This window comes from Stenotrophomonas sp. OVS01A, from assembly GCF_019969775.1.
In the GTDB taxonomy this organism is placed as follows: Bacteria; Pseudomonadota; Gammaproteobacteria; order Xanthomonadales; family Xanthomonadaceae; genus Stenotrophomonas; species Stenotrophomonas indicatrix.
Genome location: NZ_JAHXYV010000002.1, coordinates 1 through 461,373, shown reverse-complemented (window position 1 = coordinate 461,373; position 461,373 = coordinate 1). Strand labels below are relative to the sequence as shown.

The following is a 461,373-nucleotide window of genomic DNA, read 5'->3' as shown; positions in this document are numbered from 1 at the left end:
GACGCAGGGATCATGGCGGCCGGTGGTGACCACCTCCACCACATTGCCGGCCGTATCCAGCGATTCACCGGGCAGGCGCAGGCTGGAGGTCGGCTTGAGTACCATCGAAGCGACCACTGGCTGGCCGGTGGAGATACCACCGAGAATGCCGCCGGCGTGGTTGCTGGCAAAACCCTGCGGGGTCAGCAGGTCACGGTGTTCGGTGCCCTTCTGCATGGCACTGGCGAAACCGTCGCCGATCTCCACGCCCTTCACCGCGTTGATGCTCATCAGTGCGGCCGCGAGCTCGCCATCAAGCTTGCCGTAGATCGGCTCGCCCCAGCCCGGCGGTACATTGTCGGCGACCACGTCCACGCAGGCACCGACCGAATCGCCGGACTTGCGCAGCGCATCCATGTACGCCTCCAGCTCGGGCACCTGTGCGGCGTGCGGCCAGAAGAACGGATTCTCCTCGACTACCGACCAGTCGAAACCGGCCGGAGTGATCCCGCCCAGCTGCGACAGGTAGCCGCGCACGGTGATGCCGAAACGCTCGGCCAGCCATTTCTTGGCGACCACGCCAGCAGCCACGCGCATGGTGGTCTCGCGCGCCGAGGAGCGGCCACCGCCGCGCGGGTCGCGGATACCGTACTTGTGCCAGTAGCTGTAGTCGGCATGCCCCGGACGGAACTGCTGGCCGATGTTGCTGTAGTCCTTGCTGCGCTGGTCGGTGTTGCGGATCAGCAGCGCGATCGGAGTGCCGGTGGTCAGGCCCTCGTACACCCCGGACAGGATCTCGACCTCGTCGGCCTCGCGCCGCGCCGACGTATGCCGGCTCTTGCCGGTGGCGCGACGCTGCAGGTCATGGTTGAATTCGGCCGCGTCCAGCGCCAGCCCCGGCGGGCAGCCATCGATCACGCAGCCGATGGCCGGCCCGTGCGATTCGCCGAACGTGGTGACGGTGAACAGCTTGCCGAACGAATTGGAGCTCACGGGCGCTGCGCCGCCAGTTCGGTGATGCGCGCGCTGTGGGCGATCAGCTCGCGGCACTCGACCGCGAAGATGCCCATCTGGCCGACCTTGAACTCGACCCAGGCGAAATCCACTTCCGGCAGCAGCTTGATCAGGTGCTGTTCGGATTCGCCCACTTCACAGATCAGCAGGCCGTCCTCGCTCAGGTGCAGCGGCGCGTCGCGCAGGATCTTCAGCACCAGGTCCAGGCCGTCGTCGCCGGCACGCAGGCCCATCTCCGGCTCGTAGGAGTATTCCTGCGGCAGGGCGTCGGTCTCGTCGTTGGTGACGTACGGCGGGTTGGTGACGATCAGGTCGTAGTGGCGACCGGTCAGGCCGTTGAACAGGTCCGACTTCAGCAGGGTCACGTTGTGCGCCTGCAGGCGTTCCTTGTTCTCTTCGGCCAGTGACAGCGCCTCATCGCTGAGGTCCACGCCGTCCACTTCCCAGTTCGGGTAGTAGTGGCCCATGGCGATGGCGATGCAGCCCGAACCGGTGCACAGGTCCAGCGCGCGGTTGACATCGCGGCCGGCCAGCCACGGCTCGAAGCCGCACTCGATCAGCTCGGCGATCGGCGAACGCGGCACCAGGGCGCGCGTGTCGCTCTTGAAGCTGAGGCCGGCGAACCAGGCTTCACCGGTCAGGTAGGCGGCCGGGATGCGCTCGTCGATGCGGCGCTGGAACAGCTCCAGCACCGCCAGCTTCTCTTCGCGCAGCAGGCGCGCCTGGCCATAGGCCGGGCCGAGGTCGTGCGGCAGGTGCAGGCCGTGCAGCACCAGCTGGGTGGCCTCGTCCAGGGCATTGTCGTAGCTGTGCCCGAAGGTCAGGCCCGCAGCATTGAAACGGCTGGTGCCGTAGCGGATCAGATCGATGATCGTATGGAGTTCGGCGGCCGTTTCAGCGGTCATGGCGGTACTGCGGGCAAAGTGGCCCCCGATTATAGGGGTTGCCGCCTGCGCCGGCATCCGTTGCGGCAGAAACGATCCAGCCGCAGCCGGTATGATGGTGGCCACTTCCTGCGGCGGAATCCCATGTTCAATCGCAACGTCGGCATCATCCTGCTGATCGCCCTGGCGGCGGGCCTTGGCCTGCTCGCCGCCCAGCAGGTGTTCGCGCCGAAGCCGCCGGCCGGGCAGCCGGCCACCGAAGCGATCACCCTGTACCCGCAGCCGCGCGTCCTGCCCGACTACAACCTGGCCCAGTCCGACGGCACGCGCCTGATTCCCGGCGAATTGAAGGGCCACTGGACCCTGGTGTTCCTCGGCTTCACGTTCTGTCCCGACGTCTGCCCGACCACCCTGGCCGAGCTGGCCGGGGCGCAGAACCAGTGGGAAGCCCTGCCCGACGGCCTGCGCCCGCGCGTGCTGTTCGTCTCGGTCGACCCGGAGCGCGACACCGCCACGCGCCTGGGCGAGTACGCCCATGGCTTCCACAAGGACACCCTGGCGGCGACCGCCGACATTCCCTCGCTGGAGCGCTTTGCCACCTCGCTGGGCTTCGTGTTCCAGAAGGTGCCGGGCAAGCACTTCGACGAGAATCCCGAGGATTACACCCTCGAGCACTCCGCCAGCCTGGCCGTGCTCGATCCGCAGGGCCGGCTTGCCGGCCTGGTGCGGCCCCCGTTCAATGCGCCGGCGATCGCCCGCGACCTGCAGAAGCTGACCGAGAAATCCGCCCCATGAGTCTGACCACCGCCCTGACGTACGTCCTGCCCCACCGCCTGCTGTCCTCGATGGCGCGTTCGCTGGCGTACTCGGACAACCCGCGCGTATCGCGCTGGCTGATCGACACGGTCACCCGCAAGTTCAACGTCAACCTGGATGAAGCGGCCAATCCGGACCCGCGCAGCTACCCGACCTTCAACCAGTTCTTCACCCGCGCGCTGAAACCCGGCGCGCGCGTGGCCGATGCCGATCCGCGCAGCCTGGTGATGCCGGCGGACGGCCGCATCAGCCAGCTCGGAAAGATCGACGCCGGGCGCATCTTCCAGGCCAAGGGGCAGTCGTTCACCGCCGCCGAGCTGTTGGGCAGCGCCGAGGACGCCAAGCCGTTCAACGAGGGCCTGTATGCCACGGTGTACCTGTCGCCGCGCGACTACCACCGTGTGCACATGCCGTGGACCGGCACCCTGCGCGAAACCGTGCACGTGCCCGGTCGCCTGTTCAGCGTCGGCCCGGCCGCGGTGAACAACGTGCCTGGCCTGTTCGCACGCAACGAACGCCTGGTCTGCCATTTCGATACCAGCTTCGGCCCGATGGTCAGCGTGATGGTCGGTGCGCTGCTGGTGTCGGGCGTGGAAACGGTGTGGAGCGGCGAAGAGATTCCGCACTACGGCGACCGCATCACCCGCAAGGATTACCGGGGCCGCGGCATCACGCTGCAGCGCTTTGAAGAGATGGCGCGCTTCAATTACGGCTCGACCGTGATCGTGCTGCTGCCGCCGGGTGTGGCCGAATTCGCCCCGCATCTGGATGCCGAGCATCCGGTACAGCTGGGCCAGGCACTGGCCAAGCTGCGCTGATCCTGCGGTAGTGCCGGCCGCTGGCCGGCATATCCATTGATCCAACGCATCGAGCGTTGCCGGCCAGCGGCCGGCACTACCGGATGCGGGCGTTACTGCAGGGTCGGCGCCGGGCCGACGTCCATGCCGTCGTAGTCTTCCACGCCCATCTGCGTGGCCAGCGCGCTCAGTTCCTGGTTGCGCTTGTCCAGCGAGGTTTCGTCGTGCACTTCCACGCGCTCCACATGCAGCACGTGGAATGCAGCCTCACCGTCTTCCGGCTCCTGCTCGAACACTTCCACCAGCACATAACCCTGTGCCTGCAGGTGGGTGGCCAGTGCGTGCAGCGGCTCGGCGGTGGAGTGCACGAAGAAGTACCCCCACAGCAGCGGAGCATCCAGGTCCCAATCGGTGTTCTCACGGAGGTTGGTGAACAGGTTGCGGGTGTCTTCGAGGTCCATGCGATATCCAGAGTGCGGAGAGATTATTTGTCGCAGCCCTGCAGCTTCAGCACCTGGCCGTGGCGCAGGCTGTAGCCGGGGGCCTTGAGGCCATTGGCGCGGGCCAGCACCGGCACATCGCACTGGAACTTCGCGGCGATCCGGCCCAGGGTCTCGCCCTTGCCGACCTTGTAGCTGCGGGCCGGTTTGGCGCGCGGGGCCGGCGCCGGGCGCGGCGCAGCCACCGGCGCGGCGGGCGTGGTCGGCACGCTGCTGGCGGCATTGGGATCGACCACCGGCACCACCCCGCCCACGGCCACGCTGCCGGTGTAGCTGGCAGCACTCGGGCGCACGATCGCGGCATTGAGGTCGGCGGTGATCAGGGTGCGGGCCAGATCGGCACGCGGGCCGCTGACGCAGTTGCGCGCGTACAGGCCAGCAATGCGGTTGGTGGCGTTGATGAGGGTTCCTGCCGGAATCCAGCCATCGGCCTCATAGCGCGGGTTGAGGTTGCGCAATGCGCGCATGTAGCCATCGCGGGTGCCATGGCTGCCCAGGCAGATGGTCAGTTCGTAGATCGTGGTCGAGCGGGCCAGGCGGATGGTGGCCGGCTGCGCGTTGATCTTCGGGAACTCCACGCCGTACTGCTGGGGGTGCAGGAAGATCCAGGACGCGGCGATCACCATCGGCACGTAGTCCTTGGTTTCGCCCGGGAACTGGTTGTAGACGCTGTCCACCCAGAAGCTCTGGCCCGGGTACTGCTTGTAGACGCGCGCTGCGCGGCCCTCACCGCCGTTGTAGCCGGCCAGCGACAGTTCGACGTTGTTGTTGAGCTCACGCATCCGCTCGTTGAGGTACGTCGCGCTGGCTTCAGCGGCGCTGCGCGCATCGAAGCGGGTATCGAAACCGGTACCGTCCGGGCCGAGGCCGAAGCGGCGGCCGGTGGCCGGCATGAACTGCATCAGGCCCGCGGCGCCCGCACGCGAGGACGCATGTACACGGCCGTTGGATTCCTTGGCCATGATGCCGAACAGCAGCGCCTCGGGCAGGCCGCGCTTCTCCCATTCCGGCCACATCACCGCACGCAGGTTCTGGTAGTTCTCGTAGGTGGTCATCAGCGCCGGGCGCATGTCGGTCAGCCAGCGGCGGATGCCGGCCTGCACGGCGGGGTTGTACTCGACCATGTTGTCGAAGGCATGGCGCTTGTCGTTCAGCAGCGCCGCTGCGCGGGCCGCCTCGGGCACGTCGGCAGCCAGCGGGCCGACATGGTCCGGGTCGGCTTCCAGGCGGTCGCCGGCTTCATCGGCCACGTCATCATCGGCGGCGGCATCGGCATCGTGCTTGAGCAGGCGCTTGTAGGTCGCCAGCATGTTGCTCATCTGGCAGCCCTTCTGCTTCACGCATTCGCTGATGACATCTTCCATGTCCTCCAGCGCGGCATCGGCCTCGTTGCGCCCCTTCGGATCGGCGTTGGCCACCAGCAGAACGGCATCGCTGTAGCGCTTCTCGGCTGCAGTCATGCGCTGCTGCAGGGCATCCACCTTCACCTTGTCCCGGGCCGAAACCCGCTGTGCGTGGGCCTCCGGTGCCAGGGAAACCAGGCCAGCCAGGGCCAGCAGCGGCCAGGTGCGGGAAATCAGGACAGGAACGGGCATTGGTGGCACTGTGTATGAAACAGGCAGGCAGAGTAGCGGCGCTGCCAAGGTCGGGGCAAGCCGACCTTCGGCCCGTCACTGTCGGCGGTTAACATTGGCACATTCATCACAAGGGCTGGACCATGGATCCGATTCTGCTCGGCAAAGGCATCACCGACGATGTGGCTGTCACCCTGCTGCCGAAACTCGGCAACCGCCATGGGCTGGTCGCCGGCGCCACCGGCACCGGCAAGACCGTGACCCTGATGACCCTGGCCGAGGGCTTCTCGCGGATCGGGGTACCGGTGTTCCTGGCCGATGTGAAGGGCGATGTCTCCGGCCTGGCCGTGCCGGGCACCGGCGCCGAGAACCTGCTCAAGCGCGCGGCCGAGATCGGCGTGAGCGACTATGCCCCGGCCGCCAGCCCCACCGTGTTCTGGGACCTGTACGGCAAGCTTGGCCACCCGGTTCGCACCACCGTGAGCGAGATGGGCCCGACCCTGCTGGCCCGCATCCTGGAATTGAACGACACCCAGGCCGGCGTGCTCGACATCGTGTTCAAGCTGGCCGACGACCGCGGCCTGCTGCTGCTGGACATGGACGACCTGCGCGCCCTGCTCGGCCTGGTGGCAGAGGAGCGCAAGGACATCTCCACCGAGTACGGCCTGGTCAGTGCGCAGTCGGTGGCCGCCATCCAGCGCGCCCTGCTGCGGCTGGCGCAGGACGGCGGCGAGCATTTCTTCGGCGAACCGGCGCTGGAACTGGCCGACATCATGCGGGTCAACCATGACGGCCGCGGTGTCATCGGCATTCTTGCCGCCGACCAGCTGGTGCTCAAGCCCAAGCTGTACTCCACGTTCCTGCTGTGGCTGTTGTCGGAGCTGTTCGAGCAGCTGCCCGAAGTGGGCGACCTCGACAAGCCGAAGCTGGTCTTCATTTTCGACGAAGCGCACCTGCTGTTCGACGATGCACCGCCCGCTCTGGTACAGCGCATCGAACAGGTGGTGCGGCTGATCCGTTCCAAGGGCGTGGGCGTGTACTTCTGCTCGCAGTTCCCGGACGACGTGCCGGCCAACATCCTTGGCCAGCTCGGCAACCGGGTACAGCACGCGCTGCGCGCATTCACCCCGCGCGACCAGAAGGCGGTGAAGACCGCCGCCGAGACCTTCGTGCCGAACCCGAAGCTGGATGTGGTGAAGGTGCTCAGCCAGCTCGGTACCGGCGAAGCGCTGGTCTCCACGCTACAGGACAAGGGCGTGCCGATGCCGGTGCAGCAGACGATGATCGCGCCACCCCGCTGCCGCATGGGACCGGTCACCGACACCGAACGTACGCAGGTGCGTGCCGGCAGCCCGGTCGGCACGCGCTACGACACTGCCGTCAACCGCGAATCGGCAGCCGAACTGCTGGCGCAGCGCGCGCAGAAGGCCGTCGAGAAAACCGATGCGCCGGCCGCGCGCAGCCGTGAGCAGGACGAGGCGCAGGAAGGCGGTTTCGGGCAGTCGATCAAGGACGCCATTTTCGGTACCAAGCGCCGCCAGGGCATGATCGAGACGATGGCCAAGCAGACCACGCGTACGGTCGGCACCAAGCTGGGCAACCAGATCGTGCGCGGCATCCTCGGTGGCATCTTCGGCGGCAAGCGCTGAGAGCCCCGGCAGTTCCTTTGCGGCGCGCCGGCGACGGCGCGCCGTAGTTGTTTCATTCCGCACGAGAAGCCGCATTACATGTCGCGTTGGCGTCCCCCCGCAGAAAAGAGCACCGCGCTGATCACCGCCGCCGGCCATGCACGTTTGAAGGCCGAGCTGGATGAGTTGTGGCGGGTGCGTCGACCCGAGGTGGTCAAGGCACTGGCGGCGGCCGCGGCCGAAGGCGATCGCTCGGAGAATGCCGAATACACCTACCGCAAGAAGCAGCTGGGCGAGATCGATCGTCGCGTGCGCTACCTGACCAAGCGCCTGGAATCGCTGCGCGTGGTCGACACCACGCCGACTGATCCGCAAGCCGTGTTCTTCGGTGCGTGGGTTGAGCTGGAGAACGTGGACAGCGGGCAGACCAGCCGCTACCGCATCGTCGGGCCGGATGAGACCGATGCGGGGCTGGGCTGGATCAGCATCGATTCACCCTTGGCGCGGGCCTTGTTGAAGAAGCGCCTGGATGATGAGTTTTCAGTGGAACTACCCAGTGGCAACCACACCTTTGCGGTGATCGGTGTGGAGTACGAGACCGCGGCCAACGGCTGAGCCTGTGGCGGGCAGCGGCGCTCAGCCGGGCATGGGCCCGGTTCTACAGAAGCGGCGGCGGATAGCGGCGCCCTTCGCGCAGCGGACGGAAATAATCGTCGTTCGCGTAAAAGGCTGGGGCCTGGTCGGTGTGCCAGCCGGGAATACCCGCCAATGGCAGCGGACGCAGTTCCAAGGGATCGAGCAGCACCCTGCCCTCCTCGATGGCGCGCGCGACCGTGTCGATGCAGCCCGCATCGTCATCGCCCTGCAGCACCACGCATTTGCCGACCAGCAGCCGGCCCGGCAGCAGCGCCTGTTCCATCAAGGCATGACCGAATACCGCGGCGATGGCGATCCGTCCTGACTGCCAATGGATCGGCTCGAACAGCACGCGCCACTGGTGAGCATCCCAGGCTGCAAGCAACGCCGGATCGCACACGCGCACCACCACGCCGGTTTCATCGAACTGGGTCAGCGCGGCCTGCGCGCGGTTGCGGTGTCCTGCGGCCATGCCCTCGATGTGCCGGCATTGCTGCGCGTTGAGTGCGCACTTGATCGGCAGGTAGCGTGCCCAGACCAGGGCGTTGAACAGGTCGTGCCAGTTGCCCGCGCGGGTTGCGATGCGCCCTTCGGCAATGCGCGTTTCGTAATGCAGGCCGTCTGCCAGCAACGCCGCATCCTGTTCAACAAAGCGCTTGCCCGGCAGCGCCAGGCGCGCGTCCAGATCGACCACGCGTGGCCAGTCCGCTGCCGTCAGCAGATCACCGAACCCGGCGATACCGGCAAACAGCGGATGATCGAAGGCAGCCCTGTCCACCGCCGCACGCAGCGGCGGCACGAAGCGGCGGGGGCCGCCATCAGCAGCCTCCGCCCCGGTCACAGCACCTTGAGGTCGAATGCCGGGCGCGTGGTCGGCGGCAGTGCGTCACCGTAGAGATCGTGCTCGTCGCTCTCGGTGATTTCCACGTCGACGAACTCACCCACGCGCAACGCCACCTGGTCTGCGTTCTGGATATGCACCAGGCCGTCGATCTCCGGCGCATCGGCCTTGGAACGGGCCACCGCGATATCGCCTTCGATGGCATCGACCAGGCATTGCTGCACCGTGCCGATCTTGGCTTCCAGACGCGAAGCCGAAATCTGCGCCTGCTTCTCCATGAAGCGCGCCAGTCGTTCCTGCTTCACTTCTTCCGGCACCGGGTCCGGCAGGTTGTTGGCCGTAGCGCCCTCCACCGGCGAGTAGGCGAACGCACCGACGCGATCCAGCTGCGCTTCGTCCAGGAAGGACAGCAGCTCTTCGAACTCGGCCTCGGTCTCGCCCGGGAAACCGACGATGAAGGTCGAACGCACGGTGATGTCCGGCGCGATGCGGCGCCAGTTCTGCACCCGCTCCAGGGTCTTCTCGACCGCGCCGGGGCGCTTCATCAGGCGCAGGATGCGCGGGCTGGCATGCTGGAACGGGATGTCCAGGTACGGCAGGATCCGGTTCTCGGCCATCAGCGGCACCACGTCATCGACGTGCGGATACGGATAGACGTAGTGCATGCGCACCCACGCATCCAGTTCGGACAGGCCTTCGCACAGTGCCTTCAGGCGGGTCTGGTAGGCCTTGTCGCGCCACATCTTCTCGGCGTACTTCACATCCACGCCGTAGGCAGAGGTGTCCTGCGAAACCACCAGCAGTTCGCGCACACCGCCGCGCACCAGGCGCTCGGCTTCGCGCAGCACCTCGTCCACGGGACGAGAGACCAGCTTGCCGCGCATCGACGGAATGATGCAGAAGCTGCAGTGGTGGTTGCAGCCTTCGGAAATCTTCAGGTATGCGTAGTGGCGCGGGGTCAGCTTGATGCCGTAGTCCGGCACCAGATCCACGAACGGATCGTGCTTGGGCGGCAGCGCCGCATGGACCGCTTCCATCACGCTCTGGTAATCCTGCGGCCCGGACACCGCCAGCACGTTCGGGTACGCCTCGCGGATCTGCTCCGGGCGCTTGCCCAGGCAGCCGGTGACGATGACCTTGCCGTTCTGGTTCATCGCCTCGCCGATGGCATCCAGCGATTCGGTCACCGCCGAATCGATGAAGCCACAGGTGTTGACCACCACCACGTCGGCCGAATCGTAGGACGGGACGATGTCGTAGCCTTCCGACCGCAGCTGGGTGAGGATGCGCTCGGAATCGACGAGGGCCTTCGGGCAGCCAAGGCTGACGAAGCCGACTTTGGGGTTCAGCTGGGACATGGAATCGCGGGACTCTGGGGGCCTGGGCCCCTGCCAGCATGGCAGGGGGACCTGGGGGCCGGGGCCTGAAAGGGCGCCAGTATACCGGGGTTGGGCCACGGTCCCTGAACTGCCGCGACAGTCCCTTCTCCGCCCCAGGTCGAGCTTTCAGGGCAAGGCGACGGGCAATTCGTCCACTTCCACCGGCTCGAACCGGTATAGAGCGCCGAACTTCAGGGCATAGGCATCGGCCGGCCCTACCGGAATCACCATCTGCGGCAGAACCGCCTCCCCCTCCGCACGGAAGTGCAGGTTGACCACGCCGGGCTGCTCCACGGCGCGGGTAAGCAGGACTAGTCGGGCATTGAATTTCATGAGAACTCCAGGAAAAAAAGCGGCCGCTTTCACCGGCGGCCGATACGGTTGAAACCCGCGGTGCCTGCCGTCCCTGGCAGGCACCGTGTCACCACACACCCATACGCACGCGCAGGCGTCCGGCCTCGTCGAAGACACGCCAGTTGCCGTCGCTGTACTCGGTACGCCGGCCGCCGCCCGGTGCGCTGACGCTGAACGCATCGGCCACCACGTCGAAGCGCGAGACCTGTCCATTGGAGGCCAGCTGCACGCCCCCCACCCTGCCGTCGGCGCGGACATTGACCGACCACTGCGCGGATGACTCGGTGCCACCGGCCGACCAGGTCGGCGGCGTGGTTGCTGCCGCATCCACCTGGCTGAGCATCGGGCGGAACATCCAGAAATAAGGCGTGTCCTCACCGGTACCGATCACGATGACGCGGAAGCGCGCGGATGCCGTATTAGCGGGCGCCTGCGTTATCAGGAATGGCCGCGACACCCTGTCCAGCGTGATTGGGATTCCCGTGTTGTTGCGGACGCCCGGACTGTGTACAAGCCCAAGGTGGTTACCGGACGCATCGAAGAACGTCAGCTCCAGCTTGACCTCCACTCGATGGGCATTGATCCATGCAGAGGCGCAGTACGTCTTGCCACCCTCGATGGCGATGTCGTACTCGGTACCCCACCAAGCCATCGCACCAGCGGCCAGAACACCACCCGTGACAGATCCCAGGCCGAATATGCCCTTCGGATGCCAATTGTCATCACCGGTGGGATTGCCCAGCTCGGACCAGCGTGCGCCGGGATTGCTTCCCCAGCCCCAACCCGAGCGCTGCCAGAACGGGAAGGTGGTGTTCATCAGCAGGTTGCCGCCCGATCCGAGGTTCTTGACCTGCGCCTGCATGCTGGTCACCACCGCAGCATCCGCCTTGCCGCCCAACGATGCCTGCACGCCATCCAAGCGCCCGGACAGCGCCGTCATCTGCGTTCCCTGCTGGCTCACTTGGCTTTTCAGCTGCGAGAAGCCGCTGGCCGATACATCCCCCACCTGGGTCTTGAGCTGGGTCAGGTCACGTGCGGTGGTGTCCAGCTTGCTGCCCTGCTGCGCAACGGACGTGCTGAGCCCGCTGATCGCCGAGGCATTGGCATCATTGGCCAACTGATCGGTGATGTCGTACACCTGCACGCTGTCCACGCGCACCTGGCCATTGTCCGGATAGGCATACACATTCAGCCGCCACGCGTCGATACCGCTGTTGAACGCATCGAAATCGAACGTGCGGGTCTCGAATGCCTCCACCGCGAACACGGCACGCAGGTCCTGGTTGGACTGCTGGCCGGCGACGCTTCTGCGATACATCCGCACCATCAGGTTGTTCGCCCCACCTGCGCCACAGGCACGTACGACCACGCGCAATCGACGTGCACCGTTGATCGGCACCCACTTTCCGCCATTGGGCTGCAGGGTTGGATTCACACTGGTATATCGATTGAGCAGCACGCCCGGACGGCCGTCGCCATTGACCGTGCTCCACACTGCACCGTTGGCGGCTGCCGATGCGGTCCAGCCTCCCAGGCCCTCTGCGAAATCGGGATTGGGCAGCAGACCGCTGCCGGTGTTGAGTACGCCCTTCAGCCCGCTGGACAGGTCGGTGAGCTGCTGTGCCTGCGCATCGACCTTCGCCCCCTGCTGATCCACCTTCGTGGTCAGCGCAGTCACCGCCGTTGCGTTGGCAGCGGCGCTCTGCTGGGCAGCGTAGGCATCGGTGACATCGATCATGCGGATATCATCAACCTGGACGCGCACCCCCACTTCCCGTGCGCCGTTTCCACCCGGGATGCTGACGAGCATCCGCCACTTCGCGGCAGAGACCGCCGTATTCATGTAGCCGCTGACCTTGGTCCATCCATCCTTGCGCAGGGAGGAAAGGGCGTAGGCCTGCAAAGGCCACGAGCTTTCCGCGTTGGCTTCGTTCGTGGTCTGCCAGCCCACCCTGATGGAGCCTCCGGTCGGCTGGATGCTGTCCGGATGCAGGCGCGCGTAGTACTCCACGTAGATGCGACGATTGCCGGTGATTGGGGTCCACTGGCCAACGTACATGTCCGCATTCGTGTTCGGGCTGGTGTTGGCTGCGACATTCACATCCAGGCCCCGCTCACCGGTCCGGCGCGCATCGGTGCGGGCGGTGTAGATCGTGCCCGCCGCACTACCCAGCAGTTGGCCGTCCTGGAAGGTTTCGAACGCCCCCAGCGGGAACAGGCTGTCGCTTCCGTTGAGAACCGACTGCACATCCGACTGCAGCTTGACCACATTGGCCGCACTGCTGGTGATGCGGTCGCCAAGCTGCACCACGTCGGTGCGCAGGTTGGAGATCGCCGTGGCATTACCTGCGATGTCCTGTGCATCGGTGATGTCATAGAGCTCGACGCGGTCGAACAACACCTTGCCATTCGCATTGGTCAGGTGCACCTGCGGCATCACTTCATTGCGATCCAGCCCAGCCGACCACTCCGCTGTGTAGGTTCTCCAGGCACCGTCGGTCAGGTTCAGTGTCACGTCCGCATGGCTTTCGCCAACACCCGTGGTGCGCACCCTCAGGCGGCATACCAGCGTCGCCGTTGCGCCATCAAAGGCGCGGGCGATCATCACCATCCGGTACCGGCGTGACTTGCCGGCAGCCACCGGCAGCCACCGGGAGTCATTGGCTGTGATTACCGGGTTCTGGCCGGCCTGCGGGCCGTGCGTCATCAACAACGCATCGCCGCCTTGGCCAGAGGCCTTCACCCATTCCACGGTGTTTGCCGGCAGCGTGCGGGTCAACGTCCACCACGCGGCACTGCCGGCGAAGGTGCTGTTGCGCAGCAGGTTGTCATTGCTCACCACGGAGGTATCGATCCGTGCACCCAGGCTGGTGATGCTGTCTGCCGCAGATGCCAGGTCGGTACCGAGCTTGCCCACGTCGGTGCGCAGCCCGGTCAGCGCTTCGGCATTGGCCCGCGACGCACGATCCAGCGCCGACGAGTCCTGCGATCCGGTCGGTACACCATTGAGCAGGGTGATGGTCATTTCCACCCATAGGCCAACGCGGCTGGCATCCAGCGGGGGCGGAGACAGGATCTGCCTGCCGCCACCGGCGCCACTCTTCCTGCGCCCGACCATCACCAGCATCCGTCCGCCGGAAAGCGCCGCAAGGTTCTCCTGCGAAAGACCGGCATCAAGCAGGCGGGTGCGCAGGCCGATGGTGTCGGCGTTGGTGCCGCTGCTGATCGCCCCCACCGCGTCCGACGTATAGGCGATGAAGTACTGGTTGTCCTTCAGGGTTTCGTCGTACCAGGAGTTGAAACGGGCCGATTCAGCTTGCAGATTGCCGTACGTGTCGAATACGGCGGTACTGCTGATGCTGTTGTCCGCATTGATCACCCCTACCCGCAGGCCGCGGTTGGCGCCCATGCCGGCCACGATGCTGCCGTTGGCGCGATACACACCCGATGCCCGCGGACCGCCGGTGGGCCAGGCGTTGATGTGCGCATTGGCAATGATGTTGTAAGCCACCATGTTGCCGATACCGGACGCCAGGCGTGTCACATCCTCGGCAGCGGTCGTCAGCCTGCCATCGATCTGCTCCACCTTGGTCGACAGACCCGTGATCGCCGAGGCATTCGCATCGGCGTCAGTCACTTCCTCCACCCACAGGTCATCCAGCCACAGCGTGCCGGCCGTGCCGTTGCGATTGATCGTGACCTTGATGCCCTGCACCGTGCCGGAGGACGGCAGGTTCACGAAGGTCTCGGTCTTCACCCAATCCACGGACCTGGGGAACGACGCTGTCGCAGCCGCCATCAGGTTGCCGTTCTGGTCGCCAATACGCAGCTTGGTATTGTCGGCCGTGCCGTCGAAGTCCTCGCTGGTTCGCGTCCAGCAGGAAACGCGATAGCGGCGGCCAGCGGTCAGAGCGATGACACGCCCTTCGTTGACCGCCGCGCTGACCACCGTGTTGCTGCCCCCTGCATAGGGCGCGGCTTTCCAGCACAGGGTGTTGCCACGCCCCTCGCGCACCACCGACGCAGCCGTCGTATTGAAGAATGTCCAACCTTCGGAGGCCAGGTTGAAGTCACCATTGAGCGCCAGGTTGCTGCCTGCGCCCATCACCGCTTCCATGCGGCTCTTCAGCTGGACCAGGTCCTGGCTGCTGGTGGTGACCTTGCCATCGAGTTGCCCCACTTCCGTCTTCAGCGCATTGAAGGCACTGGAGCCAACCTTGTCGCCCATCGTAGCGTCCAGGCTGTCCACACGCCTCCCCAGCGCGGTATCGGCGGTGACCATTGCCTGCTGCAGGCTGCTGACGCTGGCATTGGTCGCCAGCGCGCCGGTACCTGCGGGCATGCGTGCCTGCAGTGCCTGGATCGATTGTGCGTTGACCTGGTCGCCGCTGAGCCGCGCGGACTTCTCCGCCGCGATCAGGCCCTGGCTGACGCCCGCCAGATCGCTTCCTTCGTAACTGCCTCGCAGTTGCACGCCGAGCGTCTCTCGACGGCTGGCCTCGCTGGAATCGGCCGCGATGCGTGCACTGGCTTCGTCCTGCAGCATGGCCACCGACGCGCCCGGTGTCGGTCGGCCGATCGCCACCCAGTCCAGCAGGAAGTAGTGGGCATCGGTCTGCGCCTTGGACAGATCCAGGCGGATCTGGTCGACCACGGTACCGTTCCACGGAATGTTGTCCACATCCAGCGTCGCGATGCCATTGCTGTCATAGCCCGGCTCTGCGAACTGCACCATGCGAGCGTTGTCCCACGACTGGCCGGGGCCGTTCCACAGCAGCCGGCCGTCCCAGGCAGGACTACCCACTTTGCGGATACGCAGCTTGACGAAGCGGTGCGCCGCGCCCTGGACGTCCTGGCCGCGCGGGCTGGCCACGAAGGCATCGCTGGCATGGTTGGCCGGACGCAACCAGCCATCCACCAACGTTGGACTGCCGCCGTTCGCGCCCCAACCTTCCACGCTGTTGTCGAAGTACCAGATGCGCTTGCTGTCGAACTGCACACCACTGCCTGCCGACAGCTGGCTCACCATCCGCGTGAGATTCTCGACATCCGACCGGCGCTCGCTGGTTTCGCGGGTCACCGCCGTGGTCAGCTCGGTGCGGGCATTCAGATCACCTGCAGCGCGGTCCAGCACTTCGCGCGCCAGGCCATCGGTGCCTGCCTTGATCGCCAGCGCCTGCTGGTCGAGCCTTTCGGCCTGCCCGGCAAGCCGTTCGGCCCCAGCCGTGATCTGTTCCTGCAGGCGCAGCGATTCGCTGCGCAGTGCTTCGGCCGCCTGGGTGGCATTGGCCAGGTCGTTGTCGATGCGGGCAGTGATTTCCTTGCCCAGATCCTGCTTGACCGCCTCCACCACGCCACCGATCCCCTCCAGCGTCTGCCCGATGTTGCGGCCGAGCGAACGTCGCAGGTAGCGGGCGGCCGTCGACAGTACACCCGAGGTGTTGCGACTGCGGCAGGCAAAGGTCCAACTGCCCGACGCCGGCAGCACCGCTTCGATCGCAGCAGTGAAGAAGCCACCTGCATCGCCGAGCGGGGTCATCTGCTCCCAAAGCGGGTTGTCGATGCTGCCCGCGGTGTAGCGGATCTCCACACCAGCGAAGTCGGCCGACTGCACCGTATCGCTGAAGAAGCCCCATACGTAGCGACGCACGCCGCCACTGAGCTCCTCGATGTCGAACAGGTCGACCAGGACAGGCGGCGCGTCAGCGCCCAACGTCGTGTATTGGGCAGACACCGCCACGCCGGCGCGTCCCTCCGGACTGTACGGACGCACGACGACTGGATAGGTACCCGCGCCGGGGATCGACCAGCTTGCCGAGCGCGTCGTGGTACGTGCGACTTCCTCCAAAGCGGCATTGCCGTCTGGATCGGACAACACCAGCGTGTCACCCACCGGCCCGCTGATGTCGAAGCTGGCCTGCAGTTCGGTATGGACGCTGCCGCCCTGACTGACCTGCCGTTCGATCACTTTCAGGTTGCTGGCGATGGGGCGGGTCTGCAGCGACGATTCGTTCGACGGCGGTACGTACTGGCCGGTGCGCACGTAGTGCCAGAACGCAGGCCCTTCCTGCACCACGTCCACTGACGCACCCTTGAGGTCGCCCTCCGGACGGATGCCGGTCACGCGCACGCGTGTACCCGGCGTCTGTTTGAAATCATAGATCCAGATGGTGTCGTGCGCAGGATTGGTCTCGCTGCTGCCAGGCAGCGACGCGTCGGCCGGCCACGGGTCCGCCAACACCAGGGTGTCGCTCGGCTCGCTGCCAGGTACCACGCGCAGTACGCGGTAGACGCGCTCGCCCGGGACGCGCAGGCCAATGAACGCACTGCCCACCGCGGGCGGCGGCACCGGCTCGTCCAACTGCAGCGTGGTCACACCTTCGGCATCGACCGTGGCGCCGATCAGGCGGCCACCGAAGCCCCACTGGGTCAGGTCGTGCTGCAACGCCAGCACGGACAACCGCGAGTAGGCCAGGTGCTCGATGTCGGTGCTGTAGCTGATCGACTTGTACTGGTAGACGCTCTGCGCCAGATGCCAACGCGCCAGCATCGCGGCGTGGGCTTCGGTGCTGACGCCCTCGCCGGTGATCTTGGCCGGGTTGAGCATCACTTCCACACCCGGTGCCGGCACGCGTAGCGTCGCCGCCTTCCAGGTGCGGCGGTCCAGATAGCTGTACTCGATGCCGTCGGCGGCATTGGCCAGGGTGTAGTCGACCTGGAACTGGCCCTTCTTGATCGTCGCCATGTTGACGACGCCGGAGAGCGGCTGCTCGTCGGCGGCCCATGCCACGCCCAGGCGGCCCTTTGCCCATGTCACCTGGCCGAAGCCGGCCAGGGCGATGGCATCCAGCACCGCCTGGTGGCTGCGTACTTCTGTCAGCCAGTAGTCATAGCCAAGCGCATTGTCTGCGCAATGCAACATGAAGGCCTTCAGGCTTTCAATGTCGATGCGTCGATCCGCCATGCCCAGGCCTGCGATGCGCTTGCCATTTTCGTCGTTGATGCCACGCACGTAGGCCAGAATCTGCGCGCCCGGGTTGCTGGTCTCCTCGGTCACCCAGCCAACCGCATCGCCCTTCCACACCGGGATCGGCCGCGAATGGGCCACGCAGCGGATTTCATCCGGGGTGCCGTTGAGCTGGCCGGAGGCCTTCATCTGCAGGCCGATCGCGGGAATGCCGGCATGGCTGGCATCGTCACGCTGAACGCTGACCAGCGTGGTCCAGGTGAAGTTCGCCTGCGCACCGCTGCCATCGGTGTTCTGTCCAGCCACGCGCACACGCACGTCGTACTGGCCAAGCTCCACATCGCGACCGTAGCTCACCCGACGGGCTTTCTGCGTGCGCCCCACAAGGTTGTAGTTGCCGAACAACTGCCAGTTGGTGGTGCCTACCGGGCGGTACTGGATCTGGAGCTGCTCGCGGTTGTCCTTGTCCTTGCCCTTGGAGGTCGTGTCCCACAGACGGAATTCCACGTTCACCTGCAGGCGCAGCGTCTCGGCCGAACTGGTGCGCTCCACCCACGGGCTGGCCACATGCTTGGCGTCGCTGCCGGTATCCAGCAATAGAGCGCCTTCGATCACATCCGCGTTGCTGTAGAGCGGAATCGCTTCGTCCGGCATCTGCGGGAAGCCTCGGAACCAGGTGCGCACCCCCTCATAGCTGGACAGCGGTGACTCACCGTTCTGCAGGGCCTCGACACGGCCGACATTGATGCCTGGGCTCAGGGTCATGCCGACGAACTGTTCGTCGCCCTCGAACCACGTATAGGGACGGCTGATCAGATCGGGCGCCACGCGCGTGGAGCCGAACAGCAGGCCCAGCGGCTCATAGGCGCGCACGCGGTTGCGAGGCGCAGCCAGCGAATAGGCGGTATCGGCAACACCACCACCACCGGGCCGGGGAGGCTTCGGAGTGAGAACCTTGTTGATCAGCACACTGCCGGCCACGTAGACCGCCGAAGCGGCCAAAGTGCCATAAGTGCTCGCGATCGCGCCCGCACCCCAGGCGGAGCCTGCCGCCAGCGTGCCGATGCCGAAGGTGAAGTAGGTCAGCGCGATCATCGCCACCAACGGGATCACCGCTTTGCCGACCACGCTGCGGACTTCGATCAGCTGCCCATGCCGCAGGCGGACCTGCATCCACTGCTCACGCGGGACATCGATACCATCCACGCAGACCTGCCAGGCCTGCCCATCGAGGCCATCGATATGGCGCATGAGGAAGGCGTACAGGCTTTCGCCCGGGCGCAGGTCGACCGGCACGTTGCGCTGGCCATCCAGCAGCACCGGATGCGGGGTGATGATGAGGCGACCGTCGGTCGCCGGTTGTGGGGTCAGTTCCATGCGTAGTATCCCTCGATCCTCAGCCCATATCCGGGCAGGTCACGAACGCGGTGCAGCACGCTGCAGCCGTTCGTTTCATTGCTGTGCAGAACCCAGCCCTCGTGGGCCAGGAAAAAGAAAACCCCGGCATGGCCGGGGTTGTGTTGTCCGCGTTCGATCATCAGTACCAGGTCGCCGTCCTGCGGTGGGCCCTCGCGGGCTACCGCCTGCGCGCGCGACAGCGCGCCCAGTTCGGCCGAGCCGCGCCGCCCGCGCGGGCGCCGTCCGGGCAGCGCCACTTCACGGGCGAACAGCGCCCGCTGCACCTGCACCACCAGGTCGGCGCAGTCGCACGCGGCTTCGTCATAGGGAATGCCCACCCATCGCTCGACGTCGACCAGGCGCATCAGAAGATCCCCGGCAACGTGAACGGATTGGCGTGCAGCAGCACGGCCTGCTGGCGCATCAGGAAATCGACGCCGCACTGGGCGCTGACCGTGCGCGTGTTGACCGATACCTGGGTCATCGGCAGGTCGTACTCGGCCTCGATGGCATCCGGGTTGGCACGGTCGGTCAGCATCAACCGGGCGGTCACCATCTCGCCCGGGGCCAGTGCTTCCAGGTCTTCGGTGAGTGCGCGGCCGATATTGTCGATCACCAGCTGCGCACGCGGAGCCTGCCCGCTGACGTCGTCGGGAAGCTGAAAGCCGAATGGCGCTGCGATGAACTCGCTGCCATTGCTGGTCCAGTTCACGTTGTCGTTGACGATCCGCAGTACTTCCGGCATCGATGGCGCCGACACTTCCAGCAGCATCAGCGGCCCCTGGGTATCAGCCAGGCGCTGGCGACGTTCATGGAACGAGCTCATCGCATGTACTCCAGCACCAGATCACGCTTGGAGAAACGGAACTGGGTGTTGAGCGGCACCAGGCGACCGATCCCCTGCGGAAAGCGGGCGCTGATCGGCTGCCCGGTCCGTGGGTGCTCCATCGTGAACCAGCCGACACGACCGATATCGCGCAGGTACCACTCCTCGAACGCCTCGGCGTCGGCCGCACTGCGGAACTGCACCGAGGCGTACACATTCTTCATCACCCGGCTGTTGAGCGCGCGCATCTTGCTCGGCCCGCGCTCCATGTCGGTCCGCTCTTCGGACGCGACGATCTCCTCGCCATAGTCGGCGAAACGAATCTCTGCATACTCTGGCCAACTGCTCATCCCACTGCCTCCGTCCATCCATATCGGGCCCGTCCAATGGCGCCCAGCTCGCCACCGTTGAGGCTGTCGCCCACGATGTCGATCACCAGTCGCCTCACTTCGCTGCCATCCGGCATGCGCTGGCGTTCTTCCCGGGTGTTGACCCGGCCTTCGCCGTAGTTGTTGATTTCCACATTCATGCCGCCCTCGCCCGCCGGGGTGATCGGCACCTGCGCATAGCCTCCGCTTTCGCCGCCGCCCAGGCCGTTGCCGGTTCGCAGCGACGTGCGCAGAGCAAAGAATGCCGATGGGCCGCCGAGTGCCGCCATGTCCTCCTGGCTGAGTACACCTTCACCCTTGTGGACGATGCCGGCCGGTTCGTACTTGCCGCCAGGGCCGGTGTAACCGCCGATGGAAAAGCCGGTGATCTTCGGCCCGAACAACTGCCCGACCGACCTGATCAGTCCACTGACCATCTGTTTGGCTGCCAAGCGCGCCAGATCGGCGATGATCGAGTCGGCCAGGTCGGAGAAGGACAGCTTGCCGGTCTGGGCAAACTTGACCAGGCCTTCTTCCAGCCCCCCCAGGGCATTGCTGAACACGCCGTGGCTCAGCTCGGCAGCGTTGGCGGCAGCGTCGGCGTAGTCCTCGAAGGCCCGCATCGCGCCGTTCTTCCAATCGGACTGGTATGCCTTCTTGCTCTCCTGGAACGCGGCCTCGCGTTGCAGGGACTGCTCATGGAACGCATCGAGCTCGGCCAGCAGGGTCCTGTAGCGCTCCGATTCGATGACCTTGCCGTCTTCACTGCGCGACTCGTCGTCCAACGCACGCTTTCGGTTGTCGCGGTCCTCATCCAGCGCGGAACGGCGTTGCATGCGATCCACGCTCGCTGCGCCATGGCCGATGCCGAACAGTTCCTGGTCGTTGCCGCGCTGCTGTGCCTGCGCCGCCTGCTGGAGCTCCCGCTGCAGCTTCAGCAGGTCCTGCTGGGCCTTCTTCGACGCTTCAGCAGCTGCCGCCTCCTTGGCCAGGGCCACCGCTGCAACCAGCGAGGCCTTCACCCGCAGTTGCTTCTGCTCGCCGAGTTTCTTCTCGGCATGCTCCATCTCGTCAAGGAGGGTGACTTGCAGCTTTTCCGTCTCTGTCATCCCCTCTTTCAGCTTCTGGCGCACTCGGTCCTGGGCCATCTGCTTCTCGATGCGATCCATCAGTGCTGCGTACGCATCGGCCTGTTCATTCACGCCTCTGACCGACTGCTGGGCTGCCTGCTGCTGTTCGCGGAACTGGGCCTTGCGTTCGATGTCGGCCTTCTTGCGTGCGGCGTCCCTGTTGAACTCGGCGCGCTGGGCCGGGTCCATCTTGTCCGGCCCGCCGTTGGCATTTATTTCCGCACCGCGTTCAGCCAACCATGCCGCGTACTCGCCACGGGTTAGACGGATCCACTCGACCTCGTCTCGCCACGCTTCTCCGCGCATGCCACCGAGCATGCCCGAGATCGCCGAACCGGCCTGCAGTGCCTCCCAGCGCGTCAAGCCTACCTCTGCCTTGAGCTGGACCAACGTCTGGATGTCGAGATTGTTGATGGCGTCCTGGACCCTCTTGAACAGCTCTGGATCCATTGAGCCACGGATCTGTTCCTGCAGCTCCTGGAACTGGCGCCGCACCGGATCGGTCTTGCCTTCAAACTCCTTCAAGGCGTCCTGCGCGGCCTTCAGCCCTGCGTAGTCGGCCCCCGCGCTCATGCCGGCGCCCTCCCGCCCCGACTGCTGGCCATAGGCCACGCGCCCTTCCCAATGGGTGACGGCCCCCTCCAGCGCGCGCTTGCGCGCTTCGAGCTCGCGCATGGCCTTTGCCTGCTCATGCAGCGAAGCGACGGCGACATCCATCGGCATGCTGCGATCCCGCAGACCCTTGCCGACTTCATCCATCGTGAACGACATCAGCTTCAGCGATTGCATCTGTTCATTGAACTCGGCGCGGGCACGTTCGGATGCCTTGACCATGTCCATGTACGCTTCGCCGAGCTTCTGCACCGACGCGATGGCGATGCCCCATGGGCCGCCTGCAGCAGTCAGCAGGCCGTTGCCAAGCTCCTTCACGCCGCTGCGGAGTACATCTTCCCCGCCTTTTGCGCTTGCCCCTGCCTTTGCCGCCGCGCCTTCAGGTGCGGCATGCACGCGCGCCAGCGCGGCTGCCGTCCGCTCGGCCTCCGCCCGCATTGTCTTGAGATTCTGCGTTGCCAGGCGACTGGCCTCCGCCATTGCGTTACGGAAGCCCGTCGTATTGACCCGCAGTACTACGTCTAGATTCTGGTTAGTGGACGCCATATGCGTTCCTCCAAGAATGATGAGGGGCCCCGCAGGGCCCCAGGTTCGATTGCATGCCACACCTCGGAGAAGCAATGCCCTGCCCCGCCTGGGATCACGGCGCAGCGTTGCGGCGCGATGCGCTGCCGAACATCTCCAGCAGCTGCTGCGAGCGTTCCTTGGCAGCCTTCTCCGGCGAGGCGCGCGGCCGCACCAGCAGGAAGTCCTCGGCCGTGGTCGCGTTGCCATGCACCTGGGCCAGCACACTGGTCAGCTGCGCAAGCATCCCCTGCAGTGGCTGATCCATCGGTTCCAGCCGTGCGAACGCGTACATCTCCGAGAGCTGGCGGGACGTCACTCCCGCCAACAGGTGGTCCGGATGCGGGAGGCCCAGCCTCCACGCGATCCGGAACTGAAGCCGGCGCTCAGGCCGGCGGATCAGTTTTTTTCCAGCTCTCCCACGGCCGCATCGCCGAGCGCATTGAGCGTCTGCGCGACACGGAACACGCGATCCAGCGCCGCCGCCGATTTCGCGCCCAGCTGGGCCACCTCATGGTCGGAGAACAGGCGCCCCCCCATTTCATCGACCAGGCACAGGCCGACGAAGCGCGCACGGAAGTCATCCACCTTGGGCGTATCACCGCCGTAGGTCTCCTGCTCCCAGCGGTCACGGTCGCTGGCCGACATCATCGCCACACGCACATTGCCGCCCCATTCGGGCACGGCGATGTCTTCGTGGCGGCGATCCTGTGCGTCCAGGATCTGCTGCTTGCCCAGCAGCATCACGGGGTGCCGCCGGCAGCAGCGGTGACGATGGCGAACTCACGCGGCAACAGATCGGCGGTGAAGGTCAGCACCTGGTTGGTACCTGGGGCGACGTTGAAGGCTGCGACCTTGGCCACGAAGGTGGCGGCATCGCCGGTGGGCAGCACCATCAGGAAATGCAGGTCGGCATCCGGATCGGCGTCACGCAGGATTTCCTGGCCCGCCGAGCTGCCCACCGGCCAGCGATGGCCGGACACCTGTACGGCCTGGCCGCCGGACAGACCCGCGATGTTCTCCATCTGCTTCGAACGCAGGTTGGTGGCGTCGAGGGTGTTGGCTTGGCCGCGGCCAAACGGGAAGGCGGTCAGGCCGTCGATTTCGGTATAGCCTGCCGGATTGTTCGGCGCGGTCGGGGCGGTGCCGGTCTTCACGTACAGCGCGGAGTCCTGGGCGGAAATGGCTTGATTGATGGACATGGTGTTGAATCTCCTGGAAATGAAAAAGCCGCCTTGCGGCGGCTGGGTTTCGGGGTTGTCAGGCTCGGGTCGGCCTGGATGTCTTCGTCGCGGTTGGCCCGGCACAGCCGCCTGTTTCCACGTCGCCCTCGGGCAACGCGCAGACAACAAAAAAGCCCCCGGCTCGCGCCGGAGGCTTGTATGTCATCGTGGCTGAAAGCTTAGGCTTCGGGTGTGCACCGGTCAATACGGAAACCGGTACCTGCACCGCCTTGGGAAACCACAGCCAGCCCCACCATAGCCGCCCGATGCAGCACAGCCGCTGACATCGCGCTAACCCTCACAACGTCGACAATACCGTTCTGTTCCCTGCAACGAGGTACACCCCGATGTCCGAATGGATCATCCTGGATACGCATTACGGCCCGGTCCGCGCCTGGCAGGCACTGCCCGAGGGCAAACCCCGCGGCGCGCTGGTGGTGGTGCAGGAGATCTTCGGCGCCAACCCGCATATCCGCGGCGTCGCCGAACGGTTCGCGGCCCAGGGCTACGCCGTGTTGGCGCCGTCGTTCTTCGACCTGGTCGACGGCCCCGAGGCCGACCCGGATGCCCTGCCCTACAGCCCCGAGGGCGTGAAGGATGGGCTGGCACGGGTCACCGCGCTGGGCATGGAAAAGGCACTGGAAGTGGTCCGCGCCGCGGCAACCCGGCTGGCCCCGCACGGCAAGGTCGGCACGGTTGGGTACTGCTGGGGTGGCAGCGTCGCCCTGCTGTCCGCGCTGCGCCTGGGCCTGCCCTCGGTGAGCTACTACGGCGCGCGCAACGTGCAGTTCCTGGACGAGACGCCGAAGGCCCCGGTGATGTTCCACTTCGGCGCGCAGGACAAGAGCATCCCGCCGGAGGCGATCCAGGCACACCGTGAGAAGCTGCCGCAGATGGCGACCTACGTCTATCCGGCCGACCATGCCTTCAACCGCGAGGTCGGACATGCGTATGATCCAGACAGCGCCGCCCTGGCGCTGCAACGCACCCTGGACTTCTTCTCGGAGCATCTTGGATGAGCGATTTCGAACTCGATTCACGCCTGGCCACCGATAGCGTACTGGTGGCCGAAGGCCCGTTGTCGCAAGTGCGACTGATGAACGACGAACGATTCCCCTGGCTGGTCCTGGTGCCGCGTCTGGCCGGGGTGACCGAGTGGATCGAGCTGGACGGCGAGCAGCAGGACAAGCTGCGCACCGAGCTCAACCGCGCCTGCAAGGCCCTGCACGGTTCGGACGGGGTGGAGAAGATCAACATCGGCGCGCTGGGCAACATCGTGCGCCAGCTGCATTTCCACGTGATCGGCCGCCACGACGGCGATCCGGCGTGGCCGGGACCGGTCTGGGGCAGTGGCCCGGCGCACCGCTATGAGCCGGCCGCGCTGGACCAGCATGTCGCCTACTGGAAGGAACGGCTAGGATATCCAGCCCATTCCTGAGCCAGTGCCGACCCGATGCGATTCAATATCGTCGCCGCCATCCTGCTGATCCTGATCGGCCTGTTCATGCTGGCCAGCAACCTGGGCTGGACCAACCTGAACCTGTCGCGCCTGCTGTTGACCTGGTGGCCGCTCGGCCTGGTGGCCGTAGGCATCGCGATCCTGTTCGGTCGCGGCAAATAAGGTAGCGCCGGGCCATGCCCGGCGAACGCAGCGCGCGGACCCACAAACGGAAACGCCGGGCATGGCCCGGCGCTACCGATACGCGCTGACGCAAGCTGTCAGGTGCGCGGCAGGGTCACGCCGGTCTGGCCCTGGTACTTGCCGCCGCGGTCCTTGTACGAGGTCTCGCACACTTCATCGGACTGGAAGAACAGCATCTGCGCCACGCCTTCGTTGGCGTAGATGCGCGCCGGCAGCGGCGTGGTGTTGCTGAATTCCAGGGTCACGTGGCCTTCCCACTCCGGCTCCAGCGGGGTCACGTTGACGATGATGCCGCAGCGCGCGTAGGTGCTCTTGCCCAGGCACACCACCAGGGTGTCGCGCGGAATGCGGAAATACTCGACCGTGCGTGCCAGCGCGAAGCTGTTCGGCGGAATGATGCACTCGTCACCGACGATATCGACGAAGCTGCCCGGATCGAAATGCTTGGGGTCCACGATCGTCGAGTTGATGTTGGTGAACACCTTGAACTCGCGCGAGCAGCGCACGTCGTAGCCGTAGCTGGAAGTGCCGTAGCTGACGATGCGCTCGCCGTTGGCCTGCTTGACCTGCCCGGCCTCATACGGCTCGATCATGCCGTGCTGTTCGGACATCCGGCGGATCCAACGGTCACTCTTGATGCTCATGCTCTGTCCTGGGTGCGAGGGGGCACGAGGATTCTAGCAGGGGGCCGGGCGTCGCCGCCGCAGCCCCCAGCGGGCCCTTACAGCAGCGAGGACAGGATCGGGATCGAAGCGCGCGGGCGCTTGCCCACTTCCTCGACCAGACGCTGGGCGGCACGGTGGTAGGCCTGGGCCGCCGCCGATTCCGGCTGCGCGGCGGTGATCGGGGTACCGGCATCGCCCTGCTCGCGGATGCCGATCTGCAGCGGCAGCGACCCCAGCAGCGGCACGCCGTACTGCGCCGCCATGCGCTCGCCACCACCTTCGCCGAACAGGTGCTCCACATGCCCGCAGTTGCTGCAGGTATGCACGGCCATGTTTTCGACCACGCCCAGCACCGGCACCTCGACCTTCTCGAACATCTTCAGCGCCTTCTTCGCATCCAGCGTAGCGATGTCCTGCGGCGTGGTGACGATCACCGCGCCGGCCAGCGGGATCTTCTGCACCAGGGTCAGCTGGATGTCGCCGGTGCCCGGCGGCAGATCGATCAGCAGATAGTCCAGGTCGTCCCACAGCGTGTCTTCGAACAGCTGGGTCAACGCCGCCGTCGCGCGCGGTGCGCGCATGATCAGCGGCGTTTCGTCCTCGACCAGATAACCGATCGACATGGTGTCCACGCCGAAGGCCCGCATCGGCTCGATGCTCTTGTTGTCCGGGCTTTCCGGGCGACCGGACAGGCCGAGCATCGCCGGCACGCTGGGGCCGTAGATATCGGCATCAAGCACGCCTACGCGCGCCCCCAGCTGCTGCAGTGCGACGGCCAGGTTGACCGCCGTGGTCGACTTGCCCACGCCACCCTTTCCCGAGCCCACCGCGATCACGTTGCGGATGCGCGCATGCGGCGCCAGTCCCTTCTGCACCTGGCTGGCATGCGGACGACGGGAAGAACTGTTCACTGCGGGCTCCGGGTGAATCGACAAGAAGAACCCAACATCATACTAGCTGGACGTACGCTGACTGAAATTCAGGATTGCTACAGATTCGTGCACAGATTGTTAAGTTCATGTTACGTTCGCTAAGCACTGGTTTTGGGCTGCGTTGCTGGATCTACGGCACGCACGATGGCGCATGCGCAGTGCCGTACTCGTATTTGCTCTCTGAACGGAACTACATGAAAGACCTTCGCAATTCTGCACGTCGCAACACCCTCGCTGTCGCCTTGATCTCCGCCCTGGTTGCCGCCTCGCCGGCAATGGCCCAGGACAAGGCCACCAATCTGGACAAGATCACCGTCACCGGCTCGCTGATCCCGCAGACCCAGGTCGAGACCCAGACCCCGGTCATGACCATCAGCGCTGAAGCCATCCAGTCGCGCGGCTTCAACAGCGTCGCCGAGGTGCTGCAGCAGTCCTCGCTGACCACCGGCGGCATCCAGGGCGGCCAGACCTCCGCTTCGTTCACCCAGGGCGCTGAAGCCGCTGGCATGTTCGGCCTGAATCCGGGTTACACCAAGTACCTGATCAACGGCCGCCCGATGATGTCCTACCCGGCGCTGTACAACGGCGGCGACGCGTTCAACAACATCAGCGGCATTCCGATCGACATCGTCGAGCGCATCGAAGTCCTGCCGGGTGGCCAGTCCTCCCTGTACGGTTCGGATGCGATCGCCGGCGTGGTCAACATCATCCTGAAGGACCACATGGAAGGCGGCAGCCTGTCCGTGCGTGGCGGCACTTCCACTGAAGGCGGCGGCAGCAGCTTCCGCGTCAGCGGTGCACACGGCTTCTCGGCACTGGACGACCGCTTCAATGCACTGGTCAACGTACAGATCGAAAGCAGCAACCCGATCTGGGGCTACCAGCGTGACCTGACCAAGCAGAACAACGCGAACGGCTACACCGCGCAGCTGCCGTCGAACGACTTCGCCGTCATCGACGCCAAGACCAATGCGCTGTACATGATGGACCCGAGCAACTGCGCCAACGTTGCCGGCCAGTTCGACGGCACCACCGTGCTGGCGAACCGCCCGACGGGCCAGTCCTGCGGCTCGGTCTTCGGCGCCGGCTACAAGACCCTGAAGAACGGCAAGGACAGCGGCCAGTTCTACTCGTCGATGACCTTCGACGTGAACGACAACTTCCAGCTGTTCGCCGACGTGCTGTACAGCAAGGAAAAGACCGAATACACCTCGGGCTCGAACTACCTCTGGTGGGGCACCAAGAGCACCATGGGTGGCTTCTATGACCAGGCCTCCGGCAAGCTGGTCAACCTGCAGCGCGCGTTCGCTCCGGAAGACATCGGCGGCGAAGGCTACAAGGGCATCCTGAACAACGACAAGAGCCGTGCCTACCAGGTCACCCTGGGCGGCAAGGGTGCGGTCGGCAACTGGGACTACAGCCTGAGCTTCACCCGTGGCGAATACCGCCTGGATGAGAGCAAGTTCCAGCGCTTCGGCAATGCCATCAACAGCTACTTCGCCGACAAGGTGCTGGGCCCACAGCTGGGCACCCAGGATGGCTTCGGCATCTACAACACCAACTGGGGCGCGTTCTACTCGCCGATCTCGCCGGAAGATTTCGCTGGCTTCACCGGTTACACCACCAACCACAGCCGCACCTGGCAGAACCTGGCACGCGCGCAGGTCACCAACGGCTCGCTGTTCTCGCTGCCGGGCGGTGATGCCGGCCTGGCCGTGGTCGTCGAAGGCGGCAGCGAAGGTTGGGACTACAGCCCCGACCAGCGCCTGCTGGACGGCGACGTGTGGGGCTCGTCGGCTGTTGCCGGCAACGGCCATCGCAGCAACTACGCGGTGACCAGCGAGCTGCGCATGCCGCTGCTGGAGTCGCTGACGGTGACCGCTTCCGGTCGCTATGACGCCTTCAAGATCGCCGACAACACCGTCGACAAGGCCACCTACAGCGTGGGTGTCGAGTTCCGTCCGATCGAAAGCCTGCTGTTCCGCGGCAAGTACGGCACCGCCTTCCGCGCGCCGACCCTGCCCGACGCGTTCCAGGGCCGCAGCGGCTATTACGCTGCCAACTCCACCGACTACTACCGTTGCGGTGAGCTGGGCTACGTGCCGGGCAACACCGACGCCTGCCGCTACGCAGACAGCGTCTCGGTCTACTCCGAGCGTGCCGGCAACCCGGACCTGGAGCCGATCACCGCCGACGTCTGGAACGCGGGCATCGTCTGGGCGCCGATGGCGAACCTGTCGATCTCGGCCGACTACTACAACTGGAAGATCGAGAACGAAGTCGACACGGCCAGCACCGACCAGCTGCTGCTGGCCGAGTACTACTGCCGCAACGGCCTGCCGAACGGCTCCTCGGCCACCTGCCAGAACGTGGCTGACTGGGTCGTGCGCGATTCGGCCGGCAACCTGAGCTCGCTGTACACCCCGAAGATGAACGTGGCCCGCCAGAACCTGCAGGCCGTGACCGTCGGCTTCAAGTACCTGCAGGACATCGGCCGCTTCGGTTCGCTGCAGTTCTCGGGCAACTACACCAACATGCTGAAGCGTGAAGTGCAGGCGCAGCCGGGCGAGGACTTCCAGGACCTGCTGGGCAACCCGAAGTCGATGTGGAACTACGACAGCTACGCCAAGGTCCGTTCCGACGCGTCGGTGGCCTGGTCGCTGGACAAGTGGACCACCACGCTGTACGCGAACTACATCGGCCACACCCCGAACTACCTGGCGGGCCTGAACGGCTACGAGTACACCCATGGTGCGTCGGGTTACAAGGCAGGCAAGTGGGCTTCGTACACCACTTACAACCTGAGCGTGAACTACCGCGTGCAGGATGACCTGACCCTGTCGCTGATGGTCAACAACGTGTTCAACAAGATGCCCGAGCAGCAGGCTCACAGCTACCAGGGCACCTCCGGCACGCCGTTCAACAACTACCTGTACAACGTCTACGGCCGCACCGTGTACGTGCAGGCCAAGTACGACTTCGGCAAGTAATCCCGTCGATTTCCGGGTTTGATTCCGGACCAGGCCCCGCTTCGGCGGGGCCTTTTTTTTGGCGAGGCATGTGCGGCGATCGCCGCGGGAACATCTCGATTGTTAAATATCCGAGCATTTACTGGATATTCATTAAGCCAAACTCGGCAAATTCGTACCAATATTGCAATCAATTGTTTTTAAAGAAATTTTTATTAACTCCCAACGAGCCATTGCGAGAGCGCGACAAGCCCGCGAAAAACAAGTTAAGCGTGTGTTACGTTCGAAAAACGCCGCCTTTCTGCGTCCACCGGCTGCTGAACCATCCATGAGTTCCCAGGAAAGGGAAAACGCGTTTCTCACGACCACACGGAGTACCGCATGTCTCGCAATGGCTTCCCGCGTCACCCGCTCACCCGCGCCGTCCTCAGCGGCCTGATCCTGGCCAGCAGCAGCGCGATCGCGCTCGCCCAGGACAACACTCCCACCGATCTTGGACGCGTGACCGTCACCGGCTCACTGATCCCGCAGACGCAGATCGAGAACCACACGCCGGTCCTGACCGTCACCGCTGAGGACATCCAGACCCGTGGCTTCACCAGCGTTGCCGAGGTGCTGCAGCAGAACTCGCTGACCACCGGCGGCCTGCAGGGCGGCCAGACCTCCGCTTCGTTCACCCAGGGCGCCGAAGCCTCGGGCATGTTCGGTCTCAGCCCGAGCTACACCAAGTACCTGATCAACGGACGGCCGATGCTGTCCTACCCTGCCCTCTACAACGGCAGCGATACCTTCAACAACCTCAGCGGCATCCCGATCGACATCGTCGAGCGCATCGAGATCCTGCCCGGCGGCCAGTCGTCGCTGTACGGCTCGGATGCAATCGCCGGCGTGGTCAACATCATCCTCAAGGACCGCATGGACGGCGGCGTGCTGAACGTGCGCGGCGGCGCCTACACCGAGGGTGGCGGCAACGATTTCCGCGTCAGCGGCGCGCATGGCTTCAACGCCTTTGATGACCGCTTCCACGCACTGGTCAACGTGCAGTACGAGAAGAGCAGCCCGATCTGGGGTTACCAGCGTGATCTGACCAAGCAGAACAACACCCGGGGCTATACGCCGCAGGTTCCGACCAACGACTTCCTGGTCTACCTGCCGGACCAGCAGAACGCCTACGTGATGATGGACCCGAGCCGCTGCGCCAACGTGGCCGGCCAGTTCGGCGGCACCACCGTGCTGGGCACCCGTGCCACCGGCGAATCCTGCGGTTCACCCTTCAGTGCCGGCTACAAGACGCTGAAGAACGGCAAGGAAAGCAGCCAGATCTATTCGTCGATGTCCTTTGACGTCAACGACAACTTCCAGCTGTTCGCAGACGCGCTCTACAGCCTGGAAGAAGTGCAGTACAACTCGGGTTCGGGCTACGCCTTCTGGGGCAGCGATGTCGGCTTCGGTGCGTTCGTCGACCAGGCCAGTGGCGAATACATGAACCTGCAGCGCGCGTTCGCGCCGGAGGACATCAGCCCGGCCGGCTACCGCGACACCATGAGCACCGATCGCAACAAGGCCTACCAGATCACTCTGGGCGGGCGCGGCAACGTCGGCAACTGGGATTACAGCGCCAGCTTCAGCCGTGGCGAGTACAAGCTGACCGAGCGCAGCTTCGCGCGCTGGGCCAATGAGATCGACAGCTACTTCGAAGACCGCGTGCTGGGTCCGGTGCTGGGCGTCACCGACGACGGCTACAACATCTACAACCCGAACTGGGGCGCGTTCTATTCGCCGCTGCCGGCCGGCGATTTCCAGACCTTCACCGGCTTCACCTACAACAAGAGCCGCACCTGGCAGAACCTGGGACGCGCGCAGATCACCAATGGTTCGCTGTTCAAGCTGCCCGGTGGCGATGCGGGCCTGGCAGTGGTGGCCGAAGCGGGCAGCGAAGGCTGGTCCTATACCCCCGACCAGCGCCTGCTTGATGGCAGCGTCTGGGGCACCACGTCGGTGGCCGGCGCCGGCCATCGCAGCAACTACGCGCTGACCAGCGAACTGCGCATGCCGTTGCTGGAGTCGTTGACCGTGACCGCCTCGGGTCGCTACGACGCATTCAAGATCGCCGACAAGACCGTCGACAAATCGACCTACAGCATCGGTGTGGAATTCCGTCCCATTGAAAGCCTGCTGTTCCGCGGCAAGTACGGCACCGCCTTCCGCGCGCCCAGCCTGTCCGATGCCTTCCAGGGCCGCAGCGGGTACTACGCCAACGGCTCGGTCGACTACTACCGCTGTGGCCAGCTCGGCTTCAACCCGAGCGACACGGTTGGCTGCCCGTATGCCAACGAATCAGTGTTCGGTGAGCAGTCCGGCAACCCCGAGCTGGAAGCGATCACCGCCGACGTCTGGAACGCCGGCATCGTGTGGGCGCCCATCAACAACCTCTCGCTGTCGGTGGACTACTACAACTGGAAGATCAAGAACGAGGTCAACACCCTCAGTTCCGACCAGTTGCTGCTGGCCGAGTACTACTGCCGCAACGGCCAGACCAACAACACCTCGGCCAGCTGCCAGAACGTGAGCGACTGGATCACCCGCGATGGCACCGGCAAGCTGGAGCAGATCTACACGCCGAAGATGAACATCGCCAGCCAGAACCTGCAGGCGGTCACGGCCAGCTTCAAGTACGTGCAGGACATCGGCCGCTTCGGTGCGCTGCAGTTCTCCAGCAACTACACCAACATGATCAAGCGCGAACTGCAGCCGCAGCCGGGCGACGAGTACCTGGACCTGCTGCGCGACCCGTACGCGATGTGGAACTACGACCAGTACGCCAAGGTGCGTGCCGACGGTGCGGTGGGCTGGGCGAAGGACAAGTGGACCACCACCGTATACTTCAACTACATCGGCAAGACGCCCAACCGCATGGCGTACCTGGGCAAGGGCTACGACTACGTGCATCCGTCTGGTTACGAGGCCGGCAAGTGGGGCTCGTACACCACCTACAACCTGAGCGTGAATTACCAGGCGATGGACAACCTGACGCTGTCGATGATGGTCAACAACGTGTTCAACAAGATGCCTGACGGCCAGGCCCACAGCTACGCCGGCAACATCGGCGCACCGTACAACAGCAGCATCTACAACCCTTACGGCCGTGCCGTGTACGTGCAGGCCAAGTACGAGTTCGGCGGGAAGTAAGCGCCGCGCCCGCACTGCCCGGAAAGGCCCCGCTTCGGCGGGGCCTTTTTCATGCCCGTCAATTGAGACGGAAGATCAAAACCAGTCTCATAAATTAAATAATGAGAAAAGCATCCGCGAAGGCAGCAAGCCCTTGATCTACATACGAAACATCGGCTTCGATCAATTCTGTCCCGCAACGCAACATTTTGAAACATTCCCAGACAATCGCGTTTACGCACTGATTTCAAAGGACTTTTCTTCCGATGAGCAGCACATCCGTGTGACGGGACCGTTTTGACAACGTGAACGTCGTGTTACGGTCCGGCTGAATGGATTGCAACTGAACACATCATGAAGATGTCAGGGAGGACATCAGCCAGACGACATCGCTCATTACGGGGATCCATCATGTCTCGCCATCGCTCCACGCCTTCGCGTCACCCCCTGACCCTTGCCCTGATCGGCACCCTGCTCGCCTCCGGCGCAGCCCACGCGCAGGACACCGGCCCGACCCAGCTTGACCGCGTCACCGTCACCGGCTCACTGATCCCGCAGACGCAGATCGAGAACCACACGCCGGTCCTGACCGTCACCGCTGAGGACATCCAGACCCGCGGCTTCACCAGCGTCGCCGACGTCCTGCAGCAGTCCTCGCTGTCGACCGGCGGCCTGCAGGGCGGGCAGACCTCCGCTTCGTTCACCCAGGGTGCCGAGGCCGCCGGCATGTTCGGGCTCAGCCCCGGCTACACCAAGTACCTGATCAACGGCCGCCCGATGCTCTCGTATCCGGCGCTGTACAACGGCAGCGACAGTTTCAACAACATCAGCGGCATTCCGATTGACATCGTCGAGCGCATCGAGATCCTGCCCGGCGGCCAGTCTTCGCTGTACGGTTCGGATGCGATCGCCGGCGTGGTCAACATCATCCTCAAGGAGCGCATGGATGGCGGTGTGCTCAACGTCCGTGGCGGTGCCTACTCCGAAGGCGGCGGCAACAGCGTACGCGTCAGTGCGGCGCGCGGCTTCAATGGTGTCGACGATCGATTCCATGCGCTGGTCAACGTGCAGTACGAAAAGACCAGCCCGATCTGGGGCTATCAGCGTGACCTGACCAAGGTCAACAATCCCGACGGCTACAGCCCCCAGTACGTCTCCAACGACTTCCTGGTGCTGCTGCCGGCCAACAGCAACCGCTACGCCATGATGGACCCGAACCTGTGCGCCAACGTGGCGGGCCAGTTCGACGGCACCACCGTGCTCGGCACCCGGCCGACCGGCCAGGCCTGCGGTTCGGTCTATGGCACCGGCTACAAGACCATCAAGAACGGCAAGGAAAGCGGGCAGATCTACAGCTCGATGACCTTCGATGTGAACGACAACTTCCAGTTGTTCGGCGACGCGCTCTACAGCCTGGAAGAAGTGAAGTACGCCACAGGCTCGAACTACACCTGGTGGGGCACCTCCTCCGGCTGGGGCCGCTTCTACGATCAGGACAGCGGCCAGTACATGAACCTGCAGCGCGTGTTCGCGCCGGAGGACATCGGCGCCGGCGGCTATCGCGACATCATGAACACCGATCGCAACAAGGCTTACCAGGTCACGCTCGGCGGCCGCGGCACGGCCGGCAGCTGGGATTACAGTGCCAGCTTCACCCGCGGCGAATACAAGTTGACCGAGCGCAACTTCGTGCGCTGGAACGATCCGATCAACGACTACTTCGAGCAGCGCGTGCTGGGGCCGGTGCTGGGCACCACCAGCACCGGGTACAACATCTACAGCCCGGACTGGGAAGCGTTCTACTCGCCATTGCCGAGCGGTGATTTCCAGAGCTTCACCGGCTACACCTACAGCCAGAGCCGCACCTGGCAGAACCTGCTGCGTGCGCAGGTCACCAATGGTTCGCTGTTCAAGCTGCCCGGCGGCGACGCCGGCTTCGCTGTGGTGGTTGAAGGCGGCAGCGAAGGCTGGGATTACACGCCCGATACCCGCCTGGTGGATGGCAGCGTGTGGGGTACCACTGCGGTTTCCGGCGCCGGCCATCGCAGCAGCTACGCGGTGACCAGCGAACTGCGCATGCCGTTGCTGGAATCACTGACGGTGACCGGCTCCGGCCGCTACGACGCCTTCAAGATCGGTGGCAACACCATCGACAAGGCGACCTACAGCGTCGGCCTGGAATTCCGGCCGATCGACAGCCTGCTGTTCCGTGGCAAGTACGGCACCGCGTTCCGCGCGCCCACCCTGTCCGATGCCTTCCAGGGTGTCAGCGGCTACTACGCCAACGGCTCCACCGACTACTACCGTTGCGGCCAGCTGGGCTACGACCCGGCCAACACCACCGGCTGCCCGTATGACAGCGTGTCGGTGTTCGGCACCCAATCCGGCAACCCGGACCTGGAGCCGATCACCGCCGATGTCTGGAACGCCGGCATCGTGTGGGCGCCCATCAACAACCTGTCGGTGTCGGTGGACTACTACAACTGGAAGATCAAGAACGAGGTCAACACCCTCAGTTCCGACCAGTTGCTGCTGGCCGAGTATTACTGCCGCAACGGCCAGACCAACAACACCTCGGCCAGCTGCCAGAACGTCAGCGACTGGATCACCCGCGACGCCTCCGGCGTACTCGATGAGATCTATACGCCGAAGATGAACGTGGCCAGCCAGAACCTGCAGGCGCTGACGGCCAGCTTCAAGTACGTACAGGACATCGGCCGCTTCGGTTCGCTGCAGTTCTCCGGCAACTACACCGACATGCTCAAGCGCGAACTGCAACCGCAGCCGGGCGATGAGTACCTGGACCTGCTGCGCGACCCGTATGCGATGTGGGTGTACGACTCGTACGCCAAGGTGCGCGCCGACGGTTCGATCGGCTGGGCCAAGGACAAGTGGACCACCACCCTGTATGCCAACTACATCGGCAAGACGCCGAACTACATGGCCTACCTGGGCAATGGCTACGACTACGTCCACAGCTCCGGCTACAAGGCCGGCAAGTGGGGTTCGTACACCACCTACAACCTGAGCGTGAACTATCGGGCGATGGACAACCTGACCCTGTCGCTGATGGTCAACAACGTGTTCAACAAGATGCCTGACAACCAGCGGTACAGCTTCGCCGGCACCAGCGGCCAGCCGTACAACAACTACCTGTACAACGCTTATGGCCGTGCCATCTACGTGCAGGCCAAGTACGAGTTCGGCAACAACTGATCCGTCGACGTCGTTTCCTGCAGCAAAAGACCCCGCTCCGGCGGGGTCTTCTGCTTTGGGTGGCACCGGTGCGGTAAGGGAGGGGGGAGCGGCGGTGGCACTGCCAAGGAAGGTCATCGATCTGCTACCTTTCGACCTTGTTCACAATCCAGTCAGCTTCAGCCGATCAACGCGCAGCAAAAGGACAAGACATGCACGTGATTTCCGCTCGCACCCTGTGCGGTGCCCTCTCCATGGCCCTGGCCGGCGCCACGGCACACGCCGCTCCCATCCCGATCGAAGACCTGGCACGCATGCCAGCGTTGCAGTCGGTCTCGATGAGTCCGGACGGCAAGCATCTGGTCGCGTTGATCCCCTCTCCGGGCAACCCGGAAGAAACTGCGCTGGCCAGCTGGGATACCGACGCAATGGGAGGCGCCCCGAAGGTGGTTACGCCCTCGGGCGACCGGATGAAGTTCATTGCCGTGGGCGCTCTCAAGTCCGACCAGATCCTGGCGGTCGGCCGCCAGGAGTGGACCGGGCAGCTTGGGGGGTGTGGCGAGGGCAGCGTATCGGGTGCGACCAAGACATTCGTGGTCAAGACCTACCTGACCGACCAGAGCCAGAAGACCTTCAACGAAGCATTCGCCGACAACACGCGCAAGCTGGGCGTGAGCGAACAGACCCAGCGCTGCCTGGAACTGGGTGGCAGCGCATCGCTGGTCAACATGCTGCCGCTGGATCCGGACCGGGTCATCATCCGCCAGCTCAGCGAGATAACGCTGACCGCCAATTACTACCTGTACAACCTCAAGACCAAGGAAACCGAACTGCTGTTCCGCGGCGGCACCCGCGCCCAGCCTGCATTGTTCGACCCGCGCAGCGGCAAGGTGCTCGCCAAGAGCCAGATCGAACCGGTCAGCGGCGATTACGACCAGCAGATTCAGATCCTTGATCCGAGCTCCGGGCAGTTCGTACTGCAGAAGCCGCTGCTGACACGCCTGTCCAACCGGCATACGGTCGAGTTGGCTGGTGTGGACGATGCCACCGGCAAGTACTACGTCCTGACCGACCTCTTCTCGGACAAGGTGCAGGCACATCTGTACGACGCCAAGGCGCAGAAGTTCGATCCCGAACCGGTGCTGGCCAATCCGAACTTCTCCATCGCAAGCCTTGTCTTCAGCACCCAGCCGAGCACCTTCAATCAAGTGGTCGGATTCACCATCGATGGCCCTTCGCAACAGACGGTCTACGTCGACCCGACGCTGAAATCGATCCAGGACACGCTGAAGCAAGCTGCGCCGGGAAGGCAGATCGAGATCAGCCGCTACAACGATGATTTCTCGAGGATCCTGTTCCGCGCTACCGGTCCGGATGCACCGCCCTCCCATTTCCTGCTGCTGGATCGGAAAAAGGTGGTGAGCCTGGGCAGCGAGCGTCCGTGGATCAGCAAGGGCACGGTGGGCGAACAACGCTGGGTGAACTACAAGGCACGCGACGGACGGGTCATTCCTGCCATCCTGGATCTCCCTGCGGGCTGGAAGGAAGGCGATGCCGCAGCGCCGGCCATTGTCCATCCACACGGCGGCCCCTGGGCGCGTGACTACGTGCAATGGGATGCCTCCGGCTGGGTCGCGCTGCTGACGTCTCGCGGATATGCCGTGCTTCGCCCGCAGTACCGTGGCTCCTCTGGCCTGGGCCGGGACCTGTGGATTGCCGGCGACCGCGAATGGGGCCAGAAGATGTCCGACGACAATGATGACGGTGCGGCGTGGCTGGTGTCGCAGGGTTTCGCTGCGAAGGACCGCATCGCGATCTTCGGCTACTCCTACGGCGGCTTCGCTGCTGCCGCAGCCACCGTTCGCCCAGGCAGCCCGTATCAGTGCGCGATTGCCGGCGCTCCGGTCACCGATCTCGCACGCTTGGGCACCAGCTGGAGCGACAACCGCCTGCAGCGCATCCTGCAAGGGCAGACGGTCAAGGGCATGGATCCGATGCGCAACACCGCCAGCGCCAACATTCCGGTGATGCTGTTCGTGGGTGACCGCGATGTGCGTACACCCTCCTTCCACGCCCAGGGCTTCTACGAAGCGGTGAAGGACAAGGTGCCTGCGCAGTACCACCTGATTGCCGACCAGCAGCACAGCATGCCGTGGTACCCACGCCAGCAGCGGGAAACGCTGGGCCTCATCGAAGGCTTCCTGAAGAAGGATTGCGGCCCGGGCGGCCTCTGACCCCTAGATCGTGTCGCTGAGCGCCCCCGCCTGGCATCCGCCAGCGGGGGCGTTTCGCATCCACACGATGAATTTCCCTTAAACATCAAAGCATTACAGGCACGCTTCGTTCATCTTGCATTTACTTTACGGCAAACATACACTCCGTTAACCGAAGCGTAACAAATAGGGAAATTACCGAAATGCGCAACGTCATTCGCCTCTCCAAGCCGAGCCGCGTCCCGCTGACCTTGGCGGTTCTGGCCTGTCTACATGTCGCTCCTGCCTTTGCCCAGGAAACACCACAGCAGGAAGCTGCTTCGTCAAGTACCACCCCCGCATCCAAGCGCGCCACCGAACTTGACACCGTCGTCGTCACCGGTTCGCTGATCAAGCGTCCGGAGTACGAGACCACGTCGCCGGTGCAGGTCATCTCGATCGACAAGGCGATCTCTGCCGGTCAGTTCGATACCGCCGACTTCCTGCAGACGTCTTCGATCGCTGCAGGCTCCACGCAGATGAACAACCAGTTCGGCGGCTTCGTCGTCGAAGGCGGCACCGGTGTGCAGACGGTCTCGCTGCGTGGTCTGGGCGCGAACCGCACGCTGATCCTGCTCGACGGCCAGCGTCCCGGCCCGGCCGGTACCCGTGGCCAGGTCGCCGCGTTCGATCTGAACGTCATTCCGCAGGCCATCCTGCAGCGGCTGGAAATCGTCAAGGACGGCTCCTCCTCCATCTACGGCTCCGATGCGCTTGCCGGCGTGGTCAACCTGATCACCAAGAAGAGCATCGACCGTCCGGAGATGACCTACTCCATGAGCGTGCCGCAGCATGGTGGCGGCGAGCAGTTCTCTGCCTCGATCGCCAACGGCTGGAACTTCGATAAGGGCAGTGTCGTGGCGGCCGCGCAGTGGGACCGTCTGAACGCACTGACCGTGGGTGATCGCGATTACTTCCGCTGCGCCGAAGACATGGTCTGGGGCACTGACGGCAAGCGGATCGACCGTGAGGATCGCTCGATCCTGGCCGGCAGCAACCTGGCAGGCTGCAGCACCGGCAACCTGTACGCCAATACCATCATCAACTACAACAACCCGGCAATCCGCTACGTGCCCTCGCCCGATGGCAGCACGGTGGGCCCGTTCCCGGGCTATCGTCCGCGCCCGCGCCCGACTCCGACCTACGCCAACGGCGGCACCGCGTACTACCAGGATGTCCTGAACTTCCCGTTCTACCACGACCAGGAAGTGATCAATCAGCGTGAGCGTGCCTCGTTGTACGCCGCCACTGACTTCAGCTTCGACAGTTTCAACTGGAAGACGCAGTTCCTGTACAACCGCCGTGAGACCAAGGCGCACAGTTGGCGCCAGTTCTACCCAACGGTCTACAGCGAGGCGGCCGATGACTACTTCCAGGTCATCATGCCGTTCCCGAGTGACCAGAAGATCACGGTCGACTACTTCTACGGCACCACCAAGTTCGATGGCCAGTTCAAGTCGACCGACAGCTGGACCTGGGAAGTCAACGCTGGCTTCAGCCGCTCCACCGGCAAGTACGGCGCGCTGTCGATCGATGTCGACCGCGCCGGCGACCTCGTCTATACCGACGACGACATGCCGGTGAACTACTTCGATCCGGGCTTCCTCAACGGCACCCGCATGAATGAGCTGATTGCCGCCGTGGGCCAGTACCACACCGGCAAGACCACTTACGATCAGACCAGTGCCAACGCGATCTTCAGCGGCAACCTGTTCACCCTGCCCGCCGGCGATGTCGCCTCGGCATTCGGTGTCGAGTTCCGCAGGTACAAGATCGATGACACGCCGTCGGATTTCGCACTCGCGGACCGCTCCTGGAATTCCACCTCTGCCGGCCCGACCCGTGGCACCGACAAGGTCAAGGAAGCGTTCGCCGAAGTCGACGTACCGCTGCTGAAGGGCATCCCGGGCATTGAATCGTTGTCGGTCAACCTGTCCGGCCGCGTGTTCGAATACGACTCGGTGCCGGGCTCGGATCACGTCTGGAAGACCGGCGTGAACTGGCAGATCATCCCGTCACTGCGCGTGCGCGGCACCATGGGTACCTCGTTCCGTGCGCCGGGCCTGTACGAGCTGTACCTGGGCGATCAGACTGGCTTCCTGCCGCAGACCCAGATCGACCCCTGCATCCAGTGGGGCGACAGCAACAACACCTTCATCCGTGCCAACTGCGGAGCGGCCGGCATTCCGGACACCTATACCGGCGGCGGCGGCAGTAGCGCCACCATTTATTCCGGTGGCGGCGGCAAGAACAACCTGCAGCCGGAAACGTCCAAGGCCAAGACCCTCGGCCTGGTCTGGAGCCCGACCTTCGCCAACCTCAACGTGGCGCTGGATTACTTCGACTATGACGTGCGCGGTGAAATCACTCAGCTCGACGAGTACGACATCGTGTTCGGCTGCTACGGCTCGGCGGTGTTCCCCAACGCATTCTGTGACCAGATTGTGCGCAACAGCCCAACCAACGCGTCGGCGCCGAACAACATCACCACGATCTACAACAAATACGTGAATATCAACCGCGAGCGCACCCGCGGCTACGACCTCCAGGTCAACTACGACAACGACTTCTCCTTCGGCAAGATTTCCGCTGAAGCGCAGGTCACCTACACCATCGAAGATACGTACCAGCTGTTCGACTCGGCTTCTGACAGTGGTATCACCACCTCCGACCAGGTCGGCTACATCGGCCGGCCGAAGACCGTCGGCCTGGCCAGCGTCAGCCTGGAACGGGGTGACTGGACGTTCAACTGGCAGGGCACGTACGTCAGCAGCACCCAGAACAAGGACCTGGACCGGAACTTCACCTATTCCGGCTACCAGAACGCGACCCGCGACATCAAGGCCGGCTGGCAGTTCCGCCACAGTGTCTCTGTCGGCTACGACATGGATGACTGGAACATCATGGTCGGCGTGCGCAACCTGTTCGACAAGGAGCCGGACCTGATCTCCAACACCGCCGGCACCCGTTATGGCAACACGCCGTTGTACGCATCCCAGTACGACTGGTACGGCCGCACGTTCTTCGCGCGCGTGTCCTACAAGTTCTGATCGCAGCATTGCAGCACATGAAAAGGGCGGCTCCGGCCGCCCTTTTCTTTTGCCTGCGGCAAGCGGGCGGCGCACCGTGACCGCCGATCACCGCCAGCGCTGACACCACGCCCCGCGGCACACAAATGGCTCCTGAATGCGCTCACCGCCCACCACTCCCCCGTCGCCACGCAGGAGGCAAGCGATGTCCTGGCGAGACACCTTTTTGCGCAAAGTACGACTTAACAGGCCATTCATATATTGCCCGTGCCGCCAGATTCGGCACATCACAAATGAGACTAAGCATCTGTATTTGTTGCAATTTCATGTACGCCGTTGACATTCCGAGTGACAAAGTGTGACGAAACCATGCATTTCCCGTTAAGTGCGTGTTAGGTTCGATCAAGGTCAGGACAAACCATGAACATGACCGTAACAACCGCAGGGATGCGGACGATCTTCATCCACTAGGGGGATTCACCACATGACGCACCACCGCACGCCTGGTCGCCACCCGCTGACCAACGCCCTGCTCGCCGGCCTGATGATGGCTGCCGCAGCCCCGGCCCTGGCCCAGGAAGCCAGCTCCGGCAACAACCCGATCGACCTGGACCGCGTCAGCGTGACCGGCTCGCGCATCGCGCGTACCGGCTTCGTGACCCCCTCGCCGGTCACCGCCATCACGGCCGAAGAAATCCGTGCCACCGGCGCCAACAACATCGGCGACCTGATGGCGCGCATGCCGGCGCTGAGCCCGACCTATACGCTGGGCAATTCCACCCGCTTCATCGGTACCGCCGGCGTGGGCCTGATGGATCTGCGCGGCATGGGCACCTCGCGTACGCTGGTGCTGGTCAATGGTCGCCGCCATGTCGGCGCGACCTCCGGCTCCTCGGCAGTCGACGTCAACACGATTCCGGTCGAGTGGATCGAGCGCGTTGAAGTCATCACCGGTGGCGCCTCGGCTGTGTACGGTGCCGATGCCGTGGCCGGTGTCGTCAACTTCATCATGAAGAAGTCGTTCGATGGCGCCGAAGTGCGCGGCCAGACCGGCATGGCCAGTGAAGGCGGCTTCAACCGCTCCTTCATCAGTGCCTCGGCCGGCACCGATTTCGCCAACGGCCGCGGCAACGCCGCGATCGCACTGGAATACAGCAAGCAGGACCGCTTCGTCCGCAGCGACCGCGCGATCGGCAATGAATTCCTGGTGTCGGTGCCGAACCCCAACTACGACCCGACCAAGCCCTCCAACGAAAGCAATCCGCAGACCGTGCTCAGCGGTCCGGGTGGCAACCACTCGATCTCCTTCGGCGGCACCTTCACGCTGGGTGCGTTCTCGCCCACCAACAAGGCGACCTGGGGTAACCGCTACCAGTTCAATCCGGATGGCACCTACCGCCCGCAGCGCTATGACGGGGTGATGCCGAGCACCACCAGCTGCGTCAACTGCGACTTCGCCGACCTCAATTCGGTCGCCGATCTGCAGCCCGGCTTCGACCGCAAGAGCGTCAATGCGGTCGTCAACTTCGACCTGACCGACAACCACCGCCTGTACTTCGAAGGCAAGTACACCGAGACCGTCTCGGACTTCCTGGCCCAGCCGTCGTTCGACCAGACCCTGCGCATCCAGCGTGACAATGCCTACGTTTCGCCGCAGCTGCGCGCGCTGATGGCCGCCAACGGCGCCAGCCAGTTGACCCTGAGCCGCTTCAACGTCGATGCCGGCCAGCGCGGCGAGCACGTGGAGCGCAACACCCAGCGCTTCGTGCTCGGCGTGGAAGGCAACCTGACCGAGAACTGGACCTACGACGTGTACGGCAACTGGGGCCAGAGCGAAGTCAAGCGCTGGAACCTCAACAACCGCATCAACGAGCGTTGGCAGGCAGGCCTGGACACCGTGGTCGATCCGTCCACCGGCCAGATCGTCTGCCGCACCACGCTGAACCCGAACGCCACCAACCCCAACAACGGCAACCGCGTGTACTCGCAGTTCGCCCGCGAAGGCTGCGTGCCGTTCTCGGTGTTCGGCAATGGCGCGGTGACCCAGGCGGCACGCGACTGGATGAACGTCGATTCGTTCAACTATTCGCGCCTGCAGCAGTCGGTGTTCAGCGCCTCGCTGGCCAACGCCTCGCTGTTCAGCCTGCCGGCAGGTGACGTCGGCGTGGCCGGTGGCGTGGAATACCGCCGCGAGAAGAGCCGCGAAATCACTGATCCGCTGGCAGCGCAGGGCCTGACCTTCCTCAACGCGATCCCCAACCGGATGGGCAAGTACGACGTGCGCGAAGCGTTCGTCGAAGCCACCGTGCCGTTGCTGGCCGACATCCCGGGCATCTACAACCTGACCATGGACGCTGCCGGTCGCTGGTCCGACTACAGCAGCATCGGCAAGACCACCACCTGGAAGGTCGGCCTGGACTGGACCATCATTCCGTCCCTGCGTGCCCGCGGCACCCTGTCGCAGGCGGTGCGTGCGCCGAGCATCGGCGAACTGTACAACCCGCAGAGCGAGAACTTCGCCACCGTCAACGATCCCTGCAACTACCTGGCCACCAATTCCAATCGCCCCAATACGGCAGCGGATCCGGCCCTGCGCCAGGCCAACTGCTCGGCGCTGGGCGTGCCGGTGGGTTGGGTCGATACCTACACCGCAACCCGCCCGGGTGTCAGCGGCGGCAACCCGAACCTGAAGCCGGAGCGCGCGCGCAGCTTCACCTATGGCCTGGTCTGGCAGCCTGATTTCCTGCAGGGCTTCGGCATGTCGGTGGATTACTGGTGGATCAGCCTGAAGGATGCAATCGGCGCAGTGACCGCGCAGACCAATGCCACCCGCTGCGTGGATTCTCCGGGAGGCATCAACAACAGCTTCTGCGGCTTCATCGAGCGCGCACCGGTCGGTGGCAAGACCGATGCGGGCGGCCGCACCTTCCCGGAACACTCGATCAGCCGTTGGGTTGCACTGAACGAAAACCTGGCGCGCTCGCGTCGCGTCGGCGTCGATCTGGAAATGGACTACCGCTTCAAGCTCGCCGAGGGCGACACGGTGATCCGCCTGGTCGGTACCCGCCTGCTGCAGTCGCGTGAATGGGCCTTCCAGGACTTCCCGAACGAGTACGACGAGAACGTCACCTGGGTGACCGACCCGCGCTGGCGCGGTTCGCTGCAGACCAAGTACTCGCTGGGTCAGTGGCGCGCGTCGTGGGACCTGAACTACGTGAGCAGCAACCTGCGCGTGCAGCCCAAGAGCTACCAGGCCAACCCGGGCCAGAGCAGCCCGATCCGCAACGGTTCGTACGTCTACCACAACTTCCAGTTCGGCTACCGCTTCCCGGGCGACAAGATCGACGTCTACCTGGGCGTGGACAACGCCTTCGACAAGGATCCGCCGGTGAACTACTTCGGCTCCGACGTCGGTTCGGCGATGTACGACAACATCGGCCGTTACATGTATATGGGCGCTACCTACAAGTTCTGATCCAGCAAAACAGGCAGTACCCCGACAGACCCGGCTTTTGCCGGGTCTGTCTTTTCCGGTGCCGGCAAGGCCCCCTTGCGCCTGGCCATGACCTTCGACACCCTTGCAGTGTGGGCCGGCGGCGTATCGTTCGGCCCACGGCCGTTCCCCCGGCCCTTCCCTGACTCACTCGGCCTGGAGGCCATTCAAGTGACCCGTACTCCCAAGATCGTGCTGCTGACCCTGGCCGTTTCGGCCGCGCTGGTCGGCTGCGGCAAGAACGAAACCCCGGCAAAGGATGCCACCGCCTCCACGCCGGCCGCGGCCGACGCCGCCACCACCTACAAGCTCGACGAGAGCAAGCTGCCGGCCTACAACGCCTTCCAGGCCAGCGATCTGGACAGCAACCTTGACGCCTGCACCGCCTTCGGCGACTACGTCAACGGCAAGTGGCTGGCCGCCAACGAGATTCCGGGCGACCGCACCAGCTGGGGCGCCTTCACCATCCTCGACGAGCGTTCGGTGGCCGTGCAGCACCAGCTGGCCGAGCAGGTCGCGCAGGTCAAGAACCCGGCCGGCATCGAGAAGATCGTCGGCGACCTGTGGGCCACCGGCATGGACGAAGCCAAGGTCAACGCCCAGGGCATCGAGCCGCTGAAGGCCGACCTGGCCGCGATCGACGGCCTGCAGGACAAGGCCGCCATCGCCAACTACCTGCGCACCAGCGCTGCCAAGGGCGAGAACGTGCTGTTCGGCTTCGGCGCCGAAGCCGACTTCAAGAACTCGGCCGTGAACATGGCCTACGCCAGCCAGGGCGGCCTGGGCCTGCCGGACAAGACCTTCTATACCGATGCGTCCAAGGCCGACAAGCTGAAGGCTTACCAGGCCCACGTGGCCAAGGTGCTGGAGCTGTCCGGCGTGGCCGCTGCCGATGCCGCAAAGCAGGCTGAAGAAGTCGTCAAGTTCGAGACCCGCCTGGCCAAGGCGTCCAAGTCCAGCGTTGAGCTGTCGCGCGATGTCTCGCTGTACTACCACCCGGTCAGCCTGGCCGAGGCCGATGCGCTGACCCCGAACTTCAGCTGGACCGAGTTCTTCAAGTCGCAGAACGTGGCCGCGCCGGAGAAGTTCTCGCTGGCCATCCCGGCCTTCCACCAGGAAGTGAGCAAGGCGCTGGGCGATACCGATCCGTCGGTGTGGCGTGCCTACCTGCGCTTCCACACCGTGGACGGCGCCTCGCCGTACCTGGCCGATGCGTTCGTGCAGGAAAACTACGAGTTCTACGGCAAGACCCTCAATGGCCAGAAGGAACAGAAGCCGCGCTGGAAGCGTGTGCTGGGCACCATCGAGAGCGATGCCGGCGAAGCCTTCGGCCAGCTGTACGTGAAGGTCGCCTTCTCGCCGGAAGCCAAGGCGAAGATGGAAGAGCTGGTGAAGAACCTGGCCGCTTCGCTGAAGGAACGCATCCAAGGCCTGTCCTGGATGAGCGAAGAGACCAAGGCCAAGGCCATCGCCAAGTGGGAAACCTTCACTCCGAAGATCGGTTACCCGGACAAGTGGCGTGACTGGTCGGGCCTGCAGACCAACCGTGACAGCTACCTGGGCAACGTGCGCGCGGCCACCGCGTTCAACTACCAGTACAACCTGGCCAAGATCGGCAAGCCGGTGGACAAGACCGAGTGGGGCATGACCCCGCAGACGGTCAACGCCTACTACAACCCGCTGCAGAACGAGATCGTGTTCCCGGCCGCCATCCTGCAGCCGCCGTTCTTCGATGCCAAGGCGGACGACGCGCTGAACTACGGCGGTATCGGTGCGGTCATCGGCCACGAAATGACCCACGGTTACGACGACCAGGGCAGCCGCTTCGGGCCGACCGGCAACTTCGAGAACTGGTGGACTGAAGCCGATTCGAAGAATTTCGCTGGCCTGACCGGCAAGCTGGTCAAGCAGTTCGACCAGTACAAGGTCGACGGCCAGGCCGTGAACGGCCATCTGACCCTGGGCGAGAACATCGCCGACCTGGGTGGCCTGGCCACCGCCTACGACGCATTGCAGAAGGCGTCGGCCGGCAAGGAAGACGCGAAGATCGATGGCTTCACCCGCGATCAGCGCTTCTTCTTCAACTGGGCCACCGTGTGGCGCACCAAGTACACCCCGGAGAACGCCAAGGTCCGCCTGGCAACCGACCCGCACGCGCCGGCGCAGTTCCGCGCCGTCGGTGCGCCGTCGAACCTGCCGACCTTCACCGCGGCCTTCCAGTGCAAGCCGGGTACCCCGATGTCGCGCACCGGCGACTCGCAGGTGGTGATCTGGTAAGCCACGGCTGAGGCCACGGCTTGCCTGCAGAGGCCCGGGATTTCCCGGGCCTTTGTTTTTCCGCGCGGTGGCCGCAGCCACGCATGGCGTGGCCATCCCACCCACCCGGTAGCGCCGGGCCATGCCCGGCGGAGCCACCATGAGGTGTGCACCCCCTGCCCATGCCACCCGCCCGGTAGCGCCGGGCCATGCCCGGCGGATGCACCGTGATGCGTGCATCCCCTGCCCATGCCACCCACCCGGTAGCGCCGGGCCATGCCCGGCGGAACCACCGTGATGCGTGCATCCCGTGCCCATGCGCGGCTTGCTATAGTTCGCCCGCCCTCAATCCATCACGGATTCGTTCTACATGCCCAACTTCCGTCCGCTTGCCATCGCCCTGGGCATCAGCCTGGCGACCCTGGTTCCGACCCACGATGCGTTCGCCGCCAAGAAGAAGGCCGCACGCGCCCCGGCCGTCAGTGCGCAGTGCAGCGATTTCTACGACGCCACCAACGCAGGCTGGCTGAAGGCCAACCCGGTGCCGCAGACCGGCGCCGCCACCGCACTGGGCCAGCTGGTCGACCGCAGCCGGCAGCAACAGCGTGAACTGCTGGACGCCTCGATGAAGGCGCCGCAGGGCAACGTGCAGAAGCTGCTGGGCGACTTCTGGGCCAGCGGCCTGGACGAAGCGGCCGTGGAAGCCGACGGCTCCAACCCGATCGCACCGCTGCTGACCCGCATCAACGCGATCAAGAAGGCCAAGGATGTCCCGGCCTCGATCGCCGCGCTGCACCAGGTCGGCATCCCGGTGGCCTTCAACTTCGGTCCGGACGTGGACCTGAAGGCGCTGGACCGCCACATCGGTTACTTCATGCAGGGCGGCATGGGCCTGCCTGATCCGGCCTTCTATACCCGCACCGACGCCGACACCGTCGCGTTGATGGGCCGATATCGCAACTACGTCAAGCAGATCCTCGCACTGACCGGCACCCCGGCGGCCAAGCTGGACGCCGAGTCGCAGGCGGTGATCGCGCTGGAAACCGAACTGGCCCGCAATGCGCAGTCGCTGGCGGGCATCAACAACCCGTTCAACAACTACGCGCCGATCTCCACCAAGGACCTCAACAGCCGCTACCGCAACCTGCAGCTGGACGCGTTCCTGAAGGCGCAGGGCGTCAACGATGACCTGGTATCGCTGGCCGACCCGGCGCTGTTCAAGCAGCTCGACGGCATGGTCACCAAGCTCAAGCCGGACCAGTGGAAGGCCTACCTGCGCTGGCGCGTGGGCGACTCGATGGCGCCGTACCTGTCCAAGGCGTACCGCGACGCGGAGTTCGAGTTCCGTGGCCGCGTGCTGCGTGGTGAAACCCTGCCGCCGCAGCGCTGGGAAAGCGTGCTGGACGCGATCAACGTGGCCGCTGGCCCGATGGTCGGCCGCGAATACGCAGCCCGTTACCTGTCCGCCGAAGACCGCCGCCAGGCGGCCTGGATCGTCGACAAGGTGCGTGAAGTGCAGATCGAAGCGGTCAAGAACAACAGCTGGATGAGCGCCGAGGCCAAGACCGAAGCGCAGGCCAAGCTGGCCGCGCTGAAGATCGAGATCGGCACCCCGCTGCGTGACCTGGACTACAGCGTGCAGCCGATGGGCCGTGGTTCGTTCGGCGGCAACATGCTGATCGCGTCCACCTGGCGTCACCGCGAGGAAATGAAGCGCATCGGCAAGGGCAACGCCGACCGCCGCTGGGACGTGCTGCCGCAGCAGCCGTCGCTGGCCTATGACCTGGCGCAGAACCGGCTGATCGTCACTGCGGCGATCCTGCAGGGCCCGGTGTTCAACGCCAAGGCCGACGCTGCGGACAAGTTCGGCAGCTTCGGCGGCCTGGTCGGCCACGAGCTGACCCGTGCGATCGATGCCAAGGGTGCGCTGGTCGATGCCAAGGGCGAACTGCGCAGCTGGTGGACCCCGGCCGACAAGACCGCCTGGACCCTGCTTGGCACCCGTGTCGCCACCCAGTACGGCGCCTACGAGTTCCCCGGCGTGAAGGGGGCCAAGGTCAACGGCACGCTGACCCAGGAAGAGAACCTGGCCGACATCGCCGGTCTGGAGCTGGCCTGGGCCGCGTACACCGCGCAGGAGCCGAAGGCCAAGCCGGCACAGCAGCAGGGCTTCTTCCGCGCCTGGGCCGCGCTGTGGCCGCAGCAGCTGTCGCCGAACGAGGCCGCACGCCGCCTGACCGCCGACATCCGTGCACCGGGCCGCTGGCGCACCAACGGCCCGCTGTCGAACCTGCCGGCGTTCGGCGCCAGCTTCAGCTGCAAGCCGGGCCAGCCGATGCAGCGCACCGACGGCGAGCAGATCAAGGTCTGGCGCTGAGGTTGATGCAACAGCGGTAACGGAAAGGGTGCCTTCGTGGCGCCCTTTTTCGTCGGTGGACATCACGCGGGCTTCAACGTTCCCCGGTAATGCACGATCCGCCCCACCACCGGCGCGCCGATCTCCACGTCGAAGACGAAGCGCCCATCCTCATCACCCTCGAAACTGTTCTCCCCGGGCAACAGCCACTGCGGCAACGGCAGGCCCAGGATCGACCAGCGTCGCGGCACCAGTTGCAGCCGCCCGTTGTCGACCAGAAGTGCCAACGCTACCGATACCGCACCGAACCGTTCGACCAGCAGCGCTTCGTTGCGCCCCTGCCCCTGCGTCTGCAACGAAGAGAAACGACGGCCGGCAAAGGTCCGTGTCCAGCGCTCACCACCCGCCTCTGCGGTGAACTCCACGCTGACCGGCACTGCCTCGCCCGCTGCCGGAAAACCGAACACGTTCCCCAGCAACCGCGACAACAACCCACCACCGCGTTCGACCGATGCCGTGCCGCTCCAGCGCTTGGCGGCAGACGGTGCGTGCAACGCCTGCACGCTGGCCGGCAGCTGCGCGTACGCGCTGCCCAGCAGGCGCTGGTACAGGCTGGCACCGGGCATGTCGCGGCGGAAACCGGTGTGGATCGTGCGTCCGTCGAACAGCCGGTCGTAGTCGGACAGTTCCAGCGCATGCGTGGCCGGGCGTGCACCCGGTGACGGCCGATCACCGGCCAGCTGCTTGCGGATCACCGCTTCGATCGCCATCGACGGAATGTACGGGCCGTCATCGGCCTCGGCCAGCAGGTGCCAGCTCTGTTCCACACGCGCACCATCGCGGGTGCCCACGGCGCGCACGATCATGCCGCCGCGATGCTCGCCGAACTTCATCAGGTTCAACACGGTATAGAACAATCGAGAGCACGGCTCCAGCGATGGCAGTTTCAGGTGCAGGCGCGCCTTGGCCAGCAGATTGAGCACGCGATGCAGGATCTCCGGCACCGGGCCAGCCCCCATCCAGATGTCGGTCATCGTCGGATGTTCGGGTGGCAACACCTGCAGATCCGGCACATCCACCAGCGAGAAATGCAGGTTGCGCAGCGGCAGCCGCCCCGGCACCGCGACGGTGAAGCGGCGACTCTCGGCCAGGCCGATGCCGTGCCCATCGCGACCGTTGCGGCGCAGCTTCACCGGCGAACCGGCATAGCCGACCACCGCACGCATCACGTTCAGGCCGATGCCGGCATAGGGCGATGGCGCGATGCCGCCTTCCACGCTGACGATGTCCATGTGCGTGGCCATCTCGCGCAGCACTGCCGCGGTCAATACCGGGAAACTGCTGACGCCTGACAGTGCGTAGATGCCAGCCGCCCTGGCCTGCGCGTCGTACTGCGAAACCCCGAATACGAAGTCTGCCGCGTCGGCGAAGTCCAGATAATCAATGCCGGCGGCGATGCAGGCTTCGATCGCGCCATAGCGGTGTTCGCCATAGTCCTGGAAAGGACCGGAGGCATCCACCACCAGGTCCGGTCGCTCGGCCTGCAGGGCCGTGGCCAGCCGTTGCCGGTCGACCTGCAGTGGACGCAGCGTCGATTGCCCCACATAGCTTGCGCAGAAGGCCTGTGCCGCCGCCAGGTTGCGGCCACCGATCAGCAGTTCCAGCATCGGCAGGTCGGCCAGCAAGCGGACCAGACGCCCCCCGAACACCCCATATCCACCCAGAATCAGGATCTTCACGCATCATCCCTGTCGTGTCGTCCGGCCATGGTAGCGCGGCGCCGGCAGCTCCCGCAGTGCAGCACGATCCGGCATTAACACCGCCCATGCTATCGCTGCGCCTTCGTCCACTGCGGAGCCCCGCCATGGCTCACAAGAACACGATCTGCGTCTGGTATGACAACGGCGCGCTCGAGGCCGCCACGTTCTATGCGAAGACCTTTCCCGACAGCGAAGTAACCGCTGTGCATCACGCGCCCGGCGACTTCCCCGACGGCAAGCAGGGGGACGTGCTCACCGTCGAATTCACGGTCTGCGGCATTCCCTGCGTCGGTCTCAATGGTGGCCCGACCTTCAAGCACAGCGAAGCGTTCTCGTTCCAGATTTCCACCGAGGACCAGGCCGAGACCGATCGCCTGTGGAATGCCATCGTCGGCAACGGTGGCCAGGAAAGCCAATGCGGCTGGTGCAAGGACCGCTGGGGCGTGTCCTGGCAGATCAGCCCGCGCATGCTGATCGAAGCGGTGACCAGCAAGGACAAGGCCCTGGCCAAGCGCGCCTTCAACGCGATGATGCCGATGAAGAAGATCGACATCGCCACCATCGAAGCGGCGATCCGCAACGCATGACGACGTTGGACACGATCATCGTTGGTGGCGGCCACAACGGGCTGGTGTGCGCGGCGTATCTGGCGCACGCGGGGCAACGGGTGCTGGTGCTGGAGCGTCGCGGCATCCTTGGCGGTGCGGCTGTCACCGAGGAGTTCCACCCGGGCTTCCGCAACTCGGTGGCCTCGTACACGGTGTCGCTGCTGCAGCCGAAGGTGATCGAGGAGCTGCAGTTGCATGCGCACGGGCTGCGCATCGTCGCGCGGCCAGCCAACAACTTCCTGCCATTGCCTGATGGCCGCTACCTGCTGTCCGCACCTGGCCGCACCCAGGCCGAGGTGGCGAAGTTCTCCGAACGCGATGCGCAGGCGCTGCCCGCCTATGAAGCGCGCCTGGAGGTATTTGCCGATGTGCTGCGCGACTGGGCGCTGCGTCCGCCGCCCGACCTCGGGGTGATGGCTGGCTGGCGTGCGTTGCCGGCGTTGTGGCAGATGGGCCGGTTGGGACGGGAGTTGGCCGCACTCGACCCTGCACTGCGCCAGGAACTGCTGGACCTGTTCACGCTGTCGGCCGCCGAGTACCTGGATCGCTGGTTCGAAAGCGAGCCGATCAAAGCCCTGTTTGGTTTCGATGGCATTGTTGGCAACTACGCCAGCCCATACACGCCAGGCAGCGCCTACGTACTGCTGCATCACGTGTTCGGCCAGTGCAACGGGGTCAAAGGTGCCTGGGGCCACGCCATCGGTGGCATGGGCGCGATCAGCCAGGCCATCGCCGCCTCCGCGCGTGCGGCCGGCGCCGAGCTGCGCGTTGATGCCGGCGTGCAGCACCTGCTGGTGGAAGACGGGCGCGTGGTCGGCGTCGCGCTGTCCGGCGGCGAGAGCCTGCGCGCACGTGCCGTGGTGGCCAACGTCAACCCGAAGCTGCTGTACGAACAACTGCTGCAGCCCGCCCAGGTTCCCGTCACCACCCGTGAACGCATGGCGAACTGGCGCTGCGGCTCGGGCACGTTCCGGATGAACGTGGCGCTGTCGCGTCTGCCGGATTTCCGTGCCCTGCCCGGCCCCGGCGATCACCTCAGTGCCGGCATCATCATGGCGCCCAGCCTGGATTACATGGACCGCGCCTGGCTGGACGCACGTCGCGAGGGCTGGTCGCGCGAGCCGATCGTGGAGATGCTGATTCCGAGCACGCTGGATGATTCGCTGGCGCCACCCGGGCAGCATGTGGCCAGCCTGTTCTGCCAGCACGTGGCGCCGGAATTGCCCGATGGCCGGCACTGGGATGATCACCGCGATACCGTCGCCGACCTGATGATCGCCACCGTCGATCACTTCGCCCCCGGCTTCGCCGACAGCGTGCTTGGTCGACAGGCACTGTCACCCTTGGATCTGGAGCGGACGTTCGGGCTGATCGGTGGCGACATCTTCCACGGTGCGCTCAGCGCCAACCAGCTGTTCTCGGCGCGGCCGATGGTCGGCCAGGCAGGCTATCGCGGCGCCCTGCCCGGCCTGTATCTGTGCGGCGCGGGTACGCATCCGGGCGGCGGGGTAACCGGCGCGCCCGGGCACAACGCGGCGCAGGTGGTGCTGGCCGATGCATGAAATGCGTGCCAACCAAGGTTGGCATCTACCGGCGTCAAGGTGTGCCGACCAACGGTCGGCACCCACCTGCGCCTCACTTCACGCTGCGCAGATGGTTCGGGCGCTTTGGCGGGCCGGGCGGACGACGCTTGTTGAACGGCGGTTGGCCGCGCCAGTAGCGGATCAGCAGCCAGCCGAACAGCATGCCGCCCAGGTGCGCGAAATGGGCCACGCCCGGCTGCCAGCCGGTCATGCCCAGCACCAGCTCGCCCACACCGAACAGGATCACGAACGTACGCGCCTTCATCGGAATCGGCGGGAACAGCAGCATCACCCGCTGGTTGGGGAACAGCATGCCATATGCCAGCAGCAGGCCGAACACACCACCGGACGCGCCCAGCACCGTGGCCGGATTGTCGAGCATCGTACCGACCAGCAACTGGCACACGCCGGCACCGACCACGCACACCAGGTAATAGGTCAGGAAGCGCTTCTCACCCCAGGTCTGTTCCAGCGGCGCGCCGAACATGAAGACGGCCAGCATGTTGAAGAACAGATGGAAGAAGCTGCCGTGCAGGAAGCCGTAGGTCAGCAGCTGCCAGGGCTGGAAATTGCCGCCCGGCGAGAACGCATCGAACCCCTGCTGCAGCGGCTGCAGCATGAACGGCTCGAAGGTCTGCATGCCGAGCAGGAACGGCTGCTGCAGCAGGAACAGGATCGCGTTGGCGATCAACAGGGCCTTGGTGACGGTTGGCAGTCGCGGGAACATGGGGACACCGGCATGGAACGGCCTCCATCATAGCCGCAGCACCGGCCTTTTTTGACCAGAGCGGACGGCCGCCCGTCCAGTCGCAGGCAGCGATCAGCCCGGCCCCCATACGGCCGCATCCAGCGCCGCCACCGGGTCCGCCGCGGGCATCCGCACCCGGCCGTTTTCCACGACAACACCCTCGGCCCGCAGCCGCTGCGATTGTTCGCGCCAGCCGGCCGAACCTTCGGCCATGGCGATGCGCCCATCCGAACGCAGTACACGGTGCCAGGGCAGCGACGGATCCTCATTCTGGCCGAGGATGCGTGCGGTCAGCCGTGCGCGTCCGGGCAGGCCCGCGCGCATCGCGACCTGGCCGTAGCCCATCACCTGTCCCGGCGGAATCGCATGGATCACCGCCAGGATGCGCGCACGCGCCTGCTCCGGCGTCAGCGGCGCAGCCGCGTCACCAGCAGTACGCCGAGCAGGACCAGCACGGTGCCGACGATCTGCGCCGGCCCCATCGGTTCGTCGAGCAGCCATAGGCTCATCACGATGGTGGAAACTGGACCCAGCATACCTACCTGCGCAGCCAGCGACGAGCCGACGCGCTGCACCGCCAGCATGATCGCCAGCACCGGCAGCACGGTGCAGACCGTCGCATTGATCAGCGACAGCCACTGCACGGCAGCGGGGGCCTGCCACAGCAACGGCAGCGGATGGGTAATGGTGAAATGCAGCAGCACCAGCACGCTGGCCACGCAGCTGGCGTAGGCGGTCAGACGCACCGCACCGATACGGGCGACCACCTGGCCGCTGCCGAACAGATACAGCGCATAGCTGAGCGCACTGCCCAGCACCAGCAGGCTGCCGAGGATGATCTGCCCCCCCTCGCGCTGCAGGTCATGGCCGAACGCGATCAGCACGCCGAGATAGCTGAGCACCAGCGCGCCGACCTGCCACCGACCCGGCCGCTGCCGCGCCAGCAGCACGTTGATCAGCAGCACCAGGGTCGGGTTCAAGTACAGGATCAACCGTTCCAGGGTCACGCTGATGTACTGCAGGCCCTGGAAATCCAGCAGGCTGGACAGGTAGTAACCGGTGAAGCCAAGCCACAGCACGCGCGCGCGGTCGGCCCAGGACAGTCGCTCGGCACGGCGCGAGGCCCACACCGCCATCAACGCGAACAGCGGCAGCGCCATCAGCATGCGCAGCGCCAGCAGCGTGGTCGCGTCCACGCCATGGCGCAGCCCCAGCTTGACGATGATCGCCTTGCCCGAGGCGGCGATGGCGCCGATCGCAGCCAGGCCGATGCCGCCCAGAGCGATGCGCGGGGACGTGGTGGCGATACGGGGGGAAGAAGTGGACATCAGGAAAAAAACGGGCCGCATGGGCGGCTGGAAGCAGCCGGATTGCTTCCAATTGTCTCATGGCACTTACGGGCGAACGATCCGATGTCCGTTCATGCTCACTGCAACTCCTGATCCACGCATGGCGTGGATCTACGTGTCGACCAAGGTCGACACCCACCCCGCCATCCCACAAGAACCCAGCTTTTTGCTGTTGCCGTTGCCGTTGCCGTTGCCGTTGCCGTTGCCGTTGCTGTCGAGGTTGCCGGCCAGCGGCCGGCACTACCGTGAGTGTCGGCTCAGCGCATCAACACCACTTCTTCAGCAGACGTCGGGTGAATCGCCACCGTGTCGTCGAACTGGGCCTTGGTCGCCCCCATCTTCACCGCCACCGCGAAACCCTGCAGGATCTCGTCGGCCGCTTCGCCGAGCAGGTGCACACCCACCACGCGCTCCTCTGGGCCGGCGCAGACCATCTTGAACAGGCTGCGCTGGGTGCCGTTGGCCAGCGCCTGCAGCATCGGCCGGAACCGGCTGTGGTACACGGTCACCTGCTCGAAGCGCGCACGTGCATCTTCCTCGCTCATGCCTACCGCGCCCAGCGGCGGGTGCGAGAACACCACGCTGGCCACGTTGTCGTAATCCATCTTCGCATCCGGGCGACCACCAAACAGACGATCCATCAGGCGTCGCGCTGCAGCCACGGCGACCGGCGTCAGGCCGACCTTGCCTGCGATGTCACCGACCGCATGCACGCTTGGCACCGCCGTGGTCTGCCACGCGTCCACCTCCACCTGCTGGTGTTCGCCGATGCCGATGCCCAGTGCTTCCAGGCCGAGATCCTTGCTGTTGCCGCGCCGGCCGGTAGCGAAGAACACGGCGTCGAACACACTGTCGATCGGGCCGTCATGGCCGAACGCGCGCACGCGTTCGCCGTCGCGCTTCAACTCACGCAGACGGTAATCGAAGTGGATGCGCACGCCCTGCTGGCGCAGGTTCTCTGCCAACTGCGCGGTCAGCTCGTAGTCGAAGCGCTCCAGCAGGCGGCTGCCACGTACCAGCAGGCTCACCTTGCTGCCCAGCGCCTGCAACAGCCCGGCAAGTTCCACGGCGATGTAGCCGCCGCCGATGATGGCGACCTCGGCCGGTGCCGCACGCAGGTCGAAGAAATCGTCGGATACCAGGCCCAGTTCGGCGCCGGGAATGTCCGGCCGCTGCGGATGGGCGCCGGTGGCGATGAGGATCTGCGCAGCGCTGTAACGCACGCCATCACTGCACGCCACCGTGTGCGCGTCCAGCAGATGGCCGCGGGCCGGGATGCGCACCACGCCGGTTTCATCCAGGCGCTTGTGATAGCTGGTGTGGATGTTGCTGATGTAGGCCTGGCGATGAATCACCAGTTCCTTCCATGACAGCGCCGGACGCGGCGCCACGTCGAAGCCCATCGCGCTGGCCAGGCCGATGCGCTCGGCCAGATCGGCGGCCAGCCACATCGCCTTCTTCGGCACGCACCCGACATTCACGCAGGTCCCCCCCAGTTCACCCGGCTCCAGCAGGGCAACCCGCTTGCCATGCTGCGCAGCGCGGATGGCACCGGCCAGGCCAGCGGAACCGCCGCCAAGGACGATCAGATCGTAATCATAAGAGGGAGTATTCATCGCAATCGCTCGAGTCGACAGGGAAGATGGCGGGCGAGCGCCCGCAACGAAGATCGGCAGGCAGCGGGTTGGCGCCGTCACCCATGCTGCTGCGAGCATGCCACGGCCCGCTGCAGGCCAGACGTGAGGGCATGCAGCCACGCAGGTCGAAACGCGCGCGGCCGGCATCGATCACGCCTGCCCGGCCCCACGGCGCAGTGCTGGCCACTGCCGGTACGTCATCGCACGCCACAGCCATTCCATCGGACCAAAGCGGAAACAGCGCAGCCACAGATGGCTGAAGATCACCTGCGCTGCAAACAGCAGCAGTGCCAACAGCAGCTGCCAGGCACGCGGCAGCACGTCGAACCATCCCAGCCCGTAGTGATAGAACAGCAGCGTGCAGACCACCGATTGGGCAAGGTAGTGGGTCAACGCCATCCGACCGACCGGCGCCAGCCACCCTATGCGCGCGCGCCAGTGCACGATCCAGGCCAGGTAGCCCAGGCACATCGGCACACCGCCCACGGCCACCAGTGCCATTGCCGCAGTGGTCGGCAGGTCATAGACACCCGGCGCCAGATACGGCTTCCACAACACACCTGCCAGGGTGGCCAGCAGGCCCAGCGGCAATGCGATCCAGCGCAGGCCGGCATACAACCGCGGGAAACGCTCCGGCGCGGTCAATGCGCCGCTGCCGGCGAACCAGGCACCCAACAGGAACATGCCCAGCACTTCGGGCCCGGAAATGAACATGCCACCCAGCGACGCGCCGAACTCATGCAGGCGCTGCACGTTGGCCTGCATCCAGTCACCCTGGCCGTACACCAGGCGTTGCTGGTCGATGCCTTGCTGCGCGTCGACCAGCATCTTCTGCAGGTCCTGCGGGGTGGCCATCGACACCATCGCGCCGACCAGCAGCATCAGCGCAACACCCAGCGCATACACCAGCAACCCCATCCAGGGCAGCCAGCTGCGCGGTGCCTCACGGCAGGCCAGCAATGGCAGCGAGGCCAGCGCATACAGCACCAGGATGTCGCCCGACCAGACCAGCAGCGCATGGCACAGGCCGATCAGCAGCAGCCCGGCGCTGCGGCGCAGGTAGAACGGAGTGAACTGGCGACCCGCCGCCTCGGCGCGCTGGGCCATCACCGCAAAGCCCGCCCCGAACAGCAGCGAGAACAGGGTGAAGAATTTTCCCTGCACGAACACGTAGACGAAGGCATCGGCCCAGTAGTCGATGCCCTGCCAATGCGCGTCGATGCCCGTAAAGGCCAGGTCCAGCGGCCCACTGAGGGCCTCGATGTTCATCAGCAGGATGCCCAGCAGGGCGAAGCCACGCAGTATGTCCAGCACGGCGATGCGTTCGCCGGAAGCCACCGGTTGCAGGGAAGGGGAAGCGGTGTTCACGGGGCATCCGGCGTGCAGGTCCGTCATTATGCCGCCGGCCTGCGGGCCATGGATGGCCCCGCCCTGTTCCAGATACGCAACGGCCCGCCGAAGCGGGCCGTTGCTGCCATCACGATCGCGGTGCGATCAGTGCTGGTGACCACCGTCACCGTGGACGTGGCCGTGTTCGAGCTCTTCCTTGCCGGCTTCGCGCACGTCGACGATCTCGACGTCGAAATGCAGGTCCTTGCCGGCCATCGGATGGTTCAGGTCGACGTCGACTACGCTCATGCCGACCTTCTGCACGGTCACGGCACGCGGGCCGAAGTTGGTCTGCAGCACGACCTGCTGGCCCGGGACCAGCTTGGCGGTACCGAAGTGCTTCTTCGGCACGCGCTGGGACAGGCCATCACGGCGCTCGCCGTAGGCATCGGCCGCCTTGACGTCGACGTCGAAGGTCGCGCCGGCTTCCTTGTCCATCATGGCGTTTTCCAGGCCCGGAATGATGTTGCCGTGGCCGATCAGGATCGCCAGCGGCTCGCCGCGGTCCTTGGACGATTCGATCGGCTCCTGGCCGGCCTCGGAGACGGTGTAGTGGAAGCGGACAACGCGGTCTTTTTCGATCTTCATGCGCAACTCTGTCTGGATCTGCCGGAGGCAGGCGGGTTGGGGCGGGTTGTCGCCCGGCGGGGACGCCGCCATCATGACGGCCAATCCAAGGTCGCGCATTATCCGGAGAACATGCACATCACGCCAGTTTCGTCCGGCACGCGCCGGCTCCTCGCGCCCGCCCTGCTGCTGGCCCTGCCCCTGCTGCTGACCGCCTGCGGCGGCGGCAAGGCCGTCCGTTCCGCACCGCCGCCGCCTGCGGCCAGCTGGCCCAGCACCACGCCGGACAACCCCGAGGCCGCCAATTCAGTGCTGATGCGCGCCATCAGCCTGGTCGGCACGCCCTATCGCTACGGCGGCAACACGCCCGAATCCGGCTTCGACTGCAGCGGTCTGGTCGCTTACGTCTACCGTGAAATGCTGGACCTGAAGCTGCCGCGGACCTCACGCGACCTGGCGGCGGTACAGGGGCCGAAGATCGACCCGAAGCGCCTGGCAACCGGCGATCTGGTCTTTTTTGGCAGTCGCGGCAGTGTCAGCCACGTCGGTATCTACGTGGGCGAAGGTCGATTCGTGCACGCCCCGAGCACCGGCGGAACGGTCCGCCTGGATTCCCTCAGTGGCCCCTATTGGAAGGACCACTACACAGGGGCGAAACGCGTCCTTCGCTAAAATGAACAGGCGATATGTTTAAAACTGTGACAATCATCACGGCGCAACTAACGATTTATTAACGGAATTTTTAACTTATTACTGCTTTTACAGGGCATGATGCCCCATCGTTTTTTTCCTTGTGACCGACGCGTGACGACAAACGACCCGACGTGCCAAGGCCAGACCGCCGCTTCTTCGCGTAGTGTCCGCCCGCTTCTGCTGGGCCTGGCATTGTGTCTGACCAGCCTTCCCGCCTGGTCGCAGTCCGCTCCCACCCGTACCGATGCGACCCCGGCTGCCACCGCCGAGACCGCCCCCCGCGCAGCCGCCAAGGCCGACGCCACCGCTCCGCAGCGCAGCCGCGCCGATGCCGCCGCCAGCGCCACCCTGGCCGCCCTGCTGCCGCACCTGGCCGCCAATGACACCATTCCCCTGATGGACCGCTCGGCCATGGTGGCCGGTGACCTCAGCCGCCTCCTCGCCAATTACGACACCAGCAGCGCCGCCAATGGCAGCGTCGTGGTCGGCAACGCTGCCGACAACGGCAAGGTACAGTCGTTGCTGCGCCGGGCCATGACCCTGCTCGGCACCCCGTACCGTTGGGGCGGCAGCAATCCGGACAGCGGCTTCGACTGCAGTGGCCTGGTCGGTTACGTGTTCCGCTCGGCCCTGGGCATCGAGCTGCCGCGCGTCTCGCGCGAAATGGCGCATGACGCCAATGCCGAACTGATCAACGACCGCGCCGCCCTGGCTGCAGGCGATCTGGTGTTCTTCGGCCGCAAGGGCCGGGTCGACCACGTCGGCATCTACGTGGGCGATGGCCGCTTCCTGCACGCCCCGAGCACCGGCAAGGACGTCCGCGTCGACACCCTGCTCACCGGCTACTGGGGCAACAAGTTCATGCAGGCCCGCCGGGTCGACCTCTGATCCGGGGTCATCTGCGCATTGCCTGAAAAGCCGCTGCCCTGCAGCGGCTTTTTCATTGGGCGGCTGGCCGTAACCGGGGCCGCTGGCCGCTGGCCGCCGCTTGCTGCGTTGGTCCTTGATGTCAAGGTTGCAGTGACCGCGACAGGCCGACCGTGTTCGGCCACAGCATCCCGGCGCGGGGCGGCGCGCCGGGTGCCCGGCTGGGCCGCCCGTGTTGCCTGGGGGAAAGGAATGGCGGCAAGCCTGGAGATTCCATCGCGTTGCGCAATCTGGTTCGGCCAACCGCAGGCAGCCGAGCGGGGTGCGCTGGCGGCGGCCGGTTGGCAACTGCGCTGCGTCAGCCCTGCCCCTGCCATGGCCATCGGCCTGCGCAGCCGCGACCACCTGGTGGCCATCGTCGATCTGCGTCACCTTGATGCCGACGCTGTGCAGCTGCTGCTGCCGTGGATCGAGCGGCATCACCACCTGCCCTGGCTCGCCGTTCTGCCCACTGGACTGGGCAGCGCTCCGCCCGCGTGGGGACCGCTGCTGCGCGCGTGCCGCGACCAGTTCGCGCTGCCACTGGAACTGCACGATCTGCTGTCGGCAATGCAGCGGCAATCCGAGGGCGACGACGCGTTGCCGCACATGTTCCGCGAGTCCGGCAACCTGCCGGCGCTGATCGGCGACAGCACCGCCCTGCTGTCGGTGCGCGCCTCCCTGCATAAATTCGCTCCGGTCGACCTGCCGGTGCTGGTCACCGGCGAGACCGGCACCGGCAAGGAACTTGCCGCGCAGGCGCTGCATGCCTTGTCCGGCCGTGCCGGCAAGCCGTTCCTGGCGATCAACTGCGGCGCGATCCCTGCCAATCTGGTGCAGTCCGAACTGTTCGGCCACGAGCGTGGGGCCTTCACCGGTGCCGCCCAACGCCGCATCGGTCTGTTTGAAAGTGCCCACGGCGGCACCGTGTTCCTCGATGAAGTCGGCGACCTGCCCGCCGACGCACAGACCAGCCTGCTGCGGGTGCTGCAGGAGGGGACGCTGGAACGGGTCGGCAGCAACCAGCCGCTGCGTGTAGACGTGCGCGTACTGGCAGCCACCCACGTCGAACTCGAACAGGCGGTGGCCCAGGGCCACTTCCGCCGGGACCTTTACTACCGCCTCAATGTTCTGCGCTTGCCGATGCCCGCGCTACGCGAACGTGGCAGCGATGTCCTGCTGTTGGCCGAGCACTTCCTGCGCGGCTTCCGCCAGCGCCACCCCGGCCGCGCACGCGGGTTTGATCCCGGTGCACGCCAGGCCATGCGCGGGTTCGACTGGCCCGGCAACGTACGTGAGTTGTTGAACCGCGTGCAGCGGGCAGCGATCGTGGCCGAAGGCGAGCTGATCAACGCCGCTGACCTGGACCTGGCAGAGCCGGACGCCCCTGCGCGGCGCGCGCTGCTGCAGGATGCGCGTGGCCAGGTGGAGCGCGATGTACTGCTGCAGGCCCTGCGCCAGCATGGCTACAACGTGTCGGCGTGTGCGCGGCACATGCAGATCTCGCGGGTCACGATATACCGGTTGTGCCGCAAGCATCATCTGGAGCTGCCGGCGCAGCGCTGACAACGCAGGCCCCTGCGCGGCCGGGCCTGACCCGACACCGGCAAAGCGCGGCCGTGCAGCGCCGCGCCATGCCGGGCTGCCGCGCTTACAACATGTACGGCACCTTGAATGCCAGGGTGAAGTCCGGCGCATCCGGGGTCAGGCCGATGCCCAGCAGCGTCACCAGCGTGGTGTGCTGGTTCAACGCGTAGGTCACGCCGAGATTGAGCGAGGCCGCATTGGCATCGCTGCCGATCACCTTCACCCATTCACCGCCCTTGAACCGGGTCGAGGCGCGCGTGCTGATCTTGTCGCTGAAGGAAATGCTCAGGCTGGTACGCTCGTTGAACGCGAATGCCACGCCGGCACCGAAGTACACCGAACCGCCCAGTTTCACATCGCCGGGGTTGACCGTATCCGGGTTGCTGTCGATATCGCTGAAACCGCGCGGGAACGAATGGATGTAGCCGGCGTTGGCGAACAGGATCGCCGGATCGGCGGTCTTCACCATCGAGACGCCCAGGTTGGCCTGCCACACGCCGTTGCCGGTCGGCTGTTCCTGCGGCACCGCGAAGCGGATGTAGTCATCGTCATCGCGCTCGATTACTTTCCAGTCCAGCCCATAGGGTGCGCGGCCCGTTGGTGCGGTAACGCCACCGGTCAGCACTGTCTCCGGGCGCCAGCCGCGTTCGGAGAACAGCCGGTAGTTGGCACTCAGGCTGACATCGCCGATGCCGCTGCCGTTGGTTTCTTCCTGCGCGATCGCCGCCGCCGCACCGCCGGCACCGCCCTTCTGGTAGACCGTGCGCCGTGCCAGGTACGGCACGTCCATGTTCAAGGTGAGGTTGGGGCTGACGCCCCAGCGCGCGGCTAGGTTGTAGGTCAACGAATCGGATTCGACGTTCTCGATCGCGATGTTGCCAAGGAAGATCGCATCCAGGGCGAGGAACCCGTTGAGCGTGAGCTGCTTGCGGTCGTAGCGCGCATAGGTGAGGCCGTTTTCGATGGTGAACCGGCGCGAGAACAATGCCGCCTGCTGCTGCTTGACGTCATCCACGCTGCGCCGGGCCTCCTGCTTGGCCTGCTGTGCCTCGGCCGCGCTGCTGGCATAGCCTTCGCTGCTGGGCGGTACCGCGGATGCCGCAGCCGGCGCCAACGGCGCAGCGGGCGTCGCACCGGGGCCTGCGCGACCACTCAGCCGCGCCTGCATTGCCTGCACCTGCATGTCCAGTTCGCGCAGGCGTCGTACCTCCTGTGCGTAATTGGCCTTGAGCTGTTCCAGTTGCGCGATCAATGCCTGCATGTCGGCGCCATGACTGGGCGCAGGCTGCTGGGCGAAGGCAGTGGCCGCCAGCGCCGCCAGCGCCAGCGGAGTAAGCCGGTAGAGAGTGTGCATGTCGGTGACCTGCGTTGTACGTCGGTTCCCCCCGACCAGGCCGTGTTACTGGCCTGGGCCCATGCCGCGGTTCATCCCGATCGCCTGGGCCACGTTCTGGCTCAAGGGCAGGTTGTTGGCCGCGGTATTGCGTACCAGCTCCAGCTGCAGCCGGTTGCTGGCGGTCTGTCCATCGCCGGCCAGGGCAATGCCCTGCCCCACGCTGCCATTGCGGATCCACTGCTGTACCAGGCTCTGCCCATCAACCTGCAGCAGCAGGCGCGCCTGGTTGCCATCGAGCATGGCGGTGGCAGTAGCCCCGCCCTGCTGTGCCTGTGCCATGCGGCTGCCGTCATCGCCCAGTGCGGTCGGCACCGCGCCGTCACGCACGGTCAGGGTGGTCACGTTGCGTGCGGTGTTGCCATCGCCGGCCACCTGCACGCTCTGCACCAGTCCGCTGGCATTGGCCAGGCCGGTACTGTCGATGCTGCGCCCTGCCGTTGCCGGCAACGGTGCGTCAGCGGCGGTAACCTGCACGCTTGGCTGGAAGCTCAGCTTGGGTGTGCCGCCATTGCGGAAATCCATGCCCAGGGTCAGCGCGCCCTGCACCACTGCACCGTTGGGTCCCTGCCACTGCGAAATCATCGTCACCCCGAACCAGGCCACGTTGTTGCCGCCAACGGTGTAGCGGCCGCGCATCAGGTTCAGTTCGGGATCGGGTATTTCCTTCAGGCCTCGCCCCGGTGCACCGTCTGCCGCCATCAACGGCGACACCGGCAACATCAGCAGCAGAGCGAGTACTACACGTTGGCATTGCATGATCGTGCCTCCTTCAGAACAGGTCGGCGTGGCTGAAGCCGAAGTCGACCAGTTCGGCATCGGTGATCGGTCCCTGCCGCGCATACAATGCGCGGGCACTGGGCCGTTCGCTGGGTTGCAGCAGCACCGTATTGCGATCGAAGTCGCTGCCGATCACGACGAAAACGGCGCGTGACGGCCAGGCGGCACTGAACTCGGCCAGTGACAGGCTGCGGTTGCCCAGGATCGGATCGGCCACTTCCACCACCCCGTCGCGCACCTGCTTGAGCACGACGAAATGCCGGAAGCCGCGTACATCCATCAGCACCAGTCCAGGAACCCGCAACGTGCGCAGGCGCGATTCATCGATGCGATAACCGCGTCCACGCATGCCCAGCGATTCGACATAGCGTTTGATGTCCAGCAGTGAAAAACCGCGTTCCTTGACCAGCTGTGGATCCGATACCCCCATCATTCCCTCGATCACCGTCGCCTCGGTGGTGTCCAGGTGGTAGGCATAACGCAGGATGGTGGCCAGAGCGGCCGCCCCGCAGCTGTAGTCGGTGTGCTGCCGCACCAGGTTGCGATAACGCCGCTCCTGCATGCTTTCCACCTTCTGCTGCAGCAGCGCGCCATTGGGCAGCACCCCGCTGAACACCACCTCGCCTGCCCAGCCACATGCGCTGGTCAGCAGCAGCAGGCAGGGCAGCAGACGCAACCACCAACGATGACCGGCCATGCCGTTCTCCACGAGAAGGAAGGAGCCCCTGCCCCAAGGGGGAGGAGGGACAGGGGCCCCCGGGGGAACCCGGCCATTGGCGGATGGCCGGGCTTGTTGCGCTCAACGCAGGTTCGCTGCGAAAGCGGTCACACCGTGGATCACTCGCCGCCGCCGGTCCCACCGCCGGTGCTCGGCTGCGCCACGGCCAATGCCAGGCTGTTGGCCTGCAGGTTGCCGGTACCCGATGCCACGTTCACGCCGATGTTGCCGGATGCGCCGGAGAACGCGCTGCCGGACAGTGCCGAGGTGTTGGTCGCATTGACGTTCACCCAGCGGGTGGTGCTGACCGTGCCGCTGAGGCTGGCATACAGGTCGGCCACGCCCAGCTCGACGAACTGGCTGGTGCCGCTTTCACGCGTATCGAAGCCCAGGCCACCCACTCCCGGCCGGTTCGGGTTCATCGTTGCATTCTGGATCTCGTTGTCCAGATCGATGTGCCCGGTCGCATTGCCACCCGGATGCGGCAGATCACCACTCCACGAATCGAGGTAGTAGTTGGCCATCTGGTAGGCATTGCCGGTGCCGCGATAGGTACCGGCACCCACGGCCAGGGTACCGCCTGCGACGCGACCGCTCAGGCCGACCTGCACCGTATCGGTGTAGGACTGCACGAAGCCGGCGTTGGACACGGTGTTGCCGGTGGACACCTGGTTGGAGCTGATGCTCGACTGTGCCATCGCACTGGTTGCCACCGAGGCTGCGAGCGCGTTCTTCTGCTCGTTGTTGTTGCCTGAGGCGATGTTCACGCCGATGTTGCCCGAGGCACCGCCGAAGGCATTGCCACCGAGGCCGGCGGCGTTGGTGACGCCGGAGTTCATGGTGGTGTTGCCGAAGCCGGCCTGGTTGACGAACACCTCGGCGTCGGCCATGCCGAAGCTGAAGGAAGCATCCGCAGCGGACAGCGACGCAGCATTGTCCTGCGCGTTGTTGTCGCCGGCCACCACGTTGAAGCCGAGGTTGCCGGAGGCACCCGCACCGACATCATCGGCGATCGATGCACTGTTGGTGACCAGGCTGTTGCCGGTGAGGTTGTTGCTGATCGACTGGCGGTTGTCGATCACGGCGATGGCTGCCGAATCCAGGTCGATGTCACCGGTGATGGTCGGATCGCCGGAGAAGTTGATGTCCGAGCTCAGCCGCAGATCCTTCTCCAGGTTCACGTCGACGCCGTGGTTGTTCTTTTCCTTGCGCTCGTCGGCCTGGATGTTGCTGTTCTTCTGCACCTGCTCGTTGACGTTCACCGTGCGGGTACGGCTCACGTTCGAGGTGTCGGTGTTGTTGCGTACCGTGGTGTTGGTGCGGGTCCAGTTGCGGACTTCGTTGTCGGTATGGTTGTGCGTGTCGTTGCGGGTTTCGGTCACGACATGGTTGTGGTTGATGTTCGCATTGGCATTCTGGTTGTCCCAGCCATTGGCCGCAGCAGCGGTCGAGGCAGTGGCAATTGCCATGGCGAGTACGGTCTTTTTGACAGTCGCTTTCATGGTGCCCTCTCTCTCATCAGGTGATTGGTTCGGGTGGGTGGTACTCACGGGTTGCCCTGCACGACCAGGCCCAGAACATTGGCCGTATCGTTTCGCGCTCCCGCGATCTGATTGAGTTGCAGGACACCGTCGAAGCCCCGCAGTGCCGTCGACGAAACGCCGACACTGCGGATACCCGCCGCAACACCGTCACCGGTATCGCCCTGCCCCCCTGCTGACGCGATGTCCGAGGCGGCCAACGCCGTGTCATCGGACTCGCGTATTCCTTGCCGGGCCAACGTCGCGCTGACGACGTTGAGCGTCGTGTTGGCGATGCCGCTGGCCTGGTTGATCGATGCAATGCCGCTGGCGCCTGCCAATGCCTGTCCGGCGATATGCGCGCTGGCTTCCAGTGGTGCCGAAAGCACGACGTCGTTGCTGTGCTGCTGGCGCGCAGCGATGGCCACGTCGGCGCGGTCGCCGCTGGCCATGCCATGCAGATTGGCCTGGATGTTGAGATCGCCCGCCGCCTGGTTGATGGCGATGGCACCACTGGCACCGGCCAGCGCGCGACCGTCGATGCGGGTCACGTCGAGGTAGGCCAGCATCCCGCTGTAGTCGTCGGCCAGTGCTGTGGCGGGCAATGCCAGCCAGGCCGCCAGCAGCATTGCGCGCTTCACTTGCCACCCGCCTGCGCCGGAGCGCCCAACGGGAACTGCGACAGTGCGCCACGCACGGTATCGCCGATGCCGCGCGTGGTATTGCCGACCGCCCCCAGCGGGCCGCTCATCGCACCGCTGAGGCTGCTGCCGCTCATCATCCCCTCGCCCGAGCGTCCAAGGGTTCCGCCCAAGGCCTGCTGCGTCACCCGCTCGACAGTGGTGACGCCGTGCGCGTGCACGCTGCCGGTCTGGCCAGCGCCGAGGCCGGCGTAGTCGTCATCGCTGAGTTCATCCATGCCGCTGGGAGCGCCGCTGCTGCCGAGTGCGGCGGCGATCTCATGCTGCGGTTTCGGATCGGCGATCAACGCCACGCCGGGCGGCGCCATGCGGTAGGCCGGGCGCGTAGACACGTCGCGCAGCAGGACGATCTCACCCGGCTGCGCCTTCACCCCTTGACGGGCACCCGAGGCCGCAGCCACCAGCGGAACGGCCAGCATCAGCAGCAGCGCAAGCCGCCGGCCAGAAACAGTGAAAAGGGTGGTGCTGCCGTCCATGCCGCTCTCCCGTTGCATATGCGCAGGGAGAGAGCAGCTTTCATGCCAACACCGGAAGTCCGTCGCAGCGGGGGTTTGACGGGTAACACCGCAGCGGCATGACGCCACAGTGTTACAACTTCGTTCGGATTCCGTTCGCCTTAACGCGCAGGAAACACCACTGCGCAAGGCGCCATCGGGGCTGTATCAGTAGTGTTACAGGTACTGATACAGCCCGTTGCAGTGCCGCTTCAGGCGCGCGGCGGACTCGGGTCGGGATCATCGATGCCGACGTTGGTGGACGGGTTGTCGTACACCGTCTGGTCGAGCAGGCCGGTTTCCTTGGCCACCAGCACCGGCACCAGCATCTGTCCGGTCACGTTGGTCATCGTGCGCATCATGTCCAGGATGCGGTCGATCGCATACAGGTAACCGATGGTTTCCAGCGGCAGGTTGGCCGCACTCAGCACCACCGTTGCCATGATCACCGCCGTACCCGGCACGCCGGCGGTACCGAAGCTGCCCAGCACCGAAGCGATCAGCACCACCACGTACTGCTCCGGCGTCAGCGGCACACCGCTGTACTGGGCGATGAACACCGCGCACAACGCTGGATAGATCGCACCGCAGCCGTCCATCTTGATGCTCGCGCCCAGCGGCACCGCGAACGAACCGTAGTCCTTGTTCACGCCCAGGTTGTGGGTGATCGAACGCAGCGCAACCGGCATCGCCGCGAAGCTGGAGGAACTGACGAAGGCCACCTGCATGCCCGGCGCCGCGCCACGGAAGAACTTCAGCGGGTTCAGGCCATGCGCCAGCAGCAGCGCGCTGTACACCACCACGATGTGCAGCGCGCAGGCCACGTACAGCGCCAGCACGAAGTGGCCCAGCGGCAGCAGCTTCTCGAAGCCGTAGCTGCCGACCAGGCCGGCAATCAGGCCGAAGGTGCCGATCGGGGTGACTTCCAGCACGAAGCGGGTCACCTGGATCATGATGTCGCTCATCTGCCCGACCAGCTTGCGCGCCTCGGTCACCTTCTCGCCAAGCTTGACGATGGCAAAGCCGACCAGGCCAGCGAAGAAGATCACCGGCAGGATCGAACCACGGCCCGCCGCCAGCACGGTCTCACCGGCGGCGTTGACCTTGGTGCCGATACCCGACAGCGCGTAGAACACGTTGGACGGCACCACATCCAGCAGCACCTGCACCACGCTGGGTACTTCGCGCGGCACATAGTTGCTGGCCATCGACAGCTGCAGGCCACCGGCGCCGGGCTGCAGCACCGTACCCACGCCCAGGCCCACGCATACCGCCAGCGCGGCAGTGATCACGAACCACAGGAAGGTGCGCCCGCTGAGCGCGGCGACCGATTTCTGGCCGTGCAGTGAAGAGATCGCGTTGATGACCGCGAAGAACACCAGCGGCACCGCGATCATCTTGATCAGCGTGACATACAGCTCGCCGAGCGGGCCGAACCAGGTTTCAGCAGCCGGGCCAAGCGCCCAGCCGGCCAGCGCACCGAGCACGAAGCCACCGACCACGCGCTGCCAGAATGGAATCCGCAGCCAGGCAGAGACCAGCTTCATAGGCAATCCAAGGGGGTAGGAAGGGATGCTGGCACGATAGCCCAAGGCGGCCCGCAGAACGACCGCCCGCGTGGCAAATCAGTGTGTCATCGGCGTGCCTTGCGAGGCCGGGCATAATGAACGTCCCGTTACACTTTGTGAGATCCCAGCGTCCATGCGCCGTTCCGTCTCCCTGTTGGCCGCCTGCGCCACAACCCTGCTGCTCGGCGCCTGCGCCAGCACCGCTCCCGCGTCCGCCCCGACCGGCCTGAAGGTCACCGTTGCCCCCGTCGCCCACCCGGCCGGTGAAACCCCGCAGTGGTGGTACCGCAGCGGCGCTGCGCAGGCAGCGGCGAACGGCGCGATGGCTGGCAAGGCCAAAAACGTCATCCTGTTCCTGGGTGACGGCATGAGCCTGACCACCGTAGCCGCCTCGCGCATCTACGAAGGCCAGCAGAAGGGCAGCTCGGGCGAAGAGAACCTGCTGTCGTGGGAACGCTTCCCCGCCACCGCGTTCAGCAAGACCTATAACACCGACTCGCAGACCCCGGATTCGGCCGGCACCATGACCGCCATCACCACCGGCGTGAAGACCCACATGGGTGCGATCGGCGTCAGTGCCGGCAGCCGCACCGACTGCGCCGACAGCCTGTCCAAGGGCCTGCTGACCTGGCTGCAGCTGGCCGACAGCGCCGGCCTGGCCACTGGCGTTGTCTCCACCGCGCGCCTGACCCACGCCACGCCGGCCGCGACCTATGCGCACTCGCCTGAGCGCAACTGGGAAAACGACACCGACCTGACCGAGGCGGCCAAGGCCGCCGGCTGCAAGGACATCGCCCAGCAGCTGCTGTCGACCTCGCGTTACGGCCGCGGCCCGCTGGTCGCCCTGGGCGGTGGTCGCGGTGAGTTCACCACCGTGGAAGAGCGTGACCCCGAGTACGACGACAAAGTCGGCCAGCGCCTGGACGGCCGCAGCCTGGTGCAGGAATGGCAGCAGGCGCACCCGCAGGGCGCCTACGTCTGGAACAGCAAGCAGCTGCAGGCCGCCGCCAACGCTCCGGCGATCCTCGGCCTGTTCGAGCCCGACCACATGCGCTACGAATACGAACGCCCGCAGGACCCGGCCGGTGAGCCGAGCCTGGCCGAGCTGACCGCTGCGGCGATCAAGAACCTGTCGCGCCATCAGGAAGGCTACGTGCTGATGATCGAAGGCGCGCGCATCGACCACGCCAACCACAGCGGCAACGCCTACCGTGCGCTGACCGAAACCGTGGCCCTGTCCGATGCCGTGCGCGTGGCCAACGAGCTGACCTCGGCCGATGACACCCTGATCATCGTCACTGCCGATCATTCGCACACCCTGAACTTCGTCGGCTACCCGGCCCGCGGCAATCCGATCCTGGGCAAGGTGAAGGACAAGGGTGGCGAAGATGGTGCCGGCAAGCTCGACTACGCGCTGGATGGCAACGGCCAGCCGTACACCACCCTGAGCTACGCCAACGGCCCCGGCCATACCGGCACCAGCAACCAGCAACCGGCCGGTCCGAAGCGTTACCCGCACAACCCCAGCAGCTTCGAGCCGGCCAACGGCCGCCCGAACCTGCACGACGTCGATACCGAGCATCCCGACTACATGCAGGAAGCGCTGGTACCGATGAAGTCCGAATCGCATGGTGGCGAGGACGTCGGCATCTGGGCACGCGGCCCGGGCAGCAAGGCGATCCGCGGCACCCTAGAACAGAACGCGATCTACCACATGATCGTGCAGGCCACCCCGGCCCTGCGCGATCGCCTGTGCCAGGCCGGCACCTGCGACGACAAGGGCGTACCGGTGGAACTGCCGGCACCAGCCACCTTCGAACGCAAGGCCGAGGCCAAGTGATGGCGCGGCCGGCACGCTCTGCGCTGGGCAGCCTCCGCCGTGCGCGCTGGCTGGCCCTGCTGGGCGTGCTGGCCAGCCCCTGGGCGTCGGCGCAGGGCCCGGCCTGCAAGGTCATGACCGAAGAGCACGGGTTGTGGATGCTGCCCGGCTGCGAGGTCGTCGATGACAAGCCGCAGATCAGCGCGGAGACCCTGCAGGATCTCCCCTACGACGGCGATGGCCTGGCGCTGGTACAGACCGCCGATGGCTTCCACTACGTCGACCGTCGCGGCCGCAGCCAGGCGGTGATCGCCTGGGACAACGGCGCAGACCCCCTGCAGGAAGGCCTGTTCCGCGGCCGCATCGGCGATCGCGTGGGTTATTTCAACGCTGCCTTCGAGCAGGTGATTGCGGCCACGTTCGATTTTGCCTGGCCGTTCCAGGATGGCGTGGCCGAGGTCTGCAACGGCTGCCGCCGCGGCACGCCCGATGGCGACGGGCATACGCCGATGGAAGGCGGCGAGTGGTTCCGCATCGATCGTTCCGGTCGTCGAGTGAAGTAAGGGTTTTTCAGCAGGGCTGCGCCCTGCACCTGCCGAAGCAACAGCAACAGCGGCATTCCGTAGGATGGCGGGGCGGTGTCGGATTGCGGGGACGCCGTGAACCCATCCATGGGGGCTTGGCAGCCGCATCCATGCGGCTGACACCCCGCAATCCGACACCGCCCCACCTCTGACAGTTGGCCGGTGGCCAGTAGATCCACGCCATGCGTGGATGCTCTTCGATCAACTGTCGAGATATTCAATTTCGATTGAAATTCATCCACGCATGGCGTGGATCTACGTGTCGACCAAGGTCGACACCCACCAAGGGCAGGCCATGCCATTCCAACAGATCGCGGAGATCTGTCGAAGGCGGGGTGGGTCCGGTTGCGGGGGCGTAAGCGCCATGGATGGCGCGACCGAGCTTACATGGACGTACTTGCAGCGTCCCCCGCAACCGGACCCACCCCGCCATCCCACGGAATGCCGGCTTTTGCTTCGGCTGTTGCTGTTGCTGTTGCTGTTGCTGCTCAGGTTGCCGGCCAGCGGCCGGCACTACCGCTTCGGCAGGTGCAGGGCGCAGCCCTGCCGACTCACCCACCCACCCTATACTTGCCGCCGTGACCGCCTTCCCCGCCCTCGTTCCGCTTGATGCACCGCTGCTGGTCGGCTACAGCGGCGGCCTGGATTCCGCCGTGCTGCTGCACTGGCTGTGGCGATCGGCACAGGCCGCAGGCACGCCGCTGCGTGCGACGCACGTACACCATGGCCTGCAACCGGTTGCCGATGACTGGGTGCGGCACTGCCAGCAGCAATGCGCGGTGCTGGGCATCGAACTGGCCGTGCACCACGTGCAGGTCAGCCGTGATGACGGCCATGGCATCGAAGGGGCCGCCCGGCTGGCACGTCGCGCTGCATTCAGCGCCGAGCTGCAGGCCGGGGAAACCCTGGCGCTGGCCCAGCACCAGGACGACCAGGCCGAGACCTTCCTGCTGCGTGCGTTGCGCGGTTCGGGCATCGATGGGCTGGCGGCGATGACCGCTGACAGCCGCCTCGATGGCCATCGGCTGTGGCGGCCACTGCTCGATGTGCCGCGCAGCGCACTGCAGGCTTACGCGGCGACACACGGCCTGCAGTGGATCGAAGACCCCAGCAACGGCGAAGACCACGCCGACCGCAATTTCCTGCGCCTGCGGGTACTGCCACTGCTGCGCCAGCGCTGGCCGCATGCCACTGCCGCATTGGCCGGCAGCGCCGCGCATTGCGCGCAGACCCGTGCATTGCTCGATGGAGAAGACGCCGAACTGCTCGCCCACCTGGAAGTGGCACCCCGGGTGCTGTCGCTGGAGCTGCTGCGCCAGGTTGCACCGGAGCGTGCTGCGCGCGTGCTGCGTGCGTGGGTGCGCCGCCATGGCGCAGCCCCGTTGCCGGCGCATGTGCTGCGGCAAGTACAGAACGAATTGATGGCCGCAGGCGCCGATCGGCAGTCGCAGGTGCGTTGGCAGCAGCACGCCATCCGCCAGTGGCGCCAGCACGCCTACCTGCTGCCGGCAGCGCTGCCGGTCCTGCCGAAGGACTGGCACGCGGCTTGGGACGGCCGTGCACCGCTGCAGCTGCCCGACGGCGGCCAGCTGCGCCTGCTCGGCACGGACCGCTTCGAACACCCGCTGGACCTGCGTGCCCGCCAGGGCGGCGAGCGCATCGTGCTGCCCGGCCGTACGCATTCATCCGCGTTGAAGGATTGCCTGCAGCGCGAGCATCTGGCGCCCTGGCGACGCGCACAGCTGCCCCTGCTGTTCGACCAGGGGCAGCTGCTGGCGGCCGCCGATGTAGTCACTGCCGCACCGCTGCAGGCCTGGCTGCAGGCACGCAATGCGCAGTTGCAGTGGCATCCGGGCGGCTGGTGAATTGACCCTTGCGCGCGCGCCGTCCACACTTGTCGCATGGCCAAGAAGTCCCCCGAAAACGCCTCCCCGGTCGCCCAGTTCGAGCAGTCGCTCGAATCGCTGGAACAGCTGGTGGAGCAGATGGAAACCGGCGAGCTGAGCCTGGAAGCCTCGCTCAGTGCTTACGAACGTGGTGTTGGTCTGTACCGCCAGTGCCAGCAGGCGCTGGAGCAGGCCGAACTGCGCGTGCGCCTGCTCAGCGATCCGGCCCAGCCCGAAACCGCCGAACCCTTCGATCCGCCCAGCCATGACGGCTGAGGCGTTGTTCGCGCGCTGGCGCGACCGTATCGAAAGCCAGCTCGACGCCGCCCTGCCCTCACCGGCCGAAGCCCCGCAACGCCTGCACCAGGCGATGCGCCATTCCGTGCTCGGTGGCGGCAAGCGCATGCGCCCCTTGCTGGTCTATGCCGCCGGCCAGGTGTTCGGCGCGCCCCTGGACAGGCTTGATGCCGCGGCGATGGCGGTGGAACTGATCCACGCCTACTCGCTGGTGCACGACGACCTGCCGGCGATGGACGACGATGCCCTGCGCCGTGGCAAGCCCACCACCCACATCGCCTTCGACGAAGCCACCGCGATCCTCGCCGGCGACGCCCTGCAGACCCGTGCGTTCGGCCTGCTGGCCGATGCACCGCTGCCGGCGGCATTGCGCGTGGCGTGCCTGCAGACCCTGGCCCATGCCTCCGGCGCGGCCGGCATGTGCGGCGGCCAGGCGCTGGACATCGATGCCACCGGCCAGCAGCAGTCGCTGGCAGCCCTCACCCGCATGCATGCGCTGAAGACCGGTGCGCTGATCCGCGCTGCGGTGCGCATGGGCGCGTTGTGCGGTGATGCACCCGAACCCGTGCTGGCCCAGCTCGATGGTTTCGCCGATGCGCTCGGCCTGGCCTTCCAGGTCCGCGATGACATCCTCGATGTCGAAGCCAGTTCCGAACAGCTGGGCAAGACCGCCGGCAAGGACCAGGCCCAGGACAAGAGCACCTTCCCTGCCCTGCTCGGCATGGACGGTGCCAAGGCGCAGCTGCGCGAACTTTCCGCGCGCATGCAGCAGGCACTGGCGGGCTATCACGAAGAAGCCGATGCGCTGCGCGCGCTGGCCACGCTGGCCGTGGAACGCGATCACTGATTGCAGGCATGGATCTGCCGCGCTGCGCGTTCGCCGGGCATGGCCCGGCGCTACCCTACGCGCCATACACGGAAACGCCCGGCATTGCCGGGCGTTTCTTTTTACGTCGTTGATCGTTGCCGCTTACTTGATCAGGCGCAGTGCGAACGGGTAACGGTAGGCTTCGCCATTGTTCGCCTTCACCGCAGCGATGATGCTGAAGACCAGGCTGAGCAGGCCGACGATCGGCGCCAGGAACACACCGATGACCACGAAGGTCAGGATGATGCAGACGAACATCGCGATGGCGACGGTGATCTGGAAGTTCAGCGCTTCCTTGGCCTGGTCGGTGACGAAGGCCTTGCTGGCGTCATCCTTGTTGATCAGCCAGATGACCAGGGCACCAATGAAACCGGTGAAGATGCCCAGCAGGTGCGCCACCAGGGCCATGGTGCGCTGGTCAGCGGGTACGCTGCTCGCCGCCGGGACGTTCTCGAATTCGCTCACGACAAAACTCCTTTTTTATTGGGTGGTCTTGACCGACCGGCGGCAAGCCGGTCGCGTCAGGCGGGCCTAGCTTACGCCATCAATGGCATCAATCATTGCCGGCGATCGTCATCCGTCCCACCAGGATCGAGCCGGTGCGGATATGCGAGCGCGGATCGACATCGCTGCCGACCGCCTCGATGGCCATGAACATGTCCCGCAGATTGCCGGCGATGGTGATGCCATCCACCGGATACTGGATCTGGCCGTTCTCCACGCGGAAGCCGCCGGCGCCGCGCGAGTAGTCGCCGGTCACCCCGTTCACCCCCTGCCCCATCAGCTCGGTCACCAGCAGGCCGTTGCCCATCTGCGCGGCGATGTCCTGCAGCGAACCGGCATTGGCTGCCAGCTGCAGGTTGTGCACGCCGCCGGCATTGGCGGTGGTCTGCAGGCCCAGCTTGCGCGCCGAATAGCTGCCCAGCACGTAACGCTGCAGCACGCCGTCACGCACCAGGGCCGAGGCACGGGTGGCCACGCCGTCGCCGTCGAAGGCGGCCGAGCGCAGGCCACGGCGCAGGTGCGGCAGCTCCTCGATCTGCATCCAGTCGGGGAACAGCTGCTGGTCGACGCTGTCCAGCAGGAAGCTCGCCTGGCGGTACAGTGCGCCGCCGGAGACCGCCGACAGCAGATGGCCCACCAGGCTGCGCGCTACTTCCGGCGCGTACAGCACCGGCATGCTGCCGGTCGGCAGCGAACGCGGCTGCAGGCGAGCGATCGTGCGCTCTGCGGCGCGGCGACCGACGCTTGCCGGATCTTCCAGATCCTCGCGGGCCAGGGCGCCGGTGTACCAGCCGTCGCGCTGCATGCCATCGCCGGTGCCGGCGATCAGCGCACAGCCGATCGAATGATGGGTTCCGCGCTCGCGGCCGATGAACCCATGCGAATTGGCGTAGACCGACACGCTCTGCATGCTCGATACCGAGGCGCCATCGGAATTGCGGATCTGCGCATCGGCTTGGCGGCCCGCCGCCTCGCAGGCCAGTGCCAGGTCCACCGCCTCGTCGGCCTGCAGCTCCCAGGGGTGCCAGCCATCCAGTTCGGGGAAGTCGCGGGCCATCAGGTCGGCCTCGGCCAGGCCGGCGGCCGGATCGTCCTCGGTATGGCGGGCGATCGCGCAGGCCTGCTCGACGGTGGCCAGCAGGCTGGCCTCATGCAGGTCGGCGGTGCTGGCACTGCCCTTGCGCTGGCCGAAGTAGACGGTCACGGCAATGCCGCGGTCACGGGTGGACTGCACGGTCTCGACCTCGCCGAGACGGACATTGACCTCCAACCCACGGTCTTCGCTGCAGCTGACCTCGGCCTGGCTGGCACCCAGCGCGCGGGCACGCTGCAGCAGCTGCTGGGAGATGTCGGCCAGCCGTTCCAGCCGGGCCGGGCTGTCGTCGCCGACGGCGACTTCAGGGGCGATCACGTTCAATGCTTTATCCTGTGCGGGTTGGGCCCGGCATCACGCCGGGCGACTTTTTTTGAAATCAGGTATGGACGATGCGCGGACGCGACGAAGAAACCGGTGAATTCCACGACAAGAGCCGCAGCCAGAACCGGCGCGATGCGCTCGACGTCCTGGCCCTGGGCGAGAAGCTGGTGTCGCTGACCCCGGCCCAGCTGGCGCGCCTGCCGATCCCGGAGGACCTGCTGCCACACATTGCCGAGTGCAAGCGCATCACCGCCCATATCGCGCACAAGCGGCAGCTGGCGTTCCTGGCCAAGCACATGCGCCGCGAGGACGATGCCGCGCTGGACGCGATCCGCGATGCGCTGGATGCCAACAGCGAAACCGGGCGCCGCGAAGTGGCGATGATGCACCGTGTCGAAGACTGGCGCGAACGCCTCATGAATGAAGGCGACAAGGCGCTGGCCGCGCTGCTGGATGACCATCCGCAGGCCGACCGCCAGCAGCTGCGCACGCTGGTGCGCAACGCCCAGGCCGAAAAGGCCAAGAACAAGCCGCCGCGCGCCTACCGCGAGATCTTCCAGGTGCTGCGCGCGCTGATGCTGCCGGCCGCGCTCGGCCTGAAGGCGTCCGCTGAGGACGTCGAGGCAGACGAACCGGTCGACGACGCCGACGAGGACTGAGTCCCCGTCGGGCATGGCGGTGGCTGTGGCCATCGCCGTGCTCAGGCCTGGGTACCGCCGACGGTGATGCCCTCGATCAGCAGCGACGGCTGGCCGACACCGACCGGCACACTCTGCCCGTCCTTGCCACAGATGCCCACGCCCTCGTCCAGGGCCAGGTCGTTGCCGACCATGCGCACCTTCTGCATGGTTTCCGGGCCATTGCCGATCAGGGTCGCGCCCTTCACTGGAGCGGTGATCCGGCCGTCCTCGATGAGGTAGGCCTCGGTGGCCGAGAACACGTACTTGCCGCTGGTGATGTCGACCTGGCCGCCGCCGAAATTGACCGCGTACAGGCCCTTCTTCACCGAACGGATCATTTCCTGCGGGTCATGCTGGCCGGCGCGCATGTAGGTGTTGGTCATGCGCGGCATGGTCATGTGCGCGAACGATTCGCGACGGCCGTTGCCGGTCGGCGCCACGCCCATCAGCCGCGCGTTGAGGCTGTCCTGCATGTAGCCGACCAGGATGCCGTCCTCGATCAGCGTGGTGCACTGGGTCGGGTGGCCTTCGTCGTCGATGTTGAGTGAACCACGGCGTCCGTCCAGGGTGCCGTCGTCGACGATGGTCACGCCCGGGGCAGCCACGCGCTCGCCGATCCTGCCGGCGTAGACACTGGTGCCCTTGCGGTTGAAGTCACCTTCCAGGCCATGGCCGACCGCCTCGTGCAGCAGTACGCCCGGCCAGCCCGGGCCCAGCACCACCGGCATCACCCCGGCCGGCGCCGGCACCGCTTCCAGGTTCACCAGGGCCTGCCGCAGCGCCTCGCGCGCAAAGGCTTCCGGGCGGCCATCGGCAAACAGCGCTTCATAGCCATAGCGACCGCCGCCGCCGGCATAACCCGACTCACGGCGGCCGTTCTGCTCGACGATCACCTGCACGTTCAACCGCACCAGCGGGCGCACGTCGGCGCCCAGCACACCATCGGTGCGGGCAACCAGCACGGTATCGACGCCACCGGACAGGCTGACCATCACCTGCTTCACGCGCGGGTCGGCCGCGCGCAGGTAGCCGTCCAGGCGCTTGAGCACCTCGACCTTGGCTTCGTTGCCGATGCCGTCGATCGGGTCCAGCGCTGGATACAGCACGCGCGCATCGCCGCGCAGCAGCGAGCGTCCGGTCTGTGCGCCGCCTTCGCGCGAGATCGCACGTGCCGACTGCGCTGCGGTCAGCAATGCACCGGCATGGATGTCATCGGAATAGGCAAAGCCGGTCTTCTCGCCGGCAATCGCGCGCACGCCCACGCCCTGCTCGATGGAATGGGCGCCGTCCTTGACGATGCCATCTTCCACGCTCCAGCTTTCGCGCCGGGCATGCTGGAAGTACAGGTCGCCGAAGTCGACACCGGGGCCGAGCAGTTGGCCGAAGGTGCGCTCCAGGCCAGCGGTATCCAGGCCACCGGGGCGCAACAGGCGATCTTGGGCAAGCGTCAGGGCGTTGTCAGTCATGGTCTCGATCTGGGGGTGTGAAGGCGGTCAGGCAAGGCCGCCCTGGGGAAACGGGGGCCGCGCTCAGCGCGGTGGCGGTGGTTCGGTGACGGTCGGCGGCACGGCCGGCAACGGCGGCAGGCGCGGCGGCGGTGCGGGTACTGGCGCACGTTCGCGGCTGCGCTCGATCACCTCCACCTTGGGCTCCTTCCAGGGGCCGGTCACCTTGTAGGTGCGGGCACCGATCTCGCCCAATGGCTTGGACAATACCGCATTGGTGGCTGCACCCAGCGCTGCGCCCACCGGGCCGCCGGCCACCGCGCCGACCACGGTCAGCAGGTTGCCGGCGCGCGGGTTGACGTCGATGGTCTGGTCGAACTGCTGTTTCCGCAGGTCGGCCTGGCCACGGATGGTGATGTTCGCTGCCGGCCCTTCGATCAACACCTTGTCGGTACGGGCCATGCCCTCGCCGAACTGCACGCTGCCCTCGACCTGGTTGAACGCGAAGCCCTTGGAGAAGAAGTCGCGGAAGTCGAACATCAGCCGCCGCGGCAGCTGGGCGACGCTGAGCAGGCCCAGCACGCGGCCAGCACCCGGCTCCAGCTCCAGCAGCTGGCCATTGCGGGCATTCACATCGAGCTGGCCCTGCAGGTTGCCAAGCTGGAAGTCCGACGGACCGCCGGGCCATGAGGCCTGCAGCTGGGCGTGGCCGGAGCCGCCGCGCAGCTGGCCGCCGTAGTCGAGGTTCTGCAGCAACCCGCCCAGGTCTTCACTGCGCACCTGCGCATCAAGCGCGGTTCGCGAACCGCCACCCTTGCCAAGCCAACGGCCACGGATGTCGATCTCCTGGCTGGGGGCGCGGAACTGCAGTTGTTCCACGCTCAGGCCATTGGCGATCGGCCGCGTACGCAGCACGGCCTGGCCCAGCACGACCTTGCCGAACTTCAGGTCGGCGATGTCCAGTGCGAACGGCGGCAGCTTGGCCGGGTCCATGTCGTCGGCACCGGCCTGCACCCGCGCCGGTGCCGCCGTGGCTCCGGGAAGGGTCGGCAGCGATTGCCAGTACACGCGCTCGAGCTGGCCGCTGATGGTGCTGCCATCGGCGTTGGGCACATTCAACTTGCCGGCCAGCGAGGGGCCATCAAGGCGCACGTCCAGCGCCTGCGGGCCTGGGCGCAGCTGCAGGCGGGTCTGCTCGAACACGCCGCCGATCAGCATCAGCTGGCCGACCTGCACGTCCACGGCGCGCAGCGGCATCGGGTCGCCATCGCCACCGGCGCCACGGGCCAGGCCGATCCATTCCAGCGCATCCAGGGTCGGGCTGCGGCCATTGATGGTCAGCCCGCTGGGCGGTGGTTCGCGGTCAACGTGGTCGCTGCCCAGGGTGACCTGAACGCCGGTCTGGTTGTTGTGGCTGCGCGCGGCCAGCGCCAGACGCTGGCCGAACGCCACGTCGATGCGGCCGGCGCCCATCGGCAGCTGTGCGGCCACGGTGGTCGGCAGCGGTTCGTTGGCCGGCTTCTGCAGCGGTGCCGGCAGGTCCAGGCGGGTGCCCAGCAGATCCGAGCGCAGGCGCAGCTCGCTGGGCGGCGCTGGTGCACCCGGCGCGACCTTCGGCAGGTTCACCGCGATGGTCCACGGCGAGGTACCGTTGATGTAGGGCTTCAGCCAGGCCATTTCCGGTGCGCGGTCGATCAGCACGCCCGCATCGAGCGTGGCGGCCAGTTCCGATTCGAAGGCCAGCTTGGGGTCACGCACGAATCCACCGGCGCGCAGGCTCAGCCGGCCGTCCTGGCCGAGGTGGCGCACTGCCAGTTCCTCGGCGGCGAAGCCGGCGTTGCTGTAGCGGGCCTGCCCGCGCATGTTGTCGAATTCCAGCTGGAAGCGCTTGTCGACCAGCTTCAGCCCGGCCAGGTCCACCGTGCCCTGCAGGTGGCCGCCGCCCTGGTCATGATGCAGGGGCTGCAACAGGTCGAAATGCACGTTGGCCGGCCCGCTTGCCGCGAGGTTGTCCAGGGTGTCGCCGTATTCCTTGTGCAGCGGGCTCTGCCGCAGCATCGCCAGCAACTTGCCGGCGTCGCCCTGGCTGTCGGCGCGCACGTACAGTGGCTGCTGGCCGAAATCCTGGATGCCGGCTTCGAACGTCTGTACTGCCACGCCGGCCAGATCGCCGCTCCCCTGCATGTGGAAGCCAGGGCCGATGAAGGCGACATCGGCATCGACCTGGCCCATCAACGGCCAATCGTGCTGGAAGCGGATGTCACCGTTACTGATGTGGCCGGTGGCCTCGAAGCGGCCATCGTTGTTGTCGAACGGCCAGTCGTCCAGGTCACCACTGACCAGGCCGATGCCGTTGCGCACCTGGCCGCCGGCCAAGGCCATGTCCAGCCAGTCGGTGGCGCCCTTGCTCATCCTGGAATGGATCCAGAAACGCTTGGCCGCGGTCATCGGTACGTCGTCCAGCTTGGCCGCCAGCTGCATCCACGGCCGGGTGCCATCGCCCTGGAACCAGAGACCACCGCGCACGTCGGCAGCGTAGTCGGTGCCTTCCACACGCATCGCCGGGGTGCCGATGCGCCAGCCACCGGCCTCGTCACGCCAACCGACGATCTGCCCGGCCAGGTGCAGGTCGTGACGCACGCCGAAACCGGTCGGCCAATCGAACTGCAGCTGGCGCTGGGGCTGCAGCTGCAGGCTGAAGCCGTTGGCATCGCCCTCGAAGCGGCCGCCCAGGCCGCGCAGGCCCGGCGAGTTGCCAACACTGGCAAAGCCCAGCGACTGCAGTTCGCCCTGCACCCACAACGGGCCATCCTGCTGGCCGCGCAACTGCAGCTGCGCCACGTCCAGCTGCGGCTTGGCCAGGTACAGCCAATGCCGCAGGCCCGCGTCCAAGCGGTCGCTGAGCGCCAGCGCGCGCAACGCGGTACCCGCCTGCGCTGCTGCGGCCTGCACCTGCATCTGCTTGCCCACCCGCAGTTGCAGCCCGTCCAGCTGCTGCTGGCTGCCATCGGCCTGCAGGCGCAGGCGCGGCACCTGCAGCGCCCAGCCTTCTGCCGTCCGCTGCCAACGCAGGCGCGCCTGCAGCCGTTGCAATTGAATTTCCGGGCGCGCCACGCCAGGCATCGGCGCGCCTTCGACACGCAGATCACGCAGGTCCGAATCGGTGGTCAGCGCCACCGGGGCGAAATCACGCAGGGTCAGCCACAGGTTGAGCTCGCCCTTGCCCTCGCGCAGGCGCATGCCGCCGGCCGCCAGCAACGGCGCCCAGGCACGGAAATCGATCGGATCGGCGCCTACCCAGGCCTCGCCGTTGCCGCGCTGGCGATCCAGGTCCAGCACCGCCGTCAGCGGCAAGGCGTCGGTCTGTGCCCAGGCACGCACGCCCACCCGCAGGCGGTCGCCATCCACGCGCAGGCGCAGGTCGATACGTGGCAGGGTGGCGTCGACACCCAGTGCTGGCGCATGCACGCCGAGGCGGCCACCAATCACCTGCAGTTCGCCCAGCCGGCGCAACGCATCCAGCGGATCGCCGCCAGCGCGGGACTGCGGCAGGCCGCGCACCGACCAGCGGCCATCGGCGGCCTGCTGCAGGTCCAGCGCCAGGCCGCGCAGGCGCAGTTCGGTCAGCGAGCGGCCCGGCAGCAGGCCGCTGTACATCGACACCAGCACCTCGGCATCGCCGATGGCCAGGCCCTGGCCCGCGCCGATGCGCAGGCCCTTCAACTGCAGCAGTGGACCACGTCGGGTCCAGGCGGTGTCCAGGCGTTCGAAGCGCACCGGTTGCCCGGCGCGCGTGCTCAGCCAGGCCGCGATCCGGTCCGGATGGCGCTCAGCCAGCGGCAACAGCTGGCTGAGGGTGCCGACCAGCAGGGCAAGCCCGACCAGGCCAACCGCGCATGCGGCGATGAAATGACGGCGGATCCTTCGCAGTCGCAGGCGCGGCGGCGCGCTCATCGGCCACCGAAGGCAGACAGTCGGCCTGGATCAGAGCAGAACAACATCGAACTGCTCCTGCAGGTACTGCTCGTCCGCCTGGAAGCGGATGCTCTTGCCGAGGAACTCTTCCAGCTCGGCCACGGCCGTGGATTCCTCATCGGTGATCCGCGCCACCACCTTGCTGGACGCGATCACCAGCAGGCGCGCGGCATCGAACTGGCGCACCGCGCGGGTGATCTCGCGGAAGATCTCGTAGGTCACCGTTTCGGTGGTCTTGATGGTGCCGCGGCCACTGCACTGCGGGCAGGTTTCCGACAGCTGGCGCTCCAGGCTTTCCACCGTGCGCTTGCGCGTCATCTCCACCAGGCCCAGCGGCGAGAAGTCGTACACCGTGGTCTTGGCATGGTCGCGGGCCAGCGCCTTTTCCAGGGTACGCAGCACCTGGCGGCGATGCTCGGCGTCATCCATGTCGATGAAGTCGATGATGATGATGCCGCCCAGGTTGCGCAGGCGCAGCTGCCTGGCCACCGCCTGCGCGGCCTCCAGGTTGGTGCGGAACACCGTCTCTTCCAGGTTGCGCTGGCCGAGGAACGAGCCGGTGTTGACGTCGATGGTGGTCATCGCCTCGGTCTGGTCGATCACCAGGTAGCCACCGGATTTCAGGGGTACCTGCTTGTCCAGCGCACGGCCGATCTCGTCCTCGACCCCGAACATGTCGAAGATCGGACGATCGCCGCTGTACAGCTCGATCTTCTCCGCCAGCACCGGCATGTACTTGGCCACGAACGCCTGCAGCTGGGCGAAGGTCTCCTTCGAGTCCACCTTGACCTTGTCCACGTCCTTGCGGATCAGGTCGCGCACCGAACGCAGCGGCAGGCTCAGGTCTTCATAGATGTTGCTGCACGACGCCGCTTCGCGGCCGCGGCGCTCGACCACGTTCCACACCCGTGACAGGTAGGCGATGTCTTCGGCGATCGCCTCGGCCGGCTGGCCCTCGGCATTGGTGCGCACGATGTAGCCGTAGCCGCCGTGCTGGGCCGACAGTTCGGTCACCAGCGCTTTCAGCCGCGCGCGCTCGCCTTCGTCCTCGATGCGCGCCGACACGCCCACCACCTTCGACTGCGGCAGCAGCACCATGTAGCGCGAGGGAATGCTGATCTGGGTGGTCAGGCGTGCGCCCTTGGTCCCGATCGGATCCTTCACCACCTGCACAACGATGTCCTGGCCGTCGCGCAGCAGCTCCACGATCGGCACGCTGGACGGCGGCGGCAGGGTCGTGTTCTCGGTATCGGCGCTGGCCACCGGCGCCGGCCGCACCACGTCGTTGGCGTGCAGGAACGCGGCGCGCTCCAGGCCCACTTCGACGAATGCCGCCTGCATGCCCGGCATGACCCGCTGCACCTTGCCCTTGTAGATGTTGCCGACCACACCCCGGCGCCAACCGCGCTCGATGTGCAGTTCCTGCAGCATGCCGTTCTCGATCACCGCGACCCGGGTTTCGCGCGGGGTCACATTGACCAGGATTTCCTCAGACATCGGCAGCCTCCCTGGCGGCATCAGCAGTTGGGGCCAACACGCCGCAGCGGGCCAGCAGACGATCGGTATGCAGCAACGGCAGCCCCATGACACCGGAGTAGCTGCCGGAAAGGTGTTCGATCCAGCGCTCGGCACCGCCCTGGATGGCATAGGCACCCGCCTTGTCCAGCGGCTCGCCGGTGGCGACGTAGGCAGCGATGTCGGCGGACTCGATGGCGGCGAAGGTGACCTCGGAAACAACCAGTTCGCTGTCCAGCCCGCGCGCGTCCACCACCACCACGGCGGTCATCACCTGATGGGTGCGCCCGGCCAGCCGTGCCAGCATCGCCCGCGCGTCGGCGGCGTCGGCCGGCTTGCCGAATACTTCGCCATCGAGCACCACTTCGGTATCCGAGCCCAGCACCCGCGCCTGCGGGTCATCGGCCAGCACCCGTGCCAGGCCGGCGCGCGCCTTGTCGGCGGCGACCCGGCAGACATAGTCCTGGGCACTTTCAGAGGCCGCGCGCTGCTCGACGACCTCCAGGTCCAACGCCTGGAAAGGGTGTCCGAGTCGGGCCAGCAGCTGGTTGCGTCGGGGGGAGCGGGAAGCAAGATAGAGCATCGACACAGCATAACCTGACGCCGGTACCTGAATCGTCGGACAATCCTTCCCCGGCGCCTGCAACCCCGAACGGACTCACAACGCGTTCATCGCTACGACACCACCCTCACCGCCACAACAAGGAGATCCCATGCGTCGCACCGCCACCCCGCTGCTGCTTGCCCTGTCCCTCGCTCTTGGAGCTTCGATGACCGCCCATGCCGACCCGTCGTCGCCGTCGATCGCCGCCGCGGCCGAAGGCACCCTGCTGAACATCTCGGCCAACGCCGAAGCCACCCGTGTGCCGGATGTCGCCACGCTGTCGGCCGGTGTGGTCACCCAGGCCGCCGACGGCAACAGCGCCATGCGCCAGAACGCCCAGCAGATGGACAAGGTCCTGGCTGCGATCAAGGCCGCCGGCATCGCCGAGCGCGACGTGCAGACCAGCGGCGTCAGTCTCAACCCGCAGTACCGCTATGCCGACAACGAAGCCCCGAAGATCACCGGCTACCAGGCCAGCAACACCGTCAGCCTGAAGGTCCGCGACATCGCCAAGCTGGGCAAGGTGCTGGACGCGCTGGCCGCGCAGGGCGCCAACCAGATCAACGGCCCGCAGTTCGAGATCGACCAGCCCGAGCCGGTCTATGACGAAGCGCGCCTGGCGGCACTGAAGAAGGCCCAGGCCCGTGCCCAGACCTATGCCAAGTCGCTTGGCCTGCAGGTGCGCCGCATTGTCAGCATTTCCGAGAACGCCGGTGGCGGTTTCCGCCCGATGCCGATGATGCGTGCGCAGGCCGCCGGCATGGCAATGGACAAGGCCACCCCGGTCGCCCCGGGTGAGTCGACCGTCTCGGTGAACCTGGACGTGGTGTTCGAACTGGGCCGCTGAGGCTCCTTCCGTTCAACCGACGGCGCCCTGCGGGGCGCCGTTTTCGTTTCCACCGCCGCCGTGCCGGCAGCGTTACATGAAGGGCAGCTCAACGCTGCCGCCCCTGCCTCTAGGCAGTGGTGGAGGCGGCGCGCTAATGATTGACTGCCAGCCGCGTGCGGCAACCCCGATGGCGGCCCTGGTGCGTTGAGGACTTCGACACTGGCATGGAGGTGGACCATGGTTCGTACGTATCCCGTAGTACCCCTGCACTTCGATCCCGCCCGCGTTGCCGCCTGGAGTGCGGCCATCGCCCTGCATCTGCTCGCGTTCCTGTTGTTGCTGATCCCGGCGACCTACCAGGCCATTACCGCGCTGCCGCGCGATCAGACCACGGTACGGTTCATTCCCAGGGAAGAGCCCAAGCCGATCGAGCCGCTGCCGGTGCCGACCGAGCCTGAAAAGGTGGAGGTGGTGCACAAGCGGCAGGCCACGCCGGTGCCCGCACCGCTGCCGACCCCCACCGCGACCGTCGAGGAGGCCCAGGGCATCATCCTGCCGGCGGCCGAGCCGACCGCGGTGCAGGCTGCGCCGACCATTGCCCCGTCCACGCCGCTGGCCGGCGCCCAGCTGCAGTACCGCAGCAACCCGCCGCCCAGCTACCCGATCCAGGCCCTGCGCAATCACGAACAGGGCACGGTGCTGCTGCGGGTGGAAGTGGACCCCAGTGGCCAGCCGGTGAACGTCAGCATCGAACGCAGCAGCGGCTCGCGCAGCCTGGACCAGGCCGCCCGCCAGCAGGTGCTGCGCCACTGGCGTTTCGTGCCGGCCGAGCGTGATGGCATGGCCGTTCCCGCCATCGGCATGGTGCCCGTGCAGTTCTCCCTGCCCGACTGAGCCACGGACCGGCCCGGCCGCACGCCGGGCCGGTCACAACGGTGAATGGGCCGGAGCAGGGCCAATCTGCCCGGTTATTTGAACTTCGTTGGAAAACCGTTACGAATTTAGTAAAACTTCACACCTCCGTCACCTGCCGGAAACCTAGATTGACGCGTCCCGGGACACACCGGAGACAGCCCTCAATGCTCGAGTTTTCCAGTCAGGAGAGAAGCTGTGAAACACCCGATCCAACGGCCCGCCAGCCGCCGCCGCAACCACCTGGCAACGTCCATCACCCATATCCTCACCGGCGGCGCCCTGCTGCTCGCCGGGGCCGTGGCTTCCTCTTCTGCATTCGCGCAGGAACAGGCCACCAACCTTGACCGGATCACCGTCACCGGTTCGAACATCCCGCGCACCAACACTGAAACACCGTCGCCGGTGCAGGTGGTGACCCGCCAGGAAATCGATCGCACCGGCAAGACCACGGTGGCCGAGTACCTGCAGACCCTGACCGCTGACGGTTCCGGTTCGATCCCGAAGACCTTCGGCAACGGCTTCGCCGGTGGTGGCGCAGGCATTTCGCTGCGCGGCCTCGGTGCCGGCTCCACGCTGGTGCTGTTGAACGGCCGCCGCATGGCGACCTATGGCCTGGCCGATGACGGCCAGAAGGTGTTCACCGACCTCAGCACCATTCCCCTCGACGCCGTCGAGCGCGTGGAAGTGCTGAAGGATGGCGCCTCGGCGATCTATGGCTCCGATGCCATCGCCGGCGTGGTCAACATCATCCTGCGCAGCGACTTCCAGGGCGGCATCCTGCGTGCCTCCTACGGCACCTCCGGTGATGGCGACGGCAATGCCAAAAAGGCCACCCTGACCGCCGGTACCGGCGATCTGGCCACCGATGGCTGGAATGCGTTCTTCAGCCTGGATGTCGGCAAGACCGACGCGATCAAGATCAGCGACCGAAAGAACCGCAAGTGGATCGGCACCGGCGATATCCGTCCGTGGGGCTACGGCAACAATGCCCAGTTCCTGGGTGGCGCCTTCCTGTCCGGCCGCACCCGCGGTGGCGTGGGCCCCACCGGCGCGGTATATGACGACCGCAATGTAGACGAAGACAATCCCGCCTTCCTGGTCGCGCTGCCGGGCTGCGCCGGCCTGACCACGATCCCCGGCCAGACCGAGGCCACCGCACAGGCCCAAGGTTGCCTGTGGGATCCGAACCAGCTGTACCGTGACCTGACCCCGGAGGAGAAGTACGTCAACGTGTTCGGCCGCGCCAGCTTCGCCTTTGGCGAGGGCGGTGAGGTCTACACCGAAATCGGCTACTCGAAGAAGGAAACCACCTTCAGCAACACGCCGTCGGGCGTGTCCGGCGGCTGGGGCTATCCCGGCGGCCCGGTCAACGCCAACAGCGGCGACGGCGCAACTGTGCTTGGCCCGAACCATCCGGACAATCCGATCCCGGGCCAGGCCTCGCGCCTGCGCTATTCGGCGTGGGATGTCGGTCCGCGCGTGACCAACAACACCAACGAGTTCAACCGGTTCCTGGTTGGCGTGAAGGGCAACTGGGGTGACTGGAGCTACGACACCGCCTACCTGCACTCCGGCACCGATCTGGTCAACAAGCGCACCGGCTTCCTGCGCTACAGCGCCGTGCAGTGCGCACTGGGCAATCCGAACTGTGCCGGCGGTGTGTGGCGCATCGGCGACAATGCCAACCTCAATTCGCAGGCACTGTACGACTACATCTCGCCGCAGATCAGCGCACGCGCCAAGTCCAGCCTGGACATGTTCGACTTCACCGTGTCGCGCAGCCTGATGGATCTGAAAGGTGGCCCGCTGGGCCTGGCGATGGGCACCGAGTGGCGCAAGACCAGCAACAGCCTGACCCCGCAGACCTACACCGACCAGGGTGACATCATCGGCCTGGGCTACTCGGCCTACGACGGCACCCAGAACGTGTATGCCGGCTATGTCGAACTGTCGGCGCCGGTGCTGGAGCAGCTGGAACTGTCGGCCGCCATGCGCTACGACAAGTACGAAAGCGGCGAAGGCAAGGCGACGCCCAAGGTCGGTATCAAGTGGACCCCGGCCGACTGGATCGCGCTCCGTGGCAGCTATGCAGAAGGTTTCCGTGCCCCCAATCCGGCTGAAAACGGCGATGGCGGCCTGGCAGCGTTCTCCAATGCCGCCGACCCTGTGCGCTGCCCGGGCGGCAATCCGGCCCCCGGTGCAACGGACGACGATTGCGGCGCTCTGCCGGTCGCCATCATCACCCGCCCGAACAAGGATCTGAAGCCGGAAGAGTCCAAGAGCTATTCGGTGGGCATCGTGCTGCAGCCGACCTCCTCCACCTCGTTGACCGTCGATGCCTGGCAGATCAAGCGCACCAATGAAATCGCCCAGGGCGATACCGGCGCAGCCATCGCAGCAGGCAACGTGCTGCGCGACAACAACCTGCTCAACGGCGTTCCCGGCACCGGCAGCATCCTGGCGGTGAACACGCAGTACATCAACGCTGCATCGACCCGCGTGCGCGGCATCGATACCGATATCCGCCAGACCTTTGACATTGGCCCGGGTCAGCTGGAAATGGACCTGCAGTGGAGCCACGTGCTGAAGTTCGAGCGCACCGATGCCGATGTCACGAGGGATTACGCCGGCACCCATGGCAACTGCGATGTGACCAACTGCATCGGCACGCCGAAGGACCGCATCAACTTCGGCACTACCTGGAAGCAGGGCAGCTGGAGCGTCAGCGGCGTTGCCAATTACATCTCGAAGATGGAGAACACGGACTTCCGTGGCCCGGACGGCTCTTACCAGTTCGCCTATGCCGACGGTACCGACGTCACCAAGATCTCCTCGTTCACCACCTTCGACCTGTCCGGCCGCTGGAACATCACCGAAGCCTTCGAGCTGAACGCCTCGGTGCAGAACGTGTTCGACCGCATCGCTCCGCTGGATCCGACCACCTACGGTGGCGTGAACTACAACCCGCTGCACTTCAGCGGTGCGATTGGCCGTTACTTCACCGTCGGCGCAAAGTACACCTTCAACTGATCCACGACGTCGTTTCAATGCAAAGGCCCGGGCTCACGCCCGGGCCTTTGCTTTTTTCCACACGCGACAGCGTCCATCATGGGCATCCCGACACCTGCGCCGCGCCTGATGCCCTCATCCAACCAACGCCTCGGCCTGGCCGCACTGACCGCACTGGTGGTCGGCTCGATGGTCGGCGCCGGCATCTTCTCGCTGCCGCAGAACGTGGCGCGCAGCGCCGGCCCAGCCGCCGCGCTGATCGGCTGGGCGGTCAGCGGTGCCGGCATGCTGATGCTTGCCTTCGTGTTCCAGGCCCTGGCCAACCGTCGCCCCGACCTGGACACCGGCATCTATGCGTATGCGCGCGAAGGCTTCGGCAACTACATCGGTTTCTCCGCCGCCTGGGGCTACTGGGTCGCTTCGGTGCTCGGCAACGCCAGTTTCTTCGTACTGATCTTCAGCGGTCTCGGCCACTTCGCACCGGTGTTCGGCGAAGGCAATACACCGGCCGCCATCGCCGCATCGTCGCTGTTGCTGTGGACCGTGCACCTGCTGGTGCTGCGCGGCCTGCGCACCGCGGCAATCATCAATGGCCTGGTCACCGTGGCCAAGCTGGTGCCCATCGCGCTGTTCCTGATCCTGGCAGCCGGCGCATTCCGCATGGACGTGTTCCGCGCCGACTTCTTCGGCGCTCCCGCGCTGGGCGACATGGGCCAGCAGCTGCGCGGCATGATGCTGGTCACCGTGTGGGTATTCATCGGCATTGAAGGTGCCAGCATCTATTCGCGGCGCGCGGCACGACGCGCCGATGTGGGCCGCGCCACCGTGATCGGCTTCATCGGCGTGTGGCTGCTGCTGGTGCTGGTCAGCCTGCTGTCGATGGGCGTGCTGTCGCAGGCCGAACTGGCCGGCCTGCCCAATCCCTCGATGGCCTATGTGCTGCGCGCGATCGTTGGCGAATGGGGCGCGACGGTGATCATCATCGGCTCGATCATCTCGGTACTGGGCGCGCTGCTGGCGTGGGTGCTGCTGTGCGCCGAAGTGCTGTTTGCCGCCGCTGGCGATGGCACGATGCCGGCCTTTCTCGGCCGCGAGAATGCGCGCGGCGTGCCCGCCAATGCGCTGTGGTTGAGCAATGGCCTGATCCAGTTGTTCCTGCTGCTGGTGCTGTTCAATTCGGGCAGCTACACCAGCCTGGTGCTGCTGGCGGCGTCGATGAGCCTGGTGCCGTACTTCCTGTCCAGCGCATTCGGCGTGAAGCTGGCCTGGCAGGGCGAGGCCTACGCCAGCGCGGCCGGTGCCCGCTGGCGGGACTTCATCGTCGCGCTGCTGGCCAGCGCCTATGCGTTGTGGCTGGTGTATGCCGGTGGCCTGGACAACCTGCTGCTGTCGGTACTGCTGTATGTGCCAGGCGTAGTGCTGTACGCATTGACCCGGCGCCAGCGTGGCGAGCGGGTTTTCACCCGCTGGGAAGGGGTGTTGTTCGGCGCGATCCTGGTGGTGGCGATTGCTACGCTGGTGGCGTTCGCCCGTGGCGCGCTGACCCTGTAGTGCCGTGTCTGTTGTCGGAGGATCTCGCGCCATGCATCCACGCATGGCGTGGATCCACCGCCGCACGCGACTGCACGGCGCGACACAACAAAAGAGGCCTGCATCTTGCGATGCAGGCCTCTTGAATATGGCGCCCGAAGTTGGACTCGAACCAACGACCCCCTGATTAACAGTCAAGTGCTCTAACCGGCTGAGCTATTCGGGCAGACCGCCAGTATAACGACTCTTCACGCGCGATGGTAGGGGTGATTGGCCAACATCGCAGCAGCGCGATACAACTGCTCGGCCACCACCAGCCGCACCAGCATGTGCGGCAGCGTCAGCGGGCCGATCGACCACTTTTCATCGGCCAGCGCAGACACTTCAGGCGAATGCCCTTCCGGGCCACCGATCAGGAACGCCAGGTCCCTGCCCTGTCCACGCCAGTGCTCCAGGCGCTGCGCCAGCTGTTCGGAACTGAGCTGGCGGCCCGGTACGTCCAGTGCAACGACATAGGCATTCTTCGGCAACGCAGCGATCACCCGCTTGCCCTCGTCGTCGGTCGCGCGACGTGCGTCGCGCCCTTTGCCACGCAGGCCGGGCTCGATCTCCACCAGCTCGAACGGCAGCCAGTGCGAGAGCCGCTTCTGGTACTCGGCAAATCCCTGCGCCACCCAACTGGGCGCGCGTTCGCCGGTGGCGATCAGGCGGGCTTTCATCAACATTCCTCCAAAACGTCGACGGCGCCATCGGCGCCGTCGAAAACTGCATCAACGAATGGCTCAGGCCACTTCGTCGTCGTCGTAGGACGGCGGCTGGTCGCCAACGGTCCACAGGCGCTCGAGCGCGTAGAACTCGCGCACGCGCGGCAGCATCACGTGCACGATGACGTCGCCCAGGTCGACCAGCACCCATTCGGCTTCACGCTCACCTTCAACACCCAGCGGCATGACGTCGATGTTCTTGGCGAAGCGCACGACTTCGTCGGCGATGGACTTCACATGGCGGGTCGAAGTACCCGATACGACCACCATGTAGTCGGCGACGCTGGACTTGCCGCGTACGTCGATCTCGACCGGGTCCTTGGCCTTCAGGTCTTCGGTGGCTTGACGGACGCTGGCCAGCAGTTCCGGCACGGAGGGCGGCGGGCTGGGCAGATCGACCTTGATGGTCTGGGGCTGGGTCTGGTTGCTCAAAGCGGGTCGACTCGATAAACGTGGGGGCGATTATACGGGCACAGCGCGGCAACCGTATTCACGAGGTGGCGGGGCGGTACAGGCCGTGGCCAGAAACGTAGTCGGCCACCGCCGGTGCCAGCATGGCCCGCCAGGGGCCGCCCGCGGCGATCTGGGCGCGCACGGCACTGGCCGATTCCACCCGCAGCGGGTGGTGCAGGCGCAGGATGCGGCCGGCCGGGCTGGTGAACAGGGCCTGCTCGTTGTCGGCCCAGCGCCCCTCGGTGGCCTGGCCCAGCGCGCCGTCGACACTGGCCCGCAGCGGGCTGCCGGGCCGCTCGGCAACGATGAAATGGGCCAGACCGAACAGCGCCTGCCACTCGTGCCAGCTGGGCAGGCCCAGCAGGCTGTCGGCCCCCACCAGCCACGCCAGCGGGCGGCTGGGGCCCAGTTCGGCCCGCAGTTCGCGCAGGGTATCGACGGTATAGGAAGGTCGGCCAGGGAAGCGCTCGGCCCGATCCAGCTCATGACGGTCCAGCAGCAGGCCCGGCTCATCGCCGATGGCCAGGCCGAGCATGCTGCAGCGTTGCTCGGCGGTCGCGCCCGGTACCGCGCGATGCGGCGGGTCGGCGGCAGGCAGCATGCGCACCGCCACCTGCAGTTCATCGCGCGCGGCGCGCGCGATTGCCAGATGGCCCAGATGCACCGGGTCGAAGGTGCCCCCGTAATAGATCCGCAGGCTCATGGATCAGGCCCGGGCGAGCAGCCGCACCGCACGTGCTTCGGCCACCGCCACCAGCAGGCGCTCAAGTGCAAGCCAGGCATCGCCGTCTGCGCGGCCCTTGGCGATGCGGTCAACCAGCCCTGCTTCGGCCACGAAACGCTCCCAGCGCTTGCCTTCCGGGTGCCGCTGCAGCGCGCGCTTGTAGGGCGCCTGCCGCGATTCCCAGATACCCCGGGATTTCATCTCCGCCGCCAGATTGCCGCCACGTGCCTGTACCCGTGCCAGGCCGGCACCGGCCAACAGCTCGCGGATCACGATCGGCATCAGCGCGGCCACGGCCTCGCCTTCGCCGCGCAACCCGGCCAGCATCCTCAGTACCGCCTGGGGCTGGCCGGAGAAGGCGGCTTCCACCAGTCGGAACACGTCGTAGCGGGCAGCATCGGCCACCAGCGATTCCATCCGTTCCACGTCCAGGGTCTGGCCGTCGGCCAGCAATACGAGCTTGTCGATCTCCTGCGCAGCCGCCAGCAGGTTGCCTTCCACGCGTTCGGCCAAGCGCTGCACGGCCGCCGGTTCGGCGCGCAGGCCCCTGCTGCGCAGGCGCCGTTCGATCCAGTCCGACAGCTCATGCGGCTTGATGGCCCAGGCCACCGACAGCACGCCGACGCGGTTCACCGCCTCAGCCCATTTGCCCTGGTGGGCCTTGCTCCATTCGTTGGCGGTGATCATCAGGATCACGTCCGGCGCCGGGTTGGCGCAGAACCGGCTGATCACCTCACCGCCGTCCTTGCCCGGCTTGCCGCTGGGCAGGCGCACTTCCACCAGGCGGCGGGCACTGAACAGGCTGGGGGCATTGAAGCTGGCGTCGAGCTGGTTCCAGTCGAAATCACGGCCATCGGCATCGAACACTTCGCGCTCGTCGATGCCGGCCGCACGTGCACGGGCACGCACGGCATCAGCTGCCTCCAGCACACGCAGCGTTTCCGGACCGGCGATCAGGTAGACCGGCGCCAGCGCCGTGTCAGCACCCTGCCCGGCCAGCTGTTCCGGTCGCAGTTCCATCAGGCGCCCGGCTCAGTGCTGGACGGCGGGTGCGGGCTCAACCGGATCGTGCTCGACCGGCTTCGGCGCCGACAGGCTGCCGCCCTTTTCCAGTTCGGCGCGGACCACGCTGTCGATGCGGCGGATGATCGAGGCCGACATTTCCCGGCGCAGTTCATCGGCCAGGATCTCGCGTTCGGTGGTGGTACCGGTGGCGTCGGTCGGCGGCGACACGTAGTCGCGCGACAGTTCGATCACCTGCTGCGGCACCAGTTCGCTGCCGTCTTCGCGGCGGAAGATGAAGATCACCGCATAGCGCAGGCTGTATTCCTGCGCGCGGCCCTGCGAGTCGATCGCGATGGGCAGGTCGCCCCAGCGTTCGGACAGCACCTGCAGCTGGGCATTGGGGCCCTCGCTGTCCTCATCGGCCAAGCGCGCACCGGATGCCAGCAGGCTGCGGTTCAACAGCTTGACCAGCTCGCTGTAGGGCGCGGTGGAGACCACCTTCACCGGCGCCGTGTCGGTCGGCAGCATCAGCTTGTTGCGCAGGTGGAAACCGCAGCCGGCGAGGCCGAGGACGAGAACGAGGGCAAGCAGGATTCGGGTCATGGAGACAGTCTGGCGGAGCCGGGCGATCACGGCAACAGACAGGGTGCCCGAGGCCGCGTGAACGCAGGGCCATCGGCCGGGCGTGCCCGGCGTGGCGACAACGCACCGACCGCCACGATGGCGGCCGGTGCCAGGTACATCAGGCAGCGACGATGTTCACGATCTTGCCGGGGACGATGATGATCTTGCGCACCGTCAGGCCTTCCAGGAACTTGGCCGCGTTCGGCTCGGCCAGCGCCAGCGCTTCAACCTGTTCGCGCGCGGCATCGGCGGCGACCTCGATCGTGCCGCGCAACTTGCCATTGACCTGCACGGCCAGGGTCAGCGCGTCGCGAACCAGCGCACTGCTGTCGGCCTGCGGGAACGGCTGGTCTTCCAGCAGCGTTTCGCCATGGCCCAGCACCTGCCACAGGGCGTGGCTGGCGTGCGGGGTGATCGGGTTGAGCAGCAGCACGATGGCCTGCAGCGCTTCCTGGCGCACGGCGCGCCCCTGCTCGCTGCCGTCCTCGAACTTGGCCAGCGCGTTCATCAGCTCCATCACCGCGGCAATGGCGGTGTTGAAGCTGTGGCGGCGGCCGTAGTCGTCACCGACCTTGCCGATGGTCTCGTGGGTCTTGCGGCGCAGGGCCTTCTGGCTGGCATCCAGTGCAGCCGCGTCGAGCGCCGGTGCGGCACCGTCGGCAGCGTGCTTCTGCACCTGTGCCCACAGGCGGCGCAGGAAACGGGCCATGCCGTCCACGCCGGCTTCGTTCCATTCCAGCGACTGTTCCGGCGGTGCCGCGAACATCGAGAACAGGCGCACGGTGTCGGCACCGTACTTGCCGACCATCGCCTGCGGGTCCACGCCGTTGTTCTTCGACTTGGACATCTTCTCGGTACCACCGACCACCACCGGCTGACCATCGGCGATCAGGGTGGCGCCGGTGATGCGGCCGCGCTCGTCGCGCTGCACTTCCACATCGGCCGGGTTGATCCAGTCCTTCGAGCCGTCCGGGTTCGGGCGGTAGTAGGTCTCGGCGATCACCATGCCCTGGCACAGCAGGTTCCGCGCCGGCTCGTTGCTGTCCACCATCCGCGCGTCGCGCAGCAGCTTGTGGTAGAAGCGGAAATACATCAGGTGCAGGATCGCGTGCTCGATGCCACCGATGTACTGGTCCACCGGCAGCCAGTAGTTGCCACGCTTGTCGACCGCATCGCGGGCGCCCGGCGAGGTGTAGCGGGCGTAGTACCAGCTCGACTCCATGAAGGTGTCGAAGGTGTCGGTCTCACGCTCGGCCGCGCCGCCGCAGTCCGGGCAGGTGGTCTTGCGCCATTCCGGATCGGCCTTGATCGGCGAACCGGTGCCGACGAAGTTGACGTCTTCAGGCAGCACCACCGGCAACTGGTCTTCCGGCACCGGCACTGCGCCACACTTGTCGCAGTAGATCACCGGGATCGGGCAACCCCAGTAGCGCTGGCGGCTCACGCCCCAGTCGCGCAGACGGTAGTTCACCCGGCGCTGGCCCTGGGCCTTGCGCTCGAAACGCTCGGCCAGCGCCTCGAAGGCGCCCTGGAAGTCCAGGCCGTCGAACTCGTCGGAGTTGACCAGTTCGGTCTCGCGGGTCTTGTCGCCGTACCAGTCCTGCCAGCGCGTCGCGTCGTAGGCGCCCTCGTCCTTGCGCAGCGACTTCAGCGCGATGACCTGGCGGATCGGCAGGTTGTACTTGTTGGCGAATTCATTGTCGCGCTGGTCGTGGCCCGGTACAGCCATCACCGCGCCGGTGCCATAGCCCATCAGCACGAAGTTGGCGACCCAAACCGGCACCTGGGCACCAGTAACCGGATGCACGGCGCGCAGGCCGGTATCCATGCCGCGCTTTTCCTGGGTCTCCAGCTCGGCCTCGGACACGCCGCCCTGCTTCATTTCCGACAGCAGCGCAGCCAGTTCCGGATTGTTCTTCGCGGCATGCAGCGCCAGCGGGTGTTCGCCGGCGATCGACACGAAGGTCACGCCCATCACAGTATCCGGGCGGGTGGTGAACACGCGCAGCGGATCCAGTGCGGCGCCATCGACGTCGCGCACATCGAACTGGATTTCCAGGCCTTCGGAACGACCGATCCAGTTGCGCTGCATGGTCTTGACCGAGTCCGGCCAGCCGTCCAGTTCATCCAGGCCGTCCAGCAGTTCCTGGGCGTAGTCGGTGATGCGCAGGAACCACTGCGGGATCTCACGCTTTTCCACCAACGCGCCGGAGCGCCAGCCACGGCCGTCGATGACCTGTTCGTTGGCCAGCACGGTCTGGTCGACCGGGTCCCAGTTCACCACCGCGTTGCGGCGGTAGGCCAGGCCCTTGCGCATCAGGCGGGTGAACATGCGCTGTTCGTGGACGTAATAGTCCGGGCGGCAGGTGGCGAACTCGCGCGACCAGTCGATGGCATAGCCCAGCGACTTCAGCTGGCTGCGCATGTGGTCGATGTTCTTGTAGGTCCAGGCGGCCGGCGCGGTCTTGTTCTTGATCGCGGCGTTTTCCGCTGGCAGGCCGAACGCGTCCCAGCCCATCGGCTGCAGGACGTTGTGACCGGTCATGCGCTTGTAGCGGCTGATCACGTCGCCGATCGTGTAGTTGCGCACGTGGCCCATGTGCAGCGCACCGGACGGATACGGAAGCATCGACAGGCAGTAGTACTTCGGCTTGTCCGAGGCTTCATCGACCTCGAAGGCACGGGTAGCATCCCAGTACTGCTGGGCGGCGGATTCAACCTGCTGCGGATCGTAAACGTTGGGTTCGACGCTGGTCATGTAACACGCGGTTGCGGCGGCAAAGCGGTACAGCGTACCGCAGTGCGGCAAATGGCTCCAATCCTGCCTGCCGGACCGGCGCGCGGCGTGGCTGCGGGAAGCGTCTCAGCGCCCGCGCGACAGAGGCAGGGCCAGGGCCAGCCAGAGCGCCCAGCAGGCAAAGGCCAACCGCTGCGCCAGCGCCGCCGGCAGTACCCCCGGCAGGCCGAACGCCAGCAGACCGGCACCGATTCCGCAGGCCAGCGTCAGCAGGCCCAGCCTGCGCCCGCCGGAATGCCGCAGCCGCGCCGCGCCCAGCATCACGCTGCCGGCGACAAAGGCCAGTGCCCAGACCATCCACACGCTGGCGTGCAGCTTGCTGGCAGGGCCCTGCATGCCCATCTGGTCTTCGAAATCCAGCGGCAGCAGGCCCATCGCGATGAAGGCGAGACCGGCCAGCAGCAGCATCTGGCTGCCCACGCGTGCCGTCCAGGCGGCGTCCACCGGCAGCTGCCGGCGCAGGCGCTCGGCCACGACCACCGCCAGTGCACCCGGCAGCACCAGGCCCAGCAGGTTGAAGCCCAGCGCATGGGGGATGCCGTGCGCGCCCAGCCAGGTCACCGGATGCATCGCCTGCGAATAGTCCGGCAGGGCCGCACCGAAGCCGGCCACCGACAGCACGAACAGGGCTGCGGCGAGCATGCCTACCCAACGATCCAGCCGAACCACGGACATTGCAGCCACTCTTCAGGAGAACATCAGGCCATTGTCACGGCAGCTGGCACCTGCGCCAAGCCGTCCGCGATTTCATGGTGGGCGTGACCGCAGGGTTGAGACCGGCAAGGTTCGTCACCATAGAATCGGTCTCCAGATGCCGAACGATGCCCCATGACCGAGACGACCTACGTATTCGATGCCACCACTGCCACCTTCGAGGCGGAAGTGCTGCAGAAGTCGCTGCAGACGCCGGTCCTGGTGGATTTCTGGGCGACCTGGTGCGAGCCGTGCAAGACCCTCGGCCCGATGCTGGAGAAGCTGGCCGGCGAATACAACGGCGCGTTCGAGCTGGCCAAGGTCGACGTGGACAAGGAACAGCAGATCGCGGCGGCCTTCCAGATCCGTTCGGTGCCCACCGTGTTCCTGGTCAAGGGTGGACAGCTGGTGGACGGCTTCCCCGGCGCCCTGCCGGAAGGCCAGCTGCGTGAATTCCTGGCCCAGCACGGCGTTGTGCCGGCTGACGTCGGCGACACCATCGCCGAAGACGAAGCGCCGCTGGACCCGCAGGCGCAGGTGGACGTGCTGCGCGCGCAGATCGCCGCCGAGCCGGACAAGGATGAGCTGAAGCTCGACCTGGCCCTGGCCCTGCTGCAGGTCGGCGGCGTGGACGAGGCCGGCACCCTGATTGATGCCCTGCCCGCCAACCTGGCCACCGACGACCGCGCCGTGCGTGGCCGCGCCCGGCTCTCCTTCGCCGCCGCGCTGAAGGATGCCCCGCCCGCCGAGGAGCTGGATGCGCGCATCGCCGCCGACGGCAAGGATCTGCAGGCACGCCACCTGCGGGGTGTGCAGCTGCTGCTGGCCGGCGAGGACGAAGCTGCGCTGGAACAGTTCCTGCAGATGCTGCGGATCGACCGCAGTTTCCAGGAAGGACTGCCGCGCAAGGCCCTGATCGATGCGTTCAACGTCATCGCCGATGAAGACCTGGTCGGCCGTTCGCGGCGCCGGATGGCCTCCCTGCTGTTCTGAACGGCACCGGCATCGTTCAGAATCCCTGCACTGAACGCGGGCAATAATGCCCGCGATGGTGGCCCCCAGGGTCGCCACGATCCGTTCGGGGGGATGAGGTCGGGGCCATGGGGTCTTGCTGCTGCGCCCCCGCTTTGCCGGGACAGCTATCCGTGACCGTTGGCCGCTCGTCGTCTTTCATCAAGTATTTCCTGCACACACTGCTGTGTGCCCTCTGCCTGTGGCCGGCGCTCGCCGGCGCGCAGGACTGGAACTACCGGGTCCGCCCCGGCGATACCCTGTGGGATCTCGGCGCGGCCTACCTCAAGCCCAGCATCGGCTGGCAGCAGCTGCAGCAGCACAACCGCATCGACAACCCGTACCGGCTGCCGCCGGGTGAACTGCTGCGCTTCCCGATCGGCTGGCTGCGCGTTGAGCCCGCCCCGGCGCGGGTACTGGCCGTGCGTGGGCAGGTTGAACTGAGCGCGGCCGATGGCAGCAGCAGCCGCGCCGTGCGCGCAGGCGAACAGCTGCACATCGGTGACGCGATCCAGACCAAGGCCGATTCCAGCATCACCCTTGAGTTCGCCGATGCGTCGCGCTTGCAGCTGCGCGAATACTCACGCCTGCGCCTGGACCAGCTCAGCCGCTATGGCCGCACCGGCATGGTCGATACCCGCCTGCGCCTGCAGCAGGGGCGCGCCAGCAACCGGGTAACCCCTGCGCGCGGGCCGGCCTCGCGCTACATCATCGATGCCCCCACGGCCACCAGCAGCGTGCGCGGCACCGTGTTCCGGGTCAGTGCCGGCGATGATGCCCATGCCGGTGCCACCGAGGTACTGGAGGGCAAGGTGCAGGTCGGCAACCCGCATGGCCAGCGCCTGGTGCACCCCGGCCAGGCCAGCCGCAGCGCGGGCAGCGGAACGGCGCCCGAAGCGGTTTCCGGTTTGCTGCCGGCACCGCGCCTGCGTGCCGATGCGACCCGCCTGGGAGCCCTGCCAGCCCAGCTCGCGTGGGAGCGGGTGGCCGGCGCCGATCACTACCGGGTTGAAGTGGTGCAGGCCGCCACCCCGGAAATCCTGTTGTTTGCCGCCGACACCGCCGACACCCGGCTGGTGATCGGCGAGCTGCCGCCAGGAACGCTGCGCCTGCTGCTGCGCGCAGTGGATGCACAGGGTGTGGAAGGCCTGGATGCCAGCGAGGATTTCGTCCTCGACGACCAGCCGCCACCGCCGCTGACCATTTCCCCGCTGCAGGGACAGGCGGTCAACAGCGACCGTCCCCGCTTCCACTGGAGCCAGGCGCCCGGTGCCAGCAGCAGCGTGCTGCAGGTGGCCGACGAGCCGCAGTTCCTGCAGCCGCTGCGCGAGCAGAGCACCGGCGGCACCGACCTGCGCCTGGGCCAGCCGCTGCCTCCCGGCCAGTACTACTGGCGGGTCGCTTCGCGTGATGACCAGGGCCACCAGGGTCGCTACGGCCAGGCACTGACGCTGCAACTGACCGATGAACCGGTGGACCCGGCACTGCAGCCGCCCGAAGCCGTCGATGGCGAGCTGACCCTGCGCTGGCAGGCGGGAAGCGAAGGGCAGCGCTACCGCGTGCAGGTCGATCGCCGCGGCGACTTCAGCGCGCCGCTGCTCGATACCACCGTCGACCAACCGCAGGTCAGTTTCAAGCGCCCGTGGCACGGCACGCTGCACATCCGCGTGCAGTACATCGATGACGACGGCCATGCTGGCCCGTTCTCGCCCGCCCAGCAGGTCAAGCTGCCGTGTCGCCTGTGCTACGGCGCCAGCGGTGGTGCCCTGCTGCTGTGGCTGTTGCTGTGAGGCGCTCGCCGCTGCCGTGGTCGCGACGGATCCTGCTGGCCCTGCTGGCGGGTGTAGCGACGGCGGTGGTCAGCCATGGCCAGTGGCTGTGGCGGCAGGACGAAAGCGCGTACGACCTGATGGTCGGCAGCTGGGATTACCGCCCCGACCCCAGCGTGCTGATCGTGGCCATCGACGAAGGCAGCCTGCAGCAGCTGGGCCAGTGGCCGTGGCCGCGCTCGATGCATGCCCGCCTGCTGGACCGCTTGACCGACGCCGGTGCCGAGCGCGTCGCGCTGGACCTCATGCTGTCCGAGCCCGATCGTCGCGATGCGCGCCAGGATGCCGAGCTGGCAGCGGCGATCCGTCGCAACGGCCACGTGGTGCTGCCGGTGCTGGCCGCGCCTGCCGCTGGCGACCGCATGGCCGAGGAAATGCTGCCGATCCCGCTGATTGCCGCCAGCGCCGCCGCCCTCGGCCACAGTGACGTTGAGGTCGACGGCGATGGTGTCGCCCGCGGGGTCTACCTGCATGCGGGCATCGGCCAGGCACACTGGCCGGCACTCGGCCTGGCGTTGACCGGACTGCCACCGCAACGCGCACAGGGCCTGCCCGACCCCGACCCGGCGCTGGACTCGCCCTATCAATGGCGCCGCAATGATTACGTGCGCGTGCGTTATGCCGGGCCACCGGAACGCTTGCCGCAGGTGTCCTACGCCGATGTCCTGGAAGGGCGCGTGGATGCCTCGATGCTGCGTGGCAGGCGCATCGTGGTGGGCATGACGGCCAGCGGCATCGCCACCCGCCTGTTGACCCCCACCACTCGCGAATACTGGATGAGCGGCAGCGAGTACCAGGCCAACATCGCCTCGATGCTGCTGCAGGACAAGCAGATCAACGTGTTGCCCCGCGCCTGGCAGGACGCCCTGGCCGGCCTGCTGGTGGCCATGTGCGTGCTGCTGCTGGGGCTGCGCCTGCCCTGGGTGGTTGCGCTGTGCTCGCTGCCGGCCGCGCCGCTGCTGAGCTGGCTGCTGCTGCGCACCGGCAGCCTCTGGTGGGCGCCGGCCAGCGCTCTGCTCGGCGTCGTGCTCGTGCTGACGGCGTGGGCGACCTGGCGCATCGCCTCCTGGCACCGCCAGGCCAACCGTGATGCGCTGACCGGACTGGGCAACCGCCTGCGCTTCGAACAGTCGCTGCAACAGGAATGCGATGCGGCACGCCGCAGTGGCAAGCCACTGACCCTGGCCCTGATCGACGTCGACCACTTCAAGCACCACAACGATCGCCATGGCCACCAGGTCGGCGATCGCGTGCTGTGCGAAGTGGCCCGCCTGATCCAGGCGCATGCCCGGCGCCCCCGTGACATGGCTGCCCGCTACGGCGGCGACGAGTTCGCACTGGTGTTGCCCGACACCCCGGTTGAAGGCGCGCGGCAGGTGATCGAAGACCTGATCTCCTGCATCCGCGCCCTGCCGCCGCCCGGCGATGGCAGCGACACAGGCGTCACCCTGACCATCGGCGTCTACACCCGTGTGCCTGACGGCGACCTGCAACCGCATCATTTCGTCGAAGGCGCCGACAACGCGCTGTACCGGGCCAAGGACAATGGCCGCGACGGCTACGTGATCGACGGCGGCACGCCCGGACCGTAACGCCCGGCAGGCCTGTCGGGGCGCTGCGGGCTACAACATACGCATGCGAATGGTTAGACTGGGCGCCCCGTCCCCTGCCCGGTTCCCGCATGAAAGCCAGCACGTTCCGCTTCGGCATCAACCTGTGGCCACCATTCCTGTTCACCGGCATCCATGTCGCCCGGATCACCCCGGACTACCGGCAGATCGACGTGGAACTGCGCCTGCGCCCCTGGAACCGCAACTACGTCGGCACCCACTTCGGTGGCAGCCTGTTTGCGATGACCGATCCGTTCTGGATGCTGGGCCTGATGCACACCCTGGGCCGCGACTATTACGTCTGGGATCGCGCCGGTGCGATCGATTTCCTCAAGCCCGGTCGTGGAACGGTGCGCACGTCTTTCCGCATCGACGATGCACTGCTGGATGAACTGCGCACGGCGGCGGCCGGTGGCGAAAAGGTGCTGCGCTGGTTCAGCAACGACGTGGTCGACGAAGCTGGCGAGGTGGTCGCGCAGGTACGCAAGCAGGTCTATGTGCGCCTGAAGCCACACGCACGGTAAAGCGGGCCGGCCGACGCCCGGCTATCCTCTGCAGCCCTGCCATGGAGGCTGCAATGCGCCTTTTCTTCCTTGCTGCGGCACTGACCGCCCTGCCCTTCGCCGCCACTGCACTGGACGTGCCGCCGGTGCGCTATCCCGCCGTGCCCGCGCACGCCGCCACGGCCGAGGGTTTCGTACCTGCCGGCTGGACGCTGGAATACAGGATCGAAGGCGACCTCGACCAGGACGGGCGCGCAGACCTCGCGCTGGTGCTGCGCCAGCAGGACCCGCGCAACATCATCGAGCACGATGGGTTTGGCCCTTCGCCGTATGACAGCAACCCGCGCATCCTCGCCATCGCCTTCGCGCGACCGTCCGGTTACGTGCTGGCCGCGCAGAACCACACGCTCATTCCACGGCCGGACTCGCCCGTGCTCAGCGATGCGCTGGCCGAAGGCACCGGCGTGTCGATCCAGCGCGGCGCACTGCGGGTTGGGTTGTACTCGTTCTCCAGCGCGGGCAGCTGGTCGATGGGCACCACCACGTTCACGTTCCGCTGGCAGGAAGGCGATTTCGCGCTGATCGGCTACGACCGCGACACGATGATGCGCAATTCCGGGCAGACCGAGGGCCTCAGCGTGAACTACTCCACTGGCAAGGTGAAGCTGACCGAAGGCAGCATGCAGGACGACAAGGAACAGGTGCGCTGGCAGACCCTGCGTGACCGCAAGCCCTGGACGCTGGACAGCGTCGGTGATGGCTGGGCGTTCAATCCGCTCGGCGACGGCGGCTGAGCGCGGGTCAATCCGCCCGCAACGGCATCGACAGATGCGGGCCTTCGCCTTCGCGCGCAGGTCCGCGCCGCAGCACCTGCAGGTAGCGGCCATCGGCAGATACCTCGGGCGTGCGGGCGTGCGAACGCCATTGCGCCGGCAACCGCGCCAGCGCCTCGTCGGCGGGCCCGGGCTGCTGCCGCAGCCAGCGCTGCGCGCCGAGCAGGCGGATCATCGCCGCCGTATCCTGGCTGCGCGCCGCGTACGGCGCATAGTGCGGCCCGGCGATGGCGCTCAACGTGCATCCCAGCGGATTGGCCATGCAGCGCACATCCCATCCGAGTGGTGGCGACACAGGGAGCGGGACGTCGGCCGCCAGCTCCGTGGCGGCAGCAGGCCGGCATGCCCAGCCGAAATTGCCGGCGATCCGGGCCAGGGTGTGGTCGCGATCCAGCAGCAGACGGCTGCCTGCTGTCTGCGTGGACGCTTCCACCGCCGCCTTGTTCATCGCAAATTCGCCCTGCATTGCCTGGCACAGGCTCTGTTCGTTCGCGTCCAGTGGCTGCAGCGCCGCCTCGCAGGGGACGGGCAGCGCGTAATCCGGCGATTGCTCGACCAGCATCTCGCCAAGCAGTGCGGCATGGGTCCGCACCACGGCGGCTCCCATCATGCTGTCCACCAGCGTACTGCCGGTCCGCATCATCCGCCGACCAAACCGCACCGCGCTGCAGCTGCCCTCGATGGCACCGGCAACATCGCCCTGCAGATAGGCCAGTGCCTGCGCACTTGCCCCATCCAGCAGCGGCGCGTAGGCCGGCAGAGGCAGCAGCTCGCTTCCGCTGGGCCTGAACGGGGAATCGAAGCGATCATAGTCCGCCATCCGGGCCAGTCGCTCATGCAGGCCGGCATGCCCGGCGTGGGCGTCAGCGAAGCGCTGCGGATCAGCGCGTACCTGTGCCAGGCAGCCGACCGGCCCGACTGCACAACGACCTGAGCGGCCCGGATTCAACGGCGCGTGCCTGGCGGCCAGCACCGACGCTTGCGACGCGTGCGTGGGCGCCGTCTGCCAGCGCTGCAGATCTTCGGCCAATGCCGCCTCACGCTGGGCCAGGTCCAGCCCATCGAAGGGCAGCGTCCACAGCAGGGCGAAGCCGTTCCTGCCCTCGCTGCGATGCGCGGCTTCAAGCACGCGGACATCCTCCCGCTGGGCGGCCGACAACGGCCAGAACCTCGACAGCAGCCATGCCGCGATGGCGATCACCAGCAGACCCAGCATTGCCCAACCCAACCACCGCAGCATCCTCAACACAGCATCCCTTCCCTGCATGGCCAGCGCCGCCAACGGGCAGCGTAAACGAGCGGCCGCGACCGCTACAATGCGCGCATGTCGCTCGATGCCCCCGCCCTGGTTCCCCGTCCCTCCCTGCAGCGCCTGTTCCTGACCGGCCTGCTGACCCTGTTGCCGATCTGGCTGACCTGGGTGGTGGTCAAATTCGTGTTCGTGCTGCTGTCGGGCATCTCCAGCCCGCTGGTGGTGCCGCTGTCCGAACAGATCGCGACCAGCTTCCCGCATTACCTCGGCTGGGTCCGCGCCGAATGGATCCAGAACACCATTGCCCTGCTGGCCACCCTGCTGGTGATCCTGGCGGTGGGCGTGGCCAGCCGCCGCGTGGTCGGCCAGCGCCTGCTGCGCTGGGTCGGCGCGGTCATCAAGCGCATTCCGCTGGCCAGCATCATCTATGACAGCGCCAAGAAGCTGCTGGACATGCTGCAGACCGAACCGGGCAGTACCCAGCGCGTGGTGTTGATCGACTTCCCGCACCGCGACATGAAGTCGGTGGGCCTGGTCACCCGGGTCATCAAGGAACAGGGCACCGACCGCGAACTGGCGGCCGTCTATGTGCCGACCACGCCGAACCCGACCTCCGGCTATCTGGAGATCGTGCCTGTCGAACTGCTCACCCCGACCGACTGGACGGTGGACCAGGCGATGAGCTTCATCATTTCCGGCGGTGCAGTGGCACCAGCCAGCGTTCCGTTCACCCGCGCCGGCGATCGTTCCGAATGAGCGAGGCGTCGCACGCGCGCCCGCTGCAGGACCGCGCGGTCCTGCTGTTCATCGTGCTGGCTGCGTTCTTCTGCGGCAACGCGGTGCTGGCCGAACTGATCGGGGTGAAGATCTTCGCCCTGGAAGACACCCTCGGCATCGACCCGCTGAACTGGAACCTGTTCGGACAGACCGGCTCGTTGAGCTTCACCGCTGGCACGCTGCTGTGGCCGGTGGTGTTCATCATGACCGACACCATCAACGAATTCTTCGGCAAGCGCGGGGTGCGTTTCATCTCGTGGCTGGCGGTGGTGCTGATCGCCTACGGTTTCCTGTTCGCCTTCGCGGCGATCTCGCTGGCACCGGCCAGCTGGTGGGTAACCTCGATGGATGCCCACGGCGTGCCCGATTACCAGGCCGCGTTCGCGGCGGTGTTCGGACAGGGCATGTGGACCATCGCCGGTTCGCTGGTGGCGTTCCTGTTCGGCCAGTTGATCGACGTGGCGGTGTTCCACCGCATCCGCCAGGCAACCGGCGAGCGCCATGTATGGCTGCGTGCCACGGGTTCCACTGCGGTCTCGCAGCTGGTGGACAGCTTCGTGGTGATCTGGATCGCCTTCGTGCTCGGCCCGCAGCACTGGCCGACATCGCTGTTCCTGGCAGTGAGCAGCGTCAACTACGTCTACAAGATGGGCTTTGCGATCGCCCTGATTCCGTTGCTGTACCTGATGCGGCGTGCAATCACCCGCTATCTGGGCGAACACCGCGCCGCCGACCTGCGCGCTGCGGCCGCGGCTGACTGAAGCCCCAGCGACACGCAAGCTGACTGCGCCCCCACGCTGGCCGTACGCGCGCGGATCGTGCAAGCTCCACGGTCTGTGTTCCACGGAAGCTTCTTGATGCCGTATTCCCCCCGCGTCCTGGCCGCCGCCATCGCCGCGTTGTTCCTGTTCAGCGCCGTTCCGCCGGCCGAAGCAGCGAAGAAGAAGGGCAGCCGCCCCGCCGCCGCGCAGACCCGCCAGGCGGCCAAGCCGAAGGCCCGCGCCGGCACACGTGCCACCACGCCCGCCCGCGGCAGTTCGGCGCGCCGCGCCGCGCCGCGCCCGGTCGCCCCTGCCCGTGCGGTGCCCAAGCAGGTGCAGCTGGAGCGGCTGTACGACGAATACTGGGATGCCTCCATGCGGTTGAACCCGCTGCAGGCCACCTTCCAGGGCGAGCCGCGCTACAACGACCAGCTGCCCAACATCCTTTCTGCCGCGTGGCGCCAGCAATCGCACGACTTCACCACCGAATGGCTGGGCAAGGTCGAGAAGATCGGCAGCGACGGCCTGCAGGGGCAGGACCTGCTCAGCTACGAGATCTTCGTGCGTGATGCCCGCGCTTCGCTGGCCGCCGAACGCTATCCGAGCTGGATGATGCCGATCAGCCAGTACTACAACGTCGGCAGCATCATGGCCATCCTCGGCGCCGGTGCTGGCGCACAGCCGTTCAATACGGCCAAGGACTACGACACCTGGTCGCGACGCTCGCTGGGCATCCCCGACCTGTTCGAGCAGGCCATCGACAACATGCGCCAGGGCATGAAGGCCGGCGTGGTGCAGCCGCGCGACCTGATGGAAAAGGTACTGCCGCAGCTGGACGCGGTGATCAAGCCGACCGCCGAAGAGAGCATCTTCTGGTCGCCGATCCGGACCATGCCCGAGTCCATCTCCGCCGAAGACAAGGCGCGCATCAGCGCCGAGTACAAGCGCATGATCGAACTGCGCATCATGCCGGCCTACCGCGCCCTGCGTGGCTTCATCGCCACCGAATACCTGCCTGCCACGCGCAGCAGCAGCGGCCTTGGCGCACTTCCCGACGGCCAGGCCTGGTACGCCAACCTGATCGTGCAGACCACCGCCAGCCAGCAGACCGCCGCGCAGCTGCATGCGCTGGGCGAGCAGCGTGTGCAGGAGCTGCAGGCGCAGATCACCACGGTGATGCGCGACGGCAAGCTGCGCAGTTCGCAGGCCAAGCTGCTGCGCAGCATGCGCAACGACCGCCAGTTCCAGTACAGCGATGCCAACGCGCTGCTCAACCGTTACCGGCAGGTGCAGCAGCAGGTCGATGCACGCCTGCCGCAGGTACTGGACACCCTGCCGAAGGCGCCGCTGCAGATCCGTGCAGTGGAACCGGAGCGTGCCATGACCGCCGCCGCAGCCTCCTACCAGCCGTCGCCGACGGGACAACCTGGCGTGCTGTTCGTCAACACCCGCGACCTGCCCAGCCGCAAGCGCTGGAACGTGCCGGTGCAGTACCTGCACGAAGCCATTCCCGGCCACCATGTGCAGCTGGGCCTGCAGCAGGAACTGACCAAGCTGCCGCGCTTCCGCCGCCTCGGCGGTGACCTCGCCTTCGTCGAAGGCTGGGGCCTGTACGCGGAAACCCTGGGCGATGAGCTCGGCGCGTACACCGATCCGTACGACCGCATCGGCTATCTGTATTCGCGCCTGCTGCGCGCCGCGCGCGTGGTCGCCGATACCGGCGTGCATGCGCAGGGCTGGAGCAAGCAGCAGGCCGTGACCTATCTGCAGAAAACCGTGGACATGAGCGCTGACGATGCCAACGCGGAAGTGGAACGGATCATGGCCCAGCCTGGCCAGGCGCTGTCCAACGTCGCCGGCCTGACCACGATCATCGCCCTGCGCGACAAGGCCAAGGCACGCCAGGGCGCTGCGTTCGACCTGCGCCGCTTCCATGCCGAAGTGCTGAAGGACGGTTCGATGCCGCTGGATGTACTGGACCACAAGATCGAACGCTGGCTGGCGCAGCCGGCCGCTGCAACGCCTGCGCCCGCGCCCTGACCGCCACGGAGCTGCCATGCGTCCTGCCGCCCTGCTGTGTGCCACGGTTCTCGCTCTGCTGCCGTCGATAGCGTTGGCAGCGGCACCGCTGGCACCTCCGGATGCAGGCATCGATGGACTGATGCAGGCCTACGACGGCCAGGTGCCGGGCGCAGCGGTGCTGGTGCTGCACGACGGGCAGCCGGTGTTCCGTCGCGGCTACGGCCTGGCCGTGGTTGAAGATGGCAGCCCAGTCACGCCGGCCAGCAACTTCCGCCTGGCCTCGGTCAGCAAGCAGTTCACCGCTGCGGCGGTGCTGTTGCTGGTCGAGGACGGCCGTCTGGCGCTGGACCAGCCCGCGCGGCGCTGGCTGCCGGAGCTGCCGCCCGCCGCTGCCGGCATCACCCTGCGCCAGTTGCTGTCGCACACCAGCGGTCTACTGGACTACGAAGACCTGATGGACCCTGCCGACACCCGGCAGGTGCACGACACCGATGTGCTGGCGCTGTTGGCCCGCAAAGATCGACTCGCCTTCGCACCCGGCAGCCAGTACCGCTACAGCAACAGCGGCTACGCACTGCTGGCGCTGATCGTCGGCCGCGCCGCCGGCAGCGACTTTGCCAGCTTCCTGCAGCAGCGCATTTTCAGGCCGCTGGGCATGGCGCACACCGTCGCCCACCAGGACGGGGTCGACCAGGTCGCGCAGCGTGCCTATGGCTACAGCGAAGTTGACGGACGTTGGCAGCGTACCGACCAGAGCACCACCAGCGCCGTGCTCGGCGATGGTGGCATCTACTCCTCGCTGGACGACCTCGCCCGCTGGGACGCGGCCTTGTACGACGACCGCCTGCTGTCGGCCGCATCACGCAAGGCCATGTTCAGCCCGGCCACCGCCACCACCGAAGCGGACGTACCGCACTACGGCTTCGGCTGGCGCCTGAACGGCCGCATGCACTGGCACAGCGGCGAGAGCATCGGCTTCCGCAACGTGATCCTGCGCTACCCGGACAAGCACCTGACAATCATCGTGCTGAGCAACCGCAACGCACCCGAACCCTATCCGCTGGCGCTGAAGATCGCCCAGCGCTGGCTGGACACCCTGCAATGACCACCACGACCACCGGCCTGCTGGGCATCCACCATGCCGCACTGATCTGCAGCGACTACGCCCGCTCGAAAGACTTCTACGTGCGCGTGCTGGGCCTGCGCATACTGGCCGAGAACCACCGCGCGGCACGCGACTCGTGGAAACTGGACCTGGCCCTGCCCGATGGCGGCCAGCTGGAGCTGTTCTCCTTCCCCTCGCCCCCCGCACGGCCCAGCCGCCCCGAAGCCCAGGGCCTGCGCCATCTCGCGTTCCGGGTAGCCGCGCTGGAACCCTTCATCGAACGCCTGGCCCGCCACGGCGTGGAATGCGAACCGATCCGCGTGGACGAATACACCGGCCGCCGCTTCACCTTCTTCGCCGACCCCGACGACCTACCGCTGGAGCTGTACGAGATCGGTTGAGCGATTTTCAATCGCGGAAATTCATCCACGCATGGCATGGATCTGCGTGTCGACCAAGGTCGACACCCACCAAGAGCAGGCAATGCCATTCCAACCGATCGCGGAAACCTGTCGAAGGCGGGGTGGGTCCGGTTGCGGGGGTGTCCGCGGCATGGATGCCGCGGCCAAGCCCCCAAGGACGGGTTTACGGCGTCCCCCGCAACCGGACCCACCCCGCCATTCCACGGAATGCACGCTGTTGCCGTTGCCGTTGCGGGTGCCGGGCGCAACCCGGCCAAAGCCCCCCTTCCCCATACCCCGCCGAATGGGTATACAGTCGACCCGTACCGGCATCGTGCCGGAATGAACCCTGGGAGGGGACCATGCGCAAGACCTTCAAGACCCTGCTGCTGGCGCTGCCGCTGTGCCTGGCCGCGCTTTCCGCGCAGGCCGCCGACAGTGCCGCCGGCCGCTGGAAGACCATCGACGACAAGACCGGCAAGGTGAAGTCGATCGTCGAGATCAGCCAGGCCGCCAACGGCACGCTGTCCGGCAAGGTGGTCGAGATCCTGCACTCGGACAAGGGCCCGAACCCGGTCTGCGATGGTTGCGAGGGCGCCAACAAGAACAAGCCGGTGAAGGGCATGACCATTCTCTGGAACCTGAGCCAGGACAAGGGCACCACCAGCAAGTGGTCCGGTGGCACCATCCTCGACCCGGCCAACGGCAAGACCTATCGCTCGAAGATCGAGCTGCAGCCGGGTGGCGGCAAGCTGGACGTGTCCGGCTGCATCGCCTTCATCTGCCGCGCGCAGACCTGGGTCCGCGAGTAAGCGTCACGGCCCCGGCAATGCCCTGGTGACCCGGCTCCGGCCGGGTCACCGCGTTGCGGGCATGCGATAATCCCCGGTTCCCCCTGGCTGCACCCCGTGACCATGACCCGTACCGCGCTCGTCACCACCGCCCTGCCCTACGCCAACGGCCCGCTGCACCTGGGCCACCTGGTCGGCTACATCCAGGCTGACATCTGGGTGCGGGCGCGTCGAATGAGTGGCGGCAAGGCCTGGTTCGTGTGCGCCGACGACACCCACGGCACGCCGATCATGCTGGCTGCGGAAAAGGCCGGGGTCACCCCGGAAACCTTCATCGCCAACATCCAGGCCAGCCACGAGCGCGATTTCGCCGCTTTCGGCGTCGCCTTCGACCATTACGACTCGACCAATTCCGCCGCCAACAAGGCGCTGACCGAAGCGTTCTACCTGAAGCTGGAAGCGGCCGGCCACATCAGCCGCCGTTCGGTGGCGCAGTTCTACGACCCGGCCAAGGGCATGTTCCTGCCCGACCGCTACGTCAAGGGCATCTGCCCGAACTGCGGCAGCGCCGACCAGTACGGCGACAACTGCGAGGTCTGCGGCGCCACCTATGCGCCGACCGACCTGAAGGAGCCGCGCTCGGTGATCTCCGGGGCCACCCCGGAAATGCGCGATTCGGAGCACTTCTTCTTCGAGGTCGGCCACTTCGACGGCTTCCTGCGCGACTGGCTGGCCGGCGATGTCGCCCTGCCGGGCGTGAAGGCCAAGCTGGGTGAATGGCTCAACGCCGAAGGCGGCCTGCGTGCGTGGGACATCTCGCGCGATGCGCCGTACTTCGGTTTCGAGATTCCCGGCCAGCCGGGCAAGTACTTCTACGTCTGGCTGGACGCGCCGATCGGCTACCTGTCCAGCTTCCAGACCCTGTGCAGCAGGATCGGCGAGGACTTCGAAGCGCACCTGCGCGCTGGCACCAGCACCGAGCTGCATCATTTTCTCGGCAAGGACATCGTCAATTTCCATGGCCTGTTCTGGCCGGCGGTGCTGCACGGCACCGGCCACCGCGCGCCGACCCGCCTGCACGTCAACGGCTACCTGACCGTCGATGGCGCGAAGATGAGCAAGTCGCGCGGCACCTTCGTGATGGCGCGTACGTTCCTCGATGCCGGCCTGGAGCCGGAGGCACTGCGTTACTACTTCGCTGCCAAGTCCGGTGGTGGCGTCGACGACCTCGACCTGAACCTGGGCGACTTCATCGCGCGCGTAAACGCCGATCTGGTCGGCAAGTTCGTCAACCTCGCCAGCCGCTGCGCCGGTTTCATCAGCAAGCGCTTCGATGGCCAGTTGGCCGCGCAGCTGCCCGACGCGGCGCAGTACCAGCGCTTCGTCGATGGCCTGGCGCCGATCCGTGAGGCGTACGAGCGCAACGACCCGGCCGCGGCGATCCGCCTGACCATGACCCTGGCCGATGAAGCCAACCGCTACATCGACGACGTCAAGCCATGGGTGATCGCCAAGCAGGAAGGCGCCGACGCGCAGCTGCAGGCGGTCTGCAGCCAGGGCCTGAACCTGTTCCGCGTACTGGTCACCGCCCTGAAGCCGGTGCTGCCGGCCACCGCAGCGCAGGCCGAGGCCTTCCTGGCCGCGCCGGTGAATGACTGGACCGAGCTGGCGCAGCCGCTGCTGGGCCACCGCATCACCGACTACACCCCGCTGTTCACCCGTATCGACCCGAAGAAGATTGACGCCATGATCGACGCCTCCAAGGACACCCTGACCGCCGCCGCCCCCGCTGCCAAGGTTGAAGCAAGCAAGCCCGCCGCGCCGGTGGTGGCCAAGGACGAAGCAAAGAGCGCCGACGCGCCGGCCTACATCGGCATCGACGACTTCGCCAAGCTCGACCTGCGCATCGGCAAGGTGCTGGTGTGCGAGTTCGTGGAAGGCTCGGACAAGCTGCTGCGTTTCGAACTGGATGCCGGCGACCTCGGCAAGCGCCAGATCTTCTCCGGCATCCGCGCCAGCTACGGCGAGCCGGAAGCGCTGGTCGGCCGCAGCGTGGTGTTCATCGCCAACCTGGCACCGCGCAAGATGCGCTTCGGCCTGAGCGAAGGCATGATCCTGTCGGCCGGTTTCGATGGCGGCGCGCTGGCGCTGCTGGACGCCGACAGCGGCGCGCAGCCGGGCATGCCGGTTCGTTGATGCAGTACGGGCGCGGCCCTGGCCGCGCCCGGTCATGAGCACCGCGAAGGGAGGTACCGTGATGGGAGATGCTGCGTTGGAACTGGCGCTGTTCGACTTCGACCACACTGTCACCACCTGCGACACCTATGGCCGCTTCCTGCGCCGGGTCGCCACCGCCGAACAGCTGGCACAGGCCTGGTGGAAAGTCGGCCCGTGGCTGCTGGCCTACAAGCTGAAACTGATCTCCGCCGAGCGCATCCGCGCACGGGTGACCCGGTTGACCTTCAGCGAGCGCCACGCCGATGACATCGAGACGCTGGCTGCGGGCTTCTCCCGCGAGTTCCTGCCCGATGTCGTGCGCCCGGAAATGCTGGAGCAGATCCGTTGGCACAAGGAGCAGCAGCACACCGTGGTGGTGGTGTCCGGTTCACTGGACCTGTACCTGCGGCCGTGGTGCGAACAACTGGGCCTGCAGCTGATCTGCAATCGGCTGGAAAGCGAAAGCGGACGCCTGACCGGCCGCTACGCCGGTGGCGATTGTGGTCCGCGCAAGGTTGAGCACATCCGCCGCCAGTTCGACCTGTCACGTTACACACGCATCCATGCCTACGGTGACAGCGCGGAGGATCGCCCGATGCTGGCCCTGGCGCACGAGCGCTGGTACCGCGGCAAACCCCTGAAGTAACCCAACGCGCAGCCTTCGCCACGCATGAGCCTGATTCCGCCCCTGACCGAACGCCTGGACCGCTTGCTGCCGCAGACCCAATGCGGGCAATGCGGTTACGACGGCTGTCGCCCGTATGCGCAGGCGATGGCACGTGGCGAGGCTGGCGTGGATCGTTGTCCGCCCGGCGGCGATGCCGGTGCGCGGGCGTTGGCGCAGGTGCTGGGTGTGCCGGCGTGGCCGTTCGATCGCAGCCGGGGCGAGCACAAGCCGCCGCAGGTGGCATTGATCGTGGAGGCTGACTGCATCGGTTGCACCAAGTGCATACAGGCGTGCCCGGTGGATGCGATCGTCGGCGGGGCGAAGTACATGCACACGGTGATTGCCGATCTGTGCACGGGGTGCGAGTTGTGTATTCCACCGTGCCCGGTGGATTGCATCGAGCTGGTGTTGGTGTAGGTTTTTTTTTGCGACGCCGCGGCGTCGCGTTGCGCTGAGAGCAACAGCAACGGCAACGGCAACGGCAACGGCAATGGCAACGGCAACGGCAACGGCAACGGCAACAGCTGGGAGCGTCGGCTGCCTGGGTTTCAGGATCTGGGCGGGTGGGCGGGGGTGTTGGTGGGTGCGGACCTTGGTCCGCACTATCTGTCCGATGTCATGAACCGTCGTCGCAATCGACCTTGCCTGCGCACGCTGGCGACTATCGAATCACGATGCATGTCGCAGATTGCTCGGTCTATCGCGACCGTGGCGCCACCTGCGTTCGAGGCGGCTTAACAGCATGCAAAAATGCTGAAAGCGTCTTGATGGTGCGAGCAATGCAACTCGTCTGATTGGCATTGCGCAGCAGCAGGTTTACAGATGATGAGCCACCGAAAAAAGGTGGCCGGGCTTCGAAAACCCGTTTTGTCGAACGTTGTTTACGCTTGCCAGCCGGCGTCACCTTGCGTGGCGCCGGCTGGCAATCCGTCTGCCGGTCATGGCGGGCGGGGCGTGGGGGCCTTCGGGCCAGCCGGAGCGTTCGACACCGGTTTTCGAGCCACGTCTCCGTCCGCCACCTTTGAGTGGCGGCTACCGTCTGTCCTGCACGGAGCCTTGCCATGAACGCATCGGATTTCCCCCATCTGCACGCCTACCTCGGCCCGGCAGACGCCGACGAGGACACGGAACCGTCGCCAGCGCTTGATCCCACCACGCTGGTTGCGACCCTGCGGCGCATCGGTACCGGCGCCGCCGCTGACGGTCAGCCGTGGCCGGAGCGGCATCAATTTCCCAGCCGGTGCATGGCGCTGGCCGATGCCGATTGCGCGCTGGCCGGGCTGCGCGTAGTGCAGGAGGTCCTGCTGGCCGCCGAACGCACCCGGCAGAACGGCGCGCCGGAGGAGTACGTCGGCGACCGGGTCATGGAAGGCCTGATGCTGGCCTGCCTGGCCTTGTGCACGCAGGCAAGCACACGACTGCAGCCGCAGCTGTAACGGATGTTGCAGCGTCAGCTTCCCCGGCGAACGGGGTCAGATCCCTTTGCCGGAGGAAAAGGGATCTGACCCCTGTCCGGTCATTACGGCACTGCCGCCGTAACGATGATCTCGACCTTCCATTCGGCGTGCGCAAGCTTGGCTTCAACCGTGGCGCGGGCCGGGGTCGCGCCCTCCACCACCCACTCGTCCCACGCCTTGTTCATGCCCTCGAAATCGGCCATGTCGGCCAGGAAAATCTCCGCACGCAGCACGTGCTGGCGGTCACTGGCCACCAGCGCCAGCAGCTTGTCGATCTCGGCCAGCACCTGCCGGGTCTGGCCGGTGATGTCCTGGCTGGTGTCTTCCGGAATCTGGCCGGAAAGGTAGGCGACCTTGTTGTACACGGTCATCTCGGACATGCGCGGTCCGACGTCGTAACGCTCCATCATGGGCGTGGCTCCTGCGGGTGGTCTGGACTGCATTCTCACCCAGCCGGCGTTGGAAGTGTGTGCCCGGTGCGGCCACTGGATACCGCCACCACCAGCACAGCGGCAGCGCTGGTCAAACGGCGTGGACAGGCGCACGATGCGCCACGCCTGCGTTGACACCGCCCTCGCCCTTTCTGACGCACCCTTGCGCCGATGACCGCACCCACCGATTCCACTGCCTCCCCTTCCACACCGACCTGGAAGCGGGTCGTCACCATCGTCGTCCCGCTGCTGATCCTCGCGCTGGCCCTGCACGGGCTGGCCGGCGAATTCGACGAGCATGGCTACCGCGCCATCCGCCAGGCCTTCCGCGAGCTCAGCGCTGCGCAGATCGCGCTGACCGTGCTGCTCGGCCTGGCCAGCTACGCCTGCCTGATCGGCTTCGATGCGATCGGCCTGCGCCGCAGTGGCATCCGCGTGCACCCAGCACGGATCGGCATCACCGCCTTCCTCGCCCACACTCTGGGCCAGACCGTGGGCTTTGCCGCCCTCACCGGCGGCGCAGTGCGCCTGCGCGGCTACCGCAGCGCCGGCCTGGACCTGGCGCAGATCGGCCAGGTGGTGCTGATGAGCACGCTCGGCTTCATCTTCGGCGCGTGGCTGCTGATCGGCGTTGCGCTGTGCATGGAGCCGGCCGCTGCCGCGCTTGCGCTGCCGTTGGACCCCGGCGCGGTGCGCGTGGTCGGCATCGTCGCGCTGCTCGCCTATGCGGCCACCTTCGTCCTGGTCGGCCGCAACGGTCGCCAGTTCCGCATCTTCGGCCATGGCCTGTGGCTGCCCGACCGGCGCACCATGCTCGGGGTCACCGTGTTGAGCGTGGTTGAACTGGTCCTGGCCAGTGCCGCGTTCTATGTGCTGCTGCCCGATTCCACGCCGACCGGCCTGCCCGGTTTCGTCGGCCTGTATCTGGTGGCCGTGCTGGCCGGCCTGGTGTCGACGGTGCCGGCCGGCCTTGGCGTGTTCGAGTGGAGCCTGCTGAAGCTGCTGCCGCAGGTGGCGCCGGCTGCAGTACTGGCGGCGGCATTGATCTACCGCGTCAGCTACTACGTGCTGCCGCTGCTGCTGGCCACCGTGCTGGCCCTGGCGCCCGCGCTGCGGCAGCCGCTGCAGGCCAGCGCAGGTGCCACCCGCGCCGGCTGGTACGCGCTGCGTCCGTGGTTGCCGCAGATCATCGCGCTGGCCGCCTTCAGTGTCGGTGCCGCGCTGGTCATCGACGGCACCCTGCCCACACCGCGACGGCACCTGATCAATGCCTCGCTGCCCATCCTGGAAACCTCGCACCTGATCGGCAGCCTGGCCGGCGTCGCCCTGCTGCTGATCGGCCAGGGCCTGGCCCGCCGCAGCCACGCGGCCTGGATGCTGGCGATGGCGATCTGCGTGATCGCGCCGCTGCCGATCTGGCTGCGCGGTGGCCAACCGCTGATCGCCTTGTCGGCGTTGCTGGTGGCGATGGCGCTGTGGGCAGCACGTCGCGAGTTCTATCGCCAGGGCGCGCTGCTGGACGAAGCCTGGTCGTGGCCATGGCTGCGCAACCTCGGCCTGGTGCTGGTGGCGGTGACGTGGCTGCTGTTCTTCACTTACAGCCACGTCGAATACCAGAACGAGCTGTGGTGGCAGTTCGCCGTGTCCGGCAATGCGCCGCGCGCGCTGCGTGCACTGCTGCTGGTGGCGATGGCGCTGGTGATGTTCGGCCTGGCGCGGCTGCTGCACAGCACGCGCAGCCCGCTGCCGCCTGCCGACGACGCAACCCTGCAGGCGCTGGCACCGGTGCTGGCCGGCGCCACCGACACCCAGGCCTGCCTGGTGCTGACTGCCGACAAGGCGGTGCTGCGCGATGAGCAGCACAAGGGCTTTGTGATGATGCAGCGCTACGGCGGCTCGCTGATCGCGATGGGCGATCCGGTCGGGCCACCGGAGGTGGCGCGCGCACTGATCTGGCGCTTCCGCGAAGAAGCCGACCGTCTCGGACTGCGCCCGGTGTTCTACCAGGTGGGTGAGGCGTATTGGCAGACCTATCTCGATCTCGGCCTGGGCCTGGTCAAGCTGGGCGAAGAGGCCATGGTGCCGCTGCACGACTTCGGTCTGGAAGGCCGCGAGCGTGCCGACCTGCGGCAAGCCTGGAACCGCGGCAAGCGCGGAGGGCTGTCCTTCCGCGTAGCACCGGCGGAAGAGATCCCTGCCCTGCTGCCACGCCTGCATGCGATTTCCAACGCCTGGCTGGAGGACAAGTCAGGCGACGAGAAGGGCTTCTCGCTGGGCAGCTACGACCCGGATTATCTCGTGCGTTTCCCGATCGCCCTGGTCGAAGCTGAAGGTCGGATCGTGGCCTTTGCCAACCTGTGGCAGGCACCGGCAGGCGCCGAACTGTCGGTGGATCTGATGCGTCATGTCAGCGATGCACCGAAGGGCACGATGGATTTCCTGTTCATCGAGCTGTTCCTGTGGGGCCGCGCGCAGGGCTACGCACGGTTCTCGCTGGGCATGGCGCCGCTGTCCGGCCTGGCCCAGCACCGTCTGGCCGGTCGCTGGAACCGCCTGGCCGGCCTGCTCGCACGGCATGGCGAGCGCTTCTATGGCTTCAGCGGCCTGCGCAGGTTCAAGTCGAAGTTCGATCCGCAGTGGCGACCGCGCTACCTGGCCGCGCCCGGCGGCATGCACCTGCCGGCTGCACTGCTGGATGCCACGCGGCTGATCTCGCTGGACCCGCGACGCAACTGACGCCCCGATCCGCCGGGCATGGCCCGGCGCTACCTGATGGATCGTCCGCGCGGGTAGCGCCGGGCCATGCCCGGCGGTGGTCCCATGAGGCCGATTACACGCCGCCCTTGAGGATCACCTCGGCCAGGCGATCGTAGTCACCGCCGAAGTGATGGTCACCCGGCAACTTGACCTTGTGCACGCCGTCGTTGACCGGCAGATCGGGGCACAGCGCATCCTCGTCCTTGTCGCCGTACACGCACAGGGTCCTGGCCGCTGGCAGCTTCGCCACTTCCGGCGCGATCGGCAGGCCGCCGCCACCGCCGCCCAGCCAGTTGCTGACATGGAATTCAAAGTCGGCATTCCTGCCCACCGACAGCAGCACGATGCGCTCGAGGCCGGCGCGGGTGCCTGCATCAAGCTGGTTGATGGTGGCCGGCAGCACGTCGGCGCCCTGCGAGAAACCGATCAGCATCACCTTGTCGCGCTGCCATTGCTGGCGGTAGTGGCCGATGATCTTCTGCAGATCGACAGCGAATCCCTGCGGCGTGCGTTCGCTCCAGAAATAACGCAGCGAATCGATGCCAACCACCGCCACGCCATGTTCGGCCAGGGCGCCGGCCACGTCCTTGTCCAGGCCGGCCCAGCCGCCATCGCCGGAAACGAACACCGCCAACGTGTCACCGCTGCCCTGCGCCGGCACTTCCACTACCGGCAGCCCCTTCAGGGCATCCGGAGGCGGTGCCAGCGCGACCCCGGCCTGCGCGCCGATCACCCGCGCGGCGGCCACCAGCCCCGGTGTCGCATCGCCAGCGGCGGTGCGCTTGAATTCACGCGCCATTGCAACCTGCTGCACGAACGGGCCAGCGCTGTTGGTCGAACACCCCGGCGCGCCGGCCGCGTTCAACCACGGGAAATTCAGTTCGCTGGGCTGCAGGCGGTCGTGCTTCACGCCATCACCGCAGACCATGCGCTCGTGCACATGTGCCGGGCAGAATCCCGAGGTCAGCAGGCCGGCAAAGACCTGGGTGTCGGCCTGCGCTGCCAGCGCATAGGCCAGTTCGGCGCCTTCGCCGCTGCCGCCGACCAACGGCAGGTGATACCCCGGCAGATGCAGGAACGCCTGTACCCAACGCGAGAAATTCTCGACATCGCCCGCGCCGAACGCGCAGCTGCTGTTGCCTTCGCGCTTGAGCACGCCACGCAGGTGGGCCACATCCACCGATGCGACCAGTGCACCATCGGCGCGCAGCGCTTCAATCGGCATGCGGCTGTCATCGGCATCGGCATCGGCGCCGTCATGGAACCAGATCACCACCCGTTGCGGTGCCCCGGCCGGAACATGCACCGGCACCTGATCGAAACGTCCATGGCTGACCTGCTGCACTGACGCCACCGCTGGCACCGCCGCCAGCGCCAACACCAGTCCCATCGCCCTGCCCAGCCCTGCACGCATCGTTTCGCATCCCGTTGGAATGCGCACACGATACGCCGCTGCTGCGTGCACGGCACGTACCGGTACAGGCGCCCTGCAATCGGGCAGGTGGTTGATTCAGCGGGTGCCGGCGGCACGCCCGCGGCGATACAGCGCCAGCGCCAACCACAGCAGCCAGCCGACGATCACCGCGATCACCAGTTTCTGCCCCAGCCCACGCGGTGGGCCACCGCGCCACAGCACGTGTACCCACAGCAGCACGAAGGCCAGCCAGGCCCAGCCCCACAACAGCGCCGCACTGCCCCGCCAGCCCGGCTCGCGGCGCAGGTACCAGGCCTGCAGCAGCATGCCGACGCTGGCGCACAGGAAGGCGGTATTGGCGGCCAGGCCGTGGATCAACGGCGCCAGCAACGGCGTTGCCGCAGGCAGCCAGCTGTCACCGATGGCGACGGTCGCCAAGCCTACGGCGGCAACGCAGAACAACAACGGTGCCGCAGCGCTGCGCCGCGGCCCCACGCTGTGCCGATACAACGCGATACCGAGCACGGCGATGGCCAGTGCCAGCAGGCAGTAGGCGCTGCGTAGCGCCAGGCCCCACGGCCCATGCAGGTACAGGCTCAAGGTGGCCTTCAGCCAATCCAGATCGGCCCGCGCGAACTGCGTCCACAACGCGGTCGCCACGAACAACAGCAGTGCCACCAGCGCCAGCGTCGCGGCCGGACGCGCCCACGTCATGGGCCAGCGTCCGGATGCCGTGCCAGCCACTCAGCCAGCGCCTTGCGATAACGCTGCAGCTCCTCGGTGTACAGGTCGAGCACGCACAACGGGCAGCCACTGCCGCAGCACTCGTTGGGACCGGGTTCTTCCGGGGGCAGTGGACGGGGATCGGCAGGAGTATCGGAGACGGTCACGGCTGCAAACAACACCACGCAATGGCAGGTGGGTAGTGTAGCGGCGCGCTCAGGCGCCCAGTTGGCGGCGCAGGTTGGCTCGCGCGGCGGCATCAAGCTGCTGGTCGAAAAAGTCGCTGAGGAAGATCCGCGGCGCGCGCAGCAGCCCCTGCAGGAAGCGGCGGCGTCCGGCGCGGTACAGGAAGCCCGGCACCACGCCTTTGTACTCTTCGGCCACGCCGCGGTCATACGCGGCGAATACCTCCTCGGGTGCCGCCAGGATCGCCATGTCGCAGTCGAGGAACAGCGCCGCTTCGGCATCGACATCGGCCGGGCCCAGCTCGCCATGGCGGGCGGTGAGCAGGATCAACTGCTCGACCCGGCCGGCATCGACCGATGCCAGCTCGGGCCAGTCCGCGATCGCCTGCAGGGCCAGCGCGGCCGACCTGGCCTCGTTGTCCTTGCGGCCGGCCTGGTAAATCGCATCGTGGTACAGCACTGCCAGATAAACCTCGGCCGGCTGCTGCCAGCCCGGACCTGCAGCCACCTCCTGGCAATGCTGCAGCACCGCGCGCACATGGCCGAAGTGGTGGTAGGCGCGCGGTGGCGTCGCATAGGCATCCTGCAGAGCCTGCCAATGCGCGGGAGCGAGAGTCAGCGGGGCGAAGTCCATGCAGGGATGATCCCGCCCTTGGCACCGCCGGGCAAGCTGGCTGTTTTTTCACCAGCCACTCACATCCCGTGCCGGGCAAGGGCGCAGGGCAGTTGTCCACAGGTTTGTCGCGTGCTGGTCCACACCGGCTGTGGACGAAGCGCAGCGCTGACCGCCGGTGGATGCGGACCGCCACATGCAGGTCTACACTGGCCGCAGGCGGGAGCGCCCGCCGCTGCCGGAAACCGTCATGCGCCGTCTTGCCGCCCGATGCTTTCTCCTGTCACTGGCTGCGCTCGGCGCGCCAGCCCTGTCCGCGCAGGATGCTCCAGCCGCTGCGCCCGCCATCCCGACCATCTCCACCGTAAAGGTCACCGCCGCCAGCGTACCGACACCCGAACAGGTGCTCGCGATCCCGCCGGCGATGCGCGAGATGCTGCAGAAGCAGGTGATCAGCCGCAGCTACTCGCGCGACCAGCGCCTGCAGGCGCTGGTGGAGATGATCTTCAGCCAGCACGGCCTGGACCTGCAGTACGACGCCGATGCGACCTACACCGTCAGCGAGATCTGGCAGCACCAGCGCGCCAACTGCCTCGCCTTCACCCTGCTGTTCGTCACCCTCGCCCGTGAGGCCGGCATCCAGGCGCGCGTGCAGGAAGTCGGCCAGGTGGTGTCGTGGTACCAGGACCAGGACCAGGGCGTGGTCTACAACGTCGGGCACGTCAACGCCGGCGTGGATGTCGGTGGCCGCTACGGTACGGTCGACCTGGACCGCAACGTGCTGTACGACCGCCACGGGCCGCAACCGATTGGCCGTGAACGGGCGCTGGCGCACTACTACAACAACCGGGGCGCGGAGCAGCTGGCCGATGGCGACCTGAGCGGAGCACGTGCCTTCTTCGATGCCGCGCTGGCGCAGGACCCGGAGTTCGCCTCGACATGGAACAACATCGGCGTGCTCGACAACCGCCTGGGCGATGACCAGGCGGCCCGCACGGCGCTGGACACGGCATTGCGCCTGGACGGACGCCAGAGTGCAGCGCTGAACAACGCCAGTGCGCTCTATCGCAAGCTGGGCATGACGGCGCAGGCGGAAGCCATGCAGAAGAAGCTGCAGTCGGTGCAGCGCGAGGACCCGTTCGCGCAGTACATGCACGGTGCCCAGGCCGAACGCGCTGGCGACCTGGACAAGGCGATCACGTACTACCGGCGGGCGGTACGCCTGTACGACACCGCGCACCAGTTCCACTTCGGCTTGGCGCGGGTGTATTTCCTGACGGGCCGGCTGCAGCGTGCAGACCGCGAACTGCTGCGGGCGCAGGAACTGGGCGGATCAACGCAGCAGGCACGCTACCAGGCCAAGCTGGACAGCCTGGCCCGCTGGCGTGCGCAGCAGGCCAAGCGCTGAGGCGCGATCAGGCCTTCTTGAGGAAGCAGGTCTTCAGCACCAGGCCCTTGATCTTGTCCGAGTTGCCCTCGATGTGCTCGGCATCGTCTTCGACCAGGCGGATGTTGCGGATCACGGTGCCCTGCTTGAGCGGGATTGAGGAGCCCTTGACCTTCAGGTCCTTGATCACGGTGACGGTGTCGCCGGTCTGCAGGGTATTGCCGTTGCTGTCACGCACGACCAGGGTCGAACCGGTACCTTCTTCGGCCGTCCACTCGAAGCCGCAGTCGGCGCAGATCCACAGCGCGCCATCGGCATAGGTGTTTTCCAGGGTGCACTGCGGGCAGGCGGGAACAGAAGACATTGCAAGTACCTCAAAATGAATCAACAGCAGCCATTGTAACCGCCCGGCCTTTTCATTCATTTTCCGACGTCGGTCCGGACCGGACCTCGCCCCACCCCGCCCGAGGCAGGCACTGGAACTTGCAGCGCGCGGCAAACTCCAGCAGAGTGCGCGGCCCCTGATCGTCCCCCGGACCTCCCCATGCGCCTCGGCATCGACTTCGGTACCAGCAACTCCGCCGCCGCCATCGTGCGTGATGGGAAGCTGCTGCCGATCCGCTTCGGCGAGGCCGAGCAGTTCCGCACCAGCGTGTACTTCCCCGGCGTGGTGCCCGACCCGGACGATTTCCAGCTCGACGCCGGGCAGGAACACGAACTGCAGCAGCTGATCGACAGCGCCGCCCGTGCAGCCCGCGCCGCTGGCCAGGAGCGCACGCCGCAGGCCCTGCGCCGCGAGGCACTGCGCGCCCTGCGCCGGGAATGGATGGAGGCTCGCGCCGGAAAGGAACGCAGCGCCAGCGACCTGCTGCAGAACGCCGTCTATGGCGACGACGCGCTGGAAGCGTATTTCGAGGAGCACGAAGGCAACCTCGTGCAGAGCCCGAAGTCCATGCTCGGCTACAACCTGCACCCACGCGCGCGGCAGACCATCACCGGCATTGCCGCGCACATCCTCGAACACATCCGCTTGACCGCCAGCGCCCAGCTCGGCCAGCCGCTGCGCAGCGCCCTGCTCGGCCGCCCGGTGCAGTTCCGCAGCTCGATCGGCGAGGCCGGCAACGACCAGGCCTTGGACATCCTGCGCGAAGCGGCCGGCCAGGCTGGTTTCGACCACATCGATTTCCTTGAAGAGCCTGCCGCCGCAGCGATGCATTACCACGCTGAAAGCCGCGATCGCCATCAGGCGGTGATCGTCGATATCGGCGGCGGCACCACCGATATCGCGCACGCCGAAGTGGGCGGCAGCCAGGCCCCGCGCATCCACCGTGCCTGGGGTATTGCCCGCGGCGGCACCGATATCGACCTGGCCCTGAGCCTGTCCGGCTACATGCCGCTGTTCGGCCGCGGCATCACCCGCGTGCCCACCCACCACTACGTGGAAGCGGCCACCGTGCAGGACATGACCCGCCAGCGCGAGTTCCGCCAGCACAACTACGACAACGTCGACGCGCCGTGGGGCGCGCGCCTGCAGGCGCTGCAGGACACCGGCAACACCGCCCGCCTGTACCGCGATGTCGAGCGCGCCAAGATCGCCCTCAGCGGTGCCAGCGAACACCGCAGCACGCTGGATTACATCGCCCGCGACCTGCACGTGGACAACAGCGCCGACGGCCTGGCCGCCGCCGCCCATGGCTACCTGAGCCAGATCCGCGAACTGCTGGCCCAGGTCCGCAGCGACATCGGCGGCGACCCTGACGCGGTGTTCCTGACCGGCGGCATGTCCCGCGCCGGCTACTTGCGGCAGGCCGCTGCCGAGGCGTTCCCGGGCGCCCGGATGGTGCACGGCGAGCCCTCGCTGGGGGTCGTCCAGGGCCTCGCGCTGGCGGCAGCCAGCCGGGATTAACAAAACGTTACGCGGTCTGAGCTACCCTTGGCCGGCTAGAAAACCGCTGCACCTTCCGCTGGCCTCGCCGGTGTGTGTACCCATGGTGCAGCCTGACCCGTCCAGCGGGTCTGGCGACCATGCCCTCTGGCTCGATCATGGTCCGCGTATTACCCGAGCCGCCATCGAGACCCGCTTTGGGCACCCGCCAGGCCCCTGTGGCCGTACAACCTGACGCTGAACCAGCACCCATCGACTGCCGCCGTTGTGACGCGGTCTGTTGCCGGTTGCCGGTGCTGCTGCAGCCCGGCGACCACGTGCCTGGCCAGTTCCTGTCGCGCGATGCACACGGCCGTGCCGTGATGGCGCGCAACGAGGAAGGCTGGTGCGCGGCGATCGATCCGTATCACCTGCGCTGCACGATCTATTCGCAGCGCCCGGCGATCTGCCGCCAGTTTTCGATGGGCGGCGACGACTGCCGCCGCGAGCGGCAGGACTACCTGCGCCAGGCTGAATCCTGCGCGCTTTCCTCCCCTTCCACCTGACAGGAGCAACCATGCCCCGCAAGGCAAAGACCCCCGCGAAGGCCAGCAACAGCATCCGCAGCGAACGCAAGGGCGCATCCGCCAGCACCGTGGTCAACAGCGACTCGATCGCCTCCGACCTGGCCGCGTTCCGCAAGAGCGGTGGCAAGATTGAAGTTCTCGGTACCACCTGGGCGCTGAAGAAAGCCAGCTGACCCTCCCCCGACCGCGGCGGCGCTGCCGCCGCGGCCTGCCGGGCCGCGCTCAGCGGTCCAGGCGCACCTGCACACTACCCGAGTGCGACTGCACGCGGATATCGCCGTCGCCGCTGCCCAACCGCGCATCCAGGCTGCTGCCCGGCCCATAGCGCGGCCGCTCCACCTTGCCGGCGTCGCTGTTGATCGACCCGCTGAAGCTGTTCACTGACAGCTGCGCCGACACCGTGCGCGGCAGGCGCAGGCTGACCGAGGCACTGACCGACTCGACGTTGATGCGCCCGCCTGGTGCCAAGGCGGTCGCCGACAGGTCGATGCCTCCGGATACGGTCTCCACCACCAGGCGCTGGATGCGACCGGCATCGACGCCTACCCGGCCAGACACCGTCTGCGCCCCGATCTCACCGGAAACGCCCCCACCGGCCTCGATCCGGCCGCTGACCGTGTTCACGTCCAGCCGCGGGGTCTGCAACCGCGCAGTGACATTGCCGCTGACCGTATTGAGCACGCTGTCGCCACTACGACCGGCGGCGGCAAGGTTGCCACTGACAGTGTCGGCCTGCAGCCGCCGCACGTCCACGCCACTGATGTCCTGGTCGGCACTGACCGTGCTCAGCAGCAGCTCCACCGAGCGCGGCACGTTGAGGGTCAAGGTGGCTCCGCCATTGTTGCCGCGTCGCGGATACTCGATTTCCCAGCGCACCCGGTTGGCACTCTTTTCCTGGCGCAGCTGCAGGCCGTCGCTGAGCGTGCCGGTGAGCTGCACGTCATTGCGGTCCCAGCCGCGTACAGTCACCTTGCCAGCGACGTTGCTCAGTTCGATGCGGCCGCCTGCAGCAACATTGTGGCGTTCATCGACGCGTGTATCGGCCAGCGCCATGGCGGGCACCAGCAGCAGGGCCGCGCAGAGAGGGGAAAGGGTTCGCATCGGGGGGTCTCCTCAGGTTGTCAGACCGGAGGCGGCCTGGGCCGCCTGCCGGGTCAGTTCGAGCCGCAGCGCATAGGTCCGCTTGAGCTGTCCAAGCAGGTGCGGCGCACGCGGGTCCTGCGCCATCGCGGCGCGGATCTGTTCCGCGCTGCGATCCAGTTCATGCAGCGCGGGCTGCCACTCCGGCGCAGTGCCATCAGGCAGCGACGCCACTGCCTGCCGGTACTGTTCGGTCATCGCATCGGCCTGCAGCTGCAGGCCGCTGGGTGCAGGCAGCGACTCGGGCGCGTGCCGCCACGGCGCCACCGCGTAGAGCGCGAGGCTGGCTGCCAACGCCGCGCCAACCGGCAGCCACCAGCGTCGACGGGTGCGCAGTGGCAAGGCCACCACGTTGTCCACCGGCGCCTGCACGGCAACCGGCTCGCGGGGTGGCAACCGCGCCGACAGGCGTTCCCAGCCATCGGCCGGTGCGCTGCGTTCCGCGGGAAGGGCGCGCAGGCGCGCCAGCAGGTCGTGATCGGGGTCGTGCGTACTCATGTCATGTCTCCCAGGCGCGCGCGCAGCAGGCCACGCGCGCGATGCAGCTGTGCTTTGGAACTGCCGACCGCCATCTGCAGCTGGCCGGCGATTTCATGGTGTTTCCAGCCTTCGATATCGTGCAGCACCAAGACCGCACGCGCGCGCGGCGGCAGGGTCGCCAACGCGCGTTCCAGGTCGCGTTCGGTGCCGGCGCAGCCGTCATGCACCGCCATCTCCGGCAGCCCACCGTCCACGTCGTCCAGGCTGTCGTGGTCATGCCCGGCGGCACGACCGCGCAGTTCCATCAGCGCGGCGTTCACTCCCAACCGATGCAGCCAGGTCGACAGGCTGCTCTCGAAACGGAACCCGGGCAGTGCCTTCCATGCCTGCAGGAACGCTTCCTGCAATGCATCCTCGGCACGCGCCTGCTGCCCGCCACACAGCCGCCACAGGGTGGCAAACACCCGCGGCGCATGCTGCCGATACAGCTGTTCATAGGCAGCGGTATCGCCGGCCGCCGCTGCACGTACCAAGGCGGTTTCGTCGACGACGTCGTTGGCGGCAGGCGGCGCGGGCATGGTGGTGTCGAGCATATCCGTTGGATGCGGCCTGCCGGAAAAAGGTTTAGATCTTCCGGAGCGCTTTTCGGTTGCAACCTTTTCGCGCCTGGCTGCATCCATCACAGGTCCCCCGCAGGCCTGCCCGGCCAGGAGCCTCCCATGTCCAGCCCTTCCTGCGCCGCCCTGCTGGCGATCGCGGCCTGCATGCTGCTGCAGGCGTTCGACGTTTCCCTGCACTGGCGTGCCGAAAGCGGCCGCGCCTGCCTGCAGCAGCACAAACAGGACCTTGTCTGCCTTGCCTGGGCACAGGCGGTCGAAACGTCGACACGCGCCGGGTAACATCAAGCCCCGTTTCCGTCACACGTTGTCACCCCATGATGTTGTCGCTGAAGGACCACCTGCCCGCCTGGACCCACCCCTGGCTGCATGACATCGGGATCGCCCTGCAGATCCTGATCACCCTGCTCGCCGCCTGGCTGCTACGGGTGCTGGCGCGGCGCCTGATCCGCCGCTTCGCCGACCATTACACGCTGCCGCCGGAAATGGTGATGGGCGCGCGCCGGATCACCAGCTTCGTGGTCTATTTCAGCGCGGTGCTGTACATCCTCAGCCTGCTCGGTGCATCGCCCTCGGTGCTGTGGACGGCCTTCACCGGTTTCGCTGCGGTGGGCGCGGTGGCGTTCTTCGCGGCCTGGAGCGTGCTGTCCAACATCTTCTGCACGCTGCTGATCTTCACCACGCGACCGTTCCGCCTGCATGACTACATCGAAGTGCTGGAGAACGGCGAAAAGCCCGGGCTGAAGGGCCGGGTAATCGACGTGAACCTGATCTACACCACGCTGCAGGAAACCGGCAACGGCCACGAGGGCACGGTGCTGCAGCTGCCGAACAACCTGTTCTTCCAGCGCACGGTGCGGCGCTGGCGCGACCCGACGCAGGCGCCCGGCGGCATCCAGGGCGACGGCTGAGGGGATTGTTCGGCAGGGCTGCGCCCTGCACCCGCAGAGGCCTTCAAACCAAGGCAACGTCAACGTCAACGTCAAAAGCCGGCATTCCGTGGGATGGCGGGGCACTGTGGGTGTGCGGGGACGCCGTGAATCCATCCCTGGAGTCTTGGTCGCGGCATCCATGCCGCTCACACCCCGCAAACCCACAGCGCCCCGCCTTCGACAATTCCCGGCTGCTGTTGGTAGGTGTCGACCTTGGTCGACACGTAGATCCACGCCATGCGTGGATGCTCTTCGATCCAATATCGAAATATTGATTTCCATCGAAATTCATCCACACGTGGCGTGGATCCATGACAGATCGCGGGAACCTGTCGAAGGCGGGGTGGGTCCGGTTGCGGGAGTGTCCGCGGCATGGATGCCGCGGCCAAGCCCCCATGGATGGGTTTACGGCGTCTCCCGCAACCGGGCCCACCCCGCCATCCCACGGAATGCCGCTCTTGCTCTTGCTGTTGCTCTCAAGGTTGCCGGCCAGCGGCCGGCACTACCGCGGGTGCAGGGCCCAGCCCTGTCGAACACCCTTCACCGCAGTTGGCTGTCCTTGCTGCCCCGGCGGTTGTAGCCACTCTGCGCCTGTTCCTCTTCGTCGTGCGCCTGCTGACAGTTCACGCACAGCCGTACGCCAGGCACTGCCTGACGCCGCGCCAAGGGAATTGGCGCGTCGCATTCCTCACAGTGTTCCAGACCCGGGCCCTGGCGCAGCTGGCGCCGCGCGCGGGCAATCGCATCGTCGACGGTGGCGTCGATCTGGTCCTGGACCGCGCCATCTCCGGCCCAACCGGTAGCCATGGCCATCCTCCGCAGGTGTGTCGCCTGATATGGGGACAATACACCCACGGAAAAGGCATCTGCGTCCGCAGCGCTTCAGCAACCTGAGCAGAAAAGGAGACGGAGGGGATTACGTCGTTTGTGGCAGAAACGACGTAATCCCCTCCCCCCCATTTTCTTACCAGACCAGGTCGTCGGGGACCTGGAACTGTGCGTAGTAGGCGTCGTCCTCGGCGTTGCCTGTGGAGATCTCGGCGCTGGAGCCGGGCGTGCCATGGTCGACGATGATGGCTTCCGGGGCGCGTTCACGCACCTTCTCCGCTGCCGCGCGTGGCAGCACCGCGTAGCCATCGCCATGGGCCACAATGACCAGCACGCCCACCGACAACGCCTTGCGCAGCTTGGTATCGATCAACAGGGTGCGGATCAACGCGCCATCGCTGAAGCGGTACTCGTCCTCGCCTTTGTGCGGCACGGCGTGGGCGCTGATGATCTGCTTGGCCTGCGCCTTGCGCTCAGCCTGCTTGGCCTGCGCGTTGCGCTCGGCAGCCAGCGCACGGTCACGCTCGATCTTCTCGGCGCGCGCGCGTTCAGCTTCACGCTGGACCTCCGCCGACGTCGACTCGGCCTTGCCCTGGCGGGCCTTGGCCTGTTCACGCGCGGCGGCGCTGGCCTGCGACTTCTTGGCCAGGCCGGCCTTGAGCAATTGTTCCTGCAGCGCGTTGGGCTTTGCCATGGTCGATACGTACCGCGTGTAATCTGGATGCCCCATTCTACCGACGCGCCGACGCCCCTGCATGGCTGTCCTGAAGTACCTCACCGGCTACCCCGAACCCCTGGTCGCCCAGGTCAGCGATCTGCTGGCACAGGGCAAGCTCGGCCCCTGGCTGCAGCAGCGCTACCCCGACCCGCATGAGGTGCGCAGCGACCGCCAGCTGTACGACTACACCCAGGACATGAAGGACCGCTACCTGCGCAAGTCGGTGCCGCTCAACAAGGTCTGCTACGACAACACGCTGGAGGTCATCAAGCATGCCTTGGGCACCCACACCGCCATTTCCCGTGTACACGGCGGCCGGCTCAAGGCCAGCCGCGAGATCCGCATCGCCACCGTGTTCCGGCAGGCGCCAGCCGCCTTCCTGCGCATGATCGTGGTGCACGAGCTGGCCCATCTGAGGGAGGCCGACCACAACAAGGCCTTCTACCAGCTGTGCCAGCACATGGAGCCGGATTACCTGCAGCTGGAGTTCGATACCCGCCTGTACCTGACCGAGCTGGCCAACCGCGGCCAGCGCTGAGCCGGCGTAGCGGCTACACTGCGCGCCCCCTGCCCGACCTTTCGCCATGGAACCGACCCGACTCGACAAACGCCTGTCCGCCCTGCTCGGCATCCCGCGTGGTGAAGCGCGGCGCTATATCGAGGGCGGCTGGGTCAGCGTCGATGGCGAAGTGGTGGAACAGCCGCAGCGCCCGGTGGACGAGAGCGCCAGCATCGTGGTGGCCGAGCAGGCCAGCGACAGCAAGGCCGAGCGCGCCAGCATGCTGCTGCACAAACCGGCGGGCGTGCCAGCCGATGCCCTGTGCGCGCTGATCCGCACCGAGACCCGCAGCGAACTGGATGCCAGCGACATCCGTCCGCTGCAACGGCACTTCCACGGCCTGCAGCTGGCATCCTCCCTGCCGGCCGACGACAACGGGCTGGTGGTGGTCAGCCAGGATCCGGCGGTGCTCGCGCACCTGCAGCGCAACCTGGGCCGCACCGAACAGGAGTACCTGGTCGAAGTGGCTGAAGGCGGCCCGGAACGTGGCCCGTGGCTGATGGCCCGGCTGCAGCATGAAGCAGGCGGCCCGAAGGTCAGCTGGCAGAGCGAGCAGCGCCTGCGTTTTGCAGGCAAGGGACTGACCGCGAAGGGCCTGAGGACGGCGGTGACGGCTGCCGGCCTGCAGGTGGTGGCCGTACGCCGCCTGCGCATCGGCCGGGTGGCGCTGGGCCCGCTGGCCGTGGGCCAGTGGCGCTATCTGGGCAGCGACGAGCGGTTCTGAGTCACGGCGCTTCATCCACGCATGGCGTGGATCTACCGGTGGCGCTTCATCCACGCATGGCGTGGATCTACCGGTGACAGTTCATCCACGCGTGGCGTGGATCTACCGGTGGCAGTTCATCCACGCATGGCGTGGATCTACCGGTGACAGTTCATCCACGCGTGGCGTGGATCTACCGGTGACAGTTCATCCACGCGTGGCGTGGATCTACCGGTGGCAGTTCATCCACGCATGGCGTGGATCTACCTCCATGCGTAGCCAGGATCTACCATCGGCGTCATGAGTCTGCGCAAACCCCTATGGCGACGCCTGCTGCGCGTGGCCGCGATCATCATCGCCGCCCTGCTTCTGCTGGTGCTGTCCGGCCTGCTGCTGGCCGACCACCTGGCCCCGCAGGCGCGCGGCGAAGCGTCGCAGGTACTGCCGCTGCAACCTGCGCAGACGCCCATCGATCGGCAGATGATGCCCCTGCAGGCCGCCCATCCCGGGCAGTCTGGCGTAGCCTTCCTCAGCGATGGCATGGATGCGTTCGCTGCCCGCGCGATGGTCACCGAGCACGCCGGCCGCAGCTTGGACCTGCAGTACTACATCTGGCACGACGACCTGATCGGCCACTTGATGGCCAAGGCGCTGTACGACGCTGCCGAACGTGGCGTGCGCGTGCGCATCCTGCTTGATGACATGAATGCCAAGGACAAGGATGCGTTGATGATGGCGCTCGATGCGCATCCCAACATCGAGCTTCGCCTGTACAACCCGTTCCGCAACCGCAGCGGCTTGGCCCGCACGCTGGAGCTGGTGCAACGCGCCTTCAGCGTGAACCACCGCATGCACAACAAGAGCTGGATCGCCGATGGCCGCATCGCGATCGTGGGTGGCCGCAACATCGGCGAGGAATATTTCAGCGCGCGCAGCGACGTGAATTTCCAGGACCTGGACCTGGTGGTAGCCGGCCCGGCCGTGCAGCAGGCCAACCAGATCTTCGACGACTACTGGAACAGCGACGCGGCGATTCCGATCTCGGCGCTGGCAACCTATACCGATGCACAGCTGCGCCAGCTGGTGCGCCAGTCCGATCTGGACGCGCTGCATGCGCAGGCCCAACCGTACCTGCAGCGCGTGGCCGAGTCGCGCCAGCGCCAGCGTGCCAGCCCGGAGCCGCTGCACTGGAGCAGGCAGGTACGGATCGTGTCCGATCCACCGATGAAGCACCACGGCGATGCACACGACGACTGGCTGGTCACCGAGCTGGTCCAACAGCTGCAGTCGACACGCTACAAGGCACTGTTGATCTCGCCGTACTTCGTTCCCGGCAGCGAAGGGCTGGACGGCCTTTCGGCGATGGCCGGCCGCGGCGCCCAGGTCGGCGTGGTGACCAACTCACTGGCGGCCAACGATGTGGCTGCCGTGCACGGTGGCTACATGGGCTACCGGGTGCCGCTGCTGAAGGCCGGCGTACAGCTGTACGAACTGAAGGCGAACGGCCAGGCCGGTGACGGCAGCCTGTTCGGCAGCAGCGGCGCCAGCCTGCACACCAAGGCATTGCTGGTCGACGACCGGCGCGGGTTCGTCGGATCGTTCAACCTCGATCCGCGTTCGGCCTATCTCAACACCGAGATGGGCGTGCTGTTCGACGATCCGGTGCTGGGCGCACAGCTGCGCGCGGAATACCTGCGCCTGGCCAGCCCGGAACACAGCTGGTGGCTTGCGCTCGGCGCTGATGATGAGCTGCGCTGGCTGCAGCGCGAGCCGCCGCCGCACTGGGTCGATGCCGAGCCCGGCAGCAGCCTCGGCAAACGCTGGACGGCACGGGTGATCAGCTGGTTGCCGCTGGAATCCCAGCTGTAACGATCAGGGGGCGTTCCCCTCGCCATCGCCGTGCAGGCTTTCGTCCAGGGTTTCCACATTGCGCCCATGCAGGCGCCGCCAGATCCAGCGCAGCGCGTGTGGCGGCGCTGCCGGCAATTGTTCCAGCAAGGCCAGCATGCGGCCCTGGCTGGCATGCCCGTGCCGACACAGCAGGCTGGCCGCCGCGGCGGCGCTGGCCAGGCGCAGGCTGTCGGCCAGCGGACCGTCTGCATCAGGCGCCAGGGCCTGATGCACCGGTTCGGGCAGTTCCCACGCTGCTGCCACCCGCTGCGCCAACGGCAGTGACCACTGCTGCAGCAACTGCAGGGCCAGGGCGGGCTCCACTTCTTCGCCACGCACCTGTGCTTCCTGCAGCAGTTGACGCATGACCAGCGCCGCGCCCAGGCCCTGCACCAGGCCCAGCCATTGCGCAGCGAAGGCATCGCCGAAGGTGACCGTGCGGGCGTGGTCGGCGGCCGCGCGCGACGCCAGCAGCGCGTGCTCCCATATGATCGAACTGAACTGCGGGAACACCTCGCACTGCACCTGCATCACCGGCTGCACCAGCACGGCGCTGATGATCTGCCGCACACCTTCGGTGCCGACCAGGGTCACCGCCCGCTGCAGGCTTTCCACGGGCCGCTCGTGCACCTTGTAGGCCGGGCTGTTGGCGATCCGCAGCAGGTTGCCGGTCAGCACCGGATCCTGGCCGATGATCGCCGCCATCACCCGCGCCGATGCAACGTCGTCATTGACCGTCTGGATCAGCTGCGGCAGCAGTTGCGGGCGCCGCGGCAGCTGCCGGGTAGCCCAGTCGCGGTCCTGCAGCGCGCGGTCCACCGCTTCGGCCAGACCCGATGCGCTGACCGCCGCCGGTTCGCCTGCCAAGCGCGGATACAGGGCCAGCGCGTGCAGTCCGCGCTGCAGGTGGGCGGCGACCTCGGCCGCCGGCAAGGCGTCGCCCTGCAGGCTGGCCGCCGCGGCCGCCACGGCCTGGCGGGGGGCTGCGGCCAGGCGTGCCGGGGCCTGCCCGGACAGCTGCGACAGCCAACGGAGCACAGATCGCCACCACGCTGCGGTCATCGCCGCCCATCCTGTCGTTGTCCTGCTGCCACTGCCTGCCCCTGCGCCTTCATCACATCCGGCGACCTGCCGTCGTCGCAGCATCGGCCGCACTTTCATCTTCTTTAACCCGGGCGCGTCCGGCGTCGACGGCATATCCCGGGCGAATGGACTAGAATGGCGCCGCGCGACCCGTCCCCCTGTACCGACGACGTCGCTTTTTTTGTTTTCGGACCCTACCGTTCATTGGCAGTTCGCCGCAGTTCACCGCAGATCGCGCCATCGGAGACCCCATGCTATTCGAAACCCTCGCAACCACCGGCCACGAACAGGTGGTGTTCTGCCACAACCAGGATGCCGGCCTGCGGGCAATCATCGCCATCCACAACACCACCCTGGGCCCCGCCCTGGGCGGGGTGCGCATGCGCCCCTACGCCAGCACCGACGATGCGCTGGCCGATGTGCTGCGGCTGAGCCGCACGATGACCTACAAGAATGCGCTGGCCGGTCTCAATGTCGGTGGCGGCAAGGCGGTGATCATCGGCGACCCCAAGGTCGACAAGACCGAAGTGCTGTTCCGCGCGTTCGGCCGCTATGTCGATTCGCTGGGTGGTCGCTACATCACGGCCGAGGACGTCGGCACCGACGTCAACGACATGGAGAACATCTACCTGGAGAGCCAGTTCGTCACCGGCGTGCACCAGGTCCATGGCGGCTCGGGAGATCCGGCGCCGTTCACCGCCTATGGCGCGCTGCAGGCGTTGATGGCCTCGATGCGCTTCAAGTTCGGCCATGAGGAAGTGGGCAAGACCAGCATCGCGGTGCAGGGCCTGGGCCATATCGGCATGGAACTGGTGAAGCTGCTGCGCGACCGTGGCGCCAAGCTGTACGTGACCGATCTGGACAGCGCGCTGGTGGATCGTGCAGTCAACGATTTCGGCGCCGAGGCAGTCAAGCCGGACGAGATCCACGAAGTGAACGCCGATGTGTTCGCGCCGTGCGCGCTGGAAGGCGCGATCAACGCTGACACGCTGCCGCGGATCAAGGCGAAGATCATCTGTGGCACCGCCAACAACCAGCTGTCCAGCCTGGAGATCGGCGACGAGCTGCATGCGCGCGGCATCCTGTATGCCCCCGACTACGCGGTCAACGCTGGTGGCGTGATGAACGTGTCGCTGGAAATCGACGGTTACAACCGCGAGCGCGCGATGCGGCTGATCCGCAGCATCTACCACAACCTGACGCGCATCTTCGAACTGTCGCAGCGCGAGAACATTGCCCCGCAGCGCGCGGCTGACCGGATCGCAGAAGCGCGCATCCTGTCGATCGGCAAGCTGAAGATGCCGCTGGGCCGCAGCACACCGCGCCTGGGCGACCTGCGCGGCGGCTGAGCGCCGCCCCCGGCAACCGGACGCGTGCCGACCGTGGGTCGGCACCGCCGGATGAACGCGCCGGGCAGGACGCCCGGCGCCATGATCAGAAACCGGTGCTGTAGCGCAGCGCCGCCTGACGTGCATCATCGCCACCCACGCGCTGGTCGATGCCCAGGCTCAGGCGGCCATTGCGGCCCCACCACGATTCCAGCGCCAGGCCGAACAAGGCACTGCCACGCGGTGCGTCAACACCGGCCAACGGCGCCCAGGCATCAACGCCGACGAAACTTGCCTGCCAGGCCTGCTCACCGCCATCCAGCCGTTGCTGCCATTCGGCATGGCCGCGCAGGGTCCAACGACCCCACTGCCGCTCACCCCGCAGGCCCGCCAGCATCTGGCTGCGCTGTGCACGCGACGCCTCACCGCGCAGGCCGAAGCCGAAGCCGCCCTGCTCGCTGAAGCCATCGGTGTCCAGACGGGTGCTGCTGGCTCCCAGGTACGGTGTCAACGACGCACCGATGCGCCCGAAACGGTAGCCGCCTTCAACGCTGGCACTGCTGAAACGTCCGCCGTAGCGCGCGGACACACCGTAGGCACCGGCACCCAGCAGCAACTGGCGATCCAGTTCCCGGGTGAACTGGCCGGTGCCGAACTGGGCCAGCGCATAGCCACGCCCCAGGTTCCAGCCGGCATACAACTGCGCCTGCGCCTGGCGGTCACGCCCACGATCACCACTGAAGTTGCTGCCGCCGTTGCTGCGGGTTTCGCCAAAGGCCATGCCCAGCAGGCCGTTGCTGCCCAGTGCCACGTCCTGGCCGGCCATCCAGCCCTGGCTGTCGGCGGCGTTGCCGGCAAAGCTGCCCTGCCCGGCTTCGCCCAGCGCGCTCTGCCAGGCGCCACGCAGCTTCGGCGCAGCCTGCACGCGGTCGAAGCGCTCGGCAACCGCGCGGCGCGACATGTCCACGCTGTCGAAGGTCGACGCTTCAGCGCGCGCATGCGCTTGTCCGGACAGGCTCTCCAGGCTCGCCGACAGGCCATCGGTTCCGCCAGACGTACGCTGCAGCGCGCCTGCGGCCACGCCGAACGCCGAGCCCTGCAGATCCGCATTGCGGTCCAGCGCGGTGAATGCCGACTGCACCCGCAGTGCCGATGCCTGTGCATTGGCGCCCAGGCCCGATGCGGCTGCCGAAACGTTGACCTGGGTCAGGTCCATCCAAGCGTCGTTGCTGCCATAGCCGTACTGCGCCTGCAGCAGGGTCAGGCCGTTGGCGCCGGTGTTGGCCACCGGCGTGGTGAACGTGCCGTTGATACCGCCGTTGGCATGGACCAGACCCTGGCGGCTGCCGACCTGCGGCACGTAACCGGACACGATGCCATCGACCACCACGCCGCCGGCCAGGCGTGCGGTGCCGGTCACCTGCAGCGCGTTCACCCCCAGCGCGACGATCAGCTGCGCATCCGGCCGCTGGCTGTAATTGCCTTCGATGGTCGCGGTGGTGTTGGCGTTGACCAGCACCACGCTGGCGCCGTTGTCGACGTTGCCGATCACCCGCGGCGTGCCGGGCATGAACTGCAGGCCGGCCATCGAGGCACCGCCGGCACCGGAAACGCTGATATTGGAACGGATCACGGCGCCACCGCGCAGGGCCAGGGTGCCGCGCTCGATGCGGGTCGCACCGCTGTAGCTGTTGTTGCCGCTCAGCTCCAGCCGGCCATCGCCGCGCTTGATCAGGCCGCCAGCGCCGGTGATGTCGTTGCTCCAGATCGAGCCCGAAGAGGCCGCGTCGACATTGACCGTGACATCGCCCCAGTCGAAGCGGCCGGGACCGTTCACCGCCTTGCCGACGTTGAGCATGCCGTAGCCGTAGATGGGATCGACGCCCGGCGCACCGATGTCGGTGGCGGTGCCGAGCAGGGTCTGCCGTACCAGGTCGTTGTCGAAGTAGGGATAGCGCTGCCAGACCAGCGCCGCAGCACCGGAGATCAGCGGCGCGGCAAAGGACGTACCGTAGTTCCACAGGTACTTGCCGGTACCCGGCTCCGGAAACACCGCGCTGCCGGGAGCGGTCAGGCAATAGCGCGCGGCGTCGCCACAGGCATTGGCCCACGGCGCACGTTCACCGGGCTTGTTCGGATCAATCGCAGTAGCTACCAGCCAGCCTTTTTCCAGATCCGCTGCCGGCAGCGATCCGCCGAAGCCACGCTGGCTGGGCAGCGCGGCCACGCTGCTGGGCTGGTCGCGCCCTTCGTTGCCTGCGGCGAACACCACGAGGCCACCGTGATTGATGATGAAGGGGCGATATTCGCCCGCGACCTGCGCTGTGGTGCCGAGGTCAGTCCAGTACAGGCCGCCCCAGGAATTGTTCATCACCTTCACGCCGTAGTTGATCAGGTCCTGGTGGACGCCGGCCACGCCCAGCGTGCCGCTGAAGGAATTGCCCCGGCCACTGCCGTCATCCTTGGGCGTGGTGTCGGAAATGATGCGTGCCGAGACGATCTCCGCCCCCTGTGCGATGCCGCCGGGCCAGACCCCCACCGGTACACCGGCCGCCAGGCTGGCGACGGCCGTGCCATGGCCAAGCACGTCATCGACGTTGAGATTGTTGCGGCTCGGGTCGATGTAGTTGAGGTTGGCCACCACCCGTCCGTTCAGCGCCTCGGCACTGCGCAGCACGCCCGAATCGACGATGCCGATGCGCACGCCGCGACCGGTCGCGCCGGTGGCCTGTGCGGGACGCGCGTTGGTCTGTGCCAGATGCGCATCCACGGCCGGCTCCAGCGGTCTGGCAGCGGGAGGCGGGGTGACCGGGGGCGTGACCGGAGGCGTGGTCGGGGGCGGGTCGATGCGCACGTTGCTGCCGCCGCCTCCACCGCCACACGCCGTCAGCGCCACCGCCAGCGCCGATGCCAGGACCGACCTTCCCATCGTCTTACGTTCCATCGTTTCCTTCCCATGAACGTTGGCCTGCCGCCATCCGGGCAGGCATCCAGTACTGCCCAGCGGCAGTCTTCGCCGACCCTCTATACTGGGCCGACCCCCACGCAGTCTGCCGGGAAACGGCGCCGTATCCAACGCCCGTCGTCTCCTTTCCGAACATTGCTCACGCATCAACGAGATTGCCATGTCCAACATCGTCATCGCCGCCGCCAAGCGCACCGCCATCGGCTCCTTCCTCGGCCAGTTCAACGGCGTTCCGACCCCGACCCTCGGCGCGGCCGCCATCGCCGCCGCGCTGGAACAGTCGGGCGTGCCTGCCAGCGACGTCTCCGAAGTCCTGATGGGCTGCGTGCTGCCGGCCAATCTCGGCCAGGCCCCTGCCCGCCAGGCAGCGATCGCCGCCGGTATTCCGCTGTCGGTCGGCGCCACCACCCTCAACAAGGTCTGCGGTTCGGGCATGAAGGCCATCATGCTCGGGCATGACCTGATCAAGGCCGGTTCGGCCAAGGTCGTGGTCGCCGGCGGCATGGAGTCGATGTCCAACGCGCCGCACCTGCTGCCCAATTCGCGCACCGGCAACCGTTTCGGCAACTTCCAGGCGGTGGACCACATGGCCCACGACGGCCTGGTCAATGCCTATGACGGCAAGGCCATGGGCGAGTTCGCCGAATGCGCCGTGGACAAGTACCAGTTCACCCGCGAAGAGCAGGACGCCTACTCCATCGAATCGGTCAAGCGCGCACAGGCAGCCCAGGCCAACGGCGCCTTCGCCGACGAGATCGTTGCGGTGAAGGTCGCCACCCGCAAGGGTGAAGTCGAGGTCGCCAGCGACGAACAGCCCGGCCGTTCGGACATTGCCAAGATCCCGACCCTGCGCCCGGCCTTCAAGAAGGACGGCAGCGTGACCGCCGCCAGTTCCTCCAGCATCTCCGACGGCGCTGCCGCCGTGGTCCTGCTGACCGAAGAAGATGCTGCCGCACGCGGCCTGCAGCCGCTGGCGCGCATCGTCGGCCATGCCACCCATTCGCAGGAGCCGGAGTGGTTCACCACCGCCCCGATCGGTGCCATCCACACCCTGCTGGCGAAGACCGGCTGGTCGCTGGACCAGGTCGATCTGTTCGAAGTCAACGAGGCCTTCGCCGTGGTGGCGATGGCACCGATGCGCGAACTGGGCATCCCGCACGACAAGCTCAACGTGAATGGCGGTGCCTGCGCGCTGGGCCATCCGATCGGCGCCTCCGGCGCACGCCTGGTGGTCACCCTGGTCAACGCATTGCGCACGCGCGGCGGCAAGCGCGGCATTGCCACCCTGTGCATCGGCGGCGGCGAAGCGACGGCTATCGCCATCGAGTTGATCTGAAAGGGTTTAACGTCTATTTCGCAAAAATGAATGCGGGATCGCTTGACACCCAATCTTGGCTTGTCATCATGTTGTCGGCGCGCAGCATGCGCGTTGCCTAATTCTAACGACGAGGATTTACACAATGAGCATCAACAAGCTGCTGGTCGCGATGTCCCTGGCTCTGGCCCTGGCCGCCTGCTCGAAGCAGGAAGCTGCCCAGGACGCCGCTGCTTCGGCCAACCAGGCCGCCACCGAAGCCCAGGCTGCTGCCGACCAGGCCGCCGCTGCTGGCGCCCAGACCGCCGACGCTGCCCAGCAGGCCGCTGACACCGCCGCCACCGCTGCTGACGCTTCGGTCGACGCCGCTGCCCAGGCTGCTGGCGCTGCCACCGACGCCGCTGCTGGCGAAGCCAAGGACGCCGCCAAGGCTGCCGAAGCTACCGCTGAGCAGGCCAAGGACGCTGCTGAAGAAGCCAAGAAGTAATAACTTCTTTCTTCAAGCTGTTCTGAAAAAGCCGCTGGTTCGCCAGCGGCTTTTTCTTTGCGCGCAGTTCCGTGCGCAGGTCACCACCAGGTCTTCACAACGGTATGAATAGGCTGGCGTCCCCATCCATTGCAGTACCGGAGACCGCCATGAAGATCCGTCCGCTGACCACTACCCTGCTGGCCGCCTCCCTGCTGCTCGCACTGGCTGCCTGCAAGGGCCCGGAAGCCGAACAGGCCAAGCAGGATGCCGCGCAGGCCGCCGACAGCGCCGGTGTCGCCGCACGCGATGCCGTCGACAAGGCCGCTGCCGCCACCCGCGACGCTGCCGACAAGACCGCTGCCGCCTCTGAACAGGCTGCCGCCGATACCCAGCAGGCGCTGGACAGCGCCGCAGCCGCGACCGCCACCGCCGCCGACAAGGCCAAGGTCGCAGCCACCGATGCCGCCGCCCACGCCAGCGACGCCACGGCCGATGCCGCGCAGAAGGTTGCCGACAAGGCCCGCGATGTTGCTGACGACGCCAAGGCCACTGCCGCCAAGGAAGAAGCCAAGCACTAAGGCCTTCGCGTTCGTCGGGCATCGCCCGGCGCAACCGGAAAAGCCGCGGCATCGCCGCGGCTTTTCTGCTTTTCGCTTCTTCTGTTGATTCCGTGCTGGGCGCGCACGGAAACCGTCCAGGGCCGCGCGGGTGGGCTGCGCAGGGGCGTAAGCGCCCTGGGCCCGAGGCATGCCTCGGGCGGGTTGGGCAGGACGCCCAACCCCGGTCTTGCCGTGTGCGCAGGACAGCGCACAGGAGCAAGGCGCGCCCGAGCCTACATGGACGTATTTACGGCGCCCCCTGCGCAGCCCACCCGCGCGGCCCTGCTCACACTCCAGCAGCGCCCACCACGAGGGGCCTCGCCGTTGGCCGTCACCTACGGCAGCGCACGCGCCAGCATCGCCGCCACATCCAACCCCGCCGGCAGCGTGCCGAATGCCAACCCATGCTCGCCGTGCAACCGGCTGCGGATGAACGCTTCGGCCATTGGACTGCGTGCACGCAGCAACAGCGCGGCCTGCAGCAGCAAGGCAGTGCGTTCGCAGAAGACCCGTGCCTGTGCCTCCTCCGGCGCCGCCGCATCGCGCCACTGCTGCAGTGCCGACGCATAACGCGCATCACGATCGGCCACCGCCTCCAGTTCACCGTGCAGCGCCGCCAGCACCTCCGGCTCGCGCGCCAGCGCGCGCAGCACATCCAGGCACTGGATGTTGCCGCTGCCTTCCCAGATCGAATTCAACGGTGCCTGCCGGTACAGCCGCGGCAACATCGATTCCTCCACGTAGCCGGCACCGCCCAGGCATTCCTGCGCTTCGTTGACGAACGCAGGTGCGCGCTTGCATATCCAGTACTTGCCCAAGGCCGTACCCAGCCGCGCGAGCGCGGCCTCGGCCGGATCGCTGCCAGCGCGATCGACCGCGCGTGCGATGCGCATCGCCAGCACCGTGGCCGCTTCCGATTCCAGCGCCAGATCGGCCAGCACGTTGCCCATCAGCGGATGGTCCAGCAGTGGCTTGCCGAAGGTGCGCCGATGCCGCGCGTGATGCAGCGCCTGCGCCAGCGCCATGCGCATTTCCGCCGCAGCGCCCAGCATGCAGTCCAGCCGGGTCATCATCACCATGCCGATGATGGTGGCCACCCCGCGTCCCTCCTCGCCCACACGCCAGGCCTGTGCGCCACAGAACTCCACTTCGCTGGATGCGTTGGCCCAGTCGCCCAGCTTGTCCTTCAAGCGCATCAGGCGGAATGCATTGCGATCGCCGTCGGCCAGGCGCCGTGGCATCAGCAGGCAGGTCAATCCGGCCGGCGCCTGCGCCAGTACCAGGAAGCCATCGCACATGGGTGCGGAGAAAAACCATTTGTGGCCGATCAGCCGATAGCGCTCGCCGTCGATGGGTTCGGCGCGGGTGGTGTTGGCGCGCACATCCGAACCGCCCTGCTTCTCGGTCATGCCCATGCCCAGGGTGATGCCGGCCTTGTCGGCCACTGGCACATCGCGCGGGTCGTATACCGGTGCGGCGGCCTTGCGCGACCACTCGGCCAGATGCGGCTGCCCGCGCAGCACGGCTACCGCGGCGTGGGTCATGGTCAACGGGCAGCTGGTGCCGGCCTCGGCCTGGTGGTGCAGGTAGCTCAGCGCAGCGCGCGCGACATGCGCGCCGGGCTGCGGCTCGTGCCAGGACAACCCTGCCACGCCATGTTCCTTGGCCGTCTGCATCAACTGGTGATACGCCGGATGGAATTCCACGGTATCGATGCGATGGCCCTGTGCATCATGGGTACGCAGGCGTGGGCGATCGCGGTTGGCGTCGAAGCCGATGCGGTACAGCGCGTCGCCGGCCAGTCCTCCGTACGCCGCCAACCGCGGTGCGAACGCCGCCGCGCCCTCGCGCTGCACGGCCTCCATCAATGCGATGTCGTCGGTCCACAGCTGCCGGCCGGCAAACGGCGGCGGCTGGTTGAGCACCACATGGGTTTCGTAGGGGGCGCTGCTGTTGAAGCTCGGTCCACTCATCGGTTCCTTCCCCGCCGGCAAGAGGTGTGCGGTCCGATTGTGCCGTATCGCCCGGCAACCCCGCGTTCAGGCCGATTCTCGCCACGTGCACGACCGGACCGCCACAGTGACGGCATGGCAGGCAAAGACGATCTGGTAGTACTGCGGCCGGAAGGGCTGTACTGCGCGGCAGGCGATTTCCATATCGATCCCTGGCGGCCGGTACCGCGCGCGGTCATCACCCATGGCCATGGCGACCATGCGCGTCCGGGCATGGGCGAGTACCACTGCAGCACCGGCAGCGTGCCGATTCTGCGCTGGCGCCTGGGCGATGTGCCGCTGCACGCGCATGCCGAGGGCGTGCCGTTCGCGCTGGGCCGGGTGCAGGTATCGCTGCATCCCGCCGGCCACGTGCTCGGCTCGTCGCAGGTGCGCATCGACGATGGTGAGCAGGTCTGGGTGGCGTCGGGCGACTACAAGCGCCAGCCCGACCCGACCTGCACTGCATTCGAAGTGGTGCCCTGCGATACCTTCATCACCGAGGCGACCTTTGCGCTGCCGATCTACCGCTGGCCCGATACCCGTGCCGTGGCGGCCGAGATCGCCGCCTGGCGCCGCGAGTGCGCGCAGCGGGGCGAAGCGGCAGTGCTGCTCTGCTATGCGCTGGGCAAGGCGCAACGCGTGCTTGCCGAGCTGCGTGCGGTGGATGACCAGCCTGCCTGGCTGCATGGCGCCATCGCCAACGGCGTGGCCGTCTATCGCCAGGCCGGTGTGCCCATGCTCGACACGCTCACCGTTGCCGAACAGGGGCGTCAGCCCGATGCGGCCGGCCAGCTGATCCTGGCCCCGCCCTCGGCCGCCGGTACGCCGTGGCTGCGCCGGTTCGGCCGTCACCAGCTCGGTTTCGCCTCGGGCTGGATGCAGTTGCGCGGCAACCGCCGCCGGCGCAACGTCGACCGTGGCTTTGTGATCTCCGACCATGCCGATTGGCCAGCGCTGCTGCAGACCATCACCCAGACCGGCGCGCAGCGGGTCATTGCCACCCACGGCAACACCGATGCGTTGATTCCGTACCTGCGCGAACGCGGCGTCGCCGCCGAAGCGTTCCGCACCGATTTCGGAGGCGAGGAATGAAGGCCTTCGCCGCGCTGTACCAGCGGCTGGATCGCAGCACGGCGACGCTGGACAAGCGCGCGGCGTTGATCGATTACTTCCAGCACGCACGCCCGCATGACGCAGCGTGGGCGCTGTACCTGCTCAGCGGCGGCAAAGTGGGCGGCGCGCGGCGGAAAATTGCCGGCAGCGGCGAATTGCGGGCGTGGATCGCCGACGAATCCGGCCTGCCCCCCTGGCTGGTCGAAGACAGCTACGCGCAGGTCGGCGACCTTGCTGAAACGCTTACCCTGCTGCTGGATGATCCGGCCACCGAAGCCGAGGATCGGCCTCTGGCCGACTGGATCGAACAACACCTGCTTGCCGTTGCCAACCAGCCGGAGCCGGTGCGTCGTGCCGCCGTAGTCGACGGATGGCGACAGCTGGCATCGGCCGAACGCCTGGTCTTCAACAAGCTGCTGACCGGCGCCCTGCGCGTTGGTGTGTCGCAGCGCGTGGTGCAGCAGGCATTGGCCGAGTGGTCCGGGCTGGATATCGCCCGCATCGCCCAGCGCATGCTCGGCGACTGGGTGCCCTCCCCCGGCCTGCTTACCACCTTGCTGTCTGCCGAAGAACTGCCGACCGATCGTCAGCAGCCCTACCCGTTCTTCCTCGCTTCGCCGCTGGAAGGGGAGCCCACCGAGCGGCTGGGCGACATCAGCCACTGGCTGCTGGAATGGAAGTGGGATGGCATCCGCCTGCAGTTGCTGCGGCGCCAGGGCGAGGTGGCGTTGTGGTCGCGCGGCGAAGAACGGCTGGACGGTCGCTTCCCGGAGATCGAGCAGGCGGCAGCGTCTCTGCCCGATGGCTGCGTGCTCGATGGCGAGCTGCTGGCATGGGACGACGCCGACAATCTGCCGCGTGCATTCACCGCCCTGCAGACCCGCATCCAGCGCCGCAAACCCGGCGCCGCCACCCTGCGCAACACGCCGGTACGCGTGCTCGCCTACGATCTGCTTGAGCGCGACGGCGAGGACCTGCGTGCACTGCCGCTGCAGCAGCGACGCGTGCAGTTGGCCGAGGTGGTCGGCGCGCTCGGCGATCCGCGCATCCAGCTCTCGCCCGAGGTAGACGCCGACGATTGGCAGCATGCCGCGCAGCTGCGCGAAGCATCGCGCGAGCGTGGTGTGGAAGGGCTGATGCTCAAGCGTCGTGATTCGGTCTACCAGTCCGGGCGTCGCCGTGGCGACTGGTGGAAGTGGAAGGTCGAACCGCTCACGATCGATGCAGTGTTGCTGTACGCGCAGGCAGGTCATGGTCGGCGCAGCACGCTGTATACCGACTACACCTTCGGCGTCTGGGACGGCGAGACACTGGTTCCAGTGGCCAAGGCCTATTCCGGTCTGGACGACAAGGAAATCCTCGCCCTCGATCGCTGGATCCGCGCACACACCCGTGAGCGCTTCGGCCCGGTGCGCAGCGTCGCCGCCGAGCAGGTGTTCGAACTCGGCTTCGAAGCGGTCAACCGCAGCGCGCGCCACAAGTCCGGCATTGCCGTGCGCTTTCCACGCATCCTGCGCTGGCGCCACGACAAGCCGGCTGCCGAAGCCGACCACCTGGCCCAGTTGCAGGCGCTGGCGCGATGAAGCGCAGCGATGCGCTGCAGCGCCTGCACGAGTGGTTCGGCAGCCGCGGCTGGCGCCCCCTGCCCTTCCAGCGCGCGATGTGGCGTCACTATCTGGCGGGCGAATCGGGCCTGCTGCACACCCCAACCGGCAGCGGCAAAACTCTTGCCATGTTCGGCGGCCCCTTGCTGCAGGCGATGCTCGACCCGCCCCCCGCACCGCGTCGCGCCAGCGCGGTGCGCCCGCTGCAGGTGCTGTGGGTGACACCGCTGCGGGCGCTGGCCAGCGATACCGCACGCGCGCTGCAGGCGCCGATCGACGGCCTGGGCCTGGGCTGGCGCGTGGGGCTGCGCAGCGGCGATGCCAGCAACCGCGACCGGCGCCTGGCCCGCGAAGGTCGCATCGACGTGCTGGTCACCACGCCGGAGTCGCTGGCGCTGCTGCTCAGCTATCCCGACACCCTTGAGCGCATGCGCCAACTGCGCTGCGTGGTGGTGGACGAATGGCACGAACTGCTGGGCAACAAGCGCGGCGTGCTGCTGCAGTTGAATCTGGCGCTGCTGCGTGAGGCAGCCCCGGCGATGCAGCTGTGGGGGCTGTCGGCCACATTGGGCAACCTGCCACAGGCACGCGACGTACTGCTGCCACACCGTCCACAGGCAACGATCGTGGAAGGTGCACGGCAGCGGCCGGTGACGATCCGCAGCCTGCTGCCCGAACCCGGCGAACGCTTTCCATGGGCCGGGCATCTTGGCCTTTCCCATCTTCCGCGCGTGCTCGACGCGCTGTTCCGTGCACGCAGCAGCCTGCTCTTCACCAATACCCGTGCGCAGGCGGAGCTGTGGCACCAGGCCCTCGCAGCCGTGTGGCCGGAAGATGCCGGCACGCTCGCCCTGCACCATGGATCATTGGATCCCACGCTGCGACAGCAGGTCGAGGACGGACTGCGTGCGGGCACGCTGCGCTGCGTGGTGGCCACCTCCAGCCTGGATCTGGGCGTGGACTTTCCGGAAGTGGACCAGGTGCTGCAGCTGGGCAGCCCGAAGGGCGTGGCGCGCCTGCGCCAGCGCGCTGGGCGTGCACGCCATCGGCCCGGTGCCAGCGGCCAGATACTGTGCATTCCCAGCCATGCGCTGGAACTGGCCGAGTACGCGGCGGCCCGGCACGCGTTGCATGACGGGGTGATCGAAGCGCGACGTCCTCCCACGTTGTCGCTGGACGTATTGGCCCAGCACGCCGTCAGCCGCGCGCTGGCGGGCGGCTTCAACGCCGATGCACTGCTGGAACAGGTCCGTGGCACGCATGCCTTCGCCGCGCTGGAGGACGCACAATGGAATGCGGTGATCGATTTCATCGTGCAGGGCGGACGTGCATTGTCCCGGTACCCGGAGTTCCACAAGGTGGTACGCGATGCCGACGGCGTGTACCGCATGCCCGATCGCCGCCAGGCGCTGCGCCATCGGCTGTCGATCGGCACCATCAGCAGCGACGGCAGCGTGCGCGTACAGTTCCTGCGTGGCGGCAGCCTGGGCGCGGTGGAAGAGCAGTTCGCCAGCCGCCTGCGCCGCGGCGACCGTTTCCAGTTTGCGGGGCGGCTGCTGGAGCTGGTGCAGCTTCGCGACATGACCGCGTTCGTGCGCGTGGCGCGCGGTGGTGGTGATGGCGTGGTACCGCGCTGGCAGGGCGGTCAACTGCCACTGTCGATGCCCTTGGGCCGCGAACTGGAAAAGGTGCTGTCAGGCGCCGACCAGAGCGCGGAGTCGCGGTGGCTTGCACCGCTGCTGGCATTGCAGTCGCAGCTGTCTGCGGCGCCATCGCCCGACCACCTGCTGGTGGAAGACGTGCGCCGACGCGAAGGCCAGTTCCTGTTCGTCTATCCCTTTGCGGGCCGCCATGTGCACGAAGCGCTGGCCGCGCTGCTGGCCCTTCGCTGCACCCGTCGGCAACGCAACAGCATCGGCTATGCAGTGAATGACCATGGCCTGGTGCTCGCTCCGGCCACGCCGGTGGATCTGCAGGAACAGGACTGGCGGGCAATGCTGGATGCTGGCGATCTGCTGCAGGACCTGCGCGAAGCGGTGAACCTGGGCGAGCTGGCGCGCCGCCAGTTCCGCGGCATCGCGCGCGTAGCGGGCCTGCTGCTACCCAGCCTGCCGGGTGGCATGCCACGCTCGCTGCGCCAGCTGCAGGCCTCCGCCGGACTGCTGCATGACGTGCTGCGCGAGCACGACCCGGAGCATCTGCTGCTGGCATTGGCCGAGCAGGAAGTACTGCACGACAGCCTCGACCTGCCCGGGTTGCAGCAGGTGCTGGCACGCATCGCCACACGTTCGTTGTCCCTGCAGCGGCCCTCATCACTGACCCCGCTGGCATTTCCCTTGTGGGCCGAACGCCTGCGTGGGCAGTTCAGCAATGAAGACTGGCGCACGCGCGTGCAGCGTGCCGCGCAGCAGCTGGAGCGCCGCCATGGCCGCTGATCTTCCGCTGCAGCTGGGAGGTGAGTCGATGCTTCTGCTCGGCGGCCGGGCGCTGCTGTGGCCGGCGCAGCGCGCGCTGTTGATCGCCGACCTGCACCTGGGCAAGGCGGACGTGTTCCGGCGTGCGGGAATCGCCCTGCCGTCGGGCGGCACCGGCAATGACCTGCAGCGCCTGCAGGACCTGGTGACCATGCACCAGTGCCAGCAACTATGGATCCTCGGCGACGTCCTGCACGGCCCGGCGCATCGCGCGGCCTGGTATCAGCAATGGCTCGGTTGGCGAGAGCAGCACGCGGCGCTGGACATTCACGTGGTTCGCGGCAATCACGACCGTGATCTGCCGAAGGCGGCGCTGCAGGTGCAGATGCATGACGACGCGCGATGGGGACCGTTCCTGCTGCGGCACGAGCCTCTGGCCGATGCCTCCGCGCACGTGCTGGCGGGCCATGTGCATCCGCAGGTTGCGTTGCCGGCACTGCGTCGGCGCTTCCCCGCGTTCTGGCTGCGCCACGGCGTGACCATCCTGCCGGCATTCTCGGCATTCACCGCCGGTGTGGTGCCTGTGCTCGCGCCGGGCGAACAGCTGCTCGCCTGTGTGGAAGACAGCGTAGTGCCGCTACCGGTTCGCTGAGGCGTCGAGACCTGCGCGGGATTACGACGGGCGGGCGGCGATTCCGTGCATCAGGCTGAAATCCTGCGTCGCCTCGTCGGCATGACGCGGCAGTGCCTGTATCGCCATCAGCATTTCCTGTGCGCAGGCGCGGATATGGCCGTGGCTTTCCGGTGATGCGTGGCTGATCAGACTGCCGACATGAAACTCGAACACATCTTCCAGTACGTCGGGCTGGTCCTCGTGCAGCATCCGCAGCAGACCGCGCAGCTTGCAGATTTCCGATTCCAGCTTCTCGACCGCGAACAACATGGCATCCTCCTCGTTCGTGCGGCGCATCCGGGCCGCAGCAGGCAACGACGGCGGCGCCACCCGGGCCACGCGATGATCGATCACGAAAAGGAAAGCGGGCGACGCGGCTGCCGCGTGCTCATCTCTTGTCGCACATACGGGGTGAGGCAATCGTTAAATGCCGTAACGAAGGGCTTCACGCGGTGGCCGGCATTTCCACGCCCTGTAGCGGCAGGGGCGCAGCGGCAAGCGCCTGGATGAATGCCGGATCGAGCGGCAACGCGCCCAGCCATCCGTGCTGGGTGCCGCTGAGCACGCGCAGCATGTGCCCACGCCCGCCAGGCAGTCGTCCCATCGGCCCCAGCAGCACATCGCGCGCCTTTGCCCACGCATCGCGATCGGACTGGAACAGCGGCGTCAGCCAGCGGCTCCAGCGCTGATAGACCGCCACATGCGCACGTCGTTGCGCCTGGTAGGCCTGCAATGCCGGTTCGCCACCACCGTGGGTGCGTAACGCGTCGCGCAGTGCCAGTGCATCCAGCAGCGCCATGTTCACGCCCTGCCCCAGCTGCGGGCTCATCGCATGTGCTGCATCGCCTGCCAGCACCAGCCGCCCCTGATGCCAACGCTTCATCACGGCATCGCGGTACACCGCACGCGCCAGCTGACCGGCGTCGCGCAGATGGGCGAAGCGCGCGCCCGCCTGTGGCCACAGCGCATGCAGTTCTTCCAGCCACGGCGCCATGCCGTCGCCCTGCCAGCGGTCGAAATCCGCACGCGGCAGGCTCCAGAAGAAGCTCAGGCGAGGCGTGTCGTCACCGGGTCGGGTGCCCACCGGCAGCAGGCCGATCATCTTGCGCGCGGCGACGTAGCGCTGCCGCAGCTGCTGCATGTGTGGCCAGTCTTCGGCCGGCAACAGGCACCACAGCGCGCCCCACGGGTACACCCGGTCCAGCGCCGCGCCACCGTCGACGGCGTTGCGCAGCGTGGAGGCGGCGCCGTCGGCGGCAACCACCAGATCGAACGGTCCGTGCGTGCGACCGTCGCTGTCGCGCAGCCGCCCCTGCTGGTGATCGACCTCGACGATGGTCGTGCCCACGTGCAGCTCGCCGGCGCCTTCACGCGCCTGGTCCAGCACCGAGAACAACGCCCCGCGCTGCATGCCCATGCCGTGCAGTCGCGCATCCAGGCCGTCATAGCCCATGTCCATCACCGCGCGCTCGCACGGCGTATCGCCATACAGCCGTCGCACCGGCATGGCGTAGCCACGCACGGCCTCAAGCAGGCCCATCTGCCACAGCACCTGCAGTCCGCTGGGCTGCAGCAGGAATCCCGCACCCACCGGCCCGGGGGTCGGCACGCGTTCGAAGATCTCCACCTCGTGGCCATCACGGGTGAGCAGGATGGCCAATGCCTGGCCAGCGGTGCCGTATCCAATCACGGCGATGCGCAGTCGTTCCGTCATGCCTGCATTGTGCCATCGGCGCAGGGGCGGTACATCAGCTGCCCCCTCTTCCGAGCAGATGTGCATCGGGCTCCGCCACCACTGCCGGCTCTCCTGCGAATGTCCCCCGGCAGCCTCTGCGCGGCTGCCTCCTCCTTTACTTCGCAGGAGAGCCGGCAATGGTGGCAGCGCTCAGCTTTCATGGCCTCTGTTGGCGCGCGCGATTCCGCAACGGGAGCGCCTGTCCTTGCGTGCGAAGTAAAGGAGGAGGCGATGGCCGCAGGCCGGCGCCGGGGGACATTCGCACGCAAGGACAGGCGCTCCCGCCGCAAGAGCATCTTCACGGCGAGCAAAAAAAAACCCCGCCGAAGCGGGGTTTTCAACGCACTATCGAGTGGATCACTCGGCCGGAACGATGTTCGAGGCCTGGGCGCCCTTCGGGCCCTGGGTCACGTCGTAGGTGACCTTCTGGCCTTCCTGCAGACTGCGGAAGCCCTTGGAGTTGATCGCGGAGAAGTGCGCGAAGACGTCGGCGCTGCCGTCCTCCGGCGAGATGAAGCCAAATCCCTTGGCGTCGTTGAACCACTTGACGGTACCGTTCGGCATGGTGATGCGTGACCTTATGCAATGAATGGGTGGTGTACGCTGAACCCGCGCACAAGCTGAGTATGCAAAGCTTGTTACGCGAAGACAATCACCCCCGCGCCAATTCGCCGACCAGTTCCGGAAGTCCGTTGCTGGCGGCCTGCACATTGGCGAGCACTTCGGCCATGGTGATCTCCTCACCATCACCGCACCCGGCGGCCCAGTTGGCAACGATCGCCAGGCAGGCGTAATCCAGCCCCAGCTCACGCGCCAGCGCCGCTTCGGGCATGCCGGTCATGCCGACCAGATCGCAGCCATCGCGGCGCATGCGCGCGATCTCGGCGATGGTTTCCAGCCGCGGGCCCTGGGTCGCGCCATAGCAGCCGCCATCGTGGACCTTCACACCGGTCACCTTCGCCGCCGCCAGGATCTTGCTGCGCAGCATCGGCGTATACGGATGGCCGAAGTCGACGTGCACCACGTCGGTGCCCTCTTCTTCGCAGATCGTGCTGATGCGGCCCCAGGTGTAATCGATTACCTGATCCGGGCAGGCCAGCACGCGCGGCCCGAAATCGTCACCGATGCCACCGACCGTGTTCAGCGCCAGCACCCGCTGCGCGCCGATCTGCTGCAGCGCGGCCAGGTTGGCCCGGTAGTTGATCTTGTGCGGCGGCAACGAATGGCCTTCACCATGGCGTGCAAGGAAGGCCACGCGATGACCGAGCAATGTCCCGACCCGCACCGGGCCGGACGGCTTGCCGAAGCGGGTGTCGACTTCGTGGGTCTGCACGTCGTCAAGCTTGGCCAGGTTGTAGACACCGGTACCGCCAATCACGGCCAGGGCGATCTGTTGCATGGAAAGCACTCCAGAGAAAAAAGAACGCCGGCACCCGAGGATGCCGGCGGCAGGAAACGCAGGCCGCAGGCGGCCGCGTTGTTATTCCTTCATCGCGTAGATGGCCGGCACGCAGCGCAGGGTTTCGTTGACGTCCATGCCGAAACCGAACACGTAGCGATCCGGCAGCTCGATGCCGGCATAGTCGGCGGTGACGTCCGGCAGCGCGCGATCGTGCTTCTTCACGGTCATCGCGGCAATGCGCACGTCGGTCGCGCCCTGCTCCAGGCACCAGGTACGCACGCCCTGCAGGGTGTAACCCTCGTCGAGGATGTCATCGACCAGCAGCACGCGGCGGCCGAACAGCGCCGTGGCCGGCTTGTGCTTCCACACCAGGTCGCCGCCGGTGGTCTCACCGCGGTAACGGGTGGCGTGCAGGTAATCGAACTGCACGTCCTGGCCACGCGCGCCCAGCTCCAGTGCCAGCTGGCCGGCGAACGGCAGCGCACCGTGCATGATCGACAGGAACAGCGGCACCTCGCCCTGGTAGTCGCGCGCAATGGCGTCGGCGATGCCGGCAATGGCCTTGTCGATGGTGGGGCGGTCGACCAGCAGGTCGGCTTGGGCCAGGGCCTGGGAAATGGTGAGGTTCGGCATCAGACGGTTCTTCCAAGGGTTTGCAGCAGACGGGATTGGGTGTCGCCATGGCGGGCATCGGCCAGCAGGCCATCCCAGCCAAGCGCGCCGCGGCCGAGCAGGCCCAGCAGCGCAGCGGTATTGAGGGAGCGTCCCTGCACCGCGTGCAGGGCTTCATCGACCAGCTCCGGGTGGCAGACCAGCACCACATCGCAGCCGGCATCCAGGTGTGCGTGCACGCGTGCCGGCACGCCACCGGCGCTGTGCGAGGCGGCCATGCCGATGTCATCGGAGAACACCACGCCGCGGAAGCCGAGCTCGCCACGCAGGATCTGCTGGATCCAGCGCGGCGAGTAACCAGCGGGTTCCGGTGCGACCTGCGGGTAGATCACGTGCGCCATCATCACCGCATCGGCGCCGGCGGCGATACCGGCCGTGAACGGGACCAGATCCTGTGCGCGCAGTTCATCCAGCGCACGCGGATCGATCGCGGTATCCACGTGGGTGTCTTCCAGCACGGTGCCATGGCCGGGGAAATGCTTGAGGGTGGCGGCCATGCCGACCGCATGCATGCCGCGCACATAGGCAGCGGTGAACGCGGCCACCACCTGCGGGTCTTCACTGAAGGCACGATCGCCGATGGCGCGATTGCCACGGCCGAGGTCGACCACCGGGGCGAAGCTCAGGTCCACGCCGCTGGCACGGACCTCACTGGCCATCAGCCAGGCGTGCTGCTCGGCCAATGCCAGCGCAGCGTCGGGATCCCTGGCGTACTGGACACCGATGTCCTGCAGCGGCGGCAGTTCGCTGAAGCCCTCACGGAAGCGCTGCACGCGACCGCCTTCCTGGTCCACGCAGATCAACTGCGGGCGCGGTGCGGCAGCGCGGATCGCCGCGGACAGTTCGGTCACCTGCTGCCGCGAAGCGAAGTTGCGCTTGAACAGCACCACCCCGGCCACAGCATCGTGCTGCAGCCACTCACGTTCCTGGGCGGTCAGTTCAGTACCGGCAACGCCGATCAGCAGCATGGTCGATCTCCACAACGGGCGCCCGCATGGCGCAGTGCCGCATTGTCGCAGAACCGGCCAACAGGCGCAGTGGTCAAAAAGGGGGACGGAGGGGATCAAGGCGCAATCGACCCACTGGTGCCGGATGCGACTCACCCCCCTCCGTCCCCTTCTGCGGGTCGGTCAGACCTTGCAGCCGTCCGCGCCGCAGGCGTCGTCGCCGCCTTCCGGGGCACCCTCCGCGCCCTGCCCTGCCGCCTGCTCGGCGGCGATCTGGCGCAGCGCGTTGGCGAAGGCTTCCGGGGGCTGGGCTCCGGAAACCGCCCAGCGGCCATCGATGACGAAGGTGGGCACCGAGGAGATACCCAGTGCGTGGGCCTGCGCCAGACTCGCTTCCACTTCGGCCAGGCCACGATCGCCGGCCAGCATCTGCTGGATCTCGTCTGCGGCAAGGCCACCGGCGGCGCCGGCCTCGACCAGCACCGCCGGGTCGGCCAGATTCTGTCCATGCTCGAAATGGGCGCGGAACAGCGCCTCACCGACGGCCTCCTGCACGCCGTGCTGGCCAGCCAGCCACAACAGGCGATGCGCCGGCAGCGTGGTTACCCGCACCTGGCCCTGGCTGAAGTCCATCGGCAGGCCCTCGGCCCGCGCAGCGGTCTGGGTCTGGCCCAGAATCTGCTCGGTGCGCTCGGCACCGCCGAACTTGCGCACATAGGCCTCGCGCAGTGGCACCGGGGTGGCGTCCGCATCGGGGTCAAGCTGGAACGGCTGCCAGTGGATCTCGAGTTCGGGCGCATCGGCGCCCAGCAACTGCACACCCTGCTGGAAGCGATGCTTGCCGATCCAGCACCAGGGGCAGACCACGTCGGAGTAGATGTCGATTCTCATCCCCCCGACATGGGGGCCTACACCCTCGAAAAAAGGGGACGGAGGGTTTCACCACTGTGAATAGGGGCGACTGGCCAGAGCGACGTTGTAGTAGCGGGCGTCGTCGGTCACTTCGGCGCCGATCCAGTCCGGCAGGTCGATGGCCTGGTCGGCGCTGTCCAGCTCGACTTCAGCGACCACCAGGCCGGCGTTGTCACCGAGGAACTCGTCCACTTCCCAGGTCAGGCCGGCGTACTCGACCAGATGCCGGCGCTTGTCGATCAGGCCGCCGACGCACAGCGCCAGCAGGTCGCGCGCATCCTGCACCGGAATCGGGTAGTCGAACTCCTGCCGGGTATGGCCCAGGGTGCGCGACTTCAGGTTCAGCGCGGCCTTGTCGCCTTCAATGCGGACCCGCACCGAGGCGTTCTGGGTGCCGCGGTCCAGCGCGCCCAGATCGTTGATGTAGCCCTGCGCCATCGGGATGACCCGGTGCGCGGCAGTGCGCCACCCATCATGGGTGACGAGGAATTTGCGTTCGATTTCGATGCCCATGGGCACAGTATGCGGCTCACGCCAGACGCTGCCTATCGGCGCGGCGACGGGCAGGACTACACTGCGCGGCCCCCCAACCATGGAATGGTCGCTCATGACGCTTTCCCATCGCCTTCGTCGCTGTCTTTCCCTGTCGGCGCTGCTGCCGTGCGCCGTTGCCAGCGCCGGATCGGCGACCGTACCTTCGCTGCAGCAGGCACAGGCTGCGATGGACCGGATGTTCGACCAGGCCGTTGCCGATCGCCCCGCCAGCGACAGCAGTCGCCTGGTTGCCGAGACCTTCCGGCCCCGTCTGCAGACCCTGGACAGCTGTGCCCCCGCCGAGGCCGGCGACGCCGTCGATTGCATCGCCACCGCCAGCGCAGGCATCGAATCGCGACCGCAGCTGCTGCGGCTGGCCCTGGTGGACGGCGTGTGGACACTGCCTGACCAGCGCAATGTGCCCGTACCGGCGCCGCCCCGGGAAAGGGTGCAGGCGCTGTTGCGCGAACGGATCGCCGGGCAGGCGCAGCAGCAGGCCGACCCTGCCCTGCGCGCACGTTTCGAACAGGCTGCCAGCACCCTGCAGGTGCAGGAAGTGAGGAACTGCGAGGTCGCCAGCGACAGGGCCGCCATCGAATGCACCGTGCGCGCAGGCGACGGCAGCGAGCACGGCGAGCAGTCCATGGCCTTCGTGCGCGTGGACGGCCAGTGGCAGAACGCCCCGGCCGACTGACCGCATTGCCTGCCTGCAAGCGGCAAGGCAGGCGCCGGGCAGCCCCCGGCGCTGCAGGCATCAGCGCTTTTCGAACACCGCGATGCTTTCCACGTGCGCGGTATGCGGGAACATGTCCATCGCACCGGCGCTGACCAGGGTGAAGCCCTGTTCGTTGACCAGGTAGCCGGCATCGCGGGCCAGCGAGCCCGGATGGCAGCTGACATAGACGATGCGCTTGAACTGCTTCAACGGCAGCTGCTGCAGCACTTCGATGGCGCCCGAACGCGGCGGATCCAGCAGCAGTTTGTCAAAGCCCTGGCGCATCCATGCCGTGCTGCGCTGGTCCTGGGTGAGGTCGGCGCTGTAGAACTGCGCGTTGGCCAGCCCGTTGCGCTCGGCGTTCTCACGCGCACGCGCCACCAGCCCGGCATCACCTTCCACGCCCACCACTTCGCGCACCTTGCGCGCCAGCGGCAGGGTGAAGTTGCCCAGGCCACAGAACAGGTCCAGCACGCGCTCGTCGGCACCCGGTTCAAGCAGGTCCAGCGCGTGGGCGATCATCTTCTCGTTGAGCTTGGCATTGACCTGGATGAAATCCAGCGGACGGAACGCCAGTTCGACATCCCACGGCGCCAGCCGGAACGAAAGCGCCACGCCCTGCCCGTCCAGCGGCTGCACGGTATCCACGCCGCCCGACTGCAGGTAGATGACAAAACCGTGCTGTTGGCCAAAGGCCGCCCAGGCGGCACGATCGGCATCACTCAGCGGCTGCAGGTGGCGCACGGTCAGCACCACGGCCTGGTCACCGGCGATGAACTCGATCTGCGGGATGTCGCGCTTGCCATCCAGGGATTCGATGAAGGTCGACAGCACCTCCACCTTGGTGCCGATCTCGGGGATCACGGTCAGGCACTGCTGCAGGTCCGCGACGAAGCGCGGGTCCTGCTCGCGGAAGCCGACCAGGGTCTTGTCCTTCTTCTCGACCCGGCGCACCGAGAACCGGCCCTTGCGGCGGTAGCCCCAGCTGTCACCTACCAGCGGCGGCAGCACGGTGCCCGGCTTCACATGGCCGATGCGCTCCAGGTTGTCCATCAGCACGCGCTGCTTGGCGACGATCTGCTGGTCTTCGTCCAGGTGCTGCAGCACGCAGCCGGCGCAGGTGCCGAAATGCGGGCACTTGGGGGTCACCCGCTGCGGCGAGGCCTGCAGCACTTCCACCGTGCGCGCTTCATCGAAGTGGCGGCTGCGGGCGGTCTGTTCGGCCATCACCACTTCGCCCGGCAGGGCGCCGCTGATGAAGGTGACCTTGCCGCCCTCGCCTTCACGGCGGGCAACACCGCGACCATCATGGCTGAGGTCGAGGATCTCGGTCTGGAAGGGAGTACGGTCGATACGGGAGCGGGATCGGGCCACGTGGCAACAGGCTGCGGGCAAAAGTGGGGGCGTATTGTCGCAGATCCTGACCAGCAGGGCCGCTGGCCGCTTGCGCCCGCCGCCGCCGTGCTTGATGATTGACCCCAGCTGACATGGAGGCAGCCCTGATGCAGATGACCCCGCGGGCCAGTCGACCCCGCTTCCTGCTTGTCGAGGACGACATCATCAGCCGTGGTTTTTTCAAAGCGGCGTTGGAAACGTTACCAGCGGATGTGGACACCGCCGACTCACTGGCAAGCGCCCTCGCGCGCGCCGAGCCCGGTGCCCACGATCTGTGGCTGATCGACGTCAACCTGCCGGATGGCAATGGTGCCCAGCTGTTGCACCAGCTGCGCCGCTCGCACCCGGACACCCCGGCGCTGGCGCATACCGCCGACGGCGATGCTGCCATTCACGCCCGCCTGCGCGAGGCGGGTTTCAGCGACACCCTGGTCAAACCGCTGGGCCGCGACCAACTGCTGAAGGCGGTCCGTCGTGCGCTGGTCAACAGCCCCGCCGGTTCCACGGTGCCGCCGGCGGCGGTCGAGCTGGCCCTGGAGGACTGGGACGAAACCGCCGCCCTGGCCGCGCTCAATGGCCAACGCAACCACCTGATCGCCCTGCGCGAGCTGTTCCTGGCCGAACTGCCGGGCGTGCGCGATGCGGTCGAACAGGCCGTGGACCAGCATGACGAGCGCCAGCTGCGCAGCCAGCTGCACCGGTTGCAGGCCAGCTGCGGGTTCGTGGGTGCAGCGCGACTGGCACGTGCGGTACGGCAGCTGCATCACACGCCCGAATCGGGGCAGGCACAGGCGGGGTTCCGCGCGGCGGTGGCTGCCCTGCTGCACTGAGGGTTGCTCGTCAGGGCTGCGCCCTGCACCCGCAGAGGCTTTCAAGCCAGAGCAACACCAAAGGCCACACCCAGAGCGGCTCTGGCCTTCTGCTTGCTGGGCGGGGCGGTGTGGGTTGGCAGGACACGCCGTAAACCCATCCCTGGGGGCTCGATGGCGCCATCCATGGCGCCAACGGTCCTGCCAACCCACACCGCCCCACCTCCCGACAGATTCCGTATGACGGCTGGTAGATCCACGCCATGCGTGGATGAATCTCCATCGAAATCGAATATTTCGATATTGGATCGAAGAGCATCCACGCATGGCGTGGATCTACGTGTCGACCAAGGTCGACACCTACCAGAGGCGGAAGCCGTTCCGACAGCTCGCGGACAATTGTCGAAGGCGGGGTGGGTCCGGTTGCGGGGGTGTCCGCGGCATGGATGCCGCGGCCAAGCCCCCATGGACGGGTTTACGGCGTCCCCCGCAATCGGACCCACCCCGCCTACCCACGGAATGCACGCTGTTGTTGTTGCTGTTGCTCTGGCTCGTGCCTTGGCCTCGGCAGGTGCAGGGCTGCAAGCCCTGCCGAACACCCCTCAACGCCGGGGTGTCAGCTGCTCCAGCATCTCCCACGACTTCAACCCGCGCGCGCCCAGGTGATGGGCCAGCACCCGCCGCATCGGCAGGCGCAGGCTGGCCAGATCGGCGGCTTCCGGTTCGTCGTCGGCTGCCAGGGCCAGCAGTGCCGAGCCGGTAGCCGCTGCGCGACGCTCGCCGCCACGCTCGCTGAGCAGGCGCTGCGGTCCTTCCTGCGGGTCCAGTTCATAGCGCGCCGCCGGGTCAATCGGCTGGCCATCGCTGGCGGTCTCCAGATCGAAACCCACGCCCAGCGCCGCCAGCAGCTCGCGTTCGAAACGGCGCAGGGTCCAGGCCAGTCCGGCCCCCACGGCCAGGCGCGCACGCGCCTCACCAAAGGCCAGGTACAACTCCGGCAGCGGGTCCTGGCGCGGTGCCAGGCGCAGGGTCAACTCGCTGAGATAGAACCCGGCCAGCATGGCCTGGCCGAGCAGGCGCGGCGCCACATCCAGCGCTTCAGCACCGCGCAGCTGGGCCAGTTCGCCACGCTGCAGCGCGCTGAAGCGGATCCACTGCAGTGGCTGAAGGGCCGCTCGCAGCACCTGGCCCTTGGCCGTGGAAACACCACGCGCGAGCAGGCCGATCCGGCCGTGCTCGGCGCTCAATACCTCGACCAGCAGGCTGGTCTCGCGATAGGCCCGCGCATGCAGCACGAAGCCGGTGTCGTCCTCGATCAGCATCGAAGCGACCGTCGCGGCTTATTCGTAGCCGAAGGCCTTCAGCGCGGCCTCGTCATCGGACCAGCCCTCACGCACGCGCACCCAGGTTTCCAGGAACACCTTGGCACCGAACAGACGCTCCATCTGCAGGCGGGACTTGGCCCCGATCTCCTTCAGGCGGGTGCCGCCCTTGCCGATCACGATCGCCTTCTGGCCTTCGCGCTCGACCCAGATCACCGCACCGATGCGCAGCAGGTTGCCGTCCTCGGTGAAGCGCTCGATCTCCACCGTGGTGGCGTACGGCAGCTCTTCGCCCAACTGGCGCATCAGCTGTTCACGCACCAGTTCGCCGGCCAGGAAGCGCTGGCTGCGGTCGGTGATCTCGTCTTCGCCGAACATCGGCGGGGCTTCCGGCAACAGCGCCAGCACGTCACGGACAAGGGCTTCCAGGCCGTTGCGCTTCTGCGCCGAAATCGGATGCACCGACGAGAAATCACGGCCGGCGGTCACTTCCTGCAGGAACGGCAGCAGTGCGCCCTTGTCCTTCATGCGGTCGATCTTGTTGACCACCAGCACCACCGGGATACCGGCGTCGCGCAGCACGTTGAAGGCCAGGCTGTCCTCTTCGTCCCAGCGACCGGCTTCGATCACCAGCAGGCCGGCGTCGACGCCTTCCAGCGAGCCGCGGGCAGCGCGGTTCATGACCCGGTTCATCGCCCGCTTCTGCACCTTGTGCAGGCCGGGCGTGTCGACCAGCACCAGCTGCCCTTCCGGGTAGGTGGCGATGCCCAGCAGGCGGTGACGGGTGGTCTGCGGCCGGTTGGACACGATGCTGACCTTGGCCCCGACCAAGGCATTGGTCAGGGTCGATTTGCCCACGTTGGGGCGGCCGATGACGGCGACGCTGCCGCAATGATGGGGAGTTTGTTCGCTCACTTGGAATCCAGTTGTTCAAGGACGGCCGCAGCCGCTTGTTGTTCGGCAATCCGCCGCGAGGAGCCTTCGCCCTCGGTGCTGGCGGCGGGGTCGGCTACGTTGCAGCGTACCCGGAAGTGTTTGGCGTGGTCGTCACCGGATTCTGACACCAGTTCGTACTGTGGCAACGCCTTCTGTCGGCCCTGCAGCCATTCCTGCAGGCGGGTCTTGGGGTCCTTCTCCGGTCGCCCGGTGGCCGGCAGCGCCTCCATCGAGGCGGCAAACCAGGGCAGGACCATCGCCCGGCAGGCTTCAAAACCCACGTCCAGGTAGATCGCAGCAACCACGGCCTCGAACGCATCGGCCAGGGTCGAGTCGCGGCGATGGCCGCCGGACTTCATTTCGCCGGGGCCCATCGTCAGCCGGTCACCCAGCTGCAGGGTCCGCGCGATCACCGCCAGCGCACCCTCGCGGACCAGCTCGGCGCGGGCGCGGGTCATCGCGCCTTCGTCCGCCTTGGGCCAGCGCAGGTACAACGCCTCGGCGACCATCATGTTGACGATGCTGTCGCCAAGGAACTCCAGCCGCTCGTTATGCGGCGCGCCGGCACTGCGATGGGTCAGCGCCTGCTTGAGCAGGTCTGGGTCGCGGAAGGCGTGACCGATCAGGTCTTCACGTTGGAAAGATTTATTCGGCACCGCTACGGGTCAGGTCCTGGGAAGAATCGAATTTGCCAACCACATCCAGGTTGCCGACCAGTTGGCGGCGCACTTCGTAGTTGACCTTGAGGGTCCAGCCATTGTCGCGACGGTCGAACTTGACGTTGGCCGGCTTCACGTTGTCCGAGTAGTTGATGTACAGCCGCTTGAAGAACAGTTCCTGGATGTTGGCCGGCGCCATGCTGCCGATGCCCGGTTCCTTGGCCAGGCTCTTCATCGCCGAGCGCACCGCGTAATACTCCTGGTACATCGGGAACAGCTTCATGCCGATGTAGAGGAAGAAGCCAACCACGATCAGGACCGTCAGGAACGAGGTCAGGGTCATGCCGCGCTGCGTGTTCATCGTCTTCATTGCGTTCTCCCCAGATACGCGAGTGGATGTGAAGTCAGTTGATGCTCGAGCCGATCCGCGACGGTTCGAAGCCGTCCTTGCAGAACCAGCCCTGGCAGTTCAGCCAGATCAGGAATGCCTTGCCGCGCAGGTTCTCTTCCGGCAGCAGGCCCCAGAAACGGCCGTCGTCGCTGTTGTCGCGATTGTCGCCCATCACCAGGTACTTGCCAGCCGGCACGGTCCACTGGCCCTGGCCACGCGGATAATCGGTCTCCAGCACGGTGTGGGTACGGCCCGGCAGGTGCTCGACCAGCAGGTTGGCGCCCTCGCCCTGACCCTTGTGGCCAGCGTAGATGCCCTTGTTGTCGTACTTCAGCGGTTCGCCGTTGAGGATAACCCCGTCGCCTTCGAACACGATGGTGTCGCCCGGCACGCCGATCACGCGCTTGATGAAGTTCTCGCCCTTGGCCGGGTCGTTGTCGCCATGGCCGGGGAAGTGGAACACCACCACGTCACCACGGGCCGGATCGCCGACCGGCACGAAGCGGGTGTTGGTGATCGGCAGGCGCAGGCCATAGGAGAACTTGTTGACCAGGATGAAATCGCCGATCAGCAGGTTCGGCATCATCGAGCTGGACGGGATCTTGTACGGCTCGGCGATGAAGCTGCGCACGATCAGCACGATCGCCAGCACCGGGAAGAACGCACGCGAGTAGTCCACCAGCACCGGCTCGGTGTCGAGCAGGCCGGCGCGCTGGGCGCGACGCTTGGCCAGGTACAGCTTGTCGGCCAGCAGGATCAGGCCGGAGGCCAGGGTCAGCACGACCAGGAGGATCTCAAACAGTTTCATTCAGGGTCCTTTGCAACGTCACCGGACGATCGGCCCTAAGGCCGGTTTCGGGGCTTATTTGTTGTCCATCTGCAGCACGGCCAGGAAGGCTTCCTGCGGAATTTCCACGCGGCCGACCTGCTTCATGCGCTTCTTGCCTTCCTTCTGCTTTTCCAGAAGCTTCTTCTTGCGCGAAACGTCGCCACCATAGCACTTGGCCAGAACGTTCTTGCGCATGGCCTTGACCGTGGTGCGCGAGATGATCTGCGAGCCGACGGCGGCCTGGATGGCCACGTCGAACTGCTGGCGCGGGATCAGGTCCTTCATCTTTTCGCACAGCTCGCGACCACGACGATCGGCATGGCTGCGATGCACGATCAGCGACAGCGCATCGACCTTGTCGCCGTTGATCAGAACGTCCACGCGCACGAACGGACCGGCATCGAAGCGCACGAAGTGGTAGTCCAGCGAGGCATAGCCACGGCTGACCGACTTCAGCTTGTCGAAGAAGTCCAGCACCACTTCGGCCATCGGCAGCTCGTAGCTGATCTGCACCTGGCTGCCCAGGTAGTTGATGCCGATCTGGCTGCCGCGCTTTTCTTCGCACAGCTTGATGATGTTGCCGATGTACTCCTCGGGAGTGAGCACGTTGGCGCGGATGATCGGCTCGCGGATCTCCTGCACATGGTTCACCGGCGGCAGCTTGGCCGGGTTGTCCATGTTGATGATCGTGCCATCGGTCTTCAGGACTTCATACACCACCGTCGGCGCGGTGCTGATCAGGTCCAGGTTGTATTCGCGCTCCAGGCGCTCCTGCACGATTTCCATGTGCAGCATGCCGAGGAAGCCGCAACGGAAACCGAAGCCCATCGCTTCGGAGCTTTCCGGCTCGAAGCGCAGCGCGGCATCGTTCAGGCGCAGCTTGTCCAGCGCTTCGCGCAGGTCCGGGTAGTCCTCGGCATCGACCGGGAACAGGCCGGCGAACACGCGCGGCTGCATTTCCTGGAAGCCGGGCAGCGGCTTCGGCGCCGGGTCGGCAGCGAGGGTCAGGGTGTCGCCGACGGGAGCGCCGTGCACGTCCTTGATGCTGGCGGTGACCCAGCCCACTTCGCCCGCGCGCAGTGCCGGCAGCACCTTGCGCTTCGGGGTGAACACACCAACGTTGTCGACCTGGTGGTTGCGGCCGGTGGACATCACCTGCAGCTTGTCACCGGCCTTGATCTCGCCCTGCATCACGCGCACCAGCGAGACCACGCCCAGGTAGTTGTCGAACCACGAGTCGATGATCAGCGCCTGCAGCTTGTCGGTATCGCGCGGCACCGGCGGCGGAATGCGATGCACGATCGCTTCCAGCACGTCGACCACGTTCAGGCCGGTCTTGGCGCTGACCGGCACGGCGTCGCTGGCATCGATGCCGATCACGGCCTCGATCTCGGCCTTGGCGCGCTCGATATCGGCGGTGGGCAGGTCGATCTTGTTGATCACCGGCACCACTTCCAGCCCCTGCTCCACGGCGGTGTAGCAGTTGGCCACCGACTGCGCTTCCACGCCCTGGGCCGCATCGACCACCAGCAGCGCGCCCTCGCAGGCGGCCAGCGAGCGGCTGACTTCATAGGAGAAGTCGACGTGGCCGGGGGTGTCGATGAAGTTCAGGTGGTAGGTCTGGCCGTCCTTCGCCACGTACGGCAGCGACACCGACTGCGCCTTGATGGTGATGCCACGTTCGCGCTCGATCGGGTTGGAGTCGAGCACCTGCGCTTCCATCTCGCGGGCCTGGAGGCCGCCACAGAGCTGGATGATGCGGTCGGCCAGCGTGGACTTGCCGTGGTCGACGTGGGCGATGATGGAGAAGTTGCGGATGTTCCGCATCGAATCAGAGGACATAGAGAGGTGGCGGCGGCGCGCGGCGTCGTCAGGGTAACGGTCGATTATCGCATGCCCGGAGGGCCACCGCGTGGTTGGCCTGCCGGCACGGCCCCGGAATGGCCGAAGCCCCGCCAGGGCGGGGCTTCGGGGACACCACGAGGGCCGCCGTGAAGACGGCCATCGGTTGTTACGGGCCGGCCTTGACCGCAACGAACGCGCTGTTGCCGCTGCCGGTACGGACCAGCAGCATGACCACATCGCCCTTCTTGTAGCCGGACAGCGCGCGGTTCAGAGCTTCAACGCTGCCGACCGGGGTACTGGCCACCTGCAGGATCACCATGCCCCCGGACAGGCCGGCATCACGGGCGCCCTCGCCCTTCACGGCGGTGATGCGGACACCTTCGCCCGCCTCCAGGCCCAGCTGCTTGCGCTGCGGCGCAGTCAAGTCGGCAACGTCCAACCCCAGCAGGGCATTGGCGCCGGCCTGCGGAGCCGCCGTGTCATTGCCTGCGGACGGGCTGCGGGCATTGCCCTGCGCGTCCTCGGCCAGAGCGGTCAGGGTCGCGCTCAGGTCACGCGGCTTGCCATCGCGGATCACGCCCAGGGTGACGCGGCTGCCCGGTGCCATCGCACCGATCAGCGGCGGCAGATCGGACCAGCTGTTGACCGGCGCACCGTTCACCGTGCGGATCACGTCACCGATCTTGACCCCGGCCTTGGCCGCAGCGCTGTCCGGCACGATCTGGTTGACCAGCGCACCGCGGCTGTCGGGCAGGCCCATCGCCTGCGCCTTCAGGCCGTCGATTTCCTGCACCACCGCGCCGAGCTGGCCACGGGTGACCTTGCCGGTCTTCTTGATCTGCTCGACCGCGCTCATCGCCAGATCGATCGGGATCGCGAAGCTGATGCCCATGTAGCCACCAGAGGCCGAGAAGATCTGCGAATTGATGCCGACCACTTCACCACGGGTGTTCAGCAGCGGGCCGCCGGAATTGCCCTGGTTGATCGCCACGTCGGTCTGGATGAACGGCACATAGCGCTGGTCCGGTCCACCGGTGTTGCGGCCGAGGGCACTGACCACGCCAGCGGTAACCGAGTGGTCGAGGCCGAACGGCGAGCCGATCGCGACAACCCACTGACCTGGCTTCAGGCTGTTGGAATCCCCCACGCGCACGGTCGGCAGGTTCTTGCCGTCGATCTTCAGCAGGGCGACGTCGTACTGCTGGTCGCTGCCGATCACCTTGGCGGTGAACTCGCGACGATCGCCGAGCTTGACCTTCACTTCGCTGGCGTCGGCGACCACGTGGTAATTGGTCAGCACGTAGCCGTCAGGCGAAATGATGAAGCCCGAGCCCATGCCGCGGCCCTTGATGCTGGGGCCGCCGTCCTGCCCGCCAGGGCCCTGCCCGGGCATCGGGAAATCCGGGCCGAAGAAGCGGCGGAAGAACTCGGGCATCTCGTCATCACCCGGGCCCATGCCGCCCCGCGCCTGGCGGTTGCTGCGGACGATGGTGGTGTCGACGTTGACCACACCGGGGCCGACCTGCTCAACCAGGTTGGTGAAGTCAGGCAGACCGCTGACCAACGGCTGCGCCGGTGCGCGTGGGGCCGCAGCGGCGGCGGCGGCCTGCGGCTGGGCTGCAGGCGCCGCCGGTTGGGCACAGGCCACCAGCGGCAGGGTCAGGGCGAACAGGCCAATGGCATGCGTGCGGAGTCGGGGAGTCATCGGACGGCAACCTCCGGGTCGGATGGAAAGGGAAAGAAGCGCCCCGCCGACGGCGGGGCGTGGAACGGTACCCGGCTCAGTCGCGCGGGCGTTGCGACGCCGGCAGGTCGTCCTGCAGGCGTGGCTCGAACGGATAGAACGCAGCGCCACCGGCATGGGCCGGGAAACTGGCATTGAGGGCGCCACCGGCGGCGGGCGCCAGGCTGGAGCGCGGCCACGGCCGTGCCTGCAGGTTGCCGACCTCGCCAAAGGGCAGATTGCGCGCGCTACCGGCGGGCATGGTCGGGGTCAGCGGCGCCTGGCTGGCAACCGCGCGCAGCGGTGCGTCATCGCGCTGGGCCACGCGTGCGGCCTGCTGGCTGCGGGTGGCGCTGGCGCGGCGCACATCCTGGCGACGGCTGGCGGCGGCCATGGCCACCGCCGGCACGCTGGCCACGGCCATCGCAGCAGTGTCCACCGACGCCTCGGTGACGGCAGCCGATTGCTCCGATGCCGGCGGCAACTGCGCCTGGCTGGCGATCACCTGCGGTGCGGAGACATCTACTGGCGGCGCCTCCTGCAGTTTTTCGCGCCCGACGAACAGCGCTACGGCAGCAACCGAAGCGGCCAGCGCACCGCCGCCCCATGCACGCCAACCACTACGGCGGGCCTGACGCTTCGGCTCGGCCAGCGGTGCGGGCTCGGCGGCGATGGCGGCAGCCACGGCGGCGCTGAAACCGGCCGGTGCCAGCAGCGACGCCTGGCCGCGCATGACATCACCCAGCAGCTGCCAGCGTTCCTGGCAGCCAGCCAGTTCCGGATCGTGTTCCATGCGGCGCACCAGGAAGCGCGCCTCGTCTGCCCCCAGCTCGCCGTCGACCAGCGCCGACAACTGCTGGCGATGGCGTTCGTCCAGGCGTTGCCCGGCGGGAGACTGGTGGTTGTGCGATTCGTTGTTCGGAATGCGGGTCATATACGGCTCTTCTCGCGGGTGGCACTGCCAATGTCCAGCAGCGGCCGGAGTTCGGTGTCGATCGCCTCGCGCGCCCGGAAGATCCGTGAACGCACGGTGCCGATCGGGCACCCCATCTTCTGCGCGATTTCCTCGTAGCTCAGGCCTTCCACCTCGCGCAGGGTGATCGCCGACCGGAGTTCTTCCGGCAGCGCGTTGACGGCCTTCATCACCGTCTGTTCCAGTTCCTGGCGCATCAACTCGCGCTCGGGCGTGTCGGTGTCGCGCAGGCGTGTGCCGGTGTCGAACTGCTCGGCGTCGCCGATGTCGATGTCATCGGTCGGCGGTCGGCGATTGTGCGAAGCCAGATGGTTTTTGGCGGTGTTCACGGCGATCCGATGCAACCAGGTTGAGAACTGGGCGTCGCCGCGGAAGCTTCCAATCGCACGGTACGCACGGATGAAAGTGTCCTGGGCCACGTCCTGACATTCACTCCAGTCGGCGATGTAGCGACCGACCAGGGCCACGACCCGATGCTGGTACTTGCGCACCAGGACATCGAAGGCGGCACTCTCGCCGTGCTGCACGCGCCGGACCAGTTCCAGATCCAGCTCCTGAGGTGTATCAACATCGGCCATGAGGGGCCGCACTCCTGTCAGCCCAACCGACGTCGGGCAATGAGACTGCCAATCCCGGGAAAAGTTCAGTCGCCGATCACCTGGCGCCGCACCAGCTTTTAACCACCGTTCCGTTAACGTTCCGGTCCAAGGCCTGCGATCCGGGGCGCCACACCCCTGCTATTGGGATTTGACGCGGGGGAAACAACCTCTGGATCATAGCCCCCTTCTCCATACACAACCGGATGGAACGTCCATGCTCTCAAGCTTCGATGGTCTCCGCTTCAGCCACTGGCACCCCGAGATCCGCGACGATGGCGTGGTGGTCCTCTCTCTGGATCGTCAGGACAGCAGTGTCAACGCAATGTCGCAGGATGTGCTGCTGGAGCTGGGCGACCTGCTGGAGCGCATCGCCATGGACCCACCGAAGGGCGTGGTGATCCAGTCCCTCAAGAAGGCAGGCTTCATCGCCGGTGCCGACCTGAAGGAGTTCCAGGAGTTCGATCGCCGCGGCACCGTCAACGACGCCATCCGCCGCGGCCAGTCGACCTACCAGAAGCTGGCAGAGCTGCCCTGCCCGACCGTGGCCGCCATCCATGGCCATTGCCTGGGCGGCGGTACCGAGCTGGCCCTGGCCTGCTGTTATCGCGTTGCATCCAATGACAGTTCCACCCGCATCGGCCTGCCGGAAACCCAGCTGGGCATCTTCCCGGGCTGGGGCGGCAGCGCGCGCCTGCCGCAGCTGGTCGGCGCGCCAGCGGCAATGGACATGATGCTGACCGGACGCACGCTGTCGGCCTCGGCCGCACGCGGCATCGGGCTGGTCGACAAGGTGGTGGCACCGGCCGTCGTGCTCGATACCGCCGTGGCGCTGGCACTGTCCGGCACCACCCGCCCGTTCAAGCAGCGTGCGCTGGCCTGGGCGACCAATACCTGGCCGGCACGCCAGCTGCTGGCCCCGCAGATGGTCAAGCAGGTCGCACGCAAGGCGAAGAAGGACCAGTACCCGGCGCCGTATGCGTTGATCAGCACCTGGCAGCGCAGCGGCGGCAAGCCGGTGCAGGCACGCCTGGATGCCGAACGACGCGCCGTAGTGAAGCTGGCCAGCACGCCGACCGCGCGCAACCTGATCCGCATCTTCTTCCTCACCGAACGCCTGAAGGGCCTGGGCGGTGGCGATTCCGGCATCCGCCACGTGCACGTGGTCGGTGCCGGCGTGATGGGCGGTGACATTGCTGCGTGGGCCGCCTACAAGGGTTTTGAAGTGACCCTGCAGGACCGCGAGCAGCGCTTCATCGACCCGGCCATGGAACGTGCACAGGCACTGTTCGCCAAGAAGGTGCGTGACGAGAGCAAGCGCCCGGCCGTCGCCGCGCGCCTGCGTGCGGACCTGGAAGGCAATGGCGTGGCGCAGGCCGATCTGGTCATTGAAGCGATCATCGAGAACCCGGAAGCCAAGCGTGCGCTGTACCAGACGCTGGAGCCGAAGATGAAGCTCGACGCGTTGCTGACCACCAACACCTCGTCGATTCCGCTGGTGGAGCTGCGCGATCACATCCAGCGCCCGGCGCAGTTCGCCGGCCTGCATTACTTCAACCCGGTGGCACAGATGCCGTTGGTGGAGATCATCCATCACGACGGCATGGCGGCCGAAACCGAGCGTCGCCTGGCAGCCTTCTGCAAGGCGCTGGGCAAGTTCCCGGTGCCGGTGGCCGGCACGCCCGGCTTCCTGGTCAACCGCGTGCTGTTCCCGTACATGCTGGAAGCGGCCACCGCATACGCTGAAGGCATTCCGGGCCCGGTGATCGACAAGGCGGCGGTGAAGTTCGGCATGCCGATGGGCCCGATCGAACTGATCGACACCGTAGGCCTGGACGTGGCCGCTGGCGTGGGCAAGGAACTGGCCCCGTTCCTGGGCCTGCAGATTCCGGCGGCGCTGCAGACGGTGGAACCGGACAAGCGCGGCAAGAAGGATGGCCAGGGCATCTACACCTGGGAGAACGGCCGGGCCAAGAAGCCGGACGTGGCGCGCGACTATCAGGCGCCTGCCGATCTGGAAGATCGCCTGATCCTGCCGTTGTTGAACGAGGCGGTGGCCTGCCTGCACGAAGGCGTGGTGGCCGACGCGGACCTGCTGGACGCGGGCGTGATCTTCGGTACCGGCTTCGCACCGTTCCGCGGCGGTCCGATCCAGCACATCCGTGCGGTGGGTGCCGATGCCATCGTGGAGCGCCTGAAGGCGCTGCAGCAGCGCCACGGTGACCGCTTCGCACCGCGCCCGGGCTGGGACAACCCGGTACTGCGCGAACCGGTGGTTTGATGTGATCAGCCGGGCCTGCGGCCCGGCACCCGCAGAGGCAACAGCAACAACCGAAGCCAGAGCTAGAGCCAGAGCCGGAGCAACAGCCGGCTCTGGCTTTTCTGTTTGTTGGGCGGGGCGGTGTGGGTTGGCAGGACACGCCGTAAACCCATCCATGGGGGCTCGATGGCGCCATCCATGGCGCCAACGGTCCTGCCAACCCACACCGCCCCACCCCTGACAGTTTCCCGGTGACGGTTGGTGAGCTGCGATTTCCGGTAGGTGTCGACCTTGGTCGACACGCTTGGTCCACGCCATGCGTGGATGCGAGCGAAGCGACCGGCGTTTGAGTTTGATTTTGATTTTCTTTTTTCTTCTCCGTGGCTGGACAGCACACGGAAACCGTCAGAGGCCGGGCGGTGTGGGTGGCGCAGGACCGTTGGCGCCATGGATGGCGCCATCGAGCCCCCATGGACGGGTTTACGGCGTGTCCTGCGCCACCCACCCGCCCGGCCAGGCGCGGCTTCTGCTTTTGCCTTCAGCGACCAACCAACAGCCAGAGGGGCTGCGCCGTTGGCTGGAACAACCTGTTACCCGGACGGGGAATGTCACCGCAACCACCACATGCGATGCTGACCGCCTTGATCCCTGCCAGCGAGAACGCCCGCATGACCACCATCATCGCCCCGCGCGTGCACGACATCGGCGGCCTGGAAGTGCGCCGCGCCGTGCCCACCCTGCAGGCCCGCAGCATCGGTTCGTTCGTGTTCGTCGACCAGATGGGCCCGGCACTCATGCACCCCGGTACTGCCATCGACGTGCGCCCGCACCCGCATATCGGCCTGGCCACCGTCACCTACCTCTGGTCCGGTGCCATCGGCCACCGCGATACGCTGGGCTCGGACCAGGTGATCCGTCCCGGTGACGTCAACTGGATGACCGCCGGCCGCGGCATCGCCCATTCCGAGCGCACGCCGCAACCGGACCGCGACCATGACAACCCGATCCACGGCATGCAGACCTGGGTCGCGCTGCCGAAGTCGCATGAGGAAATCGAACCGGCCTTCTACCACCATGCCGCCGCCACCCTGCCCGAGCAGCGCCGCAACGGCGCCTGGCTGCGCGTCATTGCCGGACGCGCCTATGGCGAGGAGTCGCCGGTCAAGGTGTTCGCCGACACGCTCAACGTGGCGATCGACCTGGACCCGGATGCGGAGATCGACATCGATGATGGCCACCGCGAACGTGCGCTGTACATCCTCGAGGGCGAAGCGCAGCTGGATGGTGTGGACATTCCCGCCCAGCACCTGGTGATTCCCGAAGCCGGTGCGCGCGGCCGCCTGCGGGCGAAGACGCCGGTGAAGGCGATGCTGTTCGGCGGCGAACCGCTGGATGGCCCGCGCCATCTGTGGTGGAACTTCGTGTCCAGTTCGAAGGAGCGTATCGAGCAGGCCAAGCACGATTGGGAAGCCGGACGTTTCGGCACCATTCCCGGCGACGACAAGGAATTCATTCCCCTGCCCCAGTACTGAGCATCGCGTGTTGCACACATCCGAAGGTGTATCCCTGCACCCGGCGTTGACGCTACAGTCACCCGCTGATCACTGAAATGTGACATAAATCACACTTTAGACCGTCAAAGGAGTGCAACACATGAGCATGGGTAAACGCTTGTCCGCCGAGTTCCTCGGCACGTTCTGGCTGGTTCTGGGTGGCTGTGGCAGTGCGGTGCTGGCCGCCAAGTTCGGTGGCGACGGCAATCCGCTGGGTATCGGTTTCCTCGGCGTGGCCCTGGCCTTCGGCCTGACCGTGGTGACCGGCGCCTACGCGTTCGGCCATATCTCCGGTGCGCACTTCAATCCAGCGGTCAGCGTGGGCCTGTGGGCCGGTGGCCGCTTCCCGACCCGGGATCTGGTGCCCTACATCATCGCGCAGGTGGCCGGCGGCCTGCTGGCCGGCTTCATCCTGCTGCAGATCGCCTCCGGTGCCAGCGGCTTCGCCATTGATGGCAGCCAGGCCGGCGCGTTCGCCAGCAACGGCTATGGTGCGCTGTCCCCCGGTGGCTACAGCGTGGCGGCCGCGTTCCTGTGCGAAGTGGTGCTCACGGCGGTGTTCCTGATCGTGATCATGGGCGCGACCCATGGCAAGGCGCCGGCGGGCTTCGCGCCGCTGGCCATCGGCCTGGCCCTGACCCTGATCCACCTGATCAGCATTCCGGTGACCAATACGTCGGTGAACCCGGCCCGCTCCACGGCGGTGGCCTTCTTCGCCGGCAGTGGCGCAACCGGCCAGCTGTGGCTGTTCTGGGTCGCCCCGCTGCTGGGCGGTGCGATCGGCGGCATCATCTACAAGTGGATCGGCAACGACCGCTGAGCCATGACCGTGCCATTGCGGCCGACCCTCGGCCGCAATGGTTACGGATGTAACCGCGATTTGTGCGATCGCTCACGTTCCGTTAAGGTCTGGTCATCCGCCCGTGCTTTCGCCGGGCAGGACGGCATCCGGGGATGGGATGCCTCGACCGCCGGTGTCACCGGCGGTGCCAACGACACGCCACCTTGGGGGATGCATGAAGTTCGCGCCTGTTGTTCTGTCGAGCCTGTTGTTCGTTGCGGCGTCTGCCTGCGCGCAGGCCCCGGTCGACTGTCCTTCGTTGCCCGCCAGCAGCGGCCTGCAATGGCAGCAGCAGGCACAGTCCGGCTTTCTGGTGTGCCGCGCGGCCACCAGTGACGGGCGCGAAGTACTGAGCCTGATGCTCAGCCAGCGCGATCCGGGCATTCCGCTGACCCGCTCGCTGCGCCAGGAAAAAGGCAGCTTTGCCGGTGAATCGATGTACTGGTACCAGCCGGATCTTGGCGGCCAGCAGCCGCCGGGCTATGCCGAGCGCCGCATCAGCGTGGTCAAGCTGGACAAGGGCCGCTACGCGCAGATCGCGCTGTATCCCGACAGTTCCCAGGAACTGGGCACGCTGCAGCAGCTTGCGCAGGGCATGAACCTGACGCCCTCTGCCGTGGCCGACGGCCGCTGAGGCGCTGCGGGGATGACTGCCTGGCAGCATTCCCGCACTTCCACCCGAGCCATCGGTAGCGCCGGGCCATGCCCGGCGGCTTTCTGTCGTGTCGGCTCTTCTGGACATCCGCCGGGCATGGCCCGGCGCTACCAATGTGCTGTGGGCATGGCCCGGCGCTACCGATGCGCTGTGGGCATGGCCCGCAGCGCGACCTCAGAACCTGCCTTCCTGGAAATCGACGAAGGCCTGCATCAATTCCTCGCGGGTGTTCATCACGAACGGGCCATGACGCACCACCGGCTCGCGCAACGGACGACCCGCCACCAGGATCAACCGCGCGCCGTCGCTGCCTGCCGACAGATGCAGCTGCTCGCCGCCGCCCAGCACCGCCAGTTCCTGCCGCGCCACGTCGCGCGCCGCATCCTGCTCGCCCACCGTCAACCCGCCTTCGAACACATAGACGAACGCGTTGTGGCCTTCGGGCAGGGAGTAGGTCCAGGCACGATCGGCCTCCAGTGCAATGTCCAGATACAGCGGATCGGTGGCTGGCTGCGCGATCGGCCCCGCCGTGCCCTCGACCGTGCCGGCGATCACCTTGACCTGCACGCCTTCGGCCGGCTGCACCACCGGGATCTTCCCGGGAGCGAATTCCTGGTACTTCGGCGCGGTCATCTTGTCGCGCGCCGGCAGGTTCACCCACAGCTGGAAGCCGCGCATCTGCCCGCTTTCCTGCTCGGGCATCTCCGAATGCACCAGGCCACGGCCGGCCGTCATCCACTGCACGCTGCCGGGGGTCAGCAGGCCCTCGTTGCCGTGATTGTCGCGATGCCGCATGCGGCCATCGAGCATGTAGGTGACGGTCTCGAAACCACGATGCGGATGCTCGGGGAAACCGGCGATGTAGTCCTCGGCGCGATCGGTACCGAATTCGTCGAGCAGCAGGAACGGATCGAGGTCGGGCAGCGAGGGGCCGCCGATGACCCGGGTCAGGCGAACACCGGCACCGTCGGAGGTGGGCATGCCACGGATGGTACGCAGGACGCGGACCGGCTCGGGAAGGCTCATGGTGACTCCTGTTGGATGGATGCCGGTAAAAATGGACGCTGCAGCGCGCAACGCCAATGGATGCCGTCGCAACCGATTGTTCCATCCCTGGTGTTCGCCGCACGTCATGTCCGCACGCCGGCACCGCCTGCGTTGTCGGCTGCGAAGGAACATCGCCACCTGCCACACCCATGTACGACCAAAGTACTACCGCCGAATGGTCCCGTGCACATTGACCCTGCCAGGGGCACGCGGGACTCTTTGCCTGTCTTTCCGGGAGAGAGCACCTCATGAAAGGTTTTTCCAAAATAGGCTGGGCGGCCCTCGCCCTGCTCGGCGCGTTCTGCCTGGGCACGGTGGCGCTGCGGCGCGGTGAGCACATCAACGCGTTGTGGATCGTGGTCGCGGCGGTATCGCTGTACCTGGTTGCCTACCGCTTCTACAGCCTGTTCATCGCCGACAAGGTGATGCAGCTCGATCCGACCCGGGCCACCCCGGCGGTGATCAACAACGATGGCCTGGACTACGTACCGACCAACAAGCACGTGCTGTTCGGCCACCACTTCGCCGCCATTGCCGGTGCCGGCCCACTGGTCGGCCCGGTGCTGGCCGCGCAGATGGGCTACCTGCCCGGCCTGCTGTGGCTGGTGGTCGGCGTGGTGCTGGCCGGTGCGGTGCAGGACTTCATGGTCCTGTTCCTGTCCAGCCGCCGCAACGGCCGTTCACTGGGTGACCTGGTGCGCGAGGAAATGGGCCAGGTGCCCGGCACCATCGCGTTGTTCGGTGCCTTCCTGATCATGATCATCATCCTGGCCGTGCTGGCGATGGTGGTGGTCAAGGCACTGGCGGAAAGCCCGTGGGGCATGTTCACGGTGATCGCGACGATGCCCATCGCGATCCTGATGGGCGTCTACATGCGCTACATCCGGCCGGGCAAGATCGGTGAGATCTCGGTGGTGGGCCTGGTGCTGCTGCTCGCCGCGATCTGGTTCGGTGGCAAGGTGGCGGCAGACCCGACCTGGGGCCCGGCGTTCACCTTCACCGGCACCCAGATCACCTGGATGCTGATCGGCTACGGTTTCGTCGCCTCGGTGCTGCCGGTCTGGCTGCTGCTGGCACCGCGCGACTACCTGTCGACCTTCCTGAAGATCGGCACGATCATCGCGCTGGCCATCGGCATCCTGGTGGTGATGCCGGAACTGAAGATGCCGGCGCTGACCCAGTTCGCGGCCAGCGGCGACGGCCCGGTGTGGAAGGGCGGCATGTTCCCGTTCCTGTTCATCACCATCGCCTGCGGCGCGGTGTCGGGTTTCCATGCACTGATCTCCTCGGGCACTACGCCCAAGCTGCTGGCCAATGAAGCGCACATGCGCTACATCGGCTACGGTGGCATGTTGATGGAATCGTTCGTGGCCGTGATGGCGCTGGTGGCCGCCTCGATCATCGATCCGGGCATCTACTTCGCGATGAACAGCCCGGCGGCAGTAATCGGTGCCGATGCAGCGTCGGCCGCGCACTACATCACCAATACCTGGGGCTTCACCATCACCCCCGAACAGCTGACGGCCACGGCGGCAGCGATCGGTGAACCGACCATCCTGCATCGTGCCGGTGGTGCCCCCACCCTGGCGGTGGGCATCGCGCAGATCCTGCATGAGGCGATCCCCAGCAGCAGCGACGCGATGATGGCGTTCTGGTACCACTTCGCCATCCTGTTCGAAGCACTGTTCATCCTCACCGCGGTGGATGCGGGCACACGTGCCGGTCGTTTCATGCTGCAGGACCTGCTCGGCAATTTCGTGCCGGCGCTGAAGAAGACCGAGTCGTGGACCGCCAACATCATCGGCACTGCCGGCTGCGTGGCGCTGTGGGGCTACCTGCTGTACACCGGCGTGGTCGATCCGTTCGGCGGCATCCAGACGTTGTGGCCGTTGTTCGGCATCTCCAACCAGATGCTGGCGGGCATCGCGCTGATGCTGGGCACGGTGGTGCTGTTCAAGATGAAGCGTGACCGCTACGCGTGGGTCACCGCGGTGCCTGCGGTGTGGCTGCTGATCTGCACCACCTATGCCGGTTTCATCAAGATCTTCGACAGCAATCCGGCGCAGGGCTTCCTGGCACAGGCACACAAGTTCCAGGACGCGTTGGCCAGCGGCACGATCACCGCACCGGCGAAGTCGGTCGCGCAGATGCAGCAGATCGTGGTCAATGCCTACGTCAACACCGGTCTGACCGCGCTGTTCCTGCTGGTGGTGGCGTCGGTGCTGGTGTATTCGATCAAGACGATCGTGGCGGCGCGCCGCAATCCGCAGCGCAGCGACCGCGAGACCCCGTACGTGGCGCTGAAGCCGCATGAAATGGTGGACCTGTAATGAGCACACAACTGGTTCCGGTGGGGCAGTACCAGGCGCATCGCCGGATCTGGCGACGCCTGGTGCAGACGGCACGGCTGTGCTGCGGCATTCCCGACTACGACAACTATGTGCGGCATGTGCGGGAGAAGCATCCGGACCGCGAGCCGATGGACTACAAGACGTTCTTCCGCGAGCGGCAGGAAGCGCGGTATGGCGGGCGCAACGGTGGTCGCTGCTGTTGAGGTTCCCGGTGGGTGCCGGGCTTGCAGCCCGGCGCCCGCAGAGGCAACGGCAACGGCAACATCAACTGCAACCGCAACCGCAACCGCAACTGCTGGAGCGTCGGCTCTGGGGTTCTGTGGGTTGGCGGGGCGGTGTCGGATTGCGGGGACGCCGCAAGTACGTCCCTGTAAGCTTGGCAGCCGCATCCATGCGGCTGACACCCCGCAATCCGACACCGCCCCACCTTTGACAGATTTCCGGTGACGGTGCGAAAACATCAGGGGTCGGATCCGTTTTCCTTTGGAAAACGGATCCGACCCCTTTTTGTTCATGGATGCCAATGGAATTGATCCGCGGATGGCGGTTGCGGGCGCCGCCCGGCGGGACTACTCCGTGAGGGTGATCGGGGTCAGGGTGACCTTGGCGTTGTTGGCCGCTCCCATCCGGTCCTGGTAGGCCTGGCCGCGCTGCAACAGGTAGTAGCTGTCGATATAGTCGATGTCGTTGGCAAACCACGACGTGGGCATGGCCTTGAGGATCGCGCCTGCGATGTCGGCGATGACGGCATACTCAGGAGCGAAGGCGCCCAGTGCGGCTTTGACGCCGTTGCTCAGCGCCACCAGCAGCTCCTGGTAATTGGTATCGCCGTCATCTTCGAACAGCTGCACGTTGGCGGCGTTGAAGCGATAGTTGCCCCAGATGATCAGCGGTTGCTGCGGGGTGTAGTCGGTACCGTCGTAGTCCAGGTACGGCATGTCGACGGTGACCATCTCCGGTGCGGTGGCGCCCACCTGCAGACCGGAAACAACAGCGAACACCTCGGCTGCCCCCAGCGCCCAGGGCTCCTGGTCGTCCGCCAGGCGGATGCGGTCCAGGCGGGTGATATCCAGCGACGCCTGCGTGCCGTCAGCCGACAGCTGGATGCGTTCGGGCGATTGCAGGCCGCGGGCCTTCAGCCCCGCATTGACCAGGGCCATGCCCTCCTGCACGGCACGCCGCGTGTCGACGTCGACGATCAGCACCGGAAAGTCCGGGGCCCGTTTCGCATCCAGTACATGCGCGCGGCCCTGCGCGTCGTAGGCGGTGATCGTGGTCCAGTCGCGATCATTGCCACGCGGCAGACTGGCCACCCACAGCGGATGCGCATTGATGGCCGCCAGCGAGTGCCCCTCGGGCACGTACGCACGCAGCTGCAGCAGCCCCTGCCCCTGTGCCGGGAGCCCCTTGCGCTGGCGCAGCTGGCGATCGCCAGCAGCCAGCGATGCACTGGCCAGCGTATGCGCCTGCGGATCGAAACGGCCCATCAACGATTGCACCGGCACGCCCTGCTCCGGCGCCGCATGCAGCGAGCTGCGCACTGCATCGGCGAACCCTGGCTGGGCGATCAGTGCCGCCACCTCGCGCGCACCGGCATCGGTCAGCACCTGCACATCGGCGCCGCCGGCCCTCACCGGTCCCTGCGCGAAGGCCCCCGTGCTGGCCAGCAACAGCACCAGTGCGGAAACCCGAAACCTCCATTGCTTCGTCATCGACGGCCCCATCGAACGTCGCCGGCAACGCCGGCAGGAGCTTCCCACGCTACGGCGCACGCGCCATACGTTCCGGTATGTGCCGCACAGTTCCGGCAGCGTCCCGCGAAAAACAGCCGAGCGTGGGCTCGGCTCTACCCGTTCCTGATTTCCGTCGCTGGCCGCGAGAGGGCTCAGCCGTTGGCCATCCACTTCAGGATCAGCCCGGTCACATACGCCAGGCCGGTACCGGTGGCATAACCGACCGTACCGAGCAGCACGCCCACCGGCGCCAGCGTCGGATGGAATGCTGCCGCCACCACTGGTGCCGAGGCGGCGGCGCCGATGTTGCCCTGCGAACCGATCGCGAAGAAGAACAGCGGCGCACGCACCAGCTTGGCCACGATCCACAGCACAAGCACGTGGGTGGCCATCCAGATGGCCCCCAGCAGGAACAGCCAGGGACGATCCAGCAGCGACAACAGGTTCATCTGCATGCCGATGCAGGCGATCAGGAAGTACAGGAACACGGTGCCCAGGCGCGAGGCGCCCGCCGCTTCCAGCCGGCGTGCACGGGTGAAGCTGAGTGTCAGGCCCATCGCGGTGGACAGCAGGATCACCCACACAAACTGGCTGTCGAGGCTGAACTGGCTGGCCCAGCTGACATTGGCCTTGAACCAGCCCGACAGCGGTGCGGCGATGGCATGGGCCAGGCCGACGCCGCCCAGTGCCACGCCGACGATCACCATCAGGTCGGTCATGCTGGGGATGCGCGCGTTCTGTGCCTCGTAGGCGCTGATGCGCGCCTTCATCTCATCGATGGCGCGGGTGTCGGCACCGTTGCGGGCATCGATCTGCTGGGCGCGGTTGGCCATGAACAACAGGATCGCCATCCACAGGCTGGCGCAGGCCACGTCGACCACCGCGAACTGGCCGAAGGTGGTGGCATCGGTGCCGAACACTTCGCGCATGGCGACCATGTTGGCGCCACCGCCGATCCAGCTGCCGGCCAACGCGGCCATCCCGGCCCAGGTGTCGCCAGCCACGGTTTCCGGATGGATCAGCTTCATCACCTGGAAGGAGACGATGGCGCCGAGCATGATGCCGGCGGTGCCGGCGCAGAACACCAGCAGCAGCTTCGGCCCCAGCTTGGCGATGCCCTTCAGGTCGATCGACAGGGTCAGCAGGACCAGCGCCGCCGGCAACAGCACATCGCGGGCGACCGGGTTGTACAGCGAGGTGTTGTGGCCATCGATGACACCGGCGGTGTTGTAGATGGCGGGGATGAAATAGCACAGCAGCAGTGCAGGCACCCAGGCGAAGATCTTCTTCAGCAGGGGCGTCGGGCCACTGGCGGCCCAGAAGATCAGGGCAAGGGTGGCGGCGATCAGACCAAGGCCAACGATGTCGTTGCTGATCAGGGCAGTAGCGGGTTCGGTCGGCATGGGATCCTCTGTCGATCGAAAGAGCGGAAAAGAAAAGCGCCGCATAAGCGGCGCGGGTCGAAATTAACATAGTCTTCACGCAGGGTCATGCTGCGCTGCTTGCGGCAGCGCGTGGGCCTGCCGAGAATCGCTGCATTCCCTACTGGAGCCTGCCCCATGCAACTCGGCGCTTTTTCAGTCAGCCTGGCGGTGAAGGACCTGGCCACCTCACGTGCGTTCTACGAAGCGCTGGGGTTCTCGGTGACCGGTGGTGATGCGGCGCAGAACTGGTTGGTACTGCGCAACAACGGCATCGTGGTCGGCCTGTTCCAGGGCATGTTCGAGGGCAACCTGCTCACCTTCAATCCCGGCTGGGACCAGCACAAGCAGGAACTGGCGTCCTTCCAGGACGTGCGTGAGGTACAGGCCGAGCTGGACGCCAAGGGCATCGCGCTCACAGCGCGTGCCGATCCCGATGGCGAAGGTCCGGCCCATCTGCAGCTGACCGATCCCGATGGCAACGTGATCCTGATCGACCAGCACGTGGCGCGGCCAACGGGGCGGTGACGCGGCCAGCGTGCCAAGCAAGGTTGGCACCTACCGGAACGCACGCGGCCATTGCCTGGTAGGCGTCGACCCTGGTCGACGGACAGGTCAGCCTGGCCGCGATGTACCAAAGTCGAGCGAGGCCAGGGTGCCGCGCGGTTGGCAGGGCTGCAGCTGCAGGGTCCAGCCCAGGTGCTCGCACAGCCGCGCGATCAGTTCCAGGCCGATGCCGCCGCGGTCGCCGCGCTCACCGCGGGCCATCCGCGCGTGGATCGCTGCGATCTCCTCCGGGCTCATGCCATGGCCGGGGTCCTGCAGGGTCAACACCGCTGCCGAGGTCAGGCGCAGCTCGATATGACCGCGGCCGCTGTTCTCGATGGCATTGCGCAGCAGGTTGCCGATCGCTGCCTGCACCACCGCCAGCGGCGCGACGATGTCGACCGGCGCGGCCTGGATGCCGATGCTCAGGTCCTTGTCGCCCAGCAGGTGGCGATGGTCGTCGACGATCTCCGGCAGCAGCTGGTCCAGCGCGATGCGCTCGGCACGGGCAGCCAGGCGAGCGGGATCACGCGCCAGCACCAGCAACAGCTCGATCAGCTGCTCAACGCCCTGCGCGGTACGCAGCACGCGCTGCATCTGCTGTCGTGCGCGCTCAGGCAGGCCGGGCTGCTCCAGCGCCAGTTCGGCGGCACCGGTCATCACGGCGATCGGCGTGCGCAGTTCATGGCTTGCGGTACTGATGAACACCCGCTCGCGCTCGACGAACTGCTCGTTGCGATCAAGGTAATCGTTCAGCGCATCGGCGATGGTGTGCAGCTCGGAACTGCCGCGCGGATCGACGTCAATGCGCTGGCCCTGCACGCCGGGCCGCAGTGCACCGATGTGCTGGGCCAGCAGGCTCAAGGGGCGCACCATGCGCTCCATGCCGAAGGAGGCCATCAACACGGTGACGAAGATCATGATGATGCCGGCCAGCATCACCCAGCGCGTTGCGAATTGTTCCAGATCGTGGAAATCGGTGATGTCCAGGGCCAACGCAACCCGCCCCATCGAGCCGGTATCGCGCACCATCACCGCCGTCTCGCGCTCGCCGATCATCACCCCGTCATGCAACCCCGGATGCAGGGTGCGCAGGCTGGCGGGCATGTTGGCTTCATTGAAGCGGAACAGGCTCAGCGTGTCCGAGTCCTGCCAGCGATAGTGCGGCTCGTGCTCGGTGTGCTCGACGATGCTGTCCAATTCGGAATTGAGCAGCGCGCGCCACGCCGCGTGCTCGGCATGTTCGTGCACGTAGTTGCCCACACTGAACACCGCCAGCGAAATCAGCGCCAGGTAGCCCAGCAGCCACCACACCACCCGCCGATACAGCGGCCCGGGTTTACGCGCCATCGTCATCGTTCCGTGCGTCCGCGCCTGCGGTGGACGCCAGCCGGTAGCCCACCCGTGGCAGGGTGTGGATCAGCTTGTCGGCAAAGGGGCCGTCCACGCTGCGGCGCAGTTCGTACACATGCGAGCGCAGCAGGTCACCGTCCGGTGGTTCGTCACCCCACAGGGCGAATTCCAGCTGCTGCCGGGTGACCGCACCCGGGCTGGCGCGCATCAGTACTTCCAGCAGCTTGCGGCAGGCCGGGTACAGGTGCAGCACCTGGCCGGCGCGCTGCGCCTCCAGGCTGGCCAGGTCCAGCACCAGGTCGCCCACCTGCAGGCGCTTGCGCGGATTGCGACCCTGCGCGCGCAGCAGCAGCGCCTCCAGGCGCACTTCCAGTTCCGGCAATGCGAATGGCTTGGTCAGGTAATCATCTGCGCCGGCGCGGAAGCCGGCGATCTTGTCCGGCAGTTCGTCGCGTGCGGTCAGCATGATCACCGGCACTTCCGAGGCGTGCTCGGAGCGCAGCCGCCGCAGCACCTCCGGGCCTTCCATGCGCGGCAGCATCCAGTCCAGGATCACCGCGTCATACGGGTGGCTGCCGGCCAAGTGGAGGCCGGTGATGCCATCCGGGGCCACGTCGAGCACATGCCCGCGCGACTCGAAATAGTCGAACAGGTTGGCCACCAACTGGCGGTTGTCCTCGATCACCAACAAGCGCATGCACGAAACATCCACGGAAGTTCATGCCATGGTAGCGCTGCGGATGTCGGAATGCGGTCGCCATGCCGGCCGCTCCGACGGCTTTCCCACGTGCCCCTCATCAGAATGGCCGTTTTGCTCCCGGAGCCTGCCGTGCCCGTTGCCCTGCCCCGCCGTTGGCACCTGCCGCTGCTGTGGTTGTTGATCGTGATGGCGCTGGCGGCCGGGCTTGGCATGCGCCAGCCGCAGCCACCGGACGAACCACGCTTCGTGCTGGCCGCACGTGCCATGGTGGAGAGCGGCGAGTGGCTGCTGCCACACCGGGGCAGCGAGCTGTACGCCGAGAAGCCGCCGGTGTTCATGTGGCTGCAGGCCGCCGCCCACCAGGTGGTCGGCAGCTGGCAGTGGTCGTTCCTGCTGCCGTCGCTGCTGGCCGCGCTGCTCAGCCTGTGGCTGGTGTCCGACCTGGCACGCCGGCTATGGTCGCCACGGCATTCGTTGTACGCGCTTGGCGCACTGTTCTGCACCCTGCAGTTCGGCCTGATGGCCAAGCGCGCGCAGATCGACATGGTGCTGGTGGGCATGACCACGCTGGCCCTGTGGGGCCTGCTGCGCCACCTCTGCGAGCGCCGCAACCTGCCGGCCCTGTGGCTGGCGGGCTTCGCCGCCGGCGTCGGCACGGTGACCAAGGGGGTGGGCTTCCTGCCCTTGCTGATGGTGCTGCCCTGGTTGGGATGGCGGCTGTACCAGCGCCGTCGCGGCCAACCGGTGGACGGCCCCCACCCCGCCAGCCTGCTGTGGCTGATTCCGGCCTTCCTGCTGGGTACCGCGGTGTGGCTGGCACCGCTGGGCTGGGCGCTGCTGCATGAACCCAGTGCATCGCTGCAGTCGTACGCCCACGAGCTGTTGTTCAAGCAGACCGGCACCCGCTATGCCAACGCCTGGCACCATCGCCAGCCGGTCTGGTACTACCTGCAGGTGATCGCCACGCTGTGGCTGCCGGGTGCGCTGCTGCTGCCGCTGATGGTCAAACCGTGGTGGCGCCGGCTGCGTCGCGGCGACCAGCGCCAGTGGCTGCTGCTGGGCTGGGCCGCGCTGGTCCTGCTGTTCTTCACTGCCAGCCCCGGCAAGCGCGAGGTGTACGTGCTGCCGATGCTGCCGGCGATGGCACTGGCGGTGGCGCCGCTGTTGCCCGGCCTGCTGCGTCGCCTGTGCGTGCGCCGCTACCTGTTCGGCTACAGCCTGCTGCTGATGCTGGCCACCGGCGCGCTTGGCGTGATGATGCTGACCGACAGCCCCTGGGCGCAGGCGCAGCTGGCCCGGCGGGCGATGCCCGACACCCTGCTGCCCGTGTTCGGCGATGGCCTGCTGACCTTCGCCATCGCCGTGGCGACGCTGGCGGTGTGGCTGCGGATACGACGCGCGGCCACGCTGGTACTGCTCACCCACGGCCTGCTGTGGATGCTGTACGGACTGGTGCTGATACCGGCGCTGGACCCCTACGCCTCGGCGTCGGCGGTGATGCGCCGGGTGGGCACACGGATCGGCCCCGATGCGGAGCTGGCGCTGGTGGCCTGGCGCGAACAGAACCTGCTGCAGGCCGACCGGCCGGTGCGCGAGTTCGGCTTCAAGCGGCCGTGGGCAGAGCAGTGGCACGACGCCGGTCCATGGTTGGCCGAGGCGCCGGACAAGCGCTGGTTGCTGGTGCTGGACAAGGCCATGAGCCCCTGTGTCGATCCGGCCCAGGTCATCGAGATCGGTGTTGCCAATCGCAATCGTTGGCAGTTGCTTCCGGGCACCGCCTGGGATGCGGCCTGCCATGCCGAGCGTGCAGGCGCCAACGACGAAGAAGACTGAACGATGATTCGCGCCGGGCACCGATTAACCCGGCGCAAACGCGTGTACGACCCTTCTCCGACATGCCAGTGACGAGCATGGCCGCGGATTCCCGTAACGGCCCCTTCCCTGCATGCCCGCTCGCCCTCTTGTCCCGGCAGTCTCCTTTGCGCCCTCGCTGCTGGCGTCGCGTTTTGCCGTTACCCATCTTTGGCTGCCTTCTGTCATCGGCGTTGCGGTGTTCACCGTGTTGATGGGCCTGGGTGGCGACCAGTGGCTGGCCGACCATCTGTTCCGGCTGGAAGGCGACCGCTGGGCGCTGCAGGATGCATGGCTGACGCGTTCGGTGGTGCACAAGGCCGGCAAGTGGCTGAGCACCGCTGCGGCACTGGTGGCGATGCTGCTGTGCTTCCACCACTGGCGCCGCGGCCGCGATCGCACGCTGCGTTGGGCGCTGCTGTATGTGGTGGTGGCCGTGGCACTCGGCACCGGGCTGATCTCGCTGCTGAAGTCGCTGGTGCCGATGGACTGCCCGTGGGATCTGCTGCGCTATGGCGGACACGACCCGTTCGTCGGTCTTCTCAGCAGCCGCCCGACCGGCATGCCCGCCCGCGCCTGCTTCCCCGCCGGCCACGCAAGCGCGGGATACGCATGGATGTGCCTGTACTTCTTCGCGCTGCTGTGGCGCCCCGCTTGGCGTTGGGTCGGGCTGTGGATCGGCCTCGGCAGCGGCCTGGTGTTCGGCATCGGCCAACAGCTGCGCGGCGCCCACTTCCTTTCGCATGACGTTGCCACCGCCTTGATCTGTTGGCTGCTGTCGCTGGGCCTGTATCTGGTGGTCCGCCGCCAGTTGGATCGCTCGACCCGCCAGGAGGCGGTTGCATGAACGCATCGGTCCAACGTTCCTTGCGGCTGCCCCCACTGGCCAGCATCCGCGCATGGCGGCCACAGCTGTCCACCGAAGCACTGATCGTGCTGACCAGCCTGTTCTTCGCTGTAGCCGGCAATGGCCTGTTCTGGCACAGCGCCATGGCCAGCCATCCGGGCAGCCTGCGCTATGCGCTTTCGCTGTTGTTGCTGCTGCTGGGTGCGCACGGTGTACTGCTGGGCATCCTGGTGTGGCGCTGGAATGCCAAGGTGGTGATCAGCGTGCTGCTGCTGGTCACCGCGTTTGCCGCGCACTACATGAGCCGTTACCACATCTATCTGGATGCGGACATGCTGCGCAACGTGCTGGCTACCGACCCCAAGGAAAGCCGCGAACTGATGACGGTGTCGCTGCTGTGGCCGGTCCTGCTGCTGGCTGTGTTGCCGATGGTGGTGCTGTGGCGCGTTGACCTGCGCCGCCGCAGCTGGGGCCGCAGCCTGCTGTGGCGCATCGGCTTCCTGCTGGTCGCTGCGGTCACCGCACTCGGTGGCGCGCTGGTGTCCTTCCAGGATGTGTCGGCGCTGATGCGCAACCAGCGCGAAGTGCGCTACCTGGCCACGCCGGCCAATGTGCTGCTGGGGCTGCCGCGTGCGCTGCGCGGCGACAACCCGGTGCAACGCGCGCCGAAGCTGCCGATCGGTACTGATGCCAAGGCGACCCCGCGCGCAGCGACCAGCAAGCCACGCCTGCTGGTGATCGTGATGGGCGAAACGGTGCGCGCGCAGAACTGGGGCCTGAATGGTGGCCGCAATACCACGCCGGAGCTGGCGCAGGCGGCGGTGGTCAATTTCCCGGACATGCACTCCTGCGGTACCAGCACCGAGGTTTCGCTGCCCTGCCTGTTCTCGCCGTGGGGACGCCACGAGTACGACGAAAAGAAGATCCGTGCGCACCAATCGCTGCTGCATGTACTGAACCGCGCGGGCATCGCACCGCTGTGGCGCGACAACCAGTCCGGTTGCAAGGGCGTATGCGAGGGCCTGGACTTCCAGTCGCTGTCGGACGCGACCACGCCGGGGCTGTGTGCCGATGGCCGTTGCATGGACGAGATCCTGCTGCAGGACCTGGCGACGCAGGTGCGTGCGCGCCCGGGTGATCGAGTGGTGGTGCTGCACCAGCTGGGCAACCATGGCCCGGCCTATTTCGAACGCTACCCGGCCGCCTTCCGCCGCTTCACCCCGACCTGCGACACCCAGGACATTGGTCGCTGCTCGCGCGAAGAGATCACCAACAGTTACGACAACGCCGTGCTGTACACCGATCATTTCCTGAGCAAGACCATCGGCACGCTGCAGGGCCTGCAGGACTACGACACGGCGATGATCTACCTGTCCGACCACGGTGAATCGCTGGGCGAAAAGGGCCTGTACCTGCACGGTGTGCCGTACGCGATCGCACCGGCCGAGCAGACCCGGGTGCCGATGACGATGTGGTTCTCGCCGGGCTTCGCCAGAAGCCGTGGACTGGACCTGCAGTGCGTGCGCAAGCGCTCGGCCAGCTACACCGACCACGACAACCTGTTCCCGTCGGTGCTGGGGCTGATGCAGGTGAAGACCTCGCTGTACGAACGCGATCGCGACCTGTTCGCCGGCTGCGAGAGTTAGGGTTTGTCGGCAGGGCTGCGCCCTGCACCCGCAGAGGCAACGGCAACGGCCGAAGCAACAGCAAAGGCTGGTTTTCTGGGGGATGGCGGGGTGGGTCCGGTGGCGGGAGACGCCGTAAACCCGTCCATGGGGGCTTGGCCGCGGCATCCATGCCGCGGACACTCCCGCCACCGGACCCACCCCGCCTTCGACAGATTTCCGCTGCTGTTGGTGGGTGCCGACCGTTGGTCGGCACGGGGTCGGATCCGAATTTGAGTCTCGATTTCTGACAGATCTCATCCACGCATGGCGTGGATCTACTGCCATCACCGAATTGCGTCTGGGGCAGAGCCCCCTGAGTCAGGGGGCGGCCGCGAAGCGGCGGGGGTCTGGGAGCTGGTAAGTGGGGCCCACGTTTCGCGCAGCGAAGCGTGGGAGCGACAGCGCGCATGCGATGTCGCGGTCCCCGGGCGCCGCCCGGCCGACTTCCGCCACTTGCGGTGGCAACGCCTGCCCACTAGCCTTCGGCGGTCGTTCACCACCCAAGGATCGCCCGTGAAACACCGTCATCTCCTGCTGGCCTCGGCAATCGCCGCCGCCACGCTGGCCCTGGCCGCCTGCAAGAAGGAAGCCGCCCCAGGCACCGAGACCGCCAGCAGCAGCGCAGCGGCCGGCGAAACCGCTGACCAGTTCGTGGCCCGCATCAATGCCGAATTCAAGGCGGCCTACCCGGAGATGACCTCGGCGCAGTGGCTGTCCTCCACCTACATCAACAGCGATTCAGAGCGCATCGCGGCCAAGGCCAACGAACGTTCGCTGACCCAGCTCAACAGCTGGATCGAGCAGGCCGGCAAGTTCGATGGCAAGCCGATGAGCGAAGACAGCAAGCGCGCGATCCACCTGCTGAAGCTGATGTCGTCGATGCCGGCGCCGCGCGACCCGGCCAAGCTGGCCGAACTGACCCAGATCGCCACCCGCATGGAAGGCAGCTACGGCGCAGGCAAGTACTGCACCGACGCCAACGATCCCAACTCCTGCCGCCAGCTGGGCGAACTGGAGCAGGTGCTGGCGCGCAGCCGCGACTATGACCAGCAGCTCGATGCCTGGCAGGGCTGGCACAGCACGACCAAGAGCATGCGCGGTGATTACCAGAAGTTCGTCGGCCTGGTGAATGAAGGTGCCAAGGGCATGGGCTTCACCGATGCCGGGCAGATGTGGCGCAGTGGCTATGACATGCCGCCGGAGCAGATCGGACCGGAAACCGATCGCCTGTGGGAACAGGTCAAGCCGATGTACGAGCAGCTGCACTGCTACGCGCGCGGCAAGCTGGACAAGACCTATGGCAAGGACAAGGCCGAGGTGGGCAACGGCCTGATCGCCGCGCACCTGATGGGCAACATGTGGCAGCAGGACTGGTCCAACCTGTGGGACCAGCTGGAACCGTACCCGGGCGCCGGCAGCCTGGACATCACTGCAGCGCTGGAAAAGCAGTACCAGACCAACCTGAGCGCGGCGCTGGCCAAGGCCGGCAAGGATGCGAACGTAGCCGCGCAGTACAAGGCGCAACGCGAGGCCGAACTGCGCACCGCCAAGCAGATGACCGAGCGTGCACAGGATTTCTACGTATCGCTGGGCATGCCGTCGTTGCCGCAGTCGTACTGGGACAAGACCCAGTTCATCAAGCCCGATGACCGCGACGTGGTCTGCCACGCCAGTGCGTGGGACATGAACATGGAAGGCGATGTGCGCACCAAGATGTGCATCAAGCCCAACGAAGAGAACTTCACCACCATCTACCACGAGCTGGGCCACATCTATTACGACCTGGCCTACAACCCGCTGCCGCCGCTGTTCCAGGGCGGTGCCAACGATGGCTTCCATGAAGCGATCGGCGACACCATCGTGCTGGCGATGACGCCGAAGTACCTCAGCTCGATCGGGCTGGTCGACGCGCCGACCGAGAGCCGCGAAGCGGTCATCAACAACCAGATGCGCATGGCGCTGTCAGGTGTGTCGTTCCTGCCGTTCGGCCTGATGATCGACCGCTGGCGCTGGGGCGTGTTCGATGGTTCGATCACCCCGGACAACTACAACAAGGCATGGTGGGACCTGAAGGCCAAGTACCAGGGCGTGGCCCCGGCCAGCGCCCGTGGCGAGGAATTCTTCGACCCGGGTGCCAAGTACCACGTGCCGGGCAACACCCCGTATACCCGCTACTTCCTGGCGCGCATCCTGCAGTTCCAGTTCTACAAGGGCCTGTGCGATGCCGCCGGCTTCAAGGGCCCGCTGCACGAGTGCACCTTCTACGGCAACAAGGAAGCCGGCCAGAAGTACTGGGCGATGCTGAGCAAGGGTGCCAGCCAGCCGTGGCAGGCCACGCTGAAGGAACTGACCGGCTCGGACAAGCTCGATGCCGGCCCGATGATCGAGTACTTCAGCCCGGTCAATGCCTGGTTGAAGCAGCAGAACGAAGGCCAGATGTGCGGCTGGCAGGCCAACGCGGCACCGGCGGCGAAATGAAAAAAGGGCGGATCCGCGAGGATCCGCCCTTTTCCGTTTCGGTAGCGCCGGGCCATGCCCGGCGAGCGCAGCGGCGTAATGAAAAGCCGCCGGGCATGGCCCGGCGCTACCGCGATGACGATCAGTTGCTCTTCTTCGCCGCCAGCTGCGCGGCCAGCGCGGCCTTGAATTCCTCGAAGGTCTGCCCCTTCTCGTTGGCTTCGGCCTGCGCCGCATCGCGCAGCGCATCCGAATAGATCAGGCGCACCGGCGTGCCCTGCCGTTCGTGCAGTTCACCGGCCTGCATGATCAGCGCCAGTACCTGGGCCGCACTCTCGCTTTGGCCGGCGATGCGGCCATCCATGCCCAGCACCCATTCGCCATCGCGACGGACGATGCCGGCCAGCAGCGTGCGCTGCGTGTCGCGCAGCTCGGCGTGCGGCTCGACGGGCGAGGCGGTGGCGGCGGCCTTGTTGGCAGCCTGCTGTTCCTGGCGACGGCGCTGGTCGCGGCGGGATTTGGAAGAGGTCGACATCAGTGGGGCTTGCATTGCGGGGGCGCAAGGATAACCCACACCCCCTGCATGCCGGTTCACGCCGGTGCGGTAGCGGCTCAGTCCAGTACCCGCCCCTGCCGCCAGTACCCCATGAAGGTGATCGCGCGGCGATCCAGGCCGCAGTCCTTCAGCAGATGCCGGCGGATCGCCATCACCGCGCCGGCCTCGCCCGCTACCCAGGCATACAGCGCGCCGTCCGCGCTGGCGTCAGCCTGCTCCCACAGGATCTGCGCATCAACGTCGATGTCGTCCAGCTCGGCAGCCTCGGCAACGGTCGCGGCCGCCGCCAGCCGCGCCTGTACTGCCTGCAGCAACCGCTGCCCATGGGCCTGCTGCCCACGTGGCAACCACACCAGTTCGGCCGTGGCCGGTGCCTTCAATGGCACAGCATCACCGGCCTGGGCGATCTCCAGCAGGGCCAGCGTGCGCGGCGGATCGGCCAGCCCGGCCAGTTCCTCGAGGATGCCGGCCACCGCCGGCAATGCGGTCTCATCGGCCACCAGCAGCACCTGGCCTACCCCGGCTGGCGGCTTCCATTCCCAGCCCTCGCTGCTGTCCGCACAGTCGGCATCGGGGGCCAGCAGCACCACGCGGTCGCCCGGCCGTGCATGCGTGGCCCAGCGCGAGGCCGGTCCGGTCTGGCCATGCAGCACGAAGTCGACGTCGACCTCGCACTCGCCGGCACGCAGCTGGCGGAGGGTAAAGGTGCGCATTGGCGGCCGCGCCTCATCGGGCAGTGCCAGGTAACGGGCATACCAGTCTTCGCCGCTGGGCACGTCCGGCGCGTCCTGGCCGGGCAAGGGGAAAAACACCTTGATACGCTGGTCCGGGCCTTCGGTCTTCATGTGCGCCACGTCGGCGCCGGTGAACACCATGCGGTTCAAAGAAGGAGAAAGAACGCGGCGCTCCTTCAGCGCCACCTCGAACAGGCGGTAGGTCTGCTGCGCAGCCATGCGGGTACCTCATGCGACGACATCGGAATGGCTGGCTGTCGTGCACCCACGAACCGGCTCGCTGGAAACTCCAGCCTAATCCCTGCCCGCACCGCCGCAACGGATCCGCGCGTGATGACGCGCCCTACCCCTGCACGACGCTCAATGCGCCGTGCTGGCTGCCTCTGATGCGCGCTCGCGCTGGTGCTCCCAGTACCAGAACACGAAGCCGGCCGCGAAGAAGCCCGCCTGTCCCAGTGCCAGGTGCAGCGGGTTGTTGTGCAGCAGCGGCGATACCACGCCGGCCACCACGGTGCTGATCATCAGCTGCACGAACGCCTGCAGCGACGACGCCAGGCCGCGCTGCAGCGGATACATGTCCAGCACCGCCAGCGCCAGGATCGGGAAGATCAGCGCCATGCCCATGCCACCAAGGAAGATCGGCATCACCGCCCACGGCAGCGCGAACTGCGGCGCCAGGGTGACGTAGCCGATGTTCAACGCGGCAGAGACCGCACACAGGGTGAAACCGAGCGCGACCTGCCGGGTCGGTGTGCTGTGCCCGGCCATGCGCCCGGACAGGAACGAACCGGTGGTCATGCCGCCGATGGTGGGAATGAACAACCACGCAAAGCCACCTTCACCCAGATGCAGGTGCTGCATCACGATGGCCGGCGCCGAGGAGATGTACAGGAAGATGCCGCCGAACCCGATGCTGCCGGCCAGGGCCAGGCGCAGGAACCGCGGGTTGAAGCCGATGCGCACGTAATCGCGCAGCAACGTGCGTGGCGACAGGGCGATCCGCGCCTCCACCGGATGGGTTTCCGGCAGGAAGCGCGCGGTGGCCGCCAGCAGCACCAGCGCGAATACCACCAGGAACCAGAAGATCAGCGGCCAGCCGGCACCGCTGAGCAGGATCCAGCCACCGATGATCGGCGCGATGGCCGGGGCGATACCGAACAACATCGACACCTGGCTCATCAGCCGCTGCGCGTCGTGGCCGTGGTACAGATCGCGGATCACCGCGCGGCCGACGATCATGCCCACGCCGGCGGACAGGCCCTGCAGTGCGCGGAACGCCAGCAGCGTGGTCAGGTCGGTAGACAACGCACAGCCCACCGAGGCGCCGACGAAGATCACCAGGCCGCCGAGGATCACCCGCTTGCGTCCCCACGCATCGGACAGCGGGCCATGGGCCAGGCTCATCAGGCCGTAGAACAGCAGGTAGACGCTGATGGTCTGCTGCACCGCCACTTCGTCCACCGCCAGGCGCTGGGCCAGCTGCGGAAACGCGGGAAAGATGGTGTCGATCGAGAACGGACCGAACATGGCCAGGCCAGCGAGCAACAGGGCCATGCGGCGGGTGGAAGGAGCAACGGCGGCGGTCATCGGGCAAGCGTCCGGCAGGGCCATGCGTGACACGCACGGCGGGCGCCGATCCCCTGCAGCAGGGACGGCGCCAGATGAATACGAGAATCCCACCATCATAGGTGGGGAATGCGCGTGATGCCATGCACGGATGCACAGAACGCACGCCCGGGCCATCGGCCATTCAGCCGCGTGAGGCCAGCCCGGGCCACCGTCAGGCGCCGGCAACGAGCTATAATCGGCGGGCAACACGGTGGGAGAAGCAGTTCACCGCTGCCGAAGGCGCAACGCCCGTAATCGCTCAGGCCCGATACCACCCGTAACAGAACTCTGGAGAGACCGGTTCGATCCGGCGCCGAAGGGGCACGAAGCTGCGGTTTTCCGCGCTTTTAAACTCTCAGGCAAAAGGACAGAGGGGCGCCCGCAGACCGCCGACCGGCGGCTTGTGCCCGTGCGTGTGCCCTTTCCTGACGGATCCTTCGCCATGTCCCAGAACACCCCTTCCCTGCGTGAGCTCGAGCACCATTCGGCGTTCGTCGAGCGCCACATCGGCCCCAACGATGCCGAGATCGCGCAGATGCTCGGCGTCATCGGCCACGCATCGCTGGATGCGATGACCGATGCCATCGTGCCGGCCAAGATCAAGTCGCCGGCACCGCTGGCGCTGCCGGAGTCGATCACCGAAGTGCAGGCGCTGGCGAAGATCCGCGCGATCGCCGACAAGAACACCGTGCTGCGCAGCTTCATCGGCCAGGGCTACTACGGTACCCACACGCCGAACGTGATCCTGCGCAACATCCTGGAAAACCCGGCCTGGTACACCGCCTACACCCCGTACCAGGCGGAAATCTCGCAGGGCCGCATGGAAGCGCTGATCAACTTCCAGACCCTGTGCGCCGACCTGACCGGCATGGAAATCGCCAACGCCTCGCTGCTGGACGAAGCCACGGCCGCCGCTGAAGCGATGACCCTGGCCAAGCGCTCGGCCAAGTCGAAGTCGGACACCTTCTTCGTGCACGACGCCGTGCACCCGCAGACGCTGGAACTGCTGCGCACCCGCGCCGAGCCCATGGGCATCGTGCTGCGCGTGGGCACCCCGGCCGAAGCGCTGGAAGCGGAAGCCTTCGGCCTGCTGCTGCAGTACCCGGACACCTTCGGCCAGGTGGGCGACTACAAGGCGCTGGTCGATGCCGTGCACGCGCGCGGCGGCCTGGTGGCTGTGGCCACCGACCTGCTGGCACTGACCCTGCTGGCCGCCCCGGGCGAATGGGGTGCGGACATCGTGGTCGGCAACAGCCAGCGTTTCGGCGTGCCGTTCGGCTTCGGTGGCCCGCATGCTGCGTTCATGGCCTGCCGTGACGCCTACAAGCGTTCGATGCCGGGCCGCCTGATCGGCGTCTCGATCGACGCACAGGGCAACCCGGCCTACCGCCTGACCCTGCAGACCCGCGAACAGCACATCCGCCGCGAGAAGGCCACCTCCAACATCTGCACCGCACAGGTGCTGCTGGCGGTGATGGCCTCGATGTATGCCGTCTACCACGGCCCGGAAGGCCTGACCCGCATCGCCCGCCGCACCCATCGCCTGGCCGCTATCCTGGCCAGCGCGCTGCGCACTGCCGGTGTGCAGGTCGGTGCCGACTTCTTCGACACGCTGCACGTCACCGGTGTCGACGCCGACGCGATCCATGCCAAGGCCCGTGCCGCCGGCTACAACCTGCGTGCGATCGACAGCAGTTCGGTCGGCATCAGCCTGGACGAGACCGCCACCCGCGCCGACATCGTCGCCGTAGGCGCGCTGTTCGGTGCCACCGTTGATGTGGACGCGCTCGATGCCAGCACCGCCGATGCGCTGCCGGCCGGCCTGCTGCGCCAGTCCGCGTTCCTGACCCACCCGGTGTTCAACACCCACCACAGCGAGCACGAACTGCTGCGCTACCTGCGTTCGCTGGCCGACAAGGACCTGGCGATGGACCGCACGATGATCCCGCTGGGCTCGTGCACCATGAAGCTCAACGCCACCGCCGAAATGATTCCGGTGACCTGGCCGGAGTTCTCGCAGATCCACCCGCTGGTGCCGGCCGAGCAGGCGCTGGGCTACAAGGAACTGATCGATTCGCTGGAAGCGATGCTGGTCGAGTGCACCGGCTACGACGCCGTCAGCCTGCAGCCGAACTCCGGTGCGCAGGGCGAGTACGCCGGCCTGCTGGCGATCCGCGCCTACCACCGCTCGCGTGGCGAAGATCACCGTGACATCTGCCTGATCCCGGATTCGGCGCATGGCACCAACCCGGCCTCGGCGCAGATGTGCGGCATGAAGGTCGTGGTCACCAAGACCGATGCCAACGGCAACGTCGACGTTGAAGACATCCGCCTCAACGCCGAGAAGTACAGCGACCGCCTGGCCGCGATCATGATGACCTACCCGTCCACGCACGGCGTGTTCGAGGAAGAGGTGGTGGAGATCTGCGAGATCATCCACAAGCATGGCGGCCAGGTGTACACCGACGGTGCCAACATGAACGCCCTGGTCGGCGTGGCCAAGCCGGGCAAGTGGGGTTCGGACGTTTCGCACCTGAACCTGCACAAGACCTTCTGCATCCCGCACGGCGGCGGCGGCCCGGGCGTTGGCCCGTGTGCGGTCAAGTCGCACCTTGCCCCGTTCCTGCCGGGCAAGCTGGGTGACAACGGTCCGGTCGGCATGGTCAGCGCCGCCAGCTTCGGCAGCGCCTCGATCCTGCCGATCAGCTGGATGTACATCGCGATGATGGGCACCGAAGGCCTGCGCAAGGCCACCCAGGTTGCCCAGCTCAACGCCAACTACATCGCCAAGCGTCTGGCCCCGCACTTCAAGACCCTGTACACCGGTCGCAACGGCCTGGTCGCGCACGAGTGCATCCTGGACGTGCGTCCGCTGGAGAAGACCAGCGGCATCGGTGCCGAAGACGTGGCCAAGCGCCTGATCGACTTCGGCTTCCATGCCCCGACCCTGAGCTTCCCGGTGGCCGGCACGCTGATGGTCGAACCGACCGAAAGCGAATCGCTGCACGAGCTGGACCGCTTCATCGACGCGATGATCCAGATCCGCGAAGAGATCACCGCGATCGAAGACGGCCGCCTGGACCGCGAGGACAACCCGCTGAAGAACGCCCCGCACACGGCCACGGCCGTGACCGCCAGCGAGTGGACCCACGCCTACCCGCGCGAGCTGGCCGCCTTCCCGCTGCCGAGCCTGAAGCTGCAGAAGTACTGGCCGCCGGTAGCCCGCGTCGACAACGTGTACGGCGACAAGAACGTGATGTGTGCCTGCATCCCGGTCGATGCCTACAAGGATGATGAAGTCGAGGCGTAAGCCATCGGGGCATCGGAAATGAGAACGGCCCGCGCAAGCGGGCCGTTCTTGTTTTCCGGTAGCGCCGGGCCATGCGCGGCGAGCGCAGCGGCAGAACGCGTCACGGGTCGGGCATCTGCCCCAGGCTCAACTGCCACGACACGCCGAAGCGGTCCTGCACCCAGCCGTAGCGGCTGCTGAAATCCTGCTCGCCCACCGGCATCAGCCAGTGCCCGCCGTCACCCAGCACGCGCGCGGCACGCTCGAATGATTCGGCGCCGGAACACTCGACGAACAGCGACATCGAGGGCGTGAAGGTGAAGTCGTGCACATCCAGGCTGTCAAAGCACAGGTAGTGGGTGCCGCCGAGCAGGAAAATGGCCTGGCGGACCTGCCCGGGCACGCCAGCGCCCGCCCCGTCCGGGTGGCGCTGCAGGGCCAGCAGGCGGAATTCGGCGAAGGCTTCGGCGTACAGGGCCAGCGCCGCTTCGGCCTGGCCGGTGAACATCAGGAAGGGACGGCTGCGCAGCATGCGGTGCTCCCGTTCGTCGGGCCGGTGATGGCCCACCCGATCAGGATGGCACGCGGAATGTGGGCGCGGCGTATCGGTAGCGCCGGGCCATGCCCGGCGGCCCCATCACGCCTCGCGCATGCGCCGGGCGATGGCGCTGCTGGCCGCGATGGTCGCCGTCAGCGCCACCATCGACAGGAACTGCAGGCGCGTATGCGCTTCACTCAGCAGCAGGCCGAAGATCAGCGCCAGGATCGCCAGCGCACAGACGGTCAGCCACGGGAAGCCTGCCATGCGGAACGGCAGGCGCGTGCCCAGGCGGTCGGCGCGACGGCGCAGCACCAGCTGCGAGACCAGCGACAACGTCCACACCAGCAGGCAGGTGGAGCCGACGATGTTCAGCAGCACCGGCAACACCTTGTCCGGGAACAGCAGTTCCATGATGGTGGCAGCAAAGCCGAACAGGACGCTGGCCAGCACCGCGATCACCGGCACCTGGCGCGGATCGGTCCAGCCCAGCACGGCCGGTGCTTCGCGGCGTTGCGCCAGCGAATACATCATGCGCGAGGCGCCGTAGAGGTTGGCATTGAGCGCTGACAGCAGGGCGATCACCGCGATCAGGGTGATGGCGGTGGCCGCGCCCGGAATATTGGCGACATCGAGAACCGCGGCAAACGGCGACTTCAGCGCTTCGCTGGTCCACGGCACCACAGCGATGATCACGCTCAGCGAACCGATGTAGAACACCAGGATGCGCCAGGCCACGGTGCGGATGGCACGGGCGATGCTGCGCTCGGGGTCTTCGGTCTCCGCCGCAGCGACGGCCACGATTTCGGTGCCACCGAAGGCGAACACCACCACCAGCAGCGCCGCGCCGATGCCGGCCAGGCCCTTCGGTGCGAAGCCACCATGCTCGGTGAAGTTGCTCAGGCCCGGCGAGGCCACCTGCGGCAGCCAGCCCATCAGCAGCGCCACACCCACGGCGATGAAGGCCAGGATCGCCGCCACCTTGAGGATGGCGAACCAGAATTCGAACTCGCCGAAGTTCTTCACCCCGAGCAGGTTGATCGCGGTGAAGAACAGCATGAAGGCCAATGCCGCCATCGGTACCGGCACCACCGGCCAGACCGTGGCCAGCAATCCGGCCGCACCCACCGCCTCGGCGGCGATCACGATGACCAGCTGCACCCACCACAGCCAGCCCACGGTGGCACCGGCGGTGGCGCCCATGGCATCGGCCGCATACACCGAGAACGCACCGCTGGTCGGCTTGGCCGCGGCCATTTCGCCCAGCGCGTTCATCACGATGATCACCAGCGCACCGGCCACCAGGTAGGACACCAGCACCGCCGGGCCGGCCGCCTGCACGCCCACGCCGGAGCCGAGGAATAGGCCCGCGCCGATGGCGCTGCCCAGCCCCATCATGATCAGCTGGCGTGGCTTGAGCGAATGGCCGAGGCGGGAGGGCGAAGCGGTCGTATCGGGGGTGGCGGGCATCGGCAGGGCTGGCGGCGGCTACAAGGGCGACACCTTACCGTGTCCAGCCGCCGCGGGGATAGGCACAGCGCAGCAGGAAACTCAGGCCGGTACCGGCTCGCCGACATTGCCGCCGATACGGGCGCGGTAGGCGCGCGGGGAGAAACCGGTTTCAGCCTTGAACTTGCGGGTGAACGCGCTCTGGTCGCTGAAACCGCAGGCCTGGCCGATGCAGGCAATGCTCTCGTTGCCATGCAGCAGGTGCATGGCCATCTGGATCCGCAGCCGGGTCAGCACCTGCTGCGGCGTCATCTGGAACACCTTGCGGAAGCTGCGCTCCAGCTTGGACAACGAGAACCCGGTGATGTCCAGCAGCGTCTGCATCCGCACGTTCTCGGCGTAGTGCGTATTGAGGTGGGCCAAGGCCAGACGGAGCTGCTCGTACTGGGTCCCCAGGCTGTCCTTCTGGCCGAGGTCGCGGGAAATGCCGATCAGCCCCTCGACCTGCCCGTCCACCAGCAGCGGGCGTTTGCAGGTCAGGCACCAGCCCGGTTCGCGGTTGGCGAACAGGTGCAGCTCCATCAGGTTCTCGATCACCTCGCCGGACAGCACGCGTGCGTCCTGGTCGACATAGTCCGCACTCAGGCCGGTGGGGTAGATCTCGGCCGCGGTGCGTCCGATCACGTCCTTGCGCGCACGCAGGCCCAGCCGTCGCAGCATGGTCTGGTTGACGTAGGTGTAGCGGCCCTGGCGGTCCTTCATGAAGAACAGCACGTCCGGAATGGCGTCGAACAGGGCTTCGATGTCGGCGGGTTCGACTCGCATGCGGCAAGCATACCCGAGCCGCCGATTTGTCTGCGCGTTCACTCCCACGGGACCGTGCATTAACGCCGGCGGCGCCACTGTCTGGAGTCTGCCCCCTACCCGCTCCAGGAGATCCTCCATGGCCGCCAGCAAGCCGACCGGCAAGCGCGCTCCCGCCACCACCTCCGCCGACCGTGACAGCCGCGGCCAGGGCGATGAACTGCATCAGCTCGCAGGAGGCGCCCATCCGGTACTGACCAGCAACCAGGGCATTCCGGTTGCAGACAACCAGAACTCCCTGCGCCAGGGACCGCGTGGACCCACCCTGCTGGAAGACTTCCTGCTGCGCGAGAAGATCACCCACTTCGACCACGAGCGTATTCCCGAGCGCATCGTCCATGCACGCGGTTCGGCCGCCCACGGCTTCTTCGAACTGACCCGCTCGCTGGGCAAGGTGACCCGGGCGAAGATCCTCACCGAGGTCGGGGTGAAGACGCCGGTGTTCACCCGCTTCTCCACGGTTGCCGGCGGCGCCGGCTCGGTCGACACCCCGCGCGACGTGCGCGGCTTCGCGGTGAAGTTCTACACCAGGGAAGGCAACTGGGACCTGGTCGGCAACAACATTCCGGTGTTCTTCATCCAGGACGCGATCAAGTTCCCCGACCTGATCCATGCGGTGAAGATGGAACCGGACCGCGCCTTCCCGCAGGCGGCCAGCGCACACGACACGTTCTGGGATTTCGTCTCGCTGATGCCCGAATCGATGCACATGATCATGTGGGCGATGAGCGACCGCACGATTCCGCGCTCGCTGCGCACCATCGAAGGCTTCGGCATCCACAGCTTCCGCCTGCTGGATGAGGAAGGGAATTCCACCTTCGTCAAGTTCCACTGGCGGCCGAAGCTGGGGCTGCAGTCCACCGTCTGGGACGAGGCGCTGAAGCTGCAGGCCGCCGACAACGATTTCCACCGCCGCGACCTGTTCGAGGCGATCCAGCGCGGCGACTTCCCCGAGTGGGAGCTGGCCGTGCAGCTGTTCACCGAAGAACAGGCCGATGGCTTCCCGTTCGACCACCTGGACCCGACCAAGATCATCCCCGAGTCGCTGGTGCCGCTGCAGGTGATCGGACGCATGGTGCTGGACCGCTGGCCGGACAATTTCTTCGCCGAGACCGAGCAGGTCGCCTTCTGCCCGGCCAACGTGCCGCCGGGCATCGATTTCAGCAATGACCCGCTGCTGCAGGGGCGGCTGTTCTCCTATCTGGATACCCAGCTGATCCGCCTGGGCGGACCGAACTTCAACCAGATTCCGATCAACGCACCGAAGTGCCCGTTCGCCAACCATCAGCGCGATGGCCACATGCAGATGCAGGTGCCGAAGGGGCGCGTGGCCTACGACCCCAGTTCGCTGCAGGAAGACAGCCCGCGCGAGACGCCCGCCGGTTTCCGCAGCCACGCCAGCGCCGATGATGGGCGCAAGGGCCGCACCCGCGCGGAGAGCTTTGCCGACCACTACAGCCAGGCGCGGATGTTCTTCCGCAGCCTGGAAAAACCGGAACAGGCGCACCTGGCCTCGGCGCTGGTGTTCGAGCTGTCGAAGGTGGAAACGGAGAAGGTGCGCGTGCGCACCGTCAGTCATCTGCGCAACATCGACGAAGGCCTGGCCAAGCGCGTGGCCGACGGGCTGGCCCTAGGCACCCTGCCCGCCCCGGCACCGACGGCAACCCCTGCACAGGACCTGCCCGCCGCACCCGAGGTCCGCGTGATCGGCCGCAACAAGCCCCTGCTGCAGGGGCGCTGCATCGGCATCCTGTTCGACGAGGGCTCCGACGCACGGGTGATCGCCACTCTGCGCAAGGCCGCCGAAAAGGCCGGCGCCAGCGTCAAGCTGGTCGCGCCGAAAATTGGCGGTGCCACGCTCAGCGACGGCAAAACGCAGGCCGCCGATGGACAGCTGGCCGGTACCCCGTCGGTGGTGTTCGACGCAGTGGCGGTCGTGCTGAGTGCCGACGCCGGCAAGGCCTTGGCCAAGGAAGCGGCAGCCGTGGGCTTTGTCAGCGATGCCTGGGCGCACCTGAAAGCCATCGCCAGTGACGAAGGCGCACAGGCCCTGTTGAAGGCAGCGCGCGTCGGCAACGATGCCGGCACCGTGGAGGCCGAAGACAGCAAGGCCTTCCTCGACGCTGCCGCCACCCGCCAGTGGGCACGCGAGCCGAAGCTGCGCCTGCTGGCCTGACCATCCAACAGGAGAATCCCCATGCCCCGTGGTGACAAATCCGCCTATACCGACAAGCAGAAGCACCAGGCCGAGCATATCGAAGAGAGTCAGCGCGAACGCGGTGCCAGTGAAGGCACCGCCGAGCGCATCGCCTGGGCCACCGTGAACAAGCAGGATGGTGGTGGCAAGCGCAGCGGCAGCGCGCGCAAGGCAACGAAGAAGGTGGCCAGAAAGACAACGGCGAAGAAGGCTTCCGCAAGCAAGGCGACTGCAAAGAAGGTGGCGAAGAAGACCGCTGCGAAGAAGATGCCTGCGAAGAAGGCCGCCACCAGGAAGACTGCTGCAAAGAAGGCGGTGAAGAAGGCCCCTGCGAAGGTCCCTGCAAAGAAGGCAGCCGCCGGGAAGGCAACGCAGAAGAGCGCCTCACGCAGCACCGCAGCGAAGAAGGCCGCGAAGACCCGTGCAGCAAAAAAGGCGGTACGCAGGACCGCGGCGAAGAAGGCCGCACGCACCCGCGCCGGCAGTTAGCCGGTAGCGGGCAGCGCCCTCACCCAACCGGCCACCACCGCGGCGGCCGGTTCGGCACAGGCCTGTAGCAGCAGATGCGGCCCGTCCAGGGCCACGTGCCGCGCGTCCGGCAGCAGGGTCTGCAGCTCGGCTACGCTCGGTGGCCACAGCAGCCGGTCATGACCCGCCTGCAGGCACAGCGTCGGCACCCCGATCTGCGGCATCAATGCGCGTACGTCCACCCGCAGGGTCGCTGCGGCGCGCTGCCGCAACGTGGTCGCTGGAACCTGAGCCAACGCAGCGCGCAGCATCGACATGTGCTCGCCGGTGCGCCACCGCCCCAGCAGCAGGCGCGCCAGCATCGCCACGGGAGGCACCGGCCAGGCCGGTGACAGCAGTGCCGCGCCGGCCGCCGGCAATGGCACGGGCCGGCGCGCAAAGGTCGCGGCCAGCATCAGTCCGCGCAGCGCTGCGGGCTGGCGCGCGGCCAGCTCGACCGCCAACGGCCCCGAGAAGGACTCGGCAAGCAGGATGAAGGGGTGGCGGGGCAGCTGCGGCCACAGCCATCTGGCAAGCGTGGCGTAATCCTGCCCGCCCTGCGCAGGCAGCGCGATCGCCTGCGTCGTCAGCCCATGAGCCTGCAGTGCGGACAGTAACGGGGTCGACATGCTGCCGGTGCCATCCAGGCCTGGCAGCATCAGTACGTGCAGCGGCGCGGCCGACGCGGCATCACAGCCCTGTTTTTTCCTCACGTCCCGTTCCCATGCCAGCTCCTTTGCTGGCAAGCATCGCCCGGATCGGCAGGCGAAGGAACCTCTTCCTGGCTCTCCCTCTGCTGTGCCGGCCAAGGTTGCGCGATACTGCCGGCTCCGCCGCAGGATGCGGCTACCAAGGAGAGCGTTGATGCGAGGGACCTACGCACTGGCCATGATGGCCCTGATGCTGCCACTGACCACCTTTGCCAGCGATGGCTGGATAAATGGCGACGGCAAGGCGGTGCCGCAGACCGATGCCATGAAATCCAGCGATGGCTTTGCGGCATCCCTGCTGGTCACCTCCGACGCCGACTGGCGGGCCAAGTGGGAAACTCCACCGGAGAGCACTCCCAGCTTTACCGAGGCCAGCGAAGTCCACCTGGGCGGAGAATTGTTCCTGCTGACATTCCTGTCCAACCCGCAACTGGATGAGAACCGCGTACCCAAGGTGCACTGCGATCTGCGCATGCTTCGCCCGGACGGCAGTACCAGTGTCGACGAACGCGATGTTCCCTGCTTCACTGCCGCCCTGCCCGGCCCGCCAACCCTGCTGTACATGACCAGTGTGCAGCTGAAGTTCGTCGCCGAGGCAAGTGACCCGAAGGGCACGTGGACCGCGCAGGTGGTGGTCAGGGATCTGTTGCGGAATGTAAGCCTGCCCCTGCAGGCCCGCTTCGACGTCCGTTGACAGGAGGCCTGCAGATGAAGATGCGACGACTGCTGAGCTGGACAGGCCTTGCGCTGTGCGTGGTCTACCTGCTGTTGACCGCGTGGCTGGTCCACGGCGCGCAGACAGACGCCGACCCGAAGGGTACCTACATCCTGATGGCACTCCCCATCACCCTGCAGTCCGCCGCGCTTGATGCCATCGGCGCAGGCAGCCTGTTGTACGGCATGCCCTGGTCGACCGCGTATGCGGTGCTGGTTCCGCCAACCCTGCTGTTGCTGTACGCGGCCGGTTGGTTGATCGAACGCTCGGCACGCGGGCGCTAGCGGAACTCAACCGTTGCGTGCATCGACGCCCTGCATGCGGGTCATCGCATGCAGGGCGCCATCCAACATCGCGCTGCCGTTGGCTTACGCCGCGCGTGCAGGCACGATGGGCATGCGCGCTCCCTGCTCCAGCTGGAACACCGACACCGACGTGGTCAGCGCATGCGCCTGCTCTTCCAGCGCGCGGCTGGCAGCGGTCGCCTCTTCCACCAGCGCGGCGTTCTGCTGGGTTACCTGGTCCATCTGCACCACCACCTGGTTGACCTGCTCGATGCCGGCCGCCTGTTCCTTGCTGGCGGCGGCGATGTCGCTCATCAGCTGGGTGGTACGCGAGCTCGCCTGGGCCACGCGGGCAATGGCGGCTTCCGATTCCACGGTCACGGCCAGACCACTCTGCACCTTGGCAGCGGCGTCCTCGATCAACTCCTTGATCTCCTTGGCAGCGACACCGGCACGCTGTGCCAGCGTACGCACTTCGCTGGCCACCACCGCAAAGCCGCGGCCCTGTTCGCCGGCACGCGCCGCTTCCACTGCAGCGTTCAGCGCCAGGATGTTGGTCTGGAAGGCGATGCCATCGATCACCGTGGAGATTTCCGAAATGCGCGCCGAAGACTGGTCGATCTCGCCCATCACCGTGGCCATCTGCGCCATGGCCTGCTCGGTCTCGCGCACGGCAACGCCGGCCGCATGCGCTTCGCTGTCGGCCTGGCGTGCCAGCTCGGCGTTCTGGCGCACGGTCGAGGTCAGCTCTTCCATCGAGGCGGCAGCCTCTTCCAGATTCGCGGCCTGTTGTTCGGTACGGCGCGACAGATCGTTGTTGCCGGCCGCCAGTTCCTGTGCCGCGTTGTTGATGCTGTCGGCGGCCACCTGGATACCCCGCACGATACCGGTCAGCTGCGTGGTGGTGGCATTGGCATCGTCACGCATGCGCGCGAACACGCCCTCGTACTCGCCCTCCATGCGCGCGGTGAGGTTGCCATGCGAGATGGCCCGCAGCACGTCGGAGACATCGGCGATGCTGGCCTGCGAACTGGCCATCATGCCGTTGAGGTGGTTCACCATCGCCTGGAACTGGTACTGGAATGCCGCAGCGTCGCCACGCACGCTGAAATCGCCAGCGCGCGCGGCACGGGCCAGTTCATCGATCTGCGCGTTGATCGCCATCAGGCTCTGCTTCACCGCCGCCAGGGTGCGGGTCAGCGTGCCCTTCTCACCCGGGTACTCGGGCAGATCGCGGCTGAGGTCGCCGATGGCATAGCGCTGCATCACCTCGGCCATCAGCAGCTGCACCTGCACGTGTGATTCGACCAGGTGGTTGGTAGCCTGCACCATGCGACCGAAGTCGCCGGGGAACGCGCTGGCGTCCATCCGGTAACGGATCGCGCCGGCTTCATGCTGCTCGGCCATCTGCAGCTGCGCGCCGATGGCGGCCTGCACGCTCTGGCGCACGCTGGCCATGGCCTCGCCGAGCTGGGTCAGCTCGTCACGGCCACCCAGGCGGAATTCCTGGTCCAGTTCACCCTTGGACAGGCGCTCGGCCAGCTGCACTGCACGCGCCAGCGGGCCGGTCATGCTGCGACCGATCAGCACCGATGCGGCGATGCCTGCCAGCAGCGCCACGCCACCCAGCACCAGCAGCTGCAGCAGGCTGCGCTCGCCCAGGCGGATCGCCTCGGCAGCGGCCTCGCGGCTTTCCTTTTCTTCATAGGCCACGCCATCGGCCAGTGCCTTGTTCCAGCCATTGGCCGCTTCCTGCACCGGGCCCAGGGTCAGCGCCACGGCGCCGGGGAAATCGCCCTGTTCCATCAGTTCGCTGGTCTGCTTGTTGAGCGGACGGGCGATCGCGCGCTTGGCGGCGATGGTCTCGCCGATCACCTTGCCTTCGGCATCGCCGGGCAGGGCCTGGTAGGCCGTCCAACTGGCCTCGTAGCGCTTGACCAGAGCGGCGATGCGCTGCTCGTCGTTGGCACGGTCTTCGCCCTGGCGGATCAGCATCTCGCGGCGCACGACCATCATCTGGTTGTTGGCATCGAGCATCTCCGACAGCAGCCGCACCTTGGCTACGCCAACCTCGACCACCTGCTCCATCGCGCGCTTCTGCACCATCGTGGCGGTGGCACCGGTAGCGACCACGGCGGCAACCAGCAGCAACAACAGGCCAAAGCCAAGCCCAAGACGCCAGGCGACCCTGACGTTCCTCAAGTAGTTCATGGGGTGAATCCAAAACGGGGGGGATGCGCCCATATCGGCCCGCCAGCCGGGAATCTTGATCGCCTCCCGCTCTACTGCGTCGGAAGCCGTTCACCTTGGTGAGACCCGGCCTCCCGCTTCTGCCGCGGGAGGATGGCCCGGCGGCGCGGCCCCACCGCTCATGCTGGCATCAGTTTTCTTTCACGGCGGCTGCGCAGCGTCTACGGGCAGGGTGGAGGCGTGATCTGCCTGGAGATGCCCATGCCCGTATGCCGCCCCGCCCTGCTCGCCCTGTCGCTGCTGATGTCGCCCGCCTTTGCGCAGACGCCCCCGCCCGCCGGCCTGCCAGCACCCATCGCCGAAAAGGCCGGCCCTGACACGGCGGCGCACTCGCCCCTGCACGCCCAGGTACTTCTGGACCGCGCCAATTTTTCTCCGGGCGAGATCGATGGCGAAGTGGGCAGCAATCAACGCCGCGCGGTGTCCGGCTTCCAGGCAGCGCACGGGCTGACGGTCAGCGGCGAACTGGACGACGCCACCTGGAAGGCCCTGCAGGCCGACTCGGTCGGCCCCCTTGCCAGCTACACGCTGACCACAGAGGACGTGGCCGGTCCGTTCGTTGCGGTTCCCAAAAAGCCCGCCGACCAGGCCAAGCTGAAGGCACTGGGCTTCAGCAGCGTGGAGGAATCGCTGGGCGAGCGCTTCCATGCCGCACCGGAGCTGCTGAAGGCGCTCAATCCCGGTGTGGATCTGAGCAAAGCCGGCAGCCGCATCCAGGTGCCCAACATTGCGCCCGCTGCATTGCCCAAGGCCGCCAAACTGGTGGTCGACAAATCCGACTCCACCCTGCAGCTGCTGGACGCGCAGGGCAAGGTGATCGCGCAGGTACCGGTATCGTCGGGCAGCGAGCACGACCCGCTGCCGATCGGAGAGTGGAAGATCCTCGGCGTCTACCCGGATCCGCCATTCCACTACAACCCGAAGCTGTTCTGGGATGCCAGGAAGGGCGATCGCAAGGCCACGATTCCGCCCGGCCCGAACAATCCGGTCGGCCGGGTCTGGATCGACCTGTCCAAACCCCATTACGGCCTGCACGGTACGCCGGTGCCCGGCCATGTCGGCAAGACCGAATCGCACGGCTGCGTGCGCATGACCAACTGGGATGCGCTGCGCGTGGCTGCAGCCGTGGATACGTCGGTACCGGTCGTCATGCAGGAGTGAGCGGATGCGACTAGCGCAACTGATCGTACTGGGGCTGGTGATGGGCGTGGCAGCCGGATGGTGGCTGCAGCGTGATGGCGAGCCGTCCGATGACACGGGTGCCCGCCCCCTTGCAGTGGCGCAGACCTCCGCTGCAGCCGACAGCGCCCGTGCCGTACCCGTGGAGCAGGCGACAACGGCAATCGCTGCGCCCGCCCCAGCAGCAACGGGCGACACACCCTCCGGCCTGCTGCTGCCGGTACAGGGCATCACGCCCTCGCAACTGCAGGACACCTTCACCGACGCACGCAGCGAAGGCCGCGTGCACGATGCGATCGACATCATGGCTGCTGCCGGCACACCGGTACTGGCGGTGGCCGATGGCCATGTCGAGAAGCTGTTCGACAGCGAGCGCGGCGGCCTGACCGTCTACCAGTTCGAACCCAGCGGCCGCTGGTGCTACTACTACGCACACCTGCAGCGCTACGCCGACGGCCTGGCGGAGAAGCAGACCATCAAGCGCGGCGACGTGATCGGCTACGTCGGCAGCACCGGCAACGCCAACCCCGAAGCCCCGCACCTGCATTTCGAAGTGCACGTGCTGGGCCCGGAGAAGCAATGGTGGAAGGGCGAGTCGATCAATCCCTATCCATTGCTGAAAAAAGGGGACGGAGGGGATTAAGTCGCAACCCGCACGGTCTGGTCGTGGCGGCTAGGCAGTGCGTGGACGCTGCCTGCGCAGCGCGATGGTGAAGATCACCAGTGCGATGCCTGGAACCAGCAGCAGCAGCGCTGCCAGTTTCCGGAAGAAGAACGGCCACAGCCAGAGGTAATCGAGGTCGGTCAGTTTCAGAAGATCCAACGGCGGCTGCACTTCGATCGTTGCCGGCCTGCCGGCCAGCGCCGGCTCCACTTCCAGCACGGTCACCCGCAGCCAGGAGCGGCCACGGGGCAATGAATCACCGCGGCCATAGCCGAAGTACGCGGCGGTAAAAACAGCCGTTTCAACGGTTTCCAGCCTGCGCACAACATCCGTTCCGGCTGGGCCAGAACGCACGCCCGCACGGAAGTCCGCATGCTCGTTGGGGGTGTCGACACGCATCAGCACGTCGGGGTCGAGGGTTGGGTCGGCGGCGTTGGGCGGGTAACGCAGCCGCAACCGCAGACGATCATCAATGAAGCGGTAGACCGTGATCTCCGCGCTCGCACCGGGGCTCAGCACCAGCGGCAGGGTCTGCGTGCGTGACGCCAGGTGGTTGGCCACGGCGCCCACCGCCAACACCACACAGGCGACTGCCCACAGGCCCCAGAACACCCACAGGGTGATCCGCAGCACCCGCGTCTCTTTCGCGCTGACATCGCCGGTCATCGATCCGCTTCCCTGCTGGCATTGCGTACACACTAACGAAAAAGCCCCGCTTTCGCGGGGCTTCTTCTTTCAGCGACGCCGGGCATGGCCCGGCGCTACCGGTGCGGCAGCGTTGCCAGGCAGCGTCTGGCATCGCCGCATCGCTCAGGCGAACGGATCCTGCAGGACCATGGTGTGGTCGCGGTCCGGGCCGGTGGAGACGATGCTGATCGGGCAGCCGGCCAGCTCTTCCAGCGAACGCAGGTAGGCGCGTGCGGCCGGCGGCAGGTCGTCCCAGTTGGTGATGCCGTGGGTGTTTTCGGTCCAGCCCGGGAACTCCAGGTACACCGGGGTGCACTCTTCCCAGCCCTGCGCGTCCAGCGGCGCGTACTCGGTACGCTTGCCGTTGTATTCGTAGGCGATGCAGACCTTCAGCTTTTCCATGCCGTCCAGCACGTCCAGCTTGGTGATGCACAGGCCGCTGATGCCATTGATGGCCACGGCGCGCTTCAGCGCGACGATGTCCATCCAGCCGCAGCGACGCGGGCGGCCGGTCGAGGCACCGTATTCGGCGCCGCGGTCGCGGATGCCCTGGCCGATTTCATCGTCCAGCTCGGTCGGGAACGGGCCGCCGCCAACGCGGGTCGCGTAGGCCTTGGCAATGCCCAGCACGTAGTCGATCGCATCGGCGCCGACGCCGGCACCGGCCAGCGCACCACCGACGGTGGTGTTGGAGCTGGTGACGTACGGGTAGGTACCGTGGTCGATGTCCAGCAGCGCGCCCTGCGCACCTTCGAACAGCACGCGCTTACCCTGCTTGCGCAGGTCATGCAGGATGCCGGCAACGTCCGACTTCATCGGCTGCACGTACTCGCCGAAGGCCAGCGCCTCGTCGAAGGTCTTCTGGAAATCGACCGCGTCGGTGTTCAGGTACTTGGTCAGCACGAAGTTGTGGTAATCCAGCGCGGTGCGCAGGAGTTCTTCCAGCTGCTTCGGATAATGCAGGTCGGCGATGCGGATGCCGCGACGCGCCACCTTGTCTTCGTAGGCCGGGCCGATGCCACGACCGGTGGTGCCGATCGCCTTGCCGCCGGCAGCGCGTTCGCGCGCTTGGTCCAGGGCGATGTGGTACGGCATGATCAGCGGCGCGGCCGGGGAGATCTTCAGGCGCGAACGCACTTCCACACCGGAGGTTTCCAGCTCGGCGATTTCCTTCTGCAGCGCGGCCGGCGAGATCACCACGCCGTTGCCGATCAGGCACAGCGCATCGTCACGCAGGATGCCCGACGGGATCAGGTGCAGGACGGTCTTCTTGCCGTTGATGACCAGGGTGTGGCCGGCATTGTGGCCGCCCTGGAAGCGCACGACGGCGCCGATTTCCTCAGTGAGCAGATCGACGATCTTGCCCTTGCCTTCATCGCCCCACTGGGCACCAAGCACTACGACAGACTGACCCATGACGGGTTCCTCTATTTGTTGCGGCCATCGGGGCCGCGGACGGGTAAACCGCAGCGGGGCTGGCCAGCGCTTGGGTGGCGGCTCCAAACGGGGAGCGGCCGGCGATGGAAGGCCCAGACACGGAAAAAGCCGAACGGGGAGGCCCGTCCGGCTTTTGTGCATTATCCGGGTTTCCGGGGTCCGGTGCCACCTTTCCGACGGGCGGCTTCACCAGCCGGTCAGCCACCCCGCCCCGGTAGTGCCGGCCGCTGGCCGGCAGTCCCAGGTTGCCGGCCAGCGGCCGGCACCACCCTTCTAATGCCGTACCCACCACAGCAGGCTCAACCCGGCCAGCAGGACCAGGCCACCGAAGCTGCGCAGGGCCGGGCTGGGCAGGTCCAGCAGGCGTTCGGCCATGCGCTTCCAGGCCACGGGGGCCACGAACAGCAACAGGCCTTCCAGCACCGCGACCAGACAGACGGCGGCGAACAGATCTTTCATGGGGGAACTCCGGAAAAGCACGAGGCCCGGCGTATGGCCGGGCCCCGTGAGGTACTGCCGTGCGGACTCAGCGATCGTTCTTGAGGTACTGCAGGAACGGGTCGTTCTTGTCCAGCACGATCACGCCGTTGCCGTCGGTCATCGAGCCGCGGTAGGCCTCGAGGCTGCGGTAGAACGCGTAGAACGACGGGTCAGCCGAACCGGCCTTGCCGTAGATGCGTGCGGCCTCGGCATCGCCTTCACCACGCAGGCGCTGGGCATCGCGTTCGGCTTCTGCGATCAGCACGGTGCTGTCACGGTCGGCCTGGGCGCGGATGGTCAGCGACTGCTCCTCGCCTTCGGCGCGCAGCTTGGCGGCTTCCTGCTTGCGCTGGGCGCGCATGCGCTCGTACACGTCATTGATCACCTGGCTGTCGGTGGGCAGGTCCACCTGCTTGATGCGCAGGTCGATCATCTGCATGCCCAGCCCGGCAACGGCTTCGTTGATGCCCTTCAGCTGCTCGGCGATCAGCTCGCTGCGGTCGCCGGAGACCAGCTGCTGCAGGGTGCGCGAGTTGATCTGGTTACGCAGCGAGTCGGTGATGATCGGTGCCAGGCGGGCGTTGGCGATACGCGGATCGCCACCGGTGGCACGGAAGTAATCACCCACGTTGGAGATGTAACCGATGGCGAAGAAGTCGACGCTGACGTCCTTCTGCTCGGCCGTGAAGTAACGGGCGGGCGCGGTGTCCAGCACCTGGAAGCGGCGGTCGAACACCCGCACCGTTTCCACCACCGGCAGCTTGAAGTGCAGGCCCGGCTTGATGTCCGAACGCACCACCTTGCCCAGGTTCAGGACCATGGCGGTCTGGTCCTCACGGACCACGTACACCGAGCCGAGCAGGCCCAGCAGCACCGCTACGACAACGGCGATCCAGATTGAATTTCTCATCGGCTGCCCTCCTCACGGCCGCTCGAACGCCCGGTCGGGCGGCCCACCGGCCGGCCCGGATCACGGGAAGCTTCCACTGCGGTGGTACCCGGCAGCGACGGCATCACCACATCGGGGTTCGGAACCGGCGCCGGTGCCGAGGTGCTGGCACGGGTATCACCGGTCATCGGCACGTAGATCAGCTGGCGGCCATCGCCACCAATGACCTTGCGGTTCTCGCTCAGCACCTGCTGCACCGTTTCCAGCCACAGGCGCTTGCGGGTGACTTCCGGTGCGTCCTTGTACTGGGCCTGCAGCAGGCTGAAGCGCTGACCATCACCCTCGGCCTTGGACACCACGGCCTGCTTGTAGCCCTCGGCGGTGGTACGGGCACGCGAGGCCTGGCCGCGCGCTTCAGGCACGACCTTGGCCGCATAGGCCTGGGCTTCGTTGATCAGGCGCTCCTTGACCTGCTGGGCACCGTTGACCTCGTCGAAGGCCGGCTTGACCTCCTCCGGCGGACGGGCGTCCTGCAGGGTCAGGCCGGTCACGGTCAGACCGGTCTTGAAGGCACGCAGCAATGTCTGCAGGCGCTCTTCGGCGGCCACGGCCAGCGGGCCACGGTTGTTCAATACGGCGTTGAGGTCGGCGCGACCGACTTCCTCGCGCACCGCGCTCTGCGCCGACTGTTCCAGCACCTGGTTGGCATCAACGGTGCCGAACAGATACTGCTGCGGGTCATCGATGCGGTACTGGACGTTCAACGAGACATTGACGATGTTCTCATCGCGGGTCAGCACCGGCACCTGGATCGAGAAGGTCTTGATCTCGGTGGCGTTGACCTTGGTGACCGATTCGATCGGCCAGGGCAACTTGAAGTTCGGGCCGGGGGTCAGGACGCGCGAGAACTGGCCGAAGCGCAGCACCACGCCACGCTGCTGTTCGCCGATCAGCTGGAAGCTGGAGAACAGCACCAGCAGGACCACTGCCGCCACCACCCAACGCAGGATGCCGCCGTCGAACAGGTCCTTCAGCGGTCCGGGCAATCCGCCCCAGCCGCCACCATTGCCACCGCCGCGCGACCCGAACGGCCCGCGTCGATTGTCCTCGGGGCCTTGTCCGCCCTTGTTGCCGCCGGGTGTATTCCAGGCCATGCACGCTCCATCAAGATGTGGGCTGCGACGCGGGCCCTTCCCGCAACGCCAGCCGTTAACCACTACCGATCATACAAGATGGGGCGGACCGGCAGGATTGAAAGGGGCCGGAGCGGGTAAGGTGGCGTTTTCCTCGAAGTCAGGCAACGCCGATGCCCCCCACCACCCCGTTCACCGCCTTCCGCATCGAAAAAGACGACGCCGGCTACCGCAGCGGCCTGGTCCCGCTGCGTCTGGACGACCTCAACCCCGGCCAGGTGCTGATCCGCGCCCACTGGTCCTCGGTCAACTACAAGGATGCCCTGGCCGGCACCGGCAAAGGCCGCATCCTGCGCCGCTTCCCGCTGGTGGGCGGGATCGACGTGGCCGGCACGGTGGTCGCCTCCACCGATCCGGCCTGGCGCGAGGGCGATGCGGTACTGGCCACCGGCTGTGGCCTCAGCGAAACCCGTGATGGCGGCTACAGCCAGTACGTGCGACTGGAATCGAGCGCGGTCATCGCCCAGCCGGCGGGCTTGAGCCCACGCGAGGCGATGGTACTGGGCACCGCCGGCTTCACCGCCGCGCTGGCGCTGCTGCGCCTGCAGGACAACCGGCAGACGCCCGCGCTTGGGCCACTGGCGGTTACCGGCGCCAGCGGTGGGGTCGGGGCTCTGGCCGTGGACATCTTCAGCCGCGCCGGCTATGCCGTGCACGCGATCAGCGGCAAACCGGAACAGAGCGACTTCCTGCGCGGTATCGGTGCTGCCGAGGTGCTGCCGCGTGATGCCCTTGCCGACACCGGTCCGCTGCAGTCGGCACGTTTCGGCGGTGGCCTGGACAACGCCGGCGGGCCGATGCTGGCCAGTCTGCTGGCCCAGACCGTGCCTTACGGCAGCGTGGTCAGTGCGGGACTGGCCGCCAGCCCGACGCTGGACATGACCGTAATGCCCTTCATCCTGCGCGGTGTCTCGCTGCTCGGCGTTTCGTCGGCCAATGCCCCGCGCGCGCTGCGCGAAGAAGTGTGGGCACGCTTGGGTGACGCGTGGAAACCACAGCACCTGGATCGCATCTGCACCGCCGAAGTCGGTCTGGACGGTCTGCCTGCGGTGTTCGATCGCATGCTGGCGGGCGGCTCGCTTGGCCGCACGGTGGTGCGGATCGACTGAACGTCGCAGGCAGGCGACGGACGGCAGCTGTCGCCCTCCCGCCAACAGGATGCCGGCACTACACTTCCGGCATCACATGGGGAACAACATGGCACGCATTCTGATCGTCGACGACTCACCGTCGCAGCTGTTGGGGATACAGCGCATCGTCGAGAAGCTCGGGCACCAGATCCTGACCGCCACCGATGGTGCGGCCGGGGTGGAGACCGCCAAGGCCGAGCTGCCCGACCTGGTGCTGATGGACGTGGTGATGCCCAACCTCAATGGCTTCCAGGCGACCCGCACGCTCGCCCGCGATGAGGCGACCCGGCATATTCCGGTGATCCTGGTGACCACCAAGGACCAGGACACCGACCGCATGTGGGGCATGCGCCAGGGCGCCAAGGCCTACATCACCAAGCCGTTCTCGGAAGACGAACTGTCCGAAGTGCTGGAGCGGGTGTTCGCCGGTCAAGGCTGACCCACCGCTCCGGTAGATGCCAACCTTGGTTGGCACGCCTTTGCTCTGGTAGGTGCCAACCTTGGTTGGCACACCTCTGCCGGCCAGCGGCCGGCACTACCGCAACAGGTGCCGGTCAAGGCTGACCCACCGCTCCGGTAGATGCCAACCTTGGTTGGCACGCCTCTGCCGGCCAGCGGCCGGCACTACCGCAAGGCGTGGGGACCGAGGTCCGCACCCACCGAAGCGAATTTCAGATCGTTTCGCCAAACGCCTTGGCCAGATTCCGATAGGCCTTCTTCTGCGCGTCGTCCGTCGCCGCCGGGGCGACAATCTCCAGCTCGACGATCTGGTCGCCCTCCGGGCTGCCCGGCAGGCCGCGCCCACGCAGCCGCAGCTTGCGACCGGCGTCGGAATCGGCCGGAATCTTCAGTTCCACCGCGCCGCCCAGGGTCGGCACGCTGATGCTGGTGCCCAACGCGGCCTGCCACGGGGTGACCGGCAGCGTGTACAGGATGTTGCGGCCGTCGACCTCGAACTGCGGATGCGCGGCGTACTCCACTTCCAGCAGCAGGTTGCCGCCGTGATTGCCCTGCCCGGCCAGGCGGATCACCTGCCCGGGACGGATGCCCTTGGGCACGCGCACGTCCAGCTGCTTGCCGTTGACGGTGATGCGCAGGCTGTCGCCGCTGTAGGCCGCCTCCAGCGGTACCGACAGCTTGGCCCGGGTATCGCGGTTGGGCGCATGGCCATGGCTGCTGAAGCCCGGGCCCGGGCCTGCACCCTGGCCGCCGCGCTGGCGCGCGAACAGGCTCTCGAAGAAGTCGCTGAAACCACCGTTGGGGCCACCGCCGCCGAACACTTCCTCGAAATTGAAACCGCCACCGCCGTAGTTCGGCGGCACGTTGAATTCCTCGCCCGGACGATAGCCCTGCGCACGCAACTGGTCATAGGCCGCGCGCTTCTCGGGATCGCGCAACGCCTCGTAGGCCTCGTTGATGGCCTTGAACTTGTCCTCGGCCCCGGCCTCCTTGCTGACGTCCGGGTGGTACTTGCGTGCCAGCCGGCGATAGGCGGTCTTGATCTCCGCCTCGCCCGCGCTCGGTTCCACCCCCAGGGTGGCGTAATAATCCTTGAATTCCATCCAGCTACCTCGATTCGCTTCGGCCGCGCCGGTGGGCGCCGCCCCGGGTTCATTCTACGCGCCGGCGATGCTACGCCGCCGGTCGTGCGGCAACGGTGAGGCCGACTGATCCAGCGCAATGCGCCTGCCATCGCCCGGCGCCATGCTGTGGCTGACCGCCCGCCGCGGACGACGGAGATGGGGTGTATACATGGGTTTTCCAATGTCTTGACGCGTCCGTCCCCTCCTGGCCCCTACCCTCACCCAGCAAGGAGTTCCCATGACCATCCATGTCGGCGACCGTATTCCGGAAGTCACCCTCAAGCGCATCCGCGAAGGCATCGAGACCCTCGATACCCACGCCCTGTTCGACGGGCGCAAGGTGGTGCTGTTCGCCGTGCCCGGTGCGTTCACCCCCACCTGCTCGGCCCGCCACCTGCCCGGGTACGTGGAAAAGTTCGAGGCGTTCCGCCATCGCGGCATCGATGTCTACTGCGTGGCGGTCAACGACCCGTTCGTGATGAAGGCCTGGGCCACCGACCAGCACGTACCCGACGGTCTGCTGATGTTGTCCGACGGCAATGCCGAACTGACCCGTGCACTTGGCCTGGAGCTGGATGCAAGTTCATCCGGCATGGGCACGCGTTCGCGTCGCTTTGCCCTGTACGTGGTGGACGGCACGGTGCGCGCGGCCTGGATCGAGGAGCCCGGCCAGTTCGAGGTGTCGTCAGCCGACTACGTCCTGGATCACCTGCCCACCTGAAACCCTGACTGCAGAGGAAACCGGCCAGCCATGTCCAACAAGCCAGCCAAAGCCAGCAACACCTCCCCTTCCGCCAAGGTCGCTGGCATCAGCGATCGCCAGACCCTGCGCGAGCGGGCACGGAAGAACATCGAGGACGGAGCGATCACCGACAGCTACAGCGCCGACCGCAAGGTGGTGATCAAGCTGCTCAACGACGCGCTGGCCACCGAATATGTATGCGTGCTGCGCTACTACCGACACTACTTCATGGCCAAAGGCATGCTGGCCGATGCGGTCAAGGGCGAGTTCCTCGAGCACGCGCAGCAGGAGCAGGCACACGCCGGCAAGCTGGCCGAACGCATCGTCCAGCTCGGCGGCGAGCCTGACCTCAATCCGGACACGCTGACCGCACGCTCGCACGCCGAATACAAGGAAGGCAGCGACCTGCGCGACATGGTCCGCGAGAATCTGGTGGCCGAGCGCATCGCCATCGACAGCTACCGCGAGATGATCAACTTCATCGGCGACAGCGATACCACCACCAAGCGCATCCTGGAGGAGATCCTGGCGCAGGAGGAGGAGCACGCCGACGAGTTCGCCGACCTGCTCGATGGGTGGATCGGGGAATAGCGCCGGGCCGTGCCAGCGAACGCCTGGTAGTCGCCCACCTTGGTGGGCGGCTTCTGCGCGTGCCAACCAAGGTTGGCATCTACCGGGTCATGGTGGACCGGTACCACCGGGCCATGCCCGGCTAACGCCCTGGTAGATGCCCACCTTGGTCGGCGGCGTCTGCGCGTGCCAACCAGGGTGGGCAACTACCGGGTCATGGTGGACCGGTACCACCGGGCCATGCCCGGCGGGTTGGTGCCCGATCACGTGACATCCGCCGGGCATGGCCCGGCGCTACCGCAGCACGTTGAACCGTACCTGCGTCCAGGCGCCGTCAGCAGCCAGCGCGGTCAACGTATGCGCCCCCGGATCGGAGAACTCGCGCTGCATCAGCTGCGCACCGCGCGTCTGCGCGATCCATCGACCATCCAGCAGCCAGTCCACGGCCTGTTCGCTGCCCAATGCGCGCAGCTGCAGGCGTACGCCGTGTTCGGCATTGGGTGCACGCGCCAGCGTCGCGCCTTCGTTGAGGCCATCGATATGCAGGGCCACACTGGCCTCGCGGCCATCATCGCGACAGTCCGGCGATAGTGCGGGAAGCTGTGAGGCATCGCGGGTGGCCTTGGGCAGCCAGGGTGACAACAGCGCCGGCCATCGCGCGATTTCCCGCGCGACTTCCTCATGCGGCGCGCTGCAGTCAGCCGATACGCGCAGTCCGGTGCGCGCGTCAGCCAGGTAGCGTTGGCGGCCAGGCTGCCATCGCCGTGCCTCGCGTTCGGGGAACGTCGGCGGTGCCGCACCGTCCAGCAGATAGGCCGACAGGCGTCGCTGGCAGAGTGCCGCTGGCAACCCTTCGGCCAGTTCCCCGGTTGGCCAGCAGATGTCTGCCTGGGTCACGCTGGCCGGCATCGGCGCGGCCGCCGCATCGCCGCGCTGGCGCGGCAGGCTGTCGACCACCTCGAACATCAACGGCAAGGCGGTGACCGCGCCGTACTGCCCCGGCAACGGCGTGCCATCGGGGCGCCCCACCCACACGCCCACGGTGTAGTGGCGGGTACTGCCGATCGCCCACGCATCGCGGTAGCCATAGCTGGTTCCGGTCTTCCAGGCCACGCGCGGCCGCCCGCCAACGTCGAACGTGCCAACGCCGTACCCCGGGCGCGGATTCGATTCCAGCATCTCGCGCACGATCCAGCTGGCACCGGGCGAAGCCAGCCGCCGCTCGATCATCGGTTCGTCATCGGTGTAGCGCACGCGGCCGGCAATGCCGTTGCGGTTGAGCGCAGCGAACGCACCGACCAGGTCTTCCAGCCGCGCGCCGGTGCCGCCGAGGATCAGCGACAGGTTGGGCGAACTGCCCGGCGGGAAGCGCAACTGGATACCGGCGTGCGACAGGCGCGCGGCGAAGCGTGCCGCACCTACCCGCTGCAGCAGGTCGACCGACGGCACGTTCAGCGACAGGCGCAGCGCACTGGCAGCACTGACCGGCCCGTTGAAGGCCATGTCGAAGTTGCCCGGCCGATAGCTGCCGAAGCTCTGCGGCGCATCCACCAGCAAGCTCTCGGAATGGATCAGGCCATCATCGAGTGCCATCGCATACAGAAACGGCTTCAGCGTGGAGCCCGGCGAGCGCCAGGCCTGCACCATGTCCACGTGGCCCAGCCGTTGCCGATCACCGAAAGACAGCGTGCCGACATACGCACGCGCCTGCAGGGTCTGGTTGTCGACCACCAGCAGTGCGGCTGACGTGCGCTCGGGCAGCGTGGAGAAATAGCTGGCCACGCGCTCTTCAAGGGTGCGCTGCAGGCCGATGTCGATGCTGCTCTGGATCCGCGCCTGCCCTGGATGCGCCGAGTGCAGGCGCTGGGCCAGCAGTGCCGCGTGCAGTGGTGGACGCAGCGAGCGTGCGACCACGTTCTCGATGCGCGCATCTTCCACTTCCTCCGGCGTCCATGCGCCGAGCTCGGCCATGCGCGCCAGTACCTTGTCGCGAGCCTTCTGCGCGGCTTCGGGATGACGATCCGGGCGCAAACGGCTGGGTGCCTGTGGCAGCACCGCCAGCAACGCGGCCTCGGCATGCGAAAGCTGCGCGGCCGGCTTACCGAGGTAGGCCCAGCTGGCCGCCTCCACGCCTTCGATGGTGCCACCGTAGGGCGCGCGCTCCAGATACAACGCGAGGATCTCGCGCTTGGATAGGTGCACCTCAAGCTGCACCGCACGCAGCATCTGCTTCAGCTTGCCCCAGGGCGTGCGCGTATGCGGATCGAGAATGCGCGCCACCTGCATGGTCAGGGTCGAGCCTCCGGAGACGATGCGGCCACCTCGCAGCAGCTGCCCACCGGCACGCAGGATCGCCAGCGGATTGATGCCCGGGTGCTGCCAGAACCAGCGATCCTCGTAGGTCAGCAGCGCCTGCAGGTACAGCGGCGACACGCTGTCGACCGACGCCGGATAGCGCCACACGCCCTCGGCATCGGCGAACGCCCGCATCGGGCTGCCGTCAGCGGCGACCACCAGCGTGCTGGTGTCGCGTTGCCGAGGTAGCGGCGGAGGGAAGGCGAAATCCAGTACCAGCAGCAGCACCAGCAACGCCGTCGTGCCCCAGCGCAGCCACGGCCACAGCGGTTGCAGCCGCTGCCGCAGGCGCGGCAGCCGCGTTTTCAGCAATCCCACCTTCATCCACGGCATCCAGTGGGACGGGCCGCGCCGTCGCGGCCCGTCCGCACGGTCACGGCTGTACCACCGTCAACGTGGTCGGGTTGCTGCGGCCGACGCCACGCAGCTGCGGCCGGTACATGTCCTCCACCAGCGACGGCGGCACCGTGTAGGTACCCGGAGTGACCGCACGCACCAGGTAGAACACGTTGGCCTTGCTGCCACGCGAGAGCTTCAGCGCCGCCACGTAGCGGTCATCGCGGAACTCCTCGTGCTTGGTATCGGCCGCTTCGCTGCGGTCGCTGATGGTGATGCCATCGACCACCACATCGGCCCACTGCTTGGCATCGCCCAGGTTGAGGTTCTCGATCTCCAGGCCCGCCGGCAGCAGGTCGGTCAGCAGCGCATCGGGCATCTCGCTGTCGGCGGTGATGGTGACGCGCACGATCAGCGCTTCGCCCTCCTTCAGCGGACGCGGCGACCACGGCTTGCCATCGGTGCCGAAGTAGCTTCGCTCCACGCCGATCACGCTGTTGTCCGGCGCCGGCGCACTGCGCGGAATGCCGGCCACGTCGATGCTGGCGAACATCGGCGGCTGTCCCTGCGGGGTGAAGCGCACGCCCGCGGCCAGCTGCCCTGCATCGAAGTTGCGGCCAAACAGCTTGCGTTCGCCGATGGCCTCGCTGTTGCCACCGATCACCAGCTCACCGGCCACCAGCGCCTTCTGGTTGGCGGCCAGTGCCTTGCCGAGGCGGGCGATGGCCACCTGTTCCTGCGTGCTCAGCCACATCCAGCCACTGTTGCGGCGCGCATCCAGGCCACGGCCAAGATCAACCGCGCGTGCATCCCATGCCGGCTTGGCCAGCTTGTTTTCGTGGGTCAGCGCGATCATCAGCGCATCATCACGAACGGCACTGCCGTAGTCGCCGAAGTAGGACGGGCGCTCGCTGCTGGACTTGGCAAAGCCCGCCGCAAGGGCCGCCTGGCCGCGCTTGGCATCGCCCTGCAGCGACAGCGCCACGCCCAGGTGCACCAGCGACAGGCCACCCACGGCCTTGCTGCGTTCGTTGTCGTACAGCGTGCGCAGGGTACCCAGCGGCGCGCGGTTGACGCGGGCCAGCACGTAACCCGAGTACGCCTGGTTGGCGAACTTCAGGCTTTCGCGTTTTTCCTGGCCGTAGAACTGGTTGCCACCGGACAGCAGGTCTTCGCTCAGGCGGTTCAGCGCCTTCTGCAGCACGTTGTCCGGCACCGCGAAGCCACCGTCCTTGGCATCGAGCAGGAACTCGGCGATGTACGGGGTCAGCCACGGGTTCACGTAGCCGTCGTCACCCCACATCGAGAAGTTGCCGTTGGCCACCTGCATCGATGCCAGGCGACCGAACGCACCTTCCATGCGCTCGCGACGGGTCTTCGCATCCAGGCCGTCAGCGCCGAGCATGGACGACGTGGCCTGGTCCAGGATCAGCGCGGCGTAGCCCTTGCTGGTGGTCTGTTCGGCACAGCCGTACGGGTAGTTCAGCGCGCCCTGCAGCGCGCTGGCGAACGGGATCGGCGGCAGCGGGCTGACCAGCAGGCGGGCATTGACCGATTCGGACATCAGCCCATCCATCAGGCTGCCATCCAGGCTCACCGCCGCCAGCGGATCGAGCGTGCGCACCTGCGAGCGCAGTACCTGCGGCCACGCCGCACGTACCGGCAGATCGTAGCGGCGGTCGGCCTTGAAGCCGTTGCCATCCACACGCACGCGCACCTTGGCCACGCTGTGGCCCTCGCGCGCCGACAACGGGAAGCTCAACGTGGTCTTGGCATCGGCATTGAGCTGCACGCTGCGCGTGCCTTCGCCCAGGCTGAGCGGGCCTTCGCTGTCCACGCGCACGTTGAACTGACCGGGCTTGCCGGTGAAGTTCTGCACGTCCAGCGTCACCGTGCTGCGGTCGCCCGGGGCGAGCACGCGCGGCATGCTGGCCTCGGCCAGGATCGGTGCGCGCACCACGGTTTCCACATCGCGCTTGCCGTACTGGTCATCGCTGTAGACCAGCGCCGACACCCGCAGGGTGCCATTGAAATCCGGCACTTTCAGGCGGATGCGGGCAATGCCCTTGGCATCGAGCTGCACCGGGCCGGAGAACAGGTCCACGGTCTGCACGCGCGCGGTCGGCCGCTTGGCCTGCGGCAACGCCTGCAGCGCCATGTCGCCGCCGAACTTCAGCTTGCCGCTGCCGCCGTCGAAGCTCTCGATCACCCGGCTGTAGATGTCATAGGCATCGATGCCGAGGCGGCGCTGGGCGAAGAAGTGCGCGCCGGCATCGGGCACCGGGAAGCGGGTGATGTTGAGAATGCCCACGTCCACGGCCGACACCGTGACGTGCGCGACCTTGCCGGCCAGCTGCGGTGCGCTGACCGTCACTGGCAAGTCCTGCTCCGGTCGCATCTGCTTGGGCGCGGCCAGGCCGACGGCCACGGTGCGGCCCTTGCGGTCCATCGGCACGTGCACCACGCCCACCGCGCGGGCCGGGGTGATCTTGCTCGGCGCACTGCCACCGCGGAACACCAGCGCGGTGATGTAGACGTCGTGGCGCTCCCAATCGGCGGTGACCGGGATCTTGTAGGTGGCACCGGGCTTGGCGTCGATATCCTGCACGTACAGCATGCGGTCGGTCTCGACCATCAGCACGCCCTTGCCGGCGTGCGGCGGGGTCACCGTCACTTCCAGGGTATCGCCGGCCTTGTAGCCGGTCTTGTCCAGGCCCAGCTTGACCTTGTCCGGGCGGGCATCGAGGCCACGGTTGTCATCGCCCCAGCTCCAGCCGGCGCGGAACGGATAACGGCTGGTCAGGCCGGTGGACGGATCGAACACGTCCACCCGGTACTCGCCCCACTCCACCGGGAAGTCGAAGGCCACCGCGCTGCCGCCGGCATCGACGGTACGGGTTTCCTTGTTTTCGAAGCGGCGGGTGAAATCGTAGTCCCAGCGGTTGTCGTTGAAGGTCCAGTGGTAGTCGCGCAGCTCGCGCACCAGGGTGATCTTCAGGCCCTTGGCCGGCTGCGGCTTGCCGGCCGCATCCACGCGCATCAGTTCAAACCGCGCGTTGCCGTTGGAATCAGCGCCGTCGTCCGGATTGAACAACGGGCGCACGCCGACCAGTGCGGCGGCCGGCCATACCACCCGCTTCAGGGTGCGGGTGACCGTGCGGCCACCGGTTTCATACAGGCTGCCGGACAGCACCACCGCGATCGGCGCCTTCGCCTTGGTCGCCTCTTCCGGCAACGACACGTCTTCGCGCAGCTGGCCATTGGCCGGCAGCGTGGTGTCGATGACATCCTTGGCTTCGCGCGGCAGCTGCAGGGTCGGGTCGCCGAAGAAGTAGCCCGGCAGGCCCTCCACCGGCTTCTGCTCGGCGGCCACCGCCATGCGCGCGGTGAAGCGGTTGCCGTCGGCCGGGGCACCGTACAGATAGGCACCGTTGGCCTGCAGGCGCAGGTCTTCACCCGGCTTCAGCGTCTTCTGCGCGCTGTCCAGGTCCAGCTTCATGCGCTCCGGCAGGAACTCTTCGATGCGCAGGGTCATGCCCTGGATCGCTTCCTTGCTGGCCGGGTCGGTGCGGAACTCCACCTGCCAGCGCCCGGTCGGCGCCTCGGCGGGAATGGTCTGCTCGAAGTTGATGTAGCCCTGTTCGCCCGGCTGCACGCGGGTTTCGCGGAAGGTCTTGCCATCGGGCTGCTTCAGGCGCAGGAACACCGGCTGGCTCTTGATCGGCTTGCCGTCGTTGTCGCGCAGCAGCGCCGACAGGCGCACCGTCTCGCCCGGCCGGTACAGGTCCCGGCCCGACCAGGCATAGACATCGAACCAGGCGTTGTCACGGCCGGCCACGGCGAACTCGCTCAGGTCCAGCGCCGGCTGGTTGAAGGGCAGGAAGCTGGTGTCCTTGCCGCTGCTGGCCACCAGCACGTGGGTGGCATCCAGGGTGTAGTTCAGCAGCGCATTGCCGTTGCTGTCGGTACTGCCCTTCAGCACCACTTCGCCCTTGGCATCGAGCACGCGCAGGTCGATGCCCTTCAGCGATGCACCGTCCTTCAGCGCGGCGGTATGGACGAACAGCTTGTCCTTGTACGCGCGGGTGTGCAGGCCGATGTCGCTGACCGAGAAGAACGCGGTATCGAACTCGCCCTCGTAATCACCGGTGCGCTTGAGCAGGGCGAAATACAGCCCCGGTTCCTGCAGTTCCTTGATGTCCTGGGTCGGCAGGTAGGTCAGCACCCGCTCGTTCTGCTTGCCGCCCAGGATGAAGCGGTTGACGTAGACCGGTTCGGCCAGCTTGTTGATCGGGCTGCGCTCGTAGTCGCTGCTCAGTTCCCAGCTGCCGCGGCGACCACCGCGCTGGTACTGGCTGAAGAAGGTCGGCAGATCCTTCTCGCGCACGCGCAGGAACTCGACATCGACTTCCGGCACGTTCACCGACACCACCGGCAGGCCGCGGCTGTCCTTGGCCGGCAGCACGCTGCCCTGCGAGGCAAAACCGGCCACCGGCTTCAGCTCGCCGCTGAAGACCTTCTGCTTCAGTTCCTTGCCCAGGCGGCTGCCATCGGCGGCCAGCAGGTCCGGCGAGACCACCAGGCTGAATTCCTTGCCGGCTTCGACGAAGGGATAGCGCAGGGTCAGGCCGTCATCGGACAGGGTCCAGCTGCTGTCATCGTTGCCGACCTTCTCTTCGAAGCGCACCAGCTTGTCGAAGTCCTGGGTGCCGACCAGCGGGCGCGAGAACTCCAGCGCCAGCGACAGGCCTTCACTCTTCTGGTCCGGGTAGGCACGCAGCAGGGTGAACTCCTTCACCTGCTCGGCCTTGGTGGCGATGGCTTCGCCGCTGGCCTTTGGCAGCTGCCCGCTGTCGTTGCGGCAACCGGCCAGACCCAGCAACAGCCCTCCTGCCAGCAATGCTGCCGTCCATCCCCACCGCATCCGCCGTGCCGGACCGCTCATGTCGTCACTCCTTGATCGAGGTGGCCATTATAGGCGCGTCGCGTCAAGGCGTTGACGCGGATTCGGCAGGAATGCATCGGAACGGTAGCGCCGGGCCATGCCCGGCGGGGTCGATGACCCGAAGCCCGGCCGGGCCCGCCCGGCAAAGGCAACTGGGGCCGTCCGACCCGCCCACCTCCCGTGCCCCCCGAGCACAAGGCCATCCGTCAATCCGTCACGGTCGTTGTCCCAGGTTCCGCCAAGACACGCAACGTCGTACATCGAGGAGACCGAAGCCGGCCCCGCATGTCGGATATGCCCCTCAATCGGCCATCTCCCGACCTGCCTCCGGTCATGCCTGTAGCATCGACATAATGCTTCCCGTATTGCAGTGACCATCGTAATGACAAGAGTACGACTACTTCAGGATCCAACGACCGCAAAGGTATGGGGGACCCGACAGGAGGACCACTCCGTGGAAGTGATTTCCGGAAGTCCCGCAAAGCTGAAGTCACAGTTGAAAGACTTTCCCAATCCGGACGAAGCGCTGAAATGGGCCATTCAACAGGAGTGGTCTCGGCTGAAGAAGGGCTTCGTACTGGTGAACCCCGATGCTGGCGCAGGGCAACCGAGCATGCATCGTTACATTGGTGGAGGTTACACGGGCGCCCTGATGATTGCCGGTTGCAATGGAAAGGTGTCGACCAATCAACATCAGGATGAAGACGCGCTTGGTGCAGCAACCGATGTGCTTCTGCTCGTTGGCGAAGGTGCTGATATCAGCCAACGTTGGCGACCAAGCAAGACTGACCTCGCCTGGTCCGCAATACCTATCATCGACAAAGACCAACTCCTGATCCAGTTCGACTCTGGAATCTATCTTTGGTCCACAGACGGCACACCACCTCAGCGAATCAGTGAAGCAACAGCCATGTCGCCCTCCTTCCTCACCACGTCCAACGGACATGTATCGTGGCATTCCGGTGAGCAGATCACGGTGATGAGGCCCACGAATGGCAAACGCACCCTGCACTTGCCTCGCAAGGCTGCGATGGTAGGAGGTCATTCCCCGCAGATGATGGGCGCTCTCTCTCCGGATGCAGCAACGCTCGCCTGCTGTGCCAATCCGGGTGAGATCGAGTACATCGATGTCGCCCTGGCGAAGACAGTGCGCCAACATCAAGGCGATTTCGAAATGATCACCAAGATGGCGTGGAGCGTGGATGGGCGGTGGCTGTTGGCCTTGGAACAGTATGGCAAATGGCGCCTGCTGTGCTTGGACACGGCAACCGGAGAATCCCGCCCCGGATGGCCAGAGTTCGCTGATATGACGCGAACTGACTTTGCACTGGACAACGATGGCAAGCGACTGGCTGTCATGCGTCGTGGGAAGATTGCCGTCTATGACTTCGCGGGCATGAAAGAAATTCGACGCTTCCCCGTCGATCATGTGGTCCGTACCGCAAAGATTGCATGGACGGGAGAAAACGCCATTTCGGTGCGAACAGACTACGGATGCCTTTCCACGTATGTCGTTTGATCCGGCGCAGCCTTTCCGGACGTGTAATCGCACCATCTCCAGGGAAACTTCGCCAAGGGCGACGTCGACCAGAGCAGCCCTGTAGTCGCCAACCTTGGTTGGCGTTGGGTGCGTGCCAACCAAGGTTGGCACCTACCAAAGTGCCCCCTACCCCGGCAGGTACAGGTCCACGTAGTCGGTCACCGGCATCGCCGCCAGCGCCACCGGGTCCAGCGAGGCGGCCAGGATGCGCTGCTGCTGGGCGGTGGGGAAGCGGTGCGCCAGGTGCCGGCGGAACTTGTCCATCAGCAGCGGGATACCCTCTGCGCGCCGGCGTGCGTGGCCCAGCGGGTACTCCACCAGCACCTCCGGCAGCGCGCTGCCGTCGTTGAAGCGCACCGTCAGCCCGTTGGCGATGCTGCGCTTGTCCGGGTCCAGGTAGTCTGCGCTGAGCTGCGGGTCTTCATGGCAGGTCATCTTCGCGCGCAGCGCGTCGATGCGCGGATCGGCCGCCATGTCGTCCTCGTAATCCTCGGCCACCAGCCGCCCATGCAGCAGCGCGATGGCCACCATGTACTGCACGCAGTGATCGCGGTCGGCCGGGTTGTGCAGCGGCCCCTGCTTGTCGATGATGCGGATGCAGGCTTCCTGGGTACGGATCGCGATGTGCTCGATGTCCTCGGCCGTTCGCCCCTGCGCGCGCAGCTGCTGGTGCAGGATGATCGCCGCCTCCACCGCCGTCTGCCCGTGGAATTCGGCCGGGAAACTGATCTTGAACAGCACGTTCTCCATCACGTAGCTGCCGAAGGGTCGGCCAAGGGTCAGCGCCTGGCCATGCATCGATACCGCTTCGAAGCCCCAGGTCGGTGCACTGAGCACGCTGGGGTAGCCCATCTCGCCGGTGGCGGCCATCAGCGCCAGGCGTACGCCACGGCTGGTCGCATCACCGGCTGCCCAGCTTTTGCGCGAACCGGTGTTGGGCGCATGCCGGTAGGTGCGCAGCGCCTGTCCATCCACCCAGGCCAGCGACACCGCATTGAGCATGCGCTCGCGGTCCAGACCCAGCATCTGCGCGACGACGGCGGTGGTGGCCACCTTGACCAGCAGCACGTGATCCAGGCCGACCCGGTTGAAAGAGTTGCGTAACGCCAGCACGCCCTGGATCTCGTGCGCCTTGATCATCGCCAGCAGTACGTCGTGCACGGTCGGCGGCGGGCGTCGCAACGCGGCCGCGTTGCGGCCAAGCCAGTCGGCCACGGCGAGGATGCCACCGAGGTTGTCCGAGGGGTGGCCCCACTCTGCGGCCAGCCAGGTGTCGTTGAAATCCAGCCAGCGCACCATCGCGCCGATGTTGAAGGCTGCCTGCACCGGATCGAGCACGAAGTTGGTGCCGGGGACGCGCGCGCCGTTGGCCACGCTGATACCCGGCACCAGCGGGCCCAGCAGCTTGCTGCAGGCGGGGAAGGACAGCGCCTCCAACCCGCAGCCAAGCGTGTCGAGCAGGCAGTGATGCGCGGTCTGGAACGCCAGCGGCGAGTCGATGCGCGTGTCGCGCACGTAGTCGACGATGTCCACCAGCAGCGCATCCCAGGCTGCACGGGCGTTGGATGGGGTGTGGCTGTCGGACATTGTTCGGTCTCCTCGTGGGGTTGCACGCTGCGACAAACCCGGTAGTCGCCAACCTTGGTTGGCGCTGGGCCTTACCCGCGCGATGCCGGCGCCATGCCAACCAAGGTTGGCGACTACCAGAGCAGGTGCAGCGCCACCCGCGCAATGCCGGCGCCATGCCAACCAAGGTTGGCGACTACCAGGCCATCACCCGGCCGGCACGCGCACCTTGCCTTCCATCAGCACGCGGGCGCTGCGGCTCATGATGGCCTTGGACACCGTCCACTGGCCGTCAACGAGTGCGGCCTGCGCACCCACGCGCAACGTGCCCGACGGATGCCCGAAGGTCACGGCCTCGCGCTCGCCGCCGCCAGCAGCACGGTTGACCAGCGTGCCGGGGATCGCCGCGGCGGTACCGATCGCTACTGCAGCGGTGCCCATCATCGCGTGGTGCAGCTTGCCCATCGACAGCGCGCGGGCATGCAGATCGATGTCCGCGGCCGGGATCGCCTTGCCGCTGGACGACACGTAATCCTGCGCGGGGGCGACGAAGGCTACCTTCGGCGTGTGCTGGCGGGTCGCCGCGTCTTCCAGTTTCTGGATCAAGCCCATGCGCAGCGCGCCGTAGGCACGGATCTTCTCGAAACGTTCCAGCGCCGCTTTGTCTTCATTGATCGCCGGCTGCAGTTCGGTACCGGTGTAACCGAGGTCGGCGGCGTTGAGGAAGATGGTCGGGATGCCGGCGGTGATCATCGTCACCTCGAAACTACCCACGCCCGGCACGTCCAGCGTATCGATCAAGTTGCCGGTGGGGAACATCGCACCGGCGTCACCATCGTCGGACGGATCGAGGAATTCCAGCTGGATCTCGGCAGCCGGGAATGTCACGCCATCCAGCTCGAAATCGCCGATCTCCTGCACCTGCCCATCGCGCATCGGCACATGGGCAATGATGGTCTTGCCGATATTGGCCTGCCAGATGCGCACGGTGCACAGGCCATCGCGCGGCACGCGGGCCGGATCGATCAGGCCGTTGGCGATCGCGAACGGACCAACGGCGGTGCTGAGGTTGCCGCAGTTGCCGCTCCAGTCCACGAATGCGGTATCGATCGACACCTGGCCATACAGGTAATCCACGTCGTGATCCGGCACCGAGGCGGTGGAGATGATCACGCACTTGCTGGTGCTGGAGGTGGCCCCACCCATGCCGTCGGTCTGCTTGCCATACGGGTCGGGCGAGCCGATCACGCGCATCAGCAGCGCGTCGCGTGGCGCACCCGGCACCTGAGCGGCCTCGGGCAGGTCCTGCTGGCGGAAGAACACGCCCTTGCTGGTACCACCGCGCATGTAGGTAGCGGGAATACGGAGTTGCGGGAGGAACGTCATGGTGGACATCTCGACAGAATAAAAGAAGGGAGCATCAGGACTGCAACGCCAGCCGCCGCCGGCGGCTGTCAGCCTGCGCACTGCGTTGCCAACGGAACAGATACAGGATGGCCAGTTTGGTGCTGCCACTCACCACAGCCAGCAGGAGCAACGGCCAGCCCAGCCGCAGGCCCATGGCGGAGGCAAACACAATCGTGGACAGGTCCATCAGCAGGATCAGCTGACTCATCCGCAGCGACACCGCACCGGTATGGCCATTGCGCAGAATCAGCAGAATCTGATGAGCGTAGCCCTGGGCCAACAACGCGGTAATGACCACGATCACCGCACTGGCCACCACCCTGCCTTCATCCACATGACGATCGCCCCAAGCCAGACCAGCCAGTGCGCAGATCAACAGCAGCGCGGCTGTCAGCAGGCTGGTCGTCGCGGAGCGGCTCCGGCGGTCACGCCAGATCTCCACCAGGATGGCCATCACCAGCACCGAGGCGAGCAACCGCGGCCAGACAATGAAATGATTGAATGGTGTGACGCTGTAGCCATAGATGAAGAAGGAGAGGTAAGCCAGGAAGCTGACCGTAAACTGGTTCAGCGACAGCACCGCAGTGGCGGTGTCAGTCGCGTCCGTGCGTCCGCGGCGGAGGCGCACCAACCGCAATTGCGCGCTCACGCCCAATAAGCTCAGCAGAATGAAGGCAGTATTGACTATGCCGGCGATGTTGTAGAACGCGGTTCCCATGCAGATGGGGCTACGCCCCTCTCCTCCGTGACCACCGCCATGCGGGCCGAAGCCAGCATGGCGGCAACTCGACGCAAGCAAGCTATTCGCTGCCTTACGCCACCTTGGCGCCTTCCAGGAAGTCCTGCGCGAAGCGCTGCAGAACGCCGCCGGCCTCGTAGATCGCCACTTCCTCGTCACTGTCCAGGCGGCAGGTGACCGGCACGATCACGTCCTGGCCGTCGCGGCGGTGGATGACCACGCGCAACTCGGCACGCGGCGTACGTTCACCGATGACGTCGAAGGTTTCGGTGCCATCGATGCCCAGGGTCAGGCGGGTGGTGCCCGGCTTGAACTCCAGCGGCAGCACGCCCATGCCGATCAGATTGGTGCGGTGGATGCGCTCGAAGCCTTCGGCAACGATGGCCTCCACGCCAGCCAGGCGCACGCCCTTGGCGGCCCAGTCGCGCGAAGAACCCTGCCCGTAGTCGGCACCGGCGATGATGATCAGCGGCTGCTTGCGCTCCATGTAGGTCTCGATGGCTTCCCACATGCGCATCACCTTGCCTTCCGGCTCGACGCGCGCCAGCGAACCCTGTTTCACGCTGCCATCTTCATTGCGCACCATCTCGTTGAACAGCTTCGGGTTGGCGAAGGTGGCACGCTGCGCGGTCAGGTGGTCACCGCGATGGGTGGCGTAGGAATTGAAGTCCTCTTCCGGCAGGCCCATCTTCGCCAGGTATTCGCCAGCCGCACTCGAGGCCAGGATCGCGTTGGACGGCGACAGGTGGTCGGTGGTGATGTTGTCGGGCAACACCGCCAGCGCACGCATGCCGGCCAGCGAGCGCTCACCGGCCAGTGCACCTTCCCAGTACGGCGGACGACGGATGTAGGTGCTCTGCGGGCGCCAGTCGTATAGCGGGCTCACCGCTGCGCCGTGTTCGACGCGTACGTTGAACATCGGGTTGTAGACGCTGCGGAACTGCTCCGGCTTCACCGCCGCCTTCACCACCGCATCGATCTCGGCATCACTCGGCCAGATGTCCTTCAGGCGCACCTCGTTGCCGTCGGTGTCCACGCCCAGCACATCCTTCTCGATGTCAAAGCGGATGGTGCCGGCGATGGCGTAGGCGATCACCAGCGGCGGCGAGGCCAGGAACGCCTGCTTCGCATATGGATGGATGCGGCCGTCGAAGTTGCGGTTGCCCGACAGTACCGCCGTGGCGTACAGGTCACGGTCGATGATTTCCTGCTGGATCTTCGGATCCAGCGCGCCGCTCATGCCATTGCAGGTGGTGCAGGCGAAGGCAACGATGCCGAAGCCCAGCTTCTCCAGGTCCGGCAGCAGGCCCGCTTCTTCCAGGTACAGCTGCACTGCCTTGGAACCGGGTGCCAGCGATGACTTCACCCAAGGCTTGCGCAGCAGGCCGCGCTCGTTGGCCTTGCGTGCCAGCAGGCCGGCGGCGATCACGTTGCGCGGGTTGGAGGTATTGGTGCAGCTGGTGATGGCAGCGATGATCACCGCGCCATCCGGCATCAGGCCCTGTGCCTGCTCGGCCTTGCCGGCTTCCAGCTTGGCGGCATCGGCGATGCCGCGCTCGACCAGTTCCGATACCGGCAGGCGGCGATGCGGATTGCTCGGGCCGGCCATGTTGCGCACCACCGTCGACAGATCGAAGTGCAGTACACGCTCGTACTCCGCAGTGGCCAGGTCATCGGCCCACAGGCCGGTGCTGCGCGCGTAGTTTTCAACCAGTGCGACCTGCTTTTCCTCGCGACCAGTCAGGCGCAGGTAGTCGATGGTCTGGCCGTCGATGTAGAACATCGCGGCGGTTGCGCCGTATTCGGGGCACATGTTGGAGATGGTGGCGCGATCACCGATGGTGAGTGCAGCGGCACCTTCGCCGAAGAATTCAAGCCAGGCGCCGACCACGCGCTCCTTGCGCAGGAATTCGGTCAGGGCCAGCACCACGTCGGTGGCGGTGATATCCGGCTGCGGCCGACCGGTCAGCTCGACACCGATGATGTCCGGCAGGCGCATCCACGACGCACGGCCCAGCATCACGTTCTCTGCTTCCAGGCCGCCCACGCCGATGGCGATCACACCCAGCGCATCCACATGCGGGGTGTGGCTGTCGGTGCCCACGCAGGTATCGGGGAAAGCGACGCCATCCTGCACGTAGATCACCGGCGACATCTTCTCCAGATTGATCTGATGCATGATGCCGTTGCCCGGCGGAATCACGTCCACGTTCTCGAAGGCCAGCTTGGTCCAGTCGATGAAGTGGAAGCGGTCCTCGTTGCGACGGTCCTCGATGGCGCGGTTCTTCTCGAACGCCTGCGGATCGAAACCACCGCACTCCACTGCCAGCGAGTGATCGACGATCAGCTGCACCGGCACCACCGGGTTGACCTTGGCCGGATCACCGCCCTTGTCGGCGATCGCATCGCGCAGGCCGGCCAGATCCACCAGCGCGGTCTGGCCGAGGATGTCATGGCACACCACGCGCGCCGGGAACCACGGGAAATCCAGGTCGCGACGGCGCTCGATCAGCTGCTTCAGCGAGTCGGTCAGCGTGGCCGGATCGCAGCGACGCACCAGGTTCTCGGCCAGCACGCGCGACACGTACGGCAGCGTGGCGTAGGCGCCGGGCTGGATCGCGTCGACGGCGGCGCGCGCATCGAAATAGTCCAGCGAGGCGCCGGGGAGGGACTTGCGGTAATCGGTATTCATGGGCTGGCGGAATGCTCGTGGCGGGCCGGGTGCCGGCAATACGGCGGTGACGGCATCCGGCCGGCACGGGGCCGGCCGGATGCATGCAGCAGTGCAACAGTGGCGATGATCAGGAACGCTTGTCGATGGCCACGAAGTCGCGATCTTCCGGGCCGATGTAGTTGGCGCTCGGGCGGATGATCTTGCCGTCGATACGCTGTTCGACGATGTGCGCGCTCCAGCCGGCGGTGCGGGCGATCACAAACAGGGGGGTGAACATCGCGGTCGGCACGCCCATCATGTGGTAGCTGACGGCGCTGAACCAGTCCAGGTTCGGGAACATCTTCTTGATGTCCCACATCACCGTTTCCAGGCGCTCGGCGATGTCGTACATCTTCATGCTCGACTGCTCTTCGGACAGTTCGCGGGCGACGTCCTTGATCACCTTGTTGCGCGGATCGGACACGGTGTAGACCGGGTGGCCGAAACCGATCACCACTTCCTTGCGCTCCACGCGGGCCTTGATGTCTTCCTCGGCTTCGTCCGGATTGTCATAGCGCTTCTGCACTTCGAACGCCACTTCGTTGGCGCCGCCGTGCTTGGGGCCACGCAGCGCGCCGATGCCACCGCAGATCGCGCTGTACATGTCGCTGCCGGTGCCGGCGATGACGCGGCAGGCGAAGGTCGAAGCGTTGAACTCGTGCTCGGCGTACAGGATCAGCGAGGTGTGCATCGCCTTCACCCACGAATCCTGCGGCTTCTCGCCGTGCAGCAGGTGCAGGAAGTGGCCACCGATGGAGTCATCATCGGTTTCCACGTCGATCGCGCGGCCGTTGTGGCTCCAGTGGTACCAGTACAGCAGCATCGAACCGAGGCAGGCCATCAGCTTGTCGGCGATGTCGCGCGCGCCCGGATGGTTGTGGTCATCCTTCTCCGGCGCCACGCAGCCGAGCACGGACACGCCGGTGCGCATCACATCCATCGGGTGCGCCGACGGCGGCAGTTCTTCCAGCGCGGCCTTCACCGCGGCCGGAATGCCACGCAGCGACTTCAGCTTGGCCTTGTAGGAGACCAGCTCGGCGCGGGTCGGCAGCTTGCCATGCACCAGCAGGTAGGCGATTTCCTCGAACTCGCTGGTGTTGGCCAGGTCCAGGATGTCGTAGCCACGGTAGTGCAGGTCGTTGCCACTGCGGCCGACGCTGCACAGCGCGGTGTTGCCGGCAGCGGTGCCGGACAGGGCGACGGACTTCTTCGGCTTGAAGGTCGGGGTTGCGGTCGTATCGTTCATGTTTCCCTCCGAAACTTGATGGTGCAGGGTACTGCTTATTTCTTGGCGGCGAACAGCGCATCGAGCTGCTGCTCGAAGGCGTGATAGCCGATACGGTCATACAGCTCCTCGCGGGTCTGCATGCTGTCGATCAGGTTGCGCTGGTGGCCCTCACGGCGGATCGTCTGGTAGACGTTCTCGGCGGCCTTGTTGGCGGCGCGGAAAGCGGACAGCGGGAACAGCTGGATGGCCACGCCGGCCGAAGCCAGCTCGTCGCGGCTGAACAGCGGGGTCGCGCCGAATTCAGTGATGTTGGCCAGCACCGGCACCTTCACCGCATCGACGAAGCGGCGGTAGGTCTCCAGGTCATAGGCGGCCTCGGCGAAGATGCCGTCGGCACCGGCTTCGACGCAGGCGATGGCACGCTCGATGGCCTTGTCCACGCCGTCCACCTGGATGGCGTCGGTGCGCGCGATCAGGAAGAAGTCCGGATCGGTCTTGGCATCGGCAGCGGCCTTCACGCGGTCGACCATTTCGCCCTGCGAGACGATCTCCTTGCCCGGGCGATGACCGCAGCGCTTGGCGCCGACCTGGTCTTCGATATGGCAGGCGGCCGCGCCGGCCTTGATCAGCGACTTCACCGTGCGCGCGATGTTGAACGCGCTCGGGCCAAAGCCGGTGTCGATGTCGACCATCAGCGGCAGGTCGCAGACATCGGTGATGCGGCGCACGTCCACCAGCACGTCTTCCAGGGTGTTGATGCCGAGGTCCGGCAGGCCCAACGAGCCGGCGGCCACGCCACCGCCGGACAGGTAGATGGCACGGAAACCCGCGCGCTTGGCCAGCAGCGCATGGTTGGCGTTGATCGCGCCGATCACCTGCAGCGGCGATTCGGCAGCCAGTGCCTCGCGGAAGCGGGCACCGGCGGAAGAGAGGGTCGAAACGGTCATGCGGCGATCCAGGTTGAAGGACACAGGGGTAAGCGCAAACACCGTGCCAACCTGCAAGCGGTTGATTTCACGGGGATGACCGGCCCGCAACACTGAAACATATGAAACACTGAAACAGATGTATCATGAAACATCGCCTCCCGGTATCCGTGCATGTACCTGCCCCGCTCGCCCCTGCGCCACGCCGATGCCGACCCCGGCCGCCCGGTGATCTGGACGGTCAGCGTTTCGCGCCTGACTGGCCTGCTGGGCGATGTCATTCCCGAATTCGACCGCCGCGCGCGCATCGAGCAGATCAACCTGGGCTTCGAGGAGGCCGTGGAAGTGATCGGCCAGCGCCTGCGCCGCGAGCACTGCGACGTGGTGATTGCCGGCGGCTCCAATGCAGCCTGGTTGCGCGGTCGCCTGGACCTGCCGCTGGTACCGATCCATGCCAATGGCTTCGACCTGATGGAAGCGCTGGCGCGCGCCCGCCGCATCGCCCCACGCATCGGCCTGGTCACCCATGCCAGCGACGTGCCGGTGTTCAGCAGCTTCCAGCAGAGCTTCGGCCTGGACATCGAGCACCGCCGCTTCGTCACCCGCGAAGATGCCCGCGACTGCATCGCCGACCTGCGCGCCAACGGTATCGAAGTGATCGTCGGCACCGGCATGGCCATCGACCATGCCGAACAGGCCGGACTGCCCGGCGTGCTGCTGTACTCGGCTGATTCGGTGCGGCAGGCGTTCGAGCATGCGCTGGAGCTGACCCAGGCCATGGCCCGCTCCGGCGGCAGCCGGCCGGCTCCGCGCCGCCGCACCGCCGCACGCAACGATGCGCATGCCCTGCTCGGCGACAGCAATGCGATGGCCGACGTGCGCGCACAGATCGCGCTGTACGCCCCGCACGACAGCACCGTGCTGGTTACCGGCGAGACCGGCACCGGCAAGGAACTGGTTGCACGCCAGCTGCACGCCGCCAGCGGTCGTCGCGGTCGCTTCGTTGCGCTGAACTGCGGTGCGATCAGCGAATCACTGCTGGAAGCGGAGCTGTTCGGCTACAGCGACGGCGCCTTCACCGGTGCGCGCCGCGGGGGGCGCGTCGGCCTGGTCGAGGCAGCCGATGGCGGCACGTTGTTCCTGGACGAGATCGGTGAACTGCCGCTGCCGCTGCAGACCCGCCTGCTGCGGGTGCTGGAAGAACGCGAAGTGCTTCGCGTGGGTGCCACCGAACCGACCCCGGTCGACCTGCGCGTGGTCGCCGCCACCCTGCAATCGCTGGAGCAGCGCGCGGCGGCTGGCAGCTTCCGCCGCGACCTGTATTACCGGCTGGCCGCGCTGCGCATCGCACTGCCCACTCTGCGTGCACGTCGAGGCGATATCCCGCTGCTGACCACGCACTTCTTCCGCGAACTGCGCGGCATCGATGCACCGCTGGATGCAGAAGCACTGGCCCTGCTCAGCGCTGCCGACTGGCCAGGCAACGTACGTGAACTGCGCAATCTGGTGGATAGGCTGCGCATCCACTGGCAGCCGGGTGAGGGGCTGATCGATGCAGCGCGCCTGCTGCAGCTGGCGCCGGAGTTGGTGAACGAAGGCGCCGCCACACTGCCAGTGGAAAACAACGGCAAGCGCCCGCCGCGTGCGCAACTGCAAGCGCTGCTGCAGGAACACCGCAATGACCGCGAAGGCATGGCGCAGGCGCTGGGTGTGTCACGCACCACGCTGTGGCGATGGCTGCGCGCGGAGGGGTTGTAACGTCCTGCCGTCTGGTTGGTGCAGAACCGATGCCTGGTGGGTGCGAACCTTGGGTCGCACCGCTTTTTCCCAAGCACCCCATCCACGCATGGCGTGGATCTACTGGGGCGCCGCGCGCGCTTCGATGGCGAACCGTCCACTGCCCACGGCCGCAACCCATAGCAGCAGCACGCCCAGCGGCACTTCGCTCAGGTAGAAGAACCAGCTCAGCCAATCCGGCACGCTCAGCCCCGCAGGGATACGCGCGATGCCATCGGTCAGTGCCGCCACCGCGCAGATCCCCGCCAGCAGCAGTGCCGATGGGCGGCTGAGCAGGCCCAGTACAAGCAGTCCACCTGCGATCCATTCAATGCCGCCGAGCACCGGCGCACTGAACACGGGAAACGGGATACCTGCATCGACCAGCGTATGCACCATGCGCTCGCGTCCGGCGTCGGTGAACACCTTGTTCCAGCCCGATACGCAGAACATCACCCCGGCGACGACACGTGCGAGCAGCAACAGGAGCGCTTCCACGCCCTGGCGCGGCGGTGGCACGGTAAACAGGCAACGCCAGGAGGGCATGGCGACTCCGGATTTCGAGGGCATCGGTCGGAGTGTGCGGTTCGCTGACCTGCTCGCACATGAAGCTGGCCAGTCCGTTTGCGACAAACGGCTCTCGCAGTGGTACGCGTTGGAACAATGGCAGTGGTACAGGCTCGACCCTACGATGCAGGTGTACCGACCTTTCCATCCACGCATGGCGTGGATCTACCCGGCCAGCAGCAGCTCGATCTCTTCCACCTGCACCACCGGCACCTGCCACGGGTGATGCGGCACGATGCCGTGCTCGAGGATGCGCTGTAGCCGCTGCGGATCGCGCGGCAGGCAGAACTCCAGCCGCACGCTGTCGACCACCTCGGTCTGCCCCGCCTCGCCCTGCGTGGGGATCGCACCCACGCGTGGCCGGAACTGTTCGAACCCCGGCGCGGACCACCACATGCCGTGCTCGTAATCGCCGGCCACCAGCGCATCCACCGAAAGGATGCCCTGCTTCACCGCCTCCAGGGCAGGCACCGGCACGAACACCACCACGCGATACAGCGGCACGCGTTGCATCACGGTGCCTTACGGGTACAACAAGCGCTTGCTCCAGCGCCCTTCGGCACCCGCTTCGTAGCACCAGCGCTCGTGCAGGCGGAACTGCGCGCCGTACCAGAACTCGATGCGGTCAGGCACCACCCGCAGACCACTCCAACCGTCCGGACGCGGCACGTCCTTGCCCTCGAAGCGCGCCTCGACCTCGGCCACGCGCGCGTCGAACTCCTCGCGCGAGTTCAACGTCTTCGACTGCAGCGACGCCCACGCGCCGATCTGGCTCATGCGCGGACGGCTGGCGAAATAGGCGTCGGCCTCGGCATCGGCCACCTGCTCCACGCGTCCCTCGATGCGCACCTGGATGCCGGCCTCGCGCAGGCTGCGCCACAGGAACAGCAGCGCCGCCTGCGGATTGGCCTGCAGCTCGTTACCCTTGTGGCTGTCCAGGTGGGTGTAGAACACGAAGCCGCGCTCATCGAACGCCTTCAACAGCACGGTGCGCGCCGATGGCCGGCCCTGCACATCGGCGGTCGCCACGGTCATCGCATTGGGCTCGACTTCGCGGCTCTGTTTCGCTTCTTCGAATAGGGCGGCAAAGGTCGACAGGGCTTCGGCGTACAGGTCGCTCATGACAGCATTCTTCTCACACGGTTTGGGCTATTGTGGCGGCATGGTCGCCGCTGCGTACATGCCCCAGGTGAAAGGATTCCCCGAAACAGTGGTCGAGCAGGCGCTGGATGACGCGCTGGGCAGCAGCACAGCCGTTCCAGTATTGGCGATCAGCGGCCTGCAGGGGAGCGGCAAATCGACGCTGGCCGCGCAGGTGGTTGCCCGTGCCCAGGCGCGTGGCCTGAACGCCGCAACGCTGTCCATCGACGATGTCTACCTGACCCGCGCACAACGCCAGCGCCTTGCCCGGCAAGTACATCCGTTGTTGATCACCCGTGGTCCACCGGGCACCCACGACCTGCCGCTGGCACATGCGGTACTGGACGCAGTGGCAGCACGACAGCCCCTGGCCCTGCCCCGCTTCGACAAGCTGGCCGACGAGCGCCTGCCCGAAGCGCAGTGGCCGCAGCTGCAAACGCCGCTGGACCTGCTGGTGTTCGAGGGCTGGTTCCTGGGCACCCCAGCGCAGGACGATGCCGAACTGGATATCCCGCTCAACGCCCTGGAGCGCGAGGCCGATGCCGATGGCCGTTGGCGGCGCTGGTGCAACCAGGCGCTGGCCCGCGACTATCCGGCGCTGTGGCAGCGTTGCGACCGCTTGTGGTTCCTGCAACCCCCTGATTTTTCGGTGGTGCCGCGTTGGCGCTGGCAGCAGGAGCAGAACCTGCAGGCGGCCCAGCCGGGGCGGCACGGCATGAACCGCCCCCAGCTGGAGCGCTTCGTGCAGTACTACGAGCGGGTCAGCCGGCAGGCGTTGCGTGCGCTGCCGGCCATTGCCGACCGGGTAGTGGCGCTGGATGCCCAGCGCCAGGTGCAAGGGCTGCGCTGAGCAGCCTCACTCCACCAGGAAGGTGACCCGCAGGTTCACCCGCCATTCGGTGATCTCACCGTTGCCGTCGGTGACCACCTTGGTCTCGTTGATCCAGGCGCCCTGGATGCCCTTGACCGTCCCGGACACCTTCTTCAAACCGCTGCGCACTGCGTCCTCCACGCTCTTGGGCGAGGACGCATTGATTTCGATGACCTTGGCAACCGACATGGCAGGCACTCCATCAGGCGCGGGATACCCCGCAGGAACCTCCACCCTGACGTGAAGAACGTAAAGGCCAAGGCACGGAGGTGTTAGCATCAGAGGGCATGAATCCCGCTCCGAACCTGATCCTGATCGGCCCGATGGGTGCCGGTAAAACCTGCATCGGCCGCCGCCTCGCCGAGCGCTTCACGCTGGACTTCGTCGACGTCGACCAGGCCATCGTCGATGCGACCGGGGCCAGCATCCCCACGATCTTCGAGCATTCCGGCGAAGCCGGTTTCCGCGCCCATGAGCGCCAGGCGCTGGCGCAGGTGCTGGCCGGCCGTGGCCAGCTGGTGTCCACCGGCGGCGGTGCCGTGCTTGACCCGGACAATCGCGCCCTGATCGCCAAGCGAGGCTTTGTCGTCTACCTGCGGGTCAGCGTCGCAGCCCAGCTGGAGCGTCTGTCACGCGACAAGGCCCGGCCACTGCTGCAGCGGCCGGACCGCGAACAGGTGCTGCATGATCTGGCCGCGCATCGCGACCCGCTGTATCGCGACCTCGCCGATGTCACTCTTGATACCGACCCGTTTACCGCCGCCGATGCCACTGCCCAGCTTGTCGTCAAGCTGGCCACGCACTGGCAGCGACAGGACCCCACTGCATGACTTCCCCTGCCCTGCTGCAGGTCGCCGTTGGCGGCGACCGTCCCTATTCCATCACCATCGGTGCCGGCGCCCAGGCCGACGGCGCCGCATTGGCCAGCCATGTGCGTGGCCGCCATGTCTTGCTGGTCAGCGACAGCGAGGTTGCGCCACGCTATCTGGATGCCACCAAGCAGACCCTGCTGGCCGCACGCCCGGACCTGATCCTGGCTGAGCATGTGCTGGCCGCCGGCGAAGCCTCCAAGACCCTGGCCGAGTTCGGCTCGGTCATCGAAGCGCTGGCCGCGCTCGGCGCGACCCGCGATGCCTGCGTGTTCGCCCTCGGTGGTGGTGTGGTCGGCGATCTCGCCGGCTTTGCCGCGGCCTGCTGGATGCGCGGCATCGACTGCGTGCAGCTGCCGACCACGCTGCTGGCGATGGTCGACTCCTCGGTGGGCGGCAAGACCGCCGTGGATATCCCGGCCGGCAAGAACCTGGTCGGTGCGTTCCACCCACCGCGTGCGGTGATCGCCGATACCCGCGTGCTGGCCACCCTGCCGCCGCGCGAGCTGCGCGCCGGCCTGGCCGAAGTGGTGAAGTACGGCGCGCTGGGCGATGCGGTGTTCTTCGAGTGGCTGCAGCAGCATGCCGAGGCACTGGCGGCCGGCGAGGATGCGGTCATCGCCGAGGCCATCGCCCGCAGCTGCCGGCACAAGGCCGCCATCGTCGAGCGCGATCCCTTCGAGAAGGGCGAGCGCGCCCTGCTCAACCTGGGACACACCTTCGGCCACGCGATCGAAACCGAACAGGGCTACTCCGCACCGGGGCGCGATGCGCTGAACCACGGTGAGGCCGTAGCGGTGGGCATGGTGCTGGCGGCCCGCCTCTCCACCCACCTGGGCCTGGCCGACGACGCCGACCGGGTGCGCCTGCAGGCGCTGCTGGAACAGCTTGGCCTGCCGGTGGCAATCCCCGCCGGGCTGGACCCGCAGGCCCTGCTCGGCCGCATGCGCCTGGACAAGAAGAACGTGGCCGGCCGCCTGCGCCTGGTGCTGTGGCGTGGCATGGGCCGCGCCGAAGTCGTACCGGACGTGGATGAAGCGGCGGTACTGAAGGTGCTGGGCGCAGGCTGACCGCTTCCGCGTTCGCCGGGCATGGCCCGGCGCTACCTGGGAGGTTTCATGAGGTTGCCGGCCAGCGGCCGGCACTACCGGATCAGCGTTGCGGCAGGGCTCACCTCGCCCCCGCTACAATCGGTGCCATGCACGTCCACCTGCAACAACCCGCCGACGGTGCCCAGGCACCGCGCTTCCTGCGCCTGACCCTGGTCCCGGACCTGTTCGGCGGCTGGGAACTGCTGCGTGAATCCGGCCGCGTCGGCGCCCGCTCGCAGCTGCGGCGCGAGCTGTACCTGACGGCCGACGAAGCCCGCCACGCGTACGACAAAGCCCGCGATGCCGAACTGCATCGGGGCTTCCAGATTCTTTCGCACGGCGACTGACTGCGCCGCTGCTCTTTTCGCCCAAGGAATGCCCACTGTGACCAGCCCTCTCCGCAACGATCGCCTGCTGCGCGCCCTGCGCCGCGAACCGGTGGACTGCACCCCTGTCTGGCTGATGCGCCAGGCCGGCCGCTACCTGCCGGAATATCGCGCCACCCGGGCCAAGGCCGGCAGCTTCCTGGCCATGGCCAAGAACCCGGAGATCGCCTGCGAAGTCACCCTGCAGCCGCTGCGCCGCTTCCCGCTGGACGCGGCCATCCTGTTCTCGGACATCCTCACCATTCCCGATGCCATGGGCCTGGAGCTGTACTTCGTCGAAGGCGAAGGCCCGAAGTTCCGCCACCCGGTACGCGATGAAGCGGCCATCGCCAGGCTGGCGGTGCCGGACATGGAGCAGGATCTGGGCTATGTGATGGACGCGGTGCGCCTGATCCGCCGCGAACTGGATGGCCAGGTGCCGCTGATCGGTTTCTCGGGCAGCCCGTGGACGTTGGCCTGCTACATGGTCGAGGGCGGCGGCAGCAAGGATTTCGCGCGCATCAAGGCGATGGCGCTGAACCATCCGCAGGCCCTGCACCGCCTGCTGGAGGTAACCACCGATGCGGTGATTGCCTACCTCGGCGCGCAGCGCGCGGCCGGTGCGCAGGCCCTGCAGGTGTTCGACACATGGGGCGGCGTGCTGTCGCCGGCAATGTACCGCGAGTTCTCGCTGCGCTATCTGCAGCGCATCGCCGAAGGCCTGGAGCGCGGCGAAGGCAGCGAGCGCACGCCGCTGATCCTGTTCGGCAAGGGCACCGGCCTGCACCTGGAAGCGCTGTCGCAGACCGGCGCCGATGCGCTCGGCCTGGACTGGACGCTGGACCTGGACGAAGCGCTGCGCCGCACCGGTGGCCGCGTAGCGCTGCAGGGCAACCTGGATCCGACCACGTTGTATGCCTCGCCTGATGCGATCGCCGCTGCGGCCGCACGCGTGCTCGATACCTATGCCGCCGGCAACGGTGGTTCGCGCGAGGGCCATGTGTTCAACCTCGGCCACGGCATGTCGCCGGACATGGACCCGGCCCATGTACAGGTGCTGGTCGACGCAGTGCACGCACACAGCCAACGCTGAGCATCGCGCAGGCAATCACGGCGCGATGTTGATCGCGCCGTGACCCGCAGTGCGCGATCATGGCGCCCCCACGTTGCACCGGCCACGCCCCATGTCCACAGCGCCATCGACCTACACCCGCCAGCGTCCCCTGCTGTGGCTGGTTTCGCTGGCGATCTTCATGCAGATGCTGGACTCGACCATCGTCAACACGGCCTTGCCGGCGATGGCGGCCAGCCTTGGCGAAAGCCCCCTGCAGATGCAGTCGGTGGTCTTCAGCTACGCGCTGGCAGTGGCCACCTTCATTCCCGCCTCCGGCTGGATCGCCGACCGCTACGGCACCCGACGCACCTTCCTGGTGGCGATCATCCTGTTCACCCTCGGCTCGCTGGCCTGCGCGATGGCGCAGCAGCTGCACCAGCTGGTGGCCGCGCGCGTACTGCAGGGCATCGGCGGCGCGATGCTGCTGCCGGTCGGGCGCCTGGCGGTGATGCGCTCGGTGCCACGCGAGGACTTCCTGCGTGCGATGAGCTTCATCGCCATTCCCGCACTGGTGGGTCCGCTGATCGGCCCCACGCTGGGTGGTTGGCTGGTCGAGATCGCCTCGTGGCACTGGGTGTTCCTGATCAACCTGCCGATCGGCGTCATCGGCTTCATCGCGGCGATGAAGATCATGCCCGACCACTACGCCAGCCACCGCACCCGGTTCGACCTTCGCGGCTACGCCATGCTGGCCTTTGCGATGGTGGTGCTGTCGCTGGCACTGGATGGGATTTCCGGGCTCGGTACACCACACGCGCTGGTGATGCTGATGACCGTGGCCGGCCTGGCCGCGCTGGTCGGTTACTGGCTGCACGCGGCAAATTCAACGGCACCGCTGTTCTCCCTGGCACTGTTCCGCGTGCCCAGCTACCGCATCGGCATTCTCGGCAACCTGTTCTCGCGCATCGGCAGCAGTGCCATGCCGATGCTGATTCCGCTGCTGCTGCAGGTCGGCCTTGGCCTCGGGCCGATGAACGCCGGCCTGATGATGGTGCCCGTGGCCGCCGCAGGCATGGTGTCGAAGAAGCTGGCGGTGAAACTGGTTGAACGCTACGGCTATCGCCGCGTGCTGATGACCAACACCGTGCTGGTCGGCCTGGCGATGGCCAGCTTCATCCTGATGACACCGGGCCAGCACCTGGCCGTGCGCCTGCTGCAGCTGGCGTTCTTCGGTGCGGTCAATTCGTTGCAGTTCACCGTGATGAACACCGTCACCCTGCGCGACCTCGACCGCGAGTTCGCCAGTTCCGGCAACAGCCTGCTGTCGATGGTGATGATGCTCGCCGCCGGCTTCGGTGCAGCCGCCGCAGGCAGCCTGCTGGCCGCATTCGGCACGCAGCTGGAAGGCCACGGCGCCACGGCTGCGCTGCACGCCACGTTCCTGTGCGTGGGCGCGATCACGCTCACGTCGACGCTGATCTTCTGGCAGTTGCCCGACACCAAGCCCGAACCGCGCCAGGTAGAAGAAGTAGCGGAGTAGAGGGTTCGGCAGGGCTGCGCCCTGCACCTGCAGAGGCCGAAGCAAGGGCGACGGCAACAGCAACAGCAACAGCGGATATTCCGTGGGATGGCGGGGCGGTGTCGGAGTGCGGGGACGCCGCAAGTACGTCCTTGTAGGCTTGGCAGCCGCTTGCTCGTGTGCGCTTTCCTGCGCACACGGCAAGACCGGGGTTGGGCGTCCTGCCCAACCCGCCCGAGGCATGCCTCGGCCCCATGCGGCTGACACCCCGCAATCCGACACCGCCCCACCTCCGACAGTTTCCCGGCGTCTGGTAGATCCACGCCATGCGTGGATGAATCTCTGTCAGATATCGAAATAATTCTGGGGTCAGATCCGTTTTCCTGCGGGAAACGGATCTGACCCCATGCCGCCCACCAACAGCAACACAGAACGCCGTTCCGACAGATCGCGGAAATCTGTCGAAGGCGGGGTGGGTCCGGTTGCGGGGGCGTGAGCGCCATGGATGGCGCGACCGAGCTTACAGGGACGTACTTGCAGCGTCCCCCGCAACCGGACCCACCCCGCCATCCCACGGAATGCCAGCTTTTGCTTTTGCTTTTGCTTTTGCCGTTGATTCGGCGGGTGCAGGGCGCAGCCCTGCCGAACCCCTACCGCCCCAGCACGCGGGCGATCGCTTCCACCAGCAGCTCACCGGTCACCGGCTTGCGCAGGAAACCACCGATGCCGGCCGCTTCCACCTGCTGCTGCAGGTCCGGGTCGGTGCGTGCGGTCACCGCCAGCAGCGGCAACGTGTAACCCTGGTTGCGCAGATGCTGGGCCAGTTCGAAACCGCTCAGGCCCGGCAGATCCAGATCGAGCAGGCCGACATCGAAATCCCCCGCGCTGATTTCACGCAGCGCGGCCAGCGCGTGGGCCGCGTGGACCACCTCATGGCCACGGGTGGTCAGCAGCCCACACATCACATCGGCCACGGTCGCATCGTCCTCCACCAGCAACACCCGCAGCGGCGGCATGTTGACCGCAGCAGCGGCGGCGTCACTGTCGGCACCTCCGTCGCTGGCCGCCCCCTGCTGCAGCGGCAACGGCAGGCTGACACCGAAGCAGGTACCGCTGCCCAGCTGGCTTTCCACCCGGATCCGGCCCTGCATGGCCAGTGCCAGCTCGCGGCAGATCGCCAGGCCCAGGCCGCTGCCGCCGTACTGCGCTGCGGTGCGCGCACCGTCGGCCTGCTCGAAGCGCCGGAACAACCGTTGCTGCTGCTCCTGGCTGATGCCCGGACCGGTATCGCGAACCTCGAAATACAGCCCACGCGGCCCTTCCTCGCAACGCGCATGCAGCGTGATGCTGCCGCGGCTGGTGAACTTGACCGCGTTGGACAGCAGGTTGAGCAGGATCTGCCGCACCCGCATCGCATCGCCGGTCGCCTGCAGCCCCGCCGGCAACTGGTTGTCGAGGATGAACCGCAGGCCCTTCTGTGCAGCCAGTGGCCCCATCAGCGCGGCCAGATCCTGCAGCAGGCGATTGAGACCGAACGCGTTGGACTGCAGTTCCAGGCGCCCCGATTCGATCCGCGCCAAGTCCAGCGCATCATTGACCAGGTGCAGCAGATGCTCGCCCGCATGCCGGATCGACTGGGTATAGCCGCGCTGCTGCGGATCCAGCGGCGAGGCCAGCAGCAGTTCACTCATGCCCAGCACCCCGGTCATCGGCGTGCGGATTTCATGGCCGAGATTGGCAAGGAAGCGCGTCTTGGCCGCCGATGCGTGCTCGGCCAGATCCTGCTTGTGCAGGGCGAGCTGGTAGGCGTGCTGGCGCTGCAGCCGGCGCCGGTACAGCCAGGCGAACCAGCTGGTCAGCAGCAACCCGATCGAGGCCAGCACCAGCAGGCCGGACAAGCTGCGCCACCACGGCGGCTGCACATGGAATTCCAGGGTCTGCACCCGCGACCACACGTGGTCGGCCGAGCGCGCCTGCACTTCCAGCCGGTAGGCGCCGGGTGGCAGGCGCGAGAACAGGCGCTCGCCTGCCGGGCCCACCTCGACCCAATCCGGGTCGTAGCCGGCCAACCGGTAGCGGTAGGTGTTGGAAGCCGAATCGGCGAAGGACAACAGGCGCGCGACGATACGCAGGTCGCGGTCACCATCGGCGATCTGCAGCGGCGTGTCATGGGTCAGGTCCAGCAGCTGCTCGTTGCGGCGTACCTCCACCCGCTCGATCACCAGCGGCGCACGCCGGGTGGACGGTCGAACCTGTTCGGGATCGAACACCACCACACCGGCGGGGGTACCTGCCACCATGCGCCCCGCCGAGGAGGCGATCAGGGTGTGTTCGCGGAACTCCTGGCTGGGCAGCCCATCGTGCACCCCGTACAGGCGTACGCTCTCGCCATCGGCACTCACCCGCACCAGGCCGCGGGCGCTGGTGGCCCACGCCACGCCCTGCGCGTCGACCACCAGGCCGGTAGCGGAAATCGCTGGATAGCCCTGCTCGGCGCCCACTACCGCCTGCCGTTCCAGCCGGCCCTGGCTCCAGAGATACCGCGACAGGCGCCCATCCTCGGACAACCAGACCTGGCCGTCCTTGCCCACGTGCAGGGCGTACACCGCAGTGGCCGGCGCACCGGGCACCGGCTGGAAGCGCTGCGCATCCGGTTGCCATTGCAGCAGGCCGCGGCTGCTGGCCAGCCAGATCCGGTCCTGCGGGCCGCATTCCACGTCAAGATTGAGCTGACCGGCCTGCAGACCGTCCTGGCCGTTTTCCAGCCGCCGGCGCACGTGCCCGTCCAGATCACGCTGCTGCAGCCCCGATGACAGCATCAACCACAGGCTGTCGCCATCGCAGGTCATCATCGCCTCGATGTTGCCTTCCATGGTCGCGTCCGCGCCCGAGTCCCGCCCCCAGCGCCGCAGCTCGCCACGACGCGGGTCGTAGCGCATCAGGGCGTCGGTCGAGCCCACCCACACCTGGCCCTGCCGGTCTTCGCGCACCGAGGTCAGCCAGTGCATGCCGTTGACGAAGGTGCGGTGCTGCTCGATCACGCCCGTGCGCGGATTGAAGCGGTCCAGCGCGCCATGGCTGCCGACCGTCCACACCCCGCCATTGCTGGAGGGGCTGGTACCGAGCACATAGGAATTGCGCAGCGAGGACGGATCATCCTCCAGCCGCGAAAACACCGAGAACTGCCACCAGCGCGGAAGCAGGTGCCACAGGCCGGCATTGGTACTGGCCAGCCAGATGCCGCCTTCGCGGTCCTCATAGGCGCCGGTCCAGTTCGGCCGCACCAGGCCACGGGCGATGGCGCTGTACAGCGGTACGGTCTGGTAGCGGCCATCGATGCCCCGGCCCAGGCCGCTGCGCGTGTCCAGCCAGTGCCCGCCCTGCTCGTCGCGCAGCATCATGCCCAGCACCTGGTCGCCGGCCGGCAATGTCCAGGGCACGGACTCGAAACGGCCATCCGGGCGCCGCACCGTGGCCCCGGCCAGCGTGCTGATCCAGAGGCTGCCGTCGGGTTCTGCGGTCAGTCCATTGATCAGCAGGCTGGGCACCAGGTCGCCGCCGATGCGTTCGAAATCGGTACCGGTCCAGCGCGCCACGCCATGCTTGGTGCCGACCCACAGGCTGCCGTCGGCAAGCGTGGCCAGGTAGGGCACCGACGCGGCCGGCAGACTGCGCGGGTTGTTCGCTTCGGGCAGGAACCGCTGCAGACGGTCATTGCTGTCCAGCCGGTACAGGCCGCCCTCGTGGGTGCCGAACCAGATCGCGCCATCCGGTGTCGCAGCCAGGCTCCAGACGGTGTTGCTGCCCATCAGCGGCTGGCTGCTGCGATCGTAGAAGCGCAGCTGGCGGCGATCGGCCGACATCCGCACCAGGCCGGCATTTTCAGTGCCGATCCACAGCTCGTTGCGGGCATCGACCAGCACGCTCCAGATGCGGTTGTCGCGCAGGCCGTCTTCGGAACGCCAGATGCGGTAGTTGCGCCCGTCGTAGCGGGCCAGGCCATCGTTGGTGGCAATCCACAGGTAGCCGTAGCGGTCCTCGGCCATGCGGTTGACGGTGTTGGACGGCAGCCCATCGAACACGGTGACCTGGCGCGGCGAAGGTGGCACCGGCTGCGCGGCAGCGGGCACCAGGCAGCACAGCAGCAGCATCAGCAGCGTCACTGCCCGCAGATACACCACCGATGGCCTCCTCACGCTGCTGTTGATGATGCCCACGCCGTGGGCGTCGGCATGGTAAACCGAAAGTTGCGCGATTCACGCCGCAGGATGCCGTACTCAGCTGATGATCTGGCGTTTGCTGCGTGCCTGGGCAATGGCCGCCACCAGCAGATCGCCGGTCACCGGCTTGCGCAGGAAACCATCGAATCCGGCCGCAAGCACCTGCGCCTCGGCATAGGCATCCGAGCGCGCGGTAACGGCCACCAACGGCAGCTCGTAGCCCATCGCGCGCAGTTGGCGGGCGATGGCGGTGCCATCGAGTGCCGGCAGGTCGAGGTCGAGCAGGCCGACGTCGAACCCCTCGGTGGATATTTCCGACAGTGCGCCCAGGCCATGCAGCACGTGCACCACCTCATGGCCACGGCTGCGCAGCAGACCGGCGATGACCTCGGCAACGGTGGCATCGTCCTCGACCAGCAGGATGCGCAGTGCAGGCAGCATCGGCGACGCTGCCTCGCCAGGGCTGGAGGCCTGCTGCCGGCTCCACGGCAGCGGCAGCCGCACGGCGAAGCGTGCGCCACGCCCCGGCTGGCTGTCGACATCGATGCGGCCGCCCATCGCCACCGCCAGCTCCTGGCAGATCGCCAGGCCCAGCCCGCTGCCACCATAGCGCGAGGCGGTACGCGGGCCATCGGCCTGTTCGAAGCGGTGGAACAGGCGCTGCTGCTGCTCGGCATTGATACCCGGCCCGCTGTCGCTGACCTCGAACGTCACCGCGCCGCCGTCGTCGTCCAGGCGCGCCGCCAGGCCGACATGGCCACGCTCGGTGAACTTGATCGCGTTGCCCAGCAGGTTCAGCAGGATCTGGCGGACGCGCATCTCATCGCCACTGACGCAGATCGGGCCTGGCAATGCCTCCCCGCGCTGGAACGCCAGCCTGCGCTGTTGTGCCATGGGCTGCATCAACGCCTGCACCTGGTCCAGCAGTCCGCCCAGGTCGAACGGGCGGATGTCCAGTTCAAGCCGGCCGGCCTCGATCCGGGCCAGGTCCAACGCATCGTTGACCAGCCGCAGCAGATGGCTGCCGGCCTGCTGGATCGAACCGGCATAGCTGCGCTGCACCGGGTCCAGTTCGGTGGACAGCAGCAGTTCGCTCATGCCCAGTACACCGGTCATCGGCGTGCGTACTTCGTGGCCCAGTGTCGCCAGGAAGCGGCTCTTGGCCTGCGATGCCTGCTCGGCGATCTGTTGCTTGTGCACCGTCAACTGCCACTGCTGGCGTCGCCGCAGCCGCCTGCGGATCGACCACAGCAGTGCCAACAGCAACAACGAACCCAGCATTGCATAGCCGAAAATCGCCATGCCGCTGCGCCACCAGGGGGGCAGTACCTTGATGTGCAACTGCTGCGAGGGCGTCCACGGACCACTGGCCGTCGCGGCCTGCACCTCGATGGCGTAGGTGCCGGGCGGCAGCCGCGACAACGTGCGTTGGCCGTCCCCACCCTGTTCCACCCAGTTCTGGTCGTATCCCTCCACGCGGAACCGGTAGCGGTTGCCCTGCGGGTTGGCGTAGGACAGCAGGCGTGCATCGATCTGCAGATCACGGTCGTCGGGCCCCAGCAACAGCAGGCCGGAGGTCGGCAAGGGCTGCCAGCCGCGCGCATCATCGCGACGGACGCGAACCTGCGCGATCACCAGCTGCGAGGGTGGCAGCTCGGCGTCGGCAGCATTCGGATCGAAGCCCACCATGCCGGTCTGGGTAACGGCCAGCACCCGGCCATCGGCATCGATTGCCGGTGGGCGTCCGGTGAACTCGGCATCAAGCAGGCCGTCGCGCTCATTGAAGATCTGCAGGCGACGCTGTTTCGGATCCCAGCGCAGCAGGCCGCGGGGCGTCGTCGCCCACAACTGACCGTTCCGGGCCAGGGCCAGCCCACCCATGCTGACCGGCGGCACGCCGGCACTGGCATCGACGCGCTGGATCAGGCGCAGGCTCAGGCCATCCCACTGGTAGCGCTCGAATGCGCCCTGGCGTGCGATCCACAACTGCCGGGGATCGATCCATACCAGATCGTAGATGGGCCCCCTGGAAACGCCGGGCACCGCTTCGAAGCGGTCTCCCTGCTCGCGCCAGATGCCCATTTCCCCGACCACCCAGGCGTGCCCGCCAGCATCGAAGCGGATCTGCTCGACCGGCGCGTCGGTGCTGCCTCGCAGCGTAGCGCCGTCGAAACTGCGCAGCAGGCGGCCGTCGGCACTGCGCTGTTGCAGGCCCAGGTTCATCACCGATACCCAGACCGTGCCATCGGGGGCCTGCCGCATCAGATCGATCCGCTGCCGAAGGTCGGCGCCACCGCCAATGCGCCAGTCGCGCAGCACACCGGTGGCGGGGTCGTAGACGCTGATGCGCCCCGCGCGGCCGAGCCACAGCCTGCCGTCGGGACGTGGCAGCACCGACCACACCGCGCCGCTGCCCAGTTCGCGGTCGCTGACCAGCAGGCTCAACGTCCCCTGTGCATCGATCTGGTAGACGCCATGCGCAGAGCCGACGTAGTAGCTGCGGCCGTCGCTGGCAGCACTCAACAGGTACTGGCTGTCCAGCGGCTTGCCATCGAACTGGTACCAGGTTGAAAAGCGTCGCCAGTCGGGCGGCAGGTAAGCCAGGCCCTGGGTCAGCAGTGCGACCCACAGCCCTCCCTCATGGTCCTGCATCAGGTCGAGCACGCCACTGTGGCCGGTCAGGAAACCACTGCCACGGTCGCCTTCCAGCCTGCGCAGCACCTGGCCGTCACCACGCAGCAGGCCATCGGAAGTTCCCGCCCAGTAGCCTCCGTGGCTGTCGGCCAGGACCAGTGCCGAGCGCAGGCGGGCACTGTCGGCCCAGGCCGGTCGCGTCACCCGATCCTGCGCATCGATGCGATACAGGCCGTCGTTCTGCGTACCGACCCAGATCGCGCCATCGGCATCGCGGCTCAGCCGCAGCACGCTCACCGCCGCCAGTTCGCGCGGCGCCACGGCTTCGAAGGCGTGGCCGTTCCAGCGCGCCACACCGGCTTCGGTGCCCACCCACAGCCGTCCCTGCGCATCCACCAGACTGCTGAAGACGGTGTCACTCGGCAGACCGCCGGGCTGCGCCCGATCATGCTGGAAATGGCGCAGCGAGCCATCTTCGCCGACGCGGCAGACCCCATGGCTGCTGCTGCCGACCCATAGCGCATCCTCGGCGTAGGCCAGGGTCCAGAACTGTCCCTGGCACCCTTCAGTGACGGAATCGAAGGTCTTGAAACGTTCGCGGTCGGCATCCAGCCGGGCCAGCCCCTTGCCGTTGATGCCCACCCATACCCGGTCGAGCGGGTCGACCAGCAGGGTTTCGATCTCGTTGCCGGGCAGCGAATCCGGTTGTGCCGGGTCGTGCTGCCAGACCCGCAGCTCACCGCCGTCATAGCGGGCCAGGCCGCCGTCGGTGGCGGCCCACACGCGGCCCTGTCGGTCTTCGGCCAGCGCCACCACCATGCGCGAGGGCAATCCCTCGGCCGCGCCGAAACGGCGCAGGCGCGGTGTTTCACCGGCCATGTCCAAGGTCGCCGCTGCAGCCGAAAGCGCCAACAGCACCAGACCTGCTCCTGCAATGCCTTGGCACCACCGGCGCCAGCCGCTCTTCATCCTGAACCCCCTGTCCTGTGCCGATTGTCACACAGGGCTGCAGCCATCGCTGCAACAGCCTGTTTCCGGCCACATCGGCACCACGAACTGTTGCAGCCGTGCACACAGCGTTGCGCGGGGGCTATGGGTATGATCGAACGGTCTTTTTCCCGGAGCCCCCCGCCGATGCGCCACTGCCTGGCCCTGCTGCCGATGCTGCTTGCCGTGGCCCCCGCCTGGGCAGGCAACGAGGCCTACCGCATCGATCCGGTGCACACCCGTGTGCTGTTTGCGATCGACCATGCCGGCTACTCGCAGGCGCTGGGTACGATCTCCGGAAGCCAGGGCCAGTTGCAGTTCGATAGCGACAACTGGCGCGATGCGACACTGGACGTCGAGATTCCGGTGTCGCGATTGGACCTTGGTGATGCCAAGTGGAACCAGGCAACCCTGGCGCGCAGCCTGCTCGATGGCGAACGCTTCCCCACCGCCCGCTTCGTCTCCCACCATGTCGAACCGATCGATGCCCGCCATGCACACGTACTGGGCACCCTGACCCTGCGCGGGGTCAGCCAGGAAGTCGCGCTGGAGGTGACATTGAACCAGGTCAAACGCTATCCGCTGCCGCCGTTCCGGCGTACTGCAGGGTTCTCCGCCACCACCACGCTGAGCCGGCGTGCCTTCGGCATCACCGCATGGCCGGGCGTGATCGGTGATGCGGTGCAGGTGCGTATCGAGGCTGAAGCCACGCTCGACCGCAGCGATTCTCCGGGAACTCCCCCGCCCCAACCCCACTCCGACAGCCAGACGGCCACCAAGGACCCTTCATGACCGCCAAGAACACCCCTGCTGCCTGGGGGAGTGTCAGCCAGACCCTGCACTGGCTGATCGCACTGCTGATTCTCGCCTTGGGCATCGTCGGCCTGACCATGGGCGAGCTGCCGAAGACGCCAAAGTATTTCTGGGTCTATACCGCGCACAAGTCGATCGGCATCACCGTGCTGGCACTGGTGGTGCTGCGCCTGGGCTGGCGCCTGTATGCCGGTGCCCCCAAGCCGGTACCCGGCGTGCCGGGCTGGCAGGAGCGCATCGCCAGCGCCACCCATGTGCTGCTGTATGTGCTGATGTTCGCCATCCCGTTGTCGGGCTGGCTGTACGACTCGGCCAGCGGCCTGCGTCCGTTCCGCTGGTTCGGTCTGGTCGATGTGCCCAAGCTGAGCGGACCGGATCCGCAGATCGTGGCGGTATCCCATGCCCTGCACGAATACGGCTTCTGGCTGTTGATCGCGGTGGTGCTGGCCCATGCCGGTGCCGCCTTCTACCACCACCTGTTCCAGCGCGATGCCACCCTGTCCCGGATGTTGCCGCGTGGCTGGCTCGCCTCTCCCCAGAAGGACTGACCGATGAACCTTAAACTGACCACTCCGACCGCCGTGGCCGCCGCGCTTGCCGGCATGCTGGCCACCGCACCGGCGCTCGCCGCCGATTACGCCCAGGCGCCGGGTGCCGGTTCGTTCCTGGCCTTTGCCACCAAGTACGACGGTGAAGTGTTCACCGGCAGCTTCCCGGGCTTTGCCACCAAGCTCAGCTTCGACCCGGCCAATCCGTCCGCAGGTTCGCTGGACGTGGTGATTCCGCTGGCCGGCGCCAAGAGCGGCAACAGCGACCGCGACTCCACCCTGCAGGGCGCGGATTTCTTCAACGTCGGCAAGTTCGCTACCGCACGCTACACCGCCAAGGGCTTCCGCGCGCTCGGCAACGACCAGTTCGCCGCCGACGGCACGCTGGAACTGCGCGGCGTGAGCAAGCCGGTCACCTTCACTTTCACCTGGAAGCCCGGCGCGCAGCCGGTGCTGACCGGCAAGGCCACGGTCAAGCGCCTGGACTTCGGTGTCGGTGGCGGTGACTGGGCGGATACCAAGACCATCCCGGACGAAACCGCGATCAGCACGATCGTGAAGTTCGACGCGAAATAAGACGCCTTCGTCCTGGTAGCGCCGGGCCATGCCCGGCGACTTCCACCGCTGGCCGCGCTTCGCGCTCGCCAGGCATGGCCCGGCGTTACCTGCCTGCCAACAGCCAGGCCTGCACCGTGGCCGCATCGAACGGCCAGTCCAGCTCCCGCCCACCGCGCTCGTCGCGCAGCACCGGCACCCGCGCCCCATAGCGCGCCTCCAGCGCCGGCTGGTCATCGAGGAACACCGATTCGAACTCGGGCGCCCGCGCCCTGGCCAGTTCGGCCAGGGCCATGTCACACAGATGGCAGTCGTCACGCTGGAACAAGGTCAACACCGGGGTTTGCTCCCTTGGCGGAAATGCTGCGCCGCAGTCATGGAAGTGCGGCGTGAACCGCTAGAATAGCGGTCTCTCCCGGTACCCGCAGTACGGCAACCATGGCTGTCAGCACGTTCGACGTTTTCAAGATCGGCATTGGCCCGAGCTCCTCGCACACCGTCGGGCCGATGAGGGCCGCCGAGCGCTTCATCCATCGCTGGCTGCTCGACCCGGGCAAGCTTGCGCAGGTCGCGCGCATCCGTGCCGATGTGTACGGCTCGCTGGCGCTGACCGGTCGCGGCCACGGCACCGACAAGGCGATCCTGCTTGGACTGGAAGGGCAGCGCCCGAACCTGATCGACCCGGACATCATCCCGTCCACGCTGGAACGCATCCGCAGCAGCAAGCGGATCATGCTGATGGGCCAGCACGAGATCGCCTTCGACGAAAAGCGCGACCTCGGCCTGAACAAGCGGCAGAAGCTGCCCTACCACACCAACGGCATGCGCTTCACCGCCTACAACGCCGATGACGAAGTGCTGGCCACCCGCGACTACTATTCGGTCGGCGGTGGCTTCGTGGTCAACCAGGACGACGCGGCCGATGACCGTATCGTGCCTGATGAAACGCCGTTGCCCTACCCGTTCAAGAGCGGCGACGAGCTGCTGGCGCAGACCGCGCGCAGTGGCCTGAGCATCGCCCAGTTGATGTTCGAGAACGAGAAATGCTGGCGCAGCGAGGACGAGATCCGCGACAACCTGCGCGAGATCTGGAGCGCAATGCAGGCCTGCGTGGCGCGCGGCATCCGCGAGGAAGGCGTGCTGCCGGGTGGCCTGAAAGTGGGCCGCCGCGCGCCGGCGCTGTACCGCGAGCTGTCGTCGAAGCCGGAAGCGGCGATGCGCGACCCGTTGACCACGCTGGACTGGGTCAACCTGTACGCACTGGCCGTGAACGAAGAGAACGCTGCCGGTGGCCGCGTGGTCACCGCACCCACCAACGGCGCGGCGGGCGTACTGCCGGCGGTGCTGCACTACTTCGACCGCTTCTGCCCGGGCGCGAACGAACAGCGGGTGTTCGACTTCCTGCTGACCTCGGCGGCGATCGGCATCCTGTACAAGGAAAACGCCTCGATCTCCGGCGCCGAAGTGGGCTGCCAGGGCGAGGTCGGCGTGGCCTGTTCGATGGCCGCCGGTGGCCTGGTCGCGGCGCTGGGCGGCAACCCTAGCCAGATCGAGAACGCGGCGGAAATCGGCATGGAGCACAACCTGGGCCTGACCTGCGATCCGATCGGTGGCCTGGTGCAGATCCCGTGCATCGAGCGCAACGCGATGGGTGCGGTGAAGGCGATCAACGCCTCGCGCATGGCCATGCGCGGCGACGGCAAGCACAAGGTGTCGCTGGACAAGGTCATCAAGACCATGCGCGATACCGGCCGCGACATGCAGGACAAGTACAAGGAAACCAGCCGCGGCGGGCTGGCGGTGAACGTCATCGAGTGCTGATGATCTGCAGGGCCGGGCATGGCCTGGCTCTACTGCAGGGCCGGGCATCGACCCGGCTCTGCAGTGCCGTTCTCGACCGGACAACACCGTCACCGTTTTCCGGTTAGGCTCGGGCATCCCCCTGCCCCGGAATGTCCCATGCGCGTGATCGCCACCGCCCTGCTTGCCTGCCTTCCGCTGTCCGCTCTCGCTGCGCCAACCTACGGGCCGCGGCTGGAGGGCTTCGACTACGGCTATCCAGTGAAGACCTTTGCACTGGAATCGCAGCGCCAGGCCTTGGAGATGGCCTATCTGGATGTTGCGCCGAAGAAGAAGCCGATCGGCGTGGTGGTGCTGCTGCATGGCAAGAACTTCTGCGCGGCAACCTGGAAGGAGACGATCAAGCCGCTGGTGGCGGCAGGCTACCGGGTGATCGCACCGGACCAGGTGGGTTTCTGCAAATCCAGCAAGCCCGAGCGCTACCAGTATTCGTTCGGGCAGCTGGCCGACAATACCCATGCGCTGCTGCAGCAGCTGCAGCTGGGTGATGTGCCGGTGCATGTGGTCGGCCATTCGATGGGCGGCATGCTGGCCATCCGTTATGCGCTCATGTATCCGCAGGACATGCGCAGTCTTTCGCTGGTCAATCCGATCGGGCTGGAAGACTGGAAGGCGCTGGGCGTGCCCTGGCGCAGCGTGGACGCGTGGTATGCCGGCGAAATGAACATCAGCTATGACAGCATCCGCCGCTACCAGCTGGATGTGTACTACGACGGCAAGTGGAAGCCGGCGTATGAACCGTGGGCGCGCATGCAGTCGGGCATGTACGAAGGCGCGGGCAAGCAGCAGGTGGCCTGGAGCCAGGCACTGACCTCGGACATGGTGTTCAACCAACCCGTCGTCTACGAACTGAAGAACCTGCAGGTGCCGACCACCTTGTTCATCGGCCAGAAGGACCGCACGGCGATCGGCCGTGACCAAGCATCGCCCGAACTGAAGGCGACGCTGGGCAACTACCCGGCACTGGGCAAAGCGGCAGCGGCGGCGATACCCGGCTCGACCCTGGTCGAGTTCGCGGCACTGGGCCATTCGCCGCAGGTGCAGGACCCGAAGCAGTTCAATGCCGCATTGTTGAAGGCACTCAAAGCGCGTTGAAGTTCCATAACCGCCGGGCATGGCCCGGCGCTACGAGGATCGGCGTGGGTAGCGCCGGGCCACGCCCGGCGAGCGCAGCAGCGGCTGGGCTCACCCCACGATCCGCAGCACGTCATCCAGCAGCGCCGCTGCGGTCACTTCCGCACCCGCGCCCGGCCCCTGGATCAACAGCGGCTGCGCGCGGTAGCGGTCGCTGTGGATGGCCACGCGGTTGTCGGTGCCCGCGCCCTGCGCCAGCGGATGGTCGGCAGCCAGCTCACGCAGGCCCACCTGCGCACCCTCGCCATCGACGCGCCCGACAAAACGCAGCACCCGGCCGTTGTCACGCGCCCGCTGCCAACGTGCCTGCAGCGGTGCATCCAGCTGCTCCAGCGCATTCACTGCATCTTCCAGCGGCAGCGCAGCCAGCGCATCCGGCACCAGTGAGTCGACCTGCACCTGCGACGCGTCCAGCGCCAATCCGCTGCTGCGGGCCAGGATCAACAGCTTGCGGCGCACATCCTCGCCGGAAAGATCCAGCCGCGGGTCCGGCTCGGTGTAGCCGGCCGCCAGCGCTTCACGCACCGCCGCCGAGAACGGCGACTGGCCGTCATAACGATTGAACAGCCACGCCAGCGAACCGGAAAGCACGCCCTCGATGGCATGGATGTGGTCGCCACCGGCAACCAGCGCGCGCAGGCTGCTGAGCAACGGCAGGCCGGCGCCGACGGTGGCGCTGTCGCCGTAACGCGCACCACTGTCGGCGCAACGATCGGCGATGGCCTGCGCGCGCGACAGCTGCGCACCGCGGCCAAGCTTGTTGGCGGTCACCACGTGCACACCGCGCGCCAACCACTGAACGTGGCGCGCCGCTACATCTTCGCTGGCGGTGGCATCGACCACCACGTCGCCACGCTCCAGCCCTTCAGCGCTGGCCCACGGCGGCGAACTCTGCCCATCACGCGGCGCACGCCGTGCCAGTTCCAGCGGCAACGCCAGATCGCGGTCGATCGCCAGCGCGGTGCGTGAATTGGCCAGCCACTGCACGCTGGGCAGTTCCAGCCCACGCGCCTGCAACGCCTGGTAGCGCTGCACGAAGGCCGAACCGACGGTGCCGGTTCCGAGCAGCGCCAAGCGGCCGGTCCCCAGCAGCGGAATCTCGACAGGCAAAGCGCTCATGCGTCTGCCACCTGTTTGCCGCGCGCCACCGCATCGATCACCGCCTCGGCGCGCGCCAGAGCGCTGCCCAGATCGGCCAGCAGGTCGCGCTCGCCCTCGATACCGACCGACAGACGCAGCAGACCTTCACTGATGCCCGCAGCCGCGCGTGCTTCGGCAGTCATTGCGGCGTGGGTCATGGTCGCCGGGTGTGCGATCAGGCTTTCCACGCCTCCCAGCGACTCGGCCAGCGTGAAGTAACGCAGGCCATCGACAAACGCACGTACAGCAGCATGCGGATCATCGCCGGCACAGCTGGCCAGTTCGAAGGACAGCATCGCGCCGAAACCACTCTGCTGACGCGCGGCAACGGCGTGGCCCGGATGATCGGCCAGGCCCGGGTAGTAGACCTTGGCCACCGCAGGATGCGCATCAAGCAGCGCCACGATCGCGGCGGTGTTTTCCTGGTGCGCGCGCAGGCGTGCATCCAGCGTACGCAGGCCGCGCAGGGTCAGGAACGCATCGAACGGCGAGCCGGTAAGGCCCAGGGCATTGCCCCACCACACCAGCTGTTCATGCACGGCGGGATCGCGGGCAATCACCGCACCACCGACCACGTCGCTGTGACCGTTGATGTACTTGGTGGTGGAGTGCAGCACCAGGTCCGCGCCGAACGACAGCGGTTGCTGCAATGCCGGCGACAGGAACGTGTTGTCGACCACCACCAGCGCACCGGCTTTGTGCGCCGCGTCGATCACGAAGCGCAGGTCGGTGATGCGCAGCAGCGGGTTGGACGGGGTTTCCACCAGCACCAGCTTCGGCTGCGTGGCCAGGGCCTGGGCCAGCGCGCGCGGGTCGGTCAGGTCAGCAGTGACCAGTTCGAAATGGCCTTTCTTCGCCAGCGCGTTGAACAGGCGCCAGCTGCCGCCGTACGCATCGTGTGGCACCACCAGGGTGTCGCCGGGCTGCAGCAGTGCGTTCAGCACCAGGTTGATCGCGCCCATGCCGGTGGCGGTCACCACGCCGCCGGCGCCGCCTTCCAGTTCGGCCAGCGCCTCACCCAGCAGGTCGCGCGTGGGATTGCCACTGCGGGTGTAGTCGTACTGGCGCTTGTTGCCGAAGCCTTCAAAGCTGAAGTTCGACGACAGCACGATCGGCGGCGTGACCGCGCCATGGGCGGTGTCGCGATCGATGCCGGCGCGGACGGCGGCGGTGGTGCGACAACAGGACGGTTCAGCGGCGTGCAGGCTCATGCGGACTCTCCAGAAGTGCGGAAGGCGGTGGCGAGGATCGCGTCGATGCGATCGGTTTCTTTCAGGAAGGCGTCGTGACCGTAGGGCGAGCGCAGCACGCGCAGGCTGCCGCGTGGGCCCAGTCCCTCGACCAGGCCGACCAGGTCGGCAAGCGGAACCAGGCGGTCGCCTTCAACGGCAACCACCACGGTCGGCGGCAGGATCGCGCTCGGGTCCACGCGGTGCAGGTCGATCGACTCGGACAGGCGCAGGTAGGCATTGACCGGCGTGCGCGCGACGTACTGCGCACCAGCCGCGTCGAGATAATCTTCGGCCGCGACACGGACGCGGCCATTGACCACCTCCGGTGCTGCGTCGAAGCGTTCGCCGAATTCTTCCGGTGTGCGGTAGCTGAGCATGGCGAACTGGCGGGCCAGCGCCAGGCCGTGGTCTTCGCCACACTGCAGCTGGCCCAGCGCCACGGCACGGCGCTGCAGCGCACGCCACGCGGCGGCATACGGGTGCGGGCGGTGCGCACCGCTGGCCAGCACCAGCTGGCGTACCCGGGCACGGTGGCGGATCGCGAACTGCTGGCCGACCAGCGCGCCGTAGGAATAGCCGACGAATGCCTTCAATGCGCGGATGCCGAGGTGATCCAGCAGCAGCGCCAACGCATCGGCCTGGTCGGCGGTATCGATCGGCACATCCAACGCACCGTCGGCGCCGATGAAATCGAACGCGAGCACACGCAGCTGCTGCGGATCCAGTGCGCGGCCACTGCCGACCAGGCCTTCGGCCCAGCCCTTCTCGCTGAACTGCGCATTGGAGGCTACATGGCGGTGCGCGGAAATGCCGCCGGCCAGCACCACCACCGGTGCGTTGACCGGACCGACCCACTCATAGCGCAGGCGCACCGGGCAGGGGCCGGCATGACGCATCGACAGCACGGCGGCGAACTCGCCGCGCTCGGCGTGCACGCGGTCATCGACCGGCACGCTGACGGGGACAAAGGGTTCGGGGCGAAGCACGGTGCTGGTGGCGAAGCTCATGGCGGGTTCCGGTAGGGAAATCGGCCATCGAGCCTTCGCGGGGCTCGCGTTCGAAGTGCACGTTGGGTGCAGGTTCGAACCATCTTTCGGTGGACGCCACGGTCCCCGCAGGATTTGGCACCTACGCAGGCGCTTTCGCGTCTGCGGGCTGCCCCGGCTTCAAAGGGCCTGTCCCTCTGCCGGTCTCGATGGTGGAGCCACGATGCCAGTCCTTTCCGGGCATGTCAATCCCTTCATGCGGATAAAGAGATGGATGAATGCGAAGCCCCCACCCTTCCCCCGTCCCGACAGCTTGCGTAGAGTCCCGGCGGTCCATGTCGCTGGAGCCTTCGATGCGCCGCCTGCCCCTGTCCTGCCTCCTGCTGCCCCTGTTGGCGAGCGCCCCCGCGAACGCTGCCGACTGGCGCCAGGGCTGGGGACTGGTGCCACAGACGCCGGCCGCGCGCACGGCCGGCGCCACGCCGCACGCGGCGCCGATGGCCCGCCTGCGCCTGCAGTCGCTGGGCGACCAGTGGCAGGCGCGGATCGACAACCCACTGTCCGGCCCGGTGCAGATCGAGCTGCGCGCCGCCCCCGGCACACAGGTGGAGGGCCTGCCGCTGCAGTCACTGGTGCAGGCCACCGGCAGCCTGGTGGTGGGCCATCTTCCCTCTCCTGCCAACGGCAAGGCACTGGATCTTCGTCTGCAGTCGGTGCCGGGCAATCCGGCCGCGCGCGCCGAAGACGTCGCCTATCGCCTGCCGTTCCAGGCTGCCCAGCTGCGCGTGGACCAGGCGCCGCAGGGCCGGTTCAGCCACGATGACGAGGAGAACCGCGACGCCATCGACTTTGCCCTGCCCGAAGCAACGCAGGTCCTGGCCGCCCGCGAGGGTACGGTGATGCAGGTACAGGACGGTTTCCGCGGCAATGGCCTGGACCGTGAACGCGATGCCGGACGCGCCAACTTCGTTCGTATCCTTCACAGCGACGGCAGCATGGCGATGTACGCCCACCTGCAGGCCGGCGGCATGCGCGTGCGTCCCGGCCAGGCCGTGCAGGCCGGGCAGCCGATCGGCCTGTCAGGCAACAGTGGCTACAGCACCGCACCGCACCTGCACTTCGTGGTGCAGCTCAACCGGGGCATGGGGCTGCGTTCGGTGCCGGTGCGCATCCTCGCCCCGCAGGGCGAATTGCACTTCGCCCGTGAGGGCAGCGGGGACGCCAGCGCCGGGCGCTGACCCGCCGACGCCGGCAGGCCGGTATAATCGGGCGCTTATCTCTTTGAAAAGCGCCCCGTGCGGGCGCCACTGCCATGTCCGAAGTCGCCACCGAAGCGTCGCGTCGCCGCACGTTCGCCATCATTTCCCACCCTGACGCCGGCAAGACCACGCTGACCGAAAAGCTGCTGCTGTTCGGAGGCGCGATCCAGATGGCCGGCTCGGTGAAGGGCCGCAAGGCTGCCCGCCACGCCACCTCGGACTGGATGGCGCTGGAAAAGGAGCGCGGCATCTCCGTCACCTCCTCGGTGATGCAGTTCCCGTACGAAGGCAAGATCATCAACCTGCTCGACACCCCGGGCCACGCCGACTTCGGCGAGGACACCTACCGCGTGCTGACCGCGGTGGACTCGGCGCTGATGGTGATCGACGTGGCCAAGGGCGTGGAAGAGCGCACCATCAAGCTGATGGAAGTGTGCCGCCTGCGCGACACCCCGATCATGACCTTCATCAACAAGCTCGATCGCGAGGGCAAGGAGCCGATCGACCTGCTGGACGAGGTTGAAAGCGTGCTCGGCATCCAGTGCGCACCGGTCACCTGGCCGATCGGCATGGGCCAGCGCCTGAAGGGCGTGGTCCACCTGATCACCGGCGAAGTGCATCTGTACGAGCAGGGCCGCAACTTCACCCGTCAGGATTCGACCATCTTCCCCTCGATCGATTCGCCCGGGCTGGCCGAGAAGATCGGCGAGCGGATGCTGGCCGACCTGCGCGACGAACTGGAACTGGTGCAGGGTGCCAGCCACCCGTTCGACCTGCAGGCCTACCGGGCCGGCAAGCAGACCCCGGTGTTCTTCGGTTCGGGCGTGAACAACTTCGGCGTGCAGCCGCTGCTGGACTTCTTCGTCGAACACGCACCGTCGCCGCAGGCGCGCTCCACCACCGGTCGCGACGTCGCCCCGCAGGAGCCGAAGCTGACCGGCTTCGTGTTCAAGATCCAGGCCAACATGGATCCGCAGCACCGTGACCGCGTGGCGTTCATGCGCGTCTGCTCGGGCCGGTTCACTGCCGGCATGAAGACCCTGCACGTGCGCACCGGCAAGGACATGAAGCTGGCCAATGCGCTGACCTTCATGGCCAGCGACCGTGAAATCGCCGCCGAGGCGTGGCCGGGCGATGTCATCGGCATCCACAACCACGGCACGATTTCCATCGGCGACACCTTCACCGAAGGCGAGGCGATCACCTTCACCGGCATCCCCAACTTCGCCCCGGAACTGTTCCGTCGCGCCCGCCTGCGCGATCCGCTCAAGCTCAAGCAGCTGCAGAAGGGCCTGGCACAGCTGTCCGAGGAAGGCGCGACCCAGTTCTTCCGTCCGCTGACCAGCAATGACCTGATCCTAGGCGCGGTGGGTGTGCTGCAGTTCGATGTGGCCGCCTACCGGCTGAAGGACGAATACGGCGTGGAAGCCACCTTCGAGCAGGTCAGCGTGACCACGGCGCGCTGGGTCCACTGCAGCAACGAGAAGAAGCTGGAGGAGTTCCGCGAGAAGAACGCGCTGAACCTGGCCCTCGACGCCGCCGGCCACCTGGTCTACCTGGCGCCGACCCGGGTCAACCTGCAGCTGGCGCAGGAACGTGCGCCGGACGTGCGTTTCTCGGCAACCCGTGAAGCCGCGCATACGGTCACCGGCAACTGATTCCAGCGACCATACGGTGGCGGGGGTGCACGCGCCCGCCATCGCGGCGATGATAGGGGGGTGCAGGTCCCCCTCCCTGCAGACGATGCCCATGCCATGTCCACGACTTCCGTTGATTCGATCCGCGAAGAAATTGCCAGCGCCCTGACCCACGGGCTGGGTGCGGTGCTTGCCCTGGCCGCCAGCGCGGTGTTGATCACCCTGGCCGCGATCTACGGCGATGGCTGGCAGCTGGCCAGTGCGATCGTGTTCGGCATCGCCCTGCTGCTGCTGTACACCGCCTCCACGCTGTACCACGCCATCCAGCACCCGCAGGCCAAGGGCCGCCTGAAGGTGTTCGACCATTGCGCGATCTATGTACTGATCGCCGGTACCTATACCCCGTTCACCCTGATCGGCCTGCGCGGCCCCTGGGGCTGGGGCATGTTCACCGCGATCTGGGCGCTGGCGCTCGGCGGCGTGGTGTTCAAGCTGTTCTACACCGGCCGCTTCAAGCTGCTGTCCACGGTGATCTACATCGCCATGGGCTGGCTGGTGGTGGTGGCGATCAAGCCGATGTGGGCCTCGATCGATGGTGGCACCCTGGCTTGGCTGTTCGGCGGTGGCCTGTCCTATACGCTGGGCACGTACTTCTACCACCGCGAATCCATCCCCTATTCGCATGCGATCTGGCATCTGTTCGTGATCGGTGGCAGCGTCTGCCACTTCGTCGCCGTTACTCGACAGGTGCTGTGACCCCGTATTGAGGGTAACGCCAAGCCCCTGGCCGGCGAGCAGGCACCGGCTCTGCACACGATGCACATGATCGCTTCGCGCCCCGTCCACCCCGACGGGGCAACCATGGCGGTGTGAATGCTGCCTCTGCTCCTGCTGATTCCAAGGCGTCGCGCTGGCGTCTGCGTCGCCCCGGCCCACGCGGGCAGCGCTGGCTGGCCGTGCTGGTGTTCCTGCTCGCGGCGATCCTGGTCCTCATCGCCCTTTGGGATTGGAACTGGTTCAAGGGCCCGGTCGAACGTGCGGTACAGGCGCGCACCGGCCGCGCCCTGCACATCGGCAACCTGGATGTCGAACTCGGCCGCACCAGCACCGTGCGCGCCGATACCCTCACCTTTGCAAATGCGCCATGGGCGAAGCAGCCCACCATGGTCAGCGCGGACCGGGTCGAGATCGACGTACGGGTGTGGCCGCTGCTGCGTGGCAGCGTGCAATTGCCCGAAGTGCGCCTGACCCGCCCGGACGTGCTGTTGGAGACGGCTCCACGCAAAGGTGACCCCGGCAACTGGGACTTTCTCGGCGACAGCAAGGGCGGCACCACGCCGCAGCTCAAGCGCCTGCTCATCGACGACGGTCGCCTGCAGTTCCTCGACGCACTCGGCCGCACCGACATCCTGGTGAACGTTCGCAGCGGGCAACCGAAACAGGCCGACGCCGCACCACCGTTGCTGGTGGCCGGCAAGGGCCGCTGGCAGGGCAATCCCTTTACCCTGAGCGGCGGCACCGAATCGCCGCTGGAACTGACCGACAGCGCACACCCCTTCCGCATCCATCTGGATGGCCGCGCCGGGGCCACCCATGCCGTTGCCAGCGGCACCTTGACCAACCCGTTCCAGCTGCAGGTATTCGACCTGCAGTTCGCGCTGAGCGGTCAAGACCTGGCCGACCTGTATCCATTGCTGGGCATCGCCATTCCGCCTTCCCCGCCCTACGCACTGGATGGCCGCCTGAAGCGCGATCACCAGGTGTGGCGCTACGAGCGCTTCACCGGCAAAGTCGGCGACAGTGACCTGGGCGGCGATGTGCAGTTCGATGTCTCCAGGGAACGCCCACGGATGACCGCGAACCTGGTGTCGCGCCGCCTCGATTTCGACGACCTCGCCGGCTTCGTCGGTGCCCCCCCGAAGACCGGTGGCGGCGAGACCGCCAATGCAGAACAGCGGGCCGAGGCTGCGCGCGTGGCCGCCAGCGCCAAAGTGCTGCCGGCCACGCCGTACAACCTGGGCAAGCTGCGCGCGATGGATGCCGACGTGCGCTGGAAGGCCCAGCGCATCAATGCACCCAAGCTGCCGCTGGACGACATGGATGCACACCTGCTGCTGGACGATGGTGTACTGCGGCTGGACCCGCTGAACTTCGGCGTTGCCGGCGGCGACATCCGCAGCACGATCCGCATGGACGCACGTCGCCCGCAGATTGCAACCTCGTTGAAGGCCAGCGTGCGCGGCGTGCAGCTGGGCCAGTTGTTCCCCGACGCCAAGCTGGCCGAACAGGCCAAGGGGGGTATCAGCGGCGCCATTGACCTGACCGGCAACGGCAACTCGATCGCCGCGATGCTCGGCAGCAGCAGCGGCAACGTGGCGCTGGGCATGGGCCGCGGCCACGTCGGCAACCTGCTGATGGAAGTGGCGGGACTGGACATCACCGAGTCGTTGAAATTCCTGTTCACCGGCGACAAACAGATTCCGCTGCGCTGCGCCTTCGCCGACTTCGGCGTACGCGAGGGCCTGATGCATACCCGGTCGATGGCAGTGGACACCACCGATACGATCATCCTCGGCGAGGGCGATGTCAGCCTGCGCGATGAAACGCTGGACCTGCTGCTGAAGCCACGACCGAAGGACAGGAGCATCCTGGTGCTGCGCTCGCCGCTGCGCATCGGCGGCACCTTCAAGGACCCGTCGTTCCGCCCGGACTTCAAGGCGCTGGGTATCCGGGGTGCGGTGGCGTTGACGCTGGGCAGCATCGCGCCGCCGGCGGCACTGCTGGCCACCATCGAACTGGGGCCGGGCAAGGATGCCGACTGCGGTGGGCACTACGCGAAGTAGAGCGGGCGTTCGGCGCCCTACTGCAAATGGGACGAGGGTGACGGGTGGCCCAGGCAGGACACGCCGTGAACCCCGCTCCGCGGTCCGGCCCAGCCGCTGGCGGCTGTGCGTTCGGGCGCTTGCGAAGCAGTGCTTCGCAAGCAAAGCGCCCTCACCCATGGGGGCTCGATGGCGCCATCCATGGCGCCAACGGTCCTGCCTGGGCACCCCATCACCCTCCCGACAGTTTCCTGCGCGCGCGGAATGAGAGCAGGAATTCAAGATCAAAAGAAGAAAGCAGAATCAGAAGCAGTGCCAACCAAGGTTGGCATCTACCAACGGCAGATAGTCAGGGTGAAGGCCGCCGCGCTCGCAGGAACGTGTCCTGAGGCGGAGGGCATGGCCGTGCAGGACCGTTGGCGCCATGGATGGCGCCATCGAGCCCCCATGGACGGGTTTACGGCGTGTCCTGCACGGCCATGCCCTCCGCCTCCCCGGCATGTCAGGCAGGCGCTGCCTTGGCTTTGGCTTTGGCTTTGGCTTTGGCTTTGGCTTTGGCAGTTGCTTGAAAAAGCGGGCCGGCGGGCCGCAGGCCCGCCAGCGACAGAACTCACCCCGCCACGATGTACTGCTGCAGCTGATCCAGCTCGCGCCGCTGCGCATCGATCACCGACTTCACCAGGTCACCGATGGAAATCACCCCCAGTACCTGCCCGCCCTCGACCACCGGCAGATGGCGGATGCGGTAATCGGTCACCAGCTGCAGGCAGTGTTCCACCTGCTCACCGGGACTCACCGTCACTACTTTCGCGGTCATGATTTCCGACACTGCGGTGTCACGCGACGAACGATCGTGGAGCACGATCTTGCGTGCGTAATCACGCTCGGAGAGGATCCCGACCAGTCGCGGGCCATCCATCACCAGCACCGCGCCGATGCCCTTCTGCGCCATCAACCGGATCGCATCGATCACCGCCGCGCCTGGCGCGACCGCATGCACTTCAGGGGACTTGCCGTCCAACAGTTGCCGTACCGACGTCATCTGCCTGCCCTCCCAGGGTGGGTTGCAGCTCCGAGTCTGCCACGGAAGGGGCCAACCATGCGTCAACCAGGTACAACGGCCGTTGCTTGGACTCCTCGTACAGGCGTCCCAGGTACTCGCCGATAAGCCCCAGCGCGATCAACTGCACGCCCCCGAGGAACAGGATCACCGCCATCATGGTCGGCCACCCGGCCACCCGGTCGCCGTACAACGCTGCCTTCGCAATCACCCAGATGGCAAACACGAAGGCCACGCCTGCGGTGGCCAGCCCCATGTAGGTGGCCGCCCGCAGCGGGACCGTCGAGAAGCCGGTGATCCCTTCCAGTGCGAAGTTCCACAGCCGCCACAGGCTGAACTTGCTGCTGCCGGCCAAACGGGCATGCCGGTGATACGGCACCGCCACGCGGCGGAAACCGACCCAGCTGAAGAGCCCCTTCATGAACCGGTGCCGTTCGCGCATCTCGCGCAATGCGCTCAGCGCGCGCGGCGACAACAAGCGGAAATCGCCGGTATCGGCCGGAATGGGCGTGCGCGAGAGGCGACCAATCACCCGGTAGAACACCGATGCGGCAGCACGCTTGCTCCAGCTCTCACCGTCACGTACCAGGCGCGTGCCGTAGACGTTGTCGTAGCCCTGCCGCCAACGTTCGACAAAGTGCGGCACCAGTTCCGGCGGGTCCTGGCCATCAGCGTCGAGGATCATCGCCGCGCCTTCGCGCACATGGTCCAGGCCGGCGGTCAGCGCCGCCTCCTTGCCGAAGTTGCGCGACAGCTTCAGCGCCGATACCCGCGGGTCGGCCTGGGCCAGCGAGGCGATCAACGACCAGGTCGTGTCACTGCTGCCGTCATCCACGTACAGGATGTGACCATCGATTCCGGCCAGGCCGTCCAGTACCGCGCACAATCGCGGATGCAGCTGGGGCAGCACCAGCTCTTCGTTGTGTGCGGCGATGACGAAGGTAAGACGCTCACGAGTCATCGCCGGATTGTACGTCGTTGACGGGGATGCAGCCCGTCAGTCCAGCGTTCGAAATACCCGCTTCCCGCATCGGAAGGCACCACGGACATCTGGGGTCGTGGCCCCTCAGTCCTCCGCCAGGTACCCCGCTCCACCCAGCTGCCGTGCCTGCCGCTGGATCCACGCCGCACGACGCTGCACGTAGGGGCCTGGCTTGGCCGCGTTGTAGCGGCGCGGCGCCGGCAGCACTGCCGCCAGACGCGCGCTCTCGGCAGGGCTCAGCCGCGCGGCGTCCTTGCCCCAGAATGTCTGCGCCGCTGCCTGGGCGCCATACACACCGTCGCCGAACTCGGCGATGTTGGCGTACATCTCCAGGATCCGCTGCTTCGGCCAGAAGGCTTCGATCAGCACCGTGTACCAGACCTCCAGGCCCTTGCGGATCCAGCTGCGGCCCTGCCACAGGAACAGGTTCTTGGCCACCTGCTGGCTGATCGTGCTGGCCCCGCGCAGGCGCCCGCCCCGCGCGTTGTGGTCGCGCGCCTTTTCAATGGCCTGCAGGTCGAACCCGCTATGGTCGGGGAAGCGCTGGTCTTCTGCGGCCACCAGCGAAATCGGCAGGCTCGGCGCCATCTGGTCAAGGTCCCGCCACTGGTAGTGCAGCCGGTAGGACCAGTCGCCTTCACCCAGTGCCTCACCGAAACGCCAGACCATCACCGTGGACAGTGGCGGATCGATGAAACGCAGCACCAGCACCTGCAGGCAGCTGAAGGCCACGAACAGCACCGGCAGCCACAGCAGCCGCTTCCAGCGCCAGCGCCTGCGCGGTGCCGCGTCGGCGGCGGCCACTACCTTGTCCTGCTCTCCCCCTGCCCCCATTACTGGTGCATCCTTCTTATGCCTGGTTGTCGGCGCATTATCCGGCAACCATCCCCGTTTCCGCGCGATGTGAGCCGATGACCGCCCAATCCGATTCCCTTATCCGTTTCCTGCTCCCCGACGCCGGTGTCCGTGGCGTCCACGTGCGCCTGCAGGCCACCTGGCAGGACATCCAGTCCCACGGCGAGTATCCGGACAGCGCCACCGAACTGCTCGGCGAAGCCTGCGTGGCATCGGCCCTGTTCACCGGCCACACCAAGGTGGACGGCCGCCTGTCGATCCAGCTGCGCAGCAATACCGCCCTGCGTACCCTGTTCGCCGAATGCACCGCCGCCGGCACCCTGCGTGGCATCGTCCAGATTGCCGAGGGCGGTGACGCCCCCCGCGACCTGACCGACCTTGGCCAGGACGCCCTGCTGGCCATCACCATCGAGAATCCCGGCCTGGACCCGCGCGAACCGCAGCGCTACCAGAGCCTGGTCGCACTGACCGCGCCGGAACTGGATGAAGCATTCGAAGACTACTTCCGCCAGTCCGAGCAGCTGCCGACGCGACTGCTGCTGGCCGCCGGCCGCGACGGTGCTGCCGGCCTGCTGCTGCAGAAGCTGCCGGGCGACGAAGGCGACGACGATGGCTGGTCCCGCGCCAGCGCGCTGTTCGACACCCTGGGCAAGGCGGAGCTGCTGGCCACCCCGGCCGAGGAACTGCTGCACCGGTTGTTCCACGAGGAGAAGGCGGAGCTGGTGGGTGACAAGGCCCTGTCCTTCGCCTGCTCCTGCTCGCGTGAACGGGTCGCCTCGATGCTGTTCTCGCTGGGCGAGGAAGAGGCCCGTGCGGCTGCCGAAGACACCGGCGCCGTAGACGTACGTTGCGAATTCTGCGGACAGGAGTATCACTTTCCGTTGACGGAGTTCGGCATACTGTTCCACGGTGCCCAGGGGGCTGTACCGGCACCTGAACGACTTCAGTAATACCCAATGAGTCTTGTATCTGGGGAGGAACAAGGCTTGTTAAGAATTCATAAACACCCTAGGATCGAGTTCCCGCCCCAGCGGGAACTTTCACTGCCCGTCCCTGTCTGAACTGGTCCGATGCGTACCTTCCTGCGTCTACCGCTGGCCCTGCTGATCGCCCTTGGCGCGATCACGGGCGTGCACGCGCAGAGCAAGGACACCCGCACCGTCATTCCGGTCTGGAACAAGGGCAGTGGCAAGGTCGAGGCCCTGCTGTACCTGGAACCGACCGGCGAGCAGGCCGTGGGCGCACGCTGGCATTTCGGCCGCAATTCGCTCGATGCTGCGTTCGGCCTGTCTTCGGGCGACTCGCTCGGCCTGCTGTGCAACAGCAGCAGCGGCTCCAGCATCAGCGGACTGGCCAGCCATTGCATGCTGGCCAGCCTGGGCGACGACGATGATGCCATCGGCTCCAACCGGCGCCTGACGGGTACCGCCGCGCTCAACCGTGGCACCGGCCGCCTGGGAATCACTGCCGGCACCGGCCGCGAGGCCCTGCCCGCCTGGCTGGCCACGCCCAGCAAGACCCCGTCGCTGCGCGCCGAACAGAATGACCTGACCGTGTTCGCGCAGAAGAACATCGGTCGCGAAGGCTTTGTCTCCATCGCCGGCACCTATGCCAAGGCACGCCTGGTACCCCTGGCCGACGCCTCACCGGCCATCGTTGACCGATGGGACAGCAAGAGCCTGAGCCTGGGCGCCGGCTACGGCAATTTCAGCGGCAGCATCATCGGCCGCGTGGTTGACGTTCCCGGCAAGCCCGGCAAGTGGGAAGGCCTGGGCATCGGCCTGACCTGGCGCACCCCGTGGTCCGGCCAGCTCACCGTCGGCGCGGAAAACGTCATCAGCCGCGGCAAGAACCCGTTCTCCCCGCGCAACGAAAGCAACGATGACGGCACCGTGCCGTACGTGCGCTACGAGCAGGATCTGTAGTCGCTCATCGACCGCGAACAAGCTGTGTTGAACATCGGGCGCCCAGGGGCGCCCGAATTGTTTCTGGACACATCTGTCAAGTGCGAAAAGCACCTATCCGTTACAAACGGATACATCACGACATGCATCAACTGAAACTTTTTTGTGCGTTGAGGGCAGGCAGGCGCGGTTGCGTCCCTTCCCACATCCAGATAACTCATTGAAATAAAAGAAATCAAAGCGCATTCATGTGTAACCACAGCGTGAATTAACGCAGCTTTAATTTTTGGCTGGGGGCCGTTACTATCGATTCAGCCTCGCGATTTTGGAGCCTTCTTTTTGGCACCGCCGCGCAGGCACTACCCCAGCCAAGATTTCTTGGAGAGAGAGAGCCAATGAATTTCCAGTCCAACAAGCTGCGTGACGCTGTCGTCGTCGCGCTGATCGCCGGTGCGGCGACGTCCGTAACGGCCCAGGCGCAGGAAGCGACCAACCTGGATCGCATCTCGGTGACCGGTTCGCGCATCAAGAGCACCGACATCGAAACCTCGCAGCCGGTCCTGAGCCTGACCCGCGCCGACATCGAAAAGCAGGGTGTGACCTCGGTCGCCGACATCCTGCAGCGCATCTCGGCCAACGGCGCTGCGCTGAACCGCACCTTCAACAACGGCGGTGACGGTTCGGCCGGCGTCAGCCTGCGCAACCTCGGTGCCGAACGCACCCTGGTGCTGGTCAATGGCCGTCGCTGGACCACCGGCCTGGACGGCAGCGTCGACCTGAACACCATCCCGACCGCGATGATCGAGCGCATCGACGTCCTGAAGGACGGCGCTTCGACCATCTATGGTTCGGACGCCATCGCCGGCGTGGTGAACATCATCACCAAGCAGAACTTCGACGGCGCCGAAGCGAACGTCTACAAGGGCCAGTACAGCCAGGGCGACGGCGAGCGTGAAGCCTATGACTTCAGCATCGGCACCACCACCGATCGCGCATCGCTGGTGCTGGGCGCGTCCTACGTGAAGGAAGGCAGCGTCATGGCCGGCGATCGCAAGATCTCCGCCGGTGGCCCGCCGTTCTTCAGTGGCCAGAGCGGCACCGGTATCCCGGGCTCTTACATCCGCAATGACGAACGCTACGTCATCATCAACGGCGTGGAAACGCTGTTTGACGGCAACGTGCATGGCTACAACACTGCGCCGGACAACTACCTGCTGACCCCGCAGGAACGCACTTCGCTGTTCGCAACCGGTTCGTATAACGTCACCGACAACATCACCTTCCGTACCGAGGCGATGTATAACGAGCGCAAATCCGAGCAGCTGCTTGCCGCCATGCCGGTGACCAGCATGGACCTGAGCGCGGACAGCATCTACAACCCGTATGGTGAAGAGCTGAGCGGTGTCAATCGCCGTTTCAATGAAACCGGCGGTCGTTCGTTCAACCAGAACGTCAAGAACTGGCATTTCTACGGCGGCTTCGAAGGGTTCTTCGAATTCGCCGATCGCAACTTCGACTGGGATGTCGGCTACCGCTACGACAAGACCGACCAGAACGACCTGACCTACGGTCTGTTCAACGTCCAGCGTCTGGGCGAAGCCTATGGCCCTTCTGCCATTCGCGATGGCCGCGCCGTATGTTTGACCTCTGCAGGCGGTGACATCATCCCGGGTTGCGTGCCGATGAACCCGCTGGGTGGTCTGGGCTCGATCTCGCAGGAAGCCCTGGACTACGCCTCGTTCACGGCGCATGACTCGGCCAGCCTGGTTTCGCGTGGTTACTACGCCAACCTTTCCGGTGAGATCGTACAGCTGCCGGCCGGTGCACTGGCCTTCGCCGCAGGTTACGAGTATCGCAAGGAAACCGGCCAGTTCGACCCTGATGCGTTCATCGCCGCAGGCCTGAGCACCGGCAATGGCGCAGCTCCGACCAAGGGTTCCTACGATCTGGACGAATTCTTCGTCGAATTGTCGATCCCGGTGCTGGCTGACCTGCCGGGTGCCAAGCTGCTCGACTTCAGCGTGGCTTCGCGCTACTCGAAGTACAGCAACTTCGGCAACACCACCAACAACAAGTTTGGTTTCCGCTGGAAGCCGATCGACGACCTGATGGTGCGTGGTAACTACTCCGAAGGCTTCCGCGCGCCGAGCATCAACAACCTGTACCGCGGCGACACCGATTCGTTCGAAACCTATGCCGATCCATGCTCGGCCTCCAGTGGTCGTCGCACCGGTGCCGTGGCTGCGCAGTGCGCCGCTGAAGGCGTACCGGCGAACTTCCAGCAGCCGGGTGCCGGCAGCGGTGCAAACAAGCAGACGCCGGAAGCGTTCACTTGGAAGTCGAATCCGGATCTGAAGCCGGAAACCTCGACCAGCAAGACCCTGGGCCTGGTGTGGAGCCCGAGCTTCGTCAACGGCCTGAACGTGACCCTGGACTGGTGGCAGATCGAGATTGAAGATGCGATCACCCGCCCGGCCATCCAGGACATCATGGATCGCTGCTACGGTGGTTCGCCGCAGGAACAGGCAGCCTACTGCGGCCTGATCACCCGCGACCCGACCTACGGCACCGCGACCCAGCGCTACACCATCACCAACGTCGACATGCCGCTGCAGAACCTGTCCTCGTACAAGGTGGAAGGCTGGGATCTGGGCATCCTGTACAAGCTGCCGGAAACCTCGTTCGGCCAGTTCACCATCAGCTGGGACAGCACCTATCTCGCCAAGTGGGACACCAAGTCCACCGACGATGCTCCGCTGGATGGCCGCGCAGGTCGTTACCTCGATCAGGATCCGTACTGGCGCATCCGTTCCAATCTGTACGTCGACTGGTCCTACGGCGATTTCGGCGTGAACTACGGTCTGCGCTACAAGTCGGGCATGACCGAAGAGTGCCCGTTCGATCCGGTGCGTGACGCCGACCTGGTGGGCTACTGCTCCGACGGCCAGAACGGCAAGAACCACATGGCCTCGACCACCTACCACGATATCCAGGTGCGCTACAACACCCCGTGGAAGGGCACGATCATGCTGGGTCTGAACAACGCATGGGACAAGCACCCGCCGGTCTCGTACTCGACCTCGTACAACATGTTCGACCCGCAGTACGACCTGCCGGGCCGCTACATGTACATGCAGTACAAGCAGAAGTTCTGATCGCTCCACTGATCGGCTGATGCAGCAACGGCCCCGCAAGGGGCCGTTGTTTTTTGTACGTTCGCTGCTGGCGTCAACACCAACGAAAAAGGCCGCGGCACTGCCGCGGCCTTTCTGCATCCAGCGATGAAGAACGCCTCAGCCGTTCGGAATCAGCGTGTCGATCAGATGCTCGACATACGCTTCAAAATCCTCGCGCGCCTGCTTGGGCTGCTGCAGCTGCAACGACAACTGCAGGAAGCCGACATAGGCGGCGTAGGCCAGGCGTGCGCGATGGCGCGCATCGGTCGAGCTCAGGCCCGCCTGGCGGAACGAGGCAATCAGGTAATCGAGCCGTCGCTGCGACACGCGGTCGATCACCGGCCGCACCATCGGATGGTCCAGCGCCTTCAGCAGCTCGCTGTAGATGATGTGCGGCTGCACTTCGTGCGCCACCATCTGGAACAGCTGGCGCAGGCGCACGCGCGGATCCGGCACGTCTTCCAGGCTGCCGAACACCTGTTCCTGCTCGAACAGTTCCCAGCGTTCCAGTGCGGCCTGCAGCAGCGCATCACGCGATGGGAAGTGCCAGTAGAAGCTGCCCTTGGTCACGCCAAGGCGGCGCGCCAGCGGCTCCACCGCGACGGCGCTCACACCTTGCTCGGCAATCAGATCGAGGGCCGCCTGGGCCCAGTCTTCGGCACTCAGGCGGCCGTTGCGGCCGGCACGCGGTTCGCCGGCGGAAGCGTCAGGTTGATTCATGTGCTGATTTAACCATACGCCGGGGTTCGTTGCAGTACGCGGTTGCGGCCGAAACCGTCGGCAGCCGGGCCGAGAGGCATTTCCGCAGCAAACCATACCCTGCAGTATTGACATCCCGCCGAACCCATCCATACTAGCAAGTATGGTTATGTCCCCTACTCCCGCTGCATTCCATGACCTGCGCCTGGAGGCCGCCCACGGTGCCTCGCTGACGGCAACCGCCAGTACCTCGGGCCGTCGCGGGCGCGTACTGTTCGCGCATGGATTTGGCCAGACCCGCCATGCCTGGACGACGACGGCCAAGGCGTTGTCGGCAGCCGGCCTGCAGACCCTGGCTTACGACGCCCGGGGTCACGGCGATTCCGACTGGAATGCGGCCGATCTGGCGTACCACGGCGAGCAGTTCGCCGATGACCTGATCGTGCTGGCCGGCGAACAACCGCGACCGCCGGTGCTGGTGGCTGCCTCGATGGGCGGCCTGTTCGGCCTGCTGGCCGAATCACGCTGGCCGGGCCTGTTCTCGGCCATGGTGCTGGTGGATATCACCCCGCGCTGGGATACCGCTGGCGTCGAGCGCATCCTCGCCTTCATGACCGCGCATCCGGAAGGATTCGCCTCGCTGTCGCAGGCTGCCGATGTGATTTCGGCCTATGTGCCGCATCGCCCGCGCAAGTCCGAAGACTCGCTGCGCGCCCTGCTGCGCGAAGATGGCCACGGTCGCTGGCGCTGGCACTGGGACCCGCGTCTGGTGGCCGAACTGGCCCGTGACAGCGAGCAGCACCAGGACGCACTGGCCGAAGCCGCGCGCCAGGTGAAGTGCCCCCTGCTGCTGGTCAGCGGTGGCCGCAGCGACCTGGTCACCCCGCAGACGGTGGCCGAATTCCTGGCATTGGCGCCACACGCACGCCACGTACAGTTGCCGCAGGCCACGCACATGGTCGCCGGTGATGACAACGACGCCTTTACCGCTACTGTGTTGGACTATCTGGACGTGTTGCCCGCAGCGGATGCTGCAGCTTCGTCCGCCATAAACGAGCACGTCACCGGAGCACGCTCATGAGCCTCGTCATTCCCTTCCTCGCCCTGCTGCTGGCAGGCGCGTTCGTCGCCTACCACCGCATGCGCCTGCTGACCTGGACGCTGATCAGCGTGGCCCTGCTGGTGGCCTGCTGGTTCATCCCCTACGTCAACCAGACCGCCACGATCGTCGCTGCCGCGATACTGGCCGTGATCGTCGTGCCGCTGCTGCTGCCGTTCATCCGCAAGCCGCTGCTGACCGGCCCGATGATGAAGGTGTTCCGCAAGGTGCTGCCGCCGCTGTCGCAGACCGAGCGCATCGCCCTGGAAACCGGCTCGGTCGGCTTCGAAGGCGAACTGTTCACCGGTGATCCGGACTGGAACATCCTGCTGAATTACCCCAAGCCGCAGCTGACCGCTGAAGAACAGGCCTTCCTCGATGGCCCGGTCGAACAGCTGTGCACGATGGTCAACGACTGGGAAATCACCCACGTCCATGCCGACCTGCCGCCGGAACTGTGGGCCTTCATCAAGAAGAACAAGTTCTTCGGCATGATCATTCCGAAGGAATACGGCGGCCTGGGCTTCTCCGCGCTGGCCCACCACAAGGTGATCCAGAAGCTGGCCTCGGTGTCTTCGGTGGTCAGTTCCACCGTCGGCGTGCCCAACTCGCTGGGCCCGGGTGAACTGCTGGTGCATTACGGCACCCAGGAACAGAAGGACCAGTACCTGCCGCGTCTGGCCGATGGCCGCGAAGTGCCCTGCTTCGGCCTGACCGGTCCGTTCGCCGGCTCCGATGCGACCTCCATTCCCGACTACGGCATCGTCTGCAAGGGCGAGTGGAACGGCGAGCAGGTGCTCGGCGTCAAGCTGACCTTCGACAAGCGCTACATCACCCTGGCGCCGGTCGCCTCGCTGATCGGCCTGGCCTTCCGCATGTACGATCCGGATGGCCTGATCGGCCAGACCCGCGATATCGGCATCACCCTGGGCCTGCTGCCGCGCGAGACCGCCGGCGTCGAGATCGGCCGTCGCCACTTCCCGCTGAACTCGACGTTCCAGAACGGCCCGATCCGCGGCAAGGACGTGTTCATTCCGCTGACCCAGCTGATCGGTGGCGCTGCGATGGCCGGCAAGGGCTGGAACATGCTCAACGAGTGCCTGGCCGTGGGTCGTTCGATCACCCTGCCTTCCACCGCCAGCGGCGGTGCCAAGGCGGGTGCCGCGGTCACCGGCGCCTATGCGCGCATCCGCAAGCAGTTCGGCCTGTCGGTCGGCCGCTTCGAAGGCGTGGAAGAAGCGCTGGCCCGCATCGGTGGCAAGGCGTACAAGATCAGCGCGCTGTCCCAAGCCACCGCCGCTGCTGTGGACCGCGGTGACGTGCCGTCGGTGCCGTCGGCGATCGCCAAGTACCACTGCACCAACATGAGCCGCGAAGTGATCTCGGACATGATGGACGTGATCGGCGGCAAGGGCATCATCCTGGGGCCGCGCAACTTCGCCGGCCGCAGCTGGCAGGCCGCGCCGATCGCCATCACGGTGGAAGGCGCCAACATCATGACCCGCAGCCTGCTGATCTTCGGCCAGGGTGCGATCCTCTGCCACCCGTGGGTGCTGAAGGAAATGAAGGCCGCGCAGGACCCCGACACCCGTGCGGGCCTGCAGGACTTCGACCGCAGCCTGTTCGGCCACATCCGCTACGGCATCTCCAACGCCGTTCGTTCGTTCTGGTTCGGCCTGACCGGCGCACGCTTCGGCGCTGCCCCGGGCGACGCCTACACCCGCCGGTACTTCCGCAAGCTGGACCGTTACTCGGCCAACCTGGCGCTGATGGCCGACATCTCGATGATGACGCTCGGCGGCAAGCTGAAGTTCAAGGAATCGCTGTCCGGCCGTCTGGGCGACGTGCTGAGCCATGTCTACATGACCAGCGCCATGCTCAAGCGCTACCACGACGAAGGCGCGCCGCAGGCGGACCAGCCGCTGCTGGCCTGGGCCTTCCATGACAGCGTGCACAAGATCGAGGAATCGCTGTCGGCTGCCCTGCGCAACTTCCCGATCCGTCCGATCGGCTGGTTGATGTGGGCACTGATCTTCCCGCTGGGCCGTCGTGCCGAGGCCCCCGGCGACCGCCTGAGCCGTCGCGTGGCTGCGCTGCTGATGGCCCCGAACGAAGCCCGCGACCGCCTCGCCAGCGGCGTGTTCCTGACCCCGTGCGAGAACAACCCCGGTGGCCGCATCAACAGCTACCTGAGCAAGGCGATCATGGCCGAGCCGGTGGAGCGCAAGTTCCTGAAGGCGCTGAAGAGCAAGGGCATCGAGGCGCTGGACTTCAACAGCCAGCTCGACGAGGCCGTGGCCGAAGGCGTGATCACCCAGGACGAGCGCAGCCTGCTGGAAGAGCTGCGTACGCTGACCTTGGACACCATCACCGTGGACGACTTCGACACCCACGAACTGCGCGCGGCCAGCTACTACGACCGCCAGAACAAGGACCCGCACTCGCAGGCGGCCTGATCGCCCGCGACACGCGTTGCCTCGACGGCGGGCCTGGCCCGCCGTCGCTTTGTCCGCCAACCGGAAACCGCCATGTCCACGCCCCTGCTTTCGCTCTACCACCGCCTGCAGCGCTGGCCTGCCGGTACCTGGCTGTTCTCGCGCGCGGTGTGCTTCAAGGCGCCCTATTTCGCCAGCATCGCCCCGCGCATCACGCGCCTGGAGAACGGCCGCTGCGAGGGCACGCTGGCCGACCGCCGCAGGGTGCGCAACCACATCGGCACGGTGCACGCGATCGCAATGTGCAACCTGGCCGAACTGACCGCCGGGCTGATGGTCGATGCGTCGCTGCCCAAGGGCATGCGCTGGATCCCGAAGGGCATGCAGGTGCAGTACCTGGCCAAGGCGCGCGGTACGCTGCAGGCGACGGCATTGCCGGCGCAGCCGATCGTGGTGGCGACCGAAGGCTATGCGTTGCCGGTGACGGTGAGTGTCCGCGACCGCGGGGGGACGGAGGTGTTCAGCGCGGTCATCGACATGTGGGTGTCGCCGGCGAAGTGATGTTGCCGCGAACGGCGCAGCCCCTCGTGGGTGGATGCTGAAAAGCGGTTCATCGGTTGGGCCGGAGGGGTGGGATGCCCAGGGGACGCCGTGAATACGTCCCTGTAGGCTCGGGCGCGCCATCCATGGCGCTTACGCCCCTGCGCATCCCACCCCTCCGGCCTCTGACAGATCGCTGCGGCGTCCATCCACGCAAGAGAAAAAGAAGAGCAAAAGCAAAAAAGCGGCCCGGCGGCCGCTTTTTTCATGCGCGCAGAACCCACGAGCGCAGCGACCCGCTGTTGCTCTTGATCTTCTTTTCTTCTCCGTGGGCTGGCCGCGCACGGAACCTGTCAAGGGTGGGACGGGTGGGCCGTGCAGGGGCGTTGGCGCCATGGATGGCGCCATCGAGCTTACAAGGACGTACTTGCAGCGTCCCCTGCACGGCCCACCCGTCCCACCAAACACATGAACTGCTCTACGCGACCAACCCACGAGGGGCTGTGCCGTTGGCCGGAAATCACGCCAGTGCGCGAAACACCAACGCCAGGATCGCCGGCACCGCCTGGATCATGAAGATGCGCCGGCTCACGCTGTAGGCGCCATAGCACCCCGCCACCACCACGCACACCAGCGAGAACGTCACCAGCACCGGCTGCGCCAGCACCAGCCCCACCACGATGCCCGCCGCCAGGAAGCCGTTGTACAGGCCCTGGTTGGCCGCCAGCACGCGCGTGGTCTCCGCCTTCTCCGGTGAATTGCGGAACGTCTTCAGGCCCAGCGGCCGGGTCCACAGGAACATCTCCAGCACCAGAAAATACAGGTGCAGCAGGGCGACCAGCAGGGTCAGGGCGAGCGCGATCCAGTACATGGGCAGTTCCTTGGACAGGGATGGAGAATGGGGTCGGATCCCTTTCCCTGCGGGAAAGGGATCCGACCCCGGAAAATCAGCGGTCGCGCGGCAGCTTCTTCTCTTCGCGCAGCACACCGAACGCCGCCAGGGTCATCAAGCCGGCGACGGCTACACCACCGATGAACACCACGTGCGAACCGAACAACGACAGCCCCTTGTGCAGCCAGGCGAAGGTCAGGTCGGCGCCGCGGTACACCACCGTGTCGATCGCCGCGCCGGCCTTGTAGCGCCACTGCCGGTCCACGCGGGTGTAGATGGTTTCGCGGGCAGGCTTGGCCAGGGCGAACTCGCTGGCGCGGGTCATCACCTGCACCACCGCCACCATCAGCGGCATCGGCGATGCGGCCAGCACCGAGAAGCCGATCAGGATCGCAAAACCGGGAATCAGCAACGCCGGGGCGATGCCGTGGCGCGACAGCAGCCAGCGGGTCAGCCCGAGCTGCATCAACAGCGCCAGCGCGTTCACCGCCAGGTCGATGCGCGAAAAGAAGGCTGTGGCAGCGCCTGCATCGTTGAACGAGGCACGCACGATGCTGGCCTGCTGGTTGTACAGCAAGGTGCCGACACCCACGCCGAACACCACCATGATCGCCAGCCAGCGCAGCAGGGGCTCGCGCACGATCAGCTTCAGGCCATCGAGCACGCTGCCGCCCATCGGCTGCTCACCCGACACCAGCTGCTGCTCACGCTCGCGCAGCACCGCCCAGTGGCGCAGGCGCCAGATGCACAACAGGCACACGACCAGGAAGCCGGCCGAAACCAGCATCAGGTTGGCGATGCCCACCCGCTGCACCAGCGCACTGGTGATGATCGGGCCGAGGAAGGCGCCAACAGTGCCGGCCGCGCCGATGTAGCCGTAGTAGGCCCGCGCCTGCGCATTGGAGAACACATCGGCCATGAAGCTCCAGAACACCGCGACCGCAAACAGGTTGAACACGGTGATCCAGAAGAAGAACGCCATGCCCCGCCCCGGTACGCCGCTGTCGAACAGTGCGTAGAAGCCCAGCAGGGTGGCGATGAAGAAGCCGTACACCGCCGGCAGGAACACCCGCCGCGGGAAGCGGCTGACCAGCCAGCCATAGACCGGCTGCAGCACCAGCATGATCACGAACACGCAGGAGAACAGGAACTGCAGGACGAAGTCCTTCAGGGCGATGCCATGGCTGGCGAACCAAGCGATCAACGCCGCCGGGAACACCGTCTCCAGGTCGGCCGAAGCGGCCATCGCCTCGCGTACCGGCCGCAGCACGTAGTAGCCGCTGAGCAGGCAGAAGAAGTACAGGAACGACCACCACAGCGCCGGCGACTCGCGCAGCGCGGCCAGCAGGCCCTTCAGTGCCCCGCTCTCCCGCGCCGCGCTCACGCGGCTCCCCTCGCCCGCAAACGGCGGTTGGACAGCGGCATGGCAGGCTCCGGGGGCAGTGAAGCGCGTACGTTATCCAATGCACTGCAACATCGCCAGCGCAGGCGGCGCCGATGGCTGCAACGCAGTGTCACGGACCGGCCCGGCAGACACCTTGTGATACACGCTTTTCTGGCGTCAAAAATCCAACTTTTTCAACGAGATGCGCATTCATCTTCGCTTTGTTTGTGCACAGGCGAAAAGCGGCGCTAGAATCATCCCCAGCAGTCGCGCACGGGTTCCAACCGATGAAAAAGAACAGCCTGCGTCGTCCGATCCGTTCGGCGGCCACCGGTTTGCTGGGCATGTTGATGCCCCTTGCCTTGTCCACCACCGCGCAGACCCCGCCGGCGTTGCCGCCGATGCCGACCAACATCGAAACCGCTGCCGGTGGCGCCGTCGCCCACACCCAGCCTGCGGCCTACCGCACCGGGCTGGTGTCGCAGGTGCAGTTGCCCGCTGCCGGTTTCAACGTCGCCAACATCGAATCGATGGCGCAGCAGCTCACCTATGGCGAGCGCGTGCCGGGCATGGCAGTAGCCATCGTGCAGGGCGGCCGCGTGCTCAGCGCGCGCGGCTACGGTGTCACCGACGTCAACAACCCGTTGCCGGTCGATGCCCACACCGTGTTCCGCCTGGCGTCGCTCTCCAAGGCCTTCGCCGGCACCATGGCCGGCCTGCTGGTCAACGATGGCACCCTGCGCTGGGACAGCAAGGTCACCGACTACGTGCCGGGCTTCCGCCTGAACTCGCCGGAGGCCACCGACCGCCTGACCGTGGCCGATGTACTCAGCCACCGCGTCGGTCTGCCGTACAACGCCTATGACCGCGACATCGAAGGCAATGCCGAGTACTACGCGCTCACCCAGAAGCTGGCCAACACCAGCCTGAAGTGCCTGCCGGGCGACTGCTACGCCTACCAGAACGTGGCCTTCAGCCTGATCGGCGACGTCGTGTATGCCGCCTCCGGCAGCTTCTACGAGCAGTCGGTCGAACGCCGCATCTTCAAGCCGCTCGGCATGAACGATGCCAGCCTCGGCCTGGCCGGCATCCAGGCCAGCTCGCGCTGGGCGCGCCCGCACGTGCGCAGCCGCAATGGCTGGGTATCGCTGACGCCGAAGCCGACCTATTACCGCGTCGCCCCTGCTGCCGGCGTCAACGCCAGTGCCAGTGACATGGCGCAGTGGCTGTTGGCCCATACCGGCCACCGTCCGGACGTGCTGCCGGCGCCGCTGCTGGCCACGCTGCACTCCAGCCTGATCAACACACCGGGCGAGATGCGTTCGGGCTGGCGCCGCGAACGCCTGCACTCGGCCGGCTACGCGCTGGGCTGGCGCACCTTCGACTACGCCGGTCACGATGTCGTGTTCCATGCCGGCGCGGTGCAGGGCTACCGTGGCCTTGTTGCACTGGTGCCCGAGCGCGACCTCGGCATCGCCATCATGTGGAACGGCGAAAGCGGCCTGCCCAGCGGCCTGCTGCCGACCGTGCTCGACGCAGCCCTCGGCCTGCCGTCGCAGCGTTGGCTGGACGTGGACACCGACTTCGGCAGCGACAACCTGATGGCCGAGGGCGCCACCCCGGCACAGCAGGACAAGCGCAAGGGCAAGGGCGCTTCGGGCAACCGCGCGGTGGCCTCGCCGCGCTGAGCTGGCTAGCTCGACCGTAAACAGAAGGGCGGCCTACGGGTCGCCCTTTTCGCTTGTTTACGCAGCGCTGAGCATCCCTGCCTTCACCGTTTCGTAGAATCAGGCGCGCCCGGGATGCTAGTGGGCGAAGTAGTGCATTCCGCCATCCACCGGAATCACCGCCCCGGTGATGTACCCCGCCAACGGCGACGCCAGGAACGCAACCAGGTGCGCCACCTCCTCTGGTTCGCCGAAACGCCCCATCGGGATGTTGCGGGCGATGAACTCACGCCGGCTCTCTTCGGTGGGATGCAGCCGATCCAGGATCTGCGCGCTGTTGATCCGCCCCGGCGCGATCGAGTTGATGGTGATGCCCTCGCCCGCCACATCGCAGGACAGCCCCTTGCTCCACAGATGCAGCGCCGCCTTCGCCGGGCTCGCGGCATTCACCGCACGCGGCTCCATCGACCCGCTGAGGTTGATCACACGCCCCCAGCCATTGGCCCGCATCGACGGCAGCAACGCCTGCGTCAGCCGTCGTGCCGCCGAGAAGTTCAGTGCCATCGCCTCGTCCCACACCTCGTCTGCTGCGGCCACCCCGGCCAACCGTGCGCCACCGGCCGCGTTGACCAGGATGTCCACGTGCTGCAGCGCCTGCAGCGAAGCGCTGGCGATGCGCTGCACATCGTCGGCGTCGGTCAGATCGCCCACCAACACGACGGGTACCGGTCCACCCGCCGCCTCGATCGCGGCCGCCACCGATTGCAACGGCGCCTGCCGCCGCGCGGTGATCGCCACGCGCACACCCTGCGTCGCCAGTACCCGCGCAACACTTGCGCCGATGCCACTGCCTGCGCCGGTGACCAGCGCGGTACGTCCTTCAAGATCCAGTTTCATGTGTTGCCCTGCCAGTTCTGCCGGCCCATCTGGCCGTGCGGACATGCTCTTTGAACACCCTCGATTGATAAACTCCGGCGAGGTTTCAACATTCAGAACCCGGGGTGTCAGATGAACCTGTTGGAGAGCATGCAGGTCTATGTGCTGGCCGTGGAAAAGGGCAGCCTGAGTGCCGCGGCATCGGCACTGGACATCTCCGCGACGATGGCCGGCAAGCACCTGCGCGCCCTGGAAGAACGGCTGGGCATGCAGCTGTTGAACCGCACGACCCGTCGGCAGCACATGACCGCTTTCGGTGAGGCCTACTACGGCCGCTGCAAAGAGATCCTGCGCCTGGTGGAGGAAACCGATGCGCAGGCCCAGCATCACCACCTGGCACCGGCGGGCACGCTGCGGATCAGTGCACCGGTGATCTTCGGCACGCATGCGCTGGTGCCGGCACTGTCGACCTACATGGACCGCTACCCCGAGGTCAGTGTCGAACTGGTCCTGACCGATCGCGTGGTCGAACTGGCCGATGAGGGGTTCGAGGCCGCCATCCGCATCGGCACGCTGGCCGACGCCACGCATCTCGTAGCGCGTCCGCTCAGCGCCTACCGGCTGACCCTGTGTGCATCGCCGGCCTATCTCGCACGGCATGGCACGCCGCACAACGCGCAGGAGCTGCAGCAGCATCAATGCCTGTCTCTGGATCCGGCTGCGCTGTCGCACTGGCTGGGCAACGAAGTGGCATTGCCAGCGCCGCCTTCGGGACGGTTGCAGATCAACAACGGCGAAGCGTTGCGACTGGCCGCGCTGCAGGGCCAGGGCATCATCCTGCAGTCGAGCCTGCTGCTGGCAGCAGACATCGATGCGGGTAGCCTGGTCCCGTTGCTGCCGGAACATGGCCGGCACGGTCGGCCCATGCACGTGGTCTATCCGCACGACCGGTATCACTCCACCCGGCTGCGCAGCTTCGTGGATTTCCTGGTCGAGCGGTTTCCCTGCGACGCAGCGGGTGAACGCAGCTGGCCAGGCGCAGGCAGCCCATAAAAAAACCCCCTCCCCGCTGGGCAGTCGGGGAAGGGGTCTCAGGGTACGGCTATCGGGAAGTACTTAGATCAGCGGTGCCGGAGTTGCCGGAAGGGCCACCGGAGCGGCCTTCTTCTTGCGGGCGGCCGGCTTGCGCTTGGCAACCTTCTTGGCAGCCTTCTTCGGGGCAGCCTTCTTGGTCGCCTTCTTCGCAGTCTTCTTCACTGCCTTCTTGGCGGTCTTCTTTGTCGCCTTCTTCACTGCCTTCTTGGCGACCTTCTTGGCCGGCTTGCGGGCAGTGGTCTTCTTGGCGGCTTTCTTGGCAGTCTTCTTGGTGGCCTTCTTGGCTACCTTCTTGACGGCCTTCTTCGCGGTCTTCTTTACGGCCTTCTTGGCAGCGGACTTCTTGGCTACCTTCTTCGCAGCCTTCTTCACTGTCTTCTTCGCCGTGGCCTTCTTGGCGACCTTCTTGGCAGCCTTCTTCACTGCCTTCTTGGCGGTCGCCTTCTTCGCGACCTTCTTCACTGCCTTCTTGGCAGCGGCCTTCTTGGCGACCTTCTTCACCGCTTTCTTGGCGGCGGGCTTTTTCTTCGCAGCTTTCTTGGTTGCCATGGTGATGGCTCCTCGTCAGTGATAGGGAGTTGAAACGCCCAGGTGGATCAAACCCGCCCATGCTGCGTGCGGGGACCGCCGGCGCGTCGGGCGCGCCGTTACGGATGCGGTGATGCCCGCCACGATCGGCGGAGCAGGCATCGGAACAGGGGTCGCCTTGCATTTCTCCGGGGGAAGCGGAGCCATGTCCACCGTCTTGAGGATCGCGGTGGTCTTCGAGGGGCTGCTTCGCATCGGACGATTGATTCTGCGCACTCGGTTTGGCAGGCAAGGTCTGCTGAGGCGAAACCTAATCACGGTTTTTTTTACTGTCAACAACCCCCGCGAAAAATTTTCACATCCGCCGCGTCCCGGAAGCCCTTCCCGCGCCTGCCGATGTTCCTCCGCGAGCGCCGGCAAACACTGCATCGCGCATCGTCGCTGCCATCAACTGCGCACGAACAGCGAAGAAAAAACACTTGAAATAAGCACTCTGCGTCATGTAGGGGCCTGAAGCAGAACGCTACGCGGCGGCGCGGCCATGCATGGCAGCGCACGCGCCAACGCCAGCACAACGGACCTGCAACAAGGCCAAAAACTTTTCACATCCGGGCGCGCCGCCGCGGGGGTGGAAACGCGGATTTGCGCAAAACTGCGCACGCCTTTTGGCCGCGCTCAACACCGACTGATGCCATGGCGATGGCATGCGGCGAACCGGCCGGCATAAGTTCGAAGCCTCCTCCAAAACGAAAACGGCCACCCGAGGGTGGCCGTTTTCGTACCGGGGAAACGACGACTCAGTGCTCTTCGTCTTCCAGGCCTTCGGCGTACGCGTCCGGGTCCAGCAGCTCGTTGAGCTCGTCGCTGTTGGACACTTCGACGACGAACATCCAGCCATCGCCGTAGGCGTCTTCGTTGATGGTTTCCGGCTTGTCGGCCAGTGCCGAGTTGACCTCGACGATGGTGCCGCTGATCGGGCTGTAGACGTCGGAGGCGGCCTTCACCGACTCGACGACCGCGATCTGCTCGTTGGCCTTGGCGGTCGCGCCGACTTCGGGCAGCTCGACGTAGACCAGGTCACCCAGCAGGCCCTGGGCGTGGTCGGAAATACCGACGGTCACGCGGCCATTGCCTTCGACACGGGCCCACTCATGGGACTTGAGGAACTTGAGGTCGCCGGGGATCTCGCTCATGGGACTGCTCCAGAGATATGCAGGGGGTGGAAAAAACGGGGCTAGTGTAACCAACCGGCCGCCACTGCTGGCAGTGACGACCGGCATGTTTGGATCAGGCGTCGCCAAGCACGCCGGGCTGGGCCTGGCCTTCGCGCACGAACGGGAACTTGACCACCCGCACCGGCACCTGACGGCCGCGGATGTCGACGGTGACCTGACCGAGTTCACCGGCCGGCACGCGCGCGAATGCGATGCCCTTGGCCAGGGTCGGCGAGAAGGTGCCGGACAGGATCTCGCCCTGGCCGCTGGCAGTGGTGACCGCCTGGCCATGGCGCAGCACGCCCTTCTCATCCATCACCAGGCCGATCATCTGACGTGCGTTGCCAGCCGCCTTCTGCGCCTCCAGCACGTCGCGGCCGATGAAGTCGCGACCCTCGTCCAACGACACCGTCCAGGCCAGCGCCGCTTCGTAGGGGCTGATCGCTTCGTCCATGTCCTGGCCGTACAGATTCATGCCGGCTTCCAGGCGCAGGGTATCGCGCGCGCCAAGACCGGCCGGCTTCACGCCGGCAGCAAGCAGGCGGTTCCAGAACGCGACCACGGCATCCTGCGGCAGCAGGATCTCGAAACCGTCTTCGCCGGTGTAGCCGGTGCGGGCGACGAACAGTTCAACGCCGTCGTCGGACTGCACCTGCAGCGCGGCGAAACGGCCGAGCTTGCCAAGCGACTCACGGTCGGCTTCGCGGGCCAGGCCGATGACGATGTCGCGCGCCTGCGGCCCCTGCACGGCGAGGATCGCCAGGTCCGGACGCTGTTCGACCGAGACGTTGAACGGCGCAGCCTGCTCGCGCAGCCACGCCAGATCCTTCTCGCGGGTGGAGGCGTTGACCACCATGCGGAAGAAGTCCTCGCCCAGGTAATAGACGATCAGGTCGTCGATGACGCCGCCCTGCGGATTCAGCATGCACGAGTACAACGCCTTGCCGGTGGCCTTGAGCTTGTCGACCGAGTTGGCCAGCAGGCGGCGCAGGAACGGCTTGACCTGGTCGCCGCGCAGGTCGACCACGGTCATGTGGCTGACGTCGAACATGCCCGACTCACGACGCACCAGGTGGTGCTCGTCCAGCTGCGAGCCGTAGTGGATGGGCATGTCCCAACCCCCGAAATCGACCATCTTGGCGCCAAGGGCGCGGTGGGTATCGTTGAGCAGCGTCTTCTGGGTCATGACCGGGTCCGGCAGCAGGAAACAAGAACGCGCATTATCCCAGATCGGTCGGCCGCAGGTCGCGCCGCAGCGCAGCGGGGGGATGTTGGCCGGCCTGCGGCCGGCGGGCGCTTTCTACAAGCCAGGGCGCAAAGCGCAAAGCCGAAGCGTGTCGGCTCTGGGTTCTCTCGGCTTGGTCGGAGCAGCGTGGGCACGCGGGGGACGCCGTGAACCCATCCCTGGGGGCTTGGCCGCCGCATCCATGCGGCGGACACCCCCGCGCGCCCACGCTGCCCCTCCCTTCCGGAGTTCCCGGTGACGGGACGGAAGGCAAGAGCGGTTGTGGATGTCGATACATATATGGAGAGAAGGGTCGGAGCCCTTTCCTGCGGAAAGGGATCCGACCCCGGCCAGACAGAGCGCAGCGACCGGCGTTTGCTTCCCGCCTTTGATTTCTTTTCCGTGGTCTGGAAGCACACGGAAACTGTCGGAGGTCGGGCGGGTTGGATTCGCGGGGGTGTCCGCGGCATGGATGCCGCGGCCAAGCCCCCAGGGATGGGTTCACGGCGTCCCCCGCGAACCCAACCCGCCCGACCCAACAAACAGACCCCGACGCATCAAGCGGCCAATTCACGAGGGGCTGCGCCGTTGGCTTGAAACCCTAGGCGACCGCCTCGACCACCAGCGCACTGCCCTGCACCGCCACCACCCGCACCAGCGTGCCGGCCGGCAGCTCCGGCCCACTCACCTGCCACGACGCGTCGTCGATGCTGACCCTGCCCTGCCCGGCAACGATGGCCTGCTGCAAGGGCACCACCCGCCCGACCAGTTGTTCAGCGCGGCGGTTCAGCAGCGGCGCGTCGCTCTGCCGCGCACGCGGCTTGCCCCAGTGCCGGTAGCACTGGATGGACAGCACGCTCAGCACCACGAAAGCGACCACCTGCCACAGCACCGGGATATCGGCGAACACCGCTACCAGCGCGAACACCGCCGCCGCACCGATGCCGATCCACAGCATGAACGCGCCGGGCGCCAGCGCTTCGGCGGCGAACAGCAGCAAGGCCAACGCACCCCAGGCAACGACTTCCCAGCGCATGTCAGCCTCCGATCGGTGGCGGCCGCTTTGCCGGCGGCCGGGTTTCCTGGTTGGACAGGGCCTGCTTGGCCAGCTCGGCCACGCCGGCGATCGAACCAATCACTCCGCTGGCCTCCATCGGCATCAGCACCAGCTTCTGGTTCGGCGACGTGGCCAGTTCCTTGAACGCTTCCACATACTTCTGGGCGATGAAGTAGTTGATGGCCTGGACGTCGCCGTCGGCGATCGCCGCCGACACCACCTGGGTCGCCTTGGCTTCGGCTTCGGCCAGGCGCTCGCGTGCTTCGGCGTCGCGGAATGCGGCCTCGCGCCGCCCCTCCGCCTCCAGCACCGTAGCCTGCTTCTCGCCTTCGGCACGCAGGATCTCGGACTGCCGCGAACCTTCCGCCTCGAGGATCTGCGCGCGCTTCTCGCGCTCGGCCTTCATCTGCCGTGCCATCGCATCGAGCAGGTCGCGCGGCGGCTGGATGTCGCGGATCTCGATGCGGTTGACCTTCACGCCCCACGGGTTGGTCGCATGATCGACCACGCTGAGCAGCTTGGCGTTGATCACCTCGCGCTGGCTGAGCGATTCATCCAGGTCCATCGAGCCGATCACGGTACGGATGTTGGTCTGCACCAGGGCGATCATCGCCACTTCCAGCACCGATACCTCGTAGGCGGCCTTGGCCGCGTCCAGTACCTGGAAGAACACCACGCCATCGACGCGCACGGCGGCGTTGTCCTTGGTGATCACTTCCTGGCCAGGCACGTCCAGCACCTGTTCCATCATGTTCACCTTGCGCCCCACCCCGTAGACGATCGGGATCAGGAAATGCAGGCCGGGCGACATGGTGTGGGTGTAACGGCCGAACCGCTCGACGGTCCATTCATAGCCCTGTGGCACCATCCGCACTGCCTTGAACAGGATGACCACGGCCACGAAGGCCAGCACCGCGCTGAAGAACATGGTCGGGAACATCGCGCTTTCCTTATGGGAGACGTCCGGAGCCCAGCATAGCGCGTGGATGCAGGCGATGCGGGTACCGCACGTTCCAGCCGAAAGCAGCCGAGCGTGGCCCGGCGCTGCAGGATGAACCCGCTCAGATCCGGGTCGTGGCCAGGAAGCGCTCGCGGTCCTGCTGGGTCTGCCGGCGGATCTCGGCCAGCGCCTGGCTTTCGGTCGCCTCCAGCATCGCCTCGAACAGGCGCTGGAAGTGATGGCGCATCGCATTGCGTGCAGCGACGGGATCGCGCGCGCGCAGCCCCTCGAAGATCGCCATGTGCTCGTCGGCGCGGCTGGCACCATCGTCATGGCACACCCGTGCGTAGACCTCGGTCACCCGCGGCAGCTCGCTGCGCATGCGCCAGATCTGCTGCACGAAATACTCGACCACCGGGTTGCCCGACAGGCGGGCGATGGCCAGGTGGAAGCGGCGGTCGTAGTCGCCGGCCTCTTCATCGGTAAGGTCACGCCGGCACAGCGCTTCAGCCAGCACCTGCAGCTCGGCGATGCCGGCCTCATCGATATTGCTTGCCGCCAGCGCTGCAGCTTCCGCTTCGAACACGGCACGCGCCGCGGTCAGGTCGAAGGCGCTGATATCGGGCAGCCCACCGGCAGCCTGGGCCGGGCGCGGCTTCACATAGACGCCCGAACCGATACGGATCGCGATCCAGCCCTGCGCTTCCAAGGCGATTTCCGCCTCACGGATGGTGACCCGGCTGACGCCGAAGCGTTCGGCAAGTTCACGTTCGCCCGGCAGGCGCGAACCCGACGGATATTCGCCATCCTCGATCAGCTTGCGGAGCTTGGCGGCGATGGTCTGGTAGAGACGGTTGGCGGACATGCGGCTGACCCTTGGCGGTTCCCTCCGGGCCCGTCCCCGGCCACCGGGCACGGTGCGGGTCCGGTTGGAGCGACGGCGCGACCATTGGCCGCGCCGCCCTGTTCAGAACTTGTATCGTACACCGAAATACGCGCGCCGCCCGTAGCTCACCACCTCGCGGAAATTCCCGTAAAGCGGCTGGTACGCCACGCGTGGCTCGTCGGTCAGGTTCATCAGTTCCAGCGACAGCGACAGCTGCTTGTTCACCCGGTAACGCAGGCGCAGGTCGACGCTGGTGTTGTCATCGTAGTAGCGATTCTGCTGCGCCGTGTTGCCGGTGAAGTCCTGGTAATAGTGCGAACGGAACTTGCCGATGGCCTGGATGTTGAAGCGGCCCACATCCCAGTAGAGGGAACCGGACAGCACATGCCGCGAGAAGCCGCTCAGGCCGGCCGGCGGAACGATGGCCGGAATGATCGATCCATCGGCGGCCAACTGCTCGCCCAACCGCGAATCCTGCGTCTGGTAGTCGGCGTCGGCATAGTTGTAGCTGACCTTGAAGCCGAGGCCATCGAACGGCTTGGGCAGGTACGAGAACCGGTGGGTAGCACTGAGCTCGATACCGGTCAGGGTGCTGTCTTCATCGGTGGTCACCTGCTGGCGCACCGGCACGGTCACCGTCTGTCCGTTGAGGGTGTAGGTCTCCGGCACCAGCGCGGTGGCGGTGCCGCCGTTGAACTGCTTCCAGTACACCGCACCGGCCAGCAGCGTGTCCGGGTTCGCATACCACTCAAGCGAGACATCGCCGTTCCAGGACATAAGCGGCTGCGCAGCCGGATTGCCGCTGGCACTGATGTCGTCCAGCGCGTCGGCCAGGCCGGTATAGGTGGCATCGCTGCTGACATTGATGGTTCGCCCGGCACCGAGTGCGGCGATATCCGGGCGTGACATCGCTCGGTACGCGCCAACCCGCAGCAACAGGTCCGGCTTCAGCTCGAACGCGGCATTCAGGCTTGGCAGCAGCTTGTCGTTGCCCGCCTTGAACACCTGGGTGGTGAAATCACCAGTGGGTTGCAGGCGGATCGTGCCGTCGCCGTTGTCGATGACCGCCAGGTCGGTGCGCACGCCTTCCGAACGCACGTCGGTCTTGACCCAGCGCAGGCCGACATTGCCGGTGACCGGCAGGCCGAACAACGTGCTGCTGAATTCACCCATCAGGTACAGCGCGCGGGTTTTCTCGGTCACATCGACGTTGTTCGGGTCCTGGAAGTCCGGGTCCAGGCCACTGTCGCTGGTGCCGCGGAAGGATGCGTAGAGGCAGCTCGGATCGAAGTACGCCCACGAGGAGATCGTATTGCCGCTGGCCGCATCCATGAAATCGTCCTGCGGGAACGGTGCACGGCAGGCACGGTTGGCGGCAATGATCTTCGCCTTGTCGGCCGCTACGCGCTGGTCGTAGTCGGTCACCAGGGTGTTGTCGCGCAGGCGGTAGTCGGCCTGGCTGGCGCGCACGCCGCCCTTGATGCGGGTGAAGAAACCGGACTCGGGCATGAAGCTGGCATCGAAGCGGCCGGCCTTGATCTTGTGGTCGTTCTCGGTCGCGCTGGAGGTCACCCGCGCCGCGCCGGTGTAGGCGTCCCAGTTGTTCGGGTCGAAGTTCGGCGCCAGCGCCACGCTCGGCACCTCGCCATGCCAGTCCCAGTCGTAGTCGACATAGCCGGTGGCGCCGCTGCTGATACCCGGCACGATGGCGTTGTTGACGTCGCGCTGGTTGGCGCGCAGCCGGGTCATGCGCTCGCTGTCCAGGCGGTTGGTATGCGAATAGGAAAGATCGGTGGACAGCTCCCAGGCCGGGCTCGGACGCAGGATCAGGTTCAGGCCACCACCGGTGTACTCCTCGCCGCGCCAATAGCGGTTGGAGGTTGAATCGATGGAGGTGCTGCCATGCAGGTGACGGACGATGCCGTCCTCGTCCACGTCACGCTGGGTGATGCCGCGACGTGCGTTGGACAGGCTCAGGTCGCTGCGGTTCTCGTCCCAGTTGCGCTCGGTATGTTCGAAATCGAGGTTGACCTCGACCACGTCGTTGGGCCGCCATTGGATCGCCGCGAATTCGCTCTGGCGGTCATTGCGTTCCTGCTTCAGGCGATAGATGCGGCTGCTCGGCACCAGGTAGTACGGCGCGCCGTTGGCGATGGCCTGGGCGCTGACTTCATTGCAGTTGGCATTGGCCACGTTCTGCCTGCCATCGCAGGCATACCAGGTGGAGCCGCTGGTGATGCTCTCCTCCGGATCGGTGCCCTCCAGCCGCTGGATGCCCAGCGAGATGCCGAGCTTCTGGCCGTTGCCGAATTCGAACTGGTCGATGTAGCTGGCGGTACCGCGATACCCGATGCCATCGTCGTCGCGGTACTTCTTGTCATACTCGGCCCAGCTGCCGCGCAGATCGATCTGCGCCGAGCGCTTGCCGTACTCCAGCGGCTTGACCGTTTCCAGCCCGATGGTCCCGGCGACACCGCCTTCGATGATGTCGGCACGCTGGGTCTTGTAGATCGCCACCGTATTGATCAGCTCGGCCGGGAACATGTTGAAGTTCACCGAGCGGTCGCCGCTGCCGTTGGTGATCTCGCGGCCGTTGAAGTTGGTGCTGCTGAGGAAGGCGCCGAGACCACGGATCGAGATTTCCGACGCGCCGGTCTTGTCGCGGGTCGAGGCGGCACCGGTCAGCGTTTCGATCGCATCGGCCAGCGATGGCGCGGGCAGGTCGCCGATGTCATCGGCCGACAACACATCGGCGATCACCGTGTCGTCGCGCTTCTTGTTGATCGAGCTCTGCATCGATTCGCGGATACCGGTGACCTGGACCTGGTCCAGGGTGGTGGCGTCCTGCCCGGAACCGCTACCGGCAGACTGCGCCTGCACGGCCGGTGAAGCCGCCAGCGCAGCGAGCAGTGCCACGATCAGCGGTGTGGGTGACAACGGTGTACGACGTACAACTCCGGCTGGTTGCCGCATGGTTTTCCTCCTCCCAAAGGATCGCCCGGACGGTAGGCGTGGGACGCAGCTTCGACACGCCGACGCAGAAATGTCAACCAACTGGACTGGATTTTTCGTAATACCTTTGATTCAGACCGGTTGCCCGGCATTTCATGTGCTGATGCAGCATGACTTTGCGCGCAACGTGGCTTACAACACACCTACCAAGTGGTATGCACACCCACTCCGAAACCGCGGCATCGCCGTCTCTGGAAGGACTTCATGCGCATTCAACCGACTTCGCACCGCCTTTCGAAACCCACCTTTGGATATTGCCTGGCAATTGGACTGGCAACCTGCCTGACCAGTTTGCCGGCGAACGCTGCGAGCTGGCTGGTCCATGATGCCGCCGAGTTCGCCACCGCCGCCGCCGCACTGCAACCCGGCGATGAAATCGTGCTGGCCGATGGCACCTGGAACGATGCGCGACTGCTGCTGAAGGGCCAGGGCACCGCCGCCGCACCGATCGTGCTGCGCGCGCAGACGCCGGGCAAGGTGATCCTCAGCGGGGGGTCGGACCTGCGCCTGGCCGGCAGCTACCTGCAGGTCTCCAACCTGGTATTCCGCAACGGCTACACCCCGGGCGACGCCGTGGTGGCGTTCCGCGAGTCGAGCAAGGCAGTGGCCAGCCACAGCCGCGTCACCGGCCTGGTCATCGATGACTACAGCAACCCCGATGGCAGCGACCAGGACTACTGGGTGTCGCTGTACGGCAGCAACAACCGCCTCGACCACAGCCAGCTGCGCGGCAAGACCAACGCTGGCCCGACGGTGGTGGTGGTGCGCGATGCCACCCAGGGCCTGGACAACCAGCACCGCATCGACCACAACTGGTTTGGCCCGCGGCCAGCGCTGGGCGTCAATGGCGGAGAGACGATCCGTGTAGGCACCAGCGACACCTCGCTGAGCGATTCCAACAGCACGGTGGAGCACAACTGGTTCGAGGGCTGCGATGGCGAGACCGAGATCGTCTCCAACAAGTCCGGCGGCAATACCTTCCGCGGCAACGTGTTCTATCGTTCGGCCGGCGCGCTGACCCTGCGCCATGGCAACGGCAACCGGGTGGTCGACAACCTCTTCCTCGGCGACGACAAGGCCGGCACCGGCGGCGTGCGCATCATCAATGCCGACCAGACCGTCAGCAACAACTACTTCGAACGGCTGGCCGGCTCCAGCAACCGCTCGGCACTGGCGGTGATGGATGCACAGGCCAATCCGCCGTTGTCCGGCTACGCGCCGGTGGTCAACGCGACCATCAGCCGCAACACCTTCGTCGACGTGGCGAAGATCAGCTTCGGTGTGGGCCATGACGAAACCAAGGGCATCGTGGTCGCAGCCAGCAACAGCCACTTCAGCGGCAACCTGATCGTCAACCGCACCAGCAAAAATCCACCGAATGCGGCCAGTTCGCTGGCCGGTATCGCCTTCAGCAACAACGTGCAGTCGCCGCAGGCCAGCAGCGTGTTCCCGGGCGGGGTGAGCAGCGCCAGCATTACCCTGCAGCAGGCCGCCAGCAGCCTGTGGGTGCCGGCAACGCCCCTGCCCACCATCGGCGCCGATCCGGCGCTGACAATGACCCCGCGCGAACAGACGGGGGTGGACTGGTATCCCAAGGTGGGCGAGGTTGCCCTGTCACGCACCAGCACCGGAGTTGATCGATGAGGTTGCAGCCGCTGTCCCTTTGTTCCCACCGTCTGGCGCTCGCCCTCGCCTTGGCCGCTCCCTTCACCCTGTTGCCGACGGCACCGCTGCATGCGGCACCTGCCGCAGCCGCGCGACAAGGCGATACCGCGCCGGTACTGGTGACCGCCGCGCAGTGGCAGCAGATGGCCAGCGAAGGCAGCCGCTATCCGTGGTTCGCCAAGGAACAGGCGCGTACGCAGAAATCGCTGCAGAAGATGATGAAGGCCGGCATCGACGTGCCGGTGCCGAAGGACAAGGGCGGCGGTCGCACCCATGAGCAGCACAAGCGCAACTACCAGGCACTGCTGGCCGCCGGCACCCTGTACCGGCTGACCGGCGACAAGGCCTATGTCGCCTATTCGCGCGACATGCTGCTGCAGTACGCCAAGCTCTACCCGACCCTCGGTCCGCATCCGGAAGGACGCGGGCAGATTCCCGGCCGGGTGTTCTGGCAGGTGCTCAACGATTCGGTCTGGCTGGTCAACGCCATCCAGGGCTACGACGCGATCCGCGATGCGCTGTCGCCGCAGGATCGGCAGACCATCGAATCGCAGGTGTTCCGGCCGATGGCCGAGTTCCTGGCCAGCGAGCCGAAGAACTACGACCAGATCCACAACCACGCGACCTGGGCGGTGGCCGCCACCGGCATGACCGGCTACGTGCTGCGTGATCGCGAACTGGTGGAGAAATCGCTGCGCGGCAGCCGCAAGGATGACCAGTTCGGTTTCCTGCGGCAGATCGACCTGCTGTTCTCGCCCGATGGGTATTACGAGGAAGGCCCCTACTACCAGCGCTATGCGCTGGCGCCGTTCCTGCTGTTTGCCAACGCGATCGAACGCAACGAGCCGCAGCGGAAGATCTTCGCGCGCCGCGACGGCGTGCTGCTGAAGGCGGTGGACGTGCTGGTGCAGACCAGCTACGACGGCCTGTTCTTCCCGATCAACGATGCGATCCTGGACAAGGGCATCGATACCGAAGAGCTGGTGGCTGGCATCGGCATCGCCTATGCGCAGGCCGGCGATGACCGTCTGCTGTCGGTCGCCCAGCAGCAGAAACGCCTGCTGCTGTCGCCGGAAGGGCTGCAGGTGGCGCAGGCGTTGGCAGCCAACAAAGCCAAACCGTTCGACTACCGGCCGATGCTGCTGCGCGACGGCCCGGACGGTGAACGCGGCGGTCTGGCGATCCTGCGCATGGACGGCGAACGCGGCCAGGCGCTGGTGCAGAAGGACACCATGCAGGGCATGGGCCACGGCCACTTCGACAAGCTCAACTGGCTGTTCTACGACAATGGCAACGCCGTGGTGACCGACTACGGCGCGGCGCGCTTCCTCAACGTGGAAGCCAAGCGCGGTGGCATCTATCTGGCCGAGAACCGCAGCTGGGCCAAGCAGACCGTGGCCCACAACACGCTGGTGGTGAACGAGCAGAGCCACTTCAAGGGCGACTGGAAGCGCGGTGAGGAACTCGCCCCGCAGGTGCGCTTCTTCCAGGCCGACGCAGATACCCAGATCGCCTCGGCGACGATGCGCGATGCCTATCCGGGCGTGGTGTTCACCCGCACCCAGGCACTGCTGCGCCACCCCGAACTGGGCCTGCCGGTGGTGCTGGACCTGCTGCAGGTGCACGGCGACAAGGCTGCACGCTACGACCTGCCACTGCACTTCAACGGCCATATCGTCACCACCGGTTTCGAGGCCGAGCATTTCCCCGCCCAGCGCCCGGTGCTCGGCAGCGACAACGGCTACCAGCACCTGTGGCTGGACGCACGCAGCAAGGCCGGCAGTGAGCCGCGCACGCTGGCGTGGCTGCTCGACGGACGCTTCTACACCTACCGCTTCGGCAGCAGCGCGCCGGCGCAGGCGTTGCTGGTGGAGAGCGGTGCCAATGATCCCGAGTTCAACCTGCGCCGCGAACCGGCGCTGCTGCAGCGCGTGGAAGGACAGAAGGATGTGACCTTCTTCAGCGTGCTGGAGCCGCATGGCGAGTACAACGGCACCGCCGAGTACGTGCACGGTGCCGACAGCCGCATCAAGCAGATCATCCGCACCCGCGGCAATGATGCCGAGGTGCTCGAGCTGCGCCTGGCCAGCGGCGCCCGCATCGCACTCGGCGTGGCCGACGACAGCGACGCGAAGGGCGAACACAGCGTGACGGTGGATGGCCATGCCTACCGCTGGAGCGGCAGCCATGCGCGCATGGACCGCAGCAAGGGTGAGGCACGATGAACGGCCCCTCGGCCGTGGCCACGCTGCGCAGGGTGCCGGTGCGCTCGGCCGTGCGCTGGCTGATCGTCGGCCTGATCGCGGTGGCCACGGTGATCAACTACATCGACCGCAATGCACTGGCGGTGATGTGGCCGGAGATCGCCAGGGAAGTCGGCGCGACCAAGGACGATTACGCACTGCTGGTGACCGTGTTCATGCTGTTCTATGCCGCCGGCCAGTTCCTGTTCGGGCGCCTGTTCGACATGATCGGGACGCGGCTGGGGTTCGCGTTGTCGATCAGTGTGTGGTCGATCTCGATCGCGCTGCATTCGGTCACCCACTCCATGCTCTCCTTCAGCGTGGTGCGGGCGATGCTGGGCATCAGCGAAGCCGGTGCCTGGCCCGGCGCGGTGAAAGCCAATGCCGAGTGGTTCCCCGCGCGTGAGCGTGCCCTCGCACAGGGCATCTTCAACGCGGGCGCGTCCATCGGTGCCATCGTTTCGGCGCCGGCCATCGCCGGCCTGTACCTGTGGCTTGGCTGGCGCGGCACTTTCGTGCTGGTCGGTGCACTTGGCTTCCTGTGGCTGTTGCCATGGCTGTTCGTCTATCGCGCCGGCCCGGACAAGCATCCGTGGGTGAGTGACGCCGAGCGGCGCCTGATCATGGAAGACCAGGCTGGCCAGCAACGCGTGGATGCACCGAAGGTCAGCGTGCGTTCGCTGCTGGCCCACCGGCAGAGCTGGGGCATGCTCGCCTGCCGTTTCCTGCTGGATCCGATCTGGTGGCTGTTCGTGTCGTGGCTGCCGATCTATCTGGCCGAGACCTTCGGCTTCGACATCAAGCAGATCGGCCTGTTCGCCTGGGTGCCCTTCGTCGGCGCCATGCTCGGCAGCCTGAGCGGCGGCTGGCTGTCGGGGCGCCTGATCAATGCCGGCCAGAGCGTGGACCGTGCGCGCAAGCTGTCGATTTCGCTGGGCTGCGTGATCATGGCACCGGCCCTGCTGGGCGCGGTACTGGCCAACCAGCCGCTGTTTGCGGTGCTGGCGATTGCAGCAGTGCTGTTCGGTTTCCAGATCGCCATCGGCAACATCCAGACCCTGCCCGGCGATCTGTTCGACGGCCGCTCGGTGGGCACGCTGGCCGGTCTTGGCGGCCTGGCCGCCGTGGCCGGAACGTTGATCACCACCTGGCTGGTACCGGTGCTGACCCGCCATTCCTATGCACCGATCTTCATCCTCGTTGCCGCACTGGTGCCGCTGTCGCTGGCCGCGCTGTGGTGGTGGACCGGGCCGATCCACAAGCTCGACCGCACCGACGGTTGAGCCCCCATTTCCTCGCATTCCCCCGCAAACCAAGGAGTTTCCCGCATGTCGTTCCAGGACAAGGTGGCCATCGTCACCGGTGGTGGCCGTGATATCGGCCGTGCCGTCTCGATCAAGCTGGCTGCGGCCGGTGCACGCGTCTGCCTCAACTACGCCAACGACGAAGCCAGCGCGCAGGAAACGCTGGCGCTGATCAAGGCGGCCGGTGGCCAGGCCATCGCCCACCGCGCCGACGTCACCGATCCCGCCGCCGTGGCCGGCCTGGTCGCAGCAACGCAGGCTGCATTCGGCCAGCGCATCGACGTGTTGGTGAACGTGGCCGGCGGCATGGTCGAGCGTCGTCCGCTGGCCGACATCGACCCAGCGTTCTTCCACAAGGTCATCGACCTCAACCTGACCTCCACCTACCTGACCACCCACGCCGTGGTACCGCACATGGGCGAAGGCGCGGCGATCGTGAACTTCGCCTCGCAGGCCGGTCGTGATGGCGGAGGCCCTGGTGCGGCGATCTATGCCACTGCCAAGGCGGCTGTGATGACCTTCACCCGGGCCATGGCCAAGGAGCTGGGGCCGAAGGGTATCCGCGTCAACGCACTGTGCTGCGGCATGATCGCCACCCGCTTCCATGACGAATTCACCAAACCGGAAGTGCGTACGGCGGTGGCCGGCGCGACGCCGCTGCGTCGCCAGGGCCTGCCGGACGAAGCCGCCGATGCGGCGGTCTACCTGGCGTCGGCAGCGGCAGCGTTCATCACCGGTGCCAATCTGGACGTCAACGGCGGCACCTACTTCTCCTGACCGGACCGAAGCCCATGCAGCGCTGGATCACCCTGCTTTCCCTGGCCATCGGCACCGCCGTGGCCGCCCCCGTGGCGCTGGCCGCACCGGTCTGGGTCACCGCCTGGACCGCTTCGCCCGCGCCTGACCGCAAGGATGGCAGCGCTGACGCGCCCGTCCAGTTCGCAGCGCAGACCGTGCGCCAGGACATGCGCCTGGGTAGCAGGGGCGATGCGCTGCGGCTGCGCATCAGCAACGAACTGGGCACCACGCCGCTGCATGTGGAAGATGTACGGGTGCGCCTGAAGGATGGCAAGGCGGCAGCGCTGCCGGTCACCGTCGATGGACGCACGTCCATCGACGTACCGGTGGGCGCAGCGCTGCTCAGTGATGCACTGCCCTTGCGGGTTGCCGCCCTGCAGGAGATCAGCGTGACCGCGTACTTCCCGCAGCCCACCCGCCCTGCGGTGCGCCGTACGGTGGTGCGGGTGGCCGACGGAAAGCAGGACGCGGTGGCCGACAGCGTGCGCGTGGGCTACCAGCAGAACGTGTTCTCTGCGGTACTGGTGCAGCGCGCGGACCGGCCGCAGGTGATCGTGGCCCTGGGTGATTCCATCACCGAGGGCGCAACGGCGTCACGTGGCTCGTTCAACCAATGGCCCGAGCGCTTGGGCCACCGCCTGCAGCAGGCGTGCCCGGACCGCTTCGTCGTGCTCAACCAGGGCATCAGCGGCAACAAGCTGCTGGACCATGGCCGCAGCCACAGCGCACTGTCACGGCTGGATCGCGACGTGATCGCAGTGGCCGACGCCGACCAGGTGATCCTGTTCGAAGGCATCAATGACATCCGCCACGGTGGCGGCGCACAGCCGCTGCCGGGACGCAGCGCGGCAGACATGCTGCTGGGCTACCGCCAGGTGGCCACCCGGCTGCATGCACATGGTATCCGCGCTCATCTCGGCACACTGACGCCCTTCGGCGATTCGGAGCGCTACGAACCGGTATCGGCCGCCACCCGCACCGCGATCAACCAGTGGGCGCGTGGCCAGGACACCGGCTTCGATGGCGTGGTGGATTTCGACGCTGCCCTGCGTGATCCAAAACAGCCGGAATCATTGCCGGCGGACATCACCCGCGATCATCTGCACCCGAACGACGAGGGCTACCGGCGCATGGCCGACGCAATCAACCTGGCGGCGCTGGGCTGCAACGCGCGTTGAAAGAGCGCCGAGCCGGCTTACCCCGGTTGCCGCGGCCCGAACATGATCACCGCCATGCCGGCCAGGCAAAGCGCAGCCCCCAGCATGTCCCAACGGCTGGGACGGATGCCGTCGACCAGCCACAGCCAGAACAGCGCCGTGCCGATGTACACGCCACCGTAGGCTGCGTACACGCGTCCGCTGGCGGTCGGGTGCAGGGTCAGCAGCCAGGCGAACAACGCCAGGCTGGCCGCCGCCGGCAACAGCAGCCAGATACTGCCACCCTTGCGCAGCCACAGCCATGGCAGGTAGCAGCCGATGATCTCGGCCAGCGCGGTCAGCAGGAACAGACCGAGCGTTTTCACGCTTTTTCGGTGGCCTTGGCGTGCTGCCAGAGCGCTTCCTGCGCATCCAGATCGAGTGCGGCCAGCGAATCGCCTTGTGCCTCGGCCTGCGCCTCCATCGAACGGAAGCGACGTTCGAACTTGTGGTTGGCCCCACGCAGCGCGGCACCCAGATCGATGTCCGCATGGCGCGCCAGGTTGGCGCACACGAACAGCAGGTCACCCAGTTCCTCCTGCAGGCGCGCCTTGTTGCCCACGATGTCATCGCGTTCGAACTCTTCGCGCAGTTCCTGCAGTTCCTCGGCCGCCTTGTCCAGTACCGGCAGCGGACCGGGCCAATCGAAACCCACCTTGGCCGCGCGCGACTGCAGCTTCACCGCCCGCTGCCATTCCGGCAGGCCACGGGAGATCCCGGCCAGCGCCGAGGTGTCCTGATCGCCCTTTGCCGCGCGCTCAGCACGCTTGATCGCGTCCCAGTTACGCATCACGCCGTCGGCATCGTCGACGCTGACATCGGCAAACACATGCGGGTGCCGCCGCTGCATCTTGTCGCTGATCGCGCGCGCGACCTCGGCGAAGGCAAACGCACCCTGTTCTTCAGCCATGCGCGCATGGAACACGACCTGCAGCAGCAGGTCACCCAGTTCATCGCAGAGGTCGTCGAGGTCGCCCCGATCGATCGCGTCGGCCACTTCATAGGCTTCTTCGATCGTATAGGGGGCGATGGTGGCGAAGTTCTGTTCCAGGTCCCAGGGACAGCCACCCTGCGGGTCGCGCAGGCGCGCCATGATGGCCAGCAGGCGCTCCAGCTCCGCGCTGGCGTTGCCGGTGGCAGGGGTTTCGTGCGTGCTCATGCGTTTCTCCTGGATCAATCGGACAACCAGTCCCGCCACGGCAGGCTGGTATCGCCCAGCGCCATGAAATCGCCGTTCAACAGCGTCGGCCGGCGGTTGTAGCGGAACGGCTTGCCGGTCCCGACCGAGAGCACCGCGCCACCGGCCGCGTGCAGCACGCACTGGCCAGCAGCGGTATCCCATTCGGAGGTCGGGCCCAGCCGCGGATAGACATCCAGTCCGCCTTCGGCGATCCGGCAGAATTTCAGCGAAGAGCCCTGCACCACGGTCTCGATGTCGCCCATGCGGGCCAGCAAGGCATTCGTCTCCGCTGAACGATGCGAGCGGCTGGCGGCGACGCGAAGGGGCGCAGTCGCAGGTGTACGGGTACGCAGCACGGTGTCATGCACACCCTGCCGGCGATACGCCAGCTCGCCTCGCATCGCGTGCCAGACAATGCCGGTGACCGGCGACTGGACCACGCCGAAGGCCGGGGCGCCCTGGTAGATCAGCGCGATGTTGACGCTGAACTCGCCATTGCGCTTGACGAAATCGCGGGTGCCATCAAGCGGGTCGACCAGCCAGTACGCGCCCCAGTGCTGACGCTGCTCCCAGGGCACCAGCGGCGACTCCTCCGACAGGATCGGCAGGTCCGGTGTCAGCTGGCGCAGCCCCTGCTGGATCACCCGGTCGGCGGCAAGGTCGGCAGCGGTGACCGGGCTGTCGTCGTCCTTGAGTGTCACATCGAAACCGTTGCTGTAGACCTGCATGATCGCCTGCCCGGCTTCCTGGGCGATGGCGATCGCGGTTTCGCGCAGTTCCGTGGTCAACTTGATCATCGTGCTCCCTGCAGCCACTGGCGGGCAATGAACAGCGCCGCCAGCGAACGCCCTTCGGAAAAGTCCTCGCGCAGCATCAACTGGTCCAGATCGGCCAGCTTCCACGGCACCACTTCCAGTTCCTCCGGCTCGTCGCCGGCCAGCTTCTCCGGATACAGGTCGCGCGCGACCACCAGCCAGGACTGATGGCTCATGTAGGTCGGCGCCAGGGTCATCGCGCGCAGCACGTCCACCCGCCGAGCGCCATAGCCGGCCTCTTCCTTCAGCTCACGGTCGGCGGCCTGCTCCGGCGTTTCGCCGGCATCGATCCGGCCCTTCACCAGGCCAAGCTCGTAGCGGTGCATGCCGGCCGCGTATTCACGTACCAGCAGCACGGTTTCTTCATCCAGCATCGGCACCACCACCACCGCGCCATGGCCACGGCTGACCAGGCGCTCGAAGCGGCGGCGTTCGCCGTTGGAGAACTCCAGGTCCAGGTGCTGGCGCTGGAAGGGCCCGTTCTCCTCGTCGGTGATCCGATGGATGATCGGCAGAGGACGCCTTGCGCGGTCATCGTTCACGCGGAATCTCCGGGGCAGACGGCGCGTGCGCCGAGGCCGATAGAATGTGCAGGCAGCAACATGTTCATGAGCCCGAAATGCTAGCAGACCCAACCCCCTCTCCGCTGGTCCAGCACTGGCGGCAACGCGACCTCAAGGTCCTGTGGCACCCGTGCACGCAGATGCGCGAGCATCCGGACACGTTGCCGCTGGTGCCGATCGCCCGCGGCGAAGGCGCCTGGCTGATCGATCACGACGGCAACCGCTACCTGGATGCGGTCAGCAGCTGGTGGACCAACCTGTTCGGCCATGCCGAGCCGCGCATCGGCGCTGCCATCGCCGCCCAGGCTGGACAGCTGGAACAGGTGATGCTGGCCGGGTTCGGCCACGAGCCCGCGATCACCCTGGCTGAGCGCCTGTTGGCCCTCGCGCCGCGCCAGCCCGGCCGCGCGCCACTGGCCAAGGTGTTCTACGCCGACAACGGTTCGGCCGGCGTCGAAGTGGCGCTGAAGATGGCCTTCCAGTATTTCCAGAACCGCGGTGAGACCCGGCGCACGCGCTTCGTCTCGCTGGAAAATGGCTACCACGGCGAGACGCTGGGCGCCCTCGCACTGGCCGACATTCCGCTGTACCGCCGGGTCTATGCGCCGCTGCTGGCCGAGGGCCTGTTTGCGCCCTCGCCCGACGCTTACCTTGCCGAACCCGGGCAGAGTGCGGCCGACCGCGTACGCCAGGCCGCCGATGGCCTGGCCACGCTGTTCGACCAGCATCCGGGCGAGATCTGCGCCGTGATCCTGGAGCCACGGCTGCAGTGTGCCGGTGGCATGCGCATGCACGATCCGGCCTATCTGCAGCGCGTGCGTGAACTGTGTGATGCCCATGGAGCGTTCCTGATCGCCGATGAAATCGCCACCGGCTTCGGCCGCACCGGCACGATGTTCGCCTGCGAGCAGGCCGGGGTGATGCCGGACCTGCTGTGCCTGTCCAAGGGCCTGACCGGTGGTTTCCTGCCCTTGGCTGCGGTGCTGGCCACGCAGGCGCTGTACGACGCCTTCCTTGATGATTCGCGCGAACGTGCCTTCCTGCATTCGCACAGCTATACCGGCAACCCGCTGGCCTGTGCGGCGGCGCTGGCCACGCTGGACATCTTCGGCGAGGACGATGTGATCGCGCGCAATCGCGGCATCGCCTCGGTGATGGGCACCTTGGCCGCGCCATTCGCCGACCATCCACACGTGGCCGATGTACGCCAGGCCGGGATGGTGGTGGCCTTCGAACTGACCCGCAACGGTGACAAGCGCACGCCCTTCGATCCGGCGCTGCGGCTGGGGCTGCACGCCTATAAGGCGGCGCTGAAGCGCGGCGTGGTGCTGCGCCCGCTGGGCAACGTGCTGTACTGGATGCCACCGTACTGCGTGGACGATGAACAACTGGAGCTGCTGGCGCATACCACGCTGGCGGCCATCGACGAGGCGATTGCATGCGCGTGACCCGCTGCCCCATCGACCTGGCGCTGCACAGCGGCCAGACCGTGACCCTGCCGGAAGAGACGGCCAACCACCTGGTGCGGGTGATGCGCCTGCGCGAGGGTGATACCTGCGTGCTGTTCAACGGCGATGGCCATGACTACACCGCGACGCTGACCATGGCCGGCAAACGCGAGGTACAGGTACGCATCGACGCGGTGCAGGTGATCGCCAACGAGTCGCCGCTGACCATCACCCTGCTGCAGGGCATTGCACGCGGCGAAAAGATGGACCTGATCCTGCAGAAGGCCACCGAACTGGGGGTGAGTGCCATCGTGCCGGTGAATGCCGAGCGCACCGAAGTGAAGCTGGATGCAGCTCGCGCGGAAAAACGCGTGGCGCACTGGAACAACGTCTTGCAGTCGGCCTGCGGGCAGTCCGGTCGTGCGCGCATTCCGCAGGTAGGACCGCCGCAGTCGCTGGCACAGGCCAGCGCGGCACTGCCCGCCGATACGTTGCGGTTGACCCTGGACCCGCTGGGAGCGCACCGGCTGTCGACACTGCAGGCAGCGCCGGCCGGCGGCGTGGTGATCGCCATCGGCCCGGAAGGCGGCTGGTCGCCGCGTGACCGTGAGCAGCTCGCCGCCGCAGGCTTCCAGGGCCTGCAGTTGGGCCCTCGCATCCTGCGCACGGAAACCGCAGGCCTGGCCGCGATCGCAGCGTTGCAGGCACGGCTGGGCGATCTGGGGTAAGGCTCCGGTCCGGTGGCCGCTGCGCCCGCCGGGCATGGCCCGGCGCTACCCGATATCCGGAACGCCTGCGGTAGCGCCGGGCCATGCCCGGCGGATTCCGGTCAGGCCGTCAGCGAATCCAACGCAGCTTCCAGCGCGTCGAGATTCGGCAACAGCGCGCTCTGTTCGCCCAGCAGCACGCGCATGTGCACGATGTCAGGCAGGTTTTCCTCGGACGCGTCGGCCAGCAGGCCATCGCGCGGTACCGAAATCAGCTGCGGGAAGCTCTGCGTCAACAGCGCGTAGTAGGGGCGCTGCGGGTTGCCGTTGAGGGTCTTGAGCACCACCACCTTGTTGTGGCCGGCCACCGTCTCTTCGCCCAACCCGGAGAGCCGTGCGAACGACACCAGGGGCACCTGCCAGCCGTGCCAGCCGATCTCACCCACCAGCCAGCGCGGCGCGTCGGCTACCGCCTGCACCGGCACCCGCGACATCATCTCGGCCACGGTTGCATTGGGCAGCAGCACCCGTTCGGCACCGGCCGAGATCAGGACGCCACGGATCTCATCATTGCTGGCGTAGCTCATGCGGCATCTCCGTCGTCATCCAGGCCCCAGCGCGCGGCGATCACCTGCGCCAGTTCCTGCGGTTCACCGGCCACCATGCCGGCGGCGACCACCGCCGTCGCCGCAGCCGGGTCGTAGCAGCCTTCGCCCACCTGCCCGGCCACCCAGGCACCGGCGGCGGCGAGGTCCAACGCCGGGCCCACATGGGCCAGATCGGCACCGCTGAGCAGCACCAGCGCGCTGTGCTCGGCCGACAACGCGGCAATCGAGATGCCCTGCGCTTCGCTCTGGAAATACAGGCCATCGGCAGCAGCGTGCACGCCGATGTCATCGGCCAGCACGTGCACTTCGCCAGCGGTGGCGCGCTGGCCGGCTTCGGCCAGCTGCACCGGCAGCGGCGATACGCGCGACATCTGCTTGACCAGGTTGCCGTAGCGGCCGCCGTCCAGGCGCATGTGCACCAGCACCGGCACGGCCAGCCCGCTGGGCAGTGCAGCGAGCAGGCGACGCAACGCATCGGGACCGCCGATACCGGCCAGTACCAGCAGTGCGCCGGAGCGACTGCCTGCAGGCGCGGCAGCGTCCAGGTCGACCAGTGAAAGATGTCCGGTATCGAATGCAGGTTCCGCCGATTCGGTCGAGGTGGCAGCCGATGCAACTGCCGGCGCGTCGCTGGCCTCGTCAACCAGCGACCAGGCCGTGTGGTCGGTGAATACCGACGGCGCAGCTGCCGGTACCGGCGGCGGTTCCGGCGCGGCTTGCACAGGCGCTGCCGTTTCCGGCAGCACCGGCTGCAGCGCAGCCAGCGCCTGCTCCAGCGCGACGGGCTCGTGCAGGTGTGCCGGCGGCGAATAGAGGCCATCAGCCGGCACGTCGTCGGCCCACGAACGGGCCTGTTCCAGGTGCGTCTGCAGCGCGGTTTCCTTCGGCACCGGCGGCGTCGACGGCAGGCCCGGCTCCAGCTGCAATGCCGGTTCGTCCTCGGCGCCGGGCGGCAGCACCTGCTGGTGGCCGTGCAGCTTGGCGGCAAGGTGACGGCCCCAGCGCTGCGCTTCCCAACCATCGCGACGCGCGGCCAGTTCAGCCTCGTCGAACACCAGGGTCAAGCCGGGTGCTGACAGCGCCGGTTCCAGGCGCTCCAGCGCGTCTTCAATGGCCGCTTCCAGCGCGATCACCACGAACTGCGGGCGCGCATCATGCAGCGCCTGCGGTTCCAGCGTCATGGGATCGTCTTCCAGCACGATCTGCACGTCGGCATGGGCCAACGCCTCGCGCAGGCGCTCACGCGCCGCACCCGGGCGGGCCAGCAGGGCTACGGCCGGAACCGGATCGAGGTCACTCACGGACACGGGCAATCCCCAGCAAGTCGTACACGTTACGCATCAGGTCCAGCTCCTGGTACGGCTTGCCCAAGTAGCGCTGCACACCGATTTCGAAGGCGCGCTGGCGGTGCTTGTCGCCGCTGCGCGAGGTGATCATCACGATCGGCACGTCCTTGTAGCGCGGGTCGGCACGCATCGCGGTGGCCAGCTCGTAGCCGTCCATCCGCGGCATTTCGATGTCCAGCAGCATCAGGTCCGGCACGCGCTCTTCCAGCTGTTCCAGGGCTTCGACGCCATCGCGGGCGACGCTCACCTCGAAGTTGTGACGCTCCAGGATGCGGCCGGTGACCTTGCGCATGGTCAGCGAATCGTCCACCACCATCACCAACGGCACCTGCCGTTCCTGGCGGGGCGCGTTGACCAGCACCGGCGCGGTCGGGTTGGCCAGGAAACGACGCACCAGCGGGGCCACGTCCAGGATCACCACCACCCGGCCATCGCCGGTGATGGTGGCGCCGTAGATGCCCGGCACCGAGGCGATCTGCAGGCCCACCGGCTTGACCACGACTTCGCGGTTGCCCAGCACCTGATCGATCGCAACGGCGGCGCGCAGGTCGCCGGCGCGGACCAGCAGCAGCGGCACCTGGGCCTGGCCGTCAGCGCGTGCCGGGGCCTGGCCGACCAGACTGCCGAGGTCGTACAGCGGATAGTCCTCGCCACCGTACCGGTAGCTGCTGTCGGCTGCTTCGAAGCGCTCGTGCGACAGCCGGCCAATACCACTGACCGAGGCGACCGGCACCGCGAAGGTGGTTTCGCCGATCTGCACGAACACCGCCTGGGTGACCGCCAGCGTCTGCGGCAGGCGCAGGGTGAAACGCACGCCCTGGCCACGCACCGACTGGATGTCGACCGAGCCGCCGAGCTGGCGCACTTCGTTGCCGACCACGTCCATGCCGACGCCACGGCCCGCCAGCTGGCTGACTTGGTCGGCGGTGGAGAAGCCCGACGCGAAGATCAGGTTGTCCAGTTCCTGTTCGCTCGGCTGTGCATCGGCAGGCAGCAGGCCGCGGTCGATGGCGCGACGGCGGATCGCTTCACGATCCAGGCCAGCGCCATCATCGGCCACGTCCAGTACGATTTCCGAGCCCTCGCGGTGCAGGCGGATGGCGATTTCGCCTTCTTCCGGCTTGCCGGCGGCACGACGTTGTTCCGGCGCTTCCAGGCCATGGGCAACCGAGTTGCGCAGCATGTGCTCCAGCGGCGCGACCATGCGATCGAGCACGTTGCGGTCGAGTTCGCCGTGGGTGCCTTCCAGGGTCAGGTGAACCTGCTTGCCGGTATCCATGCCGGCCTGGCGGACCACACGGCGCAGGCGCGGCACCAGGCCGTCGAACGGCACCATGCGCGCGCGCATCAGGCCATCCTGCAGTTCCGAACTGACACGCGACTGCTGCTGCAGGAGCGAATCGTACTGGCGCGACAGATCATCCAGCACGCCCTGCAGGCCACCCAGATCGGCGGCCGACTCGTTCAGCGCGCGGCTGAGCTGCTGCAGGGTGGAGAAACGGTCCAGTTCCAGTGGATCGAACTTCTGGTCGGCCTGGTCCTGCTCGCGCTGGTAGCGGGCCACGATCTGCGCTTCGGTTTCCAGGTCCAGGCGACGCAGCTGGTCGCGCAGACGCGCATTGGTGCGTTCCAGTTCGCCCATCGCGCCACGGAAGGCGCCGAGCTGCTGTTCCAGGCGCGAACGATAGATCGCCACTTCACCGGCGTGGTTGACCAGGCGGTCGAGCAGGTCGGCGCGCACACGCACCTGTTCCTGCTGCGGACGGGCCAGCGGGTCTTCCTCGCTGGAACCTTCCAGCGGCAACGGTGCCGACAACGGGGCATCGACCACGGCCACGGCCGGAGCCGCCTGCGGGGCCTGCTCCGCCACGACGACAGCACTGGCTGCAGCTGCGCTGGCAGCGGCGGTGATGTCGGTGGTGGTGCGTGCTTCAAAGGCGTCGAGCAGATCCTGTGCCGGCTCGACGATGCGATGTTCGCCGGTACGGGTCAGCAGCTGGTGCAGACGGTCGAAACCGCGTTCCAGCAACTGCACATCACGACGTTCGATCTCGGTGCGCCCGCCAGCGACAGCCTCCAGCAGCGATTCGATGCTGTGGCCGAGATCACCGATGGCATTGATGCCCGCCATGCGCGCGCCGCCCTTGAGCGTATGCAGATCGCGCTGCAGGCCGGCCAGGGCTTCGCGATCCTGCGGCGCTTCGCGCAGCTCGCTGATCAGCCCATCGCAATGATCCAGCAGGTCCTTGCCTTCCTCGACGAAGATGTCGACCAGCTCGCGATCATAGATGCTGAAGTCGAGCAGGTCGGCGCTGTCTTCGGATTCGGAGTCGGTCTGGGCTTCTTCGGTCTGGGCTTCGGGCAGGGGCGCATCCGCCGGCACCGCCGCATCGACGCTGTCGAAGGCGACAGGTTCGACCTCGACCGCCGCAGCCTCTGCCGCAACCGGCACCACGATCATGCCGCTGTCCGCCGCGGCAGCCTGGCCCGGAGCATCTTCCAGCTCGAAGAAACGCGAGGGCGAAATGGCGTCCTGCGCCGTCTCCGCGGCCCCGACGTCTTCCACCGTCGCCGGGGACGGCTGGTCGGTGCTCTCTCCTTCACCGACCGCCGCCTCCCCGCCGACGTCCGCATCCTCGGCAAAGGCTTCCGCCTCGCCAGGCGCGAGTTCGCTGGCCTGCAGGCCGAGCACGGGCCATTGCCCGTCTTCGTCCTGGCCCTGCTCCTCGTCGATCACGTGAAGGCCGGCCTCGAGCGCGGCTTCCAGCGTGACCGGGTCTGCGAAGCCCGGCACAGCCATTTCATCCTGCAGGCTGGACAGCTCGCTGTCGAGCGGCAGCGCAGCAGCGTCTTCATCCACCGCCGTTTCAGGTGTGGATGGCAGCGGCGTATTCAGGTCGTTTGCGACATCCAGGACATCCGGATCGCGGTCGTCAACCGGCAGCGCACTGGCATCCAGATACGGCGACAGATCATCCGCCGCAGTCAGCGCGGTGTCTTCCAATGCGGTGTCTTCCGATGTCGCTACCGCCTGTCCAGCTTCAATTTCCGCGGCAACGAGCGTGGAAGCAGCCACTTCCAGCGTCGACTCCGGCACCGGGCCGTCCGGCATCGACGGCCACCCTGCATCGAAGTAGCGCGACAGATCATCGCTGCCGGTCAATTCGGCGGACTCCAGGCCCGCATCGCTCAACGCGTCCTCGCTGACCTGCAGCGCCTCCAGCACCTCGGCACCGGTGTCGCGTTCGACCTCCGGCTCGATCTCCGCCGCATGCACCGGCTCGACCATGTCGGCGTCGGCGGCATCCGCTTCTGCGACCAGCGGAAGCAGCGGGTCTTCGTCTTCATCCTCGACGTCCAGCCCGGCCATCGGCCAGCGTGCTTCCGGCAGCTCGCCGGCCAGCGCCTGCAGGCGCTGCGCCAGTTCAGCCTGCGGCGCAATCCGCGGCTGCTCGGCCTGCAGCGCGTCCATGGTCGCGTTGATCGCCTGCGCGGTCTCGTCCAGGGCCGCCACGGCGTCATCACCCGGCACCACCTCGGCGGCCAGCGCGCGCTTGATGTACGACTCGGCGCCGCCAGTGACAGCGGTGATTTCCGGCACCTCGGTCATCGCGAAGGCACCGTTCATGGTGTGCACCGCGCGCAGCAACGCATCGCTGACCGGCTGTGGCGCCTGCTGCGCCGAGCGCAACCAGCCCTGCAGCGTGGCCTGGTGGAGTTCCACCTCGGCCTCCAGGATCTCACGCAGCACGCTGTCGATGTTGGCCGGGGTACCCGGCGCTTCGACAGCGCTCTGTGCGGAGGCATCGACATCCTGCACGGCGCTGTCCAGCGGCGCGGCAGCATCGGTCGGCGCCTCGGCCGTCGGCGCGGTGGCGCCCGGCAGCGCAACGTAGAACGTTTCTTCGCCTGCACCCACGCGATCGGCGATGGCCTGCATCGCCTGCAGGTCGACGCTGACCCGCTGGCCATCGCGCAGTGCCGCGTTCAACTGCGGCAGTGCCGTGTATGCGTGATCGACCATCGTCAGTACCGCCGGCGTGGGGGCACGGGTGCCATCGAGCACGCGGTTGAGCATGCCCTCGATCTTCCACGCGAACTCACCCAGGGTACGTGCGCCGACCAAGCGGCCACTGCCCTTCAGTGTGTGGAAAATGCGGCGGATCGGCCGCAGCCGGTCCATGTTGTCCGGTTGCATGCGCCATGCCGGCAGCAGCGTGCCGAGATTGCCCAGCTCGTCGTCGAATTCTTCCAGGAACACCTCGCGGATGTCCTGGTCGATGTTCTCGGCATCGTCGTCGAAGCCCGCATCGAACCCGCCCTCGGCCACGGCCGGCGGCACGGTCTCAGTCGGCACGACGGCGGCCGGCATGGCCTGCGGATTGAAGCCGGCGGCGGCGGCATTCAGCTCTGCGAAGAACTGCGCATCGGCTTCGCTGAAGTCGATCGGCGCGATGGTATCCACATCGACCAGTGCCACGGTCGGCGCAGCAGGCACTGTCGGCAAGTCTTCGGATGCGGGCAGATCAGCGGCCGGTGCGACGTAGACTGCGGCATCGATCGCGGCGTCGCCGTCAACGGTGGAGTCGAGCCGTTCGGTGATGGCCAGGCCATCGTCGGCCTGCGCCACCACACCGGCGTCAATGAACTCCAGCGTTGCAGGCGAGGCCTGCTCGTCGTCCAACGACAGCGTTTCCATTGCCTCCAGCGACAACACGTCATCGGCGTTGTGCAGCAGGCTGCTGTCAAAACGGAACACCACATCGTCGCTCAGCGACGTCTGGCCGTCCTGCTCGGCGGCAACCGGATCGAAGGCCGGCGAAATGACCACGTCCAGCGACGCGGCAGACGACGCCTCGTCCAACGACGTCGCCAGGAAGGCGTCATCATTGCCGTCTACGGCGCTTGCCTGCGTGCCGCCCTCTTCCGGCACCGGCGCTTCGGACAACGTCCAGGCAGCAGCGTCGGACTGTTCGGCGGAGACGGGATCGAAACTGACCGGATCGAAGCTGTCGAACGTCGGCGCACGCTCGTCGCTGCGTCCGGCAGCACTACCTGCCGGCGCGTCGAATCCGCCCAGTTCCCACTGCGGCACTTCCGGCGCGGGGGCGCTGGAGGCAGCGAACAACAGGGGCGCCGGGGTGCCATGCGGTTCGGCCGACAACGCTGGCGTACCCAGCGAGCCGAACATCAGGCCGTTGTCGGCGGGCGTAGCCTCCGGCAGCGGGTCGAAGGTGAAATCGGGCAGCGGCGCCGGCACGTCACCCGGTGCCGGCGCGGAGGCCTGCACGTCGATATCCAGCGGTTCGATCTGCAGCGGCTCGGTTGGCACGACCACAGCTTCGCGCATGACCGGCTGCACGTCTTCGGCAGCGACCACGCCGCGCTCGGGCAGCGGCCAGTAGCGCAGCGCTTCCAGGCTGCTGCGGGTGATGTCGAGGATGTCCTCGCGACCCGGACGGCGGTCACGCAAGGCTTCGAGGTAGTACTCCAGGCTGGCCATGGCGTCGGCCAGAGTGTCCAGCTGGCGACCACTGGGCACCCGCTGACGACCGATCAGTTCGGCTTCGATGTACTGCTGCACGCCACGCAGATAGTCTGCCGCGGTGCCCAGGTCGAGCATGCGCAATGCGCCGGAGACATCGCCGAGCAGGCGTGGCACGTCCTGCAGTTCGGCGTGGTTCCAGCTGGTTTCGATGAAAGCGACGAAATGCTCGCGGGCGGCGGCGAAATTGGCGATCGCCTCGTGCGCCAGCACTTCCACCGTGCGCCGGTTCTCCACCGCGCTCGGATCATCCTGGCCACTGCCACTGGCACCGAGGTGTGCGACCTGGTCATCCAGCGATGCATCGACATAGAGCAGCGCACCGGCGATATCCAGCAGCATGTCTTCGTCGATCTGCTGGCGGCCCTCGACAACCCCGCGCAGCGCGTCGCGCTGCTGCACGACCACGCCCCGCGCAGCGCCCAGGCCGAGCATGCCCAGCGTATCGGCCACCGAACCCAGCTTGGTCACCTGCTCCTGCAGCTGCTGCGGCGATCCGTCGGTACGCAGGTGCAGGTCCAGCGCGTCCTTGACCTGCAGCAGTTCTTCCTTGACCGCGTTGCCAACGGTGTCCAGCAGCTCGCGGTTGCGGCCGCTGAGGCTGCCGCGTGCATGGTCCAGTTCCGCTTCGGTGGCGGTCACCGAATCGGGCGCGAACGCGAACAGCACGCTGTCGTTGATCAGCGCTTCGCCACGGGCGGCGCGGATCTCGTTGAGCAGCGGCTGCAGCACGATCGGGATGTCACGGTGTCCGTTCTGCAGGCGCTCCAGGTAATCGGGCAGCAGCACGCTGCCGCGCATCAGGGTGGCACAGGCCTCGTCGCGCTCGGCGACCTCGCCCTTGCCGACGGCGATGGCGAGCTGTTCCAGCTCCTCGGCCACCATCGCCGGTGCATACAGTTCGACCATGCGCAGCGTGCCCTGCACCTGGTGCAGGTAGCCGGCGCAGATGCGCATGCGGCTGCTGTCGGCCGGATCTTCGGCGAAGTACTCGACCTCGTTGCGCACCAGGCGCAGGGTCTCGTCCAGCTCGGGCTTGACCCAGCCCAGGGCTGCGTGGCTCATCGCATCGCGCAGGCTGCTCATGGATGCGCTCCGGTCGCCGCCGCGCGACGGTCGCGCGGATCCTGGCGTGGGGAATGGAAATGCTTCATCGACTGGTTCCTTGCTCGCCGCCCTGCCCGTGTCACGCCGGCAGCTTGAAGTCGGCGACCGAACGACGCAGGTCGGCCGCCAGCTGCGCCAGGTGACCGATCGACTCGGCGGTCTGCCCGGCACCCTGCGAGGTCTGGCCGGTGATCTGGCGGATCACGCCCATCGTGCGGGTGATGTCCGACGCCGCCGACGACTGCTGCTGGGCGGCGATGGAGATGTTCTTGATGAGGGTATTGAGTGCGTTGGACACGCGCTCGATCTCGGTCAGCGCGGTGCCGGCGTCCTCGGCCAGGCGTGCACCGGACACCACTTCGGCGGTGGTCTGTTCCATCGAGGTGACCGCTTCGTTGGTGTCGGCCTGGATGGCCTGCACCAGGTTCTCGATACGTCGGGTCGCACCGGAGGTGCGTTCTGCCAGGCGCTGCACTTCGTCGGCCACGACCGCGAAACCACGACCGGCTTCACCGGCCGAAGCCGCCTGCACGGCCGCGTTCAATGCCAGGATGTTGGTCTGCTCGGAAATGTCGTTGATCAGTTCCACGATCGAGCCGATCTCCTGCGAGGATTCGCCCAGGCGCTTGATGCGCTTGGAGGTCTCCTGGATCTGGTCGCGGATCTGGTCCATGCCCTGGATGGTCTCGCGGACCACGCCGGCACCTTCGGCGGCGATCACCACCGAACGCTGTGCCACGTCGGCCGACTCGGCCGAGTTGCGCGATACCTGTTCGATGCTGGCGGCGATTTCGCCGATCCGGTCCGACGCCGAGGTGATCTGGTTGGCCTGGTGGCCGGCCGCTTCGGCCAGCTGCATCGCGGTGGCCTGCGTTTCCTGGGTCGACAGCGCGACCTTGGCCGAGGTGTCATTGATGGTGGTCACCAGGTGTCGCAGTTCATCCACCGCATAGTTGATGGCGTCCGCGATCGCGCCAGTCATGTCCTCGGTCACCGAGGCTTTCACGGTCAGATCGCCCTCACCGAGCGAGGAGATTTCGTCCAGCAGCCGCATGATCGCCTGCTGGTTGCGGCTGTTGAACTCCACCTGGGTCTGGTAGCGCAGTTCCTGCTCGCGCGAGCGGCTGCGCACGTTGGTGGAGACGAAACCGATGATCGCGATCAGCGACAGCGCACCGGACACCACGCCGATCCAGAAATTCGGGAACAGGCGGGTGTCGGACACCGAACCGAACGAGGAGAAGGCTTCGAACAGCTTGCGGCTGTCGGTCAGCATCTTCGCCGAACCCTGGCCCAGTGCGGAGGCAGCGGACTGCGCGGCGAACAGCTGGCGCGAGCTGGCCAGGATCGCGTCGGCGTCCTGCTTCATCGCCTGCCACTTCTGCTGCGACTGCTCCAGCGCAGCGACGGCGGCAGCGCCGCGCACCGCGGTGATGCCCAGGTCCTCGTTGCCATTGCGCAGCGCGTCGAGCACCTGCGAGAACACGGTGATGTCGCGGGCCAGCGCGTCACCGGCAGCGGCCGCAGCCGTGCCGCCGGCGCGGATTTCAGTCACGCGGCGCGCCATCGAACCGGCCACCACCACCTGCTGCAGGGCGCTGTAGACCTGCGACGCCGGCGCGCCGGAGGCGGACATCGCACGCACCAGCTCGTTCAACTGGGCCTGCAGGCCCGGCACCGCACCGGAGAAGTTGTTGGCGTTGCCGGCCAGGGCCAGCACTGCCGGTTCACTGGCCACCAGCTGGCCTGCCTGCTTGCCCAGCGGCGTCCACGTGTCGGCCAGGGTCGAGATCGCCCCGGACACGCCCGGCTCGTTGCCGTAGCGGCCCTGCAGGGTCGACACGTTCTGCTCGATCGCGTTGCGGGTGGCCTTGAAGGCGGTGAAGGCCTGCGCGTTGCCGCCGACCGCGTCACGGCCCTGGTTGGCCAGCTGCTGCGACAGCACCTGCAGGTCCGCGGCCTTGGAACCGGCATCGGCCAGGCGGCTGCCCTGCCAGGTGGACACGCCGGTGTTCACACCGAACAGGATCATCGACAGGGCCAGCAGCGCCAGCCAGAGGTTGCTGCCGCCCAGCCGCAGCTTGCCGGACTTGGTGGCATCCGAAGCAGTACTCATCGTTCAACCTCGATTTTCAATGCAGGGGGCGATGCCCGGCCTCAGGCCGCGGCTTGCCGGAATTCAGGGGTACGCGACAGCAGCGAGAGCGAGAACACGCCCCAATCGTTGCCATCGGCATGGAAAGCGCGATCGACGAAGTGGCCGTAGCGTCCCTCGGCCAGTGAACCGGCCTCGATCTGCTGGGTCAGCTCGAAGCTGCGCTGGCCGAACAGTTCATCGATGGTCAGGGCGACGTCGCCACCGGCCTGGCGCATGATCAGCACGCGCTGGCCTTCCTGCTGGACGGTGCGCGCTCCTTCCAGGAAGTACTTCAGGTCGACCACCGGGAACAGGTTGCCGCGCAGGTTGCCCACGCCCAGCAGCCACGGCTGCGCGCATGGCACCGGGGTCACCGGCGGCATCGGCACGATCTCCACCACTTCGCGGAAATCGGACACCAGCCGACGCTGGCCAACACGGAAACCGACGCCACGCCACAGGTCCTGGGCGAACTGCCGCCCGGGCAGCTGCACCGCGTGGGCAAGGCTGCGCCGTTCGTAGGCTTCAAGAATGTCGAAGGGCGAGCGCATCAGGCCACCAGCTCGTTGATCCGGGCGATGAGTTCTTCCTCGCGCGGCGGCTTGACGATGTAATCGGCGGCGCCTTGGCGCAGCCCCCAGGCCTTGTCGGTTTCCATCGCCTTGGTGCTGACGATGATGACCGGGATGTGCTTGATCGCTGCGTCGCGGGCCATCGCCCGGGTCGCCTGGAAACCGCTCATGCCCGGCAGCACCACGTCCATCAGGACCAGCTGCGGCACCTGGTCGCGGACCAGCTGCAGGCCATCTTCGGCATTGTCCGCTTCCAGCACCTCATGGCCGGCACGGCGCAGCCATTGGGTGAACACCGCGCGGTCGGTCGGTGAATCCTCGATCAGGACGATACGAGCCATTGTGCCTTTCCCCCCTGGTCAGGCGTTGACGTACGTGCGGATGGCACCCAGCAGTTCTTCGCGCGTGAATGGCTTGGTCAGGTATTGCTCCGAGCCGACGATGCGCCCCCGCGCCTTGTCGAACAGACCATCCTTGGACGACAGCATGATCACCGGGGTCGCCTTGAACAGCTGGTTACCCTTGATCAGTGCGCAGGTCTGGTAGCCATCCAGGCGCGGCATCATGATGTCGACGAAGATGATCTGCGGCTGCTGGTCGGCAATCTTGGCCAGGGCCTCGAAACCGTCCGTCGCGGTCACTACTTCGCAGCCTTCGCGCTTCAGCAGTGTTTCCGCAGTCCTGCGGATGGTCTTCGAGTCATCGATGACCATCACCCGGAGTCCTGCGAGCTCCCCGCCCGCAGTCGTGTTTTCAGTCATTGCCATTCCCCAAGCGCACGGCCCAATCTTTGGCGGGAGCCGCTGCGAAAGCGTATCTATATCGCACTTCCCGCGCCCGCTTCAAGGGCGGTCCGTGGCGCGGGGCGTGGCGCCGGGCTGAACGTGACCGGATTGGCAATCACTGCGCAGCCCGGCAAGGGACGCTGCGTTGCACATCGCCGGGGAGGCGCACGGCCGGCGTTGCCGCTACCATCAACGCCTTGCCTGACAGGTGCACCCATGCCGTTGAACGTCATCGTGGTGATGGACCCCATCGCCCACATCAAGATCGCCAAGGACACCACCTTCGCCATGCTGCTGGAAGCCCAGCGCCGCGGCCATGCCCTGCACTACGTGCGCCCGGGCGGGCTGGCGCTGGAAGGCGGGGTGGCGGTGGCCTGGACCGCCCCCCTGCAGGTGCGCGACGACCCGGCCGGCTGGTACGAGCTGGGCGCATTCAGCCGGACCGAATTCGGTCCCGGCCAGATCGTGCTGATGCGCAAGGACCCGCCGGTCGACGCCGAGTATGTCTACGACACCCAGGTGCTGGATGTCGCTGCCGCCGCCGGTGCGTGCGTGGTCAACAACCCGCAGGGCCTGCGCGACTACAACGAGAAGCTGGCCGCGCTGCTGTTCCCGCAGTGCTGCCCGCCGACCCTGGTCAGCCGCGACGCCAAGGCACTGAAGGCCTTCGCGCTGGAACACGGCCAGGCGGTACTGAAGCCGCTGGATGGCATGGGCGGACGCTCGATCTTCCGCAGCGGACAGGGCGACCCCAACCTGAACGTGATCCTGGAAACGCTGACCGACGGCGGCCGCAAGCTCGCCCTGGCCCAGAAGTTCATTCCCGACATCACTGCCGGCGACAAGCGCATCCTGCTGGTCGATGGCGAGCCGGTCGATTACTGCCTGGCGCGCATTCCGCAGGGCGATGAGTTCCGCGGCAACCTGGCCGCCGGTGGCCGTGGCGAAGGCCGTCCACTGAGCGAACGCGACCGCTGGATCGCCGCCCAGGTCGGCCCGGAAATGAAGCGTCGCGGCATGCGTTTCGTCGGCCTGGACGTCATCGGCGACTACCTGACCGAAGTCAACGTGACCAGCCCGACCTGCGTGCGCGAGCTGGACGCGCAGTACGGCCTGAACATCGCCGGCACCCTGTTCGACGCGATCGAGGCCGATCTGCGCTGATGGATGCCGCACCTGCCGTCCTCGCCCCGCCGGCGCGTGAAGCGCAGCGGCTGGGCGCCACCATCGCCCTGTCGGTGCTGGTGCACGCCCTGCTGATCCTCGGGGTCGGCTTTGCCGTGAAAGGCGACGCGCCCCTGGTGCCGACCCTGGAAGTGATTTTCAGCCAGACCCGCACCGCGCTGACCCCGAAGCAGGCAGATTTCCTGGCCGCCGCCAGCCAGGAAGGCGGTGGCGAGCACGATCGTGCGCAGCGCCCCCGCGACAACCAGGCCGGCATCGTGCCGCAGGCCCAGGCCGGCATCAGTCCGGTACCCCAGCAGCAGCAGTCGGCAGCACCGGTACCGCCGCCGCAGGCGCGGGTGGTCAGCAGCCGCAATGGCCAGGACACCGTGGCCGTGGCGCAGACGCGCCCTACTCCGCTGCAACCAACACCGGATGCACCGATGACCGCGCGCGAACAGCGCGATGCTGAAATGGCGCGGCTGGCGGCGGAAGTGCACCTGCGTTCGGCGCAGTACGCCAAGCGCCCGAACAGGAAATTCGTTTCGGCCAGCACGCGCGAATACGCCTACGCCAATTACCTGCGTGCGTGGGTGGACCGCGCCGAGCAGGTCGGCAACCTGAACTACCCTGACGAAGCGCGGCAGCGCCGGCTGGGGGGACAGGTGGTGATCAGCGTGGGGGTACGCCGCGACGGCAGCGTGGAAAGCAGCCGGGTGTTGAAGTCCAGCGGCACGCCGCTGCTGGACGAGGCCGCGCTGCGGGTGATCCAGCTGGCACAACCGTTCCCGCCGTTGCCCGACAGCGAAGACCAGATCGACATCCTGCAGGTCACCCGCACGTGGGTGTTCCTGCCCGGCGGCGAACTGCGCGACGACCGGTGAGGTTTTCTGCCCGGGCCTGCGGCCCGGGACCCGCTGCAAGCAACAGCAACGGCAACTGCAACGTCAAGATCAAGAGCGGCGGTTGGGCTGTTCGGTTTGGCGGGGCGGTGTGGGCTTGCAGGACACGCCGTAAACCCATCCATGGGGGCTCGATGGCGCCATCCATGGCGCCATCGGTCCTGCAAGCCCACACCGCCCCACCCCTGACCGATCGCGGCGCATCTTTGCTGTTGGTAGCTGTCGACCTTGGTCGACACGATGCATCCACGCCATGCCTGCACGGTAGATCCACGCCATGCGTGGATGCGAGCGAAGCGACCGGCTTTTGAATTTGATTTTTTTTTGATTTTCCGTGGCGAACGCGCACGGAAACTGTCCGTGGCCGGGCGGGTGGGCTGCGCAGGGGCGTAAGCGCCATGGATGGCGCGCCCGAGCCTACATGGACGTATTCACGGCGCCCCCTGCGCAGCCCACCCGCCCGGCCAACCCACGGCTTCTGCTGTCAGCGACCCACCACCCCGCCACGAGGGGCTCAGCCGTTGGCCTTCGCCTTGGCATCCCGCGCCGCCTGCTGCTCGACCAGCGTCAGCGCCACGTTGTCCCGCAGGTACGCCGGCTCGACCTTCTCCGGCGCAATGCCTTCGCCGCGCACGAACGCCGGTACCGCCAGTGCCAGCACATCCGCTGCACGTGGCAGCGCCGTTGCATCGAAGCGGCGCAGGCCAGCCCCCAGCTGCGCGATCAGCGCGCCCTCGGCCGCGGCAAACCCGGTGCCGACGCCGTAGACGGACGCAGCTTCCGGCAACGACACCGCCGCCGGCACGCACACGCGCTCGGCATCCCGCGCCACCGGCAGTCCATCCACGCGCTCGAAGCGTGCCACGTACAACTCGCCCATCCGCGCATCGATCGCCGACAGGATCTGCTTCTCTTCCACCGGCGCGCGCAGCGCCAGCACCTGCAGCGTCGACACCGGCAGCAACGGCCGATCCAGCGCCAGCGCGATGCCCTGCGCCAACGCGATCGCCAGGCGCACACCGGTGAACGCACCGGGACCACGGCTGAGCGCGATACCGTCCAGCTGGCGGCGGCTGATGCCGGCCTCGGCCAGCAGCTCCTCCGCCCACGGCAGGCTCAGTTCGGCATGCCGGCGGGGGGCGATCTCGAAGCGTTCCCGTACCTGCCCATCCACATGCAGGGCTACGGAACAGGCTTCGGTGGCGGTTTCAAAGGCGAGCAGTTTCATCGGATCGGGTCAGAACAGGGGGAACGTGGCGCCGGGAGCCGGCTCCGGCCCCGCCACGGCGGCGGTCGGGGCAGCGGCATCCGCCACGGGCGCCCATTGTGGCGCAAAGAAGGCCTGCACATCGGCCAGGGCCCGGGTTCGCCGGAACGGCGGCAGCGACTGCAGGAAGACCTTGCCATAACCCCGGTTGAGCAGGCGCGGGTCGCACAGCACCAGCACGCCACGGTCGGTCTCGCTGCGGATCAGGCGGCCAACGCCCTGCTTCAGGGCAATCACCGCCTGCGGCAACTGCTCGTCGCGGAAGGGATTGCCGCCCTGGGTGCGTATGGCATCCAGCCGCGCTTCGTACACCGGATCATCGGGCGTGGCGAAGGGCAGCTTGTCGATCACCACCACGCTCAATGCCTCGCCGACCACATCCACGCCCTCGCGGAAGCTGGCCGAGCCCAGCAGCACGCCATTGCCGGATTCGCGGAAACGCTGCAGCAGGGTCGCGCGCGGCGCTTCGCCCTGCACGAACAGCAGCCAGGGCCCATCACGCAGCGCCTCGGCCGCCTCGCGCAGCGCACGATGCGAAGCAAACAACAGGAACGCCCTGCCCTGCGACGCCTGCAGCACCGGACGCAGGACCTGGATCAGTGCGGTTCCGAAACCGCGCGCAGCCGGATCCGGCAGGCCTTCCGGCAGGTAGCACAGTGCCTGCTCGGGCCAGTTGAACGGGCTGGGCTGCACCAGCGTCTGCGGATCATCCAGGCCCAGGCGCGTGGCGATGTGCTCGAAGCCACCGCCAACGGTCAGCGTGGCGGAGGTGAAAATCCATGCGGCATGGCTGCGCTCGCGATGTTCGCGCAGCGGTGCGGACACATCCATCGGCGTGCGCTGGCAGCGGAAACCGCGCGCGGTCAATTCATACCAGAGCACGTCACCAGCGGCGGCGGTCGCTTCTGCAGGATCGGCATCGAAGTCGAGCGCGGGTTCTTCATCCCCCAGCCAACGGCCCAGCCGCGAAATCGCCTCACGTGCGCGCGCATGGCAGGCATCGAGGCCAGCAGCGGCTTCGCGCAGCGGCTGCAATGCCTGCTCCAGCACCACCAGGCTGGACATCACCGCATCGAAACCCTCGCGTACCTGCGGCATTGCCAGCGCGCGCCATTGGGTGCCACGCGCGGGCAGCCCCTCCATCGCAGCACGCAGTGCAGACAATGCCTGCTGCAGATGATCGACCGGTTCCTGCAGTGCAGACTGTGCGCCACCCACGCCGCGCGCTTCAACAAGGCAGTCACGGCCCAGTTCCTGCCAGGGGCGCATGCCGAAGCCTTCGCCGAAGAACTGCGCGGCCAGTTCGGGCAGCTGATGGGCTTCGTCGATGACGAAGGCCTGCGCACCGGGCAGCAGTTCACCGAAGCCCTCCTGCTTCAGCGCCAGGTCGGCCAGCAGCAGGTGGTGGTTGACCACGACCAGGTCGGCGGCCTGTGCACGCTGGCGGGCCCGCACGACGAAGCAGTCATCCCAGAACGGACACTCGTTGCCCAGGCAGTTGTCGACGGTGGAAGTGACCATCGGCAGCAGCGGCGAGTCGTCGGCCAGGCCATCGAGTTCGGCGATATCGCCCGATTCCGAGCGGCCGGACCAAGCCAGGATGCGCTGGAACTGTGCCGCCTGTTCCGGGCTGGAGAAGCGCGGCTCGCCGCGTGCCTGCTGCAGGCGGTAGCGGCACAGGTAGTTGCTGCGCCCCTTCAGCAACGCGCTGCGCAGGCCGACGCCCAGCGCCTGGCGCACGCGCGGCAGGTCACGGTGGTAGAGCTGGTCCTGCAGCGCGCGCGTGCCGGTGGAAATGATGGTGCGCATTCCGGACAGCAGCACCGGCACCAGGTAGGCAAAGGTCTTGCCGGTGCCGGTACCGGCTTCGGCGAGCAGCAGGTCGCGCTGCTGCATCGACGCGGCAATGGCCTCGGTAAGGCGCAGCTGCGCAGGACGCGGAACGAATGCATCCAGATGGGAGGCGAGCGCGCCGCCTTCGCTGAGGGCTTCGCGGCTGGCATGGACAAGGTCGGACATCAGGTGGAAAGGATACCCGGCCGGGCGCTGCCCGGCACCCGTTTCAGGCCAGAGCACAAGCAAAAGCAACGGCAACAGCGTTTGTTCATGGCTCTGGGTTGTACTGAGGGCTGGCGGGGGGCTGTGGGTTTGCGGGGACGCCGTAAACCCATCCCTGGGGGCTTGGCTGCGGCATCCATGCCGCGGCCACCCCGCAAACCCACAGCCCCCTCGCCTTCGACAGTTTCCCGGTGACGGAATGCAAAGGCAGAGCAGATGCGGTTGGTGTAACGGAGAAAGTAGAAGGGGTCGGATCCGTTTTCCTGCGGAAAACGGATCCGACCCCGCAGCGAGTGCGCGCAGCGCGCGACCCGCTATTGATTTTCTTTTTCTTTTCCGTGGCTGGCCGCACACGGAAACTGTCAGAGGCCGGGCAGGTTGGGTTCGCGGGGGTGTCCGCGGCATGGATGCCGCGGCCAAGCCCCCAAGGATGGGTTCACGGCGTCCCCCGCGAATCCAACCTGCCCGGCCAGCGCGGCTTTTGCGCGACCAGGCAGCCAGCCACGAGGGGCTGCGCCGTTGGCTGGAAACTCAGTACCGCTTGATCCCCGGCACCGTGCAGCCTTCAATCTGCGCGTGCGCGGACACCGCATTCTCCTTCTCGCCCCGCGCCAGGCGCGCCTGCTCGATCGTCGCCCAGTGCCGGCGGCACAACGGCCCCGTCTTCGAGCCAAGGTCCACAGCCTTGCGTGCGAACGTTTCCGCCTCCGCCCACTGGCCCTGCAGCAGCGCCAGTTCCGCGCGTTCCTGCAATACCGACGGATCACCGGCCACGATCTGCAACGCCTGGTCCAGGCTGCCGGCCGCGCCAGCCAGATCATTGGCCTTGCGCTGGCTCAGCGCCGTCTGCCGCAGATCCTCAACCTGGGAATCGCGCAGTGGCTGCACCGACAGTTCCTTGTCATCCGGGCCGGCTGCGGCTTCCACGGCTGCCAGCCGCTGTGCGGGCGTGGTGGTGTCCACCGGCTTGACCACCTGCGGCGCGCTGCTCACGCAGGCCGCCAGGGCCAGGCTGAGGCCACTCAGGACCAGGGGCTGGAACAGCGAACGGATAGTCATCGGCATCATCGGCTTGGAGGAGGAGTCGCTGCAGCGGGTGCTGCGGCAGGTTCAGCGGCGGGTTCGGGCTTACGGTCAAGGCCGAACCAGCTGCGCCAGCCGCCGCCCTCGCCTTCCGCACCGCCCTGCGCGTCCGGCAAGGCCGCCGGTGCGCACGGTTCATACGCAGGCGCATAGCCCACCACGAACGGGAAGCGGCGGGCACCCGGGCACCCTTCATCGGTGCTGTTGGTTCCCGTGGCCGCAACCGGCTGCCAGTCGAGGCCCTTGTTGCTGACCTTCAACGGCGCCGTCGGCAGGCGCTGGAAGATGCCCGACCACACCCGCATCGCGCCGGTGGCGCCATACAGGCCGGCCTGTTCGTTCTGGTCATTGCCCATCCAGATCACCGCCAGGTGATCGCCGGTGTAACCGGCATACCAGCTGTCGCGGCCATCGTTGGTGGTGCCGGTCTTGCCGGCCGGCTGCAGGCGGCCCAGGCCATCGGCGTTCAAACGCTGCGCGGTACCACTGGCCACCACCTGCTGCAGGCCGATGCTGATCAGGTTGGCGGCAATCGAGTCACCTTCCTGTGCCGGTGCCGGGGTCTTGTCGTAGCGCTTGAGCAGCTTGCCCTGCGGATCAAGGACGCCACGCACCGCGTGCAGCGGCTGGATCTCGCCGCCCGATGCCAGGAACTGGTACAGCTGCGCCATCGCGTACGGGCTCTGGTCGGTCGAGCCGAGGATCACCGCCGGGTTCGCCTCGGCCTTGATGCCGGCCAGCACGTGGATCAGCTGCGTCACCCGTTCCGGGCCGACCTGCATGCCCACCCGTACCGTCGCCTGGTTGTAGGAGTGGGCGAGCGCATCGATCAGGCGCACGGTGCCGTGGCTGCGGTTGTCCGCATTGCCGGGGTTCCAGTTGCGGCCGCGGCTGAGCTGCACCGTCACCGGTGAATCATCGACCCAACTGGCCAGCGAATAGCGGTCCGGCTGCGCCAGTGCCAGCAGGTACACGAATGGCTTGAGCAGTGAGCCGACCGGGCGCTGCGCCTCGATGGCACGGTTGAAGCCGACCTCGGACACTTCGCGGCTGCCGATCACCGCCACCACGTCACCGTTGTGCACGTCGGTCATCACCAGGCCGGCCTGCAGCTCGGGGCGACGCTTGCTTTCCAGCGACTTGATGGTGCGCGTGACCGCACCTTCGGCATAAGCCTGCGCGGACGGCGACATGCCGCTCATCACGCTCAGGCCAGCGCCCTGCAGGGCGGATTCCGGATAGTCGTGGGCAAGCTGGCGACGCACCAGGTCAACGTAGGCCGGGAAGCGGTTGGCCGCCACCAGGCCCGGGGTCTTGGGCACGCCCAGCGGCGCCTTCAACGCACGCTGGTACTCGGCATCGTCGATCAGGGTCGCCTCGTGCAGTTTGCCCAGCACGAAGTTGCGACGGTCCAGCGCGCGCTCGGGATTGCGCCGCGGGTCGTAGTAGGACGGCCCCTTGACCAGGCCGATCAGCAGCGCGATCTGCTCGGTTTCCAGCGAGGAAAGATCACGGCCGAACCAGAACTCGGCACCGGAGGACATGCCGTGGATCGCCTGGCTGCCGCGCTGGCCCAGATACACCTGGTTGAGGTACGCCTCGAAGATGGTGCGCTTGTCATAGCGCGCTTCCATGATCAACGCATACAGCACTTCGTTGAACTTGCGGGTGACGGTCTGTTCCTTGCCGATTCCCAGCAGGCCGCTGCGGGCCAGCTGCTGGGTCAGGGTGGAAGCGCCCTGGCGGCTCTGCCCACCGGAGCGGACAGTCACCCAGACCGCGCGCGCGATACCGGACAGATCGATGCCGTGATGGCGGTTGAAGTCCTTGTCCTCGACCGCCTGCAGGCCAGTGACCAACAGGTCCGGGGCCTCGTTCATGCGGATCAGGCGGCGCTCTTCCTGCTTCTGCCCATACAGCGTGGCGATGCGCGCGGGATCCATGCGGGCCGCCTTCAGCGCCTTGCGGCTGTCGGCGTCCCGCAACGATGCGATGCTGCCGCCGGACAGCGACAGCTCGACCCGGCGCGCAGCAACGTGTCCATCGACATCGTTGTAGCCGCGGCTGGAGATGACGAAGCGGCCGCCCTGCACCGCATAGGTTGCCGGATCCTTGCCCTGGCCATCATCGCGATAGGCCGAGGCGGCCAGTTCGGTCTTCAGGGTGGCCGCATCCATCGCCTTGCCGGGCATCAGCACCAGCGGGCGTGCATAGACGCGCGTCGGGATCTGCCAGCGCAGTTCACCGAAGCGTTGCGTCACCTGCTGGTTCAGGTACAGCGTATAGGGGATCAGGAAACCCAATCCCAACGCGACCGCCGCCATGGTCCAGGTGATCAGTCGGCGGCGCCAGAGCGGACCGGCGTCCTGCTGGTCGTCGTCGTCGAAATCGTCGATATCGTCTGAATCGTAGCGTCGGGGCACGGGAATGCGACAATGTAGGGTCTGGCGAGTCTACCCCAGCCGCTGCGGCAGGCGAATTCTCCCGGCCCCCCTGCTTAAGCTGGAGTTGCAACCGGATGGCGATGTCCCTGGCCGAAATCCGCTACCTGATCAATCGCCTGACCGGCTTGGCCCGCCGCAGCCTGGCCAGCCTGCGTACCCGCGGCTGGCGGGCCACCTGGCAGCGGATACGGGTGCACACCCAGCGCGCGGTGCCGGCACCGCGCAAGCCGCTGTACCTGCCACCGGCACAACCGTTCGCTCCCTTTGCGGTGCCCACCAGCGATACCCCGGACGTCAGCATCGTCATTCCGGTCTACAACCACGTCGACCATACCCTGGCCTGCCTGCGCGCCCTGGCCGCGCACCCGCCGTCGGTGGCCTGCGAAATCCTGGTGGTGGACGACGGCAGCAGCGACGCAACGGTGCAGTGGATGCCGCAGATCAGTGGCCTGCGCTACGAAGTGCGCGAGCACAACGGTGGTTTCATCGAGGCCTGCAACGATGGCGTGTCGCGCACGCGCGGCCGCTATGTGGTGCTGCTCAACAACGATACCGTGCCGCAGCCGGGCTGGCTGGAGGCATTGCTGGACACCTTTGCGACCGTCGCCGATGCCGGCCTGGTCGGCAGCCAGCTGCTGTACCCCGACGGCCGCCTGCAGGAATCGGGCGGGGTGATCTTCAGCGATGGCAGCGGCTGGAGCTATGGCCGTTTCGAAGCGGCCGATGATCCCCGCTTCGCCAGCCTGCGCGACGTCGATTACTGCTCCGGCGCCGCGCTGATGCTGCCGCGTGCCCTGTGGCAGCAGCTGGGCGGTTTCGACACCCGCTACAAGCCCGCCTACTACGAAGACACCGACCTGGCCTTCCGCGTGCGTGCGCAGGGCCTGCGGGTAATGGTGCAACCGGCCAGCCGGGTGATCCACGATGAAGGCACCAGCAACGGCACCGATACCGGCAGCGGTGTGAAGGCCTACCAGGTACGCAACCAGGGAATTTTCGCAGCCAGATGGGCCGCTGAACTGGCCTCCCATCCGAAGGTCGGCGACGTGCCCTCGCCGGCGCTGCTGCTGCGCGGCCGCCGCCAGGTGCTGATCCTCGATGAGGAAGTGCCGCGCCCGGAGCGCGACTCCGGCTCGCTGCGCCAGGTCAACCTGATCCGCCTGCTGCTGCAGGGCGGCGCCCACGTGGTGTTCGTGCCCACCCGGCGCGAACACGGCGGAGTGGCGACCGAAGCCCTGCAGCGGATGGGCGTGGAAGTCTGGTACGCGCCCTTCCTGGACGGTGTCGCAGGCTGGCTGCGCAGCCACGGCACCCGTTTCAACGTGGTGATGATGGTGCGCCATCATGTCGCCAACGAATGCCTGCCGCTGCTTGAACGCTATGCACCGCAGGCGCGCACCGTGTTCGACACCGTCGACCTGCACTACCTGCGCGAACGCCGGGGTGCGGAAGTGGCCGGCGATGCTGGCCTGCTGCGCAACGCCGAACGCACCCGCGCCAGCGAACTGGCAGTAATGGACCGGTGCGACATCACCGTGCTGGTCAGCGCCGCCGAGCGCGAACAGCTGCAGGCCGATGCCCCCCAGGTCCGGGTGGAACTGATTTCCAACCTGCATGAAGTCGCCGGCACCGGCGCGCCGTTCGCACAGCGCCACGACCTGGTGTTCGTTGGCGGCTTCCGCCATCCGCCGAACCTGGACGCGATGGAGTGGTTCATCGGCGACGTGTTCCCGCACATCCGCGCAGCACTGCCGCAGGTGCGCCTGCATTGCATCGGTGCCGGCGCACCGGACACGCTGCTTGACCTGGCTGCTACCCAGCCGGGCGTGGTGATGCATGGCTTCGTCGAAGACATCGTTCCGTACATGGACGGTGCCCGCATCGCCATCGCGCCGCTGCGTTTCGGCGCCGGCGTGAAGGGCAAGATCAACCTGAGCATGGCTCATGGCCAGCCCGTGGTCGGCACCACCTGCGCGGTGGAAGGCATGCACCTGCGCGCCGGCCAGGATGTACTGGTGGCCGACGATGCAACCGGCTTTGCCGATGCGGTGGTCCGCCTGTACCAGGATCCTGTGCTGTGGCAGCAGCTGGCAGCAGCCGGCCTGGCCAACGTGGCCGAGCATTTCTCGCTGGATGCCGCATCGGCAACCGTGCAGCGGGTGTTCTTCGATCAGTCGATGTGACCGCCCGCGTGCCGCAGGCGGTCCTCGAACGCGGGAAGCTCGGCCAGGTCCGGCTGCAGCCGCCGCACCTGCTCTACGGCCGAGGCGGCAAACTCCACATCACCGCGACCCAGCCGTTCGCTGCCGATCGCCAGCCAGCGTTGTGCCAGGCGGGCACGCGCATCGGGCAACCCTGTGGCGGTCGGCGCCAGGGTCTGCCAGGCCTGCAGGCAGGCGCCCGCAGCCTGCACCCGGTTCTGCCGCAGGTTGTCATCAAAACAGGACCGGCTGGCGGGCAGCAGACGTGCTGCCGCTGCCTTGACCCGGCTGTCGCGCGGCGCCAGTGCCTGCGCTTCGCGCAGCGCATCGAAGGCGCTGTGACCGGGAGGGCTGATCCACTGCCCGGCACGCTCGGCGCGGTCGATCTGGCGCAACCGATCACGCAGCTGGCGCTCACGCTGGGCCGCGCTGATGCCCGGCTGCTGCAATGACTGCCGCGCCTGGCGCGCACGCTGCAGGCGCTGTGCCAGCTGCTGCTGCGCTGCCTGCGAGGCACCCAGCCCCGCGGCCAGCGCGGCGTCCTTGTCGGCCGCCTCGAACTGGAAGTCGTCGGCCCGCTTCTGGCTGCGCGCCAGCAACGCCTGCACGACCTGCTCGCGCCCACGCAATGCCGTGGGATCGTCGGCGGTGACTGCCAGCACGGCCTGGAAGCTATCGGCAGCCGTCTCGAGCTGCTGCCGTTTGAGCGCGCGCTGCCCCTGCTGCAGGCGCTGGTCGATTGCCCTGGCCAGCGCTTCCTGGCTGGCAGGAAGTTCGGAATGACCTGGATCGAACTGGCGTGCACGCTGCAGGATCGCTGCCGCCGTGGCCAGTTCGCCGCGCCCCGCCTGTGCACGCGCCTGCTGCAGCAGATCGCTCAATGCATCCTCGCGCCCCTCCAGTGCAGGCAGGTTGTCCGGCTGCAGTGCCAGCACGCGCTGGAACAACGGCAGCGCGCTGCTGTCGCCGTCGTCCAGCCGCCCCGCTGCAAAGGCATTGCGGGCCTGCGCAAGCAATGCACCGATGCCAGCACCGGCGCGACGACGCGCCTGCAGCTGCTGGGCCACCGCATCTGCCTCGGCGCGCGGCACCTGCAGCTCACGTGCCAACGCCAGCGCCTGCGCGCAGCCGTCCAGGTCGCCCGCCTGCAGTCGCTCACGCGACTTCTGCAACGCTGCCGCGCCGGTTCGGGCCAGGCCCTGTCGCGCCTGCGGGCGGTCGCCATCAAGGGCCAGCACCGCCTGGTAGCGTTCACGCGCGCCGCTGCCGTCGGCCGCGGTCAGGCGTCCTTCGCTCAGTGCGCGATCGCCCTCGGCCAGCAGCTGTTCTATCTGTGGCTCATCCCAGAACCAGTCCGCCAGCGGTTTGCGCACCAGTACCAGCAGCACGAACACGGCTGCGGCAGCCAGCAATGCCCAACGCCACACCCGTCGTGCGTGGCGCGCCTGCAGCCACCACCAGCGGCTTTCACGGCGAACGCGATCCAGCGCCGGATGTGCGGCGCCGTGTGAGCGATGCGGGGGCTCGCGTTCCATGCGTGCAGGGTAGCCGGGGCAGCGTGAAGCTCAGCCCAGACGACGCGCCTCGCTTACGCCCGGCAACGCATCGAGCTTGCCCAGCAGATTCGACAACTGGCCGTAGTCGCTGACCTTCAACCGCAGGCGCAGATGCGCGCGGCCACTATTGCGGACGTTGTCGCTGTGGATGTCCAGCACGTAGGCGTCTTCCTGTGCGATCAGGTTGGTGATGTCCTTCAGCAACCAGCGGCGGTCGACCGCGTCGACCACCACGTCCACTTCATAGCCACCGCCGGCCTGGCCCCATTCCACCGGCAGGATCCGCTGCGGGCTGGTCGCAGCCAGCCGTGCCAATGCCACGCAGTCTGCACGATGTACCGTGACACCACGGCTACGGGTCAGGTAGCCGACGATCGGTTCACCCGCCACCGGCTGGCAGCAACGCGCCAGCTGCACCAGCAGGTTGCCCACGCCCTGTACGGTGAACTTGGACTTGCCCAGGTTCTCGCGGCGCGCGGTCGGCCGCGGCAAGGCCGACGTCGGCGCCGGCTGGCTGGCCGCACGCTCGGCCTCCAGCAGCGAACGGCTGACCTGGTTGGGGCCGGTATCGCCCAGGGCAACCTGGATGTACAGGTCGTCGACGCTGTCGGCGTGGAACTTCTTCGCCGCTGCGGACAGGTCCGAATGCTGCAGGCCCAGCCGCTTCAGTTCGCGCTCCAGCAGCTCGCGCCCCGCCTGCACGTTGCGCGCACGGTCCAGCTTGTGGAACCAGCTGCGCACCTTCTCGCGCGAGCGGTTGCTGGCCAGGAAGCCGTTGGCCGGCATCAGCCAGTCGCGGCGCGGGTCGGCCTCCTTGCCGGTGAGGATCTCGACGCGATCCCCGCTGCGCAGGCGGTAGGTCAACGGCACGATGCGGCCGTTTACCTTGGCCCCACGGCAGCGGTGCCCGACCATGGTGTGCACCTGGTAGGCAAAATCCAGCGGTGTTGCGCCCTGCGGCAGGTCCAGCACCTCGTCCTTCGGGGTCAGCGCGTAGACACGGTCTTCGGTCAGCTCGGCATCAAGCGCCCCGGCCAGTTCATTGCCCTGCCCGTCCTGCGCCTGCTCCAGCAGCTGCCGCATCCAGGTGATCTTGCGATCGAACGACTTCTCCGCGCCCTTGCCGCCTTCCTTGTACTTCCAGTGCGCGGCCACGCCCAGCTCGGCCTGCGCGTGCATGTCGTGGGTGCGGATCTGCACTTCGATGGTGCGCCCTTCCGGGCCAACCACCGCGGTGTGCAGCGAGCGGTAATCGTTGGCCTTGGGCCGGGCGATGTAATCGTCGAACTCGCTCGGCACCGGTGCCCACAGCGCATGCACCACGCCGAGCGCGGCGTAGCAGGCGGCGACGTCGTCGACCATCACCCGTACCGCACGGATGTCATACAGCTGGTCGAAGGCCAGGCGCTTCTTCTGCATCTTCCGCCAGATGCTGTAGATGTGCTTGGGGCGGCCGCTGACCTCGGCGCGGATGCCCTGCACGCCCAGTTCGCGCGACAGCACCTTCTTCACGTTCTCGACATAGCGCTCGCGGGCGATGCGGGTCTCGTCGACCTCGCGCGCGATGCGCCGGTAGGTTTCCGGCTCCAGGTGGCGGAAGGCCAGGTCTTCCAGTTCCCACTTCAACTGCCAGATGCCGAGCCGGTTGGCCAGCGGCGCATGGATGTCGCGGGTCAACTGGGCCAGCGCACGGCGCTGCTCCTCATCGAGCTTGTCGGCCGCGCGCATGCGCGCCAGCTGCCGGGCCAGCAGGATCGGTACCACCCGCAGGTCGCGGATGATGGCCAGCAGCAACCGGCGCAGGCCTTCGCTGTTGCGGCCGGCCTCGCGCCCGGCATGCAGTGCCCAGACGGGATCAGCCGCATCCTGTCCATCAAGCAGGCCGATCACCGCCGCTTTGTGGCTGCCCAGCGGCAATGCATCGAGGTGGACGCGCAGGCCCGGCAGATCGAACAGCAGGGCCGCGACCACGGCGCCCTCGTCTGCCGAGAGCATCGCCAGCGCGTCCAGGGTATCGCCCAGCACCGACCAGCTGGCACGCATCTGCGGGGCGCAGTCGGGCGCTTCCCAATGCCCGCGCAGGGCCTGGCGCAGCGGAGCCGGCAGCACGGCTGCCGAGGGGCGGTTCAACAAGGCATCCAGGCCGGGGACGGAAGCGCGGTTCACAGCATCGAGCAGGCAAGACAGAAGCCCCTACACTAGCGCCGCAGCCGTTCAGGAACAATCGCCGCGGCCAGCATCGCCGGGAATGTGGACATGCCGCTACACTCGCCGACATCCACGGGAGAGTTCCGCCATGCCTTCGATCACCCTGCCTTTCCGCCCTCGCCTGCTGGCCTGTGCCGCCGTGCTGCTGTCCCTGTCGGCGCCCGCGCTGGCCCAGCGTGTGGTGCAGGGTGACCTGCAGCAGCAGATGTCACCGGCCGAATTCAAGGCCGCAGGCCTGGACAAGCTCAATGCCGCCGAGCTGGCCACGCTGAACCGCTGGCTGCAGGGCAAGGTTGAAGCCGCCACCACCGAGGCCGTCGCTGCGGTGCGCGAAGAAGCGCGCGAGGAAGGCCGCCAGGAAGTGATCGTGAAGAACCGCGGCTTCTTCGACTTCGGCAGCAACGAGCCGATCAGCGGCGTGCTGCAGGGCGAGTTCCGCGGTTTCGGCAAGGGCCGGGTCTACGTGCTGGACAATGGCCAGCAGTGGGAACAGACCGATGCCACCTCGATTTCCGGCGTACGCAAGCAGTCGCCGAAGGTCAGCATCAGCCCCGGAGTGATGGGCGTGTGGTACCTGAAGGTCGAAGGCGTGAACACCCAGCCCAAGGTGCGCCGCACCAAGTAACGGCCTGGCTTTGCTGTAGAGCCAAGCCAACGTTTGGCGGCAACCGTCTGCGCCACCACCGACTGTAGATCCACGCCATGCGTGGATGCCATTCCGCTTGACCCCGCCGACGAGTGCCCGGCGGGGCCAGCCCAGGGATTACGAGGCCTGGCGCAGTGCGGTCACCCGCTGCGCCAGCTTCTTCGCCGAAACGCCGGTGCGTGCGCCCAGCTCCTGCGCGAACAACGATACCCTCAGCTCCTCCAGATCCCAGCGCAAGGCCTGCCACTGCGGCCGCTCGCGCAGGCCCTGCTGCTCGCCCACCTGCAATGCCTCCAGGAACGGGTGCAGTTCCAGCATGCGCGCCTGGTCACGCGGGGGATCGCGCTTGGCGCGTTCGGTGCGCAGGATCATCGCTTTCAGGTACCGCGGGTACTGCGCCAGGGCATCGGCCGGCGTGTCGCGCAGGAAGCCGGGATGGATCAGCCCAACCAGCTGCGCTTCCATGTCATCCAGATTGCCGCGCGCCCAGCCCATCAACGGTGCCTCCAGCATCGGCTTCAACTCGGCCACCAGGGCAAGGATCGACTCGGCCAGCTTCAACCGCTGCATGGCCTCGCCGAACAGCGTTTTTGCGGCGTGCTCGCGACGCTGCTCGAATGCCGCCGCATCGCGGATATCGCCCAGGCCGTCGGCCAGCACGGCATTCAGCGCTGCATCGACCAGATCGCCACGCAGGCGTTCCTGGGTTTCGATCGAGGCGTACAGCAGCCCGGTCTTCGCCGCCACCGGCAACTGCTTGCGTGCCTGCTTGATCTTCTCGCCCAGGCCGATCTCCAGCAGTCGGCGCACGCCCAGCGGGTGTGCTTCCTCGGCCTGTTGGCGATCAGCAAAGATGCGCAGTGCAACGCTGTCACCCTCATCCTTCAGCGCGGGATAGGCCGGAACGCCGGCCTCGCCCGGCACCTGCAGCGGAATCGGCGAGGCCGGGAACGTGCGCAGGCCATCGGCCGCCATCTCGCGCCCGGCACGTGCGGCGAACGCATCGCCGGCACGGCCACCGAACTTCGCACGCAGCACATCGAGGTCGCGCGAGGTTGCCAGCACCTTGCCCTGCTCATCGCGCAGGCGCAGGTTCATGTGCAGGTGCGGTTCGATTGAACCGGGCTCGAAATCGGTAGCGGCCACGGTTGCCCCCGTTGCACGGGACAGGAAGCGCGCCAGCTCGCCGGTGATCGCGTCCGCGCTGGGCTGCGGGAAGGCCTCGTAGAACGCGCGCGCGAAATCCGGTGCCGGCACGTAGTTGCGCCGCATCGCCTTGGGCAGGCTGCGGATCAGCGCGGCCGCCTTGTCGGCAACGAAACCCGGCGCCAACCATCCCAACTGCACCGCATCCAATGCATTGAGCAGGTGCAGCGGGACGTCCAGGGTCACGCCGTCATCTTCGGCCCCGGGTTCGAAGCGGTAGTGCAGCGGCAACCGCGCCTGGCCCAGCGCCAGGTACTTCGGGTAGCGCTCCTGCTCGCTGCCTTCGCCCGGCAGCAGATCCACCAGCGACCAGTGCAGGCCCTTGCGCTGTTCCGACGGCAGCGCCTTCCACCACGCATCCAGCCCGGACGCGGAGTGGATCTGCGGCGGCACCCGGTCCAGGTACCAGCGTGCCTGCCAGTCCTCGTCGGCAACGATGCCGGCACGGCGCAGCTTGGCTTCTTCCTCGCGTGCCTGCTCCAGCACCTTCTGGTTGTCGGCCACGAAGCTGGCGCGGGTGTTGATCTCACCGGTCACCAGTGCCTGGCGCACGAAGATGTCATGCGCCTCGCCGGCGTTGATGCGGCCGTAGTGCACCGGCTTCTTCGGTGCCAGCACCAGCCCGAACAGGCTGATCTGCTCGGAGGCCAGCACCTGGCCCTGCGCACGCGACCAGTGCGGGTCGAAGTGCTTGCGCAGCAGCAGGTGCGGCAGTTCGGCAATCACCCAGTCCGGCTCGATCGCCGCCAGGGTCATGCCCCACACCTTCTGCGTATCCAGCAGGTTGGCGGCCAGCAGCCACGGTGGCGGCCGCTTGGACAGCGTCGAGCCGGGGAACGGCAGGAAACGGCGTTGGCGCGGCGCCTGGAAATCACCCTTCTCGCTGCGATGGCCGATCTGCGTGGGCAGGCCCGCCACCAACGCCCGATGCAGGGTCTGGTAAGCCGTGGCGCGAACGCGTTCGCTGTAACCACCGCCGTCGGGCGCCTGGTCCTTCTGCGCACGGGCCGCGACCGGCGCGGGCGCCGTTTCGGCCTTGCCCTCGCGGGCCAGGCGCGCAGCACGGTGCAGCTGGCCACGGGTCGCCTTCACCGCAGCAGCATCATCGCGCGCCGGAGCCGGCGCACTGCTGCCGGCCAGCAGCGGTGCCATCGATGCTTCGTGGGCCTCTTCCTTCCAGCCCAGTTCCTCGCACAGCAGGCGCAGCTGCCGATGCAGCTCGCGCCATTCACGCATGCGCAGGAAGCCGAGGAAGTGGCGGCCGCACCAGTCGCGCAGCTTGGACTGGGTCAGATCCTCATGGGACTGGCGATAGGCATCCCACAGGCGCAGCACACCGACGAACTCGGAGCGGCCATCGGCGAACTGCGCGTGTGCGTTGTCGGCGGCGCCACGCGCCTCGGGCGGCCGCTCGCGCGGATCCTGGATGCCCAGGAACGAGGCGATCACCAGCATCGGTCGCAGGCAGCCCGCGGCCTGCGCCGCCACCAGCATGCGCGCCAGTTTCACGTCCACCGGCAGGCGCGCCATCTGCTTGCCGATCGCGGTCAGGTGGCGTTCGCTGTCGATCGCCCCCAGCTCGGTCAGATGCTGCCAACCGTCAGCGACGGCCCGCTCATCCGGCGCCTCAAGGAACGGGAAGTCCTCGATGCGGCCCAGGCCGAGCTGCAGCATGCGCAGGATCACCCCGGCCAGGCTGGAACGACGGATTTCCGGATCGGTGAACTCCGCCCGCGCCTGGAAATCGGCCTCGGCATACAGGCGATAGCAGATGCCCTCGGCCACGCGGCCACAGCGGCCCTTGCGCTGGTTGGCACTGGCCTGCGAGATCGGCTCGATGTGCAGCCGGTCCAGCTTGTTGCGCGGGCTGTAACGCTTGACGCGGGCGAAACCGGGGTCGACCACATAACGGATGCGCGGCACCGTCAACGAGGTCTCGGCCACGTTGGTGGCCAGCACGATGCGCCGGTTCGGGCCGGGGTTGAACACCCGGTCCTGGTCCTGGTTGGACAGCCGCGCGTACAGCGGCAGCACTTCGGTATTGCGGTACTTGCGCCGCTCCAGCGACTGGTGCACATCGCGGATCTCACGCTCGCCCGGCAGGAAGATCAGCACGTCGCCGCGGGAATCCAGGCGGGTGATTTCATCGATGGCCGCAACGATCGCATCGTTGACCGTGCGTTCGCCCTGGTCTTCGCCCTCGCCTTCCAGCGCGCGATAGCGCACCTCCACCGGATAGGTTCGGCCTTCGACGCTGATCACCGGCGCATTGTCGAAATGCTGGGCGAAGCGCTCGGTGTCGATGGTCGCCGAAGTGACGATCAGCTTCAGGTCTGGGCGCTTGCGCAGCAGCTGCTTGAGATAGCCAAGCAGGAAGTCGATGTTGAGGCTGCGTTCGTGCGCTTCGTCGACGATGATCGTGTCGTAGTTCGACAGCCAGCGATCACTGGCGATTTCGGCCAGCAGGATGCCGTCGGTCATGAACTTGATGCGGGTGTCTTCGCCGACCTTGTCGTTGAAGCGCACCTGGTAGCCCACCAGCTGGCCCAGCTCGCTCTGCAGTTCCTGCGCGACACGGCTGGCCACCGCACGTGCGGCGATCCGGCGCGGCTGCGTGCAGCCGATCATGCCGGCCTGGCCACGGCCGGCGGCCAGGCACAGCTTCGGCAGCTGCGTGGTCTTGCCCGAGCCGGTTTCACCGGCGATCACCACCACCTGATGGTCGCGGATCAACTGGGTGATGGTCTCGGCTTCACGCGCAATCGGCAGCTGTGGGTCCAGAGTAATGGCCGGCTGTTGTTGCGCCCGCGCCTGCCGGCGCTGCACCGAAACCTGCAAGGCCTGCTCGAAACTGGCGGCCAACGCCGCATCCTGTGGCTTGGCCTGGCAACGCGAGAGCATTCCCAGCAATCGTCCACGGTCGCGGCTCATGGCGCCGTCGATGGCGGCACGCTGTTGGCGCTGGCGGGACTGCGGCATTTTGTCGATAGCGTTCATCAATCGGTTCGTTTAAAACTTTGAATGCGACCAGTCATCAAGACTGATTTATTGTGAAGGCCAACGATTCCACAAGGAGGAACCCCATGGCGAAGACCAAGAGCACGACCAAGCCCAAGACCGGCAAGCAGAAGCTTGCGGCTTCCGCGCCGTCGGCCCCCAACATCGATATCGGGATCACCCAGGGCGACCGCAAGAAGATCGCCGACGGATTGGCGCGGTTCCAGGCCGATGCGTTCACGCTCTATCTGAAGACCCACAACTTCCACTGGAATGTCACCGGGTCGATGTTCAACTCGCTGCACACCATGTTCGAGACGCAGTACACCGAGCAGTGGGCGGCACTGGACGATGTGGCCGAGCGCATCCGCGCACTGGGCTTCAATGCCCCGGGCTCCTACCGGGAATTTGCTGCGCTGACCTCGATCGTCGAGGAGCCGGGCCTGACCGACAGTGCGGACTGGCGTGAAATGGTACGCCAGTTGGTGGTCGCCAACGAAGCGGTATGCCGTACGGCACGTGAAGTGCTGGATGTGGCCGACGACGCTGACGACGCCCCGACCGAGGATCTGATGACCCAGCGCCTGCAGACCCACGAGAAATACGCGTGGATGCTGCGCTCGCTGCTCCAGTAAGGGTTTCGGATGGTTCGGCAGGGCTGCGCCCTGCACCCGCAGAGGCTTTGAAGCCAAGGCCAGAGCCAGAGCAAAAGCTGACTTCCTGTGGGTAGGCGGGGTGGGTCCGGTGGCAGGGGACGCCGTAAACCCGTCCATGGGGGCTTGGCCGCGGCATCCATGCCGCGGACACCCCTGCCACCGGACCCACCCCGCCTTCGACAGTCTTCCGCAATCTGTCGGGCCAACTCTTAAAGCTTGGGGTCGGATCCGTTTTCCGCAGGAAAACGGATCCGACCCCATTTTATTTGTCGATATCTGACAGATTTCATCCACGCATGGCGTGGATCTACCAACCGTCACCGGAAATCTGTCGGGGGCGGGGCGGTGTGGGCTTGCAGGACCGTTGGCGCCATGGATGGCGCCATCGAGCCCCCATGGACGGGTTTACGGCGTGTCCTGCAAGCCCACACCGCACCGCCAAACCACGGATCACCCCAGAGCCTGCTGTTGCTGTTGCTGTTGCTGCTGTTGCCAGGGTTGCCGGCCAGCGGCCGGCACTACAGCAGGTGCCGGGTGCAACCCGGCCGAACCCCCGCCGGGGTAAACTAGCTGGATGGCTTCCCGTCCCGCGCACGACCTGCTCCGCCGCGTCTTTGGTTACGACGATTTCCGTGGTCCGCAGCAGGACATCGTGGAGCATGTGGCTGCCGGTCACGATGCCCTGGTACTGATGCCCACCGGCGGCGGCAAATCACTGTGCTACCAGGTGCCCGCCCTGCTGCGTGACGGCTGTGGCATCGTCATCTCGCCGCTGATCGCACTGATGCAGGACCAGGTCGAAGCCCTGCGCCAGCTCGGTGTGCGCGCCGAATTCCTGAACTCGACCCTGGACGCCGAAACGGCTGGCCGGGTCGAACGCGAACTGCTCGCCGGTGAGCTCGACATGCTCTATGTCGCTCCCGAGCGCCTGCTGACCGGCCGCTTCCTGTCGCTGCTGTCGCGCAGCCGGATCGCCCTGTTCGCCATCGACGAAGCCCATTGCGTGTCGCAATGGGGCCACGACTTCCGCCCCGAATACCGGCAGCTGACCGTCCTGCACGAGCGCTGGCCGGAGATTCCGCGGATCGCCCTGACCGCCACCGCCGACCCGCCAACCCAGCGCGAGATCGCCGAGCGGCTGGACCTGGCCGAAGCACGTCACTTCGTCAGCTCCTTCGATCGCCCCAACATCCGCTACACCGTGGTGCAGAAGGACAACGCCCGCAAGCAGCTGAGCGATTTCCTGCGCAGCCATCGCAGCGAGGCCGGCATCGTCTACTGCATGTCACGGCGCAAGGTGGAGGAAACCGCCGAGTTCCTGTGCACGCAGGGGTTCAATGCCCTGCCCTACCACGCCGGCCTGCCCGCGGAAGTGCGTGCCAACAACCAGCGCCGGTTCCTGCGCGAGGACGGCATCGTCATGTGCGCGACCATCGCCTTCGGCATGGGCATCGACAAGCCGGACGTACGCTTTGTCGCCCATACCGACCTGCCCAAGTCGATGGAAGGCTACTACCAGGAAACCGGCCGCGCCGGGCGCGATGGCGAAGCCGCCGAGGCCTGGCTCTGCTACGGCCTGGGCGATGTGGTACTGCTCAAGCAGATGATCGAGCAGTCCGAGGCCAGCGAGGAGCGCAAGCAGCTGGAGCGGTCCAAGCTCGACCACCTGCTGGGCTACTGCGAATCGATGCAGTGCCGCCGCCAGGTGCTGCTGGCCGGTTTCGGCGAGACCTATCCCAAGCCCTGCGGCAACTGCGATAACTGCCTCACCCCGCCGGCGGCCTGGGACGCCACCATCCCCGCGCAGAAGGCGTTGAGCTGTGTATACCGCAGTGGCCAGCGCTTCGGCGTCGGCCACCTGATCGACGTCCTGCGCGGCAGCGAGAACGAGAAGGTCAAGCAGCAGGGCCACGACAAGCTGAGCACCTACGCCATCGGCCGCGACCTGGATGCACGCACCTGGCGCAGCGTGTTCCGCCAGCTGGTGGCCGCCAGCCTGCTGGAAGTGGACAGCGAGGGCCACGGTGGCCTGCGCCTGACCGATGCCAGCCGCGATGTGCTGACCGGTCGCCGCCAGATCAGCATGCGCCGCGATGCGGTCAGTGCCAGCGCCGGGCGCGAACGCAGCGCGCAACGCACCGGCCTGTCGGTGCTGCCGCAGGACCTGGCCCTGTTCAACGCGCTGCGCGGCCTGCGCGCCGAGCTGGCGCGCGAGCAGAACGTGCCGGCCTTCGTGATCTTCCACGACAGCACCCTGCGCAACATCGCCGAACAGCGCCCGACCTCGCTGGACGAGCTGGCCCGGGTCGGTGGCATCGGCGGCACCAAGCTCAGCCGCTATGGCCCGAGGTTGGTCGAGATCGTGCGCGAAGAGGGGTGACCCCGGTAGCGCCGGGCCATGCCCGGCGGCCCGCATATCGACCGCGCTTCACGCCCGCCGGGCATGGCCCGGCGCTACCAGCGCTGCGCGATTGCGCACCCTCGCCCGGCTCAAACCTTGAACCACCCGTTCAGCCGGATGTGCATGTCCGCCCACTTGCCGCTAGATTAGCGCCATGTCCCTCGCCTCGACCCTGCTCCGTGTCGTGCTCATGCTCAGCCTGTTGCTCAACGGGCTGAACGCGGCCATGGCCAGCGGGCACGAGGACATGGGCCGCATGGCCCATGCGATGGCCTCGGCGATGACCGATGAAGGCGACGCTGACTGCCACCACCACGCCGGCATGACGGCCGACGAGGCGCCGCAGGCCAAGGCCCCCGCCCACGACGCACACTGCCAGATCAAGGACTGCGTGCGCAGCTGCGCCCAGCACCCGCTGCTGGCGGTGCAGGCACTGCCGTTCCTGACCGGTCCCGGTCTTTCCCTGGCCCCGCAGCCGATGCCTGCCAATGGCCGCCCGGCACCGCCGCTGCCGCCGATCTCACGCCCTCCCATCGGCTGATCCAACACGCCTCGTGCGCGCTGCGCACTGAAGCCGGCCCTGCGCTGGCGTCTTTCCGTGTTTGGAGTCACCACCATGAGTACCCGTATTCCTCCCGGCCCGGGCGCTGTGCCCATGCCGTCGCGCCGTCTGTTCGTGCAGGGCATCGCTGCTGGCGGCGTGGTCGCCGGCATCGCCGCGGCCGGCATCCCGCAGCGCGCGCTCGCCGCCGCTTCTGCCGCGCCACGCCTGGCCGGTGCACCTTCGGTCATCAGCGATACCCGCGTCGAACTGGCGATCGGCGAGTCGCTGGCCAACTTCACCGGCCGCACCCGCCCGGCGATCACCGTCAACGGATCGCTGCCGGCACCGATCCTGCGCTGGCGCGAAGGCCAGACCGTGGACCTGTTCGTGCGCAACACGCTCGGCCAGCACCCTACTTCGATCCACTGGCACGGCATCCTGCTGCCGGCCAACATGGATGGCGTGCCGGGCCTGAGCTTCAACGGCATCGGCCCTGGCGAGACCTACCACTACCACTTCGACCTCAAGCAGTCCGGCACCTACTGGTATCACAGCCATTCGCTGTTCCAGGAACAGGCGGGGCTGTACGGCGCGCTGATCATCGACCCGGCCGAACCGGCGCCGTACCGGCATGACCGCGAGCACGTGATCATGCTGTCCGACTGGACCGACATGGATCCCGGCGCGTTATTCCGGCGCATGAAGAAGCTCGCCGAGCACGACAACTACTACAAGCGCACCCTGCCCGACTTCCTGCGCGACGCGCGTCGCGATGGCTGGTCGGCCGCGCTGTCCGACCGCGGCATGTGGGGCCGGATGCGGATGACGCCCAGCGACATCTCCGACATCAACGCGCACACCTATACCTACCTGATGAACGGGACCGCGCCGGCCGGCAACTGGACCGGGCTGTTCCGCAGTGGCGAAAAGGTGCTGCTGCGTTTCATCAACGGTGCGTCGATGACCTACTTCGACGTGCGCATTCCCGGCCTGAAGATGACCGTGGTCGCCGCCGACGGCCAGTACATCCATCCGGTCAGCATCGACGAGTTCCGCATCGCCCCGGCCGAAACCTACGACGTACTGGTGGAACCCAGCGGCCAGGATGCCTTCACCATCTTCTGCCAGGACATGGGCCGTACCGGCTATGCCGCGGGCACCCTCGCCGTGCGCCATGGACTGCAGGCACCGATTCCCGCGCGCGATCCGCGCCCGTTGCTGACGATGGCCGACATGGGTCACGACATGGGCGGCGGTGGCCACGGCGGCCACGACATGGCAGCAATGAAGGGCATGGAAGGCGGCTGCGGTGCCAGCATGGGCCACGGCGCACATGGCGGCGGCGAGACCGCCAGCAAAGCGCCAAAGCATCCGGCCAGCGAGCGCAACAATCCGCTGGTGGACATGCAGAGTTCGGCCACCGAGCCCAAGCTGGACGACCCCGGCATCGGCCTGCGCGACAACGGCCGCCAGGTGCTGACCTATGGTGCGATGCGCAGCCTGTTCGAAGACCCCGATGGCCGCGAGCCCGGCCGCGAGATCGAGCTGCACCTGACCGGCCACATGGAAAAGTTCTCCTGGTCGTTCGACGGCATTCCCTTCGCTGGCGCCGAACCGCTGCGCCTGAACTACGGCGAGCGCATGCGCATCGTGCTGGTCAACGACACCATGATGCAGCACCCGATCCACCTGCATGGCGTGTGGAGCGACCTGGAAAACGCGCAGGGTGAATTCCAGGTGCGCAAGCACACCATCGACATGCCGCCCGGTACACGCCGCACCTATCGCGTACGCGCCGATGCCCTCGGCCGCTGGGCCTACCACTGCCACCTGCTGTACCACATGGAAGCAGGCATGATGCGCGAAGTGAGGATCGAAGAATGAGCCGTTCCCTGCTTGCCCCAAGCCTGTTGACCCTCGGCCTGTTGGCCGCGCTGCCCACGTTCGCGCAGTCCCATGCCGGCCATGACATGACAGCACACGCGCCTCCTGCCGATGCCACGCCAGCGGCCGACGTGGATCATTCGAAGATGGACCATTCGAAGATGGATCACGGTGCGATGGACCATTCAACGATGGACCATGGCGCGATGGATCACGCGACAATGGGCCACGGCACGCCCGCGCCGACGCAGCCGCGCGAACCGATACCTGTCCCCACCGATGCCGATCGTGCGGCCGCGTTTCCACCCATCGCGCATGGTGCGATGGAGCACCCACCGGAAATCCACAGCCTGCTGCTGATCGATCGCCTGGAACACTGGGATGGAAAGAACGGCAACGGCCAGGCCTGGGAGGCCAGTGGCTGGATCGGCGGCAACATCAACCGCCTGTGGCTGCGCACCGATGGCGAACGCAGCGAAGGCCGCACGGAATCATCAGGCGTGGAAGCGCTGTACGGGCGTGCAATTTCGCCGTGGTGGGACGTGCTGGTCGGTGTACGCCAGGACTTCCGCCCCGCCGATTCACGCACCTGGGCGGCGATCGGCATCCAGGGCTTGGCGCCGTACAAGTTCGAAAGCTCGGCCACGCTGTATGCCGGTTCCGGTGGCCAGCTGATGGCCAAGGCCGAGATCGAATACGACGTGCTGTTGACCAACCGGTTGATCCTGCAGCCCCTGCTGGAAGCTACCGTGGCCAGCAAGGACGAACCGGAGCACGGCATCGGCCGCGGCCTCAACAAGGTCGAAGCCGGACTGCGCCTGCGCTACGAGTTCAATCGCCGCTTCGCGCCGTACATCGGCATCAGCCACGAACGGGCTTTCGGTGATACCGCCGACTATGCCGGCGATCATGCACGCGACACACGCTGGGTCGCCGGCATCCGCATGTGGTTCTGAGCAGCGGATCATGAGCAGCAGCCAGCCCCGGCAACCGCCGGGGCCGGCTACACTGCCGCACGTTCCATTGCAGGCTGCACCATGTCGTTGCATATCCGCCGCGCCACCCTGGCCGACGTCGACGCGTTGTCGGCGATCGCCATCGCCACCTATATCGAAACCTGGGGCGATTCCTATCCGCCGCAGGACCTGCGCACCTTCCTGCAGGATCACTACGGCGCCGAGCCGCAGCGAGCGGAACTGTCCGACCCGCGCAGCGCGGTGTGGCTGCTGCTGGAGGGTGAGACGGTGGTGGGCTATCTGGCCGCCGGCGCCAACACCCTTCCGCATGCCGAAGCACGTGAAGGCGACATCGAACTGAAGCGGCTGTACATCCTGGCCAGCCACCAGAACGGCGGCCACGGCGCGCGCCTGATGGATGCCTTCATGACCTGGCTGGACCAGCCGCAGCGCCGCACTCTGTGGGTGGGCGTGTGGGAAGAGAACTTCGGCGCGCAGCGCTTCTACGCGCGCTACGGCTGCAGCAAGGCCGGCGAGTATGACTTCATCGTCGGTGACAGCCGCGACCGCGAGTTCATCCTGCGCCGGCCCTGAGCCGCGTTCCTGTAGAGTCGAGCCAGGCTCGACGCCTGTTCTGGTAGATGCCGACCTTGGTCGGCGCGGCCCCAAAGAGCAAAGCCGAGCAAGGCTCGACGCTGCTACCTAGAAGTCGAACAACTCCGACAGGAAGCTTTCCTTCTTCTTTTTCTTGTAGCCCTGGCTGTACTGGCCACGGTTGTCATCGTGGCGCTGGCCGAGATGACGGGTATCGCGATGCATCACCGGCGGCGGAGCGGCCTGCGGTTGCACCGGCGCGGGCCCTGGCGGCGGCATGGCGGCACCTGCACCGTCAGTGGCGCGCTCGATGATCTTGTCGAGTTCGCCACGATCCAGCCATACGCCACGGCAGCTCGGGCAGTAGTCGATCTCGATGCCATGGCGCTCGGCCATCTGCAGGGTCTGGGTCTTGCACACGGGGCACAGCATTCGCATTGCTCCTGTCGGTCTGGCCTCGACTGTACCTGTGTGCGGATGACTGTGCGGCAACGCATGACCGATGGCACAGGGACTTCCGGCGCGTGCCGCCACGTCCGCCGCCCTGCAGACTGCCTCGCGACCTCGCTGCAAGGAATGCATGTGACTGCCCGTGACTCGACTCCCACCGGCATGCGCCTGTTGCTGGTGCTGCTTGGCGTTGGCCTCGGCCTGAACGTGCGCGACATCAGTGCCACGCTGGGCGCGCCGATTCCCGCCCTGCCCATGCCCTACGGTGGCAGCCTGCTGGACAACGCGCTGGCGGTGCTGGTCGCACTGCTGCTGGCCACGCTCCTGCGCCCCCGCGGAGTGGGCCTGCTGGCCAGCCTCGGCCTGCGCGGAAACGGCATGCGTGGCCCGTTGTGGGTGCTGCTGGCCAGCCTGCCGTGCTGGCTGGGGCTGGCCCTGCTGGGGACGCCCAACACGGCGCTGACGACGCTGGACGCCACGATGCTGGCCGTGCTGTTCCCGCTGGCCGAAGAAGTGCTGTTCCGCGGCCTCGGCTTCGTGCTGCTGGCGAAGATCGTGCGCGGCCCCTGGCCGTTGCTCGCACTGCCGCAGGCCCTGCTGTTCGGCGTGGTGCACTGGCTGGGCTTCGGCGGCTTCGACGGCGGCGGCGTGGCCCTGTTCGTCGGCGTAGTGATCGCCTTCGGCGGTTTCATCTTCGCCTGGCTCGACCACCTCGACGGCAACACCCTGTGGTGCGGTCTGGTCCTGCACGTGTCGATGAACCTGGCCTGGAATGTGTTCAGCCTCGACGACGCCGTTGCGCTGGGCTGGCAGGCCACCAGCCTGCGCATCGGCACTACGCTGCTGGCAGTGGCAGCGCTGGCCTGGCATGTGCGGACCCAGCGCAACCGCGCGCTGTAACGCTGGCTTAGCCGATCCTGCACGCGGGGCTCACTGGGGGCTTGCGCATACTTGCGCGCCTTTCATGCCCTGCCGTCCGGAGTTGTTGCGTCATGCTGCTGTCCAAGCGCCACGTTGAACCACGCGTCCTGCTGATCGAAGACGCCGAGGAAACCCGTGAACTGAGCCGGATGGCGCTGGAGAGCCAGGCCTGCCACGTCGCAGGCGTCAGCAGCGCCGAAGCCGCGCTGGGCCTGCTGGCCGCCGGAGAGCGCTTCGACCTGATGTTCACCGACGTCAATCTCGGCCTGGTCAGCGGCATCGAGGCCGCCAACCGCGTGCGCAGCCTGTATCCGCAGCTGCCGATCCTGGTGACCTCTGGCATGGACCAGCATGCCGTGCTGCCGCAACTGCACGACGGCATTCATTTCCTGCCCAAGCCCTACAACATGAGCGAGCTGCTGGATGCGATCCGGCTGTGCTTCCGCCATGCCGCCGATGCCGCGCTGATGCCGGCGCCGCAGGCAAGCGCGGCCTGAGGCTGCCATCCACGCGTTGCGTGGATCTACTGGTGCATCCACGCATGGCGTGGATCTACTGCTCCATCCACGCGTTGCGTGGGTCTACTGGTGCATCCACGCATGGCGTGGCTCTACGGCGATGCGCACCGTTGCGTGAACGGAAAATGCTGCCAGTAGATCCACGCCATGCGTGGATGGAGCCGGCCGTCAGCCGCCGGTATACGGCCCTTCGCCCGGGAGTACCTGCAGCAGCGCACCGGTGATCACGCGTGGATATACGGTGAGATGGTCTTCGCCATCAATCACGATGTTCTCCACCTGCAGCTTGCGACCGCTGCGCTGCAGCTGGCCGGCGAAGTCGGCGGTCTGCCGCAGCATGTCGTTGCCCGTTGAATAGCGCGGCCCCGACTTGACCGTCTCGTAGCCGCCGACCGACAGCAGCACGCGGATGGGCTGTGACGGCATCACGGCGGCATCCTGCATGCGCGGCAGCAGGCCCTGGTCGAACCACAGCGACGGACTGGACAGGATGTAGGTGCCGAACATGTCGGGCTGGGTCGTCAGCACGTAAGCACCCAACAGCGCGCCATAGGAATGACCCGCAAACACACGCCGGGCCGGATCGGTACGGTAGCGCGCATCGATCATCGGCAGCGCGTGGTCAGCCAGGAAGTCGCGGTAATGGGCCGCGCCGCCATAGGTCACGTCATCGCTGTAGTAGCCAGCAGGGGTGCGTACAGGATCACTGGGGGTGTAGTCGCGCGAGCGGCTCTGTTTGGAGGTCAGGCCTTCCTGCGGCGGCAACCCGACCAGGATGAAATCCTCGATGTTGACGCCCTGCTGCCCCACCAGGTTGCGCACGCTGCGCACCAGCGGAAAGCTGTACAGCGCATCGGTCACGTACACCACCGGATAACGCTTCTGCGGATGCGCCGCGTAGCCGGCAGGCAACGCCACCCACAGGGCATAGTCGCGCCCGATCGGGTCATGCACGCGCAGTGACTCGGTATCGGGCAGCACAACGCCTGGCACGGCGGTCGCGCTTTCCCTCGCTTCCTTCTGCGTTGTCGGCGGCGCCACCGACATCGCGCACCCTGTCAAGGCCAGGCAGGCCAGCACACTCCATCCACGCACACGCTGCATCCGCGCTCTCCTGTTGCGGGCGGCGCACCCATGTGGCGCCGCTGATGCATCCTCACACACCGCGTTGTTGCGCGCCAAACCCCTCTCAGGGCGACGCCGGCGGCTGTGCCGGGAACAACGTACGCAGGCCCAGCAGGGCCGCCGGGTGGTAGATGGTCGCGTGGGTCTCTTCCGGCAGCGGCTGGTACTTCACCAGCGTTGCCGGCGATGCCTGCTGCAGCACCGCCGCCAAACGTGCGCTCGACGCAGCCAGTTCCGGCTGGCCACTGCTGGCCAGGAACAGCCGCGCGCCGCTGCGCGCGACCGACGGCACCTGCTTGCCTGCGCCAGACAGCAAGGCGCCGTGGTTCCACCACAAGCTGGGGTCCAGCGCGATATAGCTGTTGAACAAGGTCGGCTCCTGCAGCAGCGTCTCGATCACGAACAACCCGGCCAGCGATTCACCGATTAACGCGCGCTCGTCTGTGGTCGCATAACGCTGGCGCACCTGCGGCATCAGTTCATCGCGCAGGAAATCACGGTACGCCGCCGAGCCACCAATGCGCGGCGCGATCTTCTGGTCCTCCGCCACGTTGCTGGGGCCGGTCATGTCGCGGCGGCGCTCGGTGTTCTCGATGCCGACCAGCAGGAACGGGCGCATGCTGCCGTTGCCGGTCAGCACCTGCACCAACCCGGCCACGTGCAGGAAGTCCTCGCCGATGCCGCCGTCGGGCATGTACAGCACCGGCAGTGGCGTCTTCGGGTCCAGGCCCCACGGCTGCGGGCGATAGACGTTGATGCGGCGGGTTTCGCCCAGCGCCGTGGATTGGATGGTGAAGGTCTCACCGATCACCAGCGGCGAAGCGGCCGCCGTCTGCGCCGTCGGTTCGGCGGCCATCAGCGGCGCGGCGGAGACAGCGGACAACAACAGCGACAGCACGATAAAGCGCAAGGGGCAGCCCATCCTAGGAAAGACGCTGAGCATAACGCCACACTGATCGCACGGCAGACTTCATATCGCCCGCTATTGCGAAGATCCGCTGGTGAACGCTCGTCATGGGTTACCGAAGGTCTGACCCCACCGCGACCCGCACGCCTTCAACGCCGGTCCAACGTGATCACCGCCTGGCAGCTCCTGAGCTGGTCGTCGGCGTCGCGTCCGATTCGAACAAGCGCTGCCGCAACCTCTGCTCGTAGTTGGGCGCCCGCATCACGTTCGCGGGCGCTGGCGGTGGCGTCGGACAAGCGACCGGTATGACAGGCGGCGAGGTCGTTGCGCAACCGGAGACTGCCAGCACGCAGGCCAGCAACCACCTCTGTTTCCACTTCGGCCGCACGCTCTCGATCTTGTTCATGCTGTTCTCCCAGCGAGGCCATCGCCCCGGTCTGTACCGCCTGCCGTTCGCGCGCTGCGCGCTCGGCCTGCATTGCCTCGGCATGCTGCAGCGACGCAACCTCTGCCTTTGCGGCATCGCTGCGATCGCCACGCCAGCCCCAGCCTGCCGCGAACATCACCGACGACCACAGCACCAGCAGCGCAATCGCGATCAATGTGCGTGGCATCCCTCACTGCTCCGCCACGCAGCGGGCATGACGCTGTTGCTGCCGTTGCCATACGCCCCAACACACCTTGTTGGGCTGTCCGTTGACCCGGGTCGAGCAGTCGTAGCCCCCTGCCCGCTTCCACAGCAGCAGCGCATCGCACGCTTGGCGGTACTCACCTCGCAGGAGATGCCGGCGCGTGGATGATCCATTCCAGTTACCGATCCCATACTGGTAAAGGAAGTCGACATAGATGTCGTACTCACCCTGTGTCAGCGCGACGCCCGGCAACGATGCGCGGAACTGCGATTCCTCGCGCGCCAGGTGCGCTTCCACGGTGCGCAGCGCACGGACGGGCGTAGTCCGGTCTCCGAGCCGGACCGGCGTGCCGTCCTCGCGCCGGGTCGAGCCAAAACCATAGGTAGGCCGATCATTGCGGGTCGGCACCACCGCCGCGTCGGTATAGCCCTCATGCTCGACAATGGCGATCAGGCCTGCGGCACTGAGGACCAGCGCGGCAACCAGGCGGCGCAGCGGCAACGCTGTGGGCGGCGTACTCATTCGCGTCCCTTCCGCCGCCACTCGCGCAGCCAGCGCCAGCACAGGTAAGCGATCTGTGCGGCGAGATAGATGATGGTCAGGACCACCACCAGGCGGTCCAAGGTGATGCCGGCGGCAAGTGCACCGGCAACGGTTACCGGCGGAGCCGATTTGGCCGCCGCTGCGCCCACTGCGCTGAAGATTTCTTCTTTCATGGAAAGTCCAGGATTTGATGCTGGCCACGACATACCGAGGTGGCCGGGAGAGGTGCCCGCCTCGCTGCCGGCTGGGCGCGAGGGTTCATCCGGTCGGGAGACGGGCGAAAGTTGAGCCCACCGCTCATGCGGCCTGGGCGATGCCTTCCATCCAGCCGCGCACGCGCTGGAAGCCCAGCTCGACCAGGTTCAGGTAATGCCGGTTGGAGACCGGTCGCTGCCCGCAGTTGGCGAGCAGCAGATTGGCGGTCTCGAAGCGCTCGACCTTGCGACGGCCGCGACCGCAGTAGTAGCCACGCAGTGCGCAGGCCATCGCCACGTTGTCACGGGCAACTGCGGTGATGATGTCTTCGATCTGCTGCGCCAGCAGGTCCGTCTCCAGTGGCTTGTACCCCTGCGCACGGCCGGGCATGTCGCCGCCATGCTCGATCAATACGGCCAGCAGGTTGCGTGATTGGAAGCCCAGGTATTCGCAGTCGCGATGCAGGGCGTATTCCCCGCCCCAGTGCTCCAGACGGCTGCGGACGTATTCGCCGAACGTATCAAGCTGCATGGTGGGCTTCTCCCTGGATGGACGACGGACCCGGCGCGAACACATCCGGGCGCAGGAATTCACGACGGACCGCACCGGCCGTGGCCAGCTCGATGCGTCGGCACAGACGGGCGCCAGGCAACTTGTGGCCGCGGGCGATCATGTAGAGGGTCCGCAGCGCACAGCCGGTCTGGTGGGCCAGACGGCGCATCACGGGGCAACTGGGGGTGCCGTAGCCCCCTTGGGAGATGGCGTAGTCGATGAGGTTCATGGCCCCACATTACCGACCCGGTAATGCCAAGTCAATACCGTTTTGGTCATTTGCTGGATTGGTAATGCAGAGCACCATTTGCAGATGGACGCCAGTACCGCCCGCACCCTCAACATGCGCCTCCGCGTTGCCGCTGCCGGCGGCCCGGCCGAATGGGCCCGCCTGTTCGGCGGCACCCGCTGGGCGCAGCCCCAGGTCAGCCAGTGGATTTCGGAGAGCAACCCGAAGAGCATCGGCCATCGTCTGGCACGCGATCTCGAGTCGGCAATGCAACTCCCGCACGGCACGCTTGATCGTGCCGATCAGGACGTTGAGATGTCGCTTCAGTCTCAATCTACGGGACTGGATTTCGAGAAGATGAGCGCTGCGGTCAAGGTGCTTTCGCACTACCTGGAGCTGGTCGGCGATCCACCGGAATGGATCTACGATCCTGTGCTGCTGGAGACCGCATTCATGGTCGTGGACGAGTTCGGTCAGCCTTCGGCCCCGGACAATGTGCTCGACCTGACGAAGCTTCTGGCAAAACGGATCAGGGAGGCGAAGGATGACTCACACGCGACTCGAGGAGCTCGCACAGCGGTTGGCCGCTAGGACCCAGGAACTGCGCGGCGGTCGCAACCCGACACCTGCCTTGCGGGTGGTGGCCGGTGAGGCACATGCAGCCCCGGGAGAACGGCGGATGGACGCCATCATGCGCGAGTGGCATTGCCGCATGATCCGCAACGTACGCCGGCGCTGGGGGGAGCCGATGCAGCATGTGATCGACCAGGCCTGTTGCGGGGTGGTGGACATCGACCAGCTCGCCGACGATGCGTTGATCCAGCTGCACAAGGATATGGAACGCGCCGAGGAGTGCATCCGCGAGGGGATTTCCTTCCACGATGCGGGGCTTCTACGCGCGCACTACGGTTGAAAGAGACCAGGCCGGTCGATTCTGACCGGCCAAAACCGCACGATTCATTACTTTTTATTCCCGAATTAATTACCTTAAAGGTAATTAATTGGTGTTGCTGGAAGATTTCCTGCGCTGGCGCCGCGGCATGCCGACCGTGGCTGCACGCGGGCAACAAAAAAGCGCCTCTCGGCGCTTTCGGGGTTGCCCGGCAGGTGATGCCGGCGCTGTCTGCGATGGTGGGCCGTGATGGATTCGAACCATCGACCAAAAGATTAAAAGTCTTCTGCTCTACCGACTGAGCTAACGGCCCATGCAACATCCCTGCCTGTCGGCGGGGTGGGCATTCTACCCTACTTTGTGCGGTAGAGAGAAATCGTCGCAGTATCGGCCTGCAGTTAAACCGTTCCATGCAGCGGACGCATCTCATGCACACTCCTTCGTCCTTCGGAGCCACGGATGCGCCTGCCCTTCTTTCTGTTCGCCTGCCTGCTGCTGCCCTGCACCGTCACCACCGCTGCGGCCCCATCGGTACAGATGGATGACATCGCCCGATTCTGGAGTACCTACGATGCCGTGCTTGCCGAGCCCGATGCCGCGCAGCGGGTGGCCCTGGTCCGCCAGCACTACGTCGAGCCGGGCAGTGCCGGCCTGCATGCGCTGATGAAGGTGCGCAACTACACCGCCGCCGAATACGCACAAGCAATGCTCGCCTGGCCGCGCTTCTGGGCCTCGGTGCGGCCGCTGACCGCCAACGCCCGGCACGCCAGCGCCACGCTCGAGCAGGATCTGGCTGTGTTCCACAGGCTCTACCCCGCCCTGCGCCCGGCCAGCATCACCTATGCGGTGGGCGTGCTGCGCACAGGCGGCACCACGCTGGGGGACCAGGTGCTGATCGGCGCGGAAATGGCACTCGGCGATGCAAGCGTGGATGTCAGCGAACTGCCGGAGCCGTTGCGCAGTCGCCTGCGGGTCTTCTACGACAGCGCGCCCGGCGCGAACAACGCGCAGAACAACCTGCATGAGTACGTGCACACCCAACAGCGCGAGACTACGGGATCGCTCGCACAGTACGCGGTGCGCGAAGGCGTGGCCGAGTACATCGCCGAGCGGATCAGCGGTCGCCGACCGGCGCTGCCGCTGTATGCCTACGGGCCGTTGCACGAATCGGAGATCCGCGCTCGCTTCAGAGCGGAGATGGATGGCGATGCGCTGGACAACTGGCTGTACAACAACGCCCGCAGCCCGTTCGGGGTGAGTGATGTGGGGTACTACGCTGGTTACCGCATCGCGCAGGAGTACATGCGGCAGCAGCCGGATGAGCAGGCGGCGATCGCGCGGATGATCGAGCTGGATTACAGCGATCCGGTTGCGGTGCGCGGTTTCATTGAAGCATCGGGTTGGCTGCCGCAGCGGTAGCGCCGGGCCGCGCCCGGCGGACAGCGCCAACCAAGGTTGGCACCTACCAGAATCAGACCTGCCGGGGCTGCCGGCCAGCGGCCGGCACTACCCGAATCCCAACATTGGTAGCGCCGGGCCGCGCCCGGCGGACAGCGCCAACCAAGGTTGGCACCTACCAGAATGAGACCTGCCGGGGAAGCCGGCCAGCGGCCGGCCCTACCAGAGCCGGTCAGGCGTACAGCGTCGGGTCGGCCACGCCGGCATCGGCGAAGCCCTGCGCGCGCAGGCGGCAGGCATCGCAATGCCCGCAGGCCGCGCCGCTGGCATCGGCGTTGTAGCAGGACACGGTCAGGCCGAAGTCCACGCCCAGTCGCACGCCTTCGCTGACGATCTGGCCCTTGCTGAGGAACTGCAGCGGCGCATGCACGGTGATGCCCGCGCCTTCCACGCCCGACTTGGTCGCCAGGTTGGCCAGCGCCTGGAAGGCGGCGATGAACTCGGGGCGGCAATCCGGGTAGCCGGAGTAGTCCACGGCGTTGACGCCACAGAAGATGTCGTTGGCACCAAGCACTTCGGCCCAGCCCAGCGCCAGCGACAGCATGATGGTGTTGCGTGCCGGCACGTAGGTGACCGGGATGCCCTCGCCGCCCGCCTCGGGCACGTCGATGTCGTCGGTCAGCGCCGAGCCGCCGATGCTGCGCAGGTCCACGTCCACAGTCTTGTGCACGATCACGCCTTGGGCCTTGGCCACGCGCGCGGCAGCATCCAGCTCGGAGGTGTGGCGCTGGCCGTAACGCACGCTCAGGGCATGCACGGCGAAGCCCTGTTCCTGGGCCATGGCGATGACGGCGGCTGAATCCATGCCGCCGGAGAGAAGCACGACTGCCTTCTTCATGGGTAAATCATCCGGTTGGGGGAGAAAGCCAGCACGCTGTCCCGCGCCGGAGCTACATCAGGAAACGCTGCGCCGGCTCATCGGCCCGGCTCGTCGTTCCACAGGATTTTATGCAACTGCATCTGGAAGCGCACCGGCAGCCGGTCTTCCACGATCCAGTCGGCCAGCTGGCGGGCAGTGATTTCGCCCTTGCTGGGTGAGAAGAACACCATCGTGCGCTGCACCAGCTGGTGTTCGGCGACCATGGCCTTGGCCCAGTCGTAGTCTTCGCGGTTGCAGATCACGAACTTGATCTGGTCACGCGTGGTCAGCAGCGGCAGGTTTTCCCAGCGGTTGCGCGCGACCTCGGCCGAGCCGGGGGTCTTGATGTCGACCACGCGCGACACGCGCGGATCGACGGCGCTGACGTCCAGCGCACCGGAAGTCTCCAGCGACACATCCAGGCCGGCGTCACACAGCTTCTGCAGCAGCACCAGGCAGCGCTTCTGCGCCAGCGGCTCGCCGCCGGTCACGCAGACGTGGCGCACGCCCTGCGCCTGCACGTGGGCGACGATGTCGTCGATGTCCCACCAGGTGCCGCCGTGGAAGGCGTAGGCGGTGTCGCAGTACTGGCAGCGCAGCGGGCAGCCGGTCAGGCGCACGAACACGGTCGGCCAACCGGCGGTATCGGCTTCGCCCTGCAGGGAGGTGAAGATCTCGGTGATCTTCAGGCGCGGCAGGGGCGACTGCACGATTTCGCTGGGCGTGGCGACGGCGGCGGACGGGGGAACGGCGGTCATGGCAGGGACTTCTTGATGGGACACGTGGCGGGTGGGCTACCGTGGCCGGTAACGAACGCAGCCGAGCATGGCTCGGCTCTACAACAGCAGCCGGTCGGGTATGGCCCGGCGGGTAATGCAAGCCGCCGGGCATGGCCCGGCGCTACCGGATCCGGACGGGTTTGCCGACCCGGAAACGAAAGCAGCCGAGCAAGGGCTCGGCGCTACGGGGAACACATTGTACGCCCGCTCAGCGGATCAGCGGATCTGATTGCCGAGGCGGATCGACTGCAGGCGGTCCTGCGCGGTACGCGCGGCATCCGAGCCCGGGTATTGCGCCACGACGGTCTCCAGCGTCTGCTGGGCCTGGTCGACTTTGCCCTCGCCGTACTGCGAGAGGCCGACCTTGAGCAGGCCGCCAGCGGCCTTGTCGTGGGTGGGATAGCGCGAGAGCAGTTCGCGGAACTGGGACTCGGCCATCGGGAAATTGCGGGTGGCGTAATAGCTTTCACCCAGCCAGTACAGCGCATTGGGGGCGTAGACGCCGTTCGGGTACAGCTCCAGGAAGCTCAGGAACAGCTGCGCCGAATCATCGTACTTGCCCGCCTTCAATGCGTCGAAGGCCACGTTGTAGGACGTACGCTCGTCACCGGTGACGGCCAGACTGCCCGGGTCACCATGGACGGAAGGCGGCCGCTCGGAAGTGGCCGCCGCTGCGGGTTTTGCCGGGGCTGCAGGAGCCTTCGGTGCGCTCGCCGGAACCGCAGGCAGGGCCGGGGCGGCAGAGCCCCCTTCCAACCGGTTCAGGCGGCTGTCCAGATCCAGGTACTGGTCCTGGGCGGTCTGCTTGAGCTGGGCGTTGTCGTGCTGGAGTTGCTCGATCGAGGCCTGCAGGCTGGTGACCTGCTGCCGCAGCTGATTGATCTGGTTCAACAGGTCCTGATTGGCACTGTTGTTGTACATCTGCTGCTCGAGCGAACCGACGCGGTCGGCCAGGCTCTGACGTTGTGCATGCGCCGGTGCGGCAGCCACGAGGGCTGCCGCAACGACCAGCATCAGTTTGATGCCAAGGCGCATGGATTACTGCGCGGTGTAGACGATTTCGACGCGACGGTTCTGCGACCAGCAGGACTCGTTCGACTCGGTGCAGACCGGACGCTCTTCACCGTAGGAAACGACGGTCAGCTGCGAAGCCGAGCCACCGTTGGCCTGCAGTGCCGAGTTGACGCCGTTGCCACGACGCTCGCCCAGGGCCTGGTTGTACGCGCGCGAACCGCGCTCGTCGGTGTGACCCTGCAGGGTGATGCGCGAGGACGGACGGTCACGCAGGTACTTGGCGTGGCAAGCCATGATGGCCTGGAATTCCGGCTTCACGTCTTCCTTGTCCAGGTCGAAGTAGACAACGCGCTGGCGCAGGCAGGCATCGGTGTCCAGGTCGCCCGGGCCGTACAGGCCGGAGGTGGACGGACCGGTCGGGGTGGTGGTCGAGGTGCCGGTATCGACCGGAGCCGGGGCTTCTTCCTTGACCTTCTTCGAGCAACCGGCCAGGACGGCCACAGACAGCAGGGAAACAAGCAGAACGCGGGTGGACTTGTTCATGGCGATACCTTTGTGGCTCCTAAGCCGATGAGGGGTTCAATACAGAGAAAATATTAACACTCTTTTAGCGCTGGGTACGGTATGGGGACCATGCCGGCTCGCGCACATCACCGTCTGCCAGAACCAGGCGCTGGCGCACGCGCGCATCGGCCGAGACGGCGTACAGCACACCACGACCACCCTCACGGGCGGCATACAGCACCATGCTCGCGTTGGGCGCGAAGCTCGGCGATTCGTCCAGCGAACCCGGCGACAGCGTGCTCCAGCGGGGCGAACCCAGCGAGCTGTCCATCAGGGCGATCTTGTAGCTGTTGCCCGAACCCTGGGCGACAGCGATCTTCTTGCCGTCGTAGGACACCGAAGGCTTGGCGTTGTAGTTGCCCTGGAAGGTCACGCGCTCGGCGCTGCCACCACCGGCACCGACCTTGTAGACCTGCGGACGGCCGCCGCGGTCGGAGGTGAAGTACACCGCGCTGCCGTCCGGCGCCCAGGTCGGCTCGGTATCGATGGCGAAGTGGTTGGTCAGCTGGGTCAGCTGCTTGCTGCCCAGATCCATCACGTAGATTTCCGGGTTGCCCGAGCGCGACAGGGTCAGGGCCAGCTTGCGGCCGTCCGGCGAGAAGGCCGGGGCGCTGTTGATGCCGCGGAAGCTGGTGACCAGCTCACGGGCGCCGGTGGAGATGTTCTGGATGTAGATGGCCGAATTGCCACGCTCGAAGCTGACGTAGGCCAGCTTGTTGCCATCCGGGCTCCACGACGGCGACAGCAGCGGCTCGGCCGAACGCACGATGGTCTGCGGGTTGAAGCCGTCCGAATCGGCCACCATCAGCGCGTAGCGCATGGCGTCGCCCTTGCCGCTGGCGGTCACGTAGGCGATGCGGGTCCAGAAGGCACCACGGACACCGGTGATCTTCTCGTAGATGGCGTCGGCCATCTGGTGGGCAACGTCGCGCATGGCATTGCCACGTGCGGTCATCGCCAGGCCCAGCAGGCGCTCGCCCTTGGGCACGTCGAACAGTTCGTACTCGACGCGGTAGGCGCCGGCACCGGCGTCCATGACCCGGCCGACGACGATGTAGTTCTGCTTCAGCGCGCGCCAGGTGGCGAACTGGATGTCACCGCCACGAATCGGCTTTTCGACGATCTGCGCTTCGGGCAGCGTGCGGAACTGGCCCGAACGTTCAAGGTCGGCACGGACCACGCCGGCGACGTCGGTCTGCGGAGCACCGGCTGCACCCTGGTAGGGCATCGGCACGATGGTGATCGGGAGGGCGGAGGCATTGCCGCCGATGATGTCGATATCCAGCCCCTTCTGCTGCGCGACGGCAGCAAAGGGCAGCAACAGGGCCGCAAACACGGCAAGCCAGCGAGGCATCTTCTTCATGGAGCGCTCAAATAGGGGGAACCGGAACGAGGGATAACAAAACGGCAGTGAACCGCTTCGCAATCATGAACCAAGGGTACGTGAATTCCTGGTCAGTGCCAGCCGGGTCTCTCACATGCCGTTAACGTCGCGGCCACCTTTCGTGCGAATGACGCGTCCCAAGCATGGCGTGGACGGGCCCGCACGATCCAGAGCTAAAGGCGTCATTGGATGACGGGACAGCCCCAAAGGGCTGCCCTGCCCCGCGCCTCAGCGATCCTGGGCGGTGAACGTGAAGTTGATCGTGCGTGCGAATACCTGCTCGAAACCGCGGTACGGCAGCGGCTGGGCGTTGAGCACGGCGGCCTCGATCGAGCGCTTGCCGGCTTCATCGAACGGGCAGCCGGCGCTGACCGTGGCGCTGCGGACGGTACCGCCCGGCAACTGGTTGATGGTGATCTGGCAGCGTTGGCCCAGCGGCACGCTGTCCGGACGCACCCACTGCGCCAGCACCTTGGCCTGGATGGCCGCCGCGTACTTGGCAGACAGATCATCACTGCTGCCACCACCACCGGCAGCCGGCTGTGCTGCACCACTGGCACCGGCAGCAGCCGTGCCTGCGGCATTGCGCGCGGCAGCGACCTGGCGCAGCTTCTGCTCGGCCAGCTTGGCTTCCTTCTCGGCCTGCTCGCGGCGGGCGCGGATGTCGGCGATCTTCTTCTGCTTCTCGGCTTCCGCCTTGTCAGCGGCCAGGCGCTCCTGCTCGGCCTGCTTCTTCTTGGCATCCGCTTCCTGCTGCTTGGCCAGACGCAGCTTCTGCTCGGCCTCTTCCTGGCGCTTGCGCTCGGTCAGGTCGATCTGCTCCTGGCGGCGCTTGGCTTCCTGCTCCTGCTTGGCCTTTTCCTGCGAGATCGCCAACGCGCTGACCGCGTCCTGGTCCTTGGTATCGGGCTGCGCCACGCGCTCCTGCGCCTGTTGCTGCTGCGGCGTCGGTGCGTCCTGCGGGCGCGGCTCTTCAATCGGCTGCGGCGGCGGGATGGTGTCTTCCGGCACAGGGATCGGTTCGGCCACCGGCGGCGGCAGGTCTTCCAGCTTTTCCGACTGGCGCAGGGCCTGGCGGGCGGCGGCGGCTTCGGACGCAGACAGCGCCAAGCTGGCCTCGACCGAGGGATCACCTGCGGCGGCATCGGTATTGCGCTGCGGTGACCACAGCCAGGCGCCGATGAAGATCAACGCGACCAGCAGGTGCACCAGCACGGCCAGCACCATCGGCTGGCCCCAGCCGGGTTCCTGCTTGTGCGGTGGCGGCAGGGCGTCAGCGTGCATCGGTGGCCAGGCCTACCTTGTCCACGTTGGCGCGCTTGATCACGTCCATCGCCGCGATGACCTTTTCATAGGCCACGGCACGGTCGGCGGCGACGATCACGCGCACTCCCTTGTCCTGCGCGGCGATGCCGGACAGGTGGCCCTGCAGTTCCTCGGCAGTGACGGCCGTGGGTTCCTTGGCGTCGGGCAGCTTCAGGCTGAGCTGGCCGTCCTGGCGCACCGAGACGATCACCGGGTCCTGCTTGCTTTCCAGCGCCTTGGCGTTGGAATTGGGCAGGTCGACATCGAAGCTCAGGGTGAGCAGTGGCGCGGTGACCATGAAGATGATCAACAGCACCAGCATGACGTCGATATAGGGAACGACGTTGATTTCCGATTTCAGCTTGCGGCGCTTGCGGCGACCGATGGCAGCGGACATGGCTTGGACTCCCGGGTCTGGCGCTTACTCGTCGCCAGCGCTCTGGCGCTGCAGGATCGAGCTGAACTCGTCGGCGAAGGTCTCGAAACGCACCGACATGCGCTCCACGCGGGTGGTGAAGCGGTTGTAGGCCCACACTGCCGGGATCGCCACGAACAGGCCGATGGCAGTGGCGAACAGCGCTTCGGAGATGCCCGGGGCGACGGCGGCGATACCGGCCTGGGCGCCGCTGCTGATCATGTCGTGCATGGTCACCATGATGCCGAACACGGTACCCACCAGGCCCACGTACGGGGCGGTCGAGCCGATGTTGGCCAGCAGTTCCAGGTTGCGCTCGAGCTGGTCGACTTCGCGGGTGTAGGTGGTGCGCATGGCGCGCTGGGCACCTTCCAGCTGGGCACGGCCATCCAGCCGGCGCTTGTCGCGCAGGCGGGTGTACTCGCGGAAACCGGCTTCGAAGATGGCTTCCAGGCCGCCGACATTGCGGCTGCGGTCGGTGGCCGAGCTGTACAGCTTGCCCAGGTCGGCACCGGACCAGAAGCGGTTCTCGAACTCGTCGGCTTCGCGGGTGGCCTGCTTGAAGATGCGGGCCTTGCGGAAAATGATCACCCAGCTGACGAACGAGCCGACCAGCAGCGCCAGCACGATGATCTTCACCGGCAAGCTGGCCTTGGCCATCAGTTCGAGGTAGTTGATGCCGCCGCCGGTGGTGGCCTGGGCAAGGGTCTGGGTCGCGGCATTGCTGACGTCAGCCGGCAAAGCCTCGGTGACCGTGGCCTGCAGGGCCAGGAGCGTTGCGATCATCCGTTGTTCCTCAAGAGTTCTGTTCGGATTCGGGGTGGAGGTGGGATTGCAGCGCGGCAAGGACGGCATCGTCCATGCCACGCGGGCGGAAACTGGCCGCGTCCAGTGCGGCGATGCGGACCTGTGCGGACAGCAGCAGCTGGCCGTCGCGCAGGACCTGCTGGTCGAAGACCATGCTGGCCTTCTTCAGCTGGACCAGGGTGGCGCTTACCTGCAGCTGGTCATCCAGCCGTGCCGGCTTGATGAAATCCATCTGCATGGAGCGCACCGCGAATACCATGCCGTGCTCGGACCGCATGCGCTCCTGGCCGTAGCCCAGCGCGCGCATCCATTCGGTCCGGGCCCGTTCCATGAAGGCCACGTAGCGGGCGTGGTAGACCACCCCGCCAGCGTCGGTATCTTCCCAGTAAATGCGTGTCGGCCAACTGAATCGCGGTTCAACCGACATCGGGGACCTCGGCAAACAGGTCCTGTGGCGGGTTCTTCGGCTTCAGGCCCATGTGCCGGTAGGCCTTGTGGGTCGCCATGCGGCCACGCGCGGTGCGCACCAGGAAGCCCTGCTGGATCAGGTACGGCTCGACCACGTCTTCCAGCGTGCCACGCTCTTCGGACAGCGCCGCGGCGAGCGACTCGATGCCCACCGGGCCACCGTCGAAGTAATCGACCATGGTCTTCAGCAGCCGGCGGTCAAGCTCGTCGAAGCCTTCCGGGTCGACCTTGAGCATCTGCATTGCGGCCTGGGCCACGGTCTGGTCGATGTGGCCACCGGCCTTGACCTGGGCGTAATCGCGCACGCGGCGCAGCAGGCGGTTGGCGATACGCGGGGTGCCACGCGCGCGGCGCGCGATCTCCCCTGCCCCGTCGGCGGTGCAGTCGATGGCCAGGATCGCGGCCGAGCGGCGCACGATGCGGGTCAGTTCTTCGACGCTGTAGAACTCCAGGCGCTGGACGATGCCGAAGCGGTCGCGCAGCGGTGCGGTCAGCAGGCCGGCGCGGGTGGTGGCGCCGATCAGGGTGAACGGCGGCAGGTCGATCTTGATCGAGCGCGCCGCAGGGCCCTCGCCGATCATGATGTCGATCTGGAAATCTTCCATCGCCGGATACAGCACTTCTTCCACCACCGGCGACAGGCGATGGATCTCGTCGATGAACAGCACATCGTGCGGCTGCAGGTTGGTCAGCAGCGCGGCCAGATCGCCGGCCTTCTCGATCACCGGGCCGGAGGTCACGCGCAGGGCCACGCCCAGTTCGTTGGCGATGACGTGGCTAAGGGTGGTCTTGCCCAGGCCGGGTGGGCCGAAGATCAGGACGTGGTCCAGCGCGTCGCCACGACCCTTGGCGGCCTGGATGTAGATCTCCATCTGCTCGCGCACCGGCACCTGGCCGAGATAGTCGGCAAGTCGCTTGGGTCGGATGCTGGCGTCGGCGGCGTCATCCTCGCGGGTGGCGCCGGCGGCGATGATGCGGTCGTCGGTCATGTGCTGATTATGCGGTAAAAGCGGGGAGATTCGGCCGGGCTGCGCCCGGCACCCGCAGAAGCAACTGCAACTTCAACTGCCGAAGCGACAGCAGAAGCAGGTTTCCTGATGGATGGCGGGGTGGGTCCGGTTGCGGGGGACGCCGTAAACCCATCCATGGGGGCTTGGCCGCGGCATCCATGCCGCGGACACCCCCGCAACCGGACCCACCCCGCCTTCGACAGATCTCCGCGATCTGCCGGAATGGCATGGCCTGCTCCTGGTAGGTGTCGACCTTGGTCGACACGGCATGGCCTGCTATTGGTGGGTGTCGACCTTGGTCGACCCGGTAGATCCACGCCATGCGTGGATGGAACTGGATGACACGGACATGGGGTCGGATCCCTTTTCCTGTGGAAAAGGGATCCGACCCCGCGCGCTCAGATCTCCACCTGCGCGCCCAGCTCGACCAGGCGGTTACCCGGAATCCGGAAGAAGCCCGTCGCCGGGGCGGCGTTCCTGTGCATCAGCGCGAACAGCTTGTCGCGCCAGATCGGCATGCCACGGTTGGCGGTGGCGACGATGGTCTCGCGGCTGGCGAAGAAGGTGGTGTCCATCGGGTCGAAGTAGATGCCACCGTGGTCGCACGAGCGCATCAGCGCCAGCGGTACATCGGGGGTCTCCATGAAGCCGAAACGCACGTAGACCCGATAGAACTCATCGCCCACCGATTCGATCTTCAGGCGCTGCCCTTCCGCCGCGTACGGCACCGGCAGGGTCACCACGTGCAGGAACACGTTGCGCTCGTGCAGCACCTTGTTGTGCTTGAGGTTGTGCATCAGCGCATGCGGGGCCACGGTCGGGTCGGCGGTGAGGAACACCGCGGTGCCGGGTACGCGTACCGGCGGCGCCAGCATCAGGCCCGGCAGGAAGGTGTCGATGCGGATGCCGTCCTTGCGGATCTCGTCGCGCAGCAGTTCGCGGCCACGGCGCCAGGTGCGCATCATGGTGAACAGGAAGATGCCCAGCACCACCGGGAACCAGGCGCCCTGCAGCAGCTTGGCGCCGTTGGCGATGACAAAGCCCAGATCGATGATGAAGAACACCACGCACAAGGGCAGGATCCAGTTGCGTGCCTTGGGCCACAGCGAACGTGCAACCAGGGCCAGCAGCAGGGTATCGATCAGCATGGTGGCCGACACCGAGATGCCGTAGGCCACGGCCAGGTTGGACGAGCTGCGGAAGGCCAGCACCAGGCCGATCACCATCACCGCGATGCCCCAGTTGATGCCGGGGATGTAGATCTGGCCGATGGTGTCGTGCGAGGTGTGCTTGATGCGCATGCGCGGGATGTAGCCCAGCTGCATGGCCTGGCGCGAGACCGAGAACGCACCGGTGATCACCGACTGCGAGGCGATCACCGCAGCCATCGTGGCCAGGATGATCATCGGGTACAGCGCCCACGACGGCACCGCCTCGAAGAACGGGTTCTTCACTGCCTCGGGATGGTTGAGCACCAGCGCGCCCTGCCCCAGGTAGTTCAGCACCAGGCAGGGCAGCACGAAGAAGTACCAGGCGTGGCGGATCGGCTTGGCACCGAAGTGGCCCATGTCGGCGTACAGCGCCTCGCCACCGGTCACCGCCAGCACCACCGCGCCGAGGATGAAGATGCTGTGCCAGCCGTGCTCCATGAAGAAGCGGATCGCCCACCACGGGTTGAACGCCTTCAGCACTTCCGGCGCGTCGACGATGTTGTAGATGCCGATCGCGGCCAGCGAAATGAACCAGATCGAGGTGATCGGGCCGAACAGCTTGCCGATCTTCGCGGTACCGAAACGCTGCACCGCGAACACGGCCAGCAGCACCACCACGGTGATCGGCACGATGAAGGCGTGCAGCCCGGGGGCAGCGACCTCCAGGCCTTCGACCGCACCCAGCACCGATATCGCCGGGGTGATCACGCCATCGCCGAAGAACAGCGAGGCGCCGAAGATGCCGAGGATGCCGACCACGTAGGCCGAGCGCGACCCGTTGCGCAGCGTGCGCTGGGTCAGCGCCATCAGCGCCATGATGCCGCCCTCGCCGTCATTGTCGGCGCGCATGATGATGGTCACGTACTTCAGGGTGACCACGATGTTCAGCGCCCAGAACGCCAGCGACAGCACGCCCAGCACGGTGTCGTGGTCGCTGTTGAGCCCGTAGTGCGGCGAGAACGCCTCCTTCAGGGTGTACAGCGGGCTGGTGCCGATATCGCCGAAGACCACGCCGATCGCACCGATGATCAGCGCCAGGCCCCCGGCGGGGGGAGCGTGACCATGGCCACCATGGGCGGCGGTGTGCGGAGTTTGACTGCTGGACATGGGGCTCCTGGCGACGCTCAGGGTGTAATGGGGAAGGAAGCGGAGCGGCTCAGCGCAGCGCCGACTGCAGGGCTTTGCGGATGACGGTGGCCACTTCGTCGCCCTCGTTGAAGGCTTCGCGCGCCATCCGCGCCGCCTCGGTGGGCTTGTAGCCCAGCTGCTGCAGCGCCACGGTGGCATCGGACAGCGGATCGGCCGGTGCCGGGCCACTGCCGGTCGGCAGAGCGCCACCGGCACCGAACTGCGCCGCGCGGTCGCGCAGTTCCAGCACCATGCGCTCGGCGGTCTTCTTGCCGATGCCGGGGATGCGGGTCAGCGCGGTGATGTCGCCGGCCTGGACCATGCGGGCGAATTCTTCGACGGTGACCCCGGACAGCACGGCCAGCGCGATCTTCGCGCCGATGCCGCTGACCTTCTGCACGTCGCGGAACAGGCGGCGCTCGCCTTCGCGCAGGAAGCCGTACAGCGAGACGCTGTCTTCCTTCTGCGAATAATGGGTGTACAGCGTGACCTCACGGCCCAGCTCGGGCAGGTCGTAGAAGGTGCTCATCGGCGCCTCCAGCTCGTAGCCCACCCCGTTGACGTCCACCACCAGCCACGGCGGCGCCTTGTAGGCGACGATTCCGCGCAGTCGACCGATCATTGCGTGCAGCTCCTCATTTGCGGCCCCACGCCTGGCGGGCAGTCAGCCCCAGGCGGTTGGCCGTTGCCCTTACGTGGGCATGGGTGATGGCCACGGCCAACGCGTCGGCCGCGTCGGCCTGCAGCTTGGTTTTCAGGTTGAGCATGAGCCCGACCATGTGTTGAACCTGTTGCTTTTCGGCGCCGCCACGACCGACCACCGCCAGTTTGATCTCGCTGGCGGCGTACTCGTGCACCGGCAGGTCGCGCAGCACCACCGCCGAAATCGCCGCGCCACGGGCCTGGCCCAGCTTCAGCGCCGAATCGGGGTTGCGCGCCATGAACACCTTTTCGATGGCCACTTCCTGCGGCTGGAACTCCAGGCACAGCTCTGCCAGGCCCAGCACCAGCAGCTTCATGCGCTGCGGGAAGTCATCGGCACCGAGCAGCACCAGCGGCTGGTGATGCACGTGGCTGACCCGGCCGCTGGCATCGACATCGATGATGCCGACCCCGGTCCGTTGTGAACCCGGGTCGATGCCGAGAATGCGGGTCATGCGGCACACGCGCGCAGGCCGCTGATCCGGGAAGGACGCATGCGGCGGTGATGGCTGGAAACGTCTGGGGTCATCATGGTCCGCATTGTCCGCTCACCGGCCGCCAAAGGCGACCGGCGCAGCGTCCGTTCAGGCGTAGGCGTCCGCGCCGAGATCGGCGTTGGAGTACACGTCCTGCACGTCGTCGAGGTCTTCCAGCATGTCCAGCAGCTTCTTGACCTGCAGGACGGTGTCGCCCTCGACCTTGATGTCGTTGTCGGCACGGAAGGTCAGCTCGGCATGATCCGGCGTGCGGCCAGCCGCCTGCATCGCATCCTTGACTGCGTGGAAGCTGTCCGCAGCGGTGAGCACGTCGATCGCGCCGTCCTCCGGGTAGACCACGATGTCATCGGCACCGGCCTCGATGGCCGCTTCGGAAATGGCGTCCTCATCGGCGCCGGCGCCGTAGTGCAGCACGCCCACGCGCTTGAACATGAAACTGACCGAGCCTTCGGTGCCCATGTTGCCGCCGCACTTGCTGAACGCATGGCGGACATCGGCCACGGTGCGCACGCGGTTGTCGGTCAGGCAATCGACGATGACGGCCACGCCACCGGGCGCGTAGCCCTCGTAGCGGATCTCTTCGTACTCGACGCCTTCCAGTTCACCGGTGGCCTTCTTGATGGCGCGCTCGATCACGTCCTTGGACATGTTCGCGGTCAGCGCCTTGTCCACGGCTACACGCAGGCGCGGGTTGTTGTTGGGGTCGCCTCCACCGCCGCGGGCGGCCACGCCGATCTCACGGATGATCTTGGTGAAAATCTTGCCGCGCTTCGCGTCAGACGCGTTCTTGCGGTTCTCGATGGAGGGGCCTCTACCCATGGGTCTTTCCGTACGTGCGTTGATGGATAAGGCCGCGGATTCTACCTGATCGGGCCCGCTGACCGTGTCGAGGGCGGATGGATGCCGCTGCGCTCGCCGGGCATGGCCCGGCGAGAGCGTGCGAACCAACGGTTCGCACCCACAAAGGCAGGGCGGTAGCGCCGGGCCATGCCCGGCGAACCGCCTTACGCGGCGGCGGCGTCCCGGCCATGGTCGAACTGGCCATGGCGGAGGAAATGCGCGGTCTGCCGCGCGGCATCGGGCGACACCACCAGGCCGCTGTGGCTGGTGCGCACCACGCAGTGGTCGGCCAGGCCCGGCAGGCGGGTCTCGGCCAGCGCCACGGTACCGTCGGAATCGTCATCCAGCGCCCCGAGCAGGCTGCCCAGCCCATGTGGCACCGAGCCGGCAATCAGGCCGACTGCGGCCTTGCCCTGCCAGTCCGGCAGCCCGTCCAGCAGCAGCTCGCTGCTGCGGCCCAGGGCCAGGCCCCAACCATGTTCGGACAACGAGCGCGCGGTGCCACTGCCCCGCAGTGGCGAGCCCAGGCAGACCACGCGCTGCACGGGCAGCTGCGGCTGCCGGCGCAGGGCTTCCAGCGCCAGCAGGCCACCCAGGCTGTGCCCCACCAGGGACAGCGGGCCAGCATCTGCCAGCCGCTCCAGCAACTGCGGCACGGCCACATCAGGACCGCCAAATACGGACGAGTAGCCAAAGGTATGGACCTGGAAGCCACGCGCACGCAGGCGCCAGGCCAGCGGCCCGACCCAGGCACGGGCATTCCAGATGCCATGCAACAACAGAACGGGGGGAGTCATGTGCAACAGCCTGGCGGTCAGCGGGGCGGAACTACGGTGATTGAACAGAAGCCAGGGGCAAGCGGCGGTGAACGGTTTCAGGCCGGATGCGGCAGACGGCGCAGGATGAACTCAAGATCGTTGGTATCGCCCACCGGGAACAGGTACTCGCCGGCCTTTTCAAAACCATACCGGGCGTAGAAGCGCTGCGCGCCGAAGTTTTCCGACCACACGCCCAGCCACAGCGTGCGCGGGCCGTCGTGCTCCAGCCAGGCCAGCGCCGTTTCCAGCAGGCGGCTACCCCAGCCGCAGCTCTGCTGCGTCTTGATCAGGTACAGGCGCTTGAGCTCACCGTCACCGGGCTTCACGTCCGGATGCGGCAACCCACAGGGGCCGGCGGCGGCATGGCCGACCGCCTCCCCGTCCAGCTCCAGCAGCCACACCGCGTAATCGGGGTGGGCCAGGATCGTGCGCTGACGCTCGACCGTGTAGGCCTCGTCGATGAAGTCCTGCAGGTCCTGCGGCGGATACAGATGGCCGAAGGTTTCGGTGAACGTGCGTGCGGCCAGCGCCGACAGGGTCGGCGCGTCGTCCACAGTGGCGCGGCGGATCGAATACATGGGTCGAGTTGACGTCAGGACCACGGTTCGGGTCAAGCCCGCTCCGCCGGTTCCTTGTCGTCTTCTTCCTCTTCCTCTTCTTCGTATTCCTCGTCGTCCTCTTCTTCCTCGCCGTCTTCCTCTTCTTCGCCTTCCTCGTCCTCGTCGTACTCTTCCTCTTCGTCGTCTTCGTAATCCTCGACGCCGAAGTCTTCACCGTCCCAGCGGCCTTCGCCGTCGGCGACGAAGGTCAGGGCCATGGCCGACGGGTTGGTACCGACACGGACCAGCCAACCACCGAAGACACGTGCACGCTCGGTGACCAGGTTGGCCTCGGAGCCTTCATTGCCCAGCTTTTCCCACTCCAGCGAAAACGCAAACTCGGTCATTGCCTGGATCTCCTGATCAGTTTTTCTTGGGGCGAACCTGGATGTGCACTTCGGCCAGCTGCTCGTCGACGATCGGCGACGGCGCATCGGTCATCAGATCCTGCGCACCGGTGGTCTTCGGGAACGGGATGACGTCGCGGATCGACTCGGTACCGGCCATCAGCGCGGCGATGCGGTCGATGCCGAAGGCGATGCCACCGTGCGGCGGCGCGCCGTAGTTCAGCGCGTCGAGCAGGAAGCCGAACTTGGCGCGGGCTTCTTCGGCACCGATGCCGAGCAGTTCGAACACCGCGCTCTGCATGTCGGGGCGGTGGATACGGATCGAACCGCCGCCGATTTCATTGCCGTTGAGCACCATGTCGTAGCCGCGCGAAACGGCAGTCTTGGCGTGCGCGCGCAGGTCGGCGATGTCGTCCACGGCCGGCGCGGTGAAGGGGTGATGCAGGGCGACGTAGCGCTGCGCTTCCTCGTCCCATTCGAACATCGGGAAGTCGGTGACCCACAGCGGCGCCCAGCTGTCGGCGACCAGACCGAAGTCCTTGCCGGCCTTCAGGCGCAGCGCGCCCATGAAGTCGGACACCTTGTTGTAGCCGCCGGCACCGAAGAACACGATGTCGCCGTTGCCGGCGTCGACATGGGCGACCAGGGCGGCGAAGCCCTCTTCACTGAAGAACTTCTGGATCGGCGAGCTGATTTCACCGTTCTCGCCCACCTTGATGTAGGCCAGGCCCTTCGCACCGTACTTGGCGGCGTGCACGGCGTACTCGTCGATCTGCTTGCGCGACAGGCTGGCACCACCGGGGATGCGCAGGGCGGCGACGCGGCCATCGGCATCATTGGCAGCAGCGGTGAACACCGGGAATTCGCTGGTCTTGACCAGCTCGGCCACGTCCACCAGTTCCAGCGCGATGCGCAGGTCCGGCTTGTCCGAACCATAGCGACGCATCGCCTCGGCCCAGGTCATGCGCGGGAAGCTGGCATCCAGTTCGACGTCGACCACTTCCTTGAAGATGGCGCGGATCATGTCTTCGACGAAGTCCTGCACGTCGCGCTCGCGGACGAAGGCGAACTCCATGTCCAGCTGGGTGAATTCCAGCTGTCGGTCGGCACGCAGGGCCTCGTCGCGGAAGCAGCGCGCGATCTGGTAGTAGCGGTCGAAGCCGGCCACCATCAGGATCTGCTTGAACAGCTGCGGGCTCTGCGGCAGGGCATAGAACTCGCCCGGGTGCATGCGCGCCGGCACCAGGAAGTCGCGTGCACCTTCCGGGGTGGCCTTGGTCAGGATCGGCGTTTCGATGTCCTGGAAGCCCTTCTCGTCCAGGTGGCGGCGCAGGGCCTGCACCAGCTTGATGCGGGTGCGCTGCATGCGCTGCATCTCCGGACGGCGCAGGTCCAGGTAGCGGTACTTCAGGCGGGTTTCTTCGCCCGGGTTCTCGTGGGCGTGGAACGGCAGAGGCGCGGCCTTGTTCAGCACGGTGATGGCGGTGGCGATCACTTCCACCTTGCCCGTGCGCAGCTTGTCGTTGACCGCGTGGCGAGCACGTACCACGCCTTCCACCTGCAGCACGTCCTCATAGCCCAGCGAGGCGGCCACGGCGAACACTTCGGCGTTGTCGAGCTCCACCGTCACCTGCACGATGCCTTCATGATCGCGGAGATCGATGAAGCAGACGCCGCCCTGATTACGGGCCACGTCGGTCCAGCCGGCGAGGGTGACAGTCTGGCCAATCAGGGTCTCATCGACCAGGCCGCAGAAGTGGGTACGCATGGGGGGAAAGCTCCGCTGGAGAACGCCGGCGCCTGATGGAGGCCGGAAAGCCTCTTATTCTGCGGCCGACGCCCCGGCCGGGGCAAATGCGGACGGTCACGCGGGCTTGATCGCCCCCGTCCTTATAGTCGCGCACCTACTCCCGTATGGGGATGTCGCCATGAAACCGCAGTCCTTGGCCAGCCTGGCCGTGATCCTTGGCACCTTTACCGCGCTCGCCCTGCACTCCGCCCCTGCCGCCGCGCAGGACGGGGTGGTCCGCTGCGAGAGCCAGAACAACCGCGAACGCGTCTGCAACACCGGCTGGCGCGATGCCCGGCTGGTCCGCCAGCTGTCCGGCTCGGCCTGTGTGGAAGGCCGAACCTGGGGCACCCGCAATGGCAGCATCTGGGTCAACAACGGCTGCCGCGCCGAATTCACCCAGGGCCGAGGCGGCTGGGGTGGCGGCAACGGCGGCGGCTGGGGTGGTGGCAACGGCAACAGCGGCACCGTGCGCTGCGAAAGCCAGGACAACCGCGAACGCAGCTGCCCGGTGGGCTGGCGCAACGCACGCGTGGTCCGGCAGATCTCCGGCACGCAGTGCGTGGAAGGCCAGAACTGGGGCGTGCGCAACGGCGCGATCTGGGTCAACCGCGGCTGCCGCGCCGAGTTCGCCGAGGCCCGCGGTGGCTGGGGCGGCGGCAATGGTGGGGGCAATGGCGGCGGCTGGGGTGGTGGCAACAGCAACTACACCGTGACCTGCAGCAGCAACAACAACCGCCAGCAGAGCTGCAACTGGGATGAACGCCAGGGCCGGCCTGTGCTGCAGCAGCAGCTGTCCGGCAGCGCCTGCCAGGAAGGCCGGACCTGGGGCTACTCGCGCGGCAACGTGTGGGTCAGCAACGGCTGCCGGGCGCGCTTCGGCACGCGTTGAGGGGTAGCGCCGGGCCATGCCCGGCGAGCGCAGCGGCAGGGTCTCCGCTTGAAAGCCGCCGGGCATGGCCCGGCGCTACCGGGCTGTCCGCGGCAGCATGCCAGGGGGCCGATCAGGGTGCCGGCGCCGCTGCATCACCCCAGGGCGCCGGCGGTAGCGCGACTGGCTTGCTGAGATCGAACTCGACCCGGAAACGACGCCCTTCCGGGCGCGTCAGCTCATAGACGAAACGCTGGTCCGGCTCGATCTCCATCGCCCAGGTGTTGTGGGTTGAAGCCAGCATGTCGGCACGGCGGAACATCGCCACCGACTCGCCATCGGCGGGGAACTGCTGGCGTTCGGCGGTGCCCGGCGGTTTGCTGTCGCCGCCGTACAGGGTGATCGCATCGGGGCTGCCATCGGCGTGGCGATGGTCGTGCTTCAGGCGCAGCCCGTGCTCGGTGCGGGTCAACACCCAGGTGCGCGAATGGTCATCGCCGACGTGGAACGGGATGCGCAGCTCATGGCCCGGGTCGGCGCAGCCCCGCACGTGCATCACCAGCTTCTGCCCGGCGAAGGGGTCTTTACCGGTAGGGGCCGGCGTGTCTTCCACCACCTTGCCCTCGTAGGCCTGGCCACAATGGGCAGCGACCGCGGCCATGAAGGCGTCGGCCGGCGCGGTCGACAGATCGTGGTTGACCGTATGCGATGGCTGCGAGCAGGCGGCGAGGCCGAGCAGGGCGAAGGCGGAAGCAACAGCGGCGATCGGTTTCATGCCCCAACCCTAACGGCCATGGCCGGCAGGCGCAAACCGTGCCGGCCGACCATCACGGGCAGATCAGTGGCGCAGCCAGACCTTGCAGTCACCGATTTCCTGCATCTGCGCGCCCTGCGAATAGCGCTGCACTATCGCAGCCTGCCATTGCGCGCGCTGCGGGGTGCTGCCCAGGCCGTTGGGGCAATTGACCAGTGCCACCAGCGGCAGCCCGCCCAAAGCGTCATCATTGCCGGCGAGTGCTTCCAGCGCCGCATCCGATGCCCAATCGGGAATCATCACCGCGCGACGGCCTGACCGATATGGCAGCGCCGAAGACCAGTCGTCGCCGAAGGCCATCACCACGCCCTGCTCGGGCGTATCGGACCGGATCAAGTCAGCGATCTGCGAGATCGTGGTCGGCTCGCGCGCCTCCTTCATGTCCTTCAGCGACTTCACCAGCCCGAACCCCACCGACAGCAGGCACAGGAAGATCGCCAGAGCCACACCTCGACCCGGCTTGCCGGCCGCTTCGCCGCGCTGGATCACCCACCACAGCACCAGGCCGACGATGGACGTGGCAAACACGAGCTGGGCGAACTGATAGTACGGGTGCACCACCTGCAGGTTGGTAAACACCGCCATCGGCATCAGGTAGGCCAGCAGCAGTACGACCACCGGTGCGCGGATCTGCCGGATCGACAGCCCCGCGATGAGGAAGATCAGGAACCCCCAGTTGGAGCCCACTGGCCCCGAGAAGCGCTTCTTGAAGATCGTGCCCCACCACGTCGCAGGGTCCAGGCGCTGCTGGAGGGTGCCGTAGTTGAATCCGGCCAGCCCTTCGGAGGTCACCTGCACGCCCAGTGCGGACTGGGCCTTGAGCGCGTCGGCATGCTGCAGCCAAAGGACGATGGCCAGCAGAGCGGCCAAGGCCGCCAGCGCGCCCCCGGCCAGCAGCTTCCAGTGTGTGGCCAGCCAGTGAGGGCGCCAGCCGTGCTCGCGCAACACCATCCAGGCAACGGCCAGCACGGTGAAGGCAGCGAAGCCGAAGAATGTGGTGATCTTGATAAGTGCGCCCAGCATCGCAGCGACGATGGCCACCAGCCCCACCCACGCCCTCGGCTGCACATGCAGACGTGCCATGGCCCAGACGAACAGCAGGCCGAAGAATACCGCCGTCGATTCGATCATCACCGAGCGGCCCCAGAACTGGGCCAGCGGCGATACGGCGAAGGCGCCGGCAAGGCACAGCGCCAGCACGCGATCCGGACGAACCACCAGGCTGATGCGGTAGACCATCCAGATGCAGCCGACGTGGAATACGGTGGAAACCAGCCGGCCACTGTTGTCCGCGCTGATGCCGGTGGCGCTGGACAGCACCGCGGCCAGCCACTGATAGAGCGGGAATTCGAAGGGAATCGACCACGGCGCACCGAGCACCGGTGTCAGGTAGTCAAGCCACGGGCCACCGCGCACCATCCAGTCGATCGACAGCGCAGTCTGCGTCTGTCGGAATCCCGAGGCATCGACCGGTGGCATCGACCAGCTGTATCCGAACAGGATCAGCAATGCGAAGGCAGAGAACCAAAGCAGGATCCGGCCTGGCAGCAGTTTACGATCGAGGTTCACGTCCTGGGTCACGCCTGCAGCTCCTGGGATATCCGACGTACCGGAACCGGCACATCGCGGGGCGCGCAGTGTCACGTGCCGCGCGTCCACAACGCAAGCCTGCTGATGCCCTGCGCAGCCTCAACGCGATGCAGCGGCTGACGGCGGATCGGCGGCAACCAAGTCCGTCGCTGCCACCGGCGCATCTTCGCCCTGCCCTGCCGGCTCCTGCTCGACCGGATCGACATCGAACGGCGTGCGGAACACCAGCGAGGGCAGCAGCGTGGTCAAGGCGGCATACAGCAGCAGCGCGCCGAACAGCAACGCGGGAATCTGGAAGCGATCGCGCATGATCGCGGCCAGCACCAGGGTGAAGATCAGCGTCGGTGCCAGCGCCAGCGACACACGCAGGCTGCTGCGGAAGCTCTCGCCGAACATCACGCGGCGCTGCAGCCAGACCACCGCGATGCGCAGCGGCAGCACCACCAGGGTGATGACGATGCCCAGCCCCAGCGCCTCCCAGCTCAGCGCTTCGCTGGGCACCTTGGTGCCGGCGTTGAAGAAGTAGAACGGCACGAAGAACGAGGCGAACAGACGCAGCGCATGCAGGTTTTCGTGCGAAGCCAGCAGCGGCATTCGCTGGTGCAGCAGGCGCGCGACCAGGCCGGCAATGAAGGCGCCGACCAGGTAGTACACGCCCAGCAGGTAGGTGATGTACGCCGCCACCATGCCCACCATCACCAGCAGTGAGAATTCCGAGCCCGGCGCATGCGGCGCGACCCAGCGACCGAGCGCGATGAACAGCAGCGGCAGGCCGATCATCATCGCCAGCAGGGCCAGGCTGGACAGCGCCATGTGCCCGGGGTCGCCAGCCTGCAGCACGATGAACAACGCCGCCAGGGCCAGCAGTTCACCGGCGATGGCCTTGCTGGTGACCCAGAACCGCTCGTCCTCGCTCAGCCCCAGCCGCGACAGCGAATCCATGATGAAACCGGTGGAGGGGGTCAGCAGCGCAAGTGCCAGCAACCCGGCCGCCTGCCATGGCAGGCCGGCGTAACGCCAGGCCAGCCAGCCGACGCCGAACAGGGTCGCACTGCGGATCAGCAGATGCGCCAGCAGCGGCCACATGCCGCGCCGCAGGGCCTGCAGGTCAACCTCCAGGCCGGCGAACAGGAACAGTGAGGAGATGCCCAGCGTGGCCAGCAGCGCGATGACCGCGTCGTGCGCCTGGTCGCCCAGCCAGAGCATGCCGATGATGCCGAACAGCAGGCAGGTCAGCGGCGCCGGCAGGCTGAACCGCTGCAGCGCGCGCGGGATCACCAGCAGCGCGAAGATCAGCAGCAGGTAGACCAGTTCATGGCTCATCGAGGGACTTCCGTGTGGATCGAACGCGCGCAGGATGCGGGTTCGATCCGGATCGGGCAAGCCGGACACGGCTGAAAGTGTCCTCTCCTTTCGGCAGCGCGCCCTTCAGCGGATCAGCCCATCGGCGATCCGCCCGACCTGCGCAAGCACCGCCGCGCGCTGTTCGAAGCTGATCGTGCCCGCCTGCAGATAGGCGGTCAGGACCCAGGGCGAACCGCCCTGCACCGGCCACAACACGGCGATGTCGTTGCGGGCGTCTTCGCCATTGCTGCCGGTCTTGTCGCCCACCCGCCAGCGCTTGCCCAGGCCCGCACGAAGGCAGGCATCGCCGGTTTCGTTGTCGATCAGCCAGTCGGCCAACTGCTGGCGTGAGGCAGGCCTGAGTGCATTGCCCAGCACCAGACGCTGCAGCGTCGATGCAATGGCCGCCGGCGTAGTGGTGTCGCGGGGATCATCGATGGCGAAGCTGTTCAGTTCCGGCTCCAGGCGATCGCTGCGGGTGATCGTGTCGCCGGTGGCGCGCAGGAATGCGGTCACCGCCGGCGGCCCGCCGATCGCTGCGAACAACAGGTTGGCGGCGGTGTTGTCGCTGGTGATCAACGTGGCCCGGCACAGGTCACGCACGGTCAGGTCCTTGCCGACGTGGCGGCGGGTGACCGGCGCGTGCTCCAGGAGGTCCTGGGTCCGCACCGGCAGGCGCCGGTCCAGCAGTGCCGGATCGCGCTCGGCCTGCTTGAGCACCGTGGCGGCCAGCACGCTCTTGAAGGTGCTGCACAGCGGGAAGCGTTCGTCCTGGCGATGGCCGAGGCGGCGACCACCGGCGCTGTCGAGCAGGGTTACGCCGAGTCGACCGCTGCACGCCTTTTCCAGTGCGGCGAAGTCGGCGGCGGCGGCGATGGCGGCATCGACCGGTGTGGCGGGCACGGTGGCGGGTGCGGCAGCCCGGGCCAGCAGCGGCAACGCAAGGGTGGAGGCGACTGCGGCACTACTGAACTGCAGGAATCGACGACGGGCAAGCATGCGGAATCCTCGTGGAAGCTGTCCCGATTATTGAAAGGGTGGGCAAAGGCGACCAGCGCGTTTTTTCAGCGTCAGCCATGAGATTAATTCATGCATGACGCATTAAACCCTTTATTTATCCAACGCCCATGGCAAGGCGCTACCATCAGCCATCATCCTGCCTCACACGTCCCCATGCTGCACCCCACCCTTTCGCTGAATGCGTTGCGCGCCTTCGAAGCGGCTGCCCGGCACCAGAACTTCACCCGCGCCGCGCTGGAACTCTGCGTCAGCCAGGCGGCGCTGAGTCACCAGATACGCGGACTGGAGGACCGGCTGGGTATCCGCCTGTTCCACCGCCTGCCCCGCGGCGTGGCGTTGACCGAGGAAGGCGCAGCCCTGTACCCGGTGCTCAATGAATCCTTCGAGCGCATTTCAGCCAGCATCGCCCGCTACACCGGTGGCCCGGCGCGGGAAGTGCTGACGATCGGCGTGGTCGGCACCTTCGCCACCGGCTGGCTGCTGCCGCGGCTGGCCGCGTTCGATGCGGCCCACCCGGATATCGAACTGCGGCTGCAGACCCACAACAACCGCATCGACCTGGCCGGTGAAGGCCTGGACCTGGCGATCCGTTTCGGCGATGGCGACTGGCAGGGACAGGCCTGCACGGCGATCCTGGACGCGCCGTTCGCGCCGTTGTGCGCGCCGGCACTGGCGCGGCGGCTGAAGCATCCGCGCGACCTGGCGGCCTTGCCGCTGCTGCGTTCGTACCGCAGCGACGAATGGCCACGCTGGCTGCAGATGGCCGGGGCCAACGGCGTGGAAGCACGCGGACCGGTGTTCGATTCGTCCTTGACGCTGGCGGTAGCTGCGGCCGGTGGCGCAGGCGTTGCCCTGCTGCCGTTGCGCATGTTCGAAGCGGACCTGGCCGAGGGCCGGCTGCTGCAGCCGTTTGCCACCACGCTGGAACTGGGTCGCTACTGGCTGACCCGTCTGCGCTCGCGTGCCGAACGGGAACCGGCCAAGCGGTTCCGCGAATGGCTGCAGGCGCAGGGATGAAACACGCGCGCCGCGGGTAGCGCCGGGCCATGCCCGGCGAGCGCAGCGGTCGGGAGAAGCCGCCGGGCATGGCCCGGCGCCACCGATGGAATCAGGACTCCAGCAGTTCCATCCAGGCCGCTTCGGCCTTTTCCAGCTGTGCGGCGGCGGCTTCGCGGTCGCGGCCGAGCACGGCCATGCGCGTGGCATCGGCATAGTTGCTCGAGTCGGCAAGCTGCCGGTCCAGTTCGGCCAACACACCTTCCAGCTCGGCGACCTTGGCTTCGGCGCTGGCCAGCTTGTGCGGGTTGACCGGCTTCTTCTGCACCACCTGCGCGACCGGTGCGGTCGTGACCACCACCGGTTCCTCCACCTGCTCCATGCGTGCCTTGGTGCCCTGCGCCTGCGGGCGCGTGCGCAGCCAGGCGGCGTAGGCATCGAGGTCACCATCGAAGGGTTCGACCACGCCGTCGGCCACACGCCAGAAGGTGTCACAGACCAGGCCGATCAGGTGGCGGTCATGCGAAACCATCACGATCGCGCCGTCGAAATCGGCCAGTGCTTCGGCCAGGGCTTCGCGCATTTCCAGGTCAAGGTGGTTGGTCGGTTCGTCCAGCAACAGCACGTTCGGCTGCTGCCAGGCGATCAATGCCAGCGCCAGGCGTGCACGCTCGCCACCGGAGAAACCATCCACCGGTTCAAAGGCACGGTCGCCCGGGAAATTCCACTTGCCGAGGAAATCGCGGAACGACTGGTTCGGTGCATCCGGGGCCAGGTCGCGGAAGTGCTCCATCGGCGACTGGCCTTCATGCAGCGACTCGACCGTGTGCTGGGCGAAGTAGCCGATGCGCAGGTCCGGGTGCGCGGCGCGCTCGCCGGCAATCGGTGCCAGTTCGCCCACCAGGGTCTTCACCAGGGTGGTCTTGCCGGCGCCGTTGGGGCCCAGCAGGCCGATGCGCTGGCCCGCTTCCAGGCCGAAGCCGACGTTGTGCAGGATCACCGAATCGCTGCCGTAGCCGGCCTCGACGTGGTTCAGGCGGATCAGCGAGAACGGCAGCTTGGCCGGCGGTGCGAACTCGATGCGGAATTCGCGCTCGGCGCGCACCGCCTCGGTACCGGCCAGCTTGGCCAAGCGCTTCATCCGGCTCTGTGCCTGTGCGGCCTTGCTGGCCTGGGCCTTGAAGCGGTCGATGAAGCTCTGCAGGTGGGCGCGCTCGGCCTGTTCCTTCTCATGCGCGATCTGCTGCTGGCGCAGCTGTTCGGCACGCTGGCGCTCGAAGTCGGTGTAACCGCCCGGGTAAAGCTTGGCGCCACCACCGTGCAGGTGCAGGGTGTGGGTGGCCACGTTGTCGAGGAACTCGCGGTCATGCGAGATCAGCAGCAGGGTGCCGGGGTACTTCAGCAGCCACTGTTCCAGCCAGTACACCGCGTCCAGATCCAGGTGGTTGGTCGGTTCGTCGAGCAGCAGCAGGTCGCTGGGCATCATCAGCGCGCGGGCCAGGTTCAGGCGCACGCGCCAGCCGCCGGAGAACGAGGACACCGCGCGGTGGTGCGTTTCGGCCGGGAAGCCCAGGCCATGCAGCAGCTTGCCGGCACGCGCTTCGGCGTCGTAGGCGTTCAGCTCGGCCATGCGCGTATGCGCCTCGGCCACCGCTTCCCAGTCTTCGCGGGCGGTGGCGTCGGCTTCGGCAGCCAGCACCGCAGCCACTTCGATGTCACCGCCCAGCACGAAGCTCAGCGCCGGGTCCGGCAGGGACGGGGTTTCCTGGGCAACGCTGGCGATGCGGATCTTGCCCGGCAGGTCGACGTCACCCTTGTCGGCCTCCAGTTCGCCCTTCACCGCCGCGAACAGGCTGGACTTGCCAGCACCGTTGCGGCCGACCACGCCTACCCGGTAACCGGCATGCAGGGTCAGGTCGACATTGGACAACAGCAGCCGCTCGCCGCGGCGCAAGGCGAAATTACGAAGCGAAATCATGGGGGGAGGCGTCCATATAACCGAATGGAATGTGCTGGTAAGCACTGTTCCTGCGACGCAATTCTAACGTTAACGAATACTTGACGCGCCCCGGGATGCGCGATGGCCGACGTTCCTCTCTCCCACGTCCTGTCCGCGCGCCTCCCGGGCCCCTTCCCCGTCACCGCCTGTCGCAGCTAAATGGTTGCTGCTGCAACGTTTTTTCTGATGACCGGCATTTGACAGGCACTGAATATCCCGTTAATTCCTGTATTGCGCACCGCAACAACCGTCGTCCGCCTCACCCCCGTGATGTCGATTCCGGTGCCATCCCGCCAACCGGAGCCCCCTCCCGATGACCCGCAAGACCAGCCTGATCGCCGCCGCCGTCGCTGTCGCACTCGGTGGTTCTCCGTTCGTTGCCGCCGCCCAGCAGGCCGGCACCGCCGCCAACACCCTGGATACGGTGATCGTCACCGGCACCCGCGTGGCCGACCGCACGGTCGCCGAATCGCAGTCGCCGATCGACATCATCACCCCCGAGATCCTGCAGTCCACCGGTACCGGTGAGCTGGCCACCGCGCTGTCGCGCGCGCTGCCGTCGCTGAACTTCCCGCGCCCCGCGCTGACCGACGGCACCAGCGGCGTGCGCCCGGCACAGCTGCGCGGCCTGTCGCCGGACCAGGTGCTGGTGCTGGTCAATGGCAAGCGCCGCCACACCTCGGCGATGATCAACGTCAACGGCAGCATCGGCCGCGGTTCGTCGGCGGTGGACATCAACGCGATTCCGATCGCCGCCATCGAGCGCGTCGAGGTGCTGCGTGACGGCGCCTCGGCTCAGTACGGTTCGGATGCCATCGCCGGCGTCATCAACATCGTGCTCAAGGGCAGCGGCAGCGGTGGCAGCCTGGCCGTCGACTACGGCCAGTATTCGGCCGGCGACGGCAACAAGTACCAGCTGTCCGGCGATACCGGCGTGGAATTCGGCAACGGCCGTGGCCGCGTGCACGTGGCCGGCCAGATCAGCCAGCAGGACGAGAGCGACCGCGCCGGCCCCTATCGCGGCACCACGCCGAACACCGTTAACTACCCGTCCGTGGGCCAGACCACCTTCATCGTCGGCGACCCGCGCGTGGACGCCACTGCGGCGTCGGCCAATGCCAGCTTTGATTTCAGCGACCACGTGACCGGCTATGCGAGCGCGCTGCTCAGCAACCGCGACATCACCTCGTTCGCGTTCTACCGTTCGCGCAACCACAACGGACAGACCGCGCTGCTGGCGCAGACCTACCCCGACGGCTACGTGCCGGAGATCAACCAGTACTCCAAGGACCGCTCGCTGGTGGCCGGGGTCAAAGGCAACACCGACAACGGCTGGACCTGGGACCTGAGCCTGAACCACGGCGAGAACACCCTGGATTTCCACACCCGCAACAGCATCAACTACAGCCTGGGCGCGACCAGCCCGCGTTCGTTCTACGACGGCACGCTGAAGTACCAGCAGGACATCTTCAACGCCGACCTGACCAAGTCGCTGGACTGGGGCCTGGCCTATCCGGTCACGCTGTCCTTCGGCGGTGAGTACCGCCGCGAGAAGTGGGACCAGAACCCGGGCGAGCTGAATTCCTACACCGGCACCGGTGCGCAGGGCTTCGGCGGCTTCACCCCGACCAACGAAGTGCATACCGACCGCCACAACTACGCGGTCTATGCGGGCCTGGAAGCGGACCTGAGCGAGAAGTTCTCCGCCGGTGTCACTGGTCGTTACGAGGATTACTCGGACTTCGGCGACCGCTTCTCCGGCAAGCTGTCGGCGCGCTATGCCTTCACCGACAAGGTGGCGCTGCGTGCCACCGCCTCCAGCGGTTTCCGCGCACCGTCGCTGGCCCAGCAGGGCTACCAGGCGGTGACCAGCCAGTTCCTCAACGGCGTGTTCGTTGAACGCGGCACCTTCCCGACCACCAGCCCGGCCGCACAGGCACTGGGCGCGTCGCCGCTGAAGGCCGAGACCTCCACCTCCTACAGCCTGGGCCTGGTGCTGCAGCCGGTGGATCGCCTGTACATCACGGTCGACGCGTACCAGATCGACATCGACGACCGCATCGCGCTGTCGTCCAGCATCAGCACCAATGCCGCCAGCAGCGCGCTGCTGACCACGCTCGGCCTGCCGCAGGTGACTGCGTTCTCGTACTTCACCAACGGCCTGGACACCCGCACCCGTGGCGTCGACTTCGTGTCCAGCTACACCGTGCCGTTCAGCGCCAGCAGCCTGGAACTGACCGCGGCCTACAGCTACAACGACACCGAAGTGCAGCGCGTGGGTGGCACGCCGGCGGTGTTCGGCACACTGGGCCTGACCCAGTCGCTGATCGGCCGCGATGAGATCGGCCGCATCGAGGACAGTTATCCGCGTGACAAGACGATCCTGAGTGGCACCTGGCGTTCGGATCACTGGGAACTGGGCCTGGCGGCGACCCGCTACGGCGAGTTCACGGTGCGCAACTCGGCCACCGCCGCGCGCGACCAGACCTACGGCGACAAGTGGGTGCTGGATGCCTCGGCCAGCTACAAGCCGAGTGCGAACTGGACGCTGACGGTGGGCGCCGACAACCTGCTGGACGAGTACCCGGACCGCACCGAAGACCTGCAGAACTCGACCTTCGGCATGCTGCCGTACAGCAACTACTCGCCGTTCGGCTTCAACGGCGCGTATGTGTACGGGCGGATCAAGTACAACTGGTAAGCGGTAACGGGCGCGCCGGGCCCTGCCCGGCGGGTTCATCCGGGGTCAGATCCCTTTTCCTGCAGGAAAAGGGATCTGACCCTATTTGCTCTAAAGGTTTGCCGCATTTGGCTCATTAGGTGAAAATCGGGGCATCCCCCCGATTTCTGCGAGAGCCGATGCACCATGACACCGACCTGATCAACATCGTTGCCGTTGGTCTCGGGCTCGCCTTCATCTTCGGCGCGCTGGCCAACAAGCTCCGCTTGTCTCCTCTGGTCGGTTACCTGGTTGCTGGCATCTGCGTCGGTCCGTTCACGCCGGGCTTCGTTGCCGACCAGGCACTGGCCAACCAGCTGGCCGAACTGGGCGTAATGCTGCTGATGTTCGGCGTCGGCCTGCACTTCTCGCTGAAGGACCTGATGGCGGTCAAGGCCATCGCCATTCCCGGTGCCATCGGCCAGATCCTGGTCGCTACCCTGCTGGGCTGGGGCCTGGCGGCATTGATGGGCTGGCCGGTCATCCACGGCGTGGTGTTCGGTTTCGCGCTGGCCACGGCCAGTACCGTAGTGCTGCTGCGCGCGATGGAAGAGCGCCGCCTGCTGGAAACCCAGCGCGGCAAGATCGCGGTCGGCTGGTTGATCGTCGAGGACCTGGCCTGCGTGCTGGCACTGGTGATGATGCCGGTGATGGCCGGTGTGTTCGGGCCCGACGCGGCCAATGAACACCACACCCTCGGCAGCGTGCTGGCCAGCATCGGCTGGACGTTCGTGCAGCTGGGCCTGTTCGTGGCAGTGATGCTGGTGGTCGGCCGCCGGGTCATTCCGTGGATCCTGGAGCGCATTGCCGGTACCGGCTCGCGCGAACTGTTCACCCTGTCGGTGCTGGCGATCGCGCTGGGCGTGGCGTTCGGCTCGGCGATGCTGTTCGGTGTGTCCTTCGCGCTGGGCGCGTTCTTCGCCGGCATGCTGCTCAATGAATCGGAACTCAGCCACAAGGCGGCCAGCGATTCCCTGCCGCTGCGCGACGCGTTCGCGGTGCTGTTCTTCGTCTCGGTGGGCATGCTGTTCAATCCCGGCATCCTGATCGAGCACCCGTGGCAGGTGCTGGCCACCGCCGGCATCATCATGTTCGGCAAATCGGCGGCGGCGTTCTTCATCGTGCGCGCGTTCGGCCACCCCACCGGCACCGCGTTGACGATCTCGGCCAGCCTGGCGCAGATCGGCGAGTTCGCCTTCATCATTGCCGGCCTCGGCGTGACCCTGAAGATCCTGCCGCCGACCGGCCAGGCGCTGGTGCTGGCCGGCGCGCTGATCTCGATCATGCTCAACCCGCTGGTGTTCGGCCTGCTCGACCGCTGGCTGCTGAAGCACCAGGAAACCACGCCCACCGCGGTGGAGACCGAGCTGCCACCGGGGCCGTCGCTGGACCTGCACGACCATGCCATCGTCATCGGCTATGGCCGCGTCGGCAGTGCGTTGGCGCAGGTGCTGCGCGACCGTGGCGTGCCGGTGATGATCATCGACGACAACAAGGAACACGTGGCCGAGGCGCATGCCGCCGGCCTGCCCGGCATCCGCGGCAGCGCCGCCTCGGACAAGGTGCTGGCCGAAGCCCATCCCGAGCGCGCGAAGATCGCGGTACTGGCGATCCCGCAGCCGCTGGAAGCCGGTGAGACCTTGGCCAAGCTGCGTGCGATCAACCCCAACCTGACGCTGCTGGCGCGTGCGCACAGCGATGCCGAAGTGAAGCATCTGCTTGAACACGGCGCCGACGGCACGGTGATGGCCGAGCGCGAGCTGGCCTACTCGCTGGCGGAAATGGTGATGGCTACCCCGCCGTACCGCAGTCTTGGGCAGCACAGCATCCCGGTGGTGTGAGGGGTGTGCAGCAGGGCTGCGCCCTGCACCCGCCGAAACAACGGCAACGGCAACGGCAAAAGCTGGCATTCCGTGGGATGGCGGGGTGGGTCCGGTTACGGGGGACGCTGCAAGTACGTCCATGTAAGCTCGGTCGCGCCATCCATGGCGCTCACGCCCCCGCAACCAGACCCACCCCGCCTTCGACAGATTTCAGCGAGCTGCGGGTACGGCGTTCGGTGCCGCTGTTGGTAGGTGTCGACCTTGGTCGACACGGTAGATCCACGCCATGCGTGGATGGATCTCCATCGGAATCGAGTATTTCGACAGTGCATCAAAATGCGTCCACGCACGGCGTGGATCTACCTGGGTTGGCTGCCCCCAAAAAAATCCCCGGCCGACCCGCATCGGCCGGGGATGATATCGCCACGCCCTTGGAGAGCGTCTCTACCGTAACGCTTTCCTGCAGTGGTGGTGATCGCCTCTGGCGATGACGACCAAGCCAGCAGGCATCAGGCGTCCGCCAATGCCTGTTCCAGGTCCGCGCGCAGATCACCGATGTGCTCGATGCCAATCGACAGCCGCACGGTGTCCTCGCTGACCCCGGCCCTGGCCAGTTCGGCCGCATCCAGCTGGCGATGGGTGGTCGAGGCCGGGTGGGTGGCCAGTGACTTGGCATCGCCCAGGTTCACCAGCCGGGTGAACAGTTTCAGGGCATCGAGGAAGCGGGCGCCGGCAACGCGCCCACCCGGCAGGCCGAAGGTCAGTACACCGGAGCCATGGCCGCCCAGATAACGCTGCGCCGCCGCGTGTTCGGGGTCGTCGGCCAGCCCGGCATAACGCACCCACGCCACCTTCGGATGCGCGCGCAGGTACTGCGCCACAGCCAGCGCATTGGCGTTGATCCGCTCCATGCGCAGCGCCAGGGTCTCGATGCCCTGCAGGATCAGGAAGGCGTTGAACGGTGACAACGCTGCGCCGGTATTGCGCAACGGCACTACCCGCGCCCGGCCGATGTAGGCCGCCGCGCCGAGCGCTTCGGTATAGACCACGCCGTGATAGCTCGGATCGGGCTGGTTCAAGCGGGCGAAGCGTTGCGGCTGCGCCGTCCAGTCGAAGCGGCCGGAATCGACGATCGCCCCGCCCAGGCTGGTGCCGTGGCCACCGAGGTACTTGGTGAGCGAGTGCACCACGATGTCGGCGCCATGTTCGAACGGGCGCAGCAGGAATGGCGTGGCCACCGTGTTGTCGACGATCAACGGCACACCGGCCGCATGCGCGACCTCGGCGATGGCGGCGATGTCGGTGACGTTGCCGCGCGGGTTGCCGATCGATTCGACGAACACCGCCTTGGTGCGTTCATCGATCAGCGCGGCGAACGCGGACGGATCTGCCGGATCTGCGAAACGCGCCTGGATGCCGTACTGCGGCAGCGTGTGCGCCAGCAGGTTGAGGCTGCCGCCATACAGCGCACTGGCAGCGACGATGTTGTCGCCGGCCTCGGCAATGGTCTGGATCGCGTAGGTGATCGCGGCCTGCCCGGAAGCTAGTGCCAACGCGCCGATGCCCCCTTCCAGCGCCGCAACGCGCTGCTCCAGCACGTCGGTGGTGGGGTTCATGATGCGCGTATAGATGTTGCCCGGCACCTTCAGGTCGAACAGGTCCGCCCCGTGCTGGGTGTCATCGAATGCGTAGGCCACGGTCTGGTAGATCGGCACCGCCACCGCGCGGGTGGTCGGGTCGGGGCGGTAGCCGCCGTGCACGGCCAGGGTTTCCAGTTGCCACTGCGGATCGCTCATTGCGCCAGGCTCCATCCGGGGAAACGCCCACCATAGGCCAGCCATCGACCGCCATTGAGAGCCCCTGGCGATGACGCCAGTACCGGCGGTTATCAGGTTGCCCGGGATTCAGGCAGTCGTCATGGGCCATTGCTAGGCTTCGCCGCCGGGCCCTTCGCCCCGGACAAGGACGCCCTACCCATGCAGCCCTCCCCGTGGACTCCCGCCGCCGGCAACCCGACCCAGGTGCTGCTGGTCGAGGACGACCGCCGCCTGGCCGAGCTGGTCAGCGACTACCTGAGCGAACATGGATTTGCCGTGCAGCACGTGCCGCGTGGCGACCTGGCCAGCGCGGCCTGCCGCCAGCACGCGCCGGAACTGGTGGTGCTGGACCTGATGCTGCCTGGCCTCGGTGGCATCGACGTGTGCCGGCAGATCCGCAGCTTTTCCGACGTGCCGATCCTGATGCTGACGGCGTGCGAGGACGATATCGAACAGGTGCTGGGCCTGGAGTCCGGCGCCGATGACTACGTGCACAAGCCGATCGAGCCGCGCCTGCTGCTGGCGCGCCTGCGCGCGCTGCTGCGCCGCCGCCATGGCAGCGGTCCTGCCGGGGTGCCGTGCAGGCTGATGCATGGCGAGTTGCTGATCGATCGCGTGCAGCGCGAGGTCCACCTGCATGGGCAGCCGGTGGAACTGGGCACCACCGAATTCGAGATCCTCTGGCTGCTGGCCAGCCAGCCCGGGCAGATCCTCTCGCGCGACCAGATCCTGCAGGCGGCGCGCGGCATCGGTTTCGATGGCCTGGACCGCAGCGTGGATGTCTGCATCGGCAAGCTGCGCCGCAAGCTGGGCGATGACGCGCGCGAACCGCGCCGGATCAAGACCGTGTGGGGCCGCGGTTACCAGTTCAACCCCTCGGCCTGGTCGGCGTGAAGCGCCTGTTCCTATGGTTGTGGTTCGTCACCGGCGGCTGCCTGCTGGTGTCGGTGTTCAGCCTCAACCACCTGCTGGACCGCATCTACACGCCCCTGCAGGAACGTGTCTTCGTCGAACAGGTGCGCGGACAGGTGTATGCGTTGCGCAGTGGACTGGCCGGCCTGGACCGCCAGCAGCAACAGCAGCGCCTGCTGCAGTGGCAGCCGCATTACGGCATTGCGCTGTCACTGCTGGATGCACCGCCCGTGCTCGATGACGAAGAGCGCAGTGCCCTGCGCGGGGACGGCTTCATCGTCCGTGAGAGCTACCAGCAGGTGCTGCTGCCCATCGAGGGGACTGACGGACACTGGCTGCAGCTGCGCCTTCCCGGCGAGGTGCAGATGACCCTGTACATGACCGCCGCCGCCTACCTGTGCATCCTGCTGCTGGTCGGCGCCTGCCTGTATGCCTGGGTACGCCTGCTGTGGCGCGACCTGGAAGCGCTGCGGGGTCATGCCGATCGCATCGGTGCCGGCGATCTGCAGGCGCGTGCGCAGGTATCGCCACGTTCGCAGATCCGGGTCATCGTCGAGCATTCCAACCGCATGGCCGCGCGCGTGGCCGAACTGGTGCAACGGCAGCGCGATCTTACCCATGCCATTTCCCACGAGCTGCGCACGCCGATCGCACGCCTGGCCTTCGGCCTGGATCTGATGCAGGACAGCAACGACCCGGCGCGGCGGGCACACCTCGCTGCCGGCCTGCATGGTGATCTGGCCGAGCTCAACCGGTTGGTCAGCGAACTGCTGGCCTATGAGCGGTTGGAGCATCCCAACGACGCCGAGCCCATGCAGCGGATCGAGGCGAATGACTGGCTGCAGGCCTGCATGGAAGACGCACGGCGCGATGCCGAGCGCGCGGGCCTGGTGCTGCAGGTCTGGCCCAGCGCGCTGCCACGCGTGGATGCCGAGCCACGCCTGCTGCAGCTGGCCCTGAGCAACCTGGTCGGCAACGCGATGCGCTATGCACGCACCCGTGTGGAGGTGTCACTGGTCAGCGTGGCCGGCAAGGCCTGCCTGCGCGTGGATGACGATGGCCCCGGCATTGCCGAAGGCGATCGCGAGAAGGTGTTGCGCCCGTTCACCCGCCTGGATGACAGCCGCAGCCGCGACACCGGCGGCTTTGGTCTTGGCCTGGCCATCGCCGGGCGCATCGCGGTTCGTCACCACGGCGAGCTGCGCGTGGGACGCGCGACCCTGGGCGGTGCACGCCTGGAAATGCACTGGCCACTGGCTGCCAGCTGAACGCCACGGGCCGCGCTTACAGTTGCTTACAACTCCCGCACAACTGCGGACGGATTGGTCGGTGGCATCCCGCCACGCTGTCGACCCAGCAGCACGCGCCGGATGCGCGCACTGCATTTCCTCCCACTGTAGAGAGTTGCCATGTCCCACCGTCGCCGTTTCCCCACCCTGCTCGGCCTGGCCCTGCTGCCCTTGTTCGCAACGTCCACAGCGCATGCCAAGGAGGATCATTGGACCTTCGAGCTTGCCGCCGGTGGCGGCGTTGCCCCGCGCTACAGCGGCAGCGAGGAATTCCAGGCCGCACCGACGCTGTCGTTCGACGTGACTTCGCCGGGAGGCTGGTTTCTGGGTACCAGCGGTGCGGGTTGGGGCACGGCGATCGGCGAACACACCCGCGTGCGTGCCTACGTCGGCGGCAGCGGCAGCCGACGCGAGAAGAACTCGATCCTCGGCGGCTCGGACTTCCTGCGTGGCATGGGCGATATCGATACCCGGCCCCTGGTCGGCCTGGCGGCTGGCTATACGCTGGGTGAGGCGGTGTTGAGTGGTTCCTGGCAGTACACGCTGAAAGACGATGACAAGGGCGACAACGGCCTTGCCACCCAGCAGATCCACCTGAACCTGGAGATGCCGCTGTTCGATCTGGCCGGTGGCGTGGTCAGCGGCAGCGTCTCCACCGACTACGGCAACCGCGGCTATATGCAGACCTGGTACGGCGTCAGCCCCGACCAGGCCGCTCGCACCGGGTTCGCCCAGCACAAGCCCAAGGCCGGCCTGGTCAGCGCCGGGCTGGGCATGAAATGGAGCCATCGCGCTGGTCGCAATGGCAACTGGTACATCGCCGTGGAAGGCACCCGCCTGCTCGGCGACGCCGCCGACAGCCCGATCGTGCAGAAGGCCAACCAGTTCGGGTTGATGACCGGGTATACGCACCGGTTCTGAGCATGGCCGGCGAGCGTCGGACACCGACGTTCGCGCTGCCAAAGAGACGGGGCGCTGCGATCATGCAGCGCCCCGTTGCACGCATCAGGCCTTGGCGAACACCAGATGGCCGCCGTCGTTGCCCACTTCGATGGTATCGCCGTTGACGAACGCACCGGACAGGATCTTCTGCGCCAGCGGGTTTTCCAGCTGTGCCTGGATCGCACGCTTCAGCGGACGCGCACCGTAGACCGGATCGAAGCCGACGTTGCCGAGCAGATCGAACGCTGCATCGGACACCACCAGCTTCAGGCCACGCTCGGCCAGGCGCTTTTCCAGGCCACGCATCTGGATGCGCGCGATCTGCTTGATCTGCTGCTTGTCCAGCGGATGGAACACCACGATGTCATCCAACCGGTTGATGAACTCCGGACGGAAGTGCGCCTGCACCACGCCCATCACCGCCGCCTTCATCTGCGTGTAGGCCTCCGGCGTGTCATCGCCGCTCATGTCCTGGATCTGGTGCGAACCCAGGTTGGAGGTCATCACGATGACGGTATTGCGGAAGTCCACCGTGCGGCCCTGGCCATCGGTCAGGCGACCGTCGTCCAGTACCTGCAGCAGGATGTTGAACACATCCGGATGCGCCTTTTCCACCTCGTCCAGCAGGATCAGCGAATAAGGGCGACGGCGCACAGCCTCGGTGAGGTAACCGCCTTCCTCATAGCCCACGTAGCCGGGGGGCGCACCGATCAGGCGGGCGACGCTGTGCTTCTCCATGAACTCGCTCATGTCGATGCGGATCATCGCGTCGGCGCTGTCGAACAGGAACTCGGCCAGCGATTTGCACAGTTCGGTCTTGCCCACGCCGGTCGGGCCCAGGAACAGGAACGATCCCCCCGGTCGATTCGGATCGGACAAGCCAGCGCGCGAACGACGCACTGCGTCGGACACCACCTTGATCGCCTCTTCCTGGCCGACCACGCGGTTGTGCAGCACCTCTTCCATGCGCAGCAGCTTGTCACGCTCGCCTTCGAGCATCTTGTTGACCGGGATGCCGGTCCAGCGCGAGACGACCTCGGCGATCTCCTCGTCGGTGACACGGTCCTGCACCAGCTTGAAGTCGTGGTTCTCCACTTCCTGGGCGGCAGCCAGCTGCTTTTCCAGCTGCGGCAGCACGCCATACTGGATCTCGCTCATGCGCGCGAAATCCTGCCGACGCTGGGCCGACTCCAGTTCAACCTTGGCCTGCTCGACCTGTTCCTTGATCTTGGTCGTGCCCTGCAGCGCGGCCTTCTCCGACTTCCAGACTTCGTTGAGATCGGAGAACTCGCGCTCCAGCGCATCGATATCGTTTTCCAGATCGGCCAGGCGCTGCCGCGAAGCGTCGTCCTTTTCCTTCTTCAGCATCTCGCGCTGGATCTTCAGCTGGATCAGGCGACGTTCCAGCCGGTCCAGTTCCTCCGGCTTGGAATCGATCTCCATGCGCAGCCGTGAAGCGGCCTCGTCCATCAGGTCGATGGCCTTGTCCGGCAGCTGGCGGTCGGTGATGTAGCGGTTGGACAGGGTGGCCGCAGCGACGATGGCCGGGTCGGTGATCTCCACCCCGTGGTGCACCGCGTACTTTTCCTTCAGGCCGCGCAGGATCGCGATGGTGTCCTCCACCGTCGGCTCGCCCACGAAGACTTTCTGGAAGCGGCGCTCCAGCGCGGCATCCTTCTCGATGTACTTGCGGTACTCGTCCAGCGTGGTCGCACCGACGCAGTGCAGTTCACCGCGCGCGAGTGCCGGCTTGAGCATGTTGCCGGCATCCATCGCACCGTCGGCCTTGCCCGCGCCAACCATGGTGTGCAGCTCGTCGATGAACAGGATGATCTGGCCTTCACTCTTGGCCAGGTCGTTGAGCACGCCCTTCAGGCGCTCTTCGAATTCACCGCGGAACTTCGCGCCGGCGATCAGCGCGCCCATGTCCAGCGACAGCACACGCTTGCCGCGCAGGCCTTCAGGCACTTCGTCATTGATGATGCGCTGGGCCAGGCCTTCGACGATCGCGGTCTTGCCCACGCCAGGTTCGCCGATCAGCACCGGGTTGTTCTTGGTGCGACGCTGCAGCACCTGGATGGTGCGGCGGATTTCTTCATCGCGACCGATCACCGGGTCGAGCTTGCCGCTCTCGGCGCGTGCGGTCAGGTCGATGGTGTATTTCTCCAGCGCCTGCCGCTGCTCTTCGGCGTTCTCCGACTGCACGTTCTCGCCACCACGCAGTTTGTCGATGGCGGTCTGCAGGCGCGCCTTGTCGGCACCGGCAGCGCGCATCGCCATGCCCAGCGTGCCGCCGTCTTCCAGTGCGGCCAGCACGAACCACTCGCTGGCGATGAAGGCATCACCGTTCTGCTGGGCCAGCTTGTCGGTATGGTTGAGCAGGCGGTTGAGGTCGTTGCCGATCGACAGGTTGCCGGCCTGGCCGGACACCTTCGGCAGCGCTTCAAGCGCCTCGTCCAGGCGTTCGCGCAGCACCGGCACGTTGACGCCGGCCTGGGCCAGCAACGGCCGGGTGCTGCCCCCCTGCTGGTCCAGCAGGGCACTGAACACGTGCACCGGTTCGATGATGCTGTTGTCGCGGCCTACCGCCAGCGACTGCGCGTCTGCCAGCGCCTGCTGGAAACGCGAGGTGAGCTTGTCCATCCGCATTGCGAAACCTCATCGGTCATCTTGGCCGGCCCGCGCCGGCGATGCTGGAGAGATGCGGTTGCCCCACCCCGTTTCAAGGGTGGCTGCGACTGCATTCGAAGGCCAGTCAGCCTGTGGCCAGCATGCCGGAAGCGGTGTTGTCGGCGCGTTGATCCCGATCAGAACCGCACGCTGGAGGCCTCAATGGGTGATCGCGGCCCGGATCGCCCGCAGCTGCTGCTTGACCGCCCGCGCCTGCGCCACGTCCATGCGCAGCAAGGCCTTCTGCCCGATCGAGCGCGACTGCAGGGCGGCATCGGCGAAGCGGTAGCGGCCGCGCTCATCGCGCTGCAGCAGTGGCGCCTGGGCCAGCTCCGGGGTGTCCAGCAGGTGGTCGATCAACGTTACCAGGCGATCATTGAAATACCCGTCAGGACGGCCCAGATCGACATACGCCTGCTGGATCAACGGATAGAAGCGCTTGTACGCGTGGGCCGCCGCCGCCGGGTCGAGCGCAGTGAAGGCCTGCACATAGGGCGCATAGCGCGCTGCATTGGCCGCGGCGATGCGTTCGCCGCCCTCGCGCGGCTCCACCTGCAGGCTGCCCGGTAGCGGCCGGAAGGCCAGCGCGGTAGGCGGCACACTGGCCTTGTCCAGGTTGTCGACCTGGGTGACCATGCGCTGGATCAGGTGATCGCGCAACAGCGCAGTCAACGCGCCCTCGCCCTTGAACAGTTCGCTCAATGTGCTCCAGGCGGCGGCATCGCTGTCGGCCAGGTTCGGCAACGCAGGGTCGGCGGCGGCCTCGGAATCCAGCGGATGCTTGATCGGAGAGGGCGCGGGTTCCTGCGTAGCAGCGGGCTTCGGTGCGGCACCTGCGGAGGTCGGCGCGGATTGCTCCGGCACCGCTACGCCATCTGCCAGGTGCTGCAACTGGTCGCGGAACAACCACGTGCCCGCGCCGCCCACCACCACCACGCCCAGAACCCAGGGCCAGACCACTTTTCCACTCTGCATGATGCAGAACCTCGCCTTTCAGCTGCATGGACAAGGTGTGACTGCCCTGATTCGGCGGGGTTCCCCAGCCATTCCGCTGCCGTTGTGGTTCACGCCTGCTTTGCGCGGTACGCGCGACCCTGCTGTTCCTGTTGGGTGGAGAAGCCTTCATGCAGTACGCGCTGTACTACTGGACCGGCATCCAGGGCCGTGGCGAATTCGTGCGGCTGGCGCTGGAAGATGCCGGCGCCGATTACGTGGACATGGCGCGTGTGCACGGCGACGCCGTGATGCAGCCGTTCCTCGATGGCCACAGCGAAGGTGCGCAACCTTTCGCGCCACCGTTCCTGAAGGCGGGGCGACAGGTCATCGCGCAGGTCGCGGCCATTCTCGATTTCCTCGGCCCGACGCTGGATCTGGTTCCGCAGGCCGCCTCGCGGCGCATGCAGGCGCTGCAGTTGCAGCTGACCATCGCCGATCTGGTGGCCGAAGTGCACGACACCCACCATCCGATCGCCGCGTCGAAGTACTACGAAGACCAGAAGAGCGAGGCCAGGGCGCGTGCGGCAGCGATGCGCGATGAGCGCCTGCCGAAATTCCTCGGATACTTCGAGCAGGTGCTGAAGGCCAATGGCGGTCGCCACCCGCTGCGCGAACACTCCTACGTGGACCTGTCGCTGTTCCAGTTGCTGAGCGGGCTGGACTACATGTTCCCACGCCGCATGCAGGCGCTGTGGCCGACATTGCCACTGCTGCGCGCGCTGAAGGACCGGGTGGAACAACGGCCCGGCATCGCCGCCTATCTCGCTTCGGAACGGCGGCTTGCCTTCAACACCAACGGCATCTTCCGGCATTACCCGGAACTGGATGGCGAGAAGTAGCGCCGGGCCATGCCCGGCGGCAGCGCAACCCAACGCCGGGCATGGCCCGGCGCTACCGGTCAATGGGCGTTTTCAGCCAGCGGCTTCACCGCCTGCTTCTGCAGCGACAGCAGCCCCAGCAGGATGGCCAGCGCCACATAGGCACCGGCGAACTGCCAGCTGATGACGCGGGCAAGGCCCTGCAGATCCCACGGCAGGTAGATGCCGCCGCGCGGATCCACCGAATGGATCAGGCCGAACAGGGTGAGCACCGCCGCCACCAGCAGGAAGCCGCAGGCGCGGCGCAGGCGTCCATCGACCATCGCTGCGACGGTGGCGATCCACAGCATCGAAGTGATGATGAAGCCGTTGCCCAGCGCGAAGATCACCGCCAGCTCCGGCAGGCCGTGGCCATCGACGTGGGTCAGCAGCGCGCCCATCTGCTCGGCCGGAATCCAGCCCGGCGCCTTGATCGCCAGCAGGTAGGCCGCCGACGGCAGGAAGCCCAGCACCATCGCCCCGGCATGCTGGCGCGGCGTCGCCTGGAACGCCTGGGTGGTGATGTCGATCGACACGTACACGATGATCGGCGCCAATACCGCCAGCGGCAGCCACTGCACCAGCCCGGAAATGATGCCGAGCATGCCGCCGATGCCGACGAACAGGCCGGTCAGCAGCGTGTAGCCGCTGCGCGCGCCCATGTGCTTGTAGGCCGGCTGGCCGATGTACGGGGTGGTCTGCGCAACGCCACCGCAGACGCCGGCGACGAGCGTGGCCGCCGCCTCCACCAGCAGGATGTCGCGGGTGCGGTAGTCATCGCCGGCCGCGCGCGCGCTCTCGGATACGTTGATGCCACCGACCACCATCAGCAAGCCGAACGGCAACAGCAGCGGCAGGTAGGTCATCGCGGTCGGCAGGCCCTCGATGAAGCCCAGCGTCGGCAGCGGCAGCACCACCTGCGGCGGCACCCAGGCCGGAATCTGGAAGCCGGGCACACCCAGGCCGGCCAGGCCGAGCCCGTAATACAGCACGGTGCCGAACACGAAGGCCAGCAGCACACCGGGGCCGCGCAGCGGCAGCTTGCCCTTGGCGATCAGCACGTACAGCAGCAGGCCCAGCGTGGTGAAGCCCACCAGCGGCGAGCGCAGGGTCTCCAGCAACGGCAGCAGGCCCATCAGCACCAGTGCGATGCCCGCGATGGAACCCAGCAGCGCAGCGCGCGGCAGCGCGCGGGTCACCGCTTCACCGAAGAAGGACAGGATCAGCTTGAGCACGCCCATGATGACCAGCGAGGCCATGCCCAGCTGCCAGGTGGCGATGGCGGCGGCATGCGGGTCCAAACCCTGCTGCTTGAAGGCCAGGAAGGCCGGGCCCAGCACCAGCAGCGCCATGCCGATGCTGGTCGGTGCATCCAGGCCCAGCGGCATGGCGGTGACGTCGTCGCGCCCGGTACGCGCGGCCAGGCGCCGTGCCATCAGGGTGTACAGCAGGTTGCCGACCAGCACGCCCAGGGCGGTGCCGGGGAACATGCGGCCGAAGACCACGTCGGCGGGGAACTGGAACATCCCGACCAGGGCCATGGCGATGAAACCGAGGATGGAGAGGTTGTCGACGACCAGGCCGAAAAAGCCATTGAAGTCGCCAGCGACGAACCAGCGGCGCGGCGCGGTGGAAGCGGGAGCGGACATGGAAGGGGCGGTGGGGGTGGGGACCGCCGATGGTAGGCCCAGCGGGGCCGGCGCGCCAATTCCCGAGTGGAATGATGGGTTCCAGCCAACGGCGGAGCCCCTCGTGGCTGGTCGCTGAAAGCGGCCTATCGGAGTGGGTCGTGCGGGGTGGGCTGCGCAGGACACGCCGTAAACCCGTCCATGGGGGCTCGATGGCGCCATCCATGGCGCCAACGGTCCTGCGCAGCCCACCCCGCCCGGCCACGGACAGTTTCCTGCGGGCGCCAGCCACGGAAGAGAATCAAAAGATCAAAAGCAGAAGCCGGTCGCTGCGCTCTCAAGTGCCCGATCGCGGGCATCTGCTTGGTTGCCGGCCAGCGGCCGGCACTACCGACAGACATCCACGCATTGCGTGGATCTACCGTGTCGACCAAGGTCGACACCCACCAAGAGCAGGTCATGCCATCCCAACAGATCGCGGAAATCTGTCGAAGGCGGGGTGGGTCCGGTTGCGGGGGTGTCCGCGGCATGGATGCCGCGGCCAAGCCTACAGGGACGTATTCACGGCGTCCCCCGCAACCGGACCCACCCCGCCATCCCACCGATACCCCGCTTTTGACGTTGACGTTGATTCGGCGGGTGCAGGGCGCAGCCCTGCATCAGACCCCAACCCTCACTTCTTCAGGAAGTTGTCCACCAGCAGATGCTTCACGTCGTCGATGCGACCACTCAGCACTGCCTTGGCCGCATACAACGCCGTGCCCGCCACCTGCTTGGCCTCGATCTGCGGCGGCATCACCAGCTCCGCGCGACTGGTGTGTACATCCAGCAGCGCCGGCCCACGCTGGGCCAGGAAATCCTGCACCGCTTCTTCCAGGTCCTCGCTGCGGGTCACCGTGCGGCCATGGAAGCCGATCACCTCGGCCAACCGCCCGAAATCCGGATTCTTCAGGTCGGTGTAGTTGTCCAGCAGCCCTTCCACCTTCTGCTCCAGCTCGACGAAATTCAGCGAGCCGTTGTTGAACACCACCACCTTGATCGGAAGGTTCTCCTGCACCGCGGTCAGCAGGTCGCCCAGCAACATCGCCAACCCACCATCGCCGGACAACGAAATCACCTGCCGCCCCGGGAAGGCCTTCTGCAGACCCAGCGCCTGCGGCATCGCGTTGGCCATCGTGCCGTGCAGCAGGCTGGTCAGCGTGCGGCGCCGGCCGTTCACCCGGATGTGCCGCAGCACCCACACCATCGGCGAGCCACCATCCGCGGTGAACAGCGCATCGTCGGTAGCGTACTTCGACAGCAGCGCGGTCAGGTGCTGCGGATGGATCAGCTCGCCCTCACCCGGCTGCTCCTCCTGCTCGCGCTTCTTCAGCGCTTTGTCGCGGTGCTCGATGCATTCGTCCAGGAAACTGCTGTCTTCGCGCGGAGGCAGCATCGGCAGCAGCGCGTCCAGTGTCGGAGCGATATCACCGACCACGCCCAGGTTCACCGGATGGCGTCGACCGAGGTGGCTGCCGTCGCGGTCGACCTGGATGATCGTGGCCTTGTCCGGATAGAACTGGCCCCAGGCGAAATCCGCGCCGAGCAGCAGCAGCGTGTCGCACTCCATCAACGTGTGGAACCCGGATTCGATGCCGAAGACTCCGGTCATGCCCATGTTGTACGGGTTGTCCGGTTCGACGAAGTCCTTCGCACGCGATGTGTGCGCCACCGGTGCCTGCAGGCGCCGCGCCAGTTCCAGCAGCTGCGCATGTGCCCCCTGGCAACCGGCGCCGGCATAGATGCCGATACGCTTGCCCTGCCCCAGCAGTTCGGCGATGTGCTGCAGCTCGGCCTCGGAGGGGCGCAGCACCGGCTGGGTGTAATGCACCGAGAACGGCACATCGTGCTTCACTTCCGCTTCGCTGATGTCGGCCGGCAGGATCACCACCGCCACACCGCGGCGGCTGATCGCCGCCTGGCAGGCCAGCGCCACCACGCGCCGTGCCTGGGCCGGGCTGTGCACCTGCTCGCAGAACACGGTGCAGCTGCCGTACACCGCCTTGAAATCCACTTCCTGCGGGAACTCCATGCCCAGTTCGCTGGTGACCACCTGGCTGGCGATAAGCACCATCGGCGCGCGGTTGCGGTTGCTCTCGAAGATGCCGTTGATGAAGTGCAGACCGCCAGGACCGCACGAACCCGCGCAGGCGGTCAGCTGGCCGCTGATCAATGAATCGGCACCGGCCGCGAACGCCGCGACCTCTTCATGGCGGACATGCACCCACTCGATCTCACTGCGATGCAGTGCGTCGGTGACATGGTTCAGGGTGTCGCCGACGATGCCATAACAACGGCGGACGCCCGCCTGCTGCAGGGTATCGACAACGATCTCGGCGACGCGCTTGCTCATGGGACTACAACCTTGCAAGGGGGAACCCCGAGGCTAGTCCCGATGAAGTGATGCTCCCGTGGGCAAGAGGCCGATCGCCCTGTCGTGCAAACTCCGGGCAGGGCTTCCGTCAATCGTTGACGTTGATCCACCCCGTCACCGCGCCGCGCTTCGGGTTGCGGTAGCGCACCTGCACCCAACCATCCTGCTCATCCAGCATCTCCACGCGATCACCCTGCACCAAGTAGCGCTGCGTGCTCGGTGCACCAGGGCGGTCGAACAGCAACAGGCGCATGGGCACTACACGGGCTGCCAATGGCACCAATGGCCTACCGTTGTCAGGCACGGAAAGACCATCGTTGATGGCCCGCTCAAGAATCTCTGCGGCAGGCGAGTGGCTGCTCCAGACGGCAAGTGGACCACCAAATCGCCTCGGCTCCAAGCTCAGCACTTTCCCATCCAACGTAGGCAACGTGAGCATACGCTCGGACCGGAACAGGTACAGTGCTCCACCGGAAGGCCGGTACACATCGGTACGCCAGATTGAACTCCGGCAACGGCTACGGAGCACCTGCTGATCGGAGTCCAGTTCGATCAATCCGAACTCTCCGCAACTCCGATCAGCCTTACGGATGACGGGCATTTTTACGAACTCGCCAAGCCCCAGGTCGAACCGATAGACCGCCGTTGAATAATTGACCATTCCAACGGGGACCTGCACCACCAGGTCGAGGCGGCCGTCGAAGTCCACATCCAAAGCGCTCAGCTCTATTTCCAGGCCGGGCGACTCGGATCCAGCGCGAGCCAGGTGCTGTTTCGCGCCCGCGGGAAGGTGGACCTGGATGTCCCCATCTTGGTGATGGACAACCTTTACAAGCATTCTTGGTGCAACTTCGAACGAAAGCTGGGTTTGTTCCACGATTGGCTTCGGCCTGGCCTCACCGGGCTGCGATAGGCCAACCTGCAGGAGAATCAGACAGAGTATTGCCGCAATGGACCGCGAATTTCCTTGTTCACGTAACCGCCTCAGGTGTGTCAGCACATCGATGATCAACGTTTTCCTCCACCCACGCAGAACCGGGCTTGTCAGCCGATTCGATCATCGTGTGACGCAGAGTCATGCGATTCCATGCAAGAAATCCGAAATTTGTTGCAGACTCGAGGGAAGGTTCGCATTCGGAGGGGATACATCATCAGCCACTGGAGATCAGGTCATCCAGCCAGGCACTTTACTTCCGTCAATCGTTGACGTTGATCCACCCCGTCACCGCGCCGCGCTTCGGGTTGCGATAACGCAGCTTCACCCAACCATCCTGCTCATCCAGCATCTCCACGCGATCACCCTGCACCAAGTAGCGCTGCGTGCTCGATGCACCAGGGCGGTCGAACAGGAACAGGCGCGCAGGCAGCACGCTCGCCATCAGCCCCACCAGCGGCGCACCGCTTGCTGGTGCGCCGAGCCCGTCGCCGATGGCGCTTTCCAGCACCTTGCCGGAGGGATCGTAGGTACGCCACACCGCCAGTGGTCCTTGATTCTCGGTCTCTTCCCAGTGCAGCGCCCGGTTCAGCGTATCGCCCAGCATCAACACGCTCTCACCGCGGTACAGATAGAGCTGCGGTCCGTTGAAGCGATACACGTCGGTGTACCACATCGGCCCACTGCGGCAGCTGGCGGTCAGCGTGCGCGTGGCGGCGTCGGCGGTAAGGCCCATCAGGTCACCGCACTGGTCGTGTCCATGGGTCACCGCCTTCAGTGCGCGGAACTCACCGCTGCCCACGTCGAAGCGATAGACCGCAACGGCCTCATTGACCATGCCCACCGCCGCGCGCGCAACCAGCTCGGGACGCCCGTCGAAATCGAGGTCCTCTGCGCCCAGGCGCGAATGTCCCTCGGCGTCCGGCGCGCCAGGCAGGCGCTGCCGCTTCCCTGCCGGCTGCAGGAGCACGGCTAGCATGCCGTCCTCCTGTACCTCTACCGACGCCTGCACGCCCGCTGCCGGCGAAAACCGCAGCGGGCCCCGGTCCTCGTCCTGCGCCTGCGCCGCCGGCGCCAACAGACCGGCCAGCATCACGGTCATCAGCACATCCCTGGGTGTCATCGTCATTCCCTGCAGCGCCACGGTGGCGCGTCCAGGTCAGAACGATACGTCAACCGCCTGCCGCGACCACAGTACCGACTGGTGCCTGGTCTGCTGCTTCCACGCCAGACGGATCGCTTCGATGTCGGCGCGGCGCTGCGGGCTGTCCTCGTGCAGCACCACCAGCACCTTGGTGCGCAGGCGGTTCGGGGAGGCATCGCCACGGAACAGCCACTGGCCGTAGGCATCGAACACGGTCAGGCCGTCCGGGAAGCGCGGCGTCACTTCCTTGTCCAGGAACGCGCGCCACTGGGCATCGCTGATGGTGTCGGCCTGCGGGCGGTCACCGGCGCCCTGCTCTTCGCCCACGCCGAAATAAAGCTCGCTGCGCACCCAGCCGTGGCCGCTGGACGGACGCGCGGCGTCGCCCTGCAGGTCGGCGGTGGTGGCATAGGCGCTGGGCGCCTTGGAGGACAGGCTGGCGCAGCCACTGGTGGCCAGCAGCACGGCGAAGACAAGGCCAAGGTGTTTCATCGGGAACAGCACTCCGGGAAGGGGAAAAAGCACGACGAAGGGGCACGGAGGGTACACCTGCGCCTCGGTTGCGGCTGCAACCAATGCCCTCATGCGGGCAGGGCATGAAGTGATGCGATGGGAGCCGGGACTTGCATCGCACCGCCTCCTCACGCCAAGATAATATATCGCTTCATCCGGATGGATGTAAGTGAAACTATCTCCCCCCCCCTTCCCCACGTCGTTGCTGCTGGAGTCCGCATGTCCCCCCGCCTGTCCGCGTCGCCGCTCGGCCTCGCCATCGCGCTCGCCCTGTCCCCCGCCCTGGCTTCGGCCCAGGACGCCGCCACCAACCTGGACACGGTGATCGTCACCGGCACCCGCGCCGCCGACCGCACCGTGCTTGAATCCACGTCGCCGGTGGACGTGCTGACCGCCGAGGACATCCGCAAGGCCGGCGTGGTCAATGGCGAGCTGGGCAGCGCCCTGCAGGCCCTGCTGCCCTCGTTCAACTTCCCCCGCCAGTCCAACTCCGGCGGCGCCGACCACGTGCGCGCCGCGCAGCTGCGCGGGCTGTCGCCGGACCAGGTGCTGGTGCTGGTCAACGGCAAGCGCCGCCACCACACCGCGCTGGTCAACACCGACAGCAAGATCGGCAAGGGCACCACCCCGGTCGACTTCAACGCAATCCCGGTCAGCGCCATCAAGCGTATCGAAGTACTGCGCGATGGCGCCGGTGCGCTGTACGGCTCCGATGCCGTGGCCGGCGTGATCAACGTGATCCTCGACAACGGCGGCGACGGCGGCGAGATCGAAGCCAGCTACGGCGCCAACCACACCGACCTCAAGCCGATCGGCCGCACCCTCACCGACGGCCAGACGGGCAACCTCAGTGCCAAGGTCGGCACCTCGCTGGGCGAAGACGGCGGCTTCCTGCGCGTCGGCCTGGAATACAAGAAGCGCAACGGCACCAACCGCGCCGGCTTCGACCAGATTCCGCCGTGGGACCAGACCGAGGCCAATCTTGCCCTGCAAGGCAAGCGCAACTACGTGCTCGGCGATGGCGCCAGCAAGGACATCAATCTGTGGCTGAACACCGAGATTCCGGTGGGCAAGACCGCGACGTTCTATGCGTTCGGTACCTTCAACCAGCGTGATACCGAAGGCGCGAACTACTTCCGCTATCCCGATGGCGATGCCAACTGGAAGGAGGTCTACCCCAATGGCTACCGGCCGATCTCCGAAGGCGAGAACCGCGACGTGCAGGCGGTGGCCGGTATCCGTGGGCAGTGGGGTGAATGGAGTTATGACGGCAGCCTGGATTACGGCCAGAACGACTTCACCTATCGTCTGCGCGATTCGCTGAATGCCTCGCTGGGCCCGACCAGCCCGACCCGCTTCAAGACCGCGGACTACGAGTACGCGCAGACCGTGGGCAACTTCGACCTGAGCCGCGTGTTCTCGCAGAGCGACAGCATCAGCCACACCCTGGGCCTGGGCGCCGAAGCCCGCCACGAGCGCTACCAGACCCGTCCAGGCGACCCGGCCAGCTACGCCGCCGGCCCGTACACGGATCGTCCGACCGGCTCGCAGGCAGGCGGTGGCCTGACTCCGCAGGACGCGGCGACCCTGTCACGCGATGTGGCCAGCGCCTACGCCAGCCTGTCCAGCCAGTTCGGCGAAAAATTCTCCACCGACCTGGCCGCGCGCTACGAGCACAGCGATGACTTCGGCGGCGAACTGACCGGCAAGCTCGGACTGCGCTACGAGTTCACCCCGGCATTCGCCCTGCGCGGCGCGATCTCCAACAATTTCCGCGCACCGTCGCTGGCGCAGATCGGCTACGAATCCACCTCCACCGGTTACAACGCCGGCGGTCAGCTGGTGCAGGGCCGCCTGCTCTCGGTCAACAACCCCATCGCCCGTGGCCTGGGTGCGCAGGACCTGAAGCCGGAGAAGTCGCTGAACACCTCGCTCGGCTTCACCAGCCGCATCGGCGAGCACTTCGACCTGTCGCTGGACTTCTTCCAGATCGACATCGACGACCGCATCGCACTGTCCGAGAGCATCACCGGCGATGCGCTGACCGATTACGTGGCCACCAACTACGGCGTCGGCGGCCTGCAGAGCGCCAGCTTCTTCGTCAACGCCGCCGACACGCGCACCCGCGGCGCCGAGCTGGTGAGCAACTGGCGGCAGTCGCTGGGCGATGGCCAGCTGCTGTTGACCGGCACCTACGCCTACACCAAGACCACGCTGAAGAACGTGCTGGCCACACCGGCGCAGCTGCAGGCGCTGGACCCGGACTACGTGCTGTTCGGCATCGAAGAGACCAATACGCTGACCGACGCCACCCCGCGCACCCGTGGCAGTTTCTCAGCCGCTTGGAGCAACGACCGCTGGTCGCTGAGCAGCCGGGTGAACCGCTACGGCAGCGCGACCCGCGTATTCAACTTCGGTGATGGCTACATTCCGCGCCAGACCTACCAGGCCGAGTGGCAGCTGGATGCGGAAGTGGAATACCGCATCACCCCGCAGTGGAGCGTGGCCATCGGTGGGCAGAACCTGACCGACAACTACCCGGATCGCTCCAACGAGGACATCCACTACTTCGGCAACCTGCCCTACGACGTGCTGTCGCCGATCGGCAGCAACGGTGCGTACTACTACGGTCGCGTGCGCTACACGTTCTGATTGCTGCGAACAACGTGCCGACCAACGGTCGGCACCCACCGGGACGCGATGGATCGCTGCGGGTGGGTGCGCCGGCACCCGCCGGGTGGGTGCGGACCGTTGGTCCGCACCAGCCGTAGCCTGACCTCGACCCCGCGTACACGCCGCCGCTGGCATGGTGGTCGCCATGGCTGAACCGCTCCCCCTGCGTCCGCCACCTCCATTGCTGGACGACGCCTGCGCGTTGTTCCTCGATGTGGATGGCACCCTGATCGAATTCGCTGCACGCCCCGACGCCGTGCAGCTTCTCCCCGATGTGCGTGAAGCCATCGGCCGCATCAGCGATCGCCTGGAAGGTGCCGTGGCACTGGTCAGTGGTCGCCCGCTTGAACAGCTGGACCAGTTGTTCGCGCCGCTCAAGCTTCCCGCTGCGGGCCTGCATGGCCACGAACTGCGTGCGCAGGACGGGCACGTGATACGCGATGAGCATGGTGACGACACCGCCGACTGGCTGCATGCGCTTCATCAACAAGCCATGCGTTTCGCCCATGGCCACCCCGGCGTACTGGTAGAGAACAAGGGCGTAGGCCTGGCCCTGCACTGGCGTGGCGCGCCGCATGCAGCCAACGATGTGCGCGCCTTCGCCGACCGCCATGTTCGCGGCCGTGCCAGCTATCGCCTGCAGCCGGGCGACCATGTCGTCGAATTCGTCCCGGTGGCTACCAACAAAGGCCGAGCCGTACGTCGGCTGATGCAGTACCTGCCGTTCCGTGGTCGTCTGCCGGTGTTCCTCGGCGATGACCTGACCGATGAATTCGGCTTCGATGCGGCCAATGGCCTGCATGGCTGGAGCGTGCTGATCGGCGAACGTGAACCCAGCGCGGCGGTGTTCGCGCTGCCCGACATACGCAGCGTGCACGCCTGGCTGCGTGAGAATGCGTATTGACCCCGGCCCCCACGGCCGCAACCGAGATGTACCGCGTGATGACCCAACCCGATCTTGATCTGGGCGTGGTCGGCAACGGCAGCTTCGGCGCCCTGGTCGACAAACACGCCCGTGTTGTATGGAGTTGCCTGCCGACCTTCGACGGCGACCCGACCTTCTGTGCCCTTCTCAGCCCCAACCAGCAGACCGGCGGCGACTTCGCCATCGAGCTGGAGGACTTCGCCGGCAGCGAACAGGAATACCTCACCAATACCGCGATCCTGCGCACCGTGCTGCGCGATGCGCATGGCGGCGCGCTGGAAATCCTCGATTTCGCCCCGCGCTGGCGCCAGAACGACCGTTTCTACCGGCCGGTCAGCCTCATTCGCCAGGTGCGACCGTTGTCCGGCAGCCCGCGCATCGTGATCCGCGCACGACCTCTGGCCGACTGGGGCGCGCGCGTGCCCGAGTCCACCTGGGGCAGCAACCACGTGCGCTGGATCCTGCCCGAGCATGTGCTGCGCCTGACCACCGATGTGCCGGTGCGCTTCGTACGTGATGGCCTGCCGTTCGTGCTCAACCATCCCATCCACCTGATCCTGGGCGTGGATGAATCGCTCAACCGCTCCATCAGCGGCTACGTGCAGGAAGCGTTCCAGCGCACCCGCGACTACTGGCGCGAATGGGTGCGCTACCTGTCCATCCCGCTGGAATGGCAGGACGCGGTGATCCGCAGTGCGATCACCCTCAAACTCTGCCAGTACGAGGACAGCGGCGCGATCATCGCAGCGATGACCACCTCGATTCCGGAAGCGCCCGGCAGCGTGCGCAACTGGGACTACCGCTACTGCTGGCTGCGCGATGCCGCCTTCGTGGTGCGTGCGTTGAACCGTCTGGGCGCCACCCGCACGATGGAGCAGTTCCTCGGCTACATCTTCAACCTGGCCACCACCGACGGCACCCTGCAGCCGCTGTACGGCATCGGCTTCGAAGCCAAGCTGGACGAGGACGAAGTGCCCAGCCTGTCCGGCTACCGCGGCATGGGCCCGGTGCGGCGCGGCAACCTGGCCTGGGTACAGCGCCAGCACGATGTATACGGCAGCGTGGTGCTGGCCTCCACCCAGCTGTTCTTCGACCGCCGCCTGCAGGATCCGGGTGACAGCCACACCTTTGCCCGGCTCGAACCGCTGGGTGAACAGGCGTTCGCACTGCACGACGTGCCCGATGCCGGCCTGTGGGAATTCCGCGGCCGCACCGAAGTGCATACCTACACCAGCGCGATGTGCTGGGCGGCGTGTGATCGCCTGTGCAAGATCGCCGTGCGCCTGAAGCGTGATGACCGTGCACAGTACTGGCGCGAGCGTGCCGATACCATCCACACACGCATCATGGAAAAAGCCTGGAGCGAGGAGCTCGGCCACTTCACCGATACCTTCGATGGCCATCGCCTGGATGCCTCGTTGCTGCTGCTGGCCGACATCGGCTTCATCGACGCCAACGACGCACGCTTCGTCGCCACCGTCGAGGCCATCGGCCGCGACCTCAAGCACGGCAACGCGCTGTACCGTTACATCGCGCCGGATGATTTCGGCGAGCCGGAAACCAGCTTTACCATCTGCACATTCTGGTACATCGATGCGCTCGCCGCCATCGGCCGCATGGATGAGGCGCGCGACATGTTCGAATCACTGTTGCAGCAACGCAACCATCTTGGCCTGCTGTCGGAAGACCTTGCCTTCGACGGTGGTGAAGCCTGGGGCAACTTCCCGCAGACCTACTCGCATGTTGGCCTGATCACTGCGGCCATGCGCCTGTCGCGTTCCTGGCAGGAGGCCTCATGAGCCGTCTTGTCATCGTATCCAACCGCGTGGCTGTGCCCGGCGAGAACCGCGCCGGTGGCCTCGCCGTGGGCCTGCTGGCGGCACTGAAGGAACGCGGCGGATTGTGGTTCGGCTGGAGTGGCAAGAGCGTGCGCGAGGCCAGTGGCACGCTGCACGAACAGCGTGACGGTGACATCCAGTACGTCACCATGGACCTGGCCAAGCGCGATGTGGATGGCTACTACAACGGCTTCGCCAATCGCACGTTGTGGCCACTGCTGCACTTCCGCCTGGACCTGGTCGACTACGACCGCGGCACCCGCGAGACCTACCACAGGGTCAATGCACTGTTCGCCGACAAGCTGGCCCCACTGCTGCGCGAAGACGACATCGTCTGGATCCACGACTATCACCTGATTCCGCTCGGCGCGATGCTGCGCGAGCGCGGCATCGGCTGCCGCATCGGCTTCTTCCTGCACATCCCGATGCCCTCGGCCGACCTGCTGCAGGCCATGCCCGATCATCTGCGGCTGTTCTCGGCGCTGTATGCCTATGATCTGGTCGGCTTCCAGACCCAGCGCGATGCCGATCGCTTCCAGACCTACCTGCGCCTGTTCGGCGGTGGCCGGGTACTCGAAAACGGCAAGCTCGAAGCGCCCGGCGGACGTCACTTCCGAGCCGCGGCATTCCCCATCGGCATCGACACCGAGCTGATCGCCCGCCAGGCCAGCACCGCAGCCAGCAAGGCGGCCGTGAAGAACCTGCGCAGCAGCCTGCGCGACCGCCAGCTCGCCATCGGCGTGGATCGCCTGGACTATTCCAAAGGCCTGCCCGAACGGTTCCTCGGCTTCGAACGCTACCTGCAGCGCCATCCCGACCAGCGCGGCTCGCTCACCTACCTGCAGATCGCACCGGTCTCGCGCGGCGATGTCACCGAATACCGGCAACTGCGCAGCCAGCTGGAGCAGATCGCCGGCCACATCAATGGTGGCCATGCCGAGCCGGATTGGACACCGCTGCGCTACGTCAACCAGAACTTCAGCCACGGCACGCTGACCGGCTTCTACCGTGCCGCCGCTGTCGGCCTGGTGACCCCGCTGCGCGATGGCATGAACCTGGTGGCCAAGGAATACGTTGCCTCGCAGGATCCGGAAGATCCCGGCGTGCTGGTGCTGTCCCTGCTGGCCGGCGCCGCCGATGAAATGAAGCAGGCGCTGCTGGTCAATCCGCATGATCTGGACGGCGTGGCCGATGCCATCGCCACTGCGGCGACGATGTCGCTGCACCGGCGCAAGGAACGCTGGCACGCGATGATGGAACACCTGCGCACCTACGACATCAACCACTGGCGCCGCAGCTACCTCGAAGCCTTGGAAGGTTGACCGCCCACGCCGGGCATGGCCCGGCGCTACATTGATCCGGGCACGGGGTAGCGCCGGGCTACGCCCGGCGGCGCTTAATCGAGGAACCGCGCGGCTTGTTCCGGGGTGGGCAGGTAGCAAGTGTCATGGCGCCCGAACCAGCGATAGCGGTTGCGTGCCAATACGCGGTAGGCCCCGTCGCGCCAGCGGCGTGGCAGCACGCGCAGTATGGCCGCCAGGCGCCAGCCACCACCCAGTGCCGCCAGCACGCGCAGGATCGCGTCGGTATCGGTCCACGCACCCTGCCCGTCCAACAGCAGGAACGAGGTCGGGTCGTGCGCGTCCAGGCCGTGCGCGCGCAACATCGCGCTGCCCTGCGCGCCCTGCATCGCCGCGAAGCGAAAGCGTTCCTGCCGGTCGAACCGCAGCAGGAAACGCACCCAGCGGCTGCACAACGCGCAGACGCCATCGAAGACGATCACGCCGCCAGGCTCTACACCCGCAGCGCGATCCCCCCGCATCAGTCCATCCACACCAGCGTCGCCATCCGGCCAGTGCGGCGGTCGCGACGGTGCGAGTACAGATCCGCATCGGCCATGGTCGAGACCGTGCCGCCGTGGATGTTGCCCAGCTCCATGCCCGAGGCCTGCAGGCGCTGTCGCGCCAGCGCGAACAGATCCACTTTCCAGTGACCGGGGCGGGTCGCCACGAAGGACGCCGCAGCGGCCGCGTCGTGGCCGACGAAGGCGTGGTACACCTCTTCGCCGATCTCGTAGTCGGCCGGTCCCGCTGCCGGGCCCAGCCACGCGCGCAGCTGCGCCGGTGGCGTCTGCATGGCGGCCACGGTGGCCTCCAGCATGCCGTCGGCCAGGCCACGCCAACCGGCATGGGCGGCGCCCACCTCGCTGCCATCGACAGCGGCGAACACCACCGGCAGGCAGTCCGCGGTGAGGATCGCCAGCACAACGCCGGGCACCGAGGTCACCGCGGCATCGGCCACCGGTTCGCTGGCGCCCTCCACCGGCGGCGCGCCGAAACGCAGCACGGTGCTGCTGTGCACCTGGCGCAGCCAATGCGGCGCCGATGGCAGTGCCAGGCCCTGCTGCAGCAGCTGCCGGTTGTGCTCGACGTTGGCTGGGGTGTCACCGTCGGCCGCATGCCGGTTGCCCAGGTTGAACTGGGCGAACGGCGCTGGCGAGATACCCGCGCCATGCCGGCGCGTGGTCAGTGCATGCACGCCCGGGGGCGCCGGCCAATCAGCCTGCAGCAGCGGCAGCGCGGTAGTCATTACCAGCGGTCCCGCTCGCGCTCGGCGAAGGCCGCGCTGTCTTCGCGCAGCACCTTCATCAGGTGCAGCATGTCGGCCGGCGCCGGCGCGGTGTTGCGCACCGGCTCACCACTGATCGGATGCACGAACTCCAGGGTCTCTGCATGCAGGGCCTGGCGCTTGAAGCCGCGCAGCGCGGCCACCAGCTCGTCGCTGGCCCCCTTGGGCAGCTTCAGCGCACCGCCGTACAGCTGATCGCCCACGATCGGGTGGCGCAGGTGCGCCATGTGCACGCGGATCTGGTGGGTACGCCCGGTTTCCAGGCGGCATTCCAGCGCGGTATGCGCACGGAAGCGCTCGCGCAGGCGGTAATGGGTCACCGCTTCCTTGCCATCCTCGCGCACGCCCATCTTCAGGCGGTCGCGCGGGTGGCGGTCGATCGGCGCATCTGCGGTACCACCGGCCACCAGCGCGCCCATCACCACGGCCAGGTACTGGCGGTGCACGTCACGGGCGGCCAGCTGCTCGACCAGTGCGGTCTGCGCTTCCAGCGTGCGGGCCACGACCATCACGCCGCTGGTGTCCTTGTCCAGGCGATGCACGATGCCCGCGCGCGGCAGCACCGCCACCGACGGGTCGCGGTACAGCAGCGCATTGACCAGGGTGCCGCTGTGGTTGCCGGCACCGGGGTGCACGACCAGGCCGACCGGCTTGTTGATCACCAGCAGGTGCTCGTCCTCGAACAGCACGTCCAGCGGGATGTCTTCCGGCTCGGCGCTGGTCTGGGCTTCCAGCACCACCTGCAGGGTGACCACCTCGCCGCCGCGCAGTGCGTCGCGCGGGCGTGCCTGCGCGCCGTCCAGCAGGACGTCGCCAGCCTTGATCCACTCGGTCAGGCGGGAGCGGGAGTATTCGGGGAACAGCTCGGCCACGACCGCGTCGAAACGACGGCCGGCGGAGGTGTCGGGGACAACGGCCTGGCGGGCCGATTCGGAGGGTTGTTCAGACATGGCAGGGGGCATCTTTGAAATTTTGGGGTCCCGGCGAGCCGGTTTCAGTCGCTGGACAGGACACTAGGCTATCATCGACCCTTCGTATTCCAGCCGCGTCCCGCATTGACCCCATGATCCGACGCTCCGTCCTGCTCTCCGCGCCCGTCCGCCTGACCGCCCTCCTGCTGGTGCTGGTCATCGTCGCCACTGGCTGCAACCGCGGCACCAAGGGCGATCGCCCTGATGAAGGCACCCCGGTCGAACAGCTCTACGAAAAGAGCCACAAGCTGATGCAAGGCGGCAACTGGAGTGGCGCTGAAGCCAGCTTCCGTCGCCTGGTGGCACAGTATCCCTACGGCCCGTACACCGAGCAGGCGATGATCGAATCGGCCTATGCCCAGTACAAGGCCGGCAAGCACGATGACGCGGTGTCCAGCATCGACCGCTTCATCCGTACCTACCCGACGCACCGCAACATCGCGTACCTGTACTACCTGCGCGGCCTGGCCAACTCCAACCGCAATACGGTTTTCCTGCGTCGCGTATGGTCGTTGGACGCAAGCCGCCGCGATCTGTCCACGCCGCATCAGGCGTATTCAGACTTCAACATCGTGGTCGATCGCTACCCCAACAGCCGCTACGCCGCCGATGCGCGCCAGCGGATGCTGGTGCTGCGTGACGTATTCGCCCAGCATGAGCTCGACAATGCCCTGTACTACGTGCGTCGCGGCGCCTGGGTCTCGGCTGCCGGTCGCGCCAACTACCTGCTGGAAAACTACCCGCAGAGCGCATTCCAGAACGATGCCGTGGCGGTGCTGGCCGAGTCCTACACCCACCTGGGCAACAAGACCCTGGCCGACGACGCCCGCCGCGTCCTGCAGTTGAACCAGCCGGATCACCCGTGGCTGGAAGGCAAGTGGCCGAAGTACCCGTGGATGATCCGCAAGCTGAACCCGTTTGCCGGCGAGAAGTCCGCCGCCACCGGCCAGCGCAACGCGCGAATGGAAAAGAAGTAAGAAAAGAGGCCCCGCACGGGGCCTTTTTTTTTTGCCTGGCGTCACCGCTAGGAATGCTACGAACCGGCGATCACTGCGACTTCCATCGCAGTCGGCGCGCAGGACAGCTCCCAGAATGCGGCGCAAAGGCCATCCCGGCCTGCATGGAGCGCCACATGTCCTCATCGTCCCTGCGGTTCCGACCGCGCCCGACCCTGCTGGTCACCGCCCTGCTTGCGCTGGCCGCCAGTCCCCTTGTCGCGCTGGCGGCGGAGCCGGGTGACCTGCTCTCGGCCGCGCCCTACCGCGCCAGCTGGGTGCCCTCCAAGGCCGCGCAGGCCTACAAGCTGGCCTACCGCACCCCCGATCATCACGGACGCCTGGCCGAGGCGACCGGGCTGGTCTACCTGCCCGCCGGGCCTGCGCCGGCAGGTGGCTGGCCGGTCGTATCCTGGGCCCACGGCACCCAGGGCATCGCCGACCACTGCGCGCCTTCGGTATCCGGCCCCTATCAGCCCGAGCGCGATGGCCGCTTCCTCGACCAGTTCCTGGCACAGGGCTATGCCGTTCTCGCCGCCGATTACCAAGGCCTGGGCAGCCCGGGTGACCACGCCTACCTGCACGTGCGCACCTCCGCGCGCAACGCCATCGATCTCATCAAGGCCAGCCGCCATTTCCTCGGCAATGCCACGCTGTCACCGCGTTGGGTATCGGTGGGCCATTCGCAGGGTGGCGCTGCCGCACTCACTGCCGGCCATCTGGCACCGTCCTATGGACCCTTGCTGCAGTACCGCGGCAGCTTCACCACCGGCACACCCACGGCCGTCGAACTGACTGCGCTGGTGATGAAGCCGGACAGCCGCACGCCGAATCCGGGCGCGCTCAATGCCTATCACGCCTACCTGCTTGATGGCCTGCTGCAGGTGGAGCCGCGTATCGCACGCGTACTCAGCGATGAAGGCCATGCACGGGTCGCGCTGGCGCGCCAGCAGTGCCTGGGCCCGCTGGCAGCCACCCTGGAAGGGGCGAACACGGGAGAAATGTTCAGCGCACCGTTGACCTCGGTGCCGGGCATCTGGGCGCTGCTGCATGACTATCTGGGCGTGCCACGGCGGGGCTTCAGCCAACCGTTGATGCTGGGCCACGGCAGCGAGGATCGCGACGTGCCCTATCTCACCACCCTGCTGTATGCCGTCGGTCTGGCCCTGCGCGGCGAACCGGTGGCATTCCGCCGATACCCGGTCGACCATCGCGGCACGCTGGACGCAGCGGCGGCCGATGGCCTGGCATTCGTGCGTGCGCGGCTGGGGCACAGCCAATTTGACGAGGCCGCCGAAACCGCCAGCCTGGAGCAACTGCTCAACGAAGCCCGGTAGATCCACGCCATGCGTGGATGGGCGGTACACCCGGTTGCCGGCCAGCGGCCGGCACTACCGATGGATCCATCGAACATCGGTAGCGCCGGGCCATGCCCGGCGACCGGTCCTCAGCTCTTGTAGCCGTTGCTGATCGGGTAGCGGCGCTCACGCCCGAACGCGCGGCGCGAGACCTTCGGGCCCGGCGCGGCCTGGTGGCGCTTCCACTCGCTGATCCGCACCAGCCGCAGCACACGATCCACCACCGCCGCGTCATAGCCTGCGGCGACGATCTCCGCGCGCGACTGCTCCTGGTCGATGTAGCGGTACAGGATGCCGTCCAGCACGTCGTAGGCCGGCAGCGAATCCTGGTCGGTCTGGTTTTCGCGCAGTTCGGCCGAGGGCGGGCGGCTGATCACCGCCGGCGGGATCACCGGCGCACCGCCAACGGTGTTGCGCCACTTGGACAGGCCGAACACCTCGGTCTTGTACAGGTCCTTCAGCGGCGCGTACCCCCCGCACATGTCGCCATAGATGGTGGCGTAGCCGACCGCGTACTCGCTCTTGTTGCCGGTGGTCAGCAGCAGGCCACCGAACTTGTTGGCCAGTGCCATCAGGATCACGCCACGGCTGCGCGACTGCAGATTCTCCTCGGTCACATCCGGCGTGGTGCCCTCGAACATCGGTGCCAGCGCCTGCATCAGGCCCTGGAACGCCGGCTCGATGGAAACGGCTTCCAGCTTCACGCCCAGCGCCTCGCACTGCTCGGCGGCCAGGTCGTTGGACATGCCGGCGGTATAGCGCGACGGCAGGCGCACCGCCGTCACGTTCTCCGCGCCCAGTGCATCGACCGCCATGGCCAGCACGATCGCCGAGTCGATGCCACCGGACAGACCCAGCCACACCTTCTTGAAACCGTTCTTGCTGCAGTAGTCCTGGATGCCGCGGGTGACCGCGCGCCACGCCAGCGCATCCATGCTCTCGTCGCCGTCGTCCATCCATACCTGCGGCAGGAAGCGGCGGGTAGCACCGTCGTAGTCCACCACCAGCCACTGGTCGACGAAGGCCGCCGCGGCCGGGTGCACCGTGCCATCGCCATCGGCCACCACCGATGCACCATCGAACACCAGCGCGTCCTGGCCGCCCACCACGTTGAGGTAGGCGATCGCCGCGCCGCTTTCGCGGGTACGTGCAGCCAGCACGGCGTCACGCTGGGCATGCTTGCCACGCTCGTAAGGCGAGGCATTGGGCACCACCACCAGCTGCGCGCCGGCACGCACCGTATCGGCCAGCGGCTCGGCGAACCACAGGTCCTCGCAGATCAGCAGGCCGACCGGGATGCCGTCGACCTCGAACACGCAGCTGCCACCGTCCGGGTCGACATCGAAGTAGCGGCGCTCGTCGAACACCGCGTAATTGGGCAGTTCGCGCTTGCGGTAGGTCTGCTCCACCAGGCCATCGCGCAGCACGCTGGCCGCGTTGTAGACCACCGCACCGGCCGCCTGCGGCCAACCGACCACGGCGGTGATGCCACGGCACGCAGCAGCAATGCGGGTCATCGCCTGCTCGCACTCGTACAGGAAGCCCGGGCGCAGCAGCAGGTCCTCCGGCGGATAGCCGCTGACTGCCAGCTCGGGGAACATCACCAGCCCGGCGCCGTACTCATCGCGCGCCTGGCCGATCATCTCGATGATGCGCTCGGTGTTGCCGGCGACATCGCCAACCGGGAAGTCGAACTGCGCCATCGCGATGCGGATCGAAGCCATGAGGGTCCAGCCTGTGGTTGCAATGCGCACATTGTAGCGCCGCGACATGCGCTCGCCGGGCATGGCCCGGCGCTACCGCGTGGACCATTCTGGTAGCGCCGGGCCATGCCCGGCGGATGCCCAGACGCAGAAAGGCCGCCCTGAGGCGGCCTTTCTGTTTCAAGCAGCCGACCAACGGCCGGCTCTACAGAATCGTCTGCCGAAGGCAGTCGATCTTATTTCACCAGCTTGGCGATGGCAGCGCCCAGGTCGCCCGGCGAACGCACGGTGACGACGCCAGCAGCTTCCATGGCAGCAAACTTGCCTTCGGCAGTGCCCTTGCCGCCCGATGCGATCGCACCGGCGTGGCCCATGCGCTTGCCGGCCGGAGCCGAAGCACCCGCGATGAAACCGACGACCGGCTTCTTCACGTGGTTCTTGATGTACTCGGCACCGGCTTCTTCAGCGTCGCCGCCGATTTCGCCGACCATGATGATGCCTTCGGTCTGCGGGTCTTCGTTGAACAGCTTCAGGCAGTCGACGAAGTTCAGGCCGTTGATCGGGTCACCACCGATGCCGATGCAGGTGGACTGGCCCAGGCCGACTTCGGTGGTCTGCTTGACCGCTTCATAGGTCAGGGTGCCCGAACGCGACACGATGCCGATCTTGCCCGGCTTGTGGATGTGGCCCGGCATGATGCCGATCTTGCACTCACCCGGGGTGATGACGCCCGGGCAGTTCGGCCCGATCAGCACGGTGTCCGGATGCGAACGGGTCAGCACGTTCTTGACGCGCAGCATGTCCAGCACCGGGATGCCTTCGGTGATGCAGACGATGACCTTGATGCCGGCAGCAGCGGCTTCCAGGATCGCGTCAGCCGCGTACGGCGGCGGCACGTAGATGACCGAAGCGTTGGCGCCGGTGCTCTGCACGGCGTCGGCAACGGTGTTGAAGACCGGCAGGTCGATATGGGTGGTGCCACCCTTGCCCGGGGTCACGCCGCCAACAACCTGGGTGCCGTACTCGATCATCTGAGTGGCGTGGAAGGTGCCCTGCTGGCCGGTGAAGCCCTGCACGATCACCTTGGTGTTCTTATTGATCAAAACTGACATTGGATTTCCTTCGGTGTCGGATCAGGCGGCGTTCTTGACAGCTTCGACGACCTTCTTGGCACCGTCGTTGATGTTGTCGGCCGGGATGATGGCCATGCCGCTGTCACGCAGCAGCTGCTTGCCTTCTTCCACGTTGGTGCCTTCCAGACGCACCACGACCGGAACCTTGACGCCCACTTCCTTCACGGCGGCAATGATGCCTTCGGCAATCATGTCGCAGCGGACGATGCCGCCGAAGATGTTGACGAAGATGCCTTCGACCTTGTCCGAGGACAGGATCAGCTTGAACGCTTCGATGACGCGCTGCTTGTTGGCGCCGCCGCCCACGTCCAGGAAGTTCGCCGGCTCGCCCCCGTTGAGCTTGATGACGTCCATGGTGGCCATGGCCAGGCCTGCGCCGTTGACCATGCAGCCGATGTTGCCGTCCATGGTGACGTAGTTGATGTCCAGCTCCGAAGCGATCACTTCGGTCGGATCTTCCTGGGTCTTGTCGCGCATGGCGACCAGGGCCTTCTGGCGGAACGCGGCGTTGTCGTCGCTGTCGAACTTGCCGTCCAGCGCGTACAGGTTGCCGTCGTCCAGGATGGCCAGCGGGTTGATTTCAACCAGCGCCAGGTCCTTTTCGTTGAACAGGCGGTACAGGTTCACCATGATGTTGGCGAACTGGCCGGCCTGCTTGGCGGTCAGGCCCAGCTTGAAGCCGAAATCACGACCGTGGTAACCCTGCACGCCTTCGACGAAGTCGACGTTCAGCGAGTGGATCAGCTCCGGGGTTTCAGCGGCGACCTGCTCGATCTCCACGCCGCCTTCCGAAGAAGCGATGTAGGTGATGGTCTTGGTGCCACGGTCAACCAGCACCGACAGGTACAGTTCCTTGACGATCTCGCCAGCGGTGGTCACCAGCACCAGGTTGACCGGCAGTTCAACGCCAGCGGTCTGGTAGGTGGCCATCTTGGTGCCGAGCATCTTGGCCGCAGCGGCCTTCACGTCGTCGGTGGTCTTGCAGAACTTGACGCCGCCAGCCTTGCCGCGGCCGCCAGCGTGGATCTGCGCCTTGACCATCCAGGGGCCCTGGCCCAGGGAGTTGGCAGCGGCAACAGCTTCGTCCGGGGTCGCAGCGACCTTGCCGGCCGGGACCGGGATGCCGTACTCGGCAAGCAGTTGTTTTGACTGGTATTCGTGGAAATTCATGCGTCACCGTGGGAATAGGAACGACCGCACGCAATTCCTCAGGGCCCCGGCGGGGCGCCGGCATGGACCGCGGCGGGCCCACTATTGTGGCCGAGCCGGCGCCGGGGCGCAAAGAAGTATGGACAAAAGGCCGGAACCGGCCAGATTTCCATGGTCATTCAGGCAGTTGCGGCACGGCCTGGATCACACCGCAAACGCCCGCCCCGGCCGACTGCGCAGCCCAGCCCGGTACAGGCGCCCTATACTGGCCCCGTAAATTCGACCCACGGTGCCGGCAACCGGGCAGCGAGCAGATCCGACGATCGGGGGACGTCGGGCAGGTTCGGCCCACCGCCGTCATGACCCAGTTCCAGGCAGCCAGAAGGGGAGTTCCGGCGTGTCACCCAGTGCTTCATTGATCGACCGCATCGAATCGATACCGCGGCGCGAGCTGTATTTCTTCGCCCTGTACCGGGTGCTGATCGCCTCGGTCATCGCCGCCCTGCTGTACAGCCCGTTGTCGGCCATGGTCGGCGAAGCCCACCACCCGCGCCTGGCCTATTCGGTCGGCGCCACCTATCTGCTGCTGTCGCTGCTGCTGCTGGTAATCGGCCGCAACGAGCGCTGGCTGCGACCCATCGTGGTCGGCGGCGTGCTGTTGGACATCGTCGCCGCCAGCCTGCTGGCGCACGCCCTGCCCGGTGCCAGCGCCGGCATCTCGATGTCGCTGCTGTTCAACATCGCCGCCGCCGCCACCCTGCTGCCGCTCAGCTGGGGCCTGGTGCTGGCGCTGGCCGCCAGCGTCGCCACCGCCGCCGAATACCTGTGGAAGGTGCTGGAAGGCGGCGACCCCACCCGCACCCTGGCCGAACTGGCGATGTTCGCCACCAGCTACCTGGCGCTGGCCTTCATCAGCTACCAGGTCGGCAACCGTGCACGCCGCAACCAGCAGCTGGCCAACCAGCGTGGCGACGAAGTGGCCAACCTGTTCCAGATCAACGAACTGATCATCCGCCGCATGCGCACCGGCGTGGTGGTGGTGGACGCCGACAACCGCATCACCCTGGCCAACGAAGCCGCCTCGATCCTGTTGGGCGACGCCGATGGCAACAGTGATTCCGGCCGCCTCGACCTGGCCAGTGTCGCCCCCGAACTTGCCCGGCGCCTGCAACGCTGGCGCAACGGCTGGGCACAGGATGAAATGCCGCTGCAGCTCAACCCCGACCAGCCGGAAGTGCAGCCACGCTTCGCCCGCCTGCTGGCCGGCAGCGACCTGGTGCTGGTGTTCCTGGACGACTCCAGCGTGGTCTCGCGCCGCGCCGAATCGCTCACCCTGTCGGCGATGGGGCGCTTCTCGGCCAGCCTCGCGCACGAGATCCGCAACCCGCTGGCGGCCATCAACTACGCCGTGCAGCTGCTGGAGGAAGGCACCGGCTTCAACGAAAGCGACCGCCGCCTGCTGCAGATCATCCACCAGCAGTGCCAGCGCACCAACGGCATCGTTGAAAGCGTGCTGGGTCTGGCCCGACGCGAACGCGCCAACCCGGAAAACGTCGACCTGGCCGCCTTCGTGCGCCGCTTCGTGCTGGAGTACAAGCAGGGCCAGACGCTGGAAACCGACAGCATCGAACCGATCATCAACGACACCTCGGTGCCGGCCCAGGTCGACCCGCGCCACCTGTACCAGGTGCTGACCGTGCTGGTGCACAACGCCCTCAAGTACGGCCGCATCGGCGAGCAGCCCGCGCGCGTGCGGCTGCGCGTGGCCCAGCACGAGCGTAGTGCGGTGATCGACGTGATGGACCGTGGCCCCGGCATCCCCGAGACCGTCGCCGCGCAGCTGTTCCGCCCCTTCTTCACCACCTCCGAGCACGGCACCGGCCTGGGCCTGTATATCGCCCGCGAGCTGTGCAGGGCCAACCAGGCGCGGCTGGATTACATCCCCGTCCCCGCCGGTGGCTCCTGCTTCCGCCTGGTACTGCCCGGCCCGCACACCCTGCTTCCGCACTGATTCGGTGCGTCAAACATTTGTCGCCTTCCACACCCTCGGCTATCTTTCCCACCCATGAACGAAACCCGCAGCGCCCTCGTCGTCGACGATGAACGCGATATCCGCGAACTGCTGGTGTTGACCCTCGGCCGCATGGGCCTGCGCATCAGCACCGCCGCCAACCTCGCCGAAGCCCGCGAACTGCTGGCCAGCAATCCCTATGACCTGTGCATCACCGACATGCGCCTGCCCGATGGCAATGGCATCGAACTGGTCAGCGAGATCGCCCAGCACTACCCGCGCACGCCGGTGGCGATGATCACCGCCTTCGGCAGCATGGACCTGGCCGTGGAAGCACTGAAAGCCGGTGCCTTCGATTTCGTCAGCAAGCCGGTGGACATCACCGTGCTGCGCGGCCTGGTCAAGCATGCGCTGGAACTCAACAACAGCGAACGCCCCGTTGCCGGCCCCGCCGCCGAACAGGCCGCACGCCTGCTCGGCGAATCGCCGGCGATGGACGTGCTGCGCGCCACCATCGGCAAGGTTGCGCGCAGCCAGGCGCCGGTCTACATCCTGGGCGAATCCGGGGTGGGCAAGGAACTGGTTGCACGCACCATCCACGCACAGGGTGCACGCGCCGCTGGGCCGTTCGTGCCGGTCAACTGTGGCGCCATTCCCACCGAGTTGATGGAGAGCGAGTTCTTCGGCCATCGCAAGGGCAGCTTCACCGGCGCCCATGCCGACAAGCCGGGACTGTTCCAGGCCGCACACGGCGGCACCCTGTTCCTGGATGAAGTGGCCGAGCTGCCGCTGCAGATGCAGGTGAAGCTGCTGCGTGCGATCCAGGAAAAATCGGTGCGCGCGGTGGGCGCCCCCAGCGAAGAGCCGGTGGACGTGCGCATCCTCTCGGCCACTCACAAGGATCTGGCCGAGCTGGTCGAAGACGGGCGCTTCCGCCACGACCTCTACTACCGCATCAACGTCATCGAACTGCGCGTGCCGCCGCTGCGCGAGCGTCACCAGGACCTGCCCGCACTGGCGGCGTCGATCCTGGCGCGGCTGGCCCGCAGCCACGGCCGCGCCACCCCGCTGCTGGCGCCGTCGGCGCTGGACGCGTTGGCCCAGTACGGCTTCCCCGGCAACGTGCGCGAGCTGGAGAACATCCTGGAACGCGCGCTGGCACTGGCCGAGGAAGACCGTATCGGCGCCGACGACCTGCGCCTGCCGCAGCATGCCCCTCGCTCACCGGGCAGCGCTGCGCACGCTGAAGCCGTAGTCGATCTGCACCCGGGCAGTGCCGCCCTGCCCTCGTATATCGAACAGCTCGAGCGCAGTGCCATCCAGCGCGCGCTGGAAGAAAACCGCTGGAACAAGACCCGCACCGCCGCGCAGTTGGGCATTACCTTCCGTGCGCTGCGCTACAAGCTGAAGAAGCTGGGGATGGAATAAGGCGGGGCACCCCGTGGTGGTGCCGGCCGCTGGCCGGCAACTTCGTGCACCGCGCCATCCACGCATGGCGTGGATCTACTGGTTGCCCATCCACGCATGGCGTGGATCAACCGGCCGTTCTGCGTCGGAATGGTAGTGCCGGCCGCTGGCCGGCAACCCCGTGCATCGCCCATCCACGCATGGCGTGGATCTGCTGGGCGCTGACCGCCATCCAGGCACGGCGTGGATCAACCGGCCGTTCTGCGTCGAAATGGTAGTGCCGGCCGCTGGCCGGCAACCTCATGTACCGCGCCATCCACGCATGGCGTGGATCTACTGGTTACCCCATCCACGCATGGCGTGGATCTACGGCATCAATCCTTGGTAACGCGATTGATCTCGGCCAGGCTGGTCACGCCCGCGGCCGCCTTCTTCAACGCCGACTGCCGCAGGTCATTCACACCGATCGCCTGCGCAGCCTCGGCAATCTGCAGCGCATTGCCGCCCGCCAGCACGATGGTCGCAATCTCGTCGGTCATCGGCATCACCTGGTAGAGGCCGGTACGGCCCTTATAGCCCTCGGTGCATTCGTCGCAGCCCACTGCCTCATACAGTTCGATGCCTGCATCCAGCTGCGCCTGGGTGAAGCCCTCGGCCAGCAGCGCATGCTCCGGCAGATTGGCCGGGCGCTTGCAGTTCGAACACAGGCGGCGCGCCAGGCGCTGGGCAATCACCAGCGTCACCGAGCTGGTGATGTTGTACGGCGCGATACCCATGTTCATCAGGCGCGCGATGGTCTGCGGCGCATCGTTGGTATGCAGCGTGGACAGCACCATGTGACCGGTCTGCGCAGCCTTGATCGCAATTTCCGCCGTTTCCAGATCGCGGATTTCGCCGACCATGATGATGTCCGGATCCTGTCGCAGGAACGAACGCAGCGCCGCGGCAAAGGTCATGCCGCGCTTGTTGTTCTGCTGCACCTGGTTCACGCCCGGCAGGCGGATTTCCACCGGATCTTCCGCGGTGGAGATGTTGCGGGTCTCGTCGTTGAGGATGCCCAGCGCGGTATACAGCGACACCGTCTTGCCCGAACCGGTCGGGCCGGTCACCAGCACCATGCCGTACGGCTTGTGGATTGCCTCCAGGAACAGCTTCTGCTGGTCCGGCTCGTAACCCAGCTTGTCGATGCCCAGCTTGGCCGCGCTGCCATCGAGGATACGCAGCACCACCTTCTCACCAAACAGCGTAGGCAGCGTGCTGACGCGGAAGTCGATCTGCCGGGTCTTGGACAGGTTGAGCTTGATGCGCCCGTCCTGCGGCACGCGCTTTTCGGCGATATCCAGCTGCGCCATCACCTTCAGGCGCGCGGCGATGCGCTGGTTGAGCTTGTTCGGCGCGCGCGCGACCATCTTCAGCAGGCCGTCGATGCGCAGACGCACGCGGTAGTCGTCTTCGTAGGGCTCGAAATGGATGTCCGACGCGCCCTTGCGGATCGCGTCGACCAACACCTTATTCACGAACTTGACCACCGGGGTGTCGTCGCCCTTGGCGTCGATACCGCTGTCGGTGCTGGTCATGTCGTCGTCGCCACCGCCAACATCGAGGTTGGCCATGCCGTCATCGTCGCCACCCAGCGCATCGCCCATCGTGTCGTGGCTGGCATGCCACTGCTCCAACGTGCGGCGAATCTGGTCCTCGTCCACCAGGATCGGCTCAACCACCAGATTGGTGTGGAACTTGATCTCATCCAGCGAATGGGTGGGGTTGCTGGTGCCGACGAACAGCTTGCCGCCGCGTTTGAACAGCGGCAGCACGTTGTGCTTGCGCAGCAGCTCTTCACTGACCAGGCTCATCGCGTTCTGGCTGCTGTCGAACGTGGACACGTCAAAAAGCGGCATGCCGAATTCGACCGCATTGGCGGCGGCGAGCTGCGAGGCGCTGACCAGCTTGTTCTGCGCGAACCACGTCGGCAGCGGCTGGCGCGCAGCGGCCGCCTTGGCCATGGCATCGCGGGCAGCGACTTCGTCCAGCGCGCCGTCCTGGACGAGGCGACGGGCCAGGCCGGTGATGCCGACGAGATTGGCGGTGGTAACGGCGTTCATAGAAATCCTTGGCTCATGGGTCTGGCAATGCGGTGCGCCCTCCAGGGGCACCACACAGGGCAGCAGAACCTGCCGCGAGCATCGGCCAGCGGCATCGCCAATCCATGAGCAACGCTGCCTTGCCCGGCGTTGCCGGCCCGGCAGGCTCGATCCTGACTCCCCCGGGGATGATAGCCCCGTCAAGGGTCGCCCAACATCCCATTGCCGGCTGAAATGTGATCAGCAGCCCGTTGGGCGATAGCGTGCTTCAAAGGCGCTGCCGTCGCAGCTCCAGATGCCCTCGGCGGAGCGGCGCAGGATCAGGTCCTTGCCTTCCAGGGCACTGTGGCCCTTCAGGGTGCAGCTGATATGGCCGACACCTGATTCGCTGAGCTCGGCCTCGACGGCCGAGCAATGGGCATTCTGCGCGACACCGATGTACGCAGGCGTGACCAAGGTGACCGAACGGCCTTCGTTGACGAGAACTTCGACCTTGGTCTTGCCCGGCGTGATATCGGCCAGCGCGGCGACCAACTGGGTGCGCACGACGTAGGGCTGGAATGCCACCATCGCGATGGCCGCCAAGATTGCGATGATGGCCACCACGATCATAAGTTCGATGAGCGTGAAGCCCTTCTGCGTGTTCATGATTCCCCCTGTTTGATCCAGCAATCCCCATTGCTGCCTGCCGACCAGATTTTGTAGCCCGGTCAGCACAAGGCCCGCCGAGGCGGGCCTTGTGCATTCTCTCTTGAGAGGTTTGGGAGCAACAGCTCCACCACGCAGCTCAAGTTGAGAGCATTACTTGGTGCAACCCTTCGGAATGAACTTATCGTCCATCACGGTCACGACGCAGGAGAAGCCGCCCGGGGTAGTGATAGCGCCAGCGGCGTCGGTCTCGGTATCCGTGTAGGTCAGGGCCAAGGTCGAACCGGCACCAATGCGGGTGCCCGGGTCACGGATGGTGCAGGTCATGCCATCGTCGGTAACGGCAATCGTCGAGCACGCACCGGTGTTGTTGGCCTGGAAGCCAGCGGCAGCCAAAGTCGGCACACGGCCCGCGCTCTTTTCCATCTCGAACTGGGTCTTGTGCGAGGCCAAGTCGGCAAGCGCAGCGGTGACCTTCGACTTCGCGGTGTAGTCCTGGTAGGCCGGCAGTGCGATGGCGGCCAGGATGGCGATGATCGCGACGACGATCATCAGTTCGATAAGGGTGAAGCCCTTCTGGTTCTTCATTGTGGTACATCCCCAAGATAGTGGTGGTTGATTTCAGTACACAGGTAACGAGCCGGCATTGCCGGTTGAGCGGGTCCTGTGCCCTGCGGGTGGATCAACGCAGGTTGCGTGCCAACCCCGGCACGCCTCCCCCTGGATTTCCCCGCGCCCATGATGGCAGCAATTTCGTGGATGGGAACCCCCCATATTCGAATCTGCGATGGACGCGGCAATGTGACGCAGTGCGTCACCTTTGGTCGGCGGCCGGCACGAAATTGCATTCCGGCCCGCTCGGCAACTGCCCAGACGGCAATGAACCCGCTACCATCGGCAACTGGATGCCCGTCTGGGGATGGCGGGCCGGGGAGCCAACATGTCTGTCAGTCGCAGTGCGATCAAGAAAGAACCGGTGGCGCGCGCCACCATGGAGCTGCAACCGTTTGTCTGGGAGGGGACCGACAAGCGGGGCGTGAAGATGAAAGGCGAGCAGCTGGCCAAGAATGCCAACCTGCTAAGGGCCGAACTCCGTCGCCAGGGCATCAACCCCGGTACAGTGAAGACGAAGCCGAAGCCGTTGTTCGGCGCCGCTGGCAGCTCGATCAAGCCCAAGGACATTGCCTTCTTCAGCCGGCAGATGGCCACGATGATGAAGTCTGGCGTACCGATCGTGTCGGCCCTGGAGATCATCGGCAGCGGGCACAAGAACCCGCGCATGAAGAAGATGGTGGACACCATCCGCACCGATATCGAGGGTGGCTCCTCGATGTATGAGGCGGTCAGCAAGCATCCGGTGCAGTTCGACGAGCTCTACCGCAACCTGGTGCGGGCCGGCGAAGGCGCCGGCGTGCTGGAAACCGTGCTGGATACGGTGGCTACCTATAAAGAGAACATCGAGACCCTCAAGGGCAAAATAAAGAAGGCGCTGTTCTACCCGATCATGGTTGTGGTTGTCGCCATGGTGGTCAGTGGCATCATGCTGGTGTTCGTGGTGCCGCAGTTCGAGGATGTGTTCAAGAGTTTCGGCGCCGACCTGCCGGCCTTCACGATGCTGGTGGTAAACCTGTCGCGGTTCATGGTGTCGTGGTGGTGGTTGATGCTGATTGTTGCGATCGGAACGGCGGTCGGCGCGGTCATGGCTTACAAGCGCTCGCCAAAGATGCAGCACGCCATGGACCGGTTCGTGTTGAAGGTGCCGGTGATCGGCCAGATCATGCACAACAGCGCCATTGCCCGTTTCGCCCGCACCACCGCCGTTACGTTCAAGGCGGGCGTGCCGCTGGTGGAGGCACTCGGCATCGTGGCGGGCGCCACCGGCAATACGGTGTATGAAGAGGCGGTGCTGCGGATGCGCGATGACGTGTCTGTCGGCTACCCGGTCAACGTTTCCATGAAACAGACCAACCTCTTCCCGCACATGGTCATCCAGATGACCGGCATCGGCGAAGAGGCCGGCGCCCTGGATGCCATGCTGTTCAAGGTGGCCGAGTACTACGAGCAGGAAGTCAACAATTCAGTGGATGCCCTGAGCAGCCTGCTGGAACCGATGATCATGGTGTTCATTGGTACCATTGTTGGCGGCATGGTGATTGCCATGTACCTTCCCATCTTCAAGCTCGGCGCCGTCGTCGGATAAAACATACATGGCATTTCTTGACCAGCATCCCGGCCTCGGCTATCCCGCCGCGGCCGGCCTGGGACTGCTTCTGGGCAGCTTCCTGAACGTCGTCATCCTGCGCCTGCCCAAGCGGTTGGAGTGGCAGTGGAAGCGCGATGCGCGCGAGGTTCTGGAGGAGCCGGACTTCTACGAGCCGCCCCCGCCGGGCATCGTGGTGGAGCCTTCGCACTGCCCGCACTGCAAGCACAAGCTGGCCTGGTACGAGAACATCCCGCTGTTCAGCTGGATGATCCAAGGCGGCAAGTGCCGCCACTGCAAGGCGCCCATCTCCATCCAGTACCCGCTGGTGGAGGCCCTGACCGCGGTGATGGTGCTGGCCTGTGTGTGGCAGTTCGGCTTCGGCTGGCAGGGCTTCGGTGCGATCGTGCTGACCTGCTTCCTGATCGCCCTGTCCGGCATCGACCTGCGCACCCAGCTGCTACCGGATCAATTGACCCTGCCGCTGATGTGGCTGGGGTTGATCGGCAGCATCGACAACCTGTACATGCCCGCCAAACCGGCCCTGCTCGGCGCCCTGCTTGGCTACCTGTCGCTGTGGTCGGTGTGGTGGCTGTTCAAGCAGCTGACCGGCAAGGAAGGCATGGGCCACGGCGACTTCAAGCTGCTGGCCGCACTGGGCGCCTGGTGCGGGATGAAGGGCATCCTGCCGATCATCCTGATGTCCTCGGTGCTGGGCGCCCTCATCGGCTCGATCTGGCTGTACAGCCGTGGCCGTGACCGGGCAACACCGATCCCGTTCGGCCCCTACCTGGCCTTGGCTGGCTGGCTGTTCTTCATGTGGGGCGAGCCCCTGCTGAACCAGTATCTGGTGATGAGCGGGCTGCGCTGAGGGGAGTCCCCATGAGCCAGTATGTGGTGGGCCTGACCGGTGGCATCGCCTCAGGCAAGAGTGAGGTAACCCGGCGCTTCGAGGCGCTGGGGATTGTCGTGGCCGACGCCGACCTGGCCGCACGTGCGGTGGTGGCGGTGGGCAGCCCTGCCCTCGCCCTGATTGCCGAGCGCTTCGGTGCAGACATGCTGCTCGCCGACGGCGCCCTGGACCGGGCGCGCCTGCGTGCCCACATCTTTGCCGACCCGGCCGAGCGGACGGCGCTGGAAGCGATCACCCACCCGGCCATCCGCCGGCTGATGCAGCAGCAGTGCGAGCAGGCCGCCAGCCCCTATGCGCTGGCGGCGATCCCGCTGCTGACCGAAGTGGGCGGTCGCCAGGCCTATCCGTGGCTGGACCGGGTGCTGCTGGTGGATGCCCCCGAGGCGGTACAGCACGCCCGGCTGATGCAGCGCGACGGCATCGACGCCGCGCTGGCCGACCAGATGATCGCCGCCCAGGCCACCCGCGCGCAGCGCCTCGCGCTGGCTGATGATGTGGTCGTCAATGATGGCCATCCGGATGACCTGCAGGCGCAGGTCGAGCGGTTGCATGCGCGGTATCTGGTGTTGGCGGCAGGGTAATCCTGCAGGTCTATCGGCACCGCGCGAACGCGCATCCACGCATGGCGTGGATCTACTCCAGCTGCTGGCGGGCGTAGCGGGCCAGTTCGCGGGCGGCCAGCAACAGACCTTCCACTACATCCGGCGGCAGTTGCTGGCCCGCGCTGCCCTGCACGCGTGCCGCTTCGGCGGCGTGCAGCATCTGGATCAGCGCATTGAGGCCGGCCAGGGTACGGCTGAGGCTGGCCAGGGTTACCGCCTGCGACGGACTGAGACCGGTGCCCTTCCGGGTCTGGCCATCGGCGTTGTCGCGGCCATCCATGCGTGCCATCAGCGCGGGCAGCAGGTCGCTGGGTTCGGCCAGTACGTCTTCGATGCGTTCGGCGATGTCGGCCGGCAACTGATCGGCGGATTCGCCAACCAGGCGGCGCAGGTTCGGATAGGTAGTGCGTGCAGACATGGCAATGCTCCTCGCAGACGGCAAGGCCACCCGCGGATGCGGGGTGGCGGACGGTGCGGGTTGGCGTACCGGATCACAACAATCAACAAAACACTCCGGCGGACTCTTCAAAGTCCCCACGCACCGCCCGCCGAAGCAAGGGCATCGCGATGCATTTTCCATGACGGCCTTCGGCGCATCAGAGGTTTGTTGATTGTTGGGTTGATTTCAGGACGCCAATCCCGGCCGGGGCGATGACCCCGACCGTGCCATCTCGCCAGCTGCATGCATTGCGGTCATGAGGCGAAAACGCCATGCGGGCCAACCGTCTGCGGAACCGTGCGGTGTGACACGCGCAGGGCGCGGAATGCATCACGCAGGTGTCGTGCTGGACCAGAAACGCCGCGCCTTCGCGGAAGCTGCATTGGCGTTGCATGCGACATTTCGCGCCGAGTGGGAGATTTTGGCGACGAATGGATTCGTGCCGACCAAGGTCGGCACCCACCAAAACAGCAGCCAGAATGGGTTACAGCGGCTTCGGCGAGAACGTCAGCGTTGCGATCACGCCACGGGCGCCGCCCGGCCGCACGCTTACCTGCCAGCCGTACAGATCGCACAGGCGACTGACGATCGACAGGCCGATACCGCCACCCTGCGAGTGGCCGGCATGGGTACCGCGGTAGCCGCGCTGGAACAGCTTGGCGGCATCTTCCTCGCTCAGGCCTGGCCCGCTGTCGGTCACCGACACAGCGTTGGTGCCCACATGTACGCGCACCTCGCCATCCTGCGAGTACTTCACCGCATTGCCGATCAGGTTGCCCAGCGCCACCGACAGCGCCGCTTCGGGGGCATCGATGACCAGATCGCGTTCACCATCCAGGTGCAGCTCCAGCGGTTTGCCACCCAACTGAGCGCGGTGCGCGTCCAGCAGCTGTTCGGCCACCCGGGCCACATTGCTGCTGCCCTGCCCGCGTTCGTTGCGCGACAGCAGCAGCAGCGCGCCGATCAGATCGCTGCACTGCTGCTCGGCACGCTGGATGCGCTGCAGGCGCTGCAGCACCTTTTCGTCCAGGCCGGGGCGGGTCAGCAGAAGCTCGGTGGCGCCACGGATCACCGCCAACGGCGTGCGCAGCTCGTGGCTGACATCGGCATTGAACTCACGGTCGCGCTGCACCACTTCGGTCAGCCGCGAGGAATAGTCATCCAACGCCTGTGCCAACTGGCCCACTTCGTCATCCGGGAAGCGCGGCGCCAACGGCTCGGGCTCACTGGTACCGCCACGGTACGCACGCAGGCGCGCGGCCAGATCCGAGACCGGCTTCATCACCTTGGAGGCCGACCACCAGCCCAGCACCAGCGACAGCAGGCTGAATACCAGCACCGACAGGAACAGCGCGCGGTTAAGCTGCTGCCCACCGCGGACGCTGTCGGTCATGTCGTAGGCCAGGAACGCCCAGGCATCGGGAGTCTTGCGCACGGCCAGCTTGTAGGAATAGCGCTCGCCGCGCTCGTCCACACCGCCCATGTTGTACAGGCCGTCCTTGAACTCGTACCAGTCCGGCTCCTCCTCGCGCAGGGCTTCGAACTTGTCCGGCTTGATCAGGCGCGCGCGCATCTGCTGCACCGGCAGGTCGGGGTTGCGGTCCGGGCTTTCGTAATAACGCCGCACGTACTCGCTGATGTTGCGGTTCATCACGTCTTCCACCAGCTGGTTTTCCACCCGCATGCGGGCCCAGTTGGTGGCGAACGCGAACAGTGTCGTCAGGCAGAAGCCCAACAACACGAACGAGACGATGATGCGGCTGCGCAGGCGCCGCCGATAAGGCGTGCGCCGGCGCTCCCCCTTGCTTGCCACAGAATCAGGCTTCCGGCGTAGCGATGCGGTATCCGATGCCATGGCGGGTCTGGATCATCGGCACTTCAAAGGGCTTGTCCACCACGGCGCGCAGGCCGTGGATGTGCACGCGCAGCGAATCGGAGTCCGGCAGCTCTTCGCCCCAGACACGGGTTTCCAGCTCCTGCCGGGTGACCACGGCCGGGGCCGCTTCCATCAGCGCCTGCAGGATCTTCAATGCGGTCGGGTTGAGCTGCAGCAGCTTGCCCTGGCGGCGCACTTCCAGCGTGTCCAGGTTGTATTCCAGGTCACCGGTTTCCAGCACGCGGGTCTGCACGCCCTTGCCGCGACGCGACAGGGCGTTCAGACGCACTTCCACTTCCTGCAGCGCGAACGGCTTGATCAGGTAGTCGTCAGCACCGGAATCGAAGCCGGCCAGCTTGTTGTCCAGCGAATCGCGCGCGGTCAGCATCAGCACCGGGGTCTGCTTGCGCGCTTCATTGCGAAGCTTGCGGCAGACTTCGATGCCGTCCATGCCTGGCAGGTTGAGGTCCAGGACAATCGCGTCGAACTCGTGCACGACAGCCAGATGCAACCCGGTCACTCCGTCGGCAGCGAAGTCCACGGTGTGGCCCCGGTCCTCCAGGTAGTCGCCCAGATTGGCCGCAATGTCGCTGTTGTCTTCGATTACCAGGATTCTCACTGTCACCTCTAATTGACGAATTTACCGACGCGCTGGGCCTGGCCCATGTCGCGCTGTGCCTTGTCCTTCTGCCGAGCACGCTCGGCGACGGTCATGCATTGCGTGGACGACATGTTGGAACCAATGGTCTTCTCACGTCGGCATATTAGACGACTATCTTCACGCGCCTGTGTCAAAACGGTGTTCACGACCTGCTGATCGTTGAAGACCTCAGTTCGTACCGATTCAGGCATCGCGTCCTTGGTCGGGTACTGCTCGGCGGCGGCACGGATGCGAACCAGGGTCTCGCGGACCTTGCCGCGCTCTTCCTGACGCAGCTCGGAATAGGTTTCGCCATCGTTGAGCTCGATCTCGATGCGCTCTACCTGCTGCAGCAGCGGCTTGCCCGGCAGGAATACCTCTTCGGCACTCTTGGCCCCTGCCGAGGCAGCGACCAGGGCCAACGCCGAAACCAGAACCGCTGATATCACTGGATGCTTCATGACAAACGAATCCCTGTCTGAGGTGAACGCCGACTGTATGCGGATGCCCGCTCTGCCAGCAAGTGCTGGCCGGCAGGGTGCAGGCGGCCTTAAAGCTTGGAGTCCGGGTTCAAGTTGCTGTAGGTGCGCTGGTCGTTGAGCAGGGCCTTGCCCTTCTCTTCGATGCGGCGCCGTTCGGCCACGGTCATGCAACGGCTCTTGGGCATGTTGCTGCCCGTGGTGCGCTGGTACGAGCAGATCTGGCGGCTGTCGTCGTGGGCGCGCGTCAGGATGCTGTTGACCCGCTCCTGATCGTTGAAGACGTCGTTCTGCACCTGCGGCGGCAGCTCCTGGACGGTCTGCCGGTCGCCCATCCGCTGGGTGATCCGCGCCAGTGCCTGCTGGACCTGACTGCGGTCCTCGGCGGAGATTTCGTTGTAGTCGCCCTGCTGCAGGGCTTTTTCGACCTGGCGGACCTGCTCGGCCACCGGGGTCTGGCGGTCCATCTGCACAGCCGCCTTTTCCGGCTTGGCCAGTGCAACGCCAGGCAGGCACAGCAACAGCACGATCACCGTGGTGCGGTACATCGCCAACCTCCCGATCCTTCGGAACGAAGGCCCAACTCTACGAGTGTCCCCACCTGCCCACAAGGGCCCCTTGGCAGGGGGACACAGGGCATAAAAAAGACCCAGGCGGTGCACCCGCCTGGGCCTGAAGTTGTATCCCGATACCGATCCTGCTGAGAGGCAGAGCTGCGGTTCGTTGAAGGCTACGCCCGGGGCGATTAAAGCAGTGTTAAACCCGCCAACCCCGCCTGAATTTAATTTCAAGCCGCTGAAATATCAGGATTTTTTGATCTTCTCGACGTGTTCGATGATGCGTGCGGCCACATCCACCCCGCAGGCGGCCTCGATCCCTTCCAAGCCCGGGGTGGAGTTCACCTCCAGCACCAGCGGGCCGCGCTCGGAGCGGATCAGGTCCACCCCGCAGACGCCCAGCCCCAGCGCCTTGGCCGAACGCACCGCCACCTGCTGCTCGGCCCGGCTGGCCTTGGACGCCACCGCCGTACCGCCGGCATGCAGGTTCGAGCGGAAATCCCCCTCCGGCGCCTGGCGCTGCATCGACGCCACCACCTGGTCGCCGACCACGAAGCAACGCAGGTCGGCGCCCTTGGCCTCGCCGATGAACTCCTGCATCAGGAAGTTGGCATACAGGCCACGCAGGGCTTCGACGATGCCGCGCGAGGCGCTGGCCTTCTCGGTGAGGATCACGCCACGGCCCTGGGTGCCTTCATTGAGCTTCACCACATGCGGCGGTGGGCCGAGCATGGACAACAGGTCGACGGTGTCATCCGGGTTGTCACCGAAGACGGTGACCGGCATGTCGATGCCCTTGGCCGCCAGCAACTGGTGCGCCCGCAGCTTGTCGCGCGAGCGCAGGATCGCGTCGGACGGATTGGGCGTGCGTGCGCCCATCAGTTCGAACTGGCGCAGCACGGCGGTGCCGTAGCGGGTGACCGAAGCGCCGATGCGTGGGATGACCGCGTCCACGCCGGTCATCGGCCTGCCCTTGTAGTGCATGGAAAAGCCGTCCGCGGCGATGCGCATGTAGCAGCGCAGCGGATCCAGGATGCGCACGGTATGGCCGCGCGCGCGCGCGGCCTCGACCAGCCGACGGGTGGAGTACAGCCGGGTGTTGCGGGACAGGATGGCGAGCTTCATCGCAGTGGGATCGGTCGGCAGGCGCGAAGCATAGCGTGGCAGCGTTGCGTCTGGATGATGTTGCCTGGCCCGCGCACAGCCGCGCTGCCCAGCTCACTCCGTGCCTGGCAACACCGGCGGACAGGTGCGTGCCGCTTCGCCCAGCGCGGCGATGCAGGCCATCTGGATGGCCGACCCACTGAAGGCGTCCTGATAGATCTGCCCGATCAACCGCGCCGCCTCCGGGCCACCGGCACGCCCGAGTGCTCGAACCGCTTCGACCTGTTTGGCCGAGCCGATGCCGGCCGAAAGAAAGATCCTGTGCAGCCGTGTGACAACGTCATCCCTGCTTTCCACGCGCATGTTTCCACTTGAAAGGAGTCTGGACGCTACCGCGCACTGCCTGCACGGGGAATGCGGATTGTTGGAAACGAACGCCCCGCGCTCGGCCTGAATCAGGCCCGACAGAATCTAGCCGATGCGAACGAAGCGGGCCCATCTGAATCGCTCGCCCAAGCGACTTTTGAGTGTGCGAGGTCAGGAGGGCGCTCCAGCCAGCTCGACGCCGTAGGGCGCCGTAGGGCAATGCCGCGACAGCACTTGGCCATTCCCCTGCCCAGCATCTTGCACGCATGGAAAGGCCACCGTTCACCTTCGCCGACTGGAATTACCTGCAATAGACGGGGAGTTACCTGACTTCAAACGACGCGATCATTGTTGATAACCTCGGACGCAGGGGATCCATCAGCAAAGGAGATGCATGATGCCTGTTACGCAACGTGGGAGATTGGCTTGTATCGTCGCAGGGCTGGCACTTTCTGTAGCACTCGCCGCCAATGCAAGCACGCAACAAACACAGCCTCAGCAGCAACAGCGACTTCCCTCTGTGGCGGAAAGCATGTCGATTTTCCGACAGCTGGAGCCTGAACTGCAGCGTTTTGTGGATCAGCAGACGCGGCTACCGGGCCAAGAAGAGCATGTACTTGTCCGGATCACTCCTGAGCCGTCTACAGGCATAGTCTGGATTGATCTGGATTCAGGCTATTTGCCTAAAGGGGCGACGGAGCTGAGTGAGAGTTTCGGCGAAAAGATCGGCGAGATCGAGGCGGAGCATTACGAGTACCTCTCCGGAACTGTCGGATTCAAGTACGTTATTGCACGAATCGGAGGCAAAACGATCAATGAAATCCTTCCCCCAGAGCGTCCAAGGTTGTGACCTGCCCTCCGGATTACCGCTGCAGCCAGAGTTGCCGCCAGTGCATAACTCCAAACAGTACGGCAGGTGCGCTGTACGGCAGGTGCGCTGAGTGTAGTTGCCAACAAGGTCACCTGAAGTTGAGGCAGGCCACTCATCTTTCCACGTGATTCGCTACACCCGCCCGAAGACCCGCACGAACCTGCCGAACGAGCAGCGAAGACTCACAACTCGCGGCCGATCGCGAATGAAGCGAGTCTTCCCTTGACGGGCACGCATCGCGCTGAGGATTCGATAAGACCCGCGAGGCGGCGGACATTCACGAGGCGCAGGCCCAGCCGAGCATCCATCAGTCACCACGACCGGAATCCACGCGCGAAAGAAAAGAGAGTCCAAAACCACTTCGGCGCAGTGAATTGCGAAGCGCTTCGGTTATTGCGGAGCGCCTCGATCTGGCGCAAACCGCTGGAAGACATGGAGCGGGCGAAGGGAATCGAACCCTCGTCAGTAGCTTGGGAAGCTACAGCTCTACCATTGAGCTACGCCCGCGTTGCCCGACAAGTCTATGCGGGGCACGTGTTCAAACGCAACGGGCAGGCCCTTGCAGCCTGCCCGTGGCGGTGACGGCAGGCCCGCAGGCCTGCCGTCGTTTGCATCAGAAGCTGCCGCTGAAGCTGGCAAACAGCGTCGCGTCCTGCGCACGCTTCTGCAGGGTGGTGGCGCTCAGGCCGATGTTGCTCTGCAGGCCGAACAGCTCCATGCGCGCGCCCAGGATGGCGGTTGCATAGTTCTTGTCGAAGTCCATGCCCGGCACGCGGTACATGCCGACGTCCGGCAGGCTCTGCACCCAGGCGCTGGCCTGCTTGGTGTCTTCGAACTCGTGGTCGTAGGTCACCTGCACGTACGGCTTGACGGTGCCGCCATCGAAGCGGGCCTGCCAACCGATACGGCCGACGGTGGAATCGACATCCTGCTTGCCGTAACCCAGCGCGGTGGCCAGGGTGCCGGCATCGGCGCTTTCGGTGTAACCGTCGATCTTGACCTGCTGCCAGATCACCGAGGCGATCGGGCCGTGGCGGAAGCCACCTTCGGTGCCGAACTCGTAACCGGCGTTCAGGGCGGCGGTCAGATTGCTGCCGTCCGGCGAGCCACCGTGTTCGCGGGTGGCCGGGCCGAGCTGGACCTTGCGGTTCACGTCATAGGACAGCCAGGTGTAGCTGACCTGGCCATTGACCCAGATGCGGTCGCCGTACCAGCCGGCGAACAGACCGGCCGTGGTGTCCTTCTGGGTGAAGTCGCCACGGCTGTTGCCGAAGTCGGCATTCAGGCGGCCAAAGCCGGCGAAGCCGCCGAAGACCATGCCGTCACGTGCCCAGTCGACACCGAACAGGCCGGCCGGGGCCAGGCCGTCGTACAGATCGGCGTGGTCGTAGCGCTGCATGTCACCGCGCACGCCGCCCCACCAGGACATGCCGTCGGCCGGACGGCCGGCCTGGTGCAGGCTGACCTGGTCGGCGCGCGAACGGCCGATGGTCTGCGCCGAGTGGCTCAGCACCTGCTGCAGGCGCGGGCCTTCCAGGATCGAGATGGCGTACTGGCCCAGCATCTGGTGCGCGGCCGTGGTCGGGTGCACGTCATCGGCGAACAGGTAGGTACTTGCCGCGTCCGGGCGCACATAGGCCAAGGGGCTGCAGGTCAGCGACGACTGCACGGTGCAGGCCCGGCCTGTGACGTTGCTGAAGCCGTACATGCCCGGGCTGGCGATGATTTCGCGCAGCAGCGTGTAGGTGTCCAGCGGAATGAAATCGATGCCGGCCTGCTTGAGACCGCCATAAAGCGCGCTGTTGTAGGCGTTGGACAGCGCCGTCCCCTGCACGCGCGCGGCAGCGCCGCGATCGATGAAGCCCGGAGTGGAGCCGATATCGGGCAGGTTCGGAACCAGCACGTACTCGGCACCGGCCTGCTTCAGGCTGGCCACGATACCGATCTGGTCAGTGACCGCCGAGCCGATGACTGCCGGCGCCTGGGCCGGGTTGGTAATCTGGAACAGGTCGTTTGCGCCACCCCAGACGGTGTACAGCGCGCGCGGATCCGCCTTGCCAGCGTTGGCGGCCAGGTAGTTGGCGGTCTGCGTCTTCAACGACGGCACCAGCACGTTGCCCAGCTGCGGGTTGCGGAAGTCGGTGCCGACCCGGGCACCGCCGACAGCGTAGTTGTCGCCGGTCTGGCCGTTGCCGTTCGGGCTGGCGTTGGTGCCGTAGTAATCGGCCACCCACTGTGCCCACTCCCAACCGGGGTTGGTGGTGGACTGGCCGGTGACCGGACGCACGTCGGCCGGCAGCAGCGGACGGAAGTAGCCGCTGTCGGTCAGGCTGTCACCGATGAACACGGTGCGGGTGAACGGGGATTCGCCTGCCATGGCCGGCAGCGCGGCCAGCGCGATCGCGGCCGCCATGAGGGAGCGGATCGGGCGTTTGCTGAGCAGCATGTAAAAACTCCTGTGGGGATATCGTTTGAGGATCCGACGCACGTACGCCGGCGCACGGTGAATGGTTTCACTGCGCCGCCAATTGCTCACGCTGCGCCGCCGCATGGATTGTCGCCCGAGCCAGGCCTGGCGAGCTTTGCCGGTGCGGGCGTAGCGCACAACTTGCAACGGTTCCGATGCGAACCGGCGATCAGCGACAATGGCCCCATGAACATCCAGCTCAATGGCGAACCCCGCACCCTGCCCGCTTCGGCGACCCTCCTGGACCTGCTTGCGGCCGAGCAGTTGCTGCAACGCCGGGTGGCGGTGGAGGTGAACGGCGAGATCGTCAGCCGCAGCCGTCATGCCGAGCATGTGCTGGACGAGGGCGATGTGGTGGAGATCGTGCATGCCCTCGGCGGCGGCTGAGGCATCCCGCGCTCCGCGCTCGCCGGGCATGGCCCGGCGCTACCCTGCGAATCCGTTCCGGTAGCGCCGGGCCATGCCCGGCGGCGTCGAAGTGACGACCCCATCTTCGGGCGGATAAGCGATAATCGCGTCATGAACGCTCATGTCTCCCCCGATTCGCTGGTGATCGCCGGCAAGACCTACAGCTCGCGGCTGCTTACCGGCACCGGCAAGTTCAAGGATCTGGAAGAAACCCGCCTGGCCACCGAGGCCGCGGGCGCCCGGATCGTCACCGTGGCCATCCGCCGCACCAACATCGGCCAGAACCCGGGCGAACCGAACCTGCTCGACGTGCTGCCGCCGGACCGTTACACCATCCTGCCCAACACCGCCGGCTGCTACACCGCCGAGGATGCCGTGCGCACCTGCCGCCTGGCCCGCGAACTGCTGGACGGCCACAACCTGACCAAGCTGGAAGTACTGGGCGACCAGAAGTCGCTGTACCCGGACGTGGTGCAGACCCTCAAGGCCGCCGAGCAGTTGGTCAAGGACGGTTTCGAGGTGATGGTCTATACCTCCGACGACCCGATCCTGGCCAAGCGCCTGGAAGAGATCGGCTGCGCTGCGGTGATGCCGCTGGCCGCGCCGATCGGCTCGGGCCTGGGCATCCAGAACAAGTACAACCTGCTGCAGATCATCGAAGACGCCAAGGTGCCGATCATCGTCGACGCCGGCGTGGGCACCGCGTCGGATGCGGCGATCGCGATGGAGCTGGGCTGCGACGGCGTGCTGATGAACACAGCCATCGCCGGCGCGCGCAACCCGGTGTTGATGGCCAGCGCCATGCGCAAGGCCGTGGAAGCCGGCCGCGAGGCGTTCCTGGCCGGCCGCATTCCGCGCAAGCGCTATGCCAGTGCGTCCTCGCCGATCGATGGGTTGATCGGCTGATGACCAATCCATTCGACAGCGCCGGTTCGAAGGCACCGCCCAAGCCGTTCACGGTCAACGAAGGCCGCCGTGAAGTGCGCAGCTTCGTGCTGCGCCAGGGCCGTTTCACCCCGGCCCAGCAGCGCGCGTTCGACGAGCGCTGGCCGCGTTTCGGCCTGGATTTCAGCGGTGAACCGCGTGATCTGGATGCCACCTTCGGCCGCGATGCGCACAAGGTGCTGGAAATCGGCTTCGGCAACGGCGCCGCGCTGCGCTTCGCCGCGCAGCAGGACCCCAGCCGCGACTACATCGGCCTGGAAGTGCACGCGCCCGGCGTGGGCCGCCTGCTGAACGCGCTGGCCGACGACAACGCCGACCACGTGCGCCTGTACCACCACGACGCGGTGGAAGTGCTGGAAAAGGAAATCGCCGATGGCGCGCTGGACGAAGTGCGCATCTACTTCCCCGACCCGTGGCACAAGAAGCGCCACAACAAGCGTCGCCTGATCCAGCCGGGCTTTGCCGAGCTGCTGGTGCGCAAGCTGCGCCCCGGTGGCCGCCTGCACTGTGCCACCGACTGGGAGGATTACGCCGAGCAGATGTGGGACGTGCTCGATGCCACCCCCGGCCTGGTCAACCGTGCCGGTCCGCGTGGCAGCGTGCCGCGCCCGGACTGGCGCCCGCAGACCCACTTCGAGACCCGCGGCCAGAAGCTCGGCCATGGCGTCTGGGACCTGTTGTACGACCGCACCTGATGAACGCCTGAGGACGCCGCGCCCCACATGGATACCGCGCTGACGCTGACCACTGACATGAAGCTCGTGCTCGGGCTGGTCGGCTTCACAATGGCGATGTTCCTGTTCGAGCGCATCCGCGCCGACGTGGTCGCGCTGGTGGTGCTGGTGGTGCTGGGCGTGACCGGCCTGATCGCGCCGGAGGAGATCTTCGGCGGCTTCTCCGGCAACGCGGTGATGAGCATCATCGCCACCACCATCCTCGGCGCGGGCCTGGACCGCACCGGTGCCTTGAACCGGCTCGCGGCCTGGCTGCTGCGGCGCGGCCATGGCGTGGAGCAGCGGCTGCTGATGATGACCACGGCCATCGCTGGCCTGAACTCGTCCTTCATGCAGAATCCATCGGTGATGGCGTTGTACCTGCCGGTCGCCTCGCGTCTGGCCGCGCGCACCGGGCTGACCATGCAGCGCCTGCTGCTGCCGATCTCGGCGGCGATCGTGATGGGTGGCGCGCTGACCATGGTCGGCAACTCGCCGCTGATCCTGCTGAACGATCTGCTGGCATCGGCCAACAACAACCTGCCCTCCGGCCTGGCCACCATCGAGCCGCTGCGCATGTTCGCGCCGCTGCCGATCGGCATCGCCCTGCTGATCGCCTCGCTGCTGTATTTCCGCTACTACGGCGACCGCAAGCTGGTGGAAGAGGAAAGCCTGGTCAACGACGGCACCACGCCAGCCCGCACCGAAAGCTACTTCGCCAAGACCTACGGCATCGAAGGCGACGTGTTCGAGCTGGTGGTCACCGCCGAGAGCCCGCTGGTCGGCATGACCCTGGGCGAGGCCGAGAACCTGCATGACGCGCCGCTGCTGCTGGCACTGAAGACCGGCAATGACACCCGCCTGGCACCGCCGGCGGAAATGCGCATCTGGGTGGGCAGCGTGCTCGGCGCGATGGGACCGCGCCAGCAGATCCACGATTTCGCGCAGAACCAGTTCCTGCGCATGTCCTCGCGCCTGAAACACCTTGGCGATCTGTTCAATCCCAGCCGCGCTGGCATTTCCGAGGCGGTGGTGCCGCCGACCTCCGGCGTCATCGGCAAGACTGCAGGCGAGCTGCGCCTGCGCAAGGAACGCGGCATCAGCCTGCTGGCGATCAACCGCGACAAGCAGGTGATCCGCGAGGATGTGCGCGATGTGCAGCTGCGCGCCGGCGACATGCTGGTCTTCCACAGCATCTGGACGGACCTCGCGCAGGCCGCCAAGAGCCGCGACTTCGTGGTGGTCACCGATTACCCCACCGGCGAGCAGCGCCCGCACAAGTTCAAGATCGCCATGGCGATCTTCGCCCTGACCATCCTGATCGCGCTGACCAGCAAACTGCCGGTCGCGCTGACGCTGATGACCGGTGTGGCCGGGATGCTGTTGACCGGCGTGCTGCGCATGGACGAGGCCTATGCCTCGATCAACTGGAAGACGGTGTTCATGATGGCCGGGCTGATTCCGCTCGGCTGGGCGATGGATTCCAGCGGCGCGGCGGCATGGGTGGCCGGCCATACCATCGACAAGCTGCCCACCGGAATTCCGATCTGGGTGCTGGAACTGGCGCTGGCGCTGCTGACCACGGTGTTCTCGCTGGTGATCAGCCATGTGGGCGCGACCATCGTGATGGTGCCGATCGCGGTGAACCTGGCGCTGGCGGCCGGCGGCAATCCCACGGCGTTCGCGCTGATCGTGGCGCTGTCGGCGTCCAACAACCTGATGACGGCGTCGAACCCGGTGATTTCGATGATCACCGGCCCGGCCAACTACACCCCACGCGAGATGTGGCGGGTCGGCGGCCCGCTGTCACTGATCTACACCTGCGTGGTGGTGGTGATGATCAACCTGATGTTCTGAAGGTTGGGTTTGTTGGCAGGGCTGCGCCCTGCACCCGCAGAGGCAACGACAACGGCACGGCAACGGCAATGGCAACAGCCTGCATTCCTTGGGATGGCGGGGTGGGTCCGGTTGCGGGGGACGCTGCAAGTACATCCATGTAAGCTCGGTCGCCGCATCCATGCGGCTCACGCCCCCGCAACCGGCCCCACCCCGCCTTCGACAGATTTCCGCGCGCTGTGGAAACGGCGTTCTGTGCTGCTGTTGGTAGGCGTCGACCTTAGTCGGCACGGTAGATCCACGCCATGCGTGGATGGATTCCTGGATGTTTCGCTGATGTGGTGGGTTCTGAACTTGGTGGGTTCTAAACTCGGTGGGTGCGGACCGTTGGTCCGCACACCGATGCCTCAGGCCAGGTAGACCTGTCCATCCCGCACATCCACCGCCACTGCGCGCAGGCGGTCGCCCTTGCAGGGGCCGGCGATGCAGTCGCCACTGTCCAGCGCGAACGAGGCGCCGTGGGCGGCGCAGACCAGATGGCCTTCGCGGCTCTTCAGGAACTGGCCGGGCGCCCAATCCAGGCGGCGGCCCGCGTGCGGGCAGATGTTCAGGAACGCGCGCACCTGTTCACCGTCGCGGTACAGCAGCAGCGACTCGGCATCGCCATCGACCACCGCTTCAACCTCGGCAAACGCACCATCGGCAATGGCATCCAGGGTGATCAGGGCAACAGCGGCAGTCATGGCGAAGGCTCGGACGGAATCGCGCATTGTCGCACGCCTGGTCATGTGACTAGCTGCGACATGAACACAAGTCATTGATCCGTAATAAGCCAAGGCTATATTTAACGAGTTTTTCACTCAATGACAGTGGCACCTGCCGATACTCATGGCTCGCTGATTTCCAGCCTATCGAGCCACCATGTTCAATCGCGATTTCGCCTTCAACCAGTTCCGCACCCTGTTTGCCCCGCGCAAGCCGCGCCATCCGCTGGTGCGCGTTGCCGTGGGCCTGCTCGGCCTGGCGATTCTGGCCGCGATGGTGTTCATCGGCGTATTCGTCGGTGCAGCCATGATCCTGGTGGGCCTGGCGTGGAAGCTGCTGGCTTCGCGCAAGCCCGGCCCGAGCCGCCCGGTCGACCCGAACGTGGTCGAGGGCGAGTACCACGTGGTGCGCAAGTCGGCGCTGCCGTCGTCGCGCTGATCGACGCTGCCCGCTGACGGCGGGCCTTGCTGCGTTCTAGACTGCGGGCACTCCCTTCCTGGATGCCTGCATGTCCGATGTCTCCGATGTGATCCCTGCTGCAGCCACGCCGCGTGTACCGGTGGTGGGTGGCGGCAGCTTTCCCGTGCACCGCATCTACTGCGTCGGCCGCAACTTCGCCGACCACGCGCGTGAGATGGGTGCTGCCGTGCCCGCAGCAGATGATCGCGGCCGCCCGATGTTCTTCACCAAGCCGGCCGACGCCATCGTGGTCGGCCACGACGATGTGATCCCCTACCCGCCTGCCACCAGCAACCTGCATCACGAGGTGGAACTGGTGGTGGCGATCGGCCGTGACGCGCCCACCGGCGTGCTGGCCGTGGCCGACGCCGAGGCCCTGGTCTATGGCTATGCCGTGGGCCTGGACCTGACCCGCCGCGACCTGCAGGCGGCCGCCAAGGAGAAGGGCCACCCGTGGGATTCGGCCAAGGGTTTCGATGCCTCTGCACCGATCAGCGAGATCGTGCACGCCGGTGAAGTCGGCGATCTGGCCGCGCTCAATCTGTCGCTGGAGATCAATGGCGAAGTCCGTCAGCAGTCCCTGCTCGACCAGATGATCTGGAACGTGCCGGAGATCCTGCACGAGCTGTCCAAGCTGTGGCAGCTGCGCGCCGGCGATCTGGTGTTCATGGGCACGCCGTCCGGCGTGGCCGCACTGAAGCCCGGCGACCGTTTCAGTGCACGCCTTGAGAACGTGGCCGAACGCCACGGCGTGATCGCCGGCTGACATCACCTGCGCTACCCTGCGCGCTGTCCCCCCTCGCCCTCAGGAGAAAAACAACAATGGGAATGCTCACCGAGTTCAAGGAATTCGCGATGCGCGGCAACGTCATCGACCTCGCCGTCGGCGTGGTGATTGGCGCTGCCTTCGGCAAGATCGTCACCGCGCTGGTGGAGAAGATCATCATGCCGCCGCTGGGCTACCTGATTGGCCGGGTGGATTTCTCGCACCTGGCGTGGACGCTGTCGCCGGCCAGCATCGGGCCTGATGGCAAGGAAATCCCGGCCGTGGTGATCGGCTACGGTGATTTCATCAACACGCTGATCCAGTTCGTGATCGTGGCGTTCGCCATCTTCCTGGTGATCAAGGTGATCAACCGCCTGTCGCGCAAGAAGGAAGCGGCACCGGCAGCGCCGGCCGAGGAAGTGGTGCTGCTGCGCGAAATCCGCGACAGCCTGAAGAAATAAGGTTGGTGGCGCCGGGCCATGCCCGGCGGAACGCCATCTTGCCGCTGCGCTCGCCGGGCATGCCCGGCGCTACCGCAGAGGCATGCGAAAGCCCCGCTCCGGCGGGGCTTTCGCTTTGCTGCATCTGGCGGAAAACAGCATCCGCGCCGGCCATGACCTCCCGCCCATGCGCGGCGCTGAACGACTGTTAAGCTCCAAGGCTTACACCCTTCCCGGAGCTGTCCATGCGTCGCCGCGTCCTTGCCATCGCATCCTCCCTCGCCCTGCTGGCCGCGCCGGCCTTCGCGGCGCCGCATGCCACCACCCTGCCGCCGGCTTCGCTGGCCACCGCCGCGCAGCTGCGCGACCAGGCGCTGGCCGATGACACCGGCTGGAAGGTGGTCGAATCGTTGACCACCGAGATCGGCCCTCGCATCGCCGGCAGCGAGGCCGACGCCCGTGCCGTGGCCTGGGCCGAAGCCAAGTTCAAGGCACTGGGTTTTGACAAGGTGTGGAAGGAACCGGTGACCTTCCCGAAATGGGAACGCCGCAGCGAGCACGCCGCCGTGACCGGCAGGAACCCGCAACCGCTGCAGATCACCGCGCTGGGCGGCAGCCCGGGCGGTACGGTCGAAGCCGAGGTAGTGCGGTTTGCCGATCTGGCCGCGCTGCAGGCCGCACCGGCGGGTTCGCTGAAGGGCAAGATCGCCTTCGTCGATTACCAGATGCTGCCGTTCCGCGATGGCCGCGACTATGGCCGTGGCGGCGCGATCCGCAGCAAGGGCCCGTCCGAGGCCATCCGCAAGGGCGCGATCGGTTTCCTGATGCGCTCGGCCGGTACCGATTCGCACCGCGTGCCGCACACCGGCATCACCCGCTTCGATGACGGCCTGACCCCGGTGCCGTCGGCGGCGCTGTCGGTGCCCGACGCCGACCAGCTGGCGCGCCTGCTTGCCCGTGGCGCAACCACGGTGAAGGTCGCACTGGACTGCGGTTGGGATGGCACGGCGACCTCGTACAACGTGATCGGTGAGATCACCGGCCGCACGCTGCCGAAGGAAGTGGTGGTGATCGGTGGACACCTGGACTCGTGGGACCTGGGCACCGGCGCGGTCGATGACGGCGCAGGCGTGGGCATCACCATGGCCGCCGGTCATCTGATCGGCCAGCTGAAGCAGGCGCCGAAGCGCACCATCCGCGTGGTCGCCTTCGCCAACGAAGAACAGGGCCTGTATGGCGGCAAGGCCTACGCCGAGGCGCACGCCAAGGACGTAGCCCTGCACCAGCTGGCCGCCGAGAGCGATTTCGGTGCTGGCCGCATCTACGCCTTCAACACCGGTTCGCCGAACCCGGAAGGCTCGCGCGAGGCAACCAGGCAGATTGCCGAGGTGATGAAGCCGCTGGGCATCGAGTACGCCGCCGACAAGGGTGGCCCGGGGCCGGATGTCGGTCCGCTGGCCGCCAAGGGTGGCGCATGGGCGTGGCTGGCGCAGGATGGCTCGGATTACTTCCACCTGCACCACACCGCCGACGACACCCTCGACAAGATCGATCCGAAGGCGCTGGCGCAGAACGTGGCGGCCTATACCGTGTTTGCCTACCTGGCGGCCGAGGCCGATGGCAACTTCGGTAGCGAAGCCAAGGCAACCACGCCGCCCAACGAGTGAGTCCACTTCCACGCTGTGCGTGGAGTGACTCATGACCGGGTAGCGCCGGGCCATGCCCGGCGCTACCGGCCTGGGTGCTTACTGCGCCCACACGCTGGTATTGCGAACCCCCAGCAGTTTCGGGTTGAACAACGGGTCACGCCCGTGACGCCGGTGATCTTCGTAGTCGCGCAACGCGGCCAGCGCGGGCCTCTGCAGCAGCAGGATGGCGATGATGTTCAGCCAACTCATCATGCCTACGCCGATGTCGCCCAGCGCCCACGCCACTGTCGCACTGTTCATCGCCGAGTAGCCCGTAGCGGCCAGGAACAGCAGCTGGAAGGTGCCCATCACCCATCCTCGGGGACGATCGCGGCAGAGATAACTGACGTTGGTTTCGGCCATGTAGTACAGGGCCAGGATGGTGGTGAACGCGAATGGCAGGATCGCCAGCGCGACGAACGACTTGCCGAAGCCGGGCAAGGCCGACTCCACCGCGTGCTGTACGAAGCGTGGCCCTGCTTCCACGCCGGGAAGGTTGCCCAGCAGCAGGCGCGCCTCGTCCGGTACACCGTTCACCGCCGGGTCGTAGACGTTGTAGAGCCCGGTGGAGAGAATCAGGAAGGCCGTCGCGCTGCACACGACCATGGTGTCGATGTACACCGAGAACGACTGCACCAGCCCCTGCTTCACCGGGTGCGACACTTCTGCTGCAGCGGCAGGATGCGCGCCACTGCCCATGCCAGCTTCGTTGGACAGCACGCCACGACGCACCCCCCATTGGATCGCGGTCCCGATCATCGCGCCGAATGCGGCGTCAACACCGAAGGCGCTGCGCAGCACCAGGGCGATGACCTCAGGCACGCGCTCGACGTTGAGTACCATCACCACCGCAGTGACCAGCAGATAGGCCACGGCCATCACCGGCACCACCCATTCGGCGACGCGCGCGATGCGACGCACGCCGCCGAGCAGGATCGCCGCCAACACCACCAGCAGCACACCGGTGGTGACCATCACCGGAACATCCCACGCTTCGTTCACCGCACTGGTGATGGCGTTGGACTGCGTGCCCGCCAGCATCGCCCCCGCCAGCACCGTGACCAGCGCGAACAGCACGGCGTACCAGCGCTGGCCCAGCCCCTTCTCGATGTAGTACGCCGGGCCACCGCGATACTGCCCCTTGGCGTCGCGATCCTTGTAGATCTGCGCCAGGGTGGACTCGATGAACGCGCTGGAAGCACCGAGGAAGGCGACGATCCACATCCAGAAGATCGCGCCCGGACCGCCGAAGGCAATGGCCATGGCGACACCGGCGATGTTGCCCACGCCCACCCGGCTGGACAGCGACAGTGACAACGCCTGGAACGGCGAGACACCGGCATCGGAGCGCTCGTGACGGAACATCAGGCGCAGCATGTCCGGCAGAGCGCGCAACTGCACGAAGCGGGTACGTACGCTGAAGTACAGGCCCGTTGCCAGGCACAGCACCACCAGGTACGGGCTCCAGACAACGGCAAGCACGGCATTGACGATCGATTCGACATTCATCGCAGGGCCCCCATCAGAAGAACATGCCCAGGGCGACCTGGGGACTGATGATGCGGCCGGTATTGCGGCCGGCAACGGTGAATTCGACGCCGGCGATCAGCCCCAGCGACGGGCTGAAGTGGTACTCGACAGCGGGCGCGAAGGTCAGGTTGCGACTGGCCGGGCGGTGTTCGTTGATGGGCCGGACGCCACCTGCAGCGTCGGGCGCGAAACCGGTCAGGCGCTGGCCGGTCTCGCGGCTGGCGGCAACTTCCATCACGCCGACCCAGCGTTCGTTGAAGCTGTATTCGGCGCCCACGGAAAGACCCAGTACCGAGCCCCGCGCGATATGGCCCTGGAAGCCGTCCTCGGTGCCGTACACGCTGGTGCCGGAGATGGCCGTTCGCGATGGCGCCGGCCCCGCGCTGAACTGCGCCCGCCAGCGCAGCGGCCGATCGTTGCCCAGCCACAGCACCTGCTGCACGGCCAACGCGGCGACGGTGCGCTGCACGCCATCACCCTGCGCATCCAGCGGATTGCCGGTGATGCGGTCGTGGCTGCCGGTGCTGAAGCGCTGTACCAGGGCAATCGACACCGCCGGCGTGGTGCCATCGGCGCTGGGGGCCTGCAACAGGTATTGCAGGCGCGCGGTGGTATCACCGGCGCGGAAGCCTCGGCTGCGTGCGTTGCCGGATTCGGCGCGTGATGCACTCAGGTTGACCTGGCCGGTCACCCGTTCGCTGAAGCCGTATGCGATGGGCACCACCATCGCCCACGCGCCGCTGCGTTCGCTGCTGCGCTGGCGGTCGCCGTTGTGGTCGAAGGACGAGGAACTGTCGACCCGCACCAGATAGGGTTCGACGTACCAGTGACCCGCCGGCATGCCGGCAGGATTGGGTGTGATCAGCGGGCCGGTGAAGTTGACGCCGTCGAGCGTGCGCTCGTTGGCCTGCGCGGAAACGGCGGCAAGCGCACTGAGTGCCAGTACCAGGCAGACACGCACCGCACTGCGAGGAGGATGATGCATGGGAACCGCTCCTGTACGACGTTGGATGGACTTCCACCCTGCGTCGCCGGGAACGGCACACCAATAAGGAAACTTTCAATTCGTCATGCATGCTTTGCGCATGGCACTGCCAGGAAAACCGCCAGACGTTGCCCGGCTGCCGGGAAGTCCCGTTCGGCCTGGAACTGCGCTGTGCGGGCACCGGTTTCCGGTGCCCGCAGACACGCCCATCAGCCGCGCTGGCTGACCCACTGCGCCAGCAACACGGCCGTGGCGGAAGCGACATTCAGGCTTTCAACCGCGCCACTGCCGGGAATCGACAGCTGCTGGTCACACTGGCTGGCCAGGCCGCGATCCATGCCTTCGCTTTCCGCGCCCATCACGTAGACCAGGCGGGCCGGCAACGACGCGCGGAACACGTCATCGCCACCCTCGACCAGGGTCGCGGCGAGGCCGAAACCGGCCGCGCGCAGCTGCGCCATAGCTTCTGCATCCTCAGGCAACTGCACCAGCGGCACCGACTCTGCGCCGCCCTCGGCCACGCGTGCGGCCGCGCCGGACAGCGCCAGCGTACTGCTGGCCGGCAGCAGCAGCGCCTTGGCCCCGAAATGCGCGGCAGAGCGCAGGATCGCACCGAAGTTGTGCGGATTACCGACGCCATCCAGCCACAGTGCCAGCGCCGGGCCTTCGCCCAGTTCGGCCAGCCACTGCGCCAGCGGCAACACCGGCGCGCGCAGCACGTCGGCCACCAGGCCTTCATGGTGGGTGGTGGCAGCCAGCTTGTTGAGGTCGCCCTCCTCCACCACGCGATAGCCCACGCGGTTGGCCACGCACCACTTCAGCACCGGCTGCATGCGCGGAATCAGCGATTCCACCAGGTACAGCTTGCGCAGCGCCTGCGGACGCTTGGCGAACAGCGCCTGCACCGCGTTCCAGCCATACAGGCGAAGTTCGTCGTTGCCCCGCCCCGGCGGTGGCGGGGTGCCGCCCTCACGCGGTGGCAGCGGGGTGGCCCGCGGCGGTCGCGACGACGGGCGGCGGGCATTCTTCCAGGGATCATTCACTACGGGACAACTCCAGCTTGCGTTGACGCCAGAAATCGGCGTTCTTGATGCCCAGGGCATCGGGGTCGAAGATCGGGTCGAGACCGAGCTTCTTCTGTCGTTCGTAATCGCGCAGGGCCAGCATGGCCGGCTTCTGCACGATGAGGATGGCGATGATGTTCAGCCAGGCCATCAGGCCCACGCCGATATCACCCAGCGCCCAGGCCAGGGTGGCGTTGTGGAAGGCACCGAACACCACCATGCCGATGATGCCCAGGCGCAGCAGCAGCACGGTGAGCGGCCGGCGCTTGTTGTGGTTGACGTAGGTCAGGTTGGTTTCGGCCATGTAGTAATAGGCCATGATCGTGGTGAAGGCGAAGAAGAAGATCGCCACCGACACGAAGGCCGAGCCCCAGCCCGGCAGCACCGCTTCCACACCCGCCTGCGCGTAGCCCGCACCTTCGGGAATCCCGGCCAGGCCCTGGAAGATCGGCGCAGCGCCGGCGACCGGCGAATACACGTTGTAGGTGCCGCTGGCCAGGATCAGGAAGGCGGTGGCGGTGCACACCATCATGGTGTCGAAGTAGATGGCGAACGCCTGCACGTAGCCCTGCTTGGCCGGGTGCGAGACCTCCGAGGCCGCCGCAGCGTGCGGACCCGAGCCCTGGCCGGCCTCGTTGGCGTAGATGCCGCGCTTGATGCCCCACTCCACCGCCAGGCCCATCATCGCGCCGAACGCGGCATGGGTACCGAACGCGCTCTTGAAGATGATGCCGAACATTTCCGGCACGCGGTCGTAGTTGATGATCATGATGACGATGGCCATCAGGATGAAGCCGGCGGCCATGAACGGCACCACCACTTCGGCGAAGTTGGCGATGCGCTTGACGCCACCAAAGATCACCACGCCCAGCAGCAGGGCGACGACGATGCCGATGCCCAGCTTCAGCGCCTGCGCCGATTCCATGCCGAAGGCCTGGCCATCGAGCGGACCGCACAGCGCGGTACCGCGGCAGGCGTTGATGACGCTGTCGGCGATCGCGTTGGCCTGCACGCCGGGCATCAGGAAACCGGCGGCGATGATCGTGGCGATGGCGAAAGCCATGGCATACCACTTCAGGCCCATCGCTTTTTCGATGTAATAGGCCGGGCCACCGCGGTAGCGGCCTTCGGCATCCTTGGTCTTGTAGATCTGCGCCAGGGTGCATTCCACATACGAGGTGGAGGCGCCGAGGAAGCCCATCACCCACATCCAGAAGATCGCGCCGGGGCCGCCGAAGGCGATGGCGGTGGCCACGCCGGCGATGTTGCCGATGCCCATGCGGCCGGCCATCGACATGGCCAGGGCCTGGAACGAGGACACGCCGGCGTCGGACTTCTCACCGGACACGGTGAGGCGGCACATCTCGACGAAACCACGGATCTGCATGAAGCGGGTGCGCAGGCTGAAGAACAGGCCGGCGGCCAGGCACATGAAGATCAGCGCCTTGCTCCAGATGATGCTGTTGATGAAATGTACGGTAGCTTCCACGCGCGCTCTCTCCAGTCGGCGGGTTGTGAGGACGTCCCGTCGGCTGGAAGGGACCGGTCGATTCTCCCTGATCGAAGGTCGCTGCGATAGCGCCGGATGTGGGGGCGTGTTCTCCGCCGGGCATGGGCCGGCGCTACCGGGTATGCCGGCCGCACCACGGGTAGCGCCGGGCCATGCCCGGCGACCGGCAATGACCGTGCCCCCCACGGTAGCGCCGGGCCGTGCCTGGCGGCCTGTTACGGAAGCTGCCTGCGTACCCGGGCGAAGCGGCGCAGGTCATGCAGGACGCCGCGCTTGTAGACGGCGCAGCGCTCCACGCCCTCCTCCTGGAAACCGTTCTTTTCCAGTACCCGGGCCGAGCCCAGGTTGAAGTCGACGACCGTGGCCTGCAGCCTGAACAGGCCAAGCTCATCCATCACCCAGGGTGCGAACAGGCCGACCACAGCGGTCATCAGGCCCTGCCCCCAATGAGCCTGGCCGAGCCAGTAGCCCAGTTCCGCGGTATGCCCGCGCTCGGCCACGCCCTGCTGGGCGCCAACGCTGCCACAGGCCTGGCCCTCTATCTCGATGGCCAGGTTCAGCGTGCCTGGCGCCAGTACGCGCCCGCCCAGGAAGGCTTCGCCATCCTCGCGGGTGTAGGGATACGGGAAGCGGTCACGCAGGCCACGCGAGACGTCCGCGTCGTTGGCGTGATGCAGCAGCGACTGCAGGTCATCACTGCGCCAGGGGCGCAGCAGGAAGCCTGCGCCGTGCAGGATCCGCGCCGGCTCAGGCATGACCACCCACCGACGGCGAGTCGGCCTCCTGCTTCTCCAGCTCGCGTTTCACCGCCTCCGGCGAGCGGGTGTACGGGGCCAGCCGCGCGTAGAACGCCGGCACCACGAACAGCGACAGGAAGGTGGACAGGGTGACGCCGAAGATGATCACGATGCCGATGGTGCCACGGCTGGCCGAGCCCGGGCCACCGGCCACCACCAGCGGGATGGCGCCGACCACGGTGGCGATCGAAGTCATCAGGATCGGACGCAGGCGCACCATCGCCGATTCGATGATCGCTTCGCGCACGCTGCGGCCATCGTCGCGCAGCTGGTTGGCGAATTCGACGATCAGGATGCCGTTCTTGGCCGCCAGGCCGACCAGCATGACGATGCCGATCTGGCTGAACAGGTTCACCGTGCCGCCACTCAGCCACAGGCCAACCAGCGCGCCGAGCACGCCCAGCGGCACGGTCAGCATGATCGTCAGCGGGTGGATGAAGCTCTCGAACTGCGCGGCCAGCACCAGGTACACCACCAGCAGGGCCATGGCGAAGGTCAGCAGCACCGCGCCGCCCGCACTCTGGTACTCGCGCGATTCGCCCTTCCAGTTCACCTGCGCGTACTGCGGCAGCTCTTCGCCGGTCACCTGCTGGGCCCAGGCGATGGCCTCGCCCAGCGGATAACCCGGTGCCAGGCCGGCACTGATGGTGATCGAGCGCAGGCGGTTGAAGCGGTTCAGGGTTCCGGCCTCGGCCACTTCGCTCAGCGTGACCAGGTTGGACAACGGCACCAGCTCGCCGGAGGTCGCACGCACGCGGATCGCGGCCAGATCGGCGGGGCTGGCGCGGCCATCACGGCCGGCCTGCACCAGCACGTCGTACTCCTCGCCGTTGTCGACGAAGGTGGTGACGCGGCGCGAGCCCATCATCGTTTCCAGCGCCGAACCAATCGCGGTGACAGGCACGCCGAGGTCGGCGGCACGCTGGCGGTCGATGTTCACCCGCATCTGCGGACGGGTTTCCTTGTAGTCCGAGTCCGGGCCGACCAGGCCGGGGTTGTCGGCCATGCGCAGCAGGATGCGGTCGCGCCACTGCGCGATCTCGGCGTATTCCGGGCCACCCAGCACGATCTGGAACGGCTGCCCGCCACTGCGCACCAGGCCGCCACCGACCTGGGTACGGACGCGCACGCCACGGATGGTGTCCAGTTCCTTCTGCAGTTCGTTGGCGACTTCCGGCGTGCCTTCGCTGCGCTGACGCCACGGCTGCAGGAACACGCTGACGCGGCCAGTGTGCATTTCCTCGCTGGCACCGAAGCCGCCGGGCACGCGCGGGTTGGCGCGCACGATCGGCTTGTCCGCGCCGACATGCGGTGCCAGCAGCGCTTCGACCTGCTGCACCTGCTGCACGGTGTAGTCGTAGCCGGCGCCTTCCGGGCCGTCGATCATGATCTGGAACGAACCACGGTCTTCGGCCGGGGCCAGTTCCGAAGGCAGCACTTTGATCAGCAGCCAGCTGGCCGCCAACGCAGCGGCCATCACCAGAAGGTAGATCCACGTGCGATCGACATGATGATCGAGCACGCGGCCGTAGGCGCCGGCCAGGCGTTCCAGATTGCGGTTGATGAAGCCGTGCAGCCCGCGCGGTGCCTGCCCGGTATGCGGCTTGAGCAGCTTGGAGGCCATCATCGGCGTCAGCGTCAGCGCGACGAACGCCGACAGCGCGACAGCGGCGGCCAGGGCTACCGCCAGTTCACGGAACAGGCGCCCGGTATTGCCTTCCAGGAAGCCGACCGGCAGGAATACCGCCACCAGCACGGCGGTGGTGGCGATCACCGCGAACGCCACCTGCGCGGTACCCCGCTTGGACGCCACCAGCGGCGGTTCGCCCAGGTCGATGCGGCGCTGCACGTTTTCCACCACCACGATCGCGTCATCCACCACCAGGCCGATGCACAGCACCAGCGCGAGCAGGGTCAGCAGGTTGATCGAGAAATCGAACGCGTACAGCGCGATGAATGCCGCCACCAGGCATACCGGCACGGTGACCGCAGGAATCAACGCCGCGCGGAAGCTGCCGAGGAACAGCCAGATCACCGCCAGCACCAGGATCATCGCCTCCACCAGGGTGGCGTACACGCGGTCGACGGCAGCCTCGATGAAGGTGGTGTTGTCGAAGGCAACGAAGATCTGCGTGCCCTTGGGCAGGGTCAGCGCGACACGTTCGGCCTCGGCGCGCGCGGTGCGCGCCACATCCAGCGAATTGGCAGTGGAGGTCTTGACGATGCCCAGGCCGATGCCGGGCTCGCCGTTGCTGCGGTAGTAGGCGCGACGCTCGGCCGAGGCCAGCTCGATCTTCGCCACATCGCCCATGCGCACCACATAGCCATCACTGCCCTTGCCCAGCGGGATGGTCGCGAAGTCTTCCGGCTTGATGTAGTTGCGCTCCACGCGCAGGGTGAAATCGCGGTCGGTGGATTCGATGCGGCCGGCCGGCAGTTCCACGTTCTCGTTGCGCAGCGCGGTTTCCACATCGCCGGTGGTCAGCCCACGTGCGGCCAGCTGGTCGCGGTCCAGCCAGATGCGCATCGCATAGCGCTGGCGGCCACCGATGCGGACCTGGGCCACGCCATCGAGGCTGGAGAAGCGGTCGACCACGTAGCGGTCGGCGTAGTCGCTCAGTTCCAGCGTATCCATGGTCGAGGAGACCATGTTGAACCAGATGATCGGGTCGGCATCGCTCTCGACCTTGGCGATCTCCGGTGGCCGTGCCTCCTCGGGCATGCGGTCGGCCACGCGGCTGACCGCGTCGCGCACGTCGTTGGCCGCCGCTTCGATGTCACGGTTGGAGGTGAATTCGATGCTGACCTGCGAGCGGCCGTTGGTGCTGCGCGCGTTGATCGTATCGATGCCTTCGATGCCGGCCAGCGCGTCTTCCAGCACCTGGGTGATGCGGCTCTCGATGACCGCTGCCGAGGCGCCGGTGTAATCCACCGAGACCGAAACGATCGGTGGGTCGATGGCCGGCAGTTCGCGCAGCGTCAACCGGGTGAAGGACATCACGCCCAGCACCAGCAGCAACAGGCTCATCACCACGGCAAACACCGGCCGCTGGATGGAGATGTCGGACAGCTTCATCCGCCGTGACCCTCGGCGGCTGCAGGTGCTTCAATCGTCGCCGGCTGCGCGCCGCTGGCGGGCGCGGCGTCGGAGGCTGCCACCTTCAGGCCCGCCCGCAGCTTGCCGGTGCCGTCCACCACGATGCGCTGGCCTGCCTGCAGGCCCTGTTTGATCTCGACCACGCCGGCGCGGCGTGCACCGGTGACCACGTCCACGCGTTCGACGGTGTCATCGGCCTTGATGCGGTACATGAAGCTGTCGCGACCGACCTGCACCACCGCGATTTCCGGCACCACCAGGGCCGGTCGATCAGGATGGAACAGGCGCACGTCGAGCAGCATGCCCGGCCGCAGCGCATGGTCGCCATTGGCGAAGTCGGCACGCACGGTCACCGCACGGGTGGCCGGGTCGATGCGTGCATCGATGGTGCTGACCTCGCCCTCGAAGGTGCGGCCCGGCCAGGCCACGCTGGTGGCCTGCACCTTGTCGCCGGTGGTCAGCGACGCCAGTTCCACTTCCGGCACCTGGAAATCGACGTGCATGCGCTCGACGTCGTCAAGGGTGGCGATCACCGTGGTCGGCGTCAGCAGCGTGCCCGGGCTGATCTGGCGGATGCCAAGTACGCCGGCGAACGGCGCGCGCACGCGACGGTCGCCGATGTCCGACTGCATCTGTGCCACCCGCGCTTCGGCGGCGTCGCGGATCGACTTCTGCGTGTCCAGGGTCGCACTGGATACCAACCGCTGTGCCGCCAGTTCGCGCTGGCGCTTGTACAGCTGGTCGGCTTCGCGGAAGGTCGCCTGCGCCTGCACCAATGCGGCCTCCTGGGCCTGCCCGCGCAGTGTCACGAGGGGCGCACCGGCGGCGACCTGCTGGCCACTTTCAAAGTGCACGCGCTCGACGATCTCGCTCACCTTGGCGGTCACGCTGATCGACTCGCGCGCCTTGGCCGTGCCCAGCGCCTGCAGCGTGTCGTTCCACTGCACCGCCTGCACGACCTGCGCGGTGACCGGCACGGCTTCGCCCTGCCGACGCGCGGCGGCCTCCTGTTTGCCTGCGCACCCGGCCAGCACGGCCAGGCTGAGGCCAAGGGCCAGGGTCGAAGCGATACGAGCCAACATGAAGCGTCCTGAGTGGTACACGGCCGCCGAGTGTAGGCAAGGCCCCGCAAAAGCGGTATGTGCCAAGCGTTTACCGGCGTGGAACGGGGGCTGCGATAGCGCCGTGTGCCCATTCCATGCAGGGGGCACCGACGCAGTGTCGGCGTATGTCGGGATGTATCAGGCCATCCCGCCAGGGGCGATGCCGTCGTACAGTCGAGGGGCCTGGCCGAGGGCGCCGGGCGGGGTCGGAACCTGGCGGGGATCCGACCCCGTTTTCTTTGGACGCAGGCCTTCTTTGCCCGGCGCACCGGTAGCGCCGGGCCATGCCCGGCGGATCAATACCGGTAGTTCACCTTCATCCACAGGCTGCGGCCGGGCTCATTGATGCGCACAGGGTCAGCGGGGAAGCCGAAGTCGGCGCTGCCGGCCAGGTTCAGATGCTCGCTGTAGGCACGGTCGAACAGGTTGTCGACACCGGCGCTGAGCTGCAGCTGCGAACTGAAACGATAGGCCGCGTTGAGCGCCAGCGTGGCAAAGCCGCTGCTCGGCCCGAGGTCCTGCGCGACCACGTTGCCCTGCCCGTCCGCGACCCGATGCTGATGGGTGACCGCGCGCACCAGCGCACCGGCACTCCAGCGCTGGCCTTCCCAGTCAGCGCTCAAGCGTGCTTCCAGCGGCGGCATCTGCGGCAACGGTCGATGCTGATCGCGGTTCTCGCCCCAGGCATAGGCCAGGGTGCCCGCCAGCTTCCATTGCTCGTCCAGCCGCAGCTGCAGGCCGGCCTCGGCACCGGCGATGCGCGCCTGCACATTGTCAGCCTGGCTCATGCCCATCATGCCGCTGCCGCGATAGGTGAACAGGATGTAGTCCTGGATCTGCCCCGCATAGGCCGAGACCCAGGCCTGCACGCGCGGGCCCTTGTATTGCAGGCCGACGTCGAGCTGGGTGGTGCGCTCGGGCTGGATGCCAGCGAACGCGTTCACCGCACCTGCCGGCCCCTGATCGGGCGAGAACAGTTCCCAGTAGTCGGGCATGCGCTGGCTGTGGCCCAGCCCGGCATACCAGGTCAGGCCGTCGGCAAGGTCCTGTTCGTAGCGCAGGAAACCACTGCCCAGCCATTCCCTGCGGCGCTGGCCGGCGGTGGGATTGGGCATGGCCATCATCATGCCGCCGATGTCGGCACGCGCATCGCGCACGCTGGCGCGATCGATGCGCAGCCCGCCGATCCAACGCTGCCCGGTGTCCACGCCAAGGGTCAGTTCGGTGAATGCACCGTAGCGGCGGAAATCGGCGTCGGTGTTCCAGTCCGCCTGCTTGTAGGTATCGCGCCCCATGCCCATGCGGCCGCGATGCCGGCTGTCTTCGCCGTCGATGCCGGCCACCAGCTGCACGTCCTGCCAGCGCCATTCGGCGCTGATGCGCCCGCCCTGCGTGCGGCGATCCACGTTCGACGCCATCGGCATCGGCATCATGCTGTGTGGGTTCGGCGTACGCAGCGTGTAGTTGTCCATCACGTGGTCGGCTTCGTTGTAGTACACGTTCGCCTGCAGCGTGTCCCACGCCCCGGGCAGATTGCGCTTCTCGAAGCGTGCGGCGTAACTGGTGCGTTCGAACGCGGCACCATCCATGCCGCGCCCCGCGTAACGTGCGATCGCATCGCCGGCACCGGCGGAGACCTCCAACAGGGTATCGGCGTCAGGCGTCCAACCCACCGCTACGTCGCCATTCCACTTGCGCCATTTCGACGGAACCACATCGCCGTTGCCGTCCTTGTAGTCATCGGCTTCGGAGCGATTGCCGCTGGCACGCACGTAGCCCGTTGGATTGCCCAGGGTCAGGTCCAGCACCTGGTCGTTGCGATTGCGTGAGCCGACCAGCGCACTGGCATCGGCACGCAGCCCGGGCGCATCGAAACGCGGGGTATCACGCTCGAAACGCACGGTGCCCGCAGAGGCACCCGCACCCCAGCGCACGCTCTGCGGGCCCTTGATGATGGTCAGCCGGTCAAAGCTCTCCGGCGATATGTAGGACAGCGGGTTGTCCATGCGAGAGGGACACGCGCCAATCAGATTGCCATCGTTGCTGAGGATGTTCAGACGCGAACCGAACATGCCACGCAGCACCGGGTCGCCGTTGGTGCCGCCGTTGCGGATGGCGGAGAAGCCGGGAACGGTCTTCAGGTAATCGGCGCCATCGCTGGCTGGCACAGGCTGCCGCGGCAGGCGCGGATCGGTCACCCAATGCAGCGGCGAGGACGGCGCGGCGGCGGTGACCACCAGCGTATCCAGCGTCCGCGCTTCTTCGGCGGGCGCGGCATGGGCGAAGGGGGCAGCCAGGGCAGCACCAAGCGCAAACGGCAGGCGCGCACGGGCGCCCGCAGCGGGGAAAGTCATTTTCATGGAAACAGCTCCAAGGTACGCACGCGCGCACGACGCCCTTGCAGGCCTCGTGCGGCGGATTCGATAGGAAAATCAGCGGACGCTGGAGATCAGCGGCGGTCCACGCGCGGCATGTGCCGGCCAATGCAGCAGCGGCAGTCGCGGCTGCGACCATGGGAACATCGGCTTCGGCCGCCACAGCAAGGGCAGCAGAAGCACCAGCACGGCCAGCCACGGCAGCAGGCGCATGGCCAGCACGCAGTACTCGCAGGCCTCCCCGTGCATGGCGTGCGGATCGGCGGGCGGGCTGGGGGCTGCTGGCGCAGCAGCATGGTCATCGTGCCCGGCCATGGCCATCTCGTGCATGTCATGGCCCATGGCCGCGTGGTCCATGCCCGCCGTCGCCGCATGGTCCATCGGCTGCTGCTGCAGCGCACGGCTGACCAGCGGCGCAAGCACCATCAACAGCGTCGCGATGAAGGCGAGCTGGAGCAGGGTTCGACGCAGGCAGCCGGTACGGATCACCGCGCTAGTGTAGAGGTGCCTCCAGAAGGCACCGTGCGACGAACCGTCGCAGGAGGGGGTTTATCGGCAGGGCTGCGCCCTGCACCCGCAGAGGCCACGTCCACGGCAAGAGCCGAAGCAACATCAAAAGCTGGCTTCCTGTGGGTAGGCGGGGTGGGTCCGGTTGCGGGGGCCGCTGCAAGTACGTCCATGTAAGCTCGGTCGCCGCATCCATGCGGCTCACGCCCCCGCAACCGGACCCACCCCGCCTTCGACAGTTTTCCGCGATCTGCGGTAGATCCACGCCATGCGTGGATGCTCTTCGATCAATTGTCGAAACATTCGATTTCCATGGAGATTCATCCACGCATCGCGTGGATCTACCGTGTCGACCAAGGTCGACACCTGCCAACGGCCGCCGGAATCTGTCAGAGGCGGGGCGGTGGGGGTAGGCAGGACCGTTGGCGCCATGGATGGCGCCATCGAGCCCCCAAGGACGGGTTTACGGCGTGTCCTGCCTACCCACACCGCCCCGCCATCCCACGGAATGCCCGCTGTTGCTGTTGCCGTTGCTGTTGCCGTTGCTGTTGCCGTTGTTGTTGCTTGAATGTCGTAGCAGGTGCAGGGCGCAGCCCTGCTCGACCAACCTCACACCGTGATGGTCTGGGTCAGCGATTCCCAGGTCGGCGGCACCGGCCAAGACGCGGCCTGGTTGCCATCCAGCACCCGCCGCAGGTCGCGCGGATCGATCTGCGGGGCCAGCACATGCACCAACTCCAGCGCGTAGTCGCGCAGCACCCGGTCGCGCGGCAGCACCGCCCAGGCGACGCACTCGGTGATCGGCGCCGGCGCTGGCCATACCCGCAGATCCTCGTCGTTGGCGCTGATCGCCATCTCGGCCAGCAGACCTACCCCCAGACCCGTACGCACATAAGTCTTGATCAGGTCCGCATCCAGCGCCGTCAGCGCCAGATCGGGTACCAGGCTCTGCGCGGCAAAGGCGCGCTGCAACGAGGAGTTGGGCCGGGTCGAGGATTCGTAGCTGATCAACGGCTGGCGTGACAATGCCGCCAGGTCCGGTGCGCGCCCGGCGCGATCCAGCGGATGGCCCTTGGGCACCACCACCAGCCGCCGCCAGCGGAACAGCGGCACGGCGATGCCATCGCTGGGTTCACTGCCGGCGGTACTGATGATCGCGATATCGGCATCGCCCTGGTTCAGCCGGTCCAGCGCATCGGCCTCACCGGCCTGCTGCAGGTGCACGCTGACCTGGGGATAGGCCTGCTTGATGCGCGCCACCGCCGGCGGCAGCACGAAACGCGCCTGGGTGTGGGTGGTGGTCAGGATCAGCTGGCCCTGGCTCTCGCGACGCTGGTTGGCCGCGTAGGTGCGGATGTTGTTGGCCTCGGACAGCACCGCGCGGGCGCGGCTGATCACTTCGGTGCCAGCCGGGGTGACCGACTCCAGGCTGCGCCCCTTGCGTACGAACAGCAGGAAGCCCAGTTCGTCCTCCAGCTGCTTGAGCTGCTTGGACAGCCCAGGCTGGGTGGCATGCACGCGCGAGGCGGCGAGCGTGATGTTCAGCTCGGCGTCGGCGATGGCAACCAGGTAGCGCAGCTGGGTCAGCGTCATGGCAGGCGGGCGATGTGGGGGCGGAGGTCCACTCTAGGGTCAATTGCCGTCACCAGCTTATAACCAAAGGTTGTTTAAGAAAGGTATCTGGTCATTTCCGGGCGTCATATGCCGGCGCTACGGTCAGCCGGCAGCCGCTGGCCTGAACAGCCAGCCCACTTCCTTTCCGCCCGCCGAGCCCGGCGCGGCCTGTTCCTGGAGCGCTCCCATGGCCCTGTACGACTCCATCCTCGACACCATCGGCAACACCCCCATCGTCAAGCTGCAGCGACTGGCGCCGCAGGGCGTGACCCTGTACGCCAAGGTCGAGTCCTTCAATCCGGGCGGCTCGGTGAAGGATCGCCTGGCGCTGGCGATCATCCTCGATGCCGAACAGCGTGGCCTGCTCAAGCCGGGCGACACCATCGTCGAAGCCACCTCGGGCAACACCGGCGTCGCCCTGGCGATGGTGGCGGCCGCACGCGGCTACAAGTTCGTGGCGACCATGGTCGAGACCTTCTCGGTGGAACGCCGCAAGCTGATGCGGGCCTACGGCGCGAAGGTCATCCTGACCCCGGCCGCCGAGCGCGGCAGCGGCATGGTGCGCAGGGCGCGCGAGCTGGCCGAGGAACACGGTTGGTTCCTGGCCAGCCAGTTCGCCAACCCGGCCAACCCGGCCTACCACCGCAACACCACCGCCGCGGAGATCCTGCGTGATTTCGCCGGCAAGCGGCTGGACTACTTCCTGAGTGGCTGGGGAACCGGCGGCACCTTGACCGGCGTCGGCGAAGTACTGAAGGTCGCCCGCCCGGACACCCGCATCATCGCCACCGAGCCGGCCGGCGCCGCCTTGCTGAAGGGCGATGACTGGAAGCCGCACAAGATCCAGGGCTGGACCCCGGACTTCGTGCCCGATGTGCTCAACCGCAATGTGGTGGACGAACTGGTGACGGTGGAAGATGACCGCGCGATCGCCACCGCCCGCCGGCTGGCGGCGGAGGAAGGCATCTTCGTCGGCATCTCCGCCGGTGCCACGGTTGCGAGCGCACTGGACGTGGCAGATCGCGCCGAACCGGGCGCGGTGATCCTGGCGATGTTGCCGGACACCGGTGAACGCTACTTCTCCACGCCGCTGTTCGCCGACGTCAATGAAGGTTCGGACGACGACTGGTTGGCCGGTCTGCCCTGATCGCCGCGTTGTCGATGACAGCAGGATGACGCCCACCCTCGCGGTGGGCGTTTGCTATTTGGGTGATCCTGTCTGGGTATTGCCGACGGAAGCGGACAGCTTTCCCCAGAAATCATAAGAGATTCACCCCGAAAACTTTCGTTTTGCCGCGTGCGGCGCTCGCTTCAGCCTGCGTGAAGGCGCCGCCGGCCATCGTGCATGAACAGCGCGGATCGCAGTGCATGAGACGGTCATGACGCAGCATCGATGCCCTGTCCCGCAAGATGCGGGTGCAGCCAGCGTGGGCACGGCGCGCAACAACTACAGGCAGGAGACGGACGCATGAAGATCGAAGTGTGGCAGGGCGACATTACGGCCCTGGCGGTGGATGCGATCGTCAACGCGGCCAATGAATCACTGCTCGGTGGCGGCGGTGTCGACGGCGCCATCCATCGTGCGGCCGGCCCTGGCCTGCTGGCCGAGTGCGAGCGTCTGCCGGAGCTGCGCCCCGGTGTGCGCTGCCCGACCGGTGAGGTGCGCGCAACCGATGCCTATGCGCTTCCGGCACGGCACGTACTGCATACGGTCGGTCCGGTCTGGCACGACGGCCAGCGCGACGAACCGGCATTGCTGGCGAACTGCTACTGGAAGTCGCTGCAGCTGGCCGAATCACTGAACCTGCAGTCGATCGCGTTCCCGGCCATCAGCTGCGGTGTGTATGGCTATCCGCTGTACCAGGCCGCACAGATCGCGGTCACCGAAACACTCGCCTGGCAGCGCAGCCACGCCCAGCCGATGCGGATCGTGCTGGTGGCGTTCAACACGGCGACCGCCAAGGCCTACCAGCAGGCACTGTCGGCCGCAGGCCAGGTCGCCGACAGCGGGCGCGGTTCGCTGCTGTCGCCCTTGGGCGATACCGGCTTCGTGCCGGCGCATTGAAACAACGACGGACGTGGAAAAAAAAGGCCGGGCATTGCCCGGCCTTTTCGTTTGCGTCCTCGTGGCGGCGTCAGTCCGTCGCTTCAGCGGCAGCGTCGGCGGCCGCCGTAGCAGCAGCTGATGCCGCGGCCGAAGCGGCGCCGTCGATCTGCACGCGTACTTCCACCATGCCCGCTTCATCGCTGAGGCTGGACACGTCCACGGTGTAGTGGCCGGCCGGCAGCGATTCTTCCACGCGTGCGTTGGTGCCGTTGCCACCATCGTCATTGACCAGCTCCACGTCGCCGCCGACCACGCGCAGTACCGTATCCACCTGGCTGGAAATGGCGTCCAGGCGCACATCGGCCGCACGCGGCAGGCTCAGCAGGAAGCGGCGGCGGCCTTCGCCATCGAGCATGGCGAAGACACTGCCGTTGTTCGGCAGGGAGGTGCCATCACGCATGACCATGTTGGCCGGCAGCTCGGTGCGCTTGGCCGTCAGTTTGAAAGCGCCGGTACTGTCTTCATCCAGGCTGCGCACGCGCAGGGTGTACTTGCCCGGTTCCAGCGGCATGCCAATGCGCGAATTGGTGTCATCACCGCCATCGTCGTTCTCCGACTGGACGCCGTTGCCATCCAGCTTCAGCACCGTATCGAACGCCTTCGATTCCAGGCGGATTTCGTACATGCCCGCCTTGTCCACCTGCAGGGTGTAATCCTGCGACTTGGAGACCAGCAGGTCGGCGATCTCACCTTCGGCCACCATCGGCTTGCCGTCATACGGCACCAGTTTCTCGGCGCGCAGGCGGTACGGACCGAAGGCGGAGGGCCCGTCGGCATTGATGGCCACCTGGTAGCTGCCAGTGCCGTTGGCGCGGAACGCCAGCGAGACGTCGTTGCCGCGCTCGTAGCCCGAGTTGCTGCTGGCCACCAGCACGCCATTGTTGAACACGGCGATCGAGCCGCGCAGCGCACCAGTCAACGTGATGCCGACCAGTTGCTTGTCTTCCAGCTTCAGCTGGTACAGCTGATGGTGGCTGCCATCGTTGAAATTGACGCCGCTGCGCGAGGTGATTTCGCCGGAGACCGGCTTGTCGAACTCCAGCGAGGGGGCCTTGCCCACGTCCGTGCTGCCGCCCATCCGGTTGCAGCCGCCGACAGCCAGCACCGTGGCAACGGCCAGCGTGATTGCGGTGATACGCATGTTTTTTCTCCTTGGCCTTCCATGTATGCCCCACGCACTGGCCTGGCGTGCGGGAGGCGGCAACGATACCGGCAAAAGCAAACGCCGGCGTGATGCCGGCGCTGCCTTGTTCAGTTCATGCTGCGCAACGACGGATCAGCCGTTCCACTTGCCCAGCGCGGCCTGGCCGTTTTCCTTGGCGCGCTCGTAGACGGTCTTCTGTGCTGCGGCGTAGTTGCCCTTCATGTCCTTGGCCCACAGCTTCAGTGCCGCCTGCTGCATGGCACGGCCATAAGAGAAGCTCAGCGGCCACGGCAGGTTGCCCATCTGGTTCATGGCGTTGAGGTGGGCGGTGGACTGCTCATCGCTCTGGCCACCGGACAGGAACACCACGCCCGGCAGGATCGCCGGCACGGTGCTCTTCAGGCACATCACGGTCGACTCGGCCACTTCCTCGACATCGGCCTGCTCGTCGCAGCCCTTGCCGGAGATGACCATCGAAGCCTTCAGGATGGTGCCTTCCAGCAGCACGTTCTGCTGGTACAGCGCGTCGAACAGCGAACGCAGGGTGGCTTCGGTGACTTCGTAGCAGGTCTCGATGTCGTGCTCGCCGTCCATGATCACTTCCGGCTCGACCATCGGCACCAGGCCGCATTCCTGGCACAGCGCGGCGTAGCGGGCCAGCGCATGCGCGTTGGACTCGATGCAGGTGCCCGACGGAATGCTCTCGCCGATGTTGATGACCGCACGCCACTTGGCGAAGCGCGCGCCCAGCTTGTAGTACTCCTGCAGGCGCTCACGCAGGCCGTCCAGGCCCTCGGTGACCAGCTCGCCCGGGCAGCCGGCCAGCGGGTGCGCACCCTTGTCCACCTTGATGCCCGGGATCATGCCGTGGTCGGACATGTACTTGGCGAACGGCACGCCGTCCTTGGTCGACTGGCGGATGGTCTCGTCGTACAGGATGGCGCCGGAAATGTGCTCGTTGAGCTTCGGCGTGGTCAGCAGCAGTTCGCGGTAGGCGCGACGGTTCTCTTCGGTGTTCTCGATGCCTACGCTGGCAAAGCGCTTGGCGATGGTACCGGTGGATTCGTCGATCGCGATGATGCCCTTGCCCGGGGCAACCATGGCCTGGGCGGTTTCAGCCAGCTGTTCGATGCTCATGTACTTCCTGTGGCGGGTGCGGGAAAAACGTAAGTATAGCCCCGCTATCCGTTGCCCCGACGTGGAGGCTCGGATGGAACCGGTTCCACTGTCTGTGCGGGACAGGAAATGTCCTGCCGGATCGGGTCAGAGCCCCTTTCGGGGATCTGACCCCGGGTCGGATCCGCGCCCGCGGCTCCGACCCGATGTGGCCACCTCTTACAGGTCGCCCAGACCGCTGGCGCGGCCGTCTTCGCCCACTTCCAGCAGGCGCAGGGTATTGGTCGCGCCGTGGGTTTCCATGTGCTCACCGCTGGTGAACACCACACGGTCGCCGGCCTGCAGCATGCCGCCCTCCACCAGCAGGCGGATGCTGCCGCGTGCGGCTTCGCGCGGGGTGAAGCCCCGGCTGTCGAAGTTGATCGGGAACACATCGCGCATCAGCGCCATCTGCCGGCGGGCGCCGTCGTGGCGGGTGACCGCGAACACCGGTGCCGAGGCACGGAAACGCGACAGGTAGCGCGCGGTGCCACCGGATTCGGTCATCGCCACGATCGCGCGCACGCCCACGTGCTGGGACAGGAACATGGTGGCCATGGCAATGGCCTGGTCGGCACGTTCCAGGTTGCGCGGCGAAGCGCCGAAGTCGGTCTCGGTCTGGAACTGGCGCTCGGCGCCCAGGCAGATGCGCGCCATCGCTTCGACCGCCTTGACCGGATACGCACCGGCGGCGGTTTCGGCCGACAGCATCACCGCATCGGTACCGTCGATGACCGAGTTGGCCACGTCCAGCACTTCGGCACGGGTCGGGATCGGGCTTTCGACCATCGACTGCAGCATCTGGGTAGCGGTGATCACCACCTTGTTCTGCGCCAGCGAGGCCTTGATGATCTTCTTCTGCAGGCCCGGCAGTTCGGCATCGCCGATTTCCACGCCGAGGTCGCCACGCGCCACCATCACCACGTCACTGGCGTCGACGATCTCTTCCAGGTTCTCGATGGCCTCGGTGCGCTCGATCTTGGACACCAGCGCGGCGTAGCAGCCGTGCGATTCGGCGATCTCGCGCGCATCGTTCATGTCCTGCGCATTGCGGCAGAACGATACGGCGATGAAATCCACGCCGATCTTGGCGACGATGCCGATCAGTTCCTTGTCGCGCTCGGTCAGCGCGCCCAGCGACAGGCCACCGCCCTGCTTGTTCAGGCCCTTGCGATCGGACAACGGACCATCGTTGAGCACGGTGTTGATGATGCGCTCGCCCTGCACTTCCACCACCTGCAGCTGCATCAGGCCGTCGTCGAGCAGCAGCACGTCACCGGCGGTCACGTCCTGCGGCAGGCCGAGGTAGCTCACGCCCACCTGGGTGGCATCGCCGGGGCCGGCATCGGTGCTGGCGATCAGGTCGAAGCGGTCACCGGCCTTGAGATGCACCTTGCCCTCGGCGAAGCGCTCGATGCGGATCTTCGGGCCCGGCAGGTCTGCCAGGATGCCCACTTCCACACCCACGCGCTGCGCGGCGGCGCGCACATCGGCGGCACGCTTGGCCTGGCCGGACGGGTCACCGTGGCTGAAGTTGAGGCGCACCACGTTGACGCCGGCGCGGAACAGATCCTCCAGCACGCCCGGCGGATCGGTAGCCGGACCGAGGGTGGCAAGGATCTTGGTGCGACGCTGACGCTCGAACATGATGGATGGGCCTCTCCCGTTAAAGGACGGAAATTAGCACATCCTTCACGTCCCATGTATACGGTTACAGCCTTGTGCTGCCTGACTCTGCGGGACATCGCATGGACATGTTCCGGACATACGCTGGTCGATGGCAGCGGAAACGCCGCCGGGCAAGGCCCGGCGCGCGGGATCGTCCAACTCAGGCGAGCAAGGCCAGCAGCTGCGCCGGATCACGGGCCAGCTGCCCGGCACCGGCCTCGGTCAGCTCCTGCTCGCCACCAAAGCCCCACAGCACGCCCACACTGCGCAGCCCGTGGTGACGGGCGCCCTCGATGTCCATGCGGCGGTCGCCGATCATCCAGCAGCGTTCCGGCGCCAGCTGCAGGCGATGCAGCGCCTCGCCCACCAGCTGCGGCTTGCTGCTGCGCGAGCCATCCGGGGTTGAACCGATCACGTCCTCGAACAGGCCACCGAACGGCAGATGCTCGACGATGCGGCGGGCATGCGGCTCGTTCTTGGCGGTGACCACCGCAAGGCGATGGCCGCGTGCGTGCAGCGCGCGTACCACCGCTTCGATGTCCGGGTAGATCGTATGCTCGCGCCAGCCTTCCACGTCGAAACGCTCGCGATAGAAGGCCACGGCCTGCTCCACCCGTTCGGCATCACCGAACAGCGGCGCGAACGTGGTACGCAGCGACGGACCGATCCAGCCCAGCAGCGTTTCCTGCGGCGGCACCGGGTAATCCATCTTCTGCAGCGCATAGGCGATGCAGGTGGTGATGCCCACTTCCGAATCGATCAGCGTGCCGTCCATGTCGAAGAAGAGCGTTGCACGCTCTTCTCCGTCCACCCGCGGATCGACGCTCATGCGCCGCGCGCGGCCAGGGCAGCCACCGCCGGCAGCGTCTTGCCTTCCAGGAATTCCAGGAACGCACCGCCACCGGTGGAGATGTAGCTGACCTGCTGGGCGATATCGAACTTGTCGACCGCGGCCAGGGTATCGCCACCACCGGCGATGGAGAACGCCGGCGAGCTGGCGATGGCGCGGGCCAGCGCTTCGGTGCCCTTGCTGAAGGCTTCGAACTCGAACACGCCGACCGGGCCGTTCCAGACCACGGTGCCGGCCTTGGCGATCAGCTGTGCGTACTGCGCGGCCGTCTGCGGGCCGATGTCCAGGATCAGGTCATCCTCGGCCACCGCATCGACGGCCTTCACTTCGGCAGCCGCGTCGGGCAGGAACTGCTTGGCGGTGACCACGTCCACCGGCAGCGGGATGTCCGCACCACGCGCCTTGGCGTCGGCCACGATCTTCCGGGCGGTATCCAGCAGGTCCGGCTCGTACAGCGACTTGCCGACCTTGTAGCCGGCCGCCGCGATGAAGGTGTTGGCGATGCCGCCACCAACGATCAGCTGATCGACCTTGCCGACCAGGTTGGCCAGCAGCTCCAGCTTGGTGCTGACCTTGCTGCCGGCGACGATGGCCAGCAGCGGCTTGGCCGGCGCATCCAGGGCCTTGGCCAGTGCATCCAGCTCGGCCATCAGCAGCGGGCCACCGGCAGCGACCGGGGCGAAACGGATCACGCCATGGGTGGATGCCTGCGCGCGGTGCGCGGTACCGAACGCATCCATCACGAACACATCGCAGAGGGCGGCGTACTTCTTCGACAGGGCTTCATCGTCCTTGCCCTCGCCAACGTTCATGCGGCAGTTTTCCAGCAGCACCAGCTGGCCCGGCTGCACGTCGACGCCGTCGACCCAGTCACGCACCAGCGGCACTTCGCGGCCCAGCAGCACCGACAGGCGCTCGGCCACCGGCGCCAGCGAATCGGCTTCGCTCCACACGCCTTCCTTGGGGCGGCCCAGGTGCGAGGTGACCATCACCGCCGCGCCCTGCTCCAGCGCGCGCTTGAGCGTCGGCAGGGAAGCGGTGATGCGCTGTTCGGAGGTGATGCGGCCATTCTCGATCGGCACGTTCAGATCCTGGCGGATCAGCACGCGCTTGCCGGAGAGGTCGAGGTCGGTCATGCGGACGATGGACATGGGCAACTCTTTGGCTCTGGAGATGGGATGCCGGCGTGCGGCAGACGGTCATTGTATCGGGTGCCGATGCCTGCGGCAGGCAGAGGCCAACGGCTAACGGCAACAGCCACGGCAACAGCAACGGCCAGAGCGCTGGCGCTTCGTGGTGCTGTGGGTGGGCCGGGGTGGTATGGGTTGGCAGGGGACGCCGTAAACCCATCCTTGAAGTGACCCCCTGGAGTTGGACACCTGATCCAACCCCGAGGGTTACATGAATAGATATGAGGTTTGTTTCAAATTGCAGGTCGCCAAAGAGGCCTGCAAGACCTCCACATCGGTCAAGGCGGTTG

At 66.6% G+C, this 461,373-nt stretch carries 383 protein-coding genes, 3 tRNA genes and 2 riboswitches (1 of these 388 only partly in view); of the genes, 165 read left to right on the top strand and 221 right to left on the bottom strand.

What is annotated here, in order from left to right; all coding sequences use genetic code 11:
• Together aroC and prmB are read right to left on the bottom strand one after the other, a co-directional pair.
• Window positions 1-972, bottom strand: partial view of a chorismate synthase gene (gene aroC / locus LC407_RS10860; RefSeq protein WP_080148350.1) — the 5' portion only. The gene continues 132 nt to the left of window position 1, outside the view; only the first 972 of its 1,104 coding nucleotides appear in the window; it begins with the start codon at window positions 970-972; its stop codon lies off the left edge, out of view.
• The gene (gene prmB / locus LC407_RS10855; RefSeq protein ID WP_025876143.1) at window positions 969-1,898 is read right to left on the bottom strand and encodes a 50S ribosomal protein L3 N(5)-glutamine methyltransferase; all 930 of its coding nucleotides are present in this window, start codon (window positions 1,896-1,898) and stop codon (window positions 969-971) included. The genes aroC and prmB overlap by 4 nt, the downstream gene beginning before the upstream one ends.
• Before the next feature lie 123 nt (window positions 1,899-2,021).
• Here prmB and LC407_RS10850 point away from each other — a divergent pair, with 123 nt between their 5' ends.
• The gene (locus LC407_RS10850) at window positions 2,022-2,672 is read left to right on the top strand and encodes an SCO family protein (RefSeq protein WP_099784934.1); all 651 of its coding nucleotides are present in this window, start codon (window positions 2,022-2,024) and stop codon (window positions 2,670-2,672) included.
• A complete protein-coding gene (asd, locus tag LC407_RS10845; RefSeq protein ID WP_025876139.1) occupies window positions 2,669-3,511 on the top strand; it encodes an archaetidylserine decarboxylase in 843 nt (280 codons plus the stop codon). The genes LC407_RS10850 and asd overlap by 4 nt, the downstream gene beginning before the upstream one ends.
• 92 nt (window positions 3,512-3,603) lie before the next feature.
• On the opposite strand, the gene LC407_RS10840 is transcribed toward asd, so the two are convergent.
• Entirely contained in the window at window positions 3,604-3,951 is a 348-nt protein-coding gene (locus LC407_RS10840) for a ribonuclease E inhibitor RraB (protein ID WP_025876137.1), read from the bottom strand.
• A 23-nt stretch (window positions 3,952-3,974) separates the two neighbouring features.
• Complete coding sequence (locus tag LC407_RS10835) at window positions 3,975-5,585, bottom strand: transglycosylase SLT domain-containing protein (RefSeq protein WP_025876135.1); 1,611 nt, start codon at window positions 5,583-5,585, stop codon at window positions 3,975-3,977.
• 122 nt (window positions 5,586-5,707) lie between these two features.
• On the opposite strand from LC407_RS10835, the gene LC407_RS10830 reads away from it, so the two are divergent.
• Both LC407_RS10830 and greB read left to right on the top strand, forming a co-directional pair.
• A complete protein-coding gene (locus LC407_RS10830) occupies window positions 5,708-7,213 on the top strand; it encodes a helicase HerA-like domain-containing protein (RefSeq protein ID WP_025876133.1) in 1,506 nt (501 codons plus the stop codon).
• 78 nt (window positions 7,214-7,291) lie between these two features.
• The gene (gene greB / locus LC407_RS10825; protein ID WP_025876131.1) at window positions 7,292-7,807 is read left to right on the top strand and encodes a transcription elongation factor GreB; all 516 of its coding nucleotides are present in this window, start codon (window positions 7,292-7,294) and stop codon (window positions 7,805-7,807) included.
• 43 nt (window positions 7,808-7,850) lie between these two features.
• Here the strand turns inward: greB and LC407_RS10820 are convergent, their stop codons facing one another.
• The 11 genes from LC407_RS10820 to LC407_RS10770 form a co-directional block, all read right to left on the bottom strand.
• Entirely contained in the window at window positions 7,851-8,669 is an 819-nt protein-coding gene (locus LC407_RS10820; protein ID WP_105164436.1) for a DUF3025 domain-containing protein, read from the bottom strand.
• Window positions 8,666-10,027 (bottom strand): 30S ribosomal protein S12 methylthiotransferase RimO, encoded by a 1,362-nt coding sequence (gene rimO, locus LC407_RS10815; RefSeq protein WP_025876127.1) that lies wholly within the window; start codon window positions 10,025-10,027, stop codon window positions 8,666-8,668. The genes LC407_RS10820 and rimO overlap by 4 nt, the downstream gene beginning before the upstream one ends.
• A gap of 147 nt (window positions 10,028-10,174) precedes the next feature.
• Window positions 10,175-10,381: a hypothetical protein gene (locus tag LC407_RS10810; RefSeq protein ID WP_080148347.1), complete on the bottom strand. Its 207-nt coding sequence runs from the start codon at window positions 10,379-10,381 to the stop codon at window positions 10,175-10,177.
• Between the two features lie 88 nt (window positions 10,382-10,469).
• Window positions 10,470-18,746 carry a host specificity factor TipJ family phage tail protein gene (locus LC407_RS10805; protein WP_223482817.1) on the bottom strand — a complete coding sequence of 2,759 codons (8,277 nt, stop codon included), beginning with the start codon at window positions 18,744-18,746 and terminating at the stop codon, window positions 10,470-10,472.
• Window positions 18,737-19,132, bottom strand: a complete 396-nt coding sequence (locus LC407_RS10800) for a hypothetical protein (protein WP_032975023.1) — start codon at window positions 19,130-19,132, stop codon at window positions 18,737-18,739. The genes LC407_RS10805 and LC407_RS10800 overlap by 10 nt, the downstream gene beginning before the upstream one ends.
• Window positions 19,132-19,593 carry a DUF1833 family protein gene (locus tag LC407_RS10795; RefSeq protein WP_032975025.1) on the bottom strand — a complete coding sequence of 154 codons (462 nt, stop codon included), beginning with the start codon at window positions 19,591-19,593 and terminating at the stop codon, window positions 19,132-19,134. Before LC407_RS10795 ends, LC407_RS10800 begins: the two co-directional genes overlap by 1 nt.
• Complete coding sequence (locus LC407_RS10790) at window positions 19,590-19,943, bottom strand: hypothetical protein (RefSeq protein WP_223482816.1); 354 nt, start codon at window positions 19,941-19,943, stop codon at window positions 19,590-19,592. Before LC407_RS10790 ends, LC407_RS10795 begins: the two co-directional genes overlap by 4 nt.
• A complete protein-coding gene (locus tag LC407_RS10785; RefSeq protein ID WP_223482815.1) occupies window positions 19,940-22,309 on the bottom strand; it encodes a phage tail tape measure C-terminal domain-containing protein in 2,370 nt (789 codons plus the stop codon). The genes LC407_RS10790 and LC407_RS10785 overlap by 4 nt, the downstream gene beginning before the upstream one ends.
• A 34-nt stretch (window positions 22,310-22,343) precedes the next feature.
• Window positions 22,344-22,535, bottom strand: a complete 192-nt coding sequence (locus LC407_RS10780) for a hypothetical protein (RefSeq protein WP_223482814.1) — start codon at window positions 22,533-22,535, stop codon at window positions 22,344-22,346.
• 131 nt (window positions 22,536-22,666) lie between these two features.
• A complete protein-coding gene (locus LC407_RS10775) occupies window positions 22,667-23,011 on the bottom strand; it encodes a phage tail assembly chaperone (RefSeq protein ID WP_223482813.1) in 345 nt (114 codons plus the stop codon).
• On the bottom strand, window positions 23,011-23,469 hold the full coding sequence (locus LC407_RS10770; protein WP_223482812.1) for a phage tail protein: 459 nt from the start codon (window positions 23,467-23,469) through the stop codon (window positions 23,011-23,013). The genes LC407_RS10775 and LC407_RS10770 overlap by 1 nt, the downstream gene beginning before the upstream one ends.
• A gap of 368 nt (window positions 23,470-23,837) precedes the next feature.
• On the opposite strand from LC407_RS10770, the gene LC407_RS10765 reads away from it, so the two are divergent.
• From LC407_RS10765 to LC407_RS10755, 3 genes are read left to right on the top strand one after another with little or no spacing between them, the layout of a single operon-like run.
• A complete protein-coding gene (locus LC407_RS10765; RefSeq protein WP_223482811.1) occupies window positions 23,838-24,509 on the top strand; it encodes a dienelactone hydrolase family protein in 672 nt (223 codons plus the stop codon).
• Entirely contained in the window at window positions 24,506-24,928 is a 423-nt protein-coding gene (locus LC407_RS10760) for an HIT family protein (RefSeq protein WP_032975033.1), read from the top strand. Before LC407_RS10765 ends, LC407_RS10760 begins: the two co-directional genes overlap by 4 nt.
• Window positions 24,929-24,943: 15 nt before the next feature.
• Window positions 24,944-25,111, top strand: coding sequence for a DUF5668 domain-containing protein (locus LC407_RS10755; RefSeq protein ID WP_025876120.1), 168 nt, complete (start codon window positions 24,944-24,946; stop codon window positions 25,109-25,111).
• Between the two features lie 98 nt (window positions 25,112-25,209).
• Here the strand turns inward: LC407_RS10755 and dcd are convergent, their stop codons facing one another.
• Window positions 25,210-25,776, bottom strand: a complete 567-nt coding sequence (dcd, locus tag LC407_RS10750) for a dCTP deaminase (RefSeq protein WP_025876117.1) — start codon at window positions 25,774-25,776, stop codon at window positions 25,210-25,212.
• 77 nt (window positions 25,777-25,853) lie between these two features.
• Entirely contained in the window at window positions 25,854-26,708 is an 855-nt protein-coding gene (gene apbC / locus LC407_RS10745; protein ID WP_025876115.1) for an iron-sulfur cluster carrier protein ApbC, read from the bottom strand.
• Window positions 26,709-26,923: 215 nt separating this feature from the next.
• Between apbC and LC407_RS10740 the strand changes: the two genes are divergently transcribed.
• The 8 genes from LC407_RS10740 (at window position 26,924) to LC407_RS10705 (ending at window position 49,468) form a co-directional block, all read left to right on the top strand.
• The gene (locus LC407_RS10740) at window positions 26,924-29,719 is read left to right on the top strand and encodes a TonB-dependent receptor (protein ID WP_025876113.1); all 2,796 of its coding nucleotides are present in this window, start codon (window positions 26,924-26,926) and stop codon (window positions 29,717-29,719) included.
• A 360-nt stretch (window positions 29,720-30,079) separates the two neighbouring features.
• Window positions 30,080-32,887 (top strand): TonB-dependent receptor, encoded by a 2,808-nt coding sequence (locus LC407_RS10735; protein WP_025876111.1) that lies wholly within the window; start codon window positions 30,080-30,082, stop codon window positions 32,885-32,887.
• 390 nt (window positions 32,888-33,277) lie between these two features.
• Complete coding sequence (locus LC407_RS10730) at window positions 33,278-36,082, top strand: TonB-dependent receptor (RefSeq protein WP_025876109.1); 2,805 nt, start codon at window positions 33,278-33,280, stop codon at window positions 36,080-36,082.
• A gap of 191 nt (window positions 36,083-36,273) precedes the next feature.
• Window positions 36,274-38,295: a prolyl oligopeptidase family serine peptidase gene (locus tag LC407_RS10725; protein WP_025876108.1), complete on the top strand. Its 2,022-nt coding sequence runs from the start codon at window positions 36,274-36,276 to the stop codon at window positions 38,293-38,295.
• 182 nt (window positions 38,296-38,477) lie between these two features.
• Window positions 38,478-41,363, top strand: coding sequence for a TonB-dependent receptor (locus tag LC407_RS10720; RefSeq protein ID WP_025876105.1), 2,886 nt, complete (start codon window positions 38,478-38,480; stop codon window positions 41,361-41,363).
• Window positions 41,364-41,826: 463 nt separating this feature from the next.
• Window positions 41,827-44,817, top strand: a complete 2,991-nt coding sequence (locus LC407_RS10715; protein ID WP_025876103.1) for a TonB-dependent receptor — start codon at window positions 41,827-41,829, stop codon at window positions 44,815-44,817.
• Window positions 44,818-45,006: 189 nt separating this feature from the next.
• Window positions 45,007-47,112, top strand: coding sequence for a M13-type metalloendopeptidase (locus tag LC407_RS10710; protein WP_025876101.1), 2,106 nt, complete (start codon window positions 45,007-45,009; stop codon window positions 47,110-47,112).
• Between the two features lie 349 nt (window positions 47,113-47,461).
• Entirely contained in the window at window positions 47,462-49,468 is a 2,007-nt protein-coding gene (locus tag LC407_RS10705; RefSeq protein WP_223482810.1) for a M13 family metallopeptidase, read from the top strand.
• Window positions 49,469-49,530: 62 nt separating this feature from the next.
• On the opposite strand, the gene LC407_RS10700 is transcribed toward LC407_RS10705, so the two are convergent.
• Window positions 49,531-51,186 carry an SDR family oxidoreductase gene (locus tag LC407_RS10700; protein WP_223482809.1) on the bottom strand — a complete coding sequence of 552 codons (1,656 nt, stop codon included), beginning with the start codon at window positions 51,184-51,186 and terminating at the stop codon, window positions 49,531-49,533.
• A 125-nt stretch (window positions 51,187-51,311) separates the two neighbouring features.
• Here LC407_RS10700 and LC407_RS10695 point away from each other — a divergent pair, with 125 nt between their 5' ends.
• Window positions 51,312-51,794 (top strand): VOC family protein, encoded by a 483-nt coding sequence (locus tag LC407_RS10695; RefSeq protein WP_025876095.1) that lies wholly within the window; start codon window positions 51,312-51,314, stop codon window positions 51,792-51,794.
• Window positions 51,791-53,377, top strand: a complete 1,587-nt coding sequence (locus LC407_RS10690) for an NAD(P)/FAD-dependent oxidoreductase (protein WP_223482808.1) — start codon at window positions 51,791-51,793, stop codon at window positions 53,375-53,377. The genes LC407_RS10695 and LC407_RS10690 overlap by 4 nt, the downstream gene beginning before the upstream one ends.
• Before the next feature lie 73 nt (window positions 53,378-53,450).
• Here LC407_RS10690 and LC407_RS10685 read toward each other — a convergent pair whose 3' ends face one another.
• The 6 genes from LC407_RS10685 to LC407_RS10660 all read right to left on the bottom strand — a co-directional run bounded on the left by LC407_RS10685 (window position 53,451) and on the right by LC407_RS10660 (window position 59,109).
• Window positions 53,451-54,125, bottom strand: a complete 675-nt coding sequence (locus LC407_RS10685) for a rhomboid family intramembrane serine protease (RefSeq protein ID WP_223482807.1) — start codon at window positions 54,123-54,125, stop codon at window positions 53,451-53,453.
• 93 nt (window positions 54,126-54,218) lie between these two features.
• Window positions 54,219-54,647, bottom strand: a complete 429-nt coding sequence (locus LC407_RS10680) for an MGMT family protein (protein ID WP_223482806.1) — start codon at window positions 54,645-54,647, stop codon at window positions 54,219-54,221.
• Window positions 54,554-55,474 (bottom strand): DMT family transporter, encoded by a 921-nt coding sequence (locus LC407_RS10675; protein ID WP_223482805.1) that lies wholly within the window; start codon window positions 55,472-55,474, stop codon window positions 54,554-54,556. The genes LC407_RS10680 and LC407_RS10675 overlap by 94 nt, the downstream gene beginning before the upstream one ends.
• 278 nt (window positions 55,475-55,752) lie before the next feature.
• Window positions 55,753-57,111, bottom strand: coding sequence for a glutathione-disulfide reductase (gorA, locus tag LC407_RS10670; protein WP_025876087.1), 1,359 nt, complete (start codon window positions 57,109-57,111; stop codon window positions 55,753-55,755).
• A gap of 171 nt (window positions 57,112-57,282) precedes the next feature.
• Window positions 57,283-58,527: a DUF418 domain-containing protein gene (locus tag LC407_RS10665; RefSeq protein ID WP_223482804.1), complete on the bottom strand. Its 1,245-nt coding sequence runs from the start codon at window positions 58,525-58,527 to the stop codon at window positions 57,283-57,285.
• 99 nt (window positions 58,528-58,626) lie between these two features.
• Entirely contained in the window at window positions 58,627-59,109 is a 483-nt protein-coding gene (locus LC407_RS10660; protein WP_025876084.1) for a peptidylprolyl isomerase, read from the bottom strand.
• Between the two features lie 111 nt (window positions 59,110-59,220).
• Between LC407_RS10660 and LC407_RS10655 the strand changes: the two genes are divergently transcribed.
• The 3 genes from LC407_RS10655 (at window position 59,221) to LC407_RS10645 (ending at window position 62,253) form a co-directional block, all read left to right on the top strand.
• The gene (locus tag LC407_RS10655) at window positions 59,221-59,760 is read left to right on the top strand and encodes a C40 family peptidase (protein WP_025876082.1); all 540 of its coding nucleotides are present in this window, start codon (window positions 59,221-59,223) and stop codon (window positions 59,758-59,760) included.
• Window positions 59,761-59,892: 132 nt separating this feature from the next.
• Entirely contained in the window at window positions 59,893-60,669 is a 777-nt protein-coding gene (locus tag LC407_RS10650; RefSeq protein ID WP_033831682.1) for a C40 family peptidase, read from the top strand.
• Window positions 60,670-60,900: 231 nt separating this feature from the next.
• Window positions 60,901-62,253, top strand: a complete 1,353-nt coding sequence (locus LC407_RS10645; RefSeq protein WP_223482803.1) for a sigma-54 dependent transcriptional regulator — start codon at window positions 60,901-60,903, stop codon at window positions 62,251-62,253.
• A gap of 85 nt (window positions 62,254-62,338) precedes the next feature.
• Here the strand turns inward: LC407_RS10645 and LC407_RS10640 are convergent, their stop codons facing one another.
• The 7 genes from LC407_RS10640 to LC407_RS10610 all read right to left on the bottom strand — a co-directional run bounded on the left by LC407_RS10640 (window position 62,339) and on the right by LC407_RS10610 (window position 69,427).
• On the bottom strand, window positions 62,339-63,628 hold the full coding sequence (locus LC407_RS10640; RefSeq protein WP_223482802.1) for a transporter: 1,290 nt from the start codon (window positions 63,626-63,628) through the stop codon (window positions 62,339-62,341).
• 45 nt (window positions 63,629-63,673) lie between these two features.
• Entirely contained in the window at window positions 63,674-64,426 is a 753-nt protein-coding gene (locus LC407_RS10635; protein WP_032975046.1) for a hypothetical protein, read from the bottom strand.
• 13 nt (window positions 64,427-64,439) lie between these two features.
• Window positions 64,440-65,144 carry a C39 family peptidase gene (locus LC407_RS10630; protein ID WP_025876073.1) on the bottom strand — a complete coding sequence of 235 codons (705 nt, stop codon included), beginning with the start codon at window positions 65,142-65,144 and terminating at the stop codon, window positions 64,440-64,442.
• A 140-nt stretch (window positions 65,145-65,284) separates the two neighbouring features.
• Window positions 65,285-66,667, bottom strand: coding sequence for a hypothetical protein (locus tag LC407_RS10625; protein WP_025876071.1), 1,383 nt, complete (start codon window positions 66,665-66,667; stop codon window positions 65,285-65,287).
• Window positions 66,668-66,711: 44 nt separating this feature from the next.
• A complete protein-coding gene (locus LC407_RS10620) occupies window positions 66,712-67,314 on the bottom strand; it encodes a hypothetical protein (RefSeq protein WP_051501624.1) in 603 nt (200 codons plus the stop codon).
• A gap of 8 nt (window positions 67,315-67,322) precedes the next feature.
• Window positions 67,323-67,862 (bottom strand): hypothetical protein, encoded by a 540-nt coding sequence (locus LC407_RS10615; protein WP_223482801.1) that lies wholly within the window; start codon window positions 67,860-67,862, stop codon window positions 67,323-67,325.
• Between the two features lie 230 nt (window positions 67,863-68,092).
• Entirely contained in the window at window positions 68,093-69,427 is a 1,335-nt protein-coding gene (locus tag LC407_RS10610; protein WP_025876066.1) for a dicarboxylate/amino acid:cation symporter, read from the bottom strand.
• A 154-nt stretch (window positions 69,428-69,581) separates the two neighbouring features.
• Between LC407_RS10610 and LC407_RS10605 the strand changes: the two genes are divergently transcribed.
• The 5 genes from LC407_RS10605 (at window position 69,582) to LC407_RS10585 (ending at window position 74,881) form a co-directional block, all read left to right on the top strand.
• On the top strand, window positions 69,582-71,288 hold the full coding sequence (locus tag LC407_RS10605) for an alkaline phosphatase (protein WP_223482800.1): 1,707 nt from the start codon (window positions 69,582-69,584) through the stop codon (window positions 71,286-71,288).
• A complete protein-coding gene (locus LC407_RS10600; RefSeq protein WP_033831688.1) occupies window positions 71,285-71,830 on the top strand; it encodes a WG repeat-containing protein in 546 nt (181 codons plus the stop codon). Before LC407_RS10605 ends, LC407_RS10600 begins: the two co-directional genes overlap by 4 nt.
• A 599-nt stretch (window positions 71,831-72,429) precedes the next feature.
• On the top strand, window positions 72,430-73,716 hold the full coding sequence (tilS, locus tag LC407_RS10595; RefSeq protein WP_223482799.1) for a tRNA lysidine(34) synthetase TilS: 1,287 nt from the start codon (window positions 72,430-72,432) through the stop codon (window positions 73,714-73,716).
• A gap of 36 nt (window positions 73,717-73,752) precedes the next feature.
• Window positions 73,753-74,013, top strand: a complete 261-nt coding sequence (locus LC407_RS10590; protein ID WP_006381978.1) for an exodeoxyribonuclease VII small subunit — start codon at window positions 73,753-73,755, stop codon at window positions 74,011-74,013.
• Window positions 74,003-74,881, top strand: a complete 879-nt coding sequence (locus LC407_RS10585; protein WP_025879281.1) for a farnesyl diphosphate synthase — start codon at window positions 74,003-74,005, stop codon at window positions 74,879-74,881. Before LC407_RS10590 ends, LC407_RS10585 begins: the two co-directional genes overlap by 11 nt.
• 123 nt (window positions 74,882-75,004) lie before the next feature.
• Here LC407_RS10585 and LC407_RS10580 read toward each other — a convergent pair whose 3' ends face one another.
• Both LC407_RS10580 and pmbA read right to left on the bottom strand, forming a co-directional pair.
• Window positions 75,005-75,367: a DUF4870 domain-containing protein gene (locus LC407_RS10580; protein WP_025879282.1), complete on the bottom strand. Its 363-nt coding sequence runs from the start codon at window positions 75,365-75,367 to the stop codon at window positions 75,005-75,007.
• Between the two features lie 88 nt (window positions 75,368-75,455).
• A complete protein-coding gene (pmbA, locus tag LC407_RS10575) occupies window positions 75,456-76,823 on the bottom strand; it encodes a metalloprotease PmbA (protein ID WP_025879283.1) in 1,368 nt (455 codons plus the stop codon).
• Window positions 76,824-76,891: 68 nt separating this feature from the next.
• On the opposite strand from pmbA, the gene yjgA reads away from it, so the two are divergent.
• Complete coding sequence (gene yjgA, locus LC407_RS10570; RefSeq protein WP_025879284.1) at window positions 76,892-77,482, top strand: ribosome biogenesis factor YjgA; 591 nt, start codon at window positions 76,892-76,894, stop codon at window positions 77,480-77,482.
• A 41-nt stretch (window positions 77,483-77,523) separates the two neighbouring features.
• Here the strand turns inward: yjgA and tldD are convergent, their stop codons facing one another.
• The 4 genes from tldD to LC407_RS10550 all read right to left on the bottom strand — a co-directional run bounded on the left by tldD (window position 77,524) and on the right by LC407_RS10550 (window position 85,021).
• Window positions 77,524-78,969 (bottom strand): metalloprotease TldD, encoded by a 1,446-nt coding sequence (gene tldD, locus LC407_RS10565; RefSeq protein ID WP_025879285.1) that lies wholly within the window; start codon window positions 78,967-78,969, stop codon window positions 77,524-77,526.
• 63 nt (window positions 78,970-79,032) lie between these two features.
• Window positions 79,033-82,902 (bottom strand): YhdP family protein, encoded by a 3,870-nt coding sequence (locus LC407_RS10560; protein ID WP_223482798.1) that lies wholly within the window; start codon window positions 82,900-82,902, stop codon window positions 79,033-79,035.
• A 30-nt stretch (window positions 82,903-82,932) separates the two neighbouring features.
• Entirely contained in the window at window positions 82,933-84,420 is a 1,488-nt protein-coding gene (gene rng / locus LC407_RS10555) for a ribonuclease G (protein ID WP_025879287.1), read from the bottom strand.
• Window positions 84,413-85,021, bottom strand: coding sequence for a Maf family nucleotide pyrophosphatase (locus LC407_RS10550; protein WP_093821177.1), 609 nt, complete (start codon window positions 85,019-85,021; stop codon window positions 84,413-84,415). The genes rng and LC407_RS10550 overlap by 8 nt, the downstream gene beginning before the upstream one ends.
• 130 nt (window positions 85,022-85,151) lie before the next feature.
• Here LC407_RS10550 and LC407_RS10545 point away from each other — a divergent pair, with 130 nt between their 5' ends.
• The 4 genes from LC407_RS10545 (at window position 85,152) to arcD (ending at window position 91,346) form a co-directional block, all read left to right on the top strand.
• Window positions 85,152-85,889, top strand: a complete 738-nt coding sequence (locus LC407_RS10545) for an SIMPL domain-containing protein (RefSeq protein ID WP_025879289.1) — start codon at window positions 85,152-85,154, stop codon at window positions 85,887-85,889.
• A gap of 219 nt (window positions 85,890-86,108) precedes the next feature.
• A complete protein-coding gene (locus tag LC407_RS10540; protein WP_025879290.1) occupies window positions 86,109-86,765 on the top strand; it encodes an energy transducer TonB in 657 nt (218 codons plus the stop codon).
• 216 nt (window positions 86,766-86,981) lie between these two features.
• Entirely contained in the window at window positions 86,982-89,816 is a 2,835-nt protein-coding gene (locus LC407_RS10535; protein ID WP_223482797.1) for a TonB-dependent receptor, read from the top strand.
• 108 nt (window positions 89,817-89,924) lie between these two features.
• Window positions 89,925-91,346, top strand: coding sequence for an arginine-ornithine antiporter (gene arcD / locus LC407_RS10530; RefSeq protein WP_223482947.1), 1,422 nt, complete (start codon window positions 89,925-89,927; stop codon window positions 91,344-91,346).
• A 128-nt stretch (window positions 91,347-91,474) separates the two neighbouring features.
• On the opposite strand, the gene LC407_RS10525 is transcribed toward arcD, so the two are convergent.
• From LC407_RS10525 to LC407_RS10490, 8 genes are all read right to left on the bottom strand, one after another.
• A tRNA-Asn gene (locus LC407_RS10525) sits at window positions 91,475-91,551 on the bottom strand.
• 22 nt (window positions 91,552-91,573) lie between these two features.
• Window positions 91,574-92,044 (bottom strand): 23S rRNA (pseudouridine(1915)-N(3))-methyltransferase RlmH, encoded by a 471-nt coding sequence (rlmH, locus tag LC407_RS10520; protein WP_223482796.1) that lies wholly within the window; start codon window positions 92,042-92,044, stop codon window positions 91,574-91,576.
• 63 nt (window positions 92,045-92,107) lie between these two features.
• Window positions 92,108-92,521: a ribosome silencing factor gene (gene rsfS, locus LC407_RS10515; RefSeq protein WP_025879295.1), complete on the bottom strand. Its 414-nt coding sequence runs from the start codon at window positions 92,519-92,521 to the stop codon at window positions 92,108-92,110.
• A gap of 58 nt (window positions 92,522-92,579) precedes the next feature.
• Window positions 92,580-93,245, bottom strand: coding sequence for a nicotinate-nucleotide adenylyltransferase (gene nadD, locus LC407_RS10510; RefSeq protein ID WP_223482795.1), 666 nt, complete (start codon window positions 93,243-93,245; stop codon window positions 92,580-92,582).
• 3 nt (window positions 93,246-93,248) lie between these two features.
• Window positions 93,249-94,286, bottom strand: a complete 1,038-nt coding sequence (gene holA / locus LC407_RS10505) for a DNA polymerase III subunit delta (RefSeq protein ID WP_088100589.1) — start codon at window positions 94,284-94,286, stop codon at window positions 93,249-93,251.
• Window positions 94,287-94,298: 12 nt separating this feature from the next.
• A complete protein-coding gene (gene lptE / locus LC407_RS10500) occupies window positions 94,299-94,874 on the bottom strand; it encodes an LPS assembly lipoprotein LptE (RefSeq protein ID WP_033831702.1) in 576 nt (191 codons plus the stop codon).
• Window positions 94,875-95,013: 139 nt separating this feature from the next.
• Window positions 95,014-97,653 carry a leucine--tRNA ligase gene (gene leuS / locus LC407_RS10495; protein WP_080148863.1) on the bottom strand — a complete coding sequence of 880 codons (2,640 nt, stop codon included), beginning with the start codon at window positions 97,651-97,653 and terminating at the stop codon, window positions 95,014-95,016.
• Between the two features lie 105 nt (window positions 97,654-97,758).
• A complete protein-coding gene (locus LC407_RS10490; RefSeq protein WP_033831703.1) occupies window positions 97,759-98,367 on the bottom strand; it encodes a DUF998 domain-containing protein in 609 nt (202 codons plus the stop codon).
• Window positions 98,368-98,520: 153 nt separating this feature from the next.
• Here LC407_RS10490 and trxA point away from each other — a divergent pair, with 153 nt between their 5' ends.
• The 5 genes from trxA to LC407_RS10465 all read left to right on the top strand — a co-directional run bounded on the left by trxA (window position 98,521) and on the right by LC407_RS10465 (window position 104,132).
• A complete protein-coding gene (trxA, locus tag LC407_RS10485) occupies window positions 98,521-99,378 on the top strand; it encodes a thioredoxin (protein WP_223482794.1) in 858 nt (285 codons plus the stop codon).
• A 107-nt stretch (window positions 99,379-99,485) separates the two neighbouring features.
• Window positions 99,486-101,186: a FecR domain-containing protein gene (locus LC407_RS10480; RefSeq protein ID WP_263292275.1), complete on the top strand. Its 1,701-nt coding sequence runs from the start codon at window positions 99,486-99,488 to the stop codon at window positions 101,184-101,186.
• Complete coding sequence (locus tag LC407_RS10475) at window positions 101,183-102,817, top strand: CHASE2 domain-containing protein (protein ID WP_223482792.1); 1,635 nt, start codon at window positions 101,183-101,185, stop codon at window positions 102,815-102,817. The genes LC407_RS10480 and LC407_RS10475 overlap by 4 nt, the downstream gene beginning before the upstream one ends.
• Window positions 102,818-102,906: 89 nt before the next feature.
• Window positions 102,907-103,359, top strand: a complete 453-nt coding sequence (locus LC407_RS10470; protein WP_025879093.1) for a DUF4442 domain-containing protein — start codon at window positions 102,907-102,909, stop codon at window positions 103,357-103,359.
• Window positions 103,360-103,412: 53 nt separating this feature from the next.
• The gene (locus tag LC407_RS10465) at window positions 103,413-104,132 is read left to right on the top strand and encodes a hypothetical protein (RefSeq protein WP_223482791.1); all 720 of its coding nucleotides are present in this window, start codon (window positions 103,413-103,415) and stop codon (window positions 104,130-104,132) included.
• Between the two features lie 7 nt (window positions 104,133-104,139).
• On the opposite strand, the gene LC407_RS10460 is transcribed toward LC407_RS10465, so the two are convergent.
• A complete protein-coding gene (locus tag LC407_RS10460; protein WP_223482790.1) occupies window positions 104,140-105,411 on the bottom strand; it encodes a hypothetical protein in 1,272 nt (423 codons plus the stop codon).
• Window positions 105,412-105,495: 84 nt separating this feature from the next.
• Here LC407_RS10460 and LC407_RS10455 point away from each other — a divergent pair, with 84 nt between their 5' ends.
• From LC407_RS10455 to LC407_RS10410, 10 genes are all read left to right on the top strand, one after another.
• Complete coding sequence (locus LC407_RS10455; RefSeq protein ID WP_032975065.1) at window positions 105,496-106,179, top strand: DUF502 domain-containing protein; 684 nt, start codon at window positions 105,496-105,498, stop codon at window positions 106,177-106,179.
• Complete coding sequence (locus LC407_RS10450; protein ID WP_025879090.1) at window positions 106,176-106,961, top strand: queuosine precursor transporter; 786 nt, start codon at window positions 106,176-106,178, stop codon at window positions 106,959-106,961. The genes LC407_RS10455 and LC407_RS10450 overlap by 4 nt, the downstream gene beginning before the upstream one ends.
• 96 nt (window positions 106,962-107,057) lie before the next feature.
• Window positions 107,058-109,001, top strand: coding sequence for a DUF885 family protein (locus LC407_RS10445; RefSeq protein ID WP_223482789.1), 1,944 nt, complete (start codon window positions 107,058-107,060; stop codon window positions 108,999-109,001).
• A 16-nt stretch (window positions 109,002-109,017) separates the two neighbouring features.
• Window positions 109,018-110,088 (top strand): serine hydrolase domain-containing protein, encoded by a 1,071-nt coding sequence (locus LC407_RS10440; protein ID WP_223482788.1) that lies wholly within the window; start codon window positions 109,018-109,020, stop codon window positions 110,086-110,088.
• On the top strand, window positions 110,085-110,489 hold the full coding sequence (locus tag LC407_RS10435) for a VOC family protein (RefSeq protein WP_080148315.1): 405 nt from the start codon (window positions 110,085-110,087) through the stop codon (window positions 110,487-110,489). Before LC407_RS10440 ends, LC407_RS10435 begins: the two co-directional genes overlap by 4 nt.
• 362 nt (window positions 110,490-110,851) lie before the next feature.
• The gene (locus tag LC407_RS10430; RefSeq protein ID WP_025879086.1) at window positions 110,852-111,301 is read left to right on the top strand and encodes a DUF2147 domain-containing protein; all 450 of its coding nucleotides are present in this window, start codon (window positions 110,852-110,854) and stop codon (window positions 111,299-111,301) included.
• A gap of 102 nt (window positions 111,302-111,403) precedes the next feature.
• Window positions 111,404-113,476, top strand: a complete 2,073-nt coding sequence (gene metG, locus LC407_RS10425) for a methionine--tRNA ligase (protein WP_223482787.1) — start codon at window positions 111,404-111,406, stop codon at window positions 113,474-113,476.
• Between the two features lie 76 nt (window positions 113,477-113,552).
• On the top strand, window positions 113,553-114,143 hold the full coding sequence (locus LC407_RS10420; protein ID WP_025879084.1) for an HAD family hydrolase: 591 nt from the start codon (window positions 113,553-113,555) through the stop codon (window positions 114,141-114,143).
• Window positions 114,144-114,167: 24 nt separating this feature from the next.
• On the top strand, window positions 114,168-114,581 hold the full coding sequence (rnfB, locus tag LC407_RS10415) for an Rnf electron transport complex subunit RnfB (protein ID WP_223482786.1): 414 nt from the start codon (window positions 114,168-114,170) through the stop codon (window positions 114,579-114,581).
• Window positions 114,582-115,225: 644 nt separating this feature from the next.
• Window positions 115,226-115,600 carry a hypothetical protein gene (locus LC407_RS10410; protein WP_223482785.1) on the top strand — a complete coding sequence of 125 codons (375 nt, stop codon included), beginning with the start codon at window positions 115,226-115,228 and terminating at the stop codon, window positions 115,598-115,600.
• 83 nt (window positions 115,601-115,683) lie between these two features.
• Here the strand turns inward: LC407_RS10410 and LC407_RS10405 are convergent, their stop codons facing one another.
• Window positions 115,684-116,031 carry a RidA family protein gene (locus tag LC407_RS10405; RefSeq protein ID WP_025879081.1) on the bottom strand — a complete coding sequence of 116 codons (348 nt, stop codon included), beginning with the start codon at window positions 116,029-116,031 and terminating at the stop codon, window positions 115,684-115,686.
• A 192-nt stretch (window positions 116,032-116,223) separates the two neighbouring features.
• Between LC407_RS10405 and mprF the strand changes: the two genes are divergently transcribed.
• On the top strand, window positions 116,224-118,788 hold the full coding sequence (mprF, locus tag LC407_RS10400; protein WP_032977132.1) for a bifunctional lysylphosphatidylglycerol flippase/synthetase MprF: 2,565 nt from the start codon (window positions 116,224-116,226) through the stop codon (window positions 118,786-118,788).
• A 94-nt stretch (window positions 118,789-118,882) separates the two neighbouring features.
• On the opposite strand, the gene LC407_RS10395 is transcribed toward mprF, so the two are convergent.
• The 4 genes from LC407_RS10395 to LC407_RS10380 all read right to left on the bottom strand — a co-directional run bounded on the left by LC407_RS10395 (window position 118,883) and on the right by LC407_RS10380 (window position 121,765).
• Window positions 118,883-120,223, bottom strand: coding sequence for an AcvB/VirJ family lysyl-phosphatidylglycerol hydrolase (locus LC407_RS10395; RefSeq protein WP_317850716.1), 1,341 nt, complete (start codon window positions 120,221-120,223; stop codon window positions 118,883-118,885).
• A gap of 96 nt (window positions 120,224-120,319) precedes the next feature.
• Window positions 120,320-120,937 (bottom strand): DUF998 domain-containing protein, encoded by a 618-nt coding sequence (locus LC407_RS10390; RefSeq protein ID WP_223482784.1) that lies wholly within the window; start codon window positions 120,935-120,937, stop codon window positions 120,320-120,322.
• Window positions 120,934-121,113: an oxidoreductase-like domain-containing protein gene (locus LC407_RS10385; RefSeq protein ID WP_032952129.1), complete on the bottom strand. Its 180-nt coding sequence runs from the start codon at window positions 121,111-121,113 to the stop codon at window positions 120,934-120,936. The genes LC407_RS10390 and LC407_RS10385 overlap by 4 nt, the downstream gene beginning before the upstream one ends.
• A 49-nt stretch (window positions 121,114-121,162) precedes the next feature.
• Complete coding sequence (locus LC407_RS10380) at window positions 121,163-121,765, bottom strand: hypothetical protein (RefSeq protein ID WP_025879077.1); 603 nt, start codon at window positions 121,763-121,765, stop codon at window positions 121,163-121,165.
• 229 nt (window positions 121,766-121,994) lie between these two features.
• On the opposite strand from LC407_RS10380, the gene LC407_RS10375 reads away from it, so the two are divergent.
• A complete protein-coding gene (locus LC407_RS10375) occupies window positions 121,995-123,152 on the top strand; it encodes a transglutaminase domain-containing protein (protein WP_223482783.1) in 1,158 nt (385 codons plus the stop codon).
• Window positions 123,153-123,159: 7 nt separating this feature from the next.
• Here LC407_RS10375 and LC407_RS10370 read toward each other — a convergent pair whose 3' ends face one another.
• Complete coding sequence (locus LC407_RS10370; protein WP_025879075.1) at window positions 123,160-123,495, bottom strand: zinc ribbon domain-containing protein YjdM; 336 nt, start codon at window positions 123,493-123,495, stop codon at window positions 123,160-123,162.
• Window positions 123,496-123,675: 180 nt separating this feature from the next.
• Between LC407_RS10370 and LC407_RS10365 the strand changes: the two genes are divergently transcribed.
• From LC407_RS10365 to LC407_RS10355, 3 genes are all read left to right on the top strand, one after another.
• Window positions 123,676-125,037 carry an Hsp70 family protein gene (locus LC407_RS10365; RefSeq protein ID WP_025879074.1) on the top strand — a complete coding sequence of 454 codons (1,362 nt, stop codon included), beginning with the start codon at window positions 123,676-123,678 and terminating at the stop codon, window positions 125,035-125,037.
• A 230-nt stretch (window positions 125,038-125,267) separates the two neighbouring features.
• Window positions 125,268-125,561 (top strand): YkgJ family cysteine cluster protein, encoded by a 294-nt coding sequence (locus LC407_RS10360; RefSeq protein WP_051501656.1) that lies wholly within the window; start codon window positions 125,268-125,270, stop codon window positions 125,559-125,561.
• Window positions 125,562-125,572: 11 nt separating this feature from the next.
• Window positions 125,573-125,755 (top strand): hypothetical protein, encoded by a 183-nt coding sequence (locus LC407_RS10355; protein ID WP_025879072.1) that lies wholly within the window; start codon window positions 125,573-125,575, stop codon window positions 125,753-125,755.
• A gap of 49 nt (window positions 125,756-125,804) precedes the next feature.
• On the opposite strand, the gene LC407_RS10350 is transcribed toward LC407_RS10355, so the two are convergent.
• Genes LC407_RS10350 through LC407_RS10340 form a run of 3 tightly spaced genes read right to left on the bottom strand, consistent with a single transcriptional unit; the run spans window position 125,805 to window position 127,795 of the window.
• Window positions 125,805-126,683: a DUF4097 family beta strand repeat-containing protein gene (locus LC407_RS10350; protein WP_140228066.1), complete on the bottom strand. Its 879-nt coding sequence runs from the start codon at window positions 126,681-126,683 to the stop codon at window positions 125,805-125,807.
• Between the two features lie 12 nt (window positions 126,684-126,695).
• Window positions 126,696-127,220 (bottom strand): hypothetical protein, encoded by a 525-nt coding sequence (locus LC407_RS10345; protein WP_032977117.1) that lies wholly within the window; start codon window positions 127,218-127,220, stop codon window positions 126,696-126,698.
• Window positions 127,217-127,795, bottom strand: a complete 579-nt coding sequence (locus tag LC407_RS10340; RefSeq protein WP_032977116.1) for an RNA polymerase sigma factor — start codon at window positions 127,793-127,795, stop codon at window positions 127,217-127,219. Before LC407_RS10340 ends, LC407_RS10345 begins: the two co-directional genes overlap by 4 nt.
• A gap of 126 nt (window positions 127,796-127,921) precedes the next feature.
• On the opposite strand from LC407_RS10340, the gene LC407_RS10335 reads away from it, so the two are divergent.
• On the top strand, window positions 127,922-128,101 hold the full coding sequence (locus tag LC407_RS10335; protein ID WP_032977115.1) for a hypothetical protein: 180 nt from the start codon (window positions 127,922-127,924) through the stop codon (window positions 128,099-128,101).
• A gap of 35 nt (window positions 128,102-128,136) precedes the next feature.
• Window positions 128,137-128,730 carry a mechanosensitive ion channel family protein gene (locus LC407_RS10330; RefSeq protein WP_025879067.1) on the top strand — a complete coding sequence of 198 codons (594 nt, stop codon included), beginning with the start codon at window positions 128,137-128,139 and terminating at the stop codon, window positions 128,728-128,730.
• 561 nt (window positions 128,731-129,291) lie between these two features.
• On the opposite strand, the gene LC407_RS10325 is transcribed toward LC407_RS10330, so the two are convergent.
• Entirely contained in the window at window positions 129,292-129,558 is a 267-nt protein-coding gene (locus tag LC407_RS10325) for a DksA/TraR family C4-type zinc finger protein (RefSeq protein ID WP_025879161.1), read from the bottom strand.
• Between the two features lie 157 nt (window positions 129,559-129,715).
• A complete protein-coding gene (locus LC407_RS10320; protein WP_223482782.1) occupies window positions 129,716-130,273 on the bottom strand; it encodes a DUF2058 domain-containing protein in 558 nt (185 codons plus the stop codon).
• 61 nt (window positions 130,274-130,334) lie between these two features.
• Between LC407_RS10320 and LC407_RS10315 the strand changes: the two genes are divergently transcribed.
• From LC407_RS10315 to LC407_RS10305, 3 genes are all read left to right on the top strand, one after another.
• Window positions 130,335-130,835, top strand: coding sequence for a M48 family metallopeptidase (locus LC407_RS10315; protein WP_025879163.1), 501 nt, complete (start codon window positions 130,335-130,337; stop codon window positions 130,833-130,835).
• Between the two features lie 46 nt (window positions 130,836-130,881).
• Complete coding sequence (locus tag LC407_RS10310; RefSeq protein WP_025879164.1) at window positions 130,882-131,580, top strand: RNA pseudouridine synthase; 699 nt, start codon at window positions 130,882-130,884, stop codon at window positions 131,578-131,580.
• A 279-nt stretch (window positions 131,581-131,859) separates the two neighbouring features.
• Window positions 131,860-133,428, top strand: coding sequence for a phospholipase D family protein (locus LC407_RS10305; protein ID WP_223482781.1), 1,569 nt, complete (start codon window positions 131,860-131,862; stop codon window positions 133,426-133,428).
• Between the two features lie 3 nt (window positions 133,429-133,431).
• Here LC407_RS10305 and LC407_RS10300 read toward each other — a convergent pair whose 3' ends face one another.
• Entirely contained in the window at window positions 133,432-134,511 is a 1,080-nt protein-coding gene (locus LC407_RS10300) for an HDOD domain-containing protein (RefSeq protein ID WP_223482780.1), read from the bottom strand.
• Between the two features lie 272 nt (window positions 134,512-134,783).
• On the opposite strand from LC407_RS10300, the gene LC407_RS10295 reads away from it, so the two are divergent.
• On the top strand, window positions 134,784-135,881 hold the full coding sequence (locus LC407_RS10295) for a Glu/Leu/Phe/Val dehydrogenase dimerization domain-containing protein (RefSeq protein WP_025879167.1): 1,098 nt from the start codon (window positions 134,784-134,786) through the stop codon (window positions 135,879-135,881).
• Between the two features lie 85 nt (window positions 135,882-135,966).
• On the opposite strand, the gene LC407_RS10290 is transcribed toward LC407_RS10295, so the two are convergent.
• Complete coding sequence (locus tag LC407_RS10290; RefSeq protein ID WP_223482779.1) at window positions 135,967-138,804, bottom strand: S8 family serine peptidase; 2,838 nt, start codon at window positions 138,802-138,804, stop codon at window positions 135,967-135,969.
• Between the two features lie 181 nt (window positions 138,805-138,985).
• On the opposite strand from LC407_RS10290, the gene LC407_RS10285 reads away from it, so the two are divergent.
• The 3 genes from LC407_RS10285 (at window position 138,986) to LC407_RS10275 (ending at window position 141,187) form a co-directional block, all read left to right on the top strand.
• Window positions 138,986-140,161, top strand: coding sequence for a thiolase family protein (locus LC407_RS10285; protein ID WP_025879169.1), 1,176 nt, complete (start codon window positions 138,986-138,988; stop codon window positions 140,159-140,161).
• Between the two features lie 124 nt (window positions 140,162-140,285).
• Window positions 140,286-140,627 (top strand): hypothetical protein, encoded by a 342-nt coding sequence (locus LC407_RS10280; protein WP_025879170.1) that lies wholly within the window; start codon window positions 140,286-140,288, stop codon window positions 140,625-140,627.
• Between the two features lie 149 nt (window positions 140,628-140,776).
• The gene (locus LC407_RS10275) at window positions 140,777-141,187 is read left to right on the top strand and encodes a hypothetical protein (protein ID WP_025879171.1); all 411 of its coding nucleotides are present in this window, start codon (window positions 140,777-140,779) and stop codon (window positions 141,185-141,187) included.
• Between the two features lie 356 nt (window positions 141,188-141,543).
• Here LC407_RS10275 and LC407_RS10270 read toward each other — a convergent pair whose 3' ends face one another.
• Complete coding sequence (locus LC407_RS10270) at window positions 141,544-143,181, bottom strand: acyl-CoA dehydrogenase family protein (RefSeq protein WP_025879172.1); 1,638 nt, start codon at window positions 143,179-143,181, stop codon at window positions 141,544-141,546.
• Window positions 143,182-143,295: 114 nt separating this feature from the next.
• Here LC407_RS10270 and LC407_RS10265 point away from each other — a divergent pair, with 114 nt between their 5' ends.
• Genes LC407_RS10265 through pdeM form a run of 4 tightly spaced genes read left to right on the top strand, consistent with a single transcriptional unit; the run spans window position 143,296 to window position 148,985 of the window.
• On the top strand, window positions 143,296-144,294 hold the full coding sequence (locus LC407_RS10265; protein ID WP_032977105.1) for a ligase-associated DNA damage response exonuclease: 999 nt from the start codon (window positions 143,296-143,298) through the stop codon (window positions 144,292-144,294).
• A complete protein-coding gene (locus LC407_RS10260; RefSeq protein WP_223482778.1) occupies window positions 144,291-145,898 on the top strand; it encodes an ATP-dependent DNA ligase in 1,608 nt (535 codons plus the stop codon). The genes LC407_RS10265 and LC407_RS10260 overlap by 4 nt, the downstream gene beginning before the upstream one ends.
• Complete coding sequence (locus LC407_RS10255) at window positions 145,895-148,354, top strand: ligase-associated DNA damage response DEXH box helicase (protein ID WP_223482777.1); 2,460 nt, start codon at window positions 145,895-145,897, stop codon at window positions 148,352-148,354. The genes LC407_RS10260 and LC407_RS10255 overlap by 4 nt, the downstream gene beginning before the upstream one ends.
• A complete protein-coding gene (gene pdeM / locus LC407_RS10250) occupies window positions 148,344-148,985 on the top strand; it encodes a ligase-associated DNA damage response endonuclease PdeM (protein ID WP_080148862.1) in 642 nt (213 codons plus the stop codon). The genes LC407_RS10255 and pdeM overlap by 11 nt, the downstream gene beginning before the upstream one ends.
• A gap of 21 nt (window positions 148,986-149,006) precedes the next feature.
• Here the strand turns inward: pdeM and LC407_RS10245 are convergent, their stop codons facing one another.
• The 8 genes from LC407_RS10245 to LC407_RS10210 all read right to left on the bottom strand — a co-directional run bounded on the left by LC407_RS10245 (window position 149,007) and on the right by LC407_RS10210 (window position 155,187).
• The gene (locus tag LC407_RS10245; protein WP_025879177.1) at window positions 149,007-149,276 is read right to left on the bottom strand and encodes a hypothetical protein; all 270 of its coding nucleotides are present in this window, start codon (window positions 149,274-149,276) and stop codon (window positions 149,007-149,009) included.
• A gap of 175 nt (window positions 149,277-149,451) precedes the next feature.
• Entirely contained in the window at window positions 149,452-150,720 is a 1,269-nt protein-coding gene (locus LC407_RS10240; protein ID WP_033831732.1) for an NAD(P)/FAD-dependent oxidoreductase, read from the bottom strand.
• Window positions 150,721-151,098: 378 nt separating this feature from the next.
• Window positions 151,099-151,305, bottom strand: coding sequence for a cold-shock protein (locus LC407_RS10235; RefSeq protein ID WP_019183439.1), 207 nt, complete (start codon window positions 151,303-151,305; stop codon window positions 151,099-151,101).
• An 88-nt stretch (window positions 151,306-151,393) separates the two neighbouring features.
• Window positions 151,394-152,140, bottom strand: a complete 747-nt coding sequence (locus LC407_RS10230; RefSeq protein WP_025879179.1) for an S-methyl-5'-thioinosine phosphorylase — start codon at window positions 152,138-152,140, stop codon at window positions 151,394-151,396.
• Between the two features lie 81 nt (window positions 152,141-152,221).
• Entirely contained in the window at window positions 152,222-152,776 is a 555-nt protein-coding gene (locus tag LC407_RS10225; RefSeq protein ID WP_025879180.1) for a hypoxanthine-guanine phosphoribosyltransferase, read from the bottom strand.
• On the bottom strand, window positions 152,776-153,783 hold the full coding sequence (gene nagZ, locus LC407_RS10220; protein WP_223482775.1) for a beta-N-acetylhexosaminidase: 1,008 nt from the start codon (window positions 153,781-153,783) through the stop codon (window positions 152,776-152,778). Before nagZ ends, LC407_RS10225 begins: the two co-directional genes overlap by 1 nt.
• Window positions 153,784-153,945: 162 nt before the next feature.
• Window positions 153,946-154,653: a DsbA family oxidoreductase gene (locus LC407_RS10215; RefSeq protein ID WP_059064777.1), complete on the bottom strand. Its 708-nt coding sequence runs from the start codon at window positions 154,651-154,653 to the stop codon at window positions 153,946-153,948.
• Window positions 154,654-154,701: 48 nt separating this feature from the next.
• Window positions 154,702-155,187, bottom strand: a complete 486-nt coding sequence (locus tag LC407_RS10210) for a CYTH domain-containing protein (protein ID WP_088101523.1) — start codon at window positions 155,185-155,187, stop codon at window positions 154,702-154,704.
• A gap of 94 nt (window positions 155,188-155,281) precedes the next feature.
• On the opposite strand from LC407_RS10210, the gene LC407_RS10205 reads away from it, so the two are divergent.
• Complete coding sequence (locus tag LC407_RS10205; protein ID WP_223482774.1) at window positions 155,282-155,902, top strand: hypothetical protein; 621 nt, start codon at window positions 155,282-155,284, stop codon at window positions 155,900-155,902.
• A gap of 60 nt (window positions 155,903-155,962) precedes the next feature.
• Here the strand turns inward: LC407_RS10205 and rlmD are convergent, their stop codons facing one another.
• The gene (gene rlmD / locus LC407_RS10200) at window positions 155,963-157,297 is read right to left on the bottom strand and encodes a 23S rRNA (uracil(1939)-C(5))-methyltransferase RlmD (RefSeq protein WP_025879185.1); all 1,335 of its coding nucleotides are present in this window, start codon (window positions 157,295-157,297) and stop codon (window positions 155,963-155,965) included.
• 128 nt (window positions 157,298-157,425) lie between these two features.
• On the opposite strand from rlmD, the gene LC407_RS10195 reads away from it, so the two are divergent.
• Window positions 157,426-158,148, top strand: coding sequence for a response regulator (locus LC407_RS10195; protein WP_025879186.1), 723 nt, complete (start codon window positions 157,426-157,428; stop codon window positions 158,146-158,148).
• Window positions 158,149-158,729: 581 nt separating this feature from the next.
• On the opposite strand, the gene recO is transcribed toward LC407_RS10195, so the two are convergent.
• The 9 genes from recO to rpoE all read right to left on the bottom strand — a co-directional run bounded on the left by recO (window position 158,730) and on the right by rpoE (window position 167,383).
• A complete protein-coding gene (gene recO, locus LC407_RS10190; protein WP_025877120.1) occupies window positions 158,730-159,449 on the bottom strand; it encodes a DNA repair protein RecO in 720 nt (239 codons plus the stop codon).
• A gap of 18 nt (window positions 159,450-159,467) precedes the next feature.
• The gene (gene era, locus LC407_RS10185; protein ID WP_025877117.1) at window positions 159,468-160,364 is read right to left on the bottom strand and encodes a GTPase Era; all 897 of its coding nucleotides are present in this window, start codon (window positions 160,362-160,364) and stop codon (window positions 159,468-159,470) included.
• Window positions 160,361-161,041: a ribonuclease III gene (rnc, locus tag LC407_RS10180; RefSeq protein WP_032977092.1), complete on the bottom strand. Its 681-nt coding sequence runs from the start codon at window positions 161,039-161,041 to the stop codon at window positions 160,361-160,363. Before rnc ends, era begins: the two co-directional genes overlap by 4 nt.
• Entirely contained in the window at window positions 161,031-161,414 is a 384-nt protein-coding gene (locus tag LC407_RS10175) for a DUF4845 domain-containing protein (RefSeq protein WP_025877113.1), read from the bottom strand. Before LC407_RS10175 ends, rnc begins: the two co-directional genes overlap by 11 nt.
• 34 nt (window positions 161,415-161,448) lie before the next feature.
• A complete protein-coding gene (gene lepB, locus LC407_RS10170) occupies window positions 161,449-162,243 on the bottom strand; it encodes a signal peptidase I (protein ID WP_059064781.1) in 795 nt (264 codons plus the stop codon).
• A 54-nt stretch (window positions 162,244-162,297) separates the two neighbouring features.
• Window positions 162,298-164,091: a translation elongation factor 4 gene (gene lepA / locus LC407_RS10165; RefSeq protein WP_033832213.1), complete on the bottom strand. Its 1,794-nt coding sequence runs from the start codon at window positions 164,089-164,091 to the stop codon at window positions 162,298-162,300.
• Window positions 164,092-164,275: 184 nt separating this feature from the next.
• Window positions 164,276-165,814, bottom strand: coding sequence for a DegQ family serine endoprotease (locus tag LC407_RS10160; RefSeq protein WP_025877107.1), 1,539 nt, complete (start codon window positions 165,812-165,814; stop codon window positions 164,276-164,278).
• 76 nt (window positions 165,815-165,890) lie between these two features.
• Window positions 165,891-166,766, bottom strand: coding sequence for a sigma-E factor negative regulatory protein (locus LC407_RS10155; RefSeq protein ID WP_223482773.1), 876 nt, complete (start codon window positions 166,764-166,766; stop codon window positions 165,891-165,893).
• Window positions 166,763-167,383 (bottom strand): RNA polymerase sigma factor RpoE, encoded by a 621-nt coding sequence (rpoE, locus tag LC407_RS10150; protein WP_032977088.1) that lies wholly within the window; start codon window positions 167,381-167,383, stop codon window positions 166,763-166,765. Before rpoE ends, LC407_RS10155 begins: the two co-directional genes overlap by 4 nt.
• A gap of 235 nt (window positions 167,384-167,618) precedes the next feature.
• Here rpoE and LC407_RS10145 point away from each other — a divergent pair, with 235 nt between their 5' ends.
• The 4 genes from LC407_RS10145 to LC407_RS10130 all read left to right on the top strand — a co-directional run bounded on the left by LC407_RS10145 (window position 167,619) and on the right by LC407_RS10130 (window position 172,689).
• On the top strand, window positions 167,619-169,682 hold the full coding sequence (locus tag LC407_RS10145) for a 3-hydroxyacyl-CoA dehydrogenase NAD-binding domain-containing protein (protein ID WP_223482772.1): 2,064 nt from the start codon (window positions 167,619-167,621) through the stop codon (window positions 169,680-169,682).
• A gap of 647 nt (window positions 169,683-170,329) precedes the next feature.
• Window positions 170,330-171,193 carry a pirin family protein gene (locus tag LC407_RS10140; protein WP_049427674.1) on the top strand — a complete coding sequence of 288 codons (864 nt, stop codon included), beginning with the start codon at window positions 170,330-170,332 and terminating at the stop codon, window positions 171,191-171,193.
• 121 nt (window positions 171,194-171,314) lie between these two features.
• Complete coding sequence (aqpZ, locus tag LC407_RS10135) at window positions 171,315-172,034, top strand: aquaporin Z (RefSeq protein ID WP_032951977.1); 720 nt, start codon at window positions 171,315-171,317, stop codon at window positions 172,032-172,034.
• 196 nt (window positions 172,035-172,230) lie between these two features.
• Window positions 172,231-172,689: a hypothetical protein gene (locus tag LC407_RS10130; protein ID WP_025877096.1), complete on the top strand. Its 459-nt coding sequence runs from the start codon at window positions 172,231-172,233 to the stop codon at window positions 172,687-172,689.
• A 195-nt stretch (window positions 172,690-172,884) separates the two neighbouring features.
• Here LC407_RS10130 and LC407_RS10125 read toward each other — a convergent pair whose 3' ends face one another.
• Window positions 172,885-173,736, bottom strand: coding sequence for a pirin family protein (locus tag LC407_RS10125; RefSeq protein ID WP_180830848.1), 852 nt, complete (start codon window positions 173,734-173,736; stop codon window positions 172,885-172,887).
• A gap of 269 nt (window positions 173,737-174,005) precedes the next feature.
• Between LC407_RS10125 and LC407_RS10120 the strand changes: the two genes are divergently transcribed.
• Together LC407_RS10120 and LC407_RS10115 are read left to right on the top strand one after the other, a co-directional pair.
• A complete protein-coding gene (locus tag LC407_RS10120; protein ID WP_025877093.1) occupies window positions 174,006-176,087 on the top strand; it encodes a carbon starvation CstA family protein in 2,082 nt (693 codons plus the stop codon).
• Window positions 176,087-176,311 carry a CstA-like transporter-associated (seleno)protein gene (locus tag LC407_RS10115; protein ID WP_025877091.1) on the top strand — a complete coding sequence of 75 codons (225 nt, stop codon included), beginning with the start codon at window positions 176,087-176,089 and terminating at the stop codon, window positions 176,309-176,311. Before LC407_RS10120 ends, LC407_RS10115 begins: the two co-directional genes overlap by 1 nt.
• A 366-nt stretch (window positions 176,312-176,677) precedes the next feature.
• On the opposite strand, the gene LC407_RS10110 is transcribed toward LC407_RS10115, so the two are convergent.
• Window positions 176,678-177,820 carry a DUF3103 family protein gene (locus tag LC407_RS10110; RefSeq protein ID WP_170919574.1) on the bottom strand — a complete coding sequence of 381 codons (1,143 nt, stop codon included), beginning with the start codon at window positions 177,818-177,820 and terminating at the stop codon, window positions 176,678-176,680.
• A gap of 173 nt (window positions 177,821-177,993) precedes the next feature.
• Complete coding sequence (locus LC407_RS10105) at window positions 177,994-179,244, bottom strand: DUF819 family protein (protein WP_025877087.1); 1,251 nt, start codon at window positions 179,242-179,244, stop codon at window positions 177,994-177,996.
• Window positions 179,245-179,400: 156 nt separating this feature from the next.
• Here LC407_RS10105 and LC407_RS10100 point away from each other — a divergent pair, with 156 nt between their 5' ends.
• Entirely contained in the window at window positions 179,401-179,790 is a 390-nt protein-coding gene (locus tag LC407_RS10100) for a VOC family protein (RefSeq protein WP_223482771.1), read from the top strand.
• Window positions 179,791-179,877: 87 nt separating this feature from the next.
• Here the strand turns inward: LC407_RS10100 and LC407_RS10095 are convergent, their stop codons facing one another.
• Complete coding sequence (locus LC407_RS10095) at window positions 179,878-181,158, bottom strand: HAMP domain-containing sensor histidine kinase (protein ID WP_223482770.1); 1,281 nt, start codon at window positions 181,156-181,158, stop codon at window positions 179,878-179,880.
• A complete protein-coding gene (locus LC407_RS10090; protein WP_025877081.1) occupies window positions 181,148-181,858 on the bottom strand; it encodes a response regulator transcription factor in 711 nt (236 codons plus the stop codon). The genes LC407_RS10095 and LC407_RS10090 overlap by 11 nt, the downstream gene beginning before the upstream one ends.
• 132 nt (window positions 181,859-181,990) lie before the next feature.
• Between LC407_RS10090 and LC407_RS10085 the strand changes: the two genes are divergently transcribed.
• The 4 genes from LC407_RS10085 to LC407_RS10070 all read left to right on the top strand — a co-directional run bounded on the left by LC407_RS10085 (window position 181,991) and on the right by LC407_RS10070 (window position 188,704).
• On the top strand, window positions 181,991-183,694 hold the full coding sequence (locus tag LC407_RS10085; RefSeq protein ID WP_140225710.1) for a glycosyltransferase family 39 protein: 1,704 nt from the start codon (window positions 181,991-181,993) through the stop codon (window positions 183,692-183,694).
• 112 nt (window positions 183,695-183,806) lie between these two features.
• Window positions 183,807-184,559 carry a phosphatase PAP2 family protein gene (locus tag LC407_RS10080; protein ID WP_223482769.1) on the top strand — a complete coding sequence of 251 codons (753 nt, stop codon included), beginning with the start codon at window positions 183,807-183,809 and terminating at the stop codon, window positions 184,557-184,559.
• Window positions 184,556-186,205, top strand: a complete 1,650-nt coding sequence (locus LC407_RS10075) for a phosphoethanolamine--lipid A transferase (RefSeq protein ID WP_223482768.1) — start codon at window positions 184,556-184,558, stop codon at window positions 186,203-186,205. Before LC407_RS10080 ends, LC407_RS10075 begins: the two co-directional genes overlap by 4 nt.
• Before the next feature lie 534 nt (window positions 186,206-186,739).
• Window positions 186,740-188,704 carry a M2 family metallopeptidase gene (locus LC407_RS10070; protein WP_032976622.1) on the top strand — a complete coding sequence of 655 codons (1,965 nt, stop codon included), beginning with the start codon at window positions 186,740-186,742 and terminating at the stop codon, window positions 188,702-188,704.
• A gap of 121 nt (window positions 188,705-188,825) precedes the next feature.
• Here the strand turns inward: LC407_RS10070 and LC407_RS10065 are convergent, their stop codons facing one another.
• From LC407_RS10065 to LC407_RS10055, 3 genes are all read right to left on the bottom strand, one after another.
• Window positions 188,826-189,218 carry a hypothetical protein gene (locus LC407_RS10065; protein WP_025877073.1) on the bottom strand — a complete coding sequence of 131 codons (393 nt, stop codon included), beginning with the start codon at window positions 189,216-189,218 and terminating at the stop codon, window positions 188,826-188,828.
• A 77-nt stretch (window positions 189,219-189,295) separates the two neighbouring features.
• Window positions 189,296-190,192: a siderophore-interacting protein gene (locus LC407_RS10060; RefSeq protein ID WP_223482767.1), complete on the bottom strand. Its 897-nt coding sequence runs from the start codon at window positions 190,190-190,192 to the stop codon at window positions 189,296-189,298.
• A 141-nt stretch (window positions 190,193-190,333) separates the two neighbouring features.
• Window positions 190,334-191,560: a multidrug effflux MFS transporter gene (locus LC407_RS10055; RefSeq protein WP_223482766.1), complete on the bottom strand. Its 1,227-nt coding sequence runs from the start codon at window positions 191,558-191,560 to the stop codon at window positions 190,334-190,336.
• A gap of 299 nt (window positions 191,561-191,859) precedes the next feature.
• Window positions 191,860-191,962: riboswitch (glycine riboswitch) on the top strand.
• A gap of 61 nt (window positions 191,963-192,023) precedes the next feature.
• Here LC407_RS10055 and gcvP point away from each other — a divergent pair.
• On the top strand, window positions 192,024-194,891 hold the full coding sequence (gene gcvP / locus LC407_RS10050; RefSeq protein WP_025877067.1) for an aminomethyl-transferring glycine dehydrogenase: 2,868 nt from the start codon (window positions 192,024-192,026) through the stop codon (window positions 194,889-194,891).
• A 100-nt stretch (window positions 194,892-194,991) separates the two neighbouring features.
• Here gcvP and LC407_RS10045 read toward each other — a convergent pair whose 3' ends face one another.
• The 3 genes from LC407_RS10045 to LC407_RS10035 all read right to left on the bottom strand — a co-directional run bounded on the left by LC407_RS10045 (window position 194,992) and on the right by LC407_RS10035 (window position 197,682).
• A complete protein-coding gene (locus LC407_RS10045) occupies window positions 194,992-195,402 on the bottom strand; it encodes a VOC family protein (protein WP_025877065.1) in 411 nt (136 codons plus the stop codon).
• 105 nt (window positions 195,403-195,507) lie between these two features.
• Window positions 195,508-196,884, bottom strand: a complete 1,377-nt coding sequence (locus LC407_RS10040; protein ID WP_025877063.1) for an amino acid permease — start codon at window positions 196,882-196,884, stop codon at window positions 195,508-195,510.
• Window positions 196,885-196,959: 75 nt separating this feature from the next.
• Window positions 196,960-197,682: an AraC family transcriptional regulator gene (locus tag LC407_RS10035; RefSeq protein WP_025877061.1), complete on the bottom strand. Its 723-nt coding sequence runs from the start codon at window positions 197,680-197,682 to the stop codon at window positions 196,960-196,962.
• Between the two features lie 118 nt (window positions 197,683-197,800).
• Between LC407_RS10035 and LC407_RS10030 the strand changes: the two genes are divergently transcribed.
• Entirely contained in the window at window positions 197,801-199,897 is a 2,097-nt protein-coding gene (locus tag LC407_RS10030; protein WP_223482765.1) for a catalase, read from the top strand.
• Window positions 199,898-199,918: 21 nt separating this feature from the next.
• Window positions 199,919-200,407 (top strand): hypothetical protein, encoded by a 489-nt coding sequence (locus LC407_RS10025; protein ID WP_223482764.1) that lies wholly within the window; start codon window positions 199,919-199,921, stop codon window positions 200,405-200,407.
• Here LC407_RS10025 and LC407_RS10020 read toward each other — a convergent pair.
• Window positions 200,404-201,138, bottom strand: coding sequence for an alpha/beta hydrolase (locus LC407_RS10020; protein WP_223482763.1), 735 nt, complete (start codon window positions 201,136-201,138; stop codon window positions 200,404-200,406). The genes LC407_RS10025 and LC407_RS10020 overlap by 4 nt on opposite strands.
• A gap of 151 nt (window positions 201,139-201,289) precedes the next feature.
• On the opposite strand from LC407_RS10020, the gene LC407_RS10015 reads away from it, so the two are divergent.
• Entirely contained in the window at window positions 201,290-201,829 is a 540-nt protein-coding gene (locus LC407_RS10015; RefSeq protein WP_140227766.1) for a hypothetical protein, read from the top strand.
• A 14-nt stretch (window positions 201,830-201,843) separates the two neighbouring features.
• Window positions 201,844-202,134 carry a hypothetical protein gene (locus LC407_RS10010; protein WP_223482762.1) on the top strand — a complete coding sequence of 97 codons (291 nt, stop codon included), beginning with the start codon at window positions 201,844-201,846 and terminating at the stop codon, window positions 202,132-202,134.
• An 84-nt stretch (window positions 202,135-202,218) separates the two neighbouring features.
• Here LC407_RS10010 and LC407_RS10005 read toward each other — a convergent pair whose 3' ends face one another.
• A complete protein-coding gene (locus LC407_RS10005) occupies window positions 202,219-204,345 on the bottom strand; it encodes a methyl-accepting chemotaxis protein (RefSeq protein WP_059064806.1) in 2,127 nt (708 codons plus the stop codon).
• A gap of 234 nt (window positions 204,346-204,579) precedes the next feature.
• Here LC407_RS10005 and LC407_RS10000 point away from each other — a divergent pair, with 234 nt between their 5' ends.
• Entirely contained in the window at window positions 204,580-205,545 is a 966-nt protein-coding gene (locus tag LC407_RS10000) for a L,D-transpeptidase family protein (RefSeq protein ID WP_223482761.1), read from the top strand.
• Between the two features lie 4 nt (window positions 205,546-205,549).
• On the top strand, window positions 205,550-206,206 hold the full coding sequence (locus LC407_RS09995; protein WP_223482760.1) for a M23 family metallopeptidase: 657 nt from the start codon (window positions 205,550-205,552) through the stop codon (window positions 206,204-206,206).
• A 30-nt stretch (window positions 206,207-206,236) separates the two neighbouring features.
• Here LC407_RS09995 and LC407_RS09990 read toward each other — a convergent pair whose 3' ends face one another.
• The 5 genes from LC407_RS09990 to hflK form a co-directional block, all read right to left on the bottom strand.
• Entirely contained in the window at window positions 206,237-206,893 is a 657-nt protein-coding gene (locus tag LC407_RS09990) for a hypothetical protein (protein ID WP_223482759.1), read from the bottom strand.
• A 144-nt stretch (window positions 206,894-207,037) separates the two neighbouring features.
• Window positions 207,038-208,330, bottom strand: a complete 1,293-nt coding sequence (locus tag LC407_RS09985) for an adenylosuccinate synthase (protein WP_025877044.1) — start codon at window positions 208,328-208,330, stop codon at window positions 207,038-207,040.
• Between the two features lie 294 nt (window positions 208,331-208,624).
• Window positions 208,625-208,810 carry a DUF2065 family protein gene (locus LC407_RS09980; protein ID WP_025877042.1) on the bottom strand — a complete coding sequence of 62 codons (186 nt, stop codon included), beginning with the start codon at window positions 208,808-208,810 and terminating at the stop codon, window positions 208,625-208,627.
• Window positions 208,811-208,877: 67 nt separating this feature from the next.
• A complete protein-coding gene (locus LC407_RS09975) occupies window positions 208,878-209,741 on the bottom strand; it encodes a protease modulator HflC (protein WP_025877040.1) in 864 nt (287 codons plus the stop codon).
• Window positions 209,738-210,874 (bottom strand): FtsH protease activity modulator HflK, encoded by a 1,137-nt coding sequence (hflK, locus tag LC407_RS09970; protein WP_025877038.1) that lies wholly within the window; start codon window positions 210,872-210,874, stop codon window positions 209,738-209,740. Before hflK ends, LC407_RS09975 begins: the two co-directional genes overlap by 4 nt.
• A gap of 152 nt (window positions 210,875-211,026) precedes the next feature.
• Here hflK and LC407_RS09965 point away from each other — a divergent pair, with 152 nt between their 5' ends.
• On the top strand, window positions 211,027-212,022 hold the full coding sequence (locus LC407_RS09965; protein WP_223482758.1) for a YhdH/YhfP family quinone oxidoreductase: 996 nt from the start codon (window positions 211,027-211,029) through the stop codon (window positions 212,020-212,022).
• 88 nt (window positions 212,023-212,110) lie between these two features.
• Window positions 212,111-212,482 (top strand): twitching motility response regulator PilH, encoded by a 372-nt coding sequence (gene pilH / locus LC407_RS09960; protein WP_005410644.1) that lies wholly within the window; start codon window positions 212,111-212,113, stop codon window positions 212,480-212,482.
• A gap of 232 nt (window positions 212,483-212,714) precedes the next feature.
• Here pilH and LC407_RS09955 read toward each other — a convergent pair whose 3' ends face one another.
• Window positions 212,715-213,605: a DnaJ C-terminal domain-containing protein gene (locus LC407_RS09955; RefSeq protein ID WP_105164500.1), complete on the bottom strand. Its 891-nt coding sequence runs from the start codon at window positions 213,603-213,605 to the stop codon at window positions 212,715-212,717.
• Window positions 213,606-213,864: 259 nt separating this feature from the next.
• On the opposite strand from LC407_RS09955, the gene LC407_RS09950 reads away from it, so the two are divergent.
• Together LC407_RS09950 and LC407_RS09945 are read left to right on the top strand one after the other, a co-directional pair.
• Complete coding sequence (locus tag LC407_RS09950) at window positions 213,865-214,347, top strand: peroxiredoxin (RefSeq protein ID WP_025877032.1); 483 nt, start codon at window positions 213,865-213,867, stop codon at window positions 214,345-214,347.
• 30 nt (window positions 214,348-214,377) lie between these two features.
• Window positions 214,378-214,959 (top strand): ferritin-like domain-containing protein, encoded by a 582-nt coding sequence (locus LC407_RS09945; protein ID WP_033831761.1) that lies wholly within the window; start codon window positions 214,378-214,380, stop codon window positions 214,957-214,959.
• A 273-nt stretch (window positions 214,960-215,232) separates the two neighbouring features.
• On the opposite strand, the gene pbpC is transcribed toward LC407_RS09945, so the two are convergent.
• A complete protein-coding gene (gene pbpC / locus LC407_RS09940) occupies window positions 215,233-217,617 on the bottom strand; it encodes a penicillin-binding protein 1C (RefSeq protein WP_223482757.1) in 2,385 nt (794 codons plus the stop codon).
• A gap of 49 nt (window positions 217,618-217,666) precedes the next feature.
• Window positions 217,667-222,574: an alpha-2-macroglobulin gene (locus tag LC407_RS09935; protein WP_223482756.1), complete on the bottom strand. Its 4,908-nt coding sequence runs from the start codon at window positions 222,572-222,574 to the stop codon at window positions 217,667-217,669.
• Window positions 222,575-223,028: 454 nt separating this feature from the next.
• On the opposite strand from LC407_RS09935, the gene LC407_RS09930 reads away from it, so the two are divergent.
• A complete protein-coding gene (locus tag LC407_RS09930; RefSeq protein ID WP_154231511.1) occupies window positions 223,029-224,093 on the top strand; it encodes a WD40 repeat domain-containing protein in 1,065 nt (354 codons plus the stop codon).
• Window positions 224,094-224,240: 147 nt separating this feature from the next.
• Here the strand turns inward: LC407_RS09930 and LC407_RS09925 are convergent, their stop codons facing one another.
• The 6 genes from LC407_RS09925 to prpB form a co-directional block, all read right to left on the bottom strand.
• Window positions 224,241-225,701 carry a bifunctional 2-methylcitrate dehydratase/aconitate hydratase gene (locus LC407_RS09925; RefSeq protein ID WP_088100562.1) on the bottom strand — a complete coding sequence of 487 codons (1,461 nt, stop codon included), beginning with the start codon at window positions 225,699-225,701 and terminating at the stop codon, window positions 224,241-224,243.
• Window positions 225,702-225,887: 186 nt separating this feature from the next.
• Window positions 225,888-227,066 carry a 2-methylaconitate cis-trans isomerase PrpF gene (gene prpF, locus LC407_RS09920; protein ID WP_140227771.1) on the bottom strand — a complete coding sequence of 393 codons (1,179 nt, stop codon included), beginning with the start codon at window positions 227,064-227,066 and terminating at the stop codon, window positions 225,888-225,890.
• Window positions 227,067-227,100: 34 nt separating this feature from the next.
• Entirely contained in the window at window positions 227,101-227,805 is a 705-nt protein-coding gene (locus tag LC407_RS09915; RefSeq protein ID WP_223482755.1) for a hypothetical protein, read from the bottom strand.
• 94 nt (window positions 227,806-227,899) lie between these two features.
• Window positions 227,900-230,518 carry a Fe/S-dependent 2-methylisocitrate dehydratase AcnD gene (gene acnD, locus LC407_RS09910; protein ID WP_088100565.1) on the bottom strand — a complete coding sequence of 873 codons (2,619 nt, stop codon included), beginning with the start codon at window positions 230,516-230,518 and terminating at the stop codon, window positions 227,900-227,902.
• 109 nt (window positions 230,519-230,627) lie between these two features.
• A complete protein-coding gene (gene prpC, locus LC407_RS09905) occupies window positions 230,628-231,785 on the bottom strand; it encodes a 2-methylcitrate synthase (protein WP_025877010.1) in 1,158 nt (385 codons plus the stop codon).
• 35 nt (window positions 231,786-231,820) lie between these two features.
• Window positions 231,821-232,714, bottom strand: a complete 894-nt coding sequence (gene prpB, locus LC407_RS09900; protein WP_059064829.1) for a methylisocitrate lyase — start codon at window positions 232,712-232,714, stop codon at window positions 231,821-231,823.
• 153 nt (window positions 232,715-232,867) lie between these two features.
• On the opposite strand from prpB, the gene prpR reads away from it, so the two are divergent.
• Entirely contained in the window at window positions 232,868-234,451 is a 1,584-nt protein-coding gene (prpR, locus tag LC407_RS09895; protein ID WP_025877006.1) for a propionate catabolism operon regulatory protein PrpR, read from the top strand.
• Window positions 234,452-234,550: 99 nt separating this feature from the next.
• On the opposite strand, the gene LC407_RS09890 is transcribed toward prpR, so the two are convergent.
• The 3 genes from LC407_RS09890 to pdxH form a co-directional block, all read right to left on the bottom strand.
• Complete coding sequence (locus tag LC407_RS09890; protein ID WP_223482754.1) at window positions 234,551-235,015, bottom strand: DoxX family protein; 465 nt, start codon at window positions 235,013-235,015, stop codon at window positions 234,551-234,553.
• A 186-nt stretch (window positions 235,016-235,201) separates the two neighbouring features.
• Window positions 235,202-235,549 carry a hypothetical protein gene (locus LC407_RS09885; RefSeq protein WP_105164506.1) on the bottom strand — a complete coding sequence of 116 codons (348 nt, stop codon included), beginning with the start codon at window positions 235,547-235,549 and terminating at the stop codon, window positions 235,202-235,204.
• Between the two features lie 9 nt (window positions 235,550-235,558).
• Window positions 235,559-236,158, bottom strand: a complete 600-nt coding sequence (pdxH, locus tag LC407_RS09880; protein ID WP_033831770.1) for a pyridoxamine 5'-phosphate oxidase — start codon at window positions 236,156-236,158, stop codon at window positions 235,559-235,561.
• A gap of 40 nt (window positions 236,159-236,198) precedes the next feature.
• Here pdxH and LC407_RS09875 point away from each other — a divergent pair, with 40 nt between their 5' ends.
• On the top strand, window positions 236,199-237,026 hold the full coding sequence (locus LC407_RS09875; protein WP_223482753.1) for a kinase: 828 nt from the start codon (window positions 236,199-236,201) through the stop codon (window positions 237,024-237,026).
• A 6-nt stretch (window positions 237,027-237,032) separates the two neighbouring features.
• Here LC407_RS09875 and LC407_RS09870 read toward each other — a convergent pair whose 3' ends face one another.
• Window positions 237,033-237,236, bottom strand: a complete 204-nt coding sequence (locus LC407_RS09870; protein WP_025876997.1) for a dodecin family protein — start codon at window positions 237,234-237,236, stop codon at window positions 237,033-237,035.
• A 98-nt stretch (window positions 237,237-237,334) separates the two neighbouring features.
• Here LC407_RS09870 and LC407_RS09865 point away from each other — a divergent pair, with 98 nt between their 5' ends.
• The 5 genes from LC407_RS09865 (at window position 237,335) to mdtD (ending at window position 241,966) form a co-directional block, all read left to right on the top strand.
• The gene (locus tag LC407_RS09865) at window positions 237,335-237,877 is read left to right on the top strand and encodes a shikimate kinase (RefSeq protein WP_032976596.1); all 543 of its coding nucleotides are present in this window, start codon (window positions 237,335-237,337) and stop codon (window positions 237,875-237,877) included.
• Window positions 237,874-238,986: a 3-dehydroquinate synthase gene (gene aroB / locus LC407_RS09860; protein WP_223482752.1), complete on the top strand. Its 1,113-nt coding sequence runs from the start codon at window positions 237,874-237,876 to the stop codon at window positions 238,984-238,986. Before LC407_RS09865 ends, aroB begins: the two co-directional genes overlap by 4 nt.
• Window positions 238,987-239,114: 128 nt before the next feature.
• Entirely contained in the window at window positions 239,115-239,354 is a 240-nt protein-coding gene (locus LC407_RS09855) for a WGR domain-containing protein (protein WP_025876992.1), read from the top strand.
• 28 nt (window positions 239,355-239,382) lie between these two features.
• Window positions 239,383-240,465 (top strand): uroporphyrinogen decarboxylase, encoded by a 1,083-nt coding sequence (gene hemE / locus LC407_RS09850; protein ID WP_032951968.1) that lies wholly within the window; start codon window positions 239,383-239,385, stop codon window positions 240,463-240,465.
• A 91-nt stretch (window positions 240,466-240,556) separates the two neighbouring features.
• Window positions 240,557-241,966 carry a multidrug transporter subunit MdtD gene (mdtD, locus tag LC407_RS09845; RefSeq protein WP_025876990.1) on the top strand — a complete coding sequence of 470 codons (1,410 nt, stop codon included), beginning with the start codon at window positions 240,557-240,559 and terminating at the stop codon, window positions 241,964-241,966.
• Between the two features lie 629 nt (window positions 241,967-242,595).
• Here the strand turns inward: mdtD and LC407_RS09840 are convergent.
• A complete protein-coding gene (locus LC407_RS09840; RefSeq protein ID WP_218787847.1) occupies window positions 242,596-246,126 on the bottom strand; it encodes a hybrid sensor histidine kinase/response regulator in 3,531 nt (1,176 codons plus the stop codon).
• Window positions 246,127-246,222: 96 nt separating this feature from the next.
• Entirely contained in the window at window positions 246,223-249,768 is a 3,546-nt protein-coding gene (locus LC407_RS09835; RefSeq protein WP_134832954.1) for an ATP-binding protein, read from the bottom strand.
• Between the two features lie 165 nt (window positions 249,769-249,933).
• Between LC407_RS09835 and LC407_RS09830 the strand changes: the two genes are divergently transcribed.
• From LC407_RS09830 to LC407_RS09820, 3 genes are read left to right on the top strand one after another with little or no spacing between them, the layout of a single operon-like run.
• Window positions 249,934-250,578, top strand: a complete 645-nt coding sequence (locus LC407_RS09830; RefSeq protein ID WP_223482751.1) for a YceI family protein — start codon at window positions 249,934-249,936, stop codon at window positions 250,576-250,578.
• Window positions 250,575-251,147 (top strand): cytochrome b, encoded by a 573-nt coding sequence (locus tag LC407_RS09825; RefSeq protein ID WP_025877835.1) that lies wholly within the window; start codon window positions 250,575-250,577, stop codon window positions 251,145-251,147. The genes LC407_RS09830 and LC407_RS09825 overlap by 4 nt, the downstream gene beginning before the upstream one ends.
• Before the next feature lie 3 nt (window positions 251,148-251,150).
• On the top strand, window positions 251,151-251,723 hold the full coding sequence (locus LC407_RS09820; RefSeq protein WP_223482750.1) for a YceI family protein: 573 nt from the start codon (window positions 251,151-251,153) through the stop codon (window positions 251,721-251,723).
• Window positions 251,724-251,808: 85 nt separating this feature from the next.
• Here the strand turns inward: LC407_RS09820 and LC407_RS09815 are convergent, their stop codons facing one another.
• Complete coding sequence (locus LC407_RS09815; protein WP_025877830.1) at window positions 251,809-252,039, bottom strand: glutaredoxin family protein; 231 nt, start codon at window positions 252,037-252,039, stop codon at window positions 251,809-251,811.
• A 101-nt stretch (window positions 252,040-252,140) separates the two neighbouring features.
• Here LC407_RS09815 and LC407_RS09810 point away from each other — a divergent pair, with 101 nt between their 5' ends.
• On the top strand, window positions 252,141-253,523 hold the full coding sequence (locus LC407_RS09810) for an L-serine ammonia-lyase (protein ID WP_025877828.1): 1,383 nt from the start codon (window positions 252,141-252,143) through the stop codon (window positions 253,521-253,523).
• 138 nt (window positions 253,524-253,661) lie between these two features.
• A complete protein-coding gene (locus LC407_RS09805) occupies window positions 253,662-254,657 on the top strand; it encodes an alpha/beta hydrolase (protein WP_025877826.1) in 996 nt (331 codons plus the stop codon).
• Window positions 254,658-254,747: 90 nt separating this feature from the next.
• Here the strand turns inward: LC407_RS09805 and LC407_RS09800 are convergent, their stop codons facing one another.
• From LC407_RS09800 to LC407_RS09790, 3 genes are read right to left on the bottom strand one after another with little or no spacing between them, the layout of a single operon-like run.
• Complete coding sequence (locus LC407_RS09800) at window positions 254,748-255,815, bottom strand: homoserine dehydrogenase (protein ID WP_032976589.1); 1,068 nt, start codon at window positions 255,813-255,815, stop codon at window positions 254,748-254,750.
• Window positions 255,812-257,047, bottom strand: a complete 1,236-nt coding sequence (locus tag LC407_RS09795; protein ID WP_025877824.1) for an O-succinylhomoserine (thiol)-lyase — start codon at window positions 257,045-257,047, stop codon at window positions 255,812-255,814. The genes LC407_RS09800 and LC407_RS09795 overlap by 4 nt, the downstream gene beginning before the upstream one ends.
• On the bottom strand, window positions 257,044-258,075 hold the full coding sequence (locus tag LC407_RS09790) for a homoserine O-succinyltransferase (RefSeq protein ID WP_025877822.1): 1,032 nt from the start codon (window positions 258,073-258,075) through the stop codon (window positions 257,044-257,046). Before LC407_RS09790 ends, LC407_RS09795 begins: the two co-directional genes overlap by 4 nt.
• A gap of 76 nt (window positions 258,076-258,151) precedes the next feature.
• Window positions 258,152-258,270: riboswitch (SAM riboswitch) on the bottom strand.
• 137 nt (window positions 258,271-258,407) lie between these two features.
• Here LC407_RS09790 and LC407_RS09785 point away from each other — a divergent pair.
• From LC407_RS09785 to LC407_RS09770, 4 genes are all read left to right on the top strand, one after another.
• Window positions 258,408-259,292 carry a M23 family metallopeptidase gene (locus LC407_RS09785; RefSeq protein ID WP_223482749.1) on the top strand — a complete coding sequence of 295 codons (885 nt, stop codon included), beginning with the start codon at window positions 258,408-258,410 and terminating at the stop codon, window positions 259,290-259,292.
• Window positions 259,293-259,366: 74 nt separating this feature from the next.
• On the top strand, window positions 259,367-260,971 hold the full coding sequence (locus LC407_RS09780; protein WP_025877820.1) for a peptide chain release factor 3: 1,605 nt from the start codon (window positions 259,367-259,369) through the stop codon (window positions 260,969-260,971).
• Window positions 260,972-261,067: 96 nt separating this feature from the next.
• Window positions 261,068-261,706: a hemolysin III family protein gene (locus LC407_RS09775; protein ID WP_025877819.1), complete on the top strand. Its 639-nt coding sequence runs from the start codon at window positions 261,068-261,070 to the stop codon at window positions 261,704-261,706.
• Between the two features lie 113 nt (window positions 261,707-261,819).
• Window positions 261,820-263,793 (top strand): AsmA family protein, encoded by a 1,974-nt coding sequence (locus tag LC407_RS09770; RefSeq protein ID WP_223482748.1) that lies wholly within the window; start codon window positions 261,820-261,822, stop codon window positions 263,791-263,793.
• A gap of 589 nt (window positions 263,794-264,382) precedes the next feature.
• On the opposite strand, the gene LC407_RS09765 is transcribed toward LC407_RS09770, so the two are convergent.
• The 3 genes from LC407_RS09765 to mtgA all read right to left on the bottom strand — a co-directional run bounded on the left by LC407_RS09765 (window position 264,383) and on the right by mtgA (window position 266,648).
• Window positions 264,383-264,814 (bottom strand): CBS domain-containing protein, encoded by a 432-nt coding sequence (locus LC407_RS09765; protein ID WP_025877817.1) that lies wholly within the window; start codon window positions 264,812-264,814, stop codon window positions 264,383-264,385.
• Window positions 264,774-265,793 carry a glycosyltransferase family 2 protein gene (locus LC407_RS09760; RefSeq protein ID WP_025877815.1) on the bottom strand — a complete coding sequence of 340 codons (1,020 nt, stop codon included), beginning with the start codon at window positions 265,791-265,793 and terminating at the stop codon, window positions 264,774-264,776. Before LC407_RS09760 ends, LC407_RS09765 begins: the two co-directional genes overlap by 41 nt.
• A gap of 105 nt (window positions 265,794-265,898) precedes the next feature.
• On the bottom strand, window positions 265,899-266,648 hold the full coding sequence (gene mtgA, locus LC407_RS09755; protein WP_025877813.1) for a monofunctional biosynthetic peptidoglycan transglycosylase: 750 nt from the start codon (window positions 266,646-266,648) through the stop codon (window positions 265,899-265,901).
• A gap of 77 nt (window positions 266,649-266,725) precedes the next feature.
• Here mtgA and LC407_RS09750 point away from each other — a divergent pair, with 77 nt between their 5' ends.
• The 3 genes from LC407_RS09750 to LC407_RS09740 all read left to right on the top strand — a co-directional run bounded on the left by LC407_RS09750 (window position 266,726) and on the right by LC407_RS09740 (window position 271,728).
• Window positions 266,726-267,619: an Hsp33 family molecular chaperone HslO gene (locus LC407_RS09750; RefSeq protein WP_140227781.1), complete on the top strand. Its 894-nt coding sequence runs from the start codon at window positions 266,726-266,728 to the stop codon at window positions 267,617-267,619.
• A 120-nt stretch (window positions 267,620-267,739) separates the two neighbouring features.
• Complete coding sequence (locus LC407_RS09745) at window positions 267,740-268,594, top strand: hypothetical protein (protein WP_223482747.1); 855 nt, start codon at window positions 267,740-267,742, stop codon at window positions 268,592-268,594.
• Between the two features lie 374 nt (window positions 268,595-268,968).
• Entirely contained in the window at window positions 268,969-271,728 is a 2,760-nt protein-coding gene (locus LC407_RS09740) for a TonB-dependent receptor (RefSeq protein WP_223482746.1), read from the top strand.
• 138 nt (window positions 271,729-271,866) lie between these two features.
• Here LC407_RS09740 and LC407_RS09735 read toward each other — a convergent pair whose 3' ends face one another.
• Window positions 271,867-272,469 carry a TetR/AcrR family transcriptional regulator gene (locus LC407_RS09735; protein ID WP_223482745.1) on the bottom strand — a complete coding sequence of 201 codons (603 nt, stop codon included), beginning with the start codon at window positions 272,467-272,469 and terminating at the stop codon, window positions 271,867-271,869.
• A gap of 142 nt (window positions 272,470-272,611) precedes the next feature.
• Here LC407_RS09735 and LC407_RS09730 point away from each other — a divergent pair, with 142 nt between their 5' ends.
• The 3 genes from LC407_RS09730 (at window position 272,612) to LC407_RS09720 (ending at window position 276,543) form a co-directional block, all read left to right on the top strand.
• The gene (locus LC407_RS09730; RefSeq protein ID WP_032974951.1) at window positions 272,612-273,529 is read left to right on the top strand and encodes an alpha/beta hydrolase; all 918 of its coding nucleotides are present in this window, start codon (window positions 272,612-272,614) and stop codon (window positions 273,527-273,529) included.
• The gene (locus LC407_RS09725; protein WP_025877803.1) at window positions 273,526-276,003 is read left to right on the top strand and encodes an acyl-CoA dehydrogenase; all 2,478 of its coding nucleotides are present in this window, start codon (window positions 273,526-273,528) and stop codon (window positions 276,001-276,003) included. Before LC407_RS09730 ends, LC407_RS09725 begins: the two co-directional genes overlap by 4 nt.
• A 72-nt stretch (window positions 276,004-276,075) precedes the next feature.
• Complete coding sequence (locus LC407_RS09720; protein WP_154880955.1) at window positions 276,076-276,543, top strand: hotdog fold domain-containing protein; 468 nt, start codon at window positions 276,076-276,078, stop codon at window positions 276,541-276,543.
• 499 nt (window positions 276,544-277,042) lie between these two features.
• On the opposite strand, the gene LC407_RS09715 is transcribed toward LC407_RS09720, so the two are convergent.
• Both LC407_RS09715 and LC407_RS09710 read right to left on the bottom strand, forming a co-directional pair.
• Window positions 277,043-277,393 (bottom strand): DUF1304 domain-containing protein, encoded by a 351-nt coding sequence (locus LC407_RS09715; protein ID WP_025877799.1) that lies wholly within the window; start codon window positions 277,391-277,393, stop codon window positions 277,043-277,045.
• Window positions 277,394-277,469: 76 nt separating this feature from the next.
• Window positions 277,470-278,798: an MFS transporter gene (locus LC407_RS09710; protein WP_025877797.1), complete on the bottom strand. Its 1,329-nt coding sequence runs from the start codon at window positions 278,796-278,798 to the stop codon at window positions 277,470-277,472.
• 287 nt (window positions 278,799-279,085) lie between these two features.
• Between LC407_RS09710 and LC407_RS09705 the strand changes: the two genes are divergently transcribed.
• Window positions 279,086-280,486 carry a serine hydrolase domain-containing protein gene (locus LC407_RS09705; RefSeq protein WP_223482744.1) on the top strand — a complete coding sequence of 467 codons (1,401 nt, stop codon included), beginning with the start codon at window positions 279,086-279,088 and terminating at the stop codon, window positions 280,484-280,486.
• 117 nt (window positions 280,487-280,603) lie between these two features.
• Here the strand turns inward: LC407_RS09705 and LC407_RS09700 are convergent, their stop codons facing one another.
• Entirely contained in the window at window positions 280,604-281,362 is a 759-nt protein-coding gene (locus LC407_RS09700) for an SDR family oxidoreductase (RefSeq protein ID WP_134832961.1), read from the bottom strand.
• A 111-nt stretch (window positions 281,363-281,473) separates the two neighbouring features.
• Between LC407_RS09700 and LC407_RS09695 the strand changes: the two genes are divergently transcribed.
• Window positions 281,474-282,394, top strand: a complete 921-nt coding sequence (locus LC407_RS09695) for a LysR family transcriptional regulator (RefSeq protein WP_223482743.1) — start codon at window positions 281,474-281,476, stop codon at window positions 282,392-282,394.
• Window positions 282,395-282,457: 63 nt separating this feature from the next.
• Here LC407_RS09695 and LC407_RS09690 read toward each other — a convergent pair whose 3' ends face one another.
• A complete protein-coding gene (locus LC407_RS09690) occupies window positions 282,458-282,985 on the bottom strand; it encodes a hypothetical protein (protein WP_025877789.1) in 528 nt (175 codons plus the stop codon).
• Between the two features lie 112 nt (window positions 282,986-283,097).
• On the opposite strand from LC407_RS09690, the gene LC407_RS09685 reads away from it, so the two are divergent.
• The gene (locus LC407_RS09685; protein ID WP_133119355.1) at window positions 283,098-283,478 is read left to right on the top strand and encodes a hypothetical protein; all 381 of its coding nucleotides are present in this window, start codon (window positions 283,098-283,100) and stop codon (window positions 283,476-283,478) included.
• A 283-nt stretch (window positions 283,479-283,761) separates the two neighbouring features.
• Here the strand turns inward: LC407_RS09685 and gcvH are convergent, their stop codons facing one another.
• The 6 genes from gcvH to LC407_RS09655 form a co-directional block, all read right to left on the bottom strand.
• Window positions 283,762-284,157: a glycine cleavage system protein GcvH gene (gene gcvH, locus LC407_RS09680; protein WP_025877788.1), complete on the bottom strand. Its 396-nt coding sequence runs from the start codon at window positions 284,155-284,157 to the stop codon at window positions 283,762-283,764.
• Window positions 284,158-284,251: 94 nt separating this feature from the next.
• Window positions 284,252-285,364 carry a glycine cleavage system aminomethyltransferase GcvT gene (gene gcvT, locus LC407_RS09675; protein WP_223482742.1) on the bottom strand — a complete coding sequence of 371 codons (1,113 nt, stop codon included), beginning with the start codon at window positions 285,362-285,364 and terminating at the stop codon, window positions 284,252-284,254.
• 640 nt (window positions 285,365-286,004) lie between these two features.
• Complete coding sequence (locus LC407_RS09670; protein ID WP_025877784.1) at window positions 286,005-286,439, bottom strand: NfeD family protein; 435 nt, start codon at window positions 286,437-286,439, stop codon at window positions 286,005-286,007.
• A 1-nt stretch (window position 286,440) separates the two neighbouring features.
• Window positions 286,441-287,400, bottom strand: coding sequence for an SPFH domain-containing protein (locus tag LC407_RS09665; RefSeq protein WP_025877782.1), 960 nt, complete (start codon window positions 287,398-287,400; stop codon window positions 286,441-286,443).
• 121 nt (window positions 287,401-287,521) lie between these two features.
• Complete coding sequence (locus LC407_RS09660) at window positions 287,522-288,265, bottom strand: FadR/GntR family transcriptional regulator (RefSeq protein ID WP_025877780.1); 744 nt, start codon at window positions 288,263-288,265, stop codon at window positions 287,522-287,524.
• Window positions 288,266-288,367: 102 nt separating this feature from the next.
• The gene (locus LC407_RS09655) at window positions 288,368-291,259 is read right to left on the bottom strand and encodes a TonB-dependent receptor (protein ID WP_100436803.1); all 2,892 of its coding nucleotides are present in this window, start codon (window positions 291,257-291,259) and stop codon (window positions 288,368-288,370) included.
• 330 nt (window positions 291,260-291,589) lie between these two features.
• On the opposite strand from LC407_RS09655, the gene LC407_RS09650 reads away from it, so the two are divergent.
• From LC407_RS09650 to LC407_RS09630, 5 genes are read left to right on the top strand one after another with little or no spacing between them, the layout of a single operon-like run.
• Window positions 291,590-292,942 carry a polysaccharide lyase 6 family protein gene (locus LC407_RS09650; RefSeq protein ID WP_223482741.1) on the top strand — a complete coding sequence of 451 codons (1,353 nt, stop codon included), beginning with the start codon at window positions 291,590-291,592 and terminating at the stop codon, window positions 292,940-292,942.
• Window positions 292,939-295,188, top strand: coding sequence for an oligoalginate lyase (locus tag LC407_RS09645; RefSeq protein ID WP_223482740.1), 2,250 nt, complete (start codon window positions 292,939-292,941; stop codon window positions 295,186-295,188). The genes LC407_RS09650 and LC407_RS09645 overlap by 4 nt, the downstream gene beginning before the upstream one ends.
• Window positions 295,185-296,489 carry an MFS transporter gene (locus LC407_RS09640; protein WP_025877772.1) on the top strand — a complete coding sequence of 435 codons (1,305 nt, stop codon included), beginning with the start codon at window positions 295,185-295,187 and terminating at the stop codon, window positions 296,487-296,489. Before LC407_RS09645 ends, LC407_RS09640 begins: the two co-directional genes overlap by 4 nt.
• 45 nt (window positions 296,490-296,534) lie before the next feature.
• Window positions 296,535-297,287 (top strand): glucose 1-dehydrogenase, encoded by a 753-nt coding sequence (locus LC407_RS09635; RefSeq protein ID WP_025877770.1) that lies wholly within the window; start codon window positions 296,535-296,537, stop codon window positions 297,285-297,287.
• 14 nt (window positions 297,288-297,301) lie between these two features.
• Window positions 297,302-298,486 carry a GDSL-type esterase/lipase family protein gene (locus LC407_RS09630; RefSeq protein WP_223482739.1) on the top strand — a complete coding sequence of 395 codons (1,185 nt, stop codon included), beginning with the start codon at window positions 297,302-297,304 and terminating at the stop codon, window positions 298,484-298,486.
• Between the two features lie 17 nt (window positions 298,487-298,503).
• Here LC407_RS09630 and LC407_RS09625 read toward each other — a convergent pair whose 3' ends face one another.
• The 4 genes from LC407_RS09625 to nudE are packed head-to-tail and all read right to left on the bottom strand — an operon-like array spanning window position 298,504 to window position 301,041.
• Window positions 298,504-298,830, bottom strand: a complete 327-nt coding sequence (locus LC407_RS09625) for a YnfA family protein (RefSeq protein WP_032974968.1) — start codon at window positions 298,828-298,830, stop codon at window positions 298,504-298,506.
• The gene (mazG, locus tag LC407_RS09620; protein ID WP_223482738.1) at window positions 298,827-299,663 is read right to left on the bottom strand and encodes a nucleoside triphosphate pyrophosphohydrolase; all 837 of its coding nucleotides are present in this window, start codon (window positions 299,661-299,663) and stop codon (window positions 298,827-298,829) included. Before mazG ends, LC407_RS09625 begins: the two co-directional genes overlap by 4 nt.
• A gap of 14 nt (window positions 299,664-299,677) precedes the next feature.
• Window positions 299,678-300,481, bottom strand: a complete 804-nt coding sequence (gene cysQ, locus LC407_RS09615) for a 3'(2'),5'-bisphosphate nucleotidase CysQ (protein WP_025877764.1) — start codon at window positions 300,479-300,481, stop codon at window positions 299,678-299,680.
• Window positions 300,478-301,041 (bottom strand): ADP compounds hydrolase NudE, encoded by a 564-nt coding sequence (nudE, locus tag LC407_RS09610; protein WP_025877762.1) that lies wholly within the window; start codon window positions 301,039-301,041, stop codon window positions 300,478-300,480. The genes cysQ and nudE overlap by 4 nt, the downstream gene beginning before the upstream one ends.
• A 77-nt stretch (window positions 301,042-301,118) precedes the next feature.
• On the opposite strand from nudE, the gene bioA reads away from it, so the two are divergent.
• The gene (gene bioA / locus LC407_RS09605; RefSeq protein ID WP_223482737.1) at window positions 301,119-302,510 is read left to right on the top strand and encodes an adenosylmethionine--8-amino-7-oxononanoate transaminase; all 1,392 of its coding nucleotides are present in this window, start codon (window positions 301,119-301,121) and stop codon (window positions 302,508-302,510) included.
• Complete coding sequence (locus tag LC407_RS09600) at window positions 302,501-303,238, top strand: 16S rRNA (uracil(1498)-N(3))-methyltransferase (protein ID WP_223482736.1); 738 nt, start codon at window positions 302,501-302,503, stop codon at window positions 303,236-303,238. The genes bioA and LC407_RS09600 overlap by 10 nt, the downstream gene beginning before the upstream one ends.
• A 101-nt stretch (window positions 303,239-303,339) precedes the next feature.
• Here LC407_RS09600 and LC407_RS09595 read toward each other — a convergent pair whose 3' ends face one another.
• The 7 genes from LC407_RS09595 to pilG form a co-directional block, all read right to left on the bottom strand.
• On the bottom strand, window positions 303,340-303,804 hold the full coding sequence (locus LC407_RS09595) for a chemotaxis protein CheW (RefSeq protein WP_025877758.1): 465 nt from the start codon (window positions 303,802-303,804) through the stop codon (window positions 303,340-303,342).
• The gene (locus LC407_RS09590) at window positions 303,801-305,132 is read right to left on the bottom strand and encodes a chemotaxis protein CheB (RefSeq protein WP_223482735.1); all 1,332 of its coding nucleotides are present in this window, start codon (window positions 305,130-305,132) and stop codon (window positions 303,801-303,803) included. The genes LC407_RS09595 and LC407_RS09590 overlap by 4 nt, the downstream gene beginning before the upstream one ends.
• Window positions 305,119-311,802: an Hpt domain-containing protein gene (locus LC407_RS09585; RefSeq protein WP_223482734.1), complete on the bottom strand. Its 6,684-nt coding sequence runs from the start codon at window positions 311,800-311,802 to the stop codon at window positions 305,119-305,121. Before LC407_RS09585 ends, LC407_RS09590 begins: the two co-directional genes overlap by 14 nt.
• Window positions 311,803-311,902: 100 nt before the next feature.
• Window positions 311,903-313,939 (bottom strand): methyl-accepting chemotaxis protein, encoded by a 2,037-nt coding sequence (locus LC407_RS09580; protein WP_140227795.1) that lies wholly within the window; start codon window positions 313,937-313,939, stop codon window positions 311,903-311,905.
• 41 nt (window positions 313,940-313,980) lie between these two features.
• Window positions 313,981-314,511: a chemotaxis protein CheW gene (locus LC407_RS09575; protein WP_025877750.1), complete on the bottom strand. Its 531-nt coding sequence runs from the start codon at window positions 314,509-314,511 to the stop codon at window positions 313,981-313,983.
• Window positions 314,511-314,873: a response regulator gene (locus LC407_RS09570; protein WP_025877749.1), complete on the bottom strand. Its 363-nt coding sequence runs from the start codon at window positions 314,871-314,873 to the stop codon at window positions 314,511-314,513. Before LC407_RS09570 ends, LC407_RS09575 begins: the two co-directional genes overlap by 1 nt.
• A gap of 18 nt (window positions 314,874-314,891) precedes the next feature.
• The gene (gene pilG, locus LC407_RS09565; RefSeq protein WP_005418455.1) at window positions 314,892-315,293 is read right to left on the bottom strand and encodes a twitching motility response regulator PilG; all 402 of its coding nucleotides are present in this window, start codon (window positions 315,291-315,293) and stop codon (window positions 314,892-314,894) included.
• 240 nt (window positions 315,294-315,533) lie between these two features.
• On the opposite strand from pilG, the gene gshB reads away from it, so the two are divergent.
• Together gshB and LC407_RS09555 are read left to right on the top strand one after the other, a co-directional pair.
• A complete protein-coding gene (gshB, locus tag LC407_RS09560) occupies window positions 315,534-316,481 on the top strand; it encodes a glutathione synthase (RefSeq protein WP_049466293.1) in 948 nt (315 codons plus the stop codon).
• Window positions 316,481-317,365, top strand: a complete 885-nt coding sequence (locus LC407_RS09555) for an energy transducer TonB (protein ID WP_223482733.1) — start codon at window positions 316,481-316,483, stop codon at window positions 317,363-317,365. The genes gshB and LC407_RS09555 overlap by 1 nt, the downstream gene beginning before the upstream one ends.
• Before the next feature lie 532 nt (window positions 317,366-317,897).
• Here LC407_RS09555 and tsaB read toward each other — a convergent pair.
• From tsaB to mrcB, 4 genes are all read right to left on the bottom strand, one after another.
• On the bottom strand, window positions 317,898-318,611 hold the full coding sequence (gene tsaB / locus LC407_RS09550) for a tRNA (adenosine(37)-N6)-threonylcarbamoyltransferase complex dimerization subunit type 1 TsaB (RefSeq protein ID WP_223482732.1): 714 nt from the start codon (window positions 318,609-318,611) through the stop codon (window positions 317,898-317,900).
• 9 nt (window positions 318,612-318,620) lie between these two features.
• Window positions 318,621-320,669, bottom strand: coding sequence for an ATP-dependent DNA helicase (locus LC407_RS09545; RefSeq protein WP_223482731.1), 2,049 nt, complete (start codon window positions 320,667-320,669; stop codon window positions 318,621-318,623).
• A 570-nt stretch (window positions 320,670-321,239) separates the two neighbouring features.
• On the bottom strand, window positions 321,240-321,776 hold the full coding sequence (locus tag LC407_RS09540; protein WP_080278370.1) for a hypothetical protein: 537 nt from the start codon (window positions 321,774-321,776) through the stop codon (window positions 321,240-321,242).
• On the bottom strand, window positions 321,773-324,214 hold the full coding sequence (gene mrcB / locus LC407_RS09535; RefSeq protein ID WP_025879368.1) for a penicillin-binding protein 1B: 2,442 nt from the start codon (window positions 324,212-324,214) through the stop codon (window positions 321,773-321,775). Before mrcB ends, LC407_RS09540 begins: the two co-directional genes overlap by 4 nt.
• Window positions 324,215-324,309: 95 nt before the next feature.
• Between mrcB and LC407_RS09530 the strand changes: the two genes are divergently transcribed.
• Window positions 324,310-326,418: a glycosyltransferase gene (locus LC407_RS09530; protein WP_154880969.1), complete on the top strand. Its 2,109-nt coding sequence runs from the start codon at window positions 324,310-324,312 to the stop codon at window positions 326,416-326,418.
• Here LC407_RS09530 and LC407_RS09525 read toward each other — a convergent pair.
• A complete protein-coding gene (locus LC407_RS09525; protein ID WP_223482730.1) occupies window positions 326,406-327,971 on the bottom strand; it encodes a hypothetical protein in 1,566 nt (521 codons plus the stop codon). The genes LC407_RS09530 and LC407_RS09525 overlap by 13 nt on opposite strands.
• Window positions 327,972-328,001: 30 nt before the next feature.
• Window positions 328,002-330,158, bottom strand: coding sequence for a bifunctional (p)ppGpp synthetase/guanosine-3',5'-bis(diphosphate) 3'-pyrophosphohydrolase (locus LC407_RS09520; RefSeq protein ID WP_223482729.1), 2,157 nt, complete (start codon window positions 330,156-330,158; stop codon window positions 328,002-328,004).
• Window positions 330,159-330,288: 130 nt separating this feature from the next.
• On the opposite strand from LC407_RS09520, the gene LC407_RS09515 reads away from it, so the two are divergent.
• Window positions 330,289-330,825: a hypothetical protein gene (locus LC407_RS09515; RefSeq protein WP_223482728.1), complete on the top strand. Its 537-nt coding sequence runs from the start codon at window positions 330,289-330,291 to the stop codon at window positions 330,823-330,825.
• Window positions 330,826-330,963: 138 nt separating this feature from the next.
• Here the strand turns inward: LC407_RS09515 and hrpA are convergent, their stop codons facing one another.
• Window positions 330,964-335,049, bottom strand: coding sequence for an ATP-dependent RNA helicase HrpA (gene hrpA / locus LC407_RS09510; protein ID WP_223482727.1), 4,086 nt, complete (start codon window positions 335,047-335,049; stop codon window positions 330,964-330,966).
• Between the two features lie 86 nt (window positions 335,050-335,135).
• On the opposite strand from hrpA, the gene LC407_RS09505 reads away from it, so the two are divergent.
• From LC407_RS09505 to LC407_RS09480, 6 genes are all read left to right on the top strand, one after another.
• Complete coding sequence (locus tag LC407_RS09505) at window positions 335,136-335,684, top strand: Dps family protein (protein WP_025879374.1); 549 nt, start codon at window positions 335,136-335,138, stop codon at window positions 335,682-335,684.
• Between the two features lie 595 nt (window positions 335,685-336,279).
• On the top strand, window positions 336,280-338,085 hold the full coding sequence (gene recQ / locus LC407_RS09500) for a DNA helicase RecQ (protein WP_025874645.1): 1,806 nt from the start codon (window positions 336,280-336,282) through the stop codon (window positions 338,083-338,085).
• Between the two features lie 175 nt (window positions 338,086-338,260).
• On the top strand, window positions 338,261-338,647 hold the full coding sequence (locus LC407_RS09495; RefSeq protein WP_208083291.1) for a CopL family metal-binding regulatory protein: 387 nt from the start codon (window positions 338,261-338,263) through the stop codon (window positions 338,645-338,647).
• A 75-nt stretch (window positions 338,648-338,722) separates the two neighbouring features.
• Window positions 338,723-340,534 (top strand): copper resistance system multicopper oxidase, encoded by a 1,812-nt coding sequence (locus tag LC407_RS09490; protein WP_223482726.1) that lies wholly within the window; start codon window positions 338,723-338,725, stop codon window positions 340,532-340,534.
• Complete coding sequence (locus LC407_RS09485) at window positions 340,531-341,490, top strand: copper resistance protein B (protein ID WP_218787871.1); 960 nt, start codon at window positions 340,531-340,533, stop codon at window positions 341,488-341,490. The genes LC407_RS09490 and LC407_RS09485 overlap by 4 nt, the downstream gene beginning before the upstream one ends.
• Before the next feature lie 81 nt (window positions 341,491-341,571).
• On the top strand, window positions 341,572-342,084 hold the full coding sequence (locus tag LC407_RS09480; protein WP_134832981.1) for a GNAT family N-acetyltransferase: 513 nt from the start codon (window positions 341,572-341,574) through the stop codon (window positions 342,082-342,084).
• A 108-nt stretch (window positions 342,085-342,192) separates the two neighbouring features.
• Here LC407_RS09480 and LC407_RS09475 read toward each other — a convergent pair whose 3' ends face one another.
• A complete protein-coding gene (locus LC407_RS09475; protein WP_025874650.1) occupies window positions 342,193-342,516 on the bottom strand; it encodes a zf-TFIIB domain-containing protein in 324 nt (107 codons plus the stop codon).
• 180 nt (window positions 342,517-342,696) lie between these two features.
• Here LC407_RS09475 and LC407_RS09470 point away from each other — a divergent pair, with 180 nt between their 5' ends.
• On the top strand, window positions 342,697-343,434 hold the full coding sequence (locus tag LC407_RS09470; RefSeq protein WP_223482945.1) for a CPBP family glutamic-type intramembrane protease: 738 nt from the start codon (window positions 342,697-342,699) through the stop codon (window positions 343,432-343,434).
• 92 nt (window positions 343,435-343,526) lie between these two features.
• Complete coding sequence (locus LC407_RS09465) at window positions 343,527-343,952, top strand: response regulator (RefSeq protein WP_025874652.1); 426 nt, start codon at window positions 343,527-343,529, stop codon at window positions 343,950-343,952.
• Between the two features lie 189 nt (window positions 343,953-344,141).
• On the opposite strand, the gene LC407_RS09460 is transcribed toward LC407_RS09465, so the two are convergent.
• The 7 genes from LC407_RS09460 to LC407_RS09430 all read right to left on the bottom strand — a co-directional run bounded on the left by LC407_RS09460 (window position 344,142) and on the right by LC407_RS09430 (window position 348,156).
• Complete coding sequence (locus LC407_RS09460; RefSeq protein ID WP_223482725.1) at window positions 344,142-345,077, bottom strand: alpha/beta hydrolase-fold protein; 936 nt, start codon at window positions 345,075-345,077, stop codon at window positions 344,142-344,144.
• 85 nt (window positions 345,078-345,162) lie between these two features.
• The gene (locus LC407_RS09455) at window positions 345,163-346,008 is read right to left on the bottom strand and encodes an alpha/beta hydrolase-fold protein (protein ID WP_223482724.1); all 846 of its coding nucleotides are present in this window, start codon (window positions 346,006-346,008) and stop codon (window positions 345,163-345,165) included.
• 146 nt (window positions 346,009-346,154) lie between these two features.
• Window positions 346,155-346,607 carry a lysis system i-spanin subunit Rz gene (locus LC407_RS09450; RefSeq protein WP_223482723.1) on the bottom strand — a complete coding sequence of 151 codons (453 nt, stop codon included), beginning with the start codon at window positions 346,605-346,607 and terminating at the stop codon, window positions 346,155-346,157.
• A 15-nt stretch (window positions 346,608-346,622) separates the two neighbouring features.
• Window positions 346,623-347,159, bottom strand: coding sequence for a lysozyme (locus LC407_RS09445; RefSeq protein WP_223482722.1), 537 nt, complete (start codon window positions 347,157-347,159; stop codon window positions 346,623-346,625).
• Window positions 347,156-347,353, bottom strand: a complete 198-nt coding sequence (locus LC407_RS09440) for a hypothetical protein (protein ID WP_025874660.1) — start codon at window positions 347,351-347,353, stop codon at window positions 347,156-347,158. The genes LC407_RS09445 and LC407_RS09440 overlap by 4 nt, the downstream gene beginning before the upstream one ends.
• Before the next feature lie 124 nt (window positions 347,354-347,477).
• A complete protein-coding gene (locus tag LC407_RS09435; RefSeq protein WP_025874661.1) occupies window positions 347,478-347,906 on the bottom strand; it encodes a hypothetical protein in 429 nt (142 codons plus the stop codon).
• A complete protein-coding gene (locus LC407_RS09430; RefSeq protein ID WP_025874662.1) occupies window positions 347,896-348,156 on the bottom strand; it encodes a YdaS family helix-turn-helix protein in 261 nt (86 codons plus the stop codon). The genes LC407_RS09435 and LC407_RS09430 overlap by 11 nt, the downstream gene beginning before the upstream one ends.
• Before the next feature lie 84 nt (window positions 348,157-348,240).
• On the opposite strand from LC407_RS09430, the gene LC407_RS09425 reads away from it, so the two are divergent.
• Complete coding sequence (locus tag LC407_RS09425) at window positions 348,241-348,747, top strand: hypothetical protein (protein WP_032951727.1); 507 nt, start codon at window positions 348,241-348,243, stop codon at window positions 348,745-348,747.
• A gap of 88 nt (window positions 348,748-348,835) precedes the next feature.
• A complete protein-coding gene (locus LC407_RS09420; protein ID WP_025874663.1) occupies window positions 348,836-349,069 on the top strand; it encodes a hypothetical protein in 234 nt (77 codons plus the stop codon).
• A gap of 216 nt (window positions 349,070-349,285) precedes the next feature.
• Here the strand turns inward: LC407_RS09420 and LC407_RS09415 are convergent.
• Window positions 349,286-349,361: transfer RNA gene (locus tag LC407_RS09415), tRNA-Lys, on the bottom strand.
• 146 nt (window positions 349,362-349,507) lie between these two features.
• Here LC407_RS09415 and LC407_RS09410 point away from each other — a divergent pair.
• Window positions 349,508-350,467 (top strand): DUF2268 domain-containing putative Zn-dependent protease, encoded by a 960-nt coding sequence (locus tag LC407_RS09410; RefSeq protein WP_223482721.1) that lies wholly within the window; start codon window positions 349,508-349,510, stop codon window positions 350,465-350,467.
• 211 nt (window positions 350,468-350,678) lie between these two features.
• On the opposite strand, the gene queC is transcribed toward LC407_RS09410, so the two are convergent.
• From queC to aspS, 18 genes are all read right to left on the bottom strand, one after another.
• Window positions 350,679-351,344: a 7-cyano-7-deazaguanine synthase QueC gene (gene queC, locus LC407_RS09405; protein WP_032975132.1), complete on the bottom strand. Its 666-nt coding sequence runs from the start codon at window positions 351,342-351,344 to the stop codon at window positions 350,679-350,681.
• A gap of 77 nt (window positions 351,345-351,421) precedes the next feature.
• Window positions 351,422-352,123 carry a 7-carboxy-7-deazaguanine synthase QueE gene (queE, locus tag LC407_RS09400; protein WP_025874666.1) on the bottom strand — a complete coding sequence of 234 codons (702 nt, stop codon included), beginning with the start codon at window positions 352,121-352,123 and terminating at the stop codon, window positions 351,422-351,424.
• A gap of 237 nt (window positions 352,124-352,360) precedes the next feature.
• Window positions 352,361-353,179: a tol-pal system protein YbgF gene (gene ybgF / locus LC407_RS09395; protein WP_025874667.1), complete on the bottom strand. Its 819-nt coding sequence runs from the start codon at window positions 353,177-353,179 to the stop codon at window positions 352,361-352,363.
• 3 nt (window positions 353,180-353,182) lie between these two features.
• Complete coding sequence (pal, locus tag LC407_RS09390) at window positions 353,183-353,701, bottom strand: peptidoglycan-associated lipoprotein Pal (RefSeq protein WP_025874668.1); 519 nt, start codon at window positions 353,699-353,701, stop codon at window positions 353,183-353,185.
• A gap of 64 nt (window positions 353,702-353,765) precedes the next feature.
• On the bottom strand, window positions 353,766-355,085 hold the full coding sequence (gene tolB / locus LC407_RS09385) for a Tol-Pal system beta propeller repeat protein TolB (RefSeq protein ID WP_025874669.1): 1,320 nt from the start codon (window positions 355,083-355,085) through the stop codon (window positions 353,766-353,768).
• A gap of 249 nt (window positions 355,086-355,334) precedes the next feature.
• Window positions 355,335-356,390 (bottom strand): cell envelope integrity protein TolA, encoded by a 1,056-nt coding sequence (tolA, locus tag LC407_RS09380; RefSeq protein ID WP_025874670.1) that lies wholly within the window; start codon window positions 356,388-356,390, stop codon window positions 355,335-355,337.
• Window positions 356,380-356,808 carry a protein TolR gene (tolR, locus tag LC407_RS09375; protein ID WP_025874671.1) on the bottom strand — a complete coding sequence of 143 codons (429 nt, stop codon included), beginning with the start codon at window positions 356,806-356,808 and terminating at the stop codon, window positions 356,380-356,382. The genes tolA and tolR overlap by 11 nt, the downstream gene beginning before the upstream one ends.
• Before the next feature lie 24 nt (window positions 356,809-356,832).
• Window positions 356,833-357,612, bottom strand: coding sequence for a protein TolQ (gene tolQ / locus LC407_RS09370; protein ID WP_025874672.1), 780 nt, complete (start codon window positions 357,610-357,612; stop codon window positions 356,833-356,835).
• Between the two features lie 10 nt (window positions 357,613-357,622).
• Window positions 357,623-358,060 (bottom strand): tol-pal system-associated acyl-CoA thioesterase, encoded by a 438-nt coding sequence (ybgC, locus tag LC407_RS09365; RefSeq protein WP_208081907.1) that lies wholly within the window; start codon window positions 358,058-358,060, stop codon window positions 357,623-357,625.
• Complete coding sequence (gene ruvB / locus LC407_RS09360) at window positions 358,050-359,090, bottom strand: Holliday junction branch migration DNA helicase RuvB (protein ID WP_025874674.1); 1,041 nt, start codon at window positions 359,088-359,090, stop codon at window positions 358,050-358,052. The genes ybgC and ruvB overlap by 11 nt, the downstream gene beginning before the upstream one ends.
• A gap of 419 nt (window positions 359,091-359,509) precedes the next feature.
• The gene (locus LC407_RS09355; protein WP_033831825.1) at window positions 359,510-361,429 is read right to left on the bottom strand and encodes a potassium transporter Kup; all 1,920 of its coding nucleotides are present in this window, start codon (window positions 361,427-361,429) and stop codon (window positions 359,510-359,512) included.
• 49 nt (window positions 361,430-361,478) lie between these two features.
• Window positions 361,479-362,072 (bottom strand): Holliday junction branch migration protein RuvA, encoded by a 594-nt coding sequence (gene ruvA, locus LC407_RS09350; RefSeq protein WP_025874676.1) that lies wholly within the window; start codon window positions 362,070-362,072, stop codon window positions 361,479-361,481.
• 13 nt (window positions 362,073-362,085) lie between these two features.
• Entirely contained in the window at window positions 362,086-362,607 is a 522-nt protein-coding gene (ruvC, locus tag LC407_RS09345; RefSeq protein ID WP_025874677.1) for a crossover junction endodeoxyribonuclease RuvC, read from the bottom strand.
• A gap of 129 nt (window positions 362,608-362,736) precedes the next feature.
• Window positions 362,737-363,468, bottom strand: a complete 732-nt coding sequence (locus LC407_RS09340) for a YebC/PmpR family DNA-binding transcriptional regulator (RefSeq protein ID WP_032975140.1) — start codon at window positions 363,466-363,468, stop codon at window positions 362,737-362,739.
• A gap of 185 nt (window positions 363,469-363,653) precedes the next feature.
• Window positions 363,654-364,286 (bottom strand): alpha/beta fold hydrolase, encoded by a 633-nt coding sequence (locus LC407_RS09335; RefSeq protein ID WP_025874679.1) that lies wholly within the window; start codon window positions 364,284-364,286, stop codon window positions 363,654-363,656.
• 77 nt (window positions 364,287-364,363) lie between these two features.
• Window positions 364,364-364,885 (bottom strand): GNAT family N-acetyltransferase, encoded by a 522-nt coding sequence (locus LC407_RS09330; RefSeq protein WP_032975141.1) that lies wholly within the window; start codon window positions 364,883-364,885, stop codon window positions 364,364-364,366.
• Window positions 364,886-364,917: 32 nt separating this feature from the next.
• Entirely contained in the window at window positions 364,918-365,253 is a 336-nt protein-coding gene (locus LC407_RS09325) for a hypothetical protein (RefSeq protein WP_025874681.1), read from the bottom strand.
• A 16-nt stretch (window positions 365,254-365,269) separates the two neighbouring features.
• Window positions 365,270-367,021: an aspartate--tRNA ligase gene (gene aspS / locus LC407_RS09320; RefSeq protein ID WP_223482720.1), complete on the bottom strand. Its 1,752-nt coding sequence runs from the start codon at window positions 367,019-367,021 to the stop codon at window positions 365,270-365,272.
• A gap of 160 nt (window positions 367,022-367,181) precedes the next feature.
• Here aspS and LC407_RS09315 point away from each other — a divergent pair, with 160 nt between their 5' ends.
• Window positions 367,182-367,934 carry a DUF3011 domain-containing protein gene (locus tag LC407_RS09315; protein WP_033831829.1) on the top strand — a complete coding sequence of 251 codons (753 nt, stop codon included), beginning with the start codon at window positions 367,182-367,184 and terminating at the stop codon, window positions 367,932-367,934.
• 112 nt (window positions 367,935-368,046) lie between these two features.
• Here the strand turns inward: LC407_RS09315 and LC407_RS09310 are convergent, their stop codons facing one another.
• The 4 genes from LC407_RS09310 to blaL2 form a co-directional block, all read right to left on the bottom strand.
• Window positions 368,047-368,688 (bottom strand): hypothetical protein, encoded by a 642-nt coding sequence (locus LC407_RS09310; protein ID WP_025874684.1) that lies wholly within the window; start codon window positions 368,686-368,688, stop codon window positions 368,047-368,049.
• A gap of 63 nt (window positions 368,689-368,751) precedes the next feature.
• On the bottom strand, window positions 368,752-370,308 hold the full coding sequence (locus LC407_RS09305; RefSeq protein WP_223482719.1) for a glycosyltransferase family 39 protein: 1,557 nt from the start codon (window positions 370,306-370,308) through the stop codon (window positions 368,752-368,754).
• A gap of 108 nt (window positions 370,309-370,416) precedes the next feature.
• Window positions 370,417-371,640 carry a cation:proton antiporter gene (locus LC407_RS09300; protein ID WP_223482718.1) on the bottom strand — a complete coding sequence of 408 codons (1,224 nt, stop codon included), beginning with the start codon at window positions 371,638-371,640 and terminating at the stop codon, window positions 370,417-370,419.
• 105 nt (window positions 371,641-371,745) lie between these two features.
• On the bottom strand, window positions 371,746-372,660 hold the full coding sequence (blaL2, locus tag LC407_RS09295; RefSeq protein WP_223482717.1) for a L2 family extended-spectrum class A beta-lactamase: 915 nt from the start codon (window positions 372,658-372,660) through the stop codon (window positions 371,746-371,748).
• A gap of 174 nt (window positions 372,661-372,834) precedes the next feature.
• Here blaL2 and ampR point away from each other — a divergent pair, with 174 nt between their 5' ends.
• Window positions 372,835-373,698 (top strand): LysR family transcriptional regulator AmpR, encoded by an 864-nt coding sequence (gene ampR / locus LC407_RS09290; RefSeq protein ID WP_025874688.1) that lies wholly within the window; start codon window positions 372,835-372,837, stop codon window positions 373,696-373,698.
• A gap of 91 nt (window positions 373,699-373,789) precedes the next feature.
• On the opposite strand, the gene LC407_RS09285 is transcribed toward ampR, so the two are convergent.
• Entirely contained in the window at window positions 373,790-375,655 is a 1,866-nt protein-coding gene (locus tag LC407_RS09285; protein ID WP_025874689.1) for an ABC-F family ATP-binding cassette domain-containing protein, read from the bottom strand.
• 334 nt (window positions 375,656-375,989) lie between these two features.
• Here LC407_RS09285 and LC407_RS09280 point away from each other — a divergent pair, with 334 nt between their 5' ends.
• Window positions 375,990-378,377, top strand: a complete 2,388-nt coding sequence (locus LC407_RS09280) for a TonB-dependent receptor (RefSeq protein WP_180830795.1) — start codon at window positions 375,990-375,992, stop codon at window positions 378,375-378,377.
• A gap of 158 nt (window positions 378,378-378,535) precedes the next feature.
• Window positions 378,536-380,236, top strand: a complete 1,701-nt coding sequence (gene ybaL, locus LC407_RS09275; RefSeq protein ID WP_025874691.1) for a YbaL family putative K(+) efflux transporter — start codon at window positions 378,536-378,538, stop codon at window positions 380,234-380,236.
• A 491-nt stretch (window positions 380,237-380,727) separates the two neighbouring features.
• On the opposite strand, the gene LC407_RS09270 is transcribed toward ybaL, so the two are convergent.
• The gene (locus LC407_RS09270; RefSeq protein WP_025874692.1) at window positions 380,728-382,014 is read right to left on the bottom strand and encodes an aminotransferase class V-fold PLP-dependent enzyme; all 1,287 of its coding nucleotides are present in this window, start codon (window positions 382,012-382,014) and stop codon (window positions 380,728-380,730) included.
• A gap of 180 nt (window positions 382,015-382,194) precedes the next feature.
• On the opposite strand from LC407_RS09270, the gene LC407_RS09265 reads away from it, so the two are divergent.
• The 3 genes from LC407_RS09265 to LC407_RS09255 all read left to right on the top strand — a co-directional run bounded on the left by LC407_RS09265 (window position 382,195) and on the right by LC407_RS09255 (window position 385,157).
• Window positions 382,195-382,929 (top strand): response regulator transcription factor, encoded by a 735-nt coding sequence (locus tag LC407_RS09265; RefSeq protein ID WP_025874693.1) that lies wholly within the window; start codon window positions 382,195-382,197, stop codon window positions 382,927-382,929.
• Window positions 382,926-384,215 (top strand): ATP-binding protein, encoded by a 1,290-nt coding sequence (locus tag LC407_RS09260; RefSeq protein WP_223482716.1) that lies wholly within the window; start codon window positions 382,926-382,928, stop codon window positions 384,213-384,215. The genes LC407_RS09265 and LC407_RS09260 overlap by 4 nt, the downstream gene beginning before the upstream one ends.
• Window positions 384,216-384,356: 141 nt before the next feature.
• Window positions 384,357-385,157 carry a MipA/OmpV family protein gene (locus LC407_RS09255; RefSeq protein WP_223482715.1) on the top strand — a complete coding sequence of 267 codons (801 nt, stop codon included), beginning with the start codon at window positions 384,357-384,359 and terminating at the stop codon, window positions 385,155-385,157.
• Between the two features lie 84 nt (window positions 385,158-385,241).
• On the opposite strand, the gene clpB is transcribed toward LC407_RS09255, so the two are convergent.
• Both clpB and LC407_RS09245 read right to left on the bottom strand, forming a co-directional pair.
• Entirely contained in the window at window positions 385,242-387,827 is a 2,586-nt protein-coding gene (gene clpB, locus LC407_RS09250; RefSeq protein WP_032975152.1) for an ATP-dependent chaperone ClpB, read from the bottom strand.
• A gap of 180 nt (window positions 387,828-388,007) precedes the next feature.
• Window positions 388,008-388,823: a DUF3014 domain-containing protein gene (locus LC407_RS09245; protein ID WP_223482714.1), complete on the bottom strand. Its 816-nt coding sequence runs from the start codon at window positions 388,821-388,823 to the stop codon at window positions 388,008-388,010.
• Between the two features lie 149 nt (window positions 388,824-388,972).
• Here LC407_RS09245 and LC407_RS09240 point away from each other — a divergent pair, with 149 nt between their 5' ends.
• Window positions 388,973-389,683, top strand: coding sequence for a glutathione S-transferase (locus LC407_RS09240; RefSeq protein WP_223482713.1), 711 nt, complete (start codon window positions 388,973-388,975; stop codon window positions 389,681-389,683).
• Window positions 389,684-389,742: 59 nt separating this feature from the next.
• Here the strand turns inward: LC407_RS09240 and LC407_RS09235 are convergent, their stop codons facing one another.
• The 5 genes from LC407_RS09235 to LC407_RS09215 all read right to left on the bottom strand — a co-directional run bounded on the left by LC407_RS09235 (window position 389,743) and on the right by LC407_RS09215 (window position 396,312).
• The gene (locus LC407_RS09235; protein ID WP_223482712.1) at window positions 389,743-391,350 is read right to left on the bottom strand and encodes a hypothetical protein; all 1,608 of its coding nucleotides are present in this window, start codon (window positions 391,348-391,350) and stop codon (window positions 389,743-389,745) included.
• 652 nt (window positions 391,351-392,002) lie between these two features.
• Window positions 392,003-393,721: a thiamine pyrophosphate-dependent enzyme gene (locus LC407_RS09230; protein ID WP_025874311.1), complete on the bottom strand. Its 1,719-nt coding sequence runs from the start codon at window positions 393,719-393,721 to the stop codon at window positions 392,003-392,005.
• Between the two features lie 109 nt (window positions 393,722-393,830).
• Window positions 393,831-394,754, bottom strand: coding sequence for an SH3 domain-containing protein (locus tag LC407_RS09225; RefSeq protein WP_139784994.1), 924 nt, complete (start codon window positions 394,752-394,754; stop codon window positions 393,831-393,833).
• Window positions 394,755-394,938: 184 nt separating this feature from the next.
• Window positions 394,939-395,799, bottom strand: a complete 861-nt coding sequence (locus LC407_RS09220) for an SH3 domain-containing protein (RefSeq protein WP_080150552.1) — start codon at window positions 395,797-395,799, stop codon at window positions 394,939-394,941.
• A gap of 36 nt (window positions 395,800-395,835) precedes the next feature.
• Window positions 395,836-396,312: a DUF3574 domain-containing protein gene (locus LC407_RS09215; protein ID WP_032975156.1), complete on the bottom strand. Its 477-nt coding sequence runs from the start codon at window positions 396,310-396,312 to the stop codon at window positions 395,836-395,838.
• Window positions 396,313-396,552: 240 nt separating this feature from the next.
• Between LC407_RS09215 and LC407_RS09210 the strand changes: the two genes are divergently transcribed.
• From LC407_RS09210 to otsA, 4 genes are all read left to right on the top strand, one after another.
• Window positions 396,553-398,985: a TonB-dependent receptor gene (locus LC407_RS09210; protein ID WP_223482711.1), complete on the top strand. Its 2,433-nt coding sequence runs from the start codon at window positions 396,553-396,555 to the stop codon at window positions 398,983-398,985.
• Window positions 398,986-399,151: 166 nt separating this feature from the next.
• Window positions 399,152-399,910 (top strand): trehalose-phosphatase, encoded by a 759-nt coding sequence (otsB, locus tag LC407_RS09205; RefSeq protein WP_088101059.1) that lies wholly within the window; start codon window positions 399,152-399,154, stop codon window positions 399,908-399,910.
• Window positions 399,911-399,948: 38 nt separating this feature from the next.
• Entirely contained in the window at window positions 399,949-401,730 is a 1,782-nt protein-coding gene (locus LC407_RS09200; RefSeq protein WP_223482710.1) for a glycoside hydrolase family 15 protein, read from the top strand.
• On the top strand, window positions 401,727-403,091 hold the full coding sequence (gene otsA / locus LC407_RS09195; RefSeq protein ID WP_223482709.1) for an alpha,alpha-trehalose-phosphate synthase (UDP-forming): 1,365 nt from the start codon (window positions 401,727-401,729) through the stop codon (window positions 403,089-403,091). Before LC407_RS09200 ends, otsA begins: the two co-directional genes overlap by 4 nt.
• A gap of 74 nt (window positions 403,092-403,165) precedes the next feature.
• Here otsA and LC407_RS09190 read toward each other — a convergent pair whose 3' ends face one another.
• The 3 genes from LC407_RS09190 to rluD are packed head-to-tail and all read right to left on the bottom strand — an operon-like array spanning window position 403,166 to window position 405,347.
• Window positions 403,166-403,591, bottom strand: coding sequence for a thiol-disulfide oxidoreductase DCC family protein (locus LC407_RS09190; RefSeq protein ID WP_223482708.1), 426 nt, complete (start codon window positions 403,589-403,591; stop codon window positions 403,166-403,168).
• A complete protein-coding gene (gene pgeF, locus LC407_RS09185) occupies window positions 403,591-404,358 on the bottom strand; it encodes a peptidoglycan editing factor PgeF (protein WP_223482707.1) in 768 nt (255 codons plus the stop codon). The genes LC407_RS09190 and pgeF overlap by 1 nt, the downstream gene beginning before the upstream one ends.
• Window positions 404,358-405,347: a 23S rRNA pseudouridine(1911/1915/1917) synthase RluD gene (gene rluD / locus LC407_RS09180; protein ID WP_099786121.1), complete on the bottom strand. Its 990-nt coding sequence runs from the start codon at window positions 405,345-405,347 to the stop codon at window positions 404,358-404,360. Before rluD ends, pgeF begins: the two co-directional genes overlap by 1 nt.
• Window positions 405,348-405,460: 113 nt before the next feature.
• Here rluD and LC407_RS09175 point away from each other — a divergent pair, with 113 nt between their 5' ends.
• Both LC407_RS09175 and LC407_RS09170 read left to right on the top strand, forming a co-directional pair.
• Window positions 405,461-406,345, top strand: a complete 885-nt coding sequence (locus LC407_RS09175) for an outer membrane protein assembly factor BamD (protein WP_025874301.1) — start codon at window positions 405,461-405,463, stop codon at window positions 406,343-406,345.
• 155 nt (window positions 406,346-406,500) lie between these two features.
• On the top strand, window positions 406,501-407,700 hold the full coding sequence (locus LC407_RS09170; RefSeq protein WP_223482706.1) for a lipase family protein: 1,200 nt from the start codon (window positions 406,501-406,503) through the stop codon (window positions 407,698-407,700).
• A 110-nt stretch (window positions 407,701-407,810) separates the two neighbouring features.
• On the opposite strand, the gene LC407_RS09165 is transcribed toward LC407_RS09170, so the two are convergent.
• The 3 genes from LC407_RS09165 to sucC form a co-directional block, all read right to left on the bottom strand.
• Window positions 407,811-409,445, bottom strand: a complete 1,635-nt coding sequence (locus LC407_RS09165) for an NAD+ synthase (RefSeq protein ID WP_025874299.1) — start codon at window positions 409,443-409,445, stop codon at window positions 407,811-407,813.
• Window positions 409,446-409,660: 215 nt separating this feature from the next.
• Entirely contained in the window at window positions 409,661-410,536 is an 876-nt protein-coding gene (gene sucD, locus LC407_RS09160) for a succinate--CoA ligase subunit alpha (protein ID WP_017356169.1), read from the bottom strand.
• Between the two features lie 21 nt (window positions 410,537-410,557).
• Window positions 410,558-411,727, bottom strand: a complete 1,170-nt coding sequence (sucC, locus tag LC407_RS09155; protein WP_025874298.1) for an ADP-forming succinate--CoA ligase subunit beta — start codon at window positions 411,725-411,727, stop codon at window positions 410,558-410,560.
• 376 nt (window positions 411,728-412,103) lie between these two features.
• On the opposite strand from sucC, the gene LC407_RS09150 reads away from it, so the two are divergent.
• The gene (locus tag LC407_RS09150; RefSeq protein ID WP_059064905.1) at window positions 412,104-413,717 is read left to right on the top strand and encodes an ATP-binding protein; all 1,614 of its coding nucleotides are present in this window, start codon (window positions 412,104-412,106) and stop codon (window positions 413,715-413,717) included.
• A 54-nt stretch (window positions 413,718-413,771) separates the two neighbouring features.
• Entirely contained in the window at window positions 413,772-415,145 is a 1,374-nt protein-coding gene (locus LC407_RS09145; protein WP_223482705.1) for a sigma-54 dependent transcriptional regulator, read from the top strand.
• A 353-nt stretch (window positions 415,146-415,498) separates the two neighbouring features.
• Here LC407_RS09145 and pilB read toward each other — a convergent pair whose 3' ends face one another.
• From pilB to LC407_RS09130, 3 genes are all read right to left on the bottom strand, one after another.
• Window positions 415,499-417,226, bottom strand: coding sequence for a type IV-A pilus assembly ATPase PilB (gene pilB / locus LC407_RS09140; protein WP_025874295.1), 1,728 nt, complete (start codon window positions 417,224-417,226; stop codon window positions 415,499-415,501).
• Between the two features lie 219 nt (window positions 417,227-417,445).
• The gene (locus LC407_RS09135) at window positions 417,446-417,853 is read right to left on the bottom strand and encodes a pilin (protein WP_223482704.1); all 408 of its coding nucleotides are present in this window, start codon (window positions 417,851-417,853) and stop codon (window positions 417,446-417,448) included.
• Between the two features lie 153 nt (window positions 417,854-418,006).
• Entirely contained in the window at window positions 418,007-418,441 is a 435-nt protein-coding gene (locus LC407_RS09130) for a pilin (protein WP_223482703.1), read from the bottom strand.
• Between the two features lie 352 nt (window positions 418,442-418,793).
• On the opposite strand from LC407_RS09130, the gene LC407_RS09125 reads away from it, so the two are divergent.
• Genes LC407_RS09125 through coaE form a run of 3 tightly spaced genes read left to right on the top strand, consistent with a single transcriptional unit; the run spans window position 418,794 to window position 421,547 of the window.
• A complete protein-coding gene (locus tag LC407_RS09125) occupies window positions 418,794-420,053 on the top strand; it encodes a type II secretion system F family protein (RefSeq protein WP_223482944.1) in 1,260 nt (419 codons plus the stop codon).
• Between the two features lie 7 nt (window positions 420,054-420,060).
• Window positions 420,061-420,924: an A24 family peptidase gene (locus LC407_RS09120; protein ID WP_025874291.1), complete on the top strand. Its 864-nt coding sequence runs from the start codon at window positions 420,061-420,063 to the stop codon at window positions 420,922-420,924.
• Between the two features lie 11 nt (window positions 420,925-420,935).
• A complete protein-coding gene (coaE, locus tag LC407_RS09115; protein WP_223482702.1) occupies window positions 420,936-421,547 on the top strand; it encodes a dephospho-CoA kinase in 612 nt (203 codons plus the stop codon).
• Window positions 421,548-421,599: 52 nt separating this feature from the next.
• On the opposite strand, the gene LC407_RS09110 is transcribed toward coaE, so the two are convergent.
• The 7 genes from LC407_RS09110 to LC407_RS09080 form a co-directional block, all read right to left on the bottom strand.
• The gene (locus LC407_RS09110) at window positions 421,600-421,986 is read right to left on the bottom strand and encodes a hypothetical protein (RefSeq protein WP_025874288.1); all 387 of its coding nucleotides are present in this window, start codon (window positions 421,984-421,986) and stop codon (window positions 421,600-421,602) included.
• A gap of 505 nt (window positions 421,987-422,491) precedes the next feature.
• Window positions 422,492-423,862, bottom strand: coding sequence for a HAMP domain-containing sensor histidine kinase (locus LC407_RS09105; RefSeq protein ID WP_080150572.1), 1,371 nt, complete (start codon window positions 423,860-423,862; stop codon window positions 422,492-422,494).
• Window positions 423,825-424,502 carry a response regulator transcription factor gene (locus LC407_RS09100; protein WP_025874286.1) on the bottom strand — a complete coding sequence of 226 codons (678 nt, stop codon included), beginning with the start codon at window positions 424,500-424,502 and terminating at the stop codon, window positions 423,825-423,827. The genes LC407_RS09105 and LC407_RS09100 overlap by 38 nt, the downstream gene beginning before the upstream one ends.
• A gap of 8 nt (window positions 424,503-424,510) precedes the next feature.
• A complete protein-coding gene (locus LC407_RS09095) occupies window positions 424,511-424,984 on the bottom strand; it encodes a hypothetical protein (protein ID WP_025874285.1) in 474 nt (157 codons plus the stop codon).
• An 89-nt stretch (window positions 424,985-425,073) separates the two neighbouring features.
• Window positions 425,074-425,550, bottom strand: a complete 477-nt coding sequence (locus LC407_RS09090; protein WP_223482701.1) for a hypothetical protein — start codon at window positions 425,548-425,550, stop codon at window positions 425,074-425,076.
• 255 nt (window positions 425,551-425,805) lie between these two features.
• Complete coding sequence (gene rimK / locus LC407_RS09085) at window positions 425,806-426,684, bottom strand: 30S ribosomal protein S6--L-glutamate ligase (RefSeq protein ID WP_025874283.1); 879 nt, start codon at window positions 426,682-426,684, stop codon at window positions 425,806-425,808.
• A gap of 93 nt (window positions 426,685-426,777) precedes the next feature.
• Window positions 426,778-427,026: a hypothetical protein gene (locus tag LC407_RS09080; protein WP_032951630.1), complete on the bottom strand. Its 249-nt coding sequence runs from the start codon at window positions 427,024-427,026 to the stop codon at window positions 426,778-426,780.
• A gap of 400 nt (window positions 427,027-427,426) precedes the next feature.
• Between LC407_RS09080 and LC407_RS09075 the strand changes: the two genes are divergently transcribed.
• On the top strand, window positions 427,427-427,879 hold the full coding sequence (locus LC407_RS09075; protein WP_080150640.1) for a hypothetical protein: 453 nt from the start codon (window positions 427,427-427,429) through the stop codon (window positions 427,877-427,879).
• Window positions 427,880-428,333: 454 nt separating this feature from the next.
• Here the strand turns inward: LC407_RS09075 and LC407_RS09070 are convergent.
• A tRNA-Gly gene (locus tag LC407_RS09070) sits at window positions 428,334-428,407 on the bottom strand.
• Window positions 428,408-428,513: 106 nt separating this feature from the next.
• A complete protein-coding gene (locus tag LC407_RS09065; protein ID WP_059064916.1) occupies window positions 428,514-430,346 on the bottom strand; it encodes an autotransporter domain-containing esterase in 1,833 nt (610 codons plus the stop codon).
• A gap of 207 nt (window positions 430,347-430,553) precedes the next feature.
• Between LC407_RS09065 and thiS the strand changes: the two genes are divergently transcribed.
• The 4 genes from thiS to LC407_RS09045 all read left to right on the top strand — a co-directional run bounded on the left by thiS (window position 430,554) and on the right by LC407_RS09045 (window position 434,290).
• Window positions 430,554-430,754 (top strand): sulfur carrier protein ThiS, encoded by a 201-nt coding sequence (gene thiS / locus LC407_RS09060; RefSeq protein WP_033832224.1) that lies wholly within the window; start codon window positions 430,554-430,556, stop codon window positions 430,752-430,754.
• Window positions 430,755-430,886: 132 nt separating this feature from the next.
• Entirely contained in the window at window positions 430,887-431,681 is a 795-nt protein-coding gene (locus tag LC407_RS09055) for a thiazole synthase (RefSeq protein WP_032975186.1), read from the top strand.
• A complete protein-coding gene (trmB, locus tag LC407_RS09050) occupies window positions 431,681-432,415 on the top strand; it encodes a tRNA (guanosine(46)-N7)-methyltransferase TrmB (RefSeq protein ID WP_025874277.1) in 735 nt (244 codons plus the stop codon). Before LC407_RS09055 ends, trmB begins: the two co-directional genes overlap by 1 nt.
• Window positions 432,416-432,442: 27 nt before the next feature.
• Window positions 432,443-434,290 carry an SLC13 family permease gene (locus LC407_RS09045; protein WP_025874276.1) on the top strand — a complete coding sequence of 616 codons (1,848 nt, stop codon included), beginning with the start codon at window positions 432,443-432,445 and terminating at the stop codon, window positions 434,288-434,290.
• Window positions 434,291-434,676: 386 nt separating this feature from the next.
• Here LC407_RS09045 and LC407_RS09040 read toward each other — a convergent pair whose 3' ends face one another.
• Entirely contained in the window at window positions 434,677-435,012 is a 336-nt protein-coding gene (locus LC407_RS09040; protein WP_025874275.1) for a Rieske (2Fe-2S) protein, read from the bottom strand.
• Window positions 435,013-435,190: 178 nt separating this feature from the next.
• Between LC407_RS09040 and LC407_RS09035 the strand changes: the two genes are divergently transcribed.
• The 4 genes from LC407_RS09035 to LC407_RS09020 all read left to right on the top strand — a co-directional run bounded on the left by LC407_RS09035 (window position 435,191) and on the right by LC407_RS09020 (window position 438,366).
• Window positions 435,191-435,472, top strand: a complete 282-nt coding sequence (locus LC407_RS09035) for a hypothetical protein (RefSeq protein WP_025874274.1) — start codon at window positions 435,191-435,193, stop codon at window positions 435,470-435,472.
• A 70-nt stretch (window positions 435,473-435,542) separates the two neighbouring features.
• Entirely contained in the window at window positions 435,543-436,259 is a 717-nt protein-coding gene (locus tag LC407_RS09030) for a fumarylacetoacetate hydrolase family protein (protein ID WP_025874273.1), read from the top strand.
• A gap of 56 nt (window positions 436,260-436,315) precedes the next feature.
• The gene (mscL, locus tag LC407_RS09025) at window positions 436,316-436,720 is read left to right on the top strand and encodes a large-conductance mechanosensitive channel protein MscL (protein ID WP_033831860.1); all 405 of its coding nucleotides are present in this window, start codon (window positions 436,316-436,318) and stop codon (window positions 436,718-436,720) included.
• A gap of 224 nt (window positions 436,721-436,944) precedes the next feature.
• Window positions 436,945-438,366, top strand: coding sequence for a M28 family peptidase (locus LC407_RS09020; protein ID WP_093818771.1), 1,422 nt, complete (start codon window positions 436,945-436,947; stop codon window positions 438,364-438,366).
• A gap of 78 nt (window positions 438,367-438,444) precedes the next feature.
• Here the strand turns inward: LC407_RS09020 and LC407_RS09015 are convergent, their stop codons facing one another.
• The 10 genes from LC407_RS09015 to LC407_RS08970 all read right to left on the bottom strand — a co-directional run bounded on the left by LC407_RS09015 (window position 438,445) and on the right by LC407_RS08970 (window position 452,948).
• Window positions 438,445-439,896 (bottom strand): alanine/glycine:cation symporter family protein, encoded by a 1,452-nt coding sequence (locus tag LC407_RS09015; RefSeq protein ID WP_025874270.1) that lies wholly within the window; start codon window positions 439,894-439,896, stop codon window positions 438,445-438,447.
• A 13-nt stretch (window positions 439,897-439,909) separates the two neighbouring features.
• The gene (locus LC407_RS09010; protein ID WP_025874269.1) at window positions 439,910-440,902 is read right to left on the bottom strand and encodes a hypothetical protein; all 993 of its coding nucleotides are present in this window, start codon (window positions 440,900-440,902) and stop codon (window positions 439,910-439,912) included.
• Between the two features lie 209 nt (window positions 440,903-441,111).
• The gene (locus tag LC407_RS09005; protein WP_025874268.1) at window positions 441,112-441,945 is read right to left on the bottom strand and encodes a TrmH family RNA methyltransferase; all 834 of its coding nucleotides are present in this window, start codon (window positions 441,943-441,945) and stop codon (window positions 441,112-441,114) included.
• Entirely contained in the window at window positions 441,938-443,455 is a 1,518-nt protein-coding gene (locus LC407_RS09000; RefSeq protein ID WP_025874267.1) for an alanine/glycine:cation symporter family protein, read from the bottom strand. Before LC407_RS09000 ends, LC407_RS09005 begins: the two co-directional genes overlap by 8 nt.
• A gap of 236 nt (window positions 443,456-443,691) precedes the next feature.
• Complete coding sequence (locus LC407_RS08995) at window positions 443,692-444,231, bottom strand: GNAT family protein (RefSeq protein WP_025874266.1); 540 nt, start codon at window positions 444,229-444,231, stop codon at window positions 443,692-443,694.
• Window positions 444,224-447,349 carry an efflux RND transporter permease subunit gene (locus LC407_RS08990; RefSeq protein ID WP_025874265.1) on the bottom strand — a complete coding sequence of 1,042 codons (3,126 nt, stop codon included), beginning with the start codon at window positions 447,347-447,349 and terminating at the stop codon, window positions 444,224-444,226. The genes LC407_RS08995 and LC407_RS08990 overlap by 8 nt, the downstream gene beginning before the upstream one ends.
• Window positions 447,346-448,452, bottom strand: coding sequence for an efflux RND transporter periplasmic adaptor subunit (locus LC407_RS08985; RefSeq protein ID WP_223482700.1), 1,107 nt, complete (start codon window positions 448,450-448,452; stop codon window positions 447,346-447,348). Before LC407_RS08985 ends, LC407_RS08990 begins: the two co-directional genes overlap by 4 nt.
• 317 nt (window positions 448,453-448,769) lie before the next feature.
• Window positions 448,770-450,833 (bottom strand): TonB-dependent copper receptor, encoded by a 2,064-nt coding sequence (locus LC407_RS08980; RefSeq protein WP_223482699.1) that lies wholly within the window; start codon window positions 450,831-450,833, stop codon window positions 448,770-448,772.
• A gap of 72 nt (window positions 450,834-450,905) precedes the next feature.
• A complete protein-coding gene (locus LC407_RS08975; protein WP_264673956.1) occupies window positions 450,906-451,334 on the bottom strand; it encodes a DUF2946 family protein in 429 nt (142 codons plus the stop codon).
• Window positions 451,335-451,964: 630 nt separating this feature from the next.
• Window positions 451,965-452,948: a LysR family transcriptional regulator gene (locus LC407_RS08970; protein WP_025874261.1), complete on the bottom strand. Its 984-nt coding sequence runs from the start codon at window positions 452,946-452,948 to the stop codon at window positions 451,965-451,967.
• 208 nt (window positions 452,949-453,156) lie between these two features.
• Between LC407_RS08970 and cysK the strand changes: the two genes are divergently transcribed.
• Both cysK and LC407_RS08960 read left to right on the top strand, forming a co-directional pair.
• On the top strand, window positions 453,157-454,116 hold the full coding sequence (gene cysK / locus LC407_RS08965) for a cysteine synthase A (protein WP_223482697.1): 960 nt from the start codon (window positions 453,157-453,159) through the stop codon (window positions 454,114-454,116).
• A gap of 321 nt (window positions 454,117-454,437) precedes the next feature.
• Window positions 454,438-455,034, top strand: coding sequence for an O-acetyl-ADP-ribose deacetylase (locus tag LC407_RS08960; protein ID WP_025874259.1), 597 nt, complete (start codon window positions 454,438-454,440; stop codon window positions 455,032-455,034).
• 70 nt (window positions 455,035-455,104) lie between these two features.
• Here LC407_RS08960 and LC407_RS08955 read toward each other — a convergent pair whose 3' ends face one another.
• The 5 genes from LC407_RS08955 to LC407_RS08935 all read right to left on the bottom strand — a co-directional run bounded on the left by LC407_RS08955 (window position 455,105) and on the right by LC407_RS08935 (window position 461,044).
• A complete protein-coding gene (locus tag LC407_RS08955) occupies window positions 455,105-456,217 on the bottom strand; it encodes an ABC transporter substrate-binding protein (RefSeq protein ID WP_105164569.1) in 1,113 nt (370 codons plus the stop codon).
• A gap of 135 nt (window positions 456,218-456,352) precedes the next feature.
• Window positions 456,353-457,357: a class I fructose-bisphosphate aldolase gene (locus tag LC407_RS08950; RefSeq protein ID WP_025874258.1), complete on the bottom strand. Its 1,005-nt coding sequence runs from the start codon at window positions 457,355-457,357 to the stop codon at window positions 456,353-456,355.
• Window positions 457,358-457,555: 198 nt separating this feature from the next.
• Window positions 457,556-459,022: a pyruvate kinase gene (gene pyk / locus LC407_RS08945; RefSeq protein ID WP_032975201.1), complete on the bottom strand. Its 1,467-nt coding sequence runs from the start codon at window positions 459,020-459,022 to the stop codon at window positions 457,556-457,558.
• Between the two features lie 181 nt (window positions 459,023-459,203).
• Complete coding sequence (locus tag LC407_RS08940) at window positions 459,204-459,872, bottom strand: HAD hydrolase-like protein (RefSeq protein ID WP_059064934.1); 669 nt, start codon at window positions 459,870-459,872, stop codon at window positions 459,204-459,206.
• Entirely contained in the window at window positions 459,869-461,044 is a 1,176-nt protein-coding gene (locus LC407_RS08935; protein ID WP_025874255.1) for a phosphoglycerate kinase, read from the bottom strand. The genes LC407_RS08940 and LC407_RS08935 overlap by 4 nt, the downstream gene beginning before the upstream one ends.
• Window positions 461,045-461,373 lie beyond the last annotated feature (329 nt).

Coding starts and splice junctions, on each gene's coding strand:
- LC407_RS10155 (WP_223482773.1), bottom strand. CDS start 166,766: ATGACCCGCATTCCGAACAACGAATCGCACAACCACCAGTCTCCCGCC.
- LC407_RS09720 (WP_154880955.1), top strand. CDS start 276,076: ATGTCCACGCCCCTGCTTTCGCTCTACCACCGCCTGCAGCGCTGGCCT.
- LC407_RS09310 (WP_025874684.1), bottom strand. CDS start 368,688: ATGAAACCGATCGCCGCTGTTGCTTCCGCCTTCGCCCTGCTCGGCCTC.
- ruvA (WP_025874676.1), bottom strand. CDS start 362,072: ATGATCGGTCGACTGCGCGGAATCGTCGCCTACAAGGCGCCGCCGTGG.
- LC407_RS09240 (WP_223482713.1), top strand. CDS start 388,973: ATGCAGTACGCGCTGTACTACTGGACCGGCATCCAGGGCCGTGGCGAA.
- lepA (WP_033832213.1), bottom strand. CDS start 164,091: ATGCGGAACATCCGCAACTTCTCCATCATCGCCCACGTCGACCACGGC.
- LC407_RS10350 (WP_140228066.1), bottom strand. CDS start 126,683: ATGCGAACCCTTTCCCCTCTCTGCGCGGCCCTGCTGCTGGTGCCCGCC.
- LC407_RS10770 (WP_223482812.1), bottom strand. CDS start 23,469: ATGTCCATCAATCAAGCCATTTCCGCCCAGGACTCCGCGCTGTACGTG.
- LC407_RS09885 (WP_105164506.1), bottom strand. CDS start 235,549: ATGCAACGCGTGCCGCTGTATCGCGTGGTGGTGTTCGTGCCGGTGCCT.
- recO (WP_025877120.1), bottom strand. CDS start 159,449: ATGCTGATCGAGGACGACACCGGCTTCGTGCTGCATGCGCGGGCCTAT.
- LC407_RS10375 (WP_223482783.1), top strand. CDS start 121,995: ATGCGCCGTCTTGCCGCCCGATGCTTTCTCCTGTCACTGGCTGCGCTC.
- LC407_RS09330 (WP_032975141.1), bottom strand. CDS start 364,885: ATGTATTCGATCCGCCGCGCCACTGTGGACGACGCGCCGACCCTGTCG.
- LC407_RS09300 (WP_223482718.1), bottom strand. CDS start 371,640: ATGAGCCATGAACTGGTCTACCTGCTGCTGATCTTCGCGCTGCTGGTG.
- LC407_RS10125 (WP_180830848.1), bottom strand. CDS start 173,736: ATGAGCCTTCCCGAGCCGGTCCGCGTCCTGCGTACCATCCGTGGCATG.
- LC407_RS10325 (WP_025879161.1), bottom strand. CDS start 129,558: ATGGCTACCGGTTGGGCCGGAGATGGCGCGGTCCAGGACCAGATCGAC.
- hflK (WP_025877038.1), bottom strand. CDS start 210,874: ATGGCCTGGAATACACCCGGCGGCAACAAGGGCGGACAAGGCCCCGAG.
- LC407_RS09105 (WP_080150572.1), bottom strand. CDS start 423,862: ATGGCATCGGATACCGCATCGCTACGCCGGAAGCCTGATTCTGTGGCA.
- LC407_RS09640 (WP_025877772.1), top strand. CDS start 295,185: ATGAACGGCCCCTCGGCCGTGGCCACGCTGCGCAGGGTGCCGGTGCGC.
- LC407_RS10405 (WP_025879081.1), bottom strand. CDS start 116,031: ATGATGGAGCGTTACGACGTCGGACCGCGCATGTCCGAGATGACCGTG.
- LC407_RS10015 (WP_140227766.1), top strand. CDS start 201,290: ATGCGAGGGACCTACGCACTGGCCATGATGGCCCTGATGCTGCCACTG.
- LC407_RS09490 (WP_223482726.1), top strand. CDS start 338,723: ATGAGTACCCGTATTCCTCCCGGCCCGGGCGCTGTGCCCATGCCGTCG.
- LC407_RS09690 (WP_025877789.1), bottom strand. CDS start 282,985: ATGGCAACCAAGAAAGCTGCGAAGAAAAAGCCCGCCGCCAAGAAAGCG.
- LC407_RS10625 (WP_025876071.1), bottom strand. CDS start 66,667: ATGAAAGCGACTGTCAAAAAGACCGTACTCGCCATGGCAATTGCCACT.
- LC407_RS10205 (WP_223482774.1), top strand. CDS start 155,282: ATGACGCTTTCCCATCGCCTTCGTCGCTGTCTTTCCCTGTCGGCGCTG.
- pbpC (WP_223482757.1), bottom strand. CDS start 217,617: ATGAAGGTGGGATTGCTGAAAACGCGGCTGCCGCGCCTGCGGCAGCGG.
- LC407_RS09125 (WP_223482944.1), top strand. CDS start 418,794: ATGTCTGTCAGTCGCAGTGCGATCAAGAAAGAACCGGTGGCGCGCGCC.
- ybaL (WP_025874691.1), top strand. CDS start 378,536: ATGCACCATGACACCGACCTGATCAACATCGTTGCCGTTGGTCTCGGG.
- tolQ (WP_025874672.1), bottom strand. CDS start 357,612: ATGATCGCAACGCTCCTGGCCCTGCAGGCCACGGTCACCGAGGCTTTG.
- prpF (WP_140227771.1), bottom strand. CDS start 227,066: ATGACGTTCCTCCCGCAACTCCGTATTCCCGCTACCTACATGCGCGGT.
- LC407_RS10470 (WP_025879093.1), top strand. CDS start 102,907: ATGAAAGCCAGCACGTTCCGCTTCGGCATCAACCTGTGGCCACCATTC.
- LC407_RS10630 (WP_025876073.1), bottom strand. CDS start 65,144: ATGGCCGGTCATCGTTGGTGGTTGCGTCTGCTGCCCTGCCTGCTGCTG.
- LC407_RS10760 (WP_032975033.1), top strand. CDS start 24,506: ATGAGCGATTTCGAACTCGATTCACGCCTGGCCACCGATAGCGTACTG.
- trmB (WP_025874277.1), top strand. CDS start 431,681: ATGACCAATCCATTCGACAGCGCCGGTTCGAAGGCACCGCCCAAGCCG.
- LC407_RS09670 (WP_025877784.1), bottom strand. CDS start 286,439: ATGCGCTGGGAAGTCGTTGCCTGGGGTGCGTTGGCCTTGCTGCTGTTC.
- LC407_RS09315 (WP_033831829.1), top strand. CDS start 367,182: ATGAAACCGCAGTCCTTGGCCAGCCTGGCCGTGATCCTTGGCACCTTT.
- LC407_RS09540 (WP_080278370.1), bottom strand. CDS start 321,776: ATGATGCCGATGACTATCCGTTCGCTGTTCCAGCCCCTGGTCCTGAGT.
- LC407_RS09580 (WP_140227795.1), bottom strand. CDS start 313,939: ATGAGTACTGCTTCGGATGCCACCAAGTCCGGCAAGCTGCGGCTGGGC.
- LC407_RS09995 (WP_223482760.1), top strand. CDS start 205,550: ATGCGACTAGCGCAACTGATCGTACTGGGGCTGGTGATGGGCGTGGCA.
- tolA (WP_025874670.1), bottom strand. CDS start 356,390: ATGCACGCTGACGCCCTGCCGCCACCGCACAAGCAGGAACCCGGCTGG.
- acnD (WP_088100565.1), bottom strand. CDS start 230,518: ATGAATACCGATTACCGCAAGTCCCTCCCCGGCGCCTCGCTGGACTAT.
- LC407_RS10790 (WP_223482816.1), bottom strand. CDS start 19,943: ATGAGCAGTTGGCCAGAGTATGCAGAGATTCGTTTCGCCGACTATGGC.
- mprF (WP_032977132.1), top strand. CDS start 116,224: ATGACCGCACCCACCGATTCCACTGCCTCCCCTTCCACACCGACCTGG.
- LC407_RS09460 (WP_223482725.1), bottom strand. CDS start 345,077: ATGCAGCGTGTGCGTGGATGGAGTGTGCTGGCCTGCCTGGCCTTGACA.
- LC407_RS09470 (WP_223482945.1), top strand. CDS start 342,697: ATGCGCCTGTTGCTGGTGCTGCTTGGCGTTGGCCTCGGCCTGAACGTG.
- LC407_RS09465 (WP_025874652.1), top strand. CDS start 343,527: ATGCTGCTGTCCAAGCGCCACGTTGAACCACGCGTCCTGCTGATCGAA.
- LC407_RS10540 (WP_025879290.1), top strand. CDS start 86,109: ATGGTTCGTACGTATCCCGTAGTACCCCTGCACTTCGATCCCGCCCGC.
- hemE (WP_032951968.1), top strand. CDS start 239,383: ATGCCCACTGTGACCAGCCCTCTCCGCAACGATCGCCTGCTGCGCGCC.
- LC407_RS09210 (WP_223482711.1), top strand. CDS start 396,553: ATGTCCCCCCGCCTGTCCGCGTCGCCGCTCGGCCTCGCCATCGCGCTC.
- LC407_RS10045 (WP_025877065.1), bottom strand. CDS start 195,402: ATGCTGCGCAGCCGTCCCTTCCTGATGTTCACCGGCCAGGCCGAAGCG.
- ampR (WP_025874688.1), top strand. CDS start 372,835: ATGCTGCACCCCACCCTTTCGCTGAATGCGTTGCGCGCCTTCGAAGCG.
- LC407_RS10340 (WP_032977116.1), bottom strand. CDS start 127,795: ATGCTCGACACCACCATGCCCGCGCCGCCTGCCGCCAACGACGTCGTC.
- LC407_RS09420 (WP_025874663.1), top strand. CDS start 348,836: ATGGACGCCATCATGCGCGAGTGGCATTGCCGCATGATCCGCAACGTA.
- LC407_RS09950 (WP_025877032.1), top strand. CDS start 213,865: ATGACCATCCATGTCGGCGACCGTATTCCGGAAGTCACCCTCAAGCGC.
- LC407_RS08995 (WP_025874266.1), bottom strand. CDS start 444,231: ATGCCTGAGCCGGCGCGGATCCTGCACGGCGCAGGCTTCCTGCTGCGC.
- LC407_RS10640 (WP_223482802.1), bottom strand. CDS start 63,628: ATGCACACTCTCTACCGGCTTACTCCGCTGGCGCTGGCGGCGCTGGCG.
- LC407_RS10480 (WP_263292275.1), top strand. CDS start 99,486: ATGGGGTCTTGCTGCTGCGCCCCCGCTTTGCCGGGACAGCTATCCGTG.
- LC407_RS10590 (WP_006381978.1), top strand. CDS start 73,753: ATGGCCAAGAAGTCCCCCGAAAACGCCTCCCCGGTCGCCCAGTTCGAG.
- LC407_RS10835 (WP_025876135.1), bottom strand. CDS start 5,585: ATGCCCGTTCCTGTCCTGATTTCCCGCACCTGGCCGCTGCTGGCCCTG.
- LC407_RS09825 (WP_025877835.1), top strand. CDS start 250,575: ATGACCGCCAAGAACACCCCTGCTGCCTGGGGGAGTGTCAGCCAGACC.
- LC407_RS09035 (WP_025874274.1), top strand. CDS start 435,191: ATGTTCAATCGCGATTTCGCCTTCAACCAGTTCCGCACCCTGTTTGCC.
- LC407_RS10090 (WP_025877081.1), bottom strand. CDS start 181,858: ATGCGCTTGTTGGTGATCGAGGACAACCGCCAGTTGGTGGCCAACCTG.
- LC407_RS09915 (WP_223482755.1), bottom strand. CDS start 227,805: ATGGGAACCGCGTTCTACAACATCGCCGGCATAGTCAATACTGCCTTC.
- LC407_RS09015 (WP_025874270.1), bottom strand. CDS start 439,896: ATGAATGTCGAATCGATCGTCAATGCCGTGCTTGCCGTTGTCTGGAGC.
- LC407_RS10215 (WP_059064777.1), bottom strand. CDS start 154,653: ATGAGAATCGACATCTACTCCGACGTGGTCTGCCCCTGGTGCTGGATC.
- tolR (WP_025874671.1), bottom strand. CDS start 356,808: ATGTCCGCTGCCATCGGTCGCCGCAAGCGCCGCAAGCTGAAATCGGAA.
- LC407_RS09890 (WP_223482754.1), bottom strand. CDS start 235,015: ATGCCCTCCTGGCGTTGCCTGTTTACCGTGCCACCGCCGCGCCAGGGC.
- LC407_RS09495 (WP_208083291.1), top strand. CDS start 338,261: ATGTCCCTCGCCTCGACCCTGCTCCGTGTCGTGCTCATGCTCAGCCTG.
- pyk (WP_032975201.1), bottom strand. CDS start 459,022: ATGTTCGAGCGTCAGCGTCGCACCAAGATCCTTGCCACCCTCGGTCCG.
- LC407_RS09525 (WP_223482730.1), bottom strand. CDS start 327,971: ATGGAACGCGAGCCCCCGCATCGCTCACACGGCGCCGCACATCCGGCG.
- LC407_RS10550 (WP_093821177.1), bottom strand. CDS start 85,021: ATGCTCTATCTTGCTTCCCGCTCCCCCCGACGCAACCAGCTGCTGGCC.
- LC407_RS10545 (WP_025879289.1), top strand. CDS start 85,152: ATGCGTCGCACCGCCACCCCGCTGCTGCTTGCCCTGTCCCTCGCTCTT.
- LC407_RS09265 (WP_025874693.1), top strand. CDS start 382,195: ATGCAGCCCTCCCCGTGGACTCCCGCCGCCGGCAACCCGACCCAGGTG.
- LC407_RS09285 (WP_025874689.1), bottom strand. CDS start 375,655: ATGATTTCGCTTCGTAATTTCGCCTTGCGCCGCGGCGAGCGGCTGCTG.
- LC407_RS10395 (WP_317850716.1), bottom strand. CDS start 120,223: ATGCGTGCAGGGCTGGGCAGGGCGATGGGACTGGTGTTGGCGCTGGCG.
- leuS (WP_080148863.1), bottom strand. CDS start 97,653: ATGACCAGCGTCGAACCCAACGTTTACGATCCGCAGCAGGTTGAATCC.
- LC407_RS10315 (WP_025879163.1), top strand. CDS start 130,335: ATGGCTGTCCTGAAGTACCTCACCGGCTACCCCGAACCCCTGGTCGCC.
- LC407_RS09925 (WP_088100562.1), bottom strand. CDS start 225,701: ATGTCCGACAGCCACACCCCATCCAACGCCCGTGCAGCCTGGGATGCG.
- LC407_RS09020 (WP_093818771.1), top strand. CDS start 436,945: ATGCGTCGCCGCGTCCTTGCCATCGCATCCTCCCTCGCCCTGCTGGCC.
- LC407_RS10390 (WP_223482784.1), bottom strand. CDS start 120,937: ATGACGTGGGCGCGTCCGGCCGCGACGCTGGCGCTGGTGGCACTGCTG.
- LC407_RS09075 (WP_080150640.1), top strand. CDS start 427,427: ATGCCTGTTACGCAACGTGGGAGATTGGCTTGTATCGTCGCAGGGCTG.
- LC407_RS09280 (WP_180830795.1), top strand. CDS start 375,990: ATGACCCGCAAGACCAGCCTGATCGCCGCCGCCGTCGCTGTCGCACTC.
- LC407_RS09030 (WP_025874273.1), top strand. CDS start 435,543: ATGTCCGATGTCTCCGATGTGATCCCTGCTGCAGCCACGCCGCGTGTA.
- LC407_RS09645 (WP_223482740.1), top strand. CDS start 292,939: ATGAGGTTGCAGCCGCTGTCCCTTTGTTCCCACCGTCTGGCGCTCGCC.
- LC407_RS09600 (WP_223482736.1), top strand. CDS start 302,501: ATGCGCGTGACCCGCTGCCCCATCGACCTGGCGCTGCACAGCGGCCAG.
- LC407_RS09800 (WP_032976589.1), bottom strand. CDS start 255,815: ATGAGCGCTTTGCCTGTCGAGATTCCGCTGCTGGGGACCGGCCGCTTG.
- LC407_RS08955 (WP_105164569.1), bottom strand. CDS start 456,217: ATGCGTATCACCGCAATCACGCTGGCCGTTGCCACGGTGCTGGCTGTC.
- tolB (WP_025874669.1), bottom strand. CDS start 355,085: ATGAAGAAGATGCCTCGCTGGCTTGCCGTGTTTGCGGCCCTGTTGCTG.
- LC407_RS10655 (WP_025876082.1), top strand. CDS start 59,221: ATGCACATCACGCCAGTTTCGTCCGGCACGCGCCGGCTCCTCGCGCCC.
- LC407_RS10430 (WP_025879086.1), top strand. CDS start 110,852: ATGCGCAAGACCTTCAAGACCCTGCTGCTGGCGCTGCCGCTGTGCCTG.
- LC407_RS10440 (WP_223482788.1), top strand. CDS start 109,018: ATGCGTCCTGCCGCCCTGCTGTGTGCCACGGTTCTCGCTCTGCTGCCG.
- LC407_RS09735 (WP_223482745.1), bottom strand. CDS start 272,469: ATGAATCAACCTGACGCTTCCGCCGGCGAACCGCGTGCCGGCCGCAAC.
- LC407_RS10270 (WP_025879172.1), bottom strand. CDS start 143,181: ATGAGTGGACCGAGCTTCAACAGCAGCGCCCCCTACGAAACCCATGTG.
- mazG (WP_223482738.1), bottom strand. CDS start 299,663: ATGAGCACGCACGAAACCCCTGCCACCGGCAACGCCAGCGCGGAGCTG.
- sucC (WP_025874298.1), bottom strand. CDS start 411,727: ATGAATTTCCACGAATACCAGTCAAAACAACTGCTTGCCGAGTACGGC.
- LC407_RS10695 (WP_025876095.1), top strand. CDS start 51,312: ATGGCTCACAAGAACACGATCTGCGTCTGGTATGACAACGGCGCGCTC.
- LC407_RS10450 (WP_025879090.1), top strand. CDS start 106,176: ATGAGCGAGGCGTCGCACGCGCGCCCGCTGCAGGACCGCGCGGTCCTG.
- holA (WP_088100589.1), bottom strand. CDS start 94,286: ATGGAACTGCGACCGGAACAGCTGGCCGGGCAGGGTGCTGACACGGCG.
- LC407_RS09805 (WP_025877826.1), top strand. CDS start 253,662: ATGCGCGTGATCGCCACCGCCCTGCTTGCCTGCCTTCCGCTGTCCGCT.
- LC407_RS10585 (WP_025879281.1), top strand. CDS start 74,003: ATGACGGCTGAGGCGTTGTTCGCGCGCTGGCGCGACCGTATCGAAAGC.
- LC407_RS10780 (WP_223482814.1), bottom strand. CDS start 22,535: ATGGATCAGCCACTGCAGGGGATGCTTGCGCAGCTGACCAGTGTGCTG.
- recQ (WP_025874645.1), top strand. CDS start 336,280: ATGGCTTCCCGTCCCGCGCACGACCTGCTCCGCCGCGTCTTTGGTTAC.
- LC407_RS10115 (WP_025877091.1), top strand. CDS start 176,087: ATGAGCACACAACTGGTTCCGGTGGGGCAGTACCAGGCGCATCGCCGG.
- trxA (WP_223482794.1), top strand. CDS start 98,521: ATGACCGAGACGACCTACGTATTCGATGCCACCACTGCCACCTTCGAG.
- LC407_RS10075 (WP_223482768.1), top strand. CDS start 184,556: ATGAACGCATCGGTCCAACGTTCCTTGCGGCTGCCCCCACTGGCCAGC.
- LC407_RS10130 (WP_025877096.1), top strand. CDS start 172,231: ATGAAGTTCGCGCCTGTTGTTCTGTCGAGCCTGTTGTTCGTTGCGGCG.
- LC407_RS10055 (WP_223482766.1), bottom strand. CDS start 191,560: ATGACCGCCGCCGTTGCTCCTTCCACCCGCCGCATGGCCCTGTTGCTC.
- LC407_RS09785 (WP_223482749.1), top strand. CDS start 258,408: ATGCGCCGCCTGCCCCTGTCCTGCCTCCTGCTGCCCCTGTTGGCGAGC.
- LC407_RS10010 (WP_223482762.1), top strand. CDS start 201,844: ATGAAGATGCGACGACTGCTGAGCTGGACAGGCCTTGCGCTGTGCGTG.
- LC407_RS10465 (WP_223482791.1), top strand. CDS start 103,413: ATGCGCCTTTTCTTCCTTGCTGCGGCACTGACCGCCCTGCCCTTCGCC.
- LC407_RS10365 (WP_025879074.1), top strand. CDS start 123,676: ATGCGCCTCGGCATCGACTTCGGTACCAGCAACTCCGCCGCCGCCATC.
- LC407_RS10305 (WP_223482781.1), top strand. CDS start 131,860: ATGAGTCTGCGCAAACCCCTATGGCGACGCCTGCTGCGCGTGGCCGCG.
- LC407_RS09745 (WP_223482747.1), top strand. CDS start 267,740: ATGCGTACCTTCCTGCGTCTACCGCTGGCCCTGCTGATCGCCCTTGGC.
- LC407_RS09725 (WP_025877803.1), top strand. CDS start 273,526: ATGAGCCTCGTCATTCCCTTCCTCGCCCTGCTGCTGGCAGGCGCGTTC.
- LC407_RS09090 (WP_223482701.1), bottom strand. CDS start 425,550: ATGTACCGCACCACGGTGATCGTGCTGTTGCTGTGCCTGCCTGGCGTT.
- LC407_RS09830 (WP_223482751.1), top strand. CDS start 249,934: ATGCGCCACTGCCTGGCCCTGCTGCCGATGCTGCTTGCCGTGGCCCCC.
- LC407_RS09245 (WP_223482714.1), bottom strand. CDS start 388,823: ATGCAGAGTGGAAAAGTGGTCTGGCCCTGGGTTCTGGGCGTGGTGGTG.
- pgeF (WP_223482707.1), bottom strand. CDS start 404,358: ATGACTACCGCGCTGCCGCTGCTGCAGGCTGATTGGCCGGCGCCCCCG.
- LC407_RS09865 (WP_032976596.1), top strand. CDS start 237,335: ATGAATCCCGCTCCGAACCTGATCCTGATCGGCCCGATGGGTGCCGGT.
- LC407_RS10140 (WP_049427674.1), top strand. CDS start 170,330: ATGACCACCATCATCGCCCCGCGCGTGCACGACATCGGCGGCCTGGAA.
- LC407_RS08940 (WP_059064934.1), bottom strand. CDS start 459,872: ATGAGCGTCGATCCGCGGGTGGACGGAGAAGAGCGTGCAACGCTCTTC.
- arcD (WP_223482947.1), top strand. CDS start 89,925: ATGCCCTCATCCAACCAACGCCTCGGCCTGGCCGCACTGACCGCACTG.
- prpC (WP_025877010.1), bottom strand. CDS start 231,785: ATGAACGATACGACCGCAACCCCGACCTTCAAGCCGAAGAAGTCCGTC.
- rlmH (WP_223482796.1), bottom strand. CDS start 92,044: ATGAAAGCCCGCCTGATCGCCACCGGCGAACGCGCGCCCAGTTGGGTG.
- LC407_RS10025 (WP_223482764.1), top strand. CDS start 199,919: ATGCCCCGTGGTGACAAATCCGCCTATACCGACAAGCAGAAGCACCAG.
- LC407_RS09545 (WP_223482731.1), bottom strand. CDS start 320,669: ATGTCCGACCTTGTCCATGCCAGCCGCGAAGCCCTCAGCGAAGGCGGC.
- LC407_RS09740 (WP_223482746.1), top strand. CDS start 268,969: ATGAATTTCCAGTCCAACAAGCTGCGTGACGCTGTCGTCGTCGCGCTG.
- LC407_RS10830 (WP_025876133.1), top strand. CDS start 5,708: ATGGATCCGATTCTGCTCGGCAAAGGCATCACCGACGATGTGGCTGTC.
- LC407_RS10060 (WP_223482767.1), bottom strand. CDS start 190,192: ATGGCTGCGCAGCAGACCTACCGCCTGTTCGAGGTGGCGCTGAAGGAG.
- LC407_RS10145 (WP_223482772.1), top strand. CDS start 167,619: ATGCTCTCAAGCTTCGATGGTCTCCGCTTCAGCCACTGGCACCCCGAG.
- LC407_RS08970 (WP_025874261.1), bottom strand. CDS start 452,948: ATGACGCTGACCCAGCTGCGCTACCTGGTTGCCATCGCCGACGCCGAG.
- LC407_RS10435 (WP_080148315.1), top strand. CDS start 110,085: ATGACCACCACGACCACCGGCCTGCTGGGCATCCACCATGCCGCACTG.
- LC407_RS10720 (WP_025876105.1), top strand. CDS start 38,478: ATGCGCAACGTCATTCGCCTCTCCAAGCCGAGCCGCGTCCCGCTGACC.
- clpB (WP_032975152.1), bottom strand. CDS start 387,827: ATGCGGATGGACAAGCTCACCTCGCGTTTCCAGCAGGCGCTGGCAGAC.
- LC407_RS09530 (WP_154880969.1), top strand. CDS start 324,310: ATGGCGATGTCCCTGGCCGAAATCCGCTACCTGATCAATCGCCTGACC.
- LC407_RS09765 (WP_025877817.1), bottom strand. CDS start 264,814: ATGACGTCGGTACGGCAACTGTTGGACGGCAAGTCCCCTGAAGTGCAT.
- LC407_RS10560 (WP_223482798.1), bottom strand. CDS start 82,902: ATGAGCGCGCCGCCGCGCCTGCGACTGCGAAGGATCCGCCGTCATTTC.
- LC407_RS10035 (WP_025877061.1), bottom strand. CDS start 197,682: ATGCGAGTCGAACCCGCCGACATCGAAGCCCTGTTCGACGCCATTCCG.
- LC407_RS10765 (WP_223482811.1), top strand. CDS start 23,838: ATGTCCGAATGGATCATCCTGGATACGCATTACGGCCCGGTCCGCGCC.
- ruvC (WP_025874677.1), bottom strand. CDS start 362,607: ATGACCCGCATTCTCGGCATCGACCCGGGTTCACAACGGACCGGGGTC.
- LC407_RS09705 (WP_223482744.1), top strand. CDS start 279,086: ATGAAAAAGAACAGCCTGCGTCGTCCGATCCGTTCGGCGGCCACCGGT.
- pdeM (WP_080148862.1), top strand. CDS start 148,344: ATGGCCGCTGATCTTCCGCTGCAGCTGGGAGGTGAGTCGATGCTTCTG.
- LC407_RS10690 (WP_223482808.1), top strand. CDS start 51,791: ATGACGACGTTGGACACGATCATCGTTGGTGGCGGCCACAACGGGCTG.
- LC407_RS10280 (WP_025879170.1), top strand. CDS start 140,286: ATGAGCATCAACAAGCTGCTGGTCGCGATGTCCCTGGCTCTGGCCCTG.
- LC407_RS10635 (WP_032975046.1), bottom strand. CDS start 64,426: ATGCAATGCCAACGTGTAGTACTCGCTCTGCTGCTGATGTTGCCGGTG.
- LC407_RS10345 (WP_032977117.1), bottom strand. CDS start 127,220: ATGAGTACGCACGACCCCGATCACGACCTGCTGGCGCGCCTGCGCGCC.
- LC407_RS10310 (WP_025879164.1), top strand. CDS start 130,882: ATGGAACCGACCCGACTCGACAAACGCCTGTCCGCCCTGCTCGGCATC.
- ybgC (WP_208081907.1), bottom strand. CDS start 358,060: ATGTCGGTTGAACCGCGATTCAGTTGGCCGACACGCATTTACTGGGAA.
- LC407_RS10795 (WP_032975025.1), bottom strand. CDS start 19,593: ATGAGCTCGTTCCATGAACGTCGCCAGCGCCTGGCTGATACCCAGGGG.
- LC407_RS09040 (WP_025874275.1), bottom strand. CDS start 435,012: ATGACTGCCGCTGTTGCCCTGATCACCCTGGATGCCATTGCCGATGGT.
- LC407_RS10295 (WP_025879167.1), top strand. CDS start 134,784: ATGCTATTCGAAACCCTCGCAACCACCGGCCACGAACAGGTGGTGTTC.
- LC407_RS09990 (WP_223482759.1), bottom strand. CDS start 206,893: ATGACCGGCGATGTCAGCGCGAAAGAGACGCGGGTGCTGCGGATCACC.
- LC407_RS10460 (WP_223482790.1), bottom strand. CDS start 105,411: ATGCTGCGGTGGTTGGGTTGGGCAATGCTGGGTCTGCTGGTGATCGCC.
- LC407_RS10175 (WP_025877113.1), bottom strand. CDS start 161,414: ATGAAGACGATGAACACGCAGCGCGGCATGACCCTGACCTCGTTCCTG.
- LC407_RS10740 (WP_025876113.1), top strand. CDS start 26,924: ATGAAAGACCTTCGCAATTCTGCACGTCGCAACACCCTCGCTGTCGCC.
- LC407_RS09775 (WP_025877819.1), top strand. CDS start 261,068: ATGTCCACGACTTCCGTTGATTCGATCCGCGAAGAAATTGCCAGCGCC.
- LC407_RS10725 (WP_025876108.1), top strand. CDS start 36,274: ATGCACGTGATTTCCGCTCGCACCCTGTGCGGTGCCCTCTCCATGGCC.
- LC407_RS09935 (WP_223482756.1), bottom strand. CDS start 222,574: ATGAGCGGTCCGGCACGGCGGATGCGGTGGGGATGGACGGCAGCATTG.
- thiS (WP_033832224.1), top strand. CDS start 430,554: ATGAACATCCAGCTCAATGGCGAACCCCGCACCCTGCCCGCTTCGGCG.
- LC407_RS09425 (WP_032951727.1), top strand. CDS start 348,241: ATGGACGCCAGTACCGCCCGCACCCTCAACATGCGCCTCCGCGTTGCC.
- LC407_RS10735 (WP_025876111.1), top strand. CDS start 30,080: ATGTCTCGCAATGGCTTCCCGCGTCACCCGCTCACCCGCGCCGTCCTC.
- gorA (WP_025876087.1), bottom strand. CDS start 57,111: ATGAATACTCCCTCTTATGATTACGATCTGATCGTCCTTGGCGGCGGT.
- LC407_RS09065 (WP_059064916.1), bottom strand. CDS start 430,346: ATGCTGCTCAGCAAACGCCCGATCCGCTCCCTCATGGCGGCCGCGATC.
- LC407_RS10105 (WP_025877087.1), bottom strand. CDS start 179,244: ATGCCGACCGAACCCGCTACTGCCCTGATCAGCAACGACATCGTTGGC.
- LC407_RS10100 (WP_223482771.1), top strand. CDS start 179,401: ATGCAACTCGGCGCTTTTTCAGTCAGCCTGGCGGTGAAGGACCTGGCC.
- LC407_RS10000 (WP_223482761.1), top strand. CDS start 204,580: ATGCCCATGCCCGTATGCCGCCCCGCCCTGCTCGCCCTGTCGCTGCTG.
- LC407_RS10240 (WP_033831732.1), bottom strand. CDS start 150,720: ATGACGGAACGACTGCGCATCGCCGTGATTGGATACGGCACCGCTGGC.
- LC407_RS10665 (WP_223482804.1), bottom strand. CDS start 58,527: ATGACGGACCTGCACGCCGGATGCCCCGTGAACACCGCTTCCCCTTCC.
- LC407_RS10005 (WP_059064806.1), bottom strand. CDS start 204,345: ATGAACTACTTGAGGAACGTCAGGGTCGCCTGGCGTCTTGGGCTTGGC.
- LC407_RS10245 (WP_025879177.1), bottom strand. CDS start 149,276: ATGTTGTTCGCGGTCGAGAAGCTGGAATCGGAAATCTGCAAGCTGCGC.
- pilG (WP_005418455.1), bottom strand. CDS start 315,293: ATGACTGAAAACACGACTGCGGGCGGGGAGCTCGCAGGACTCCGGGTG.
- dcd (WP_025876117.1), bottom strand. CDS start 25,776: ATGAGCATCAAGAGTGACCGTTGGATCCGCCGGATGTCCGAACAGCAC.
- LC407_RS09965 (WP_223482758.1), top strand. CDS start 211,027: ATGCCCCCCACCACCCCGTTCACCGCCTTCCGCATCGAAAAAGACGAC.
- LC407_RS09555 (WP_223482733.1), top strand. CDS start 316,481: ATGGATGCCGCACCTGCCGTCCTCGCCCCGCCGGCGCGTGAAGCGCAG.
- LC407_RS09255 (WP_223482715.1), top strand. CDS start 384,357: ATGTCCCACCGTCGCCGTTTCCCCACCCTGCTCGGCCTGGCCCTGCTG.
- cysQ (WP_025877764.1), bottom strand. CDS start 300,481: ATGATCAAGTTGACCACGGAACTGCGCGAAACCGCGATCGCCATCGCC.
- rimK (WP_025874283.1), bottom strand. CDS start 426,684: ATGAAGCTCGCCATCCTGTCCCGCAACACCCGGCTGTACTCCACCCGT.
- lptE (WP_033831702.1), bottom strand. CDS start 94,874: ATGACCCGAATCCTGCTTGCCCTCGTTCTCGTCCTCGGCCTCGCCGGC.
- mscL (WP_033831860.1), top strand. CDS start 436,316: ATGGGAATGCTCACCGAGTTCAAGGAATTCGCGATGCGCGGCAACGTC.
- LC407_RS08960 (WP_025874259.1), top strand. CDS start 454,438: ATGAAGATCGAAGTGTGGCAGGGCGACATTACGGCCCTGGCGGTGGAT.
- LC407_RS10840 (WP_025876137.1), bottom strand. CDS start 3,951: ATGGACCTCGAAGACACCCGCAACCTGTTCACCAACCTCCGTGAGAAC.
- LC407_RS10675 (WP_223482805.1), bottom strand. CDS start 55,474: ATGTCCACTTCTTCCCCCCGTATCGCCACCACGTCCCCGCGCATCGCT.
- LC407_RS09585 (WP_223482734.1), bottom strand. CDS start 311,802: ATGAGCAGCCTGCGCGATGCGATGAGCCACGCAGCCCTGGGCTGGGTC.
- LC407_RS10805 (WP_223482817.1), bottom strand. CDS start 18,746: ATGGAACTGACCCCACAACCGGCGACCGACGGTCGCCTCATCATCACC.
- LC407_RS10030 (WP_223482765.1), top strand. CDS start 197,801: ATGGCCGCCAGCAAGCCGACCGGCAAGCGCGCTCCCGCCACCACCTCC.
- LC407_RS09080 (WP_032951630.1), bottom strand. CDS start 427,026: ATGCGCGTGGAAAGCAGGGATGACGTTGTCACACGGCTGCACAGGATC.
- LC407_RS10620 (WP_051501624.1), bottom strand. CDS start 67,314: ATGCTGCTGGCGGCCTGGCTGGCATTGCCCGCCACAGCACTGGCCGAC.
- LC407_RS09715 (WP_025877799.1), bottom strand. CDS start 277,393: ATGTACTGGATCGCGCTCGCCCTGACCCTGCTGGTCGCCCTGCTGCAC.
- LC407_RS10685 (WP_223482807.1), bottom strand. CDS start 54,125: ATGTTCCCGCGACTGCCAACCGTCACCAAGGCCCTGTTGATCGCCAAC.
- LC407_RS10160 (WP_025877107.1), bottom strand. CDS start 165,814: ATGACTCCCCGACTCCGCACGCATGCCATTGGCCTGTTCGCCCTGACC.
- LC407_RS09515 (WP_223482728.1), top strand. CDS start 330,289: ATGCCTTCGATCACCCTGCCTTTCCGCCCTCGCCTGCTGGCCTGTGCC.
- LC407_RS10850 (WP_099784934.1), top strand. CDS start 2,022: ATGTTCAATCGCAACGTCGGCATCATCCTGCTGATCGCCCTGGCGGCG.
- LC407_RS10775 (WP_223482813.1), bottom strand. CDS start 23,011: ATGCTGCTGGGCAAGCAGCAGATCCTGGACGCACAGGATCGCCGCCAC.
- LC407_RS09175 (WP_025874301.1), top strand. CDS start 405,461: ATGATCCGACGCTCCGTCCTGCTCTCCGCGCCCGTCCGCCTGACCGCC.
- LC407_RS09575 (WP_025877750.1), bottom strand. CDS start 314,511: ATGCGCTCGCCCTTCGACATTCTTGAAGCCTACGAACGGCGCAGCCTT.
- LC407_RS09985 (WP_025877044.1), bottom strand. CDS start 208,330: ATGGGTCAGTCTGTCGTAGTGCTTGGTGCCCAGTGGGGCGATGAAGGC.
- LC407_RS10285 (WP_025879169.1), top strand. CDS start 138,986: ATGTCCAACATCGTCATCGCCGCCGCCAAGCGCACCGCCATCGGCTCC.
- nagZ (WP_223482775.1), bottom strand. CDS start 153,783: ATGCTGCTGATCGGCGTTGCCGGTACTGAACTGACCGCCCAGGAACGT.
- pdxH (WP_033831770.1), bottom strand. CDS start 236,158: ATGAGCGACCTGTACGCCGAAGCCCTGTCGACCTTTGCCGCCCTATTC.
- LC407_RS09055 (WP_032975186.1), top strand. CDS start 430,887: ATGAACGCTCATGTCTCCCCCGATTCGCTGGTGATCGCCGGCAAGACC.
- LC407_RS09145 (WP_223482705.1), top strand. CDS start 413,772: ATGAACGAAACCCGCAGCGCCCTCGTCGTCGACGATGAACGCGATATC.
- LC407_RS09810 (WP_025877828.1), top strand. CDS start 252,141: ATGGCTGTCAGCACGTTCGACGTTTTCAAGATCGGCATTGGCCCGAGC.
- pilB (WP_025874295.1), bottom strand. CDS start 417,226: ATGAACGCCGTTACCACCGCCAATCTCGTCGGCATCACCGGCCTGGCC.
- LC407_RS10195 (WP_025879186.1), top strand. CDS start 157,426: ATGCAGATGACCCCGCGGGCCAGTCGACCCCGCTTCCTGCTTGTCGAG.
- lepB (WP_059064781.1), bottom strand. CDS start 162,243: ATGAAACTGTTTGAGATCCTCCTGGTCGTGCTGACCCTGGCCTCCGGC.
- LC407_RS10095 (WP_223482770.1), bottom strand. CDS start 181,158: ATGGCGCGTAAACCCGGGCCGCTGTATCGGCGGGTGGTGTGGTGGCTG.
- LC407_RS10680 (WP_223482806.1), bottom strand. CDS start 54,647: ATGGCTGCTCGACGAACCGATGGGGCCGGCGCAGATCGTCGGCACCGT.
- rluD (WP_099786121.1), bottom strand. CDS start 405,347: ATGTCTGAACAACCCTCCGAATCGGCCCGCCAGGCCGTTGTCCCCGAC.
- LC407_RS09660 (WP_025877780.1), bottom strand. CDS start 288,265: ATGTCCGCCAACCGTCTCTACCAGACCATCGCCGCCAAGCTCCGCAAG.
- coaE (WP_223482702.1), top strand. CDS start 420,936: ATGAGCCAGTATGTGGTGGGCCTGACCGGTGGCATCGCCTCAGGCAAG.
- LC407_RS09355 (WP_033831825.1), bottom strand. CDS start 361,429: ATGTCCAGCAGTCAAACTCCGCACACCGCCGCCCATGGTGGCCATGGT.
- LC407_RS10715 (WP_025876103.1), top strand. CDS start 41,827: ATGACGCACCACCGCACGCCTGGTCGCCACCCGCTGACCAACGCCCTG.
- LC407_RS10080 (WP_223482769.1), top strand. CDS start 183,807: ATGCCCGCTCGCCCTCTTGTCCCGGCAGTCTCCTTTGCGCCCTCGCTG.
- LC407_RS09435 (WP_025874661.1), bottom strand. CDS start 347,906: ATGCAGCTTGATACGTTCGGCGAATACGTCCGCAGCCGTCTGGAGCAC.
- LC407_RS09440 (WP_025874660.1), bottom strand. CDS start 347,353: ATGAAAGAAGAAATCTTCAGCGCAGTGGGCGCAGCGGCGGCCAAATCG.
- LC407_RS09335 (WP_025874679.1), bottom strand. CDS start 364,286: ATGACTCCCCCCGTTCTGTTGTTGCATGGCATCTGGAATGCCCGTGCC.
- LC407_RS10755 (WP_025876120.1), top strand. CDS start 24,944: ATGCGATTCAATATCGTCGCCGCCATCCTGCTGATCCTGATCGGCCTG.
- LC407_RS10605 (WP_223482800.1), top strand. CDS start 69,582: ATGCGCCGTTCCGTCTCCCTGTTGGCCGCCTGCGCCACAACCCTGCTG.
- LC407_RS09570 (WP_025877749.1), bottom strand. CDS start 314,873: ATGGCTCGTATCGTCCTGATCGAGGATTCACCGACCGACCGCGCGGTG.
- LC407_RS09695 (WP_223482743.1), top strand. CDS start 281,474: ATGAACCTGTTGGAGAGCATGCAGGTCTATGTGCTGGCCGTGGAAAAG.
- LC407_RS10255 (WP_223482777.1), top strand. CDS start 145,895: ATGAAGCGCAGCGATGCGCTGCAGCGCCTGCACGAGTGGTTCGGCAGC.
- LC407_RS10330 (WP_025879067.1), top strand. CDS start 128,137: ATGATGTTGTCGCTGAAGGACCACCTGCCCGCCTGGACCCACCCCTGG.
- LC407_RS09190 (WP_223482708.1), bottom strand. CDS start 403,591: ATGCGGGGGGATCGCGCTGCGGGTGTAGAGCCTGGCGGCGTGATCGTC.
- LC407_RS10410 (WP_223482785.1), top strand. CDS start 115,226: ATGAACGCATCGGATTTCCCCCATCTGCACGCCTACCTCGGCCCGGCA.
- aspS (WP_223482720.1), bottom strand. CDS start 367,021: ATGCGTACCCACTTCTGCGGCCTGGTCGATGAGACCCTGATTGGCCAG.
- LC407_RS10660 (WP_025876084.1), bottom strand. CDS start 59,109: ATGAAGATCGAAAAAGACCGCGTTGTCCGCTTCCACTACACCGTCTCC.
- LC407_RS09230 (WP_025874311.1), bottom strand. CDS start 393,721: ATGAGCAAGCGCGTCGCCGAGATCGTTGTCGATACCCTGCAGCAGGCG.
- LC407_RS08985 (WP_223482700.1), bottom strand. CDS start 448,452: ATGTTGGCTCGTATCGCTTCGACCCTGGCCCTTGGCCTCAGCCTGGCC.
- gcvT (WP_223482742.1), bottom strand. CDS start 285,364: ATGACCCAGAAGACGCTGCTCAACGATACCCACCGCGCCCTTGGCGCC.
- rnfB (WP_223482786.1), top strand. CDS start 114,168: ATGAGCCTGATTCCGCCCCTGACCGAACGCCTGGACCGCTTGCTGCCG.
- LC407_RS09835 (WP_134832954.1), bottom strand. CDS start 249,768: ATGAAGAGCGGCTGGCGCCGGTGGTGCCAAGGCATTGCAGGAGCAGGT.
- LC407_RS09485 (WP_218787871.1), top strand. CDS start 340,531: ATGAGCCGTTCCCTGCTTGCCCCAAGCCTGTTGACCCTCGGCCTGTTG.
- LC407_RS08950 (WP_025874258.1), bottom strand. CDS start 457,357: ATGAGCATCGAACAGCTGGCTGAAACCGCCCAGGCCATGGTTGCCCCG.
- LC407_RS10110 (WP_170919574.1), bottom strand. CDS start 177,820: ATGACGAAGCAATGGAGGTTTCGGGTTTCCGCACTGGTGCTGTTGCTG.
- LC407_RS10645 (WP_223482803.1), top strand. CDS start 60,901: ATGGCGGCAAGCCTGGAGATTCCATCGCGTTGCGCAATCTGGTTCGGC.
- hrpA (WP_223482727.1), bottom strand. CDS start 335,049: ATGAACGCTATCGACAAAATGCCGCAGTCCCGCCAGCGCCAACAGCGT.
- LC407_RS10300 (WP_223482780.1), bottom strand. CDS start 134,511: ATGACCGCAGCGTGGTGGCGATCTGTGCTCCGTTGGCTGTCGCAGCTG.
- LC407_RS09120 (WP_025874291.1), top strand. CDS start 420,061: ATGGCATTTCTTGACCAGCATCCCGGCCTCGGCTATCCCGCCGCGGCC.
- LC407_RS10800 (WP_032975023.1), bottom strand. CDS start 19,132: ATGCGCCTGGTCGACGTCGAGCGATGGGTGGGCATTCCCTATGACGAA.
- LC407_RS10370 (WP_025879075.1), bottom strand. CDS start 123,495: ATGTCTTCTGTTCCCGCCTGCCCGCAGTGCACCCTGGAAAACACCTAT.
- LC407_RS09750 (WP_140227781.1), top strand. CDS start 266,726: ATGACCGCCCAATCCGATTCCCTTATCCGTTTCCTGCTCCCCGACGCC.
- LC407_RS10265 (WP_032977105.1), top strand. CDS start 143,296: ATGGCAGGCAAAGACGATCTGGTAGTACTGCGGCCGGAAGGGCTGTAC.
- ybgF (WP_025874667.1), bottom strand. CDS start 353,179: ATGCGCCTTGGCATCAAACTGATGCTGGTCGTTGCGGCAGCCCTCGTG.
- LC407_RS09665 (WP_025877782.1), bottom strand. CDS start 287,400: ATGTTCCCGACCATGTTCTTCAGCGCGGTGCTGGCCTTCGTGGCCGTG.
- gcvH (WP_025877788.1), bottom strand. CDS start 284,157: ATGAGCGAGATCCCCGGCGACCTCAAGTTCCTCAAGTCCCATGAGTGG.
- LC407_RS09655 (WP_100436803.1), bottom strand. CDS start 291,259: ATGCGGCAACCAGCCGGAGTTGTACGTCGTACACCGTTGTCACCCACA.
- yjgA (WP_025879284.1), top strand. CDS start 76,892: ATGCGCGGACGCGACGAAGAAACCGGTGAATTCCACGACAAGAGCCGC.
- LC407_RS10380 (WP_025879077.1), bottom strand. CDS start 121,765: ATGGACTTCGCCCCGCTGACTCTCGCTCCCGCGCATTGGCAGGCTCTG.
- queC (WP_032975132.1), bottom strand. CDS start 351,344: ATGAAGAAGGCAGTCGTGCTTCTCTCCGGCGGCATGGATTCAGCCGCC.
- otsA (WP_223482709.1), top strand. CDS start 401,727: ATGAGCCGTCTTGTCATCGTATCCAACCGCGTGGCTGTGCCCGGCGAG.
- LC407_RS10730 (WP_025876109.1), top strand. CDS start 33,278: ATGTCTCGCCATCGCTCCACGCCTTCGCGTCACCCCCTGACCCTTGCC.
- gcvP (WP_025877067.1), top strand. CDS start 192,024: ATGTCCCAGAACACCCCTTCCCTGCGTGAGCTCGAGCACCATTCGGCG.
- LC407_RS09095 (WP_025874285.1), bottom strand. CDS start 424,984: ATGAAGCATCCAGTGATATCAGCGGTTCTGGTTTCGGCGTTGGCCCTG.
- LC407_RS09130 (WP_223482703.1), bottom strand. CDS start 418,441: ATGAAGAACCAGAAGGGCTTCACCCTTATCGAACTGATGATCGTCGTC.
- LC407_RS09010 (WP_025874269.1), bottom strand. CDS start 440,902: ATGCATCATCCTCCTCGCAGTGCGGTGCGTGTCTGCCTGGTACTGGCA.
- LC407_RS10065 (WP_025877073.1), bottom strand. CDS start 189,218: ATGTCGACCTCTTCCAAATCCCGCCGCGACCAGCGCCGTCGCCAGGAA.
- LC407_RS09200 (WP_223482710.1), top strand. CDS start 399,949: ATGACCCAACCCGATCTTGATCTGGGCGTGGTCGGCAACGGCAGCTTC.
- LC407_RS09165 (WP_025874299.1), bottom strand. CDS start 409,445: ATGGCTTCGATCCGCATCGCGATGGCGCAGTTCGACTTCCCGGTTGGC.
- LC407_RS09325 (WP_025874681.1), bottom strand. CDS start 365,253: ATGACCGAGTTTGCGTTTTCGCTGGAGTGGGAAAAGCTGGGCAATGAA.
- LC407_RS09760 (WP_025877815.1), bottom strand. CDS start 265,793: ATGACTCGTGAGCGTCTTACCTTCGTCATCGCCGCACACAACGAAGAG.
- LC407_RS08935 (WP_025874255.1), bottom strand. CDS start 461,044: ATGTCCATCGTCCGCATGACCGACCTCGACCTCTCCGGCAAGCGCGTG.
- cysK (WP_223482697.1), top strand. CDS start 453,157: ATGGCCCTGTACGACTCCATCCTCGACACCATCGGCAACACCCCCATC.
- rpoE (WP_032977088.1), bottom strand. CDS start 167,383: ATGGCCGATGTTGATACACCTCAGGAGCTGGATCTGGAACTGGTCCGG.
- greB (WP_025876131.1), top strand. CDS start 7,292: ATGTCGCGTTGGCGTCCCCCCGCAGAAAAGAGCACCGCGCTGATCACC.
- LC407_RS08990 (WP_025874265.1), bottom strand. CDS start 447,349: ATGAAGCTGTCCGACATCTCCATCCAGCGGCCGGTGTTTGCCGTGGTG.
- mtgA (WP_025877813.1), bottom strand. CDS start 266,648: ATGGGGGCAGGGGGAGAGCAGGACAAGGTAGTGGCCGCCGCCGACGCG.
- LC407_RS10275 (WP_025879171.1), top strand. CDS start 140,777: ATGAAGATCCGTCCGCTGACCACTACCCTGCTGGCCGCCTCCCTGCTG.
- LC407_RS09870 (WP_025876997.1), bottom strand. CDS start 237,236: ATGTCGGTTGCCAAGGTCATCGAAATCAATGCGTCCTCGCCCAAGAGC.
- LC407_RS10610 (WP_025876066.1), bottom strand. CDS start 69,427: ATGAAGCTGGTCTCTGCCTGGCTGCGGATTCCATTCTGGCAGCGCGTG.
- ruvB (WP_025874674.1), bottom strand. CDS start 359,090: ATGACCGACGACCGCATCATCGCCGCCGGCGCCACCCGCGAGGATGAC.
- LC407_RS10335 (WP_032977115.1), top strand. CDS start 127,922: ATGTCCAGCCCTTCCTGCGCCGCCCTGCTGGCGATCGCGGCCTGCATG.
- prmB (WP_025876143.1), bottom strand. CDS start 1,898: ATGACCGCTGAAACGGCCGCCGAACTCCATACGATCATCGATCTGATC.
- LC407_RS09340 (WP_032975140.1), bottom strand. CDS start 363,468: ATGGGTAGAGGCCCCTCCATCGAGAACCGCAAGAACGCGTCTGACGCG.
- mdtD (WP_025876990.1), top strand. CDS start 240,557: ATGTCCACAGCGCCATCGACCTACACCCGCCAGCGTCCCCTGCTGTGG.
- gshB (WP_049466293.1), top strand. CDS start 315,534: ATGCCGTTGAACGTCATCGTGGTGATGGACCCCATCGCCCACATCAAG.
- LC407_RS10230 (WP_025879179.1), bottom strand. CDS start 152,140: ATGCAACAGATCGCCCTGGCCGTGATTGGCGGTACCGGTGTCTACAAC.
- LC407_RS09505 (WP_025879374.1), top strand. CDS start 335,136: ATGGCGAAGACCAAGAGCACGACCAAGCCCAAGACCGGCAAGCAGAAG.
- LC407_RS09790 (WP_025877822.1), bottom strand. CDS start 258,075: ATGAGCTTCGCCACCAGCACCGTGCTTCGCCCCGAACCCTTTGTCCCC.
- LC407_RS10320 (WP_223482782.1), bottom strand. CDS start 130,273: ATGGCAAAGCCCAACGCGCTGCAGGAACAATTGCTCAAGGCCGGCCTG.
- LC407_RS09955 (WP_105164500.1), bottom strand. CDS start 213,605: ATGGAATTCAAGGATTATTACGCCACCCTGGGGGTGGAACCGAGCGCG.
- LC407_RS10490 (WP_033831703.1), bottom strand. CDS start 98,367: ATGTCCGTGGTTCGGCTGGATCGTTGGGTAGGCATGCTCGCCGCAGCC.
- otsB (WP_088101059.1), top strand. CDS start 399,152: ATGGCTGAACCGCTCCCCCTGCGTCCGCCACCTCCATTGCTGGACGAC.
- asd (WP_025876139.1), top strand. CDS start 2,669: ATGAGTCTGACCACCGCCCTGACGTACGTCCTGCCCCACCGCCTGCTG.
- LC407_RS09795 (WP_025877824.1), bottom strand. CDS start 257,047: ATGAGCCTGCACGCCGCTGAACCGTCCTGTTGTCGCACCACCGCCGCC.
- LC407_RS10120 (WP_025877093.1), top strand. CDS start 174,006: ATGAAAGGTTTTTCCAAAATAGGCTGGGCGGCCCTCGCCCTGCTCGGC.
- LC407_RS10225 (WP_025879180.1), bottom strand. CDS start 152,776: ATGCCGAACCTCACCATTTCCCAGGCCCTGGCCCAAGCCGACCTGCTG.
- LC407_RS10615 (WP_223482801.1), bottom strand. CDS start 67,862: ATGGACGGCAGCACCACCCTTTTCACTGTTTCTGGCCGGCGGCTTGCG.
- LC407_RS09270 (WP_025874692.1), bottom strand. CDS start 382,014: ATGAGCGATCCGCAGTGGCAACTGGAAACCCTGGCCGTGCACGGCGGC.
- LC407_RS09945 (WP_033831761.1), top strand. CDS start 214,378: ATGTCCAACAAGCCAGCCAAAGCCAGCAACACCTCCCCTTCCGCCAAG.
- LC407_RS09975 (WP_025877040.1), bottom strand. CDS start 209,741: ATGAGAAATTCAATCTGGATCGCCGTTGTCGTAGCGGTGCTGCTGGGC.
- LC407_RS09235 (WP_223482712.1), bottom strand. CDS start 391,350: ATGTCCGCTCCCGCTTCCACCGCGCCGCGCCGCTGGTTCGTCGCTGGC.
- prpB (WP_059064829.1), bottom strand. CDS start 232,714: ATGACCGTTTCGACCCTCTCTTCCGCCGGTGCCCGCTTCCGCGAGGCA.
- LC407_RS10455 (WP_032975065.1), top strand. CDS start 105,496: ATGTCGCTCGATGCCCCCGCCCTGGTTCCCCGTCCCTCCCTGCAGCGC.
- LC407_RS09220 (WP_080150552.1), bottom strand. CDS start 395,799: ATGACACCCAGGGATGTGCTGATGACCGTGATGCTGGCCGGTCTGTTG.
- rng (WP_025879287.1), bottom strand. CDS start 84,420: ATGTCTGAGGAAATCCTGGTCAATGTGACCCCGCGCGAAACCCGGGTC.
- LC407_RS09635 (WP_025877770.1), top strand. CDS start 296,535: ATGTCGTTCCAGGACAAGGTGGCCATCGTCACCGGTGGTGGCCGTGAT.
- LC407_RS10810 (WP_080148347.1), bottom strand. CDS start 10,381: ATGAAATTCAATGCCCGACTAGTCCTGCTTACCCGCGCCGTGGAGCAG.
- LC407_RS09445 (WP_223482722.1), bottom strand. CDS start 347,159: ATGAGTACGCCGCCCACAGCGTTGCCGCTGCGCCGCCTGGTTGCCGCG.
- LC407_RS10210 (WP_088101523.1), bottom strand. CDS start 155,187: ATGGGCATCGAAATCGAACGCAAATTCCTCGTCACCCATGATGGGTGG.
- LC407_RS09980 (WP_025877042.1), bottom strand. CDS start 208,810: ATGAAAGATCTGTTCGCCGCCGTCTGTCTGGTCGCGGTGCTGGAAGGC.
- LC407_RS10355 (WP_025879072.1), top strand. CDS start 125,573: ATGCCCCGCAAGGCAAAGACCCCCGCGAAGGCCAGCAACAGCATCCGC.
- LC407_RS09430 (WP_025874662.1), bottom strand. CDS start 348,156: ATGAACCTCATCGACTACGCCATCTCCCAAGGGGGCTACGGCACCCCC.
- LC407_RS09480 (WP_134832981.1), top strand. CDS start 341,572: ATGTCGTTGCATATCCGCCGCGCCACCCTGGCCGACGTCGACGCGTTG.
- LC407_RS09875 (WP_223482753.1), top strand. CDS start 236,199: ATGGTCGCCGCTGCGTACATGCCCCAGGTGAAAGGATTCCCCGAAACA.
- LC407_RS09730 (WP_032974951.1), top strand. CDS start 272,612: ATGGTTATGTCCCCTACTCCCGCTGCATTCCATGACCTGCGCCTGGAG.
- tsaB (WP_223482732.1), bottom strand. CDS start 318,611: ATGAAACTGCTCGCCTTTGAAACCGCCACCGAAGCCTGTTCCGTAGCC.
- LC407_RS10235 (WP_019183439.1), bottom strand. CDS start 151,305: ATGCCGAACGGTACCGTCAAGTGGTTCAACGACGCCAAGGGATTTGGC.
- aroB (WP_223482752.1), top strand. CDS start 237,874: ATGACTTCCCCTGCCCTGCTGCAGGTCGCCGTTGGCGGCGACCGTCCC.
- LC407_RS09215 (WP_032975156.1), bottom strand. CDS start 396,312: ATGAAACACCTTGGCCTTGTCTTCGCCGTGCTGCTGGCCACCAGTGGC.
- aqpZ (WP_032951977.1), top strand. CDS start 171,315: ATGAGCATGGGTAAACGCTTGTCCGCCGAGTTCCTCGGCACGTTCTGG.
- LC407_RS10445 (WP_223482789.1), top strand. CDS start 107,058: ATGCCGTATTCCCCCCGCGTCCTGGCCGCCGCCATCGCCGCGTTGTTC.
- LC407_RS09410 (WP_223482721.1), top strand. CDS start 349,508: ATGCGCCTGCCCTTCTTTCTGTTCGCCTGCCTGCTGCTGCCCTGCACC.
- LC407_RS08980 (WP_223482699.1), bottom strand. CDS start 450,833: ATGAAAATGACTTTCCCCGCTGCGGGCGCCCGTGCGCGCCTGCCGTTT.
- LC407_RS09700 (WP_134832961.1), bottom strand. CDS start 281,362: ATGAAACTGGATCTTGAAGGACGTACCGCGCTGGTCACCGGCGCAGGC.
- bioA (WP_223482737.1), top strand. CDS start 301,119: ATGCTAGCAGACCCAACCCCCTCTCCGCTGGTCCAGCACTGGCGGCAA.
- LC407_RS09135 (WP_223482704.1), bottom strand. CDS start 417,853: ATGAACACGCAGAAGGGCTTCACGCTCATCGAACTTATGATCGTGGTG.
- LC407_RS09630 (WP_223482739.1), top strand. CDS start 297,302: ATGCAGCGCTGGATCACCCTGCTTTCCCTGGCCATCGGCACCGCCGTG.
- LC407_RS09170 (WP_223482706.1), top strand. CDS start 406,501: ATGTCCTCATCGTCCCTGCGGTTCCGACCGCGCCCGACCCTGCTGGTC.
- LC407_RS10290 (WP_223482779.1), bottom strand. CDS start 138,804: ATGGAACGTAAGACGATGGGAAGGTCGGTCCTGGCATCGGCGCTGGCG.
- LC407_RS09595 (WP_025877758.1), bottom strand. CDS start 303,804: ATGAGCTACGCCAGCAATGATGAGATCCGTGGCGTCCTGATCTCGGCC.
- LC407_RS10260 (WP_223482778.1), top strand. CDS start 144,291: ATGAAGGCCTTCGCCGCGCTGTACCAGCGGCTGGATCGCAGCACGGCG.
- sucD (WP_017356169.1), bottom strand. CDS start 410,536: ATGTCAGTTTTGATCAATAAGAACACCAAGGTGATCGTGCAGGGCTTC.
- prpR (WP_025877006.1), top strand. CDS start 232,868: ATGTACCTGCCCCGCTCGCCCCTGCGCCACGCCGATGCCGACCCCGGC.
- LC407_RS09855 (WP_025876992.1), top strand. CDS start 239,115: ATGCACGTCCACCTGCAACAACCCGCCGACGGTGCCCAGGCACCGCGC.
- LC407_RS09045 (WP_025874276.1), top strand. CDS start 432,443: ATGGATACCGCGCTGACGCTGACCACTGACATGAAGCTCGTGCTCGGG.
- blaL2 (WP_223482717.1), bottom strand. CDS start 372,660: ATGCTTGCCCGTCGTCGATTCCTGCAGTTCAGTAGTGCCGCAGTCGCC.
- LC407_RS09820 (WP_223482750.1), top strand. CDS start 251,151: ATGAACCTTAAACTGACCACTCCGACCGCCGTGGCCGCCGCGCTTGCC.
- LC407_RS09110 (WP_025874288.1), bottom strand. CDS start 421,986: ATGTCTGCACGCACTACCTATCCGAACCTGCGCCGCCTGGTTGGCGAA.
- nadD (WP_223482795.1), bottom strand. CDS start 93,245: ATGAGCCTGCGGATCTATTACGGGGGCACCTTCGACCCGGTGCATCTG.
- LC407_RS09475 (WP_025874650.1), bottom strand. CDS start 342,516: ATGCTGTGCCCCGTGTGCAAGACCCAGACCCTGCAGATGGCCGAGCGC.
- queE (WP_025874666.1), bottom strand. CDS start 352,123: ATGACCGCCGTTCCCCCGTCCGCCGCCGTCGCCACGCCCAGCGAAATC.
- LC407_RS09685 (WP_133119355.1), top strand. CDS start 283,098: ATGCCCGCCACGATCGGCGGAGCAGGCATCGGAACAGGGGTCGCCTTG.
- rimO (WP_025876127.1), bottom strand. CDS start 10,027: ATGTCCCAGCTGAACCCCAAAGTCGGCTTCGTCAGCCTTGGCTGCCCG.
- LC407_RS09780 (WP_025877820.1), top strand. CDS start 259,367: ATGTCCGAAGTCGCCACCGAAGCGTCGCGTCGCCGCACGTTCGCCATC.
- pilH (WP_005410644.1), top strand. CDS start 212,111: ATGGCACGCATTCTGATCGTCGACGACTCACCGTCGCAGCTGTTGGGG.
- LC407_RS10705 (WP_223482810.1), top strand. CDS start 47,462: ATGCCCAACTTCCGTCCGCTTGCCATCGCCCTGGGCATCAGCCTGGCG.
- metG (WP_223482787.1), top strand. CDS start 111,404: ATGACCCGTACCGCGCTCGTCACCACCGCCCTGCCCTACGCCAACGGC.
- pal (WP_025874668.1), bottom strand. CDS start 353,701: ATGAACAAGTCCACCCGCGTTCTGCTTGTTTCCCTGCTGTCTGTGGCC.
- tldD (WP_025879285.1), bottom strand. CDS start 78,969: ATGACTGACAACGCCCTGACGCTTGCCCAAGATCGCCTGTTGCGCCCC.